The organism is Lutibacter aestuarii (genome assembly GCF_042676885.1).
In the GTDB taxonomy this organism is placed as follows: Bacteria; Bacteroidota; Bacteroidia; order Flavobacteriales; family Flavobacteriaceae; genus Lutibacter; species Lutibacter aestuarii.
In genome coordinates this window covers 1-461373 of record NZ_JBHTIC010000002.1, presented here as the reverse complement: position 1 = coordinate 461373, position 461373 = coordinate 1, and the positions used below count along the sequence as shown (strand labels likewise).

Genomic DNA, 461373 nt, shown 5'->3' with positions numbered 1-461373 from the left:
TACTTTCTCATAAGTTCTTTCATCACCCATAACACCAACTGAGTTTACTGGTAATAATATAGCTCCAGCTTGCCAAACATCATTATACAATCCCCATTCTTTCAATCCATTAATAAAAATAGCATCTACTTCTTGTAAAATTCTCACTTTTTCAGCAGTAATATCACCTAAAATACGAATTGCCAAACCTGGTCCAGGAAATGGATGTCTGCCTAATAATTCTGAATCAATTCCCAAAGAAGCACCTACTCTTCTCACCTCATCTTTAAATAACATTTTTAAAGGTTCTACTATTTTTAGCTTCATAAAATCTGGCAATCCTCCAACATTATGATGTGATTTGATAGTAGCTGAAGGGCCTCCTGTTGCTGAAACAGATTCAATAACATCAGGATAAATAGTTCCTTGTGCTAACCATTTTACATCTTCAATTAAATGAGCTTCATCATCAAATACTTCAATAAAAACACGACCAATTATTTTGCGTTTTCCTTCTGGATCTGCTTCTTCTGCAAGTTCTTTCAAAAAACGTGCCGAAGCATCAACACCTTTAACGTTTAATCCCATTCCTTTGTATTGGCTCAACACATTTTCAAACTCATTTTTACGAAGTAAGCCATTATTTACAAAAATACAGTATAAGTTATCTCCAATTGCTTTGCTTAATAATGTTGCTGCCACTGTAGAATCTACACCTCCAGACAAACCTAAAACAACTTTATCGTTTCCTAATTGTTCTTTTAATTTTTGAACCGTTGACTCTACAAATGAATCTGGTGTCCAATCTTGTTTAACTTTTGCAATATTTACTAAGAAGTTACTTAAAATTTTTAATCCATCCTTGGAATGATAAACTTCTGGGTGAAACTGGATTCCAAAAGTAGTTTCATTGGTAAGTTTAAAAGCCGCGTTTTTAACATCATGAGTAGAAGCAATCAATTCGGCATTTTCAGGTAAATCAACAATGGTATCACTGTGACTCATCCATACTTGACTTCCTTCATTTACGCCTTCAAAAAAAGATTCATTACTTTTTACAAAAGAAAGATTTGCTCTTCCGTACTCTCTGGTATTAGACGCTGCTACTTTACCTCCATAATTATGAGCCATATATTGAGCACCAAAACAAACACCTAATAAAGGTAATTTCCCTTTTATCTTAGACAAATCAGGTTTAGGGGCCTCTTCTGTTCTAACGGAAGAAGGGCTTCCAGAAAGGATGACTGCTTTGTAATTAGTTAATTCGAAATTTTTACTATTAAAAGGAAAAATTTCACAAAAAATGTTAAGTTCTCTAACTCTTCGGGCAATCAACTGCGTGTATTGCGAACCGAAATCTAATATAAGTACCTTTTGTTGCATCCGCAAAAATAATATTATTCTATATATGATGTATCATTTAATGTTATTTTTCTTTACAACATTTTTTAACATAAGAACTTAAATAACAATACTTAAATTGAATATTTTAGCACAATTTGAATTTATTAAACATAAAACTTAAATTATAACAAACTAAATTCGGCCTTTATAAGGCATTTTCTTTATTTTTAAATTTTGCAAACGTCAATTAAAAACTTCATTTTAATTTTAAAAGCGTTTAGAAGCGTTTTAAAGCATTTTTAGACTTTTAGTAAATTGTTAATAACTTAAAAAGAAGCAGGTCTTAAAAACAAGATAACAATCATCATTTTCTTATATTTGTGTGTTATTGAAATAATATATTGTAATATGAGTGACGAAATAAAAAAACATAATTATTCAGCTGATAGTATTCAAGCTTTAGAAGGAATGGAGCATGTACGTATGCGACCATCTATGTATATTGGCGACGTAGGAATAAGAGGATTACACCATTTAGTTTATGAAGTTGTTGACAACTCAATTGATGAAGCAATGGCTGGCCATTGCGATACCATTCACGTAATTATTAATAAAGACAATTCTATATCTGTAAAAGATAATGGACGCGGTATTCCAGTTGACATTCATAAAAAGGAAGGGGTTTCTGCTTTAGAAGTTGTAATGACTAAAATTGGTGCTGGTGGTAAATTTGATAAAGATTCTTATAAAGTTTCTGGAGGTTTACACGGCGTTGGTGTTTCTTGTGTAAATGCACTCTCTGACCATTTAAAAGCCACCGTTTATAAAGATGGTAAAATATGGGAGCAAGAATATGAAAGAGGAAAAGCTTTATATCCTGTAAAAACTATTGGTGAAACTGAAGAAAAAGGTACTATGGTTACTTTTACTCCAGATAAATCAATTTTTACACAAACTACAGAATATAATTACGACACTTTAGCTACAAGATTACGTGAATTAAGTTTTTTAAATAAAGGCTTAATGATTACCCTTACTGATAATAGAGTCACTGACGAAGAAGGAAACCATCCGTTAGAAAAATTTTACAGCGATGAAGGTTTGCCTGAGTTTGTGAAATATCTTGATGCTACTCGTGAACAGTTAATACAAGGTGTTATTTCAATGGAAGGCGAAAAAAATGATATTCCTGTTGAAGTAGCTATGGTGTATAATACTTCTTATAATGAAAACTTACATTCATATGTAAATAACATTAACACCCATGAAGGAGGAACACATTTATCAGGGTTTAGACGTGGATTAACCAATACACTTAAAAAATACGCAGAGTCTTCAGGAATGTTAGACAAGTTGAAGTTTGAAATAGCTGGAGATGATTTTCGTGAAGGATTAACTGCTATCATTTCTGTTAAAGTAGCAGAGCCACAATTTGAAGGGCAAACTAAAACCAAATTAGGAAATCGTGAAGTTACCGCTGCAGTAAGTCAAGCTGTATCTGAAATGTTACAAGACTATTTAGAAGAAAACCCTAACGATGCCAAAACCATTGTTCAAAAAGTTATATTAGCAGCACAAGCACGTCATGCAGCTCGAAAAGCTCGTGAATTGGTTCAGCGTAAAACAGTAATGTCTATTGGAGGTTTACCTGGTAAGCTAAGTGATTGTTCTGAAACTGACCCTGAAAAATGTGAAATTTTCTTAGTTGAGGGAGATTCAGCAGGTGGTACAGCAAAACAAGGACGTGATAGAAACTTTCAAGCTATTTTACCATTAAGAGGTAAAATTTTGAACGTTGAAAAAGCTATGCAACATAAAGTTTTTGAAAACGAAGAAATTAAAAATATGTTTACCGCTTTAGGAGTTTCTATTGGAACAGAAGAAGATCCAAGAGCGTTAAATTTATCAAAACTTCGTTATAATAAAATAGTAATTATGTGTGATGCCGATGTAGATGGTAGCCATATTGCAACCTTAATTCTTACATTTTTCTTTAGATATATGAAAGAACTAATTGAAAATGGACACGTTTATATTGCTACCCCTCCTTTATACTTAGTTAAAAAAGGGCAAAAAAGAGAATATGCTTGGAATGACAATCAACGTGATTTAATAGCTTTAAATATGGGAGGAAGTGTTAATATTCAACGTTACAAGGGTCTTGGAGAGATGAATGCTGAACAACTTTGGGACACCACTATGAATCCAGAGTTTAGAACATTACGCCAAGTAACTATTGATAATTTAACAGAAGCAGATAGAGTATTTTCGATGCTTATGGGAGATGAAGTACCTCCAAGAAGAGAGTTTATAGAAAAGAATGCCGTTTATGCAAAAATAGACGCATAATTACTTTAATTCACAACATTTTAAAACCGTCATTTAGACGGTTTTTTTTGAATAAATCAGAAATATTAAATGTTTCAATTAGCTCAATTATAGTTACAAACTTATCTAAAAACGATTTCGTAGTTAATTAAAATTGTTACACTTAATTAATATAAAAATTCTTATTTTTACAGTAATATTAAATATTTAAATACAACACAAAAATATGAAAGTAACAGTAGTAGGAGCTGGTGCTGTAGGTGCAAGTTGCGCTGAGTACATAGCTATAAAAAATTTCGCATCTGAGGTAATGTTGATTGATATAAAAGAGGGTTTTGCTGAAGGTAAAGCTATGGACTTAATGCAATGTGCCTCACTAAATGGTTTTGACACTAAAATAACAGGTGTAACAAACGATTATTCTAAAACAGCTGGTAGTGATGTAGCAGTAATTACAAGCGGTATTCCAAGAAAACCTGGAATGACTCGTGAGGAGTTAATTGGAATTAACGCTGGCATTGTTAAATCTGTTGCAACAAGTTTAATTGAACATTCACCAAATGTTATAATAATTGTAGTAAGTAATCCAATGGATACAATGGCTTATTTAGCTCATAAAGCTACAGGTTTGCCTAAAAACAGAATTATAGGTATGGGAGGCGCTTTAGATAGTGCACGTTTTAAATTCCGTTTAGCAGAAGCTTTAGGTTGTCCTGCATCTGATGTTGATGGTATGGTAATTGGAGGTCATAGTGATACAGGTATGGTGCCTTTAATTGGAAAAGCAGCTCGTAACAGTGTTAAAGTATCTGAATTTTTATCAGAAGAAAGAATGCAACAAGTTGTTGAAGACACTAAAGTAGGTGGAGCTACTTTAACAAAATTACTAGGAACAAGTGCTTGGTATGCTCCAGGAGCAGCAGTTTCGGCTATGGTACAAGCTATTGCTTTAGATTCTAAAAAAATGTTTCCATGCTCAGCTTTATTAGATGGTGAATATGGTTTAACAGATATTTCAATAGGTGTCCCTTGTATTATTGGTAAAAACGGAATTGAAAAAATTGTTGAAATAGAATTATCTGAAGCTGAAAAAGCTAAAATTGAAGAAAGTGCTGAAGGTGTTAAAAAAACAAACGCTTTATTAAACTAGTATTCTAAAAAAATTATACTAAAAAAGGCTGCTGTATAGCAGCCTTTTATTTTAATAAATAATAAAGGTCTTGTTAAAAATAAATAACAAGACCTTAAATTAAAGTTTGGTTAGATTCTATTTGTTTTAAGACAACCCTGAAATAACACCTTCATTATCAATTGTCATATTTTCAGATGCTGGTGTACCAGGTAATCCTGGCATACGCATCATTTGTCCTAAAATAGGAATAATAAATTTAGCCCCTGCGGCAATTTCTATTTCACGAACAGTAACTGTAAAATTTTCAGGTCTTCCTACTAAATTTTCGTTATCAGAAAAAGATTTTTGAGTTTTAGCCATACAAATAGCAAAATCATTAAAACCTAAACGGTCAATTCGTTTTAAATTTAATTTTGCTTTTTTGTCAAAGTCTACAGCGGTTGCGCCATAAATTTCTTTAGCAATTTTTTCTATTTTTTCTTTAACTGGAGAATTCCAGTCGTACAAAGGTTCAAAATTAGATTTATTAGAATCCACTACTTTTACTACGGCTTCTGCTAATTTTTTGGTGCCGTTTCCACCTTTTGCCCATCCGTCTGAAACAACAGCTTGTACACCTAAAGCCGCGCATTTTTCAATAATAAAATCAATCTCTTCATACGAATCATTTGAAAAAGTATTAATTGCTACAACTGGCTCAATTTTAAATTTTCTAATATTTTCTATATGCTTTTCTAAATTACAAAAACCATTTTGAACGAATTCTAAATTTGGAATATTGTATTCATCTTTTTGTGCACCTCCATGATGACGAAGCGCTCTAATAGTAGCTACTAACACCACAGCTTTTGGGCTCAGCTCTCCTGAAACACATTTAATGTTTAAAAACTTTTCAGCACCTAAGTCTGCTCCAAAACCAGCTTCAGTTACCACATAATTTGACAATGACAATCCCATTTTAGTAGCAATAATTGTATTTGTTCCTTGAGCAATATTTGCAAATGGTCCACCATGAATAATTGCTGGATTTTTTTCTAAGGTTTGAACTAAATTAGGCTTTAAGGCATACTTTAATAAAATTGCCATTGCATTTTCTGCCTTTAAATCACGAGCAAAAATTGGCTTTTTATCAAAAGTAAAACCAATAAAAATATCTCCTAACCTCTTTTTTAAATCTTCAAAATCAGTAGCCATACAAAGTATTGCCATAACCTCAGAGGCCGGTGTAATATTAAAACCATCTTCTCTTGGAATACCATTTGCAGTTCCTCCTAGCCCTATAATAATATTTCTTAAGGATCTGTCATTCATATCAATAACACGCTTCCATAAAATAGTTCTTGGATCTAAATTAAAACTACAACATTTACTTTGTAGGTTATTATCAATTAAAGCCGATAATAAATTATTAGCTTTTTCAACCGCATTAAAATCACCGGTAAAATGCAAGTTTATATCTTCCATAGGCACTACTTGAGAATAACCTCCTCCTGCAGCTCCTCCTTTGATACCAAAAACAGGTCCCAAAGATGGCTCTCTTAAAACAACTGTAGCTTGCTTACCTATTTTATTTAAACCTTCAGTTAAGCCAATTGATACTGTAGTTTTTCCTTCACCTGCAGGTGTTGGGGTAATTGCAGTAACTAAAATTAAGTTATTTTGCTTAATTTTTTCTTCGTCTATAAGTGATAAAGGAAGTTTTGCTTTGTATTTTCCAAACATCTCTATATCGTCTTCTTCTATACCAAGTTTGGCTGCTATTTCTCTAATATGTACAATATTGTTATTTTGAGCAATTTCTATATCTGATAAGTATTTCATATTTTTAAATTTGAGAAACAAATATATAAAATTCATTATTGAGAATAAGTATAAATTTAAATCTCAAGTTGATTAATTACAAAAAGCCAAAAAAGAATTGTCAGTTCCTATTTGAAATTATATATTTGCACGTTTATTACAAATGAATTATATATCAAATTAATTTAAAATGCAAAACAAAGGACTTATAAAGTTATTCGCTATTCTATTCGGATTAGTAAGTTTATACCAATTATCATTTACTTGGTTTACAAATGGTGTTGAAGATAAAGCAAAAATGTATGCAGAAGCCAGATCGAACGATGGAAGAGAAATGGCTGATTTAGAAAGAGTTTATTTAGACTCTGTTGCAAACCAACCAATTATTGATTTAGGTTTTGCAAAATTTAGCTACAATGACATTAAAGATAAAGAACTTAACTTAGGTTTAGATTTAAAAGGTGGTATTAATGCAATTTTACAGGTTTCTGTAAAAGATATTTTAATTGGACTATCGAATGAATCAAAAAATCCAACTTTTAATGAAGCTTTAGCAAAAGCTACTGAAGCTCAAAAAAAGAGTGATGACACTTTTTTAAATTTATTTTTTAATGAATTTGAAAAATTAAGTAATGGTGAAGTAAAATTAAGCGATCCAAGTATTTTTGGAAATAAGTCTTTACGTGAAAAAATTAACTTCAACCTAACTGATGAGGAAGTAATGCCTATCATTGAAAATGAAGTGACAGGTTCTGTAAATACCGCCTTTGAAGTTTTAAGAAGTCGTATTGATAAATTTGGAGTTACACAACCTAACATTCAAAGAATTGGAAAATCAGGTCGTATATTAATCGAATTACCTGGAGCCAAAGATATAGACCGTGTAAAAAAATTATTACAAAGTACTGCTGAATTACAATTTTGGGAAGTTTACTCTAACCAAGAAACTGCTAATTTCTTTTTTCAAGCAAATTCTGTAATTGAAAACTTATTAAAAAATGAAGCTGATAAAAAAGAAACAGCTGCTGATAAAGAAGATAATTTAGATGATTTATTAGGAGAAGTTTCTGATTCTTTAGCAACAAAACAAGTTAATAACTTATTTACAGTTTTAACGCCGAGTGTTCCTCAAAGTCAAAATCAAGTTTCTTCAGTAATTGCCACAGCAAAATTAGCTGATACTGCTAAAGTAAATTCTTATTTAGCAATGAGAGAGGTTAGAGCATTATTAAGTAATGACATGAAGTATGCAAAATTCTTATGGGACTCTAAATCATTTACTGCAAAAACTAATACCGGTGAAAATACTGAATTAATTTACTTGTACGGTATTAAATCTAACCGTGAAGATGTTGCTCCTATTGAAGGTGATGTTATTGAAGACGCTAGTCAGGAATACGGTCAAACTGGTAAACCAGAAGTAAGTATGACCATGAATGCTACAGGAACTAGACAATGGGCTAAAATGACTACCGAAAATGTAGGTAAATTTGTAGCTGTAGTTTTAGATGATTATGTACATACTGCACCATCTGTAAATGTTGCAATTACTACGGGTAGAACTTCAATCTCTGGTGGAAGTATGACTGTTAGTGAAGCACAAGATATTGCAAACGTATTAAAAGCTGGTAAACTTCCAGCAGCTGCTCATATTATTCAGTCTGAAGTTGTTGGTCCTTCACTAGGTCAAAAAGCAATTGATAGTAGTATGAGTTCTTTTGCATTAGCATTATTATTAGTTCTTTTATGGATGATTTTTTACTACGGTAAAGCAGGTGCTTTTGCAGATATTGCTTTATTAGTAAACTTATTATTCATTTTTGGTATTTTAACTGCGTTTGGAGCTGTACTTACCTTACCAGGTATTGCTGGTATCATACTAACAATTGGTATGTCAGTAGATGCTAACGTAATTATTTTTGAAAGAATTAAAGAAGAACTTAACAAAGGTAAAGGCTTAAAAGCTTCTATAAATCATGGATTTAGTTTTAAAGGAGCCTTATCTGCTATTATTGATGCTAACATTACTACCATGTTAACAGGTATTATTTTATATGTATTTGGTACTGGGCCTGTAAAAGGTTTTGCATATACTTTAATGGTGGGTATCGTTACTTCTTTATTCACAGCTATATTTATCACTAGATTATTAATTGATTGGTATGCTGCAAAAGGGAAGTTATTTACTTTCAACACTAGTATGACCAAAAACTTATTTGCAAATATTGATGTAGAATTTTTGAAAAAACGTAAAATTGCTTACATCATCTCTGGAGCTGTTATTATTTTAGGTGTTGCTTCGTTAGTAACAAATGGCTTAAATTATGGGGTTGATTTTGTTGGAGGTAGAACATACGTAGTTAAATTTGAGAATCCAACTAGTGCATCAGACGTAGCTAATACCTTGAAAGATGCTTTTGGAAGTGCTCCAGAAGTAAAAACTTATGGTGAAGCTAGTCAATTAAAAATAACAACCAAATATAAAATTGAAGAAGAAGGAAATCATATTGATGATGAAGTTCAAGATTTATTATTTAAAGGGTTAACAAGTTATTTACCAGAAGGTTTAACAATGGATGAATTTAAACCTGGATTTGATGGTGATAAAAAAGCAGGAATAATGAGTTCAATAAAAGTTGAACCAACCATAGCCGATGATATTAAAACTGCTGCAGGATGGGCAATATTAGGTTCTCTACTTGTAGTATTCTTATACATTTTATTCAGATTTAGAAAATGGCAATATAGTTTAGGTGCTGTATTGGCAGTATTCCATGATGTATTAATTGTATTATCATTATTCTCAATATTCTATAAAATATTACCTTTTGATATGGAAATTGGACAATCGTTTATTGCAGCTATATTAACTGTAGTAGGTTACTCATTGAATGATACAGTGGTAATTTTTGATAGAATTCGTGAATTTGCTGGAATACATACTTCTTGGAAATTCTCTACAGTGGTAGACAAAGCACTAAGTAGTACTTTAGGTAGAACGATTAATACTTCTTTAACTACATTAGTAGTATTATTAGCCATCTTCTTATTTGGTGGAGATTCTATTAAAGGATTTATGTTTGCACTTATAGTTGGTGTAGTAGTTGGTACTTACTCATCCCTATTTATTGCATCACCATTAATGTATGATGCTATCAATAAATTAGATAAAAAGAAAAAATAAGCTATTTTTAAAACACATATAGCAAAAACCGTTTTGAGAGGTCAAAACGGTTTTTGTATTTCAAATTAGCAAATATCTTTGAAATAAAAACCATTCTTATTTTTTGATTATTAAATTTGTAACAAAGTTGAATAATGAGCATTATTAAATTACACGATAAATATTTTAAAAAATATATATCTGAAGAACAGATTGAAGAAGCAATACAAAGTTTAGTAAAACAAGTAACTAACGACTGTCAAAATGAAACTCCAATTTTTATTGGAATTTTAAATGGATGTTTTATGTTTGTTGCAGATTTTGTAAGAAAATATAATGGTAATTGTGAAGTTTCTTTTGTAAAACTTGCTTCGTATGAAGGCACTAATTCAACTGGAAAAATTAAACAACTTGTTGGTTTAAATCAAAATCTTGAAGGCAGAACTGTCGTAATTTTAGAAGACATTATTGATACTGGAAATACACTCCAAGAAATATATGATATTTTTAGAAACAAAAAGTTAAAACAACTTAAAGTAGCTACGCTGTTCTTTAAACCAGATGTATTTAAAAAAGAATTACCTATAAATTATATTGGGTTGCCAATCCCAGACAAATTTATTGTAGGATATGGATTAGATTATGATAATTTAGGAAGAAATTTGGCTGATATTTACCAACTAACTAAAAAACCAACAATGAAAAATATTGTTTTATTTGGACCTCCTGGTGCAGGAAAAGGCACGCAAGCAACCATCTTAAAAGAAAAATATGAACTTGTTCATATATCAACAGGAGATGTTTTTAGATATAATATTAAAAATGAAACCGAACTTGGTATCCTAGCAAAATCGTATATGGATGATGGAGATTTAGTTCCCGACAATGTAACTATTGAAATGTTAAAATCTGAAGTGGAAAAACATCCTGAAGCAAAAGGATTTATCTTTGATGGATTCCCAAGAACCGAGTCTCAAGCAAAAGCATTAGACGAGTTTCTAAGTGATAAAGGAGAATCTATAAGCGGTATGGTAGCTTTAGAAGTTCCTGAAGATTTATTAGTTCAACGTATTTTAGGAAGAGGTAAAACAAGTGGTAGATCAGATGATACTGATGAAACCAAAATTCGTCACAGATTTCAAGAATATCATAACAAAACAGCTATTTTAAAAGATTATTATCAAGCTCAAAACAAATATTTTGGTATCAATGGTGTTGGTGAAATTAATGAAATCACAAACCGTTTAAGTAACGTTTTAGATACGCTTTAATTGAAACCTTAAAAAAACATCAACAATTAAAAAAAGAAAATAATGACTGAAGGGAATTTTGTTGACTACATAAAAATATATGCTTCATCTGGTAAAGGAGGTAGAGGCTCTGCGCACTTGCATAGAGAAAAGTATATTGCTAAAGGTGGTCCTGATGGTGGAGATGGTGGTCGTGGAGGTCATGTAATTCTTCGTGGAAATAAAAACATGTGGACACTGTTCCCCCTTAAATTTAAAAGGCATTTTAAAGCGGAACATGGTGGTGATGGAAGTAAACAAAGAAGTACTGGAAAAGATGGGCAAGATGTTTACATTGATGTTCCTTTAGGTACCATTGTTAGAGATGGTGAAACACAAGAAATTCTTTTTGAAATTACTACTGAAAATACGCAACAAATTCTATTAGAAGGTGGTATGGGAGGTTTAGGTAACTGGAATTTTAAATCTTCAACAAATCAAACTCCACGTTATGCACAACCTGGCATTGATGGTAAAGAAGGCTGGTTTCAATTAGAATTAAAAGTATTAGCTGATGTAGGTTTAGTTGGTTTTCCAAATGCAGGAAAATCTACCTTACTTTCTGTCTTAACAGCTGCGAAACCTAAAATAGCAGATTATGCATTTACTACACTAAAACCAAATTTAGGAATTGTTGAATATAGAGATTTTCAAACATTTGTTATTGCAGACATACCTGGTATTATTGAAGGTGCAGCAGAAGGAAAAGGCTTGGGACATCGATTTTTACGTCATATAGAAAGAAATTCAACTTTGTTATTTTTAATTCCAGCAGATACTAATGATATTAAAAAAGAATATGAAATTCTTTTAAATGAGTTAAAAAAACACAACCCCGAGCTATTAGACAAAAATAGATTATTAGCTATTTCAAAATCTGATTTACTTGATGATGAACTAAAAGAAGAAATAAAAAAAGAGCTGCCTAAAGGAATTAAAACACTTTTTATCTCTTCCGTTGCTCAACAAGGTCTTGTAGCGTTAAAAGATACTCTTTGGCAAATGCTTAACAACTAATTTTTATACCTAATTTTTTAAAATAATTGGTAGAATAAATTCGGTAGTAACTGGCATATTCCTTTTTATAGCTGGTTGTAATGTTGGTAAATTTTCAACACTTACTTTTAAAATACTATCAAACTCCGGTAATAGTTGGCTAGTTTCTTCTGAAATATTGATATGAGAAAGACTCGTTTTTCCCAGTGTATTTACTTTTAATTTAACTAAAACAGTATCATTAACCAGCTCTTTTGCATTTAGTTGATACTGTTTTAAAGAACTATAAATGTGTTGCGCCATTTCTAATTGAAAACAAATTTGCTGTTTTTCTCTAGAAGGAATGTCTTTACACTTAGGAAATAAAGGAAATGCATCAACAGAGTTAAAATCAACAATGGTATCTACCTGTTGAATTGATACTCTATTTTTAGCTTGTTGTTCAAAAAAAGTACAAGAAACTAAAAATATTCCTATAAACAATAGCCTAAAAAAATGTTTCAACATTGGTTTTAAATTCACAATGTGAAAATACAACATTTTAGTTTAGTCAACAATTTCACCTTCAATAAAGTATTGTTTTTTTATGGCATCAATTCTTTGTTCTACAAATTCAGTCATTTTTGGATCTTTACTTTCAAAACGCGCTAAGTAATTTTTATAATGCTCAAGAGCTGTCTTTTTATCTTTATAATAAACATCAGATGTATTAGCAAGTTCAAACAATGCCTTATAATTGCTATAATTATTTTGAAATGCTTTTTCAAAATTTATTAAAGCATTCTTTAAATCATTTTCTTCTTTAAATATAACCGCTAACAAAAAATGTTGTTTATCAATATCAGGTTTGGAATGAAAAAGTGACATTGACAAATAGATTTTAGCTTGTTTAGCATCCTTCTTTTCATAAGCTAAACTAGCCAATCTATATAGTATTTTAGGATTATTATATTCTATTTTCAAAGCTTTTTTAAAATTAGCTTCCGCCAAATCAAACTTTTCTAAATTATAATAGCACATTCCAAACATTTCATACGTATTTACAGACTTAAAATTTAAGCTATCTAATACCGTTAGGTAATTAATTGCTTCATCAAATTTTTTAGTAAAATATAATTCATTAGCTTTTAATTGAAGAAAGTTAAGATTAGTACTATCAATTTTTAATCCTTTATCAATAAATAACATGGTAGAATCTTTAATTTTAAGTTTTTTAAAAAACTTAGCTAATTCATATATACTTTTTATATGTAAAGTGTCTAAATTATAAGCATCTAAATAACTTTGACCCATTTTAAATAGCTTATTTTGTTTGGACAATGCTTCTGCTAATTGATATGGATAATTTGGATTTAGCGAATCTTTATTTTTCAAATAATTATAAACTAGTGCTGCTTTTTTGGGCTTATTGAAAGCTAAATACAACTTTCCTAAATTATTCAAAACTAATAAATTAGAAGAATCTTTTTTTATGATATCTTCGTAAACTTCAATTGCTTTAGAGCTTAAGCCAGCAGAATTATAAACCTGTCCCAATTTTATTTTTAAACTTTCACTATTATTAAAAGTAAGTGCTTTTTTATAGAGTTCTATAGCCTTTGTATCATTTCCAATAGTTTGGTTTATACTTGCTGCTTTTTCTAACAGTTCAAAAGTTTGGGGCTTGCTTTTAGTTAACAGCTCTATGGCTAATTGATAATTTCCTTTTATTAATAAGCTATCTACAACTGTAAAAACCGAAGATTGCGCTTCGGTTTTTAAAACTACCAATAAAAATAATAATGGTACTAAAATCTTTTTCATAGAGATTATGATTAATTAACCTTAAAAGCTATTGGTAAACTATATTTTACTCCAATACTTTTATTATTATAAGTACCTGGTTTCATTTGTGGCAATAAATTTACAACCCTTTTAGCTTCATCAACTAATGCTTGATGTGGAGCTCTGGCTTTAACTTCTGCTATATTGCCTTCTTTATCAATTTTGAACATTACAAAAATCTTCTTAATACCTTCTGATAAACCTAACCCCTTTGCCAAAGATAAATTGAAATTTTTATTTACATGCTTTGTTATTTTTTCTTGTAAACATTGTCTTAGTTCTTCTTCTGTTCCTTCACAACCTGGAAATACAGGCACATTTTGTACCACAGAAAATGGAACATCTTCTCCTTCTACATATTCCCAGTTAGTTTTACGTTGCACAGCATTTTCATTAGTTTTAAAAAAATGAATACGTTCTCCATTTTCATCAATTACTACTAAAAAATCAAAAATTGAATTTTCAATACTTTTAAACTTCGAGTGCATTTCTTGCTCCTTTTTAGTATACTCATCAAAAGGAATAATTTTACCTTTTAAATTTTTACCAACAAAAACTTTTCCTAACTCTAAATCCAAATATTTACCTTCAGTAACATCTTTATTATTATTTAAAACTTCTTCCATTTCTAATAACTCATCTTTTTCAGCATCTGAACAAGATGTATAAATTAGCATAACAAATAGTAACGGAATAATTAATAAATACTTTAATTGTTTCATTTTTTGTGATTTTTCTTTTGCGATCATAACGATTCTTTTTTTGATTAATGAATGTTTAAAAAATTGGTTGACAAATGAAATGCGCTCCACATTAAAAGTTTCTGACAATAACTTGTTGAAATATGTTTTTTTATCGGTTTCTTTTACTACCTCACTGTCAGAAATGTATTCATGTAAAAGCGCAATTCTATTTTGATACACATATATTATTGGATTAAACCAAAGCACAATTTTTAGCAATTCAAATAGTAATAAGTCAACGGTGTGCTTTTCTCTACAATGAACTATTTCGTGTTTAATAATATCTAGCTCTTTGTTTTCTAAAAGATGTTTATTTATAAAAATATAGTTGAAAAATGAAAAAGCGGACTGCTTTTCATTCAGTATCACTAAATTATAATTTTCTCTTTTTATTACTTGGTTAGAAGCTATTAGTCTACCAATTTTTAACAAACGAGTAAAAAATAAAATAGTAAAAACCGTAACCCCAATGTAAAAAGCTATGAGTATATAATTTACTGATGAATTATTTGTTACACTTTGTTCAATAACAATTTGTGGGTTTATAAATACCGTTGGCAACTGTACAATATAGTCTTGAGGAATGGATTTTTGAATGCTTTGAAATTTTAAAAAAGGAATTAAAAAAGAGATTATTGGTGTTACTAATAAATACACTCTATTCCACTTAAAAAAGGTTTCTTTTTGCAAAAAGAAATCATAAACTGTCAAAAATAACGCTTGAAAAAGTAGTACCTGAATTATATAATTTATCATTTCTCTGTCTTTTTGTCATTAATTTTATCTAAAATCGATTCTAATTCTACAATATCAATATCATTTTTTTTAACAAAAAACGATACCATACTTTTAAAAGAACCACCAAAATAACCATCCACAAGTTTATTTAAACTCTGATTACTGTAATCGGTTTTTTTAATTAAAGGATAGTATATATGCCCTCTTCCTTGGGCTTTATGAGCAACAAACTTTTTATTTTCCAATATTCTAATAATTGTTGAAACCGTGTTATATGCCGGCTTTGGTGCTGGTAATTGTGTTATAATTTCTTTTACAGATGCTTCTTCCAAGTCCCATAAAACTTGCATTAATTGTTCTTCTGCTTTTGTTAATTGTTTCTCCATTTTTCAACTAATTTTTTAGTTCAACACAACAAATATAACTAAAAAATTAGTTTAAACTAATTTTTTAGTTTAAAAATTTGCACAATTATTGATAATTCAATTTCTTTTATATATTTGAAAACATAAATTTTATATGGACATATTTCTTTTAATCATAGGTTTTTTATTTGCTCTGTTAGGTATTATTGGCTCCTTTTTACCAGTTTTGCCAGGCCCTTTTACCAGTTGGATTGGATTATTATTGCTTCATTTAACCAATATAGTTCCATTAAATTGGACATTTTTAGGGATTACTCTTGCTATTTCAATAATTATTTGGTTGATTGATTATTTTATTCCTGCTATGGGAACTAAAAAATTTGGTGGTACACGTTATGGAGTTATTGGAACTATGGTTGGATTAATCATCGGAATTTTGTTTCTAGGCCCTTTTGGAATTATCATTGGTCCTTTTGCTGGCGCTTTTATAGGTGAACTAATAAAAGATGCTAACAATACTAAAAAAGCTTTAAAAGCTGCCTTTGGTAGTTTTATTGGTTTTTTAACCTCAGCTTTTATAAAATTTGTAGCAGCAGTAGTATTTACCTCTTTCTATATTTCTATATTTTGGGAGTACAGAAGCTTATTTTTCTAGTTTAAAAAAACTTTAAAAATAAAAAAAGCGTCCCGGTTTTTCGGGAAGCTTTCCATCGGTTTTAAAAACCATGACGCTTTTAAACGTCAAACAACACAACTAAATCGCTTTCGAAGCGATAGGCAAATATATAAATTTTTATTTGATTACAAATTCTAAATACTTTTTCTTTCTAAATTACTGTTATTTCTGAATTGATTGTATCTTTGCAAACTGTTAATAAACGAATTATAAAAAGCAAGGTATGCAATTAACACCACTTGAAATAGTTAGAAGAGAATCATTACAAAAACTTCGTGAATTAGGTATCAATCCTTATCCTGCAGAAGAATTTAAAACAACAGCTACCATAAATGACATTCTTACAAAGTTTGATGAATTTGAAGGTAAAGAAGTGATTTTAGCTGGAAGAATGATGAGTAGACGAATTATGGGAAAAGCCTCTTTTGCTGAATTGAAAGACTCTAGTGGAAGAATGCAAATTTATATCAATAGAGATGAAATTTGCAATGAGGATGATGCAACTTTATACAATACTGTATTCAAAAAATTATTGGATATGGGAGATATTATTGGTATAAAAGGAGAAGTATTTAAAACTAAAGTAGGAGAAGAATCTGTAAATGTAAAAGAATTAACTATTCTTTCTAAAAGCTTAAAACCCTTACCTGTTGTTAAAACAGATGCCGATGGAAAAGTTCATGATGCTTTTTCAGATGCTGAACAAAGATATCGAAGACGTTATGTAGATTTAATTGTAAACGACCATGTAAAAGAAACGTTTATTAAACGTACAAAAATAACCAACTCAATGCGTGAGTTTTTTAACAACCGTGGTTATTTAGAAGTTGAAACTCCAATATTACAACCAATACCAGGTGGAGCTGCTGCAAGACCTTTTATAACTCACCATAACACGTTAGATATGCCTTTATACCTACGCATTGCTAATGAGCTATATTTAAAGCGTTTAATTGTTGGTGGTTTTGATGCTGTTTATGAGTTTGCTAAAGACTTTAGAAATGAAGGAATGGACAGAACTCATAATCCAGAGTTTACTGTAATGGAATTGTATGTTGCATATAAAGACTACAACTGGATGATGAAAATGACGGAAGACTTATTAGAAAAAGTTGCCATTGACACTAACGGTACAACCGAAGTTCAAATTGGTGAAAATAAAGTAAGCTTTAAAGCTCCATATCCAAGAGTGCCTATTTTAGAGGCAATAAAGATCCATACAGGATATGATGTTGCTGGAATGAATGAAGTAGAACTAAGAGAGGTATGTAAAAAAGTTGGTATTGAAGTTGATGAAACTATGGGTGTTGGAAAATTAATTGATGAGTTATTTGGAGAAAAATGTGAGCATCATTATATCCAACCAACTTTTATTACCGATTATCCTAAAGAAATGAGCCCTCTTACCAAAGAACATAGAACAAACCCTGCATTAACTGAGCGCTTTGAATTAATGGTGAATGGTAAAGAATTAGCAAATGCATACTCTGAATTAAATGATCCTATTGATCAAAAAGAACGTTTTGAAGATCAATTAAAATTATCTGAAAAAGGGGATGATGAAGCCATGTTTATTGATCAAGATTTTATACGTGCATTAGAATATGGTATGCCTCCTACCTCAGGAATTGGAATTGGAATAGACAGATTAACAATGTTTATGACCAACAATAGCTCTATTCAAGAAGTCCTATTTTTCCCACAAATGAAACCTGAAAAGAAAGCTCCTACAGTTGAATTAAACGACGATGAAAAAGCCGTTTTTGAAATTCTTAAAAAAACAGAAAAAATTGAGTTATCAGAATTAAAAACTCAAAGTGGTTTAAGCAACAAAAAGTGGGATAAAACAATGAAAGGTTTAACCAAACATAAATTAGCTAAGGTTAATAATACTGACGAAGGTTTATTTGTTGAAATAACATCTTAAAATCTTTAGAGTTTCAAAATAAAAATAAAAGGAATTACGTAACTGTAGTTCCTTTTTTTATACTTTTTTATAATCAATCTAAACTACTGTAAACACAATAATAATTATCCATAAATTCTTATCTTCGGCGACAGTTTATTAAAAATTAGAAAAAATGTTTAAAAAATTAAAAGGATTTACGCGTGCCTTTTGGACAGCAAATATTGTTGAACTTTTAGAAAGAGGTGCATATTATGGTGTTTTCATTGTAATCACTTTGTATTTATCAAGAATTTTAGGCTTTTCTGATGTAGAAGCCGCATTAATTTCTGGTATATTTTCTGGAGGTTTATATTTATTACCAACTTTTACAGGTGCATTGGCAGATAAAATTGGGTTTAAATCTTCTTTAATAATAGCATTCACATTATTAAGCATCGGATATTTTGGATTAGGGGTTTTACCAACTACTTTAGAAGCTATTGGATTAGTTGATTATTCTGACGGAATCAAATTTACAGGTTTATTAGAATCAGCCCAAAGATGGTCTATTGTACCAATAATGTTGGTAATTATGATTGGTGGATCCTTCATTAAATCTGTAATTACTGGAACAGTTGCAAAAGAAACTACAGAAAATAACAGAGCTTTAGGGTTTTCTATATTTTATATGATGGTAAATATTGGTGCTTTTTCTGGGAAGACCATTGTAAAACCATTACGAGTTTCTATGGGAGATATGGGATTAGTTTACCTAAATTATTTCTCTGCAGCTATGACATTTATTGCTTTAATTATGATTGTTTTTTTCTACAAATCTTCTAAAACCGAAGGAAAAGGAAAAACGCTTAAAGAAATTTGGACGGCATTAATTAAAGTAGTTACTAATGGTAGATTAATAACATTGATATTAATTATAACCGGCTTTTGGATGGTACAACATCAATTGTATGCAACTATGCCAAAATATGTGTTAAGAATGGCTGGAGAGGGTGCTTCTCCATCTTGGTACGCCAACGTTAACCCACTAGTTGTAGTACTTACCGTTACATTAGTAACAAGATTAATGGCTAGTAAAACTCCTTTATTTTCTATGACTGTTGGTATGTTTATTATGCCTCTTTCAGCACTTGTTATGGCTTCTGGAAATTTGATGAGTGGAGCTGATATTGATCTTGGAATAATTAGCATGCATCCAATTGCTCTTATGATGGTTTTAGGAATTGTTTTACAAGGTTTAGCAGAATCGTTTATTTCTCCTAGATTTTTACAATTTTTCTCTTTACAAGCTCCAAAAGGAGAAGAAGGATTGTACTTAGGTTTCAGCCATTTACATTCATTTATTTCTTCTGTTGTAGGTTTTGGTTTGTCTGGATATTTACTTTCAAAATATTGTCCAGAACCTAAATTATTTGAAACTCACGAAGCTTGGCAAGCAGCTTCTGTAAACGCACATTATATATGGTATTACTTTGCTGGAATTGCCTTATTTTCGGCAATTTCATTAATTGTTTATGGTAAAGTAATTGAAAAATTAGATGCTAAAAAAGTATAATTTATAATCTAAAAAGAGGAACTACAATTGTAATTCCTCTTTTAATATAAAGTTATTCCAAAATTTCATTTAAGATAATGATCTGGAGATTGTATAGCGCTATGACTGTCGATGAATTAAAATCGATTTTCGAATATCTAAACTCTACACCACCCATTGAAAATCTAGTACCTAATCCATTACCTCCAATAAATCCATAACCTAATTTATTTAAAAGGAATTACTTTTTAGCAGTTTCTTTTTTATTAAAAATTAACATTTCATTAACTAAAAATACGCACTAAAGTGGGGTTACTACTTAATTTTTAATGGCTAAATGGTTAATTTTGATGTTATTCAATCAATCTATTTAAACAAGTTATAATTATGATACAAAAAACAACAGCAACGCTGTTTAAAACAATTACCATTTTTAGTATGGTAACTGTTTTAATAAGCTGCAATCAAACCAAAGAAAAAGAAGAAAAAATGCAAACTCAAAATGTTTTATTGCAAGAATGGACAGGACCTTATGGTGGAGTTCCTGCTTTTGATAAAATGAACATTGATGACATTAAGCCTGCGCTTGAAAAAGGAATGGAAGAAAATTTACAAGAAATTGATGACATCACTAGTAATGTAGAAACCCCAACTTTTGAAAACACTATTGTTCCTTTAGAAAAGGCTGGGGAAACCTTAGATAGAGTGTTTAGTTATTATGGTATTTGGAGCTCAAATACGTCTTCTGCAGAGTTTAGAAAAATTCAAGGTGAAATGGCACCTATTTTATCAGAATTCAACTCAAAAATATCGCAAAATAAGGCGCTTTTTAAACGTATAAAAACAGTGTATGACAATTCATTAAAAACTCCTTTAGAAGATGATCAACAACGTGTAGTTCAGCTTACTTATGAAGGATTTGCCATGAATGGTGCTGAGCTTGATGATGAAAAAAAAGCTCGTTATGCTGAAATCAACAAAGAGCTTTCAACACTATATACCAATTTTTCTAATAACATTTTAGCAGATGAAGAAAACTATGTAGTGTACTTAACTAAAGATCAACTTGGAGGCTTATCTGAAGGCATGATAAAATCTATGGCTAAAATCGCTTCAGATAAAGGTCAAGAAGGTAAATATGCAGTTCCAAACACAAGATCTTATATGGATCCATTTTTAACCTATTCAACAGAAAGAGAATTACGCAAACAAGTTTGGACAAACTATTATTCTAGAGGCGACAATGGAGATGAATTTGATAATAATGAAAATATTGCTAAAATTTTAAAATTAAGAAAAGAACGTGTAGGCTTATTGGGTTACGATAATTTTGGAGATTGGCGCTTACAAAACAGAATGGCTAAAACTCCTGAAAATGCTATGAATTTAATGAATGCTGTTTGGCCAGCAGCTATTGCTAGAGTACATGAAGAAGTAAAAGATATGCAAAATGTTGCAAATGCTGCAGGAGATAATATTACTATTGAACCTTGGGATTATAGATTTTATGCTGAAAAAGTTAGAAAACAAAAATATGATTTAGACTCGGATGAAGTTAAACAATATTTACAATTAGATAAATTAACTCAAGCTTTATTTTTTGTAGCTGGAGAATTGTTTGATTATAATTTTACTCCTGTTGCTGAAGGAAGCGTTCCTGTTTTTCAGGAAGATGTTAAAGTTTGGGAAGTTACTGATAAATCAACTAACAAACATATTGGATTGTGGTATTTAGATCCATTTGCACGCCCTGGAAAAAGATCGGGAGCTTGGGCTACAACTTATAGAAGTCATACTACATTCGATGGAAAAAAGACAGTACTTGCTTCAAATAATTCAAACTTTGTAAAACCCGCTCCTGGTGAAGCTCTTTTAGTTTCTTGGGATGACGCGACTACTTTTTTACATGAATTTGGACATGCTTTACACTTCTTTTCATCTAATGTAAAATACCCAACTTTAAACAGTGGTGTTAGAGATTATACAGAATTCCAATCACAAGTATTAGAACGTTGGTTATCTACTGATAAAGTAATTAATCAGTTTTTAGTTCATTACAAAACTGGAGAAGTAATTCCTCAAAAATTGGTTGAAAAAATTAAGAAAGCTTCAACTTTTAATCAAGGATTTTCAACTACAGAATATTTAGCTTCTGCAATAATGGATATGAAATTTCACATGGCTGATCCATCAAATATAGATGTTGATGCTTTTGAAAAAGAAACCTTAAACGAACTAAATATGCCAAAAGAATTGGTTATGCGACATAGAACACCTCATTTTGGGCATGTATTTTCTGGAGAAGGATATGCTACCGCTTATTATGGTTATATGTGGGCAGATGTTTTAACAGCTGATGCCGCTGAAGCTTTTGCAGAAGCTCCTGGTGGTTTTTATGACAAAGAATTAGCTGCCAAAATGGTACAATATTTATTTGCTCCTAGAAACTCAATGGATCCAGCTGAAGCCTATAGAAAATTTAGAGGTCGTGATGCTAAAATTGATGCCTTAATGCGTGACAGAGGCTTTCCAGTTCCTTCAAAATAGCCCAAATATTAAAGAGATTGAGGAGTTACAGTTATGTAGCTCCTTTTTTCTTTTACATTCATTTAAAAATTAGTAACTTAGATACTTATAATACTAAATTTAAAAAGCCATGGTAACTAATACTATACCTTTTGTAAAAAAATTGGCTAAACCAATTCTTATATTTTTATTATTAATTGGTTGCCATCAATTCAGCTACGCATCTAAAACTTATATTGATACCGTAGGTGTTAACAGATATCGTGGTATTGTTTTGGATAGTAAACACAAAAAACCATTAATTTTTGCATCTATAACTGTTAATGGAACTAATATAAGTACAGTAACTAACTCACAAGGAAAGTTTTTATTAAAAATTCCTAAAAAAATTAATTCTCAGCACATAACCATTTCTTTTTTGGGCTATACTAGTAAAGTCATAAATCTAAAAAATCTTGAAAATAAAAATAATGTCATAAAATTAGACACCTATATTGAGGAGCTATCTGAAGTTAAAATTATCACTAAAGATGCCCTTTCCTTGGTTAAAGAAGCATTAAAACGTCGTGGTGAAAACTATTTTAATGATGATACTAATATGACAGCTTTCTATAGAGAAACCATCAAAAAAAGAAGAACTTATGTATCATTATCTGAAGCCGTTGTAGAAATACATAAACAACCATATAATACCTCTAGAAGTGATTTACTTAAACTATATAAATCTAGAAAAAGTACCGATTATAGAAAACTAGACACCATAGCTTTAAAATTAAGGGGAGGTCCCTTTAGTACTTTGCACTTGGATATTATGAAAAATCCACATTTAATTTTTACAGAAAATATGGATCAAATTTATACATTCACTTTTGATAAATCAACCAAAATAGATAACAGGCCTATTTATGTAATTAATTTTAAACAAAAATCATCTGTTTCAGAACCTTTTTTTTACGGAAAATTATATATTGATGCACAATCCTTAGCTCTAACAAGTGCTAAATTTAAAGTAAACTTAGACAATCCAGAAAAAGCTGGTAAGTTATTTATACTTAAAAAGCCTAGAAAGGCAAATGTAATACCTATTGAAGCTAGCTATCAGGTTAATTACAAAGTAACAAATAACAAATGGTATTATGGCTACAGTAGAATTCAACTTGGGTTTAAGGTTGATTATGATAAAAAATTATTTAACTCTGTTTATTACTCAACCATTGAAATGGCCATTACTAACTGGGAAAAAAATACAACTAATAAATCTATAAAATTAAAAGACCGATTAAAATCTTCGGTAATAATGAGCGATGAAGCATCTGGTTTTGAAGATGCTGAATTTTGGGGAGAATACAATGTAATAGAGCCCGAAAAACCTATTGAAGCTGCCATCAAAAAAATTCAAAAACAATTAAAAAGAAATAAAAATTAATCTACTATTTAAGTACTTAATAAACCCATTAATAGCAATATTAATGGGTTTTTCTTTAACATATATTTAAGAAGTTTTTTATTTGGGTTTGATATATTAGTCGAATTATTTTCAAAAACAAAAACTAATATTCAAAATGACCAAAAAACTTCTTACTAGCCTATTAACAGTGCTGTTAATAGTTGGAGTATCTTCTAATGCAGAAGCACAAAAAAAGAAAAAAAAGAAAAATCAAACTGTTGCTCCTACTCCACCACCAAAACCAAAAAAGGGCGCCATTCAACCTTACAATAAGGTTGTAACAAAAGATGCAAAAACCGATGAAGGTTTGTTTAAAGTTCACTCTATTGATGATAAATATTTATTTGAAATTCCAGACTCATTATTAGAAAGAGAAATGCTTATGGTAACTCGTATTGCAAAAAACACTTCAAATAATAGTGATTTTGGAGGTCAAAAAGCAAATACACAAGTTTTGCGTTGGCAAAAAAAAGGAAAACAAATTTTGTTAAGAGTTGTTTCTCATAATGTAGTTGCTGATGAAAAACTTCCAATTCATGAAGCCGTAGTAAACTCTAACTTTGAACCTGTACTCTTTGCTTTTCCAATAGCTGCATTTAATGATGATAAAACTTCAACTGTAATTGATGTAACAGAATTATTTTCAACAGATGTTAAAGCCTTAGGTTTACCAAGCTATAAAAGAAAAGGTTATAAAATTACACGATTAGATACCAAAAAATCATTTATTGAAAGTGTAAAAAGCTACCCATTAAATATTGAAACAAGACACGTAAAAACTTATGCTGCAGGATCGCCTCCATCCAATTCAAGCACTGGAACTATTTCTGTTGAAATGAGTAATTCAATGATTCTATTACCTAAAGTTCCAATGAAACGAAGAATTTTTGATGAAAGAGTTGGTTGGTTTACAACCTCACAAGTTGATTATGGCTCTGAAGCTCAAAAAAGTGAAAAAGTAACATACTTAGATCGTTGGAGATTGGAAGTAAAAGATGAAGATATTGAGAAATTTAAACGTGGTGAATTAGTTGAACCAAAAAAACCAATTATATATTACATTGATAGAGCAACTCCTGAAAAATGGAGACAATATATAAAAGATGGTATTGAAGATTGGCAAGTGGCTTTTGAAGCTGCAGGATTTAAAAATGCCATCATTGCTAAAGACCCTCCTACAAAAGAAGAAGATCCAGATTGGAGTCCTGAAGATGTCCGCTATTCTGTTGTAAGATATTTAGCCTCTCCTATTCCAAATGCAAATGGTCCACACGTGAGTGATCCTCGATCTGGTGAAATTTTAGAATCTGATATCAACTGGTATCATAATGTAATGAGTTTATTAAAAGGTTGGTACTTTGTTCAAACTGCAGCTATTAATCCTGAGGCTCAAACTACTGAATTTAAAGATGAAGTTATGGGGCGTTTAATTCGTTTTGTTTCTTCTCATGAAGTTGGTCATACTTTAGGTTTACCTCATAATATGGGGAGTAGTGCTTCCTACCCTGTAGATTCTTTACGTTCAGCAACATTTACCCAAAAATATAGCACTGCACCATCTATTATGGATTATGCACGTTTTAATTATGTTGCACAACCTGGAGACAAAGGAGTTGCAATGAATCCTAATATTGGGGTATATGACAAATATGCTATGAAATGGGGATATCGACCAATTTTAGATGCAGAAACACCAGAAGATGAAAAAGAAACTTTAGATAGCTGGATTTTAGAACATGCTGGAGATCCATTATATCGTTTTGGACATCAACAAGCTGGTGATGTTGTTGACCCAAGTTCTCAAACAGAAGATTTAGGAGACGATGCCATTAAAGCTAGCTCTTATGGAATTGCTAACCTAAAAAGAATTGTTCCAAATTTAATTAACTGGACTGCTGAAAAAGGTAAAAATTATGATGATTTAGAAACTATGTATGGACATGTAGTTTCTCAGTTTAATAGATATATGGGACATGTTTCTTCTAATTTAGGTGGTGTTTATGAAAATTATAAAACCTATGACCAAGAAGGAAATGTATATACGCATGTAGATAAAGCACATCAAAAAAACTGTTTAAAATTTATCAATACAGAATTATTTGATACTCCAACCTGGCTTATCGATAAAAATATAATTGGCAGAACTGAATATTCTGGAGTTACAGAAAGAATTAGAAGTATTCAAGTTAGAACTTTAAACAATATTCTTTCTTTAGGAAGAATGATGCGTATGATTGAAAATGAAACTTTGAATGGTTCTGAAGCCTATTCGCTAATTTCAATGATGTCTGATTTACGAAATGGAATTTGGTCTGAGTTACGTACTGGAAAAAATATTGATACTTATAGAAGAAATCTTCAAAGAGCACATGTTGAAAGATTAGCGTATTTGATGAATGCTAAAGACTCAAAAAGTTTTAAAGGCTCAAGTTATATAAAAAGTACAACAGTAACTGTAAAACAATCTGATATTATTCCTGTGGTTCGTGGAGAGCTTAACAGAATTAAAAGAGATGCACAAAGAGCTGCAAATGCTACAACAAATACTATAAAAAAATACCACTTGCAAGATATTGCTAAACGTATAGATGGAATTTTAGATCCTAAGTAGATTATAATTATATTATATTATTTCACAAAAAAAGAGCCTCAATTTTGAGGCTCTTTTTTTAATCTGAAGTATCTAATTTATTAACACATTACTTTAAAAATCAATTATTTATTAAATTTTTTTATATATTAGCCAAACTAACTAAAAAAACTATGGAATATTCTTCCCGAAGGAAGTTTTTGCAAAAAACTGTCTTAGCTTCTACAAGCATAGCGCTACTCTCAAACATTCAACTTGCAAATGCATTTTCTTTTTCTAATTGCCCTTTTGAAGGTTACAATTCATATGCTGAAGAAAAAAATGATTTAAGGAATCCTTTTTTATCTGGTAAACAAATTTCAATCAAAGGTCAAATTTTTGATAAAACTGGAACTAATTTGTTACCAAATGTTTGTATTGAAGTTTGGCATTTATCTCCAAACTCTAAAAGCTATAAGCATAGAGCTAAATTAAAAACAGATACTAAAGGCAATTATCATTTTATTACCGATTTTCCAAATAAAGAATATGGAAAATCTTCTAGAATATATTTTAAAATTTCTAATAGTGAAACTTATTATTTCACAGAACTAGTCATAAATAGTACAGGAGCTCATATCACAGATAAACATTGGTATGACAACCAACTACTAGATGAACACCTTTTTCCCATAACTGAAGAATTTGAAAACTCTTCAACTATAACATTTAACATAACTCTTTAATTAAATTTTAAAAACTGTCATAAAAATTGACATTCATATTAACTATTTAAATAAATGATTTATGTACACATTAAACATTAAAAACAACTATCCATGGGCAATCACTGTTAATGGAAACAAAATTATTAACGATCAAGGAGATTCTGCATGTTTAAAAAATCAAGGCAATTCTTATGTAACTATTCCTGGAATTGGTGAAATGGCGTTTATTGATCTTGGCGATAAAAAAATTGCTGGATACCCTTTTATTAAAGAAACTTGGGGTGTTTTGGTAAGAACCAGTACTGTTGAAGCTTATTACCGATATGAAGGAGGAGGAGAGTTAACAGCGGTAATTGACCAATATGGCACCTGTTCCCTTTCAACGTCTAATGGAACTCTTATATCTATTGCCATGCCAGAACTTATTATTAAATAAAAATTACATTATTAACTATTAAAAAATTAAAATTATGGAGCCATTTTTAGGACAAATTATGATGTTTGGAGGGAACTTTGCCCCAAGAGGTTGGGCTTTTTGTAACGGACAACTACTAGCTATCTCACAAAACAGCGCATTATTTTCAATTTTAGGGACTACCTATGGTGGAGATGGAAGAACTACTTTTGCCTTACCAGATTTACGTGGTAGAGTACCTATTAACTCTGGAGGTGGAAGTGCAGGTCCTGGCCTTTCACCTAGACCTCTGGGACAAAGAGGAGGCGTGCAAGACGTAACTTTAAACCAAACTCAAATGCCTAACCATAGTCATAATGGGCAAATTGCAGTTAGTACTAGCACAGGTGGTGAATCTAACCCTTCTGGTCAGTATATTGCTGCTCACTCTGGAGCATTTAGTGAAGAATCTTCTTCTGGAAGCAATTTAAATGGATTAACTATTGGTGCTACTGGGAGTAATCAACCTCATACAAATATGCAACCTTATTTAGCTATTAATTTTGTAATAGCTCTTGTCGGAATTTTCCCTTCTAGAGATTAAAAATTATATGAGTTTTAAAGTTGAAATATTACTACCTAAATCGGATATGCTTCCATCACTTGAGTTAAACTTTTTAAATGGTTTACAACAAGCTTTGAATCATCCTAATAATGGAAATAATATTCCTACTTTAATTATTGAAAGTATTGGTAATACTTCAAATCATTTTCATATAAAAATTACTAAATATTTGCAATCTAAAATAATTTCAACAACTAGAGATTCATTAATCTACAATAATTTTAATGAATCTCTAATAGTACAATTTAAACCCCTAAAATTTGAATATCATAAAACTACTTATCTAAATACAGTTATAAAAACTCTAGATACTTTATTAAATAAAAGTTTGTATCAAAAACTTGAAAAGTCACCTCTAACAGGTTGGCAAAATCCTTATATCTGTACCTAAAAAATTTATTATGAAAAAAAATACTTTTATTACATTAATGGTTGTTCTTTTTATAGGAATAACTCATGGATTTTCTCAAAAAGTTGCAGTTATTGGTATCAATCATAACTCATCATCTCCAAATACTGATGGTTTTAGTTTTGTTGCTTTGGAAGATTTGCCTTCAGGGGAAGTAATTTATTTTACTTCAAATGAATACGATGCAACTGCAAACGTTTTTACCTATAACGGCGCTCCAACGGGTGAAGGTGTAGTTGTTTTTACTACAACTTCAATTATTAGTAAAGGAACTGTCATTTTTGTTGATGAAACAGGCACATCAACCGATGTATTTACTGTTAGTTGTTCCGGAGGAGGAGCTTGTGGAACTGCAACATTTCCTACGGCATCCACTGAAAACTTTTCATTGGGTACTAATGGAGATAGCATTTATGCATATACTGATACTGATGACAATCCTATTAATGGAATTGGAGAAATTTATGCCGTACTATTTACAGGTTCAGGAGAATCTTCTAGTCAGAATGGAGGAACTATCCCAGCTAATGAAAATCCTACACAGGGAGGAGACCATCCTAATGCTATAGTAGTAGATGGATTTCCTGATGATGGAGATATTAATATTGGACCCGATAGAGTGGAATACAAATTCAATCCTGCTTCTTTAAGAGATGCAGTAAGTAAAACATCACTTGAAAACCCAACCAATTATTTATGGAACGTTTCTAGTCAAGATTTATCTATTGTACCTTTTACAAATTTAAATTTATCTGGAGCAAACCCAATAGCAACTATAACTGTTTCTCCAACTTCATTAAATGAAAATAGTGGCTCATCATTTACTTACACTTTTTCTTTAAATACGAATGCAACTACAAATACAACTATAAATTTTTCAGTTAGTGGATCTGCAATTTTAAATACTGATTATACTCAATCTGGAGCTACTACTTTTAATGCTTCAACTGGAACCGCTGTAATTGCTAGTGGAACCAACTCAAAAACAATAACAATTACACCAACAGGTGATTCTACTTTAGAACCTGATGAAGATATCATAATTACTTTAATAGCTGGCAGTGGTTATGATGCTGGAAGCCCAAGCATTGCAACTGCTACAATTGTAAATGATGACTCAATTACAATCACTCCTTCAATAGCTATTACTGGAGTCAATAACGATACTACTGAAGGATTCTCATTTGTAGCTTTAGAAGATATTAATGCAGGGACAATCTTTTATTTCACTGATAATGAGTTTAGTAATTCAACTCTTACTTTTAACTCTGGCGAATTTGTAGCTTCTTGGACAGCACCAGCCGGAGGTGTTTTAAGAGGAGAAGTTATTGTTGTAAAAGAAACCAGTACAAATTCATTCACAACCTATTGTAATAATGGAAATTGCGGCTCTGTAATATTACAGGCAGGCAGTTTTTCTTTAGCCACTAATGGAGAAACGTTAAGTGCTTATACGGATACTGATAATAATCCCACCAATGAAATAACAAACATACAAGCTGTTTTATATACAGGAAATACTAGTACTTCAGGAGGTACTATTCCTTCTATTGAAGACCCCACTAGTGTTTATGTTGGCTCAGTTTTAGTTGATGGATTTGCACCTGTAGCCCCAAATAGAACAGAATATGATCCGCCCAAAAGGAACATAACTGTTGATCATGCTAATTTTCAAAATACTTCAAACTGGTTGCATGCCCAAACCAATCAAGATCTTTCAACTGTACCTTTTAATAATATTATTATTTCAACAGGTTCTCCTAACCCAGTACTAACTTTAACTAATTCCCCTTCAACAGTAATTGAAGATTTAGGAACTGGAATGGTTTATACATTTTCTCTAAGTGCTAATGCAACAAGTGATATCGTTATCAATTTTGATGTTACAGGTACGGCTACCTTTACTTCAGATTATACAGCTGCAGGCGCTACAACATTTAACGCAACTAATGGAACAGCAACAATTGCAAACGGAACCAATTCAGTAGCTATAACAATTACACCTGTAACAGATACTGATGTTGAAATCCAAGAGACTGTAAAATTAACAATAACTTCAGGTACAGGTTACGACGGAGGCTCTCCAAATGAAGCTATAGGATATATTAATAACGACGACACTAGTAATTCAAATCCTCTTGTTGCCATAACTGGAATTAATCATACAGATCCTGATGGATTTTCTTTTGTTGCCGCTAAAGATATTCCAGCTAACACAACAATTTATTTTACTGAAAACTCATTTAACAAAAACACATTATTGTTTGATTCTGGAGATGCTGTTTTATCTTATACATCTCCTTCTACAGTAATTCCTAAAGGTGATGTAATTGTAATTAAAGAAACTTCTCCTGATACATTTTCAATTAATTGTAATGGAAATTCAGGAGCTGCTTGTGGAAGTATTTCTTTAATATCTGGAAATTTTTCACCCGCAACATCTGGAGAAACATTTTATGCATATGAAGATAATGACAATGACCCCACTAATGGTGTAATTGATATTTATGCAGTTATTTATACAGGAAATGGAAGCTCTGGGAGTTCAGGAGGAACAATACCAAGTTTAGAAGATCCTTCTGGAATTTATTTAAGTGCATTAGTAATTGATGGATTTCCTACTACACAACCAAACAGAACAGAGTTTGACCCTACAAAAAGAAATATACTTGTAGATCAAGCTAACTTTGAAGACATTACAAACTGGATTTATGCACAAACCAATCAGGATTTATCAACAGTACCATTTACTATTTTAAATATTGTAGATACCACTCCTCCTACTGCTGTTTGTAAAGCATTTACAGCTCAAATAGGAACTTCAGGAACAGTAACAATTACTGCTTCAGATGTAAACGACGGTTCATCTGATAATATTGGAATAGCATCAATGAGTGTTAGTCCTAATACTTTTACTTGTTCTGATGTTAGTGCAACTCCAATTAACGTTACATTAACTGTAACGGATGCTGCCGGAAATAGTGATACTTGTATCGCTCAAGTAACTATTGAAGATAATTTAGCTACAAGTGTTACCTATACAGCTCCAACAGATTTATGCTTAAATACAAATATACAAACTGGATTAGGCGGTGGAAACCCTGTAGGTGGCATCTATTCAGGTCCTGGAGTAACCGATGATGGAAATGGATTAACATACAGTTTCAATCCTAATGCTGCTGGTGTTGGAACACACTCAATAACTTATACTTATACCAATGCAAATAATTGTAGTTATGCAGCTTCAGATAATATCGAAGTTTTTGCCCTTCCAACCGTTACTTTTACAGCCCCAGGAGACCTGTGTGCCAATGTTGTAACACAAACAGGATTAGGTGGTGGAAGCCCAAGTGGCGGAGTATATTCAGGTGTTGGAGTAACCGATGATGGAAATGGATTAACTTATAGCTTTAATCCTGCTATTGCTGGTGTTGGAATACATTTATTAACCTATACATATACAAATGCTAACGGATGTTCTGTAAGCACTTCTGATGATATAGAAATCTTTGCTTTACCAACAGTGACTTTTACCGCTCCTTCCGATGTATGTATCAATGTTGGAACTCAAACTGGACTAGGTGGTGGAAGCCCAAGTGGTGGAATATATTCGGGAACTGGAGTGACAGATGATGGAAATGGATCAACTTATAGTTTTAACCCAAATATTGCTGGCGTAGGTACACATACTTTAACATACACCTATACAAACTCAAACGGTTGTACTGTAAGCTCCTCTGATGATATAGAAGTTTTCGCTTTACCAACAGTTACTTTTACGGCTCCTTCAAGTCCTTTCTGCCCTAGCTCTTCACAAACTGGTCTTGGTGGTGGACTCCCTACTGGAGGAGTTTATAGTGGGACTGGAGTAACAGATGATGGAAATGGGTTAACTTATAGTTTTGTTGCTCCTGCAACAAATGGTACAATACCAATAACAATTACATATACGTATACTAACACAAATGGATGCACTAATTCTGCTTCAGATAATGTTAGTATTGAAGATAATATAGATCCTGTAATTACTTGTATTCCTAATAGTACACGAAATATTGATCCTAATACTTGTAGTTACACTATTGTTGGAACTGAACTAGATGCTACATTTACAGACAATTGTACAAATGGAAGTATTACTAATGATTTAAACGGAACAGCAACCATAGCTGGAGAAGTATTACTAAAAGGAGATACAACAATCACTTGGACTGCTGACGACGGAAACGGACAAACAGCAACTTGTACCACAATTATTACTGTTAATGATAATGAGCCTCCAAAAATAAATTGTCCTACTAACATTGTTGTAACAAACGATACTGGAGAGTGTAGCTCAATAGTAAATTTTGAAATGCCTACCGCCACAGATAATTGTTACTTCTTAAATGAAAGTTTAGCTGAGTCCCCTCCTCAAACATCAAGTTTTTCTGGTAATGCTAGAGGTTATTGGTTTATTGCTCCAGTAGATTTTTATATAACAGCTTTAAATGTTCCAAATACTGCTTCAAATGACAATCAAAATATTCAGGTAATGAGGTTCTCACAACCACCTTCTACCTGGTCATCAACAAGTAGCTATAGTGAATTATTACATTGGTCTAATAACACTACTGGAAACGATTTTATAAATGTCAACATCGCTATCAATGCAGGTGATATTATTGGTGTCTTAGGTACACGTGGTAATTCTAATATTAACTCATATGCTTCAAATTACTCAGACATTAATATTGATGGGAATTCCGTTGAGATAAAAAGATTTGGTACTCAAAACCCAATCAGTAATAGTCCAGCTCCGCAAGGAACATTTTGGACTGAAAATGGAGGTTCAATAAGTAGAGTTAATTTTAAATATTCATTAATACCCCCTGAAGCTATTGCTGTTCAGCAAACAGCTGGATTACCAAGTGGAAGTAAGTTTCCTATCGGAACTACTATAAACACTTTTAAAGCAACTGATAGCTCTGGAAATACTGCCTTTTGCAGTTTTAATGTTACTGTTAATGATACTGAAGCTCCAATAGCACTTACTAAAGACATTACAGTACAATTAGACGAAAACGGAACAGTTTCCATTTCTGCTGAACAAATAGACAATGGTTCAAATGATGCATGTGGTATTAAACTATTAAGCTTGTTTCCTACTAATCAATCATTCGATTGTTCCAATATTGGAGAAAATGAAGTTAAACTTTTAGTTATCGATAATAGTGATAACGTAACTGCTGCATATGCTACCGTAACTGTAGTTGACACTACTGCTCCAACTGTAATTACTCAAAATATTACTGTAGAACTAGACGAAAATGGAACAGCTTCTATTGTTGCTGAACAGATAGATAATGGCTCTTTTGATAATTGTGCTATTGAAAGTTTAACCATAGATACTACTTCTTTTGATTGTACTTCTGTTGGTGAAAACACCGTAACCTTAACTGCTACAGATGTAAATGGAAACACTGCTTCTACTGAAGCTGTGATAACTGTGGTTGACATTACTGCTCCAACTGTAATTACTCAAAATATTACTGTAGAACTAGACGAAAATGGAACCGCTTCTATTGTTGCTGAACAGATAGATAATGGCTCTTCTGATAATTGTGCTATTGAAAGTTTAACCATAGATACTACTTCTTTTGATTGTACTTCTGTTGGTGAAAATACCGTAACCTTAACTGCTACAGATGTAAATGGAAACACTGCTTCTGCTGAAGCTGTGATAACTGTGGTTGACATTACTGCTCCAACTGTAATTACTCAAAATATTACTGTAGAACTAGACGAAAATGGAACCGCTTCTATTGTTGCTGAACAGATAGATAATGGCTCTTTTGATAATTGTGCTATTGAAAGTTTAACTTTAGATACTACTACTTTTAATTGTACTTCTGTTGGTGAAAATACCGTAACCTTAACTGCTACAGATGTAAATGGAAACACTGCTTCTGCTGAAGCTGTGATAACTGTGGTTGACATTACTGCTCCAACTGTAATTACTCAAAATATTACTGTAGAACTAGACGAAAATGGAACCGCTTCTATTGTTGCTGAACAGATAAATAATGGTTCTTCTGATAATTGTGCTATTGAAAGTTTAACCATAGATACTACTTCTTTTGATTGTACTTCTGTTGGTGAAAACTCCGTGACTTTAACCGTGGTTGATACTAATGGAAACAGTACCAATGGTTCGGCTACCGTAACTGTTGTAGATACTGTAGTTCCTATCGCTGTTTGTAAAACACCTTTTACTGTTGAATTGGATGAGACCGGAAATGCTTCTATTACTGTAGAGGACATTGATAATGGTTCTTCTGATAATTGTGCCATTGAAAGTTTAACCATAGATACTACTTCTTTTGATTGTACTAATATTGGTCAAAATAATGTAACTCTTACGGTAACTGATGCTGCTGGTAATAGTTCCTCTTGCACTACTGTGGTTACCGTTATTGATGTAACTGCCCCAATAGTAATCACTCAAAACATTTCTGTTGAACTAGATGATAATGGAAATGCAACCATTTCTGCTGAAGAAATAAACGATGGTAGTTTTGATGCTTGTGGGATTGCTTCTTTAAGTTTAGATCAAACTTCTTTCTCTTGTCCTACTTTAACTGACTATACTGTTACCTTAACGGTGGTTGATACTAATGGAAATACTGCTTCAGAAATAGCAATGGTTACTTTTACTGCTAATGATTTAGATAATGATGCTATTGCTGATAGTTGCGATGACGATATAGATGGAGATGGTGTGGAAAATACTGTTGATAATTGTCCTACGACTTCTAATGCAAATCAGGCCGATATAGATAGAAATGGCATTGGAGATGTTTGTGATACTAGCGAATTGGAAATTCCTCAAGGATTCTCTCCTAATGGTGATGGAGTCAACGATGAGTTTATCATTACGGGGCTTCATAAATATCCTAATAACAGTATCCAAATTTTTAACCGATGGGGGAATCTGGTCTATGAATCTAAAAACTATCAAAATTATTGGGACGGTATTGCTTCTGGCAAAAAGAAAAAATTACCAGCGGCTCCTTACTTTTATGTATTGAGCATTAATGGAGGTAGTAAAGTTGTAAAAGGTTGGATATACATCAATTATTAAGAAAAAAATCAAATGAAAAATATAATAAAAAAACTCGTAATGGTAAGTGCTTTTTTAGTACTTCTAAAAAGTAATGCTCAGCAAGATCCTTTATATACCCAGTACTACAATAACTTTAGCTTAATCAATCCTGCCTACTCTGGTAGTCACGGATTGTTTACTGCTACAGCTAACATCCGTAGTCAATGGGCAGGTGAAGCCGGAAGTCCTGAAACTCAATCCCTCTCTTTACACGGGCCTTCTGGTAAAAATGTAGGCCTTGGGCTCTCTATTGTAAATGATAAAGTGTATGTATTGAGTGAAACTCATCTGTATGCTGATTTCTCATATGCTATTTACCCTACCGAATCCTCAACTTTAGCTTTTGGGTTAAAAGCAGGCGGAAGTTTTTTAGATGTAGACTTGCTAAAGCTTGGGATGGAAAATGATCCTTTATTTACTGAAAATATCCACGAATTTAATCCTAATATTGGAGCCGGTGTTTTTTATTATACCGATAAATGGTATGCCAGTGTATCTACTGTGAATATTCTTCAATCTAAACATTATGATAAAAATAATGCTATCGTAACAAGTGCTTCAGAAGAAATGATTTTTTACCTCTCTTCTGGCTATGTCTTTAATCTAAACGATGCTTTTAAATTAAGACCTTCTTTTATGATGAGAGCCGTAAATGGCAGCCCTCTTTCTACTGATATATCTGCCTCTATTTTATGGGAAAACAAACTAGAGTTTGGAATCTCGCATAGAATTGATGAATCCATCTCTGGGCTCTTTCAAATTAGACTTACCGATAATCTAAAAATTGGATATACGTATGATGCCACTACTTCTAAGCTATCCAACTACAATACTGGGGCGCACGAATTCTCTATCATACTCAACTTCGGAAATGATAACAACCAAAGAAAACCACCTTTCTACTGGATGAAAAAAGCGAACTATATAAATCAAACTTTGGAAAATAATGAACGTCAGGAAAATAATCTAAATGAAAATTAATCATAAAAAAAGAGCTTCTTATAAGAAGCTCTTTTTTTTATTTTTCACCTAAATCATCTATCACTCTATTAATTCTATCATTTTCAAGATTGTATGTAGTATTCAATCCTTTTTTTTCTGGAAATTGTTCTATCATAACAGTAGTTGATGGAAAAGCAAAATCAACCCCTAATTCACTTGCTAATTTTAAAATTTTAATGTGTAAGCTATGTTTTGATTCTTGTTCTTTATTCCAATCTAATTCAACAAAATATACATTTAAAAGAATTAATAATGCTGAGTCTCCAAATCCTGTAAATTCAACATTAAACGCATCGTTTCTGGTTGCTGGATGAAGATCTATAATTTTACGCACACCTTTTACAAAAGCTTCAATTAATTCAGGTGGAGTATCATAACGCAATCCTAAATTTGTTGTATATCTTCTAAATGCTCTTAAACCTTTGTTATTTACTACCATTTCAGAAAGTCTACTATTTGGTATTTGATAAATTGAAGTATCTGCAGCTCTAACTCTAGTAGATCTGAAACCAACGGTTTCAACAGTACCAACTACTTCGCCTGCTTCAATCCAATCACCAATATGGAAAGGTTTATCAACAAAAATCATAACCGTTCCAATCAAGTTTTTTACAGTGTCTTGTGAAGCCAAAGCAACCGCTAAACCTCCAATAGAAGCTCCTGCAATAACCGTAAATGGTTCTACTCCAAATAAAGTTAATAACTTTAATATTCCAATAAAAACCACTATTCCAGACAAAAAATTATCTAAAATTGGTGCCAATTGATCATCTAATTTATAATGCGTTGATTCTGCATAATCTGCGTAAACACTCATTACTACTTGGACTAATTTTAAAAAAACATAAATCCAAAAAACAGTAACCATTATATTTAAAACCAAAAATATAACTGTGTTTATGTCTAAATCAAGTTGCAATGATGGCAATAGTGCTTTAATAAACCAGCTCAATATTAACAAAACTATTGGTCTGGTTAATTTCTTTAACGAAGCATTAATTTTTTCATTTGATTTATGAACTATCCAATATTGAATTTTCCTCAAAGTAAAATAAACTACTTTTTTCAATACATAAAACAACGCTGTACAAAGCAATGCTAAAATGATAATTCCTAAATATTGCCATAATTCAATTTTTAAAAATTTTTTATGACCAAATTCAGGAATAATTTGCTGTATTGTTTCAGTAAACCAAGGATAAACACTTTTATAAAGCAAATCAACTTTCTCAACTGTATTAGGTGAATAATACCAACTTCCCTCAATTTTTTCAAGAAAAATTTCTGGCATTTGATAAGGAAATAACACATATCTATTTCCTGGTTTAAAACCTGTAGTATCTGAAAAAGTATTGGATGTTGGAACTTTGGAGAAGTCAACTTTTAACCCTTTGCCATCCAATATTTTTTTTAATTTTATTGCAATTTTCTGTGCATCTTCACCTTCTTTATCATAAATAACAGCTGCTGCTTTTTCAGGATGATAAGAATCTGGTTGTAAAAAATACAAATGCGTATAAATTGTTGCATTTGGATTACTTAAATCAACTTTCACTTTTTTTTGTGCTATAAGTGTAGCTGAAAGTAATAAAAAAAATAATGTTATTTTTTTCATTTTCTAATACTCTTTAAGTTATCGTTATCTTTTTCTTTTTTTATTAAACTTCTTCTTTTTTCTACTTGTAAAAGGTACTGCATCATTAAAAGTATCTTTAACTTCCTTATTTTTTTTCCAAGATACTGTAGAAGGAATTAATTTATTTAATAAATCTGTTCTGCCAACTTTGGTTAAGGTGTTTCTTATCCATTGTTGATTTTCCTTTTTATACCAAAAGAAAAATCGATGTTGATCGTCTTTTTCTTTTTTAGATTTTGGTGTTCTCGTTGGTTTTAACGTGTATGGATGATACCCACTATAATAAATCACAGTTGCAACCGTCATTGGAGTTGGTGTAAACCCTTGAACTTGCTCTAATTGAAACCCCATATCTTTAGTTTCAGCGGCCAAATTAGCCATATCTTCAACTTCACAAGCTGGGTGGTTAGATATAAAGTAAGGTATTAATTGTAGATTAAGCTTTTTACGAATATTTATTTTGTCAAAGCGCTCTTTAAATTTATGAAAATAACTAAATGATGGTTTTCTCATTAACTTTAAAACAGGATCAGAAGTATGTTCTGGTGCAACTTTTAACCTACCTGAAACATGCTTGGTCATAACTTCTTCTGTATAAGCATCTAACTCTTTTGGATCGGCCTTTTTATTAAATTCAGGAACCAACATATCATGTCTTATTCCACTACCAATAAACGATTTTTTTATTTTAGGATGCTTGTCTACAGCCTGATACAATTCTGTTAAAGGTTTGTGTGAAGTATCTAAATTATGACAAATAACGGGCGATATGCAAGATGGTGAAACACATTTATCGCAAATTTCTTGTACTTTTCCTTTCATTTTATACATATTTGCCGAAGGTCCTCCAATATCAGACAAATACCCTTTAAAATCTGGCATATTTGCTACTTGATCAACTTCTTTTAAAATAGATTCCTGACTTCTACTTGCAATAAATTTTCCTTGATGAGCAGAAATAGTACAAAAACTACATCCTCCAAAACAACCTCTATGTATATTTATTGAAAATTTGATCATTTCAAAAGCAGGAATTGCTCCTCTTTTATTATATTTTGGATGTGGTAAACGGGTAAATGGCAAATCAAACGAAGCATCTATTTCTGCTTCTGTCATAGTTTCAAAAGGTGGATTTATAACTAATGTTTTATCTCCTACCCCTTGAAAAATTCTATCAGCAAATAATTTATTTGACTCTTGTTCAATAACCTTAAAATTAGACGCGAACAATTTTTTATCTTTTAAACAAACTTCGTGAGAATGAATTGTTACATCATTCCAATTTTTGTTTTTAGGAATATTTTCGCCTATATTTAATAGAAAAGCTGTTTGTTTAATTGTGGTTAAACTTGAAAATGGTACGCCTTTTTGAAGCAAAGTAACTATCTCTCGTAAAGGTTGTTCACCCATACCATACACTAATAAATCTGCCTTAGAGTCTTCTAAAATTGTAGGTTTTAAAGTATCACTCCAATAATCATAATGTGTAACTCTTCTTAATGAAGCCTCAATCCCTCCAATTAAAACAGGGACATCTGGAAACTTTTCCTTTAAAATTTTTGTATAAACTGTGGTAGCGTAATCTGGTCTAAACCCTTTATCTCCATTTGGTGTGTAAGCATCTTTATCTCTCCTTCTTTTACTTGCTGTATAATTACTTACCATAGGATCCATACAACCTCCTGTAACAGCAAAAAACATCTTAGGCTTACCTAACTTTGTAAAATCTTGCAAATTATCGTGTACACTTGGCTGAGGAATAATCGCTACTTTTAAACCATAACTTTCCAATATTCTACCAACTACCGCATGGCCAAATGCCGGATGATCTACATAGGCATCTCCGCTAAAAAGAATTACATCTAATTCTTCCCAACCTCTTAACTTCACCTCTTTGCTAGTAGTAGGTAACCAATCTGAAAGTTTGTTCATCTTCATATTTTGCAAAAGTACATTAAATAAAATGATTCTACTACAACTTTAAATTACCTAGTTTCTAAAGCTTTTGTTAACTAATGTTAATGATTGTTAACAAATTAAACCTTTTAAATTTAATGTAGTCAAAAAGACATAAATAACAAAAAAATAATTTATCATGAAAAAAATAATAGGATTTCTTACACTAACATTACTTTTCTCAGTTCATATTAACGCACAAGGTTATAACCAAAGAGCTCAGCAAAGAACTAATTATAGCGCTGAACAAAAAGCTGAATTACAAGTTAAAAGAATGGCTTTAAATTTAGATTTAAATGAAAGTCAACAAAAAGCTATTTTAGAATTAAAATTAAAACAGGCTAAAGAGTTAGAACAAAAAAGAGCCGAATTTAGAGCTCAAAAACAAAATGGAACAAAAATTTCATCAGATGAACGTTTCAGAAATAAACAAGACAGATTAGATAGACAGATAGCTACTAAAGCTGAAATGAAAAAAATTTTAAACAAAGAGCAATTTAGCAAATGGGAAAAATTTAGTAAAACTCAAAGATTTAGAACTGCCAAAAAATTCAATAATAAAGCTAATAGATCAAACAAAAAAACGACTTCCTTTAGAAAACATAAAAATAGATTTTAGTTCGTTTTAAATCTTAATTGTTAGAATGAAAAAACGAGTTGTTTTAACAACTCGTTTTTTTAAAATAATGTATTATTTTAATAGAAAAGCAATTATTTTGTTATTAATAAAGTTTGACCAACACTTATATTATTTGAATTTAAACCGTTTAATATTTTTAATTCTTGAATCGTTAAATTATATTTTTTAGATATTGAATATAAGGTATCTCCCTCCTTAACATTATGGGTAGTAGTTTTTTTGTTTACAATTGTTTTATTATCTACTACTTGCAATTTTTGCCCAACATATAAATTATTAGACCTCAGTTTATTAAGTTTTTTAAGCTCTTTAACGGTAAGTCCATATTTTTTTGAAATTGAAAATAATGTTTCTTTAGTTTTAACTCTATGAAACCCTTCTGCCAAATTTTCTATTTCTTTATTTGATTCTTTGAAAACAATTCGTTCTTTTACTTCTTCATCAATTTTAAAAGCAGTTCCCAAAACTTGAGTATCGTATTTATGTAGATCGTATTTTTCAATTAGTGCAATTAATTTTGCAGGGTACCTTCTATCTGTTGCATAACCAGCTTCACTTAACCCTTTTGCCCAGGCTACATAATCTCCTTGATTGTATTTAAATAATTTAGAATATCTAGATCTATGTTTTAAAAATAACGAATGATCTCTAAATGATTTACTAGGATCTTTATATACTCTAAAGCATTCTCCTTTAGCATCATCATCATGATAGGTTTTGTCGCCTTCCCAACCTCTATGGCATTTTATACCAAAATGATTGTTAGACTTTCTAGTTAATTCACTTTTCCCACTTGAAGATTCTAAAATACCTTGTGCTAGGGTAATACTTGCTGGTATTTTATAAATTTTCATTTCATCCATCGCGGTTTGTTTATATTTTTCAATATAAGCTAGTGTAGCATCCTTAATTGTCGGTTGAATTTGAGATCTTTTAGAAATTGGATTATTCGTCTTTTGCTCAATGATAACTTCTTTTTGCTTTACTTTAGAAGCTTTAGCCATTCTTTTTTTAGACTTACAACTTGCAAGTAAACAGATTGTTAACAAACAAAAAAATACATGTTTAAATCTCATAATTATTGTATTTGGGGCATTTTCTTTTTATTTAAAAAAATATTCATTCCATCAATTCCTTGCAAACCACCAGTATGTATTGCTAAAATTTTGGTTCCATTTGGAAAACAGTCCTTTTTTATTTCTTCCACTAGTCCAAAAATCATTTTTCCAGTATAAACTGGATCCAATGCTATGTCTGTTTCTGCTTTAAATTTATTGATAAAATTAATTAATTCTACTGAAACTTTAGCATAACCACCAAAATGATAGTTAGTATTTAAACTCCAATTATCATTTCTTAGTACATATTTTTTAATTTCATTTTGAAGAAAATCACCTTTCAAAGCTGGAAAACCGATTACTTTTTGATATTTTTTAGTAGAATTTATTAAACCTGAAATTGTTCCTCCAGTACCTACAGCAGAACAAATAACATCAAATTTGGTATCTTCTTCATTTAATATTTCTTCACAACCTCTGACTGCAAATTTATTGGTTCCTCCTTCAGGAACTAAATAAAAATTACCAAACATTTTTTTTAAAGAATCAATAAAAACTTTAGATGTTTTATTTCTATAGCTGCTTCTAGATACAAAATGTAATTGCATTTGATGCTCTGATGCAAACTTTAACGTTGGGTTATTTTGAAGAATTTCATTTAAATTACGAGCTAGTTCATCTCCTCTTATAATTCCAATAGTTTTAAATTTATATTCAAAACCTGCAGCAGCAGTGGCGGCTATATGATTAGAATATGCACCTCCAAAGGTTAATAAAGTAGTTTTATTTTGTTTTAGAGCTTCTTCAATATTGTATTTAAGTTTCCTGTATTTATTCCCTGAAATAAAAGGATGCAATTCATCTTCCCTTTTTATAAAAAGTGACACTTTTTTATCAGCTATTTCTGAAAAATGAACTTGTTGAATTCTACTATTTTTAGTTCCTAAGAGCATTCTTCAATCTTCATTTGTAGATCTTCCCACTCTTCCATTAATACATCTAATTGATCTTTTTTAGCTTGATAATTCTTAAAAAAATCAGGATTAGAAGTAACTTGTTCAGAATTTTCAAAAATTTCTGCATCTAAGTTTAAAATATCAGTTTCTAAAATTGCAATATTTTTTTCCACTTTTGCTAATCTATTTTTTAATTGTTTAGCCTCCTTTTCTCTTTGCTTATTCTCTAAATATGCATCCTTCCCTTTAGAAATAGTTTCTGACTTTTCAACGGTTCTTTTCTCAATTTCTCTAAAATCTTCTAAATTGTATTGCTCTAAATAATAATCAATATCTCCTAAATATTCTTTTATTACTTTGTCTTTAAATTCATATACTTTATTACTTAACCCTTGTAAAAAATCACGATCGTGTGAAACTAAAATTAAGGTGCCTTCAAAATTATTGAGCGCCTGCTTAAGAACATTTTTTGATGCAATATCTAAATGATTGGTTGGTTCATCCATAACCAATACATTAAATGGATTTAAAAGCATTTTACATAAAGCCAATCTATTTCTTTCACCTCCCGAAAGAACTTTAACTTTTTTATCTACATCTTCTCCACTAAACAAAAAGGAACCTAGCATATCTCTAACTTTAGTTCTGTTAGCATCTGATGATGCATCTTCCATGATTTCCAAAACTGTTTTTTCACCATTCAAATACTCTGCTTGATTTTGAGCAAAATAACCGATTTGAACATTGTGACCCAACTTCATATCTCCATCAAAATCTATTTCCCCAACAATCATTCTAGCCAACGTAGATTTTCCTTGTCCGTTTTGCCCAACAAATGCTATTTTACTATTACGTTCTATTAACAAATCTACATTTTCTAGCACCTGATTACTTCCATAATTTTTAGCTAAATCTTTTGCTTCAATAATAATTTTACCTGGTTGAATTGAAATTGGGAAACGAATATTTAATGTTGCATGGTCATCTCCATCAACTTCTATTCGATCAACTTTTTCCAACTTTTTTATTAAGGATTGTGCAAATGCAGCTTTAGACGCTTTGTACCTGAATTTTTCAATGAGTTGTTCTGTATGTTTTATTTCTTTTTCCTGATTTTTCTGTGCTTGTAGTTGTTTCTCTTTTATATCTTTTCTCAATTCTAAAAACTGAGTATAAGGTTTATTATAGTCGTAAATTTTACCTAATGAAATTTCAATAGTTCTATTGGTTACGTTATCTAAAAACATTTTATCATGCGAAACTAAAACCACCGCTCCTGCGTAAGATTTTAAAAAGTTTTCTAACCAAATTATCGATTCGATATCTAAATGGTTTGTTGGTTCGTCTAATAATAATATATCGTTTTTTTGAAGTAGTAACTTCGCCAACTCAATTCTCATTCTCCAACCTCCAGAAAAGGTTTCGGTAAGTTTTCCAAAATCTTCTCTTTTAAAACCTAATCCTTGTAAAATCTTTTCAGTTTCACCTTGGTAATTGTATCCTCCTAGCAATTCATACCTATGAGTTAAATCATCTAAATCGTGTAACAAATTATGGTAAGACTCAGATTCGTAGTCCGTTCTCTCTGCAAGTTGCACATTTATTTCTTCTAACTGTTTTTCAACACTTTTTATTTCAACAAAAGCTGTATATGCTTCCTCTAAAATGGTATTGCCAAACGTAAAATCTATATCCTGTTTTAAAAAGCCAATACTTGTGTTTTTTTCAAACGCCATAGTACCCGTATCACATTCTAATTCACGAGCAATTATTTTAAGCAACGTAGATTTTCCAGCACCATTTTTTCCAATAAGTCCAACTCTATTTCCTGAAACTAGCTTAAATGTAATTTCTGAAAATAATTCTGTGCCTCCAAATGAAATTGATACGTTGTGTGCGTTTAACATAATTTATTACTTATAAGAATTAAAATATTTTAACTTTGCAAATCTATTATAATTTTAATTAATGTTATGATTAAAAAAGGAAGTAAACTTTACAGTATTTTATTTAATAAATGTCCTCAATGTCACGAAGGAGATTTTATGAATGAAAAAAATATGTTCAAACTTCATAAAGCATTTAAAATGAATGAAAAATGTGCTCATTGTGGTTTAAAATATATGATGGAACCTTCATTTTTTTATGGCGCAATGTATGTAAATTATGCTTTAACGGTAGGACTTGCAATTATTACATTTGTTATTGCTACTTTGTTTTTTGATATGACAATGTTAGAAAGTTTCTTCCCTATAGTTGTTGTTTTAATTTTAACGATACCAATTACAATTAGATTATCTAGAATTATTTGGATAAATATATTTGTAAAATACAAACCAAATTCTACCAAACTAAACACTAGTAAAACCTAGAAATATCAATTTCTGTAGACAACTTAATATCATATTCTAAATAATTATAAAGTGCTTTGGCGGTAATTGGAGCAATCATAACTCCTCTTGTTCCTAACCCATTTAGAATAGCTAAATTTTTATATTTTGGATGTTTTCCTACCAAAGGTCTTCTGTCTTTTATCGTTGGCCTAATCCCTGCAATATGCTCAACAATTTGATAAGGAACGGTTATAAAAGAATCTAATTTAGTTATCAATTCTTGTTTGCCTTCCTCCGTTGGATTTTTTGTTTTATCCTTCCAATTAAATGTCGCTCCTACTTTATAGTAGTTATTTCCTAAAGGCATTACAAAAACTGCTGCTTTAATTAAAAAATCTATTGTTAACTCAGGCGCATGTATAATTATTAATTCTCCTTTAGCTTCTTGCATTGGCAAATAATTAAAAAAAGGATTTTTTTGGAGTCCAAAACCTTCACAAAAAACAATTTTTGAAGCTTTTATCTCTTTATATACTACTTCATTATTTGCTATCTCAAGATTAGAATAAATAAAGCTTTCACCTTTAAGTTTATTTTGATTGTTTAAATAAGTTCTATAGTCTTTTAATAATTCTTTTGTATCTATCCTACCTGTATTGGTCAATTTACCAAAACCAGCATTTGAAAGCACTCCTTTAAACTTTTTATGAATAATTTTAGAGCTCATATAATTAGATAAAGAAGGTTTATCGGCGGCTATAAACCAATTATTTTGCTCTTCAATAGATTTAAATATTCTGTAAATATCAACTTTATAATCATATTTTTTTTGAAATTTGATTTCGAGCTCATTATAAAAAGGTAACGCTATTTTTAGTTGATCTTCGGCTTCCCAAACGGGTGTAAATCTTTTTAAAATTACTGGATTGTACATGCCACCAGCTACTTTAGATGAATTTTGAGAATCATCTTCAAAAACTATAAAAGATTTATTTTCTTCTTCTAACTTTTTCGTAAAAGCTAAACCAGCTAAACCTAAACCAACAATTAAATAATCTACTTGCATATCACAAAATTAGTATAAAACAAAAAACTCTTGTAGTTGTTGTTACAAGAGTTTTTCGTTATTTATTGCTTTTAAAAGTTAATAGTTCCACATATCCAATTCTTTATTTCTAATTTCATCTTTAATTTTATTAGATTCTAGCACTTGGAAAAGTGCGTTTCCTTTTACATAATTAGAAACTTCTCTATCGCCATAAATATTTTCTTCTTTATAGATAATAGAACTAAACCTTCTTGCATTAAGTATATGATCAAAAGAAATAGGATAAGCTGAATTTTTTTGGTTAAACACTTTCATTTTATGAAGAACATTTCGTGCATCTGGGAACCAAACCCAAAATAATGCAAGCTGTTCAGAAATATCGATATCTTCTCTCCCCATAATTTGAACATCTGGAGCAACAGGAGCTATGGCTAATAAACGAAATTTTAATTCTCCTTGACGCTTATCAAAATACCACAAGCCTTTAATTTTAAACCCTTCAATATCTTGAGAAGTCAAATTAACCTTATCTATATATTCATCAATATTTGTGCTTCCTGCATTTAATTCGTCAAACCCAGCATCGGTGGTATCTATTCTAAAAAGTTTACTGTTTATTTCAGCTTTGGTCATTTTTGCTGTAAAATATGAATCATCGTAAACTTCTGTTATTTCATCATTTTTAATACCACGCAATAAAGTATCGAATAAGGAACGTCTATCTTTAGAAACGTTTGTAGTATCTACTGGGTAATACATTGGTAAATTAATACGCTCATTTAAATCAATATATTCCCAAACTACTTTAGACCAAAGAATATCTCTATCATCAACATAACCATATTCTAATGGTTTATCATTATCAGTAGCTAATTGTTCCGCAGTTTTTTTACCAATATCAGAAGGTTTTTTAGCATTCAATAAATTTGACTGAGCAAACATGTTGTTTACCAGCATAAATCCTAAAATTAAAATTCCAATATTTCTTTTATTCATCATAATTAATTTTCCATTTATTGAATCTCAATACTAACTGCAGAAGCATTTTTAATTTTATATGAACTGTTACCTACTAACGATGATTTGATATCAAATATTATAACAACTTCACCTCTTTTAGCTTTTGCAATAGCCTTTTTTGCTTGAGAATTCATTCTACTACCACTAACCACAACGGCTGATTGCCCTGGAACTTTAATAGTAAAACCTGTTGTATTTAAAGTTAAATCAAAATCAAAATCAGGCAAAGCTGCTCCTACTGTAGCATTTTCTAAACTTGTTTTTGGCATTTTTACATAACCTTCTTGTTTTCTAATCGTTCCAACTGGAGAAGGAATATCTTTAATTCTAAAATTTTGAGAAGAACTCACGGTTTGACCATTTGGCAATTTTCCAGATACTCTAATGGTTACTTCTCTCCCTGAACTAGGAGTCATAACATATTTTCCAGATCCACTAGCTCTGTTTAAACCTGTTCCTGTAGCAGTTACTAAATTGTCAGGAATTCCAGGAATGGAAATAGTCATAGGGTTTGGCACGCCCCTATAAACTACATTCATTTTATCCGCTGAAATAACTGCGCTATTTGGTTTAGGAATCACCGCGTAGGAACTATTAATTTCAATTTCTACAGGCTCACCATTTTCCATAAAAACGAATTTTCCTTTTACTTCTCTTTCTCCCACCGAGCCAGCAGGGAAATCTAAAATTGCTCCTCCATCTTCAATTTTTGTAATATTTTGTCCGTTAACAACTACTTCCGATGGTTTTAAAGAAGAATCATATCTACCTAAAACAACTTTGCCTTTAAAGTTTTCACCTTGAAAAAATGCAGATTTTTCTGGAATTAAAATTGTTTTGTAGTTAGACATAGAAACATCGCTTTCTAACTGACCTCCTAAAAGAGTTCCATAAATTTCAGATTGAGTTGTTTTAATATCCATTTGCATTGATGTTAAATTGGTAATAGTTGATATTAAAGGAAAGCCTTCATATCTATTATTTAACCAAGGCTGTGTACCAACTCCTTTTTTTTGATCTGAAGTATCAAATCGTTTATTAATTACTGCAATTAGTGGATGATCTTCTCCTAAAAGTTCTTTTATAAGGTTTACAATTTCAGTTTTATAGTTTGAAATTTTATCTACAAATTCCTGCCCTTCTTGGGTAAGTTTATCATTTGCAAAAAAGTGTTCGTCAACTAGATTTGATTGATCCATTGCTTCATAATCCTTTGGATCTTCTTGTTCTGTTAAAAAAAATTCTTTTTTTGCTTCTAAATATGCTGTAAAATCTTTGGATAGTTGATCTACGTTACTTGCAGTTGAATATAAATTTGCATATTTTTCTGGCTGTTCTTGTGCCTTTGTTGCTAAATTGCTTAGTGTTTGTTTATTTTTTTCTGTTGCTGTTGAATTATTTTCAACTAGCTTTTCATTCATAAAACCAAATGCAGATAATACTTCCTTTGACATGTTCATTGCTAACATAGCAATGAAAACTAAGTACATTAAGTTAATCATTTTCTGCCTTGGTGATAATTTACCTGAAGCCATTCTAATTAGTTTTTTTGGTTAATAATTTAGTTACAAATAACTAATTAGTTTTTAACTGACATTGCAGATAACATTCCTCCATAAACTCCATTTAATGAAGATAAATTGGTTGCAAGCGATTCCATTTGCTCCTTCAATTTCCCTGCATTTTCTGCCACTTGTTCATTAATTTCAGCTTGTTTGCTTGTACTTTCTAACTGTACTTTGTATAAACTGTTTAAAGATTCCATTTGAGCCGCAGCTAATGATAATTGTTCACTATATTTATTAGTTGCTGCAATTGAATCAACTGCTGGTGCAATATTCTCTGCTGCACCTTTAAAGTTTTGAATACTTTCTCCTAAGCTTTTCATAAGGTTTGCATCTAATTTTGCATCTCTTAACATATCATCTAGTTTTTGTGATAATAGGCTTTGAGTTTCTTTAGCCTCTGCAGCATCTCTATCTCTTCTATTCCCATTTGCTAACTCAGGATACACTAACGACCAATCTAAATCTTCTTCAACTGGTTCAAAAGCTGAAATTGCAAAAATTATTGCTTCTGTAATTAATCCAATAGCTAACATTACACCACCTGTTAAAGGACCAATGCTATAGTGGGTAAGTTTAAAAAGCGCTCCAATAATAACAATTGAAGCTCCAAGGCCATAGGCCATGTTAAAGATTTTTTTAGTTGATTTTGATTGTGCCATAATTAAAGTTTTAAAATTTTAGTATTTAAGGTTGATTTTTAGTTTCCTTTGATGTCGGTACCCAAAAAGTCTTGTACCGTTCTAAATCCTATATAACTTCGAGCAGAATCTGAATATTCATAGTCACGCGTGCTTACTTCTAAAAAATAAGCTACATCTTTCCAAGAACCTCCTCTAATTATTTTTCTATGATTTTTTGAGTCCAATACATTTGGATTCATTGTTGAACTCAAATAATAGGTTTCTTCATTGTAAGCAGTATTTGTCCATTCGGACACATTTCCTGCCATATTATACAATCCAAAATCATTAGGGAAATATGATTTTGCTTCCATTGTATATAATGCCCCATCTACAGCATAATTACCTCTCGTTGGTTTGAAGTTTGCTAAAAAGCAGCCTCTATCACTTGTAGTATAAGGACCTCCCCAAGGGTATGTTGCATTTTCGAGTCCGCCTCTAGCGGCATATTCCCATTCTGCTTCGGATGCTAATCTAAATTGAGGGACTGTTGTTGATTTTCTTTTGGTATTCAGAAAATCATTTTTCTTTTTTGTTCTCCATCTACAAAAAGCCTTTGCTTGAATCCAAGAAATACCCACAACTGGGTAATCGTTATAGGCTTCGTGATAAAAGTAGTCTTGATGCATTGGATCGTTATAAGAATAATTAAAGTCTCTCACCCAAACAGTAGTATCTGGGTATACTCTTACAGTTTCTTGTTTAATAAAATCTCTTCTCTGTCCTTCGTTCTTTGCAGCAGCCTCTTGATCTAAATAATAATATTTAAACTTCAATTTATCCACATTCACCATTCTTCTTCCTTCAAAGCTATCTTCAATAGGTATAAAAATTGAATCAACCATTACTTCAGCATATTGAATACTTGGAAATTGATTTTTATCCCAAATAATCTCTTCTTCCCAATTTAACATCTTCCCCTGTGTTGGTGAATTAGGATCTCCATCAATACTTCCATAGGCTTCCATCATATATTGTTGGTAAGGAGTCATATCAGTTTCTTCAACGTTTAAAAATTTATAATCTTCTAAACCTTCTTCTCCTAATAATTCGGCATATAAAGCTAATTCCGTTCTAACTATAGAATCTCTAACCCAAAAAACAAATTCTTTGTATTCACTATTAGTAATTTCTGTTTCGTCCATATAAAATGGTCTAACAGTTACAGTACGCGTTGGAGAATTTAATGAACCGGCAATATCTTCACTTTGTTTACCCATTGTAAAAGAACCTCCAGGTATTAAAGTCATACCTAATGGTTTTTCAGATTGCCATTTACTTTTAGACTTTACGCCTACTAACTCACCTTGATCATTTGATCTACAACTATAAACTATTAATGCTAGTAAAATATACAATGATATTTTCTTCATATTTATTTTCTTAATCAACAAAGACAAACCTATTACTAATTATCTTAAAAAGCAAAAAATGTATTTTTCATAATTTGACACATTTTATTGCACCATTTTTTTCAATGTTTTATACCACCTATCAGGTATTTCTTGATTGCTTGCACAAACATAATCTTGATAAGTACATGGTATTAACGAATGTCTTTTAAATTTATTATTATCATTTAAACTAATTTCCATCCACCAACGCCCACTTTTATTACTTTTATGAAAATTTAAAACTTCATTTTCAATAGGAACTATATATTTTTGATAATTATCTTTGAGTCCAAAAGGATAATCGTTGGCTCTATAGTTAACTCCTTCAATAAAATACCAAATCATTTGAGCAATTAATTGAGCTGTTTGATTTTTGACGTCTAATTTAGAATTAAATTCATAAATTCCAAAAGAAGAAACCTTATCACTAATACCTGCATAACGTGCTATTGCACAGATTTCAGCTCCTGTAAAGCCATTTGGTGAAGCGTTATTATTTCCAGACGCATCAGAATTTCTAACTGCTGATAAATCAATACTAACAATATCGGCATCTCTCATTGCTGGTTCAACAATTTGTATTGAGTTTACAACTTCTCCTAACCTATATGTTTCAAAAAATAAATTATCAAGTAAGTCTATTTCTTCTTGTGAATTAAAATAGGTTTGATAACCTATATTGCAGTAGTTGAATAAATTATTTGGCTGATTCATCACAATTTTACTTAAAAAAGTTTGTGAATTTAAATCTTCTTCTATTAAACCTAAATCAAATTTACTATCTACAGTTACAATATTTACCGTTTGTTCTAGCTTATCGTAAGCTCTATAATTTGCATATGTTAAATCCTGTCCACCTCCAATTATAATAGGTATTATTTTATTTTTTAATAAATACGTGATAATTTCATTAAGCGCAAAGTAAGTGTCTTCAATTGTATTTCCTTTTGATATATTCCCTAAATCTGCAATATTAACTGGCCAATTTCCAGGGTATAATTTGTACAACTCCTTTCTAATTTCTTCTAATTTAAGGCCTGTATCATAATTTCCTACAGCTGCACGCCCTTCCTCTACACCAACAAGTGCCATTTTCTTATTTGATAAATCAGGGAAATTACCTTTAGCAGTGTAAACTTCAATACACTGACCAAGAGAAGAGTTAGCCTGCAATTTAGCATGTACTAACAAACTATCATCTAAAGGTTTTAGAAAGTCAAAATTCATTATTGGGGGTTTGGTTGGCTTTTTAGAATTTTAAGCGCAATATAATAAATTTTTTATTTTTTAGTCACTTTACGTTTAGTTGTTTTCTTTTTAGGAGCATTTTTTTCAATAATCTCTTTTACCTCGTTTAAAGTTAATTTAGAAGCATCAACCGTTTTTGCTAGTTCAATTTTAGTTTTTCCTTTGATAATATTAGATCTTCCCCAGCGTGCTTTTTCAACTCTAATTCCTTCATCTTCCCAGTTATGAATAATTTTATCTATTTCTTTTTGCTTTTTATCTTCAATTAATTCAACAATATCTGCTTGTGATAAAGTATCAAAATCGTATTTTTTATTTACATTGATAAAAATATTATTCCATTTAATAAATGGACCAAAACGACCCACACCTTTTTGTACTGGTAAATTTTCATACTCAGCAATAGGGGCATCTGCTTTTTGTTTCTCTTTTATCAATTCAATGGCTCTGTTGATATCAACCGACATTGGATTTTCACCTCTTGGGATTGAGACATACATTTTATGAAATTTAATATAAGGTCCAAATCGACCATTAGCAACAATAACGTCTTCACCTTCAAATCCACCAATTTTTTTAGGAAGTTTAAATAGATCCATTGCTTCTTCATACGTTATAGATGTTAATGTTTGGTCACCTTGTAAACTTGCAAATCTAGGTTTTTCTTCATCGGTAACTTCTCCTATTTGTACCATTGCTCCAAACCTTCCTAAGCGAGCATATACATTTTTACCACTTTCGGGGTCAACTCCTAACAAACGTTCTCCTTTGGCTCTATCCGCATTTTCAGCAACATCTTCAACCGTAGGGTGGAATTTTTTATAAAACTCTTTAATCATAGCAATCCAATCTTCCTTCCCTTCAGCAATATCATCAAATTCAGATTCTACTTTTGCGGTAAAACCAAAGTCTAAAATATTTGAAAAATTTTCTACTAAAAAGTCATTTACAATATTACCAATATCTGTAGGAATCAATTTTCCTTTATCAGAACCTACTTTTTCGGTTAAAATTTTAGTAGCTATTTCATTCCCTTTTAATTTTAATTGAGTATAATTTCTATCTTCACCTTCTACAGTACCTTTTGCTATGTACTCTCTTTTTTGAATTGTAGAAATTGTTGGTGCGTATGTAGAAGGGCGCCCAATACCTAGTTCTTCTAATCTTTTCACTAATGAGGCTTCTGTAAAACGATATGGTGCTTTCGTGTAACGTTCTGTTGCTGTTATATTTTTATTTGATAAAAGCTCACCTTTTACCAACGTTGGAAGCATTCCTGCTTGCTCTTCATCTTCATTATCAGTACCTTCTAAATATACTTTTAAAAACCCTTCAAATTTGATCATTTCTCCATTAGCCGTCAATACTTTTTTATTGTGGTTATTGGCAATTTTAACATTAGTTCTTTCTAATTGCGCTTCACTCATTTGAGAGGCTATGGTTCTTTTCCAAATTAAATCGTACAATCTATCTTGATCATAGTCAACAGATATTGAACTCAAACTCATATCTGTAGGTCTAATTGCCTCATGGGCTTCTTGTGCTCCTTTAGATTTTGTACTAAAATTTCTTGGTTTACTATACGCCTCTCCATAAGAAGAAATAATTTCTTGCTGAGCATCATTCTTTGCGTCATTAGATAAGTTTACACTATCTGTTCTCATATAGGTAATTAACCCTGCTTCATACAAACGTTGTGCAATCATCATTGTTTTTGCAACCGGAAAATATAATTTTCTCGAAGCTTCTTGCTGTAAAGTAGAAGTTGTAAATGGAGGCGCTGGAGATTTTTTAGCAGGCTTCTTTTGCAAGTCATCCACTTTAAAATCTGCTCCAATACAAGATTCTAAAAATGCTGCTGCCTTTTCTTTAGTTTCGAAATTTTTTGGCAAATTGGCTTTAAACTTCTTACCTTCAGAAGTAATAAATTGTGCAACAACTTTATAAGATGCTTCAGGCTTAAAACTCATTATTTCACGCTCACGCTCAACAATTAAACGCACCGCTACCGATTGAACTCGTCCTGCTGATAGGCCACCTTTAACCTTTCGCCATAAAACTGGAGATAACTCGTAACCAACCAAGCGGTCTAAAACCCTACGAGCTTGCTGGGCATTTACTAAATTATAATCAATATTACGCGGTGTTTCAACAGCTTTTAATATTGCTTTTTTAGTAATTTCATGAAAAACAATACGCTTCGTATTTTCTTCCTTCAATTTTAGTTGTTCAAATAAATGCCACGCAATTGCCTCTCCTTCACGATCCTCATCCGATGCTAACCAAACCGTATCGGCTTTTTTTGCTAAACTTTTTAATTTTTTAACAACTGGTTTTTTATCTGAAGACACTGAGTACTTCGGCATAAAATCACCTTCAACATCAATTCCTAATTCTTTAGAGGGTAGATCAGCAATATGCCCAAAACTTGATTCAACTTGAAAATCCTTCCCTAAAAATTTCTCAATTGTTTTTGCTTTTGCTGGTGACTCTACTATTACTAAATTTTTCGCCATAAATCATTCCTTTTTTCATACAAAACACCTTATATATATTTCGGTGCTTTTGGTTTGCAAATGTATATAAGATTTTTAATACTTATCAAAAACTATTTGCTAAAAATAAAAAAAACAGGCTTTAAAGCCTGTTTTTACTGAAAAAACTATTTTTAATTTAAATGATATTCACTCAATAAATTAAGTCCATTATCTGAATAATTATATTGAAACAATGTATTATTACCTATTAACAGTAACTTATTTTGCATTGGAATTACATCAAAAGCAGTAATATTTTTAAAAGTGTTTAGTAATTCTAAATCTTCAATTTTTGTTTTATTATATACTTTTAAACCAGAAGTTCCATCACAAATAAAAAGCAAATTATTTTTAATTCCCAAACCATAAGGGTTATCCATTGGATACGATTTTACAAGTTCTAAATTGTACACATCGGAAATATCAACTATTTCTAAACTACTTTCAAAAGCACCACAAAAATTACCCGCTCTTAAAGTTATGTAAGCAAAATTATCATCTACTACAACTGGATCACAAGCTGTTCCGTGTTGAAATTCTGAAATAAATATTGGGTTCTCAGGAGTTTCAATATCGTAAATATACATACCACTCATACTACCTAAAAAAAGTAAATTATCTTTATTAAAAATGGTTTCAATATCAAACCCAGCATGCACTTCTTGCAACTCTCTAGGTGCTACTAAATTAGTAATATCAAAAATATTAATATTATGGCTGTCTACTGCGTATAAATAATCATTAACAATTTTAAAGCGTGCTAAAGAACCTCCTTGCCCAGTAGATTCTGCAGAAGCAAGAGTCATAAAATCATTAAAAACAACACCTCCAGTGTTATAATTTCTTTCATCGTCTATTCTTCGTTGCTCTTGAGTGATTTTCCAGCCAACGATTATGTCGCCAGCCTGATTTCCATTTTCTCCATAATCAACAACTAGGTTCTCTATAAATGGCATTGGAATATAACTAGGAAATACATCTTTTAAACGTGCAACTTCTTTAATATTATTAATGTCTGAAATATCAAAAACCAACAAATCCATTAAACTATCTGCGTATAAATAATTGCCTTTAATCTCCATATCTTTTGTTGCCTTTATTTTTATAAAAGCAATTTTAACTGGAGATACAGGATTCGAATTATCAATAATATGAATTCCTTTGTCAATATCATTCACCAACACTAAATTATTGTATGCGTAAATTTTACCAGATTCAATAATTGGAACTGGTGCAACAATCTCTACCGATGCTCTAAATACTTGGAGAGACATAAATTCGGCTTTTGCAACATTTACAGTTTCAAACTCATCATTATTATTACAGGAAATCATAAAAGTAAATATAACAGCAAATAAAAAAAGAATTTTAGTTTTCATATAAGTTTGTGTTTATGGTTTTTATTTTTATAGTATATATTACTAATACGTTAAAACTTATTAAAACGCTACAGTACTTTATATTATTTAATTCTTAAACAATTAATAAAATTTAAAATCACTATAATCAATTAGAGATAGAAACCTTTTTAACGACTTGTTAAATTTCTGCCAATTTGTCACATTTTTAAAATATTGGTTATATCTTTGCGCTTTAATATTTAAAGATAATGGGTAGCGAAAAAGTTATAGAAGAAAAAAAGCAAGGGCAAGCACTTTTAACAGAACAAATTGATGGCAATTCAAAAAAACTTTATATAGAAAGTTATGGTTGTCAAATGAATTTAAATGATAGTGAAATTGTTGCTTCAATACTTTCAAAAGAGGGTTTTAATACCACTCATGTTATGGAAGAAGCAGATTTAGTGTTAGTTAATACCTGTTCTATTAGAGAAAAAGCAGAACAAACCGTTAGAAAAAGGCTGGAAAAATACAATGCTGTAAAAAAAATTAACCCTACGATGAAAGTTGGAGTTTTGGGGTGTATGGCTGAACGCTTAAAAGCAAAATTTTTAGAAGAAGAAAAAATTGTAGATTTGGTAGTTGGTCCAGATGCTTATAGAGATTTACCTAATTTATTAGAAGAAGTTAATGCAGGTAGAGATGCTGTAAATGTTATTTTATCTAAAGAAGAAACCTATGCCGATGTATCTCCAGTAAGGCTTAACAGTAATGGTGTATCTGCTTTTGTATCTATTACTAGGGGTTGCGACAATATGTGTACATTTTGTGTTGTTCCTTTTACACGAGGACGTGAAAGAAGCCGTGATCCAAAAAGCATTTTGGAAGAAATAAATGAACTAGTTTCAAAAAACTATAAAGAAATTACACTTTTAGGTCAAAATGTAGATAGTTATTTATGGTACGGTGGTGGCTTAAAAAAAGATTTTAAAAATGCCTCTGATATTGCAAAAGCAACTGCCGTTGATTTTGCACAACTATTAGATTTAGCTGCAACAAAATTTCCAAAAATCCGTTTTCGTTTTTCTACCTCTAACCCTCAAGATATGAGTTTAGATGTAATTCACACTATGTCTAAACACCCTAATATTTGTAAGTACATTCACCTACCTGTCCAATCAGGAAGCACCACAGTTTTACAAAGAATGAATCGTCAACACACTCGTGAAGAATATATAGAATTAATAGACAATATCAGAAGAATTTTACCTGATTGTGCTTTATCACAAGATATGATTGCAGGATTTTGTGGCGAAACAGAAGAAGAACATAAAGACACCTTAAGTTTAATGGAGTATGTTAAATACGACTTTGGTTTTATGTTTGCTTACTCTGAAAGACCAGGAACACCAGCCGCAAAAAAAATGCCAGATGATGTACCAAACGATGTAAAGAAAAGAAGACTTAACGAAATTATTCAGCTGCAACAACAACATGGGTTGTACCGTATGGAACAATTTATAGGCAAAACTGTTGAAGTTTTAATTGAGGGTTCTTCTAAAAAATCTGACGCACACTGGAAAGGAAGAAACTCTCAAAATGCAGTAGTTGTATTCCCAAAAGGGACTGAAAAAGTTGGAGATTTTGTACAAGTTTATATTGAAAATTGCACCTCAGCTACACTTATAGGTAAAAAAGTTTAAAAATGGAATCGTTACAAATAGTAAAACAACGTTTTGGAATTATTGGAAATGACCTACATCTAAATCGTGCACTAGAAAAAGCGATTAGAGTAGCACCAACAGATATTTCTGTATTGGTAACTGGAGAAAGTGGCGTTGGTAAAGAAAGTATTCCTAAAATAATTCATAATTTATCACACAGAAAACACTCTAAATATATTGCTGTTAATTGTGGCGCTATACCTGAAGGAACTATAGACAGTGAACTTTTTGGACATGAAAAAGGTTCTTTTACAGGAGCTACACAAACTAGAAAAGGTTATTTTGAAGTTGCCGATGGCGGAACTATTTTTTTAGATGAAGTTGGAGAACTTCCTTTAACAACTCAGGTTAGATTGCTTAGAGTTTTAGAAAATGGTGAATTTATAAAAGTTGGGTCATCACAAGTGCAAAAAACCAATGTTCGTATAGTTGCTGCAACCAATATTAACATGCAAAGTGCTATTAGTAAAGGGAAATTTAGAGAAGACTTGTATTATAGATTAAGTACAATTGAAATAAATTTACCTCCTTTAAGAGAACGATTAGGAGATATTCATTTACTATTTAGAAAATTTGCTTCAGATTTTGCTCAAAAATATAAAATGCCTACAATTAGACTTTCAGACAAAGCTATCAAAGTACTTGAAAACTATGGCTTCCCTGGAAATATTCGTCAATTACGCAATATTGCTGAACAAATTTCTGTGGTAGAAGAAAACAGAGAAATTTCTGCCGAAAGATTACTGATGTACCTACCTAGTAAAGGCACCAATTTACCTTCGGTTATTGACCATAAAAAATCAAACAGTGATTTTGGTTCAGAAAGAGAAATTATGTATAAAATTTTGTTTGATATGCGTAACGATATCAATGATTTAAAAAAATTAACGCTCGATTTAATGCGAAGTGGTAACAGCGTTAAAGTACAGGAAGATAATAAAAATCTTATTGAAAAAATTTATAAAGAAGATAAAAATATTTTAGATTTAGAACAGGAAAACAACGTAGAAGTTGTAAGAATTAATGACTCATTTGACAAAGAAAACGATTATGAATTTGCTGAAACTATTGACGCTGATGAAAGCTTATCTATTCAAGAAAAAGAAATTGAATTGATAAAAAAATCATTAGAACGCAATAATGGCAAACGTAAATTAGCTGCCAAAGAGTTAGGTATTTCTGAAAGAACTCTATATAGAAAAATAAAACAATACGATTTATAGTTTAAATAAGTAACTTTGAATTTATTTTATAAAAAAAATAAAAATATTTTAATGAAAAAATTAAGTATTATCATTTCATTTCTTGTTTTATTAACCACGCAAAGCTGTGGGTTTTATTCATTTAACAGTATTAGCCTAAGTTCTGGAGAAAAAACTGTTCAAATAGATTATTTTCCAAATAATGCTATTTTAGTAGAGCCAAGTTTAAGTCAAACATTTACTCAAAAATTTAGAGACTTATTTGATACTCAAACTAATTTAACATCGGTAAATTCTGGTGGAGACCTTCAATTTGAAGGTGAAATTACTGGATACAAAATAAACCCAATGACTGCTACTGCACAACAAACAGCAGCACAAAACAGGCTAACCATTACTGTAAATGTTCGTTTTTATAACAATAAAAAAGAAGAAGATAATTTTGAACGTTCTTTTTCACATTATTATGATTATGATGCAAATGCACAATTAATTGGAGGACTTTTAGATGATGCTTTTAATGAAATTATTGAACGTATTACACAAGATATTTTTAACGCATCGGTAGCTAAGTGGTAAGATGAATAATTCAGATTTTACATATTTATTACAAAATCCTGAAAGTATTGATAATCAACAAACAACTATGTTAACTGAAATTTTAAATGAATTTCCCTATTTTCAAGCTGCAAGAACTATTCAATTAAAAGGATTTCATAAAAATAACGATTTCAAATATAATAAAGCCTTAAAAATAACAGCTGCATATATTGTTGATAGAAAAGTACTTTTTGATTTTATAACATCATTTTCATTTAATAATATTTCTTCAAAAAACTACCAAGTTTTAGAAGAAATTGAAGTTATTGAACCAAAAACTGTTGAAATACTTCATAAAAAATTAGTTGATAAATTCAGTTTTACTACTAAAAAAACAACCGAAACTAAAGCAACTAAAATTTTAGAAATAGGAAAACCTATTTCGTTTAAAAGTAGTGAACCTCATTCTTTTAATGAATGGATGCAATTAATTTCTAAAAACCCTATTTTAAGAGAGAAAAGCAAACCTGAAAATTCACCAAATGATCATCCTAAATTTAAACTCATTGATCAATTTATTGAAACAAACCCAAAGATAAAACCTATTGATAAGAATATTCCTAATAAGGACATTTCATTAGAAAGTTTATCAGAAGATAAAAGCATAATGACTGAAACTTTAGCTAAAGTTTATCTTGAACAAAAAAAATATGAAAATGCAATTAAAGCTTACCGCATTTTAATTTTGAAATATCCAGAAAAAAGTGGTTTCTTTGCAGACCGAATTAAAGCAATTAAAATTTTACAAAAAAATAAATCATGACAACGTATACAATATTTTTAGTTCTGATTATGATAGTAGCATTCTTGCTAATATTAATTATAATGGTACAAAACCCAAAAGGTGGTGGATTATCTTCTTCATTTGGAGGTGGTGGAACACAATCTTTAGGAGGTGTCCAAAACACAACCAGTTTTTTAGACAAAAGTACTTGGACTCTTTCAATAATTTTATTAGCACTAATATTAGTTTCTAACTTTGCAGCCCCTAAAGTAAACGCAGTTGATACTAGTTCAGAAATTGAAAATACCCTTGAAAATCGTGAAGTACAAGATGCTCCACAACCTGCAACAACTACGTTGCCAGATTCAGTTCAATAAATTTTGATAAAATAAAATATAAAAATGCCAATGTAAATGACACGTTGGCATTTTTTTTATAAGTAAATCCATTAAAAAGCACATTTGTCAGTTTTAATAAAATGGCACACTTTTGGAAACTTTAATTCACAGAATTAATAATTTTTAAACTAATTACAAAATGAGTAAAATTAATATTAAACCATTAGCAGATAGAGTTTTAGTTGAACCTCTTCCAGCTGAAACTACTACAGCATCAGGATTAATCATCCCAGATTCAGCCAAAGAAAAACAACAAAAAGGAACTGTTTTAGCAGTTGGAAAAGGTACTAAAGATGAGCCTATGACTGTTAATGTTGGTGACACTGTTTTATATGGTAAATACGCTGGAACAGAACTTGTTTTAGAAGGTAAAGAATATTTAATAATGAGAGAAAGCGACATTTTAGCAATTGTTTAATTCATAAAAATTAAAAAATATAAAAAATGGCAAAAGATATAATTTTTGATATAGAAGCACGTGACGGACTTAAACGTGGAGTAGATGCTTTAGCAAACGCTGTTAAAGTAACATTAGGTCCAAAAGGTAGAAATGTAGTAATTGGTAAAGCCTTTGGTGGACCAGCAATTACTAAAGATGGTGTAACCGTTGCTAAAGAAATTGAATTAGAAGATGCACTTGAAAATATGGGTGCACAAATGGTAAAAGAAGTAGCTTCCAAAACCAATGACTTAGCTGGTGATGGCACTACAACTGCTACAGTTTTAGCACAAGCTATTGTAAAAGAAGGCTTAAAAAATGTTGCTGCTGGAGCAAATCCGTTAGATTTAAAACGTGGAATTGATAAAGCTGTGGCTGCAATTGTAGAAAATTTAAGAGAGCAATCTCAAGAAGTAGGAAATAAATCTGAAAAAATAAAACAAGTCGCATCTATTTCAGCAAATAATGATGAAGCCATTGGAGATTTAATTGCACAAGCCTTTGAAAAAGTAGGAAAAGAAGGTGTTATTACTGTTGAAGAAGCTAAAGGTACCACAACCTATGTTGATATTGTTGAAGGTATGCAATTTGACAGAGGTTACCTATCTCCTTATTTTGTTACCAATGCAGATAAAATGTTAACCGATTTAGAAAATCCATACATTTTATTATTTGAAAAGAAAATAACAAACCTTAAAGATTTACTACCAATTTTAGAACCTGTAGCTCAAAGTGGTAAACCGTTATTAATTATTGCTGAAGATGTTGAAGGCGAAGCTTTAGCTACTTTAGTAATGAACAAATTAAGAGGTGCTCTAAAAATTGCTGCTGTAAAAGCTCCTGGTTTTGGTGATAGAAGAAAATCAATGTTAGAAGATATTGCTATTTTAACAGGTGGTACTGTTATTTCAGAAGAAAGAGGTTTAACTCTTGAAAACACTACTTTAGAAATGTTAGGAACTGCTGAAAGAGTAACTATTGATAAAGACAATACTACAATTGTTAATGGGGCTGGTGGTGCAGAAGATATTAAAGCTAGAGTGAATCAAATTAAAGCTCAAATTGAAACTACCACATCAGATTATGATAAAGAAAAACTACAAGAACGTTTAGCTAAATTAGCTGGAGGTGTAGCTGTATTATATGTTGGTGCTGCTAGTGAAATTGAAATGAAGGAGAAAAAAGATAGAGTTGACGATGCATTACACGCAACAAGAGCTGCTGTAGAAGAAGGCATTGTTGCTGGTGGAGGTGTTGCTTTAGTTAGAACCAAAGAAGTTTTAAAATCTATTACAACTGATAGCTTAGACGAAGTAACAGGTATCAAAATTCTTGATAGAGCAATTGAAGAACCATTACGTCAAATTGTTGAAAACGCTGGTGGAGAAGGCTCTGTGGTTGTAGCAAAAGTAATGGAAGGCAAAGGAGACTTTGGATATAATGCTAAAACTGATGAATACACTAAAATGTTAAAAGCTGGTATTATTGATCCTACTAAAGTAACTCGTATTGCATTAGAAAATGCTGCCTCTGTTGCAGGTATGATTTTAACAACGGCTTGTACTTTGGTTGATATTAAAGAAGATGCCCCAGCTGGCGGTGGAATGCCTCCAATGGGTGGTGGAATGCCTGGAATGATGTAAAAATCAATTTACAAAATTAACTAAAAAAGCTTCATAAATTTATGAAGCTTTTTTAGTTTACAGAAATAATTTGTTATGCTTTGCACTCACATTTTCCTTCTTCACACTTGGTACAATCCATCTCTTTAGAAGCAACTTCTGTTTTACATTCACATTTTCCTTCTTCACATTTACACTCTCCGCCTTCTTTACATTTACACCCTTCAGCGTGTTCCATATCGGTATCTCCTGATTTTATTTTTAAATCCATTTTACATACTGGACAAGATCCTTTTTCATCATAAGTTTTCCCTTTTTCACAATCCATTGGACATTGGAAAACATCATTAGAAGACATTTTATGTTCTTCACCATCTTTGTGTTCATGGTTTTCCATATGTGTTTCTTCTTTTACTTCACTTTTTTTAGTTTCTTTACAAGATGTAAATACTACCATAAAAGAAAAAATTGCCACTACAGCTAAAATTGATTTTTTCATGTTTCTTTGATTTTTAATGATTAATTATAATTATTAGTAAATAAAATTTAAGCTTAAAGTAAAGTTTAAATAAAATTACAAAGGTCTAAAATAACAAAATTAGACTTTTAAATAAGCTTAATTTAAAAATACTTTTAAATTTGAATTAGTTGAATAAAAAACTCCTCAATATTGAGGAGTTTTAATTAGTAAGAAATAAAATTTATTTTTCTTCTCTTTTTTCTTTTCTCTTTTCCTCTCTTGGAGGTCTTGGTAATAATGCTTTTCTTGAGACTTTAGGTTTTCTAGTTTTTGGATCCATACCAAAGTATTTCACATCTATTACATCTCCCAAGCTTACAACATCTGATACATTATTGGTTCTTTCCCAAGCTAGTTCGGAAATATGTAAAAGTACTTCATTTCCAGGAGCCTCTACATATTCAACTACCGCACCAAAATCTAGCATTTTTATAACTTTTACTTCATAAACACTACCTACTTGAGGTTTAAAAGTAATGGCTTTAATTTTAGCTAATACGGCATCAATACCTTCTTGGTTAGTTCCTAAAATTTCTACAAGTCCATCTTCAGTAACAGGATCTTCATTAATTACAATGGTAGTTTCTGTTTCTTTTTGTAGTTCTTGTATTACTTTTCCTCCTGGACCAATTAAGGCTCCAATATATTCACCTGGAATGGTTCTTGTTACCATTTTTGGAGCATGTGCTTTTACAGTTGTAGCAGGTTGGTTAATAGTTTCTGTTAACTTTCCAAGTATATGTAATCGTCCTTCTCTAGCTTGTTTTAATGCATTTACTAAAATTTCATAAGAAAGACCTTTAATTTTAATATCCATTTGGCAAGCAGTAATTCCGTCTGCTGTTCCAGTAACTTTAAAATCCATATCTCCTAAATGATCTTCATCACCTAAAATATCACTTAAAACGGCATATCTATCACCATCGGAAATTAACCCCATTGCAATTCCTGAAACTGGTTTTTTCATTTGAATACCTGCATCCATTAACGCCATAGTTCCTGCACATACTGTTGCCATAGATGAAGAACCATTAGATTCTAATATTTCAGAAACAACTCTAACTGTATAAGGACAATCCGTTGGAATCATTCCTTTTAAAGCTCTTTGCGCTAAATTTCCATGTCCAACTTCTCTACGAGAAGTTCCTCTTAAAGGACGAGCTTCTCCTGTTGAAAATGGTGGAAAATTATAATGTAAGTAAAATGTTTCCTCTCCTTGGTAAGTTGGCATATCAACTTGGTTAGCTTCTCTTGAAGTTCCTAAAGTTACTGTAGCTAATGCTTGTGTTTCTCCTCTAGTAAAAATTGAGGAACCATGAGTAGAAGGTAAATAATTTACTTCACACCAAATTGGTCTAATTTCAGTAGTTTTTCTACCATCTAAACGCAAACCTTCGTTTAGTGTTAAATCTCTTACAGCACTCTTTTCAGCTTTTGAATAATATTTAGAAATTAAATCTCCTTTTTCTTCTAGCTCTTCTTCCGTAAAAGTTAATTTTACTTCTTCTTTTATGGCTGCAAAAGCTTCACTACGTTCTTTTTTAGAACTTCCTACTTTAGCTACATCATAAACTTTTTGATACGTTAATTCATGAACTCTTTTTTCTAACGCTTCATCATTTACTTCTAATTCGTACTCACGAGTTTCTTTTTTTCCAAAAGCCTCTGCTAAAGCTAATTGAGCCTTACATTGGCTTTTAATAGCTTCATGTGCAAATTTAATTGCCTCTGCCATTTCTTCTTCACTACATTCATCCATTTCACCTTCAACCATCATCACAGAATCAGAAGAAGCACCAACCATCATATCAATATCGGCTTGCTCTAATACTTTTCTACTTGGGTTAATGATAAATTCTCCATTAACTCTTGCTACTCTAACTTCTGAAATTGGTGTCTCAAAAGGAATATCGCTTAATTGTATTGCAGCTGATGCTGCTAACCCAGCTAAAGCGTCTGGCATTACTTCATCATCTGAAGACATTAACTGAATCATTACTTGTGTTTCAGCATGGTAATCTTTTGGAAAAAGTGGACGTAATACTCTATCCACTAAACGCATTGTTAACACTTCTCCATCGCTTGGTCTTGCTTCTCTTTTAAAGAAACCTCCTGGATAACGACCAGCAGCAGCAAATTTTTCTCTATAATCTACTGTTAAGGGTAAAAAATCAACACCTGGACTTGCAGTGTAATTAGATACAACTGTACATAGTAACATGGCATCTCCCATTCTAACAACAACCGAACCATGCGCTTGTTTTGCTAATTTTCCAGTTTCAAGTGAGATAGTTCTTCCATCTCCTAATTCAATAATTTGTGTATGTACCTTAGGTATCATAAATAATTTTTTAAAATTTAATTAAACAATTGGTTGTTGTTGTGTTGTGTGTTTACCAATGAAAAGTTTAATCTATGCTTTTTTAAGTAGAATAAAATAAAAAAAAGAGGCAATAGTAGCCTCTTAATTTTGAAATTATTTTCTTATTCCTAATTCTTGAATTATCTTACGATATCTAACAATATCAGTTTTAATTAAATAATCCAATAAATTTCTTCTTTTACCTACTAGTTTAACCAAAGCACGCTCAGTATTGTAATCTTTACGATTTCTTTTTAAGTGTTCAGTTAAATGGTTAATTCTAAAAGTAAATAAGGCAATTTGACCTTCTGATGAACCAGTGTTGGTTGCTGATTCATTGTGTTTTGCAAAAATTTCTGCTTTTTTCTCTTTTGTTAAATACATGCTAACATTAATTTTATTAATAATTTTTATGCAGTGCTAAACTTTATGTTTAACAGGCCGCAAATATACTATTATTATTTTGATTAACAATCAAATATAAACGCAACTTATTTAATTAATTAATTACAATAGTTATTTAATTGAAATTAATTACACTAAAAAAAGCGAGTTAAAACTCGCTCATTTTTATTTTCTTATAGGTAAATTTTGAATTAAATCTATATATAAGTTGATTTGTTTTTTTAAATTTTTACGTTCAATTATTTTATCTAAAAACCCATGTTCCAGTACAAACTCTGAGCGTTGAAACCCAGGAGGTAATTCTTTTCCTGTTGTATCTTTCACAACCCTAGGACCGGCAAATGCAACTAAGGCATTTGGTTCAGCAAAATTTACATCTCCCAACATAGCGTATGATGCTGTAGTTCCTCCAGTAGTTGGATCTGTACATAATGAAATGTAAGGAACTCCTTCCTCTGCTAATTGTGCTAATTTAGCAGATGTTTTTACCAATTGCATTAAAGAATATGAAGCTTCCATCATTCTAGCCCCTCCAGACTTAGAAATCATTAAAAAAGGAATTTTATTTTTAATAGAATAATCTATAGCACGAGCAATTTTTTCACCAACCACACTTCCCATAGAACCACCAATAAAAGCAAAATCCATTGCCGCTACTACCAAATCTTTCCCATAAGATTTACCAACAGCAGTTCTTACGGCGTCTTTTAATTTAGTTTTTTCATAGGCATCCTTTAATCTTTCAGTGTACTTTTTACTATCTGTAAATTTTAAAGGATCTTTAGATACCATATCTTTATCTAATTCTTTAAATTTATTATCATCAAAAAGAATTTCAAAGTATTCAGCACTTCCAATTCGTACATGGTAACCGTCTTCTGGACTTACATAAAAATTTTCTTTTAATTCTTCTGTATCTACAATTTTACCGCTAGGCGTTTTATACCATAAGCCTTTTGGTACATCTTTTTTCTTTTCTGTGGGAGTTTGAATCCCTTTATCTTTTCTTTTAAACCAAGATGACATACATATGTTATTTTAAGTTGAAAATAGAGGTGCAAATTACTAAAAAAAATAAAGAGAACGTATAAAAATATGTTCTCTTTATTTTTTTGATTATTTACGGTAAAGTTTAAAGTGTATTTACACAGTTTAAATCTTTAAATGCTTCAATTAAACGAACTTTAAAAGTTTCTTCTCCTTTACGTAACCATCCTCGTGGATCATAATACTTTTTATTTGGTTGATCTGCTCCTTCAGGATTCCCTATTTGAGTTTTTAAGTAATCAATTTTATCATTCATATAATCTCTAATCCCTTCAGTAAACGCAAATTGCAAATCTGTATCAATATTCATTTTTACTACTCCATATCCAATTGCTTCTCTAATTTCTTCTAATGAAGATCCAGAACCTCCGTGGAATACAAAATCTACAGGATTGCTTTCTGTGCCATATTTTTCTTCAATATACTTTTGAGAATTATCTAAAATTTTTGGTGTTAATTTAACGTTTCCTGGTTTGTACACACCGTGAACATTACCAAATGATGCTGCAATTGTAAAATTATCACTTACTTTTTTTAGTTCTTCATACGCATAAGCTACCTCTTCTGGTTGTGTATATAATTTAGATGCATCAACATCAGAATTATCAACTCCATCTTCTTCTCCTCCTGTAATACCTAACTCAATTTCTAAAGTCATTCCCATTTTACTCATACGAGCTAAATATGTTTTACAGATTTCAATATTCTCCTCTAGTGATTCTTCAGATAAATCAATCATATGTGAACTGAATAAAGGAACTCCATTTTCTTTATAAAATTGTTCCCCTGCATCTAACAATCCATCAATCCAAGGTAATAGTTTTTTAGCACAATGATCTGTATGTAAAATTACTGGAACTCCATAAGCTTTCGCTAAAGTATGTATGTGTTTTGCTCCTGCAATACCTCCTGCTATGGCTGCTTTTTGACCTTCATTAGACAATCCTTTTCCTGCATTGAATTGAGCTCCACCATTTGAAAATTGAATGATTACAGGTGAATTTAGTTCTTTTGCTGTTTCTAATACGGTATTAATTGTATTTGAGCCTATAACATTTACAGCTGGTAACGCAAAATTTTTAGCTTTTGCTAATTTAAAAATCTCTTGTACTTTGCTTCCTGTTGCAACTCCTGGTTTAATTGTATGACTCATAATATTTTATGTGTGATTATTGATAACTTCTTTTAAGCAAAATTAATGAATTCTAAGCGTTTTATAAATTATGAATTAAAAAAAAAACGAAATCGAAATAGTTAAGTACATCAATTAAAATGGATAACTTATACCAAAATTGTATACTGTATGGTTAAAGTTATAATTATTAAACCATTTTTCTCCTTTAGGTAAATAGGGTTCGTAGGTTTTAAAACCTAAATCTAAACGAAGTAATATAAAACTTAAATCGTATCGAATACCAAATCCTGATCCTATAGCTATATCTTGTAATGATTTGAATCCATTAAATTTTTCTTCAGGTAATGATACTGATGAATTAGTAATATCCCAAATATTTCCAGCATCCACAAATAAAGCTCCTTTAATGCTGTTTAATATTTTAAACCGATATTCTAAACTACTTATAAATTTTAAATTTCCAACATTATATTCCAAGCCACTTTGAGAAGAACCTGGACCCAAATTATAAATTCTCCAAGCTCTTAAATCATTAGGTCCCCCTATAAAATAACTTCTACTAAAAGGAATTGTTTTGGAATTATTGTAAGGAATTGCAATTCCTAAAAAACTTCTAAATGCCAAAATATTTTCTAAAGATATGTTCCAAAATCTTTTATACTCCAAATCGGTTCTAATATATTGAGCTATTGGTGTTTTTAGCAAAGTTTTCACATTGTTTTCATCTTTTTCATTTGACAATAATGTTGTTAAATTTCCTGAAGAAACAATTCTGGCTCTAAAAAATGAAAAATCTTTATCCTTATAATTTTCACTATTATTTAATGTATAAGTATAAGCTATTGCTGGAACTAAAACATCTTCAGTAATTATATTGTGACGTTTTTTTATATTTTGAGCAATTCTAAATTCAGTAGGATTGGTTTGTTCAAAATTAGCATCTATATTATCATTAATAAATGGAATTACATTGGTAGTTGTAATTTCTTGGTTGAAATATGTTGAAGCTATATTTTGAATTTCATTAAACTCTGATTTATAAATATCAAAATAAGAATCCACATTTAAATTTTGAATAAATTGAGCGTTTAACAACTGAAAACTATGTTTTTCATATTTAGAAGTTTCCCAAGTATAGTCAACAATTCCCGTAAATCTTTGCTTATCTAAACCTATGTTTTTTTGCAAGCTTGTTCCTAAGGTAAAGGTTGTTTTTGGAGAATTACTTTTTTGTACAATTTTGTCTGATTTAAAAGGTAAAAAAAAGCGAGGCAATTCTAGCGATACATCTCCTCCTACTTCCCAAGCATTCAATAAAGTTTCATTATCAGCTGCATCTTTTGAGTCTAAAAATGATCCCTGAATGGAAAAATTCAGAATTTCAGCTCCCTTAAATACATTTCGATTACTAAAAGATAATTTTCCTGAAATACCCAACTGCCTAATATTGGAGTGTGTTAGTTCTGTACTAATTCCAACTGAGTATTTTTCAAGTGGGGTCAAATTTATATTTGCCTCTAACATATCGTCTTCAAGTTCTGTATATTTTATATCAACTGATCTAAAGTTGTTTAATCCTCTTAAATGCTTTCTAGTTAATTCTCGAGTAATATCTTTGTAAACCTCATTTGGCTCAATAAAAATAGTGTTTAATAAATATTTTGGATTGTATTTTAATTTTTTATGTGAAAGGAATGTATAACCTTCATATTGAACGGTATCATTTACAGGATTATCCTTTGTATTATAACTATAATCTGTAAAAACATTTATTCTTTTTATTTTCTGAATTTTAAATGGTACACCTCCTATACTATCGTTAATAATAAGAGCAACATCAGAAGTAAAATTTGAAGAGTCAGCTTCAAAAGTAATCGCATTTTTATTAAACCTATACACTCCAGAATTTCTAAATAAATCTGAAAGCCTATTTTGTTCATTTACAAATAACGACAATTTAAAAGGACTTTCTTTTTTTATAAATGAATGCTTTGAGTTTGCTATATAAATTGAATCTAAAACCTTAGATTCTATGTTTGTGGAGATACTATCTATGGTAAACAATTTATCGGTTTCTATCTTATAATTTATCTTGAGCTTTTTATTTTTAACAGCCACCTCTTCAAAACTCACTTTCGCTTTAAAATATCCTTCATTATAATAATGTTGCGTTAAATTACCAACGGTTTGTAATGCTTTTTTTGAATCAAAAATTACTGGTGCTTCTCCATTTTTAAGGTACCATTGGTGCATATTATACTTGAAGTTTCTAAGCCCACGTGTTTGTTTATCAGAAAATACGCTAGAAGTAAATTTGTACCAATTAGGGTTTTCTAACTTCCACTTATCATAATTTGTTTCATAGTTTTTATTTCCTAAATTATAAAAATGTAGCGGTATAGGAACTCCTAGCACTAATTGATTTGGACGTTGCACAATGTAATCGTTAATTTCATTATCAACGTTTTTTTTACCATTAACAATTATGGCATTATCTATCAACATTTTTTCGTTTTCGGAAACATACTTTAACGTATTACAGGCTGAAAAACTTAAAATTATAGTCAGAAGAATTAATAATATTATAAAATTGTTTTTCAATAAATAAGAGTTTAAATTTGTTTCAAAAGTAAAACATTTCAAGGTATTAGCAAATTACACAAAATTTATAATTTTATTAATGAGTTTAAGCAAAAATCAATTAAAATTAATAACGAGTTTACAACAAAAAAAGTACAGAGCTAAATATAATTTATTTATTGCTGAAGGAACAAAAGTTGTACAAGAGTTTTTAAACTCCAATTTTGAATTAGAACAATTATTTTGCCTAGATAATTCAGTTTATAAAAACTATGAAAAAGTAACTCTTATAAATGAATTAGAATTAAAAAAAATAAGCTCTTTAAAAACCCCCAACAATGTTGTTGCTTTATTTAAAATTCCAAATACAAAACCCCTATTAAATAAAGGACTTATTGTTGTTTTAGATACAATTAACGACCCTGGAAATTTAGGAACCATTATAAGGTTATGCGATTGGTTTGGTGTAGCTCAACTTGTTTGTAGTACTACTACTGTAGATTGTTATAATTCTAAAGTTGTTCAAGCATCTATGGGATCTTTAACTAGAGTATCTATTGTTTACACTACACTAGAAAACTTTTTAAAAAACACTTCTTTACCTAAATACGCTACACTTTTAAATGGTAAGAACGTTTATAAAAGTAAGCTTCCAAAAAATGCCGTACTTGTTATGGGAAATGAAGCTAACGGTATAAATGAAGAACTTTTAAAATTTGTAAATCATCATTTAACCATTCCACGTTTTGGAAATTTACAACAAACCGAAAGTTTAAATGTTGCTACGGCTACAGCCATTCTTTTAAGTGAATTTAAGAGAACCACTTAATGAAAAGCCAACTTTAAAAATATCCCTCGGGTTCCAAAATAATCTATAGGACCTGTCCACGGACTGTTAGGGTTATTGTCTTTTACCAACTCATTATTAATAGCAAAAACACCTCTAATAGATGGAGAAAAAATAAAGTATGGTAAATAAAAATCTACTCCAATACCTATTTCATAAGTGAAATTATTTTTTTTCATTCTAAATTCACCCTCATAGTTGTCATCTGGATTGTCTTGATTACTTGAAAAATTATAATCGTATGACACTCCTCCTATAAGATAGGGTCTAAAGTTATAATACCTGTTCGCATTTAATTTTATGAGTAATGGAATTCTTAAATAAGTAGCATTTACTTCTCTAATACTATCTTTTGCGCCTCCATATATATGTGTAAAAGCCAATTCTTTAGTATTGCTTGAAAGACCAGGCTCAAGCCTTAAGCTAATATTTTTATGCAACCTATAATCTCCAATAAGTCCTACATTAAAACCTGTAGAAGCCTTAACATCTACAAAAACATGGTCAACTAAATACGATATTTTATAGTCTTTTTTATTTACCCCTAAATAATATCCCCAAAAAACTTTTTGATTGTCCCACGTTTGCTTATAAATAACTTTATCTTTTTTTTGTGCATAAGTATTTACTGTGACAGAAAAAATTACTAGAAGGATTAATAAAAATTGCTTTTTCATAAATTACTTTTTAGCTATATATATTGATGCCACACCTAAAGTTTGTGGTTTGTTTTCAATATCTATAAACCCAATTTTTTGTAAAATATTGTTAAAAGCTTTTCCATAAGGAAATGTTGCTGCAGAATCGGATAAGTATTTATATGCAACTTTATCTTTGGAAAACCATTTACCAATGGTTGGTAAAATTTTTGTTGAATAAAAATAATATCCTTGTTTGAAAGGAGTTTTAGTTGGAACTGAAGTTTCTAAAACAACAAAAGTTCCTCCGGGCTTTAAAACTCTATAAATTTCTGACAACCCTTTTTCTAAGTTCTCAAAATTTCTTACTCCAAAAGCCACTGTAATAGCATCAAATGTATTTTCTTCAAAAGGAATAATTTCAGAATCGCCTAAAACCATTTCAATTTTATCGGTTAGTTTTAGTTTTTCAATTTTATACCTTCCTACTTCTAACATTCCTTCAGAAATATCTAATCCAATAATTTTAGAAGCACTTGTTTTGGTTAAATTAATAGCTAAATCACCTGTTCCAGTAGCAATATCCAATACTAAATTAGGGTTTGTATTTTTAACAATATTCACTACTTTTCTTCGCCATTTTACATCAATTCCAAAAGAAATTACACGATTTAAGCCATCGTAATCTTTTGAAATAGTATCAAACATTTTAGCGACTTGTTCTTTTTTACCTAATTCAGAGTCTTTATAAGGCTTTATTTTTTCTGACATTTATATTTTTATTGGTTTAAAGCTACAACTTGTTCAATTTGCCCTGGGATTAATTGTTTTAACATATTTTCAATTCCATTTTTTAAAGTAACTGTTGATGACGGACAACCACTACAAGCTCCTTGTAAAATAACATTTACTGTTTTTGTTTTGGTTTCATAAGATTGAAAAAGTATGTTTCCTCCATCAGCAGCAACCGCAGGTTTAATGTATTCATCTAAAATAGCTATAATTTGTTTTGAAACATCATCTAAATCTTCTAGTTGAATACTTTCAGTTGAAGTTGTTTCTTTGTTTTCTGCATTTTTTTCAACTATTGTTTTACCATCTGCTATAAACTCCTTTATAAAACCTCTAATTTCATTAGTAATTTCAGCCCATTCAACAACATCAAACTTGGTGATAGAAATGTAGTTTTCTGAAATAAAAACTTCTTTTACAAAAGGAAAATTAAACAAACCTGTTGCTAAAGGAGAATCTTTCGCTTCATCAATATTTTTATATTCTAAATCATTTTTAACCAGTAATTTATTGGCTACAAATTTTAAAACTGATGGATTTGGGGTTACTTCAGAATATACTTCAACAGGAACTTTTTTAGTTGTTTCTTTCTCTTCTAACACCAATACCCCTCCTGGACTATTTAAATAGGCTTCCATTTGTTCTTTCACTTCTTGTTCCACATCACTCCATTCAACTATAGAAAATTTTTCAATAGCAATAAAATTAGCAGAAATTAAAACACGCTTTACAAAAGGCAAATGAAATAATTGTTGTGCTAATGGTGAATTTTTAGCTTCATCTATATTGTTAAACTGATAACTTCCGCTAATTAAAACAGTATTTGCTGTAAACTTTAGAATAGCATCGTTCGTTGTTTTTTCTATTTTTAAGGTAACTTCTTCCATTTTTTAATATTTGTGCAAAAATACAAAACATATTTTGGTATTTGTGTTAAAAATAAAAAACGCCTCTAATTAGAGGCGTTTTTAAAACTCAAATATTGGTAATTAAATATTTAAAACTAATGTTATTGTAACTTTTGAAGTGTTAAAATCTAACTCTGAGGAATTGATATTATTATATTGTGGATAAAAATTATAAGCTGATGTATTTGTATCATTTTGATAAGATACATCTAACTTTCCTCCTCTAAATTTATAGCCAGCTCCTAAAGAATATCCTTCAATTGCATCTGAATCTAAAGCTGCTTTATAAGGGCTTTTTTCATAATGGTAACCTCCTCTTAAAGATAGTGCATCAAAACGCCACTCTGTTCCTATTTTAAATTCTCCAACACTTTTTAAGTCGGTTTCAAATTGATTATTTTCTGATACAAAATTACCACCGCTTAAATTGATATTACTATAATTTTTATGGATATAATCAACACTAATTAAACCTTGTTTATTAAAAATATACGCAAAACTTCCTGTTAATTTACTTGGGGTTCTCAGCTTATAATCAAATGCATTAATTCCAGAATAATCAGAGATTACCTCGTTTGTATTACTAACATAAACTTCTAAATCATAATCCAAATAATCTTCAGCTAAATTGTACCAAACTGGTGATTGGTATGCCAAACCTAAGCGAATATTATCATTTGGCTTAGATATTAAGCCTACATTGAAAGAAAAACCTTCTCCGTAAGTTAACAGTTCTTGTATTAGGGAAGCTTCTAAGTTATTTCCTGATCCATCATAATTATATTCCTCTAATAAAATTCGCTGATAACTTTCAATATCATAGGTACTAAACGAAGCACCAATATATAAGTTATTATTGTATTCTGAAGCTATTGTAAAAGTATACTTATCATTTTTTCCTTCAGTATAATTTTCAAAATATTGACCATCGCTGTTTAAATATTGAATGCTGTTATCATTAGGATCATCAATCCAAGTTGGATAATTATTATTCCCTTTTGCAATCCATTGGTTTTCAAAATCGTTAACAATGCTATAATTAAAACCCAGTGCTATTTTTCCCCAACCAGAATTTTTATATGAATTATTAAAAACAAATACGCCACCTGCTTGAGATAAATTAGTGACATCATTTTCAGAAAACTCCTTATTGCCATAATACGTAGCATTTGTTTCTATATTTTTCAAATTCAAAGAAAGTGCAAACTCACTATTCAAAAAAACAGCAGCACCGGCAGGATTTACATCTACAGCAGACAAATCTCCTCCTAAGGCTCCAAAGGCACCACTCATCCCATTATAACGGGCAGTTCCATTAATAGTTTCCTTTGAAAATAACACTCCAACATCATTATATCCCAATGTTTGAGCACTAGCTATATAAGCAGTACATAAAAGAACTGCCATTATGTATATTTTTTTCATAATACTACAGAATTATTTTTTGTGAATATTTAATTTCTTCTTGAAATTGATCTACTTCCACTTGAAGAACTTCTATTGGATGAATTTGAGTTAGAAACGCTACTTCTATTGGATGAACTTCGGTTAGAAGAACTTCTATTTACAGAAGAATTATTTGAATAATTACTTCTAGAGGTGTTTCTATTATTATTTCTTACAGAAGTGTTATTATTAGAAACCACTCTGTTTACAGTTCTTGTTGCATTTCTCCAATTAGCATTTCTTGAAGTAGTTGGTTCAATTCTATAAGCTGAATTTCTCCTATGAACAGTTGAAGATCTTCTATTAGAATTACTATTTGATCTTTGAATAGTACTGTTAGACCTAGTAGATTGTCTATTTATCGAATTATTTCTATTAAAATTATTATTATTTCTGTTTATAGATCTTCTAATGGTTCCATTTTCTGTTCTTCTAATATTAGAATTATAGGTTCTCCTGTTAGATTGGTTAATATTACTATTTCTTCTACTTATAACAGACGAATTATTACTGTACCTCCTATTGTTGTTAGCAGAGTACGATGTTCTTTTTCCATAACTATCATACCTATTATATCTATTGCTAGAATGGTAATAATTGTAAGGATAACTTCTATAATATGGATAATTATAATAGCCATAATAACTATAATCTCCATAATAATATGGATTATATCCATATGAATAATAGTAAGGATAATAGTTATATCTCCAAGGTCTGTAATAATAATTTGAATAATAAGGATAATAATTATGGTAAGGATGGAAAAAAGGATTATACCAATAAAAACTTGAACCTATATATCCTGAGTTTACATTTATGGTAACATCCGTTGTATATTCCCAAGGGGCGTTTTCTTCAGCATATTCTTCGAGATTATCTTCTGCATAATATTCATCAATATTCGTAAAAACATCATCATCTCTCAATTCTTGAAGCTCTTCTAATTGATAAGTAAAGTAATTTTTATCAAATTCAGATTTCTCAACAATAACAATTTCTTCATCATTTTGATTTGAAGAAACGTAAATTCCATCATTTTCATTATTGTACACGCTTTGGTAGGTGCCACAAGAATATAACCCTAGAAAAAGCATTGAGAAAATACTTAAGCGTAGAAATTTTCCGTTAACTATTTTTGAAACTTCCATAATCAATTGACTTTTTTATTGTTGAACTATTCAAAAAAAACTAATTTTGCCCAAATTAGCACTTTTATATAAAAAAGTTGCAATATTTATGCCAAACTTTTGATTATGAGCAAGAATTTAACAAAGAGAGAAACCGACTATTCTAAATGGTATAACGAACTTGTTGTAAAAGCTGATTTAGCTGAGAACTCAGGTGTAAGAGGTTGTATGGTAATTAAACCTTATGGTTTTGCTATTTGGGAAAAAATGCAAGCACAACTAGATAAAATGTTCAAAGAAACTGGACATGAAAACGCTTATTTCCCACTATTTATACCTAAATCATATTTAAGTAAAGAAGCTGACCATGTAAAAGGTTTTGCTAAAGAATGTGCTGTAGTTACACACTACAGATTAAAAAATGCAGAAGATGGTAGTGGTGTTGTTGTAGATCCTGAAGCCAAACTAGAAGAAGAATTAATTGTTAGACCAACATCTGAAACAATTATTTGGGATACTTATAGAAAATGGATTGAATCTTATAGAGACCTACCTTTATTAATAAATCAATGGGCTAATGTAGTTCGTTGGGAAATGCGTACCCGTTTATTTTTAAGAACCGCAGAATTTTTATGGCAAGAAGGTCATACTGCACATGCTACAGAAAAAGAAGCCATCCAAGAAGCTGAATTAATTTTAGATATTTATGGCGATTTTGCTGAAAAATTTATGGCTATGCCAGTAATTAAAGGATTAAAAACAGCTAGTGAACGTTTTGCTGGTGCTATTGAAACTTATTGTATTGAAGGTTTAATGCAAGATGGAAAAGCACTTCAAGCCGGAACCTCTCACTTTTTAGGTCAAAATTTTGCCAAAGCTTTTGATGTACAATTTACTTCTAAAGAAGGAAAGCGAGAACACGTTTGGGCAACATCTTGGGGAGTTTCTACCAGACTAATGGGAGCTTTAATTATGACACATTCTGATGATTTAGGTTTGGTTTTACCTCCTAATTTAGCTCCAATTCAAGTTGTTATTATACCAATACATAGAAATGACGAACAATTAGATGCTATTTCAGAAAAAATAAATCAAATTGTAAAAGAATTACGCAGTAAAAATATTTCTGTAAAATTTGACAATAGAACAACCCATAAACCAGGTTGGAAATTTGCTGAGTATGAATTAAAAGGAGTTCCTTTACGTATTGCAATGGGACCAAGAGATTTAGAAAACGGCACATTAGAAATTGCACGAAGAGACACTTTAGAAAAACAAAGCATTTCTCAAGAAAATGTGGTTGATTTTGTTGAAAAAACCTTAAAAGAAATTCAAGAAAATTTATTCACTAAAGCATATAACTATAGAGAATCTCATATTATTGAAGTAGAAACTTTTGAAGAGTTTAAACATATTTTAAATACCAAAGGAGGCTTTGTATCTGCCCATTGGGACGGCACTGCCGAGACAGAAGATAAAATTAAAGAATTAACGAAAGCTACTATTAGATGTATTCCCTTAAATAATAAAATTGAAGAAGGAAAGTGCGTTTTAACAGGTAAAAAATCAACTCAAAGAGTATTATTTGCAAAAGCATATTAATTTTTTTAAAAAAAATTTTGTGGAATAAAAAATAGTTGTATTTTTGCATCCGCAATGACGAAATAACGTCATCGTTAAAAACAAAATGGTCCGTTCGTCTAGGGGTTAGGACGCCAGGTTTTCATCCTGGTAACAGGGGTTCGATTCCCCTACGGACTACAAAAAATTAATAAGAATTAAACAATGGCAAATCACAAGTCAGCATTAAAAAGAATTAGAAGTAATCGCGCTAAGCAATTAAGAAACAAATATCAGCATAAAACTACTCGTAATGCTGTTAGAGACTTACGTGCTGCAACTGAAAAGAAAGAAGCTGAGGAATTATTTCCAAAAGTGGTTGCTATGATTGATAAATTAGCTAAAAAGAACATTATTCATAAGAATAAAGCTAGCAATTTAAAATCTAAATTAACGAAACACGTTGCAGCGTTATAATTTTTATTAAATAAAATTTTTAAAAGCATCCTTTTTTGGATGCTTTTTTTATGCTTAATAGTTTAATCTTATTGCTTCAATTAAACTTTTTCACCATTACCATTCATAACTTCTATTAGCGTCTAACCTAATAAAAATAAACAATAATACCGTAAAACCCCAAAGAGCAGAGCCTCCGTAACTAAAAAACGGTAAAGGAATTCCTATGGTTGGAAGTATCCCTAAAACCATCCCTATGTTAATTGTAAAATGAGTAAAAAAGATTGCCGCTATACTATACCCATAAACTCTGCTGAATTTTGTTTTTTGTCTTTCAGCTACATGAATTATTCTTAATAAAAAAAAGACGAATAAAATAACTACTAAAGAGCTTCCTAAAAACCCCCATTCTTCACCAACAGTTGTAAAAATATAATCTGTTTGTTGCTCTGGAACGAAGTCACCTTGAGTACGTTCACCTTCTAAAAATCCTTTTCCTGTTAATCCTCCAGACGCAATTGTTGTTACAGATTGATTGGTATTATAGCCTATACTTTTAATATCAGTAGTTTTGCCCAGTAAAATATTAAATCTATCTCTATGTCTTTGTTCAAAAACATGATTAAAAACAAAATCAACACTAAAAATAAAAAAAGCTGCCACTAAATAAATTCCAATAATTTTTAACCAACCTCTTTTAAAAGCTTTCTTTCTATAAAAATTAAAATATAATATGATTAGTAGAAATAAAACTAATGACCCTGCTAAAGTATTTATAAATCCAAAATATAAAGTTGTAATAAATAGAATTAAAGCTATAAAACCTATAGTAATAAAATAAAATGGCAATCCTTCCCTATGTAATACAAAAATAAAAGCAGTGTAAACCAATGCTGAACCTGGATCTGGCTGAAGGGTAATCAAAAAAGCAGGGAAAAATAAAATAAGTAACGCTTGAATTTGAGTATTAAATTTTTTTAAGTTAAATAACTTATCACTCACTAACTTTGAAAGTGCTAAAGCAACTGCTGCCTTCACAAATTCTGAGGGTTGAATACTACTAACCCCTCCTATATCATACCAAGAAGTTGCGCCATTTATATTTTTACCAAAAGCAAAAAGCCCTACTAAAGAAATAAGTGATATGATATAAATTATTGATGCATATTTTTCATAGAATTTAGCTTCAAAAAGTAAAATTATAAAGATTAATGGAAAACTTAACCCAATCCATACTAACTGTTTTCCATATTCAGTTGTAAAATTTATCAATTCTTGTTCAGTTTCGGTAACTGTTGCTGAATAAATATTTATCCATCCTAAAAAAATTAATACTAAATAGAATAGCACTAATATCCAATCTATACCATATAATATGTTAGCTTTTTTACTTCTCAACTTTTGTAGTTTCTATTAATTGCTTTTCATATTCTTCTTGCAAACTTCCATTAAACATTTGTTTTTCTTTCCAAGGTCTAATTGTTTCTCCTGTTAAATATTTTTCTATCATTAAACTTGCAATAGGACCTGCCCATCGTGAACCCCAGTATCCATTTTCTACAAAAACTGCAATAGCTATTTTAGGATTATCTTTAGGGGCAAATGCAATAAAAATTGAATGATCTTGTCCATGTGGGTTTTCCGCTGTTCCAGTTTTACCACAAATTTCTATTCCTTTTACCTTAGACCAACTGGCTGTGCCTCTAGGATTTTCAAATACATTGAATAAACCTTCTATCACAGGTTCAAAATGTTTTTTATTTATTGTTGTATATTTTGGTACTGTAAAATTTTTATTTAATTTTTCATTTTCAATTTTTTTTACAATATGTGGTGTATAATAAAATCCTCTATTAGCAACAGTAGCTGTCATATTTGCTAATTGAATTGGAGTAGTTAACACTTCTCCTTGCCCTATTGAATTTGAAATACTATAAGTTGCTGTCCAACGTGTATTAGGGTACCATTTATTATAAAAATCGCCATCAGGAACTAATCCTTTTTGACCAACTGAAAGGTCATTATTTAAATAATTTCCAAGCCCAAAACTTTTTACATGTTTACTCCAAACATTCATTCCTTCATAGGAAGTTGGGTATTTTTCTATAATTTTTCTATAAGCATTTGCAAAATAACTGTTGCAAGATCTATAAATAGCTTTATTAAGAGCTACGGGGCTTCCATAGGTATTGCAATGGCAAGCCATTGTTCTATTTCCGTAATGATATTGGTTATTGACACAACGAATTACGGTTGATGGTGTAACTACATTTTCTTGTAAGGCTGTAAGTGCTGTTATTACTTTAAACGGAGATCCAGGAGGGTATTCTCCCTTTAAACCTCTATCAAGCAATGGATTACTAATAGTGTCTAAATAGAATTTAGTGAAATTTTTAGAACGTTCTCGCCCTACCATCAAATTTGGATCATATGTTGGTGCAGAAACCAATGCCAAAATTTCTCCACTTGAAGGTTCAATTACTACAATGCCTCCTCTTTTATTAACCATTAAAGCTTCGCCATATTGTTGGAGTTTAGTATCTATAGTTAATGTAATATCTTTTCCATGAATTGGAAGTGTATCATAGATTCCATTTTTATAAGGACCAATTTCTTTATTAAACCTATCTCTTTGAATAAATTTAACCCCTTTTGTACCTCTTAACGTTTCTTCATAAGTTTTTTCTACTCCTGCAGTACCAATCAATTCACCTAATTGATAGTAGGGATTCTCTTTAATCATTCCTTCATTAACTTCACTAATATAACCTAAAACATTAGGTGCAGAACTTATAGGGTATTCTCTCAACAATCTTTTTTGAATATAAAACCCTTTAAATTTATACATCTTTTCTTGTAAATATGCATAATCTGTTTTAGATAGTTGTGCTAAAAAGGTTGAGGGAATTCTTGTTGAATAGCGTTTTGCTCTATTAAATTTATTGATAAAATCCTCTTTTGAAATTTTAAGCAAATTACAAAACTCTAAGGTATCCAATGGTTTTACCTCTCTGGGGATGATCATAATATCATAAGATAGCTGATTTGCAACTAATAACACACCATTTCTATCATAAATATAACCTCTTTCAGGATAATCATAAGTTACTTTTACAGCAGAATTGTTTAATGTAGGAATACTATATTCTGAACTTAATATTTGTAAATAAAATAATCTAAATATAAAAATTACCCCTATAAATAGAATTAAAAAAATCAACAACCCTTTGCGTTTCATTTATTTCTTTTTTGTGAATAGTATAATACCCAAAATACTTAAAATAATTGTAATGATACTTGTTAAAATTGTGTTATAAAAAACAGCTGAAAATTCATTAAAACTAAAATATTCTAATGTAAATACTATAAAGTGATGTATGAAAGTTAAAATAAAGATAAAGAAGAAAGCTTTACTAAATGTAATTCCTCTTATATTAAATAACAGAAAATCAAAATCCGATTTTCTTAATATAAGTTTTAATATTGGTAATCTAAAATATGCTATAAATAAAGTTGCTGCAGCGTTTATTCCTCCTGAGTTTGAAAAAAAATCAATTGAAATACCCAATAAAAAACTAAGTATTAAAAATGTTGCTTTATTTTTTCTAATAGGAAATAAAAATACCCAAACTATATACACCAAAGGGTTTAAATGCCCAAAAAAGTTAATTTGATTTAATACTAAAACCTGTAATAAAACTAAGCTTATAAACCGAACAATATTTATCAAAATCAATTTATTCATTTATGGTTGTTTGTTCAAGTTGATATTGCTCTTCTTTTTGAAGGTTTTTAACTATTTGAATATAACCTAATGAAGTCATATCATTAAATAAACTTACATTAATTTGTTGATATTGGTTATTATCAAAATGAAAGTCTTTAATTACACCTACTAGAATTCCTTCAGGAAATATTGCAGATTTACCTCCTGTTATAATCGTATCACCTTTTTTAAGTATCGCTTGTCTTGGTATATCAATTATTTGTAAAATTTGAGAATCTTTGCCACTCCATACCAATGTACCAAAATGATTGCTATTTTTTAACCGTACATTAATTTTTGAATTGCTATTTAAAATTGATAGTACAGTTGCATAATTAGTAGATACATTTTTTATAACTCCTATTACTCCTTTTGAATTAATAACACCTAAGTCGTTTTTTAAGCCATTTTTAATTCCTTTATCTAAAGTTAAATAATTGTCTCTTTTAGTAAAATTATTATTGATAACCTTTCCTAGGATGTAATTATATTTTTGGAAATATTTGGTTGAATCTTCAATTAAAAAAATTTTATCGTTTGGTGAATTGAGTTTTCTTTCTAATAAATTTTTTAAACGTGTATTTTCTTCAATTAAAAGTTGATTCTCATGTTTCAAGTGAAAAAACTCATTAATAGAGTTCACTTTATTATAAATACCACCTGTTATAAAATTAGCAGAATTTACAAATTTACTTTTATGGTAAGTGTGATGTTGAATTGTAAAATAAAAAGCAAAAATCTCTAATATTATAAACAGCAGAAAGTATCTAAATTTTCTAATAAAGTAAATTATTTGCTGCATTTATTATTTAAAGAGTTTTCTATTATTTCATTAATACATTTTTGTATTTTTCAAGGTCTTTTAAAGCAATGCCTGTACCTCTAACTACAGCTCTTAAAGGGTCTTCAGCAACATAAACAGGCAAATCTGTTTTCCTTGACAAACGTTTATCCAAGCCTCTAAGCATAGACCCTCCACCAGCTAAATAAATTCCAGTATTATATATGTCTGCTGCCAATTCAGGAGGTGTTTTAGAAAGCGTTTCCATTACAGCATCTTCAATTCTTAAAATTGATTTATCTAATGCTTTTGATATTTCTCTAAAAGACACTTGAACTTGTTTAGGCTTACCGCTCAATAAATCTCTACCTTGTACTAACATATCTTCAGGAGGGGTTTCTAAATCTTCTGTAGCTGCACCAATCTGTATTTTAATTTTTTCGGCAGTACGTTCCCCAACATATAAATTATGTTGTGTTCTCATATAATACGAAATATCTGACGTAAAAACATCTCCTGCAACTTTTACCGATTTATCACAAACAATACCACCCAATGCTATTACAGCAATTTCAGTAGTACCTCCACCTATATCAATAATCATGTTTCCTTTTGGTTGCATTATATCAATACCAATACCTATGGCAGCAGCCATAGGCTCATGTATTAAGTAAATTTCTTTTGCATTCATGTGTTCTGCAGAATCAATTACAGCACGTTTTTCAACTTCTGTAATTCCTGAAGGAATACAAATAACCATCCTTAATGAAGGTGTAAAAAATCTCTTTTTTATACTTGGAATATTCTTGATAAATTCTTTTATCATTTGTTCCGAAGCTTCAAAATCTGCAATTACACCATCTTTTAATGGACGAATGGTTTTTATGTTTTCGTGAGTTTTTCCTTGCATTAAACTGGCTTTTTTTCCAGTTGCAATAATTTTACCTGAATTTCTATCTCTAGCTACAATTGATGGTGCATCAACCACCACTTTGCCATCATGAATAATTAGTGTATTAGCAGTACCTAAATCAATGGCAATGTCTTCGGTCATAAAATCGAAAAAACCCATATTTTTTCTTGTATTTTTTAATTTTTAAATGGAAACCTTACAAAGTTACTAAAATTAGTGTTTAAAATGACGAGTTCCTGTAAATATCATAGACATTTTATGTTCATTGCAATAATCAACTGATAATTGATCTTTAATCGAGCCTCCTGGTTGAATTACAGCATTAATTCCTGCTTTATTTGCAATTTCTACACAATCAGGAAAAGGGAAAAAGGCATCACTCGCCATTACCGCTTCTTTTAAATCAAAATTAAAATGAGTTGCTTTAGCAATAGCTTGGTTTAATGCATCTACTCTACTAGTTTGTCCTGTACCACTCGCACAAAGTTGTTTGTTTTTTACCAATACTATTGTATTTGATTTGGTGTGTTTACAAATTTTTGAAGCAAAAAATAAATCATCTAGCTCTCTTGCTGAAGGTTCTTTTAAAGTTGCAGTTTTAATAACGCTGCCATCATCTGTTTTGTTGTCTTTATCTTGACATAAAACACCGTTTAGTGCAGTTCTATATTGAGTTTGAGGTAATTTAATGTTTTTTTGAATTAAAATAATTCTATTTTTTTTCCCTTTTAACAACTCTAAAGCTTCTGAAGTATAACTTGGAGCAATGACTACTTCACAAAATAATTTATGAATTTCTTCAGCCGTTTCTTGATCAATTTCTTTGTTAGAAATTAAAACTCCTCCAAAAGCTGATGTTGGATCTCCGGCTAAAGCATCTAAATATGCTTCTTTCAAAGATACTCGTTGCGCTAAACCACAGGCATTGTTATGTTTTAAAATTGCAAAAGTAGGAGCATCATTTTTAAATTCTTCCATCAAATTTACAGCAGCATCAACATCTAATAAATTATTATATGAAAGCTCTTTTCCGTGTAATTTTTCAAATAATTCATCTAGATTCCCAAAAAAGTAACCTTTTTGGTGTGGGTTTTCTCCATATCGCAATGTTGAAACTTCATCAAAACTTTCTCTAAAAACAACTTCATTTTTGTTAAGATAGTTAAAAATTGCTGTATCATAATGACTTGAAACAGCAAAAGATTTAGCAGCAAAACGTTTGCGTTGCTCTAAAGTTGTTTCTCCTTTGCTATCATCCATAATTTGTAAAAATTCATTGTATTGTTTCATTGAAGAAACACAAATTACATCCTTAAAATTTTTAGCTGCTGCACGTACTAATGAAATTCCCCCAATATCAATTTTTTCTATTATATCTTGTTCTGAAGCTCCACTTGCAACGGTTTTTTCAAATGGATATAAATCAACAATTACAATATCTAATTCAGGAATTTCATATTCTGTTAGTTGAGATAAATCATTTTCGTTTTCTCTTCTTGCCAAGATTCCTCCAAAAACTTTTGGGTGCAATGTTTTAACCCTACCTCCTAAAATGGAAGGATATGAGGTTAAATCTTCAACTGGTATTACATTAATTCCTAATTCTTTAATAAAACTTTCAGTTCCACCTGTTGAATAAATTTTAACCCCTAATTCATCTAATTTTTGAACAATTGGTGCTAATCCATCTTTATGAAAAACCGAAATAAGTGCTGATTTTGCTTTTTTAGTAGTGTTCATTTGCTGTGTTGTTATTTTCCGCAAAGCTAATAATTATCAGCTGTTTAAACAATACAAATAATGGGTTAATTTTAATTATTTTTAACATTAAGTTTTAATTCTTAAAGTTAATTTAAACATCTCTTTTTGATGCTTTAAACTTCAAAAAATAGTTTTGAGAAGTTTTTTATAAAATTTTAGCTACGTTTTTACATACAAATTCCAACAAGTTCTCATCATCACTAGTAAAAGGATTTACAGTGTGAGAATCTATATCAATTTGCCCAATATTTTCGCCATTCACAAAAATTGGGATTACAATCTCGCTTTTTACTTTCCAACCACAAGAAATATAATTATCTTGAGAAGTTACATCTTGAACTATAAAATTTTTATTGCTAACGGCTACTTGACCACAAATACCTTTTCCAAAAGGAATAATAACATGTTCCGTAGGCTCTCCAGAAAACTCTGCGAGTTTTAGTTCTTGTTTATCACCATTTTTAAAATAAAAGCCCACCCAATCATAATACTCAATTTCTTGTTTTAACAAATCACAAATACTTTGTAATTTATAAGAAATTGAAGTATTATTTTCAATAATGCCTGTTACCGATTTTTTTAATTGAGATAAATTCATTTTAATTTGTAATTTTATACAAATTAAAACTCTTTTTTTGTGCAAAACAATAAAACCGTTGTATTCTTTTTAATTAAATTTTTTGGCACCTATTTGATATTATTTTTAATATACTCTTGGTATTTAAATAGTACACAAAATAAAATAGAAATATTTGCTTGCGCACCAATTACTAAAACTGTTGCTATTCAAACAAGTAAACTACTTAATTTTTTAGGTTACAATGCCAAAGTTGAACAACATTCAGAAGAGGTTTCTATGAAACTATTTATCAATGATACTTATATTGCACGTATTATTGAAGGATGCAACTCCATAAGCATTATTATTTTATTTATTGCTTTCATAATTGCTTTTGCAAATACTTTTAAAGTAACAGCATTATATGTACTTTTTGGGAGTTTAATAATTTATGGAACTAATATAATTAGAGTGACAATTATTAGTATTGCTTTATACAAATACCCAGAATATGAAAAATTACTACATGATGTAGTTTTTCCTTCAATTATATATGGAGTTACATTTTTACTGTGGTTTGTTTGGGTTCGGTATTTTTCTAAATTAAAAAAATGAAAAAAGAAGTTCGTATTTTATTAATTGTTGTTTTAACTTTCATGTTGATAGGTGTAAGAGTAATTGTTGAACCCTACTTCTATGATCCGCTTATAACTTATTTTAAAAATGATTATTTGCATAAAAGTATTCCTTCATTACATATTTCAAAATATTTATTCAATATTTTTTTAAGGTATTTTTTAAATACATTATTGTCTTTAATAATTATTTACTTAGTTTTTAAAAATTTAAAAAACCTTATTTTTTCAATCAAATTTTATTTAGTAGCCTTTCTTATTTTAACCATTATCCTATTTTTAGTTTTAATATTTAATTTCACAGAGAATTATATCTTCCTTTTTTATGTTAGAAGATTTTTGATACACCCGCTTTTTTTATTTATTTTACTACCTGCTTTTTATTATGAACACATTAAAAATAAAAAGAAGCCCTTCAAATAAATAAATTTATTTGAATATAGGCTTCCTTTTTAAACAACAGAACTTACCAATCATTTTGTTCATTCTGTTACTATCAATTATTAGTAAATACTAACCCCAAAGATTTCTAATAATTGTTTTTATGAAATCCAATTATTTTTTTAATAGTTGGATTTCTTTTGTGATAAAAATGAACATAGCCCCCTTCATATCTATCACTTATTATTGTTAATCGTTCTTTAAAAGTAACTAATACAAAGCTTTTCTTTTTCTTTAAACAACTTTCCCTTTTTAAAAACCAAAAACAATAATTTTATGTTATTATTTGAACCTCACTATCAACAAATTTTTTAATTGGTACCACAACTATGCCTTCATTGGTATCAATTGTAATACAAAGATTGTCTATTTGTTTAATTACACCTTCTACTTTTTTCATTTTTACGCGCTGACCAATTTCAAAATTTTTACGTGAATAAAAACCAAAAAGCAATCTTAAAACAACATCTCTAGATCCCAAACCAAAGGCTATTGTAAATGAAATTAAAATAGCTCCTAAAATTAATGTTAGATTATTGGTAATAATATCTGTATTTACACCTGCCTGATTAAGTGATGTAATTGAAACAACAATAACAATTGCATAAAAGACAATATTACTTACCAAATTTGCTCCTGAAAATTCTAAGGATTTAAAAGTATTTATAATGGTGTTTTTTATTATTGAGCCTATATAAACACCAATCACAAAAATTAATAAAGCACTAATTAATATTGGTAAATAAGCTATAAACTTCCCAATTCCCTCTGACACGATTGTTAAACCCAACATTTCAGAAGCAATGACTACAAAAATTAAAATCATTACATATTTTACAAATTTTAAAATAATCTCAGAAGGGACAACTTTATAATCACTTTTTCCAAACAATTTTGCTTCATTTAACTTCGTTGTAATAGCATCTATTTTAGAAAGTTTTAGCAGCTTTTTTAAAATGAAGTTTATTATTTTAATAACTATCCAAGCTATAATTATAAAACCTATACCCAATAGTAATTTTGGAATAAACTCTAAAATTTGATTCCATATATCTTCTAAAAACGTTAACTTAAACTTGTTTAATTGGCTAATTAATTTCATTTTATTTTATTTTGGGTTAGTCTATTTCAGTCTGTATTTAACTTATTTTTTCTTATTGATATTTTTTTTAGTAGCTAAAAAACCTTCAACTGTATTTGGGTATTTTACCATAAATAAATCAGCCATATCAATTGAAAGTTTAATTAATGAAATATCATTAATTACTCTTTCTTTGAGAATTTTTGGAACTTCTTGACTGTTTAATATTTGCTTAAATGGATTTTCCATTAGTTAAGGTCTTTATAAACTTTTATTACTTTTTCTCTTGCTCTTTTTAAACGCATTTTTACTGCACTTTTACCAATTTCTAAAGCCTGTTCAATTTCTTTAATAGAAAAATCATCTTGATATTTCATTAGTAAAATCATTTTATCATTAGGTTCAATTAAATCAAGTGCTTTCGCTAATTTATCGGCTTTCATTTCAAACAAAACCTCTTCACTTGAATCTTCTTCATTTGTTGCAGATAATTCTATTTCTTCGTCTTTTAAATTTTTTTTATGAATATTTCGCGTCACATAATTCACACAAAAATTATACGTAAACGAGTATAACCAAGTTGAAAATTTTGAGTTGCCTTTAAAGGTTCTTAATTTTAAAAATAATTTAATAAAGATATCATGTGTTAAGTCTTGCGCTTCTTCTTTTGATTTTACAAACCCATAACATTTATTATAAATTTTAAATGCATAACGATCATATAAAACAGTAAAAAAGTGAGTGTCATTTAACTCTACAATCCTTTTAATCAATTCTTTATCGCTCAACAGCGCTATGTCATCCTCTGGCTTCAAAAACAATTCATTGGGTTATCTAAAATATAAGACACTAAAAATACTAATAAGTCACATTTATAATTTTTAAATATATTTTGTAACATAATCAAAAATACTACGTATATATAGTACAACCCTTAATAACTAAAAAAAATATTAGCTTTTAAATGAGACAGCTTAAAATTACAAAACAGGTTACTAACAGAGAAACCGCATCATTAGACAAATATTTACAGGAAATTGGAAAGGTAGATTTAATTACTGCCGAAATGGAAGTAGAATTAGCACAAAGAATTAAAGCCGGTGATCAAGTAGCTTTAGAACGTTTAACAAAAGCAAATTTACGTTTCGTTGTTTCTGTAGCAAAACAATATCAAAACCAAGGATTAACCTTACCTGATTTAATTAATGAAGGAAACTTAGGATTAATTAAAGCAGCTAAAAGGTTTGATGAAACTCGTGGTTTTAAATTTATATCTTACGCTGTTTGGTGGATTCGTCAATCTATACTACAAGCTTTAGCAGAACAATCTCGTATTGTACGTTTGCCTTTAAATAAAATTGGTTCTATTAACAAAATAAATAAAATGTATGCGTTTTTAGAACAAGAAAATGAAAGACCTCCATCAGCTGAAGAAATTGCAAAAAAATTAGACATGACTGTAAATGACGTTAAAGAATCTATGAAAAATTCTGGTCGTCACGTATCTATGGATGCTCCTTTGATTGAAGGTGAAGATTCCAACTTATACGATGTATTAAATACAGGTGAGTCTCCAAATCCAGACAAATCACTTTTACATGAATCTTTAAAAGTTGAAATTGAACGTGCTTTGGAAACTTTAACGCCAAGAGAAGCAGATGTAGTGCAATTATACTTTGGTTTAGGTGATGCTCACCCAATGACTTTAGAAGAAATTGGAGAAACTTTTGACTTAACTCGTGAACGCGTTCGTCAAATCAAAGAAAAAGCAATCAGACGATTAAAACATACTTCAAGAAGTAAAATCTTAAAAACTTATTTAGGATAACAACAAAAAAACGCTCGGAATTTCGAGCGTTTTTCTTTTATAAATAATACTTTTGCAAAAAAACAACACTATTATAATGAAAAAATTTATTGCTCCTTCTATGTTAGCTGCAGATTTTGCTAATTTACAACGCGATATTGAAATGATTAATAGCAGCAAAGCTGACTGGTTTCATATTGACGTAATGGATGGTATGTTTGTTCCAAATATTTCTTTTGGGATGCCAGTAATTAGTGCTATAAAAAAACATGCCAAAAAAACAATGGATGTACACTTGATGATTGTTGATCCTGATAGGTATATTGAAGACTTTAAAAAAGTGGGGGCAGATATTTTAACCGTTCATTATGAAGCTTGTAATCATTTACACAGAACAGTTCAGGCCATAAAAGCACAAGGCATGAAAGCAGGAGTTTCTTTAAATCCGCATACTCCAATAGCTGTTTTGGAAGATATTATTGCCGATTTAGATTTGGTATTAATTATGAGTGTTAATCCAGGTTTTGGAGGACAAAGTTTTATTGAAAATACCTATAAAAAAGTACAGCAACTTAGAGCTTTAATTGAATTTAGTGATTCTAAAGCACTAATTGAAGTTGACGGTGGAGTAACCGACCAAAATATAGAACAACTTTTAGAAGCTGGTACCGATGCTTTTGTGGCAGGTAGTTTTGTGTTTAAAAGCGAAAACCCATCCAAAACAATTGCAAATTTAAAAGGATTGGTTTCAGAAGTTTAAACTGACTCTAAGTCATATTGTTTCAATAAATAAAGTAATAAATCTGTTGTGGTAACTATTCCAACTAAAATGTCATTCTCTACTACTGGAAGTGCATGAAATTCATTTTTAGACAATATTTCGGCAACAGATTTTATGGTAATATTTGAATTTACTTTAATTGGATTTTTAACCATTAATTGTTCAATACTCAACATTTGATAAATCACATTATCAACATTTTCTTCATGTAATCTATCATAAGAGTCTAAAAAACTTATTCGTTCTAAATCTGTTAAACTTAGCATTCCAATAATATGTTCTCCATTAACAATTGGAATATGTCTAATATGGTGTTTTCTAAATAATTTTTCAGCTGTATATAAATCGTCATTGATTGTCAATGTTACCAGCTTTTTCGTCATTATTTTCGATACAGGTTCAAGACGTTTCATAATTTACATTCTTTAATTTATATTATAAAGTTCTAAAAATGTAATTGTTTTTTGTATGATTAAAATCAGTTGCCCCTATTTTTAACTAAAAAACAAGCCTAAAATTTAAGCTTGCTTTAACTCATCTTGTAAAAAAGTGACCCCGGCAGGATTCAAACCTGCAACCGCTGGAGCCGAAATCCAGTGCGCTATTCAGTTGCGCCACGAGGCCATTGTATTATGCCAATAATTGTTTTACTGCTGTTGAAATAGCTTTACCATCAGCTTTACCTGCCAATTCTTTTGAGGCTATTCCCATAACTTTTCCCATATCTTTCATAGAAGTTGCTCCTACTTTCTCTATAATACCTGCAATAATGCTTTTTAAATCTTCTTCATTCATTTGCTCAGGCAAAAACTGAGAAATTATTTCAATTTGTGCTAATTCTGGAGCAGCCAAATCCTCTCTTCCTTGCTCCTCATAAACTGCTGCACTATCTTTACGCTGTTTTACCAAACGTTGTAACAATTTAATTTCTTCTTCTTCATTTAAACTTTCGGAAGCACCGCTTTTGGTTTGTGCCAATAATATTTCTGATTTAATAGCTCTTAAAGATTCCAAAGCAACAGTATTTTTAGTTTTCATTGCTTCCTTTAATTTTACCATTATCATTTCTTGTAAACTCATAACTAACTATTTTGTTTTGCGAAGATAAAAAAAAAGAATCCGAAAATCTTTAAATATTTAAAGATTTCCGGACCCAAAACTTAGAAAATACAATCTAAGGGTTCCTGTCTTTGGGCAATATATTTAGTCTACATTATCATGTAAAAATGAATTGTTAGATCTTAATTGAATTCCGTCATTTTCATCAATCTCAAGTGTTGTTCTAGATTGATTAATTTCAGAAGAATGCGTTGTTTCATTTAACTCAACTCCCATTCTTTTATAAGCAGGTTCTTTTTCAATTTCATCAATATTTTTAGTCACTTTATTGATAAACTTATAATTAAAATTTTTCATTTTTTCTCTACGTTCTGCTGCTCTTTTTTGCAGTTCAGAAATGGTTAAATCTAATGGCGAAACTTCGGTATAATCTACAACCTCATGGTTGTTAATATCAATTTTTGTTTCAGATTTTAAAGATATATTTAACTCTTCATCTACATCATCAATTGCAATATTTGTTATTTTACTTTTTTTTGCTTTTGATAGGTTTTCTTCAAGTTCAGTATAATCTTCTAAAGAAAAATACACATCTTCTTCAACTTTTTTAATCGGCTCAACTACTTTGTGTTCTACTACATCAATATTGTTAATATCAATTTTCTTAGTCTCAGAAATCTCTTTTTGCTCTGGCTTAATTTTAGCTTTAGCTTCTGGAATTGGCAAATCGAATGTAAAGGTTATTTGTTGCTCTTCTACTTTATTAACAACAGGCTTTTCTGGTTCTTCACTTTTTACAGAAGTAATTACAAAATCATCTTCAACAGTATTTGAAGAAATTTCATCATAAGTAACGTCTAAGTTTTTAATAAAGTCTGATGTTGGTATTAACCGAATTTCCTTCTCTTCTTCCTCAATTTCTTCACCTAAATCGTAAACTATTTTTTCATCTTTTGGTGTATCCTCAACAATTGGTTTAGACGTATTTTTTATAGATGGATTTTGAATTCTTTTTTCAGAAAAATCAAAAGAAGCTTCTTGGTCATCATCTAATGTATGAATAATTTTTTTAGCTTCAGTATTTGAAATTTCATGTTGTTGATCTTTATTAAAACCCGTTGCTACTATAGTTACAGCGATGGCATCACCTAACGATTCATCTTCACCAACTCCCATAATAATGTTTACATTAGATTTAGCTTGAGACTGGATATAATCGTTAATTTCTCCTATTTCATCTATCGTAATCTCCTCAGCTCCCGAAACAATTAACAATAATACATTTTTGGCACCAGTAATTTTATTATCATTTAATAATGGCGAATCTAGCGCTTTAGATATTGCAATTTCTGAACGATTATTTCCAGAAGCAGTTGCAGAACCCATAATTGCTGTACCACTATTTGAGAGTACTGTCTTCGCATCTTTTAAATCAATATTTTGTGTATAGTGATGTGTTATTACTTCAGCTATACCACGTGCAGCTGTAGATAAAACTTCATCTGCTTTAGAAAAACCAGCTTTAAACCCTAGGTTTCCATAAACCTCTCTTAATTTATTATTATTTATAACAACCAATGAATCTACATACTCACGTAATTTTTCAATCCCTTTTTGAGCTTGATCATTACGCATTTTCCCTTCAAATGTAAAAGGAATAGTTACTATACCAATAGTTAATAAATCCAACTCACGAGCAACTTTAGCAATAATAGGCGCCGCTCCAGTTCCAGTACCACCACCCATACCAACAGTGATAAATACCATTTTAGAATTGGTTGAGAGCATATCTTTAAGCTCTTGGATGCTTTCCATAGCTGCTTGTTCACCAACATCAGGATTTGCACCTGCACCTAACCCTTCCGTAAGGGAAACTCCTAATTGAATTTTTGTTGGGATTGGACTGTTTTGTAATGCCTGAGCATCGGTATTACAAACTACAAAATCAACTCCGTTAATTCCTTGAGAGTACATGTGATTTACTGCATTGCTACCTCCTCCACCTACTCCAATGACTTTTATAACGTTAGACTGATTTTTAGGTAAATCGAATGAAATGTTGTTGAAATCTGAATTGCTCATAGTATGTATTTATTGGTATTATATTCTTTCTCTATTTCTATAAATTTATTCTGCATTATCTAAAAAATCTCGGAACTTATCTCCCCATTTTTCAAAAATTGATTTTTTAGGTTCTTTTGGTTCTTGTTGTATTATTTCTTCTTCTAAATCTTTACTTTCAACTTCTTTTGAAATATTTTGCTGTGCTACTTTTGCTTTTTCTTTATCTAACTTTTTTAAGCCGTTCATTAATAAACCAACTGCTGTAGCATATTGCGGACTCGAAATACTTTCATCTGAATCACCAGCTAAATTTTCATTAGGGTAACCAATTCTAGTATCCATTCCAGTAATGTATTCCACTAACTGTTTTAAATGCTTTAATTGAGCTCCACCTCCTGTTAATACTATCCCTGCAATTAATTTTTTCTTAGGCTCTTCATGTCCGTAATTTTTAATTTCTAAAAATACTTGTTCAATAATTTCAACCACACGAGCATGAATAATTTTAGAGAGGTTTTTTAAAGTAATCTCTTTTGGATCTCTTCCTCTTAATCCTGGAATAGAAACTATTTCATTGTCCTTATTTTCACCTGGCCATGCTGATCCAAACTTCGTTTTTAATAACTCCGCCTGCTTTTCAATAATTGAACAACCTTCTTTAATATCTTCGGTAATTACATTTCCACCAAAAGGAATAACAGCAGTATGACGGATAATTCCATTCTTAAAAATTGCCAAATCTGTAGTTCCTCCTCCTATATCAATTAATGCTACACCTGCTTCCTTTTCTTCATTACTTAATACCGCTTCTGCAGAAGCCAATGGTTCTAAAGTAATTCCAGCCAAATTAAGTCCGGCACTTTTAATACAACGTCCTACATTTCTTATTGATGAAACCTGACCAACAACTACATGAAAGTTAGCTTCCAATCTTCCTCCATACATCCCAACTGGTTGTGTAATTTCAGCTTGCCCATCTACTTTAAACTCTTGTGGTAATACATGTATAATTTCTTCACCAGGCAACATTACCAGTTTATGTACTTGTTTCTCTAATTTTTCTAAATCTTCATCATCAATAACCTCTTCAGAGTTTGGACGAGTAATATAATCGCTATGTTGCAGGCTTCTAATATGCTGACCAGCAATGCCAACCACAGCCTCTGTTATTTTAATTCCAGAAACTGCAATAGCTTCATCTACAGCCATTTGAATTGACTGGATTGTTTGTGTTATGTTATTTACAACACCTCGGTGCACACCTAAGCTTTTAGCTTTTCCTGTACCTAACAACTCTATTTTCCCATATTCATTTCTACGTCCAATCATAGCAACAATTTTAGTTGTTCCTATATCTAAACCTACTGAAATATCATTGTGTTCCATATTTTATTTTTTTGTACACACAACTTGGTTGTTGTATTTTAAATTAATTACACTATAACTATCAATTGTTTTATCGGTCATCGCTTTGCTATAAAATGAATTTAAATTTTTAAATTTTTGCTTCAAATTTTTAGCTTTTCCAATAAATATTTCTTGATCTCCAATCCTAGTTATCAAAACATATTCTTGATTCTTCATTTTTTGAATACCGATAATTTGTTTTTTCAAAAATTCGTCTTTCAAAATAGCTGTTACTAAATCATAAATTTCATGAACATCCTGTTCTACAATATCTCCAGAAACTAACAAAACTCTAGCAGAATGGTTTGTTGATAAAGGCATTTTTTTGGACTGTTTATCAATATAATAACTACCTGTTTCTGTTACAATTCTTGCTATTGGAGTTCGCTGTTTAATTTTTGTTTTAAGCACTCCATTTATGGTTAAAAAAACAGCAGCTTCTTCAACCATGGGATGCAATAGCACATTTGTCTCTAATTTGTGTAAATCTATAACAGATTTTGCTTGATTTTTAATTGTTGTACTATTTTGTATTAACAATTTATTAACCATTTGATGATTCATAAAAAGATTATCTCCTTCTTCAAACTCCACCACAATATCTTGAACCTTTTTAATGCTGTTTTTTTGGCTTGAAAAGCTGTACAAAAACACCACTAAAAAGAGCAGTAAAAATCCTTTTATGTAATCCCAGTTAATTTTCAATTTTTAATTTATTTTTTACTGTGTCTACTAATTCACCAATGTCTCCAGCACCTAACATAACTATAACTTCTGCTTTTGAATTTAATACGTTACTCACTAAATCTTCTTTTGATGAAATTTGTTTTTCCTTTAATGATATTTTATTCAATAACCATTCTGAAGTTACCCCTAAAATTGACAATTCTCTAGCTGGATAAATATCCAATAAGATAACTGCGTCAAACCGCGACAAACTTAAGGCAAAATCATCAATAAAATCTCTTGTTCTACTATATAAATGAGGTTGAAAAATTCCTAAAACTTTTTTAAGTGGATACATCTCTTTAACTGAATCAATTACCGCATTTATTTCAGTTGGATGATGTGCATAATCATCGATTAAAACTAAATTTTCTGTTTTTATTTTATAAGAAAAACGTCTTTTTATCCCTTTAAAACTAAGTAAAGCTTCAGCAATGACAGGTAAAGCTATTCCATAACTATTTGCCATTGCCAAAGCTGCCACCGCATTTAGCACATTATGTTTTCCTGGTAAATTTATTTGTAGGTTTTTTATCAACTCATTAGGAGTTTTAACATCAAAAATATAAGATCCATTTTCTATTCTTATATTTTGCGCATTGTAGTCTGCCTCTTCTTCTATTCCAAATGTTTTTCCAGCAATTGACAACCCTTTTTTAACCAATAAAGTATCGGTAACTTTTGCTGCGAATTCTTCAAATGATTTTTCTAACGCAATAGGCTCTCCATAAATATCTAAATGATCGGCATCCATTGATGTGATACAAGCAATATTTGGAGATAACTTTAAAAAAGACCTATCAAATTCATCTGCTTCGACTACTGAAACTTCATTTCCCCCTAATATTAAATTTGAATTGTAATTTTCAGAAATACCTCCTAAAAATGAAGTTGAATTAACCTTGGCTTCTTTTAAAACATGTCCTAATATGGTTGAAGTTGTTGTTTTACCGTGGGTACCAGCCACAGCTAAACAAAACGAATTTTTAGTGATTTCACCTAATATTTCTGAACGTTTTAAAACTGTATAATTGTTTTCAATAAAATATGTTAATTCTTTATGATTTTTAGGCACCGCTGGGGTATATACCACACAAGTATGTTGCAAACTCTTAAATTCGGTTGGAATTGCTGTTACAGCATCTTCAAAATGAATTTGAATACCCAAATCTTTTAAAGAATCGGTAATAGCTGTAGAAGTTTTATCGTATCCAGCAACCATTTTTCCGTTGCAAGAAAAATACCTTGCAATAGCACTCATACCGATACCTCCAATACCAATAAAATAAACGTTATGTATATTTTCTAAATTCAACTGAACTAACTATATTAATTTTTCTATTTCTTTAACAATATCTTTGGTTGCATTTGGCAATGCTAATTTTTTAATATTTTGACCTAATTTTTGCTGTAAATCAGTATCGTTTAATAATTCTTTAAACATTGTTTGAAAAAAATCAGCTTCAGATTCTTTCAGCAGTAAAGCTGCATTTTTATCAACCACAGCTAAGGCATTTTTAGTTTGATGATCTTCAGCTACGTTAGGCGAAGGGATAAAAATCACTGGTTTTCCAACAATACATAATTCTGATATTGAACCTGCTCCAGCTCTACTAATTAAAATATCAGCCGCTGCATAGGTTAAATCCATTTTATTTAAAAAAGCATGTACTTGAACTCCTTCTAAATCATCATACTTTTTAAATTCATCGTAATACAATTTCCCTGTTTGCCAAATAACCTGTACATTATTTGCCACCAACCAATTCACATGCTTTTCAATTAAATTATTAACCGCTCTAGCTCCTAAACTACCACCTAAAACAACTAATGTTTTTTTCTTAGTATTTAATTTAAAATAGTTAATAGCTTCCGTTCTTTTTTCATCAATATTTAATAAATCCTGACGTACAGGGTTTCCTGTTTTTATAATTTTATCTGTATTAAAAAACCTATTTAAACCATCGTAAGCAACACAAATTTTATCTACTTTTTTACTCAGCAACTTATTGGTAATTCCTGGATATGAGTTTTGCTCTTGTATTAATGTTTTAACCCCAATTAAATTAGCCACATACAATGTTGGTCCGCTCGCAAAACCACCTGTACCAATAACAATAGAAGGCTTAAATTTTTTAATAATTTTATACGCATTCCACAAACTACTAAGTAATTTAAATGGAAACATTAAATTTTTAAGTGATAAACTTCTTTGGATCCCAGAAATCCACAACCCTTTTATTTCATAGCCTGCTTGTGGAACTTTTTCCATTTCCATTCTATTTTTAGCGCCAACAAATAAAAAATTGGCTTCAGGATATGTATTCCTTAGCTCATTTGCTATGGAAACAGCTGGATAAATATGTCCACCTGTACCTCCTCCACTTAGTATGATATTAACCGATTGTTTCATGTAAAATATCTAAAGGGTTTTCTTCACTTTCTATACTCTTCTCTTTTTCTTTATCAGCTGTAACGCTTAAAATAATTCCTATTGCAAAACATGTCATCCAAATAGAAGTTCCTCCACTACTAATTAAAGGCAAGGTTTGTCCTGTAACTGGAAATAAATTAACTGCAACTGCCATATTGATAATTGCCTGAAAAATTATTGGTAAACCAACACCAATAATTAACAGCGTTGCAAATATGGTATTCGCTTTTTTAGCGGCCACTAAAAACCTAATTAATAGGGAAAAATACAGCAGAATCACCGTTAATGCTCCAGCCAAACCAAACTCCTCTACAATGATGGCAAAAATAAAATCTGACGATGATTGTGGTAAAAAGTTTTTTTGAACACTCTTTCCTGGACCTCTTCCTTTTATCCCACCACTTGCTATTGCTATTTTAGCTTTTTCAACTTGATAACCTTCTTCAACATTTTTATTGGAAAAATTTTCAATCCTGCTAATCCAAGTATCAACTCTATTTGGCATGGCATTTGGAAATGCTTTTGCAGTAAGCACAAATAGAGTTAACACCAATACACCTATCCCCACAACAGATGCTAAATATTTAATTGGGTAACCTCCTATAAAGGTTACTACTAATATCATTGAAAAAATAATTGCTGTAGTTGAAAAATTTGCAGGCAAAATGAACACTAATGTAATTGCTATAGGCAACCACAACTGTATAAAACTTTCTTTAAAAGTGATTGCCTTTTCTTTGTTTCTAGCTAAGTATCTTGCAACATAAACCATTAAAACTAACCCCGCTAATGTTGAAGTTTGGAAACCTACACCAATTATTGGAATTTGAATCCACCTACTTGCATTAGCTCCTCCAATTGTAGTTCCTTTTGTAAGTGTGAAAATAAGTAATGCCACAACCAATGGAAGCATTAAAACTGAACCCCCACTAAAATAACGATAAGGGATTTTATGCACACCATAAATTATTAAAAACCCACAAGAAAGTAAAAATGCATGCTTAAATAAATGAAAGGTAGTTGTTCCATTATTGGCCACATAAACCAAATTGGTACTTGCACTATACACTGGTAAAAATGACAATAATGCCAAAATTGCTACCAATGCCCAAATAGCGCGATCACCTTCAATATTTTTAAGAATGTTTTTCATTTACAATTCTCTAACTGCTTGTTTAAATTTATTCCCTCTATCTTCATAACTTTCAAACAAATCAAAACTAGCGCAGGCAGGAGATAATAAAACAGTATCTCCTTTTTCTGCAATTTTATAAGCTACTTTTACCGCTTCTTCAGCACCTGCTGTTTCAACTATTAAATCAACTACGTTATTAAATGTGTGTACAATTTTTTGATTGTCTATCCCTAAACAAATAATAGCTTTTACTTTTTCTCTTACCAATGGCATGAGTTCTAAATAATCATTTCCCTTATCAACTCCTCCTACTATCCAAACTGTAGGCGTTTTCATACTATCCAAAGCATAAAATGTTGCATTCACATTGGTAGCTTTCGAATCATTAACATACTGAACACCATTAATTTTAAGTACAGATTCTAATCTATGTTCAGCACCTTCAAAATCTTCTAAACTTTCTCTAATAGTGTTTTTTCTCACCTTTAATAATGAAGCTGTCATGGCCGCTGCCATTGCATTTTTTGTGTTGTGTTTTCCTTTTAATGCTAAGGTTGATATACTCATTATCTTTTCTTCTTTTATGTATTTTAATATTATATTATCATCTTTTAAATAAGCTCCTTGTTCTAATTCTTTTTTTAATGAAAAAGGTAGTAAAGTAGCTTTTACTTTATTATTCTTTATCCAGTTTAGTATTACTTCATCATCTGCATCAAAAATCAAAAAATCTTGTGCTGTTTGATTTTCAGTAATCCTAAATTTAGAGTTCACATAGTTTTCAAACTTATAATTATACCTGTCTAAATGATCAGGAGTTATGTTTGTAATGATTGCTATATGAGGTGTAAAATTCACAATGCCATCTAATTGAAAACTACTTAATTCCAACACATGAACATCATATTCATTTTCAGCAACTTGAGCAGCAAAACTTTCTCCAATATTTCCTCCCATCCCTGCATTTATTTTTGCTTTTTTCAAAATATGGTTTACCAACATGGTTGTGGTAGTTTTACCGTTTGAACCAGTGATACCCACAATAATTCCATTGGTATATTTTGAAGCAAATTCAATTTCTGAAATCACAGGAATTTTTCTTTCAATTAATTCTTGAATTATAGCAACCTTATCTGGAATTCCAGGGCTTTTCATTACTATATCAGCTTCAAAAATTTTATCTTCTGAATGGTTTCCTTCTTCAAAAGGAATTTCATTATTTAAAAGAACTTGTTTATACTTTTGAGTTATTATTCCTTTATCAGAAACAAAAACTTCAAAGCCTTTTTTTTTCCCAAGTATAGCTGCGCCTATTCCACTTTCTCCAGCACCAAGTACAACTAATTTCATTTATCGCAACTTTAATGTTACTATTGTTAATACCGCTAACATAATTCCAACAATCCAAAAACGAGTCACAATTTTACTTTCGTGATATCCTGATTTTTGATAGTGATGGTGTAATGGAGACATTTTAAAAATTCTTCTTCCTTCTCCATATTTCTTTTTAGTATATTTAAAGAAACTTACTTGAAGAATTACGGATAAATTTTCAACCAAAAATATGCCTGCTAAAATTGGAATTAATAACTCTTTTCTTACTGCTATTGCTAAAACAGCAATAATTCCTCCAATGGTTAAACTTCCTGTATCTCCCATAAAAACTTGGGCTGGATAAGTATTATACCATAAAAACCCTACCAAACCTCCCACAAATGCAGCTATAAAAATGGTCATTTCTCCAGAGTTTGGGATATACATAACATCTAAATAATCTGCAAATATGATGTTACCAGATACCCAAGCAAAAATACCCAAGGTTAACACAATTATTGCTGAGGATCCCGCCGCTAAACCATCAATCCCATCTGTTAAGTTTGCTCCATTTGAAACCGCTGTTATGATAAAAATTACAATAGGGATAAAAATTAACCATGCATAATCTCTTAATCCTTCACCAAACACATCTAATGCTGCTGCATAATCCAATTCATTGTCTTTTAAAAAAGGAATGGTAGTTTTGGTTGATTTTTTTGCATTTGCAAATAAAACTGGTGTTCCTTCTTCAGTGGTGTATTGAAATTTATTTGGAAGCTGCTCTTTCATAGTTACACTAGGATGAAAATAAAGCATTGCTCCTACAAATATTCCTAAGGTAACTTGCCCCAAAACCTTAAATCTCCCCTTTAAACCTGCTTTGTCTTTTTTAAATATTTTAATATAGTCATCAATAAAACCAATAGTACCCATCCATAAAGTTGTCACTAATAATATAACTATATAAACATTATCAATTTGCGCAAAAAGAACTACCGGAATTAAGGTGGCTAAAATTATAATTACACCTCCCATTGTTGGGGTTCCTGCTTTTTCAACTTGACCTTCTAACCCTAAATCACGAACAGACTCTCCAACTTGTTTACGTTGTAAGTAATTAATAATTTGTTTTCCATAAATTGTTGAAAACAGTAATGAAGCTATAAATGCCATTGCTGAACGAAAGGAAATGTACTGAAACAAACCTGCCCCAGCTAGATCGTAATGTTTTTCTAAATAATCGAATAAATAATATAACATCTCTTTAACTTTCTATGGCATTTAATATTTGTGATATTTTCTCAAAATCGTCAAAATGAGATCGAACTCCATTAATTTCCTGATACGTTTCGTGCCCTTTACCAGCAATTAAAATGATGTCTCCACTTTTTGCTAATTTTGTTGCCGTTTTAATTGCCTGCTCTCTATCTAAAATTGAAATGGTTTTTTTATAGTTTTGAGGTTCTACACCTGTTTCAATTTCATTTATAATAATTTGCGGATTTTCTGTCCTCGGATTGTCTGATGTAAAAATTACCTGCGTACTTAATTGAGATGCTAGACGCCCCATAATAGGGCGTTTAGCTTTATCTCGGTCTCCACCGCATCCCACAACGGTAATCACTTGTTCGTTCCCTGTTCTTATATCATTTATTGTTTCTAGAACATTTTTTAAAGCATCTGGTGTATGCGCATAATCAACTACTGCAGTTATGCCCTCTTTGGAAATAAAATATTGAAAACGCCCAGTTACACTTTCTAATTCGCTTAAATAAGTAAGCACTTCTGTTTTATGGAGTTTTAACAGTTTTGCCACTCCATAAACTGCCAATAAATTGTAGGCATTAAAACTTCCAATTAGCCTTGTCCACACTTCATCTCCATCTATATTTAGCAATAGACCTGTAAATTGATTTTCTAATATTTTAGCTTTAAAATCTGCCATAGTTTTTAAGGCATACGTATATTTTTCAGCATTGGTATTTTGAAGCATCAACAGTCCATTTTTATCATCGCTATTCACAAGTGCGAAAGCTGATTTTGGTAAAGAATCAAAAAATGATTTTTTTACATCTCTATATTCTTTAAACGTTTTATGATAATCTAAATGATCGTGCGTTAAGTTGGTAAATACCCCCCCTTCAAAATGCAAACCTTTGGTTCTTTTTTGATGAATACCATGAGAACTAACTTCCATAAAGCAATACTCTACACCTGCATTAACCATTTCATTTAAATAGTTGTTAATAAGTAACGAATTAGGAGTTGTATGAGTTGCTTGATGTTCTTTTTGATCAATTAAAATTTTAACTGTAGATAATAAACCTGCCTTAAAACCAGCTTTTTGAAATAACTTGTACAGTAAAGTTGCTATTGTAGTTTTCCCATTAGTTCCAGTGATTCCAATGAGTTTTAATTTTGCCGAAGGGTTTTCATAAAAATTTGAAGCTATCACAGCCAAAGCACTATCTGAATCTTCAACTTCCACATAAGTAACTCCTTCAACTAACGTAGTTGGTAATTGTTGGCATACAATTGCTATTGCTCCAGATTCTATTGCCTGACCAATAAATTTATGACCGTCAAAAACCAACCCTTTTTGAGCAACAAATAAACTCCCTTGCTGTACTTTTCTAGAATCAAAATCTATACTTACCACGTTTTTATTTGTAGCTCCATGTATAGCAGTGATAGTAACTTTATATAATATGTCTTTAATTAGCTTCAATTAAGTTAATTTTATTTTAATGGTTGCACCTTTAATTATTTTTTCTCCTTCATTTATAGATTGTTCAACAACTTTACCTGTTCCATAAAAGTTAACTTTCAATCCTAAATTTTCAAGCAAAGAAATGGCGTCCATACCCGCCATTCCTTTGACATTTGGGATCGAATTATATTCCTTGTTTGAAATAGTATAATAGGTGTTAAAGCTATTTTGAACACTTTTAAAATTTGGCATTCTCTTATCAACTTCATTAATAATATAGTTTGATGTATAAATTTTTTGTGCGATATCTTTAAATACAGGTCCTGACACATCTGCTCCATAATACCCAGTTTGAACTTTTGGTTTATGAATTACCACAATGCAAGAATATTTGGGATCTTCAGCAGGAAAATATCCTGCAAAAGAAGACACGTATTTTTTATCTTTTACCCACTCTTGATAATTTCCATATTCCGTTCTTGCAGTTCCTGTTTTACCTGCCATAGAAAAATTTTCAGCATATAGTTTTCTACCTGTTCCTTTTTCCACAACATTTTTCAGTACTTCTTGAATTTTTTTAACAGTTTCTTTTGAGCATACTGCTGGATTAATGATTTCTTTCCCGAAAGACTCCACATGTTGATCCCAAGAACGAATTTCTTTCACAAATTTTGGCTTCACCATCTCACCATTATTTGCAATTGCATTGTAAAAAGTTAATGTTTGTAATGGTGTTAATTTTAAATTATAACCGTACGCAATTGACGGCAAAGCATTTTTACTCCATAACTTATGTCCAGGACTAGGAATTAATGGAACTCCTTCTCCTTTTAAAGGCAATCCTAGACGCTTATCAACATTCATCTCTTTTAAAGCATCGATGAATTCATCCGGTTTCTTCCCAAAATTTTCCTCTATCAGTCTTGCAAAGGCAATGTTTGAAGAAACTTCTAAAGCTCTAGCGGCAGATATTTTTCCATACCCCCCTCTTTTAGAATCATTGATATACCTTCCATACATTTTATATCTTCCATTCCCTGTATCAACCACTGTACTTGTATCAATCTTACCAGATTCTAAGGCAACAACCATTGCCATTAATTTAAAAGCTGAACCAGGCTCATGAGATTCTCCAACCGCATAATTTAATCTTTCATAGTATTTCCCTTCTGAATTTCTTCCTAAATTTGAAATTGCTTTTATTTCTCCAGTTTTAGTTTCCATAACTACCACGCAACCGTGATCTGCACTGTAATACTCCAATTGTTTCAATAAAGAGTGATGAGCGATATCTTGTATGTTTACATCTATGGTAGTTACTATATCTTTACCATCTACTGGTTCTTTTTCATTATTATCATTAATAGGTTTCCATTGTCCTTTAGCAATTTTTTGCTTCATTCTCCATCCATGTCTTCCTTTTAAATAGCGTCTAAATGCACCTTCAATTCCTGGACCCCCTCTATAATCATCGTATCCTATGGTTCTTTCTGCTACTTTTCCTAATGGATGCGCTCTTACTGTTGATTGCTCAGCAATAAAACCTCCTTTATACATTCCTAAATTAAAAATTGGAAAACTTTTAATCTTCATATAATCCGTATAACCTAATTTACGAGCTATAAACAAGTATCTATTTTTGTTCTTTCTAGCCTTTCTAATTTGGGTCTCCCATTTTGATGCTGTTCCTCCCAACATTTTAGATAACTCCATAGATAAAGCCCTTATATTTTTTTCAAAATCCTCACTTTTAACTGTAAAAGCATCCATTCTAATTTCATATTGCGGCATTGATGTAGCTAACAAACTTCCATCTGCAGAAAAAACATTTCCTCTATTGGCAAAAATTGTATCGTTTCTTAATGTTAATTGTTCAGATAAACTTATATATTTATCACCATCTGCAAATTGTATGTTTGTTAAACGCACCACAACAGCTACCAGTAAAATAGTAACAAATACAAACACAATGTATAATTTGTTTAATATGCCTTTTTTGGTAACTGCCAATGTTAACTTTATTTTTTTGAAACAACTTTAATAACTTGCGGTGGATTTTCACTTGGCTTTAAACCCTGATCCAATACTTTATTTTTAATTGCCGATTCTAACTTCAGCTTCATTGAAATTGAACGAGTATCAACAAATTCTGCTCTTAATTCTTTTATTTTTTTATTGAGTTCAGCAATTTCCATTACCTTTTTATCAGAACTATGTGCACTTGCAATCATTAGCATCATTAAACCAACTAAAAACAAAATAAATCGCCAATTTTTTAAGGAATCTTTACTTATTAAGAAGTTTCCTTTTAATAAACCGTATATTTTATTTTTTACTATCGACATTAAAAAAGTGTTGCAATTCTTAATTTAGCACTACGAGCTCTATTATTTTCTTTAATTTCAGCCTTAGTTGGAACCATCATTTTACCAACTTTTTTTAATGGCACTTTTACATTTCCAAAAAAATCTTTTTCTGGCTCACCTTCAAATATTCCATTTCTAATAAATCGCTTTACCAATCTATCTTCCAATGAATGATATGAGATTACACTTAAACGCCCATTTTCATTCAACAATTCAGGCACTTGCATTAAAAATTCTTTTAAAACTTCTATTTCCTGATTTACTTCGATTCTAATTCCTTGAAATATTTGAGCAAAAATCTTGTGTTCAACTTTTTTGGGAACAAACTCACTCAAAACTTCTTTCAACTCAAAACTTGTTTTAATCTTTTTTTCAGAACGTGCCTCAATAATTTTTTTAGCAATGGCTTTTGCATTTCGTAACTCTCCGTATTGAAAAAGCACATTACTTAATTTTTCTTCCTCATAATTATTTACAACTTCAAATGCCGAAATACCATCTCCTTGATTCATTCGCATATCCAAATCTGCATCAAAACGCGTAGAAAAACCTCTTTGAGCTTCATCAAATTGATATGAAGACACTCCTAAATCAGCTAAAATTCCATCTACTTTCTTTATTCCATAAAACCTCAAATACCTTTTTATAAACCTAAAATTTTGAGGAATTAGTGTAAATCTATCATCCTTAATACTATTTTGCTGCGCATCTTCATCTTGATCAAAAGCAAATAATTTACCCCGCTCATTTAACCTACTCAAAATCTCTTTTGAATGACCTCCTCCACCAAATGTAACATCTACATATATCCCATTAGGCTTAATATTTAAACCATCTACGCTTTCTTTTAATAAAACTGGATTATGATATTTCATCTTCGCTATCTATTACATTTCCCATAACTTCTTCTGCTAAATCTGCAAAATCAACTGTTGCATCATCAATAGCTTTTTCATAGTGCTCTTTATCCCAAATTTCAATTATATTAACAGATGAAGCCAACACCACATTTTTTTCAATTCCAGCAAAAGCTTGTAAATCTTTTGGTATTAAAAGTCTTCCTGAGCTATCCAACTCAACAACTTTTACACCTGCAGTAAACCTTCTAATAAAATCATTATTCTTTTTTACAAACCTATTTAACTTATTAACTTTCGCCATCATCAAGTTCCACTCAGACATAGGGTACATTTCCAAACAAGGCTGAAAAACTGAACGTTTCAAAACAAAACCCTCTTGTAAAATTGGAGCCAACTGCTTCTTTAATGCAACAGAAAGCAATAACCTTCCCTTAGCATCCGCCTTAGCTTCATATGTTCCAATTAGATTCACCATTTTGTTTGAGATATAATTCAAAAATATAAATTTTTTCCCACATTTTTCCACTTTTACCCACTTTGTTGATAACTTTTAACATATCTAACAGATATTTACTTAGTTTTTTGAAATACAGTCAATTAATATTTTATTCACTCCTTTATTTAAAAAAAGTGTATTTTCGAAAAAAAAGCTACCTTTGTCATAGCTTAAAACTTAAAATTTAATGAGCAAAAATCTTATCAAAGAAGGTAAATATAGTTATGTAGAAGCTGGGGAAGGACAACCCCTTATTATTCTTCATGGCCTTATGGGAGGTTTGAGTAATTTTAGTGGAGTGCTAAATTATTTTTCAAAAAAAGGATATCGAGTAATCATCCCTGAATTACCAATTTATACATTACCACTTTTAAAAACCAATGTTAAAAACTTATCTAAATTTTTAAAAGATTTTATGAAATTTAAAAATTTGGATGAAGCAATTTTAATTGGAAATTCTCTTGGCGGTCATATTGCATTATACTTTACCAAATTAAATATTGACAATGTAAAGGCTCTCGTTTTAACAGGAAGCTCAGGATTATATGAGAAATCTATGGGAGATACTTACCCTAAGAGAGGCAATTACGAATATATTAAAGTAAAAACCGAAGAAGTGTTTTACGACCCTAAAGTTGCAACCAAAGAAGTTGTAGATGAAATTTTTGAATCTGTAAACGATAGAAGTAAGGTTATAAGAACTTTAGCTATTGCTAAAAGTGCTATTAGACATAATATGGCTAAAGACCTTCCAAAAATGAATATTCCTACTTGTATAATTTGGGGTAAAAATGACAGTGTTACTCCCCCTGAAGTTGCAAAGGATTTTGAAAAATTATTACCCGACGCCAATCTATTTTGGATAGATAAATGTGGTCATGCACCAATGATGGAACATCCTGAAGAATTTAATAGAATTCTTGAAAATTGGTTAAATGATAGAAACCTTTAGCAATGAAAATTAAATCCGCTAATTTTGTAATTAGCAATAGTGATGTTGCAAAATGCCCTAAAGAAAGACTGCCAGAATACGCTTTTATTGGAAGATCTAACGTAGGAAAATCATCGCTTATAAATATGCTAACAGGTCAAAATAAACTAGCAAAAACATCTGGAAGACCCGGGAAAACTCAATTAATCAATCACTTTAAAATTAACAACAATTGGTTTTTAGTTGATTTGCCTGGCTATGGTTATGCCAAAGTTTCTAAAAGCATTAAAAAAAACTTTCAAAGTTTTATAAAAAATTACTTTTTACAAAGAGAACAACTTATCTGCACATTTGTTTTAGTAGATTGCAGACATGAGCCTCAAAAAATTGATTTGGAATTTATGGAGTTTTTAGGCGAAAATGAAATTCCTTTTTGTATCATTTTCACAAAATCTGACAAACTTAAACTTTCTGAATTGAATAGAAATATTCAAGTTTATACAAAAAAAATGACCACGACCATTTGGGAAGAAATGCCTCAATATTTTGTTACTTCGGCAACTTCATCAAACGGAAAAGATGAACTACTTAACTTTATTGATAATATTAATCAAGGATTAGAAGAAGGTTTATAAAATGGGTTCAACCATAAAAAATTTACAGATTCTTTTTGAGGACAACCACTTAATTATTGTAAACAAACAATCTGGTGATATTGTACAAGGAGATAAAACTGGAGACCAACCTTTAAGCGATATTATTAAAGAGTACATTAAAAAAAATTACAACAAACCAGGAAATGTCTTTTTAGGAGTTGTACACAGGTTAGACAGACCCACAACTGGCGTTGTAGTTTTTGCCAGAACTTCAAAAGCTTTAGAACGTTTTAATAAAATGCTACGTAATAAAGAGGTGCATAAAACCTATTGGGCAGTTGTAAAAAACAAACCAAAAAATTCTAAAGACTCTTTAACAAGCTACTTAAAAAAGAATCCCAAAAACAACAAATCAACCTCTTATTCATCTGAAATAGAGGGAAGTAAAAAAGCAATTCTTCATTACAAGGTATTAAAATCACTTACTAATTATCACTTACTAGAAGTTGATTTAGAAACAGGCAGACATCATCAAATTCGCTGTCAATTAGCCTCTATAGGAAGTCCTATTAAAGGTGATTTAAAATATGGTTTTAACAGAAGCAATAAAGATGCAAGTATTCATTTACATGCTCGTAAAATTGAATTTATTCATCCTGTATCAAAAGAAAATATTTCTATTGTTGCCCCCACTCCAAAAGATGTAATTTGGGACGCTTGTAATTAAACTTTATTTTTCTTAGCCACAATTTCATCTAAACATAAATTACCAATACTACCTTTATGAGTATGATTTACTGTTTTATCTGGATAAAAATTACCTTCATTAATATTCTTTCCTACAATTTTATAAGCATCTCTAAATGGGGCTCCATTTTGAACCAATTTGTTCACCTCTTCAACACTAAACAAATACAAGTATTTCTCATCATCAACAATTGTGGTATTTACCACAATATTTTGCAAAGAATAGGTTAACATTTCCAAACAAGATTTTAAGGTTGAAAATGAAGGTATCAACCCTTCTTTCAACAATTGTAAGTCTCTATGATAACCGCTTGGCAAATTATTAGTAATTAACGTAAACTCATAAGGCAATGCTTGAAGCTTATTACATTTTCCTCTAATCAATTCAAAAACATCTGGATTTTTTTTATGAGGCATAATACTAGAGCCTGTTGTTAATTCATCAGGAAAAGAAATAAAATTGAAATTTTGACTCATATATAAGCAAATATCCATACTCATTTTTGCCAAAGTACTCGCTACAGAACTTAATGCAAAGGAAACTGATTTTTCTAATTTACCTCTTCCCATTTGAGCAGCAACTGAATTAAATTTTAAAGTATTAAAATTCAATAATTTGGTAGTTTCATCTCTATCAATTGGGAAAGAACTTCCATAACCAGCTGCTGAGCCTAACGGATTTTGATCAGCAACTTTATACGCTGCTTTTAGAAAATAAATATCATCTATCAATGTTTCTGCATACGCTGAAAACCACATTCCAAATGAAGACGGCATAGCTACTTGCAAATGTGTATAACCTGGCAATAATACATTTTCATACTGTTTTGCTAAAGCTATTAGCAAATTAAATAATTCATCAACTTCTGTATTTATTTCTGTTAAAGCATCTTTTAAATACAAATGCACATCTACTAAAACTTGATCGTTTCTTGAACGTGCGGTATGAATTTTTTTCCCAGTATCACCTAATTTTTCAGTTAATAAAAACTCAATTTTAGAATGTACATCTTCAAAAGATTCTTCTATAATAAAATTACCTTCTTCAATTGTTTTTAAAATTGAATTTAGAGCTATTTCTAAACCATTAATTTCGGTAGTAGATAGCAACCCTATTTTATGTAACATTTTAGCATGTGCCAAATTTCCTATTACATCATATTTTGCTAAAATTAAATCTAATTCTCTATCGTTACCCACAGTAAACAAATCTATTTTTTTATCTGTAGAAAATCCTTTGTCCCAAAGTTTCATCCTTAATATTTTTTAAATTATTTCTTCTAATATTTTAATATACAATTGTATCCCTTCTACAATTTCATTGATGTATATAAATTCATCTGCTGTATGAGATCGTAAACTTTGCCCTGGCCCTAATTTTAAAGAAGGGCAACTCAACACAGCTTGATCTGACAATGTTGGTGAACCATAAGTTTGTCTTCCAAGCTTAATCCCCGCTTTTACAATAGGGTGATTTTTAGGAATGGATGATGAATTTAAGCGTAGTGATCTAGGACAAACTTCTGAAGCTACATTTGATTGAATGATATCAAATACTTCCTGATTTGAATATGCATCTGTTACACGTACATCCACCACATATTTACAACTTGCAGGGATTACATTATGCTGATGACCAGCTTCAATTTGAGTAACTGTCATTTTAACCTTACCTAAAGTTTCAGATTCTTTTGGAAATTCATAGTTTTGAAACCAATGAATATCATTTATAGCATTGTAAATAGCATTATCACCAATACCATGAGCCGCATGGCCTGCCGTTCCTTTTGCTTCGCAATTTAAAACCATCAATCCTTTTTCTGCAATTGCCAAATTCATTAAAGTTGGCTCTCCAACAATTGCAAAGTCAATTTCTGGTATAATGCTAAGCATGCTATTTAAACCATTTGGTCCAGAATTTTCTTCTTCAGCAGATGCAACTATCACTAAATTATATTTCAAATCTGTTTTATTATAAAAATAAGTAAACGTAGCTAACAATGAAACTAAACAACCACCAGCATCATTACTTCCTAAACCATATAATTTTCCATCTATTATTTCGGCTTTTAAAGGATTACGAGTATAACCTTTATTAGGCTTTACCGTATCATGATGTGAGTTTAATAAAATGGTTTTTTTAGAAAAATCAAAGTATTTATTTTTTGCCCAAACATTATGTTTATCACTTTCAAATTTAATATTATGATTCGAAAAATATTGCATAATTAATAATGCAGTTTCATTTTCTTCACCTGAAAAAGATTGGGTAGAAATTAATTTTTGAAGCAACTCTATTGCTCCATCTGTTAGTTGTTGTATCATTATTTTAAACTTAAAGTGGTATATTTAGTTGTAGTAGAATTTATTAATGAAGCGTCTCCTATTTTTACTTTTCCTACTCCATTTTCTAACGCATTAAAACAATTTTGCAGCTTTGGCAACATTCCATTTGCTATAATACCTTCATCTACTAACTGTTTATATTTTTTTAAATTTATTTTTTCAATTATTGAATTTTCATCTTCTATGTTTTTTAAAACACCTTGCAACTCAAAAACATAATTTATTTCTGTTTCAAATAACTTACTCATACCAATTGCTATTTCAGCGGCTATGGTATCTGCATTTGTATTTAATAATTGACCTTTTTTATTATGGGTAATTGCACAAAAAACTGGTGTAATCTTATTTTCTAACAATAGCGATATCATTTCTGGATTTATTTTATCAATATCTCCAACAAAACCATAATCAACATCATTTATATCTCGTTTATGAGCAATAATGACATTAGCGTCAGCCCCAGTTAAACCCATAGCATTACAATTAAATTGTTGTAGTTTTGCAGTAATATTTTTATTTAATAACCCTGCATAAACCATTGTTACAACTTCTAAAGTTTCTGCGTTAGTAACCCTTCTACCATTCACCATTTTTGAAACTAGCCCCATTGCAGATGAAATTTCAGAAGCTCTTTTACCACCTCCATGGACTAATATTTTAGGCTCTTTCAATGTTGAAAAGTTTTTTAAAAAAGAGTTTAAAACATGTTCATCATTAATAACATTTCCTCCAATTTTTACAATTTGTAATTTTTGTTTTTCCATTTTATTCTAAAATTTTCTTCAACACAATTTGCGCTGCATAAGTTCTATTGTTAGCTTGCTGAATTACAATTGAGTTTTTAGAATCAATTACCTCATCTGCAACAATCACATTTCTTCTAACTGGTAAACAATGCATAAATTTTGCGTTGTTAGTTAACTTCATTTTTTCAGAAGTAATCATCCAACTAGCATCTATATTATCAACTTTACCATAATTTTTAAATGAACTCCAGTTTTTTACATAAACAAAATCTGCTTTCTCAAATGCTTTTTCTTGGTTGTATTCTATTTTAGAGTTTTTTGTAATTTCTGAATCTAACTCATACCCTACGGGGTGTGTAATTACAAATTCAGCTTCTTTTAACTGCATCATCTCTATAAATGAATTTGCAACTGCATGTGGTAAAGCCTTTGGATGTGGAGCCCAAGAAAGCACCACTTTAGGTTTATGTTTAGTTTTAAATTCTTCCATTGTAATGGCATCTGCCAATGCTTGTAAAGGGTGACCTATAGCACTTTCCATATTTACTACTGGAATTCCTGCGTATTTTTTAAAACTATTTATTACCTGCTCTGCCTTATCTTCTTCTTTATTAGTTAAGCCAGCAAAAGATCTAATAGCTATTATGTTGCAATATTGAGCTATTACTTTGGCAGCTTCTTTAACATGTTCAGATTTATCTTGATTCATCACTACTCCATCTTCAAACTCTAATTGCCATCCTTCACTTCCAAAATTCATAACAATTACATTTAACCCTAAATTTTGAGCAGCTTTTTGAGTACTTAAGCGTGTTCTTAAACTATTGTTAAAAAACAACAAACAAATTGTTTTTCCTTTTCCAAGAGACTTAAATTTCAACTCATCCTGTTTCAAATCAATAGCTTCTTTGACGGCGACTTGAAGGTCTTCAATATCGCTTATATGTGTGAAATTATTCATTTAACAACTCTTTTAAGGCGTTAATAAATTGATTAATTTGAGTTTTAGTAATAGATAATGGCGGTAAAATTCTCAATAGTTTTTTATTATTTGAACCTCCGGTAAAAATGTGTTTATTAAAAATTAATTGCTTTCTTAGTTCGCCTACTTCAAAATCAAATTCTAGACCTAACATTAAGCCCCTCCCTTTCACTTTTTTAACTTGAGGAATTTTAGTGATTTGTTCTAAAAAATAATTATAAATCTCATTTACATTTTCCATTAAATATTCATTTTTTATAGTATCTACTACTGAAATTCCAGCTGCACAAGCCAAGTGATTTCCTCCAAAAGTGGTTCCTAACATTCCGTAAGTTGCTTTATATTTATCAGCAATTAACACCCCTCCTATTGGAAAGCCATTTCCCATGCCTTTGGCTATAGTAATTATGTCTGGCTTAATTTTATGATGTTGAAAGGCGAAAAATTTTCCACTTCTACCATAACCAGACTGTACTTCATCTAGAATTAATACTACATCATTTTTATTACATATTTTTTCAACTTCCTGAAAAAAATCTGTAGTTCCTTCATCCAAACCTCCAACCCCTTGAATTCCTTCAATAATTACAGCAGCCACATCATTCTTACCTATTTCATGAATAACTAATTCAACATCATTTAATGGTAAAAACGTAACTTTTTGTTGTAAATTTATTGGTGCGTTTATAGCTGAATTATCTGTAACAGCTACCGCAGCCGACGTTCTTCCATGAAATGAATTTTTAAAGGAAATAATTCTGCTTTTTTTGGTTATAAAAGAAGCCATTTTTAAAGCATTTTCATTAGCTTCAGCTCCTGAGTTACACAAAAACAAATTATAATTTTCACAGCCAGAAATTACACCTAACTTTTTAGCTAATTCTACCTGTAATGGATTTTGAATTGAATTGGAATAAAATCCAATATTATTCAGTTGCGTTGTTATTTTTTCAACATAATTTGGATGAGAATGACCAATTGATATCACTCCATGTCCGCCATATAAATCTAAATATTGTGTATTATTTTCATCCCAAACAACTGCTCCTTTCGCTTTTATTGGAGTAACATTGTATAATGGATATACTTCAAATAAATTCATTTTAAATTGTTTAAATTTGATTAATTTTTTCAAAAGAAGTTACTAAACCTTTTATTAAAGACGAGCTTAAACCTTGATGCTCCATTTCATTTAAGCCTTCAATGGTACAGCCACTTGGTGTAGTAACTTTATCTATTTCCTGTTCTGGATGATTTCCAGATTTTACCAATAAACTTGAAGCTCCTAAGCAAGTTTGCATGGCTAGTTCTTGAGCTTCTTTTGCATCAAAACCCAGCTGTATTGCTCCTTGAGTGGTAGCTCTAATTAAACGCATCCAAAAAGCAATACCACTTGCACATATAACAGTGGCCGCTTGCATTAATTTTTCATCAATTTGTAAGGTAGTACCAAGTGAATTAAAAATAGTAGTTGCACTGGTTAATTTTTCTTCACCTTTTTGGTTAGCGCACAAACATGTCATAGATTCTGAAACCGAAATTGCCGTATTAGGCATACTTCTAATAATAGCTATTTCTTTGCCTAAAACGCTTTCAATTTCTTCAATTTTTCTACCTGTAACAACCGAAATAATAGTGTGTTTTGATTGTAAATCACATTTTATTTCGCTCAAAACTTGTTTCAATTGTTTTGGTTGAACCGCTACAATTATAATTTCAGAATTTTGAATGGCCTTGTTGTTATTAGCAGTAATTTTAACCTTAGTTCCAAAATTACAATTTGTTAAATCTGAAATAGTTCTTTTTGTCAAATACAAAGAATCCAGTTTTAAATCACTATTTAGCATTCCTTTTGCAATTGACATTCCTAAATTACCTGCTCCTATAATAGCTATTTTCATAAATATTAATTTAAAATGAAGTTGCCTTTAATTGTAGCCCTTCCTCTTCTAGAAAGCCAAACATTAAATTCATATTTTGAATTGCCTGTCCCGAAGCTCCTTTTAATAAATTATCAATAACAGAAGTTATTAATAGTTGATTTCCATGTTTTTCTAAATGCAAAAAACAATTATTGGTATTGACCACTTGCTTTAAATGAATTGGAAGCTTTGAAACATGTGTAAAAACTTCATTTTTATAATAGGTTTCAAATAATTCATAAGCCTGTTCAATACTTTCTTCAAAAGTTAAATAAACAGATGCAAAAATTCCTCTGCTAAAATTTCCTCTATTTGGAATAAAAAATAGGTCTTCTGAAAAATTATTTTGTAACAAATTTAATGTTTCATTAATTTCTCCTAAATGTTGATGTGTAAATGCTTTATAAACAGAGAAATTATTATCTCTCCAGCTAAAATGTGTTGTTTTACTTGGAGAAACACCAGCACCAGTTGAACCAGTTGTTGCATTGATATGAACTGAGCTATTTATTTTTGAAGCTTTCGCTAAAGGTAGCAAAGCCAATTGAATTGCGGTTGCAAAACAACCTGGATTTGCAATATAGTTGGATTTTTGAATTACTTTTTTTTGAAGTTCAGGTAATCCGTACACAAATTTATATCCTTTAAAAGCGGAATCCTCTTTCAATCTAAAATCGTTGCTTAAGTCTATTATTTTAGTCTTTTTAGAAAATGAATTTTTTTCTAAAAAAGTGGTTGAATTTCCATGTCCCAAACACAAAAACAGCACATCAACATCTGGATTAATTTTATGGGTAAATTTTAATTCTAAAGCCCCTAACAAATCTTGATGAACTTCATAAATATAATTCCCTGCATTTGAAGTACTAAATACAAAATCTAATTCAACTTGTGAGTGATTTACCAACAACCTAATTAATTCTCCTGCAGTATAACCTGCTCCTCCAACAATTCCTACTTTAATCATAATTCTGAATTTACGCTGTGATATATTTTATTTGAAGTCCCTAATATTTTAATAAAACCTTTGGCTTCTTCAGCGGTCCAAGCTTTGTTTGTTTCACCATATTCTCCAAATTTAGATTTCATTAAATCATGTTTAGATTCAATACCATTTAGACTAAAATGATAGGGTTTTAACGTGATAAACACTTCTCCTGTTACTGTTTTTTGAGCATCTTCTAAAAAGGCTTCAATATTTCTCATCACCGGCTCAAAATACAGTCCATCATGCAACAACATTCCATACCAACTTCCTAATTGTTCCTTTAAATTTTGCTGCCATTTAGATAATACATGCTTTTCTAATAAATGATGTGCTTTAATTGTTACAACTGCTGCTGCAGCTTCAAAGCCAACTCTTCCTTTAATCCCTACAATGGTATCTCCCACATGAATATCTCTTCCTATAGCATATTTTGAAGCAATTTCTTCTAATTTTAAAATGGTGTTCACTGGTGAATCTAGTTCGTCATTTAACCCTACTAATTCTCCTTTTTTAAAATGTAGTTTAATATTAGTTGGACTCGATTTTTCTAATTGACTTGGATACGCTTCTTCTGGTAAACCTTGATGAGACGTTAAGGTTTCAACACCACCAATACTTGTTCCCCAAATTCCTTTATTTATAGAATATTTTGCTTTAGACCAAGGGTAATCCACTCCATGCTTTTTTAAGTACGCTATTTCTTCTTGTCTTGAAAGTTTTAAATCTCTAATTGGAGTGATGATCTCAATTTCTGGAGCCAATGTTTGAAAAATCATATCAAAACGCACCTGATCATTTCCAGCACCAGTACTTCCATGCGCTATGTATTTTGCCCCCACTTTTTTAGCATACTCTACAACTTCAATAGCTTGAAAAACTCTTTCAGCACTTACTGATAAAGGATAGGTATTGTTTTTCAATACATTACCAAAAATCATATACTTGATAGCTTTTTGATAGTAAGTTTCTAAAATATTGGTATTAGTATGAGAGGCTACTCCCATATCATATGCTTTCTGTTCAACCAACTTAAGTTCGTTTTCTGAAAAACCTCCTGTATTCACTAAAACGCTATGAACTTCTAAATTTAGTTCATGTTGTAAATATTTTACGCAATAAGAAGTGTCTAAACCTCCACTGTATGCTACAACTACTTTTTCCATATTATTTCTTGTTTTTTTTCAGCAATAATGATTGCTTAATTTTTTTTAATCTGTTTAATACTTTAGAATTGTACTCGTGATGTTTGATATTTTTTTCATGATTTGGATCGTACAACATTCCTGTACACAAGCACATTTTTTTATTAGTTCGCATTAAAACATCATAATTATTACAAGTTTTACAACCATTCCAAAAAGCTTCATCAGAAGTGAGTTCTGAAAAAGTTACAGGTTGATAACCTAACTCATAATTAATTTTCATTACAGCTAAACCTGTGGTTATTCCAAATATTTTTGCTTTAGGAAATTTTTCTTTAGAATATTCTAAAATTTTAGTTTTTATTTTTTTGGCTAAACCTTGATTTCTAAAATTTGGATGTACAATTAAACCTGAGTTTACTACAAACTCGTTATCACCCCATACTTCTATATAACAAAACCCTGCAAATTCATTATTATGAATTGCAATAACTGCATTGCCATTATTTATCTTTTTGATAATATATTCGGGTGTTCTTTCTGCAATACCAGTACCTCTAACCTTGGCAGATTCTTTGATGGTTTCACAAATAATTTCAGCATATTTACTATGCGAATGATCAGCTATAACAACTTTCATTGTTTACTATTTTAAATTAAAATTAACTATTGATGCTTTAAAAAAGGAAAACGAGCGCATCGTTTTCAAAAGAAATTATGCCCACAAGGGGCGGCGACTTAAACTAAAGCGTACAACAATAATATCTAAAATAATTATTGTCAGATTTAAGTTTGTTTGTATGTATATTGTGGTTTGCAAAATGATAGTGATAAATGAAAAATAATAAACTGATAATCTAATTGAAGTGAATTAGCGCGCACAGCGATACATTCCCGGTAAGCGTCGGGGAATTGTAACAGTTATATTTATATTGTTCATTTTCATTGGGGCAATATTACATAAAAATATCTTACAAAATTGCTTTTTGTTATATTTTTAACAAAAAGCGTTAAAACACTATCGATTTTTAACAAAATAAAATTCAATAGTGTTTTTATTTATTAAATTAAAAATTGAAAAAGTTCTGGCTTTTCATTTAAGTACTCTCCTAAAAAACCTTTTTGTCTCATTCTTGCTACCAAAGGCTCAAAGTCTTCTTTTTTATCCAATTCAATTCCAACAACTGCAGGTCCTTTATCTCTATTATGTTTTTTGGTATATTCAAAATAGGCAATATCATCATTTGGACCTAAAACTTCCACAACAAACTCTTTTAAAGCTCCTGCTCTTTGAGGAAACTTTATAATAAAGTAATGCTTTAATCCTTCATAAAATAAAGCTCGTTCTTTCATTTCTTCCATTCTGGTAATATCGTTATTACCTCCACTAACAACACAAACTACAGTTTTCCCTTTAATTTGTTCTTTATAGTTTTCCAGAGCAGCTATGGAAAGTGCTCCAGCAGGTTCAACCACCAAAGCATTTTCATTGTACACTTTTAATATGGTAGAACAAATAAGTCCTTCACAAATTGTATAGGTATCTGTAAGCAGTTCTTTACAAAATCCAAAGGTGAAGTCTCCCATTCTTTTTACGGCAGCCCCATCAACAAACTTATCAATTTCATCTAATGTTGTATTTACTCCATTTTTGATTGATGTTGTTAATGAAGGTGCTCCTTTTGGTTCTACTCCAATTAATTGAGTAGATGGGCTTAATGCTTTAAAAACATTAGATACTCCTGAGGCTAAACCACCACCTCCAACAGGCATAAACACATAATCTATCGGATTTTTACTATCATTTAAAATTTCTAATCCAACTGTCCCTTGTCCTGCAATCACATCTAAATCATCAAAAGGATGCACAAAAGTACTCGAATTTTGTTTACAAAATTCCGAAGCTGCTTTTTGACTATCATCAAAACTATCACCATACAAACGAACATCTACAAAAGATTCTCCAAACATTTTTACTTGATCAATTTTTTGATGAGGAGTTGTAACTGGCATAAATATAGTTCCGTGAACTTGTAATTTTTGACAAGCATATGCTACTCCTTGTGCATGGTTTCCCGCACTTGCGCATACAATACCATTTTTTAATTCTTTTTCAGATAAACCTTGAATTTTATTATATGCACCTCTAATTTTATAAGAACGTACAACTTGCAAGTCTTCTCTTTTAAAATAAATATTGGCTTGGTAACGCTCAGAAAAATTTTTCATAAATACCAAAGGAGTATGTTGAACCACTCCTTTGATATTTTGTTGTGCTTTGTATATTTTTTCTAATGAAATGCTATTTTTTATAGAGGTATTCATTAATAGGCTTTATCTTTAAAGAATTAAACAATTTTGGTCATTGCAGTCATAGAAGCTCTTAGATACTCTCCTATTTCTTCTACAGGGTGATTTCTAATAGCATCATTCACTTCAATTAACTCTTTATTATCTACACCATTTGAACCTTCGTTAAAAGGTTTTCCAATTAAATTACTTGATACGTTTTTAACATAATCTGCAATTAAAGGCTTACAAGCGTGGTCAAATAAATAACATCCGTATTCCGCTGTATCTGAAATAACTCTATTCATTTCAAACAACTTTTTACGAGCAATTGTATTTGCAATTAATGGTGTTTCATGCAACGATTCATAATAAGCAGATTCTTCAATAATTCCTGATTCAGTCATTGATTCAAAAGCTAATTCTACCCCTGCTTTAACCATAGCAACCATAAGAACTCCATTATCAAAATATTCTTGCTCTGAAATTTCAACTTCAGAAGCCACCGTTTTTTCAAAAGCAGTTTCTCCTGTTTCAGCTCTCCATTTCAGTAAATTTACATCATCATTTGCCCAGTCTTCCATCATTGTTTTTGAAAAGTAACCGCTCATAATATCATCCATATGTTTTTGAAATAATGGACGCATGATCTCTTTTAACTCTTCTGAAACTTTAAACGCAGCAATTTTAGCTGGATTAGACAATCTATCCATCATATTCGTAATTCCACCATGTTTTAAGGCCTCAGTAATTGTTTCCCAACCATACTGAATTAATTTTGAAGCATACCCCGCATCAACACCTTCATCCAACATTTTATCAAAACAAAGAATTGAACCTGTTTGTAATAATCCACATAAAATGGTTTGCTCTCCCATTAAATCTGATTTTACCTCAGCCACAAATGAAGATTCCAATACACCTGCTCTATCTCCTCCAGTTGCTACCGCATAAGCTTTTGCATAATCCCAACCTTTCCCTTCAGGGTCATTTTCAGGGTGAACAGCAATCAGCGTTGGTACTCCAAAGCCTCTTTTATACTCTTCTCTAACTTCTGAGCCAGGGCATTTTGGAGCAACCATAATTACAGTAATATCATTGCGAATTTGCATTCCTTCTTCAACAATATTAAATCCGTGCGAGTAAGATAAAGTAGCTCCTTTTTTCATTAAAGGCATTACTGTATTTACAACGTTTGTATGTTGTTTATCAGGTGTTAAATTCAATACTAAATCTGCTGTTGGAATTAGCTCTTCATACGTTCCTACCTTAAAGTTATTTTGTATTGCATTTTGGTAGGAAGGACGTTTTTCAGAAATTGCTTGCGATCGTAGTGCATATGAAATATCTAAACCTGAATCTCTCATGTTTAGACCTTGGTTTAAACCTTGTGCTCCGCATCCCACAATTACTATTTTTTTTCCTTTTAAAGCGGTAACACCTTCACTAAACTCAGATGATTCCATAAATCTACATCTTCCTAATTGATCTAATTTATCTCTTAATGAAAGTGTATTAAAATAATTTACCATTTTTTATTTTTGTTTATTCTTTTAATTAATTTCTTGTAATAATTCTGAAATTGCCATTTTAGGTCGTGTAATTGCTATTCGACCCGAGCGTACAAATTGCAACAAGCCAAAAGGTCGTAGCTTTTCGTACATATTGTCAATATCTTCTTTTAACCCTGAGGCTTCAATTACAAAATAACGCTCTGTAATTGCTATGATATGCGCTCTTCTAAATTTTAACTTATCTTGAATTTTTTCGTTATATAAATGTTCTGATGAAATTTTAAATAAGGCGGTTTCATGATAAATAATTTCATCTTCTGTATGATAAAAAGCCCTAATTACTTCTATTTGTTTTTCAAGCTGACCAACCACTTTACTTATTTGTGCTTTTGTAACAATAACAACAAACGTAAATCTGTGTACATGGTCAATTTCTGACCTTGAAACTGTCATACTTTCAATATTGATATGACGTTTTAAAAAGATGGCCGAAAGCCTATTTAATATTCCTATATTGTTTTCAGTATATACCGAAACTGTAAATTTTTGATTTTCTTCCATAATTAACTTAATCTTATATCTGAAACACTTGCTCCTGTTGGTATCATTGGAAAAACATTATCTTCCTTTTCAATTACTACTTCTAAAAAATAAGAGCTTTTTGAGGCAATCATGGTTTCAATTGCTCCCGCCAACTCTTTTCGATCAGAAACTCTATTGGCTTCAATACCGTAACCTTCAGCAATTTTCACGAAGTCTGGATTTTTCATTACTGTTGATGCATAACGTTTGTCAAAAAACAACTCTTGCCATTGACGAACCATTCCTAAAAAACTATTATTTAAAACTACTATTTTAACTGCTGCTTCTGTTTGAAGAATTGTACCTAATTCTTGAATGGTCATTTGGTAACCTCCATCTCCAATTATTGCTATTACTTCTCTATTTGGCACACCCATTTTTGCGCCAATTGCAGCTGGTAATGCAAACCCCATGGTTCCCAATCCTCCAGAAGTTACATTACTTCTTGTTTTAATAAAATCGGCATAACGACAAGCAAACATTTGATGTTGTCCAACATCAGAAACAATGACAGCATCACCATTGGTTTCTTTATTAATTTGTCCTAAAACTTCTCCCATAGTTAACCCTACTTTAGTTGGAGTTAACTGATCATTTATGACTACTTCGCATTCCTTTTGATACAATTTATGAAATTCTCCAAGCCACTCCGTATGGCTAGAGCTATTTACATATTCCATAATTTTAGACAGAGTCTCTTTCACATTCCCTAAAACAGCCACATCTGTTTTCACATTTTTATCTACTTCGGCTGGATCAATTTCAAAGTGTATCACTTTTGCTTGTTTTGCATAAGTATTTAAATTACCTGTAACACGATCATCAAAACGCATTCCAATAGCAATTAATACATCACATTCGTTAGTTAACACATTTGGTGCATAATTTCCATGCATTCCAACCATTCCAACATTTAATGGATGTTTTGTTTCTAAAGCTGAAAGACCTAACACTGTAGAAGCTGAAGGGATTCCTGTTTTTTCTATAAAATTTTTAAATTCTTGTTCCGCTTCACCAATAATAACTCCTTGCCCCCAAACTATAAATGGTTTTTTTGCAGCATTAATTAATTCTGCAGCTTCTTTTACTTTAGGTAGTTCCATAGATGGAACGGCCTTGTAACTTCTTATTTTTTCACATTTTTTATATGAAAATTCCAATTCTCCAAATTGTGCATCTTTCGTAATATCAACTAAAACTGGACCTGGTCTACCTGATTTTGCTATGTAAAATGCTTTTGCTATAATTTCAGGAATTTCACTAGCTTTAGTAATTTGGTAATTCCATTTAGTAACTGGAGTGGATATTCCTACAATATCTGTTTCTTGAAAAGCATCGGAACCTAATAGATGTGAAGCTACCTGTCCTGTAATACAAACCATAGGTGTAGAGTCTATTTGAGCATCTGCTATTCCAGTTACTAAATTAGTTGCACCAGGTCCAGAGGTTGCAAACACAATTCCTGGTTTACCTGTAACACGAGCAAATCCTTGTGCCGCATGCGTTGCACCTTGTTCATGACGAGTTAATACATGATGAAGTTTATCTTGATATTTATACAATTCATCATAAACAGGCATAATTGCCCCTCCTGGATAACCGTAAACTAAATCTACTCCTTCTTCCAACAAACATTTAATAACAGCTTCAGCTCCTGTAACTTTTTTTGATTTTGAAGTTTTTTGTTCTTGAACTTCTTTTTTTAATGTTTCCATAGGTTTAAAATTTATCCGTTACACAACCTTCTGAAGCTGAAGAAACGGTTTTAGCATATTTATATAGTATTCCTTTTTTATGTTTTAATTCTGGAGCATTCCAATTAGCTTTTCTTTCTATTAATTCTGCTTCAGTTAATTTTACGTTTATTGTTTTACTTGTTGCATCAATTACAATAACATCTCCATCTTTAATCAATGCAATATTCCCACCAGATTGTGCTTCAGGAGTAATATGCCCTACTACAAACCCATGAGTCCCTCCTGAAAATCGTCCATCTGTAATTAAGGCAACAGACTTACCTAATCCTGCTCCCATAATCATAGAAGTAGGTTTTAACATCTCAGGCATTCCAGGTCCACCTTTTGGTCCTACATACCTAATTACAACAACATCTCCTTTTGAAACTTTTCCAGCCCCTATTCCAGTATTAGCCTCATCCTCACTATCAAAAACAACTGCTTTTCCTTCAAATAAATTACCTTCTTTACCGCTAATTTTTGCAACGGCACCTTCAATTGCTAGATTTCCAAATAAAATTTGCAAATTTCCTGAAGGTTTAAGAGCATTTTCTGTTGAATGAATTACTTGTTGATCTTCTTCAAAAGATAGTGGTTCAACATCTGCTAAGTTTTCGGCCAAAGTTTTTCCTGTAACAGTTAGACAGTCTCCATGCAAATAACCTTGATCCAATAAATATTTCATAACTGCTGGAGTTCCGCCAACCCCATGCACATCTTCCATTAAATATTCTCCACTAGGTTTTAGGTCAGCAATTAAAGGAGTTCTATCACTCACTCTTTGAAAATCTTCTAAAGTAAACTCAATTCCAGCAGCATGAGCTATCGCTAAATAATGTAGTACTGCATTGGTTGATCCACCTAAAGCATTTACTAGCGCTACAGCATTTTCTAAAGATTTTTTAGTGATAATATCTAGTGGTTTGATATCTTTTTCTAATAAATTTTTAATGGCAGTAGCTATACGAGCACTTTCATTTTCTTTATAGGGATTTTCAGCAGGAATTGATGAGTTGTAAGGTAATGCAAACCCTAAGGCCTCAATAGATGAAGCCATGGTATTTGCTGTATACATTCCACCACAGGCTCCTGCCCCTGGTATGGCATTTTTAATTATTTCTTTATATTCTTCTTCTGAAATATTTCCCGCTATTTTTTGACCCAAAGCTTCAAATGCCGAAACTATATTTAACTTTTTTCCTTTATAATTTCCAGAAGCTATGGTGCCACCATAAACCATTAATGATGGCCTGTTTAAACGAAGCATTGCCATAATAGCTCCTGGCATATTTTTATCACAGCCTACTACAGTTACCAAACCATCATAGCTTTGTGCATTCATGACTACTTCTATAGAGTCGGCTATAATATCTCTTGATGGTAATGAATAATTCATTCCAGAGGTACCCATAGAAATTCCATCACTTACTCCTATCGTATTAAAAACTAGACCAACTTCATTATTTTTATTAACCTCTTCCTTAATTTTACTAGCCAAACCATTCAAATGCATATTGCAAGGATTTCCATCATATCCAGTACTTGCAATTCCAATTTGAGGCTTTTTCATATCTGCATCAGTCAAACCAACACCATACAGCATAGCTTGTGCTGCTGGCTGTGTAGGATCTTGTGTAACTCTTTTACTGTACTTATTTAATTGCATTAATTTTATTCTTTTTTATATTTTATTAAATTATTCTAAAAACAACCTAATTTTTACTATCTATTCTGTAATAAGCAGCAAATTTAATTTAGGTAATTTTTATATTCATTTTTCTTTTAAAAAATTTACAATAGTCATTTACTCATAATTACACATACCCTATTGTTTTACTGATAGTTAACGTAATTTATTTTACAATGATTATAGAATAAAAAAAACCTGCATCGTTTAATGATACAGGTTTTAATTTTATTTATTAACAACATGCATCAACTTATTAAACAAATAATAATGACTTGAATTAAAATAATAATGCTTGTTCCTTTTTTATTCATAAACTAAACTTAAAAAAAACCTTCCTAAAAAGTTAGGAAGGTTTTATAATTTTATTAACTACAATAACAATCCTAACGTTTCTGTGGAATAATCACAGAAATTGACATAGAAATGATATTGATAATGACTTGTTTCATTTTATTGATGCAAATATGTAATTTTTATTTTATAAAAAAAATATTTTCTCTTATAAATTCTTACTTCAATAGCTTTTGGGCTTTTTCTTGAATAATTTCTTCAACGGTTTTATGCTGAATTTTACTCTCTAACCAAGACAATATGTCTAAATATAAAAAAGCTCTTTTTTCATAAGGATGCTCTTCAAACATCTTTAATTCACTATGCAAATTTATAAATGCCTTTTTTAAATCTTGAGGATATGTATTGCTTAAATTTTTTAAAAACGATATCATTTTGCGTTGTACTTCGTGTAAATCATTCATTTTTATTAAAAACTTATAGGTTGATACAATTAGCTTTTCAATATTGTAATCCATTCCAGCATCGTAATGTGCTACTAAATTTAATACTCTAGAAAAACATAATAAATCTTCTCGCATTTTCAAATCTCTGTTATTTATAATTTTTTCTAAATAATAAATGCACTCTTCATTTTTACCTGCTCCAAAATACATACACGCTATTTTATAATAAAATACCATAATATGATGCGCATCAATTTTAGTTTCAAAATCTGAAATGCTATCCAATAAGCTCGAAACAAAACTTAAACCTTCTGAAAATTTTCCTTCTAAAAAATATAAGTTAAGTTTATTTTGATTGAAGTACAAAAAAGCCAATGTTTGTGTGTTTTCATTTAATGAAATAAGCTGATTTTCAATATCGTAATTTAAATTTTGAAGTACTTCATTAAATTTTGTTCTGTGTTTTATTAAATACAGTGATTCTAATAAATAATTAACTCCCTTTAAATAAAAAACTGGATTTTGAATTTTCATTTCGGGTTTCTCCATAAATAAATCAACCCATTTTTGAGAGTATTTATAGCTTAACAAAAAGTCTTGCAATATAAAACTGTGCCATAAATAAGCTTTATATAAAAACAATTTTTCTTTAAAGCCTAAATCTGAAAGTTTAAATTTTGGCAATCTTTTTTCAAAATAAGCATGTACTGCTGTAGAATCTTCATCACTTTTAACATACCCTTCTTTTAGCAATAAACTGTATAATTGAAGTGATAAATTTGAAAGTTTACTTAACCTAACATTCTTTAAACTAAGACTTTTTGCTTGTTCAGAAAGTTCATCGGCTCTGTTATTCATACTTCTAGTGATGTATTGAGACTCAATTACCTTTTCAAACTCCACAATTTCATATGCTAAATTATTTTCATCATTACTTAAAGCCAATTCCTTAGCTTTATCTAAAATTTTCAAACTCTGCTTATACAATCCTTTATTATATAATATCGCAGCAAAATCAAATTGTTCTCTAATTTGAGATCTTACATTTTGATGTACAGGGTTAAAACGTAAGCTAACTAAAATTTGTTTATACAAATGAGCTTTAGTATTGGAAATTTGCTGTTTTTTAATATTTGTTTTTTTTAAAATTAATTCATCATCATAAGTTAAAACCTTATCTAACAAATTAAATAAAGACATAAAATTGGCTTCAGAATTCCCTCCTAATCTTCCCACATAAAGTTTAAACTGTCTTTTTTCAGATTTTGAAAGCGACTTAACCAACGAAAAAAGTGCATCTTTTTGCTCAATAGCCATTGTAACTAATTTATTTTTATCTTATTGAATTTTAAGTATTTATAAAATTCATTTTTTGTTTGAATATAGTAAACTCATAATTTAATAAAAATTTACTAACAGCATATACTCCTATTTTTGACGTACCAAATGTGATAAAAAAAAATCAGAAATGAGTAAAAACAAGGTTCAAATTTTTGATACAACCTTAAGAGATGGCGAACAAGTGCCTGGTTGTAAGTTAAATACTGAACAAAAATTAGTGATTGCGGAAAGACTTGATCTTTTAGGTGTTGATGTAATTGAAGCTGGGTTTCCAATTTCAAGTCCTGGTGATTTTAATTCAGTAGAAGAAATTTCAAAATTAATAAAAAATGCAACTGTTTGCGGCCTCACACGTGCTAACAAAAAAGATATTGAAGTAGCTGCTGATGCGCTCAAACTAGCCAGAAGACCTAGAATTCATACAGGTATTGGAACTTCTGATTCTCATATAATTCATAAATTCAATTCAACACAAGAAAAAATAATAGAACGTGCTTATGAAGCTGTTGCCTATGCAAAAAAATTTGTAGAAGATGTTGAATTTTATGCTGAAGATGCTGGGAGAACCGATAATGAGTATTTAGCTCGTGTTTTAGAACAAGTAATTAAAGCTGGTGCCACTGTTTTAAATATTCCTGATACAACAGGCTATTGTTTACCTGATGAATATGGTGCTAAAATTAAATACTTGAAAGAAAATGTTAAAGGAATTGACAAAGTAATTCTTTCATGCCATTGTCATAACGATTTAGGTTTGGCAACAGCTAACGCCATTGCTGGTGTACAAAATGGAGCTAGGCAAATTGAATGTACTATTAATGGAATTGGAGAACGTGCTGGAAATACTTCTTTAGAAGAAGTTGTAATGATTTTAAAACAACATCCATACTTAAATTTAGATACTAGTATAAATACCAAATTGCTGTACAATACCAGTAAACTTGTTCAAGATAGCATGGGAATGATTGTTCAACCAAATAAAGCTATTGTTGGAGAAAATGCTTTTGCACACAGCTCTGGAATACATCAAGATGGTGTAATTAAAAATCGTGAAACGTATGAAATAATTGACCCAGCTGATGTTGGAGTTACTGAATCTTCTATAGTTTTAACAGCCAGAAGTGGAAGAGCGGCATTAGCATACCGCGCTAAAAATGTAGGTTATAACTTAACTAAAATTGAACTAGATGACGTGTATCCACAATTTTTAAAATTTGCAGATCACCATAAAGAAGTTAATGATGAAGATATTCATCATTTAATGGAGTTAAACCACATTTCACAAACAAGTATCCACATTTAAATTGAACTAATAAAGTATGGGTAAAACACTTTTTGACAAAGTTTGGGATCAACACATTGTAACCACTATTGAAAACGGACCTCAGGTATTATATATAGATAAACACTTAATACATGAGGTAACAAGTCCTCAAGCATTTAAAGAATTAGAGAATAGAAATATTTCACTTTTTAGACCAAAACAAATTGTTGCTACAGCAGATCATAATACACCAACCAAAGATCAACATTTACCAGTAAAAGATTTGCTATCTAAAAATCAATTAGAACAATTGTCTGAAAATTGTAAAAAAAATAATATCGAACTTTATGGTTTGGGTCATAAATATAATGGCATCGTACATGTAATTGCTCCTGAATTAGGAATTACTCAACCTGGAATGACAATGGTTTGTGGCGATAGTCATACCTCAACCCATGGAGCTTTTGGCACCATTGCTTTTGGGATAGGAACAAGTCAAGTAGCACAGGTTTTTGCAAGCCAATGTGTAATTACAGAAAAACCTAAAACCATGCGTATTTCTGTTAATGGAAGCTTAGCTAATGGAGTATTACCAAAAGATGTTATTTTATATATTATTGCAAAATTAGGAACCAACTCAGGCACAGGTTATTTTATAGAATACGCAGGCGATGTATTTGAAAATATGACTATGGAAGGTAGAATGACTGTCTGTAATATGAGTATTGAAATGGGGGCTCGTGGAGGTATGATTGCTCCTGACGAAACTACTTACAAGTATATTATAGGACGTAAATTTTCTCCAAAAGATGAAGAACTTAAAAACAAAATTCAATACTGGGAAAGTTTAAAAACTGATAAAAATGCTGTTTTTGATGCCGAATACTCTTTTGATGCTGAAGATATAGCTCCAATGATTACCTATGGGACTAATCCTGGAATGGGAATTAAAATAACCGAAACTATTCCTTCAACTAAAAATGATTCCTTTGAAAAATCGTTATTATATATGGGCTTTGAAAAAGGAGATTCTCTAATTAACAAACCTATTAATTATGTATTTATTGGTAGTTGTACCAATTCTAGAATTGAAGATTTTAGAGTTGCCGCGAACTATATAAAAGGAAAACAAAAAGCAAAAAACGTTCAAGCCTTAATTGTTCCAGGCTCACAACTTGTTGCAAAACAAATTAAAGAAGAAGGATTACAAGATATTTTTGAAAACGCTGGCTTTGAATTACGACAGCCGGGTTGTTCAGCTTGTTTGGCTATGAATGATGATAAAATTCCTGAAGGAGAATATTGTGTTTCAACTTCAAATAGAAACTTTGAAGGACGCCAAGGACAAGGATCAAGAACTTTATTAGCAAGCCCATTAGTTGCCGCTTCAGTTGCGGTGGAAGGTAGAATTGTTGATATTTCAAAAACTAATTAGCATGTCAAAATTTAATAAAATTATATCAACAGCAGTACCATTGTCTGTTGAAAATATAGATACAGATCAAATAATTCCAGCTCGTTTTTTAAAAGCAACTAATAGAGATGGATTTGGAAAAAATCTTTTTAGAGACTGGCGTTTTCATAAAGACGGCTCAGTTAATGATGATTTTATTTTAAACAATGATGCCTATTTTGGAAAAATTTTAATTGCAGGTAGTAATTTTGGTTGTGGATCAAGTAGAGAACATGCAGCTTGGGCTATACATGACTACGGTTTTAAAATTGTAGTTTCTAGTTTTTTTGCTGATATTTTTAAAGGAAATGCTCTTAATAATGGAATATTACCAGTACAAGTATCTGAAAAGTTTTTACAAAAATTGCTTAAAACTGTGAAAAATGATCCAAAAACATTAATTTTAGTTGATTTAGAAAATCAACTTATTTCTGTCGAAGAAACAGAATATTTTGAAAAATTTGACATCAATCCTTATAAAAAATTATGCTTGCAAAACGGATATGATGATATTGATTATTTAGTAAGCATAAAAGACAAAATTGAAGCCTACGAGGCAAAAAGAACAACTATATGAAATTAAAAATAGCGGTACTTTCAGGTGATGGAATTGGTCCTGAAGTTACACAACAAGCAATAAAAGTATTAAATGCAATTGCTGATAAATACAACCATACTTTTGAGTATGAAAAAGCTGTCGTTGGAGCAATAGCAATCGACGAAACTGGAAACCCGTTACCTGATGAAACTTTAAAAATTTGTGCAGATTCTAATGCAATTTTGTTTGGTGCTATTGGAGATCCAAAATATGATAACAATCCAAGCGCTAAAGTACGCCCAGAACAAGGCTTGTTAAAACTAAGAAAAAGTTTAGGTCTTTTTGCAAATATAAGACCTTTAAACACCTATGATTCTTTAATTCATAAATCTAACCTAAAAGAAGAGGTTATAAAAGGTACAGACTTTGTTATTTATCGTGAACTTACAAGCGGTATTTATTTTGGAGAAAAAAAATTAAGTGAAGATGGTACTATTGCTTCAGATTTATGTACCTACACTGCTGAAGAAATTGATAGAATTTCCCATTTAGCGTTTAAAGCAGCTCAAGTTAGAAGAAAAAAACTAACATTGGTAGACAAAGCAAATGTATTAGAATCTTCAAGGTTATGGAGGAAAAGAGTCACTGAAATCTCCAAAGAATATTCAGATGTAAAATTAGAGTTCTTATTTGTAGACAATGCTGCCATGCAAATCATCTTAAATCCAACTCAATTTGATGTTATTTTAACTGAAAATATGTTTGGTGATATTTTATCTGATGAAGCAAGTGTTATTTCTGGATCCATAGGTTTATTAGCATCGGCTTCTATTGGCAAGCATGCTGCCATGTTTGAACCTATTCATGGTTCTTATCCACAAGCTAAAGGAAAAAACATTGCCAATCCATTAGCTGCCGTATTATCAGCAGCTATGTTATTAGATCATTTTGAATTGTATGATGAAGCTGAAAATGTAAGATCTGCAGTAGAAAAATCTATAGAATTAAATATTTCTACACCAGATTTAAATTCAACCAATCACTTTTCAACTACCAATGTTGGAAACTTTTTAAGAGATTTTATATTAGATGATGAAAATACTTTTTACAATAAAAACAATATAGATTTAGGGCAATCAACCATTATTTAAACCAACTATAACCATTAAAATACCTCCTAATTTTCTTAAAATTCAGGAGGTATTTTTTTGTAATTTTACATCTTAGATTTTAATCTAAACTTTTAAAAATAACCCGTTTTCATTTTTAAATTGAAGAATATATTTAATACACGTTGGTAATTAATTAAATTAAACAATGACCAACTACAAAAGCTTCTAAGTTATGACCGCTAAAGAAAGTATAATTCATAAAATTACCTCTAGTAAAAATAAACCACATTTAGATTTTACTCTAAAATATAAAACTGAAATTTTTACTACTAATTTATTTTACACCTTATTTGATGCCAATGCTTGTGTAGCAAAAAACATAGAACAACTAAAAGTTGATTTTGATGAAATTTATAAGCTTGCCTGTAAAACTAAAGAATGCTCTGGAAATTTAATTTGGGATAAATTCTTATCCAAATTACCCGATATTTTAGAAGACCTCAATTTAGATGCTCAAGAGTTGGTAAATAACGATCCTGCTTCTAACAATATAGAAGAGGTTTACTTAGCTTACCCTGGTTTTTTTGCAATTGCAATTTATCGTTTCAGTCATGAACTTTATTTATTGAAAATCCCTTTAATTCCAAGATTAATGAGTGAATATGCGCATAGCAAAACAGGAACAGATATTCACCCAGGAGCTACCATTGGGAAGCATTTTTTCATCGACCACGCAACTGGTACCGTTATTGGAGAAACTTGTATTATAAAAAACTATGTAAAAATATATCAAGGAGTTACTTTAGGAGCCCTACAAGTTTCTAAAGATTTAGAAGGAAAAAAAAGACATCCAACAGTAGAAAATAATGTTACCATATATGCAAATGCTACTATATTAGGTGGAGAAACCATTATTGGTGAAAATTCAATAATTGGAGGAAATGTATGGATTACAACTTCAATACCTAAAAACTCATTAGTATATCATAATCCAGAAACAAAATTAAAAACCAAAAAATAATGTTAAATAATACTTTAATTGATTTTATTGGAAATACTCCCCTCATAAAAGCTAACCGAATTTTAACCAAACCAGGTGTATCTTTATATTTAAAATTAGAAGGAAATAATCCTGGGGGAAGTGTAAAAGACAGACCTGCTTTTAACATGATAAATGAGGCCTTTAAAAGAAAAGAGATAAAAGAAGGTGATTATTTAATTGAAGCTACTAGTGGAAATACTGGAATCGCATTAGCAATGATAGCCAAACAATTTAATATTCAAATAGAACTTGTTATGCCAGAAAATTCAACCAAAGAACGCGTGCAAACTATGAGAGCTTATGGTGCAAAAGTAACGTTAACACCTTCAGATATTGGAATTGAAGGCTCAAGAGCTTATGCTGATAAAATGGTTCAAGAAAAAGGATATATTATGCTTAATCAATTTGCTAATGATGACAATTGGATGGCACATTATAAAACTACTGGACCAGAAATTTGGAATGATACTAATGGAAAAATTACGCACTTTGTATCTGCCATGGGAACCACAGGAACCATCATGGGAACTTCTTCTTTTTTAAAAGAGAAAAATAAAAATATTCAAATTATCGGGGCACAACCAACAGATAACTCTAAAATTCCAGGTATTAGAAAATGGTCGCCCGAGTTTTTACCTAAAATCTTCAATCCAAAAAAGGTTGATGCAATTTATGATGTTAGTGAAAAAGAAGCTCGTAAAATAACAAAACTTTTAGCCAAAGAAGAAGGTGTTTTTGCAGGAATGAGTAGTGGCGGTTCAGTAGCAACAGCTTTAAAAGTTGCTGAAACAATAGAAAAAGGGCTTATTGTTTCTGTAATTTGCGACCGTGGAGACCGCTATTTATCTTCTGATTTATTTGAATAAAACGTTGTAGCATATATCTTTATTTATCATTGGATTGGAAATGCTTTTATTGTACTTTTGTTTCAATACTTAATTACTTACCATGGAAAAAATTCAAATGGTTGACCTTAAAGGGCAATACAATAAAATTCAAAATCAAATTGATTCAAAAATACTAGAAGTTGTAAAATCAACAGCTTATATTAATGGACCTGAAGTCCATAACTTTCAAAAAGAATTAGAAGACTATTTAGGTGTTAAACACGTAATTCCTTGTGCCAATGGTACAGATGCTTTACAAGTAGCAATGATGGGTTTAGGCTTACAACCCGGAGATGAAGTTATAACGGCCGATTTTACTTTTGCTGCTACTGTTGAAGTCATTGCTTTACTACATCTAACACCCGTATTAGTAGATGTTGATCCTATAAATTTTAACATCTCAATTGAGGCCATAAAAAAAGCTATTACACCAAAAACTAAGGCAATTGTTCCAGTTCATCTTTTTGGTAAAGCAGCCAACATGGAAGCTATTTTAGAAATTGCAAAAGAGCATAATTTGTATGTTATTGAAGACACCGCTCAAGCAATAGGAGCAAATTACACCTATAAAGATGGTAGCAAACAAAAAGTTGGAACTATTGGAAATGTCGGAACCACTTCTTTTTTCCCTTCAAAAAATTTAGGGTGTTATGGAGATGGTGGAGCTATTTTTACCAACGATGATGAATTAGCCCATACATTAAGAGGTATGGTAAACCATGGTATGTATGAACGATATTACCATGATGTTGTGGGAGTAAATTCAAGATTAGATAGTATTCAAGCAGCCATACTTCGTATCAAACTTCAACATTTAGATGAATACAACGCAGTACGCTTAAATGCAGCTATAAAATATAATGCTGCATTTTCTAATGAAGAAAATATCATTACGCCTTCCATTTGTGAAAACTGTGATTGCCATGTATTTCACCAATATACGTTACAAGTTAAAAATGTGGACAGAAATGATTTACACAAACACTTATTAGAAAAAGGGATTCCAAATGCTATTTATTATCCAGTACCTTTACATAGCCAAAAAGCGTATACTGATAAAAGATATCAAGAAAATGATTTTAAAGTAACCAACCAACTTGTTGAAACAGTTTTATCATTACCAATGCATACAGAACTTTCAAACAATCAAATTGAGTTTATTACACAAACAATCATAAATTTTATCAATAAATAATGAATATCGCAGTAATAGGAACCGGATATGTAGGTTTAGTAACAGGAACATGCTTAGCTGAAGTTGGGAATAATGTAATTTGTGTTGACATAGATGAAGCTAAAGTTGCACAAATGAAAAATGGAAAAGTTCCTATTTTTGAACCTAATTTAGAAGAGCTTTTTCTTAAAAATATCAAAGCTAATAGATTGCATTTTACTACGCATTTAAAAACTGCTTTAGACAAGTCACAAATCATTTTTTTAGCATTGCCTACTCCACAAGATGAAGACGGTTCAGCAGATTTAAAATATGTTGAATCAGTAGCGCATGAATTAGGTGATTTAATTACAGATTATAAAATAATTATAAATAAAAGCACCGTTCCTGTTGGAACTTCTGAAATTGTAAAAAACATAATTAAACGTAAAACTTCCGTAGCATTTGATGTTATTTCAAATCCTGAATTTTTGCGTGAAGGTTTTGCGGTTCAAGATTTTATGACTCCAGAACGGATTATTATAGGAACTAAAAGTAAGAAAGCAATCGATATCCTTAATAAATTATACAGTCCTTTTATTACCCTTAAGCGTCCTGTTATTGTGATGGATGAAAAATCTGCTGAACTAACAAAATACGCTGCCAATACTTTTTTAGCAACCAAAATCACTTTTATGAATGAAGTTGCTAATTTGTGTGAAATTATTGGAGCAAATGTTGATGATGTTAGAAAAGGTATTGGATCAGATTCTCGTATTGGAAATAAATTTTTATTTCCAGGTATAGGTTTTGGAGGATCTTGTTTTCCTAAAGATGTAAATGCTTTAGTACATTCAAGTGATACTGCTGGGTATAATTTTCAAATTCTGAAATCCGTTTTAAATGTCAATCAATCTCAAAAAAAATCTTTGATTCCTAAATTTAAAAAATACTTTAACAATCATATTTCATCTAAAAAAGTTGGAATCTGGGGCTTGGCTTTTAAACCAAATACAGATGACATTAGAGAAGCACCTGCTATTGATGTGATTAATGAATTATTATTAGAAGGAATTGAAATTACAGCATACGATCCAGAAGCAATGCCAAATATGAAACGTATTTATGGCGATAAAATAACATTTTGCAACAATGCTTACGATGTTTTAAAAGATGTAGATTGCTTGTTAATTAACACTGAATGGAGAGAATTTTATTCTCCTGATTTTGATAAAATGAAAAAATTAATGAAACAACCGGTCATTTTTGATGGAAGGAATATTTTTGATATGGAAGTAATGAAAATAAATGGCTTTCACTACGAATCTGTTGGCCGAAAAATTGTAACCAAATGAAAAATATACTTGTAACTGGAGGTCTTGGATATATTGGATCTCATACCGTAGTTGAACTACAAAATGAAGGTTTCGAGGTTTTAATCATAGATAACTTATCTAATTCAAATATTGAAGTATTAGATAAAATCACCTCAATTACTAAAATTAAACCTAAATACTTTAATATAGATTTAAAAAATAAACCAGCTGTAAAAAACTTCTTTGCAACTAATAAAGTTGATGGTGTTATACATTTTGCTGCTTCAAAAGCTGTTGGAGAAAGTGTTGAAAAACCGTTGGAATATTACGAGAATAATATAGGCTCTTTAGTGTATTTACTACAAGAAATGAAAGCTAACAATGTAGATAATTTTATTTTCAGTTCTTCGTGTACCGTTTACGGCCAAGCTGATGAACTACCTATTACTGAAAATGCGCCTATAAAACCTGCTGAATCTCCTTATGGAAATACAAAGCAAATAGGTGAAGAAATTATAAAAGACACTACTAAAATCTCGGAGATTAAAGCCATAGCACTCCGTTATTTTAATCCTATTGGTGCCCATGAATCTGCAAAAATAGGAGAACTCCCTATTGGTGTTCCTCAAAACTTAATTCCTTTTGTGGTTCAAACCGCAGCTGGCATACGCAAAGAATTGTCTATTTTTGGTAGTGATTACCCAACTTCAGACGGAACAGCTGTCAGAGATTATATTCATGTAGTTGACTTAGCAAAAGCACATATAATTGCTTTAAAAAGGCTTCTAAATAACCATCATAAAAAACAATTCGAAGTTTTTAATTTAGGAACTGGCAAAGGAAATTCTGTTTTAGAAGTCATTCAGGCTTTTGAAAAAGTTACAGGTCAAAAAGTGAATTATAAATTGGTTGAACGAAGAGAAGGTGATATCACCGCTGCATATGCCAACACAACTTTTGCTAATGATGAATTAGGTTGGAAAGCTCAATTAAATATCGAAGACGCATTACTTTCTGCTTGGAAATGGCAAGAAACTTTATAAGAATAAAAAATATAAGTCAATAAAAAAAAGCATGTTCGTTTATACATAAACAAACGTGCTTTTTTATTGTATAATTGAAATTAAACTACGACTCCACTTGCAGCAACATTTCTATCAATTTTTCTCATCAACCCCTGTAAAACTTTACCAGGCCCCACTTCAATAAATTCGGTACCTCCATCAGCAATCATTTGTTGAATTGTTTGTGTCCATCTAACTGGAGCAGTTAATTGAGCTATTAAATTTTCTTTAATTTCATCAGCATTATCAACAGCTTTAGCTACCACATTTTGGTACACTGGACATATTGGTTCATTAAAAGTTGTATTGTTAATTGCTGCTGCCAACTCCTCACGTGCTGGCTCCATTAAAGGTGAATGAAAAGCTCCTCCAACTGGCAGTTTTAATGCTCTTTTTGCACCTTTTCCTTTTAATACCTCACAAGCTTTATCTATTGCTGAAGTTTCACCAGAAATCACTAATTGACCTGGGCAGTTATAATTAGCAGCCACCACAACCCCATCAATGTTTTCACAAATTTCTTCTACTACAACATCTTCTAACCCTAAAACTGCAGCCATTGTTGATTCTTGAGCTTCACAAGCTTTTTGCATAGCCATGGCTCTTTTTGAAACTAACTTTAATCCATCTTCAAAAGATAGTACACCATTAGCTACCAATGCTGAAAATTCTCCTAAGGAATGTCCTGCTACCATTTCTGGTTTAAAATTAGCTCCTAATGTTTTGGCTAATATTACTGAATGTAAAAAAATAGCTGGTTGAGTTACCTTTGTTTCTTTTAATTGTTCGGCAGTTCCTTCAAACATAATATCTGTAATAGGAAAACCTAAAATTTGATTAGCTTGTTCGAAAAGACCTTGAGCTAAAGGGGAATTTTCATATAAATCTAACCCCATTCCTGTAAATTGCGCTCCTTGACCTGGAAAAATATATGCTTTCATTTTGTGTTCTTTATGTATTTGAAAGCACAAAAATAACAATATTTTACTATATTCGTCACAACTCACTACAAATGAATCAAAAACTAAAATCTGAAGCTTTTACAATTTATTTAATTTTAGGCTCCATGTTTATTGCGGCATTGGTTGCTTCTAATTTAATTTTTCAAAAATTCTTTTATTGGAATCCTTTTGGATGGTTTAGGTTTGAACTTTCTGTGGGTATTTTACCTTATCCAATCACTTTTTTAATTACTGATATTATTTCTGAAATATATGGTAAAAAAAAGGCCAATCAAATTGTAATTGCTGGTATTTTTGCTTCTTTGTTTTCTATGAGTATAATACTTATTGCCAATTATACACCTGCTATTGAAAACTCACCAATAAACAATGAAACTTTCACCAAAGTTTTTGGTTTATCACCCATTGCTGTACTAGCATCAATGTTAGCCTACTTATTTGCTCAATTTATTGATATTAGGATTTTTCATTTTTGGAAAAGGAAAACAAAAGGTAAACATTTATGGTTACGCAATAACTTTTCGACTTTTTCTTCTCAATTTATAGATACATTTACGGTAGTTTCTTTATTATGTATTTTTAAAGTTTTACCTTGGAGTTTATTCCCTACTCTTTTAATTAGTGGATTTCTTTTTAAAATTATTATTGCTTTATTAGATACTCCAATTTTATATTTGATTGTTTATTTATTTAAAAAGAGGTTTAAATTAGCTAGTGGCGAAGAAATTAAACTAATAGATTAAACAAAAAATTGGCATACTTTTTGAATTTTATTTCACAAAGGGTAACAATTTTAAATAAAATTGATCTAAAAGTGTAAATGAAACATAAAGTAAATGGTAACAACCATCCCTAAAAAGAAACATTTACTCCTAAATTTAAAAAATGGATGAAAAATAAGTTTATACAAACCGCCATAATTTGTGTAGTATTATTTTTAAGTAATTGCAGATCATCAGATATTGAAATGGATTTACCTTATTGTATTAAGACTAAAATTGTTTCAATACTAGCTAATGAAGTTAACAACCTTGCCACGCAAATATGGAAGTGGAAAGTTGATGATAAAACGTATTATTACATCACAAGTAATTGCTGTGATCAATATAACTATTTGTACAATAGCAATTGCGAAATTGTATGTGCTCCAGATGGTGGTATTTCAGGAAATGGAGATGGAAATTGCCCTTCATTTACTACTGAAATACAAAAAACTTTAGTTTGGGAAGATCCAAGAGATTAGCTATTTAATAGTGATAAAAACTTTATAGCCCTCACTATTTCTAACATTAAAAACCGTACCATCTTCAAAAATTAAATACTGACCTTTGATTCCTTTTAGCTTTCCTGAATACACATGTGATTTTTCTAGATTAAACGATTTGATTTTTTTGGGGAAAGTTAAAACCGGATAGGTTATTTCTGTTATTTTTCCATTATTTTCTAAAAAATAGTTTTTAGCTTCTTCTGGAATAAACGTCTTTAATTTTTCACGTTCCTCTATCAAATCTGCATCAACAATTTCATTTTTTAGCATTTTTTGCCAACTGGTTTTATCAGAAACATAGTCTTTTAAAGCAACTTCGGTTATCCCAGCTAGATACCTGTTTGGAACTTCAACAATTTCTATAGCTTTTGAAGCTCCTTGATCTATCCAACGTGTTGGAACTTGCGTTTTTCGTGTGACACCAACTTTTACATTACTAGACAATGCTAGATACACTACATGTGGCTGTAATTGAACTTTTTTTTCGTATGCTAAATCTCTATCTTCAATTCCTTTATGTGCTGTACTTAATTCGGGCTTCATAATCCAATCACCTACCTGAGCACTTTCATAAAAACATTCATAACAAAAACCTTGTCTAAAAATTTTTTTTTCTTTTCCGCAACATAAACATTGATAGCCTTCAAAACTAATTTCCAGCTCTTTATCTAATAATTGATTTAAATTTAAAAAATTATTTTCTGTATCTAAATAATACTGAACCTCCTCATCTAATTCTGTTATCATTTTTTTTAATACTACTTGATATTGCATAAAAGTTTTTATTAAATTTAACACGCTAAATATACTTAATAAAAGATGCCTTTTCCAATAGTTAATTCAATAATTTCATGGTTTTTAAAAAAACGAAAACATCAAATGGAATTATTTTTAAAATATCCCATCTATGTTCAAGATGAATTATTATTTAAATTACTCCAAAAAGCAAAAGACACTGAGGTTGGATTAAAATACGAGTTTTCAACTATTAATAATTATAATGAATTTGCTCAAAAAGTACCAATTCAACAATATGAAACTATTGAACCTCTAATTGAAAGAGCTAGAAAAGGAGAACAAAATATTTTTTGGCCTACACCTATAAAATGGTTTGCAAAATCTAGTGGTACTACCAACGCAAAAAGCAAATTTATACCTGTTAGCGAGGAAGCTTTAGAAGATTGTCATTTTAAAGCTGGAAAAGACATGCTTTGTTTATTTTTCAACAACAACCCTGAAGCTGAACTTTTTACTGGTAAAGGATTAAGATTGGGTGGTAGCAGCGCTGTATATGAAGATAATAATTCCTACTTTGGAGATTTGTCAGCAATTATTATTGAAAATATGCCTTTTTGGGCAGATTTCAGTAGTGCTCCAAAGCAGGAAACTGCATTAATGGCTGAATGGGAAACTAAAATGAAAGCCATCGTTGATGAAACTATAAATGAAGATATCACCAGCTTAGTCGGTGTCCCTTCTTGGATGTTAGTACTATTAAATAATGTATTAGAGCGTACAGGAAAAACTAATATTTTAGAAGTGTGGCCAAATTTAGAAGTATATTTTCATGGAGGTGTAAACTTTAACCCGTACCGTGAACAATTTAAAAAATTAATTCCTAAAAAGGATTTTAAATATTATGAAACCTACAACGCTTCAGAAGGTTTTTTTGCAATTCAAGATGTAAATAACTCATACGATTTACTTTTAATGTTAGACTATGGCATTTTTTATGAGTTTATTCCTATGGATAAGTTTGATGGAGAAAATTCAATTGCTATTCCACTTTCTAAAGTAAAACTTCATAAAAATTACGCTATGGTAATTACAACCAACGGTGGTTTATGGCGTTATTTAATTGGTGACACCGTTAAATTTACTTCACTAAACCCGTATAGAATTCGAATTACTGGGAGAACTAAACACTTTATCAATGTTTTTGGCGAAGAATTAATTATTGAAAATGTTGAAAGCGCATTAAAACAAGCATGTTTAAAAACAGGTGCCGAAGTGTCAGAATATACGGTTGCTCCAGTTTTTATGAAGGAAAAAGATAGTGGTGGACATGAGTGGTTAATTGAATTTAGAAAACATCCTGAATGTATTAATTATTTTAAAGAACTATTGGACAATGCTTTAAAATCGATCAACTCAGATTATGAGGCTAAACGTTATAATAATATGACACTAGCCATGCCAAAAATAAATATTGCAAGAGAGGGCTTGTTTTATGACTGGTTAAAACAAAAAGGAAAACTTGGTGGGCAACATAAAATTCCACGACTTTCTAATTCTAGAAAACATTTAGAAGAACTTTTAAGCCTAACCTAAATCCGCTAAATCTTACGTTCAATTACATAACTAACCATCGTTAATAAAGAATCTTTGTAAGGAGAATCAGGATAAGAATTCAAAATAGTCAAGGCTCTATTTTGATAATCTTTCATTTTGGAAGTAGTATATTCAATACCTCCTTTTTCTTTCACAAATGTTATAACTTCTTTAACTCTCTTTTTATTTTTATTGTATTTTTTTACAGAGTTTATTAACCATTTACGCTCTGTTTCTGTACAATTATTTAAAGCATAAATAAGTGGTAATGTCATTTTCTGTTCTTTAATATCTATCCCTGTTGGTTTTCCAATTTTAGCATCTGTATAATCAAACAAGTCATCTTTAATTTGAAAAGCAATTCCTATTAACTCTCCGAACAAACGCATTTTTTCAATTTCTTCACTAGAACTTCCAACAGAAGCTGCTCCAATACCACAACAAGCCGCTATTAATGTTGCTGTTTTCTGACGAATAATTTCAAAATATACCTCCTCTGTAATATCTAATCTTCGTGCTTTTTCAATTTGAAGCAGCTCTCCTTCACTCATTTCACGAACTGCAACAGAAATCAGCTTTAATATATCAAAATCTTCATTATCTATAGAAAGTAACAACCCTTTGGACAATAAAAAATCACCAACCAATACCGCTATTTTATTTTTCCACAACGCATTTATAGAGAAAAAACCTCTTCTTCTATTACTATCATCAACAATATCATCGTGAACTAAAGTTGCCGTGTGTATTAGCTCTATAATAGAGGCTCCTCTATAGGTTCTTTCTTCAAATTTACCTCCTGAAACCATTTTTGCAACTAAAAAAACAAACATCGGCCTCATTTGTTTTCCCTTTCTGCGAACTATGTACTGTGTGATTCTATTTAATAACGGAACTTTTGTAGCCATGGACTCTTTGAACTTGCTTTCAAAAAGTTCCATTTCTTTAAGTATCGGCTGTTTGATTATTTCTACTGGTTTCATAAGCTTCACAAAAATAACAGAATATTTTGTATGTATCTAAATTATTTTTTTCGTATTCAGATTTATAGTTAATACATTTGAAGTTTTAAAAAATAATTTAATACATATGAAAAAAATTTTACTTGCAATATTTTTGCTATTGGTATCTTTTATTGATTTAAAAGCTCAAAATTTAGAGTATAAAATAATTACTAGTGTGGAGTCTATCGTTCCAATGGGTTTAGGTAGATCTAGAATTATTTCTTCTGAAGAAGAGCAGAACTACCAAGATTTAACATCTGAAAGAACAACTGAAAACAATAAGCAAAACAAAGCTAAACGTTCAAAAGCTAAAATTGACAATTTTGAAGAAACTAAATTATTAAACTTTTTTAGTGTTTCTGGTATCAACTTTAAAAATATTGCTTCCAACGATGCTATAATTAGTTCTAAAATTAACACTATGGTTAACAATGGTTGGGAATTGGCTTTTGTTGTAAGTGGCGTTGAAAGTGATGGTGGAAAAGGTGATGGACAAGGTATTTATATTACGCGCTATATTTTTAAAAGAATTAAAGAGTAATAAAAAAGGGAAGCTAATGCTTCCCTTTTTTTATGATACATTTATTTTACATTGTGCTGAATATTTATAGACTCCACATGGATTGCTTTAAAAATTTCTTCAATAAATTCTTTACTTAAACCTTTAGACTGACCATCTTCAACCATTTTATTTAAAATATCAGCCCATCGTCCACTTTGTAAAATGGCTACATTTTCATCATGTTTTAGCTTTCCAATAGCCTTTGCAATCCCCATTCTATCACTTAAAATATCAATAATATTGCTATCAATTAAGTCTAATTCTTTACGATGCATGTTCAATTTTCTTTGGAATTCTTCTGCAGTACTATTCTTTTGTCGAATTCTTAAATCTTGAGTAATTTGATTTAATTGTGCAGGTGTAATTTGTTGTTTTGCATCACTCCAAGCATTATCAGGATCAATATGAGTTTCAATCATAAATCCATCATAATTTAAATCTAATGCCGTTTGAGAAACATCTAAAATAGTATCTCTTCTACCACAAATATGAGAAGGGTCTAAAATTAATGGCAAGTCTGGAAATTCTTTTTTCAATTCAATAGCTATATGCCATTTTGGTTTATTTCTGTAATGCATTGTGTTGTATGCTGAAAAACCTCTATGAATAACTCCTAATTGAGAAATTCCAGCAGACTGTAAACGTTCAACACCTCCAAGCCATAGTGGAAGGTCTGGGTTCACAGGGTTTTTAACTAGAACTGGTTTATCAACTCCTTTTAATGAATCAGCTATTTCTTGAACTGCAAAAGGGTTTACCGTGGTTCTAGCTCCAATCCATAAAATATCTATATCATGTTTTAGCGCCTTTTCAACATGGTCAGTATTTCCTACTTCAGTAGTTACCAACATTCCTGTTTCTTCTTTTACCTTTTGAAGCCAAGGCAATCCCTTTTCTCCTACACCTTCAAAACCACCTGGACGAGTTCTAGGTTTCCATATTCCTGCTCTAAATACATTTGTATCAGTATCTTTTAATAAATGAGCTGTTTTTAGTACTTGTTCTTCAGTTTCAGCACTACAAGGCCCAGCTATTACAATTGGATGCGCTAGGTTCATAGCGTCTAACCACCTTCTATTTTCTTTTTTTATTTCCATGATGTTTAATTTCTTAATTAGTTAGGTTGTTTTATTCCGTTTAAAATTGATTTTATATAATTGGTTTCTTTCATTGTTTTATTTAAAGCATCACTATCATTATTGACAATCATTTCTTTAAATTCAATTAAATTTTTTATGTATTCATCTAATGAGCGAATAACATTTTCTTTATTTTCTAAAAATATTGGAGTCCAGGTAGTCGCCGAACTTTTAGCCAAACGCACTGTCGATGCAAAACCTGTACTTGCCATATCAAAAATTGCTTGCTCGTTTTTTTCAATTTCAAGCACTGTTTTACCAAGCATAAATGAACTTACATGTGAAAGATGAGATACATAAGCTATGTGCCTATCATGTTCAATTGGGTTCATCATTTTTATGCGCATATTTAATTTTTTAAATAAACTAATGGCTTTATCTAAAATTTTCCAATCTGTTTTATCTGCTTCACAAATAATATTTACTTTTTCATCAAATAGATTTAAAATTGCTGCTTCAGGGCCAGAGAACTCGGTACCAGCTAAAGGGTGAGCTGCAACAAAATTCATTCGTTTTGGATGATTTTCTATAGACTTGCAAATTTCATTCTTTACAGAACCTACATCAAAAACCAGCGTGTTAGTTGCAATTGTATCTAACACCTTTTTTAGTACATGTGGTATTACATTTACAGGTACCGCAATTATTACTACCGATGCTTGAGAAAGCTCTGAAGGGTTCATTTCAGCGTCAATAATACCCAATTCTAAGGCTTTTTGAATATGATCAGGATTTTGATCTATCCCATAAACTTTAAACCCCATTCGCTGCTTTAAGTCTAATGCTAAAGAACCTCCTATTAAGCCCAAACCTATTATTACTAATTTTTCCATTACAATTTACTTTTAACCGTTGTAACTCTTTCTAAAACTTCTTTAAAAACCTCTTCTGACACACACAAAGATGCTCTTATATACCCTTCTCCATTTGAGCCAAAAACAGTTCCTGGAGTAATAAATACATCTTTTTCATATAATAAGGTATCTGTAAATTGTTCAGCAGATTCTCCCTTAGGTAATTTTGCCCACACAAATAAACCTCCAATGTTTTTATTATAAGAACAATCTAAGGCATCAAATATTTTCCAAACCAAAGCTTGTCTTTTTTTATAAATTTTATTTTGTTTTTCAAACCAATCTTTTGTTAAGTTTAAAGCTTCTACTGCACCTTTTTGGATTCCCAAAAACATTCCTGAATCCATATTGCTTTTCACCTGTAGAATTGTTTTTAAAATTTTTGAATTTCCAACAACCATACCTACACGCCAACCAGCCATATTAAATGATTTACTTAATGAATTTAATTCAACAGCAACCTCTTTCGCTCCTTCAACGGCTAAAAGACTTGTAGGAGAATCATTTAAAATAAAGCTATAGGGGTTATCATTTACAATTAAAATATTATATTTTTTTGCAAAATCTATTAATTTTTTAAAATGCTCTTTTGTAGCTTCTGCTCCCGTTGGCATATGTGGATAATTTATCCACATCATTTTTACTTTAGAAAGATCTTGATTTTCTATTTCTTCTAAATTAGGCAACCAATTTGTAGCCTCCTTTAAGTTGTACAATATAGGTTCTGCTTGAACTAATTTAGTCACAGAAGCATATGTTGGATATCCTGGATTAGGAATTAACACTTGATCTCCTTTGTTTAAAAAAGCCATTGAAATATGCATAATCCCTTCTTTAGAACCCATTAAAGGCAATATTTCATTATTAGGGTTTAAATCAACTTGATAATAATCTTTATAAAATTTACCAATACCCTCTCGTAATTCAGGAATACCTTGATAACTTTGATATTGGTGTACATTGGGTATTTGCATTGCATTATTTACTGCTTCAATTACATTTAAAGGAGGGGCTAAATCTGGACTTCCAATAGCAATATTTATTATTGGTCTCCCCTCATTTTTTAATGCGGCTACTTCTCTAAGCTTTTTAGAAAAATAATACTCTTTTACCTCATTTAATCTATCCGCTTTTTGAATCATTATCTTTTACTTTTAGTGTATTCACCTAATACTTTTAACATTTCAACTTTATCTTTAATTTCATTCATGGCATTGTAATAATCCGCATAACTATTAAAAATAAAATCGGCAAAAAATGCGTACTTCCAAGGTGTTTCAATAACTGGCATAGACTGTATTTTAGATAAATTTAAATGGTGTTTTGCCAAAATAGTTAATATTTGTGCCAAACTACCTGTGTCATCACTTGTAATAAATTTAATAGATGCTTTATTAGCTGAAACCAAATTTTTAGCTTCAGAGTTTGTTAAAATAAAAAACCTGGTCGCATTCTCTTTAATCGTTTGAATTGCTGAGGCTAAAATTGTTAAATCATACGTTTCTGCTGCTAATTCGCTTGCTATGGCTCCTATCCCTTTTAAATTATTATCTCTAATTCGTTTGGCCACTGAAGCCGTATCTTTATCTTCAATTAATTTAATATGAGGGTAGTCTTTAAAAAATTTATGACATTGCAATAAAGCCATTGGGTGTGAATAAACTTCTTTAATATCTTCAATTTTTTGACCGTTTAACACCATTAAATTGTGTTGTATTGGCAAATGAAATTCTCCACAAATATTTAATTGATGTTCATCAATTAAAGCGTAATTGGGTAAAATGGCTCCAGCTATGGTATTTTCTATTGCCATAATTACAACTTCTGCTTTATTAGTATAAAGTAAATTTGGTAATTCACTAAATGATAAACATTCAATTAAATCGATATTTTTACCAAAATAGGCTTCAGCAACTATGTGATGAAACGATCCTTTAATTCCTTGTATTGCTACTTTCATTGTTATTTTTTATCAAAAAAAAAGTCCCGATTTATATCGAGACTTTTTAATTTATTTTTTTAAATAATACATACGAAGTCTCAACCTTTATTGATAAAATAAAAGTAAAAATAGAAACGGTTCCAAGTATTATTTGTTTTCATTGTCATAATTTATTTGGCAAATCTATACATTAATTTTAAAAGAGCAATTTATTTTTAAAAAAAAATACAATTCTTATTATTTTAACAAAAAAATAAAATTTCATTAAACATTTCACAATATAACTTTTAAAAACTAAGAGAAATCTAATTTGATACTTCTTTTAAAGATTAATTATTTGTATATTTTTATAATTAATCATTACTTTAAGTAGCTTTTACTATATTAAATAGATAAATTTTTTCTAAAAAATACTATTTATATTAAAATTTAGTTACTCAAATAAAGTTTTAAATATTTATATTTAAATAGCCAGTAAAAACAAAAGTTCATTTAATTTTACGCTATCATCTATTACCGTTTTATATGCTATCATTATTTAAAAAGAAAACACCTATTATTCATTTATTCCCCAAAGAGTTTGTGGATATCCATTGTCATTTATTATCCAATATTGATGATGGAACAAAGAGTTTAAATGAAGCTATTTCACTTATTAAAAGAATGCACAATTACGGTATTAAGAATTTTATATGTACACCTCATATTATGGGTGGTGTTTGGGAAAATTCAAAGGAGAGTATTTTAACCAAATTAGCAGAATTACAAAATGAATTAAATTTACAAGGGCTTAAAGATATTTCAATTAAAGCCGCTGCTGAATATATGTTAGATGAGAACTTTGACAAACTCTTAAAAACTAAAGATTTATTGACACTTAAAGATCATTTTATTTTAATTGAGTTATCGTATTTTAATCCGCCTCTAAATTTATACGAACAACTATTTAACATTCGAATTGCAGGATATAAGCCTATATTAGCCCACCCTGAAAGATACTCCTATTTCCATCATAATTTTGAAGAATATTCCAAACTTAAAGAAGCTGGGTGTTTATTCCAATTAAATTTATTATCACTATCAAAATACTACGGAGAGTCTATTCAAAAAACAGCTTTTAAACTTTTAAAACAAGGTTTTATAGATTTTGTTGGCACCGATACTCACAATAATAGGCATTTAAATTATTTAGAAAAAATAAATAATGTGAAAGCTGTTAAAATGGTTCGTCCAATTTTAAAAAACAATGTTTTGTTTCAATAATTTTAAAAGAATTAATTGTAGGTTGTTGATTTAAAAATCCAGTTTTTCATACGCAGAGTTGTTGGATTTAAATTCTGGAACAATTTCTTTCATTTTAATCACCGTATTTTTATCATCCAATTGTTCATTTAATTTACATAGTTCATTTATATTGCAAATTATTTCATTTGCATTAAACTTTTTAACTTTGGCTATGAGTATTTTTTTATGGTGTGTAACTGTTGTGGTTTCATCAGTTCTTAAAACTTCTTCATAAATTTTTTCACCAGCCCTTAAACCTGTAATTTTTATATCAATATCATCAGGAAATTTTAAGCCTGATAAATGTATCATATTTAGTGCTAAATCGTAAATTTTAATAGAATTCCCCATATCAAACACAAATATTTCGCCTCCATTTCCCATAACTCCAGCTTCAATAACTAACTGACAAGCCTCAGAAACTGTCATAAAAAACCTTGTGACATCTTTATGGGTTACAGTTATGGGGCCTCCATTTTTTATTTGAGATTTAAACAAATGAATAACGGATCCGTTAGAACCTAATACATTTCCAAAACGAGTGGTTATAAATTTTGTATTCCCTTCTTGTTGCAAACTATTTATGTACATTTCTGCAACTCTTTTGGTTGCCCCCATAATACTAGTTGGATTTACCGCTTTATCGGTTGATACCAAAACAACCTTATTTACTTTATATTTTAATGAAATATCTGCAATAATTTTAGTTCCTAAAACATTGGTGCTAACAGCTTCATAAGGATTTTCTTCCATAAAAGGAACATGTTTGTAGGCTGCTGCATGAAAAACAATTTGAGGTTTAATTTTTTTAAACACTTCCTCCATTCGTTTGCTATTTCTAATATCCGCTACTATAGCTGTAATATTTTTATTTTTTTTATGTATAAAATATTGTTGAAGATTATAAAGACTAGATTCTGCACTATCAATTAACACAAGGTTTTTAAAATTATAATTTGCAATTTGTTTAGCAATTTCACATCCTATAGATCCTGCAGCACCTGTTATAACAATAACTTTTCCATTAAATTCTGTTTTTAAATTTGGGTTGTTCAGTTGAATTGAGGTTCTTCCTAACAAATCTTCAATCTTTAAAGGTGTAATTTGTTGAGTTTTTAATGTATTTGCAATCCAGTTTTTGGTAGTAGGAACAATCTTTATTTTTACTGGTAACTTTGATAATGTATTTACAATTTGAAGTAATTGATTAGGTTTTATTAGTTGACAAGCAATTATAATTTCATCAATTTTTTTTGTAAAAACAAACTCATTATCAACCTCTTTAAAATTAAAAATTCTTAAACCATACAATTCATTATTAACTTTCTTGATATTATTTTCAATAAAACCAATTACATTTAATTTGTAAATAGTTTCTTCTGTTAACACCTTATATGTTATTTTACCCAACTCTCCAGTACCATAAATAAGAACTCTTTTCTCGTATTTTACATCTGAAATTATCAAATAATACAATTCTTTATACAAAAATCTACTTATTATAAAGAACAATTGGCTCAAAATAAAATGAATAAAAACAATTGAAAAAGAAAGATCCGAAAAACTAACAATTGATAATTTTGGACTTACAAACATCAGTCCAATAACAACCAACATGATTAATAAATTGGATTTAGTGATGCGTATCAAATTTTTAAAATCTGATTGTCTAACTATCCCTTTATAAGACCCTACAAATAAAAAACTAATACAAGCAATAATTAAGTACCATATAACATAAAATACCAGCGTAGTAGCTGGCATGTTAAATTTAAAATTGGATGCAATTAAAACAGTTAAAATAAAAGTGATAACAACAATGCTGATATCAAACAACAATACTAAATAACGGAGGGTATTATTATTAATTATTTTTTTTAGCATTCTTAGAACTTTTTAAGCACCTCAATTATTCTACCCAAATCTTTCTCTGTTAAATTTGAACTACTAGGTAAACATAATCCTTTTTCAAATAAATTTTCTGAAACTCCACTAATATAAGCTTTGCAGTTTTTAAAAACAGGTTGTAAATGCATAGGTTTCCACAAAGGTCTAGATTCAATATTTTTAATTTCTAAAGCTTTTCTAATTTTTTCTCTTGTTTGAAAAGATGGTGTTTGAATAGTGGTTAACCATCTATTAGATTTAAACCCTTTTGGCTCTTCCAAAAACTTAAAATCTAAATTTTTCAACTCTTCAAAATACCTATCAAAAATTCTTCTTCTCGTCTTAACCCTATCTTCTAAAACCTCTAGCTGTCCTTTTCCTATTCCAGCTAATACATTGCTCATCCTATAATTATATCCTATTTGAGAATGTTGAAAATGAGGTGCTTGATCTTTAGCTTGTGTTGCTAAATAAATTGCTTTCTCTTTTTCTTTTTCAGAATTCACAATTAATGTCCCCCCGCCAGAAGTTGTTATAATTTTATTACCATTAAAAGAAAAAATACCATACAAGCCAAAAGTTCCACAGTATTTCTCATCTACTTTACTTCCCAAAGCTTCTGCACTGTCTTCAATAATTGGTATGTTATATTTTTTACCAATTATTGAAATTTGTTGTGCTTTGTATGGCATCCCGTATAAATGTACTGCAATAATAGCCTTTGGTTTAACCCCATTTAAAATCCTTTCTTTTATTGCCTCTTCCAATAGCATTGGACACATATTCCAAGTATCTTTTTCACTATCCACAAAAACTGGTTTAGCACCTAAATAAACAATTGGGTTTGCTGAAGCAGAAAATGTAAAACTTTGGCACAAAACCTCATCTCCAACACCAACACCAGCCATAATTAAAGCTAAATGTATTGCTGCTGTTCCAGAATTTAGAGCTACAACATATTTATTTTCTTTAATATAATTTTGAAGCCCTTGTTCAAAATCAGTTATATTTGAGCCTAAAGGGGCTACCCAATTACCATCAAGAGCTTCTTGTACATACGTTTGTTCATTCTGCCCTAAATGAGGAGATGAAAGCCATATTTTTTTTTCTTTATTTGCCAAGTTAGATTCCACAATTAAAACTACAGTTTTTTTATGGTTTATTGTTTTCTAATAAATTAAAAAAATTATAAATGAGGATTTAAGAGTACTTTTATACTCTTGCATATTAATTTTATATCTCCCCAAAAAGATTGGTTGTAGTAATAATTTAAATTTAAATGTACTTTTTCTGGGAATAAAACCTCATCATTATATTTTAAAGGATTTGTTTGTTTAGCTAACAAATCTTCTTCATTTGCATATTTTAAGGCTGCTTCACTTATTAAACCAGGCTTCAACTGTAATATTTTAATATTCTCTCCTTTCAAAGCATCATAATAACCTGGTAAATCTGGTCTTGGCCCTACAAAACTCATATTTCCTATCAAAATATTAATTAATTGTGGTGTTTCATCCAATTTATATTTTCTGAAAAATGCCCCAACTTTTGATATTTTGTTAGTATTTAAATGCAAAGTTCTAAATTTGAAAATTTTAAATTGTTTACCAAATTGTCCCACACGATTTTGAATAAAAATTCCATTTGAATTTGTATCAACACCTGCCATAAGCCATATGATAATTATAAATGGCCACCCTATAGTTAGACTAACAATTGCTAAAACAACATCAAAAATTCGCTTTAAAAACACTTTAAATATGTATATTATTTTAAAACTTTCAGCACTTACATAACACCTCTATCAAAAGGATGTTTTACCAAAGGTTTTAACACAAATGGGTGGTACTCTCCTTTTGCTCCAATTGGAGTGGCATGGCGTACATTATGAACAATCTCAATGGCTTGCCTTGGCGCTTCTATACCATATCCATTTCCTTTTAAAATTTCTTCATAAGAAATGGTGTGCAAATCTGTAAAACCTCCACTAAATTCTAGTTCTTCATCTTCTACAGTAATTGATCTAAATGTTCTTTGTCCTTTGGCTTTAATTTCATCAGGAAGCACATCATAGTTTATAGATAAAAACCAACGAACTCTAGCTTTTTCAAACTCTAAATATCCTGCAGATCGGTCATGAGTATTTACATGTACAACATTTTGTTTTACATCACCAAAAATCCAAGAAAGCATATCAAAAAAATGCACTCCAATGTTCGTAGCTATTCCTCCAGATTTTGAAACATCACCTTTCCAAGAGGTATAATACCAATGCCCACGCGATGTAAGATAGGTTAAATCAATATTATACACTTTATCTTTTGGACCATTATCAATTTTATTTTTTAACGCTATAATACTAGGATGAACTCGTAGCTGTAATATATTGTATATTTTTTTATTGGTTTCTTTTTCAATTTTAGCTAAAGCATCAATGTTCCATGGGTTTAAAACCAATGGTTTTTCACAAATAGCGTCTGCTCCCTGTCTTAAAGCAAAACGAATATGTGCGTCATGTAAATAGTTTGGTGTACAAATACTTACATAATCCAACGTTGTTTGTTGCTCATATATTAATTTGGAAATATGACGATCAAAACGTTCAAATTCAGTAAAAAAGTCTGCATTTGGAAAATAACTATCCATAATTCCAACACTGTCAAATTTATCTAATGCAGCAATTAAGTTATTATCCGTTTGTTTGATAGCTTTCATATGCCTTGGAGCTATATATCCACTAGCGCCTATTAATGCAAAATTTTTCATTTTTTTCATTTAAATTAAAGTTTTCCATTTACTTTACAAGGTAACACTCCTTTTACATCATAAATTACTCCATTTTTGCTAAGGTAGGAATCGAAATTTATTTGTAAAAACTCTTGATGTGCCACTGCCAAAACAATACCGTCGTAAGTTTTTTTAGGTATTTTTTGAACAGTTTTTATTTGATATTCTTGTTGTACTTCATTTGGATTAGCCCAAGGGTCAAACACCGTTACGTTGGTTCCAAAATCTTCCAACTGTTTAACAACATCAACAACTTTTGTATTTCTAACATCAGGACAGTTTTCTTTAAAAGTAATTCCTAAAACTAATATTTGCGCATTTTTAATTTCAATATCATTTTTAACAAACAGTTTAATTACTTCTGAAGCTACATACTGTCCCATACTATCATTCATTCTTCTTCCAGCCAATATAATTTCAGGATGATAACCTACTTCTTGTGCTTTTTGAGCTAGATAATAAGGATCAACACCAATACAATGTCCACCAACTAAACCTGGTTGAAACTTTAAAAAGTTCCACTTTGTTGATGCAGCTTCTAAAACTGCTTGAGTATCTATATTTAATAGGTTAAATATTTTTGCTAATTCATTTACAAAAGCAATATTAATATCTCTTTGAGAGTTTTCAATAACTTTTGCCGCTTCTGCCACCTTAATAGAAGGGGCTAAATGAGTTCCAGCTGAAATTACTGAAGCGTAAAGGTTATTTACCTTTTCACCAATTTTTTTGGTTGAACCTGAAGTTACTTTTAAAATTTTATCGACTGTGTGTTCTTTGTCTCCTGGATTGATACGTTCAGGAGAATATCCAACAAAAAAGTCTTTATTAAAAGTTAACTCTGAAGCCCTCTCTAAAATTGGCACACATACCTCTTCTGTTGCGCCTGGATAAACTGTAGACTCATAAATTACAACATCGCCTTTTTTTAAGACACTACCAACCGTTTCACTAGATTTTATTAATGGAATTAAATTTGGTTTATTATTTTTATCCACAGGTGTTGGAACGGTAACAATATAATAATTACAATTGGTTAAATCACTGATGTTGTTTGTACAATAAAGTCCTTTATTAGTGGAAGAAACATCAACCAAAACTTCACTTAAAGTTTTAGAATTAACCTCTAATGTAACATCTAACCCTTTTTTTAATTCAGTTACTCTTTTTTGATTAATATCATAACCTATTACCGAATATTTTGTAGCAAATAAACGAGCTAATGGTAACCCAACATACCCTAAACCTATAACAGCAATTTTAATAGTTTCTTTCATTTATTACTATTGATTTTTATATTTTTCAATATACCATTTTACTGTTTTTAAAATACCTGTTTCAAAATTTTCATCAGCTTTCCAACCTAATTCATTTTCAATTTTAGAAGCATCAATGGCGTATCTGAAATCGTGGCCAGCTCTATCTTCAACATAGGTAATTTGATCTTTATAGCTTTTATTTGGTAAAGGCACTAATTCATCTAATAATTCGCAAATTTTATGAGCTATATAATTATTGGTTCGCTCATTTTCACCTCCAATGTTGTATACCTCTCCACTTTTTCCTTTATAAAATGCCAATTCAATTCCCTTACAATGATCTAATACATATAACCAATCTCTAATATTTTTTCCATCGCCATAAATTGGGATATCGTTACCTTGTAGCGCTTTTTTTACAACTGTTGGAATTAATTTCTCATTATTTTGTTTAGGCCCGTAATTATTTGAACAATTTGTTATTACAGTATTCATTCCATAAGTATGATGGTAACTTCTAACTATTAAATCGCTACTTGCTTTGGATGCGCTATATGGTGAATTTGGTGCGTATGCTGTTTGTTCAGTAAACAATCCGGTTTCTCCTAAACTACCATAAACCTCGTCGGTAGAAACATGTAAAAAACGACTATTTTCGTATCCTTTTTTAATTACAAACGGTTTTTCCATCCAATATTTATAAGCAACGTCAATTAGGGTAAATGTACCTAATACATTAGTTTTTACAAATATATCAGGATGAGCAATAGAATTATCAACATGTGATTCTGCGGCTAAATGAATTACATTGGTTATTATATGATGCTGAAAAATACGCTCTATTAAACCTCTGTCACAAATATCTCCTTTAATAAATGTAAAATTTTTAGCATTTTTTACCGTATTTAAATTAGCTTCATCACCAGCATAGGTTAACAAATCAAGTACAACAATTCTAAAATCAGGATATTTTTCAACAAAATATTCCACTAAATTTGAACCTATAAATCCTGCTCCTCCTGTAATTAATATTGACTTCATTTTTTAATTGATTAAGTTAATACACTTTTTTAAAGATGTTTCCCAATAAGGGATTTTTATATCAAACGTTTGCTGTATTTTTTCAGTATTCAACAAGCTAAATTTTGGTCTTTTAGCTTTGGTTTTAAATTGTTGAGATGTTGTAGGTTCAATTTTACAAGTACGATTAGAAATTTTAATTATTTCTTTTGCAAATTGATACCAACTACACTTTCCACTGTTTGCATAGTGAAATATTTGTACCCCTTCCGTTTGTAAAAATGGTATTATTTTTAAAATGGCAGAAGCTAAATCTACTGCATATGTTGGAGATCCTATTTGGTCATTCACTACCGAAATACCATCCTTCTCTTCGCATAACTTTAAAATTGTTTTTACAAAGTTTTTTCCATGTGGAGCGTATAACCAAGACGTTCTTATAATTAAGGTATTTGGCGGGTTTATTTTTAAAAGCTCTTTTTCTCCTTCTAATTTACTATGTCCATATTTATTTTGAGGATTGGTTATGGCTATCTCTTTGTACGGAAATTCGGAAGTTCCATCAAAAACATAATCGGTAGAAATATGAATTAATTTTAATTGATGTTTTTTGGTTAGTTGACCAATATTTTGAACTGCTAAGCAATTAATTTTGTAAGCAAGCTCTTCTTCATCTTCCGCTTTATCAACATTTGTATAAGCTGCACAATTAATTATTAAAGTAACCTTATTTTTAACAATATATTTTTCAAGCTCTTCAAAATCTAAAATATTTAGTGTATGCTTATTGGTAAATAAAAACTTGAATTGAGGATACTCCTCTTTCTCTAAATTTACCAAAGACAACCCTAATTGACCTCCCGAACCTGTTACCAGAATAGTTTCCATCAAATTAATAAATTGTTTCAAATACTTTTGCCTCTTTAAATACTGGTTGATTTTTATCTTTATCTGAAATACATAAATTATCGTCAATAACTTGCCAATTGATATTTAAATCAGAATCGTTATATAAAATTCCTGCTTCAGATTTTTTGTGGTAATAATTGTCAACTTTATAACTAAAAATAGCTTCGTTACTTAATACTTTATAGCCATGAGCAAATCCTTTAGGAATAAATAATTGATGCTTATTTTCATCACTCAATTCAACGGCCACATAGTGACCAAATGTTGAAGAGTTTTTTCTAATATCCACTGCTACATCCAATACTTTTCCATAAATAACCCTCACCAATTTAGATTGTGCAAATGGTGGTAACTGATAATGCAACCCTCTTAAAACTCCTTTTACTGATTTAGATTCATTATCTTGACAAAATTTCACCTGATACCCTAAAAAATTTTCAAAAGCTTCTTTTTTAAAACTTTCAAAAAAATAACCTCTTTTATCATAAAAAACAGTAGGTTTACATAAAACTACATCTGGTATGGCTGTTCTACTAAATTCCAATAGTGTATTATTTTGCTACGCGAAGTAAATACTCCCCATATTCGTTATTTTTATATTCTTTAGCTAAAGCTATTAATTGTTCTTTGGTGATAAAGCCATTTTCAAATGCTATTTCTTCAATACAGGCAATTTTTAAGCCTTGCCTTTTTTCTATTGTTTGAATAAAGTTTGAAGCTTCTAATAAAGAATCTTGTGTTCCTGTATCTAGCCAAGCATATCCTCTACCCATTAATTTCATTTTTAAATTGCCTTTTTCCAAATATGTTTGATTTACAGTAGTAATTTCTAATTCACCTCTTTCGCTTGGTTTTATTTCTTTTGCAATTTTAACTACCGAATTAGGATAAAAGTACAACCCTACTACAGCATAATTACTTTTTGGGTTTTTGGGTTTTTCTTCAATACTAACCACATTTTTATTTATGTCAAACTCCGCAACTCCATATCGTTGAGGTTCGTGAACATAATATCCAAAAATAGTAGCATTTTGTTCTTCTGAAACATTTTTTACAGCCTTACTAAGTAGCTTTTCTATACCAGCACCATAAAAAATATTATCTCCTAAAATTAAACAAACATCATCATTCCCAATAAACTCCTCACCTAAAATAAAAGCTTGAGCCAAACCATCAGGTGAAGGCTGTTCTATATAAGAAAATTTTAATCCCAGTGAAGTGCCATTACCCAACAGTTTTTTAAAGTTGGGTAAATCTTGAGGTGTTGAGATGATTAAAATTTCTTTTATTCCAGCCAGCATTAAAACAGATAACGGATAATAAATCATAGGTTTATCATATACTGCCAACAATTGCTTTGATGTTCCTTTGGTAATAGGATACAGCCTTGTTCCTGAGCCACCTGCTAGTATAATTCCTTTCATTTTAAATAGGTTTAAGCTATTATGCGAAAATAACTATTTATATCCTATTTTAATGATTATTCAATCTTAAATTATTTGAATTAAGGTTGACTCTTCAAAATTTAAATGATGATTAGAAAACAACTCTCCAACTTCACTCTAAATAAATAGTTAGTTTTCATTAACAAATAGCGTATTTTTATAAACAAATGGATGATTTTAATCAATAAACGGTATATTTTTTGGATTTTTCAATTTTATTTTGTTATTTTAACATTCGTTAAAAACGAAGCTATTTTTGAATAGAATAAACCAACACCAAACTCTTTTTTATGAAATCTATATATTTAAATGAAAGTTGCTCTTCAAAATCTATTAGCGAGTTTGCCAAAAAAACATACAAAACCTATTTTGAACACTACAAATCAAGGAACCTCACTCCAATGCCATTAGAAGAGTTTATAAAAAATTACCGCAGCTAAATTTCTTAATCAACAAAATTATTTAGCCCTTTTTGAGAGTGAAAATTGTATGAATGAACGCTTTTTTATAAAGCAATAAAAAAAGCATCTCAATTGAGATGCTTTTTTGCGGTCTGGACGGGACTCGAACCCGCGACCCCCTGCGTGACAGGCAGGTATTCTAACCAGCTGAACTACCAGACCGTTGCTCTTAGCGGATGCAAATATAAACAATATATTTTATGAACTAAATTTTAGAATAGAAAATTTTATAAAAAAGTTCAAGTTTATATTTACTTTAGTTTCTGAATTAATAATCTAGCACATGCTTTTCCAACACAAAACATACAAATTCTCCTTCAAAAACAAGGGTTGATCTGCTATAAACTACTGATTTTACAAGTATTTTTTTTTCATTAACTCTGTTAATAATAGCAGCTTCGGCTTTTAACTTATCACCTAATTTTACGGGCTTTAAGAATTTAATTTCTGCTTTTCCTAATACTACTGTTGGTTCATTTATTGAAAGCATTGCGGCATAGTCAGCTAAACCAAATATAAAACTCCCATGGGCAAGTCCAAAATTATCAACAATCATTTCTTTAATAATTGTCAGCTCAACTGTAGCCTTTTCATTTTCAAGAGCTACTACAGCTCCAACAAATTTTTCAGAAGTCTCTAAATGAGTATTTTGCTTAATTTCATTCATTTTTTTTAATTTAAATTAATTATCAATTAAGACTTTTTAGAAGTAGTTAACTTTTATAAATAAAAAAATCCTTGAGTTTTCAAGGATTTTTTTGCGGTCTGGACGGGACTCGAACCCGCGACCCCCTGCGTGACAGGCAGGTATTCTAACCAGCTGAACTACCAGACCGTTGCTCTTAGCGGATGCAAATATAAATGTGTTTTTGATAATAGCAAAGCTTTTTTTTAAAAATATTACAAAAATCTTTTTCTACTAATTAAATACGATATTAATACTTGATGAAATCCTTTATGAATATCTACAGGAACATAATCTATCTTATATTGCATACATTTCAGCTTTAATTCATTAAAATATTTATCCATCTCTTTTTGGTAATTTTCTTTAACTGTTGAAGCATATAAATTAATTTCATCTCCTGTTTCAATATCAATAAATTTTTTAGGTGAATTTTCAAAATCGAAATCATATTCTAACTTCCCATCAAATGTATGAAACAATACAACTTCATGTTTATTATATTTTAAATGACGTAAGGCTTCAAAAAGCTCATTCTCATTTTTAGTAGCTTGAAACATATCAGTAAATAAAAAAATGAGTGAACGTTTATGTATTTTTTCAGAAATTTCGTGAAGCAACGTGTAAGTATCTGTTGCAGCATTCGATTCTTGCACTAATAAATTTTCTAATTTATGTAACAGCATTCTTCGGTGCCTATCACTCCCTTTTGCAGGAGCGTAATAATCGCTTTTATCACTATAAATACTTAACCCAACAGCATCTCTTTGTCGCTTTAATATTTCTAATAATGCTGCTGAAGCTATTGCAGAAAAACCTATTTTAGATAAATTATTTATAGAAATATTATTAATAATTGGATAATGCATAGAAGCTGAATTATCAATAATTATATGGCACCTTAAATTGGTTTCCTCTTCATACCGTTTGACAAATAATTTTTTTGTTTTAGCATATAACTTCCAATCAATATGCTTTGTGCTTTCTCCTTTGTTATAAAGTCTATGTTCGGCAAATTCAACTGAAAATCCGTGAAAAGGACTTTTATGCATCCCTGTTATAAACCCTTCAACTATTTGGTTTGCTAATAGTTCAAGATTGTTAAGTTCTGATATTTGTTGTACTGAATTGGTAGCCATATGTATTAATATTTGTAAATATAGTATATAAAAAGAAAAAGGCTTAACATAATTGTTAAGCCTTAAAAAATATTAGAATCATTATATTTTACAAATGAGCATCAATTTTTTGAGCATATGTTGCTTTTGGAGCTACACCAACTTGTTTTTCAACAACTTCACCCCCTTTAAAAACTAATACGGTTGGGATGTTTCTAACCCCATATTTGGCTGCAAATTCTTGATTTGCATCCACATCAACTTTTGCAATTGTTGCTTTTCCTTCATATTCTGTTGTTAATTGATCCATAATTGGAGCAACCATTCTACAAGGACCGCACCAAGCTGCCCAAAAATCAACCATTACTGGTTTGTCTGATTGTAATACTACTTCGTTAAAAGTTGCATCTGTTACTTCTAATGCCATGTTATATCTTTTTAATTAATATTTCTTTAAATATAGATACAAAAGTAATCAAAAAAATAACCAAAGCAATTCTACTTATATTACTTTTATTTATGACACTATTTACGATTGTAATATTAAAGAATTCCGTTACATTTATTAAAACACTTCTTGAGCAATTGCCTTAATATTATCTGATTTCCCCATAGAATAAAAATGAACTACTGGAACACCTGCTTTAATTAATTCTTTTGATTGATTGATTGCCCATTCAACGCCTAATTGTCTTACTTGCTTATTATCTTTACATTTTTCAATTTCTGAAATTAAAATATCTGGAACATCCAATCTAAAAACTTGAGGTAGAATTTGTAAATGTCTTTTAACTGCTATAGGTTTAATCCCAGGTATTATAGGCACAGATATCCCTATTTCTCTAGCTTTTTTTACAAATTCAAAATATTTATCATTATCAAAAAACATTTGCGTTACTATATAGTCTGCTCCAGCATCTACTTTATCTTTCAATCTTTTTAAATCTGAATCCATACTTGGTGCTTCTAAATGTTTTTCAGGGTATCCAGCAACACCAATACAAAAATCTGCATTATACGGAGTTTCAATAATTTCATGTAAATACTTTCCCTTATTTAAATCACTTATTTGAGAAACTAATTCGGACGCATACTGATGACCGTCTTTAGATGCTTGAAAATATTTTTCGTGTTTCATAGCATCACCACGTAAAGCCATTACATTATCTAAACCTAAATAATGACAATCTACCAATACGTATTCTGTTTCTTCTTTAGTAAAACCTCCACACAATACATGTGGAATAGCATCTACATTGTATTTATATTTTAATGAAGCGCAAATTCCAACTGTACCCGGTCTCATACGAGTAATTTTTTGCTCTAATAATCCACTTTCTTTTGGTATATATACATGCTCTTCTCTAGATGTAGTTACATCAATAAAAGGAGGTTTAAATTCCATTAAAGGATCAATATTATTGTATAAATCTTGAATGTTTTGACCTTTTTGTGGCGGTACAATTTCAAACGAAAATAATGTTTTTCCTTGAGCTTGTTTTATATGTTCTGTTACTTTCATTCCTTTTGTTAAAATTTAAAAGTTAAGGTGTTTCAACTCAAAACTTTTATTTAAAAATATCTTTCACCCTAATTTATTCGGCTAAATTTGGGCTCAACCATCTTTTTGCGACTTCAAAATCCATTTTCTTACGAATGGCAAAATCTTTTACTTGTTCTTGTGTAATTTTACCTAATCCAAAATATTTTGCTTGATTGTTAGCAAAGTAATATCCTGAAACCGATGCCGCTGGCCACATAGCCAAACTATCTGTTAATTCAACACCAATGGCTTCTTTCACATTTAGCAGTTGCCAAATAGTTGTTTTTTCATTATGATCTGGACAAGCTGGATATCCTGGGGCTGGACGAATTCCTTCATAATTTTCTTTGATTAATTCTTCATTTGACAGTTGTTCATTTTGAGCATATCCCCAATATTTGATTCTTACTTTTTCATGCAAATATTCTGCAAACGCTTCAGCCAATCTATCGGCTAAAGCTTTAATCATAATAGAATTATAATCGTCATGATTCTTTTCAAATTCTGCAGCCAATTCTGCAGTTCCAAACCCAGTTGAAACACAAAAACTACCAATATAATCTTTGATATTGGTTTCTTTAGGCGCTATAAAATCGGACAACGCTATTGAAGGAATGCCTTCTTTCTTTTTTAATTGCTGACGTAATGTGAATATAGTTGTTTTCACCTTATTTCTATCTTCATCTTTATATACTTCAATATCATCAATACACGAGTTAGCAGGAAAAATTCCAAATACCGCTTTCGCTTTAAGCAATTTTTGATCTATTACTTTTTGAAGTAATTCTTTAGCATCTTTAAATAAGTTAGTAGCTTCTTTACCTACAACTTTATCAGTTAAAATAGCTGGGTATTTTCCATGCAATTCCCAGCTTCTAAAAAAGGGACTCCAATCAATATATGCTAACAATTTATTTAATTCGAAATCTTCTATTGTTTTAGTTCCTATAAAACTTGGAGCAGCAATATTCGAGGTATTCCAATCTATTTTAAATTTATTTTTTCGAGCTTCATCTAAAGATAAGTATTCTTTTTTACTAGCTCTGCTCAAAAAACCTTCACGAACTTTAACATAATCGGCTTTTATATCTCCAATATATTTTTGATTGATTCTATTATTTAATAAATCTCCTACCACAGTTACAGCACGAGAAGCATCATTTACATGAACTACGGCATTGGAATATTGCGTATCTATTTTTACAGCAGTATGTGCTTTTGAGGTAGTCGCTCCTCCAATTAATAATGGAACTTTGAATTTTAGCCGTTCCATTTCTTTTGCTAAAAAAGCCATTTCATCTAAACTTGGGGTAATTAAACCGCTTAAACCTATTACATCTACATTTTCAGATTTTGCAGTTTCAATAATTTTGTCGGGAGCCACCATAACTCCTAAATCAACTATATCATAATTATTACAACCCAAAACAACACCCACTATATTTTTTCCTATATCATGGACATCTCCTTTTACTGTTGCTAATAAAATTTTTCCATTGGCTTTACTTACTTCTCCTTTTTCAGCTTCAATATAAGGAAGTAAGTAGGCAACCGCTTTTTTCATTACCCTAGCTGACTTTACAACTTGAGGCAAAAACATTTTTCCAGAGCCAAATAAATCACCAACTACATTCATACCAATCATTAAATTTCCTTCAATAACTTCAATTGGTTTTGCAACTTGTTGTCTAGCTTCTTCAATATCTTCAATTATAAATTCATCCAGCCCTTTTACTAAGGCATGGGTAATTCTGTCTTGTAATGTTTTTTCACGCCAAGACAAATCTACTTTCTGTTCTTTAGCAGTTCCTTTTACAGTTTCTGCAAAATTTAATAAACGTTCTGTGGCATCTTCTCTTCTATTTAAAATAACATCTTCAACATATTCCAACAAGTCTTTAGGAATTTCATCATAAACTTCCAACATTGTTGGGTTTACTATTCCCATATTCATTCCAGCTTTGATTGCATAATACAAAAATACCGAATGCATTGCCTCGCGAACAACATTATTTCCTCTAAAAGAAAATGAAACATTACTAACTCCTCCACTTACACTTACATTTGGTAAATTTTTACGTACCCAACGAGTAGCTTCAATAAAATCGATGGCATTTAATTTATGCTCATCCATTCCTGTTGCAACTGGAAAAATATTTAAATCGAAAATAATATCTTCAGAAGGAAAGTTAACTTTGTTTACTAAGATATCGTATGATCGTTTTGCTATTTCTATTCTTCTATCATAAGTATCTGCTTGACCAATTTCATCAAAAGCCATAATAATTACAGCCGCACCATAACGTTTTATAAGCTTTGCTTGATGTATAAATTGTGCATCACCTTCTTTTAAACTAATTGAATTTACTACACATTTACCTTGAGCCACTTGCAAACCCGCTTCAATAATTTCCCATTTAGAACTATCAATCATGATAGGTACACGTGCAATATCTGGTTCTGCTGCAATTAGGTTCATAAAGCGCACCATAGAATCTTTTCCATCAATCAACCCATCATCCATATTGATATCTATGATTTGCGCCCCTCCTTCAACTTGATGACGTGCAATTACTAAAGCCTCGTCAAATTTTTCTTCTTTGATTAATCGTAAAAATTTACGAGAGCCTGCTACATTGGTACGTTCTCCTACATTAATAAAGTTACTATCTGGAGTAATAATCAAGGGCTCTAAACCAGATAATTTTAAGTATTTTTTAGTTTCATTCATCATACAACATACCTTGGTTTATAATTTTCTACTAAATTGGAAATTGCTTTTATATGTGCTGGTGTTGTTCCACAACAACCTCCAATAATATTTACCAAACTTTTATCTAAATATTCTTTAATTTGAGCAGCCATTTCCTCTGGTGTTTCATCATATTCTCCAAAAGCATTTGGCAAACCAGCATTTGGATGCGCTGAAATTCCTATGTTAGATTTTTGAGCTAGAACTTCTAAATGAGGTGTTAATTGCTTTGCCCCTAACGCACAATTAAAACCTATAGAAACTAATGGAATATGTTCAACTGAAATTAAAAATGCTTCAGCTGTTTGTCCAGATAAAGTTCTTCCACTTGCATCCGTAATAGTTCCGCTCAACATAATAGGTATTTCAATTTCTCTTTCTTCTTTTACCTCCTCAATAGCAAATAAAGCAGCCTTGGCATTAAGTGTATCAAAAACTGTTTCAACTAATAATACATCGGCACCCCCATCTATTAAAGCTTCTACTTGTTGCTTATAAGCTTTTCTTAAATCTTCAAAAGTAACCGCTCTAAACCCAGGATCGTTTACATCAGGTGACATGCTTGCGGTTCTATTTGTTGGACCAATTGAACCCGCTACAAAACGTGGCTTTAATGGATTTTTTAAAGTAAACTCTTCAGCGACTTCTTTGGCAATTTTAGCTGATTGATAATTGAGTTCGTACACATATTCTTCCATTTCATAATCTGCCATGGCAATAGTTGTACTTGAAAATGTATTGGTTTCAATAATATCAGCTCCTGCTTCTAAATATTTTTTATGAATTTCTTTAATAGCTTGTGGCTGCGTTATAGAAAGCATATCATTATTTCCTTTTACTGAAATATGATACTCTTTAAATTGTTCGCCTCTATAGTCTTCTTCAGAAAATTTATATTGCTGAATCATGGTTCCCATGGCACCATCAAGTACTAAAATTCTATGCTGTAGTATGTTTTTAAATTCTTCCATCGTAAATAATTACCATAAATTGTAGATTATTATTAAAAAAGAAGAAGTTACTTTGTGAAGTATTCTTAGTTATCTTCCCACAAATGTATGCGGTAGAATGTAGCACCTTCTTTAACAATAAAGGGTTGCTAAGGCTTCATCAGGTCTATTCCCTCTGCCTTTCTTAATAACAATTTCAGTTTATTTATGAACTTTTGTGCAAATAAACGGCTTATTCCTTTTATTTACAAATGATTTTAAAATTTTATCTATTTTGACAACAAATTCTTAGTTAATTCATTTAATTGCAAAACCTTAGTAGAAAAATCAGCTTTCAAAGTATTTCTATATACATTTAAATTTTCTGCTAAATTATCAATCTCATTAGGAATCACACTCTCTAAAAACTGACGCAATCTTTTGGCCAATGTTGGCGATTGCCCATTGGTTGAAATTGCAATTTTAACAACTCCTTTGGTTACAATTCCTCCCATATAAAAATCACAATACGGTGGATTATCTGCAACATTGACTAATAATTTTTTAGCTTTACAATGCTGATATGCTTTAGTGTTTACCTTCAAAGAATTTGTACAAATAATCACCAAGTGTTTATCTTTTAAAAAAGACTTTTTATAAGAACTTTTTATAAGTTCCACATGATGTTTTTTAGATAACTCAATTAATTCAGGCGCAAAAGTTAAAGATACCATAGTTACCTTAGCATTCGGGCTCGATTTTAACAAAAAAGTTAATTTTTCTAACCCAACATTACCCCCTCCAATAATTAACACTTGAAGTTCAGACACTTTTAAAAAAACTGGATATAATTCGTTATGTTTTGCACTCATTATTATTCCTTTTATGCAGGTAAATAAGTAAACTCTTCATAAAATGAGCGTAGCTTTACACTTTCTTTTACCACTTCACCAACAATAATAATAGCTGGTGATGATAGTTTTTTTTGTTCAACCACCTCTTGAATTGAATTTATGGTACCTATTCCTATTTTTTCATTACTAGTTGTTCCATTTTGAATAATTGCAGTTGGAATATCTCCTTTACCATACTTTTTAAATATAGGAACAATTTTAGCAAGTTTACTCATTCCCATTAAAATAACTACCGTAGCTGTAGATTGAGCTGCCAAATAGATATCTTTAGATAATTTATTATCTGAAGTGGTTCCAGTAATTACCCAAAAGCTCTCAGAAACACCTCTTTTGGTTAATGCTATTCCTGCGCTTGCAGGAACTGCCATAGATGAGGAAATACCTGAAATTATTTCTGTTTCTATCCCAAAAGAAGTTAAATAATCTATTTCTTCACCACCTCTTCCAAAAATAAATGGATCTCCTCCTTTTAATCTTACAACATTGCCGTATTCAAAAGCATTTTCCAACATTAATTTATGAATTTCTTCTTGTGAAAAACTATGTATTCCTTTACGCTTTCCTACAAAAATTTTTTTAGCTGTTACTGAAACATAGCTCAATAAATCACGATTAACTAAAGCATCATAAAGCACTACTTTTGCGTTTTTTAATGCATTTACTCCTTTAACAGTAATTAAATCTGGATCACCAGGTCCTGCACCAATTAAAGTTACTTTTGGTTTTTTATTGTTTTTCATTGGTAAAAGTTTTAGCTCTAAATTCACTTACTTTTTCATAAAATAAAATAGCATCATTTAAATAGTTTTTTGCAAAATGTGTAGTAGGTGCATTGTTTTTAATTTGGTAAACTAATTGAGAAAATGTTTGCCCCAAATCAATACTTTTACCAAAAACCTCTTCGAATTGAGTTATAATTCCTGCTTGTGTATTTGTTTTTTTTCTTTCAGTTATTAACAAAGCTTTAGCTGTATTTACCAAACTTGTGTAAGAATAATATATACTATCGGAAAATTGAAGGAGTTTTAAAGATTTCTTTGCATTTTCTAATTTTTCTTTGCTTTCGAATAATAAAGTAGCTACTAAATCTATCACTACACCTGCACATTCTCCCACACCTACTGCTTTTATATAAGGGTTATCACTCCCCCAATCTACAAAATCACTTTCTTTTAAATTTGAACTATCTGCCAAAGGTTTTAATAAATTATAAAAATAAATTTCACCATTTCTATCGTAATACTCTAAAAATGACTCTTTTTCAATTTTATTTGATTTATAATCATTTAAAATAAACCTTAAAGCATTAGGTCCTCTTTTACTCGGAATTTTAATTACTTTATTGGCAACTCTACCTTTCCCATTTCCTAAAACTCCTCCACCTAATAAAACTTGCAATGCAGGTGCCACTAAATTTCCAAACTTTATTGTCATTCCTTGAAATCCTATATGCGCCATAGAATGCTGACCACAAGAGTTCATACAACCACTAATTTTTATAGCAATTTCTTTGTTTTTAAGATATTGAGGAAACTCATTTTTCAACACCTTTTCCAATTCTGTTGTAATTCCAGTACTACTTGCAATTCCTAGATTACACGTATCGGTTCCAGGACAAGATGTAATGTCAACTGTAGAATTGTAACCCAACTCTGTAAAACCTAATTTGGACAATTCTACATAAAAATAAGGAAGAAGTTCATTTTTAACATGACGAATTAAAATATTTTGGCGTAAGGTTAATCGCAACTCATTGGCTGCATATTTTTTAATTAAATCTGCTAATAAACGAGCTTTATTAGTATAAAAATCACCTAAAGGAATCTTGATTCCAATTGCTGAAAACCCCTGTTGTTTTTGAGAAATTACATTAATTGATTTCCATAGTTCAAAGGCTTCTTTATCTTCAATAACTACTTTTGGAGCTTTTAACTTTGAAATTGTTGGTACGCTCCCATATTTGGAGGCATCAATTTTATAAACCGAATAAGAAAGTGCTTTTTTTTCTTCAATTACCAATTTTAAAAAGGCTTTTAAACCAATTTCTTTAACTAAAAATTTAAGTCGTGCTCTTGCTCTTTTTACTCGTTCTCCATGCCTATCGAAAACTCTTAAAATTGCTTCTGTTAAAGGGATTATTTTTTCTTCTGAAATAAATTCAAATAAGGTATCAGCCAAACGTGCTTGTGAGCCTAACCCTCCAGCTAACATTACTTTAAATCCTTTTTTTCCATCTTTAATTTTAGCAATAAAACCCAAATCGTGCATAAAACTTAACGCAGTATCTTCATCTGTTCCTGAAAATGAAATTTTAAACTTTCTCCCCATTTCTTGACAAATTGGATTTCTTAAAAAGAATTCAAAAACAGCATGTGCATACGGAGAAACATCAAAAGGCTCATTAATATCAATTCCTGCAGTTTCAGAAGCAGTTACATTTCTAACGGTATTTCCGCAGGCCTCTCGTAGTGTAATATCATCTTTTTCTAGCTGCGACCAAAGTTCAGGCGTTCTGTCTAAACTCACATGATGAATTTGAATATCCTGACGTGTAGTGATATGCAATCTACCACGAGAATATTCATCGGAAACCTCACAAATTCTGTGTAATTGTTCGCTCGTTAATTTTCCATAAGGTAATTTGATACGAATCATTTGTACTCCAAACTGACGTTGCCCATAAACACCTCTTGCCAAACGTAAACTTCTAAAACGTTCTTCGTCAATTTTTCCTTCGTAATAAAGTTTAATTTTTTTTTCGAGGTCAATAATATCCCTCTCGACGATCGGATTTTCGATCTCGCTTCTAAAACTTTGCATAATGTTAGATTTTTTTAGTTAGTGGTAGTATGCTCCTAGTTCATAAAAAATTATGAATTTAATTAATTATATATATTATTGATTTTTAGCTACTTATATTATTCGATAAATCCAACCCCAACGGTATTGTTTGATTGAGGATCTATTAAAATAAAAGCTCCATTTGTTCTATGTTCTTTAAATGAATCGAAAAATATAGGTTTGTTTAATTGAAATGACACTGATGCAATATCATTCATTTCTAAATTTGAAACATTGGTTTCTACACCAGAAAAATCTGTTTCAATTTTATTAAGTATTGCTGTTACTTTGGCTAATACTTTATTTACTCCATGCTGTAAAACATATTTTGATCCTGACACCAGTTGTTTGGCATCCATCCAAGAGATTGTTGCTGTAAATCGTTTGTCAATTTTAGGGAGTTCTGTTGCTTTTACAATCATATCTCCTCTGCTTACATTTACATCATTTTCTAAAGTTACAGAAATCGAAGATCTTCTTGAGGCACTCTCGTATTTTTGATCGTTAAAATAAATTTCTTTTACCTTGGTTTTTGTTTCCGAAGGCAAAACTACCACTTCATCTCCCACTTGAATATCTCCTCCATATACTTTACCTGCGTAACCTCTAAAATCATGAAATTCTTCTGTTTTAGGTCGTATCACATATTGTACAGGGAAACGCATTTTTCCATTATTGTAAATATCATCAGTATCTAAATTTTCTAAATGAGAAATTAAAGTTTCTCCTTGATACCAAGACATTACATCCGATTTTTCTACAACATTATCTCCTTTTAAAGCACTTACAGGGATGAATGTTATGTTTTGATCTTCATAATCACTTTTTTCAACTAATTTTTGAAAATCATCTTTTATTTCATTGTAACGATCTTCAGAAAAATTAACTAAATCCATTTTATTAATGGCCACAATTACATCTTTTATTCTTAATAAATTGTTAATGAAAAAATGACGATAGGTTTGTTCTATAACACCGTGTCTAGCATCAATTAAAATAATGGCTGCCTGTGAAGTTGAAGCTCCAGTAACCATATTTCTAGTATATTCTACATGACCAGGAGTATCTGCTATAATATAACTTCTGGTATTTGTTGAAAAATAAATATGAGCTACGTCAATTGTAATTCCTTGTTCTCGTTCTGCAACCAAACCATCTGTAGCTAAAGAAAAATCTAAATAATCATATCCCTTTTGTTTACTACTACGTTCAATTGCTTCTAATTTATCGTCTGTAAGTGATTTGGTATCGTATAATAACCTTCCAATTAAGGTACTTTTACCATCATCTACACTTCCTGCTGTTGCTATTTTTAATACTTCCATTTTTTACCTTTATTGTTTGTTAAAAATACCCTTGTTGTTTACGTTTTTCCATTGCTGCTTCTGATCTTTTATCATCAATTCTAGCACCTCGTTCTGAGATACTTGAATCTCGTATTTCTGCCACCACTTCACTAATTGTTGTGGCGTAAGAATCTACAGCAGCAGTACAACTCATATCGCCAACGGTTCTAAAACGTACCATTCGTTCTTCAACCTCTTCTTCTTCATCTTTATATACATGTTCTGAAGCTGACCAAATTAGCCCATCCCTAACAAAAATATCTCTTTTATGAGCAAAATAGATTGAAGGAATTTCTAAGTCTTCATTTTCAATATAAGTCCAAACATCTAACTCTGTCCAGTTTGAAATTGGAAAAACACGTACATTTTGCCCTAAATCTATATTACCATTTAACATATCAAATAGTTCTGGTCGTTGATTTTTTTCATCCCATTGGCCAAAATCATCACGTACTGAAAAAATACGTTCTTTTGCCCTTGCTTTTTCTTCGTCTCTTCTTGCACCACCTATACAAGCATCAAATTTAAGTTCTTCTATGGCATCTAAAAGCGTAGTTGTTTGCAACATATTTCTACTTGAATACCTTCCGGTTTCTTCTTTTACCTTGCCTTGATCTATAGAGTCTTGAACATGTCTAACGATTAACTCAACACCTAATTCTTCTACTAATTTATCACGAAACTCTATAGTTTCTGGAAAATTATGACCTGTATCAATATGCATTAAAGGAAAAGGTATTTTAGCTGGGTAAAATGCCTTTTGGGCTAACCTTACTAAAGTAATGGAGTCTTTTCCTCCTGAAAATAGTAATACTGGTCTTTCAAATTGTGCTGCAACTTCTCTAAAAATATAAATTGCTTCGTTTTCAAGTGCATTAATGTGTAATTTCTCTGTCATTTTATAATTTTTATGAATGCAAACCACATTCTCGGTTTTCTAAAACTTTTGTTGGATCGAAATATTTGAATTCATTTGGTAAATTTCGTTCCTTCAAATAGGTATCTAATTCTTCATCTGTCCAATGATAAAAAGGACTTACTTTTAATAACCCATCTTTACTTTTTGATACAATATCAATACTATCCCTAAAAGCTGTCTGTCCTTTTCTTAAATTGGTAAACCAAACATCTGGTCGATGTTCTTTCATAGCTCTATTAAAAGGCTCTAACTTAACTTGTTCTGTAAACAATATATGTAATGGATCATTAACTTGAGGAATTCCAATAGTAGCGTCTCTATGAGCTGCTGTTTGCTTTGGAACGTATAATTTGATGTTTAAACTTAAAGAGTCTATCAATTCATTTGCATGTTTGTAAGTTTGTGGTGTATTGTAACCAGTATCGCACCAAATTACTTTTAAGTCTTTTTTCACCTGGGTGCACGCATGTAAAATTACCACCTCATACGGTCTAAAGTTTGTGGTTACTAAAGGGTTTTGGGCTATACTTAAAGCCCAAGAAATTATTTCTTCAGGTGATTTATGTTGTAATTCTTTATTAATTTTTTTTAAGTCTAAATCTTTCATTTTTTTCCCCATTTTATTAAATTCCATATTCGTTCATGAAAAAAGTATAATATCATTTTTGTAACTACTTCAATCAAACCTATTGATAATGCCAAAGTAATTTTACCTGTTATTAGCCAAGAAATTAAAATGGTATCTATAGTTCCAACAATTCTCCAACTAATAGCTTTAACCAAACTTCGAGAAGCTTTTTCAGAATTTTTTATTTTATCAAATTCCTTACTATTTTTGGTTTTACTTGATGTATAAATTTGATCAATTATCATTTTTTTGTTTATGCTGTTTTCTTTTGCCAAAAGTACATATTTTTTTATTATCCTACCAAATCGATAGACTTTTAGATTAAAAAATATATTCTATTGAAATATCTTTAACATATTTTATGTTTTTTAACTATTTAACGCTTGATTTATATCTTTAATAATATCATTTACATGTTCTAATCCAACAGAAATCCTTACCAAACCAGGAGTTATTCCTGCCGCTAATTGTTCCTCTTCAGAAAGTTTACTATGAGTTGTTGAAGCTGGGTGGGTTACAATGGTTCTTGTATCACCCAAATTGGCTGATAAAGAACACATTTTAATGCTATTTAAAAATTGCTTACCTTTTTCTAAACCTCCTTTAACCTCAACGGCTACAATATTTCCTCCCAATTTCATTTGTTTTTGTGCAATTTTAAATTGGGGATGTGATTTTAAAAACGGATATTTTACAGTTGAAATTTTTGAATGATTTTCAAGAAATTCTGCTAATTTCAAAGCATTTTCACAATGTTTTTCTACTCGAACCGCTAAAGTTTCTAAACTTTTAGACAAAATCCAAGCATTGAAAGGCGAAAGTGCTGGACCTGTATTGCGTGAAAACAAGTATATTTCTTTAATTAAATCAGATTTACCAACTACTATTCCACCTAACACACGTCCTTGTCCATCCATTAATTTAGTAGCAGAATGAATCACCAAATCTGCACCAAATTTAATAGGTTGCTGTATATATGGTGTCGCAAAACAATTATCAATCACTAATAAAAGATTGTACTTTTTTGCTATTGCTCCTAATAACTCAAGGTCTATTATATCAACTCCAGGATTTGTAGGAGACTCTGCATACAAAATTTTAGTTGAAGGTTTTATCAAATTTTCTATTTCAGCTAGATTATGAATATCAAAATAAGAAGTTTCAATATTCCATTTAGGAAAATACTTTGTAAATAACGTATGTGTTGATCCAAAAATTGATCGAGCTGATACAATATGATCTCCACTATTTAACAATGCAGCAAAAGTTGAAAAAACAGCGGCCATTCCTGTAGCAAATGCATACCCATCTTCAGCTCCCTCCATCTGCACTACTTTGTCAACAAACTCTGATGTATTTGGATTGCTAAAACGAGAATAAATATTTCGTTGTTTTTCTTCACTAAAAGAAGCACGCATATCTTCAGCATCTTCAAAAATAAAACTTGAAGTTACATACAAAGGGGTAGTATGCTCTTGATATTGAGAACGTTCTAATTGTTTTCTAATAGCACCTGTTTCAAAATTTTTCTCACTCATTTTTTGTCCTTTTCTAATTTAATTCTTTTCTGCTAGTCTTAATATATCTCCAAAAACACCTCGTGCGGTTACTGCAGAACCTGCTCCAGCTCCTTGAATAACAATTGGTTTTTCTCCATACGATTCAGTAAATATTTCAAAAATTGCATCTGCTCCTTTAATTTGACCTAAAGAACTGTTGGCTGGTACAGAAACTAATTTTACTTCTAAATTTCCTTTATCTTCTTGTAAATTACCAGACAAATCTCCAATATATCTTAACACATGGTTCTTATCTTGCTCTAATTTTACTTTTTCATAATAAGGGTTTAACTCCTTTAATCTTGTTAAAAATTCAGCTGAGGAACCTTCTCTCAAATTCTCTGGAATTAAATTTTGGATTTTAATATCTTCAAACTCATTTTTCAAATCTAATTCTCGAGCTAAAATCAATAATTTTCTAGCCACATCATTTCCGCATAAATCCTCTCTTGGGTCGGGCTCAGTAAAACCACTATCAATTGCCTTTTGTAAAACATCGCTAAACTGCTTGTTTTCTTCTGAATAGGTATTGAATAAAAAACTTAAAGAGCCTGAAAACACTCCTCTTATTCTTGTAATATTTTCACCAGAGTCATGTAATAATTTAATAGTATCAATTAATGGTAGACCCGCTCCTACATTTGTTTCATATAAATATGATTTTTTATTTTCTTGCAGTTTTTTTCTCAACTCTTTATAAAATGTATAGCTTAATGTATTGGCAATTTTGTTTGATGAAATTAAATCAAAACCATTTTCAACCAACTTTATATAATGTTCAACAAAAGAACTACTTGCAGTATTATCTATGGCAATTAAGTTTTCTAAATGATTTTTTTCTGCAAAATCTATGATATTTTGAACCGAACTGTTAACCTCACTTTGCTCTAAATCTAAAGCCCAATTTTGGGTAACCCCATTTTTGTTTAAAATAGCTTTTGATGAGTTTACAACAGCAAAAATATTTAGATTGATGTTTTTTCTTTTTAAAATATTTTCTCTGCTTTTTATAACTTGATTGATTAAAGTTCCTCCCACTAATCCTTTTCCAAAAATGGCGATGTTGATATTTTTGGAAACTCCAAAAATTTCACCGTGAATTACATTTACTGCTTTATGTAAATCGGATTGATTAACAACCAAACATACATTTTCACCAGTAACTGTATTGTTAATTAATATTGGAGTGATATGATTTTTTATCAACGCGCTATAAGGTTGATTAAAAGAATGTAAACTTTGTCCGATTATTGAAATAACAGACACTTTTTCAGTTACATAAATTTGACTAATATCTTTAGTTAAAAATTCGTTTTTAAATTCTTTCTCTAAAACAGTTTTAGCTTTATAACCATTTTTGACATCTACTATAAACCCAATACCTCTTTCAGAAGAGCCTTGTGAAATAATACTAACACTAATATTTTCGTTTGCTAAAGCGGTAAATATTCTACCATCAACACCTACTTTTCCTAACAAACCTCTACCTATCAAGTTTACCAAAGCCACATCTTGCTCTACAGATAATGATTTAATACCTCCTTTTTCAGTTTCAGAACCAATTAATGTTCCTTCGCTATCCTCATTAAACGTATTTAAAATACGTAATGGAATATTCTTTTCAATTAAAGGAATAATAGTTTTGGCATGTAAAATATTGGCTCCAAAATTCGCCATCTCGTTCGCCTCCTGATATGTTAATTTTTCTATTTTTTTAGAATTCTCAACCAAATCTGGATTTGCTGTAAAAATACCATCTACATGTGTGTAATTTTGAAATTCTTCAGCATTTAAAAAATTAGCAATTAATGACGCTGTATAATTACTTCCATTTCTACCTAAAGTAGTGGTTTCACCATCTAAATTTGAACCAATAAAACCAGTAACAATTTGTGTAACTTCTTTTGATTGATTTTTAAAATACTCAATTACATTTTCTTCAGAAATGCTTTCAAAAGGTTGCGCCTTTCCAAATTGATTGTTTGTTTTAATAAGTGTTCTGGTATCAACTAAATTTGCTTGTATCCCCTTTTTAGTTAACAAGTGAGCGATTAGTTTTCCTGATAAAATTTCTCCTTGAGAAAGTACCTGATCTTTAACTTTAGGACTGTAATCTCCTAATAAATTTACCCCTCTAAAAATTTCATCTAACAATTGAAACTCTTTCGAAAAATCAGCACTTTCATCAATCTCAGTCTGATATTTTTTTAACTCTTCAAATTCTGAAGTATAAGGCAATCCGTTTTTAGCTTTTTCTAAAATAGACTCTAAATGATCTGTGGTTTTACCTCTAGCAGAAACTACCACTACAATGTTTTCATTGTTTTTTATTTTATTTGAAATGATGGCTAATGTGCTTTCTAAGCCTTTTCCATTTGCTAAAGATTTACCTCCAAATTTTATTACTTTCATTGCTTTTCTTTTAGAACTTTTGTTAAATATTGGTTCTATTATTTTACCTAGTTGTTTGTATTCTATTAAAAATGCATCATGTCCATGTACCGAGTTAATTTCATTATAAGTAACATTAGGATGCGTAAGTGCTAATTGTTTATGGGTTTCTTTGTTCTCTTCAGCTGTAAAAAACAAATCAGAATCAACACCAATAATATGAATCGTAGCTTTAATACTATCTAAAACTTGTTCACTTCTGTCTTTAGTTACATCAATTGTTTTTAATAATTGATTCATTAACTTATAGGCTGATAATTGAAATCGTTCCTGTAATTTTTTACCATGATGCAACAACCAACTTTCAACATTAAAAATTTTCAACTCTTCATTTTTAGAACGTTGAAACCGTTCTTTAAAAGACTCTGGTGTTCTGTAACATAACATTGCATGCATACGAGCGTCGTGAACTGGATTGCTTGAGTTGGTTAAAAATTGCTCTTGAATTTGACAATTTGCAATTAACCAATCGGTTGATTTCCAATCGGTGGCTATTACAATTAAATGTTCTGTAATAGCTGGGTTTAAAACTGCCATTTCCCAAGCTATTCCACCTCCTAAAGAACCTCCTATTAAAGCAAAAAGACGTTTAACATTTAATTGTTTCAAACCCAATAAAAATATATTAGCTATATCTCTAGCCTCAAAGTCTTTATAATTTTCAATTACAAAACCATCATAACCATTTCCAGGTATATTGAATGCTAAAATTGTGTATAAATTAGTATCGATTACCTTGTTGTCTCCCACCAAATTACTCCACCATCCACTTTTACCTGCAACATTACTGTTACCAGTAAGCGCATGGTTTACCAAAACTACTGGAGCGGTATGTAGCTTTTTCCCAAATATTTGGTAAGACAGTTTTAATTCAGAATAGCAATCTCTTTTTTCAGAATTAAAATTTTGTATGGTTATGTGTTTTAAATTACTCATCAATAATTATTTATTTTAGCAAACTTTTGCTAATTATTTGATTAATTATTGTTAAGAAAAAATGCAGAAAATTACTAGAAATGTAATTTAGTTGAGTTATCTATCCTTAATGGGTAGAATTTAGCACCTTCTTTAAAGTTAAAGGGTTGCTAAGGCTTCACTGGGTCTATTCCCTCTGCCTTTCTTGATAACAATAGTCAATAAATTTATGAACTAAAGCGCAAATTAACGCATTAAATTTTTCTCAGCCAACATTTTTTTTATTTATTTATCAATGTTGGAATTTTTACAAAAGCATCTTTTAAATCTTGCTTTAAATCATCAACATCTTCAATCCCTACAGAAAGTCTAATTAAATCTTTTGTTACTCCAGAAGCTAATTGTTGTTCATCTGTAAGTTGTTGATGGGTAGTACTTGCTGGGTGAATAATTAATGATTTTGTATCTCCAATATTTGCCAATAATGAAAAAACTTTTACAGAATCTACCACTGTTTTAGCCGACTCAAAACCTCCTTTTACTCCAAATGACAATACTCCACTTTGACCTTTTGGCAAGTATTTTTTGGCATTTTTGTACGATTCATGAGATTCTAAACCTGGGTAACTTACCCAAGATACTTCTTCTTGCGCTTCTAACCACTTTGCCAATTCTAAAGTATTTTCACTATGCTTTTCTAAACGAATTGGCAAGGTTTCTAATCCTTGAATAATTTGAAAAGCATTAAATGGACTTAGTGCACCACCAAAATCTCGTAAACCTTCCAATCTAATTTTTGCAATATAAGCTGCTTCTCCAAGAGCTTCGCTGTATATCAATCCATGATACCCTTTTGAAGGCTCCGTAAATTCAGGAAATTTACCATTGGTCCAATCAAAATTACCTGCATCTACAATTGCTCCTCCTAGTGAATTACCTTGACCTCCAATAAATTTTGTTAACGAATAAACTACAATGTTTGCTCCATGCTTAATTGGGTTTAATAAATAGGGTGTTGCAACTGTATTATCAACGATAAAAGGAATGCTATTTTGTTTAGAAATTTTCCCAATCGCTTCAAAATCTGACACATCTAATTTAGGGTTTCCAATGGATTCTATAAAAATGGCTCTTGTATTTTCTTTAATTGCTTTTTTAAAATTTTCTGGATTTGAAGCATCTACAAAAGAAGTGGTTATTCCTAATCTAGGTAAAGTTACATTTAATAATGTATAGGTTCCTCCGTACAAGGTACTTGACGCTACAATGTGATCTCCTGACTTTAATAATGTTAATAAAGCTGTTGAAATTGCTGAAGTTCCTGAAGCAAAAACTGCAGCTCCAATTCCACCATCTAAAGCTGCTAAACGTTGTTCTAAAATATCATTGGTAGGATTGTTTAAACGCGTATAAATAAAACCAGGCTCTGCTAAAGAAAATAAATTAGCCGCGTGTTCTGTATTATTAAAAACATAAGAAGTTGATTGATAAATTGGCACTGCCCTAGTTCCAGCTGTATTTTGTGTATCGTGTCCTGCGTGTAAAGCTTGTGTTGAAAATTTTTGAGTACTCATAATAATATATTTTTTAATGTTTTAGTTTTAAATAAAAAAAGTCCCTTTGGTTTTAGGTATTACCAAAGGGACTTTTATCTAAGAGATTTTTATTCCATTTAATTTAGGCAATACCATTTCATTATGCTACGCATTATTTGCATTTGCATTGTCATACAACATCGGTTGCATATATTTTTTTGGAATGTAAATTTCATTTTTTGTTTATTGATAAAAAAAGCCTCTGAAAATTCAGAGGCTTTAAATTGTTTGATATTATTTTTAATTTTTAAACAATAGTGTCCTCTGCGTAATTTTTACACATCATAATTGCACACATATTCATCTTGTTTAAAATCATTTTTTAATTTTTGATGGTACAAAAGTAATGACAATTTTTAATTTTCCAAATAATCTTTAATTTTTTTAAAATTTCTATTTAATTAGCTTTTCCTAATTCTACAGCTTTTTCAAATGCTCCAGAAATAGCATCTATAATAGATTTTTTTACATTATCTTTTTCTAAAACATCTAATGCAGCCCTAGTAGTTCCACCTTTTGAAGCAACTTTTTCAATCCACTGATTTGGAGTTTCTTTATGTTTTTTATACAATTTTACAGCTCCATCAAAAGTTTTAATAGTCATTTTTTTTGCTTCTTCTTCTGAAAAACCTAAACCCATAGCTTTTTCAACAATGGCTTGCATAAAATAAAATACATAAGCTGGTCCACTCCCTGAAATACTTGTGGAAGCATCAATCATTTCTTCATTTTTAACAAACACAGCGCTACCTGTTGTTTTTAATAGTCTTTCAACTAAAAATACTTCAGAATTTGATACTGCATCAGAGACTGTAAAACTTGTTAATCCAACTCCAATTTTAGCTGGTAAGTTAGGCATACTCCTAATTACTTTTTTAACATTTAAACCTTCTTGAATTGTTTTAATTTGCACACCAGCCATAACCGATACAAAAATCTGATCTTTATTGGTATAAGGATACATGCTTTCAAAAAGGGCATTTATATTATATGGCTTTACTGCTAAAAAAATAATATCTGCATTGGATAAGCAATCTTTTAATGAAGTATTTACTTTAAAAATATTCATAGCTTCTACTTCTTTAGCTCTATCGTTTGAAATATCGTACACATTTATACGACTCCCTTTCAGAAGATTTGAAGTGCTCATTCCTTCTGCGAATGTAATTCCCATGTTTCCAGCACCTATAACTAATATATTTATTGATTTCATAATTTTTAATCTTAATATCAGTTCAAAATTACGAATTTAACAATATATAAGCTAATTATTTTAATTAAATAAATTTTTTAATTTTGGTTAAATTTTATTATTTACACAAAAAATCATTCATTATTTACAATCTTTTTGTATATTTGCAGTCTAAAATTTAAGAGGAAGGATTTGAACTGATTGCAACCTCGTAAAAAAATGCTAAAGCAGTAATTATTTACTTCCTTTAGCGACCAAAGCAATCCACAAATTCTTGTTATAATTAAAATAAATTAAAATTATGTCATATTTATTTACATCAGAATCTGTTTCAGAAGGACATCCTGATAAAGTTGCAGATCAAATATCAGATGCTTTAATTGATAATTTTTTAGCATTTGATGAAAATTCTAAAGTAGCTTGTGAAACATTAGTAACTACAGGGCAAGTAGTTTTAGCTGGAGAGGTAAAATCTAAAACCTATTTAGATGTTCAAAAAATTGCAAGAGATGTGATTAATAAAATTGGATATACCAAAAGCGAATATATGTTTGATGGCAATTCTTGTGGTGTTTTTTCTGCCATTCATGAACAATCACAAGACATCAATCAAGGAGTTGACAGAGCCTCTAAAGAAGAACAAGGTGCTGGTGATCAAGGAATGATGTTTGGTTATGCCACTAAAGAAACTGAAAATTACATGCCTTTAGCCTTAGATTTAAGTCATAAAATTTTACAGGAATTAGCCTTATTAAGAAGAGAAAACAAAGACATTACTTACTTACGCCCTGATTCTAAAAGTCAAGTAACTATTGAATACACAGATGACAATGTACCTTTTAGAATTAAAGATATAGTTGTTTCTACACAACATGATGATTTTGGTCCTACTGATGAAGCCATGTTAGCAAAAATAAAGGAAGATGTTATTCACATTTTAATTCCTCGAGTAATTGAAAAATTACCAAACGATATTAAAGCACTATTTAATAATAATATTGTATATCATGTCAATCCTACAGGAAAATTTGTTATTGGAGGTCCACATGGAGATACAGGCTTAACTGGGCGAAAAATTATTGTTGACACCTACGGAGGAAAAGGAGCTCATGGTGGAGGTGCTTTTTCTGGAAAAGATCCAAGTAAAGTAGATAGAAGTGCTGCATATGCAACTCGCCATATCGCAAAAAATATTGTAGCAGCTGGTGTAGCTGATGAAATTTTAATTCAAGTTTCTTATGCCATTGGTGTTGTTGAACCTATGGGTATTTATGTAAATACTTATGGCTCTGCAAATATTGATAAATCAGATGGAGAAATTGCTGAAATAATAACACAGCTATTTGATATGAGACCTGCTGCTATTGAAGATCGATTAAAATTACGCCAACCTATGTATTTAGAAACAGCTGCTTATGGTCATATGGGAAGAGAAAACACTACCATTTCTAAAACTTTTGAAAATGTTGATGGATCTAAAAAAACAATTGATGTAGAGTTATTCACTTGGGAAAAACTAGATTATATAGATCGTATAAAGAAAGCTTTCGGGTTATAATTTTTTAATAACCATGATAAAAAAGACTGTATAAACGTTTATACAGTTTTTTTATTTTATTTAATTACTATTTTAAGCTTCATTAATTTAATAATCAACTAATTTGTAAATTTATTTTTAAGAAATTAATAAATCTTTAACTTTCCACAAATTAGAAGCTCTTAAAGTAAAATTGTTTGCTATTTTTGCCTCCTAATAAACATAAAAAATTATGGCTATAAAAAAACAATACTTAAAAAGTAAACCTATTTGTAAAGTTACATTTACAGTTCCTGCTGAAGATGCTAAAGAAGTTGCTGTTGTTGGAGATTTTAACAATTGGAATGCTAAAAATTCTAATTTAAAAAAATTAAAAAATGGCACTTTTAAGGGTGTTTTAGATTTAGAAAAAGATAACACTTATGAATTTAGATACCTTGTTGATGGAAACTACATTAACGACGAACAGGCCGATAGTTATAAGTGGAATGATTTTGCAAATACAGAAAACGGTGTATTAAACTTATAATTTTACACATTTTTTTATAAAAAAAGCACTTTTACATCTAGGTAAAAGTGCTTTTTGAGTTTTATAAAATTAGTTGTTTACTTCCAAAACACATCGTTAAGGTTGTCTATAAATTTTTCATTTGTATGAAATTTTTTAATGGTTGCTAATTGTTCTTTTGTAGCTACATTTTGAATTTCATTAAATAAAACTCGCTCTTCAAATCTGATATGTTCTTTTAGCTTTACATGTAATTGTTGAAGTACTTTATCAATTTCAAAATTCTTTTCAAAGAGAGTTAACAACGTTTTATGTTCCTCCATAGCTCTAATTACTAGTGGATGCTCACTTCCTAAAACTGGAAACATGTATTTTTCTTCTAACAGAAAATGAGTTACAATATGATTTTTATAAAACCAATCAACATATGCTTTTATTCTTTCCAAAGCTATTTCTTTTGACAGTCCCACTTTAATTTTCCAACAAAGTAATAATGCCTGATGATGATCTTTTGAAAATTCTTGCAAAGAACTATGCCTCTTAATTGCCATCTGAAAGTTCCTTTATTTTTGTTTTAGCATGGTTAACACCATTTTAAACTTTTCAACAGCTTTTAATGCATGTGGAACATTTGCTGGCATAATAATAGCTTCATTTGCTTCTAATACATTTGAAATGCCATTAATAACAATATCCGCTTTGCCATCTACAATATAAACTAAAGCATCAAACGGAGTGGTATGCTCACTTAACCCTTCTCCTTTATCAAATGCAAAAAGTGAAATATTCCCTGTCTCTTTTTTTAGAATATGTTTACTCACAACTGCTTTTTCGTTATAATGAATACTTTTATTAAAAGAAAATTTAACCCCTTTTTCAAACTCGTTACTTGCCATATTTTAATTTTTATTTTGGTTAAATTTAAGTATTAATATTAAAACTTTTATTGGCTTTCAATAAAAAAATCCTAACTAACCTACCTAATTAGAATTTTTATTTGAAAATTAACTTTATAATTAGTTAAAAACTAAACTATAAATTATACTTCACAGAAAACATCCAAAGTCTTGGCTGAATAAAATACAATGATATTGAATTACTATCTGAAATCTCATGATAACTATCAGTATTCATTGAGGTGTTATTAGTTAAATTATTTGCTGAAATTTTAAATTCCCACTTACTATCTTTTTGCTGATAGTATAAATTAGCATTTAAAAATGAGTAGTTATTTTTAGTTTCGCTACTTAAATTTTCAAAAGTATTTTTATATTTATAATAACTGTAATCTGCTGTTAAAATAAAGTTCTTCAAAAATCCAACTTCCATATTAGCAAAAGGTCTATCTGTTACACTGTTCGATTTTGAATAATTTGAAAATGATTTTTGATATCCTAATTCAAAATTTGGAGCGGTTTTAAATTTAGTAGCTATACTACCTTGATAGCTATGTGATAAAGATTTTGATTTTATTAAATCGTTATTTACTATATTATTGTATGTTGAATTTGAAATGTTAGCCGAAAAATTAGTTTTTAATTTGCTATATGTTTTTCCATATCTAAAAAAAGCTGACAATGTTTCATCTGCCAAATTTGAATTTACCGGATAAGAAACCCTATCAATACCCACCAACTCAGTATTATTTTTTATGCCATTCTCTTTTTTGGTATAATTAACAGAAGCATTTATGTTAGTAAATGAAAACATACTAAAACTAAAATAACTTAATGAGTATTTATGATACAAGGCACTTTCAAGCTCTTTATTACCTCTTGTTAAAGAGTTGTAATTACTAAGAAAATAACCTTCAGAAATATTATCTATATCAGAAAATTGAGTTGACATAGAATAGTTAAACCTTAAGCTTTCAGATGACTTAAATTGCAAATTTGCATAAACATCAGGTAAAAGTTTTGTTGTATTGCTTTTATTTACAACCCCTAATTGAGTATCTTTTGTAGTATACTGATGTAAACTTACACCTGGATTGAAAGTAAAAATCCCTGAAACCATTTTATAATGTAACCCTAAAAAAATATCTGAAAAATTATAATCAACGTCATTGTTTAAAAGTGGGTCTTCAAAATCTAACTTGCTTCCATTTTCTAAATTTTGAGATATCTTAGAATTCAAATTTTGCTTGCTAAACGTAGTTCCAAAAGAAATATTTACATTACTTTTTGGCGTTAGTAAATAATAATAGTCAAACTTAGCGTCAAATTTATTTGTGGTTAATTTTTTATTTTGAACAAGATCAAAAATATAATTTCCATCTTGTTCACCTTCAGTTGGAATTATCAAAAAAGGTTGTGTAGTTGCCATTGAATTATACAAAGGTTTATCCTTTTGAAATAAATGCTGCATTTCAGCTGCAAAAATATTTTTATCATCAATTGTGTAGTATATATTAAAATTTTGATTTATTGAAAATGGTTTTTCTTCTTTGTAAGTATCTGCATTTCTGCTTGTGGAAGTAACATCTTGTAACTCTGTTTGTTCAGAAATTTTTCCAAATACATCATAATCTATATGAACATTGGTGTTAGGTTTATAAGTAGTGCTAAATTTCAACATCCCTAATTTGCTTTCTTGCATTGCTTGGTTTGAAGATTCTTCAGTTAAGTTTAACTTATTATAAACTGTATTAGACTGAGTTAACATAGCTGTTTCTGAATTATTAACAATAGCAAAACCGTTAAAATCTAGTGTTTTTTTAGGTGATAAACCAAAATTTAAAGCACCAAATTTTGAAGTTATTTCCTGTGCTCTATTATTTTGTGTGGTCATAAAACCCAAACCACCAGATGAAATATTAAAACTTGTCCCACTGCCTCTCATAGCGCCACGCAAGCCTCCTGTAAACCTAAAATAATCTCTCATTGTAAATGGTGCCTCACCAATATTATTAAAGTCAGCTAGTAGGTTAACACTTTTATTTGGACTATAATAAAATAATTTAGGCTTGGCAATATATTTTTCTTCATTTCCAATACCCGCATTTACTTCACCAAACCAAAACTTATCCTTTCCTTTTTTTAATTTTATGTTTAAAGCAATATTATCTTCATTATTTGTTACACCACGCATACCAGCAACTTCATTATAGTTTTTTAAAACTTGTACTTTATCAATAGCATTGGCTGGAATATTTTGAGTTGCCAACTTAGAATCTCCATCAAAAAAAGGCTTTCCTTCTACTAAAACTTTTTGAACTTTTTTCCCTTCAACCTCTACTTCTCCATTTTCATCAACCTCTACACCTGGTAGTTTTTTAAGCACATCTTCCAATTTTTTTTCTTTCCCTGTTGTAAATGAATCTGAATTATAAACTATGGTATCTCCAATAATTTTAACTGGCATTTCATAGGTGATATCTACTTGATTTAAAGACTCATTTGTTTCAGATAAAATTATATTTTTAATTAAATTTTTATTGGAATTATTGGTAATCACCTCTACACTTTTGGTTTCAAACCCCAAATAACTTATCCTTAAGGTATAAGCTTCATTTTCCTCTAAACTCAGTTTATAGTTCCCTTTTGTATCGGTTATTGAGTAGGATTGTAAAAATTGAGTACCTTTTTTAAACGCGATAACGTTGGCCATTTCTAAAGGATTTCCTAAACTATCTTTTACAGCTCCTTCAAGTTTAATATTTTGAGAAAAAATTAAAAAAGGAATTAATGTGAAAAGAACTAAAAATAGTATTTTCTTCATGGTAAATATTATTTTAAGCCTCAATTATTAACCTCTAATTCTAAAATGAGTATTCCCACTTTTTTGCCGTTCATTTCTAAATCTTTCTTGCATTTCCTTCATTTTTCGAGCAATGATTTCATCATATTCTTTTTGAGAGACTTCTTTTCCTTTTGTTGGTTCTGAAATTTCAATTTTTTCTTTTGGATTGATTACTATTTTTGTGCATAAAATATTAGTATTACCATAATTTATTTCTAATATCAACCCTGGCAAACCCCAAAAATCTCCAGGGCCATGGCTTACAGGTATATCCATTGAATACCAAGCAGTTACAATAGCTTGCTCCATTTTAGGAGCTTCTTCATTTTCTTCTTTATCTTGATCAGAAGCATTTCTTCTTCCAAATCTAATTTCTCTTCTCGCAGGAATTTCAATAACCGTTGTTGCTTTAAAACATAGGTTTTGCCCAATCATTTTGGTTTCTTGCTCCAACTTCCAATCGTAAGTCTTTAATTGATCTTTAATTAAAAAGTTTTTACCACTAAATTCATTTTCTTTAGCAGAAGTTTTTGTTTGTGAATTTTTATAATAATCTCCTGATGCGCCACCACCTAACATCATAAAACGCATACCTCCTCTAGCTCCAGAAGCTTGATCTAGTTTTTGTTCTTCTTTGTAAATAGATGCTGATTTATCGAATGTTAACACAAATGTTTTTTCTAATTGATTTTTCATTCGCTCTTTAATCATTTTTATCCTATCAGCTGGAATTCCCGAACTTTCCAAATCAATATTAATAGACGATTTTGTTTGATAAGTTGCCTTGCCTTGAAACTCTTGAGCTTTTAAATTTACTGCAACTAATAATAATATAAACGAACTGTATTTAAAAAAGGCGTTTTTCATTTTTAATGATGTTTTAATGTTTAATACAAACACAAATATATTTTGTAACAATTTAAATTACAGTTAACTAATGTTAACTACTGTTAATCAATTCGGATAATACAATTTATGTATTTACCTTTGAAGTATGGACAAAAAAAATTACAAATGGGTTGTGTATTTTATTGGTATTACTATACTTACCACCATTGCAGTTCAAGTTTATTGGAATTATCGCGAATATCAAATAAACAAACAAAACCTAATAAGCAAAGTGCAGCTGAGTTTAGATAATTCGGTTGAAACTTATTTTGCCAATTTAACTAAGTCAGGTATTATTACTTTTACTTCTTCAGACTCTATCAATTCTAAAGAAAAAATTGATACTATTATTGTGAGTACACACTCTAGATATGGATTTAGAAGAAAAATTGACAGCACGCTACAAAACATAGCAAAACAAGAAAGTAAAAAGCCTCTTTTATTAAAGAGCCCAAGAAATAATCCTTATCCTTTTTTTACGGCAAATGATGCTTTCCCTAAAAATATAGATAGTTTAATATCAAAAGTATTTATTTCAATATCGCGCGACACACTTGATTTGGAAAAATTAGATACATATATAGTTGAAGAGTTTAACAGAAATAACATCAATGTTAGTTATGCTCTAAAATATAACTATGCACAAAGAATAAGTAGAGATAGTTCAAAAAATAAAATTATCACCTATAAATTAGATAATTTCCCAAAAAAATATTTAAAAACAATCTCTAAATCTACCTACTTACCACATAGAAGCTCCCTTGAATTATTTTTCACTAATGAAACAGCCATTCTTTTAAAAAGTTCATTTATAAGTATTTTTCTTTCACTTTTACTCTCTATTTGCATCATTTCAAGTTTAATTTATTTACTAAAAACCATTTACAAACAAAAACAGCTAGCAGAAATTAAAAATGACCTAATCAGCAATATTACGCATGAGTTTAAAACTCCTATAGCAACAATTGCCACCGCTTTAGAAGCTATGAAAAGTTTTAACGCTTTAGATGACAAAATTAAGTCTGAAAAATACATTGCTATGGCCACTAACCAAGTAAATAAGTTAGATTTAATGGTTGAAAAAATATTAGAAAACGCCACTTTAAATCAAGAAGAACTAAGTTTAAAAAAAGAAGCTATACATATTAATCAACTCATTGAAACTACTATTGAAAAATACCAATTAATTACCCCTGAAAAAACCTTTAATTTTAAACCTTCTAACAAAAATCCTATCGTAAAATTAGATAAATTTCATTTTGAAAATGCTTTAGGAAATATTATAGATAATGCTATAAAATATGGTGGAAATAGAATAACAATAGAAGTTTTTTCTGAATTAAATAATACCCAAATATTAATAAAAGATAACGGCAATGGCATTCATAAAAATCAAAAAGATAAAGTTTTTGAACAATTTTATAGAATTCCTACAGGTGATACACACAATGTAAAAGGTTTTGGAATTGGCTTATATTACACCAAAAAAATAATTGAAAAACACAAAGGAAGTATTAACATTATTTATGATAAAAACAATACAACTTTGTTTAAAATTGAACTCCCAAATAATGGATAAAATTAAAATATTATTAGCTGAAGATGAGCCTTCTTTGGGTCAAATTATCAAAGAAAGTTTAGAAACTAGAAATTTTGAAGTGCTGCTTTGTGTAAATGGAGAAGAAGCTCTAGAAATTTATAAAAACAAACACCCACTACTATTAGTTTTAGATGTAATGATGCCTAAAAAAGATGGTTTTTCACTTGCCAAAGAAATTAGAAAAGAAAACCCAGATATCCCAATTATATTTTTAACAGCTAAATCTCAAACAGAAGATGTTGTTAAAGGGTTTAATTTGGGAGGAAATGATTATTTAAAAAAACCATTTAGTATGGAAGAGCTAATTGTTAGAATGAATTCACTTTTAAATAGAACTAAAAAAAACGATAATAGCACTCCTATTTCAATTGGAAAATTTACATTCAATTTGAAAAAGCAAACTCTAGAAATTGAAGGTACAACCGAAAACCTAACTCACAGAGAAGCCAACTTATTATACTATTTAATTAAAAACAAAAACCAGGTATTAGAACGTTCCTTTATTCTAAAAAAATTATGGGGTGATGATGATTTTTTTAATGCTAGAAGTATGGATGTTTTTATTACTAAACTTAGAAAAAAACTCAAACTTGATCCAAGTATACAAATTATAAATGTAAGAGGTTTTGGGTATAAGCTGATTTATTAATGCGTTAAAATTGTATTACAAATTCATAAAAAATTTAGTTAACTTTAACGCTTAAAATTTCACTTAAAAATTAATTATGCACGTAGCAATTGCAGGAAATATTGGCGCAGGTAAAACTACGCTAACCAAACTTTTAGCCAAACATTATAAGTGGGAGCCCCATTTTGAATCAGTTGAAGAAAACCCTTATTTAGACGATTTTTATGGTGAAATGGAACGTTGGTCGTTCAACTTACAAGTTTACTTTTTAAATAGTAGGTTTAGACAAATCCTTGAAATTCGTGAAAGTGGTAAAAATATTATTCAAGACAGAACTATTTATGAAGATGCACGAATTTTTGCACCAAATTTACATGCAATGGGGTTAATGCCAAATAGAGATTATACCAATTATGAATCTCTTTTTGAACTTATGGAACGCTTGGTTTCTCCTCCTGATTTACTTATTTATTTAAGAGCTTCTATTCCAACACTAGTTGGACAAATTCATAAAAGAGGACGCGACTACGAAAACTCTATAAGCATTGATTATTTAAGTAGGTTAAATGAACGTTATGAAGCTTGGATTTCAAAATATAATAAAGGGAACTTATTAATTATAGAAGTTGATAAATTAGATTTTGTAGACAACCCTGAAGATTTAGGTTCGATAATTGACAAAATAGACGCACAAATAAATGGACTGTTTTAAGTAAAAAGTTTCATAAAAAAAGCTCACAAATTGTGAGCTTTTTTTATGAATATTAACTTTAATGTGTTAAGATTTCTTTTCTATTATTTCTTCAACTTTAACTACTTTCGTAGATTTTTTAATATCTTTAATTTTGTCAAGTTGAGCTTTTACCTCTGCTTCTGTTCCTGTAAAAACTTCTTCATTCATAGTTGTTTCTCCATTTTCAGTAATTGTTGTTACAACAGTTGCTGTAACTAAACCTTCTTTATTTGTGGACATTTTAACCTCTACTTCTTTAGAAATTTCTTTAGAAACAATTTCTGTAGCAGCTTTTTCCTGAGTGTATTCAGCCATTTCTACTTTATCTAAAGCAATACTTGGTGCAATTACCAAGGCAACAACTGACATTAATTTTAATAATATATTTAAAGATGGACCAGATGTATCTTTAAAAGGGTCTCCAACAGTATCACCAACAACTGCTGCTTTATGAGCTTCCGTTCCTTTTCTACCTTGTTCTTCAATCATTTTCTTTGCATTATCCCAAGCTCCACCAGCATTAGATTGAAAAATTGCCATTAAAACACCACAAGTAGTAACCCCAGCAAGCAAACCTCCTAGCATTTCAGCTCCTCCAATAAACCCAATAGCTACAGGAACTATTAATGCTAACAATCCTGGTAAGACCATTTCTTTAATAGAAGCTGTTGTAGAAATTTCAACACATTTATCATATTCTGCATAACCATCGGCTGCATCAAACACTTTTCTATCTTCTTCAGAAGCTTTAGACATATCTGAATTATATTTACGCATAACTTCTAATGCTCCTTTTAATTGAGGAATATCTCTAAACTGACGACGAACTTCTTCAATCATAGCCATTGCAGCTCTACCAACAGCATTCATAGACAAAGCCGAAAATACAAATGGCAACATTCCACCAATCAATAAACCAGCCATAATATCTGGCTGTGAAACATCAATAGTACTCACATTTGCAGTTTTCATAAATGCAGCAAATAATGCCAAAGCTGTTAATGCCGCAGAAGCAATTGCAAATCCTTTTCCAATTGCTGCAGTTGTATTTCCAACTGCATCTAATTTATCTGTACGTTCACGTACTTCACTCGGTAGTTCAGCCATTTCAGCAATTCCTCCAGCATTATCAGAAATTGGTCCATAAGCATCTACGGCTAATTGAATTCCTGTATTTGCAAGCATACCTACAGCAGCAATTGCAATACCATATAAACCTGCAAAATAGTGTGAAACTATAATTGCTGCTGCTATTAATAAGATTGGAATAGCTGTAGACATCATTCCAACTCCTAAACCTGCAATAATATTTGTAGCTGAACCTGTTTCAGACTGTTTTACAATTGATGTAACTGGTTTAGTTCCTGTTCCTGTATAATATTCGGTAATTTTTCCAACACAAAAACCAGCTACTAAACCAGCTAATGTTGCATAAAAAACGCCCATTGCTCCAAAAGGTAGTCCCTCTACTGTTTCAGGCAGCATTGCATTAATGATAAAATAAGAAGCAACAATCATTAAAAATCCTGATCCAAATTCTCCTAAATTTAAAGCTTTATGAGGACTTCCTCCATCTTTTACTCTTACAAATAAAGTTCCTACTATTGACATTATAATACCTACAGCTGCAAGAGTTAAAGGTAAATACACTGCTCCAAGACCATTAAAATTTGGCGTAATAATTAATGCTCCTAAAACCATTGTTCCAATAATTGAGCCTACATAAGATTCAAATAAATCGGCTCCCATACCAGCAACATCACCAACATTATCACCAACATTATCTGCTATGGTTGCAGGGTTTAATGGGTGATCTTCAGGAATACCTGCTTCTACTTTACCAACTAAATCAGCTCCTACATCTGCAGCTTTTGTGTAAATCCCTCCACCCACACGTGCAAATAAAGCAATTGAAGAAGCTCCTAGTGAAAACCCTGATAATACATTTAATACCATTGGAATATTATCCGTTCCAGGCCACATACCTTGATAGATAATAAACAATCCACTTAAACCAAGAACTCCAAGTCCAACAACGCCTAATCCCATAACTGCACCTCCAGCAAATGCTACTTCTAAAGCTTTACCTAAAGAGGTTCTGGCAGCATTTGTAGTTCTAACATTTGCTTTGGTTGCTACTTTCATTCCAATAAAACCTGCTAAAGCTGAGCAAATTGCTCCTACAATAAATGATACTGCTACCATTCCGTTTGAGCCAGCTTCATTAGTTCCTTTAAAATATAACAAGATTGCTACAGCTAAAACAAAAATTGCTAAAATTTTATATTCAGCTTTTAAGAATGACATTGCCCCATCAGAGATATTTTTAGCAATTCTTGCCATTTTTTCATTACCTACATCTTGTTTAGAAATCCAAGCATTTTTAGCAAAAACAAACGCTAGAGCTAGAACACCAAACACAGGTAAATACGTTACGATTAATTCCATTTTTTTATTGTTAGTTATAATTAATTTTTTTGATGGTGCTAAAAATAGTAAAATAAGACTGATAAAAAAAACCACCTTTAAGATTTAAAGATGGTTTAGTATTATTTAAGTTTTTTAACACTATTTATATTGTAAATGTACGCTTCTTTTTATGTTCACTTAAATCGTAACGTTCTGTACAATTATTTACAATTTCATAAGCTTCATTTACATCACCCCAGCCTCCAACGTCTACTTTTTTTTCTTCTAAATCTTTATATACTTGAAAAAAGTGTTCAATTTCTTTTACTTGGTGCGGATTCATATCCGAGATATCGTGTAATTGATTCCAAATAGGGTCTGAAATTGGTACACAAATAATTTTTTCATCTGGTCCTTTTTCATCTGTCATATGGAAAACACCTATTGGTTTTACTTCCATAACACACATTGGGAATGTAGGTTCACTTCCTAAAACTAGCACATCTAAAGGATCTTTATCTAAGGCTAATGTTTCTGGAATAAACCCATAATCGCCAGGATACATCATTGAAGAAAATAGCATTCTATCGAATCTAATTTTATTCAATACAAAATCGTATTCATATTTATTTCTACTTCCTTTTGGTATTTCAATTAATACATCAAATGTTTTTCTTTTTTTAGAACTCATTTTCTTTTAGTTAATAATTTGTACAAAAGTACAAATTTCAGTTTGTTACTTATCGTTTATTGCTTTGAATTTTAGAAGTGGAATCCAAAAGCTCCTTTTATTGCAAATTTATTAGCGTTTGGTGTATCCAAATAGTTTCCTCTCCAACTAAAATCTATTCTAAATACTTTAAAAATATTTCCAATTCCAACACTATATTCATAATACCCTTTTGTAGGAGCCACATAATTAATATTTGAAGCATTTAGCGCTTTGTTTTTATCAGAAACTTCGCCCCAAACTCCTTTTACTCCAACTATTTCACGTAAATTTAATTTTCTTAATAATGGAATTCTAGATAAAAAACGTCCATTAAAACTATGTTCAATATGAAGTGAAGCATAAGTATCCGTTACAAATTCGTAATAATCTAATAACGCATACGTGTTTTCAATAGTAAAATACGATTGGTTTCCTGGTACTACGTTTAATAAACCTAGTGGAACTTCTCCAAAAGTTTTTCCAACTTCAAAAGTTGTAAACATTCTTCCAAAACCACCTATTAAAATAGGCTGTCTATAATAAAATTGCAATTTATGATAATCAAAATCACTGTTTAAAACCCCTTTAATTCCTCTCGAATAATTTAAAAACAGTGTTGAATAGGTGTCTGTAACCTCATTTCTTTCAACCCCATAACCTATAGTTTTTCTATTAGGCGTATATTTAATTGAAAAGTCAATTTCGGATTGAACAATGTTTGATTCTTTTATATTATTTTCTTGATCTATCCAATAGTCTAAATTGAAGGTTGTTGGAGATGCGGATTCTAATGTTCTGTAAGATGCTCCGAGCCTAAAATTTAAATTATTTTTAGGTTCCATCGAAAAAAACACATTTGATAAATTTATATTGGTAAGTTTGCTATTATCACCACTTGCAAAAAACGAAGAAGAGGCAAAACTTCTGCCTAAAACATCGTTAGTTGTTGTTAAACTAACTCCTATTTGTTCCACATCGCGCCTGTTTCCTAAACCTATAACAAATCTACTTTTTGGGTTAACCATCCATTTTCCAGATAAGCCATATTTAAACTTATGATCATCAAAACCATAAGCGGTATATCCTTGAATACGCCAAGGTTCATTTCCTCCTAAAAAGGTTCTCCCTCCAACTCTTAATCTAATTCCTTCCACATCATTTTTACCAAATGTTGAATAAATTGAGCCGTAATCAAATTTGTTAAATTCTATATAGCCCGAACCTAAAATAGAAACTAAATTATACAAGCGTTTAAATTTAGGAACTGTAGCCAATGTATCAAGCATTTTATAAATTCCTAATTCATTTTCATTTAATTTTTCATGGCGACCTTCACTCCAAAACTCATCAGTTTTGTTATAAATTTTTTCATCGTAAATATTTATTTCTTCATTGTAAAATTTATCTTCTTTTTCTTCATTAAAAACATAATCTTTATACATGGTAGTTCTTCTACCATAAACTCCTTTAGATTTCTCTTTTTTATTTAAACTAAAATCGGACATCATATAATCCCGTTTCAATAGGAAAACAGAATCATTTACCACATCAAATTCTTGTTCAATATAAATGTCTTTTACCCAGTTAATATTAGCACTACGCGTTGCTTGCATATTAATTTCTTTTACTGCAAACGTAGAATCGTTTACCCAAAAGTCTCCTTTAAAAGTTAGTTCGCTTTTTCTTCGTGGGTAATAGATAATGTTGTAACACCATTTATTATCTATAAAAGCACTATCTGTTAACACATAATTATAGGTAGAAACTCCTGCTAATTTTGAAATAGGACTTACAAAGCTTTTATCAAATATTTTAATGAAATTATTATATATATTGTAATCTACATATAAGTCTTTAATAAACGCAATTACATTTTGATTAGAATTAAATCCTGAATTTTTATTAGCAATTAAGTCTTCTCTTAATTTTTTTCCTCCTTTGTTTTTTCCATAAGATTTATAAACAGACTCGTTTATAAACATAGGCAAATAGGCTTTTCCTGTAATATTAGAAGTGTCAACACTTTCAAAAACAAACTCCATCCCTTTGAAAAGTTTGCTTTTCATTAAAGTGCTATCCACATTATTCATATCAAACTCCAACTTCTCATACTTTTCATATTGATATTGGTCGAATAAGTAAATACCATTTTCACGCTTTTTTTCCCATATTTTTTTTAATATAGCAATTGCAGGATTGTCCTTTTTCTTAACCTTTCCACTATAAATAAATACTTCATTTAATTGAGCAGCTTCTTCTTTTAAAACAATGGTAAGGTTGAAATCCCTACTTTTAATAGCCATTTTTTTTGTTTCATACCCTAAAAAAGAAACTTCAATTTCTGTATAAGTTTTGTCCGATTCTAAATAAAACTTTCCATTTTCATCTGACACTGTTCCTGTATTTGAACCTACAAAAATTATATTAGCAAAAGGGATGGGTTCGTTAGTTTCATCTTTAACAACACCTCCAATTTTAACTTGTGCAAAAGTGAAGGATACTAGTAATAAAAAAAGGAAACTCAGTACTTTATTTTTTTCTTTCATAATAAAAAAATCCTTTCCAGTTGAACTGAAAAGGAAATTATAACGCAAATTTTATACCATTATTTTACGTACATTACATCTTTTACCGCTTTAACAACATCGTTAAAGTTTGGTAACCATTCTTCCAATAATACTGGGGAATATGGTGCAGGTGTATCTGCTGTTGTTATTCTTCTAATTGGAGCATCTAAATGATCAAATACATTTTCCTGAACTTGGAATGTGATTTCAGATGAAACACTAGCAAAAGGCCAAGCTTCTTCTAAAATTACCAATCTGTTTGTTTTTTTAACTGAGTTAAAAATAGCTTCAAAATCCATTGGTCTTATCGTACGTAAATCAATTATTTCACAAGAAATTCCATCTTTTTCTAAAAGATCTGCCGCCTTATAAGCTTCTTTAATAATTTTACCAAATGAAACAATTGTTACATCAGTTCCTTCTCTTTTCACATCTGCTACTCCAATTGGCAAAACATATTCTCCTTCTGGAACCTCTCCTTTATCACCATACATTTGTTCAGATTCCATAAAAATAACTGGATCGTCATCTCTAATAGCTGCTTTTAATAAACCTTTTGCATCGTATGGGTTTGAAGGAACTATTACTTTCAATCCTGGAGTATTTGCAAACCAATTTTCAAAAGACTGTGAATGTGTTGCACCTAATTGTCCTGCTGAACCAGTTGGACCTCTAAATACTATTGGGCAATTTAATTGACCTCCTGACATTTGTCTGATTTTAGCTGCATTATTTATAATTTGATCTATCCCTACTAATGAAAAGTTAAATGTCATAAATTCAACAATTGGACGGTTTCCATTCATTGCTGAACCAACTGATATTCCAGCAAAGCCTAACTCTGCAATAGGCGAATCTATTACTCGTTTTGCTCCAAACTCATCTAACATTCCTTTTGAAGCTTTGTAAGCACCATTATATTCTGCCACTTCTTCACCTATTAAAAAAATAGATTCATCTCTACGCATTTCTTCACTCATTGCTTCACATATAGCTTCTCTAAATTGTATTGTTTTCATGGTATTCTTTTTTTGGATTTGCAAAAGTAAGCAATTCTATTTTTACTTTCAAAAAAATAGTTATGAATAAAATAATACTATGCACGCATAATATTTTAAAAAAAATTACTACATTCGTAGATAATTATTAAAAAGGCGTGTATTTTTATGCACTATATTCAAAATCTATAATAAAAATGAAAATATTAGTTTGTATTAGTCACGTACCAGATACTACTTCAAAAATCAATTTTACTGAAAATGATACTAAATTTGATAGTAATGGCGTGCAATATGTTATAAACCCATATGATGAATTTGCGTTAACAAGAGCTATGTGGTTTAAAGAAAAACAAGGAGCTACTATTACAGTTGTTAATGTTGGTACTGTAAATACTGAAGCTACGCTACGTAAAGCATTAGCAATTGGAGCTGATGATGCAATTAGAGTTAATACTGAAGCTACTGATGGATTTGCTGTTGCTAAAGAATTAGCTGAAGTAGTAAAAAAAGGTGGTTTTGATTTAATTTTAGCTGGAAAAGAATCTATCGATTATAATGGTGGAATGGTTCCAGGTATGTTAGCAGCTCTTTTAGATTATAATTTTGTAAATGCTTGTATTGGACTTGAAATTGAAGGCGATTCAGCTACCATTTCTCGTGAAATTGATGGAGGTAAAGAAACTTTAAGCTCTAAATTACCACTTGTTATTGCAGGTCAAAAAGGTTTGGTAGAAGAAAAAGATCTCCGTATTCCTAATATGAGAGGAATTATGATGGCTCGTAAAAAACCATTAACCATTGTAGAGGCTACCTCAAATGAAATTTCAACTAAATCTACTTCATTTGAAAAACCAGTAGCCAAGTCAGCTTGTAAAATAGTTGATGCGGATAATGTTGATGAATTGATCAATTTATTGCATAACGAAGCTAAAGTAATTTAAAAGTATAATAATCACTGTAGATTTGTTGTATCAATCATCTAAAGATTAAACAATTCTACGATTAAACAAAAAATAAAATATGTCAGTTTTAGTTTTTGCCGAAACATCGGAAGGAAAATATAAAAAATCTTCGTTTGAAGTTACTTCATACGGAAAAAAAGTAGCTGAACAATTAGGAACTCATTTGGTTGTAGTAACTATCAACTCAAAAGAGCCTAATCAGCTAGGCACTTATGGTGCTGAAAAAGTTTTAAACATCACAAATCAAAGCTTAGAAACATTTCAGTCCAAAACATATGCAAATATTATAAAACAAGCTGCCGAAAAAGAAAATGCTCAAGTAGTTATTCTAGAATCCAGTTCAAATGGGTTGTATATGGCTCCTATGGTTGCTGTAAATTTAAATGCAGGATATGTAAGTAATGTTGTTTCATTGCCAAGTTCAACTTCACCTTTTATTGTAAAAAGAAAAGCATTCTCTAGTAAAGCATTTAATAATAGCGAAATAACAACAGCAGCTAAAGTATTAGCTTTAGCAAAAAATTCTTTCGGCGTTTTTGAAAATCAAGTAACTGCTACAATTGAAGAATTTTCACCTTCTATTTCAGAAAGTGGCTTACATTCTGAAACTATTGAAAAAACTTCTGGAAAAGTAACAATTGCTGATGCCGATATAGTGGTATCAGGTGGAAGAGGGTTAAAAGGCCCTGAAAATTGGGGAATGATTGAAGATTTAGCAAGTGTATTAGGCGCTGCAACTGCCTGTTCTAAACCAGTATCAGATTTAGGATGGAGACCCCATAGCGAGCATGTGGGTCAAACAGGTAAACCTGTAGCTTCAAATTTGTACATCGCTATAGGAATTTCAGGTGCAATTCAACATTTAGCAGGAATCAATTCATCTAAAGTTAAAGTAGTGATTAACACGGATTCTGAAGCACCATTTTTTAAAGCTGCCGATTATGGTATTGTTGGTGATGCTTTTGAAGTGGTTCCTAAATTAATTGAAAAGTTAAAAGAATTTAAGGCAAATAACGCATAATTTTACTAAATTGTGCCTCTTTAAAAGGCGCTCTAATTTTTGGTGTAAAAAGTCCTTTGATTAGAGAGCCCTTTTTGCTAATTTTAACTTATGAGTTTAGTTCGACTTAATATTAAAGGTATATCGTATAGTCAAACTCAAAGCGGTGCGTACGCTTTGGTTCTTAGCGAGGTAGATGGAAGTAGAACCTTACCAATTGTTATTGGAGCTTTTGAAGCACAATCAATAGCAATTGCATTAGAAAAGGAAATTAAACCTCCTCGTCCACTTACTCATGACCTTTTTAAAACTTTTGCAGATAGGTTTCATGTTATTATCAAACAAGTTATTATTCACAAATTAGTTGATGGTGTTTTTTATTCTAGTTTAATTTGTGAACGCGATAAAATTGAAGAAATTATAGATACCCGAACTTCAGATGCCATAGCATTAGCCATACGTTTTAACGCGCCAATATTCACTTATGAAAACATCTTAGACAAAGCTGGAATTTATCTAAAAATTAAAGATGAATTAACCGCTCAAACAGATGATGCATCCATTGAAAGTTTAATAGAAGAGCCCGAGTCAAAAAAAGAAGAGAAATCTTCATTTTCTAAAGATACTTTAAAACAGTTAAATGATAAATTAGCTAAAGCCGTCCAAAATGAAGATTATGAATTGGCTGCAAAAATTCGAGATGAAATTCAAAAACGCTCTACCAAATAACTTTACAACTTTATGTATAAAAAAATAAGTTTATCTGCCCTATTATTTTTTAGTTTCATTTCAATAAATGCACAGGAGTCAATTAACAACTCAATTATAGATAACCAAGGCTTTACTTTTACAACACTTTGGAGAGGAGTTTTAGGAATGATTTCACTTTTAGCAATTGCATATTTATTTAGTAGTAATCGAAAAGCAATCAATTGGAAAACTGTTGGAGCTGGCTTATCTGCCCAGCTTTTAATTGGTTTTGGGGTCTTAAAAGTTACGTTTGTTCAAAAAGCATTCGAGTTTGTAGGTGGCATTTTTACAAGTATTTTAGATTATACCGCTGCAGGAAGTCAATTTTTATTTGGAGGTTTAATGAATGTAGAGTCTTATGGTTTTATTTTTGTATTTCAAATACTGCCAACTATCATATTTTTTTCAGCATTAACTTCTTTACTATTCTACTTGGGAGTTATTCAAATAATTGTAAAAGGTATGGCTTTACTTTTAACCAAGTTATTAAAAATATCTGGAGCTGAAAGTTTATCGGTTGCTGGAAACATATTTTTAGGTCAAACAGAAGCTCCGTTAATGATTAAAGCCTATTTAGAACGCATGAATCGTTCTGAAATATTATTGGTTATGGTTGGTGGAATGGCAACTGTTGCTGGTGGTGTTTTAGCTGCATACATAGGTTTTCTAGGTGGTAATGACCCTGTTTTAAGGTTGCAATTTGCGAAACATTTATTAGCCGCCTCAGTTATGGCAGCGCCAGGCGCTATTGTAATTTCAAAAATGTTATACCCACAAACAGAAAAAATTAATACCGATGTAACTGTCTCCCAAGAAAAAATAGGATCTAATATTTTAGATGCTATTGCAAATGGAACCACAGAAGGCTTAAAATTAGCCGCCAATGTTGCCGCAATGCTTTTAGTTTTTGTTGCAATTATTGCAATGTTAAACGGCATTTTAGGGAAAATTGGAGATTTAACGAATTTGAATGATTGGATAGCTGCCAATACTCCTTATCAACAATTTACATTAGAGTCTATATTAGGTACTATTTTTGCCCCTTTAATGTGGTTAATTGGGGTTGCTAAAGAAGATATTATGTTAATGGGACAATTATTAGGTGTTAAATTAGCTGCTAGTGAATTTGTAGGCTACATTCAATTGGCTGAATTAAAAAATGTTGCAAATGCTACTCATTTTACTTACAACAAATCGGTAATAATGGCTACTTATATGTTATGTGGTTTTGCTAACTTTGCCTCCATAGGCATTCAAATTGGAGGGATAGGTTCATTAGCCCCTGGACAAAGAAAAACACTTTCAGAATTTGGCATGAAAGCCCTTATAGGTGGTTCTTTAGCTTCGCTTCTTTCCGCAACAATTGCAGGAATGATTATCGGATAATAAGCCTTATATTTTTTTACAATTTAATTGTTTTACTAATTAAAATTCAAGTAATTTACCATCGTTAAATAACATATTATGAAACAATATTTAGATTTAATAAAACACGTTAGAACTAACGGAACTTTAAAAGAAGATAGAACAGGAACAGGAACCAAAAGTATTTTTGGATACCAAATGCGATTTGATTTAAGTGAAGGGTTTCCTATGTTAACGACCAAAAAATTACATTTAAAATCAATTATTTATGAATTGCTATGGTTTTTAAAAGGTGAAACTAATATTGAATACTTAAAAGAAAATGGTGTAAAAATTTGGGATGCGTGGGCAAATGAACAAGGAGATTTAGGTCCTGTTTATGGGCATCAATGGAGGAATTGGAATAGTGAAGGAATTGATCAAATAAAAGAAGTAATTGAAACAATTAAAACAAACCCTGATAGTAGAAGACTATTAGTATCTGCTTGGAATCCGAGTGTTTTACCAGATACTTCAATATCATTTTCTGAAAATGTAGCCAAGGGTAAAGCAGCTTTACCCCCTTGTCATGCTTTTTTTCAATTTTATGTTGCAGATGGAAAGCTTTCCTGTCAGCTATACCAAAGAAGTGCAGATATTTTTTTAGGAGTACCTTTTAATATTGCTTCCTATGCCCTTTTAACTATGATGATGGCTCAAGTTTGTAATCTAAAATCTGGAGAATTTATTCATACTTTTGGAGATGCACATATATACAATAACCACAGTACACAAATAGATTTACAACTTTCTAGAGAACCAAGAGAGCTTCCAATTATGAAAATCAATCCAGCTATCAAGAATATATTCGATTTTAAATTTGAAGATTTCACATTAATTAATTACAACCCTCATCCACATATTAAAGGAAGTGTTTCAGTATAAAATCATTCTATAAGATTTGTAAAAATTAATATTTATTTAATACCTTTTTCTCAAAACATTTAATACTTTTATGGGGTAAAAGAAAAATAAAATGAACACACTACAACTAAAAAATAAAATTATACAACGCATTTCAGAAATTGAAGATGAAGATTTATTAAAATCTATCGAAATTCTTTTTAGTGCTTCTGATGAAAACATTGCTAAATTTTTAGCTTTTGCTAATGAACAAATTCACAATGGGGAAAATGAAGAAACTGAAGATTTTACTGGTTATATTAAAGAATGGGTAAAAAGTATGTAACCTAATCATCATTCACTATGAACAATGAACAACACGAGCTTTATGAAAATGCAAGAAATCGTATCAAACAAAAAAAACGATTGTATTTTCATTTTGTAGTGTTTTTAATTGGATCTGTATTTTTAATTATTACTAATAAAGTTTTAAATATTGGTGAACAATACGATTGGTTTGTTTGGGCAATACTCTTATGGTTTTTCTTATGGATTTTACATTTTGTAAACGTTTTTTTTACACATCCTTTTATGGGAAAAGAATGGGAAAGAAAGCAAACAGAAAAACTAGTTCATAAACAAGAATTAAGAATTGCTAAACTTGAAAAAGAATTAATAAAAGAAGCCGACTTAAAGTTAGAAAGTGAACAATACGCCTCTACATTAAAAAAAAAGGAAAACTCTCAAAAAAACTCAAACCAAGAATGATTACCATAATTGCTGCTATTGCTGAAGATAATGCCTTAGGAAAAGACAACCAACTTATTTGGCATTTACCTGCTGATTTAAAAAGATTTAAACAAGTAACCTCTAAGCATCATGTTATTATGGGTAGAAAAACTTTTGAGTCATTAGGCAAACCTCTTCCTAACAGAACAAATATAATTATCACTAGAAACCCTAATTATACTATTAAAGGTTGCGTGGTGGTAAATTCATTAAAACAAGCTATTGAAGCTGCAAAAGAAGATGAAAATCCATTTATTTTAGGAGGTGCAGAAATTTACAAACAAGCCATTGAATTTGCTGATAAATTAGACCTAACTTTTATACATCATAAATTTGATGCAGATGCATTTTTTCCAGAAATAGATACCACTATTTGGAAAGAGACCTCAAGAGAATTTCATAAAGCTGATGAAAAAAACAAATACGATTACAGCTTTGTGAGTTATAAAAGAATTTAATTATTGAATATCAAAGACAAAAGGCATTCTAGCTTGAATTCCTTTCATTTCAGAAAAATGTTTTAATGTTTGATAAAGTTTATAATTCTCTAAACCAATTTCTTTAATTAATAATTTTTCTTTGGATTGCATAAAAGGAAACCCATTTAATTTATCTTCTAAATCAAACTTATAATTAGGAAAATTTCGTACTTTATAATCCGTTACTTCAGCCAGTTCAGCAGCATAAGCTACAGCATCATCTAAGGTTCCAAGTTCATCAATCAAGCCATTTTCTAATGCTTCTACACCAGACCAAACACGCCCTTGAGCAATGCTATCAACCACTTTAATACTCATATTTCTTCCAGTAGCAACTCGTTGTAAAAATGTAGTATAAACTTGTTCTACACCTTCTTTAGTAACTGCTCTAAATTCATCTGTCATTGGTTCAAATAAACTATAATCAGCTCCTGTATTCGTTTTTACTTGCTCTGCATTAATACCAATTTTATCAGATAATTTACTAATGTTTGGTAACATTCCAAAAACACCTATAGAACCCGTTATGGTGGTAGGTTGTGCAAATATTTTATCTGCATTACAGGCAATATAATATCCTCCTGATGCTGCTACATCACCCATAGAAACTACTAAAGGTATTTCTTGTTTAGTTAGCTCTATCTCTCTCCAAATTAGGTCTGATGCTAAAGCGCTTCCTCCCGGGGAATTTACTCTTAAAACTATTGCTTTAACTCCTTTTGTTTTTCGTGCTTTTCTTAAAGAATTAATCATTAATTCCTGACCAATAATGTCTTCATTCCCTTCTCCATACATAATTGTTCCTTGCGCATAAATAACTGCTATTTTATTTGGAGCTGTAGATATCAAACGTCCTTTGCCTGTTGAAATATAATCAGCAATTGAAATGGTATTTAATTTATCATCAACTGAAAGACCTGAAGCTAGCTTTAATTTACTAGTATATTCATCATAATATAGTACTTCATCAACTAGGTTATTTTCAATAGCTAATTCTGGAGTTCTTCCTAATAAGTTATCAGCTATTGTATTTAATTTTTCAATAGTTATATTTCTACTATTTGAAATATCAATAAGCATCTCATTCCAAATAGATTTTAAAAATGAAGTTATTTGATTTCTATTATCATCACTCATTTTATTGTATAAATACGGTTCTACAGCACTTTTGTATTTTCCATGACGAACAACCTCCATTTTAACGCCAGTTTTATCTTCAAAATCTTTAAAAAATAAAACTTCAGTAGAAAGTCCTTTAAAATCTAGAGCTCCTATTGGATTTATAAAAATTGAATCGGCAACCGAACTTAAATAATAGGTTTTTTGATCGTAAATATCAGCATACGCATTTACAAATTTTCCACTTTCTTTAAAGTCTACTAATTTTTTTCTAATAGCTTGTACTTGAGACATCCCTGCATTTACACCCAAACTACGAATACTTATTCCTTTAATTTTAGCATCATCCTTTGCATTTTCAATAGCATTTAAAATTTTTTCTAAACTTAATTTTTCATCGCTTAGCCCAAGTATTTCCTCAAAAGGATCATCACTTTTTGGAGCATAATCTTTAACTAAAGTTTCTAAACCAATTTCTAAAACAGAATTTTGTTTAACGGTAACTTTCTCTGATTCACCTACCGCTGAAATTATTAATATAAATAGAATAAACAATATTCCAAGTGCAATAAAAGTTCCAAAAATTGAAGCCAGTAAGTTTCTCAAAAATTTCATAGGACTACTAATTTAAATATGCTAAAAAAATTTATAAATGTTCATAAATTGAACCACAAAGGTATGTTTTTATATCATACTTTTCTTTTCTTTGTAGCTACTTTATGCAAATTTTAAGAAACACATATTTATCTCTTGGGAGCAATCAAGGCAATAAACTTGATACCCTACAAAAAGCCATAAATTTGATTGCAGAAAAGATTGGTAATATTGTAAAAATTTCCGCAATCTACAAAACGGCATCTTGGGGTTTTAAAAGTGATGATTTTTTTAATTGTTGTATTCAAGTTACTACAGGTTTAAATCCTGAAAATTTGTTGTATAAATTACAACAAATAGAATTACTTTTAGGTCGAAATAGAACTTCTAACAACGGTTACCAAGCACGAACTATAGATATTGATATATTACTTTTTGAAAATGAAATTATTTTTTCAAAAAACTTAATGGTGCCGCATAAAGAAATGCTTAACCGAAATTTTGTAATGGTTCCATTAGCTGAAATTGCACCCAATTTTATACATCCGATAGAAAAACAACGATTATCAGTTTGTTTAAAAAACTGCACAGATAGTGCTAAAATTGAAAAAACCGATTTAAAAATTAATAGACCCATTGCCATCTCTGAAAAATATAACTACATTGCTATTGAAGGAAATATTGGAGCTGGTAAAACCACTTTAGCTAAAATGATTTCTGAAGATTTTAATGCAAAAATTGTTTTGGAACGATTTGCAGACAATCCATTTTTACCAAAATTTTATGAAGATAATGAAAGATTTGCTTTCCCTTTAGAAATGAGTTTTTTAGCAGATCGATATCAGCAACTTTCAGATGATTTAGCTCAATTTGATTTATTTAAAAACTTTATAGTTTCAGATTATTACATATTTAAGTCGCTAATTTTTGCTCAAGTCACTTTACCAAAAGACGAGTACTTTTTATACAGAAAGATGTTTGACATTATGTACAAAGAAATTTCTAAACCCGATTTATACATTTATTTACACCAAAGTACACCTCAATTAATTGAAAATATTAAAAAAAGAGGTAGAGCTTATGAGCAAAATATAGCTCCAGAATATTTAGATAAAATTCATAAAGGATATGTGAATTTTATTAAAACTGAAGGAAGTTTAAACACTTTAATTATAGACGTATCTACTATGGATTTTTTAGAAAATCCTGAAGATTATTTTTCTATTATTCAACAAATTAAAAATGCTAGTTAATTATTTTTTTAACTCTAATTTTTCTGCAAAATAATCACAAAAATCACGCATAGTTGCACTCATTTTCTCATCATTGGTGGCTCTTTCAAACGTGTCTGCCATAGAAACCAATGTTTGATGAAAAAATTGTTTCATATCATCAATAGGCATATCTTTAGTCCACAAATCCATTCGAAGTGTATCTTTATGAATTGAATCCCAAACTGAAATCATTAAAGCTTTTGCTTCTTCATTTTCAATTCCCCCATCATTTGCTGTCCAATGCAGTTGTTCAGGAACTTTATTTTCATCTAGACCAACTGTAAATTCTATTTTTGATTTATGAGCTATTGCCATTATTTTTTTGGTTTATATTTTGAATGTTTAAAAATTATTTCTGCAGGTGTTTCCAAAAGCTGCTGCAAAGTTACATGATTATTTTTCATATACGCCCTAACAATTTGCCACCCTAACCAAACCCCCACTCTTCCTGGAGATTCTTTATCAATATCAATATAAAATTTTGAAAAAGGGGCATTTAAAATAAAACGAGTTGTTAAATCAGTATCTGTACTATATAATAATTTCTTTTCAACAAAATACTTCCAAATTTCAGTTTCATTATTGGTTACCCAAATTAAATTTTTTTTACTATAACCTATTTTTTCAGCATCACTTACAAAGGGTAAATAAGTATCTAACATATACATTTTTTTCCCTTCATCAATTATTAAATCAATAAATTGCCTGCTATTTCCTTTGATAAAAAATTTGGGACTTATAGCTTCCGCAATATCGACCATTAAATGAGACCTATCATAATTTTGCGACAAATACACTGGAAAATCATGATAAACTTCGCTATTTCTTCCTAAATACATATCTAATGAAATAAACAATAAACTATCAACATACATTACCTTACTTTGGTAATCTAAATTTGTGATAAGTGTTAAAATTTTAGGCTCTTTAAAATTAGGATGATAATATTTAATATACTTAAACAAGTCTTCAAGCTGCCTTTTTTCTTCTTCAAGATCATTAAAAAGTTCTTGAGATTTTTGGTACAATTCCCTTTCTTCGATATCATTTATTTTTTGAATCCAAACACTATCTACATTCTGCTCTGGAAATAAATAAGGATATTTTTCTTTTAACTCAGGTAATGTTTCTAAGTTAGAATTATAAAATTTTTGCTCAAAACGATCTATTTTTACAGTAACATCAATTTTGGAAACATCAATTTTTTCTTTAGACTCTTTGGAACATGAGATGGCTACCAATAAAACTCCCAACAGTATTAAAGTTTTGTACATTAATTTCTATATTTACAATTCTATTTTTAAAACGATAAAAGTACTAAATTAGTTTAATTATGAATGCAGAAAAAGTTGTTGAACATATCGTTTCCTGGCTAAAAGAATATGCAACAAAAGCAAAAGTTAATGGTTTTGTAATAGGAATTTCAGGAGGAATAGATTCAGCAGTAACTTCAACCTTATGTGCTAAAACTGGTTTTCCAACTCTTTGTGTAGAAATGCCAATTCATCAAGGAGAAAACCAAGTATTAAGAGGTAAAGAACATATTAAACAATTAAAAAATAGGTTTAAAAATGTAACTTCAATTGAAGTAAATTTAACCTCTACATTTGAAGATTTTAAAAATGTAGTTCCTTCAATTAAAGAAACAGCTACAGTTAATTTATCTTTAGCAAACACTAGAGCTCGTTTAAGAATGACAACTTTGTATTATTTTGCAGGCTTAAATGGCTATTTGGTAGCTGGAACAGGTAATAAAGTAGAAGATTTTGGCGTTGGTTTTTTTACAAAATATGGTGATGGGGGTGTAGATTTAAGTCCAATAGCAGATTTAATGAAGTCTGAAGTATATCAAATAGCTTCAATACTAAAAGTTCCTAAATCTATTCAAAAAGCAAAGCCAACTGATGGGTTATTTGGAGATAGCAGAACCGATGAAGATCAAATTGGAGCCACTTACGATGAATTAGAATGGGCTATGCAACAAGCAGAAAAAGGTAAAAAAATTAGTGATTTTAATGGCAGACAAAAAGAAGTTTTTATTATTTTCTCTAAAAGAAATATTGCAAATAAACATAAAATAAATCCAATTCCTATTTGTGAAATTCCAAAAGCCTATAAGTAACTAAGGTTTTATTTATTGACTGATAATAAAGTATCAGTTAAAGCTAATAAGTATATCATATAAAATTAATGATTACATTATATTTACTTTTCAAAAGAAACATAAAGAAACTTTTTATATTCTTACTTTAATCCTTTTCAATTAAGCACTAAAATATAAGTGTTATTGAATATATTGCATGAAATTGAATTATAGAAATTCATCATCCAATAACTAATCATTAGAATGAAACTTACTTTCAAAAAATTTAGTTGAGGTGAAAATTATATATGTTTTTAATGAAAATTAGATATGAATTATAAAGCCATAGAAATAACTACTGTAGAGGCCGAAAAATTACTACTTTCTCAATACAATATTGTTGGAAAAGCCAATAAACTCCCTGGTGAAATAGATGTTAATTTTAAGATTAAAACTGAAAATGAAAATTATGTTCTAAAAATTTCTCCTCCAAATAAAAACAGTACTTATTTAGATTTTCAACAAAAACTATTACAATATCTTGAAAAACAAAACTCAAATTTAACTGTTCCTAAAGTACTACTCGATAAAAATAATTCTTCAATTTCAGAAATCACAGATAAAGCTGGTAATAAAAGAAAAGTTAGATTGTTAACATGGGTTTCTGGTAGAGTTTGGAGCAATGTAAATCCTCAATTAAATGATTTACGTTATAGCTTAGGAGAACAATGTGGACTAATTACATTAGCTTTAAATAATTTTACACATCCTGAAATTCATAGAAAATTTGATTGGGATATTGCACAATCGCTTTGGACAAAACAACATATTAATTTATTTAATGAAGAAGAAAAAGAACTAATTATTTATTTTCAACAGCAATTTGAAGCTGGTTTTAATTCTTATAAAAAACTAAGAAAATCAGTAGTTCATAATGATGCAAATGATAACAACATCATTGTTTCTTCTGAGTTAATTCATCCTAAAGTAATTGCTATTATTGACTATGGTGATAGTATTTATACTCAAATTATAAATGATGTAGCTGTTGCATGTAGTTATGCAATGATGAATCATAACGATCCTCTAGAAGCTGCTTTACCAATCGTAAAAGGTTATCATTCCAAATTTAATTTAAATCAAAATGAATTAAACCATTTATATTGCGCTATTGCTATGCGTTTGGTGATTTCCGTAACCAAATCTGCAATTAATAAAATTAAGCAACCAAACAATAAGTATCTACAAATTAGCGAAAAACCTGCTTGGATTTTATTAAAAAAATGGCGTAAAATAAGTTTAGAATTTGCACATTTTAGTTTTAGAAAAGCTTGTGGATTTAATGCTCATCCTAATGAACATAAATTCAAAAAATGGACAACCAAAACTAATTTCAACTTAACACAATTATTCCCTACTATTCATAAAAATGAAGTTAAATTATTAGACCTTAGCGTTTCAAGCAAATGGATTGGACATCATGAAGAATTTAACGATTTAGATTTATTTGAATTTAAAATTAACAAATTACAGTCTAAAAATCCTTCAAAAATTATAGCTGGGGGTTATTTAGAACCAAGGCCCTTATATACTTCAACTGCTTTTGACAAAATTGGAAATTATGGAAAAGAAAGCAGGACTATTCACTTAGGAATTGATTTTTGGTTGCCAAAAAACACTCCTGTACATGCTTTATTTGACAGTGAAGTTGTTGTTTCTTTCAATAATACTGGAAATAAATTATATGGAGGACTCCTAATTTTAAAACACACTTTTGATGAACTTGAATTTTTTACATTATATGGGCATTTAAGTGTTGAAAGTATTACCAACAACAACGTTGGAAAACATATTAAAAAAGGGGATTGTATTGGTTATTTAGGCAATCCAATAGAAAATGGTAATTGGGTTCCTCACCTTCACTTTCAGGTTATGTTATCTTTATTAGATTATAAAAATGACTTTCCGGGGGTAGCATTTTACAATGAAATTGAGGTTTGGAAAAGCATCTGCCCAAACCCAAATCAGCTTTTTAAAATTTCTGAACTTCAACCAAAAAAAGATATTTCAAATAAAGAGCTAATTTCTTATAGAAAAAAGCATTTAGGCAAAAGCCTAAGTCTTCAATACAAGCAACCTGTTAAAATGGTTAGAGGTTTTGGACCATATTTAATGGATCCATTTGGAAAAAAATATTTAGACACTGTTAATAATGTTGCCCATGTAGGACATGAAAATTATAAGGTTGTAAAAGCTGGCACAGATCAAATGGCTTTACTTAATACCAATTCAAGATATCTTCATGAAAATATTAATGAATTAGCCAAAGAATTAATTGAAACACTTCCTAAAGAATTAAATGTTTTACATTTTGTTAATTCAGGAAGTGAAGCCAATGAACTAGCAATTAGAATGGTAAAAGCAGCTACAGGAGAACGCGATATTATTGCTTCAGAAGTTGGCTATCATGGAAACTCAAACATGTGTATTGATATTAGCTCTTACAAGTTTGATGGTAGCGGTGGAAATGGTGCTCCAGAAAACACTCATATTTTCCCACTTCCTAATGCTTTTAGAGGAAAATATAGAGGTGAAAATGCAGGTGCCAACTATGCTGAAGAAGTTAAAATATTAGTTAATCAAGTCCAACAAAAAGGAAGAAACATAGGTGGATTTATAGTAGAGCCAATTATAAGTTGTGGAGGACAAATTGAATTACCGAGTGGTTTTTTAAAAAAATCTTACGAAATTATTAGAAACGCAGGAGGCATTTGCATTTCAGATGAAGTTCAAACAGGATGTGGTAGAATGGGAAAAACTTTTTGGGGATTTCAATTACATAATGTTGTTCCAGATATTGTTACTATAGGAAAACCTTTGGGCAATGGACATCCTATTGCAGCAGTGGCTTGTACTCAAAAGGTTGCAGATAAATTTGCTAATGGTATGGAATACTTCAACACCTTTGGAGGCAACCCAGTTTCTTGTGCAATTGGCACTGAAGTATTAAAAATAGTAAAAAAAGAAAAACTTCAAGAAAACGCACTTATAATTGGTGAATTTTTAAAAAGTGAATTAAAAAAATTAGCTCATAAATTTCCAATCATTGGAGAAGTCCGTGGACAAGGGTTATTCTTAGGAATTGAATTAGTTGATAGCAAATTAACTCCTTTAAAAGAACAAACCAATTATTTAGCTAATAGAATGAAAGATCATCATATTTTAATGAGTGTAGATGGACCTGACCATAATGTTTTAAAAATTAAGCCTCCGTTAATTTTTTCTAAAACTAATGCTAAAGAATTGATTTATTTTTTAAAAAAAATACTTTCAGAAGACTTTATGAATTCTTATAAAAAAGATAAAAGCTAAGTTAAATCTTACAGCATAAAAAAGGAGCTTAATTAAGTTCCTTTTTATGTTTTTTAAAATAGTTTTTTTACAACTTAAAAGTAACCACTGGCAACTTTGCATGATTGGCTAAATCTTCACCTATACTTCCATTAAATAAATGAGCTAAACCTCTCCTACCATGGGTATTTAATAAAATAACATCAGCATCTATTACTTTTGAAAAGTTCAAAATACCTGCTTCAATAGAAATATCATTATAAATATTAAGCGTATAATCTCCTAAATCAAATTCATTAATAAATGCTCTTATAGCATCACTAGATTCTTTAGTTGTTTCAAAATTATGAATCGTATTAATCTTTAATAAATGTAAACGCGCATTAAATAAGCTTGCAAAATTTAATATTTTTTGAAAAGCAACTCTATTTGCATATTTAAAATTGGATGCAAATACAATATTCTCAATTTTAAAATTTGAAATTTCTTTTTTTACCACAAGTACAGGAACTTCAGAATTTCTAACCACTTTTTCAGTGTTAGAGCCAACAAGCATTTCTTCCAATCCTGATGTTCCTTGAGATCCCATCACAATTAAATCGGCCTCTTTCTTTTTACTTTCATCAATAATCCCATCAAAAGCTTTATGAAATTGAACAGAATCTTCCACTTCTAAACCTTCAAAAAAAGGAAGCTTCATAAAGTCTTGAAATTTTTCATGCGCTCTTTTCAAAAATAATAATGCGGTTGGTGTATTGTTAGATGAACCATAACTTGCCGGATCAATAACTCCTGTAGGCAGTTCTAACATATGTAGTAAATAAATCTTTGAGTTTGTTAATTTAGCAATATCTGCAGCCACTTTAGCTGCATACTCTGCTTGCACAGAAAAATCAATAGGGACAAGTATATTTCTCATAAATTTTTGTTGAATCGAATGTTATGGTTAGTGTAAAGTTAATAATTTTAAATTAAAAAGAAGAATGATTTTTTATCATTTCAAAAATTGTTACTATATTTGCAGCGAATTATTACAGAATAGAGGAAGGAGGGGACGTAAAGTCCCCTCTTTTTATACAAAGATGGATAGAGAAAAAATTACAAATCTGGTAAATGAAGCAATTAAAGAAAATCCAGAACTTTTTTTAATAGAATTAAAATTCTTACCAGATAATAAAATTTATGTTGAAGTAGACGGTGACCATGGAATACCGCTACAAGAATGTATAAGAATTAGTAGAGGAGTTGAGCATAATTTAGACAGAGAAGAAGAAGATTTTTCTTTAGAAGTTACGTCACCAGATGTTTCACATCCACTAAAAGTCAACAGGCAGTACATTAAAAATATAAATCGTATTTTACAGGTAAAACTAAAAAATACAACCACTATTGAAGGCACTTTAACAGAAGTTCTAAATGATGATATAACTTTAGAATGGAAAGCTAGAGAACCTAAACCAATAGGAAAAGGCAAAATTACTGTTGCCAAAAAAGCAACAATACCATTTGCAGACATTATAGAGGCAAAAGTGAAAATAATATTTTAATTAATAAGGATGCATGGAAAATTTAGCATTAATTGAGTCGTTTTCAGAATTTAAAGGTGATAAAAATATAGATAGAGTTACTTTAATGTCAATTCTTGAAGAAGTATTTAGAGCTGCTTTAAAAAGAAAGTTTGGATCAGATGATAACTTCGATATTATTATTAATCCAGACAAAGGCGATTTAGAAATTTGGCGTAACAGAGTTGTTGTTGCCGATGGAATGTCCGAAGATGATAATGAAGAAATTGAACTTTCAGAAGCAAGAAAAATTGAACCAGATTTTGAAATTGGTGAAGATGTTTCTGAAGAAGTTAAATTAATTGATTTAGGTAGAAGAGCAATTTTAGCATTGCGTCAAAACTTAATATCGAAAATTCATGAACATGACAGCACCAATACTTTTAAACAATTTAAAGATTTAGAAGGAGATATTTATAGTGCCGAGGTACATCACATTCGTCATAATGCAATTATTTTATTAGATGATGAAGGAAATGAAATTGTATTACCTAAAAGCGAACAAATTCGTTCAGATTATTTTAGAAAAGGAGAATCTGTACGAGGTATTATAAAATCTGTTGAATTGCGTGGAAACAAACCTGTAATTATCTTATCAAGAACTTCCCCTCAATTTTTAGAAAAGTTATTTGAACAAGAAATTCCAGAGGTATTTGACGGCTTAATTACTATAGAAGGAGTTGCAAGAATCCCTGGTGAAAAAGCTAAAGTAGCTGTAGATTCATACGATGATAGAATAGATCCTGTTGGAGCTTGTGTAGGTATGAAAGGCTCTCGTATCCACGGAATTGTACGTGAACTAGGTAATGAAAATATAGATGTTATCAATTTCACCAAAAACACACAACTTTACATTGCACGTGCTTTAAGTCCTGCCAAAGTCGTTTCTATGAAAATTCATGAAGAAGAAGGTAGAGAAGATGGCAAAAAAGGAAGAGTTGATGTATTTTTACAACCTGAAGAAGTTTCAAAAGCCATTGGTAAAAATGGTGTTAACATCCGTTTGGCTTCACAATTAACTGGCTATGAACTTGATGTGCAAAGAGAAGGAGTTGAAACTGAAGATGATGTAGAATTAACTGAATTCTCTGATGAAATAGAAACTTGGGTAATCCAAGAATTCAAAAAAATTGGTTTAGATACTGCTAGAAGCGTACTTGAAAAAGATGTATCTGAGCTTTTAAGTAGAACTGATTTAGAAGAAGAAACAATTTTAGAAGTTCAAAAAATATTAAGATCAGAATTTGAAGACTAATCAAATTTCTAAAAACAAATAGGCTAAAAATAAATTATATGGCTGACAACAAAACATTGAGACTAAACAAAGTATTACGAGAATTAAACATTTCGTTAGATAGAGCTGTTGAGCACTTAGCAAATCACGGGTTTGAGATTGAAGCTAGACCAACAACAAAAATATCTGGTGAAGAATATGAAATACTATTGGATGGTTTTCAAACTGATAGAAGTAAAAAAGCGGCATCTAAAGAAGTAAGCGAAGAAAAGCGCAAAGAAAAAGAAGCGCTCAGAATTGCTCTTGAAGAAAAGTTAGAAAAACAGCGTCTTGAAGAAGAAGCTAAAAAAGTTGTTGTCAAAGCTAAAGCTGAAAAACTAGAAGTTAAAACTGTTGGTAAAATTGAAATTGAACCAAAAAAAGAAGAAGTTGAAACTCCTAAAGCTGCTGAAGAAAAAATAGAACCAACTCCTGAGGTTGAGGTTAAAGAGGTTAAAAAAGAAGAGCCTAAAGAAATAAAAAAGGTAGAAGAAAAACCAATTGAAGAGAAAAAACAACCAGAAAAGGTAAAAGAAGTTGAAGCAGCTATAGAAAAACCAAAAAAGAATGAACCTGTTATTTCTCAAAAAAAGGAAAAACCAGTAGTTAAAAAAGAAGAAAAACATAAAAAAACAGAGGAGCAAGAACCTGAAACAACAACTCCTCAAACTATAGAAACACAATACAAAAAATTATCAGGTCCTAAAATTACAGGTAAAACAATTGATTTAAAACAATTTGAAAGACCTAAAAAGAAAAAAGCTGAGCCTACAGCGGCAAAAAAAGAATCAACTGCTGATGCTAATAAAAAGAAACGTAGAAGAATAAAAAAATCTCCTACATCTCCTAACGATAGAAAATCTGGAACTTCTAACAATAGAGGAACTCAACAACAAAGAGGAGCTCAACAAAGAGGAACTAGAAAACCTATTATTAAAGAAGAACCTTCAGAAGCTGAAGTACAAAAACAAGTACGTGAAACCTTAGAAAAATTACAGGGTAAATCTAAAAAAGGTAAAGGAGCAAAATATAGAAGAGATAAAAGAGATCTACATCGTCAACAAACTGAAATTGATCAGGAAATACAAGCAGCAGAAAGCAAAATACTTAAAGTTACAGAATTTGTAACTGTAAGTGAAATTGCAACTATGATGGATATTCCTGTAACCAACATTATTTCAACCTGTATGACGTTAGGAATGATGGTTACTATGAATCAGCGTTTAGATGCTGAAACATTAACAATTGTTGCTGAAGAGTTTGGTTATACCGTAGATTTTGTTGGAGCTGAAGTTGAAGAAGCAATTGAGGAACATATAGATACAGAAGATGAATTAGAACCAAGAGCTCCAATTATTACAGTAATGGGACACGTGGATCACGGTAAAACATCTTTATTGGATTATATTCGTGAAGAAAATGTAATTGCAGGTGAATCTGGTGGAATTACCCAGCATATTGGTGCTTATGGAGTTCAATTAAAAAACGGTCAAAAAATTGCGTTTTTAGATACACCTGGTCACGAAGCCTTTACAGCTATGCGTGCTCGTGGAGCGCAAGTAACCGATTTAGTGATTATTGTTATTGCCGCTGATGATGATGTTATGCCGCAAACTAAAGAAGCAATCAGTCATGCCCAAGCAGCTGGTGTTCCTATCGTTTTTGCAATTAACAAAATTGATAAGCCAAACTCTAACCCTGATAAAATTAAAGAACAACTTTCAGCAATGAATTTACTTGTTGAAGATTGGGGTGGAAAAATACAATCACAAAATATTTCAGCTAAAACAGGTGAAGGTGTTGATGATTTACTTGAGAAAGTGTTGTTAGAAGCTGAAATGTTAGATTTAAAAGCTAACCCAAATAAAAATGCAGTTGGAACCGTAGTTGAAGCCTTATTAGATAAAGGTCGTGGATATGTTTCTACCATTTTAGTTCAAGAAGGAACATTAAAAATTGGAGATTATATCTTGGCTGGGAAACATAGTGGTAAAGTAAAAGCTATGTTTGATGAACGTGCAAACAACATGAAAGAAGCAGGTCCTTCAACTCCAGTATCTATATTAGGATTGGATGGCGCGCCGCAAGCAGGAGATAAGTTTAATGTATTTGAAGATGAAAAAGAAGCAAAACAAATTGCTGCTAAACGTTCTCAATTACAACGTGAACAATCGGTAAGAACTCAACGTCATATTACTTTAGATGAAATAGGACGAAGAATTGCACTTGGTGACTTTAAAGAATTAAATATTATTTTAAAAGGTGATGTGGATGGTTCTGTAGAAGCATTAACAGATTCTTTCCAAAAACTATCTACCAACGAAATTCAAGTCAACATTATCCATAAAGGTGTTGGTGCCATTACAGAATCTGATGTATTATTAGCTTCTGCCTCTGATGCAATTATTGTTGGATTTAATGTTAGACCATCAGGAAACGCAAGAGTTTTAGCTGAAAATGAAGAAATTGATGTTAGAACTTATTCAATTATCTATGATGCTATTAACGATTTACGTGATGCAATGGAAGGTATGTTATCAGCAGAAATTAAAGAAGAAGTTACTGGAAATGTTGAAATTAGAGAAGTTTATAAAATTTCGAAAGTAGGTAATATTGCTGGTTGTATGGTTACTAGTGGAAAAATTTATAGAAATTCTAAAATTAGAGTTATCAGAGATAGTGTAGTTATCCATTCTGGTGAATTAACCTCTTTAAAACGATTTAAAGATGATGTAAAAGAAGTTGCTAAAGGATACGATTGTGGACTTCAAATTAAAAACTTTAACAATATAGAAATTGGTGATGTTATTGAAGCTTACCAAGAAGTTGAAGTTAAAAAGAAACTTAAAAGAAATTAATTATTTCTTTATAACATAAATAAAAAAGCTAGATAAAATTATCTAGCTTTTTTTATTTGCTAATTGTCCACAAGCGGCATCAATATCTTTTCCTCTACTTCGCCTAACATTTACAATAATATCATTCATTTCTAAAATGCTAATATAATCGGTTATTGCTTGAGGGTTTGCCTGTTGAAAATCTCCATCATCTATAGGATTGTATTCTATTAAATTTACTTTACAAGGCACATATTTACAAAACTTTACTAAAGCGTTAATTGCTTCTTTAGTATCGTTAATTCCATTCCAAACCACATATTCATAAGTTACTCTACTTCCAGTTTTAGCATACCAATATGCTAACGATTCTTTTAAATCATTTAAAGGAAAAGCTTTACTAAAAGGCATAATTTTAGAACGTACCTCATCAATTGCTGAATGCAATGAAACAGCCAAATTAAATTTCACTTCATCATCTGCTAATTTTTTTATCATTTTAGGAATTCCTGAAGTTGAAACTGTAATGCGTTTTGGTGACATACCCAATCCTTCTTCTGAAGTAATCTTTTCAATAGCCTTTAGTACATTATTATAGTTCATTAAAGGTTCTCCCATTCCCATAAAAACAATGTTAGAGAGTTTATGGTTGTGGTACAATAAACTTTCTTGATTTATTGCAGAAACTTGATCAAAAATTTCATCTGCGTTTAAGTTTCTCATTTTCTTTAAACGAGCGGTTGCGCAAAAATTGCAATCTAAACTGCATCCAACCTGACTAGAAACACAAGCTGTGGTTCTATTTTCTGTAGGAATTAATACAGATTCTACTATTAAACCATCATGTAAACGCACCGCATTTTTAACAGTTCCATCAGAACTTCGCTGCATTTGATCTACTTTTATATGGTTGATTACAAAATTATTTTCTAACATTTGACGTGTTTCTTTTGAAATATTTGTCATATCTTCAAAAGAATGTGCACTTTTACTCCACAACCATTCATAAACCTGATTCCCTCTAAAAGCTTTATCACCATGTTCAACAAAAAAATCTCTTAATTGTTCTTTGGTTAAAGCTCGTATGTCTTTTTTTTCAATCATTATTACTTCAAGTTTATAAAAAAGAAACCCGCTCTCGCGGGAATCATATTTTAAATATTAGATGATTAACATCGCATCTCCGTATGAGTAAAATTTGTATTTTTCTTTAACAGCTTCTTTATAAGCTTCCATTAAAAAATCGTACCCTGCAAAAGCTGCAACCATCATCATAAGTGTTGATTTAGGGGTGTGAAAATTAGTAATCATACAGTTTGCAATACTAAAATCATAAGGAGGAAAAATAAATTTATTAGTCCAACCATTAAACGCATTTAAATGTTTATCTGAAGAAACTGAACTTTCTAATGCTCTCATTACAGTAGTTCCAACAGCACAAACTCTTTTTTTATTATCAATTGCATTATTTACAATTTCTGCAGTATTTTCTGGAACCAATGATTGCTCTGAATCCATTTTATGTTTAGATAAATCCTCTACCTCAACAGGACTAAAAGTTCCTAAACCTACATGTAACGTTACTTCTGCAAAATCAACTCCTTTAATTTCTAAACGTTTCATTAAGTGTTTTGAAAAATGCAATCCAGCTGTTGGAGCAGCAACCGCTCCTTCATGTTTTGCATAAATGGTTTGGTAACGCTCTTCATCACTAGGTTCTACAGCTCTTTTAATGTATTTTGGAAGCGGAGTTTCACCTAGTTCATCTAATTTTTTTCTAAATTCTTCATAAGAACCATCATATAAAAAACGTAATGTTCTTCCTCTTGATGTTGTATTATCAATAACTTCTGCTACTAAACTTTCGTCATCACCAAAAAATAATTTGTTTCCAATTCTAATTTTTCGAGCTGGATCAACAAGTACATCCCAAAGTCTGCTTTCTGCATTTAACTCTCTTAATAAAAAAACTTCGATACGTGCACCAGTTTTTTCTTTTTCACCATACATACGAGCTGGAAAAACTTTAGTATTGTTTAACACCATTAAATCACCTTCATCAAAATATTCTATCAGGTCTTTAAACATTTTATGTTCAATAGTTTGTGTTTTTCTATTTAAAACCATTAAACGAGCTTCATCTCTATGTTCTGCTGGGTATTCTGCTAATAAATCTTCAGGTAAATCGAATTTAAAATGTGATAATTTCATGTGTCTTTATTGTTGTTTATATTTAATACAAAGAAATGTTGTTTAAAATTGTACTTTTTAGCAACTTTTCTTAGGTATTTTTTCTTGAATGAGCGCAAATATACAACATCGACATAGGCGTTGTCAAGTGAATTGCAATAAAACTTTGTTTTTGAGAATTTTAAAGTGTTATTTTTTTAAAATCATCCCAAAAAGTTGGATACGATTTTGAAACAACATTTGGATCTTCAATTGAAATTGGAACCCTTAAAGCTAACGGAGCAAAAGCCATCGCCATTCTATGGTCATCGTAAGTTTTTATCGAGATATCTCTCTTTATTTTTAGTGACTTTTTTAAATGAAGTGTTTGGTTGGTTATTTCAACATGTCCTCCTAACTTTTCAAGTTCATTTTTTAACGCCACCAACCTATCAGTTTCTTTTATTTTAAGGGTATGTAAACCTGTTAAAAAACATTCAATACCTATACCAAAACAAGTAACTGAAATAGTTTGAGCTATATCTGGAGCATTTTTTAAATCAAGATTTTTAAAATAATCTTTATTAATTTCTCCATTATTTTTTAGAATTAATGAAGTGTTTTTAAAAGTGGTTTCCACGCCTAAATTTTTATAAATATCAGTTAATATTGCATCGCCTTGAAGACTTTCTTTTTTAAATGATGATATTTCAATTTCTGAATTTGGACTTAAAGCACACAAACTATAATAATACGAAGCTGAGCTCCAATCAGATTCAACCGTAATTGTTTGACCATCAATTTCTGTTTTTGGTTCTACAACTATTTGATCATCTATCCAAGTATATTTAACTCCTATTTCAGACAACAACTGCAAGGTCATTTTTATATAAGGAACCGAAGTAATGTTTCCTTTAAACTTTAATCGCAATCCATTTTTTAAAGTTGGGGCAATTAATAATAACGATGAAATATACTGACTACTTACATTTCCGTCAATTTCAATAAAATTATTTGTTAGTTTATTTCCTAAAATTTTTAATGGAGGAAACCCTTCTTTTTCTATAAATTTAATGTTAGCTCCTAAAGTAGTTAACGCATCAACTAAAATTTCAATAGGTCTATTTTTCATTCTATGCGAACCCGTTAAAACAATTTCAGAGTTTTCTTTAACTGAAAAATACGAAGTTAAAAAACGCATAGCTGTTCCCGCATGTCCAATGTTAATTTCTTTTGAGTTACTCGTTAGTGCTTGTAACATTAGTTTTGAATCATCAGAATTTGATAGGTTTTCAATTCTTAAATTAGGATAAAATTGCTGTAAAACTAATAATCTATTAGATTCACTTTTTGAACCTGTAATTTTAATACTACCTTTTACAACTCTATTTATTTTATCAATTTTTAACAATTCCATCTATTTTCTATTAATCGCTTTTAATAAAATATTTTTTATAGATTTATATTTCGTTAATTATCAAACAATTTAACCAAACATTATGAAAAAATATTTACTACTTATAAGCTGTTTCTTTTTAATTTCAGCCCACAAAGTTACTGCTCAAAAACTAGTACGCAAATTTAATGAAGAATTTTACAAATCTATTGAATGGCGTAATATTGGTCCTTTTAGAGGCGGTAGAAGTGCAGCGGTTACTGGAGTAGCTAATAAAGCTAATCTCTATTATTTTGGAGCTACTGGAGGTGGCGTTTGGAAAACAACTGATGCAGGAAATACTTGGAGTAATATTTCTGATGGCTTTTTTGGAGGATCTGTTGGTTCAATTGCTGTGAGTGAATCTGATAATAACGTAATTTATGTAGGTAATGGAGAAGTTACTGTACGCGGCAATGTTTCTTCTGGTGATGGTATGTGGAAATCTGTAAATGCGGGAAAAACTTGGGAACATATTGGATTAAAAAATTCTAGACACATCCCTCGAGTTAAAATTCATCCTAAAAATCCAGATATTGTTTTTGCAGCAGTTTTAGGTGATTTATATAAGCCTACCCAAGAAAGAGGTGTTTACAAATCGATTGATGGAGGTAAAAACTGGAAAAAAGTATTATTTTCAAATGAAAATGCTGGAGCTGTAGATTTAATTTTTGACCCTAACAATCCTCGAATTTTATATGCTTCAACTTGGAATGTTAGGAGAACTCCTTATAGTTTATCAAGCGGTGGAGAAGGCTCAGCAATTTGGAAAAGTACCGATGAAGGTGAAAGTTGGAGTAATATTTCTGAAAATGAAGGACTACCCAAAGGAATTTGGGGGATAAGTGGTTTGGCCGTATCTCCTATAAACTCAGATATTATTTGGGCTTTAATTGAAAATAAAGATGGTGGAATTTACAAATCTTTTGATGCTGGAAAAACTTGGAAACTTATCAATAGTGAGCGTAAATTACGCCAGCGAGCTTGGTACTACACACGTATTTATGCAGACACACAGGACCAGAATACAGTATATGTATTAAATGTTCAATACCATCAATCTAAAGATGGTGGAAAAACTTTTAAAACTTTTAATGCTCCACACGTAGATCATCACGATTTATGGATTTCTCCAGAGAATAATCAACGTATGATTATTGCTGATGATGGAGGCGCACAAGTAAGTTTTGATGCTGGTGAAAACTGGAGCACCTACCACAATCAACCTACATCTCAATTTTACCGTGTAGTTACAGACAATCATTTTCCGTATAGAATTTATGGTGCGCAACAAGATAATTCAACCGTAAGAATTTTACATAGAACTGACGGTGGAACCATTGGAGAAAGTGATTGGGAAAGTACTGCTGGAGGCGAAAGTGCTCATATTGCAGTTGATCCTTTAAATAATGACATTGTTTATGGAGGAAGTTATGGGGGACTTTTAACTAGAGTTAATCACAAAACAAATGAAACTAGAGTTATTAATGTTTGGCCTGATGATCCAATGGGACATGGGGCTGAAGACATGAAATATCGTTTCCAATGGAACTATCCTATTTTCTTTTCTCCACACAATTCAAAAAAGATGTATACAACTTCAAACCATGTACATATAACGTATAATGAAGGACAAAGTTTTGAAGTTATTAGCCCTGATTTAACTAGAAATGACCCTAAAACACTAGGAGTTTCTGGAGGACCAATTACAAAAGACAATACAGGCGTTGAATATTACGGAACTATTTTTGCAGCAGTAGAATCTCCTTTTGAAAAAGACTTAATTTGGACAGGTTCTGATGATGGTTTAGTTCATATCACTAAAAACAGTGGTAAAAATTGGATTAATGTTACACCTAAAAAAATGCCTGAATGGATGATGATTAATTGTATTGAAGTAGATCCTTTTACAGCAGGAGGTGCTTATATTGTAGGTACACGCTATAAATTAGGCGACTACAAACCTTATATCTATAAAACAGAAGACTATGGAAAAACTTGGAAATTAATTACCAACGGTATTTCATCAGAGCATTTTACAAGAGCTTTAAGAAGCGACCCAAACCGAAAAGGGTTGTTATATGCAGGGACTGAAAACGGAATGTATATAAGCTTTGATGATGGAGAAAATTGGAGCCCGTTTCAATTAAACTTACCAATTGTACCTATAACCGATTTAAACATAAAAAACAACAATTTAATTGCCGCAACTCAAGGAAGATCATTTTGGATCATAGATGATTTAACTCCTCTTCACCAATTAAATGAAAACCTCATTTCTCAAGAATTATTTTTATACAAACCAATGGATAGTTATAGGATGAGTGGAAGTTCTAGAAAATCTAAAACAGCTGGGCAAAATCATCCTGGAGGGGTACTTGTTAATTATTATGTAAAAAACCTTCAAAAAGAAGATACTTTAAGTTTGTCATTCTATGAAGAATCTGGAAAGCATATTAAAACATATTCAACAAAACCAGATAAAAACCAAAATGAAGAAGAATTAAAAGCTAAAAGTGGTGCAAATAGTTTTAATTGGAATCTAAAATACCCTGATGCTGAAAAAGTAAAAGGAATGATTTTATGGTGGGCATCATTAAGTGGTCCTAAAGCTTTACCTGGTACTTATGTAGTAAAATTAAGCAATAATGGAAATACGGTTTCTGAACAAACCTTTAATTTATTGAAAGATCCTAGAAGTTCAGCTTCAGATGAAGATCTAATTGCACAATTTAACTTTATTATTGAAATTCAAGAAAAATTAACTGAAATTCATAAAACATTAAAAAATATTTCAAAAGTTAAAACACAAATAAAACAGTTAAAAAGCTCAATTTCTGACAAAGAAAACCATAAAGAAATAGTTGAATTGGCTAATAAAATTGTAGAAGATTTAACCAAACATGAAAATGAATTATATCAAACCAAAAGCAAAAGCAGTCAAGATCCGTTAAACTTTCCTATAAAGTTAAACAACAAGTTAGCTCATTTAAATTCGTTGAGTTCTATTGGTAATTTTAGACCTACAGACCAGTCTATTGAATTTAAAAATGAAGTGACTAAATTAATTGATAGCGAACTTTCTAAAATTTATGAAATATTTAATAATGATATTAAAAAATTAAACAAAAAAGTGAAAGAAAGCACTATAAATCTTATCAATTTGGATGAATAATAATTGTTTTTTACCAAAAATAAGCAGTTAAATAATAATTTAGTTGCTTATTTTTTTATAAACTTATAATAACCAGCCATAAAAAGTCCATAAATTGTTGACATTACAGCAATTCGTTTAAAATAATATAGCCCCGTTTCTATTGAAAAATACTGTTGAGCCATCGCAGTAAAACTGCCATTTTTTATCATGGTAAATACCATTTCAATAATAGCAACAAAAATGAAAAAGATAATTGTAAAACGTATCGCCAATTTAACAAATGACTTATTTTTATATTGATTCATTTTATTTTAGTTTTTGATTATTGTGATGACGGTCGTGATCTCTTTCAGTTTTAATATTCATTTTTTTATCAAAAGCAGCTTGTAAATCAATCCCTGTTTGATTTGCCAAACACAACACCACAAAAACAACATCGGCTAATTCTTCTCCTAAATCTTTATTTTTATCACTTTCTTTTTCACTTTGTTCACCATACCTACGCGCAATAATACGAGCCACTTCACCTACTTCTTCAGTTAATTGAGCCATATTTGTTAATTCATTAAAATAACGAACACCGTGTTTTTTAATCCAATTATCTACTATAAGTTGTGCGTTTTTTATTTCCATTTTTAATATTATGTATATCAAGTTCAAAGGTAATGAACTTCCTGTATATATTACACTTTTATAAATAAGTTAAAAATTGATCTCTTTCTATTTCTTCAGCTCCCAAGCTTGCCAAATGAGAGTTATAAACCTGACAATCAATTAATTTATAGTTTTTGCTTTTTAATTTTTGAGTTAAGTAAATAAAAGCCAATTTTGAGGTATTACTTACTTTACTAAACATACTTTCTCCACAAAAAATAGTTCCCAAATCAATGCCATATAAACCTCCTACTAACTCTTTTTTAGAGACATCTTCTTCATTTTGTTGCCAAACTTCTACAGATTTTGCTATCCCTTTTTGATGTAGTTTTATATACGCTTCTTGCATTTCATTGGTAATCCAAGTACCCGGTTGATTCTTTCTGGCAATAATTTTACAATTGGTAATTACTTCTTTAAAATTTTGATTGAACGTAATTTGAAATTTATTTTTTCTAATCAGTTGTTTCATACTTTTTGAAACTTTTAGCTTTTCTGGATACAAAACCATTCTTGGATTTGGACTGTACCAAACAATTGGCTCTCCATCACTAAACCAAGGGAAAATTCCACTTTTATACGCTAATAGTAATCTTTCAGAAGATAAATCGCCTCCAATTGCTAACATGCCATCTTCATTTGCTAAATGTACTGGTGGAAACACTAAATCTTTAGATAGTAAAAACATGTCATTAATTTTCACAAATATAATGAAACAAAAAAGAGAAAAACATCAGCTTTTCTCTTTAAAATATCATTGAAATTTCCCTTTTAGAACGGTAAATCATCTGGTTCACTATCATCAATATTTGAAGTAGTTTCAAAGTTATCAACAGGCGCCATTGGTGGAATTTCAGAAGTACCTTCAGCCTGTGCTACCTCAATTCTCCATCCTTGTATAGAGTTAAAGTAAACCGCTTCACCTTGAGGATTTATCCACTCTCTACCTCTTAAGTTTATTGAAACTTTCACATCTTGTCCAACAGCATAATTATTCAATAAATCACATTTATCTTGTACAAATTCAATCAATAACATTTGAGGATATTGCTCATTTGTTGTTACCACCATTTCTCTTTTTCTAAAACCACTAGCCCCATAAGTTTTAGTTTCATCAATTTTTTTAATTTTTCCAGTTATTTCCATATTCACTAATTATTTGATTAAAAGCACCTTCCAAGCACTTTGCACATCGTTTTTTTCTAAATATTCTTTGGCAAATGTATGTTTTTTTGAAGTATTTATCCCAACAAATTGACGATGTTCTTTTGCAAACTTATTAACATCTTCCGCTGAAGGTAATGCAGAAATATTCCCTAACTTCCCTAAATCATTTCCTGAAAGTATGGTACTTGTTCTTATTTCTTTTGGAATAGTATCAACCCCAATACCTAATGATGAAAGTGGTTTAGGAATTTCAAAAAATCCATTTTTTGCTCGAGAATAAAAACTACCTCCTGCCCTAGCCACTAAATCTAACTTATGTTGATTAATATTCCCTTGAGCATCTATTAAATCTTCTTGTATATGTAATTTTACCACTTCACATATTACTAAATTTCCTGCGCCTCCTTCTTTCCCTAACTCTATAACTTCAGTTACTTTACATTCCATTTGAATGGGTGACTCAGCAACCCTAAAAGGTTTCACTTTTTCAGATGCTAACATGGTAAAACCTGCCTTTTCAAATTCATTTACACCTTTTGGATATTCTGTACTTGCCAACGACATTTGTTGAACCATTTTATAGTTAACTACGTTAATAACAACTTCTTTAGTGACTTTAACATTTTCAAAGGTATGTTTTGTGGTATTATCTCTAACCCTTCTAGCAGGCGAAAAAATTAAAATTGGCGGATTAGCACTAAACACGTTAAAAAAACTAAATGGTGACAAATTTGGAAATCCATTAATATCAACGGTACTTGCAAAAGCAATGGGTCTAGGTGCAACCGCACTTAATAAATATCCGTGTAATTTAGGTATTGTAATTTCTTGTGGATTTATACTTAACATTGAATGAATCTTTTTTAACAAATGTAAATATTTCAATTTTAAAATAATATCGATTTTATTTTTAAGTTATAGCTACATATATTTTATATTTGAATAATGGCTTCCTATAAAAATACACAAATAGTTCGTTGGGCTGTAATAGTTGCTTCTTTTATTATTGTAGCACTTATTTTATGGAATACTTACGACTTTTTTCAAAAATTTAAAAATGAAGAAAGAGCTAAAATGCAAATTTTAGCTGGTGCATACGAACGCTTTAATACTTTTGATTTAAATGCTGATTTTTCTTTAGAAACTAATATTATTGGCTTTAATAGTAATATTCCTATGATAATTACTGATGAAAAAGACAGCATTACTGATTGGTCCAATTTAGATACTTTAAAAATCAAAAAAAAGAACTATTTAAAAAAACAACTTTCCATAATGAAAGGTCAAAACGAACCTATTATGGTCAGCCATAAAAGAGGAAACGCCCAGCAATTTATTTATTATAGAGATTCCGATTTATTAACCAAACTTAAGTATTACCCAGTAGCTTTAATTCTTATTTTGTTTTTATTTGCGAGTGTTATTTACTTATTTTTTAAATCTAATAAAGTTGCCGATCAAAATAAACTTTGGACTGGAATGGCTAAGGAAACTGCTCACCAAATTGGAACACCTTTATCTTCTTTACTTGGCTGGATTGAACTATTAAGATTGGAAAATACTGATGAAAACACTGTGCAAGAAATTGAAAAAGACGTGCAACGATTAAATATTATAGCGGAAAGATTTTCTAAAATTGGTTCAGTTCCTGTACTTCAACAAAACAACATTGTAAAGGCAACACAAGACGCATTCAATTATTTAGAAGCTAGAAGTTCTAGACAGGTTGAATTTCAATTTAAAAGCGTTCATTATGAAATTTTTTGTTTCTTAAATCTGCAATTATTTAGTTGGGTTATTGAAAATCTTGTAAAAAATGCCATAGATGCAATGGAAGGAAAAGGAAAAATAATGCTTTCAATTTCTGAAAATGACAAACAAGTATTTATTAAAATAGCTGATAATGGCAAAGGGATTCCTAAAAACTTACAGAAAAAGATTTTTTCTCCTGGTTTTACTACTAAAAAACGCGGTTGGGGTTTAGGCTTATCTTTAGCTAAAAGAATTATTGAAGATTATCACAAAGGCAAAATTGTAGTTTTAAAATCTGAAGTTAAAAAAGGAACTACTTTTTTAATTAGCTTAAACAAATAGTTATAAATTATTTGAAATTGCTTTAGCTATGGCTTCAAATTCATTAGAACTTAGTTTTACTTTTTTTGAAAACTGAATATCAGCCATTTCTTTTAATGGAATTAAATGTACATGTACATGAGGTACTTCTAATCCAATAACTGCCATACCAATACGTTCACAATCAATCGTTTTTTCAAGAGCTTTTGCTATTTTTCTTGAATAACTCATTAAGCCATTGTATAATTCTTCATTTAAATCAAATAACTTATTTACCTCTTGTTTTGGTACCACTAACGTGTGCCCTTTAGCATTAGGATTAATATCTAAAAACGCATAAAAATCATCATTTTCAGCTATTTTATAAGATGGTATTTCTCCATTTATAATTTTAGTAAATATTGAACTCATAATTGTATTTTTATTCAAAAATATAAAACCCCTTTCAATAAAAAAATTGAAAAGGGGTTTCAATAAAAGATGATTAGAATTTTACCCTCTAGTAATTTCTAAAATTTCAAATTTCATAATGCCACTTGGCACTTGTATTTCGGCTAAATCACCTACTTTTTTACCAAGAAGTCCTTTCCCTATAGGTGAATTTACAGACAATTTCCCTTCTTTTATATTTGTTTCAGAATCTGCTACCAAGGTATATTTAAATTCCATGTTATTTACTGTATTTTTTATTTTTACAGTAGAACGTATCAAAACTTTTGAAGTATCTAATTTAGATTCATCTATCACTCTAGCGCTGGCAACAACTTCTTTTAATTTTGCTATTTTAAGTTCTAATAAAGACTGTTCTTCTTTAGCAGCATGGTATTCAGCATTTTCACTTAAATCACCTTTATCTCTAGCTTCTGCTATATCATTACTTACTCTCGGACGCTCAACACGTTCTAAATGTTCAAGTTCGTCCTTCAATTTTTTCATTCCTTCCTCGGTGTAATACGAAATTTTACTCATAACTAATTAATTTATATAAATACAAAAATCTCAAAACTGGCAACCAGCATGAGACTTTATACAAATGTACAAAATATTTGTAACTTGCAATCGTTTACCAATAAACTTCATACCATAACTATGAAAAATTTACTATTATTGTTTGTATGCTTTCTTTTTTTTTCTTGTGAAAAAAATGACACTCAAGATATTTTACCTAACATTGATGTAAATGTGACTATAAATTTAGATTTACCGCAATATATTAATTTACAAACTCCAAGTGGTTGGGCATATGCTAATGGTGGTTTAAAAGGAATTATTATACAAAATACAGGACTTACACCTAAATACAAAGCATTTGAAAGAGCTTGTCCAAATAATGATTGTGCCTTACCAATGACATTTGATGGAAGCTTAAAATTGAAATGTTCTTGCGACAATAGTGAATATAGTATTATTGATGGTACGCCTCAAACTTCAGGAAATACTCAATTTGCTAGAGAATATAAAGTAAATACCATTAACAGTAAAACCCTAATTATTACTAATTTTTAATATTAAAGCAATCTAATTAAAATCAGATTGTTATTTTTGTGCGAAAGTTTTAAAAGTGAAAAATTATTTCTCATCCAATTTTAAGTTAGGCGTTTTAGGTGGTGGCCAATTAGGAAAAATGTTACTAACCGAAACTCAAAAATTTGATATTTACACCTGTATTTTAGATGCAACATATGAAGCTCCTTGTGCACAAATTTGTAACGAATTTCATCTAGGAGATTTAATGGACTTTGATACTGTTTATAATTTTGGTAAAAAAGTAAATTTACTTACTATTGAAATTGAACATGTGAATATTGAAGCATTACAAAAATTAGAAGAAGAAGGTTTGGAAATTTATCCACAGCCAAGTGTTTTAAAAACTATTCAACATAAAGGAAAACAAAAAGATTTTTTTGTTAAAAATAACATTCCAACTTCACCACACAAACGTTTTACATCATTAGATCAATTAAAAAAAGAAACCTTAGCTTTCCCTTTTGTATGGAAATCTGCTCAATTTGGTTATGATGGAACAGGCGTTAAAATTGTTAAAAATCAAAACGATTTAAATTCATTAACCAATACCGATTGTATTGTTGAAGATTTAATTCCATTTAAAAATGAATTAGCAGTTATTGTGGCTAGAAACAAAAATGGTGAAACTAAAACATATCCTGTAGTTGAAATGGAATTTCATCCAGAAGCTAATCAAGTTGAATATGTAATTTGCCCTGCTAGAATTTCAGAAAATGTGGCTCAAAAAGCTAGAAATATTGCCTTAAAGGTAGCCAACTCATTTGAGCATATTGGTTTGTTGGCCGTTGAAATGTTTCAAACAAAAGATGATGAAATAATTGTAAATGAAGTCGCTCCTCGAACTCATAACAGTGGTCATTACAGTATTGAAGCTTCTTACACCAGTCAATTTGAACAACACTTAAGAAGCATTTTAAATCTTCCTTTAGGTAATACTGATAGTAAAGTTGCAGGAATTATGGTAAATTTGGTAGGAGAAGAAGGTTTTTCGGGAAATGTAGTGTATCAAAATATTGAAGAAATATTAAAGATGGATGGTGTTACTCCTCATATTTATGGGAAAAAACAAACACGTCCTTTCAGAAAAATGGGACATGTAACCATTGTAAATAATGATTTATCTGAAGCGAGAAAAATAGCAGAAAACGTTAAAAACACCATTCGAGTAATTAGTAAATAAAACAATTATGAGTAAAGTAGGAATAATTATGGGAAGCAATTCGGACCTTCCAATTATGCAACAAGCAATTGATATTTTAAAAAGTTTTGATATAAAAACTGAAGTTGATATTGTGTCTGCTCATCGAACACCAGAAAAATTATTTGAGTATGCAAAAAACGCTCATTTACGTGGAATATCTGTAATTATAGCTGGCGCTGGTGGCGCAGCTCATTTACCTGGAATGGTTGCTTCTATGAGCCCTTTACCTGTTATTGGAGTGCCCGTGAAATCTAGAAACTCTATAGATGGTTGGGACTCAGTATTGTCAATTCTTCAAATGCCTGGTGGAGTTCCTGTAGCTACTGTTGCTCTTGATGGCGCTCAAAATGCTGGAATTTTAGCCGCTCAAATTATTGGAAGCTCCAACACCAAGGTTTTAGATAAAATTATTGAATATAAAGAGGCGTTAAAAGTTAAGGTTATAAAAGCTTCTGACGAGCTTAAAAAATAACTTCTACCCAACAAAAGAGACTTTATTTGATGTTCAATCATCTGTAAACTCATTTTAAAAAATTAAATTTTATTACTATAATAATATGAGTAATCCTTTATTACAAAATTTTAATACACCATACGGTGCAGCTCCTTTTTCCAAAATTAAAAGCAAGCATTTTAAACCTGCTTTTATTGAAGCCATTAAACTTGCAAAAGCTGATATTGATAAAATTGTAAACAACAAAGAGATTCCAACATTTGAGAATACTATAGAAGCTCTAGATTTTAGTGGTGAAGTATTAGATCGTGTTTCAAGCATTTTTTTCAACTTAAATTCTGCTGAAACTACTGATGAAATTCAAAAAATTGCACAAGAAGTTTCTCCTTTACTTTCTGAATTTTCAAATGATGTAAGGTTAAATAAACAACTTTTTAAAAAAGTTCAATTAATATTTGACATTAAAAATGAACTAAATTTAACTAAAGAACAAGAAACTTTACTAACAAATAATTACAAAAGTTTTGTTCGAAATGGAGCCAATCTAAATGAAAAACAAAAAGTTGAACTACGCAAAATTGATACAGAACTCTCTAAACTAAAATTAAAATTTGGTGAAAATGTACTTGCAGAAACCAATGCATTTGAGCTTCATATTACTAACAAAGAAGAATTAAAAGGTTTACCTGAAAGTGCTTTAGAGGCTGCAGAATTTACAGCTAAACAAAAAAAGAAAAAAGGCTGGATTTTTACATTAGATTACCCAAGCTATATTCCTTTTTTAACCTATGCAAAAAATAGAGAATTAAGAAAAAAAATGGCTGTTGCTTTTGGTTCTAAAGCTTTCCAAAATAATAAATATAACAATGAAGATATTGTTTTAAATATTGCAAAACTTCGCCATAAAAGGGCAAATTTATTAGGCTATAAAACTCATGCACACTTTGTTTTAGAAGAGCGAATGGCCGAAAACCCACAAACAGTAATTAATTTTTTAGATGATTTACTTGTTAAAGCTAAACCAGCTGCTGAAAAAGAGTTTCAACAATTAAAAAATTTAGCACAAAAAGATGGAATTGAACAAATCCAAAAATGGGATAGCGCTTATTATTCTGAAAAATTAAAACAAGAATTGTTCGATCTTGATCAAGAAAAATTAAAACCTTATTTTAAATTAGAGCATGTAATTAATGGTGTTTTTGAAATTTCAAATAAATTATATGATTTAATTTTTGAAGAAATTAATTCTGTTGACATTTATCATAAGGATGTTAAAACATATAAAGTTACCGATACTACTGGCAAGTATATTGCTATTTTATATGCCGATTTTTTTCCGAGAGAAGGGAAACGTAATGGTGCCTGGATGACGTCTTTTAAAGGACAATGGATTAAAAATAACGAAAATTCTAGACCACACATTTCAATTGTATGTAACTTTACAAAACCAACAGAAAAAAAACCTTCTTTATTAAGTTTTAACGAAGTTACAACCTTATTTCACGAGTTTGGTCATGCCCTACATGGAATGTTAGCAAACACCACCTACAAAAGTTTATCTGGAACTAATGTATATTGGGATTTTGTTGAACTTCCTAGTCAATTATTTGAAAACTGGTGTTATGAAAAAGAAGCCTTAAATCTATTTGCCAAACATTTTGAAACTGGTGAAATTATTCCAATGGATTTTATTGAAAAAATAAAAAAATCTTCTAATTTTTTAGAAGGAATCCAAACATTACGTCAATTGAGTTTTGGAATTTTAGATATGGCATGGCATGCAAAAGATCCTTCAAAAATTACTGATATCAAAAATTATGAATCTTTAGCTTTTAAAAACACTCAACTATATCCGGAAGTTGAAGAAAATTGTATGAGCACTTCTTTTTCACATATTTTTCAAGGAGGCTATTCTTCTGGGTACTATTCTTATAAATGGGCTGAGGTTTTAGACGCTGATGCCTTTGCTTTATTTAGAAAAAAAGGCATATTTGATAAAAAAACCTCTTTAAAATTTAAAACCTATATTCTAGAAAAAGGAGGCACTGAAAAACCAATGGAATTGTACCTTAAATTTAGAGGTAAAAAACCCACAAATGAAGCTTTATTAAAAAGAGCTGGATTAGTAAAATAATATCAAAATTTTTGAGTATAAATAAAAAAAGAAGCAATGAGATTCATTGCTTCTTTTTTTATTGAAATTTGTAAAAGTAAACAGCCGTAAATAATAACTTGAGAAAATTGTCGTCCCCACAACGGTAGTATATTCAAAATCATTAGTTTACGACTGCTATTTACTTTATTTCATTTTTATAATAATAAATTCAGTTCTTCTATTAAGTTGGTGTTCTTGTTCAGAACAAGGTACATTATTAGAACATTTATTTACTAATTGAGTTTCTCCAAATCCTTCATATTTAGTTATTCTGTCAGCATTAATTCCTTTAGACACTATATAATCATAAGTAGATTTAGCTCTTCTATTAGACAATCTCATATTATAATCATCATTAGCTCTACTATCAGTATGAGATTCTAAACGAATTACCATTCCTGGATATTTGTTCATTAATGCTACTACCTTATCTAATTCAACGGCTGCATCAGGTCTAATATTGTGCTTATCTAAATCAAAATAAATAGTTTCTAAATCAGCTAAAACAACAACATCTTCAATTGGTGCCATTGGAATATTTAAATTAACTATTAGTTCAGTTTTCTTTTCTAGTCCAAATGAGCTAAACTCTTTTATAGCATCTTGATATTTTTCTTTAGATCCTTTTAAAATAAATTTTTCATCCCTTGGAATTAAGTGTTCATAAGCTCCATCTTCTTCTGTAATAAAATACGTTAATTCTTCGCCATTTTCTCTTGATAAAACAACTTTTGCTCCAGCAACTGGCTCGCTATTTATGGCATCAAAAATTTGACCTTTTAAGGTTAGAGGTGGAATTCTTGTAAATGCATAAACATCATCTCCTCCCATTCCTCCTTTTCTGTTTGAAGAAATATATCCTTTAAATCCATCTTTCGATAAAAAATAAGCAAAATCGTCTTTTTTACTGTTTATTGGCTCTCCTAAGTTAATTACATTAACAATTTCATTATTTTCATTTTTAATAGAAACAAAAACATCTAAAAGTCCAAAACCTACATGGCCATCTGAAGAAAAATATAATGTTTCATCCTCTCCATAAATAAACGGAAACGATTCGTTACCTTCTGTATTTACAATATTCCCTAAATTTATTGGTGCACTTAAAGATCCATCTTCATTTATAGAACTCTTATAAATATCCGTTCCTCCTTCTCCTCCAGGCATATCAGAAGCAAAATATAATGTTTTACCATCATTACTTAAAGATGGATGGTACACTATATAGTTTGGGTTATTTAAATTTGTTGGCTTAATGTTTGTCCATTTACCCTCCACTAAATCTGCTGAATAAATACCCACATGCATCACCCCTTTACTATCACTAATTTTTGAACTTTCGTGGTAATTATTTCTAGAAAAGTAAGCTTTGGTTCCATCTGCATTGAAAGTTACTGGACCATCATGCTGAATGGTATTTATTTCATCAGAAAACTTTGTAATAGATTCTTCAGTACCTCCTTCAGTTGGTGCTTGATAAACATCTAATAATGGTTGTTTATCCCAGGCATAGAGTCTTTTAATTGCAACTCCTTCATCTCTAGACGATGTAAAAACAACTTTATCATTTAAAGCAACAGCACCAAAGTCATTAAACTTAGAATTAAAATCTACTGTATGTAAGGTATTTTTTTCTTTTGAATTAAAAATAGCACTAGCTAAATCTTCATTCTTAAAAAAGCTTTTAACTCTTGAATCATTTTCATTTCCGGCTTCTTTATACATCTTCATCCATTTTTTAGATTCCTCATAATTTCCGGTAGCTCTTAAAGTTTGAGCATAATATAAAAAATATTCAGATGGTACATTTTCTTGTTTAACAACCTCTTTATAAATAGGCAAGGCATTTTCAGGCTGTCTCAACATTATGTATGCGTCAGCTAATTTTTGCATAGCATATCGTTCATTAAAACTCGTGTCAATTAATTTTTCATAAGTTGAAATAGCTTTCACAAAAGAAAAATTATCGAATTGTCTGTCAGCTCTTTTTTGTTTTGCAGTTTGACCAAACATTGATGTAATGCCAATCAAAGCAAAAGCAATAAATAAAAGTCTTATATTTCTCATAGTATTCATCTTTATTTGGTTAAAAGTATCTTGGAGATTTTTGTTTGTTTTTCAAGAATTTAAATTCATACATTAACAAAATCTCATGAGACCCTGAAGTATAAGGTCTAATTTCTCCTGTTGGAATTTCATAAGTATAACCAACTCTAAACTGATCAGAAACTTGAAAATCTACTAAAGCACCAAAAGCTCTTTGTTCTCCATTAAACCTGTAAGAACCACCCAGCCAAAATGTTTCATTAAATAAAAAGTTGGCTGTTAAATCTAAAGATAAAGGAGCTCCTTTAGTATATTTGGTCATAAAAGAAGGTTTTAGTTTTAAATTTTCATTTAAATCAAATACATACCCTCCAATGGCATAATAATGAACGGTTTCTAAAGCTGCATATTCAGTATCATTATGTAAATCATGATTTACCAGTTTAGGTATTGATAAACCTGCATACCACTTATCTGAATGAAATAATATACCAACACCAAAATTGGAATTCCATCTATTAAGTCTTTCATCAAAATAAGGATCTTGATTAACTTCAGTATCATTATACAATTCTTCTGCTAACTTATAATATGTTAACCCTCCTTTTAATCCAAAACTAACATCTACTTCATCGCTAGCTTGAAGTGTATAAGAAAAGTCTGCATAAACATATGTAAAATTTTCAAATCCTGATTTATCATTAATTAATGATAGTCCTAAACCAACTTTTTCATTTCTTAAAGGAGAATGAATAGATAATGTTTGTGTTTGAGGTCCTCCATCAAAACCAGCCCATTGATTTCTATTTAGTGCTACAATACTTAAAGCATCTCTACTACCTGCGTAAGCAGGATTCACAGAAATTGTATTATACATATATTGCGTGAACTGTGGTAATTGTTGAGCATTCGAATATTCAAATCCCAATGTTAACATTACTACTATTATAATTAATCGCTTCATAGTTTTTGTTTTTTTAATGAGTTCCTAAATAAATATACCCTGTTATTGGCTCTAAAGATTGCCCTCCAGAATCTATTACTTTAACAATGTAGTAATAGGTTCCTGCTGGTAATTTTGCACTTGATCCTATTGTCAATCCTGAATTATTATGATATCCTCCCCAAGTGTTTTTATAATCTTTAGATTCATATACCATTTTACCCCAGCGGTTAAATATTTCAACAATATATTTACAGCTACTAGCACCAACTAAACCAACATTAAATGTATCGTTTATACCATCATTATTAGGGGTTACTACTTTGGATATTTCATCTGGTGTAACACACGCTAATACCGCACAATCAATAACTACAGTTAATTGTGATACACATCCTGTTGATGACGTAAAATTAAATCTATATTCGCCATTTTCTAATTCAACAACATCCAATAAACTTCCATTTAATCTATTAGGAATATCTATTGCCTCCCAAGTTCCACTTGTATCAGAAGCTAAACTTAAATAATCATTTAAATCAACTGTTTGAACAGGGTTACCGAAACCATCAAATAGGTCATCACAAATATTTACAACCTCGTTAACAGTTGTGTTATCTTCACTAACCGTTACCGTTTCTGTTGATGAACATCCATTTGTTGAATCTGTTACTGTTACAGTATATTCTCCTGCTGCTGTTACTTCTATACTTGAAGTCGTTGCTCCTGTACTCCATAAGTAACTTGCATCTCCTTGAACTGTTGATCCACTTGCATCTAAAACAACGCTTGTTGTGGTACAAGTTAAAGTCTCGTTTCCTGTAATACTAATTATTGGATTATTTATACTTTGAGTGATTGTTATTTTTTCAGCATCATAACATCCGTTATCACTATCAGTAACTACCACTAAATATTCTCCTGGTTCTGTTACTTCAATACTTGGTGTTGTAATACCAGACATCAATTGATTATCTTTACTCCACAAGTAACTTGCTTCACCTTGAACAACTGAAGTAATAGCATTCAAAGTAATAGTTGTTAAATCGCAGGTTAATTCTGTATCTGAAGCGATAATCACAGCTGTAGGCTTCGTAAAATCTTCAGTAATAGTTACACTATCACTTGCAGAACATTCTGTTCCATCAACAAATACTGTTAAAGTATATGTTCCAGAAGCACTAATTGTTGGGTGTAAAGTTGTTTCTCCATTATCAATTACACCATTTAAAGTAGTCCATAAATAACTATAACTAGCTTCTTGATTATTTGAACTTGCAGTACCATTCAACACTAAAGTTTCTGTATTACAGTTTAATTCGGCATTAAATCCTGCACTTACTAATGGAGAATAATTTACGGTTACCTCAAAACTACTCTCATCACTACAGTTTGGAGTTGTGCCTGTGGCTGCATAAATATAAATCGTTTGGGTACTGGTAATACTAGCTCCTGCATTTAATGCTGTGCCGGTTCCACCTGATCCTGTATAGTAACTTCCTACTGTTAAATTTGGTAAGGTATAACTGTCACATACTGTTACATCATTCAACTCATCTACATCTGGAGAAAGGTTAATAGTAACCAAGAAGCTTTCCTCATCACTACAAGAGCCATCTGCATCATAAATCCATACGGTTTGAGTACTTGTGATTGGACCATTTATTACCTGACCTCCATTGGCTTGACTCTTATCATAATATGCCTGGTTACCTGTTAAATTTGAACCTGCTATTACTGGTAAGCTATAACTATCACAAGCTGTTTGTGGACCTGGATTCGTAATTACAGGATCAACACAACAACTCTCAATTGTTATTACTGTATTTTTTACAGCAACATCGTTATCTGAATCAGTTACTGTTAAACTAATATTTTTTGAACCTCCTGATGCAAATACTACAGTATGAGGTCCTTCATTTGTAAGAGGTAGATTAGAAACTCCTCCATCAAAATCCCATAAATAGGTTAAAGTACCATCACCTCCTGTTGATGTATTTGTAAACACAACTTTTTCATAATCACCTCCATCACAATTTTCGTTAACAGTGAAATCTACCGAAAGTGGCGTGTTAACTACTATAGTTTCAAGGTTAGCTCCTGAACATTTACTAGATTGTGTAGCACAACCAGGATCTCCAGATGCATTTCCTGGAGTTTGCCATGACAAATAAATATCTCTTAATTCTAATACCTCACCACATAAATAGGAAGGTAATTCAAACATTCTATAATTTGCTAGTTGAATAGCTCCATTATCACCTACACTTATTTTATTTGGTGACAATGTAGGATTACCATCTAAACCAATCTTAACATTATCTTTATACAAATTAAATTGCATAAATAAATCGTGTTTTGAACTGGTTTTAGTTACTTCTACCCAAATATAATATCCAGCAATTGGGTCACCTGCTGTACAGGTAGCTAATTGATTTCCAGAAGAATCGGCTAAAAACACTTTCCCAAATTCAACATCATTTGCATTACAACCATCAATACTACAATCTAATGTGGATTCGGTAGCTGGAAAATCTGCAATGATTTGAGAAAACCCTATGGTTGTTGTAAAAAATAATAACAAAATAATTGTTAAACGCTTAAAAGTAATTTTTTTCATAATTTTTTTATTTTAAATTCAAATACTGCATAAATTAATATACAATTACAACTTAAAAAGCTTTTTTGTCATAAAGACAATTTAACTAATTATAGGGGTCTAACTATCCAAACAATGCTTTTTTACACTGTTGTTTTAAATCTGTGGGGCCAAAAAATAAATGAGTTTTGTGGGGGACATCTCTCAATTCAATAACAAATATACTCCAGAAGTTTTGTATAAATAAATTTACAAAGCTCTATTTTTAAGGTTTTTAACAAATGGATCGTTTTTGGTAATAAATGGTGATAAATATCATACAATTTAACAATTCTTTTTTTATTTTAAATAGAAAATAGATTTAACACATTGTTTTTCAGTATCTTATGTTTTTAAAATTTAAAAAAAATAACTTTATAAATCCTTTTCAATGTTTCTTTTAATCAGGTATTTATTATTCAATTCATAAAATATCCTATTTTTGCAACTCAACATTACAATACAATTATGAATAAATATGATGTAGCTGTTATAGGCTCAGGGCCTGGAGGATATGTTGCCGCAATTAGATGCGCTCAATTAGGTCTTAAAACTGCAATTATTGAAAAATACAATACATTAGGTGGAACCTGTTTAAATGTAGGCTGCATACCTTCAAAAGCTTTATTAGATTCCTCGCATCATTATTATGATGCAACCAAACATTTTAAAACTCACGGAATTGAAGTTAAAGGTTTAGATGTAGATTTTGAACAAATGATTGCTCGTAAAAATGAAGTGGTTTCACAAACTTCAGGAGGTATTAACTTTTTGATGGATAAAAATAATATTGATATGTATCAAGGTGTTGGTAGTTTTGCTGATGCTACACATATTAATATTGCAAAAAATGATGCTACAACAGAAAAAATTGAAGCAACTAAAACCATTATTGCAACAGGGTCAAAACCTGCTAGCTTGCCTTTTATTGAAATTGATAAAAAAAGAATTATTACTTCAACCGAAGCTCTAAGTTTAACTGAAATACCAAAACACTTAATAGTTATTGGTGGTGGTGTTATTGGTTTAGAGCTAGGGTCAGTTTATAGCAGATTAGGATCTCAAGTTTCTGTGATTGAATATATGCCAACTATCACACCTGGAATGGATGCAATGCTTTCTAAAGAGTTACAAAAATCTTTAAAAAAGCAAGGTATCAAATTTTTTACTAGTCATAAAGTTACCTCAGTTAAAAATCATGGAAATGAAGTGGTTGTTACAGCTGACAATAAAAAAGGTGTTTCAACAGAGTTTAAAGGAGATTATACGCTAATTTCTGTGGGCAGAAAACCTTATACCGAAGGATTAGGATTAGAAAATGTAGGTATAAAAGTTACAGACAAAGGACAAATTGAAACCAATGAACATTTACAAACCAATGTATCAAATATTTATGCCATTGGTGATGTTGTAAAAGGGGCTATGTTAGCTCATAAAGCTGAAGAAGAAGGAACCATGGTTGCAGAACTAATTGCTGGACAAAAACCTCATATCAATTATAATTTAATTCCTGGTGTTGTTTACACTTGGCCAGAAGTTGCTGCTGTAGGTAAAACCGAAGAACAATTAAAAGAAGCTGGTGTAAACTATAACTCTGGAACTTTTGCCATGCGAGCTTTAGGTAGAGCAAGAGCAAGTATGGATTTGGATGGACAAATAAAGGTATTAGCAGATGCCGAAACCGATGAAATTCTTGGTGTTCACATGATTGGTGCCAGAGCTGCAGATATGATTGCCGAAGCAGTTATTGCCATGGAGTTTAGAGCATCTTCTGAAGATATTGCTCGTTCATCACATGCGCATCCAACATTTACTGAAGCTTTTAAAGAAGCTTGTTTAGCGGTAAGTAATAGAGCAATTCATAGTTGATACATTTCAATTCTGAATGAATCAGAAAACATATTTATAAAAAAGTCCTTTCAATTTGAAGGGACTTTTCTATTTTTGCGACAATGCAAAGAACTAGTTATCAAATTCAGATTGAAAATAGTACTGAGTTTAAAACACAACTCCTACTCTGGTCACAGCAATTTAAAACTGCTGTTTGGTTAGATAGTAATAACTACCAACAAAAACATTCAAATTTTGATGCTGCTTTAGCTGTAGGCGCATTTTCTAAAATTGAAACCAATTATAAAAATGCTTTTAAAAAGCTTAAAGAATACCAAACTAAAATTAACGATTATATTTTTGGTTATTTAAGCTACGATTTAAAAAATGATGTTGAAAATTTAACTTCTTCTAATTTTGATGGACTTAACTTTCCAGAGTTGTTTTTTTTTCAACCTTCAAAAATTATATTCATTAAAGGAACTACCATTACTTTAAAATACCTCAATCAATTTAAACATGAAATTGAACAAGATTTAAATGAAATTAAAAAAATAAAAAAAACTGTACCAAAGGCTGCTACTGAAAATATTAAAATAAAACTTCGAATTCATAAAGATGAATATTTTAAAAAATTGAATACAGTTTTAACACATATTCAAAAAGGGAACATTTACGAAGCTAATTTCTGTCAAGAATTTTATAGTGAAGACTCCGTAATTAATCCGGTAATAGTTTACCAAAATTTAAATGAAATTTCTAAACCTCCTTTTGCTACTTTTTTAAAATTAAACGATAAATTTCTATTATCCGCTTCACCCGAACGTTATTTAAAAAAAGAAGGTGATTTAGTTGTTTCTCAACCCATTAAAGGAACCGCTAAAAGAGCAGCTAATAAAATTGATGACTTAAAACTTATTAAGCAACTAGAACAAAACCAAAAAGAACGTGCAGAAAATATTATGATTGTTGATTTGGTTAGAAATGATTTATCTCGGTTTTCAAAAAAAGGAACCGTAAAAGTAGATGAACTTTGTAAAGTTTATACTTTTATGCAAGTACATCAACTTATTTCTACTGTTTCTTGCACCTTAAAAAAAGAGGTTCATCCTGTAGATATTATTAAAAATACTTTCCCAATGGGAAGTATGACAGGTGCTCCAAAAATTTCCGCAATGAAAATTATTGAAAATTTAGAAGAAACTAAAAGAGGGTTATATTCTGGTGCAGTAGGCTATTTTACACCTCACGGAGATTTTGATTTTAATGTTATTATTAGAAGTATTTTATACAATGCTTCTAAAAAATATGTTTCATACTCTGTTGGAGGTGCAATTACAGCGCAATCTAATCCTGAAAAAGAATATGAAGAATGTTTGTTAAAAGCTAAAGCTATGAAACAAGTTTTAGTAAACTAAATAGTTATATTTACCATAACTTATGAAAGCGGAATTAAAAGAACATATCGATAAAAATTTACCTTTTTTAAACCATAAAAAGTTATTAATAGCAATCTCTGGAGGAATTGATAGTGTAGTACTTACTCGCTTGATGAAAAAACTAAATTTTGATATTTCATTGGCCCATTGCAATTTTACTTTACGTGGAAAAGAAAGCAATAAAGACGAGCAGTTTGTAATTGGTTTAGGTGAAAAAATGCAAGTTCCAACCTATACCATAAAATTTGAAACTGAAAAATATGCTAACGAAAAAGGGTTGTCAACTCAAATGGCCGCTCGTGAATTACGTTATAATTGGTTTGATAATATTTGTAAAGAACAACAAATTGATTATCTAATAACTGCCCATCATAAAGATGATGTATTGGAAACCTTCTTAATCAATCTTACTAGAGGTACTGGTTTAGACGGCTTAACTAGCATTCCTGAAATTAATGGAAACATTGTTAGACCATTACTTCCTTTTACCCAAAATGAAATTTTAGTTTATGCAGCAAAAAATAAACTCCAATGGCGAGAAGACAAAAGCAATTCATCTATTAAATATGTTCGTAATAAAATTAGACATAAAGTAATTCCTATTTTAAAAGAATTAAACCCTAGTTTATTAGAAACATTTTACCAAACATTAAACAACCTAAAAGCCAGCCAACAAATTGTAAAAGATCGAATTCAAAATGTAAATGATAAAGTTTCAACTGTACATAAAACTGAAACTCATTTTGATATTTTAAAACTTAAAAAACTAAGCGACCCTAAAATTTATTTATACGAACTCCTTAAAAATTATGGTTTTACAGAATGGGATGATGTCACAAATTTATTAGATGCCCAAAGTGGTAAACAAGTTTTTAGTAAAACACATCGTTTGGTTAAAGATAGAGAATGCTTAATACTTTCCAAAATCTCCGTAAAACCAAAAATACCTTTTACTGAAATACACAAAGGCACTACCCAAATCTCCGTTCCAATAAACTTAACTTTTGAAACCATCGATATTCCCTTTGACAATAAAAATCATCAAAAAAAAATAATGGAGGAATTAGTGCTTAACAGCCCTCAAGCAATAACCATTGATGCCGATAAAATTACGTTTCCCCTTACGTTAAGAAAATGGCAAAAAGGAGATTTTTTCTACCCTATTGGATTACAAGGAAAAAAGAAAGTGAGTAAATTTTTTAAAGATGAAAAAATGTCAATATTAGAAAAGGAAAACGTTTGGCTTTTATGTTCTAATAATGATATTATTTGGGTAATAGGACAACGTTTAGATGAGAGATTTAAAGTAACTGAATCTACTTGTTCTATTTTAAAAGTTACTCTGTAAACTAAAAACCGTTTTGCATTAAATTTTGTTTATCCTGTTTAAAACACTAAATTTATAGTGTAATTTTTTTGTTATGCTTAAAAATACTATTCTTTTCGTCTTTCTATATTTAGTTGTTTTAAAAAGTTTTTCTCAAGAAATTACTGTTGCTAAACAAACCAACACTATCCCAAAAAGTATTTATTCTCAAACAACCACTTCAAGCAGCTTTAATGCTATTGTTAATTTAAATGAACGACTAAAGCTTAACTCTTATAAATTTGTTTATATTAACGAAAAAAATATAGAAAATGGTTACTTTACCATTCCTTTAAACACTACTTTTAAAGCTTCCAGTAAATTTAGTTTAGATACTTACAAAAAAATTAAGGACCGACTTGAATTAGAAAAAAGCTTTTTCAAAGTTTCTAAACTATATGAACCATTTCAATATCAAAACGATTTACAAAAAAAACGATTTCGTTAATTTAAGCTTTTAAAAATCGTATTTTAACTTCGCTTTTGTATTTTTCGCATTTAAAAACAAAAACATATGCACAAACAACCAAAACTTACTAGGTTTAATGAAAATGTATTGGCTAAATACCAAATTTATAATAGTATTTTTATGACATTACCATTTGATACTATTAGTAAAACAGGTGTTTTGTTACCTCTTTTCCATGAAGTTTGTAAAAATGGTTTTTCTTCAAAAAAGAATCCTAATGAAATTGTTGAATCTTTTTTTCAAACTTATCAAGAAAACCCTACTGAAGATGAAAAAGTAAATCTTTTGTTTAGATTTATTCAATATATTGAAAGACAAGTTGTTCTATTTGATGCTATTGAAGATGCTGCTTTCCCTGTTGTAAATAATATGGATGGTGTTGGCACTCTTCGTAATAGCAAAGAAATGGCTACTCAAGAAAATAAAAAAGAAGCTTTAAAAAAACATTTAGAAGATTTTAAAGTTAGAGTTGTTTTAACCGCTCATCCAACACAATTTTACCCTGGAACAGTTTTAGGAATAATTACAGATTTAACTGAAGCTATTCAAAAAAATGATTTATTAAAAATAAATCAACTGTTAGCACAATTAGGTAAAACACCTTTTTTCAAACATGAAAAACCAACACCTTATGATGAAGCTGTTAACTTAATTTGGTATTTAGAAAATGTATTTTACCATTCTATAGCAAACGTTTACGACTATGTTCAAAGTAATATTTTTGATGGACATCCCATTAAAAATGAAATAATTAATTTAGGGTTTTGGCCAGGTGGTGATAGAGATGGAAATCCTTTTGTTACTACTGAAATTACATTGAATGTAGCAAAACGCTTGAAACAAACCATTTTAAAAAATTATTATAGAGATATTCGTTCACTAAAAAGAAGACTTACGTTTAATGGCGTAGAGCAAATTATTTCAGAATTAGAAAGCTTATTGTTTGAAAACAGTGTAAACCCTGAAATAAACACCATGATTGCTTTGAATGAATTTATTGAAAAATTACAGCAAATTAGAGAAACCCTTATATCAAAACACCAATCACTTTACCTAACTGAAATAGATGGTTTTATTAATAAGGTACATTTATTTGGATACCACTTTGCTACCCTAGATATTAGACAAGATAGCAGAGTTCATCACAATGTTTTTTCAGAAATTGTAACAACTTTACAAAAAACCGGAAGTACGCTTTTCCCTAAAAACTACTTTGAGCTTTCTGAAGACGAACAACTTCAAATTCTTTCTGAAGTATCAGGAGCAGTAGATGTTTCAACTATTAAAGATGAAATGGCAGCCAAAACCTTAGGCTCTATTTATGCATTAAAAGCCATTCAACAAAACAATGGCGAAAGAGGTGCCAACCGTTATATTATAAGCAATAACCAAACAGCTGTAAATGTTATGGAAACTTTTGCCATGTTTAATTTATGTGGCTTCAATCATCATATTACAGCAGATATTATTCCTCTATTTGAAACTGTTGACGATTTAACAAATGCTAAAAGTGTGATGGAAAAATTATACACAAATCCTGCATATAAAAATCACTTAGCTAAAAGAGAAAATAAACAAACAGTAATGTTAGGCTTTTCTGATGGAACTAAAGATGGAGGTTATTTAATGGCAAACTGGTCCATTTTTAAAGCTAAAGAAAATTTAACTGAAATATCTAGACAATATGGTGTTAAAGTTATCTTTTTTGATGGCCGTGGTGGACCACCTGCTCGTGGAGGAGGAAAAACACATCAATTTTACGCTTCTTTAGGGCCAACTATTGAAGATGAAGAAATTCAATTAACCGTACAAGGACAAACTATCAGTTCTAATTTTGGAACTTTAGATTCATCACAATACAATATAGAACAATTATTAAGTGCTGGAATTTCTAATGAATTGTTTAGCAATGCTAACAATATAATGACTAAAAATGATACTGAAATTATGAATGATTTAGCAACTACTAGCTATAAAGCATATTCAGAATTTAAAAATCATCCAAAATTTTTATCATATTTAGAAAAAATGAGTACGTTAAAATATTATGCAAAAACTAATATTGGTAGCCGACCGTCTAAACGATCTAAATCCGCAAAACTTAACTTTTCAGATCTAAGAGCCATCCCTTTTGTAGGTTCATGGAGTCAGTTAAAACAAAATGTTCCTGGATTTTATGGAGTTGGTACTGCATTAAAAAAGTACGAAGATGCTGGTGAATTTGATAAATTAATCAAGTTTTACAACAACTCCGATTTCTTTAAAGCTCTTATTGGAAATAGTATGATGTCGCTTTCAAAATCATTTTTTGAACTTACTTCATATATGTCTAAAGATAAAGAATTTGGAGAATTTTGGAATATTATTTATAACGAATACTTAACTACAAAACGTTTAATTTTAAAACTTTCTAACTATACCGAATTAATGCAAAGCAACAAAGTTGGAAAAGAGTCAATTAACATTCGAGAAAATATTGTTTTGCCTTTGTTAACTATTCAACAATATGCATTAATTAAAATTCAAGAATTGCAACAAGATGAACATACAAATCATGAAAAGATTAAAATATATGAAAAAATGGTAACCAGATCTTTATTTGGAAATATTAATGCAAGTAGAAATTCAGCTTAATTATGAATTCAATTTATGTTACAGAAAATGAGTACGCACCATTTTATAAAAATTACATTAAAGCTTTAGGCAATGTTAATTTATTTGAAGTATTAAACAGGTCATTAAACGATATAGTTAACACTGTTAAAGAGCTGCCTGAAGAAAAATTAACTTATCAATATGCTAAAGGTAAATGGACTATTAAAGAGTTAGTTCAACACATTATTGATACTGAACGAGTTTTAAGTTATAGAGCTATGCGATTTTCTAGAAATGACGCCACCAACTTACAAGGTTTTGATGAAAATTGGTATGTTGATAATTCTTATGGAAATAATAGATCTATAACAGATTTATTAGATGAATTAAGCTACTTAAGAAAAGCCAACATCTCATTATTTAAAAGCTTTACTAATGAAATGTTTAAAATGAGTGGTACTGCTAATGGTAGCGAAATGACAGTTAGAGCTATAGGCTTTATTATTGCTGGGCATCAAATGCATCATTTAAATATTATAAAAGAAAAATATTTAAATAACCGTTAATTAAAATCCTAAAAAGCCTTCTTTATAAGAGGGCTTTTTTAATAACTTTTAATCATTCTCGTCTAAAAAGAAAATTTCATTTACTGATTTTTTAAAAATAGATGATATTTTTAATGCAAGTACTGTAGAAGGAACATATTTATTAAGTTCCATAGCATTAATTGTTTGTCTGCTTACCCCAATCATTTCAGCTAAATTTGCTTGAGTTAAATTATGAATAGCTCTTTGTACTTTAATATCATTCTTCATCAGTAAGTTTTTTAGATTTATATAAAACATAATGGAAACGTAACATAAAAAACAGCAACATGGTAAACATATTATAAATTAATACATTTAAAAAACTTAAATCAAAAACAAAAATAATTGCCAAAACCAACACCATATAATTTACATAAGTTGCCCAAATTAAACTTTCCATTCTAATTTTTGAAATGTACTCATCCTCATCTTTTGTTTTGGAAAAGGATACTAAAATTCCTCCCAAAATAATTAATATTGAAGCTATTTCATCTGCAATATTATTACTTGTCCATTCAAAAATAGTACTTGAAAAAATATCATTTGACCCAATTAAAGGAAAAACATTCGTTTCCCAATTTGGATACTCTATATCATTCCATAATAATATAACACCCAATACAAAGCCTGTACTAAATAAAATCCAACCTAAATGCTTGAATTTGTGAGAAAATAAAAATCGTGATTTCATAAGTTCAAATTTAAAATATATTCAAATGTAAAATATACTTTACATATAGACAAATATTTTTTACTATTTAGTTTCGTAAGGTTTAAAATATTATATTTGAAGTAACTATAAAATCAATAAATTTCCATGCGAATTCTAAAAAAAACTCTTCTCATTTTTACCACTATTATAGCTCTGGCTATACTTGGAGGCTGGATGTATTATAATAGTTTAAAACCTACGTATTCTGGAAATTTATCATTGTCAGCAATTGATAAAAAAGCTGAAGTATATTTTGATGATTATGGAATTCCACACATTTATGCTGAAACCGAAAAAGACGCATTAACCGTTTTAGGCTATGTTCACGCCCAAGATAGATTATGGCAAATGGAATTAATGCGAAGAATTGCTCCCGGAAGATTGTCTGAAATTTTTGGTAAAGATATGCTTAAAAATGACAAATTTTTTGTGAGCTTAGGGATTGAAGAAGCATCTAAGAAATCTATAGAAAAACTTAGTCAAAATAGTGAAGTTTATAAATTAGCAACTGCATATTTAAATGGTGTAAACCAATTTATAGATGAAGGCCCAACACCTATTGAATTCACTTTAATAGGAATTGAAAAAGAACATTACCAGTTAACTGATATTTATAATATATTAGGTTATATGTCTTTTAGTTTTGCTATGGCACACAAAACAGATCCTTTACTTACAGCTATTAAGGAAAAATTAGGGCAAAACTACTTGAAAGATTTAAATATTGACATTAACCCAAACACAGTACTTATAAAAAACTCCAAACAATCTATTGAAGATTTCACCAATTTAGTTTCAGAAGTAAATAATATTATCAATCAATCACCTATCCCTCCCTTTATAGGAAGCAATAGCTGGGTGGTTTCTGGAAAAAAAACTACTACTGGAAAAGTACTTTTTGCAAATGATCCACACATTATGTATTCGCAACCTGGCACATGGTATGAAGCTCATATCAAAACTGCAAACTATGAAATGTATGGATACCATATTGCTGGTGTACCATTTCCTCTTTTAGGTCATAATAGAAACTATGCTTATGGATTAACGATGTTTGAAAATGATGATATAGATTTTTATCAAGAAGAAAATCATCCTTCTAACGTTAATAAATACAAAACACCAAACGGATTTAAAACCTACAATACTTTTACTAAAACTATTAAAGTTAAAGATGAAAATGATGTTACAATTAAAGTTAGAAGTTCGAGACATGGACCTATAGTAAATGATGTTATAGAAACAATCTCTACTACTAACCCCATTGCAATGTCTTGGGTTTACACTCAACAAGAAGGAAAAGTTTTAGACGCACTTTATACCATTTCCAGAGCTACTAAAATGGAAGACGTAAAAAAAGGCGCTTCAATGATACATGCTCCAGGTTTAAATATTATGTATGGAGATGCTAAAGGAAATGTTGCTTGGTGGGCTGCTGGAAAACTATACAAACATAAATCGCAAGTAAATAGTAAGTTTATTTTAGATGGAACCTCAAGTGAAGAATATCCAATAGAATTTTTAGATTTCAGCAATAATCCAATGGCTGAAAATCCAAAATGGAACTATGTTTACTCTGCTAATAACCAACCAGATACTATAGCCAATATGCTATACCCTGGCTATTATTTACCTGAAGATAGAGCTAAAAGAATTATACAATTACTAGAACCCAAAAATAATTGGAATAAACAAGCAATGGCTATTATGATTAATGATGTTACTTCATCTGTTGCTCCTGAAATTATTAAAGAGTTTACCAAAATAATGGATTTTAATTCTTTTAGTAAAAACGAACAAAGAGCTATTGATGTATTACAGCTTTGGAATGGAGAAAATACAATAGACCATGTTGCACCAACTATTTATAATAAATGGGTATATTTATACTTAAAAAATACATTTAAGGATGAGCTAGGTGATACAATGTTTAACCAACTAATGAATACTCATTTAATGAAAAGAATGATTGCTGAAGTTGTCAAAAACAAAAATTCAATTTGGTGGGATGATATTTCTACAAAAGATAACATAGAAAATAGAAAAGACATATTATCAAAATCTTTAATTGAAGCTGTGGCTGCTTTGGAAAAACAACTTGGAAATGATATAAAAGATTGGAACTGGGGAAAAGTTCATACCTTAGAACATGGACACCCTTTAGGTACCATTGCTTCATTAAAAAAATATTTTAATGTAGGCCCTTTTCCTATGAAAGGTGCCAGAGAAGTTATTGACAACAGAGGTTATGAATATAACAACACCGGATTATACAAAGTTACAGCCGGTCCTTCTACTAGAAGAGTGATCGATTTTTCTGATGTTGAAAATAGCATCAGTATATTGCCAACAGGACAATCTGGAAATCCTTTTAGTAAACATTATAAAGATCAGACAGAAATGTACAATAAAGGTGAATTTAGAAAAATGAAAATGAACAAAGAAGAAATCATAAGTGTTTCAACAAAATTAATAGTGCAACCAAAATAATGAGCAAACGAATAACCATAAAACAAATAGCAAAAGCATTGCATGTTTCTATATCAACAGTTTCAAAAGCTTTAAACGACAGCTATGAAATTAGTGATGAAACCAAACAAAAAATTCAACAATATGCCAAAGAGCACAAGTATAAACCCAATACTTTAGCACTTAGTTTACAAAATAAAAAAACCAAAACAATTGGAATTATCATCCCCAACATTTTAACCTATTATTTTGCACGTGTATTAAGAGGCATTGAAAAGGTAGCAGCTGAAAAAGGGTATAATATTGTTACTTGTATTACCAATGAATCTCATAAAAAAGAAGTAGACACTATGGAAATGCTTTCCAATGGAACCATTGATGGTTTTATTGCGTGTTTATCTGAAGAAACATTAAAAGTGAAAAACTTCGACCATTTTCATTCCTTAATAGAAGAAGGTACTCCTATAGTTTTATACGATAGAGTTCATAAAGAAATCAATTGTGATAAAGTTGTTACCGATTCTGTTAAAAGTGCTTACAAAGCAACCCGTTTTTTAATGAGATCTGAATGTAAAAATATAGCATTGATTTCAGTTTCAGAAGGGTTGAATGTAAGTAAATTTAGTGTTAAAGGCTATTTAAAAGCACATACAAAATATGATTTAGTCCCTAATGAAGATTTAATTATTAGACAGTATAGCGAAGAAGGCTTAAAAGAAAACATCAATAAAATACTTGACAACAATAAAGTTGATGGTATTTTTACTGTTGATGAAATTTCGGGAGCAATTACCACTCAAGTTTTAAACAAAAGAAACTTGCGAATTCCTGAAGACGTTTCAATTATAGGGTTTACCAACGGAATGTTATCTCGTTATAGCACACCTCCATTAACAAGTGTTAATCGTTTTGCTCATACAACTGGAGAAACAGCGGCTTTACGATTAATCCAAAAAATTGAAGAAAAAATTGAGTTTAATAATATTGAAACTATTATTATGAAAACAAAATTAGTTGAACGAGATTCAACTAAAAAAATGTTCATCAAGTTTTAAACATTAAAAGAAAAAAATATGCTAGTGAAAATTTATGGCAGCGCCGTTTTTGGCGTTGAAGCCACCACTATTACCGTTGAAGTAAATATAGACAAAGGTATTGGCTACCATTTAGTTGGTTTGCCTGACAACGCCATTAAAGAAAGTAGCTATCGTATTTCAGCTGCTTTAAACAATAATACCTATAAATTACCCGGTAAAAAAATAACTATAAATATGGCTCCGGCAGATTTACGAAAAGAAGGATCTGCCTACGATCTTACATTAGCCATAGGAATTCTAGCAGCATCAAACCAAATAAAATCTGAAAAAATCAATGAATATGTGATAATGGGAGAACTTTCTTTAGACGGAAGTTTGCAACCCATAAAAGGAGCTTTACCAATAGCTATAAAAGCAAAAGAAGAAGGTTTTAAAGGTTTCATTTTACCCAAACAAAATGCAAAAGAAGCTGCTATTGTAAATGATTTAAAAGTTTATGGAATTGACAATATCATGGAGGTAATCAATTTTTTTAATGAAGGAATCCCTTTAGAACAAACAATTATAGATACTAGAGCTGAATTTTATAAAAATATAGACAACCCTGAGTTCGACTTTGCTGATGTTAAAGGACAAGAATCTGTAAAACGTTCTATGGAAATTGCAGCAGCTGGCGGACATAATATTATACTTATTGGGCCTCCAGGAAGTGGAAAAACAATGCTTAGCAAAAGACTCCCATCTATTTTACCCCCAATGACGCTTCAAGAAGCACTTGAAACTACCAAAATACATTCTGTGGTTGGAAAAATTAAAGATTCAGGTCTAATGAGCTCAAGACCATTTAGATCACCGCACCACACAATTTCTGACGTTGCACTTGTAGGTGGGGGTCAATATCCTCAACCTGGAGAAATTTCCTTATCGCATAATGGTGTATTATTTTTAGATGAACTCCCTGAGTTTAAAAGAACGGTATTAGAAGTAATGCGTCAACCTTTAGAAGATAGAGAAGTTACTATTTCTAGAGCTCGTTTTACAGTAACATATCCAAGTAGCTTTATGCTCGTTGCAAGTATGAATCCGAGTCCGAGTGGATATTTTAATGATCCTGATGCACCTATCAGTTCTTCTCCAGCTGAAATGCAACGTTATTTAGGTAAAATTTCAGGCCCTCTTTTAGATAGAATTGATATCCATATCGAAGTAAATCCTGTTCCTTTTGAAAAACTTTCTGAAGAAACTCAAAGTGAAACAAGCAAGTCAATTAGAGAAAGAGTTACTAAAGCTCGAGAAGTACAATCTGAAAGGTTTAAAAAAATTGAGACTGTACATTACAATGCTCAAATGAATGTAAAACAAATTAGAAAATTTTGCGAATTAAATAATGAAAGTAAAACACTTTTAAAAAACGCAATGGAGCGTTTAAATTTATCAGCTAGAGCTTATGACAGAATTTTAAAAGTTTCTAGAACCATTGCAGATTTAGAACATTCTAAAGAAATTTCTTCAAACCATATTGCTGAAGCCATACAATATAGAAGTTTAGATAGAGAGGGCTGGCTAGGTTAAAACTTCAATCTCTCTTTGCTTTAATATCTTTTTTTAGAACTTCACTTATTAGCTAAGGATAAACATATATATATAATTAATTAAGTATTTAATATTAAATTTTGAAGAAAATCCAATTTTTTAAGAAAAAATATTTATTATATTTACGTTATTAAAAATTATCTATGATTTATTTTAATACCCTCTTTAGAAAAAATAAAATTGTTCTTTATTTTATTACCATCATTATTACTACATCTGTAAAAAGTCAAACTAGTTTTAATACAAATAATAATTATTATAATTGGTTTGATAACATTATTGGAGTTGAAAATACTGAGATCAACAATGGAATAGTTTACAAAGAAAAATATAAAACTATAGATGGAAATCACAAATTTTACTCAACATCTAAATTTATAAATGGAAATATTACTTATCATAAACAACCCTTTTTTAATATTAAAATGAAGTATGATATTTATGAAGATGAAATAATTATTAAACTTCCTAACCAATCGTCTTTCTCTATCATTCAATTAATAAAAGACAAAGTGGATACGTTCTCAATAAACAATCATAAATTCATCAATATTTCAAAAAGCGAAGAAATATTTTATAACGAAGAAATTTCTGGGTTTTATGAAATTTCTTTTCAAAGTAAAAAAATAACATTGCTTAAAAAACATAAAAAAGAAAGAAAACAACGTATTGGAAATTTTGTTTACAGTCAATTTAAAGATAATAGTTCTTATTATATTTTCTATGATCTTAAATATTATAAAATAAATTCTAAAAATAAACTGTTAAAACTATTTCCTAGTCTTAAAAAAAATATTGTAAGTTTTTACAGCTCCAAAAAACAGCAATTAAAATCAGATCCTGATTTGTTTATGGTTAACTTAACAAAACATTTAAATATTCTATTAAAAAATCCAGAAACTAAACACTAATGAAAAAGATACTTTTAATTTTAATATTTTTTTGTTTTCAGTTTATCAATTCACAAAATGTAGCTACAAAAAGTATCTCAATAAGTTTTGAAAATGAAACTAAAATAAATGTTATAAAAAAAATTGAAAACCTAACTAATTATCGCTTCTATTTTGTAGAAAGTTGGCTTGATGATGAGCTGATATCTGGTCAATTCAATAATAGTAGTTTACAAAATTTACTCGACTCTGTTTTTAAGAATACAATTATTAATTATTTCATCACATCCGACAATAAAGTTATTTTATCTCGTAGTATATTAATCAACGGAACTTTACCTGAGTGGTTTTCTAACGAATCAGATGAAACAATTTCTCAAACAGAAGCCATCGAGCCAGTTTTTTTTAATGAAGAAGTACCTATCCCAGATACAGCTATTGAAACTGTAAGAATTGGTAAAGAAAATAAGTTTTCTAGAAAAAAGCACTATACACTTACTGGCTTTGCTAAAAATAATACAACTAACGAACCTATTCCTAACTTAGCTATAATAGTTAAAAATAAAAATATCAACACAGTTACAGATATAAATGGGTATTATTTTATCAACCTTCCACCCGGAATTAATATTATTGAAACAAAATCTATAGGGATTCAAGATTCATCAAAAAAAGTAATTATTTATGATAATGGAACTCTAAATCTTTCTTTACAAGAAAGTGCTGAAATTTTAAAAGAAGTAACAATTGAAGCAAATAGAGATAGAAATATAAAAGAAGCTATCACAGGAAATACTCAAATTAAAATTGAAACAATTAAAAGTGTTCCTCTAGTACTAGGTGAAAGAGATATCTTAAAAGTAGCCATAACATTACCTGGCATTTCAAATGCTGGAGAAGGAGCTTCCGGATACAATGTTAGAGGGGGAAAAGAAGACCAAAACTTAATTCTTTTGGACAATGGAGTGGTTTATAATCCATCTCATTTTTTTGGTATTTTTTCTGCTCTAAATCCATTTACAATTAAAGATGTCAATATTTATAAAGGAACCATTCCTGCTGAATATGGTGGTAGGCTTTCTTCTGTTTTTGACATAAATACAAAAAACAGTAATACAGAAAAGTTTTCAGGCGAAGTATCATTTGGTCCAGTAACTAGTAATGTTGCTCTTGAAATACCTATAATTAAAGGAACTTCAGGGTTATTAGTTGGTGCAAGAGGAGCTTATTCGGATTGGATTTTAAAATCTTTAGATGAAAAATCGTTAAAAAACTCAACCGCTTCATTTTATGATGCTGTGCTAAAATATCAACATAAAATAAATGAAAATAATAATTTAGAAGCTACTGGATATTATAGTGATGATTCCTTTAGTATTAGTTCGGATTCATTATATGGTTATAATAATCAATTAATGTCATTAAAATGGAATCATAAATTTAACACTAATAATCATGGCGATTTAAGCTTAGTTAACAGTAAGTACAAATTTAATATCACTTATGATGGTAATTCTGATAATAATTTTGAATTAGGTTATAATGTTAATGAAACTGAGTTAAAACTTAAAATGAAATATTTATTAAACGAACAGCATAGTTTTGATTATGGTATTTCGAGCAAATTATATGTTGTTAATCCTGGAAATAAAGACCCCAAAGGCTCTGAATCAATTGTTGAGCCATTCAAAATACCTAAAGAAAAAGCTTTAGAATCTGCCATATTTATTTCAGATAATTACAATGTTAATAAAAATTTATTATTCAATTTAGGGTTTCGATATTCTATATACTCATCTATTGGAGAAGCTACACAAAAGCTCTATAAATCTGGATTTCCAAAAAGTGAAGGTACCGTAACCGATACTTTAACCTTCGGGAAAAACGAAGTCATTAAAACTTACGGAGGTCCTGAAATAAGAGCTTCATTAAGATACTTCTTGTTTAACGATTTTTCAATTAAAGCAAGTTATAACTCTACTTATCAATATATACATACGCTATCCAATAACACAACGACCTCATCAACTGATATTTGGAAACTTTCTGACCTTAATATAAAGCCTCAGCAAGCCAATCAGTATACTTTAGGGCTATATAAAAACATTGACGGAAACACCTACGAACTTAGTTTAGAAGGTTACTATAAAAAATCTAAAAATATAATTGATTATAAAGTTGGAGCAGATTTACTATTAAATAAATCAATTGAAACTGAAGTTTTACAAGGAGATGGGAAAGCTTATGGAATTGAGTTTTTAATAAAAAAAACCAAAGGAAAATTTAACGGATGGTTTGGGTATAATTATTCACGTTCATTTAACAAATTCAATAGTATTTTTAGTGAAGAGCGTATAAATAATGGCGATTTTTTTCCTTCTAACTTTGACAAGCCACATGATATAAGTATAGTAGCCAACTATAAATTAACAAAGCGTTTTAGCTTCTCAGCTAATTTTGCATACCAAACAGGAAGACCAATAACCTACCCTGTTGGAAATTACAATTTCAATGGAATTGATTATGTATTGTATAGTGATAGAAATAAGCTAAGAATTCCTGACTATTATAGGCTTGACTTAGGCTTTAATATTGAAGGGAATCATAAAATTAAAAAATTTGCTCATAGTTTTTGGAACATCTCTATTTACAATGCTCTTGGAAGAAACAATCCTTATTCTGTATTTTTTGTTACTGAAAAGGGTAAAGTAAAAGCATATCAAAGTTCAATATTTTCAATTCCAATACCTACCATAACTTATAATTTTAAATTTTAATATATCAAGAAAAGGTAAATAAATTAAGTTTATGAAAAAAAATAAAATATTCTACTCAATCATCTTTACAATTCTTGTATTTTTAAACAATAGTTGTGTTGAACCATACGATATTAAACCTACAACATCAGAAAATGCTTTAATAATAAAAGCTACAATAACTAATGAATATAAAAATCAGGAAATTTATTTAAGTAAAGTATTTCCCCTTGATAGTAATGGCCCTTCACCTGAAAGTAATGCAGTCGTTAAAATTATTGATGACAATCAAAACACTTATAACTTTATAGAAACTATTCCTGGTAAGTATATCTCATCCAACGAATTTGAAGCTCAACCAAATATTAATTATCAACTTTTTATAACTACTCAAGAAGGCAAATCTTACACTACTGAACCAACACAATTAACAAGCATCACACAAATTGATAATTTATATCCTTCTTTAGAGGTTAATGATTTAGGATTTGAAAACATCACATTATTTGTTGACAGCTATAATCCAAATGGTGATTCTAGATATTATCGCTATGAGTTTGAAGAAACGTATAAAATTGTGGCTCCCAAATGGAATCAATATGATTTAGTTGTAGTCCAAAATTCAAACTCATATACAATTGAAAAACAATTAAAAACAAGAGAAGAAAAAACATGTTACAATACCGTAAATTCAAATTCAATTATTCAAAAAGAAACTACTGGTTTTATTGAAGATAGAGTTACTAAATTCCCTGTTAGAATATTAAGTAAAGATAACACCATTATATCTCATAGATATAGTATTTTAGTAAAACAGTATGTACAATCTCTTGAGGCATTTACTTTTTATAAAACCCTTAATAAATTGTCTGGATCAGAAAGCATTTTCTCTCAAAATCAGCCAGGCTTTTTTGGTGGAAATGTTTTCTCAGTGGACTCCCCAAATGATAAGGTAGTTGGTTTATTTGAAGTTTCATCAGTTTCAACAAAAAGAATATTTATTAATTATCAAGATTTTTTCCCTAATCAACCTCTACCTCCTTATTTTACAGAATGCGAACCTTTTGCTCCAACTAACAAACCAGAAGGAGGTGATCTTTCTGATTTAGCAGTAACTTTAAATAGTGGTACAGTAAAATATTTTAGAGATAATCTAGAGCCAAACTATACCAACCCTGGACCTTACTTGGTTGTACCTGTAGAATGCGGCGACTGCACTAAATATGGTACTAATGTTAAACCAACTTTTTGGGTAGACTAACTAGAAATTAAAAAAAATGAAAAAAATAATAATTTTTACAACCATCTTTATTTTATTTAAAAGTAGCTCATTGCTTAGTCAAATATCCATAAACAATGAAAATTCATTTATTTTAAATAATATTTACCAAGAAAATATATTTGTTCACCAAAACACTTCTTTTTTACTTTCAGGAGAATTTCTTTATTATAAAATCTATTGCTTAAACACTCATACAAATACATCAAGCAATTTAAGTAAAATAGCTTATGTTGAATTGATTGGAATTGATAAAAAACCTATTTTTAAACATAAAATAAGATTAGAAAACGGAAAAGGACAAGGAGACTTTCTAATTCCTGCTAAAATTCAATCTGGAAATTACAAGTTAATTGCTTATACTCAATGGATGAAAAATTCAACTCAAACTAATTACTTTCAAAGTGATTTAAGTATTTTTAATCCATTTCAAGAAAATCAACCTTCTATTTTAGAAAAAACTGAACCTTTAGATTTTCAAACGAATATTAATAAACAAGAAAAGCTGCAAAACAAAAAAAATTCATCAAATTTATCTTTCTTAAATGAATATATAGATTTAAGTGTTAATAAACATAATTTTAAAAATAGAGAGCAGGTAGTTTTAAAAATTAAAAGTTTAAAAAAGAATTTATCTAAAGGTAATTATTCTATTTCTGTTAGAAAAATTGATAGCTTTAATACCCCAAATAAATATACAGCCATTGAGTATTTATCAACAAAATCAACTACATCAACAATAAAAAAAATCATTACTTTACCTGAACTCAGAGGTGAATTAATTTCTGGTAAAGTAATTAACAATAATGATGTAAACTTGGATGTTTCAAATATTAAAATTGCACTTTCTATACAAGGAAAACAGTCAATATTTAAAATTTCCACTACCAATAATTTAGGTAACTTTTATTTTAGTATTCCTGAAAAATATGAAAGTACCAATGCTATAATTCAAGTAATTGGTAAAAAAAGAAATAACTTTAATATTGTCATGGATGAACATTCATCTGTAAATTATGAAACTCTTAATTTTTATAATTTTAAAATAACTCCTAAATGGAAAGATTATATTTTAAAAAGAAGTATTTACAATCAAATTGAAGACGTATTTTCAAGTTCAAAACCTACAACATATAAAACCATAGATTCAATTAACACAATTTACAATACTAAAGCTATTGTTTATAACCTTGATGATTACACTAGATTTCCTAGCATTAAAGAAACAATTATTGAAATTATTAATGAAGTAGCTATTAGACAAAAGAAAAAAAGTAGCACTTTCCATATAAAATTACAAGATCAGTTTTTTGAATTTGATTTACCTGCCTTGGTTTTAGTTGACGGAATTTTGGTTCAAAACCACAACAACTTGTTAGACTATAACGCAAACAATATTAAAAAAATTAGTGTTCTTATGGATACTTATTCATTGAACTCAACAATTTTTGATGGTGTAATTTTTATAGAAACCTTTAATGGAAATTTTGAACCTGATTTTTCTGATACGCATATTCAAAAAATTAAATTATTCAGGCCACTAATTACTAAAAATTATTTTAAACAAATATATAGTGATGACAAAAACACAAATCGTATTCCAGATTATAGAAATCAATTATTATGGATTCCTAATTATAATTTAACCATGGAAGAAGACTCTATAAGTTTTTTTACTTCTGACAATTTGGGGGAATATGAAATCTGTATAGAAGGTTTTACTAATGAAGGGATTCCCATTTCTCTAAAAAATAAATTTAAAGTAAAATAATGTTTCACTATAAGTTTTAATCTGAATTAAACCTTAAACTTTTGTTAAAACTATTCTTAACCTACAATCTTCACTAAATCAAATTAGTACCTTTGAAAGTATATCAATTAATTTTACTTATGAAGAATATACTTTTCACTCTTACTTGTATACTTACAATTCAAACTACTTTAAATTCACAAAACAATCCGTTAATTAATTCACCAACATTAAGCCCAAATGGAGAAACTATAGCCTTTAATTATCAAGGTGATATTTGGACTACTTCAAAAAATGGCGATAATTTAAAACGTTTAACTATACATGAAGCTTATGACACCAATCCTATTTGGAGTCCAGATGGAAAAACAATAGCGTTTCAAAGTAACAGGTTTGGTAATAATGATGTTTTTACAATTCCTTCTACTGGTGGAATACCAAAAAGAATTACCTACCACTCTTCCAATGATCAGGTTACAGATTTCACTACTGATAACAATATTATATTTAGTACCGCTAGAAATTTTGTGCAAATTGAACGTGAACCAGAAGTTCATTCTGTAAATTCAAATGGTGGTACACCTTTTAGATTACTTAACACAGTAGGCTTCGATGCTACCCTTTCACCAAATAAAAAATTTATTGCCTTTACAAAAGGATCCTGTAGAATTGAACGTGAAGCATATCAAGGTCCAGCAAATAGAGATATTTGGTTGTATGATATTAAAAATGATAGCTATCATCAACTTACATCATTTGTAGGTCAAGATTTAGCCCCTCAATGGGCTAATAATAATACCCTCTATTTTCAATCTGCAAGAAGTGGAAAATACAATATCCATAAATTAACTATTGACCAAAATGGAAATAAACTTGGTGAAATAACTCAGATTACAAACTTAAAAGATATGGGAATTTTCTCATTCGATTTAAGTAGTAATGGAACTGATATTGTTATGACTTCTGGTGATAAAATTTGGTTGTTAGATATCACTTCTAATAAAACAACTCCTATTTCAATTACTATTAATAGTGATTATCGATTTGACCCTATAGTTAGAAAATCATACACCAATAATGCTTCTGAAGTTGAAGTTTCACCAAATGGAAAATTAAGCGCTATAGTTATTAGAGGTGAAATTTTTATAACCGAAAACAATTCTGAGAAGAATAGAACAATCAGTGTTTCAAATTCAGCTTATAAAGATGAAGATGTGGTATGGTTAAATGATGAGGTTCTATTATTTGTTTCTGATAGAAATGGAACTGATAATATTTACGCCATCACATCTAATGATGCTGAAAATAAAAATTTATTTAGCTCATTAAAACATCAAATTACACAACTTACCAACCATAAAGAAGGTGTTTCAAATATAAAGTTGGCTCCTAACAAAAAATCAATAACTTTTAATAAGGGATATGGAAAACTTATAGTCGCTTCTATTGACAACGATGGTAAAATAAGTAATGAAAAAACATTGGTTGATGGTTGGGATACTCCTTCTGGAATTTCTTGGTCACCAGATTCAAAATGGTTAGCATATAGTTTAAGCGATTTATACTTTAACGACGAAATTTACATTCATAAAGCAGACAATAGTAAAAAACCTGTGAATATTTCAATGCACCCTAAATCTGACTTTGGACCAATTTGGAGTGAAGACGGATCAAAAATCGGGTTTTCTTCAAACAGAAATAATGGAGACCATGATATATGGTTTGTATGGTTACAAAAAAAGGATTGGGAAAAAACCCAACAAGATTGGGAAGAAATCACCAATGATACAAAAGAAAAGAAAGACAAAAACAAGGAAGAAAATTCTATACCTGATATCATTATTGATTTTGACAATATACACGAACGCCAACAGCAAGTTACAGCTTATAATGGAGGTGAGTTTTTAAATGCCATTTCTAAAGATGGAAAAACTTTTTATTATACCACAGGAAATAGTGGAAGAGGAAATCCTGATGTAACTTCAAATTTATATAAAATTAACTGGGACGGAAAAGAAAACAAAGAATTAACTAAAGGTAATACAAGACCAAGAAATATTTCCCTAACCGACAAAGAAGATTATATTTATTACATAAGTAGCGGTAGAATTTCAAGAATAAAATTAGCAAATGCTAAAAAAGAAAGCATTCCTTTTAATGCTAAAATGATTATTGATTATACCGAGGAAGCCAATCAAATTTTTGAACAAGCTTGGAAAACAATTGAAGACCGATTTTACGATCCTAATCATCATGGTCAAAACTGGAATGAGCTTAAAAAAACATACAAACCATTAGCTTTAAAAGCCTCTACTAGAGATGATTTTAAAATTATTTTTAATAAAATGTTAGGGCAAATTAATGCCAGTCATATGGGAATGTACCGAGGAGAAGATAGAAAAGAGGTTCAAAATGAGAGAACAGGTATATTGGGTGTAGAGTTAATGCCAATGGCTAATAATAAATTAAAGATTTCTTATGTGGTGCCAAATTCTGCTGCTGACAGAGAAATTAGCAAACTCTTGGTTGGAGATATTATCAACACAGTAAATGGAGAAAAAGTTTCAACTTCAGAAAATATTTACAAACATTTAGTTGCCACAACCAATGAAAAAATTATTTTAGGAATAACCTCTAAAGGAGTTGATAAAGAAATTATTATTAGACCTAAGTCAAGTGGAAGAACAGATAATTATAATGCTTGGGTAAAAGAACGCAAACGCTTAACCGAAAAATATTCAAATGGAAAATTAGGTTATATACACATTCAAGGGATGAATTGGACAAGTTTTGAACATTTTGAACGTGAATTAACCGCTGCAGGGTTTGGAAAAGAAGGAATTGTGATTGATGTAAGATACAATGGTGGTGGATGGACTACTGATTATTTAATGGCAGTATTAAATGTTAAACAACATGCATATACTATTCCTAGAGGAGCATCAAATGATTTAAGTAAAGATCATAAAGCCTTTAAAAACTATTATCCGTTTAGTGAAAGATTGCCTTTAGCTGCTTGGACCAAACCTTCAATTGCATTATGCAACCAAAATAGTTATTCCAATGCTGAAATATTTTCACATGCTTACAAAGAATTGGGTTTAGGAAAATTAGTAGGCATCCCAACTTTTGGAGCTGTAATTTCAACTGGAGGTCAAACTTTAATAGATGGTTCGTATGTGAGAGTTCCTTATAGAGGTTGGTATGTAAAATCTTCTGAAAAAAACATGGATTTTACTCCAGCAATGCCAGATATAGTCATAAACAATAGCCCTGATGATAGGTCAAAAGGAACTGATACGCAGCTTAAAAAAGCTGTAGAAGAATTATTAAAAGACATTTAAAAATAAAATAAAGGGGGAATTTCCCCTTTATTTTTCAGTTAATCACCCCTTAATTTATTTAAGCGTTAGCCCTACTTTTGAAATAGGAAAAAGAAATATATGTTATTGTTATTTTATGGGAAATTGCAATGAAAAACCACTCAATTGAGTGGTTTTTTTCAATAGGTTATAACTGAAAGCTTTAAAACCTAATTATAGGTTAAGTTTTCAGCAAACTGTAAATTATCTTTAACAAAATTTTCTTCAACTATTTTTTTTACTTTTTTAGTGAGTGAAGAAATTCCATTATAACTAGTATGTTCTAAAATAATAATCGCTAAATTATCATTTAAATATTGTGTAACTCCTGTTCTAAAACCATTCCATTTACCATGGTGGTAAATCATGTTTTTATCATCTTTATCAATTCTAAAACCAAAACCATACGGAACTTTTCTCCCATACATAGTTTTTCCATAAGAATACATAAGTTTTAACGACTCTTTTGATAGTAGCTCACCGCTATTAAGTGCAAGTATCCACTTATACAAGTCTCTACTTGTTGAATACACATTTTTATCACCTACAATAGCATCATTTATTGTGTTGTTAATTTTTAAATGCCTCCAACCTCTATACAATCTATAACCGTCCAGTTGATTTCCTTTCGCGATATCAACTCCATAACTAAAAATATAGGAATCTTTCATCCCCAGTGGTTCAAAAATATTCTTTTTTACAAAAGTACTAAAACTCATTTCACTAACTTTTTCAACTATTGAAGCTAATACAAAATAACCTGTATTTGAATAATCAAAATTTCTTCCTGGTTTAAAAAACCTTTGCACATTACTAGTTTGTAATAAGTTCATCATCTCGTTATTTGTAGGAGCCTTTTCTTGTTTCCATTTATGTTCGGCAACCCAAAAATACTTTGGTAATCCTGCTGTGTGATTTAGTAAGTTAGTAATGGTAACATTTTTATAAGGGAAGTCTGGAAAAAAACGATTTACAGTATCTGTTAGTTTAATTTTGTTTCTTTCGTATAACAGCATAATTGCTGCGGCTGTAAACTGTTTACTTACTGAAGCCAATTGAAATATTGAAGAAGCATTCAAAGAATCTTTCTTTCTAAAATCAGCATAACCTATTTGTTTTTCGTATAAAATTTTTCCATCTTTTGCTATTAATAAAGAACCATGAAAATCATGTCTTTTATTTATTCTTTGCAATAATGAATCTAATTGTTGACTTACTTTTTTTGTTTGCTTTGCTGGGTATTTTTTTATTTGATGTGCAATTTGTTTCTTTACTGTAGAAGTGATTACATTTTCCGTCTTATCTTCCTTTAAATTTTCTTTTTTTGAAGTGCTGAGTATGAATATACTTAAAAAAATAATTAGGGGTAAAACGGTATATTTAATAAATTTTTTCAAACGAGGTTTAGGGTTTAGCTGGCAAGTTAACAATCTATCTTAATTTTTTCAAAAAACAATTTAAATTTTAACATTTCTTTTAAAACTAAACAAGGCTTTCAGTGTCCTAAAAGCCTTGGTACTAGTAAGTGGAGAAGATGGGAGTCGAACCCACGACCTCTTGACTGCCAGTCAAGCGCTCTAGCCAGCTGAGCTACATCCCCATATAAAGCGCAAAATAATAAAAAAGCTTCATTAAATTTTATAATGAAGCTTTTTTTATCAGAAATTTATAGCTATTAATATCTGTAATATTCTGGCTTATAAGGCCCTTCAACTTTTACTCCAATATATTTTGCTTGGTCTTCACGAAGGGTTTCTAATTCAACTCCAATTTTTGCCAAATGTAACCGAGCAACTTTTTCATCTAAATGTTTTGGCAACATATAAACTTTATTTTCATAAGCTTCTCTGTTATTCCATAATTCTAATTGAGCCAATGTTTGGTTGGTAAATGAATTACTCATCACAAAACTTGGATGCCCTGTAGCACAACCTAAGTTAACTAAACGTCCTTCAGCTAATACAATAATTTCATTTTCACCTAAAGTATATTTATCAACTTGAGGTTTAATTTCAACTTTCGTAGATCCATAATTTTTGTTCAACCAAGCCATATCAATTTCATTATCAAAATGTCCAATATTACAAACAATGGTTTTATCTTTCATTGCTTCAAAATGTTGTTCTTGAACTATATCTTTGTTTCCTGTAGTTGTAATAATAATGTCGGCATTTCCAACAATGGTATCTAATTTTTTTACTTCAAAACCATCCATAGCAGCCTGTAATGCACAAATTGGATCAATTTCAGTAATAGTAACAATAGAACCAGCTCCTCTAAACGAAGCTGCTGTTCCTTTACCAACATCTCCATATCCACAAACCACCACACGTTTACCCGCTAACATTACATCAGTAGCTCTTCTAATAGCATCAACAGAACTTTCTCTACATCCATATTTATTATCAAACTTAGATTTTGTTACAGAGTCATTTACATTTATGGCTGGCATAGGTAATGTTCCTGCTTTCATTCTATCATATAAACGATGAACTCCTGTTGTAGTTTCCTCAGATAACCCTTTAATCCCTTTCGCTAATTCAGGGTATTTATCTAACACCATATTGGTTAAATCTCCTCCATCATCTAAAATTAAGTTTAAAGGTTTTTTATCTTCGCCAAAGAACAATGTTTGTTCAATACACCAATCAAATTCTTCTTCCGTCATTCCTTTCCACGCGTACACAGATATCCCAGCGGCTGCAATTGCTGCTGCTGCTTGATCTTGAGTTGAAAATATATTACAAGAACTCCAAGTAACTTCGGCTCCTAAATCCACCAACGTTTCAATTAAAACAGCTGTTTGTATCGTCATGTGTAAACATCCTGCAATTCTTGCCCCTTTTAAAGGCTTTTGCCCTTTATACTCTTCTCTTAAACTCATTAAACCAGGCATTTCAGCCTCTGCCAATTGAATTTCTTTACGTCCCCATTCAGCAAGATTGATATCTTTTACTTTATATTTTACGTAAGTTGATGTTTCTGTACTCATATTTATTAAATTTGTTTTTTTATTTATAAACAAAAAAATGTTTGTTTACGATTTTGCAAAAGTACGAAATACCTTTTAAAAAACTAAATGCCTTTATTTAAAACCATTAGACCTAATAAGTATACTTCAATTTATGTTTGGAAAATTGAAGAATCTTTTGATGAATTAGCATTGTCAGTATCATTAACTAATAGAAGTAAAGATAGATTACTTTCAATGAAGTCTGAACTGCACCAACGCGGCTTTTTAAGTGTTCGACATTTATTAAAAGAAGCTGGTTATACTGATTTTGATTTATTGTATAACGGAAATGGGAAGCCTCATTTAAAAGATAACAAGCATATTTCAATCACCCATTCTTTTACATTTTCAGCACTTATAATTAGTGATGTTGAAGTTGGAATTGATATTGAAAAAAACAGAGAAAAAATAAAAATCATCCAACATAAATTTGTCAATTTTGAAAGAGGTTTTATACATAAAGATGATGACTATTTAGAACAATTAACTGTTATTTGGGGAGCAAAAGAAAGTTTGTATAAAATTTATCCTTATGGAGGGCTTACTTTTAAAAATGATATAGATATTGATTCATTCAAAATTTCTGACAAAAAAACAACTGGTTATATAAAAGCAACGGATTGGGATAAAAAATACCGTATTTATTTTGAACAATTGGGAGGTTTTACCTTAGTTTATGCAATAGATAATTACCATGAGTAAATCCATTATTGCATCCATAAAAAAAGCTTCCAAAGAAGGAAAAAAGTTATTAGCTATTCTTATAGATCCTGAAAAAGTTATTGTAGATGAAATTCCATCAATAACTCAAAAAATTGAAGGCTTAAATGCCAATTATATTTTTATTGGTGGTAGTACTGTAAAAAAAGAAGTAACGGAGATTGTAACTAAAAAAATTAAAGAAAACACGAAAATCCCTTTAATTTTATTCCCTGGAGATTACACCCAAATTAGCAATAGCGCAGACGCTTTATTGTTTTTATCGCTGCTTTCAGGTAGAAATCCAGAATATTTAATTGAACAACAAATTAAAGCGGTTCCATTTTTAAAAAACTCTACTTTAGAAATCATTCCTACAGGCTATATTTTAATAGATGGCGGAACAATTTCTTCAGTACTAAAAGTAAGTAAAACAACTGCAATACCTCAAGAAAATATTGAATTAGCTGTTTCAACAGCGATTGCTGGAATGTATAAAGGAAAACAACTTATTTATTTAGAAGCTGGTAGTGGTGCAAAAAAACCAGTAAACTCTAAATTAATATCCACAGTAAAACAACATATTTCAATTCCTTTAATTGTTGGAGGAGGTATAAAATCAAAAAAACAATTACAAAATGCTTATAAAAGCGGAGCCGATTTAGTGGTAATTGGTACTGCTTTTGAAAACAATTTAGATTTAGCTATTTAAAATATGAATGAAATTTTCAATTATCTTTTTGGTCAATATCATGAATACGAAACTTTAGACATTGTATTAGAAATTATTGCTGTTATTTTCGGCTTTTTATCTGTCTGGTATTCAAAAAACAATAAAATATGGGTATATCCAACAGGAATGATTAGTACCAGTATTTTTGTTTATCTATTATTAAAATGGGGGCTACTTGGTGATATGATGATTAATGCCTATTACTTTATTATGAGTATTTATGGTTGGTATATTTGGACTCGAAAAGTTGATGCTACTCATAACACACCTATTACAAAAACAACTAAAAAAGAAAACTCATTTTCCATTCTTATTTTTATTGCAACTTTAATTTTTGTTTTTGTAATCTATAAAAGCTTTGATAAATGGACAAGTTGGGTTGCCTATGTTGATACTATAACCACTGCTATATTTTTTGTTGGAATGTGGTTAATGGCTAGAAAAAAAATTGAAAATTGGATTTATTGGATTATCGGTGACATTATTTCTGTTCCTTTATATTTTTATAAAGGATTTACTTTTACAAGTTTTCAATACCTTATATTTACTATTATTGCAATTTATGGATACCTAAAATGGAAAAAACTCTTAAACAAACCGATAGAAATATTGTAAAAGTAGTATTATTTGGACCTGAAAGTACGGGTAAAACTACTTTATCTAAACAATTGGCTCGCCATTACAATACGGTTTGGGTTCCTGAATATGCACGTGAATATTTGCAGAACAAATGGAACAATGAACGTAAAACTTGTGAAAATTCAGATTTGCTTCCTATTGCTTACGGACAAATGGAATTAGAAAACAAATTAGCTGCAAAAGCGGATAGAATTTTAATTTGTGATACAGATTTATTAGAAACCAAAGTATATTCTGAAGAGTTTTATGGGGGTTTTGTTGATACTAAACTAGAAAAAGCTGCAAAACAAAACACTTACGATTTATATCTACTAACCTATATAGATACTCCTTGGGAAGAAGATGATATCAGAGACCGACCTAATGAACGCCTAGAAATGTTTAATGCCTTTGAAAATGCGTTAAAAAAAAATAATCGTCCATATATTTTACTTACTGGAAGTAAAAAAAACAGATTTAATTTTGCTGTAGAAGAAATCAATAAAATTTTAAACTCCAAGCACAACCTACAAAGATTTCCTACTCCAAAAAAATGAATACTCAAGCACTAATAAAAGAACTCAAATTTAAAGCCGTTAAAAGTAGCGGTGCTGGCGGGCAACATGTAAATAAAGTTTCCACCAAAGTTGAACTAGTTTTTGACCTTCAAAATTCTTCTGAATTTACCAAAGAAGAAAAAGAATTACTACTTCAAAAATTAAAAAATAAACTCACCAAAGAAAACAGTTTACTTTTAAGTTGTGATGAGAGCAGAAGTCAACATAAAAATAAAGAACTAGTAATACAACGTTTTTTAAAATTAATTGAAAATTCATTAAAAGTTCCAAAAAAAAGAAAAGCCACAAAACCAAGCAAATCAAGTATTGAAAAAAGAATTGATAAAAAGAAAAAACAAGCCTATAAAAAGGCTTTCCGAAGAAAGCCTGAATTGTAATTTATTAAGATATTTCTATATCTTTTAGTAGCCTCTCTACCGAGTGAGAAACTCCTTCATACTTCTTAAAAACCCATTTTTAAAAGGAATATATCAAAACCAAACTGCCGATTCTAAAAAAATATCTGTTCCATTTATTAATTTTAAAGCTACTGGCAAACAAACAATAACCAAAATAAAACTTAAATAATAACTCCATTTTTAAACTTGAATAAATTGCATTTTGTTTTTTTGCAAATTGCTCTAAAGTGCTCTATAATTTCCTGTTGAAGTATTTATTTTTTTCATCCTAATAAATTGTTTTTAAAAATAAAATGGGTAAAACTAGATAAAATAAAATTGAAAAATGTATTGCTTATTAATTTATATAGGGTAAATTTGCAGTGTCTCAAAAGGGGTGCCTAAAACGGCTGAGATCAAACCCATTGAACCTGAACAGATAATGCTGTTAAGGGATGTTCAAACAAAAATTATGTTTGGAAACAATAAATAATTATTCAAAACATCGATTAATTACCTCTTTTTAAATCGTTTTATTTTATACATAAATGAAACCATTTTTAAAATTGAAATTTAAAAAAGTGAAGAGCTTAGTAGCTTTTTTAATTATTGTATTTTCTTTAAATGCAAATGCACAAGAATTCTTTACACTCTCCGGGAAAGTAACTGATGGAAACAATCCGTTACCAGGTGCTAGTGTGTTAATTAAAGGAACTAGTAAAGGAGTAACCTCCGATTTTGATGGGAACTTTAAGTTAAACTTAAAAAAAGGTGTTTATACTTTGGTTGTTAGTATTATTAGTCAACCTAAAGAAGTAACTGTTAACCTTACTAAAGATACATTCATTTCAATTAATATGTCCGACAGCTTTGTAAGCTTGGATGAAGTATTAGTTTCCGCTGTACGCGTTAAGCCATCGTCTCCTGTCACGCATAACAATATTTCAAAAGAAGAATTAGAAAAGCGTAATTTAGGTCAGGACATTCCTATGTTACTTAATTATTTACCTTCAGTCACTAGCTCTTCAGATGCAGGTGCTGGAATTGGATACACTTATATTAGAGTTAGAGGATCTGATGCATCACGAATCAATGTAACTTTAAACGGAATCCCTTATAACGATACTGAAAGTCAAGGTACATTTTGGGTAAATTTAGGTGACTTTACTTCATCAACTCAAAGTATGCAATTACAAAGAGGTGTTGGAACTTCAACCAATGGTTCTGGTGCTTTTGGGGCTAGTTTAAATTTATTAACTGATGCTATTTCTGAAAATGCTTATGGAGAAATTAGTAGTGCTTTTGGCTCTTATAATACTCAAAAACATACTGTAAAATTTAGTACTGGTAAAATTAATGACCATATTGAAATTGCTGGTAGATTTTCCAAAATTGATTCTGATGGTTATATTGATAGAGCTTTTTCTGATTTAAAATCCTATTTCTTACAAGGCTCCTATGTAGATGATAATACCTTGATAAAGGCTATTACTTTTGGAAATAAGGAAAAAACTTATCAGGCTTGGTATGGACTAACTGCTGAAGAACTTAAAGAAGACAGAAAACAAAACCCTTATACTTATGAAAATGAAACTGATAATTATTGGCAAGATCATTATCAACTACATTGGAATGAAAAATTAAACCATAATTGGTCTACAAACCTTGGGTTAAATTACACCAAAGGAAAAGGGTATTTTGAACAATACAAAGAAGGTAGTGCTGTGTCAAAATACAACAATATAGTTGAAGCTACTGGAACAGATTGGTACGGAAGTCCTGCAACTGATCTTATTGTTAGAAGATGGCTAGACAACGATTTTTATGTGTTAAATTTCAATGCCAATTACAAAAATGAAGCATATGAAGTTATTTCTGGAATTTCAGCCAGTAATTATACTGGAGACCATTTTGGAGAAGTAATTTGGGCCAAACAATTTGCTGAAAATGCCAATATTAGAGATCGTTATTATTTTAGCGATGCTACAAAAAATGAATTTAGTATTTACTCAAAAGCTTCCTTTAAATTAAACGAAAATTTAAGTGGTTTAGTTGATTTACAAGGACGATTTGTGAATTACAAAACTGATGGTTTAACCTCTGATAGAAATACTTTAGATATTGATAAATCTTATAGTTTTTTCAATCCAAAATTTGGATTAACTTATAAAATTAACAATACAAATAGTATTTACACCTCATATGCCAGAGCAAACAGAGAACCAAATAGAGACGATTTTAAAAACGGTTCTGATGTTCAAAATGAAGTATTAAACGATTTTGAATTGGGTTGGCGTTTAAAAAACGAAAAAGTAGTTTTAAATACCAATGTATATTATATGTTGTATAAAAATCAATTAATTCAAACAGGTGGTTTAAATGATGTTGGAGAATATTTACGTGAAAATGTTGAAGATAGTTATCGTTTCGGATTAGAAGTTGATGCTAATATAGTTCTTTCTAATAAGCTTTCTATGAGACCAAACATCACTATAAGTTCAAATAAAATTAAAAACTTTATTTTAGAAAGAGATGATACTAGTAAAAATATAGGAACTACAAATATTGCTTTTTCTCCAAATATTATTGCAGGAAACTATTTAAATTATCAACCTGTTGAAAGTTTAACTATTAACTTTTTATCAAAATTTGTTGGAGAACAATACTTAAGCAATACAGATACAGAAGCCTCAAAATTAGATAGCTATTTTACTAGCGATTTAAATTTAACTTATGAAATAAAACCAAAATCTACTTTTAAATCTATTGTATTATCAGCACTCGTAAACAATATTTTTAACAAAGAATATGTGGATAGAGGTTACACCTATTTAGATTATTGGTCTACACCTGGAACTTCTTTTGAAGTTCAAGGGTACTACCCACAAGCTACTAGAAACTTTTTAGTTGGAGCTACCTTCAAGTTTTAATTGAGGAAAATTATTGGAAAAGAGAAAGCCTAAAGTTGTACTTTAGGCTTTTTTATAATTTAATTTTACACTTCAATTCCTTTCATCATTTTGTTCCAATATAAATATGGAAGTCCATATTTTTTGAGCATCCATAAACGCCAATGTTCTTTTGAAGAATCAGAAATCATTAATGGGAATTGTTTTAGTTTTGGGTCTGGCTCAAAATTTTGACTGTAATCAAATTCGGCTAAAACCATTTTTCCATAACCTGTAACTAAAGGACATGAGGTATATCCTTCATATTGTTTGGTATCTAATGTGTTTACTTCAATTAATTTTAAAATATTGGCCACAACAACTGGTGCTTGTTTTCTAATTGCAGCTCCAGTTTTAGATGTTGGTAAGTTTGAAACATCACCTAAACTAAAAATATTAGGGTATTTAACGTGCTGCATAGTACCTTTATCTACATCCACCCAGCCAGTTTCAGAGGCTAGTGGAGATTTAATTATAAAATCGGGTGCACTTTGAGGAGGAGCTAAATGCATCATGTCAAAATAAATACCATACCTATCTCCACTTCTTGTCACTTTAACATCTTTATAATTATATTGAATGTCTTTATCCAATGATTTTTCATCTCCATCTGCAATAGTTACGCAACCTCCAGCAGTTATATCCTTTTCAATTTCATACCAAGCAATTTTTTTATCGGGATCAACTTTAACTAGTTTATGAAAAAATCGAACATTGATATCTTTTTTATCAATAACCTCCATTAAGGTATCTGCAATAACTTTTACTCCAAATATAGAACCGCTCGGCAATGCAAAAACAATATCAGTATGTTCTCTTAATTCTCTTTTTCTGAAATATTCATCTGCTAAATACATTATTTTTTGTGGTGCCCCTCCACATTTAATTGGAGTAGCTGGTTGCGTAAATAAAGCGGTACCTCCTTTAAATTTTTTAAGAGTTTCCCAAGTTTGTTTAGGATTTGTATAATTACTACAAACAATACCTCTATCCATAGCTTCTTTTAAGCCTGAAATCATTTCAGGAGCAATTTTTAAACCAGGTGCTACTACTAAATAATCGTAAGTATATTCCGCTCCATTTTTAGTAATTACTCTATTATTTTCTGGCTCAAATTTATCTGCAAATTCTCTAATCCATTCAACTCCTTTAGGAATTAATGAACCCATAGGCTTTGCTGTTTTTTCAAAACTATAAGTATTCGCGCCAACTAAGGTCCAAGCTGGTTGATAATAATGTGTATCCGAAGGTTCAATAATAGCGATATTTACCGATTTACTTTTTCTTTTAAGCATCGAAGCCACCATAATTCCTGCTGTACCTCCACCAATGATAAGTATTTGAAAATGTTTGAGCATATGATTAATTTTATGTTACACAACTTTTTAAGTTTGGAAATTAACCAAAAAAAAATCGTTTATTGTGATTAAAGTCACAATAAACGATTTTAAAATTTCATCATAAATTATTCTTATTCAGTGTCTGATGACATTCTACCAGTTGCGCAACTTACAAAAGATTTTGCTTTATGTATAATTGTATTTGAGTCTCCAACTTCAGGATACCCCATGGTTCCTAATTTATTTTTAACCTCATTAATTATTGAACTATCTATAATGTCAACAGTTACTTTTGAAGTTTCCAAATCAACTGAAACGTTGCTTACTCCATCAATTAAAAGCAATCCTTTTTTTATTGAATTTGCACAACCTCCACATTTTAAATTTAATATTTCTAATGTTGTTATCATATTTATCTATTCTTTATTAATTTTTAAAAGTAATGCTCCAAATTCCTCTTAAATCTCCTTCATTATAACCAATTGCCTCATCATTTGGGTATAAAGATTTAATAATTGAATCCGTCTTTATTGTTACCGTTTCTTTAACTTTTCCATGACAAACTAAACAGTTAGCTTTTATTATTATTGGGGCGTAAAAGTGTTTTTGGCTATTGTTATTTAACTCTACAATTGGAGAAAGTCTTTCATTTTCAGTCATCAATTTCTCAAATATTTGAATCACTTCGAGTTCTCTATCAGTTGCTCTATTTCTAGAATTTCTTAATTTATTAGAAGTTCTTTTAATTTCAACATTGTATTTTTCTGACATTTCTTTTGTTAATGGTAAAGCTTCTATATTACAAAAAGGAATTGCTTTCTCAATTCCTCCCAATTGCATCTGTTCCATTAATTTACCACTTAGTTCCTTAAATGAGGCTTGTGCAATTTCTTTTCCTTTGTTAGAATATTCCAGTTTTTCTTTTTTTGATAATGAGGAGTTTTTACAAGAAACAACCCCTAAAACCAGAAGAATTATAATACTATTTCTTAACATTTTATTTAACAATTTCATGATTAGTTTTAGCCCAGTTTAAAATCCCTCCTTGTAAATCATAAACTTGTTCAAACCCCAATTTTGATATTTTTTTTGAAGCTGAAGAAGTTCTATTACCCGACCTACAATACATAAAAATTGGCTTAGTTTTATCTAATTTAGAAATTTCATCTAAAAAATTCTTGTCAAAATAATTAATATTAACTGCTCCATCAATATGTCCTTCTAAAAATTCATTTGGTGTTCTAATATCAATAATTGTTTTATTTATAGATTTCTCTTTAAATTCTTTGGGTGTAACCACATTAATTTCACCAAATTCAGTGATGGTTTTTGAAGCTTTTTTATTGTTACAATTTACATTCAATAACGCTAAAAATAACAATAATGATAATTTAATAGTAGTTTTCATGAGTTTTTGATTTTTTACAAAAGTAAAGTTACACTAAAATTCATATAGTAACCATTGTTACTTTATTTAAATAAAAAAAGGGAGTTCTAAAACTCCCTAATTATTAAATTAAAAAAGAACATTTACAGTAATGTTGTTGGGCAAACATACTCTGTTAGTTTAGCTCCAGTATCTTTTATATCTTTAAAACCACCTCTTACATCTGTCACATTATTGACTCCATTAGCTTTGAAAATAGATGCTGCAATTAATGAACGATAACCACTAGCACAGTGTAACACATAATTTTTATCCGATTTAATTTCTGCAAAATTTGAATGAATAAAGTCTAAAGGAAAATTATCAACCCCTACTACATGTTCAGATTGATATTCTGATTCTTTTCTAACATCAAGAGCAACTTCAATACTTCCTTCTTTTAGCTTATTTGCAAACTGAACAGCTGAAATAGAACCAATTTTATCCACTTTATAACCAGCTGCTAACCACGCATGTATACCTCCTCTTAAATACCCTAAAGTATTGTCATATCCAACACGAGAAAAACGTGTTACTACTTCGTGTTCTCTTCCTCCTTCTGCAATAAAAATAATTTTTTGATTGATATCCGTAATCAATGCTCCAACCCAAGGAGCAAAACCTCCATCTACACCTATGTACCAAGCTCCAGGAACTGTACCTTCTTCAGTATATTCATCTTTTGAACGAGTATCAATGACTAATATATCTTCTTGTTCACTCATTTCTTTAAAAGTAGCAGCATCAATTGGAGTTGTTCCTCTATGCAAAATTTCATCAATACTAGTATTTACCCCTTTATTCATTCTAACATTATTGCCAAAGTATTGGGGAGCAGGTTTTAAGCCCGTTGTTACTTCTTTAATAAATTCTTCTTTTGTCATATCTGCTCTTAAGGCATAATTGGTTTTCTTTTGATTTCCTAAAGTATCAAAAGTTTCAGAGCTCATATTTTTTCCACAAGCAGAACCAGCACCATGGTTAGGATAAACAACAATATCATCAGGTAATGTCATTATTTTATTTCTTAATGAATCAAACAAATGACCTGCTAAATCTTCTTGAGTTAAGTCTGATTTTACTGCTAAATCAGGTCTACCAACATCTCCAATAAATAAACAATCTCCTGTAAATACGTAAGGTGTATTTCCATCTTTATCAATTAATAAATAGGATGAAGATTCCATAGTATGACCTGGAGTATGTAATAGTTTTAAAGTAACATTACCAATTTTAAATTGCTCTCCATCTTTTCCTTGATGAATTTCGTAATGAGGATTTGCATTTGGACCAAATACAATAGTTGCTCCAGTTTTTTTAGCTAAATCAACTTGACCAGACACAAAATCAGCATGAAAGTGTGTTAAAAAAACATATTTAATTCTAGCTCCATCAGCCTTAGCCATCTCAATATAGGGTTCAGTCTCTCTTAAAGGATCAATTATGGCAGCTTCTCCATTTGACTCAATATAGTAAGCCATTTCTGCCAAACAGCCGGTAAATAATTGTTCTACTTTCATAATTATCTGATTTTTATTTTATTAAACTTAGTACGTAGTTTTCCAAAACTACAAGAAACAACGTATTTTTATGTAATTAAGGTTACATAATAAAAATTATTTTGATTTTTTTAACGATTTGTTTGTTTTATATATTCAAAATATTTCACTTCAATTTCTTTATTCTTTTTTCTTTCTTCAAATGCATCAACTGCTTCTTGAATGCTCATAAAGCAACTTTCTAATCCTATTTTTCTTATAACACCCGCTTTACTTAATACATCTCTAACTGGTCCCTTTAAGCCTGAAAAAGACAATTCAATTCCTAACTTTTCATATTTGGTTATTACATCTTTTAACGTGTATATTGCTGAGCTATCAACACTATTAATACTTTCACCATCAACAATAATTAACTTTAATTTATTTCCTTTTTGAGCAGCGTATTCATCTAACTTATCTTTAAAGTATTGTACATTAGCAAAGTATAATTGAGCATCAAACCTTAAAATAAGAATTTCATCTTTGGTTTCCAATAAACCTTCAAATCTTGATAAATTTCTATAAAAATGAGTATTAGGTACTTTTCCTAAAATTGCAATATGAGGTTTGGTACTTCTATATATTAACATAGAAATTGATAAAACTATCCCAGTTAATATTCCTTCCTTTATTCCAATTGTTGCAGTAATTATCAAGGTTATATTCAATATTATTAATTCTCTTTTTGAATAACTAAGTAACTGTTTTGGCACTGTAAAATCTAACAACCCAAAAACAGCTACTATAATTATTGCTGCTAAAATTGCTTTGGGCAAATAATAAAATAATGGAGTAAAGTACATCAATGTAAGACCAACCACAAATGCTGCTATTAAACTAGCTAAAGGAGTTTTGGCTCCAACTTGATTGTTTACAGCCGTTCTAGATAAACCACCAGTGGCTGGGTATGTTTGAAAAAAAGAACCCACTAAATTTCCAAATCCAATAGCTATTAATTCTTTATTGGGTTCTACTTTATAATTAGTATGTTTTAATTCAATTGCTTTTGCTACAGATATCGCTTCCAAAAACGCAATAAATGCTAACGTTAGTGCTATTGGGTATAATTCCATAATTACTTTAAAATTAAAATTTAACATTTTAAAACTTGGTAAACCCTTAGGAATTTCGCCCACAATTTTAACTCCAGACTGTTCTAAATTAAATATTTTAACTAAAAGTATGCCTAATACTACTACAATTAATGCCGCTGGAATTTTTTTAGAATACTTTTTAAAATACACTAAAATAATTATTGAAATAGCCCCAATTAAAAAAGTTTTCCATTCAATATCACTAATATTAGTGTAAGCATCTACAATTAAATTTTGAATTTTATTATTTCTTTGAATATTAACACCTAGTAAGTGTTTTAACTGATTTAGTCCTATAATTAATGCCGCAGCAGATGTAAACCCACTTATAACAGGTCTTGATAAAAAATTTACCAAAAATCCCAATTTAAATACACCAAAAATAATTTGCATTAAGCCCATTAAGAAAGCTAATAAAATAGCAAACTCAATAAAATTTTCTGTTCCAATTTGTGCTAATGTTGCCACCCCAGAGGCTACAATTAAAGAATCCATTGCTACTGGCCCTACAGCTAATTGTCTAGAAGTTCCTAAAAAAGCATAAACAATTTGTGGTATCATTGCTGTGTATAAACCGTAAATAGGAGGCAAACCTGCAATCATTGCATAAGCAATTCCTTGAGGTATTAACATAATTCCAATGGTTAATCCTGCATTAATGTCACCTTTTAACCATTCTTTCTTATAGTTTGGCAACCATTGTAAACTTGGAATAAAATGTTTAATCATTACTTGTTGTTCATACTTTACATTCATTAAATAATTTAACCTTACAACTTAAGCATTGTTCTTTGTTTAACTTTTTAAAAATTGTTGAAATAGCTGTGTTTTTATCTTTAAAGAAATTTTGAGATCCAATAGTTTGAATAAACCCTCCTTTTTTAAGAACATCTTGACTTATAATTTTTAAACCAACAAAATAAATTCCTCCTCCTCTCTTTTGCCACTTTAAAACCTCATGGGTAATCCATTCAGCCCCTGCTACGTCTATAAAATTAATACCATTTGCGATAATAAGTAAATGTTTATAGTCGTTCTTGTCATACAACTCAGCAAAATAATTTGAGATACCATCTACAGCTCCAAAATATAAAGAACCGTCAATTCTAATCATTTTTAATTGTGGACATTCTTCAGCTGAGTCATCTCTAATTAAATTAATAAATTTATCTGCACTATTTTTTCCAAATACAGCTATGTTTGGTTTTGAAGTTCTTTCTAGATAAAAAAACAGTGAAATTATTATTCCTAAAAATAGGGCAATCTCTAATTCCAAAAATAAAGTTCCCAAAAGAGTAACCATCAAAACAATAAATTCTCGTTTACTGCTTTTTGTAATTTTCTTAATATGTTCAAAATCTATTAAATTATAGCCTACCAATAAAATAATACCACCCATAGCTGGTTTAGGTAAGTGCGATGCAAATTTGGCAAAAAATAAAACCACTAACATTAAACCTATTGCAGATATAATGGCTGAAAATGGTGTTTTAGCTCCTGCTTGGTAATTTACACCTGATCTTGTAAATGAGCCTGAACTTGCATAAGAAGAGAAAAAACTAGAAATAATATTTGACAATCCTTGGCCTATAAACTCTTGATTATTATCTAATTTTTGATGAGAATGTAAGGCTACTGCTCTCGCAATTGAAACGGCTTCAACCAAACCTAGTAAAGCTAAAGTAATTGCACCTGTAGTTAACAAACGCATATCTTCAAAATTAAAATCTGGTACTTTAAATGGTGGTAAATTAGAAGGTACATTTCCTACGGTTTCAATCCCATGTAAAGAACCTCCTAAAAGAATTGCCAAAACGCTTCCCAACACCATCGCTATTAACATGTATAATCTTGAAATGTATTTGATTTTTTTTATTACAAATGCAATTAAAAGAGTACCTAATGCAACCCCTAAAACATATAAATTAGTTTCTTGTATGTGTAAAATGATATAATCTATAATTTCGTAGAACGAACTTCCTAATGGAACTTCTATACCAAAAACATATTTTAATTGTTTAAAAGCGATTAAAATTCCTGCTCCAGCAGCAAAGCCTATTACAACAGAATGTGAAACAAAATTTACTAGTTTACCCATTTTAGCAAAGCCCATTACTAGTTTTATAACTCCTGCCATAAATGATAACAGTATTGCTAATGAAATAAAAGCTTCCATCTCAGATTCAGGGTTTGCAAATTTACTTATTACTGCAAATACAACTATAGAACTTGTGGTTGTTGGTCCAGAAATTAAATGAAATGATGAGCCAAATAATGCAGCTATTAAAGGGGTTATCATTGCGGTATAAAAACCATATATTGGAGGTAAACCAGCAATCATAGCAAATGCTACTGCTTGAGGTATCACAATAATGGTTCCTGTAATACCTGCAATTATATCATCTTTCCAAGTGTCTTTTATTAAAGGCAACCATATTAAAAAAGGGAATAGTTTTTTTAAACTCATAGCTAAGTTTATGCTAATTATCACTACAAAAGTACAGCGATAAAAATTTAGTTTTGTGATTTTAATCACATATTGTTTAGAATAATTCTCCCTGACTTTCTCCTTTAACTTTACCTAAGTGTTTGTAAGCTAAATGAGTAACTTCTCTTCCTCTTGGTGTACGCATTATAAAACCTTCTTGAATTAAAAAAGGTTCATAAACTTCTTCAATGGTTTCAGAATTTTCTCCAACTGCTGTTGATAATGTACTTATCCCTACAGGGCCTCCTTTAAACTTATCGATAATTGTAGTCAAAATCTTATTGTCCATTTCATCTAGACCATGAGCATCTACGTTTAAGGCATTTAAGGCATATTTTGCAATTTCAATGGTAATTGTTCCATCTCCTTTAATTTGAGCAAAATCTCTAACTCTACGCAATAAAGCATTTGCTATACGAGGTGTTCCTCTACTTCTACCTGCGATCTCAATTGCTGCTTCCATTGAAGTAGGCACTTTTAAAATGGTGGCGCTTCGTTGAACAATAGTAGTAAGTAGTTCTGTATTATAGTATTGCAATCTACTACTAATTCCAAATCGAGCTCTCATTGGTGCTGTTAATAAACCTGAACGTGTAGTGGCTCCAATTAAAGTAAATGGTTCTAAATCTATTTGAACAGTACGAGCGTTTGGTCCAGATTCAATCATAATATCGATACGATAATCTTCCATTGCAGAATATAAATATTCTTCTACAATTGGACTTAATCGATGAATTTCATCAATAAACAATACATCTCGTTCACTTAAATTGGTCAATAGCCCAGCTAAATCACCTGGTTTATCCAAAACAGGACCTGAAGTTATTTTAATACCTACATTTAATTCGTTGGATAATATATGTGCCAATGTAGTTTTTCCTAAACCTGGGGGACCATGAAATAATGTATGATCTAAAGCTTCGTCTCGTAAATTTGCCGCTTCAACAAAAATTTTAAGATTCTCTAAAACTTGTTCTTGTCCTGTAAAGTCGCTAAAAGTTAATGGACGTAATTTTTTTTCAACGTCCAATTCTTCAGATGAAAAATTAGTTTTATCAGGATTCAAATTTTCGTTCATAAAAACAAAGATAGAAGAAATAAAAAAACCTTTCTAAAAAAATAGAAAGGTTTTAAATTAAAATATATTTTTAATAATTATGATTCTTCCTCCCCTTCTTTTAAAGGTGTGATTTGAGAAACAAAATCGTCTTCATGTCCTGGTTTACTATAGTCATAAGCCCAACGGTGAACAGCTGGAATTTCTCCAGGCCAATTTCCATGTACATGCTCAACTGGTGTTGTCCACTCAAGTGTATTTGATTTCCAAGGGTTTTGAGTTGCTTTTTTCCCTTTATATATACTAATAAAAAAGTTAGCTAAGAAAATTAATTGAGCAGCTCCACCTAAAATAGCGAACAATGTAATTACAATATTAACATCAGCTACGTCATCAAATAAAGGAAACGCTGTATTTGAATAATATCTACGTGGTAAACCAGCTAAACCAACAAAATGCATTGGGAAGAAAACTCCGTAAGCTGCTACAACAGTTATCCAAAAATGCCAATACCCTAATGTTTTATTCATCATTCTACCATACATTTTAGAGAACCAATGATATACACCTGCAAACATACCATAAATTGCAGAAACACCCATTACCAAGTGGAAGTGCGCAACTACAAAATACGTATCATGCACATTAATATCTAAGGCACTATCTCCTAAAACTAACCCTGTTAAACCACCAGATATAAATGTTGAAACAAATCCGATTGAAAACAACATTGCTGTATTCATTTGAATGTTTCCTTTCCACATTGTTGTAATCCAGTTGAATGCTTTTACTGCCGAAGGAATTGCAATTAATAATGTTGTAAATGTAAAAACAGAACCTAAAAATGGGTTCATTCCAGAAACAAACATATGGTGCCCCCATACAATTGTAGATAAAAAGGCAATTGCAATAATAGAACCTATCATTGCTCTATAACCAAATATTGGCTTTCTAGAATTACACGCGATAATTTCAGATACTATACCCATTGCTGGTAATATAACAATATAAACTTCTGGATGGCCTAAAAACCAAAATAAGTGTTCAAATAAAACTGGAGAACCTCCTTGATAATGTAGCACTTCTCCTTGAATAAAAATATCGGATAAATAAAATGACGTTCCAAAACTTCTATCAAAAATTAATAAAAGTGCTGCTGATAATAATACTGGGAATGATACCACTCCAATGATAGCAGTAATAAAAAATGCCCAAATAGTTAATGGTAAACGAGTCATTTTCATTCCTACAGTTCTTAAATTAAGTACCGTTACTATATAGTTTAACGAACCTAATAATGAAGAAGCTATAAAAATAGCCATTGATATTAACCAAAGTGTCATTCCTAAACCAGAACCTGGAATAGCTTGTGGCAAAGCACTTAATGGAGGATAAATGGTCCAACCTGCTGATGCAGGCCCTGCTTCAATAAATAATGAACAAACCATAATTACACTTGACAAAAAGAATAACCAATAAGAAACCATGTTTAAAAAACCTGATGCCATATCTCTTGCTCCAATTTGTAAAGGAATTAATAAATTACTAAAAGTACCACTTAAACCAGCGGTTAACACAAAAAATACCATGATAGTACCGTGTATAGTAACCAATGCTAAGTAGATATCTGGAGACATAACTCCACCATCTTGATGATGACCTAAAAATGCTTCAATAATACTAAATGATTTATCTGGCCAAGCAATTTGTAATCGAAATAACATTGACATAAATACCCCTATAACTCCCATAAAAATACCAGTAACTAAATACTGTTTTGAAATCATTTTATGGTCAGTACTAAAAACGTATTTTGTAATAAATGTTTCTTTATGATGATGATCTGACATAATCTATTTTTTTATTAGTAGTGTAGTAGTTAATTTTTATTGTACAACTTGTGCCATTGTTTTTTGATCTTTCAACCATGAGTTGAAGTCTTCTTCTTCCTCAACTATTATTTTCATTTGCATGTTATAATGTGAAGCGCCACAAATTTTATTACAAAGTAGTAAATAGTCAAATTCATAAGCGTCCTCTCCTTTTTCAGCTCTAATTTTATTAATGCCTTCAACTTTAGTAATAGTTTTTTCATTTGCTCTCATTTCTTCAGTTGTTAATGAAGGTGTAAAAGCGAATTCAGTTACCATACCAGGAACACAATTCATTTGAGCTCTAAAGTGAGGCATATAAGCTGAATGTAAAACATCTTGCGAACGGAATTTAAATATTACTTTTCTTCCTTTAGGCAAACGTAATTCACGCACAGGAATATCATCCAAAGCATTTTTATCAGTCATATCTACCCCCATTGTATTGATTCCTTTAATGTTTCTAACATTTGCTAAACCAAGTTCATTATCGGCACCAGCATATCGGGCTTCCCATTGAAATTGTTTAGCATACACTTCAATGATTAATGGGTTTTCAGCATCTGAAGAGTCCATTACATCATTCCATACTGTTAAACCATATAAAACTAATCCTGCAAGTACAACAGCTGGTACTACTGTCCATATAGTTTCTAATTTATGACTATCTGCATAAAAAAGTGCTTTTCTACCTTTAATACCTCTGTATTTAAAAGCAAAAAAGAATAGTAAAAATTGAGTGATTGCTTGTACAACTAGTATTAATAACATGGTTATAAAATACAAAGTATCATACTTTTCTCCCTCAAGTGAAGCAGAGTCAGGTAAAAGGATTGATGAATATTTTACAAAAGAAAATATCATTAACCCATAAAAGAAAATACCAAATGCTGCAAATAGAATTCCTTGAGTGTTATTGTCCTTCTCAGTGGCTATTGCACTTTTTAAATTTAGAATACTTGCTATTTGCCATATTGCTACGGCAACAACAATGGCAAGTAATACATAAAGTAATGCTGTCATATTTTTTAGTTAGTGTTATAGTGGTCGCAAATATAAAAAAAATCCTGAATAACTACGAATTCAGGATTCTTTTCAATATAATTATTTAATTTTTAATAATGAAAGTCTTTGCTTTCTTTAATAAAAGGATTTCCTTTTGCTAATAAAGGAACTTTTGATAATGCTGTAAATACAACATAAATAAATATTCCTAATATTAATAATATTGAGCTTAATTCTGAAACTCCAAAACTCCATTGATCTCCAACTGTTGCAGGCATAATCATCACATAAATATCAACATAATGACCTATTAAAATAACAATCCCTGTACAAACTATAAACCAATTAACTCGTTTATAATCACTGTTCATTAAAACTAATAAAGGGAACACAAAGTTTAAAACTAACATTCCTAAGAAAGGTATTTTATATTCATTAAATCTCGATACAAAATAAGTAACTTCTTCTGGAATGTTGGCATACCAAATTAGCATAAATTGTGAAAACCATAAATAGGTCCAAAAAATACTAAATCCGAACATAAACTTTGCTAAATCATGTAAGTGACTATCATTCACAAACTCTAAATAGCCTTTTCCTTTTAAATATATAGAAATCAAAGCAATCGTTGTAATTGCTGAAACTATCATACTTGCAAAAACGTACCATCCAAATAAGGTACTAAACCAATGTGGGTCTAATGACATAATCCAGTCCCAAGACATCATAGATTCTGTTACTAAAAAGAATACTAAAAATGCTGCTGAACTTTTAAATAATTTCGTATAATTACTTAAATCTGAAGCGTTGTCTTGAGCCAATGTTAATTTTCTTGAATACTGACGATACCATATCCAACCAGCCATATAAATTGCTGCTCGTATTAAGAAAAATGGCACATTTAAATACCCTGATTTATTTTGAATAAGTTCATCATGTGCTACAACTTCAGGATCCATCCAAGTAAACAAATGGTTCATATGTAATGATGAAAGCACAAAAAATACAAAAAGTAAAATAGCTCCTATTGGCAAATAAGCTGTAATTGCTTCCATAACTCTAAACAAAACAACAGGCCATCCTGCTTGAGAAGCATGTTGAATAGCGTAAAATGCCAACGTTGCTAATGAAATCATAAAAAAGAAAAACAGTGCTACATATAATGCTGACCAAGGCTTATTTTTTAATAAATGAAATACATGTTCCGCATGTGCATCATCAGAATGTGTTGTTTCGTGGACAGCATTTTCGCTTGCATGAGCATTATTTTCATGAGTTACCGCTACTTCACCATGTGCATCATGGGTTTCTTGTAACATTACTTTAACATCTTCTACTGAGCTTGGTGTAGAGAAAAAACCGTAAGCAACACCTAAAAGACCTACAATCATTAATGCAAATGAAAATGTTTTTAATTTACTTGAAAAGGTATACATATCTTTAATTTCTATCTTAGTAAAAGTGTTATTTTAATAATTCAGTTCTCAATTGTTGAACATACATGGTTACTTGCCAACGCTCTTTCGCTGTTAACTGTGATGCATGAGACCCCATTAGGTTTCTACCATGCATAATTACATGATAAATACTTCCTTCTGTAATTTCTCTATCTTTATAATTAGGAATTCCTAAAAACTTATCACGCTGTACTAATACACCATCACCTGCTCCAGTTTTTCCATGACAAGAAATACAATATATATCATACATTTTTTTTCCATTAGCTAGGTTAACTTCATTAACTTCTAATGGATTTTTAAGCTCTAATTTTGCTGCTTCATAACCTTCATTGGTATTTTCATACTCATAAGGTACATTTCCTCTTGAAATAGTTCCTTCTACAGGTAGTTGAGTTGTCATACCATTTGAAAAATTTGGATTTGTTGTATAAGTTTCATAACCAACTGACTTATACATATCTGGCATATATTGGTAATTTGGTTTTGTTTTATCGCCCCAACAAGATGATAAAGTAAAAATAAAAACCAATGCTATTGCTATTTTTAAAATGTTTTTCATTTTAATTATTACTTTTCAGTTACTTTAATTTCAACAGTTCCTGTTTTTTCTAAAAACGAAACTAATTCAGCTTCGTCACCTTCAACTGCCACTTCCATTACAAACATATCATCTGTTGTTCTAGGATCTGGATTTTCTGCTTGTTTAAATGGCCATAATTTACTTCTCATATAAAAAGTAATTACCATTAAATGTGCTGCAAAAAACACACTCATTTCAAACATAATTGGAACAAATGCTGGCATATTTTGGAAAAATGTAAAACTTGGTTTTCCACCAATATCTTGAGGCCACTGTTCAATCATCATATAATTCATCATCCAAACTGCAAATGAAAATCCTACGCACCCATACATAAAAGCGGTAATTGCAATTCGTGTTCCCTTTAATCCCATAGCTTTATCTAGACCATGAACTGGAAATGGTGTATAAACTTCTTCAATATGATGATTTGCTGCACGTACTTCTTTTACAGCATCCATAAGGATGTCATCATCATTATACATTGCTTGTACTACTTTATTACTCATGATTTCCGTCTCTTAATTTTTTAAATTTTTCTCCTGATGACTTTAAAATAGATTTAACTTCTGCTTGAGCTATAACTGGGAATGTTCTTGCATATAATAAGAATAATACAAAGAAAAATCCTATAGTTCCAACGTAAATTCCTATATCAACAAATGTTGGTGAGAACATAGTCCATGAAGATGGTAAATAGTCTCTATGTAATGAAGTTACAATAATCACAAATCTTTCAAACCACATTCCAATATTTACAACTATTGAAATTATAAATGAGAATGTGATACTTGTTCTTAATTTTTTTGACCACATAAATTGTGGTGAAAACACATTACAACTCATCATCAATAAATAAGCCCACCAATAAGGACCAGTTGCTCTGTTTAAGAAAGCATATTGTTCATATTCTACACCAGAATACCAAGCAATAAATAATTCTGTAATATACGCACATCCAACAATTGAACCAGTAATCATAATTACTATGTTCATTAATTCTATATGCTGTTTGGTAATATATGCTTCTAAATTTGAAACTTTTCTCATTATAATAAGCAACGTATTCACCATTGCAAATCCAGAAAATACAGCTCCAGCAACAAAATAAGGAGGGAAAATTGTGGTATGCCATCCAGGAATAACCGATGTAGCAAAGTCAAATGATACGATGGTATGTACTGATAATACTAAAGGTGTTGCTAAACCAGCTAGTACTAGAGAAACTTCTTCAAAACGCTGCCAGTCTTTTGCTCTACCAGTCCAACCAAAACTTAATAAACTATAAATTTTCTTTTGAAAAGGTTTAATTGCTCTATCTCTTAACATTGCAAAATCAGGTAACAAACCAGTCCACCAGAAAACTAATGACACCGATAAATATGTTGAAATAGCAAATACGTCCCATAATAATGGAGAGTTGAAGTTGGTCCAAAGTGTCCCAAATTGATTTGGAATTGGTAACACAAAATGAGCGTTCCATACACGTCCCATATGAATTACTGGGAATAAACCTGCTTGTACTACTGAGAAAATTGTCATAGCTTCAGCTGAACGGTTAATACCCATTCTCCATTTCTGACGGAAAAGTAAAAGTACCGCCGAAATTAAGGTTCCTGCGTGACCAATACCTACCCACCATACAAAGTTGGTAATATCCCAAGCCCAACCTACGGTTTTATTTAATCCCCAAACTCCAATTCCTGTTCCAATGGTGTAAATAATTGAACCCAATCCCCAAAGAAAGGCTAAAAGTGCAATTGTAAAAACTGTCCACCATAATTTATTTGCTTTTCCTTCAACTGGAGCTGCTACTTCAACAGTAATATCATGGTAGCTTTTATCTCCTACAATTAAAGGTTTTCTAATAGGTGCTTCGTAATGAGACGACATAATCTATTTAATTATTATCTATTATTATTATTTTTATGCTTCTTGCGTATTTCTAACTTTCACGTGGTAAACAACATTCGGTTTTGTACCTATATGCTCCAGTAAATGATACGCTCTTTTATCTTTTGTTAAACTTGTAACAGAATCTTCTTCATTGTTCACATCACCAAATACCATAGCTCCAGTACTACAAGCATTTGAACAAGCTGTTTCAAACTCATTGGTGTTTACTGGTCTACCTTCTTTTTTTGCTTTTAAAATGGTAGCTTGAGTCATTTGAATACACATTGAACATTTTTCCATTACACCACGAGAACGAACAGTAACATCTGGATTTAACACCATTTTACCTAAATCATCGTTCATATTGTAATCAAATTCACTATTATTTGGATAGTTGAACCAGTTGAATCTACGTACTTTATAAGGACAGTTATTTGCACAATAACGAGTACCAACACAACGGTTATAAGCCATTTGATTTTGCCCCTGACGACCATGAGAAGTCGCTGCTACAGGACAAACTGTTTCACAAGGTGCGTGGTTACAATGTTGACACATTACTGGTTGAAAAGCTACTGAAGGATTTTCAGAAGGATCTTCTAATTCTGCCATAGTATCTTTATATCCAATAACCCCTTTCCCTGCTTCTTTCTTTTCATTATCACCAGCAAAATCTTCTTCATGAGAATAATATCTATCAATACGCAACCAGTGCATATCTCTAGATTTTCTAATCTCATCTTTTCCAACAACTGGTACATTGTTTTCTGCGTGACAAGCTATTACACAAGCTCCACATCCAGTACAAGCGTTTAAATCAATTGATAAATTAAAATGATGTCCAATTGATCTATCGAATGAATCCCATAAATCTACTGTTGTTGCTTCTACTTCATTATGATCTAACGAAACTACCGGTACTTTATTCCATTCTTTAGCATCAATATGATTATAATCTTCTAAAGTAGCTTCTTTAATTATATCTCCTCTACCCATTAAAGTATTGTGCAATTGAACACAAGCAAATTCGTGTTCGCCTTCAGCTAACTTTAGAGTAACATCAGATTGATATGTATTAAATCCCTTATAAAACTGGTAAGCATTTTTACCCGTTTGCATTTCTTCTTTAAGTCCTTCTTTACGTCCATAACCAAGCGCTAGACCTATAGAACCTTTTGCTTGACCAGGTTGAATTAAAACTGGTAACACTTCAGAAACTCCATTGACAGTAATTTCAACTAAACTTCCATTTAATGCTCCATTGGCTACATTATGATTTATTACTCCTAATGATTCAGCATCTGCTTTAGACATTGTTAAGTAATTATCCCAAGAAGTTCTTGTAATTGGATCTGGTAATTCTTGTAACCAAGGGTTATTAGCCATTTGACCATCTCCTAAACCAGTTTTTGTATACAATGAAAGCTCAAAATCGGTTCCTTTAACTTTTCCTAATTCAGTTCCTGCTGCATTAATATCAACTTCATTTATTGTTACTTCTTCTACAGTTTCAGTAACAAAAACACCATCGTGCAATGCTTGATTCCAAGATTTACCTTCTAATATATCTGTTTTCCAAGATTCTTTTAAGAATTCATAATATGAAGAAGTACTACCTGTCCAAACTAATAACGAATCTTGAAATTGTCGCGTATTAAATAATGGTTTAATAGTTGGTTGCATTAAGCTATAATGTCCTTTTTTAATAGTAACATCACCCCAAGACTCTAAGTAATGTGGCGTAGCTAATGCATATTGAACAGTTTTTGCTGTTTCGTTATCTTGCATTGAAAATGCCACAGATAATTTAACTTTTTTCAAGCCTTCAATAAATTCAGAAGAATTTGGTAACGTATAAACAGGATTTGCATTGTTAATAATTAATGCTCCTATTTTGCCAGCATTCATATCTGAAATTAGTTGAGTAACTTCAGCATCATTACCTTTTCTAACGTTTTTTGTAGCAACTACATCAATTACTTCACTATTAATTGCATTATTAATAGCCAAAGTTAATAATTGAGCATTTTTATCTTGAATACCTGTTACCACAACTGCTTTAGAACCTGCTGCCTTAATTTGAGCTGCAGCTTTCAAAATTGCATCATTTAAAGGAGAAGCTTCTCTTGTTGAAATACCTCTTACTACCGCATTGTATAATTTGATAAGTGCTAAATTTTGCTGAGATGGTTTAATCATTAAACGTTTATCAGCATTTGCACCTGTTAAGGTCATATTTGATTCAAACTGAATATGGCGAGACATTTTTCCATTTTTAGGCACTCTGCTTTTAGCATAACTTGCATCAAAACCTCCACCTTGCCAATCACCTAAAAAGTCCGCTCCAATTGAAACTATAACTTCTGCTTTTTCAAAATTATAATCAGGTAATGCTCTTGAACCGTACATTGCTTCAAAGGCATCTAATGCAGCAGATTCTGAAACTGCATCATAAACCACGTGATTTACATTACCAAAAGTTTCGTTTAATTTATTGACAAGTTTTTTTGTTGAAGGACTTGCACAAGTTCCTGTTAAAACAGCAATTGGTAAACCAGCTTCTTTTACTTCATTTAATTTTGAAACAATTTGTTGATCTGCATCAGCCCAAGAAATTTCAGTTCCATTTGCTTTTGGACCTTTCAATCTAAGGCTATCATATAATGATAAAACGGAAGCTTGCACACGTGCATTGGTAGTTCCATTTGCTTCTTTATTAGGTTCAATTTTTATTGGACGTCCTTCTCTAACTTTTACTAATACATTTGCAAAATCAAAACCATCTGCCATTGTTGTTGCATAATATTCAGCAACTCCTGGAATAATATCATCAGGTTTAATTACATAAGGAATTGATTTTACTACTGGACCTTCACAAGCAGCTAAAGAAGCTGCTGCAGTTGTAAATCCAACATATTTTAAAAAGTCTCTACGTGTTGTTGATGAGGCTTCCAAATTCTTTTTATCACCTAAAAATTCATCAGTAGGAATTTCTTCAACAAACTCGTTTTGTTTTAACGTATCAACAATAGAGCTTTTTGTATTTAGCTCCTCAACACTTTTCCAGTATTTTTTGTTTGATGCCATTTTATATTTGGTTATTTACTTCGTAATTAATATTAATAGTGACATTTTCCACATTCTAAACCTCCCATTTGAGCGGCTGTCACTTTTTCTACACCGTATTTCTTAGCTAATTGATCGTGGATGTTTTTGTAATATCCATTTTCGGTTAAATCAACCTCAGTTTGTCTATGACAATCTATACACCACCCCATTGTTAATGGAGAAAACTGTTTCATCTCATGCATTTCTTCAACTGGTCCGTGACACTTTTGACAATCAACTCCTGCTACATTTACGTGTTGAGAGTGGTTGTAATAAGCAAAATCTGCTAAATTATGAATACGAATCCATTCTATTGGTTTTTGTTCATAACCCTCAATATATTTCATATTGTCTTTATCCCAACCTACTGCATCATAAATTTTTTGGATTTCATTGTCTAAATCTTCTTTTGAATGGCCTCCAAACAACTCACCATTATATTCTGAAATTGACTTATGACAATTCATACAAACATTGGCTGTTGGAATTCCAGAAGTTTTACTATGTTTCGCTGATGAGTGACAATATTGACAATCAATTTTATTATCACCTGCATGAACCGCATGTGAAAATGCAATTGGTTGAATTGGTTGATACCCTTCGTTAACATCTATTTGCATTAGCCATCCAAACAACATCCAAGCTCCACCTAATAAAACAAATATTAACGTTAAGAAACGTAAGAAAGGGTTAAAAATCATAGTTTTTAACATGCTTTCTGTAGCTTCTTCATCTTCAGCCACTTTTTTATTTGTAGTTGCTGCAACAATAATAGATAATAATAGAAAGGCTAAAATTGTTAACCCTAATGTTGGTAAAACACCTAAACCAGGTTTATTAAACAACTCTTCACTCCCAGCATCAGCTGTTACTGTAGTTACTGCTTTAACATCACCTACAGCTAAATATTTTAATAAATCATCAATATCTTGATCAGATAAATGTGGATTTGCTGTCATAGCCGCAGGGTTACTATCTTGTACTTCCTTTGCTAATTTATCACCTGATGCAACTAAGGCATTATTATCTTTAATCCAAGCTTTTAACCAATCTGCTTCACGCTTATCAGTAATTTTTAATAATTCAGGACCAATTAATTTTCCTTCTAACTTATGACAAGCTGCACAATTTGCTTTAAAAATTTGCTTACCACGCTCAACTCCTGGGTCAACTTCTTGAGCTACAGGTGCTGCTTTAGGAGCTGCCTCCTCTCCTTTAGTGTAAGCTAAAATATCAACAATATCTTGATCAGATAAATGTGGATTTGCTGTCATTGGCAATTTATTGTTCTCTTCGAAAACTTGAATTGCAAGTTTATCTCCTGATTTAATCATCCCTGGACTATCTTTAATCCAAGAAATTAACCAATCTTGTTCTCTTTTATCAGTTATCCCTTTTAAAGCAGGGCCAACTAATTTTTTATCTAGCTTATGACACGCAGCACAATTTGCTTTGAAGAGTTTTTCTCCATTTGCAACATCGCCTTCTTGCGCTGATAAACTAAGTGAAAAAAATAAAAGGAAAGCAAGACTATTAGTGACTAATCTTGATAATGGACTGTGTTGTTTCACACTTTTCATACTTAAAAAAAATCTTTTCTTTCTTGTTTGGTACAATATTTTCTTTAAAAAATATATGACTTAAGTCATTTTTTAAAGGATTTGACAAAAGTACTATTTATAAATAAAACTAAAAATGTAAAAATTGTGTTAAATGTAATTTATATTGATTCTAAATAATAAAACTTTTATTATTTTGTTTATAGAAAACTATAAATTTGACAAAAAATTAAAATTTTATGAATATTTTATCTAAAAGACTATTATTTACTTGCGTTTTAGCTCTTTTTTTGAGTGTTATTAACATGTATTCTCAAAGTGAAAATGAAAAGATTACCCAGTTAATTGAGCAAAAAAAAGCATTTAATAAAGAAAATAAGAGTTCTATTGTATATAAAATTCAATTATATAATGGTATAGAAGCTGAAGCGTATAAAATTAAAAGAAATTTTGAGGCTATTTATCCTGAGTATTCTACCAATATTTTATACAAAGCTCCTGAATGGAAAACACAAGTTGGAAGTTTTAACACACGTTTAGAAGCTGATAGAATATTAAATATTATTAAAGAAAATTTTTCTGGGGCTATTGTTTTAGAAGATAAGGTTTAAACCACTCTGTTTAATCGTTCAAATAAACGTTGTTTTAGATTGGTATAATTTACCACAGATTCAAGAACTTGTTCTCTTTCTTCTTCATCCTTTAGATTAGAAATAAGAGCACTAATTTTTTGTTCAATTAGTACACGTCTTAAATTATAAATAGCATCCAAAACCATTTTAGATAAATCACTTTCTTTACTTTTTATAAATATATCTTTTCGTTCCCAATTACTTAAAATATGTTTTTCATCATCCATTAAAATATTGGTAACTAAGTTTGAAATTTCAGTATTCGAATGATTTACTAAAGAATCAACAGAAATAGCTTCATTTTGATTTAATTGATCAATAACTTCAAAATACACTTGTTTAAAAACTTCATCTGTAAACTCAACTTCATCATCGTGTAAATTCAAGTAAATTTCTTTAGAAACTACATTTTGAAAATGTTCTTTTTTTAATTGATATTCCTCATGTTCACTTGTAGGTTCTACAGCAACAAAATCAACAAAATCTACTTTATTGTTACCATATAATAACAATATTCTAATAATCTCACGTTCATATTTTGTAAGTTCATTAACTTTTTCAAATTCAGGAGTTTTTTGTAAAATAGGTTTTGAAGTTTCTCTATAAATTGGCTTTCCTGAGGCTTCACGTCTTTCTTTTTTATCGAGTTGTGCTAGTTCACTAAACAATACCGTTTCTGAAATATCCATAATTCTGGAACATTCTTGTATGTAAACCTCTCGTTGAATTCTATCTGGAATTTTAGAGATACTAATTACAATGTCACGTATTAATCCTGCCTTTTTAACTGGATCTTGTTGTGCGTCTTCCATCAATAAAGAAACCTTAAAGTTGATGAAATCTTTAGCGTTTGTTGTTAAATAGTTTTTTAACTCTTCTTTGGAAACTTTTTTGGCAAAACTATCAGGGTCTTCCCCATCGGGAAATGTTAATACTTTAACATTCATCCCTTGTTCCAAAATTAAATCAATCCCTCTAATTGAAGCTCTGATACCTGCTGCATCTCCATCAAATAATATAGTAATATTTTTAGTAAGCCTGTTAATTAATCTAATTTGATTTTCTGTAAGTGCTGTTCCAGAAGAAGAAACTACGTTTTCAATTCCAGATTGATGAAATGAAATTACATCGGTATATCCTTCTACCAAATAACAATTATCTTCTTTTGCAATGGTTTGTTTGGCAAAATTAATACCATATAAAATATTACTTTTATGGTATATTTCACTTTCAGGAGAATTAAGGTACTTGGCGGCTTTTTTATCATTGGTGAGTATTCGCCCCCCAAAGCCCAAAACTCTTCCACTCATACTATGAATAGGAAAAAGCACACGTCCTTTAAAACGATCAAATTGTTTAGTTCCTGTAGAAGAAAGTAAATCTTGCTTAACAATGGTTAACCCTGTAGCTTCTAAATATTTTAAATTATATCCTTTGTTTAATGCTTCAGTGGTAAATGCTTCCCATTCATTTAAAGCATAACCTAATTGGAATTTCTTGATAGTTTCTTTTGTAAAACCTCTTTCTTTAAAATAGCTTAAACCTATTGCTTTCCCCTGCTCGTTATTTAACAAAATATCTTGAAAATAATCACGTGCAAATTCTGAAACCAAAAACATACTTTCTCTTTCATCCGCTTGTTGTTTTTGTTCTTCAGTTTGCTCGGTTTCTTCAATTTCAATATTGTATTTTTTAGCTAAATACCGAATAGCTTCAGGGTACGAATAATGTTCGTGTTCCATTAAAAAGGTAACTACATTACCTCCTTTACCAGTACTAAAATCTTTCCAAATTTGTTTTACTGGAGATACCATAAAAGAAGGAGTTCGTTCTTCAGAAAAAGGACTCAACCCTTTAAAGTTGCTTCCTGCCTTTTTTAACTGAACAAATTCTCCAATAACCTCCTCTACTCGAGCAGTTTCAAAAACTCTGTCTATACTACTTCTTGAAATCAATGGTCTTTTATACTTTTATAAGTGTTCTAATTTACAAAATTAGGTAAAAAATAACCCTATAAAAATATAGGGTTAGTTAATTTTTTTAATGAAACTAAAATTTAAGATACCGCTTTTAATTTTTTTAAAGTGGATTTATTAATTTTATCTTCTGCGTACTTTTTAGTTATTTTCAATAGTTTCTCATCTGTTCCTGGCAATTCAAACATCGCATCTGTAAGCACAGCTTCACAAAGTGAACGCAAACCACGTGCTCCTAATTTATATTCAACTGCTTTATCAACAATATAACTTAATGCACTTTCATTGATTGAAAAATCAATACCATCCATTTTAAATAGCTTTTGGTATTGTTTAATAATTGAATTTTTAGGTTCGGTTAAAATTGCTCTTAATGTATAAGCATCTAACGGATTCATATGTGTTAAAACTGGTAAACGGCCTATGATTTCAGGAATTAACCCAAAAGATTTTAAATCACTCGGAATAATGTATTGAAGTAAGTTATTTTCATCAACTTTATCTTCTTTAATAGAAGCACTGTAACCAACTGCTTGTCTGTTCAATCTCTTTCCTATTATTTTATCTATTCCTGAGAAAGCTCCTCCGGCAACAAATAAGATATTTTTGGTATTTACTTCAATAAATTTTTGATCGGGATGTTTTCTACCTCCTTTTGGCGGTACATTTACTACTGAGCCTTCTAATAATTTTAACAGGGCTTGTTGTACTCCTTCACCTGAAACATCTCGAGTAATTGATGGGTTATCTCCTTTACGTGCAATTTTATCAATTTCATCAATAAAAACAATTCCTCTTTCCGCTTTATTTACATCGTAATCGGCTGCTTGTAGTAAACGTGTTAAAATAGTTTCAACATCTTCTCCTACATAGCCAGCTTCTGTTAAAACTGTTGCATCTACAATACAAAATGGAACGTTTAACATTTTAGCAATGGTCCTTGCTATTAAAGTTTTTCCTGTTCCGGTTTCACCTACAATAATAATATTGCTTTTTTCAATCTCAATTTCTTCTTCATCTTTCGATACTGGTTGCAACAATCTTTTATAATGATTGTAAACCGCTACAGACATTACACGTTTAGCTTGATCTTGACCAATCATATATTGATCTAAAAAAGCTTTAATTTCTTTAGGTTTTTTAACTATCAATTCTGAGGAAAGAGTGGATGAGCTGTTTTCAGCAATTTCTTCCAATACAATACCATGTGCCTGCTCAATACACTTATCACAAATATGTGCATCTAAACCAGCAATGAGCAAATCTGTTTCTGGTTTTTTTCTACCACAAAACGAACATTCTAAAACTTCTTCTTTTGCCATGCTTTTAGTTAATTTAAACTACTCTTAAAATTATTTTCTTATTAATACTTCATCAATCATACCATATGCTTTCGCTTCTTCAGCTTTCATCCAGTAATCACGATCAGAGTCGTTATGAACTTTTTCAATTTTTTGACCAGAGTGTTTTGCAATTATTTCATACAATTCATCTTTCAATTTTAAAATTTCACGAGCCGTAATTTCAATATCACTTGCTTGTCCTTGTGCTCCGCCTAAAGGTTGATGAATCATAATACGAGAATGAGGCAAAGCAGAACGTTTTCCTTTTTCACCTGCACACATTAAAACAGCTCCCATAGAAGCAGCCATTCCTGTACAAATAGTAGCCACATCGGGTTTGATAAATTGCATGGTATCATACATTCCTAAACCAGCATATACACTTCCTCCTGGAGAGTTGATATAAATTGAAATATCTTTTGAATTATCTACACTCTCTAAAAACAATAATTGTGCTTGTATAATGTTTGCTACATAATCATCTATTGCGGTTCCTAAAAATATAATTCTATCCATCATTAAACGAGAAAACACATCCATTTGTGCTACATTTAATTGGCGTTCTTCAATAATATAAGGAGTAACGCTACTTACAATTTTATCGTAATAAGTACTACTAATTCCTTGATCTTTAATTGCAAATTTTTTAAATTCTTTTCCGTAATCCATTTTTCAAGATTTAAAGTATTAAGTGGTCAAAGATAAGAAGTATTTATTTATTTTAAACTCAATTTATTCTTTGATTCATTTTTCGCAAAATTAAAGTAACATTTATAACAATAATATTTTACTCATTTATTATGCGTGCATAATATTATTTTGTATATTTGATATGAAATTTCAAACAAACAACACACAAATGAAATCTAGATTAATTATAGTCTTGCTGTTTATTTTTTCAGTAAATATGTACGGACAAGAATTTGAAAACGGAACCATCGTTACACAACGTTATGACACCATTACTAATGTGAAAATTAAAAAAGTTAGTGATGCCAAAAGTTTACTTCATATTACCTACATTGATAGTGAAGGAAATGAACAAAAACCAGCGATTGAAACCATTAAATGCTACTCAAGAGGAGAAGAGGCTTTTTGCAGAATATACAATTCTGGAGAAATGATTTTAGCAAAACAACTAATTGTTGGAGAAAAATTAAATTTATATGCTAGAAATTATAATGGAAGTACAAATTATTATGTTGAGAAAGTTTTTGATGAAATAATTAAAGTTCCATCTTCAAGTGGAAAATTTAAGAAAGTTATTGGTGATTTTTTAAGTGACAATACTTTATTAGCTGATAAAATTAAAACAAAAGAATTACAAGATATTACAGAAATTGTGACCCTTTATAACAAAGGTTAATATTTTAGTTTTAGTTGTAAAAGCCTAAAGGAGTTTCTTCTTTAGGCTTTTTTGTTTATAAACAATTGTTTTAAGTATCTTTGAATTTCAATTTTTTTTACAATGAGATTATTTTTAAAAATTACAATTTTATTCGTTTTTATTACTAAAGCTGGTTTCTCACAAAGCTACAAACAACGCTTACAAACCTTAGATATTAAGCATTATAATTTGGCTATTGAAGTTAATGACACTACCAATAAAATTGATGCTTCAATGGATATTTCTATCAAATTTAAAAAATCTTTAAGCTCATTTGATTTGGATTTGGTTGCACAAGACTCTACTGGTTTAGGAATGAAAGTAGATTCAATTTATCAAAACAATGTTGCTGTTAATTTTACACAAGAACACAATAAATTAACCATACAGCCTAAACATATTTTCCCAAATTTAGTGTACACCTACAAAATTAAATATAGTGGTATTCCAAAAGATGGGTTAATTATTTCTGAAAATTTATATGGAAACAGAACTTTTTTTGGAGATAATTGGCCTAACAGAGCTCACCATTGGTTTCCTTGTGTTGACCATCCTTCAGATAAAGCAACAATAGAATACACCATTACAACTCCAAACCATTATCAAGTTATTGCCAATGGTACAAAAATTGATGAAGTAACCATTGACGAGCATCTAAAATCATATCACTATAAAACTGCGGTACCACTACCAACAAAAGTTATGGTTATTGGAATTGCTGAATTTGCAATTCAAAATACAGGAGAAACATACAATATTCCAGTTTCAACATGGGTATATCCACAAACTAAAGAAGAAGGCTTCTCCGACTTTTTTATAGCCAAAGACATTTTAACTTTCTTTATTGAAATAATAGACGAATATCCTTTTGAAAAATTAGCAAATGTTCAATCAAAAACACGTTATGGTGGTATGGAAAATGCTGGAAATATTTTTTACTATGAAAAATCTGTTACAGGTCAACAAAAAAACGATGAACTTATAGCTCATGAAATTGCACACCAATGGTTTGGAAATTCTGCAACCGAAATTGATTGGGCTCACGTATGGCTTAGTGAAGGTTTTGCCACCTATTTTACCAATTTATATATTTTAAAAACGAAAGGAAAAAATGCTTTTGAAGAAAAATTAAAAAAACAGCGATTCAACATTTTTGCATATAACAAAAAAAATCCTTCACCTGTAATAAATACAAACACCACTAATTATATGAGCTTGCTTAACATCAACTCTTATCAAAAAGGAGCTTGGGTACTACATATGCTTAAAAAAGAAGTTGGTGAAGAAAATTTTTGGAAAGGAATTAAAACGTATTACGATTTTTACAAATACCGAAATGCAACTACCAATGATTTTAGAGATGTGATGAAACATATTTCAGGGAAAAATTTAGAGGTGTTTTTTGCACAATGGCTCGAAAAAACTGGTCATCCAATTTTAACAACCAACTGGATACATAGTAAAAATAAATTAAGAATTATTATTGAACAACAACAAGAAACTCCTTTTGAATTTCCCCTAGATTTAGAATTAATTTATAGTGATGGCACTTCAGAAGTTAAAACCATTCAAGTAACCAATAAAATTGAACCCTTTATTGTTAAAACTAAACCAACTGAGCTAAAAGAAATTAAATTAGACCCAAATACCAACTTATTATTTGAATTAGGCATCCAATAATTAAATGGAATGTACACTTTGCAATAACAACTCTATACTTTATAGTAAATCAGCCAATAAAGAATACTATAAATGTAGTGTTTGCGGTTCAATTTGTATGCATCCCCTATTTTACATTTCATCAGAAAATGAAAAAATTAGATATCAAGAACATAATAATGATGTGAATGATATAGGGTATCAAAAATTTGTTCAACCAATTATTGAAGGGGTCACTTCTAATTTTAATAACAAAGCTAATGGATTAGATTTTGGTTGTGGAACTGGACCTGTAATTACTAAATTGTTACAAGAAAAAAAATTTAATATTACAACTTACGACCCTTTTTTTGACAACAATTTAAATGCACTAAAAAACACCTATAATTTTATTGTTTGCTGTGAAGTTATTGAACATTTTCATCATCCTTTAAAAGAATTCAAGCTTTTAAAAGCTCTTTTAAAACCTAAAGGAAAATTGTATTGTATGACCGATATTTTTTCCGAATCAATAAACTTTAAAAACTGGTATTATAAAAACGACAATACCCACGTGATTTTTTATCAAGAAAATACGTTTAAATGGATTCAAAAACATATTGGTTTTTCTAAAGTAACCATAAACAACCGATTGATTATTTTTGAAAACTAATTAAAAACCAAATTCTGTTTTATTAAACTTATATTTGCAAAAAATAAAACAATGAGCTTTACTGACTTAAATTTAAATCAATTTTTATTAAATGCCTTAAACGAAATGGGGTTTACAACACCTACTCCAATTCAAAAAAAAGCATTTTCGGTAATAATGAGTAGTAAAGATGTTGTTGGTATTGCTCAAACAGGTACTGGAAAAACCTTTGCATACTTACTTCCTATTTTAAGACAACTTAAATATTCTGAACAAAAACATCCTAGAGTTTTAATTGTAGTACCCACTCGAGAATTGGTTGTTCAAGTAGTAAAAGATATTGAAAGTTTAACACCTTATATAAATGTGAGGTTTGCAGGCGTTTATGGAGGTACAAACTTAAATAAACAAAAACAATTAGTATATCAAGGTCAAGATATTATTGTTGCTACACCTGGTCGTTTATTAGATTTAGCTTTGGATGGTATTTTAAAATTGAAGCAAATTCAAAAATTAGTGATTGATGAAGTTGATGAAATGATGAATTTAGGTTTTAGAGCCCAATTAATTACATTGTTAGATTTATTACCTAAAAAACGTCAAAATATTTTATTCTCTGCAACTTTAACTAAAGAAGTAAATGAATTGCTTCATGACTTTTTTAAATCGCCTACTAAAATTGAAATCGCAGCAAGTGGAAGCCCATTAGATACTATTTATCAATTAGCCTATCCCGTTCCAAACTTTTATACTAAAGTAAATTTTTTAATTCATTTACTTCAAGATAAAGATACTTTTAAAAAAGTATTGGTATTTGTAAAAAATAAAAAACAAGCCAATATCTTATTTGAAGAGTTAGAAAATGCTACACCTAGAATTGCAGATGTCATTCATTCTAATAAAACACAAAATTACCGACTTAGATCTGTTAAAAATTTTGAAATGGGCTTTTTCAATGTGCTAATAGCCACAGATATAATTGCTCGTGGCTTAGATTTAACAAATGTAAGCCATGTAATTAATTTTGACATTCCTCAAGAGCCCGAAAATTATATTCACAGAATTGGTAGAACTGGTCGTGCGGAACAAGAAGGAAATGCTATTTCTTTTTTTACTGAAGAAGAAGCTGAATATTTAGCTGAAATCGAAATATTAATGAATAAAGAAATTAATGTTTCTGACTTGCCTAATAACATTGAAATTTCTTCTAAATTAATTGATGAAGAAATGCCTAAAATAACACCCGAAATTATTGGGAAAAACACCACTATTACTGAGCCTAGCGGTCCAGCTTTTCATGAAAAGAAAGAAAAAAACAAAAAAGTTAATTTAGGAGGGTCTTACCGTAGAGAAATTGCAAAAAAATATAAAAAACCTAAAACAAGAGGTCAAAAAAGAAAGTAATAATTAACACATTTTTACTATATCAACTAGCAATAATTATGCTTAATAATTGTAAATTTAAGCCTAATTTTTAGCTATGCTTTTTGAAACCGAAAAACTTAAAGAAATACAACTCCAAATTGACTTGATTTTAGAGAAAATTTTGGAATATGAAAACACCTACAAAACTCAAATTGCAAGTGTACATCCAAATTATACTGAAAGTGCAAAAAACTTAATTCATTATTTAGCACTTAGAAGTTTTGATAATGATGTTTTTCAAGACAAATTAAACAAATTAGGTTTACCTAATACTTCTAGCTCAGAAAGTAGTGTTCTGCACAATATACTTATATACAAAACAATTATCAACCATTTATTAAAAACACCAGATACTAATTTTCAACATTCTTATATTTCTAAAAGCGAAAGTAAGCAGCTATTAAAAAAACATGCCAATGCCCTTTTTGGTGAAATTAACAGAAACCGAAGAACGCGCATTATGGTTACACAACCCACTATTGCAGCTGAAGATAAAAATTTTGCAAAAAGCCTTACCGAACTTGGAATGGATTGCGCACGATTAAATTGCGTTCATGATAACGAAATCATTTGGAATCAAATTATAAAAAACACCAAAGAAGCCAATCCAAATTGTAAAATTATGATGGATTTAGGAGGCCCAAAATTAAGAACTAGTAAAATGAAACCTGGTCATAAGGTCATTCACATAAAACCCAAACGAAATTCTTTGGGGCAAGTAATTGTTCCAGCAAAAGTGTGGTTGGCTCCATTTGGCATGTTACCTCCAGAAAATATGGAAGTAGATGCAATTATTCCAGTAAATAAAAAGTGGTTAAAAAAAACAAGGAAAGGCTCTTATATAACATTTAAAGATTCAAGAGATAAAAAATGTAAAATTACTATTGAGAGTAAACATGGTTTAGGAAGGCTTGCATCATGCACAGATTCTGCTTTTGTTACTACAGGAACACAACTCACGGTTTTTTTAGAAAAAAAATCAACTTCAGAAATACATACCGTTCATGAGATTTTACCTTTAGAAGAAGTAATTTTCTTATTTGAAGGAGATTACTTGAAGTTAAATAAAAAACCCATTTTAGGTGAACCCACAAAGTATGACGAAAAAGGTAATTTAATAGAATATGCTCATATTTCTTGTACACTACCTCAAATATTTTCCAATGTTAAAAAAGGAGAATTAATTTATTTTGATGATGGAAAAATTGAAGGTATTATAAAAGAAGTAACTGCTAATTTTTTATTGATTGAAATTACCAATGCAAAAAAAACAGGTGGTAAGCTAAAAGCAGATAAAGGAATAAACTTACCTAACAGTAATTTAAAAATTAGTGGGCTTACAGAAAAAGACAAAGAAGATTTAAAGTTTATAGCAAAAAATGCAGACGCCGTTAATTTTTCTTTTGTAAATTCTAAAAGTGATATTGAAGATTTACTTCATGAATTTAAAAAATTAGAAGCTTCATTAGGTATTATTGTAAAAATTGAAACCAAAAAGGCTTTTAAAAACTTACCAAGCATCTTATTAAAAGCCATGGAGAATTATCCAATAGGTGTTATGATTGCTCGTGGAGATTTAGCCATTGAAACTGGATGGAAAAATTTTGCGGTTATTCAAGAAGAAATTTTACGCATTTGTGAAGCCGCGCATTTACCTGATATCTGGGCAACCCAAGTTTTAGAAAACTTGGCTAAAAAAGGAATTCCTACAAGAGCCGAAATCACTGATGCAGCCATGTCTCAACGTGTAGAATGTGTAATGCTAAATAAAGGATTGTATATAGAAAAAGCTGTAAAAATGCTAGATAAAATTTTATGTAAAATGCAACTAATCCAAAAGAAAAAAATGGCGGTTTTACCCAAACTAGAATTCTCAAAAAACGATTTATAAACCATCTGTTAACATTCCAATTTAATCTTTATTTTCATTTTTTTATTAAAAATAAAATGCTATTCACAAATTGCTATTGATAGGATGCATTTTCTTTAATTCATTATATAAATACGACTAGTTTTAATAATATTTCTCAATGTTTTTATAATGTTAAAAGCTAAAATAAAAAGCTAAAATTAATAGAAATGATACCTTATAATAACTTTCTAAGTTATTAGTTTTTTATTACATCTTATAAATTTGCTGCATAACTAAAAACAAAAAATCATGAAAAAATTAGCTTTATTTATTGTAATTGTTGCATTAGGAAGTTCAACTCTTTTTGCATCATCAACTGACAGAATTGAAACAAAACAACTAAGAGAACAAATAGTAAAATTATTAGAAAACGCACCTTTCAACGTTGAAGAAGAAATTAATGCAAAAATTGAATTTGTATTAACCAAAAACAGTGAAATTATTATCACAAATGTACAATCTAATAATGAACTTGTTTCTATGTATGTAATGAATAAATTAAATTATCAAAAAGTATCGGCGATAAATACATTAAAAATGAGATTTTACTCGATGCCTTTAAAAATAGTTAGAAACTTTTAAAAACATCTATTAACAAAAAAAGCCTTAACTTTTTCAGTTAAGGCTTTTTTAATTTCTTATGTTCTCTATTTACTATTTGTAAACTTCTTTTACAAATTCTTCATAGGTAACTTCTTTTACTTTAAAAGTAATGTTTTCTTTGTAAAAATCTAATAGCTTTTTACTCACTAATTGTTCTTGTAAACGTTTAGCTTCATCTTGGTTACTTAAAACTCTTTGAACAATATCATCTAAATCTTTTTCTTCAGGATTTAATTGTCCGTATTGCGCCATTTGAGCTTTCACAAAACCTTTTGTAAAGTCTTTTAACTCTTCAAAATTAATTTGCAATTCGTTATCTTTTAAAACTTTACCTTCAATTAATTGGTAACGCAACCCTTTCTCAGATTTTTCAAATTCTTCTGCGGCTTGCTCAGGAGTCATTGGTTTTTCACCAGCAACAGCCAACCATTTTTTCAAAAATTCAGCAGGTAAATCAAAGTTTGTGTTTTCTACTAAATATTCTGTAACTGCATTCAACAATTGTTGATCTGCTTGTGTTTGAAATTGTTTTTCAGCGTCTTCTTTAATTTTTTCTCTTAGCTCTTCTTCAGATTTTACTACGTCTGGTCCAAAAACTTTATCAAACAATTCTTGATTAACTTCTGCAAGTTCTGTTACATTTATTTCTTCAACTGTAAATGTTAAAGGAATTTCTAACTCATGAATTTCATCGTGAGTAAGTCCTAAAGCTCCCATTAATTTATGATCGTCATCAAATAAGCCTTTAGTTTTCAACTCAATTACATCTCCTACTTTAGCACCTATAAATTTCTTTTGATTTACTTTTCCTTTTATAGAAGCTAATTCAATGGTAGATTTCTTGTTAATCTCTTTTTCTTCATTAACAAAGGTTCCAGTAATATTATCACCTTCTTCTACTGCTTCTTTTGAAACTAGTTTACCAAAACGTTTTTGAATATTTTCAACTTCTTTATCTAATAAATCTTTATCAGCTACAATATTGTATTGAGTAATTTTCTTTTTTGCATCTAAATTTACCTCAAATTCTGGAGCTAAACCTAACTCAAATTCAAAAGAATAATCATCAGCATCCCAAGAAAAATCATCTTGAATTTTTGGCAATGGATTTCCTAAAATGTCCAATTTTTCTTCAGTTAAAAATTTATTTAATGATTCTTGTATTAGTTTATTAACCTCATCAATCATTATAGATTTCCCATACTGTTTTTTTATCATTCCCATTGGTACATGACCTTTTCTAAAACCTGGGATATCAGCTTTTTTACGGTAATCTTGCAAAATTTGTGCTACTTTATCTTGGTAATCTGCTGCTGAAACTTCAACCTTTACCACTGCATTTAACGCATCAATACTCTCTTTTGTAATATTCATTTTATGCTATTTTACTTAAAATCATTAAAAATTGGGTGCAAAAGTACTACTATTTATGCACTTTTCAAATATTTAATTAGTTCAAATTCAACTATTTTCTTTGTTTTCTTTTATTAAAGAATACAAAATAGATTGAAATATCGACAGTAACAAACTAAATAACAGTGCCACCCAAAAACCTGAAACAGCAAAACCATCCACAATTTTATCGGCTAATAATATAATTACTGCATTTATCACCAATAAAAACAATCCTAAAGTAACTATGGTGGCTGGTAATGTGAAAAATATTAATAAGGGTTTTACCGTGACTCTTAAAATTCCTAAAACTACAGCAACAATAATTGCATTGGTAAAATTGGTTATTTGAACCCCTGGTAAAATTTTTGCAAGTACAACTACTGCAAGTGCTGTTAACAATATTTTTAATATTAATTTCATAGTTTATAATTTATAATGAGATATAAATTTAACTATAATTATGCCAACTTACCAATTAACTTAAAAAACTGACAACCTCATTATAAAATTGTGTTGGATTTTCAGCATGAAGCCAATGCCCTGCTTTTTTGACAGTTACAATTTTAGCATTTTCAAAATGAGCCGTTATTAAAGAAATATCGTTTTTGGTAATATATTTAGAGTTTTCTCCTTTTAAAAATAAAGTTTTACCTTCAAAATGTGTAAAAGAAGGTAGTGCCTCACCTACCTCACTATTGTTTTCTGTTAAACTTTGCAAATTAAATCTGTAGGCTAACTGTCCTTTAGATTTCCAATAAACATTTTTTAATAAAAATTGTAGCACCCCTTGTTCATGAACATAAATTTTTAAAACGTCTTCAACTTGTTTTCTTGAAGTATGTATTGAAAAATTAACAGCATTTAACGCAGCTAAAATATGCTGATGATGGGGCTCGTAATACTTTGGTGTAATGTCTGCAACAATTAATTTATGTACATATTCAGGGTATGTTACAGCAAAAAGCATTGCTACTTTACCTCCCATAGAATGCCCTAACAAATGAACCTTTTCTAATTTGTTATACGCTATATAATGGTATAAATCTTCAACTAATAATTCATAATCAAAATCACTAGAATGAAAACTTCTACCATGATTTCGTTGATCAATTAAATGAACTTCAAAATTGTTAGAAAATTTTGTACCTAAAGTTTTCCAGTTATCGCTCATACCAAAATACCCATGTAATATAAGCAATGGTTCTCCTTTTCCTAAAACTGTAGCGTGTAAAATTTTCATGTTAAAATTATCCTTTTAACTTATGTTTGTACATATTAATTACATTTTCCAAACCAAGATATAACGATTCAGCTATTAATGCGTGTCCAATTGAAACTTCTAATAAATTTGGAATGTTTTGAGCAAAAAATTGAATATTATCCAAACTTAAATCGTGTCCTGCATTTACACCTAATCCCAATTTATGAGCTAAAATAGCACTTTCGGTGTATGGTTTAATTATTTGAGTGTTTCCTTTAGCGTATTCTGTAGCAAAATCTTCAGTATACAACTCAATTCTATCAGCTCCAGTTGTTGCAGCAGCTTCAATTAATTTTGCATTGGTATCTATAAAAATAGAAGTTCTAATGCCTTTTGATTTAAACTCTGAAATAACTTCTTTTAAAAATGATTGATGTTTGATAGTGTCCCAACCAGCATTTGAAGTAACCGCATCTATTGCATCTGGCACCAACGTTACTTGGGTTGGTTTTATAGTCAATACCATGTCCATAAACTTTGGAATTGGATTTCCTTCAATATTAAATTCAGTTGTTACAATTTTTTTTAAATCGTAGGCATCTTGATATCGAATATGACGTTCATCTGGTCTAGGATGAATAGTAATTCCTTCGGCTCCAAAACTCTCAATATCAGAAGAAACCTTAACTACATTAGGATAATCTCCTCCTCTTGAATTTCGTAATGTTGCTATTTTATTAACGTTAACGCTTAACTTTGTCATACTAAAAACCTTTAAATTTTAATTGAGTTTGCAAATTTACGAACTAAGAATATGATTTTGGTTTTATTTTTGATTAATTTGTATTATAAAAGTTAAAGTAATGGAAACAACCCCTTACATTTTAAAAGAATTTAAAGCTTTTACACCTCAAACAAAAGTTAAAGATGTAAAATCGCTATTTTATGAAACTACTATTTGCCATTTTCCAATTGTAGATAACAAACAACTTATTGGTTTGATCTCTGAAACAGATATGCAAGGAATTATAAATGACGAAAAAGAAATAGGGGATTTTCAATATCTATTTAAACTGTTTTTTGCCGAAATAAATCATAATTTACTCGAACTTATAAAAATATTTGCTGCCAATGAAACTAATTTGATTCCAGTAATAAATGAAAAAAAAGAATATGTTGGCTATTATGATTTAATAGATGTTTTACACCTATACAACAGTACTCCTTTTTTAAAAAATGAAGGCACTATTTTATTATTAGAAAAGGAACAACGCAATTATTCCTTTAGTGAAGTGTGTCAAATTGTTGAATCAAATAACGGCAAAGTTTTAGGTCTTTTTATTTCTGAAGCCAATGCTGCTATTGTTAAAATTACTTTGAAATTTAACTCACAAGATGTGAATGAAATTATTCAATCTTTTAGAAGATACAACTACAAGGTTCTTTCCAAACATAAAGAAGATTTTTACATTGAAGATTTAAAAGAACGATCGGAATATCTTCAAAAATACTTAAATATTTAAGAATGAAAGTTGCTATTTACGGACAATATTTTAAATCTGAAGACATAATTTACATTGAACATTTACTTCAAGCGTTACAACAACATTCTATAGAGTTTGTTATTGAACAAAATTATTATAACGGACTTAAAAAACATGTTACTATTAAAAATGTAACCACTTTTAAATCTCACAAAGACTTAAATAGTTCATTTGATTTTATGTTTACCATGGGTGGAGATGGTACTATTTTAAGAGCCGTAACTTTTATTAGAGACTCCAACATACCCATTGTAGGAATTAATACTGGTAGGCTAGGTTTTTTGGCAACAGTACAAAAAGAAGAAATTTCAAATGCAGTAGAATTACTGGTTTCAAAAAAATATATTGTTAAAGAACGTTCATTATTATCTGTAAAAACTTCTCCAAAAATAGACAGTTTAGCTTCTCTAAATTTTGCTTTAAATGAAGTTTCTGTAAGCAGAAAAAATACCGCTTCAATGATTACTATTGAAACCTATTTAGACAATGAATACTTAACATCGTATTGGGCAGATGGATTAATTATAGCAACTCCAACAGGTTCTACTGGATATTCATTAAGTTGTGGAGGACCAATAATTACACCCCAAGCAAAAAACTTTGTATTAACCCCTATAGCTCCACATAATTTAAACGCCAGACCTTTAGTTATTCCTGATGAAACAGCTGTTAAGTTTATAGTAAGCGGTAGAGAAAATAAATTTTTCTTATCACTAGATTCTCGAATTACTACCATCAATAGCAATACAGAAGTTTTTGTTGAAAAATCAAATTTTAAACTTAAAATGATTCAAATTAATCAACAAACTTTTATCAAAACTCTTAGAGAAAAATTACTTTGGGGACAAGATACTCGCAATTAGTGTTAGTTGTTTCAACAACAATATTTTGAGTATTTAAGAGTTTATCAAAAAAGACATTGTTAAACTTCTAAAAGCAACTATAATTAATTATATTTGCACGCTATTTTATTTATGAAAAAACTAATTGTATTTTTTGCATTCATCTCAATAACAACAAGTTCAATAGCTCAAATTCATGAAATTGGTGTTTTTGTAGGTGGTAGCAATTACATTGGAGATATCGGATCTGAATATTATATAAATCCGAATGATTTTATGGGAGGACTTATTTACAAAAAAAATATAAATCCAAGAATGGCTTTAAGAGGTACATTTACTTACGCTCATATTTCTGCCGATGATGCCAATTCTACCAACCAACAAAGATACTACAGAGGTATAGGGTTTAACAATAGTATTAAAGAATTAGCTGTTGGTTTAGAATTTAACTTTTTTGAATATAATATCGATGATTTCAGAAAAAGTAAAACACCATATTTATTAGTTGAACTTGCTGCTTTTAATTACAATATTGTTTCAAAAGAACCCGCTCCAAAAAATTACGAATATACTTCTAACACTTCTTTTGCTATTCCTTTTGGTATAGGCTATAAAACTAAATTATTTCATGATTTTGCAGTGGCGTTTGAACTAAGAGCAAGATATACATTTGTTGATGACCTAGATTATAATAATCCTAAAATAAATACACTAACCTTTGGAAACCCAAAAAGTAACGATTGGTATATGCTAAGTGGCATATCTATTGTATATACTTTTGGAAGACCTCCTTGTTATGCAACCCCTTATTAATGAAAGATATAAAATCATATATTGCTGAAAACAAAGTTCCAAATCACATTGCCATTATTATGGATGGAAATGGTCGTTGGGCAAAATTGAAAGGGAAACCAAGGGTGTTTGGACATAAAAATGGAGTTACCGCTGTTAGAGAAGTGATTGAAGGCTGTGGCGAAATTGGAGTAAATTATTTAACCTTATACGCATTTTCAACAGAAAATTGGAATAGACCCGCTTTAGAAGTAAAAACATTAATGTCTTTACTAGTCTCATCTTTAAAAAAGGAATTAAAAACACTTCAAAAAAACAATATCAAATTAAACGCTATCGGTAATATTAATCTTTTACCTGAAAAGGTTAATATTGAGCTTACTGAGGTAATTGAAAAAACCAAAAACAACACCGCTTTAACTTTAACGCTTGCTTTAAGCTATGGTTCAAGAGACGAAATTGTTAATGTTATCAGAAATATATCAAAAAAAGTTGTTAATAATCAAATTAAGATTGAAGAAATTAATGAAAATATTATAAATAATCATTTATATACGTTTTCTTTGCCTGATGTTGATTTTATGATTCGCACAAGCGGAGAAAAAAGAATCAGTAATTTTTTATTATGGCAATTAGCCTATGCCGAAATGTATTTTTCAGATACCCTTTGGCCAGATTTTAGAAAAGAAAATTTATTTGAAGCAATAATAGATTATCAAAACCGAGAACGAAGATTCGGAAAAATAAGTGAACAAATTGAAAAAATCAATGAATAAATCAAACATAGCCCTTTTACTTTTATCAGTTTTTTTTACAGTTAATTTAGTTAACGCACAAGAAATAAAAGAAAATGAATTAAAAGAAATTCAAGCAAAAGTTGACACCATAGTTAAGGATAGCATTCAACCAACAACTCCTAAAACATCGGCTTTTATAAAAGAAAATAGCTACGAACTTGGTGGAATTTCTGTTAAAGGACTCCAAAAATTTGAAGAACAAACCGTAAAAGTGTTTACAGGTTTAAAAGTTGGTCAAGAAATAAAATTACCTGGTGACAAACTAACCAGCGCCATAAAAAAACTATACGAAACCAAACAATTTAGTAATGTTGAAGTTTACATTTCAAAAATTGATGGAAATGTTGCCTACCTTGAATTTGAAATAGAAGAATTACCACAATTAAATAATGTAACTATTACAGGTGTTAAAAAAAATAAAGCCAAAGATTTACAATCTGATGCCGAACTTAAAAAAGGAGCAATGGTTACAGATAATTTAATAGTAACTACAAAAAATTACTTTAAAAAGAAATATCAAGAAAAAGGATTCCTTAAAACCAAAGTTACTTTAAACACTAGACCCGATAGTTCGCAAGTTAACACCGTTAATATGTTAGTTAATATTGACAAAGGCGAAAAAATAAAAATTAAGAATATCACCTTTGAAGGTAACGATGCCTTTAATCAAAAAAAGCTTAGAAAGGCTTTAAAAAATACTAAGAAAAAAATGATTGGCAGATTCTGGAAAGGATCTAAATATATTGATGCAAACTTTAAAGAAGACCTTGAAAATATTGTTACAACATATAGTGAAAAAGGATTTAGAGACGCTAGAGTTTTAGATCATTCTATGACTTGGAACGATGACAATACTTTAAACTTAAACATTAAAGTTGAAGAAGGAAAAAAGTACCTTTTTGGAAATATTCAATTTTTAGGAAACAGTAAATATACTGATGATCATTTACAAAAAATACTACGAATTGAGAAAGGTGACACCTATAATGGAAAAGTATTAAAAGAAAGAGTTACTGGAGATGGCACCCCTAATTCAGAAGACATTTCAACACTGTATCAAAATAACGGTTATTTATTCTCTCGTGTTTTACCTGTTGAAACTAGAGTTAATAATGATTCTATTGATGTTGAAATTAGAATTTATGAAGATGAGCCTACAAAAATTAAAAAAGTAACTGTGAATGGAAATGATAGAACCAATGACCATGTAGTTTATAGAGAAATAAGAACCAAACCTGGTTACCTTTACAGTAAAAGCGATATTATTAGAACCATAAGAGAAATTGGTCAATTAGGCTTTTTTGATGCAGAATCTATAACACCAGATATCAATCCAAACTATCAAGATAAAACAGTAGATATAGATTATACCGTTGCTGAAAAAGGAGGAAGTCAAATAGAATTACAAGGAGGTTATGGTGGAGGATCTTTTATTGGAACTCTAGGATTATCCTTTAACAACTTTTCAGTAAGAAATTTATTTAACAAAAAAGCGTACAAACCGCTTCCTACTGGAGATGGACAATCTTTATCACTACGCTTACAAAAAAGTAGGTATTACACCACTTCAAGTTTCTCATTTACAGAACCTTGGTTAGGTGGTAAAAAACCTAAATCATTATCATTTTCTATATACAATTCAAAACAATTTAGATACAATTACCTAACTAATAAAGTTGATAAAGATCAACGCTTAAATATTATAGGTGCTTCAATTGGTTTAGGTCAACGTTTAAAATGGCCTGATAACTATTTCACTTTATCACAAAGTATAAGCTATCAATTATACGATTTAAAAGAATATGGAATGGCTATCGGAAATTTAACTTTAAGTAATGGTAATTTAAATAATTTAGCATATAACTTAACTTTTGCAAGAAGTTCTGCAGGTGCAAACCCTGTTTTTCCAACTTACGGATCAGACTTTAGTATTGGTGCAAAATTAACTTTTCCATATTCATTGGTTAATGATAAAGATTATAGCTCTTTGGAGTTAAGTGAAAAGTATAAATGGTTAGAGTATTACAAAGTTAGTTTTAAAGGGAAATGGTATACTGCACTAACTAAAGACTTGGTGGTAATGACTAATACTGAATTTGGAATTTTAGGAAACTACAATAAAGAGTTAGGAGATTCTCCTTTTGAAAGATACTTTGTAGGTGGTGATGGAATGGCTTCTTATCAATTAGATGGTAGAGAAACTATTGCATTAAGAGGTTACGAAAATGGAAGACTTTCATCTATTGATGGTGGTACTGTTTATAATAAATTTCAATTAGAACTTCGCTACCCAATAACCCTAAAACCTTCTGCATCAATTTACGCCTTAGGATTTTTAGAAGCTGGTAACTCCTACGATGGTTTTAAAAATTTCAATCCTTTTCAGTTAAAAAGATCTGCCGGATTAGGTTTAAGAATCTTTATGCCGGCATTTGGATTATTAGGAATTGATTTTGCTCATGGATTTGATCCTCTACCTGGAGGTACAGAAAAATCTGGTTGGCAAACACACTTTATAATAGGACAACAATTTTAAACTAAATCAGTTATATTTGTAATGATTTTTAAATTGGCACGGTTTTTTCTAAATACATATTAGTTATGACAAAAAAAGTTCTTTTATTTGCGTTTTTAATTTCAACCATTACAATTACTGCTCAAAAGGCTCAAAAAATAGGTTATATTGATATGGAATATATTTTAGAAAATATTCCTGAATATAATGATGCTCAAGCAAAAATAAATGCAAAAGCAGCTAAATGGCAAACTGAAATTGAAAAACAACAAAAAGAAATTGACAATTTAAAAGCTGAATTAATTAATGAAAAAGCGTTATTAACAGAAGAATTAATAATTGATAAAGAAGAAGACATTGAAATTAAAGAATTAGAATTAAAACAATTACAAATTGCACACTTTGGATCGGATGGTGATTTATATTTTTTAAGAAAGCAATTAGTAAAACCAATACAAGATTTAGTTTACAACTCTATTCAAGATATTGCAAAAAAACGTAAATACGATTTTGTTTTAGATAAGTCTAGCGATTTAATAATGCTGTACACCAATTCTTCATTTGACATTAGTGATTTAGTAATTAGTAGTATTACACGAACTAAAAAAGTTGAAGAAGCAAATGAAAGAAAAAATAAAAATAACGAAGTTGAGAGCATTAACGATATAAATGATAAAAAAACTGATGCAGCCGAACAAAAAGTAGATGAAAGAGCTGCAAAAAAAGCCGCCCTGCAAAAGAAAATTGAAGCTAAAAAAGCCGCTCAACTTAAAAAAAGAGAAGACCTTAAAAAAGCTATAGAAGAAAAAAGAAAAAAACGAATAAAGGAAATTGAAGAGGCAAAAAAAGCCAAAGAAGAAAAAAACAAGAATAATTAATTTAAACAACAAGAAAAAAATGAAACAATTTAGAACCTTATTATTAGTTGCAATAATAACTTTGGGATTTAATTCTTTACAAGCACAAACAAAAGTAGGTCATATTAGTACAGATTTGTTAATTAGCTTAATGCCTGAAACTAAAGTATTAAATACGGAATTAGAAAAGTTAAGCAAAACTTACGAAACAGAACTGAAAGCTGAAGAAGCCAAATTGGAAGCTAAATTAAAAAAATACGAAGCTGAAGCTAAATCTCAAACAGATGAGGTTAACCAACAAAGAGGAATTGAAGTACAACAAGACCAACAAAACTTGTATCAAGCATCTCAAGTTGCAAGAGAAGATATCACTAAAAAAAGAAACGAAAAGCTAAAACCTATTTTAGAAAAAGCTAAAAAAGCTATTGAAGATGTTGCATCTGAACAAGGTTTTACATACGTTTTAGAAGCTTCAACTTTAATTGTAGCTAATGGAACAGATTTACTTCCTGCTGTAAAAGCTAAATTAGGAATTAACTAAAAAAACCTAATTTCTTATAAAATTTAATCCCGCAATAGCGGGATTTTTTTTACTTTTAATCTAAGAGATGATAACTATAATGACAAAAAATAATCAACCTATTGGCTTATTTGATTCTGGAATTGGCGGAACTTCAATTTGGAAAGAAGTTATTAAGTTATTACCTAATGAAAAAACAATTTACTTAGCAGATAGTAAAAATGCACCTTATGGTGAAAAATCTTCTCAGGAAATTTTAACCTTAGCTATTAAAAACACCGAATTTTTAATTTCAGAAGGATGTAAATTAATTATTGTTGCCTGCAATACAGCTACCACAAATGCAATTGATTATTTAAGAGAAAACTACCCTATTCCATTTATAGGTATTGAACCTGCTATAAAACCTGCCGCATTATTTAGTAAAACTGGAGCCATCGGTATTTTAGCTACTAAAGGAACTCTTAGTAGTAAACTATTTGCAAAAACCGCCAAAGAATATACTAAAAATATAACTATTATTGAACAAGATGGTGAAGGTTTAGTAACACTAATAGAAAATGGCAAAACAAACTCGGCTGAATTAAACACTTTACTTACCAAGTATTTAAAGCCTATGCTTCAATTTAATATAGACCATTTAGTATTAGGCTGTACACATTACCCATATTTAATTTCACAAATAACCAAAATTATAGGAGAAAATGTAATTATAATTGATTCTGGTGAAGCGGTTGCAAAACAAACCAAAAGTGTTTTAGAAAAAAATAAGTTGCTAGCAAATTCAACAACTAATTTAGTTCATCAACTATATACAAATTCAGAACCAAAAATTTTAGAACAAATTATTAAAGATGTTTCTATTAATTTTAGAGTTGAAAAATTAGACTTTTAGTTAATTTACTTATACCAACTAGCATACTTCACATAGTTATTTGCAATTCTATCGATTTCACCTGAAACTAATTCTTCACTAATATCTTTAACCTTTTTTGCAGGAACTCCTGCATATACACTCCCAGATTTTATATGAGTTCCTTTGGTAACCACCGCACCAGCTGCAATAATAGAATTACTTTCAACAACACAATCATCCATAACAATTGCTCCCATACCAATTAATACATTGTCATGTATGGTGCATCCATGTACTAAGGCATTATGACCTATTGATACACTATTTCCAATATTAGTTGGATACTTTTGATACGTAGCATGAATTACAGCTCCGTCTTGAACATTTACTTTATTTCCCATTTTAATGTAGTGAACATCTCCTCTAATAACTGCATTATACCATATACTACATTGATTTCCCATAGAAACTTCTCCAATTACAACCGCATTTTCTGCAAAAAAACAATCATCCCCAAACTGAGGTTTGTTTCCATTCAATTCTTTTATAATCATTTAAACTATTTTTTATTTAACATTTAAAAAAAGCCATTTATATTTGGACAACCATTTTTTGCGTTGTTTACAACATAAATTGACCTCTACTATAAGTTGATAACAATCTCCAATCTAATAAAATATCTCCTTGCTATTTGATATAAGTCAATCTAATCTTTTCGCAATTACTTAATACTGCTAATGGATGAACTAAAAAAACATTCTCTAATAAATAATCAGAGTAAATAGGCAATATTTTTTGTGTATTTAATATCATGGAATTATGCCTCGCAATAATACACTGTTAATTTAAACAACTTCAAATATAGTATTTATTCATAAAAACTGACTTAACATTGTTTATTCATTTACAAAAAAATAGAAGTCTTTTTAGTGTATTTAACAAAGTTTTAAACAAATAATTCTAAAATATCGTATCTTTGTAAAAGTTTATGAAACAAGTTTTTAAAAAAATAACCGCTGTTTTAATGGCATTTGTAGTACTTTTTTCTACAATGTCATTTACTATTAGTGAACACTTTTGTGGTGATTTACTAGTGGACAGCGCTCTTTTTTCTAAAGCTGAGTCTTGCGGTATGGAAATGCAAACATCTCCAATTGAAGATTGTACTATTAAAAAAGACAATTGTTGTAGTGATGTTATTATCCAATTTGAAGGACAAAGCGAATTAAAAATAGATGTCATTAAATTAAATTATGAACAACATTTTTTTGTTGCATCTTTCATTTATACCTATGTTAATTTATTTGAAGGATTAGATAAAAACATTGTTCCATTTAAAGATTACTCTCCTCCTCTACTCGTCAGGGACATACATGTATTAGACGAAGTTTATTTAATTTGATTTTAAATTTTTAGAAATATTATCTCAATTAATTTTTATTAATCTGAGATTGTAATGTGGTGCATTTTATGCAAAAAACAATAAAATTCTAAACAATTTAAAATACTTACTTATGCTAAATAAAAGCATTAAATTTTTAATAGAAAATAAACTTGTAGCCGTACTCATATTAGTTGTATTTATTGGATGGGGTATTTCTACGGCTCCATTTGATTGGGAAACAGGAAACTTTCCTAGAAACCCAGTTGCTGTTGATGCTATTCCAGATATTGGAGAAAATCAACAAATTGTTTTTACTAAATGGGATGGGAGATCTCCTCAAGACATTGAAGACCAAATTACCTATCCATTAACAACCTCCTTATTAGGAATTCCAGGGGTAAAAACTATCAGAAGTTCTTCAATGTTTGGACTTTCAAGTATTTATATCATTTTTGAAGAAGATGTTGAATTTTACTGGAGTCGTAGTCGAATTTTAGAAAAATTAAACTCGCTTCCAAATGGATTATTACCCAACGATGTTCAACCAGCATTAGGTCCTGATGCCACAGGGCTTGGTCAAATATATTGGTATACTTTAGAAGGTAGAGATGAACACGGAAATGTAACAGGAGGCTGGGATTTACATGAATTAAGAAGCATTCAAGATTACTACGTTAAATACGCATTATCTTCGGCTTCTGGAGTTTCTGAGGTTGCTTCAATTGGTGGTTACGTACAAGAATACCAGATAGATGTTAATCCTGATATTTTAAAAGAATATAATATCTCATTACAACAAGTTGTAAATGCTGCAAGAAATACCAATAAAGACATTGGTGCCAAAACCATTGAAATTAATCAAGCAGAATATTTAGTTCGTGGATTGGGATATATTAAATCGGTTGAAGATATTGAAAATGCTGTAGTAACTTCTTCAAATTTTACCTCAATTCTAATTAAGGATGTTGCCAAAGTTTCATTAGGCCCAGCAGAAAGAAGAGGAATATTAGACAAAGAAGGTGCTGAAGTAGTTGGTGGCGTTGTAGTAGCTCGTTATGGTGCAAACCCAATGGAGGTTATTACCAATGTCAAAAAACAAATTACTGATATTGGCGCCGGACTACCTTCAAAAGTATTAAAAGATGGAAGAACATCGCAACTTACTATAGTTCCGTTTTATGATAGAACTGAATTGATTCAAGAAACATTAAACACCTTAGATGAAGCTTTAACTCTAGAAATTTTAATTACAATTTTAGTAATAATTGTTATGGTATTCAACTTAAGAGCCTCCATTTTAATTTCAAGTCTTTTACCAATTGCCGTTTTAATGGTTTTTATTTCAATGAAATTATTTAATGTAGATGCTAATATTGTTGCACTATCAGGAATAGCCATTGCTATTGGAACTATGGTAGATGTAGGTGTTATTTTATCTGAAAACATTATTAGGCATATGGATGAAGATGGTCATAAAACTCCTATTAATAGATTAGTTTATAATGCAACTACTGAAGTTTCTGGAGCAATTATTACTGCAGTAATGACTACCATTATTAGTTTTATTCCTGTTTTTACTATGATAGGAGCTGAAGGTAAATTATTTAGACCTTTAGCATTTACAAAAACCATGGCGTTAACCGCTTCCTTAATTGTTGCTTTATTTTTAATTCCCCCATTTGCTGCTTGGTTATTTGGATGGAAATCATCCATAAAAAAAGGAAGATATATAGGGAATATTGGATTAATCATTACAGGTATTGTTGGTATATTTAGTGGTTATTATATTGCTTTATTACTAATAGCATTTGGTATTTCAGGCCTTTTAAAAATCAAAGAAATTCTTTCTGAAAAAAAATCAAATTTGGTTAATATCATTATTTCAGCACTTGCAATTATAACCTTATTAAGCGTTTATTGGAGACCTTTAGGAGTGGATTATTCAGTTAGTGTAAATTTAATTTTTGTAGCTATTATTTGTTTTGGATTACTCGGAGGTTTTATTCTTTTTAGAAGGTTTTATGTAACTATTTTAAAATGGGCATTAAATAACAAAATACTATTTTTAAGTATTCCAACACTAATAATTATTTTAGGTGTAAGTGTATGGAAAAATACAGGTAAAGAATTTATGCCTGCTTTAAATGAAGGCTCTTTTTTGTTAATGCCAACTTCTATGCCACATTCTGGTATTGCCGAAAACAAGCGTGTTTTACAACAATTAGATATGGCTGTAGCAACTATTCCTGAAATTAAAACCGTTGTTGGGAAAGCAGGTAGAGTTGAAAGCGCTTTAGATCCGGCTCCACTTTCTATGTATGAAAATGTTATTATTTACAAACCAGAATACAAATTAGATAAAGAGGGTAAACGATTAAAATTTAAAGTAAATAACAATGGATTATTTGAAACAATTTCAGGGCAGTTTATTGCTTCAGGAACCAAAATAGAAACCAGAAATTTAATTAAAGATTCTAAAGGAGAGTATTACAGAAACTGGCGTAAAAAAATTAAAAATGCTGATGATATTTGGGATGAAATTGTCAAAGTAACAAAGCTTCCAGGTGTAACCTCAGCTCCAAAATTACAACCTATTGAAACTCGTTTGGTTATGTTACAAACAGGTATGCGTGCTCCAATGGGAATTAAAATTAAAGGTCAAAATTTAAAACAAATAGAAGAATTTGGTTTAAAATTAGAAACTGTATTAAAACAAATACCTGGTGTAAAAAAAGAAGCGGTTTTTGCCGATAGAATTGTTGGAAAACCTTATTTACTTATAGAAATAGACAGAGATAAATTGGCTAGATATGGATTAAATATCGAAAATATTCAGAGTATCTTAGAAATTTCCGTCGGAGGAAAATTATTAACACAAACTGTTGAAGGAAGAGAGAGATACGGAGTTCGTGTTCGCTATCCAAGAGAGCAAAGAACAAGTCCTAAAGATTTAGAGAAAATATATGTTCCTACACCTAATGGTAGTCCAATACCATTATCAGAAGTGGTCTCAATTACATATGAACAAGGCCCTCAAGTGATAAAAAGTGAAGACACCTTTTTGGTTGGCTACGTGCTATTTGACAAACTAAAAGATGAAGCCGAAGTAACAGTGGTAGAAAGAGCTCAAAAAGCAATACAAGGTCAAATTGATCGTGGAGAATTGGTGATCCCTAAAGGCATTAATTACCAATTTACTGGAACATATGAAAACCAATTAAGAGCTGAAAAAACATTATCGATAGTAGTTCCTTTAGCCTTAATCATCATTTTTTTAATTCTATATTTTCAATTTCGTTCAGTAACAACTTCATTCATGGTTTTTACAGGAATAGCTGTTGCTTTTGCTGGAGGTTTTATGATGATATGGCTGTATGGAGAGTCATGGTTTTTAAACTTTGATGTTTTTGGAGTAAATCTTCGTGAATTATTTCAAATGGATCCTATTAATTTAAGTGTTGCTGTTTGGGTTGGTTTTATTGCGTTATTTGGAATTGCTACCGATGATGGTGTAGTAATGGCGACCTATTTAACACAAACTTTTAAAAAAAATAAACCAACAACAACACAAGAAATAAGAACTTCTGTAATTGAAGCAGGAGAAAAAAGAATTCGCCCTTGTTTAATGACAACAGCCACCACAATGCTTGCTTTACTACCAGTTTTAACTTCAACAGGTAGAGGTTCTGATATTATGATTCCAATGGCAATTCCAAGTTTTGGAGGCATGTTAATTGCTTTAATCACCTTATTTGTTGTACCAGTATTATACAGCCTTAAACAAGAAGTTTCATTAAAAAAAGTGAAAAATGAAAACTAAATTAATACATATAATTTTGCTGTTAATTAGCTTCACAGCTCATTCGCAAACTTTAGATAATTATTTAACTATTGCTGCAGAAAACAGCCCTGAATTAAAAGCCATTCAATATCAATATCAAAGTGCTTTAGAAAAAATAAATGAAGTGGGTAGCATTCCAAATACTAATATATCGGTAGGGTATTTTGCTCAAGAAGTAGAAACAAGAGTTGGGGCTCAAAAAGCTAAAATCTCAGCTTCACAAATGTTGCCTTGGTTTGGTACTTTAAATGCAAAAAAAGAAAGTGCTCAATTTAAGGCTAAAGCCCAGTTGAACACTTATGATTTTGCAAAAAGAAAGCTCTTTTTGGCAATTAAAACTGCATATTTTGAGTTGTTTGAATTAAAAGCTAAAGAAGATATTTTACTACAAAATATTGAAATTCTGAACACTTTTGAAAATTTAGCACTTAATGCATTAGAAAATAATCGATCTACAATGGTAGAAGTTCTTAAAATTAGAATCGAAAAAAATGAGCTTACAAACCAATTAAATACCATTCAAGAAAATTTGAAAGCTAAAAAAATTACTTTCAACCTTTTATTAAATAGAAATCAAAACGAAGTTATATCAATTGCTGATCATATAACAATTATTGATTTACAAACTTTTAACAAAGAAGACATTTCTAGCAATCCAAAAATGTTAGCATTGGATAATTTAAAAAGTGCTACTAAAAAAACTGAATTAGCAACTCAAAAAGAAAGTTTACCAACTATAGGAATTGGCTTAGACTATGGTTTTATTGAAAATAGAGCTGTTGAAAACCTTGCTGATAACGGAAAAGATATTGTTATGCCAATGGTTACCGTTTCATTTCCTTTGTTTTCTAAAAAATACAGCTCTAAACAAAAGCAATTACAATTAGAGCAAAAAGCAATTGAAATAACTAAAGTTAATACATACAATCAATTACAAACCATTTTTGAAAATGCAAAAAGTAAACTTTCTAATTCAAAGGTTTCAATTGCAACACAAATCAAAAATATTGATGAGGCAGAAAGTGCAAAAAAAGTATTGTTAGCTGCTTATGAAACTTCAAAAATTGATTTTGAACAATTACTTGAAATTCAGCAATTACAATTAAAATTTCAACTAAAAAAAGTGATTTCAGAAAAAGAGTATGAAATTCAAAAATCAACTCTAGAATTTTTAACAAAAGATAACTAAGATGAAAAAATATATAATTTACATAGGAATATTAACAACTGGTCTAATTTCAGGATGGTTGTTATTTGGAAATTCTTCAAATGTAGAAGAAAACCACAATCACGAAACTTCTCAAACAGAAAATCAACAATGGACCTGTTCAATGCATCCTCAAATTATGCAACCTGAACCTGGAGATTGCCCAATTTGTGGTATGGATTTAATTCCTGCTGAAACTTCAGCTGATGGACTAACAGCTAATGAGTTTAAAATGAGTACAAATGCTTTGGCTTTGGCTAATATAGAAACCACCGTTATAGGCTTTAATACTACTCCTAAAGAAGGGCTTTTTCTTGTTGGAAAAATTAAAGAAAATGAAAAAACAAATGCCATACAAACAGCTCATTTTGGAGGAAGAATTGAAAAACTATTTGTAAATTCAACAGGAGAAATGGTAACAAAAGGACAACCATTGGCTCTTATCTATTCTCCAGAATTAGTAACAGCTCAAAAAGAATTATTGACAGCTTCAGAAATTAAAAATTCTGATGTAAGCTTATACAATGCTGTAAAAAACAAACTAAAATTATGGAAACTTTCAGAAAATCAGATTCATAAAATTGAGAAATCGAAAACCATTATTACTAATTTTCCTGTTTACGCAAATGTTACTGGCGTGGTTAGTACAAAAATGGTTGAAGAAGGTACTTATATTAAAGAAGGTCAAGGGCTTTTTACTATTGCTAACTTAACTACTGTTTGGGCAAATTTTGATGCGTATGAAAAACAACTTTCCAGTATCCAATTGGGAGATGAAATTCGTATAACCACCAATGCAAACCCAAACAAAGAGTTTAAAGCTAAAATTTCATTTATTGACCCAATATTAAACACATTAACTAGAACGGTAACTGTTAGGGCTGAATTAAACAATCCTAAAGGAACTCTTAAACCTGGAATGTTTATTAAAGGTTTTATTACACCTTCAAATACAAAAAACAACCAACAAAAAACACTAATCATCCCTAAATCAGCTGTTTTGTGGACTGGTGAAAGATCTGTAGTTTATGTAAAAAAAGAAGGTCTAGAACCTGTTTTTGAAATGAGAGAAGTAACTTTAGGAAATGAGATTGGCAATAGTTATGAAATTTTAGATGGATTGTATGAACAAGAAGAAATTGTTACTAATGGAACCTTTACCATAGATGCTGCAGCACAATTACAAGGTAAAAAAAGCATGATGAATACAAAAAGTGGTAACGTAATTACTGGACACGAAAATCATATTGGAATGCAAGAAACTTCAAATCTAGAAGAAACAACAAATAGTATTGAACAAATAAACGTTCCTTTAAAATTTCAACAACAGCTTCATGAAGTGCTCTTAGCTTATTTACAAGTTAAAGATGCATTGGTGAATGATAATTCTAATGTCGCTCAAAAAGAAGCTTCAATTTTGTTGAAAAATTTACAACTTGTAGATATGAAGTTATTAACTGAAAATAAATCTCATAAGTTATGGATGACTCTTTTAAATAAGTTGACTACTTCTGCAAAAGAAATAGAAATCACAAATGATATTAAAGCCCAAAGAAATTCGTTTATTTCACTATCTAATAACATTACTAAATCTGTTGAAAGTTTTGGTGCAAATCAAAAAGTATATAAACAATTTTGTCCAATGGCAAACAGCGATAAAGGTGCTATTTGGTTAAGTTTGAATGAAAATATAGAAAACCCTTATTATGGAGAAATGATGCTAAAATGTGGTGTAGTACAAGCAACTATTGAATAACCAGCAAGTAGTTCTATCACAAAATTCAAAAACATGAGACTCGAGAATTTCACAATTGCAATAAAAAATATGGTTTGTGATCGCTGTATTAAAGTTATCACTGAAGAACTTAGAAAAAACAACCTGAAATTTATATGTGTAAAATTAGGTGAAATTCATTTCAAAAATACACTTACAGAACATGAATTAACAATTTTAAAAACCCTTCTAAAAAAGGAGGGTTTTGAAATTGTTGAAACGTTTGAAGCTAAAATAATAAATCAAATAAAAACGGTAATTATTGAAAATATTCATCACAAAAAACATCAATTATTAAATCAAAATTACTCCGCTTTTTTAGCATCAAAAATCGGTTTAAATTATTCTCAATTAAGTAAAATTTTCTCTGATTTAGAGAAAAATACTATTGAAAAATATATCATTCTGCAAAAAATTGAAAGAGTTAAAGAATTGCTAGTTTATAACGAATTAACCTTAAGTCAAATTTCTTATGATCTAAATTATAGCAGTCCTCAACACCTTTCTCGGCAGTTTAAAAAGGTTACAGGGCTTACACCAACTGAATACAAAAAACAAAGTTCTCGAAAAAAATTAGATACAATTTAACCTAAATTGTGCACAATTAACTTTTGAAATATTTAGACTTTTACACTTTAATAAGTATCGTAAATTAAACACTAAAAACATGAAAACAAAAATTTTAAGCATTGTTCTATTGATAGGACTTTTTTCAACAGTAACAGCTTTCTCTCAACAAAAAAAGCAAACAAAAGTAAAACATGATTCAACAAAAATGGATATGAATCATTCTAAAGTAAAAAACAAAAATACCTACGTCTGTCCAATGCATTCAGCAATTCAAAGTGATAAACCTGGTAAATGTTCAGAATGTGGTATGAATCTTAAAAAAATAAAACCCATTTATACGTGCCCAATGCATCTAGATATTAAAAATAGCCAACCTAGTAAATGTCCAAAATGTGGAATGAATTTGACTTTAAAAGAACTTGAAAAAAACAAAAAAGGTGAACATAAACACCTAAAAAATTAAAATAAAATTTTAGCAATTAAAAAGTGGAGTTCTAAAAACTCTCTTTTTTTACCATATTATTATACAAATATCATAGCCCAAAACACTCAAAAAAAAGTGTATCAAATTTAAAATTAAGGTTTATGAAACATACCTATTACATTTCAGGAATGACCTGTTCAGGTTGTAAAAATAATGTTGAAACTGCATTAACTACCCTAAAAGAAGTTAAAAAAGTTACTGTAAATTTGAAAACTAAAGAAGTTATTATTGACATGACTTCGCATATTACAATAGAAAACTTACAACAAGTTTTAACAAATGCAGGTTTACATTATACCATTGAATTACCAAACGTCGGGAAAAAGGACAAAAAAAAACACTCTAATACCTCTGAAAAAAAAGGAAATGGTGTTTTTTATTGTCCAATGCAGTGTGAAGGAACTAAAACCTATACTAAAAACGTAGGATGTCCAGTTTGCGGAATGGATTTAATTGAACAACCTAAACTTAGTCAAGAAACAACTTATACCTGTCCAATGCACCCTGAGATAATTCAGAATACTCCAGGGTTATGCCCTAAATGTGGAATGGATTTAGTTTTAATGGAGCCTAGCAAAAGCGAAGAAGATAAAACCTATAAAGAGTTAGTTAAAAAGATGAAAATTTCAGCTTTATTAGCAATTCCTGTTTTCTTCATATCTATGTCATCACATTTACCTAAAAATCCACTTTTAGAAATTACTTCACAATATTTTTGGGATTGGCTGCAGTTTATTTTAACCATTCCAATTGTGTTTTATACTTGCTGGATGTTTTTTGTAAGATGCTGGAAATCCATAGTATCTTGGAATTTAAACATGTTTACCTTAGTTGGTATTGGAACAGGAGCGGCTTTTATATTTAGTATAATTGGTTTATTTTTTCCAGAAGTATTTCCTTCAGAATTTAAAGGGATGTCTGGTCATGTAGACATCTATTTTGAAGCAACTGCAGTAATTCTTACTTTAGTTTTATTAGGGCAATTGTTAGAAGCTAAAGCACATAGCAAAACCAGTGGAGCAATTAAAGAGCTATTAAAATTAGCTCCTTCAGAAGCTACATTAGTTATCAATGGGGTTGATAAAACAGTGGCAATTAACACTATTAAAGTTAATGACTTGCTACGTGTAAAACCAGGTGAAAAAATTCCCGTTGATGGAATTATTGTAGAAGGTTCGAGTAGTATTGATGAATCTATGATTACAGGAGAACCTATTCCTGTAGATAAATCGGTTAATGATAATGTAAATTCTGGAACCATCAATACTACAAAATCTTTTGTAATGAAAGCCCAAAAGGTAGGTTCTGAAACCCTTTTATCTCAAATTGTAAAAATGGTAAGTGATGCGAGTAGATCTAGAGCTCCTATCCAAAAATTAGCAGATACCATTTCTAAATACTTTGTTCCTATTGTGGTTGTTATATCTATTATAACATTTATTGTTTGGGCCAATTTTGGGCCAGATCCGGCATTGGTTTATGCTTTTGTAAATTCGGTAGCCGTTTTAATTATAGCTTGTCCTTGTGCTCTAGGTTTGGCAACACCAATGTCTGTGATGGTTGGTATAGGAAAAGGAGCTCAAAATGGAATTTTAATAAAAAATGCAGAAGCTCTAGAAATTATGAATAAAGTAAATGTCTTAATTACAGATAAAACAGGTACAATTACAGAGGGAAGACCTTCAGTTGAAAAAATTTACATTTTAGATGAAAAGCCCGAAATAGTTTTAGGATATATAGCCTCTTTAAATCAATATAGTGAACATCCTTTGGCTAAGGCCATTGTACAATATGCCCATAAAAAAAATGCAGCATTAACTAAAGTACCCGACTTTGAAGCTATTTCAGGAATGGGAGTTGTAGGAACCATTCAACAAACTAAAATTGCTTTAGGAAATTTAAAATTGATGGAAACCATAAACGCCAAAATTCCTTCAACTTTAAAAAAAGAAATTCTTTCTGAACAAAAACTTGGTAAAACAGTTTCTTATATAGCTATTAATAATATTGCGTTAGGTTATGTAAGCATCTCAGATGCTATTAAAGATAGCAGTAAAAGGGCTATCCACAATCTAATAAAAGAAGGAATTGAGGTTATTATGTTAACAGGAGATAATGAAAATACTGCTAAAGCCGTTGCTGATGAATTAAAGTTGAGTAATTATAAAGCGAATTGTTTACCAAAAGATAAATTAGATTATATTAAAAAACTACAGGAAAAAGGTAACATTGTAGCTATGGCAGGTGATGGTATTAATGATGCTCCAGCATTAGCACAGTCTAATATAGGCATTGCTATGGGTACTGGTACAGATGTGGCCATAGAAAGTGCTGAAATAACTTTGGTTAAAGGAGATTTAGAAGGTATTGTTAAAGCTAATACACTAAGCAAAAAGACCCTTAAAAATATAAAACAAAATTTATTCTTTTCATTTGCTTACAACATTTTAGGAGTACCAATTGCCGCAGGATTATTATTCCCAATTTTTGGTGTTTTACTCTCTCCAATTATTGCTGCAGTTGCTATGAGTTTTAGCTCTGTATCTGTAATTACCAATGCACTTAGATTAAGAAACGTGAAAATTTAAATAAATAATCGCGTATGAGCGTGTGTAAGTTTTTACACACGCTTTAAATACGCTTAGCAAATTAAACATCAACACCAATTATTATGGTGAATCATGGCTTTTTCATAACAATTTTTACTCAAACACATTAAAAAATTATGCTAAAATTTCAGCTTTTAAAACTCTATATTCTCTGATATGAAATAAATACTGTTCTCTAAAAATCTCTTGCTGGTTAAGATAATACATATCACAAGCTATATCCATACATTCAATAGAATTTTCAACTTTACTTCTGTAATTATAGAAAATACTCAATAAAACTTCATTTTCTTCTTTTTTATCAAGCAACTCTTTTTCTAAAATTTTATTTATTACTAACTCTTTTTTTAACTTAAGTAAATGATTTATTTCAGTGGTTACAAACTCTAAATGCTCAATCCAATTAGCCAACTCTTTAGTTTGCAGCTTTACACTTATTTCTTCATCAGATTCGTGATTATAAAATAATGGCATTTTTTTAACAAGTTTAATTTTTAATTAAATTCAAATTCTGTTTTTTTAATCTCTATATCATGTTTTTTATTAATTTTATTTACTTCAAATTCACTACATGACCAAATAAATCGCTTACTCTCAGTTAATGTACAAGACTTTAAATGAATGCAAGTCGAACATAAACTACTATCTATTTTATACATAATGATATTATTTAATTTTAAATACAAATATCAATAGTTATTCCAAATCTATAAAAGGCAACTAAATAATTACTCAACAACTTGATTACAAGCGCATTGAGGAATTTTTTAAATAAAATGAATTGAGGAAATATTCCCCATGTGAAACAAAAACTCTCAGTTAAATGTAAATTTTCTATTGAATTTTTTGACGTAGTGTTTTTCTATCAATTTGAAGAATCTCCGCAGCTTTAGTTTTGTTATTGTTAGTAGCTGCTAAAACTTTAAGAATGTAGTTTTTTTCAAATTCTTTAAGGGGTAATAATGTAGAATTTTCAAAATTAATTTTAAATTTAAGATAGTTAGGTAAATCTTTAATCTCAATATTATTATCGCATAAAATTACAGCTTGTTGTATTACGTTTTCAAGTTCCCTAATATTTCCTTGCCAGTGATTACGCATTAAAATTTCCATTGCTTCCGATGAAATTTTTATAAATTTATCTTTATACTCTACTCCATACTTAAATAAAAATTTATCAACTAAAAGAGGAATATCAGATTTTCTATCTCTAAGTGGTGGAATCTTAATTTGAACTACCGTTAAACGGTAATATAAATCTTCTCTAAATAATTTTTTTTGAATGAGTTCCTCTAAATTATTATTGGTAGCCGTAATAACTCTCAAATCTAATTTTTCAACTTTTTGCGAACCAATTTTAGTAATTTCTTTTTCTTGTAGCACTCTTAATAATCTTGCCTGAACAGCCAATGGCGCGCTTCCAATTTCATCTAAAAAAATAGTTCCAGTATTAGCAGCTTGAAAAAAACCATTTCTATTAGAATCCGCACCCGTAAAAGCTCCTTTTACATACCCAAATAATTCGGACTCCAATAAAGATTCTGGAATGGCTGCACAATTAACTGTTATAAATGGGGCACGAGCAAATTTCCCCATATAATGAATTGCCCTTGCTACTAATTCTTTTCCTGTACCACTCTCTCCATGAATAAAAACAGTTGCTTTATTATTTTTTACTCTTTCAATAATTTCAGTCACTTTTTTTAATTCTTTCGAATTTCCAATTAATTCACCATAGTTTTGATTAGTTGATTTTTCAACTTTAGATGATGTAAAATTTGTTTTTGGTTTTTGTAAAAATGACTTTAAAACCGCTTCTTTTAATTCTTCTTTAGTAAAAGGTTTTACTAAATAATCAATAGCTCCAGATTTCATAACATCAACTGCCTCATGTAATGATGGGTAACCCGTAACAACTAATTTTGGCAATGATGGATAATGTTCCGACACATACTTAATCAACTGAAAACCATCAACTTCAGGCATTTTAAGATCTGTTATTAGTAAGTCGATAGAAGTGTCTTTTAAAATTTGAATGGCTTCTTTTACAGATATTGCCTTATAACTATGATAATTTAAATCTTGTAAATGTCTTTGGATAAGTTCTAATATATTAATATCATCATCAACAATTAATATGTTTTCTTGCTTTAAAGTCATTACATCTATAATTTAGGAAAATTAATAACAAAGGTAGTTCCTTTAGGGTAATTAGGTTCGTGTTTAATAGCTCCTTGATGGCTTTTAATAATACCGTGAACCACACTTAAACCTAGGCCTGAACCATCTCCAACAGGCTTTGTAGTAAAAAAAGGTTCAAATATTTTGTCTGAAATACTATTTTTTATTCCTGGTCCTTCATCAGAAATCTTTAATTCAACATCTTTTAAATTGTCTGTTACATTGATAATAATTTCCCCTTTTTCGGGTGAAAAATAAATGGCATTTAAAATTAGATTAAAAATAACTTGAGTGAGTTGAATGATATCTACTTTTAATTGAATTGAAGGATGACTATAGTTTAAATAATAGGTTATCTTGTTCTTTTTGAATGTTGGATCTAGTAAATTTATGGCGTCTGTTATTACTTCATTTATGGTTACTAGCTCTTTTTTTTGAGGCATCTCACAGGCAAAAAACATAAGTTTCTTGACCACTTCTCTTGAATAAATTGCACTATTGATAATTTTATCAATATCTTTTTCAGCTTGGCTATTTTTTTTTGACCTACTTTTTAACAGTTCAGCAAAACCTAAAATATTTGCTAATGGTGTATTTAACTCATGAGCAATTCCAGCTGTTATTTCACCTAATATACTAATTCTATCAGCTCGTTCAACTTTTCTTTTTAAAAGAGCTTCATTTTCTTGAATTTTTTTACGCTCTAATAAATTACCTATTTCAATAGCAACTTTAGCTAAAAGTAATTTTTCTTCATATAAAAATACTTTTTCTGTAAAATTAGTATTTAAATACCCTGCTTTTAAAACTCCTTCTTCTTTATTAAACATATGAATTGGTGAACTTATAAGAACCATTTTTTTTGGAAACTCTTCTGTGGAAACAAAAAAATCATCGGTTTTAATTTCTACACAGGCTTGTTCACTATAACGTAAAGCATCTTTTAGGCAAATAACTATAGCTTGTAAACTTTTTTGTAGTTGGTCATAATCACAATTTACTATAATCGAAGTAACCTCATATAAACAAGTAAGTTCTTTTATTCGTTCTTTTAGTTTTTCTTCTATAGTGATCAAAGGTACCATGTTACAGTTTTTTTGGTATTTCAATTTTTATAAATAGTTGGATAAATTTACTACATTTTTCTTCTTTGAAGTTATTTATTAAAGGGTTTTCATCTTAAATAAAAAAATCTCTTTAGAAAACTAAAGAGATTTTTATGACTATCAATAAAATTTTAATTAATCTTCATAATACCTACGTCTATCAGGAATATTATAAAGCACTCCTCCTTTTGTCTCAAACTCTTTTTGAAGCGTTGGTAATTTTTCCATCACTAACTTTTTTAAATCAGTTTCTTGAGCCGTAAACTGAGTTTTAGCAATTTCAAATTGTTCTTTTTGCGCTCCAGTAACATCTACTTGGGCAGATCTTGTAGCATACATTGAAAAACCAAGTCTGCTAGCTACTGAATTTTTTGCCCCAAAACCTCCTATAATAACTTTTGAAATAGCATCAGTTTCTTTCTGTAAATCATTAATCTTATCTACTAAAACACTTGCTTCAACAGGCATATTACTTAAAATAGTCTTCATATTTTTCAACGTAGTATTCACTTTCTCAATTTGTGTTCTACTTGCCATTACTTTTACATTTAAATCTGTAACTTGTTTTAGGAATTCAAAATTACTCTCATAATTTGGTGTTCCTAACCCATTTGGTAATGAAACTACTTTAAATGATTTTGGTTCAACTAAACGAGTAAATTCTCCTTTAACATTTTTATCAACTGCAACTTTATACTCTCCTGGAACCACTTTTGCGCCACGATTTGATAAATAACTTAAATCCCAAAAAATACTATTATATCCACTTTTTAATGGCGATGTTAATTTCCTCATAATATTATTTTTACTATCATATATGGTAAAAATTAATGTTGGTTTATCCTCTTGCTTTTCGGCCATTAATTCTTCTTCTGACGGATACACAAAAGTTCCAGATTTTTCAGCGGCTTTTTGAGCTTTAATTCTTTTTTGTTTTAAGGTTTCATACCCTGTTTTTACATAATATTCAAACTTGGCAGAAGGATTTGGGTTAGGCGTTCTAAAATGAACATCTCCTTGATAATTTAAATTACTTGATGGAAAATATAAAAGTGCGTCTTTAATCTCAAATAAATGTGCTTCCTTACTCTCAATCTCTTCATTTAAATGTCTTAATGAAGAATAATTGTCTAACACATAATAACCACGTCCAAAAGTTGCAACAACCAAATCATTTTCACGTTGTTGAATTGTTAAGTCTTTTACTTGAATTGTTGGGATACCATTTTTAATTTGCACCCATTTTTTACCTCCATCAATCGTTGTCCAAACCCCCCATTCTGTTCCAATAAATAAAATATTAGGGTTTAAAAAATCTTCTTGAATGCAATAAACAGTACCCGAAGGTAAATTTGCAGCAATTGATGTCCATGTTTTACCTTTATCGGTACTTTTTAACAAATACGGTTTAAAATCGCTGCTATTTTTTCTTCCGTCGAAACAAGCATATGCTACATTTTCATTATGTTGAGATGGCAGTACATAATTTACAAAAGTCATTTCTGGAACTCCTGGGAATTTATCAAACTTTGTCCAATTTTCACCATCATTTTCAGTAATCCAAATCAAGCCATCATCGGTTCCAGCATAAATCATTCCTTGCTTTAATGGTGATTCTGCTAATGCAAAAATATTTCCAAATTTAGAAGTTGATAAATTTTTAGCAATTGCTTCAGGTGGCCAAATTTTCCCCATCATTGGCAGACTATTTTGATCTATTTGACGGGTTAAATCTCCACTAATTTTTTTCCATGTACCTCCCATGTCTGTACTTTTAAATACATAATTTCCTGCTACATATAGTGTTTTTGAGTTAAATGGACTAAGAAAATATGGCGTATTCCAGTTCCATCTATATTCTTCATCAGTTGTTGGTTGTGGTTGAATTGAAATACTATTTCCAGTTGTTCTATCGTATCTTCTTAATCCACAATACTGAGACTCACAGTAATGGATATCAGGATTATTAGGATCAGGAATGGAAAGATAGCCATCTCCTCCAATGGTATACGTCCAATCTGAATTTACTAAGTTTCTTCGATGTGTTTGTGAAGGTCCAAACCAAGAACCATTATCTTGTGCTCCTCCATACACATTATAAAAAGGAAATTCGTTATCTACTCTTACATGATAGTATTGAGTTATTGGTAAATTATTCTTGAATTGCCAAGTTTTTGCTCTGTCAAACGTTTCATATAAACCACCATCGCATCCTACTAAATAATGGTTGGTATCCTTAGGATCAATCCAAATTGCATGATTATCCACATGTTTATTTCTTCCTTCAATATTTTTCCAAGTAACGCCTCCATCTTCAGAAAGTGCATTTCTTGTATCCATTAAAATAACTAGATTAGGATTTAATGGATCTGCATAAACTTCATTATAATACTGAGGACTTGTTGTTCCTTTATCGCTTCTTTTCTCCCAGCTTTCTCCCATATCGGTAGATCTATAAAATCCACTTTTGCTTCCAGGAAGCTCAATTACTGCATAAATTATATCTGGATTTGCTGGTGATAATGCCAACCCTATTCTACCAACATCACCCTTTGGCAGCCCTTTTTTAAGTTTTGTCCAAGAAGCTCCAGCATCAACAGATTTATAAATTGCTGATTCAGGTCCTCCATTAATTTTTGAATAAACTCTACGTTCGCGTTGATGAGCTGAGGCATATAAAATATCTGGATTTCTAGGATCCATTTCCATATCAGATACTCCAGTATATTCTCCAATTTCTAAAACTCTATTCCAAGTCTTCCCACCATCGGTAGTTTTATACAAACCTCTTTCTCCTCCTGGCCCCCATGCTTGCCCTTGTGCAGCAACATATACTACATTACTGTTTCTTGGGTCAATCATAATTTTACCTATTTGAGAGCTTGTTTTGAGCCCCATATTAGTAAATGTTTTTCCTCCATCAGTAGTTTTATAAACTCCGTCTCCATAGGCTAGGTTACGCTGAGAATTGTTTTCCCCTGTTCCTACCCAAACTACATTTGAATTATTTGGATCCATTGCTAAACAGCCAATTGAAAAAACAGATTGATCATCAAATATAGGCTCAAAAGTTGTTCCATGGTTTATGGTTTTCCACAAACCTCCTGATGCTACACCAACATAGTATTCTGAAGGATTATCAGGGTTTACTGCTAAATCAGAAATACGTCCAGAATAAGCCGCTGGACCTATACTTCTAAATTTAAGCATATTTAACATGTTTTCTTTTAATTCAAATTGTTTACTTTCTGAAGATTTTTTTTTCTTTCGTTGAGCAAAAAATTGAGTCGAAGGTACTAACATTAGTACACTTAGGAAGAATGTAAAAATCCATCCCTTTTTATACATTTTAAGCATTTGGTAATTGTTTAGATTAGTTTAATTTGATTATAAGTCATAAATTTAAGCATTTACTAAACCTTATTAATTTATTTTTTATTAAAATTTTGTGAAAAGAAGTTTTATGGTTTAACATAAAAAAACCTTTTAGCTAGCTAAAAGGTTTTAAAAATTTGTTTTGAAGTTTATTTTTTTGGAATCTTTAAATACTGTTTACTTAAATTAATAAAATCTTTGGTTGTTTTATTTTTATAAGGAAGTAAATAAAAAGAGTAAGAATGTTTAACATTTCCTTTTAACTGATATTTTTCTTGAGGCATCGAGTACCAACTATCATCTCCCCCTACACCTCTTTGACCTAGGTCAATATTTAATTGAATTAAATCTTTTTCAACAATATCAATAGTGTGTTTTGAAGCATTAATTTTAGGAATTCCATCAATTCTGTATTTTTCATCTACATCTTTTATATCACCATAAACTATACCCTCTGTGGTATCAAAATCTTCATTTGACATATGTAACGCACTCAACCCAAGCGCATTTAAATTTTCACCTGAAATCACTAATAATCCGTTATTTTTTTTATTTGAAAAAGAAGCCCATCGTACATCTGTTTTATAACCATTTTCTTGTGGTCGAATGTATGGTACGTATTGATCTTTTACTTTAGATTTATAAACATCAATAAAAGCTGATGCCTTTCTATCTTGATAATTTTCCCAAGGACCACGACCATAATACTCCATATTATCATACTCTTTTGGTAATTGCATACGCATTCCAATACGTGGAATATCTGCTAAATAGTTAGTTTGGTTTAATGTATTATTAATTTGTATGAAACCTTCACCAGTAATTGTATATTTGGTATTAAATGTAGTTTCAACTCCCGGTAAATTATAAGTCACATTTAACACCACATCGCCATTCTTATTTATAACGGAAGTTATTTTATTTACTTCTGAAAAAAGAGAAGCTTTTTTCCACTCAACATTTTTAAGATGCATTTTATTTCCAAAATCGTTATCCGTTACTGCTCGCCAAAAATTAGGTTGAGGCCCTTTTCCATCTTTTAAAAGTTCATCTCCTAAATATTTATAGGAACTAATACGACCTTGTTTTTTATTAAAAACTATAGTTACGTTTTTATTTTGTATTAAAATATTTTCTGAATTATTATTCAATGTTAACTCGTTCTTTTTAACAATGTTATTATTTTTAGCATATAAATATTTTGTTTTTAGTGCTATTTGTTCACGAGCCACTTCAAAGTTTTTTGGTAAAATTCCCCAGCTATTTTTAGTAGTTGCTGAAAACTCGACAAAATACTCAGTATTTTCTTTAAAATTGATATTGTCTAAGTTTATTCTAATTAGTTTCCCAGTGTGAGTTTCTACAGAAATATTACCTACAGTTATCGTTTTTAAAACAACCCCATCAGCCTTGATATTTGCTGTAATAGCAAACTGATCTAAGTTGGTAAAATCATATAAATTTTCGACTAAAACTCTTAATTCATTAGATCTATTAATTCCTTTGTCTTTAAAATTTATAAACTCATGTGCTTTTTTCACTTCATATAAAGCAGGTTGCGGTGAACGATCTGGAAATACAATTCCATTATTTAAAAAAGTATTATCTGTTGGCATATGTTCTCCATAATCTCCTCCATAAGCATAATAGCGCTCTCCATTATCATTGGTTTTCCAAATAGATTGATCTACCCAATCCCAAATAAAACCTCCTTGAAGATTGTCATACTTTTCTATGATATCCCAATAGTCTTGAAAGTTACCTGTACTATTTCCCATCGCATGTGCATATTCGCTTGGTATAAAAGGTCTATCGGTTTTAGATTTTCCTATCTCTTCAAAAAGTTGAGGTGATGGATATTGTGGTACAATAATATCGGTATTGATATCCATATCAAATAAATTTCCATCATTATCTTTGTATGTTCTTTCGTATTGTACTGGTCGCTTTGTTTTGTCTGCTAATTTAATTGCATTATACCCTTTAAAAAAGTTAACTCCATTACCTGCTTCATTACCCATAGACCAAATAATTACAGATGGATGATTTTTATCTCTTTCTACCATTCTAAGCATTCTATCTACATGAGCTTTTTCCCAATCTGGTTTTTTGGCTAATGAATATTTTCCGTAATACATTCCATGAGATTCAATATTGGCTTCATCTACTACATATATTCCATATTCATCGCACAATTCATAAAATCTTCTTCCCCTTGGATAATGACTTAACCTCACTGCATTTATGTTATTTTCTTTCCATAAACGAATGTCTTTTAAAATCATTTCTTCAGACATTACATGACCTGTTTCAGGATCTGTTTCTTGTGCATTGACTCCTTTTAGTGTAATTCGTTGTCCATTTACTAAAAGAAGTCCATTTTTAATCTCAACTGATCTAAATCCTATTTTAGAAGGAATTGCCTCTAGCAGCTTTCCTTTAGAATTTTTCAACTCAATAAGCAGGGTATATAAGTTTGGATGCTCTGCGCTCCATTGTTTTACTTGCTTTAATTGATCATTAAAATTTATAGTCTCATTTTTTATAGAATTAATGGTAACTTTTGATTTTCCTGATGAAATAATTTGTTGATTTTCATCAAAAAGTTTATAGCTCAATTCAACTTTTTTTGATTTTGATGTATGATTATTTAATGAAACGGTAATGTCAAAAATTCCATTCTTATAACCATTATCAAGTGTAGAAACAACTTCAAAATCTTCAACTCTAACTTTAGGCTGCGCGTACATATAAACACTTCGCTCAATTCCACTAATACGCCAAAAATCTTGACATTCTAAATAACTACCATCAGTCCATCTAAAAATTTGAATTGCAATGGTATTTTTTCCTTCTTTTAATGCTGAAGTGATGTTGAATTCAGAAGGTAATTTACTTCCTTGAGAATATCCAATATATTGTCCATTTAACCAAACAAAACCTCCAGACTTCATAGCTCCAATATGCAAAAACACTTCCATTTCAGTCCAATTACTATCCACTGTAAAATCTCTTCGATAAGAACCAACAGGATTGTAATTATCTGGAACATCTCCTGGGTTTTTAGGATACATTTTATTTTCTAACTCCATATCATCAGCAATCATTGCTTTGTAATCTGCAAATTCATATTGATGATTTACATAAATAGGAATTCCGAAACCTTCAACCTCCCAGTTAGAAGGCACCTTAATAGTTTCCCAATTTGAAATATCGGAATTAGGGTTCATAAATTCCGTAGGTCTATCTTTTGGCGATTTTACCCAATTAAATTTCCAAAAACCATCTAATAATTTATAATAAGATTTTGATATATCATTTGTTAACGCATTTTCAGAAGAAGAAAATGAACTAAATGATGCTCTAGGTTTTAATTTATTATCACCAATCATTTGTTTATTTTCAATATAAAATTTGTAATTAGTTATTGGATTTTTTTCTTGTGAAAATATTTGTGTAGTAAATCCAAATAAAATAAAAACTCTTAGAATTAAATGTTTTTGCATGATGTTTAAATTATTTCTTACAAAATAAATGTATTTTTTACTATTATATATGTTTTTTTAAAATAATCTATAAACTATGTTTCTAAATGGTAGTTCAAAAAAACATTATTTAGCTAAAAATAAGAAATACTTAGCTACTTTAATCAACTATAAACCAACTGAAAAGAATATTATGCATTAAATTTTTTAATGAAGCACTTAAAAAACAAAAATCCCTCTAAACTCAATGTTTAAAGGGATATTTTATTTGCTTGTTGACCCACAAGGACTCGAACCTTGACTGACGATACCAAAAACCGGAGTGCTACCATTACACCATGGGTCATTTTGCGAGTGCAAATTTAAACCAAAGTTTTAATTCAACAAATAATTTTTAGTTTTTTTTAAAGAAAAAATTTTTAACGATACTTTAATAGTTATTTCTGAGTTCATAGCGTTCTTACTTTCAATATTTAAGTTTAATTTTACTAAATTCGCCTCGATAAATTTTTTTTTATGAATTCATTCAATTTTACTAAATGGAACACCATTCTTGGATGGGTTGCCTTTTCTATTGCACTACTTACTTACACTTTAACTTTAGAGCCAACCGTTAGTTATTGGGATTGTGGAGAGTATATTTCAACTGCTGTAAAACTGGAAGTTGGGCATCCTCCAGGAGCTCCTTTATTTCAAATGTTAGGAGCATTTTTTGCCATGTTTACAAGTGAGGTTACAGAAATAGCTAAAATGGTTAATTTCATGTCTGCTTTAGCCAGTGCATTTACCATCCTGTTTTTATTTTGGACTATTACAATTTTAGCTCAAAAATTAGTAAAAAAAGCTTCCAATTCAACTGAAATATCTAAAAGTTCTTTTATTGCAATATTAGGTAGTGGTTTAGTAGGGGCATTAGCCTATACATTTTCTGACAGTTTTTGGTTTAGTGCGGTAGAGGGTGAAGTTTATGCAATGTCTTCATTTTTAATGGCTTTATTATTTTGGTTAGGATTAAGATGGGAAGCGGTCTTAGACCAACCTCAAGGTAACAAATGGTTGCTATTAATAAGCTTTGTTGTTGGGTTATCTTTTGGAGTTCATATACTTTCATTATTAGTAATACCTTCCATAGTATTTTTATATATTTTCAAAAAATATAAAACTTTAAACACCAAGCAGTTTATAATTGCAAATATTGTTTCAATTATGGTATTGGTATTTGTTTTTAAAATGTTATTCCCTTATACTTTGAAATATTTTAGTGCTTTAGAATTATTTTTTGTGAATTCAATTGGGCTGCCATTTAATTCAGGAAGTATTATCGCTGGAATTGTATTAATTGCAGCATTTTACTATGGAATTAACTACACTCATAAAAAACAATTGGTAAACGCTAATACAATTATACTTTCTGTATTATTTATTATGATTGGTTTCTCATCCTGGCTTATGTTACCTATTAGAGCCAATGCTAACACTACCATTAATGAAAACAATCCATCTAGTGCACGTGAGTTATTAGCTTATTATGACCGTGAACAATACGGCGATGCCAATGTATTTTACGACACTTATTATTCTTTGGTCTATAATAGAGAATCAGATAAAAGCAATCCAACCAAAGATGATAAGCCAAAATATGAAAAAGATGAAAAAACTGGAAAGTATGTGATTGTTAATCATTATAAAGATGCACTCCCTAATTGGAGCAGTAAACACAAAGGATTTATTCCAAGAATGGTAAGTACTGATGCCTCTGTAATTAGAAATTACAAGGCTATTGCTGGAATTCCACAAGCAAGCAAAAGAAGACCAACTTTTATTGAAAACATCAAATTTATGGTTGATTTTCAATTTGGATACATGTATGGAAGATATTTTATGTGGAATTTTGTAGGAAGACAAAATGATGAACAAGGACAATTAGACCTACAAAATGGGAATTGGTTAAGTGGCGTTAAATTTATTGATGAATGGCATTTAGGCCCTCAAACCAATTTACCTTCAGATGTAAAAAACAACAAAGGTAGAAACACCTACTATTTTTTACCTCTAATTTTAGGTTTAATAGGATTCTTTTTTCATTTAAAAAAGGATAAAAACGACTTTTACACCTTATTCCTATTTTTTGCTTTCACTGGTTTAGCAATTATTTTTTACACCAATCCAAAACCATTTGAACCTCGAGAAAGAGATTATGCCGTAGTTGGTTCATTTTATATTTTTGCTATTTGGATTGGATTTGGAGTATATGCTCTTTACGACAAACTAAAAAATTACGCCAATAAAAATTCAGTTGCCATTGCAGTTTCATTAATTTCTTTACTTGCTGTACCTACCCTAATGGCTTCAGAAAATTGGGATGACCATGATAGATCTAACAGATACACATCACATTTAAATGCAAAAGCTTATTTAGATTCTTGTGATGAAAATGCCATTTTATTTACTATTGGTGATAATGATACCTTCCCATTATGGTATATGCAAGAAGTGGAAAATTATAGAACCGATCTTAAATTGATTAACACCAGTCTTTTTCAAACCGACTGGTATATTGATCAAATGAAGCGTAAAACATATAAAGCGCCTCCTATTCCATCACAATTAACCCATGACAAATACAAATGGGGAACTCTAGATGTAGCTTATTATTTTGAAGAATTATTCCCTCAGTTTAAAGATTCTGTTGTAGATATTGATTATTTTATGAAATGGATTGAGAGCGATAATGACGTAACTAAATACGATTTAGATGATGATGGAATTTTTGAAAAAGTACTTCCAACAAATAAAATTAGAATTCCAGTTGATAAAAATGCGGTGCTAAAAAATGGTATTGTTGCCCAAAAAGATGCCGATTTAATTGTTCCTTATATTGATATTGAATTTAATGGTGCGCTTACTAAAAACAGAATTTTAATGTTAGATATTTTAGCTAACAACAATTGGAAACAAGCAATCTATTTTACAGGTGGTGCTCAAGCTGATGAAGAATATATTTGGCTAAAAGATTATTTACAGTTGGATGGTATGACTTATAAGTTTGTGCCAATTTTAACACCCGATGAAGGAAATTTCTTTGAAATGGGAAGAATTAACACAGACATAATGTATGAAAATGTTAAAAATTGGGATTGGAGAAATATCACCGACGACAATATTTACTTAGATCCTGAAACACGTAAAAACTCCGTTACCTATAGAAATAACATGGAGCGCTTGGCTCGAAAATTAATTGAAGAAAATCAGTTAGATAAAGCAGCAGAAATAATTGATATTTCGTTAGAAAAAATGCCTGTTCACAAATTTGGCCATTACAGCATGTTAATTTCATATGTAGATTTATATTATATGCTAGAAAAAACTGAGAAAGCACGTAAATTAACTGCTGAATTAAATACTGTTTTACAAGAACAACTAACCTATTACAGTCAGTTTGACCCTAATAATATTGAAGGCGTTTTTGATGAAATTGAACGTAGCTTAAGAATGTACGATCAAATTGTAAGAACTACCATTCGTTATGATGAAGAAGAATTTTCTACAGCAATGAAAGAAGAATATGTTAGCTATTTAAAATTATTTGATTTTTTAATTGAAGACGAATAATTCAAAAATATGAAACCATATTTTATTAAAACTCCAAGTTTTCTTAAATTATTTTTCAATAATTGGGCTTGGAGTTTTTCTAGAAAAAATAAAGTTATTTACCTAACATTTGATGATGGTCCTACCCCAGAAATAACTACTTGGGTTTTAAAAGAATTGGCTAAATACAATGCAGAGGGTACTTTTTTTTGCATAGGCAAAAACATTCAAGAAAACACAGAAATTTATCAAAAAATTATTGAGGCAAAGCATTCTATTGGTAATCACACATTCAATCATTTAAATGGTTGGAAAACTACTACTTATGCATATATTGATGATTGTTTAAAAACAACTAATTTTATTAATAATACCTCTAAACTTTTCAGACCTCCTTATGGGAAATTAAGTTTATCGCAATCAAAAAAACTAAGAAAACAAGGTTACAAAATAATTATGTGGGATGTGTTAAGTGCCGATTTTGATTTAAAAATTAGCCCTGAAAAATGTTTAGAAAATGTGGTTAGAAATACTGAAAATGGAAGTATTATAGTTTTTCACGACAGCTTAAAAGCTAAAGAAAAACTATATTATGTATTGCCTAAAATTTTGGAATACTACTCGCACAAAGGTTATAGTTTTAAGAAAATAACTTAAAACTATACGTATTGTTGCACCAAATTTATAAGTGTATTAGCGTCTTGAGTACCTGATTGACGCCATTTCATTTCACCATCTTTATAAATTATAAATGTAGGATTCCCTTTTATTCTTAAAGCATTAGCCAATACTTCGTTTTTTTCAATATCTATTTTAATCACCTTTGCTTTATCACCTAAAGCAGCTGCAACATCACGAAGCACACTGTGAAAATCATCGGAATTTTCTTCTTCCCATTCTACATAAAAATCTATTAAAACAGGGATATCTGAGCTAATTAATTCTCCAAATTTTGCCATATTCTTTTATATTTTTTTGAACAAAACCTCAAAAAATAACAATTTGTAACTATACAAATGTAACATTTTAAATTAAAAAAAGGATATCTATTTCTTTTTCAGTGTAATTACTGTAATTTCTGGCCAAATTCCAACTCTTCCAGGAAAAGCTAAAAATCCAAAACCGCGATTAACATTTAGATACTTTCCATACTCTTTATAAATGCCTGCCCATTGTTTATACACATATTGTACCGGACTCCACTTAATTCCTGGTATTTCAATTCCAAACTGCATTCCATGGGTATGGCCACTTAATGTCAAGTGGTACTTTGTATCATGGTTTTTCACTTCTGTATTCCAGTGAGATGGGTCGTGGCTTAATAAAATTTTAAAGTCTTCTTTTTTTACTTTTAATGAAGCTAAATTTAAATCTCCAGCTTTTTTAAATCGAGTTCCCCAGTTTTCAACTCCAATTAAGGCAATTTTATCAGTTTCTTTTTCTAAATAAACACTATCATTTAACAATAAGTTAAATCCAATTTTTGGATGAATATCTTTTATAGCTTTAAAATTTTCTTCTTTTTCTTGCGGGGTTTTAAAACGCACATATTCTCCATAATCATGATTCCCTAAAACTGAATACTTACCGTCTTTTGCTTTTAATTTGCTAAAATTTGAAATCCAAGGATCCATTTCATCTGCAGTGTTATTAACCAAATCACCCGTAAATAAAATTACATCAGAGTTTTGTTCATTTATTAAATTAATTCCATAGTCAATTTTTGATTCATTATCAAAGCTACCACTATGTATATCTGAAATATGTGTGAGTTTATAACCATCAAAAGCAACTGGTAAATCATCAAAATATAACGTGTGCTTTATAACTTGATAATTATATTTTCCTTTAACCATCCCATACAAAACTGAACTAAATGGAATGGCTGCAATTCCTAAAGCAATTTTACTAACAGCTTCTCTTCTTTCTGGAAAAAAATTCCCAGTGTGTTTAGATGAAAAATAATTGAACCCTGATTTTACAATTCTAAAAATATCTTCACTAAATAACACAACAATTGCCAGTATTTTTGGAGTAATTGATAAAATTACCAAGCCAAAAGCTAACATCACAGCTTGCGTTAATCCTTTCGAATTATTAAAAGTTGTTAGTTGATAAATAACATTTCCTAAAACCGCAAACGAAATTATCCAATAAAACAGCAATATATACTTGTTTTTGGTAATGGTTTTTACGCTTTGAAATGCATAAAAATCAATAAACAATACAAAAACAATAAAAATAATCCATCTAATCATAAAATAATCTTCTTTTTTGGTAAATATACATTATAAGCCTAAAAACTGTTAATTAAGCAAATTAATGATTTGTTAAAATTCATTTTAGTACTTTTACTCCAATATAAAGAACTCAATAATTTTTACAAATGTCTACACAAAAACGTCTTTTTCTTTTAGATGCCTATGCATTAATATTTCGTGGTTATTATGCTTTAATAAAGAATCCAAGAATAAATTCGAAAGGTATGGATACTTCTGCCATTTTAGGGTTTACAAATTCTTTGTTAGATGTCATTAAAAGAGAAAAACCTGACCATTTAGCCGTAGCCTTTGACAAAGGAGGTTCTGACGCTAGAAATGAAGCTTTTCCTGAATACAAATCTAATCGACAAGAAACACCAGAGGCTATAAAAATTGCTGTTCCCTATATCAAAAAGTTATTAAAAGCAATGCATATTCCTATTATTGAAAAAGAAGGTTTTGAAGCTGATGATTTAATAGGAACCTTATCTAAACAAGCTGAAAAATCTGGCTATCAAACCTTTATGGTAACACCTGATAAAGATTTTGCCCAATTGGTTTCAGAAAATATATTTATGTACAAACCTTCTCGTATGGGAAATGGCATTGAAATATGGGGAATTCCTGAAGTTCAGAAAAAATTTGAAGTAGAGCGCCCAGAACAAGTAATCGATTTTTTAGGAATGATGGGAGATTCTATTGATAACATCCCTGGATTACCCGGTGTTGGTGAAAAAACTGCCAAAAAGTTTCTTAAACAATACGGTAGTATGGAAAACCTTTTAGCCAACACTCACGAGCTTAAAGGTAAAATGAAGGAAAAAGTAGAGGCTAATAAAGATTTAGGATTGCTATCAAAACAACTTGCAACTATTATGTTAGATTGTCCCGTTGAATTTCATGAAGAAAATTTTGAGTTAAATCATCCAGATTTTGCCAAAGTTAATGAAGTTTTACAAGAGTTAGAATTTAGAAGAATTGCTGATAGTTTTAACAAAATTTTTAATGTTGAAAACTCCTATGCATCTGTTAATTCCGCAAGTGATAATAAATCTCAAAAAGAAGCTAAATCTACCACAACAAAAGCACCAATTGCAACTTCACAACAATTTGACTTATTTTCAAACGCTTCTGAAGATTCAGAAAAGGAAACTTTTACATCTACTTACAAAAGCACCGAAAACACCAATCATTTTTATCAATATGTAAATTCAAAATTAGCAAGAAAACTACTCCTTGAAAAAATACTTTTACAAAAGTCCGTAAGCTTTCATATAGAAACTATAGGAGAAAATTGCTTTGAAGCAGCATTAGTTGGAGTATCATTTTCGTATGAAAAAGGGAAAGGCTATTATGTAGTTTTACCTCAAAATATTACAGAAGCTAAATCTATATTAGAAGAATTTCGTCCATTTTTTGAAACTACTAAAATTGAAAAAATTGGTCAGGATATAAAATTCAATATAAAAGTTCTAAACAATTTTAATATCCACTTAAAAGGCAAACTATTTGACACCATGTTAGCACATTATTTGCTGAATCCAGATATGCGTCATGATTTTTTAGTTCTTTCAGAAACTTATTTAAATTACAAACCGCTTGCCTTAGAAACCTTTATTGGTAAAAAAGGTAAAAACCAACTTTCAATTAGAGAAATTGATTTAAAAGAACAAGCTGAATATATTGGTGAAATAGCTGATATAATTTTTCAACTAAAGAACTTTTTTGAAACAGAGTTGGAAAAATACAATCTCACTAAATTATTTAATGAAATTGAAATTCCTTTAGTTCGTGTATTGGCAGGTATGGAATTAGAAGGCATTAAAATGGATGACGTTTTTTTAAATTCTTTATCTGAAAAATTAACAGAAGATATTCTAACATTAGAAAAAACTATTTATAAAGAAGCTAACATTGAATTTAATTTAGCCTCCCCTAAACAATTAGGAGATGTATTATTTGATCACTTAAAATTAGTAGCTAAACCAAAAAAAACCAAAACAGGACAATATGCTACAGGTGAAGAAATACTTTCTAAATTAGCTCCAAAACATAAAATAGTAAAAGAAATTTTAGAATGGCGTGGATTGGTAAAGCTTAAAAATACTTATGTTGACGCCTTACCTAATGAAGTAAATCCTAAAACAGGTAGAATCCATACAACGTATAGCCAGGCCGTAGCTGCTACTGGTAGATTGAGTTCTAACAACCCTAACCTTCAAAACATTCCTATTAGAACAGAAAGAGGTCGACAAGTTAGAAAAGCATTTGTTCCAAGAGATAAAAATTACCTATTAGTTGCCGCTGATTATTCGCAAATTGAACTTAGAATTATAGCAGCTTTAAGCGGAGATGAAAGTATGATTGAATCCTTTAAACGCGGAGAAGATATTCATGCTGCAACAGCTGCAAAAGTTTTTGGTGTTCCTTTAAGTGAAGTTACTAGAACGCAACGTGGAGATGCTAAAGCAGTTAATTTTGGAATTATTTATGGTCAAGGTGCATTTACATTGGCTCAACAACTCAATAAATCTAGAACTGAAGCCAAAGAGCTTATAGATAACTACTATAAAACATTTCCAAAACTTAAACAATTTATTGCCAATCAGGTAGCTATTGCACGTAAAAATGGCTATGTTGAAACTATTTTAAATAGAAGACGTTATCTTAAAAATATCAATTCTCAAAATGCTATTGTACGTTCTGCTGACGAACGAAATGCAGTGAATGCACCAATTCAAGGAAGTGCTGCTGATATTATTAAATTAGCAATGATTGGTATTTATCAATTTTTAAATGAAGGTAATTATAAAACTAAAATGTTATTACAAGTTCATGATGAATTGGTTTTTGATATGCATATAGATGAACTAGAAACCTTAAAACCAATAATTAAACAAAAAATGGAAAATGCATTTAAATTTGAAGTTCCATTAACAGTTGACTTAGGAGAAGGGAAAAACTGGCTAGAAGCACATTAATAAAATAACTTAAAATTCACCTTTCTAATAAATAAAATTTCACGATATTAAACGTATACTTATTACAACTTTATTAACTGTAAAAAATAAGCCTAACTTACTGTTTGTTATATAAATAATAGTTTGTACATTTGCACTCCCTTTTTAGGGAACAAAAATAAATGTTTAATTATAACAAAGAATTTAATTGTGAATACATTAAGTTACAAAACAGTGTCAGCTAACAAGGAGACCGCAAATAAAGAGTGGTTAGTAGTTGATGCAGACGGTCAAACGTTGGGTCGTCTAGCTTCTAAAGTAGCTATGCTAATTAGAGGTAAATACAAAACTAACTACACTCCTCATGTAGATTGTGGAGACAATGTAGTAGTTATCAACGCGGAAAAAATTAATTTATCTGGTAAAAAATGGAGTGACAAATCATACATTCGTCATACAGGTTATCCAGGTGGACAAAGATCGTTATCTGCTTCAGAAATGTTTCAAAAAGATCCAACTCGTTTGGTTGAAAAAGCAGTTAAAGGAATGTTGCCTAAAAATAAATTAGGTAGTGCCCTGTACAAAAATTTATACGTTTACGCTGGTACTGAGCACAAACATGATGCTCAAACACCAAAAGCTATTAACCTTAACGATCTTAGATAATGGATACAATACACAAAATAGGTAGAAGAAAAACAGCAGTTGCTCGTGTTTATGTTTCTGAAGGAAAAGGAAACATTACGGTTAACAAAAAAGACTATAAAAGCTATTTTACGACTCCAACATTGCAGTATAAAATTATGCAAGCATTAAACTTAACTGACAATGCAACCGCATTTGACATTAAAGTAAATGTTTATGGAGGTGGGGTAACAGGACAAGCTGAAGCTATTCGTTTAGCAGTTTCAAGAGCACTTGTTGAATTAAACCCAGAAAATAGAGCCATCTTAAAACCAGAAGGATTACTTACTAGAGACCCTAGAATGGTTGAACGTAAAAAATTCGGTCAAAAGAAAGCAAGAAAAAAATTCCAATTCTCAAAACGTTAATCGTTTTTTGGAGTTGTGTCACCAATTATTTTGGTGGTTCATTGAAATTAAAATTAAAACAAAGTTGTCGTTGATCAGTCAATGACTGTAAAAAGTTTAGCATCCAAATAGGGAAGATCGATTCTTCGCTACTTCCCTATTGCTAACTCAACGGAACGTAAACTACATACAAATGACAAATATTGAAATTAAAGAATTATTAGATGCAGGTGTACACTTTGGACACCTAACTAGAAAATGGGATCCAAACATGGCTCCATATATTTATGGAGAACGCAACGGTGTTCACATAATTGACCTTTATAAAACTGCTGCAAAAATCGAAGAAGCTTCTGAAGCTTTAAAGAAAATAGCAGCCTCAGGTAGAAAAGTACTTTTTGTAGCTACCAAAAAGCAAGCTAAAGAAATTATTGCAGACAAAGCTAAAAGCATTAACATGCCATACATTACTGAAAGATGGCCTGGTGGAATGTTAACAAACTTTGTAACTATTAGAAAAGCTGTTAAAAAAATGTCATCTATTGACAGAATGAAGCAAGATGGATCTTTCGATGCCCTTTCTAAAAGAGAAAAACTTCAAATTAACCGTCAACGTGAAAAATTAGAAAAAAACTTAGGTTCTATTACTGATATGACACGTTTACCAGGTGCAATTTTTGTAGTTGATGTTAAAAAAGAACACATTGCAGTTGCTGAAGCTAAAAACTTGAACATTCCAATTTTCGCAATGGTTGATACAAACTCTGACCCTAGAGGAATTGATTATGTAGTACCAGCAAATGATGATGCTTCAAAATCAATTAATAAGGTTTTAGGTTATGTTGTTGACTCTATGGCTGAAGGTTTAGCTGATAGAAAAGCAAACAAAGAAAAAGTAGCTGAAGACAAAGCAGAAGTAAAAAAATAATTAATGTAAAATAGTTGAACACCAAGTTCAACAAAAAATATTAAAAAAATGGCAAAAATTACAGCCGCAGAAGTAAATAAACTAAGACAATCTACCGGTGCAGGTATGATGGATTGTAAAAATGCACTTGTTGAAGCAGAAGGAGATTTTGACAAAGCAGTAGATATTTTACGTAAAAAAGGACAAAAAGTTGCTGCAAAAAGAGCAGACAGAGATTCTTCAGAAGGTGCTGCTATAGCATATGTAAATGATGATAATACTCAAGGTGTTATTATTTCTTTAAACTGTGAAACTGACTTTGTTGCTAAAAATGATAATTTCGTAGCATTAGCTACCGATTTTGCAAAAACTGCTGTAAATTACAATTCAAAAGAAGAATTTTTGAATGCTGATTTTGGAGGAATAACCGTTGCTGAAAAATTAATTGAGCAAACTGGTGTAATTGGTGAAAAATTAGAAATCGGTGCTTTCGAAAAAGTATCAGGTCCTTATGTTGGATTTTACATTCACGCAGGTAACAAAATAGCTGCTATTACAGCTTTATCTGCTAATGTTGATGGAGCTGATGTTGTTGCTAAAGACATTTCTATGCAAGCTGCAGCAATGGGAGCAAGTATATTATCTTATAAAGATTTTGACCCTGCTTACGTTGCTTCTGAAACTGAAGCTAGAATTGCAGTAATTGAAAAAGATAATATTGAACTTGCTAGATTAGGTAAAACACTTAAAAATGTACCAACCTATATTTCAAGAGCTCAATTAACTGATGAAATTATAGCTGAAACTGAAGAACGATTAAAAGAAGAATTAAAAGCAGAAGGAAAACCTGAAGCTATTTGGGATAGAATTTTACCAGGTAAATTAGAAAGATTTATCTCTGACAATACTACTTTAGACCAAGAACAATGTCTTTTAGATCAAAACTTTATTAAAGATGAAAAGAAAACAGTTGCCGAATATGTTAAAACTATTGGTAATGATGTTTCTGTAATTGACTTTAAAAGGGTTTCTTTAGTATAAAAAATACACATTTATTGTGATAAAAAAAACCTCGCGAATTGCGAGGTTTTTTTTATGTTAAATTTTAATGAAAATCTTCTTTTTATAAAGTATATACGTTAAAAACCAAAAGAATATTATATGTGTTACAGCAAATAGTAATGAACCATTCATATTGCCAGCTAGCGGTACAAAAACACTTTGGTATAAGTAAGAATAGCCTGTAAGTTTTTCTCCATCTACTGTTGTTATTTTCACTAAATAAATAATAATTTTAATATAAATACCTGAAAATACAAATATAAATAATGGGTTGGTTCCAAAGTGAATGAAAGGTTTAGACCATTTATTTATTTTTTGCACATCAATAATCCATAATAACAATGCTAAAAATAGCATTGCCAAACCTCCTGCATATAAAACATAAGTACTTGTCCATAACGATTTATTGATTGGAAAAACAATTCCCCAAGCTAACCCTATTACGGTTAATATAAAACCATAAAAAAGTAAGTTTTTAATTGCTCTTATAGTATTAGAAGATGTATCGATAATCCTTCCTGTGAAATAACCTAACAAAACTGTTCCAATAGATGGAATAGCCGATAATAACCCTTCAGGATCAAAAGTAAACCCTAACCCCTTATACATATGATTTTCACCTAAAACTAGCAAATCTATTTTCTGAACAATATTTCCAGTTTCTGCAAATGGGTCTATTGAGTTTCCTCCTAATAAAAGTAATAACCAATACCCAACTAAAATAATTACAAATAAAAATTTTAGTTTTTTAATATCAAATTGTAAACCCAACAATGCAGTTATACCATAAGCTATAGCAATTCGTTGTAGAACACCTAAAATTCGAACATGTTCAAAGTCAAATTTTGGGAAAAGGTTTAAAAATAACCCTAGTAAAAAAATAATTAAAGTTCTTTTTAAAACTTTATAAAGGCTAGCCTTTGTAATTCCTTTTTCGAACTTTTTAAATGAATACCACATTGATACCCCAACAATAAACAAGAAAAAAGGAAAAACTAAATCGGTTGGTGTACACCCATGCCATTTTGCATGGCGTAACGGAGGGTAAACATAACTCCAACTTCCAGGATTATTAACCATAATCATTAAAGCTATAGTTAACCCTCTTAAAACATCGAGTGCAATTAATCTTTTAGCTACCATAAATAAGAAAAATTATAAGTTCATTGTTCTTACTTTTTTAAACCTAATTTATGTCCTGCTAAAGCATAATACAAAATAATGGCATAGCAAGGTAATAAAATCCAATAACCCGAGGTTGCTGACTCTGCTGTAGCTGCAGCATCACTTAAACCTTGCGCAACCAATTCAGCTTTATTACTATCTACAAGTTTTCCATATAAAGGTGGTATAATTGCTCCTCCTGAAATAGCCATAATTAACAATGCAGAAGCTGTTTTAGTAAACTTGCCTAAACCTTTTAGAGTTAATGGCCATACAGCAGGCCAAACTAACGCATTTGCTATACCTAAGGCTGCGACGAATATTATGGATACAAACCCAGTGGTAAATACAATACAAAATGTTAATACAATTCCTAAAACAGCACTTGCTTTTAAAGCAAAAGCTTGATTGATATATTTAGGTATTAAAAACACTCCCAATCCATAAGTTGCTACCATGGCTAAAAGTGTAAAAGTGGTAAAAAATTTAGCATCGGCAGCAGGAAACCCTAAAGATATTCCATAAGCAATAATAGTATCTCCAGCAATAACTTCAGCACCTACATACACAAAAAGCGTTAAAACACCAAGCCACAAATGTGGAAATTGGAATATGCTAGTTTTAGAAGTTTCACCATTTCTCGTTTCTTCAATTGGTTCTGCTTCCACATGAGGTAGTGGTGCCTTTCTAATTAAAATTCCTAAAACCATTAAAACAACCGCCATTACTACATAAGGCACTACTACACTATCGGCCATAGTATCTAATAAATGCCCTTTTTCAACTAGAGAAACTGTGCTTAATCTATCTTTTACACTATCAATTCCAGATAATAAAATAGCTCCAAAAATAAGAGACCCTAATGCGCCTGCCACCTTGTTTGCAATCCCCATAATTGCTATACGTTTTGCGGCACTTTCAATTGGTCCCAAAATTGTAATATAAGGATTTGAAGCTGTTTGTAACAATGTCATACCCATACCTTGAATAAAAATACCTGATAAAAATACCCAATAAGTTCTTGCTTCTGCAGCAGGTATAAAAACAAGTGCTCCAACAGCCATTATAAATAAACCTAAAGACATTCCTTTTCTATAACCTATTTTATTTAGAATATAGGATGCAGGTAAAGCCATTACCACAAAAGAAATATAGGATGCTGAAGCCACCAAATAAGATTGAGCGGAGGTGAGCTCATTAATTGTTTTCATAAATGGAATTAAGGCTCCATTAATCCAAGTTACAAACCCGAAAATAAAAAATAATCCAGCAATAATAAGAATTGGAATAAAGGTGTTTTTCCCTGTATTATTAGATAAGCTGTTAGAATTTGACATAGTTAATTTATAGATTGGTTATTATACTTATTAAAATTTTCAATAATTCTTCTAAAATAGCGTTTTTAAAATATTTTATAACTTATTTTCTCCAAATAACACATAATTATAGCTGAATTAACAAATTTTACATATTAACATAATATTTTTGGATATAATTTTGTTAACTCATTTAAATTTGAGTTGTTGAATATTTTTGTTTGGTAATTTGGAGATACTTTTTGTTAAAATAAATTTATTTCAGTATAACTCATTAATAAATAAGAAGAAAGTTCGTAAAATTTCATGTTGTTTTTAACAGCTATTCCATTGCTCTTGGTCGAAAAAATTAATAAGCAATCATTATTAATTGATAATTTTACTTAATTATCAATTATAAAAGTATGAAAAATCAAACTTTAACTAAAACCAGCATTAAACATCAACCTTCAGGTCAATTTGAAGAAACTAGATTTGAAAAAATCCATAATATAGTTTTTGCTAATTCTGTGAATGGTTCTATTTGTGTAGCCCAAGAAATTGCAGATTTAATTAAAAGTAAACAGGTTAAAAATGAGCTTTGTATACTTGGACTGGCAACGGGTTCTTCGCCAATAAAAGTTTATGAAGAATTAGTTAGAATGCATAACGAAGAAGGTTTAAGTTTTAAAAATGTAGTAACATTTAACTTAGACGAATATTATCCGATGGATAAAAGTAGTGTACATAGTTACTACTATTTTATGCACCAACATTTATTTAATCATATTGACATTGATCCTGAAAATATAAATATTCCAAGTGGAACGATTTCAACCGAAGAGCTACATCAATATTGTATTGATTACGATTTAAAAATTAAAGAATATGGAGGTTTAGATTTTCAACTTTTAGGTATCGGTAGAACTGGTCATATTGGTTTTAATGAACCTGGATCACATTACAATTCGGGCACAAGAAGTATTACTTTAGACCATTTAACAAGAGTAGATGCTGCTACCTCTTTTTTAGGAATAGACAAAGTGCCTAAAAAAGCGATAACTATGGGTATTGGTACTGTAAAAAAAGCTAAAAGAATTATTTTATTAGCTTGGGGACACAATAAAGCTTCTATAGTTAAAAAAACGATTGAAGGCGATATAACACCTGATGTGCCAGCATCTTATTTACAAGAACATAACAATGTTACGTTTATATTAAACGATGAAGCCTCTCAAGAATTGACAAGAATAAAAACACCTTGGTTAGTTGGCCCTTGTATTTGGAGTGATCAATTAATTAGTAAAGCCATTGTTTGGTTGTGTGATTTAACAAAAAAATCTATCTTAAAACTTACAGATAAAGATTATAATGATAATGGAATGTCAAGTCTTCTTGTTCAAGAAGGATCAGCTTATGACATAAACATCAAAATGTTTAACAAATTACAGCATACAATTACAGGTTGGCCTGGAGGAAAACCTGATGCAGATGATTCTTCTAGACCAGAAAGAGCAAATCCACATAAAAAAAGAGTGCTAATTTTCAGCCCACATCCTGATGATGATGTAATTTCAATGGGAGGTACTTTTGATAGATTAGTTGAACAAGGACATGAAGTACATATTGCTTACCAAACTTCTGGAAATATTGCAGTTTCTGACCATGAAGCCTTAAAATATGCTGAAGTAATTAAAGATATGACTCCTAACGATGTCGAAATTGATTTAGTTATTAAGGGACTAAATTCTAAAAAAGGTGATATAGAAGATGTTATTGAAGTTAGAAAACTAAAAGGACTTATCAGAAAAAGAGAATCTTTTGCTGCAACAAGATTTTTAGGTGTTCCAGATAAAAATGTACACTTTTTAAATTTACCATTTTATGAAACAGGAACTATTAAAAAGAACCCTATTTCAAAAGTTGATATTGATATAGTTGCAGATTTGATAAGTGAAACAAAACCACACCAAATTTATGCAGCAGGTGATTTAGCAGATCCTCATGGCACACATAAAGTTTGTTTAGATGCCATTTTTGCTGCTTTGGAAAAATTAAAACCTAATGGTTATATGGATGATTGTTGGGTATGGTTATACAGAGGTGCTTGGCATGAATGGGATATTGATCAAATAGATATGGCTGTTCCTATGAGTCCCGATCAAGTTTTAAGAAAAAGAAGAGCTATATTTTATCATCAATCACAAAAAGATGGGGTAATGTTTCAAGGAAATGATACTAGAGAATTTTGGGTAAGAGCAGAAGAAAGAAATAATGAAACTGCCGTAAAATATCATCAACTTGGTTTAGCTGATTACGCTGCTTTAGAAGCATTTAAAAGGTATTATTATTAAAATAGCACAAGAAAAAACTCATTCTTCTATTAATTGAAATGTATTCAAGTTAAGGACTATTTATTTACCAATTATAAAAAATCTAAAGAATAAATTATTACGATGCTGTAAAATTGGATTAAAAATCAAAAATTCAACATTAACAATCATTATAAACTTCTAAAGTATTTCTTATATTTGCATAACTTTTAAAAAACTTATGGCTTATAAAAGAATACTTTTAAAATTAAGTGGAGAAGCACTGATGGGAGACCGTCAATACGGTATTGACCCAACACGTTTAGCTGAGTATGCTAGTGAAATTCAAAAAATAGTAGAAAAAGGGATTGAAGTTGCTATTGTTATTGGTGGAGGAAATATTTTTAGAGGTGTTTCTGGAGCTAGTAATGGGATGGATAGAGTTCAAGGAGATTATATGGGAATGCTTGCTACCGTAATTAATGGTTTAGCTTTACAAAGTGCTCTTGAAGATGCTGGATTACAAACTCGATTACTTACTGCCATAAAAATGGAACAAATTGCTGAACCTTTTATTAAAAGAAGAGCTGTTCGTCACTTAGAAAAAGGACGTGTAGTTATTTTTGGTGGTGGAACTGGTAACCCTTATTTTACAACAGATACTGCGGCTGTACTTCGTGCTATAGAAATTGATGCTGATGTTATTTTAAAAGGAACTCGTGTAGATGGAATTTATACTTCAGATCCTGAAAAAAACAAAGATGCTAGCAAATTTGACTCTATTACTTATAAAGACGTAATGAACAAGGGTCTTAAAGTAATGGATATGACAGCATTTGCATTAAGCCAAGAAAACAACCTACCTATTGTAGTTTTTGATATGAATACCAAAGGAAATCTTGAAAAAGTAATTTCTGGTGAAAATATTGGAACAATAGTTGATAAATAAATCGTATAATTTAAATTTTTCAATTATGAATGAAGAATTAAACTTTATTATAGATAGTACCAAAGAACTAATGGCCAAGGCCATTACTCACTTAGAAAAAGAATTTAAAAACATTAGAGCAGGAAAAGCTAGCCCTGCAATGTTAGGCAGTGTAACTGTGGACTATTATGGGGCTCAAACACCTCTTTCTCAAGTTGCCAATGTAGGAACTATGGATGCACATACCATTACTGTTCAACCTTGGGAAAAAAATATGCTTCATGAAATTGAAAAAGCAATTATGATTGCTAATTTAGGATTCAACCCTATGAACAATGGTGAAATGGTTATTATAAATGTTCCTGTTTTAACCGAAGAAAGACGTAAACAACTTTCTAAACAAGCAAAAGCTGAAGCTGAAACTGCTAAAGTGAGTATTAGAAATGATCGAAGAGAAGCAATGAATGAGATTAAAAAAACTGATGCTTCTGAAGATATGAAAACAAATGCTGAAGTTGATATTCAAAATCTTACCGATAAATATATTGAGATTGTAGACGAGCACTATAAAATTAAAGATCAAGAAATTATGAAAGTATAATTATATTTTATAGTTAAACTTATCAAAAAAAAGGAAGCACTCAATTGAGTGCTTTTTTATTCTCTTATATTTGCGACTCTAATAAGTACGTTTTTAGATGAAAAAAATACATTTTTTATTGTTATTAATTCCATTATTCTCTTTTTCTCAAACTCAAATTCAAGGAATAATTATTGATAACAATTCTAAAAATCCGCTTCCATTTGCTACAATAACTACCAATACTAATTTTGGAACATTAACAAATGTTGATGGGAGGTTTCAAATTCGCACAAAACAACCATTTCATCAAATAACTATTTCTTATATCGGCTACTCTTCGGTAACCCTACCAATTGCTAAAAACAATAAGTTTATAACTGTTAAATTAGTCCCTAGTGTTGAAAATTTAAAAGAAGTGCTAATTACAGCCAAAGAAAATCCGGCACTTAAAATTATTAGAAATACCATCAATAATAAGCCTAAAAATAATATTGAAACCGCATTAAACTCCTTCAAATTTAATGCCTATAATAAAACTTTAGTAACAGCAGATCCAGATTCAATTAGTGACAAAATTGATTCTGTTTTTATCTTACAAAAAGGCAAAAAAAAGTTTCTTAAACTTGATTCTACTAATTATGAGTTTAAAAAAGAAATAAAAACGAAACATTTATATATTTCTGAAAAAATTTCTGAGTTTCAATTTCAAAAAGGCAAAAAGAAAAAAGAAATAGTAGTTGCTTCAAGAATGGCAGGTTTACAACAACCAATTTATGAGTTTTTAGCAGTAACATTTCAAGATTTTTCATTTTACAATGAATACTATACCGTTGCTGGAACAAAATATAAAAACCCCATTGCTAAGCAAGCTTTAAAATACTATAATTACAAAATTTTAGATACTGTAAAAAATGAAATTGGGCATTCAATTTTAATTTATTTTAAACCTAAAAAAAAGCAACCAAAAGCTGGTTTAGAAGGTGTTTTATTTATAGACAACAAAAATTTTGCAATTACAAAAGCTATTGCCGAATTAAAAGGAGTTGTGAATATCAAAGCAACTCAAAATTATCAATTTCAAAAAAAATATAATATTTGGTTTCCTAACGAAATGGAAATCGTTTTAAGAAAAGGTGATACTAATGAAAACATAAATTTGTTTGGAGGAACCGTAAAATTTGAAACCGATAAAAAAAACGATTCAATACAAACATCAAAAACTAATAATCCTTCAGATATTACCTATTTTATTTCAAAGTCGCTGAACTCTAATATTAAAATTAATGTTCCAGTAATTGTAAAAGGATCTTCTGCCACTATTCAGTTTAATGACAATGCTCATAAGCAATCTAAAGAGTTTTGGAACAACTATAGAACGGATAGTTTAACGGATAGAGGGAAATCTACCTATATTTTTTTAGATAGTGTAGCAAAAAGTGAAGGTATTGAGAAAAAAATAAGTATTGTTCGAAATATTTTAAATGGATACTACCCCACTAAATATATCAATTTAAATCTTGGGAAAATAATTAATTTAAACAATTACGAAGGTTTACGAATTGGATTTGGTGGAGAAACCAATCCAAATTTTTCTAATACTTTTAAAATTGAATCTTATATAGCCTATGGTACAAAAGATAAAGATTTTAAGTACAGTTTGGGCATATCAAGTAGATTGAATAAAAACACAAACACTTGGATAGGAGGCAATTTTACCAACGATTTAAAAGAAGCAGCTTCATTAGATTTTATAGCCAAAAACACCTCATTTTCCCCAGTAAATCCAAGAAATTTAAACATTTCAGAGTTTTATAATTATAAAACCATAAATACATTTTTAACGCACGACATTCAACCTAATTTAGAGACAAAAATACAACTAAGTACTGGAGATTATCTTCCAGTTTTTAATTACCAATTCAACTCGCCTTCCAAAAATTTAGTCAATTATTCGTTAACAACAGCATCAATAGGCTTTCAATACAATCCAAAAAGTGAATATATGAATTCCCCTTTAGGGAAATTAACCATTAAAAAAGAATATCCACAATTCACATTTCAAGTCACTAAAAGTTTTGAAAATATTTTTGAAAGCGATTTTAATTTCACACAAATAAATGCTAGAATTTTTCATAAAATTAAGCGTTTACGTAAAGCAACAACTAACATTTTAATTGAAGGTGGAATTGTAATTGGCGATGCGCCAATTACCCATTTATTTAATGCAACACCTAATTATACCTATAAAAATCCGTGGATAAAAAGAATCACCTTTGCTGGTAAAAATAGTTTTGAAACTATGGGATATAACGAGTTTATTTCTGATAGATTTGCTGCAATACATATTTCTCACAATCTGAAACTCTTTAAAATTAGTCCAAAATTTAAACCTCAAATTTCATTTGCAACAAGAGCTGCTATAGGCGATATTGATAATTTAGAATATCATAACGGACTGGCGTTTAAAAAAATGAATAAAGGCTATTTTGAAAGTGGACTTGAAATAAACAGCCTATTTAAAGGGCTTGGATTAAGTGCTTTTTACAGATATGGCCCTTATAAAAATCCTGTATGGAGTGATAATTTAGCATTAAAACTTACTTTTAAACTTAACCTTGGATTTTAATAATCAATTCATTAAAACCAAAACTATTTTGTTACCTTTGCGAAAATTTTTTTGAATGAATTTTTGGACAAGGGTTTCTAGACTAATTTTAAAAGGAAGATATGTTGTATTAGTTCTAATTGCGGCCTTCACCTACTTTTTAGCTTCTCAAATGCAGTACATGCGTTTTTCTTATACAGAAGCAAATTTACTTCCTAAAGATCATAAAATAAATATTGAATACGATAAATTCTTAGAATTATTTGGAGAAGAAGGAAATTTAATCATTCTAGCTACTTCAGATTCTACAGTATTTACCCCACAAAAATTTAATGCTTGGAATAATTTATCAAAAAAATTTGACAGTTTTCCAGAAATCGATTTTACGATAGCTATTGGAGACATTAAAAAATTAAAGAAAAACCAAGAAGCTCAAAAATTTGATGTAGAACCCCTATACAATAAAACTCCAGAAACTATTGAAGAAGTATTAAAAATTAAAACAGAGCTTTTTGAAAACTTACCTTTTTTTGATAATTTTTTATTCAACAAAAAAAGTGGCACCATTAGAACAGTTGTTTATCTAAAAAAAGAAATCGTTAATACTCCAGCTCGAAAAGATTTTATTTTTAATGTTTTAAACCCTGAAATTGAAAAATTTGAACTTGACAATAATATTGATATTAGAGTATCAGGAATGCCCTACATACGCACCATGAACTCCCAAAATATTATTGATGAAATTGGTATTTTTGTAGTATTAGCGCTAGGAATAACCGCTCTTATTTTCTTTTTCTTTTTTAGGTCAATTAGGGCAACTTTTATTACTTTATTGGTTGTTAGTATTGGCGTTATATGGGCATTTGGTTTTATTGGTTTATTTAGGTATGAAATTTCAGTTTTAATGGCTTTAATTCCACCATTAATAATTGTGATTGGAGTTCCAAATGCTATCTTTTTAATTAATAAATATCAACAAGAAGTTAAAAAACATGGCAATCAGGCAAAATCATTACAACGTGTAATTACTAAAATTGGTAATGCTACATTAATGACAAATGTAACTACAGCTTCAGGTTTTGCAACATTCATTTTTACCAAAAGTCAATTATTAAAAGAATTTGGAATCATAGCTTCTATTAATATTTTAGGAATATTTATTCTGGCATTACTGATAATTCCTATCATGTATAGTTTTATGCCTCTACCAAAAGAAAAACACCTAAAACATTTAGAAAGAAAATGGATTGATGCCATTGTAAGTTGGATGGAGTCCATTGTAAAAAATCATCGATTTGCAGTTTATGCAAGTACTATCGTATTGATTATAGCAAGTATGATTGGTGTTTATATGATTCGCGTTTCTGGTAGTATTATTGAAGACATGCCAAAAGGAAAACAGTTTTTTAAAGACATTGTTTTCTTTGAAAATGAATTTGGAGGCATTATGCCTTTAGAAATAATTATTGATACTAAGAAAGAAAATGGTGTAATGAATTTATCCACCTTAAAAAGAATGGATAAACTTGATGAAACCATAGATGAAATTCCACAATTATCTAAATCCATTTCAGTTCTAAACCTTGTAAAATACTCAAAACAAGCATTTTATAGCGGTAAGCCAAAATACTATCAACTTCCTAACAATCAAGAAAAAAATTGGATTTTATCATATACTAAAAATTCTACTGACAACTCTGAACTACTAGATAATTTTGTAGATTCTACGGGTCGTTACGCAAGAATTACCACCTTTATGAAAGACATTGGAACTGATAAAATGGAGGTTATTGAAGAACGTATTCAACAAAAAATTGAGAAAGAATTTCCAAAAGAAAAATACGATGTTGCTATGACTGGAAAAGCGCTCGTATTTTTAAAAGGTACTAATTTTTTAATTAATAATCTTGTTGTATCATTATCTCTAGCAATTTTATTAATTGCCATTTTTATGGCTTTTTTATTTAGATCATTCCGAATGATCTTAATTTCATTAGTACCAAATATATTTCCTCTGTTAATTACGGCTGGCTTAATGGGGTATTTAGGTATCCCAATAAAACCTTCAACTATTTTGGTATTTAGTATTGCCTTTGGAATTTCAGTTGATGATACTATTCATTTTTTAGCAAAATATAGACAAGAATTAAAAGCTAATAATTGGAGAATTAAACAATCCGTATATGCAGCCCTAAGAGAAACGGGCGTAAGTATGTTTTATACCTCAATAGTGCTGTTTTTTGGCTTTTTAGTATTTACAGTTTCGAGTTTTGGAGGCACCATTGCACTAGGTGGATTAGTTTCCGTTACTTTATTATTTGCTATGGTTTCTAATTTATTATTATTACCTTCTTTATTGCTTTCATTGGAAAAAACAATTGCCAATAAAAAAACATTTAAAGAACCTACATTAGACATCCTTACACCAGAAGAAAACGGAGATAACTAATTATAACAAAACAAGTAAACTTTCAAAGGTTAGACTTTCCAACTTTCATTAGTTCATGTATCTTTGCAGTTCTTAAAAATTTGATTATAATGAGAACCAATGTTGCTGAACTTTTAAGTTCAAAAAATTTTTTACAAGAAATACAAATTAAAGGTTGGGTTAAAACTTTTAGAGCAAACCGCTTTATAGCTTTAAATGATGGTTCAACTATTAATAATATACAATGTGTTGTTGACTTTGAAAATACCGATGAAAGTATTTTAAAGCGCATCACTACAGGTGCTGCTATAGCAATAAAAGGAACCTTAAATGAAAGCTTAGGAAAGGGGCAAAGTGTAGAAATTCAAGTATCTGATATAGAGATTTTAGGAGATTCTAATCCTGAAGAATATCCAATACAACCCAAAAAGCACAGTTTCGAGTTTTTACGCGAAAATGCCCATCTACGTATTAGAACTAATACATTTAGTGCAGTTATGCGTTTACGTTCTGCCCTTTCATTTGCAGTACACAAATATTTTACAGAAAATGGTTTTTACAACTTTCATGCACCAATCATTACAGGTTCTGATGCTGAAGGAGCAGGAGAAATGTTCAATGTAACAACCCTAGATAAAAATAATTTGCCAAAAAACGAAGATGGAAAGGTTGACTACTCCAAAGATTTTTTCGGAAAAGAAACAAATTTAACCGTTTCTGGTCAACTTGAAGCTGAAACCTACGCCATGGCTTTAGGAAAAGTATATACTTTTGGACCTACTTTTAGAGCTGAAAATTCAAATACAACTAGACATTTAGCTGAATTTTGGATGATTGAACCTGAAGTAGCTTTTAACAATTTAGATGATAATATGGATTTAGCCGAAGATTTTATTAAATCGGTTATTTCTTATGTTCTAGAAAATTGTAAAGATGATTTGGCTTTCTTAAACAACAGACTTTTAGACGAAGAAAAAGGAAAACCCGCTGCACAAAGAAGTGAAATGTCCTTATTAGAAAAGTTACAGTTTGTAGTAGAAAACAATTTTAAACGAGTAAGTTATACCGAAGCTATTGATATTTTAAGAAATTGTAAACCAAACAAAAAGAAAAAATTTCAATATATAATAAATGAATGGGGAGCAGATTTACAAAGTGAGCATGAAAGATTCCTTGTAGAAAAACACTTTAAATGTCCTGTTATTTTATTTGATTATCCAGCAAATATTAAAGCTTTTTATATGCGTTTAAACGATGATGGTAAAACGGTAAGAGCTATGGATGTTTTATTCCCTGGAATAGGTGAAATTGTTGGAGGTAGCCAACGTGAAGAGCGTTTAGATGTCTTAAAACAAAAAATTGCAGCTCTAAATATTGATGAAAAAGAACTATGGTGGTATTTAGACACTCGAAAATTTGGAACTGCAGTTCACAGTGGTTTTGGATTAGGTTTTGAACGCTTGGTTCAATTTGCAACAGGAATGGGAAATATACGAGATGTAATCCCTTATCCTCGTACACCACAAAACGCAGAATTTTAAATAAAACGTTAAAAAACTTATTATTTTTCATAATAAGTTTTTTTGTATTTTTATCAAAAGCTATTTCAATTTAATACATGCTTAAACAAAGTTTACAATATAAATTATTACAAAAATTATCTCCTCAGCAAATTCAATTAATGAAATTGATTCAATTGCCTACACAAGCATTTGAACAAAAATTAAAGCAAGAATTAGAAGAAAACCCTGCGTTAGAAAGTGGCAAAGAAACTAGTGTTGATGAATTTGAAAACGCTCAATTAAATGATGAATTTGACGACTCTGGAAATGAAAACATAAATACAGAAGATATTAATATTGATGAATATTTAAGTGATGATGAAATTCCTAGCTACAAAACACAATCTAATAATTACTCTTCTGATGATGAGGATAAAAATATCCCTTATGCTTCAGGAACTTCATTTACGCAGCATTTAAAAACTCAAATGAACACTTACCGTTTAACCGAGGGAGAAGAAGCCATTGTAGAGTTTTTAATTGGTAGCATAGATGAAAGCGGCTATATAAGAAGAAGTTTACTTGATATTTTAGATGATTTAGCATTTACTCAAAATATTTTTACAACCGAAGAAGAATTAGAACGATTATTACAAAAAGTTCAACAATTAGATCCTGCTGGTGTTGGTGCAAGAGATTTAAAAGAATGCTTACTAATTCAACTAAAAAGAAAAGACGAGAAACCAAGCATAAATTTAGCAATTAACATTTTAGAAAATTCATTCGATTCATTTGTTAAAAAACACTATTCCAAATTATTACAAAAACATCATATTAAAGAAAGTGAATTAAAAGAAGCTATTCATCAAATTGAAAAATTAAACCCAAAACCTGGAGGTTCGTACGTTGGTAATAATAAAATTGCCGAACAAATTGTTCCTGATTTTACTATTAGAATTATTGAAAGTGAATTAGAACTTACCTTAAACTCAAGAAATGCTCCCGAATTACATGTTTCTCAAGAATATAACAATTTGATGAGAGGTTATAAAGATTCCAAAGATAAATCTAAATCACAAAAAGACGCTGTTACATTTATTAAGCAAAAACTTGATGCTGCAAAATGGTTTATAGATGCAATAAAACAACGCCAGCAAACATTGCTTTTAACTATGGATGCTATTATGCAACATCAAAAGGATTATTTTTTATCTGGTGATGAACGTAAGTTAAAACCAATGATTTTAAAAGATGTTGCAGATGTAATTAATATGGATGTTTCAACTGTTTCAAGAGTAGCTAACAGCAAATACGTATCAACACCTTATGGTACTAAATTAATCAAAGAATTCTTCTCTGAATCTATGAAAAACGAACAAGGAGAAGACGTTTCTACTAAAGAAATAAAAACTATACTAGAAAATGTCATTAAGGAAGAAGATAAAAAGAAGCCCTTAACTGATGATAAGCTTGCTGCTATTTTAAAAGAAAAAGGTTACCCTATAGCTAGAAGAACTATTGCTAAATATAGAGAACAATTAGATATTCCTGTTGCAAGATTAAGAAAAAAAATGATATAAAGGAATTATAAAAGTTATGAAAATATCTAAATTTATCTCTTATTTTTTTCACCCTATTAATTTTCCAATTATTGGAGCTTTATTGTACTTCCTATTTGTTCCAAGGCATATATTTAAGCTACAAGAATACACCATTTTATCAGTAATTTTTATTGGAACCTATTTATTTCCTATTATCTTTTTGTACACCATAAAAAGGTTTGGAATGATAAAGAGTTACCATATGACTAGCATTGAAGAGCGTAAATTTCCAACACTTCTTTTTATTGCATTATCCTATATTATTGGAAACTGGTTATATAAATTGACTATTGTTAATTTACTTACCTTACTATTTTTTGGTTATGGCCTAAGCTTAATCATATCTTATATTTTATTATTTCTAAAAATCAAAATAAGCCTACATTCTTCTGCTATTGCTGGGCTGATAGGTTTTTTAATATACTTTAGCTATCATTACAAGTTGAACTTATTAATTATAATTTCTATCTTTTTTATTTTAGCAGGACTAATATCTACTGCCCGACTTAGGTTAAAAGCGCATAAATTTAGTGAAGTTTTTTGGGGGTTTACTTTAGGTTTAATAAGTCAGTTTTTAGCTTATACAATTTACATTATATAAAATTTCAATCCTAGATTAAATTCATTCAACATCAACTTTTGATTATCAAACGTAACATTATTTTCAAATAGAGGCTTTAATCCATAATACAAGTATAAATTCCAATTACTATAACCTCCTGAAAAAACTAATCCATATTGAAATTTGTTATAGTCTGAGATATTTTTAGTTCTAATTGTACTATTTTCGTCACTATATTTAGATTTAGTAGTTAAAGCATACGAAAATTTAACACCCGTATAAATTCTCCAAAATTTATATTTTGAAGCAGTAGAAGTTCTCCAACGCAATTCAAATGGCATTTCAATAGAACTAATCCCAAATCTATTAATCGAATAATTTTCAGCTAATTCAAATAAAGTTTTATTAATATCACCAACTATTTTTAAGTTTTGAATATAGGCATTATAGTTATAACCAACTCCTAAACCAATTCCTAAATTACGCTGCTTATTGAAAGGTAGATCTTTTATAAAACCGATAGAAAAACCTCCTGAAAAACCTTTTTGCTCAATACCATTTGGCTTATTAAATAATATATTATAAGTCAATGCTACATAAATTTGATCTTCTAAATAACTAGAATCAATAGTATCATTTTTTACTTGTGACTGTAACTTTAAAAAGCTACTAAAAAATAAAAATAGTAATAGATATTTACGCATAATAACAAATATACTTTATATAACTAAAAAAGGCAATCAAAAGTATTTTGATTGCCTTTTTTAGTTATATAAAGTTAACTTTGCTTTTAATAGTTACTTTTAATATTGTTACCTTTAGTGGTAGAAAAACTAACTTTTAAAGCATTGATATCTCTTAATTGTTCTTTAATATCAAGAATGGTACCCACATTGGCTTCTTTATCAGCTTTAATTGAAGTAGTCATAAATTTAACTTCTTCTTCTTTTCTTAAAGCTCTTTCTGCAAATATAAAATTTGGGATGTCATTTACATCTATAATTTTATCATTTACTTGAATTTTATCTCCAGATATTCTTGTATCTTTTGATTTACCAACATAAATAGTACTTACCAAACTTTTATGCTCTAATTTTTTTACTTCACTAGCTGTAGGAAGAACTGGCTTTTTAATTAATAAATCAGTCTCTCTCATTGTAGTTGAAACCATAAAAAAGAATAGCAACATAAATACAATATCAGGTAAAGATGCCGTAGAAATTGCAGGTAACCCTTTTTTCTTCTTTTTAAACTTACTCATATCTGATATTATTTAATTGGTTCAGGTTCTGTAATTATTTGAGGATAACTATCCTTCAAAAAATCAATTTTTACTTTTAAATTCTCAGTAGGATTGTCTTTATAGTCCTTCAATAAATCATCATAACGTCTTTTATACTTTTGTAATGATAATTTATTTCTCAACTCATTATATGCCGCTTCAATTTCATTTTGAATAGACACGTACATTCCATAAGTTGTACCTCTATCGCTTTGTAAAGATATTATTGCTTTAGTTGGGTGATCTGAAGATTCTGGATCTTTAGCTCCATTACAATAATCACAAGGTTTACCTGGTTGATCATCTTTTGGTGCTGACAAACCTCCACCATTATCAATAAACTCCATAGCCAAACGTCTGATGTCTGCAACCTGAACATATTCGTTTTCAACTAAAAGTTGATTGTTACGGTTAACAACAATATCTAAAACGTTTTTCTCTTTTATAGTTACTTCAGGTGTATCTTCACTTTTTTCTGGCAGCTTACGTGCAATTCCAGAGTCCACATCCATCGTAGTTGTCACTAAGAAAAATATTAAAAGCAAGAACGCAATGTCTGCCATTGAACCAGCATTTATTTCTGAATTTTCTCTTCTTGCCATAATTCGTTTATTTTACAAGTGATCTTACAAAGTCAATAAAAAAGGCTCCAAAACCAATAATACCTAAAATTGCACTAAAGTTAATTCCAGTACTTACCCATTTTGAAACACTTCCTGCTTCACCATCTTCTAATACTTTTCCAACTGTATCTGTAACAGCTGCATCAGAAGATATTGAATATGCTATTACTAAAAATACTATTAGCACACCTACGGCAATTAACGATCTTTTTAAAACTTGTGGGTTTTTTAGCAAATTCACTACTGAAAATATAACAGCAATTATTGCTGTTGCTATTAACACTACTTCTGCAAAAAGGACAAAAGGAGATACAATACTTGCTTGAACAGCAGCATCGTTCTCAATAGCATCATCTCCAGCCATAATAACTCTTATGAAGAAAACAAACCCTATAGCCCCAATTAGTCCTGCAATTAGTGTTAATATTTTTGATAAATTCTTATTCATAATTGTTATTATTTTTTATGTTTAACCAAAAGGTCAACAAGTGATATTGATGCATCCTCCATATTGTTAACAATACTATCTACTTTAGAAATAATATAGTTATAAAATATTTGAAGAATAATTGCAACAACTAAACCAAATACTGTAGTTAATAACGCTACTTTAATACCTCCTGCTACTACTGTTGGAGAAATATCACCAGCTGCTTGAATAGAGTCAAAGGCTTTAATCATACCAATTACAGTTCCCATGAAACCAAGCATTGGTGCTAATGCAATAAATAAAGATAACCAAGAAATATTCTTTTCTAATAATCCCATTTGAACTCCACCGTATCCAACAACTGCTTTTTCAGCTGCATCTACACCTTCGTCCATTCTATCTAAACCTTGATAAAAAATAGATGCTACAGGCCCTTTTGTATTTCTACAAACCTCTTTAGCTGCTTCTACACCACCAGATGCTAATGCATCATCCACTTTATTTACTAATTTTTTTGTGTTAGTAGTTGCCATATTCAAGTAAATAATTCTTTCAATTGCAATAGCTAATCCTAAAATTAAGGCTACTAATACAATTCCCATAAAGAATGGTCCACCTTCAATAAAACGTTGCTTTAATTCTTGGTGAAATGTTTTTGCTTCAGCTGCATCATCTGCAACTTGTTCAGTGTTAGCTGCATCTTGTGCAATTGCTTTAGGTGCTGCTCCAAATAATAGTAATCCTGTAATTGCAAGGATAGTAAATACTCTTTTCATCGTGTAATAGTTAATTTATTAATTTTTTACGGGTTAAATATAAAATATTTTTAAAACAAATTTGTCTATTGGAGAGAAAACTCTAAAGTTGTAAACTTTCTTATAACTCCAATCCTCGACATCTTTTGCGAATGGCAAGTAACAAAAAAATGTTGAATTCTGAAAATTTTATAAGCACTTTAAATTATTTTTTTAGAAATTGATTTTTTTTAAAATATCAATAAAAATACTTCTACTATCAGATGTTTTATTAAATATTAATTACGTTATTTCTTAAATAATTAAAAAAAAATCACTCTGCAGTTGTCATTTCACCCCTTAACTCTGTTTCAAAAATAGATTTAAACTTCTTTTTTGGAATATTTTCCCCCAATAAGTACATAAGCTTTGCTATGGCTGATTCTGTTGTAATATCATTCCCACTTATAATTCCTATTTTTTCCAGCTCAACACTGGTTTCATATTGTCCCATAATTACACTTCCTCCAGCGCATTGAGTTACATTCACAATGTGGATACCATTTTTAATTGCTGCTTTTAACAAGTTTACAAACCACTTTTCAGTTGGGGCGTTTCCAGAACCATAAGTTTCTAAAATAACTCCTTTTAAATTTTTTATTGATAATATACTTTCAACAACTAATTTTGTAATTCCGGGAAAAATCTTTAAAACAACAATATTATTGTCTAATTTTTTTCTAACTTTTAAAGGTTTACTACTTTTAGATTTATATATCAATTGTTTGTTAAATTTCAAATGAACTCCACTTTCACCAATAGCTGGATAGTTAGGCGAAGTAAATGCCTCAAAATGTTCTGCATTTATTTTTATTGTTCTATTAGCTCTGTATAATTTATATTCGAAGTACAAGCATACTTCCGAAATAACTGGTTTATTTTTATCTTGAGAAGCAGCTATTTCAATTGAAGTAATTAAATTTTCTTTAGCATCTGTTCTTAAATCACCTATAGGTAATTGTGAACCTGTAAAAATAATGGGCTTTGAAAGATTTTCTAACATAAAACTTATTACCGAAGCTGTATAAGACATCGTATCAGAGCCATGTAAAACCACAAAACCATCATAAGCTTCATAATTTTCTTCAATAATTTCAGCAATTAACACCCAATTATCAGGATTCATATTGGAAGAATCTATTGGCTCACTCAAAGAAACACTGCTAATGGTACATTTTAAATGATTTATTTCGGGAATATGTTTTAACAATTTATCAAAATTGAACGTTCTTAGTGCTCCAGTTTTGTAATCTTTAACCATACCAATAGTTCCACCAGTATAAATTAAAAGAATGTTTGGCGTTTTTGTCATTTTGTCTGTTCCTTTTTTTTGGAATAATTTATGATGTAAATTTACCAAAATTAAAAACATAAACTAAAGAAGAAATTTATGATTGGATATTATATTATAATTGGAGGAATTTCATTAATTAGTTGGCTAGTTAGTCAGCAATTAAAAAACAAATTTAAACACTATTCAAAAGTACAGTTACAAAATGGATTAACTGGAAGAGAAATTGCCGAAAAAATGCTACATGACAATGGTATTTTTGACGTGAAGATTATTTCTACACCTGGTCAATTAACAGACCATTACAACCCTGTTAACAAGACTGTAAATTTAAGTGAGGCTGTTTACAACCAAAGAAATGCTTCTGCTGCTGCAGTAGCTTCTCATGAAGTTGGTCATGCAGTACAACACGCTCAAGCATACCAATGGTTAACTATGCGCTCTAAAATTGTTCCTGTTGTAAGTGTTACTTCAAAATTTTCATTATGGTTAGTAATTGGAGGTATTTTATTAGGGGCTGCTTCTGGAACAACTGGAATTGGATTTTTAATTGCTGTTGCTGGACTTGTTATGATGGCTATTGCAACACTGTTTAGTTTTATAACGCTACCTGTTGAATACGATGCAAGTAATAGAGCGCTAGCTTGGCTAAAAACTAATAATATGCTTACCAATAGTGAACAAGATGGGGCTAAAGATGCTCTTAAGTGGGCTGCCAGAACCTATTTAGTGGCAGCATTAGGATCATTAGCAATGTTATTATATTGGGGGTTTAGAATTTTAGGCTCTAGAGATTAATTTATAAAAAAAACCAGTTTAAACTGGTTTTTTTTATAAATTAATCTGTCTGTCTATTTGTTGGTCTAAGGATATAAAAGTTTCTGTTCTTGCAACTCCTTTGATAGATTGAATGTCTTGATTTAACAGATGCATTAAATGTTCGTTATCACGGCATAAAATTTTAATAAAAATTGCATAGTTACCTGTTGTATAATGACTTTCTATTACTTCTGGAATCTCTTTCAATCTTTTAATTGCAGCTGAATATTTACTTGCTGCATCCAAGAATATTCCAACAAAGGCTAAAGTTTTATACCCTAAAACTTTAGGGTTTATTATAAATTTTGAACCTGCTATAAGTCCAACAGATTCTAACTTTCTTAATCGCTGATGAATAGCTGCTCCAGAGATTCCTATTTCACGAGCAATTCCTAAGATAGGTGTACGAGCATCTTTCATTAAATGCTTTAAAATTACCTTATCTATACCATCAATATGCAACTCTTTTTGCTTCATAAGATTTCTAATTGAAAGTAAATTTAAAAAAATAAAGGATATGAGTTCTCATATCCTTTATTTTAATTTTAATTTGAAACACTACTACTCTATTCCTCTAGCTGTATTTTAAAGTCTTCCATAAATTTAGTAGTATAATTCCCTGCTATATAATCTGGATGATCCATTAATTGCCTATGAAATGGAATAGTTGTTTTAACTCCTTCAATTATAAATTCATCTAATGCTCTTTTCATTTTATTAATAGCTTCTTCTCTTGTTTGAGCAGTCGTTATTAATTTTGCAATCATAGAATCATAATTAGGCGGGATTGAATAACCAGCGTAAACGTGAGTATCAACTCTTACTCCATGACCTCCTGGTGTATGTAAAGTCGTTATTTTACCAGGAGAAGGTCTAAAATCATTATATGGGTCTTCTGCATTTATTCTACACTCAATAGAATGTAATTTTGGCATATAGTTCTTTCCTGAAATAGGGATGCCTGCTGCCACTTTTATTTGCTCATAAATTAAATCATAATCTATAACCTGCTCTGTAATTGGGTGCTCTACTTGTATACGAGTATTCATCTCCATAAAGTAGAAATTTCTGTGTTTATCTACTAAAAACTCTACTGTACCTGCGCCTTCATATGAAATATATTCTGCAGCTTTTACAGCAGCTTCTCCCATCTTTTTTCTTAACTGAGGGGTCATAAATGGTGATGGCGCCTCTTCAGTTAACTTTTGATGACGACGTTGAATTGAACAATCTCTTTCAGATAAATGACAGGCTTTTCCAAATGAATCACCAATAACTTGAATTTCAATATGTCTTGGTTCTTCAATTAATTTTTCCATGTACATACCATCATTTCCAAATGCTGCAGCAGCTTCATGACGAGCAGAATCCCAAGCGTCTTTTAATTTCTCCTTTTTCCATACTGCTCTCATTCCTTTACCTCCACCACCTGCAGTTGCTTTGAGCATTACAGGGTATTTCATTTCATCCGCTAATTTTTCAGCTTCTTCAAAAGTTTCTAAAATACCATCTGAGCCAGGTATTGTAGGAACTTCTGCAGCTTTCATTGTTGCACGAGCTGATGCTTTATCTCCCATTTTGCTAATCATATCTGCAGAAGCACCAATAAATTTTATGCCGTGTTCTTCGCAAAGTTTAGAAAATTTAGCATTTTCAGCTAAAAAGCCATATCCTGGATGTATTGCATCGGCATTGGTAATTTCAGCCGCAGCTAAAATTGCTGACATTTTTAAGTAAGACTCACTACTTGGAGGTGGTCCAATACATACTGCTTCATCCGCAAAGCGCACATGTAAACTTTCAGCATCAGCAGTTGAATAAACTGCAACTGTTTTTACTCCTATTTCTCTACAAGTTCTAATAACACGTAATGCTATCTCACCTCTATTGGCAATTAATATCTTTTTAAACATAATGCGTAATTTTATTCAATTCAATAATCTCAACTTGATTTTATTGAATATGAAAATTGAAATTGTTTTATGAAGGATCTACTAAAAATAATGGTTGTCCAAATTCAATTGGAGTACCATCTTCTACCAGTATTTTAACTATTTTTCCTGAAACTTCAGATTCAATTTCATTAAAAAGCTTCATTGCTTCAACAATACAAACAACTGTATCAGGACTAACAGTATCACCTACTTCAACAAAAACTGGTTTGTCCGGAGATGGTTTTCTATAAAACGTTCCAATAATTGGTGATTTTATTTCAATATAATTTGAAGCTTCATCTTTCTTTTCTGTTCCGGCTACATGAGTTTCAACTGACGATGTTGCTGCTGCTTGACTAGGTATTTGCATCTGAGGCATCCCCATAGGAGCCTGTTGTACAATTGTTGTTTCCGTTTTTTCTGATCCAGTTTTAATGGTGATTTTTATATCTTCCATTTCTAACTTTACTTCACTTGCGCCAGATTTAGCAACAAATTTTATCAAATTTTGAATATCTTTTAATTCCATATTCATTTAGTTTTAGTTGTTAATTTATTATGAATTATAAGCCCATTTGAAGTATATTGATCCCCAAGTGAACCCCCCTCCAAATGCTGCAAAAATTATAGTGTCTCCTTTTTTTAGTTGTTCTTCATAGTCTGCTAATAGTAATGGTAATGTTGCAGAAGTAGTGTTTCCATACTTTTCAATATTCATCATTACTTTTGAGCTTTCTAATTTTATTCTATTGGCTGTTGCTTCAATAATCCGCTTATTAGCTTGGTGAGCTGCCAACCATGAAACATCTTCTTTAGTTAAATTATTTCTTTCTAATATTTTTACTGCCACATCTGCCATGTTAAAAACAGCATTTTTAAATACTGTTTTACCGTCTTGAAAAACAAAGTTCTCTCTATTTTCTAGAGTTTCTTTTGTAACTGGGTACATTGACCCACTAGATTTTACTTGAAGAAATTCTCTTCCAGACCCATCGCTCCTTAAATATTCATCTTGCAATCCTAATCCTTCTGTATTTGGTTCAAATAAAACAGCTCCAGCTCCATCTCCAAATATTATACAGGTTGCTCTGTCTGTATAATCTATCATCGAAGAGCACTTATCTGCACCTATCAATAATACTTTTTTGTATTTTCCAGATTCAATATACTTAGAAGCTACAGACATTCCATATAAAAAACTTGAACAAGCAGCTTCTAAATCAAAACCAAATGCATTTACTGCTCCAATTTGAGTTGCCACATAAGCTGCTGTAGCTGCTGCTTGCATATCTGGGGTAGCAGTTGCAACAATTACTAACTCAATTTCTTTGGGATTCAGTTTTTTCTTTTCTATAAGTTCTTGGGCTGCTTTTATAGCCATAAAAGAAGTTCCTTTACCTTCTCCTTTTAATATTCTTCGCTCTTTAATTCCTGTTCTAGTAAAAATCCATTCGTCATTTGTATCAACCATTTTTTCTAACATTTCATTAGATAAAATATCTTCAGGAAGATACTTGCCAACGGCGGTTATTGCTGCGGTAATTTTTGTCATAATTGGTTTTCTTTTAATCAAAAAAGAGGTTCAAAGTAATGAAAATTATTTTTAATTATAAGCGATTTTTATCACTTTTTAGCTAAAATCACTGTAAAAAATAAAAAAAACCCTCAAAAATGAGAGTTTTTTTATTTTTAAATCTTTTGAATTTAAGCTTGAAGTTCTTCAGAATCAATAACTATTTGACCTCTGTAATAAAGTTTTCCTTCATGCCAGTGGGCTCTGTGGTATAAATGAGCTTCTCCTGTTGTTGGATCAATAGCCACTTGAGGAGCTACTGCTTTATAATGAGTTCTTCTTTTATCTCTTCTAGTTTTTGATATTTTTCTTTTAGGATGTGCCATTACTCTTATTTTTGTCTATTAGTATATCTTTTAATTTATTCCACCTTGGATCAATAGTTTCATTGATGTTTTCATCAGGTGTTTGTTTTTCAACTTCTTCTTTTATTTCAAATTCTTTTAACTTCTCTAGTACTTCCGATTTTAGAGTCCCATCTGCAACTCCTGGGTGAATCTTTTTTAATGGTACTGACAAAACAATTGTTTCATAAATAAATTGTGCTACATTCAGTTTATAATCTGTATGGGGTATGATTAATAATTCTTCATTTTCATCATTATATTCATCACCAAACTTCACAATTAAATCCATTTTAGAATTTATTGGTAGTTGAAATAATTCATTTGTTAAATCACAAGCAACTTCAACCCATCCTAAAATAGAAAACTCTAATTCAAACATCGTAGCTTTTTTTAAAAAAGACAAATCTATTTTTACATTTGAATTGTAAAATTCTTCGTACTCAAAAAAATCAAAGAACTCTTTCTCAATTATATATTCAAAATGATGTACTCCTTCTTTTAAACCAACAAAAGAAATTTCAAATTCTTTTAAATCTTTCATTTCGAACTTCAATTTGAGCGTGCAAAGATATAAAAATATACCTATTATTTTAAAATAAATTCTTAATTTTTATTCTTTTTATTTTTGATGGGTTGTTTTTAAAGTGTTTTCTGTCAAACTTTTATATTCTTCTCTTGTTCTAAAAATTTGAATAGCGCTAAAAACCGCTTCTTTAAAAGAATTAATACTGGCTTGCCCTTTTCCTGCCAGCTCATAAGCTGTTCCGTGATCTGGTGAGGTTCTTATTTTTGCTAACCCTGCTGTATAATTTACGCCCTCACCAAATGAGAGTGTTTTAAACGGTGCCAATCCTTGATCATGATACATTGCTAAAATTGCATCAAAATTTTTATAATTTTCTGAACCAAAAAAACTATCTGCGGCATATGGACCATAAACTAATTTACCTTCTTCTTGAATTTCTAAAATTGTAGGCTTAATTATTTCATCATCTTCCAAACCAATAACTCCGTGGTCTCCACAATGTGGATTTAATCCTAAAATAGCTATTTTGGGTTTTTGAATTGCAAAGTCTTGTTTTAAAGCAGTATATAAAATAGCTACTTTTTGTTTGATTAAATCTGGTGTGATATTTTCTGAAATTTTAGAAACTGGAATATGACCTGTAATTAATCCAATTCTAATTTTATTGGTCATTAAAATCATTAAACTATCTCCTTCAATTTTCGATTCTAAATACTCGGTATGCCCTGGGAATTTAAAATTTTCAGACTGTATATTATCTTTATTAATTGGAGCTGTTACCAATACATCTATACTTCCATTATTTAAAGCCTCAGTAGCAGCCTCTAAAGAAAGAAATGCATATTTACCAGACTGTTTTGTTGGTTTCCCTAATTCAACATCAATATCTTCTTTCCAAAGGTTAACAATATTAATTTTACCTTGAATAGCTTTATCTACTTGTTTAATACCATTAAATAGTACATTAATGTTAGTATTTTTTTTATAACTAGTTATTAATTTAGTTGACCCAAAAATTATTGGAGTACAAAAATCTAACATTCGTTTATCTAAAAATGTTTTTAAGATAATTTCTATCCCTATACCATTAAAATCTCCAATAGAAATTCCTAATTTAATTTTTTCAGATTTATCCATAAAAAAAGTTTATTATGCTTAATTTTGAGACTTCAAAAGTAATCAATTAAATTGAAAAAAGTATGTTTACAGGTATAATAGAAAAATTAGGAACGGTAAAAAATATTGTGGAGGAAGGTGAAAATTTTCACATTACAATTGAAAGCGATTTTACATCTGAATTAAAAATTGACCAGAGTGTTGCACATAATGGTGTTTGCTTAACCATTGTTAAAATTTTAAATAACACATACACTGTAACTGCCATAAAAGAAACTCTTGAAAAATCTAACTTAAAACACTTAAAAATTGGAGATGTTATTAATTTAGAGCGCGCAATGATTTTAGGTGCTAGATTGGATGGCCATATTGTTCAAGGTCATGTGGATCAAACTGCCACTTGTACAAATATTATTGAAGAAGATGGAAGCTGGGTTTTTAGCTTTGAATATGATACAAATTTAAATAATATTACCATTGAAAAAGGTTCCATTACTTTAAATGGAGTTAGTTTAACTGTTGTGGATTCTAAAAAAAATGGGTTTTCAGTAGCTATAATTCCTTATACATTTGAAAATACCAACTTTTATACTTTTAAAATTGGAACAGAAGTGAACTTAGAATTTGATGTTATAGGAAAATATGTTGCTCGATTGTTAGAAAAATAGTTAGTCCCTTTTTTTTCTTAACTCATGAATACCATAAAACACACCTGAAATTATTAAATAAGGAAGTAGCCCCCCTATTGGAAGCCCAGGATGACCAGGCCCCATTGGAACTGGGGGATCTGATATTGCAAATGCTTTAAAACTATTTAGCATAAAACAAAACCCTAACATTAATATGTTAAACTTACTTTTCATTCAGAGGGGTTTATAACGTAATTCTATAACTTTGGTTTCTCAACCTATTTACAAAGATACTATTTTTTAACAACGAAACAATTTTCATCTTATTATTGACAAAATAGATTTAATATTCTAAACTTCAATATATCTGCATTTTTACCTTAATTAAAACAAAAAGTTTCCTTCTAATGCAAGTTTACCGCTTTCATGCTAGTATTTCCACACGCCTTTTACTTTTTCAAAACTTGGTTCATTTAGTGTATGCTTGCTTTTACCCCAAGCACCAACAATTTTTATATTCCATTTTAAAAAAATATTTTTCGTCACTTGAAAATCCATTTTTATCAAATAAGACAATAGATTCTATTGTGTACAGTTTTTAATGATTTTGTAATGTTTCAAATACTATTTTCCAAGAATTATCTGGTTGTTTTTTCCAATTTATAATATAGGTTCCAACATTTTTTATTGTGTCTGAGGTTTTTTTGTTAATGAAAATTTCATTGTATGTATTATAGGAAATAGCCATGTCTTCAGATGGTATAATAGTTGGCTTACCACGATGGAGAAGTTTTACATCAAATTTGTTATAAATTCTTTTCCATTGAGCCTTTAATGAATCTTTAGTCATCTGTTTTATTGGTGAATTTGGATAAATTGCTGTATAGTCATCAGCAAAAAATTCAATCCAATCGTAATCAAATCTTTCATATACTGAATAGAGGCTATCAACTTGTTTTGTTATTAAAGCAGTTAACTCTAAATCAGAAGTTTTTACTTGAGGTTCTAATTTAGTATCATTTTTGCACCCAACAAGAGCAGTATACAATAGGACAATTAGAGGTAAAGATAATTTTATTTTTTTCATATTGGTTAGTTTTAATTGCTCACAGCAGTTTTAGTTATGATTTCGTTAGTTTTTGAGCAACTAATTTAACAAATAAAAACGTACAAAAAATTCCTAAAAGATTTTTGTAAATGTACTTGAAATTAGTTATAAAACATATGTATTGTTGCCTATTGGTTTTATTCATAACGTAAATTAATTGGATTATCTAAGTTTTTATAATAGAAAATGTCAAATATTATTCTAGAACTTATTTCTAAAACTTTGTTTACTTTTAAATTATTAAAGTTGTTAATCTCTAAAATATAATTGCCATCCAAATTTATAAAACCTAGATTTTTCATTTCAATTTGATATTCTTTTCCATGAGTTAGAATCTTAAAATGATTTTCATTAATTGAAATTAATAAATTATTCTTATTTTTAGTAAATTCAATTGAAATTGAATTTCTTTCTTGTAATAATAAATCAATTTTTGAAATTATCCCTTTATTTAATTCAAGTAATTTCCAAGTAAGATTAAAGCTTTGATCTCTGAATTCATTATTTTTATTTTTAAGCTTTGATAATTCTAATTCGGATTGATTAATTTTAGAATTAAAGAATGTAATCATATTTTCTTCTTTTTCTTTTTCAATTCTTGATTTGTAATTTTCTATTTGTCTTTCAACCCAAGCTATTTTATCATAATTTGGATTTATTAAATTCTGAAAAGTTTGAATTTTTCTATTAACTTTTTTTAAAGCAATCGAATTATAATGTGCACCTAAATAATCAAAATTATAAATACAATCTTCAATTTCTTGTTGAAGTAATTCTTGGTTTTTCAATAATTCTAAAATTATATTTTCAAGCTTCTCTTTCAATTTATTTTTTATATTCAATTTTAAGTATCATTGGTTCTAATGTCTCAATATTTTTCCACTGAGTTTCTATGGTTTCTGGTAAATCATGAGCATTATAAGTATAAATCCATTTTGTACCACTCTCAACGTATTCAATCATATTGTTCTTTGAAATTCCTTTTTCAAGTGTAGCTCCTGTGCCAAAACCTGGCAAAGGCTCCAAAAAAAAGAGGTAGTCAATTCCAAAGTTTGGCTTGAATCTATTATCATATAAAAAGTTCTTGTATTTTTCGATAGTGTCACCTCCAAACCAAGTATCAACATACAACCATTTAACTTGTATTACATTTTCTGTTTTGTTGTAAGTAAAAAAGTAATTATCGTTTCCGTTTTCATCTGTTAGACATTTTAGTTTACCATCTTTATAATATTTATAATATTGCGTGTCAATTAAATTGCCATTTTTAAAAGTTTCTTTTTTTACAATTTGGTTTGAACTATTATATGTTAATTCAATGGTATGATTTGCTTGAGGAAACTGATACTCAATATAGTTTATTGTTTTTACTTTGTCTTCTTGATACTTAAATTCATAATCTATCCTTCTTCCATTATCAGTATCATAGAAATACATATTTATTTCTATCAGTCTATTATTGTTATCATAAATATAATCTCCTACGAGTTGGTTATTGTAATTGTAAATTTTGTCAACTAAATATTGACTGTCTTTTACAATTTCATTTTCTTCTTTGTCACAACTGATAAGAATGCAAACTGCTATTATTGAAATACCTAAAAGTATTGATTTCATAGTTTTTTCTTAATAGATGTATTACGCTTCAGAAGAGCATTATTATTGTAGCTAACTTCTTTAAACATTTTATTTAACAATACTTATCCTTTAAATATAAGGAATAGACAGCAATTTTTTAAAACATTAAATTTATGAAAAAAAATAAAAAAAGAGTATCTATCCATAGATAAATTACTCCTTTCTTCTATTAATAATAAAGTTAAAAACTCTACTCTTCTAAATTTCTATAACGTCAGCTTTAGTGGGCATTCTACTTTACTGAAGCTATTCCATTTACAGACTCATACAATTCATTTGTTCCAATTACCCAACCATTAGCAGCTTTCAGCCTAAATCTAAATTCTCTTCCTTTTACCTTTTTAACATTGAAGTTACTCTAATTAACCCCTTCAAATTCAATGAATTCTATTCTGCGGTTATTATAATTCCCATATTCAATTCTTAACCCAAATTTTGGATATTGTAATTCTTTAAACTCAATAATTTCAGGTGAAATTAAGCCTTCAATTTTAAACAGTTTGCTGCTTGTATAATAATCTCCATCGGGTATAATTGAAACAAAAATACTTTCCAAAAATTCTTCAGTTCCTTCAGAAAAATTTTCTGGGGTGATTTTTGAATCTGATATTATAAATGTTTTTACAAAAAAACTTCCTGAATACATTTTCTTAATATTTATACTATTACATTCTATTCTAGCAAAAATATAGTTCAAGTCTGAATTCTTTGATAAATCTTTTATCTTAACTTCTTGTTGTGCATTACAACTTAGCATTAAAAAAATAATTGTAAATAATAGAATATTTCTTCTCATAATTTTATTATTCAATAAATATAAAAAATCCTCTATTATATAAAGTAAGGAGAAACTGTAAATCTTTTAAATACTCTTTATTACATTTTCATATTTATCATAAGTAGCTTGTTTAATATCAATTCCAATAAGTCTTTTAAGCTTATTTAGAAAAACATTAAAATAAGCTATGACGCTATATTCTTTTGTTTGCTTTTCTAAAATATGATACACATTAAATGTAGTTCCTGAAGCTTGAAGCAATAAAAAAGCCTGACGGATTTTATTATCTATCAGGCTCAGCTTTTTATTTATTTTAGACTTATCTATATAAAACCTAATTGAAATTTTAGGAATTATTAGAATGGGGCACCACTTAAAAAAAGGAACACCTTTTCTAACACCTTTTCTATGCCATTTTTAGTTAAAAACTTAATAAAGCTGTGATTAGAAAAAGAAGTTAATTGAATAATTACACCAATATAATATATTGATATACAAATTTTTACATCATAAAAAAAGACCTTACAAAATTGTAAAGTCTTTCTTTTTTGTGGACCCAGAAGGGCTCGAACCTTCGACCCCCTGATTATGAGTCAGGTGCTCTAACCAGCTGAGCTATGGGTCCCTTAAACTGGTGGCAAAAATAATACATATTTACTTTATGCACAATAATTATTTGATAAAAAAATTGAAAGAAATTCTTATCTTAGTAAAAAAATTGATAACATGCACAAAACTATCTGCTTACTATCATTATTAATTGGTATTAATTTTTCAATTTTAGGTCAAAATACAACTCCCAACCAACATACTTTCTCCAAAAATTTAAGATTTGGTGGAGGGTTTTCAATGGGGTTTAGCAATAATTACTCAACATTTTCAATTTCTCCTAGTGTAATTTATGATTTTTCAGATCAGTTTAGCTCAGGAGTAAGTTTTAGCTATTTGTATGTAAAAAATAAATCAACTACACAAAAATCCACTTCAAACCTTTATGGAGGCAGTATTCTCTCTTTTTATAAACCTATTAGTAATATTCAAGTTTCTTCAGAATATGAACGCTTAAAACTAGATCAAAAATATGTGTTTGCAAACGATATTTCTTCCTGGCAAGATGCCTTATATTTTGGTCTTGAATATGTTTCTGGAAATATAGCGATCGGACTTCGCTACGATGTACTTTACGATAAAACAAAAAACTTTTTATATGCTTCGGCCTTAAACCCTGTATTTAGAATTTACTTTTGAACCACACTTTTTGAAATTCTCTTTTTAGTATTAAAAATGTAGCATGCTCAATTATTTCGTTGATATCCACCTCAGTTATATTTTTAATTTCTGCTTCAGAAACATCAATCCTATATAATAAGTTTAAATAGCCTGAAAAGTTTGAAGTAATTAATTGATGTAATTGCAACCTTAAATCTTCAATTAATTTATGTGGTGAGTTACTTTGGAATTGATATATAATTCCTGAAAAATTAAAATCTTTATTTAATTGTTTTTTAATAGCCTCAAAAAAGTGCAGCTTATCTATTTCTTGTAGTATTTGATTGGTATTTTTTACAACTGGAATCATACTTTACGTTTCATTAACCAATTTCCAAAAGCAATTAATTCTTGTTTTTTTTCAATAGGTAATTGAATTTCTGTTAAAATGTCAAATGCTTTTTGAGTATAATTTTCAATTTCATTTTTAATATTTCTATCTACTCTATAATTTATAAATAAATCTTTAACCTCCGTTACTTTCTCTTGTAATTCAGTAGAAGTGTTATATAAATTATGTAGTTGCTTTTTATCTTTGGAGTTTGCTAATTCAATAGTTTTAAGATATAAAAAGGTTTTTTTATTTTCCATAATATCACCTCCTATTTGTTTTCCAAAATCTTCCACATTACCAAAAGTATCTAAATAATCATCTTGAAGTTGAAAAGCAAGTCCTAAAAACAATCCGAATTTATATATTTTTTCTGCATCTTCATCACTTGAGTTTGCAATTAAAGCTCCCATTTTCATTGCGCAAGCAACCAAAACAGATGTTTTATTTGTAATCATTTTTAAATATTCAGGAATGGTTACATCAGTTCTATTTTCAAAATCTACATCTAATTGTTGTCCTTCGCATACTTCTAATGAAGTTTGGTTGAAAAGCTTTAGTAATTTTTTGAAAAGTTCAGGCTCATAGCTTTCAAAGCTTTGGTAAGCCATAATCATCATTGCATCTCCAGATAATATTCCTGTATTAACGTTCCACTTAGTATGTACTGTTTGCTTTCCTCTTCTAATTGGTGCACTATCCATTATATCATCATGAAGTAACGTAAAATTATGAAACACCTCTACTGCTACAGCGGCATCTAATGCTTTAGTATAATTTCCTCCAAAAATATCACAAGTTAATAACGTAAGTATTGGTCTTAATCTTTTACCTCCAATATTTAAAATATAATTAATAGGCTCGTATAAATTTACAGGCTCTTTAACTGTGTTTATTTTATGTAAATATGTTAAAAACTCTTCTCTATATGTTTCAATGGTGCTCATTCTAATTGTAATTTATGGTAAAAATACATCATTCAATTTTAACTATTTCAAACACCTTAATAAATTAAATGTTATTAAAGTGTTAAAACTTCGGAAACTTTTATTGTGTTTAAAGTTTCCTTTTCTATATTTGCAATTCAAAATAAGTGATTAAATTATCCATGAGAGAGAAAATTTTAAATAAAGCAGGAGAAATATTTTTAAAATTTGGTTTTAAAAGTGTGACTATGGATGATATTGCAAATAGTTTGGCAGTATCCAAAAAAACTATCTATAAATATTTTAAAAACAAGGAAGAACTTGTTGATGAAACGACTGCCTATGTACATCAAAACATTCACAATAGTATTTTATGCATCTGTGAAAAGGGGTACAACGCCATTGAAGAAAATTATGAAATAAAAAAAATATTCAAAGATATGTTTAAAAACTCTGATGATTCTCCAATGTATCAATTAGAGAAGTATTACCCCAAAACGTATCATAAAATTATGACCAAAGAATTTTCAATTTTCAAAGAATGTATTTCAAAAAACATTCAAAAAGGAATGAACGAGGGTTTATATAGAAAGGACATAAACATTGAATTAGCCTCAAAATTTTACTTTTCGTTAATGATGAGTGTTTATGACACTACCATGTACACCTATAATAAAAATACCATCAAAAAATTAGAATACTGCGTTTTAGAATATCATACTAGAGCCATAAGTACTTTAAAAGGATTAATAGTTTTAGAAGAACAAATAAATAACACAGAATATTAAGAATGAAAAAGACATTATTAATTATTGCAATACTAAGTAGCTACGTTATAAATGCTCAAGAAAGCATTTCACTTTCACTCGAACAAGCTATTGATTATGCATTAAAAAACAGCTACGCATCAATAAATGCCGAAAGAGATATTGATGCTGCAAAAAAGAAAAAATGGGAAACAACAACCATAGGCTTACCACAAATAAGTGCTAAAATTGATTATCAAAACTGGATAAAACAGCAAGTTTCTTTAATACCTGCTGATTTTTTTGGCGGCAATGCAGGAGAATTTGTTGAAGTTGAATTTGGCACCAAACATAATATGAATGCCACCGCAACACTAAATCAATTAATTTTTGATGGTTCTTATTTAGTAGGATTGCAATCGGCAAAAACGTATTTGCAAATTAGTGAACAAGCTAAAGAAAAAACAGAATTAGGTATAAGAGAAGCCGTTATTAATGCTTATGGAAATGTATTACTTAGCGAAGAAAGCATTATCATACTTGAAAAAAACATTAAAACTTTAGAAAAAAACTTAGAAGAAACCATCCAAATTTTTAAAAATGGTTTTGTTGAAGAAGAAAATGTAGAGCAACTTAAAATTACATTATCTTCTGTTAAAAGCAATCTTTCTAGAGCTAAAAAATTAAAGAATATTGCTTACAAAATGTTAAACATTACCTTAGGAATAGAAATCAATTCTATCGTAACTTTAACAGATTCTCTAATTAATTTAGCAGCAAAAAATACAGATTTACAATTATTAACATCTAACTTATTAATTGAAAATCATATTGATTATAAAATTGCAAAAAATACAGAACGAGCTAATGAACTATTAGTGAAACTTGAACAAAGTAAAGCCTTACCTTCTTTAAGTAGTTTTGTCAACTTTGGGTACGCTGGTTTTGGACAAAATTTTGACTTCTTAAAAAAAGAACAACAATGGTTTGATTCTTCATTATTGGGAATAAGCTTAGACATCCCAATTTTTAGCAGTTTAGCAAGAAGCTCAAGAACACAACAAGCCAAAATTGAACTCGAAAAATCGAAAACAACGTTAACTGAAACAGCACAAAAAATAGCTCTTCAACTTGAAAACGCAAAAACCGAATACCAATACAGTATTGAAGAACTGGAAACCTCTAAAGAAAACTTAAAATTAGCTGAACGAATTGAAAACAAACAGCAAATTAAATTTTTTGAAGGAATTTCAACAAGTTTTGAATTGTCTGAAGCACAACGCCAATTATACACTATGCAACAAAATTATTTACAAGCAATGTTAAATGTGATTGCTAATAAAGCAGCATTAGACAGTGCCTTAAATAACCCTATTAACAACTAGAAAACTAACAAAATGAAAAAAATAAATATACTTATAATTTCTGCCATACTAACTTTTTCTTGTGGACAAAAAGAAGAGACTACAACTTCATTAGAAAAATTAAAAAACAAAGAACTTAAATTAGTTGCTAAAATTGATAGCCTCACAAATGAATTAAAAATTGTTGAAAGTGAGATTTCAAAATTAGATACTACAAAAAGATTACCTATTATAACAACACTTCCCGTACAATACGATATGTTTAAACATTATGTTGAAATACAAGGTGTTGTACAAGCTGATAAAAATATTGAAATCCGTCCTGAATTAGGCGGTACAGTTACGCAAATTTTAGTAAAAGAAGGACAAAAAGTAAAAGCTGGTCAACTTTTAGTACAATTAGATGATACTGAAATTAAAAATAAAATTGATGAACTTAATACACAATTAGCTTTAGCAATTACCACTTTTGAACGTCAAGAACGATTATGGAATCAAAAAATAGGTTCTGAAATGCAATATCTTCAGGCAAAAGCTCAAAAAGAAAGTTTAGAGAACAGCTTGGCTTCTTTAAAAACTCAAAATAATAAAATGAAAATTAGCGCACCTTTTAGTGGCATTGTAGATGAAATTTTTCCTAAAAACGGAGAACTTACTAATCCACAAACACCAATTATTAGATTAGTTAATTTAGATAAAGTTTATGTAGAAGCAGACGTAACAGAATCTTATTTACCTGTTGTAAAAATAGGAACAGAAGCTATTGTTAATTTTACTTCAATTCATAAAGAAGTTACTTCAAAAATAGCACAAATTGGGCATTATATAAACCCTGATAATAGAAGTTTTAAAACTCGCATAAATATTAATAATACAGACCAGTCTATTAAACCAAACTTATTAGCAGATTTAAAAATTTTAGATTTTAAAGAAGAAGGAATCATCATTCCATCAACATTAATTCAACAAGATCAAAACGGAAACAACTACGTTTTTACAGTAACTATGGAAACTAATGAAAATAAAGTTGTAAAAAGTTTAGTTACTGTTAAAAAAGAGTATAACCACACTGCATTTATTAGTGAAGGATTGCAAAAAAATGATGTATTGGTAAATGCTGGAGCTAGATTGGTAAAATCTGGAGACATGGTTAAAATTAACCGCAATTAGTTAACAACTAACTTACAACAACATTAAGCATGAATAAAATATTAAAAGAATTTAAATTATCTACATGGGCCATTCATAATAAAATGACCGTATTTGTATTAATTGGAATGATTTTTTTGGCTGGTATATTTTCTTACCAAAGTATGCCTAGAGAAGCATTTCCCGAAATTGTTGTGCCACAAATTTATGTTGCCACACCTTATCCTGGAAATTCGGCACTAGATATTGAAAAACTAATTACGCGCCCCTTAGAAAAAGAAATTAATGGAATTTCTGGGGTAAATGAAATTATTTCAACTTCAATTGAAGGGTTTTCATCTATACAAGTAGAATTTGATTTTAGTGTAACTCCTACAGAAGCTTTACGTAAAGTTAAAGACAAAGTAGATGCCGCTACTTCAGATAAAGATTTTCCAAAAGATTTACCTGCAGACCCAAATGTTCAAGAAATGAACTTTGCTGAATTAATTCCTATAATGAATATCAATTTATCTGGTGATTTTTCAATGGATCAATTAAAAGAATATGGAGAATATTTAGAAGATGAAATTGAAAAAGTTCCTGAAATTTCAAAAGTTGATATTAGAGGAATCCAAGATAAAGAAATGGAAATTAGCGTTGATTTGTACAAAATGGAAATTTCGCAAATTAGCTTTAATGACATTGCTATGGCTATTCAAAATGAGAATATGACCATTTCAGGAGGTGATTTATTGGAAAATGGTATCCGAAGAAATGTACGTGTAATTGGAGAATTTAAAAACGCCAAAGAAATTGAGGATATTATTGTAAAGCAAGAGAATAACAATATTGTTTATTTAAGAGATATTGCAACGGTAACTTTTAAAGAGCAAGAAAAAGAAAGCTACGCTCGTGAATTTTTACAACCCGTAGTGATGCTTGATGTAACTAAAAGAGGTGGTGAAAATTTAATTAATGCTTCCACACAAATAGACAAAATTATTACTAAAGCAAAAGAAAATTATTTTCCTTCAAATTTATATGTATCTAAAACAAACGATCAAACAAATGATACCAAAACTATGGTTGCTGACCTAGAAAACAGTATTATTTTAGGAGTAATTTTAGTTGTTTTAGTATTATTATTTTTCCTTGGAATTAGAAATGCACTTTTTGTAGGTATAGCCATTCCTTTATCAATGTTTATTTCGTTTATTATTTTAAGCGCTATAGGAGTTACTTTAAATACTATGGTGTTATTTTCATTAGTAATTGCTTTAGGAATGTTGGTTGATAATGGAATTGTTGTTGTTGAAAATGTATATCGATTATTAGATGAAGGATATTCTAAAATTGATGCTGCAAAATATGGAGTAGGTGAAGTAGCTATGCCTATTATTGCTTCAACTGCCACTACTTTAGCAGCCTTTTTACCTATTGCATTTTGGCCAGGTATGATGGGAGAATTTATGCGTTATCTTCCAATTACTTTAATTATTGTACTTACTTCTTCTCTATTTGTTGCATTGGTAATTAACCCAATGTTAACTTCAGTATATATGAAAATTAAAGAAGATGAAGTTAATTTTAAAAGAATTTTAATTTTTAGTTCAGCCCTATTTACTATTGGTGTATTCTTTATTATAGGTGGGTTATCTACTGGTATAAAAGGATTAAATGCGTTAGGTTTAATATTAGCATTAGCCGGAGTTTTACGTATTGTTAATACAAAACTACTTACACCAGGCACTATATGGTTTCAAAACATATTTCTCCCAAAATTAGAAATCATCTATGAGAATACTTTAAAATTTGTATTAAAAGGAAAAAGACCAAGAACGCTATTTTTAGGAACTTTTGGTTTACTATTTTTTGCTATAATGCTTTTTGGAGCATTTCCTCCTAAAATACTTTTCTTTCCAGAAACTCCTCCAAAACAAGTGTATGTATATTTAGAATACCCTATTGGTACAGATATTGAGGAAACAAACAAACTTTCGCATCAAGTAGAAGCTAAAATTCAGGAATATTTAAAAAAATACGAGGTGAATGGAAATAATTTCTTAATTACCTCAATCATTGGTCAAGTAGGTGAAGGAACTAGTGACCCTAACCAAGGTCAACAAGGAGGAACAACTCCAAATAAAGCTCGTATTACTGTTGATTTTGTAAAGTTTATTGAACGTGATGGTATTGAAACTGAAGATGTTTTAGTTGACATAAGAAAATTATTACATGATTTTCCTGGAGTAAATATTACTGTTGATAGGCCTGCAGACGGCCCCCCAACTGGTGCTCCTATAAATATTGAAGTTTCAGGCGATGATTACGAGCAACTATTAGCAACGGCAGAAGATATTAAACAATTTATCAATGCAACTAACATTGCTGGTATTGAAGATTTAAAATTGGATGTTGAACAAGGCAAGCCTGAATTACCAATTGTTATTGATAGACAAAAAGCTAGAAGATTAAATATTTCTACAGGCCAAATTGGTGATGCTTTAAGAACTTCATTGTTTGGTAAAGAAGTTTCAACATTTAAAGATGGCGAAGATGATTACCCAATAAATATTCGTTTAATGGATAAGTATCGTTATAATAAAGATGCTTTAGTAAATCAGAAAATAACCTTTAGAAATCAATCAAATGGTGAAATTGTACAGGTTCCTATTTCTGCTGTTGCACATTCCGAAACTTCTTCAACCTTTAGCGCCGTTAAGCGTAAAGATTTAAATAGGGTAATTACAGTTTTTTCTAATGTGATCGAAAATTACAATCCTACAGATGTTAACGATCAAATTAAAAAAGCTTTAGAGCAATATCATTTACCTAAAGACATCTCCATTTCATTTACAGGAGAGCAAGAAAAGCAAGCTGAAGAAATGGCCTTTTTAAGTAAAGCATTGATGATTGCTGTATTTTTAATTTTCTTAATTCTTGTGGGGCAATTTAATTCAACCTCAACTCCAATCATCATTTCATTATCTGTATTATTGAGTTTAATTGGGGTGTTATTTGGGCTTATCATTTTTAGAATGGAATTTATAATTATGATGACGATGATTGGTATTATTTCACTGGCTGGTATTGTGGTTAATAATGCCATTGTACTTATTGATTATACCAATTTAATAATGAAAAGAAAACGATTAGAAAATGGTTTAGAAGAAGGAACTCTTACTAAAGAATTAATTTATGAAAGTATAGTTGAAGGTGGAAAAACTAGGCTTCGTCCTGTTTTATTAACTGCCATTACAACCATATTAGGTTTACTACCGTTAGCCATTGGAATTAACATCAATTTTATGACGCTATTTACTGAATTTGACCCTCAATTTTATATTGGAGGTGAAAATGTGGTATTTTGGGGGCCAATGTCTTGGACAATTATCTTTGGATTAACATTTGCTACTTTTTTAACACTAATTGTTGTTCCAATTATGTATTCGTTATTAAATAATTTAAAATTAAGATTAAATAGAAAGCAATAATTAAATTGTTCTATAAAAAGAAATCCCATCAAAATTGATGGGATTTTTTTATAGTAAATTGTTTTTAAAACTAATCATTCAGCTTTAAAACTGCCATAAAAGCTTCTTGAGGTATTTCAACATTACCAACTTGTCTCATACGTTTTTTCCCTTTCTTCTGCTTTTCTAATAATTTTCTTTTACGTGAAATATCACCTCCATAACATTTTGCAGTTACATCTTTTCTTAACGCTTTTACGGTTTCACGTGAAATAATTTTAGCTCCAATAGCAGCTTGAATTGGAATATCAAATTGCTGACGTGGAATTAACTGACGTAGTTTTTCACACATTTTTTTACCAATTGAATATGCGCTATCAGCATGAATCAACGCAGAAAGAGCATCCACAGATTGTCCATTCAATAAAATATCAACACGAACTAATTTTGAAGTCTTCATTCCAATTGGATGATAATCAAACGAAGCATAACCTTTAGAAACCGTTTTTAAACGATCGTAAAAATCGAAAACAATTTCAGCCAACGGCATATCAAACGTTAATTCAACTCGTTCAGGAGTCAAATAAGTTTGATTGGTAATTTGTCCTCTTTTTTCAATACACAAACTCATTACTGGTCCAATAAAATCGGATTTTGTAATAATAGTTGCTTTTATATAAGGCTCTTCAACTCTATTTAATTTTGAAGGCTCAGGTAAATCAGATGGGTTATTTACTAAAATAGGTACATCTGGATGTTTATTTGTAAATGCATTATATGAAACGTTAGGTACCGTAGTAATTACCGTCATATCAAATTCACGCTCTAAACGTTCTTGGATAATTTCCAAATGCAGCATTCCTAAAAATCCACATCTAAATCCAAACCCTAATGCTGCAGAGCTCTCCGGAATAAATACTAAGGAAGCGTCATTAAGCTGTAATTTTTCCATAGAAGCTCTCAACTCCTCATAATCTTCCGTATCAACGGGGTAAATACCAGCAAAGACCATCGGTTTTACATCTTCAAACCCTTCAATTCTTTTTTCTGTTGGGTTTACGGCATCAGTAATAGTATCTCCTACTTTTATTTCACTTGCGGTTTTAACACCTGTAATTAAATAACCTACATCGCCCGCTTTTATACTTTGTTTTGGTACTTGTGTTAATTTTAAAGTTCCTACCTCATCTGCATTGTACGTTTTACCAGTAGCCATAAATTGAATACGTTGACCCTTTTTAATTTCGCCATTCATAACTCTAAAGTACGTTTCAACACCTCTGTAAGAATTATAAACTGAATCAAAAATTAAAGCTTGTAATGGTGCAGTTACATCTCCACTTGGATGTGGAATTCTTTCAATAATAGCTTCTAAAATATTATCTACACCAAAACCCGTTTTTCCACTTGCATGTATTACATCTTCAGGATCACATCCTAATAAATCAACAATATCATCGGTAACTTCTTCTGGATTAGCTCCAGGCAAATCTACTTTATTTAGTACTGGAATAATTTCTAAGTCGTGTTCTAAGGCTAAATATAAGTTGGATATGGTTTGTGCTTGAATGCTTTGTGCCGCATCCACAATTAACAATGCTCCTTCACAAGCAGCAATAGATCTAGATACTTCATAAGAAAAATCTACGTGGCCTGGAGTATCTATCAAGTTAAGTACATAGTCTTCACCTTTATAAACAAAATCCATTTGAATGGCGTGACTTTTAATAGTAATACCTCGTTCACGCTCTAAGTCCATGTTATCTAATAACTGTTCTTTTTTTTCTCGAGCTGTAACGGTACCTGTATAATCTAATAATCTATCGGCTAATGTGCTTTTTCCGTGATCAATATGTGCAATAATGCAAAAGTTCCTGATTTTTTTCATACTTCGTTTTCCTGTCTACTTAATTGCCGCAAATATAACGAAATAAGCGTTTAAAAATACAATTGCTTAAATGTTTGTTATTCTACCCAATCTGCAATAAATAAATTAGTGTCATGAGTTCCATTATTATTTCTATTGGAAGAAAAGACGATTTTTTTACCATCAGGTGAAAACATTGGAAAAGCATCAAAAACTTTATCAAAAGTTATTTGCTCCAAGCCCGTTCCATCAACATTAATCATGAATAAATTAAAACTTCTTTTTGATTTATGGTTGGATGAAAATATTACTTTCTTTCCTGAAGGATGAAAAAAAGGAGCCCAATTGGCATTTCCTAAATTTGTTATTTTTCTCAAATTACTTCCATCTACATCACATATATAAAGTTCCATATGAGTTGGTTGAACAAGTCCTTGTTTTAGCAAACTTTTATATTCTTTTATTTCTTCAGGAGTTTTTGGACGAGACGATCTAAAAATTAATTGCTTTCCATTAGGAGAAAAGAACGCACCACCATCATAACCTAATTCATGTGTAATTTGTTGCACATTTGAGCCATCAATATTCATAGTAAATAATTCTAAATCTCCTGTACGTGTAGATGTAAATACAATTTTATCTCCTTTTGGTGATACCGTTGGTTCTGCATCATACCCATTTTCAAAAGTCAATTGTTTCAATTGATTTCCTTTAGTATCGGCTATAAATATATCATACCCTTCATAAACAGGCCAAATATATTTATTCCCATAATCTTCCTTTTTTGGAGTTGGCGGACAGTTTTTATCTGCTAAATGTGTTGAAGAATAAACAATAGTTGAGTCTCCTGGCAAAAAATAACTACAAGTTGTTCTACCTGTTCCTGTACTTACCAATTGTGGAATTTTTCCTTTGCTTAAATCTTCATTTATATTCATTGTAAAAATTTGATCGCATTGTAAATTCCAATCTTTGTTCGTGGCTTGAAATACTAATTTTGAATTATCAAAACTCCAATAAGCTTCTGCATTGTCTCCTCCAAAAGTTAATTGTTGAATATTTTTTAAGTGTTTTTCTTGCGGATAATGTATGGTATTTACAATTTTGGTTGCACCAGATTGTGCGTCGTAATTGGCTTTCTGATGTGAAGATTTACATCCAAAAAAACAGCTAATTACACCTAAAGCGATTAGTTTAAATTTCATAAGTTCATTGATTTAGTTTCTCAAAAATACAATTTATTTTGAAGTCAAATTAAAATTAAAAAAAAGACATTTATTACGTTAGGGATTGAGGTGAAATCCTTTTACAATCATATAATAGTATTAAATGATTGTAAAAGATATAATAAAGAGCCCGCCCTGAAAGGGAACGCCCTAATAAGTCTACTATTGAAAATAATTAGTAAATTTGCCGAAAATTTTAGATTTGGTAAAAATAGGAGACATAAAATTGAATGACTTTCCATTGTTGTTAGCTCCAATGGAAGATGTAAGTGACCCACCATTTAGAGCCTTGTGTAAAGAACAAGGTGCAGATGTTGTTTATACCGAATTTATTTCTTCAGAAGGCTTAATTAGAGATGCTGCAAAAAGCGTGAAAAAATTGGATATTTATGAAAAAGAACGTCCAGTTGGTATTCAAATTTTTGGAGCAAATTTAGAGTCTATGCTTCGTACGGTTGAGATTGTGGAAAAATCCAATCCAGATATTATTGATATTAACTTTGGATGTCCAGTTAAAAAAGTAGTAAGCAAGGGAGCTGGCGCTGGTATTTTAAAAGATATTGACCTTATGGTAAGTTTGACAGATGCAATGGTTAAACATACTAATTTACCAATTACAGTTAAAACAAGATTAGGTTGGGATCACGATTCTATTAAAATTGTAGAAGTTGCTGAACGACTACAAGATGTTGGCTGTAAAGCCATTTCCATCCACGGAAGAACACGGGCTCAAATGTATAAAGGTGAAGCTGATTGGGCTCCAATTGCTGAAGTAAAAAACAATTCCAGAATGCATATTCCTGTGTTTGGTAATGGTGATGTTAACACTCCTGAAAGAGCGGTTGAAATGCGAGACAAATATGGTTTAGATGGCGCTATGATTGGAAGAGCAAGCATTGGAAATCCTTGGTTTTTTAAACAAGTAAAGCACTTTTTTGAAACTGGTAAACATTTACCTGAAGTTACTATAGCAGAACGTGTAGAAATGGCGAAACGCCACCTTCAACTTGAAATTGATTGGAAAGAAAGCGAAATTGTTGGAGTCATGGAAACCAGAAGACATTATACCAATTATTTTAAAGGAATTCCACATTTTAAAGATTACCGTTTAAAAATGGTTACTTCCGACTCTGCACAAGATGTTTTTAATGTTTTTGATGAAGTTTTACAAAAGTTTGCTTGATATAAATGTCTTAAATGTTTATAAAAAAAGCAGTTTAAAATTTAAACTGCTTTTTTATTGTTTGTATCTTCCTTTAGTTTAAATCAAATCTATCAGCATTCATTACTTTCACCCAAGCATTTACAAAATCATTAATAAATCTCTCTTTATTATCATCTTGTGCGTAAAATTCAGAATAAGAACGTAAAATAGAGTTTGAACCAAATACTAAATCAATTCGTGTAGCTGTAAATTTCACTTTTCCTGTTTTTTTGCAACGGATGTTGTAAAGTCCATTTTCTAAAGGCTCCCAAGCGTAACTCATGTCTGTTAAGTTTACAAAAAAGTCGTTAGATAAAGCTCCAACATGATCTGTAAATACTCCGTGTTTAGTTTCTCCATAATTTGTTCCTATAACACGCATCCCTCCTAATAAAACAGTCATTTCAGGAGCTGTTAATCCCATTAATTGTGTGCGATCGAGCATTAATTCTTCTGGGCTAACCATATACTCTTTTTTCATCCAGTTTCTATAACCATCTGCTAATGGTTCTAATGGTTCGAATGATTCTTCATCGGTCATTTCTTTAGATGCGTCACCTCGTCCAGGTTCAAAAGGGACTGTGATAGTCATTCCTGAGTTTTTAGCAGCCTTTTCAACACCAACATTTCCAGCTAAAACAATAGTATCTGCGATACTTATTTCAAATTCTGCCGCAATTGGTTCTAAAACTGATAATACTTTAGACAATTTTTTTGGTTCATTTCCCTCCCAATCTTTTTGAGGACTCAACCTAATTCTAGCTCCATTAGCACCTCCACGTTTGTCTGAACCTCTAAATGTTCTAGCACTATCCCAAGCTGTAGAAACCATTTCAGAAATACTTAATCCTGAGTTTGTTATTTTTTCTTTAACTACCTCAATATCATAGTTTTTTTTCCCTTCTGGAATTGGATCTTGCCAAATTAAATCTTCTTTAGGAAAATCCGATCCAAAGTAACAAGATTTTGGTCCCATATCTCGGTGTGTTAATTTAAACCAAGCACGTGCAAAAGTATTAGAAAAAGCTTCAAAATCATTTTTAAATTTCAATGAAATTTCTTTATAAATTGGATCAACTTTCATAGCCATATCAGCATCGGTCATTATTGGATGATGTCTAATAGAAAAATTTTCTACATCAACTGGTTTATCCTCTTCTTTTATAGTTATAGGTTCCCATTGCCAAGCTCCTGCTGGACTTTTTCTCAATTCCCACTCATGGTTAAATAACATTTCAAAAAATCCATTATCCCATTTTGTTGGATGAGTAGTCCAAGCACCTTCTAAACCACTTGTTACAGTATAACGACCTTTTCCTGATTTGTTTGGATTAGACCAACCTAGGCCTTGTTTTTCAACACCTGCAGACTCTGGATCTGGTCCTAAAACACTTGCGTCTCCATTTCCATGAGCTTTTCCAACAGTATGTCCACCAGCAGTTAATGCTACTGTCTCTTCATCATTCATGGCCATTCTTTTAAAAGTTTCACGGACTTGTTCTGCAGTTTTTAATGGATCGGGCTTCCCATTTACTCCTTCAGGATTTACATATATTAACCCCATCTGTACTGCTGCTAAAGGGTTTTCCATGGAAGATGGTTTTTCTAAATTTTCGTAACGACTATCACTTGGTGCTAACCATTCTTTTTCAGCTCCCCAATAAATATCTTGTTCAGGGTGCCAAATATCTTCTCTACCAAAGGCAAAACCAAAGGTTTTTAATCCCATATTTTCATATGCAATGGTTCCAGCCAAAATAATTAAATCTGCCCAACTTATTTTATTACCATACTTTTTCTTAATTGGCCAAAGTAAACGTCTTGCTTTATCTAAATTAACATTGTCTGGCCAAGAATTAAGCGGCGCAAAACGTTGATTTCCTGTTCCACCACCTCCACGTCCATCAGCAATTCTATAGGTTCCAGCTGAATGCCAAGCCATACGAATCATTAATCCGCCATAATGTCCCCAATCTGCAGGCCACCATTCTTGACTATCAGTCATTAAATTATTTATATCTTGTTTTAATGCTAGAACATCCAATTTTTTTAATTCCTCACGATAGTTAAAATTGGTTTTTAAAGGATTTGTTTTTGTATCGTGTTGGTGTAAAATATTTAAATTTAATGCCTTAGGCCACCAATCCATTACAGATTTATCTGATGAAGTATTTCCACCATGCATTACAGGACATTTACCTTCTTTTGAATTGCTCATGATTTTTTAATTTTTAATTTGTTTCAAAATAAACATAAATATTTTTTATTAAAAAATAACAATTATAGGTATTAATTATAATTGAATAGATTTTATACTTAAAATTTTATGAAGTATAAATTTAATGTATTACGGATTGATAATCAATTAAATTAGACAGAATGTTTTGATTATTTCAATTAACAAAAACAATATTATTCAACTAATTTTTTAGAAATTCTACTACTTGCTATTTTAGATGCTAAAAAGCCTAAGACTAAAATGGTTACAACAACAGTGAGTACATTAAAAAGTGTGAACTCAACAGGATATGCCAAATGTTGAGTAATCATAAATAAATGATACTTTTTTTGCAACAACACTAAAAGTATCCCTAAAGAAAGTCCAATTACCAATCCAACAACAGATAATAAAAAGCCTTGTAAAATAAATACTCTTTTTATTTCTTTAATAGTAGCACCTAAATTATACAAGGTCTTAAGGTTATCTTTTTTATCTAAAATCATCATAATTATAGCTCCTATCACATTAAATAAGGCAATAATTAAAATCAAAGTAAAAACTAAATAAGATGCTAAATTTTCTGTATTTAACATTTTATACAAAACAGCATTTAATTGCTCTCTATTTTCCACCACAAAATCATCACCTAAAGCACTTTTAATTTTTGTAATAATAACTTCTCTATCTTCAATACTTTTTACCCTAATTTCAATTGCTGAAACCTGATTTGGAGTATAATTTAGTAATTGTTGAGCAACAGCTAATGAAATAAAAGTAAATTTTCTATCCATTTCATCAGTTAATGAAAATACACCTATTGCCTGTGTATTTATTTTTGAAAAAGCATTGGTTGGATTGGTAATATAACCTTCACCTGGTTTAGGAACATAAATTTTTAAAGGTTCTAAAAAATCAAAAACACCTACGGATAATAAATTGGAGATTCCATTACCAACAACAGCTCCTAAGGGGATTTCCTTATCTAACCAAGTACCCACATATACTGTTGTGTCCATTCTATTTACTTTTATATAATTAGAATCTACACCTTTAATATATGCAATGTGCGTTTTATTTTTAAAATCAAAAAAAGCACGTTCTTCAATTACTTTTGAATAAAATGCTATCCCTTTTTCATTATCTAAAATCGAATTTATTTCTTTCGAAACTAAAAACGATTTTCCTTTTTTGGAGGTAATTTTAATATCGGGGTCTGAAGTGTTTAAAAAACCAATACTAAATTCACGCAAGCCAGAAAACCCAGAAAGCACTATAAATAATGCCAATGTACCTACTATAACGCCAATAGCTGCAATAAAAGTAATAATGTTAATCGTATTGTTACTGCTTTTGGAAAATAAATATCGTTTTGCTATGTATAAAGGAAAATTCAATTTATCTTTTTTGACGTTTGTCTAAAATATCAGGATTTTTGATTGGATTTTCCTTTTTACCTTGTAAGGCGTTATCAATATCCTCAATATAATCTAAACTATCGTCAATATAGAAAGTTAGCTCTGGCATACGCCTAAGTTGTTCACGTGTACGTTTTGCCATTTCATACCTAATAGAAGCTGTATTTTCTTGAACCCCTTTTAAAATAATATCACGTTTTAATTGTGGAAATACACTCAAGTACACTTTTGCCTGAGATAAATCGGTTGTAACATTAACTTTGGTAACAGATATTATAACTCCCTTCATTCCGTCACGTGCTGCGCTTTGTAAAACTTCTGCCAAGTCTTTTTGTAAAACACCTGCTATTTTTTTTTGTCTGTTTGTTTCCATATTGCAAAAATAAGATTTAAATGTACACAATTTTTGTTTTCTGTATTAAATAAAATCTGAACTTTATCGTTAGTTATAAATAGCTTAAATTTAAATTCATTTAATTAAATCTATAATTACAAAAAAATGAATTATTAAACAATTCAACCATTCAACAACAATTTGTATATTGCACCTTTATTAAACACTAGTCCCTTTGAATAATTCGTTTGACAAATATCAAAAAAGAAGATTAAGATCATCATACTTTTCTGTAATTATAAGTATTGCTTTAGTATTGTTTTTAGTAGGTTTATTAGGATTAATTGTATTGAAAACAAATAGCATAACGAAGCATTTTAAAGAAAAAGTAGCAATCACCATTTTTTTGAATGACAATGCTAAATCTTCTGATGTAGAAATTTTACAAGCTGAATTAAAAAAAGCAGAATACACCAAAGCTGTTCATTATATTTCAAAAAAAGAAGCTGCCAAAAAATACAGTGAAGATATTGGAGAAGATTTTGTTGAATTTTTAGGTGACAATCCTTTAAAAAATGCCATCGATATTTCCTTAAAATCTGAATTTGTGACTCCAGAAAAAATGGAAGAAATTGAAAAAAGTTTATTGATAAGAAGTATCATTGCAGAAGTTTCCTATGATAAACCTTTAATTGAGCTACTTACTAAAAATATCAATCGTATTAGTTTTTGGATGCTACTTTTTAGTGGAGTTTTCACTTTAATTGCTGTTGTATTAATTAATAGTTCTATCAGACTTTCTGTTTACTCTAAACGCTTTACCATAAAAACTATGCAAATGGTTGGAGCTACAAAAGGCTTTATAAGAATACCGTTTATTTGGAAAAGTGTTCAATTAGGAATTGTAGGTGCATTAGTAGCAATCGCTGGTTTAATAGCATTTATACTGTATCTAAATAAAATGATTCCTGAAATTGAGTTATTAAATAACTATAAAATATTAGCTACCCTATTTGGAACTGTTATAGGTTTGGGAATTTTAATTACTTGGATAAGTACATTTTTTGCCACTCAGCGTTTTTTAAATTTAAGAACAGACGAACTTTATTATTAAAATGAATAAGAAAAAAGAACAAAACAAACGCCAATTCTTATTTGGTAAAAGAAATTATAGCATTATGCTAGTTGGAATTGTATTTATTGCACTAGGCTTTATTTTAATGGCTGGTGGTGGTAGTGACAATCCCGAAGTTTTTAATGAAGAAATTTATAATTTTAGAAGAATTCGTTTGGCTCCAACCCTAGTTATTATTGGTTTAGCTATTGAAATTTACGCTATTTTAGCGAAACCAAAAAAATAACCATGAGTTATTTTGAAGCAATTATTTTAGGTATTATTCAAGGATTAACCGAATTTTTACCTGTTTCTTCTAGCGGTCATTTGGAATTAATGAAAGTACTTTTAGGAGACACTTCATTACCCGAAGAAAGTTTAACCTTTACCGTAGTATTACATTTTGCTACTGCATTAAGTACTATTGTTATTTTTAAAAATGAAGTATTTCAAATTTTAAAAGGCTTGTTTCAATTTAAATGGAATAACGAACTAAAATTTTCTTTAAAAATTTGCATTTCAATGATTCCAGCAGTTTTTGCTGGCCTTTATTTTGAAGACCAATTTGAAGCCTTTTTTAGCGGTCAAATTTTACTGGTTGGTTTTATGTTAATTATTACATCATTGCTATTATTATTTGCTGATAAAGCTGCTAACACTACAAAAAATGTTTCATTTTTTAATGCTTTTGTAATTGGCATTTCACAAGCTTTGGCAATATTACCTGGAATTTCTAGGTCTGGAGCAACCATATCTTCATCAGTTTTATTGGGAATTGACAGAACCAAAGCAGCTCGATTTTCTTTTTTAATGGTAGTGCCTTTAATTTTTGGTAAAATTAGTAAAGATGTTTTATTAGGATCTATCAACTTTCATAGTTCGCAAATTGGGGTTTTATCCGTTGGCTTTTTGGCCTCATTTATTGCGGGTTTATTTGCTTGTAAATGGATGATAGCAATTGTTAAAAAAAGTAAACTCTCATATTTTGCTTTGTATTGTTTTATTATTGGTATTATTGCCATTGCAATTACATTAACTCAACAATAATGACTTTAGAAGATTACAAAAACGGACAAGTTATTTTAATTGATAAACCTTTAGAATGGACCTCATTCCAAGTAGTAAACAAGTTGCGTTGGCATATTAGGAAACATTTTAATATAAAGAAAATAAAAGTTGGTCATGCTGGAACATTAGATCCTTTAGCAACAGGCTTATTAATAATTTGTACAGGAAAGTTCACAAAAAAAATTGAAGAGTATCAGGGTCAAATTAAAGAATACACTGGCGAAATTACTTTAGGTGCAACTACCCCAAGTTACGATATGGAAACTGAAGTAAATGAAACCTACTCTATAAATCACATTACTGAAGATTTAATTCATTCTACCGCTAAAAATTTTATGGGCGAAATTGAACAAAAACCACCAATTTTTTCAGCCTTAAAAAAGGATGGAAAACGTTTGTATGAATTAGCTAGAGAAGGTAAAACCACTGAAATAAAAACCCGAAAAATAACCATTGAAGCTTTTGAAATTACCACTATAAACCTTCCAAAAATAACTTTTAGAGTCGTTTGCAGCAAAGGAACCTATATCCGTTCTTTGGCCTATGATTTTGGGATAGCTTTAAATTCTGGAGCTTATTTATCTGAGCTTCGTAGAACTAAAATTGGAAATTTCAATGTAAAAAACAGTATAAAAATTGAAGAGTTTGTTACTAACTTATAATTACAACCTCCTCAATTTAAACTTATATTTTATACTTTACTTTTGTAAAAATCTTCCTAACCAACTATCCATAATATTAATTTCCCAGTTAGTTTCTAGCTCTTCTTTAGTGGTAATCATATTATTAAAAACAATGGTTTTTTGAGAAACTCCTTTATTTTTAATCATTTTTTTAAATTCTTTTAGTTCTTTATATTGCACAAATTCACCTTGCTTGTAACAAACATTAATTTTATCTAATAAAATAATTTCATATTTAGTTTCAAGTTCTTGTATAAAAGAAACTAGTTGATCGTGTGACTTTAAACTTAAACTAAGCTCAGAATCATCAACCGTAATAATAATAAATCGATTGTATTTAATTTGATAGGAACAATTTAAAAATTGCCCATGGTTATTCCAGTTATTTAAAAAATTTTCAATGGCTTCTTTTAAGGTAGAAATTTCTTGAGCATAAAATTTTCTACTCGATGGAAAAACCCATAATTTACACCAATTTGGAATTTTATTATAAGCTACAATCATTTTTAAAATTTAGACGGTAAATATATCTAAATTAGTTCATTAATTTAAGATGCTTTCAATAACTTAATAATATCGTTTTGAGTACTATTCCCTTTATCTTTATTATACCATAATTGCAGGTTCTTTTTAAATTCATCATCAATAACTCCATTTTTCTCTTTATAATCTAACACCATTTTAGTAGCTATGGAAGGTCTAGGCCCCCAAGAGGTTATTACCTGATTATTAGCATCTAATAAGATTGTTTTAGGAATTGATTTACTTCCATCTGTTAAAAACTGATTCATTAATTCTTCATTTTCATCTCTAAAAACAATTTTTAAATTAATCTTTGTTGATGCACTTGCAATTTTATTTAGTACTGGTACTATTTGTGCTGCATCTCCACACCAACCCTCAGAAATCACTAAAAAAGTAAAAGGTTTATTTAATTGGCTTAAAGAGTTTAAGGTTTCATCGGTTACTTTTAAAGTTTTATCCAACCTATCCATTCTTTTATCATTTAATAAACTGTATTCTAATAATATTTCAGATTGTTCCAAGCCTGTTGACTTTCTCTCATCCAATAGATTTTTTATTTTTAAACGATATTGCTCATAAGTAAATGACTTACTTATACTATTGGTTATTATTGTGTTATTCATTATTTTTTTACTATTTTTAATACTTAATTTATGACGTTTTTTATTGTAATTACTTACAACAAAATGTTATATACTATTTTAATTACAAAGATAAGTCTTGTAATCAAGGTATAAATGTAATTATTGTTACAATAATAAAAGACTAAAATATCTTTTAATCTTTAAAAGATGATTTTTATCATCTTTTAAGTGACTGTACAACATTACTTTTGTGATATATTTATTAACGTTAATAGAAGAAAAATGAAAAAAATCAAACTAACCTTTACACTTTTAGCAGTACTTGTGTTTTTTATGGTTTCCTGTGGGGGAAATGAAAAAAAACAAGAAAAAGAAGAAACAACTTCAGAGGTTCAACCTGAAGGAAAAGGACAATCAGCTGTCAATGACGATGTTTCGTCTGCAAATGCATTACAAGTAGCAAAATCATTAGACGATTTTAAAACATTAGTAGTAGCTATTGAAACAGCAGGAGTTGAAGATGCAGTAGTAAATGTAGGCCCATTAACCATATTTGCACCCATGAACACTGCCTTTGAAAAATTACCTGAAGGAACTGTTGAGAATTTATTAAAACCTGAAAACAAAGAGCAATTAGCCTTTATATTAAAAAATCATGTAGCTCCAGCAAATTTTCCAGACACGCAATTAAAAAAAGAAGCAAAAAAAGGTCGCAAATTATATATGGCTTCTGGAAAATATTTAGTCGTTGAAAATAAAGAAGATGGTATTTATGTTGGAGGAACAAAAATATTAAAAACCGTACAAGTCAGTAACGGTTGGATTCATGTAATTGACAACGTACTTGTTCCAACCGAATAATCAATAATTTATAAATTTAATAATAACTAAAAAATGAAGTTAAAAGTATTAGTAGTAGCATTGGTTGTAGCAATGGTATCAAGTTGTGGAAGTGATGGAAAAAAATCGGATAAAAAAGCAGCTCCTAAAGAAGAAAAAAAGGAAGTTGTTGAAGTAGATCCAATGAAAGACAAAGGTATTGGTCCAATAACTAGCGTTACGCTTACTGAAATTGACCAAGCTATGGCAGATAAAGGGAAAGCTGTGTTTTCAGCTAAATGTTCTGCTTGTCATAAAATGAGTAAAAGATTTGTTGGACCAGCTTTAGCAGGAATAACGGAAAGAAGAACTCCTGAATGGATTATGAATATGATTTTAAATCCTGAAGAAATGGTTGAAAAAAATCCAATAGCTAAAAAATTATTAGCAGAATATCTATCTCCAATGGCAAATCAGAGTTTAACCGAAGAAGAAGCTAGATTAATTTTAGAGTACTTTAGGACTGTAAAAGAAAAATAATTTTCTTAATTTAGAAAACAATCAAACAAACAAATATAGTATGAAAACAATTTTAAAATCTTTATTAGCAATTACCGTACTTTCAGTAGTATTTACTAGTTGTGGAAATGGAGGCTCAAAAAAAGGAGCACAAGGCGCCTTATCTGGAAGTGCTGCAGAAAAAGTTTATGTAGCTCCAGGAGAACACGATGAGTTCTATGCTTTTGTTTCGGGTGGATTTAGTGGGCAGTTAGCTGTTTATGGTTTACCTTCTGGACGTTTATTCAAAGTAATTCCTGTTTTTTCTGTTGATGCTGAAAAAGCTTATGGTTTTAACGAAGAAACAAAACCTATGTTAAATACTTCTCACGGATTTATTCCTTGGGATGATTCACACCACCCAGATATTTCTCAAACAGCTGGTGAATTGGATGGTCGTTGGGTATTTATAAATGGTAACAATACACCTCGTATTGCAAAAATTGACTTAACAACTTTTGAAACTACAGAGATTATTGAAATACCAAATTCTGCAGGGAATCACAGTTCTTCATTTGTAACTGAAAATACAGAATATGTGGTTGCCGGAACTCGTTTTTCTGTTCCTTATCCTCAAAGAGATATGCCTATTGAAGAATACAAAGGAAACTTTAAAGGTGCTTTAAGCTTCATTTCTGTAGATCCAGAAGATGGCGCAATGGATTTAAAATTCCAAATTATGATGCCTGGTTTTAACTATGATTTATCACACCCTGGTCGTGGAAAATCTCATGGATGGTTTTTCTTTACTACCTATAATACAGAAGAAGCTAATTCATTATTAGAGGTAAATGCATCGCAAAACGATAAAGATTTTATTGCAGCTATTAACTGGAAAAAAATTGAAGAATATGTAAATAATGGTGGTGGAACAAAAGCTCCTACAAGATATGCACATAATGTTTATAATGAAACTACTCATACAGCAACTTCAACAATAAAAGAAGAAGTAGTGGTAGTAGACCCTTCTGAAGTTCCAGGTGCAATATATTTCTTACCAACACCTAAATCTCCACATGGTTGTGATGTAGACCCTTCAGGTGAGTATATTATTGGTAGTGGTAAATTAGCTGCCGAATTAACAGCACATTCATTTACTAAAATGTTAGCTGCAATTGAAGGTGAAAAATTTGATGGTGAAGCTTATGGAATTCCTATTTTAAAATATGACGAAATTTTAGCTGGAGCAGTTAAACAACCTGGATTAGGACCATTACATACAGAATTTGATGGACAAGGAAATGCTTATACTACTTTCTTTATTTCATCTGAAGTTGTAAAATGGAAATTAGGAACTTGGGAAGTGGTAGATAGAAAACCTACTTATTATTCTGTAGGTCATTTAATGATTCCTGGAGGAAATTCCCGTAAGCCATTTGGTAAATATGTTTTAGCAATGAACAAAATTACAAAAGATCGTTACCTACCAACTGGTCCTGAAGTAACACAATCTGCTCAATTATATGACATTACTGGAGAAAAAATGGAATTATTATTAGATTTCCCTACTATTGGTGAACCTCATTATGCCGCAGGTTGTCCAGCTGATTTATTAAAACCTAACTCTAAAAAAATATTTAAGTTAGAAGAAAATGAACATGAATATGCTGTTAAAAGTGAGGCTGAAGCTAAAGTAGTAAGAGATGGAAACGAAGTTCATATATATATGACAATGATACGTTCTCACTTTGCTCCTGATAATATTGAAGGTATACAAGTTGGAGATAAAGTATATTTCCACGTAACAAACTTAGAGCAAGATTACGATGTTCCTCATGGAATTTCAATGATTGGTGCTAATACCTCAGAATTGTTAATTATGCCAGGACAAACAGAAACATTTGTTTGGGAACCTAAACAAGTTGGTGTATGGCCATTCTATTGTACAGATTTCTGTTCAGCATTACACCAAGAAATGCAAGGATATGTAAGAGTTTCTCCTAAAGGTTCAAGTGTTCCTATTACTTATACACTTGATGGAGATGCTGTTGATGCGGAATAAATTTATGATTCCTTAAAAAAATCTAATTAAGCGGACAAGTAATTATTTCTTGTCCGTTTAAATTAAAATGCCATAAAAAATCAAAAAACCAAGTATTAATTTTCAACATAAGTTTCTAAAATTAACTTTCAGCAGAAATTAAATTAATCTTAAAACTTAGTACATAAAATGAAAAAATCTAAATTATTAATGCTAATAGGAACCCTCCTATTACTTGGATTATTTGTATTTCCTCTTTGGAATATAACACTTGAGGCTCCTCAATACCCTGAACCAATTGGAATGGATATTTATATCACAAAAATTGCTGATATGAACCCTCACGACATTAAAAACATTAATTTAATGAACCACTATGTTGGAATGAAAGACATTCCTGAACACATGATTGAATTCGATATCTTTCCAATTGTAATTGGATTTATGATTGTACTTGGTTTATTAATTGCATTTAAAGCAAATTATAAATGGTATTTATTCTGGTTCATTTTAATGACCGTTTTAGGTATTGCTGGCATGTATGATTTTTACTTATGGGAATATGATTATGGACACAATTTAAGCGATAAGGCAGCAATTAAATTCACCAATGCTGATGGATCACCTTTGGCTTATCAACCTCCTTTATTTGGAACTAAAACCATTTTAAACTTTGTAGCGCATTCTTATCCTAGAACAGGTGCCTACTTTTTATTTGTTGGAATGGTATTAACTTTAGTTGCATTTTTTATAGGAAAAAAAGAACATCAAGCTTAATTTTTATTATAAAATAACAAAAACGGATATAGCGTATATGTCCGTTTTAATGTATATTTACATAACTATTAAAATCAAAAAAATGAAATCTTCTATATACAAGTCAATTATTGGCTTAACAATACTATTGCTTACCATTTCTTGTAAGGTGGAACCTCAACCAATTGAATATGGCAAAGATCAATGTAATTTTTGCGTTATGAACATTGTAGACAAAACTCATGCAGCACAATACGTTACTAAAAAAGGTAAACAGTTTAAATTTGATGCCATTGAATGTTTAGTAAATGATTTAAGCGAAAAAAATGAAGATGATTTGGCAATTATATTAGTAGCAGATTACGCTGATCCAGGAAAAATGATTGATGCAAAAACAGCAACCTATCTAATTAGTCCCAAAATAAAAAGCCCTATGGGAGCTAATTTATCAGCTGTATCTAGCAAAGAAAAAGCAACAGAATTACTTCAAAAATTTTCAGGAGAGCTTTACACTTGGGAAACTCTCAAAAAAAGACTTTCTGATAAATAATCATGAAAAAAATCTGCATTCTTCTTTTATTATTTTCCTATTCAGTAATACAAGCCAAACAAATTGAAGTTTGTAATAGTTGTGAAAATTCATCCATTCAAAAAGCTATTGATGCTGCTGAAAATGGTGATGAAATTTTTATCAGAAAAGGCGTTTATAAAGAAAATGATATTGAAGTAAATAAAGAAATTACCCTTTTTGGAGAGGAAGGTACCATTATCGATGGAAATAATAATGGAAGCGTACTCCACATTACAGCCAATAATTTTATCATTAAAAATTTAAAAATTATTAATGTAGGTGTTAGTTATACAAAAGATCACGCTGCTATAAAAGTAGTAAGATGTAAAAATTTTGTAATTGAAAATGTAATTTTAGATCAAATCTTTTTTGGAATTTTAATTGAGAAATCTCATCACGGTAAAATTTTAAAAAACAAACTATCTAGTACGGCTAAAGATGAAGCCAATTCTGGTAACGGTATTCATATTTGGCACTGCTCTAATATGGAAGTAGAAGGTAATGAGGTTTTTGGAATGCGAGATGGTATTTACTTCGAGTTTGTTACCGAAAGTAAAGTTCATAATAATTTAAGTCATAATAACATTCGTTACGGATTACATTTTATGTTTTCAAATAACGACACTTATTACAATAATGTTTTTAAAAATAACGGAGCTGGTGTTGCTGTAATGTTTTCTAAATTCATTATTATGTATCAAAATAAATTTCTTCATAATTGGGGTTCAGCTTCTTATGGACTTCTATTAAAAGAAATTTACGACACACAAATTTATAATAATCTTTTTCAAGAAAATACCATTGGAATTAAAGGGGAAGGATGCACTCGCATAAACTACAAAAACAACACCTTTTTAAGAAATGGTTGGGCTATTAAAATTGCTGGAGCTTGTTACACAAATATTTTTGAAAAGAATGATTTTATGCATAATTCATTAGATTTGGCATACAACACCAAGGTAAATGACAATAAATTTGAAAATAATTATTGGAGTGAATATACCGGTTATGATTTAGATAATGATGGTATTGGTGATGTTCCTTATAGACCAGTCAAATTATTTTCGTACGTGGTTAATAAAACTCCTGAGGCCTTGGTAATGTTGAGAAGTTTGTTTGTAGATATTATTAATTTCTCTGAAAAAGTATCTCCTGTTTTTACACCCGATGATTTAATGGATAAAAAACCTTTAATGAAAAAAAATAATGATTCAATTTAAGAACTTACATAAACGTTTTGGTAAATTAACCGTATTAGATGGTTTAGATTTGGATATTAAAGAAGGAGGTATTTTTGCTATTTTAGGTCCTAATGGATCTGGAAAAACAACGTTAATAAAATGCTTATTAGGCATGGTAATCCCTAACAAAGGAGACATTCTTTTTGAAGGGAAAAGTGTTTTAAAAAAATGGGAATATCGCAATAATTTAAACTATTTACCACAAATTGCCAACTTTCCTCCAAACTTATCTGTCATAGAACTAGTAAATATGGTAAAAAATTTACGCCCAAAAAGTTCAAATGAACAAGAATTAATTCAACTTTTTGGCTTAAAAAGCTTTTTAAATAAAAAACTTGGCAACCTTTCAGGCGGAACAAAACAAAAAGTAAATTTAGTGTTAACTTTTATGTTTGATAGTGATTTAATTATTTTAGATGAACCAACTACAGGTTTAGATCCAATTTCATTAATTCACCTTAAAGAACTTATACAAAAAGAAAAAGAGAAAGGTAAAACCATTTTAATTACTACTCATATTATGAGTTTTGTAAATGAGGTTGCTAATGAAATTGTGTTTTTATTAGATGGTAAAATTTATTTCAAAGGAAGTATAGACGCCCTTAAAAAACAAACCAACAACAATAATTTAGAACATGCTATTGCCAATTTAATATCTAAACAATATGCTTAAAATATTAAAATATAGTTTTTACGATTTAATGCGAAGCCGTTGGAGTTATGTTTACTTCATATTTTATTTACTATTAGGATTTGTATTACTTTTTTTAAACAACGACGTAAATAAAGCTGTAATTACATTAATGAATATTATAATTGTATTAACTCCTTTAATTGGAACTATTTTTGGAGTGATGTATTATTACAATTCTAAAGAATTTACCGAACTCTTACTGGCTCAGCCTATTAACAGAAAAAAAATATTTATGGGACAATACGTAGGTATTTCATTTTCTTTAACTCTTAGTTTAGTTCTTGGCTTAGGAATTCCTTTTGTATTATACGGTTTATTAAAATCTACAGCTATTTTTAACTTTACATTACTATTAGTTGTTGGATCTTTCTTAAATTTTATTTTTGTTGCATTATCATACAATATTGCACTCTCTACCGAAAACAAAATAAAAGGATTTGGTTACGCCATTTTAATGTGGTTATTTTTAGCAGTTATTTATGATGGTATTTTCTTAATTTCATTAGTAATGTTTGATGAATATCCTTTAGATAAATTTTCGTTAATAGCCACTATGTTTAACCCTATAGATTTATCTCGAATTTTAATTTTACTCAAGTTAGATATCTCTGCCTTATTAGGTTACACAGGAGCCGTTTTTAGAAAGTTTTTTGGAACAAATTTTGGAATGCTCATTTCAATGTCGATACTTATACTTTGGGTATTATTCCCAATTTTTAGAATGAATCATAAACTAAAAAGAAAAGATTTTTAACATTTAATTTCATCCTTTTTTCAACAAATAATGTTTAAAAAATAACCAAGCTCAACAGTAAATTTTTACCAATATCCGTATCTTTGTTATAGCAGTTTTTAACCTGCTAATGTTATATTTTAAACACCTATAGATAAATTAAAACCTATCTTATATTTATTGAAGACTTAATGAAAAACTACAAACCAAAAAATAGATTAACAGCATCTGAATATATTGAAGGTATTTTAAAAGGAGATAGAGTTTTACTTTCAAGAGCAATTACTATAATTGAAAGTAACCTAAAAAGTGATAAAATACTAGCTAAAGAAATTATTCAAGAAATTTTACCAAAATCCGGAAATTCTATTAGAATTGGAATAACAGGAGTTCCTGGAGTAGGTAAAAGCACCTTTATTGAAGCTTTTGGAAAGTATTTAATTACACAAGGGTATAAAGTGGCCATACTATCAATTGATCCAAGTAGTCAACGTTCTAAAGGAAGCATCTTGGGTGATAAAACTAGGATGGAAGAATTGGCCAATTCTGAAGAAGCTTATATCCGTCCTTCAGCTTCTGGAGAAACTTTAGGAGGTGTTGCCAACAAAACTGGAGAAACTATGCTACTCTGTGAAGCTGCAGGGTATGATGTTATTTTAATAGAAACTGTAGGTGTTGGACAATCTGAAACAGCTGTACATGGCATGACAGATTTCTTTTTATTATTAATGCTCGCTGGTGCTGGTGATGAATTACAAGGTATTAAAAAAGGAATTATGGAAATGGCTGACATGGTAGTCATTAACAAAGCCGATGGAGATAATATCAGAATGAGTGAAAAAGCTCGAATTCAATATCAAAATGCTTTACACATATTTCCACAATCTGAGTCTGACTGGACTCCAGTGGTTAGTACCGCTTCTGCCATAAAAAATATTGGAATTGATAAAGTTTGGACAGAAATTACAAAATTTAAAAAGCTAGTAACCGATAATGGTTATTTTGAAAAAAACAGAAATCATCAACAAATACAGTGGATGTACAATAATATTAATGAAGAATTGAAACATTTATTTTACGGTTCTAAAAATATTGCAGCACAATTAAACACTTTAGAAGAAGCTATTATCTCTGCAAAAATATCTCCTGTTAAAGCCGCTCAATTTATTATTGAAGAATTTAAAAAATCATTTTTAAAACTTTAAAGCAACTTACTTAAAACTAAAAAAGCCCAGCATTAAAATGCTGGGCTTTTTTATTCATTATTTAGAAATTATTCTTGTTCTAAATATTTTTCCATAATAGTAATTGCTGATTCAGAAATTACCGTACCAGGTCCAAAAATGGCTGCTACTTTTCTTTCTAATAAGTAATTGTAGTCCTGAGCAGGAATTACTCCTCCTGCAAATACCATAATATCTGGTCTTCCTAATTTTTCTAATTCTTCAATTAGTTGAGGAATTAATGTTTTATGACCAGCTGCCAAACTTGAAGCTCCCACAAAATGCACATCATTTTCTATAGCTTGTTTCGCAACTTCTTCAGGAGTTTGGAATAATGATCCCATATCAACATCAAAACCTAAATCTGCAAAACTTGAAGCCACAACTTTGGCTCCTCTATCATGCCCATCTTGACCCATTTTGGCAATCATTACTCTTGGTCTACGTCCTTCAATTTCAGCAAATTTATCTGCCAACTTTTGAGCTTTTACAAATGTACTATCGTTATTTACTTCTTTACTATACACACCACTTATTAAATTAGTATTTGCTTTATGTCTTCCAAAATGAACTTCTAAAGCATCTGAAATTTCACCTAAAGTTGCAAAATTTTCTGCAGCTTCAACAGCCAATGCTAATAAATTTCCTTTTCCAGTTTCTGCACATTTTGATAACGCTGCTAAATTAGCGTCAACGATTGCTTGATCTCTGTTTGCTTTTAATTTTTTCAAACGTTCTATTTGAGAATTTCTAACAACTGTGTTATCAACTTCTAAAATTTCAATATTAGACTCTTCTTTTGTTTGATATTTGTTTACACCCACCAAAATATCTTGACCAGAATCTAAACGAGCTTGTTTTCGTGCTGAAGCTTCTTCAATTCTCATTTTAGGAACACCTGATTCAATAGCTTTCGCCATTCCTCCAAGCTCTTCAACCTCTTCAATTAATTTCCAAGCTTTTTTTGCAATTTCTTGAGTTAAATATTCTACATAATAAGAACCTGCCCACGGATCAACCGCTTTGGTCATTTGTGTTTCATCTTGGATAAAAATTTGCGTATTACGCGCAATTCTAGCAGAGAAATCAGTTGGTAACGCAATTGCTTCATCTAATGCATTGGTATGAAGTGATTGAGTTCCTCCAAAACCGGCCGCCATTGCTTCAATACACGTACGTGCTACATTGTTAAATGGATCTTGTTCACTTAAACTCCAACCTGAAGTTTGACTATGTGTACGCAATGCCATTGATTTTGGATTTTTTGGATTGAATTGCTTTATAATTTTTGCCCACAACATACGTCCTGCACGCATTTTAGCAATTTCCATAAAGTGATTCATTCCTACCGCCCAAAAGAAAGATAAACGCGGAGCAAATTCATCAATTTTTAAACCAGATTTTAATCCAGTTCTAATATACTCCAAACCATCTGCTAAAGTATATGCTAACTCAATATCAGCGGTCGCACCAGCTTCTTGCATATGGTAACCACTAATTGAAATGGAATTAAACTTCGGCATATTTTGAGTAGTATATTCAAAAATATCTCCAATTATTTTCATAGAAGGTAATGGTGGGTAAATATATGTATTACGCACCATAAACTCTTTTAAAATATCATTTTGAATGGTTCCAGAAAGTTTATCCAAAGAAACCCCTTGTTTTTTTGCAGCAGCAATATAAAAAGCCATAATTGGCAAAACAGCTCCATTCATAGTCATAGAAACCGACATTTTATCTAAAGGAATTTGATCGAACAAAATTTCCATATCTAAAATAGAATCTATAGCAACACCTGCTTTACCAACATCACCCGTTACACGTGGATGATCCGAATCATAACCACGGTGGGTAGCTAAATCAAAAGCAACTGAAAGTCCTTTTTGACCAGCCGCTAAGTTTCTTCTGTAAAAAGCATTGGATTCTTCTGCTGTTGAGAAACCTGCATATTGACGTACTGTCCAAGGACGCATAGCATACATAGCACTATAAGGACCTCTTAAAAATGGAGGAATACCTGCTGCAAAACCTAAATGTTCAGCTTCTGATATGTCGTCTTTAGAAAAATGTTTTTTTACAGGAATTCCTTCAGGAGTATTCCAAACTTCTTGATTCTCTGAAGTTGCAGTAGTTTGTTTTACTGCTGAGTTTAATGTTATATCTGAAAAATCTGGTTTCATACCTCTTAAGCTTTAATTGTTTGCTGAATTTTTTTCTGAATACTAGCTATGGTTGTAATCACATCTGATCTCATATTTACAACACCATCTAAACCAGCTTCAGTTAATTCATCTATATTACTTGGCGCTCCTGCTAATAACAATACTTTGGTATTATTTAAGGCTCTAAAGGCTTTTACAAAAGCAATGGCACTCTCGTTATAATCCTCATCTGAACTACAAATTACCACAACATCTGCTTCAGAATTTGCACTAGTTTCAGCAGCTTCTAATGCAGAAGCGTAACTTTCTTCTTGCTGTACATTAAATCCGCTTACTCCAATAAAATCATATGAAAAAGCCGCTCTAGCTTTACGCATTGTTAAATTTCCAAAACTTGCCAATTCAACTATTGGGCGTTTGTTGGTTGCAGCAACCAATTCTTCTGTTGCTTTTCTAATAGCTTCAATTTCCAAAGAAGCTCTTCTAGGTTTTAAAATCTTAGTAGATGTTATTTTGTAACTATCAGAAAGAATTTCTGAAGATACTTTTTCCATTAAGTTAGGATATTTATTTACTCCAACTAAAGGCAATCTTCTTTGACTTATTAATTTTACTTTTTCTTGACGAATTTGAGCAATATGCTCTTGAATTAATTCTCCTTCAAATGAAGTATAAAAACCTCCGTTTGCTTCAATTGCTTTGAAAAGTTCTAAAGCTTTTTCTGCAATTTTAAATGTAACTTCTTCTATATAATAAGAACCATCAACAGGGTTACTAACTTTTCCAAAGTAAGATTCTTCTTTTAAAATAGTTGAAATATTTCCTGCTATTCTACTTGAAAAATCTGAAGGATTATTAAATTCTTTATCATACGGATCAATTAAAACACCGTCAACATTTCCTAAAATAGCAGACATAGCTTCTGTAGTAGCACGTAACATATTGGTATGGGCATCTGTAACAGATTTGCTCCAAATTGATGTTTTAGCTGTTACTGTTTTAGAAAATTCTACAATCCCATATTTAGTAGCAATTTCTTGTAATAAATTGTTAAATGCTCTAAATTTTCCAATTTCAATAAAATACTCTAATCCAATTGCAAAATTGATGTTTAAATTATCAAAAATAGTTTGAACTTTTATCTCTTTTTGGGTAAGTTCATCAATTAAATAAACTAATGAATTTAGCGTATATGCAATTTCTTGAACTTGGTTAGCACCAGCGTCTAAATACTCACTTCCTGATAAAGTTATTGCTTTAAAGTTAGGAAACTCCGCTGTTAAGTTAATCAAAGCTGCAATTACATCAAAATTGGTATTGTCTAATTTTCCAGTTGTAACATAATTTGAAATTAGTTGAGTATCAAAATACCCTTTCAAATTATGAGAAGCTACATTATTTAGTTTTACAAATGAAATAAATTCAGTTGCAAATGAAAGTTCATTTGAAAATAGGATGAATGAAACTGAAATTTCATTCAAATTAATATCTTTTAAAAGTTCAGAAACAGCAATATGCTCAACCACTTCAAATATTATTCCGTTCATTCCTTCTTCAATAGCTTTTAACGCTAATTTATTTGCGTTTTCAGCATTTTGAACCCTAATAGCACGGTAGTTTGTTAAAGCCTGAGAGTTTTCTCCAGTATTTGTTAAACAATTTATGGTATCTTCATTTGTATAAAAAGGCTGAATTGCAATTTTGCTTAAGTTTTTCCAAACTAATTTTTTGTCAAAATCTGCACCTTTTAAATCAATGTTCACTTTGTCCATCCATTCTTGTTTTGAAACAGGATTGAATTCAGAGAAAAGCGTTTTGTTTTTATCGTTCATAATAGTTTATATTAATTGTGATATGCGTAATTTAAATAAAATTATTTAACCATTAAACTACTTCCAAATCTTTCAAAAATAGCTTTGTCTAAATCCTCTCTATGGTCTGGGTGTGCAACATCTCTTAAAGATTGAGCTCGTTGTTTTAAGTTTCTTCCAAACAGCTCTGCAACGCCATATTCTGTAGCAACAAATCTAGCATGAGCTCTGGTTGTTACCACACCTGCTCCCTGTTTAAGCATAGGAACAATTTTAGAAACTCCTTTATGCGTAGTTGAAGTAACTGCTATAATTGGTTTTCCTCCCATTGATAAAGCAGCTCCACGCATAAAGTCCATTTGGCCACCAACTCCAGAGAACATTCTAGAACCTATTGAATCAGCACAAACTTGACCCGTAATATCAATTTCAATCGCAGAGTTAATGGCTGTAACTTTTGGATTTTGACGTATAACAGCCGTATCGTTTACATAAGCAATATCATTCATTTCAATTTCTGGGTTGTCATCCATAAAGTCATATAATCGACGAGTTCCCATTGCAAATCCTGAAATAATTTTATAAGGATTTAGTTTTTTCTTAGAGCCATTTACAACACCTTTTTCAACTAAATCTACAATGCCTTCAGAAAACATTTCTGTGTGTATTCCTAAATCTTTATGATTGTGTAAGAATGTTAAAACTGCATTTGGAATTCCTCCAATTCCCATTTGAAGTGTAGCCCCATCATCTATAATTTCGGCAATATTTTTACCTATTGCTTTTTCTTCTTCAGTAGGTTCCACAAATTTCATCTCATAAATTTCTTCTTCAACTAGTACACAAGCATCAAAATTATTAACGTGTACTAAAGCATCTCCAAAAGTACGTGGCATACGTGGATTAATTTGTGCAATCACTTTTTTTCCTTGCTCAATTCCTGAAATAACAATATCAACTGAAACACCTAAAGAACAAAAACCATGTTTGTCTGGTGGTGAAACGTTTACCAAAACTACATCTAAATCCATATATCCTTGACGAAACAAACTTGGAATATCACTCAAAAAAATTGGAATATAATCAACCGTTTCTCCTACCATTTTTCTTACGTTTCCTCCAATAAAGAAAGCGTTTGTTCTAAAGCTTTCACTTAGTTCTGGTGCTGTATAACCACATTCTCCTTCTGTATGAAGGTGTACTATTTCAACTCCTTTTAACTCAGGAGCTCTTTCAACCATTGCTTTGACTAAAGTTTGTGGTGTTGCTGACCCTCCTTGAATTAAAACCCTATTTCCTGATTGTATTAATTTAACAGCTTCTTTGGCTGTCATTACATTTGGTATTTTCATTTTATTAAAACTTTAAATGTGCTGTTTATTTTTTCAACTTATCAAAAATTATATTTATCCTAAAAAGCTCAATATGATACCCGCAGCAATTGCAGAACCAATTACACCAGATACATTTGGTGCCATTGCATGCATCAATAAATAATTTGTTGGATCCGATTTTAACCCTTCATGATGAACGACTCTTGCACTATCAGGAACTGCAGAAACTCCAGCAGCTCCTATTAATGGATTAATTTTATCATCACCTTTTAAGAACAAGTTCATAAACTTGGCAAAGAATAGTCCTCCCATAGTTGCAATTACGAATGAAATTGCCCCAAGACCAAATATCATTAATGAATCTTTAGTGATAAAAATGTCTGCTTGCGTTGATGCACCTACCGTAACTCCTAAAAGGATGGTTACAATATCAATTAATTTAGTACGTGCTGTATCTGCTAATCGTTCCGTTCTTCCAGATTCTTTTAATAAATTACCAAAGAATAGCATTCCTAATAATGGTAATGCACTTGGAGAAATAAATGTTGTTAATAATAAAGCAACAATTGGAAAAATCATTTTTTCTTTTTGAGATACAGCTCTAGGTGGTTTCATTTTTATTTTTCTATCCTCTTTAGAAATCAACAATCTCATTAAAGGAGGTTGAATTACTGGTACTAATGCCATATAAGAATAAGCGGCAATTGCAATTGGACCAATCAAGTTTTTTACAACTGTTCCATCAGCTAAAAGATTTATCCCATTGGCTAATTTTGAAGAAAGGAAAATTGCTGTTGGACCATCTGCTCCGCCAATAATTCCTATAGCCCCAGCTTCAGGTAAATTAAAACCTAAATAAAGTGCTCCTAAAAATGTTGCAAATACACCAATTTGTGCCGCTGCACCTAACAACATTAATTTTGGATTTGCAATTAACGACGAAAAATCTGTCATTGCACCAATTCCTAAAAAGATTAATGGTGGATATATACCTTTTACTACTCCAAAATACAAGTAATTTAAAACAGAACCTGCTTCATAAATTCCTGTTTGATTTCCTGCAACAAATGGCACATTACCAATAATTACACCAGCCCCTATAGGGATTAAAAGTAAGGGTTCGTAATCAAACTTAATGCCTAAATATATAAATATAATACCAATAAGTATCATAATTAAATTGCCTGCAGAAGCATTTGCAAAACCAGTGTAATTATAAAATTGTTTGATTCCTTTAAAGGCTCCATCATAGACCCCTTCTTCTACCTGATTTACTTGATCAGCTTGAACTGATGTGATGGTATTATTTGGATTTATATCTTTGTTTAACCCTAAAGCAGGTCTAATAAAAACTAGCAAGGATATCACTCCAAATATTAATAATACTTTTTTCATTTTTTTATTTTTTACGAATTATACGTCTTAAAAAAAACCTATAATTGTGTAATTTTTACTCTAGTTCAATCATTACTTCATTTTGCAATACTTGTTGTCCAACAGAAATATTAACAGCAGTAATAGTACCTGCTTTTTCAGAAACAATATTGTTTTCCATTTTCATAGCTTCTAACACTAACATTCTATCACCAACTTTAATAGTATCACCAACTTTTACATCTAATGATAAAACTACTCCTGGTATTGGAGCTACAATTTTAGTAGTTGATGAACTCGGATTAACCTTTAAAGGTTCAGATGGTCTTTTAGAGGCTGAACGAACTAAAGTAGGAGTTTTCGTTTTTTTGATTTCCTCCTTCATTTTAACAGAATAAGAAGTACCGTTTACTTCTAAATCTATGATATTATCTTCATGCGATACAATTCTAACATTGTAATTGTTATCGTGTATTCTAAATTTAAAATTTTTCATTTTCTTTATGTTTGTTTGTTGATAGTTTTAACTTAAAACCATTAACAAATAATCTATAATTCAGTTAAAGCCTATTGTGAGTTCCGTATATTTTAGAACTCCAAGGAGAGTACAATTTTCTTGCTTGTTTTATAGTTAATATAGCATTTTCATTATCGTGTTGTTCATGAAGATATAAATGAATTGCTGCTGAAATAGCTGCTGCAACTTCACCTGTAAAACTTTCATCGGCTTCAATAGATATGTCTTTAATTTTCTTATCTTTTCTTTTGGTTATTACCTTGTATATGTACAATAAAACTGGTAATCCAAACTTAAAAAACACTGCAAGAGTTAATAATGCACTAAAAACAATTAACAATCCTGTTATTAGGATAATATAACCTTCACTTATTTGATCTATATATAAAAGCATATGTGACATTATAATGGAATATTTGAATGTTTTTTTGGTGGATTTATTTCCTTTTTATTGGCTAATAACTCCAACGCTCTAATAACTCTGAAACGAGTATTTCTAGGTTCAATTACATCATCTATAAAACCATATTTGGCAGCTTCATAAGGGTTTGCAAATTTATCGTTATACTCATCTTCTTTCTTTTCGATGTATTCTAATTTTTCTTCTGCATCTTCAATTTTTCTTATGTTAGAACCTTCTAATACTTCAACTGCACCTTTAGCTCCCATTACAGCTATCTCTGCTGTTGGCCAAGCATAGTTTAAATCTCCTCGTAATTGTTTACAACTCATTACATCATGTGCTCCACCATATGATTTGCGTAAAGTAATGGTTACTTTTGGTACTGTCGCTTCACCATAAGCAAATAATAATTTTGCTCCATGTAAAATAATCCCTCCATATTCTTGCCCTGTTCCCGGTAAGAAACCAGGCACATCAACTAATGTTACAATTGGAATGTTAAACGCGTCACAAAAACGAACAAATCTTGCTGCTTTTCTAGATGCTTCTGTATCTAAAACACCCGCATAATATTTTGGTTGATTTGCAACAATACCAACAGAACGTCCATTAAAACGGGCAAATCCAACACAAATATTTCTTGCATAATTTCTATGAACTTCTGTAAACTCACCATTATCAACTATGGTAGCAATCACATCAACTATATCATATGGTTGATTTGGGTTTTCTGGAATTATTTCATTTAAAATATCGTCCAATCTATCAATTGGATCATCACATTTAATTGCTGGAGGATCTTCTAAATTATTTGATGGAAGGTAGCTCATTAACTTTCTAATAAGCATTAAGTTTTCTTCATCAGTTTCGGCTAAAAAGTGAGAAACTCCAGATTTAGTAGAGTGAATATTTGCCCCACCTAATTGCTCAGTTGTAACGACTTCACCAGTTACAGCTTGTACCACCTTTGGTCCGGTAACAAACATATAACTAGTTTGATCGGTCATCACTGTAAAATCTGTTAACGCAGGAGAATATACAGCTCCACCAGCACAAGGGCCTAATATTGAGGAAATTTGTGGAATTACACCTGATGCCATGATATTTCTTTGGAAAATTTCTGCATATCCCGCTAAAGATCTAACTCCTTCTTGAATACGAGCTCCACCACTATCATTTAACCCAATTACAGGTACACCAATTTTCATGGCCATATCCATAATTTTACAAATTTTTAACGCATAAGTTTCCGATAATGAACCTCCAAAAACGGTAAAGTCTTGAGAGAATACATAAACTATTCTTCCATCAATTGTTCCATGCCCTGTAACAACACCATCTGATAGGTAAACTTGTTTATCTAACCCAAATGATTTAGTTCTGTGAGTTACAAACATGTCAAATTCTTCAAAACTATCTTCATCTAAAAGAATTTCAATTCTCTCACGCGCAGTTAATTTTCCTTTAGCGTGTTGAGATTCAATTCTTTTTTCACCTCCACCTAGTTTTGCTTTAACTCTCTTTTCAATGAGTTCGTTAATTTTATCTTGATTTGCCATTGTAATATTTTTTCTTTTTACTCTTCTTTAGAACATAGTTCTGTTAACACTCCTTGTGTTGATTTTGGATGAAGAAAACCTATGTTTAATCCTTCAGCACCTTTTCTTGAAACCTTATCCACTAATTTTACTCCTCTTTCTTCAGCTAACTTTAAAGCTTCAGTAGCATTATCAACTGCAAACGCAATGTGATGAATGCCTTGCCCTTTCTTTTCTATAAATTTTCCTATTGGTCCTTCTGGAGAAGTGCTTTCTAATAATTCAATTTTTGTGTTACCTACCAAAAAAAAGGCTGTTTTCACCTTTTGATCAACAACCTCTTCTATCGCATAGCATTTCATTCCTAAGACCTCTTCATAATATTTAATGGATTCGTCTAAATTTTCTACGGCTATCCCGATGTGTTCTATATGTGAAATATTCATAAATAATATATTTTTGTAAGTTATTTTTATACCATACCTAAAAAAAAGGCTAGAATTTTATCTATTATCTAATTGAATAACAAAATTAGGGTATCCTAAATTTTAAAAAGATGACAGATATCATAATTTAAATTAAATTACTAAAACGTTTTATTAAATTTTTTAAACACTTAAATAGCTGATAGACTACTACATATAATTTTAATTAAATTATTGTTTTCAATGTTAATAAAGTTGTTTATAAAACAACGTTGCATGTAATAACTTTTAACAAAAAAGGCTCAAAATTCTTCGAGCCTTTCTAATTAAATATTAATAATTTAACTACATTTCATCATATCTAATGTGAAGACTCTCAATCATGTTTTTTGACATTTTTTCAAGATTAAAGTTATGTTTCCATCCCCAATCTTCTCTTGCTCTAGAATCGTCAATACTTTTTGGCCAACTATCTGCTATATTTTGTCTAAAATCAGAATGGTAGGTAATTTCAAATTTTGGAACAATTTTTTTAATTTCAATGGCTATTTCTTCAGGAGTAAAACTCATTGCTGCTAAATTATAAGATGATCTTACCTTAATTGTTGATGCATCAGCATCCATAATTTTAATAGTTGCATCAATAGCATCATCCATATACATCATTGGTAGCTTTGTATCTTTACTCAAAAAAGAATCGTATTTACCGTGTAACAATGCATTGTGGTAAATTTCTACAGCATAATCCGTAGTCCCTCCTCCTGGATCCGCTTTCCAACTGATGATTCCAGGATATCTTATACTTCTTACATCAACTCCAAATTTATTAAAATAGTACTCACACCAACGCTCACCTGCTTGTTTGCTAATACCATATACTGTTGAAGGTTCCATAATGGTTTCTTGTGGAGTATTTTCTTTTGGGGTTGTTGGTCCAAAAACCGCTATTGAACTTGGCCAAAATAGTTTTTCAATTTTTCCTTCTTTAGCCAAATTTAAAACATTAAATAACGAGGTCATATTTAATTCCCAAGCTTTTGCTGGGTATTTTTCACCTGTGGCTGAAAGCATAGCGGCCATTAAATAAACTTCATTGATTTGGTATTTTTCAATAATTTTTAAAATTGAATTATAGTCCATTGCGTTTATAAATTCAAATGGACCAGAGCTCATCAACTCTTCATTACCTTCTCTAATATCTGAAGCTACTACAGCATTTTCTCCATTAATTTCACGCAATTTCAAAGTTAATTCTGTACCTATTTGTCCACATGCACCAATAATTAATATACGCTTATTCATTTGATAAAAAAACAGTTTAATTTAGCTTCAAAGATACTGAAAATTAAAATTTATAGTTATTTTATTAGCAATTTTATTAAAAATGAATTTTTAAAAATTAAAAGTAGATTTATTAGTACTTTTGACAATTCTAAGCTATAATTATGAAATATCTAATTGGTTTTTTAATCATTATTTTAAGTTTAAATACTTCGTGCAATAAAAACAAAACGACAAAAAATGTTAATGAAGTAATTGATTCAATAAAAATTGATTCGAGTAGAATAGTTAATACTATAGGGGAAACCTTAATACCAAAAGCAAAAAAAGAGCTAGCTAATTGGAAAGAATATCAAAACTTAGATGAGTTTATGTTGAAATATTACAATATTTCAACAATGGAAGCTTTGGTATATTCTAAAGAACTATCAGATTTAGTAAAATTAATGAAAGATACCATTAGAGTTGATAAACTAAATACCTTAAATGTTATTGCACGTTTTAATGTGCTCCATAATGAAGCATTACGATTGGCCGATATGGCAAAAATACCATCTATTACAGAAGAAGAAGTAAATGAAGAAGTTGGAAAAATTTTGAATTTATATGCGTCCGTTAATTCAAAAATTAATACCATTTACAAAGCTGAAGACTTACAAAACTCTTTAGAAATTGATATCGAAACACCTATTGAATTAGAGCCTGAACATAGAAAACCAACTATTAGAAAAATTCCTACTAGGGTCTCTTCAAAAAAAGACAATTAAATTAATAACTGTTTTTGATTCGCTTATCTTTATCAACCTCAATAATATTAATTATTTTATTGTCTTTATATTTCACCTTAGTTATTTTATTTTCACTCCAATAGGTCCAAACACCAACTTTAATACCATTATTATAGGTGGCATAACATTTCAAACTTCCATCTAGATTATAACTTTCCCATGAAGCATGTAATTTTCCTTCTTTTGTATAAAACCCATGTTGCATGACCATTCCATTTTCATAAAACAGAGTAACTTCGGTTAAATTTCCTTTAATATTGATTTCTTTTAATGATGTATTTTGAGCATAGCTAATAGATGCTAAAGCTAGTAAAACAAGTGTAACTATTTTTTTCATAACTAATAATTTTGATCAACCATAAATAATTACTCAAATTTATTAAATAACTAGATTATAAATTGTGATTAAAATCAGCACCCTAAGTACAACTATTCAATAAAAAAGAAAGTTTTTAAATTTTCATTATAAATGTTATACTTGAATTTGAAATCAAGTTTTAATTTCATAAAAATTAATAATTACTCATTTGAATTAGCATATTAAGATACGTTTAAAAAAATATTATTTTACATTTGGTGAAATTATTTTTTATGAAAAATTTCCTACTATTGCTCGGGTTGTTTATTTCTTTTATTAGTGTTCAAGCTCAGTACAATGAAACAGCGCCATGGATGCAATCCAAATATAAAACCCAATTTAAAAAAGGAGGTACAGATCAACTTTCATTAACTGAAATATCATCAATGTTTAATGAATATTGGAAAGGTAAAGATTATACTAAAAAAGGGAGTGGTTACAAACCTTTTAAAAGATGGGAAGAATTTTGGAAGCATTTTACCGATAAAAATGGTTATTTACCAAACTCTTCTAAATTATGGAATTCATGGAAAACTAATATTCAAACTTTTGAAACAAATGCTAATTCTAACGATAGTAATTGGATGCCTTTTGGGCCTAACACATTAATTAATCATAAAACTTCAACTGCAAATTTAGGAAGGGTAAACGTAATACTTCCTGATCCTAATAATGAAAATATCATATATGTAGGCACTCCGGCTGGAGGTATCTGGAAATCAATTGATAAAGGTTTAACCTGGGTTCCTCTTTCAGACAACTTACCACAAATAGGTGTTTCAGGAATAGCAATTCATCCTAGTGATTCCAATACCATTTACATTGCTACAGGAGATGATGATGCCTCTGATACTTATAGTGCAGGAGTCTTTAAATCAATTGATGGTGGAAAAACTTGGAACGAAACAGGTTTAAATCCTAACAACACACCTGATTCAATGAATGATATTTATATCCACCCTGACAATCCTGAAGTATTATGGGTAGCTACAAATAATGGATTATATAAAACAACTAATGGAGGAGATACTTGGCTCCAAAAAATTGCAGGTAATATTAAAGATATTAAGTTAAAACCTTTAGATCCAAATACTATTTATATTGCAACTAAATCTAAAATTTTTAAATCGATTGATGGAGGTAATAATTTTGAACAAAAAACTATTGGATTACCAGTTACATCTGGTAGATTAGTTATAGACGTTACACCTGCAAACCCTAGTTATTTATATGTATTAAGTGCTGATTTAGAATATAATTATCAAGGCATTTACAAATCAATAGATAGTGGTGAAAATTTTTCAAAAACATCTAATACTGTAAATATATTAGAAAGTGATCAGGCTTGGTATGACCTAGCTTTAGCTGTTTCAGATACAAACCCTGAAGAAATATATGTAGGTTGTTTAAATATTTGGAGATCTATGTCTGGTGGTGTAGGCTTTAACAAACTAAATAATTGGTCGCACCATACAGCCTCATTTACACATGCAGATATCCATTTTTTACGTTTTTATAATAATGAACTATTTGCAGGAACTGATGGTGGGTTTTATAAAAGTACTGATCATGGTACTACTTTTCAAGATTATACTCAAGGCATGCAAATTGGACAATTTTATAAAATTTCTGTTTCAGCAAGAAATTCAAATAAAATTGCGGGTGGATTACAAGACAATGGAGGCTTTGGCTTAACAAATAATGGAGATTGGAGTAATTATCACGGAGGTGATGGAATGGACAATGCAGTAGATCCAAATAATGAAAATAAATATTATGGGTTTACCCAGTATGGAGGTTCATTAAACATTTCAACCAATGCTGGTGAAAATAGAATCTCTAGTTTTGGAGGCCCAGAAGAAGGTAATTGGGTAACTCCTTTAGAAATTAATAAGGATGGAGAACTTTACGCCGGTTATACAAGCTTATATCATTTTACTGGCTCTGAATTTATTAAAGTATCATCTACTTTTGAAGGCAAAATTGATGAATTAGAAATTGATGCTAATGATACTAATAGTATTTATGTAGGTGTAGATAAAAACTTTTATCAAAGTATTGATAAAGGTTTAAATTTTAATTTAAAACACTCTTTTGAAGCTAATATTTCATCAATCGCTGTTCATAGTAGTAATAGCAATATCATTTATGTATGTACATCAGGATATGGACAAAGAGGTATTTATAAATCTGTAGACAATGGAGAAACATTTACTAATATTACTTACAATCTACCAACAAATCAAGCTTTTTTTGACATAGTACATCAGGGAAGACATAAAGATAACCCTATTTATATTGGAACAAGTTTAGGTGTTTTTAGGTTAGATGACACCGCTAATGAGTGGGCTTCTTTTTCTAACAATCTACCTACAGTACCAATACGAGATTTAGAAATTTCGCTAGATGATGCTAAAATAACTGCAGGAACCTATGGTAGAGGTATTTGGCAATCGGATATTTCTGTGGAACTTCCTGAATCTGAAATAAGATTATTAGAAATTGTATCTCCTACAATATCTAATATTTTAGAAGACAATTTTACTATTAAGTTAAAAGCTGAAAACAAAGGTATAAAGCCTATAGATAAAGTTTTTGTTAAGTATAAATTAGATACTAACGAAGAAAAAAGTTACCAATGGAATGGCTTAATTGGTAAAAACTCTACGGGTATTATTACCATCCCTAATATACCCATAGAATATGGAAAGCATAGCTTAAATATTGAAGTAACTGTAGATGGAGATGCTTTCCCAGAAAACAACACTTTATCAACTTCTTTTGTTTCAAACAGAAAAACAGTACCTAATATTTTAAATTCTTTTGAAGATGAAAACGAAGAATTACTATCCTACAATGAAGACGATATTTTTTCAACAGAATGGAGCATTGGTAACCCAAACGGAACATTACTTAATACAACAGGTTCAGGGACTAATGCTTACGCAACAAATTTAACAGGAAATTACAACGACTTAAAAAAGAGCTACATAGTTTCTAAATACTATGATTTATCCTCATTAATTTCTCCTACCTTTAAATTTAAAATGATTTACGATTTAGAAGAAAATTGGGATATTATTTATATTGAATATTCATTAAATAATGGGAAAAACTGGGAAATTTTAGGAACTAGTAACGATTCTAGTTGGTACAATAGTAATAGAACAAATGCTTCTTCTGGCTTTTCAAATGATTGTCAAAATTGTCCTGGTGCCCAATGGACAGGTACCGATACTGAAATGAAAGAATATTCATACAATTTATCTTCATTAAACTCTAAAGGAAATGTGTTATTCAGATTTGTTTTTCATTCTGATACCGCAGAAAACCAAGAAGGTATTGTAATTGATGATTTTATTATTATTGAAGAAGGAATAAATGATACCGATGACGATAATGATGGAATTTTAGATGTAAATGATAATTGTCCTACAATAGCCAATCCAAACCAAGAAGACTCCGATAATGATGGAATTGGTGATGTTTGTGATGAAGATGCTGACAATGATGGAATAGTTGACGATATTGACAATTGCCCAAACACTCCAAATGAAAATCAGCTAGATACTGATGCCGATGGAATAGGTGATGTTTGTGATGAGGATGACGACAATGATGGAATTTTAGATGTGGATGACAATTGTCCACTAACCCCAAACACTAATCAAATTGATCTTAATAACAATGGTATTGGAGATATTTGTGAAGATAGTGATGAAGACGGAATAGTTAACCTTATTGACAACTGTCCTGAAAATGCTAATATAGATCAACTAGACAATGATAATGATGGGATAGGTGATGTTTGTGATGAGGATGACGACAACGATGGAATATTCGATGTAAATGACAATTGTCCATTTAATTACAATCCTGATCAAAATGACTTTAACAATAACGGGGTTGGTGATGTTTGTGAAGATTCTGATAATGATACTATTTTTGACAACAATGACAATTGCCCATTAACTGTTAACCCTAACCAAGAAGATACAGATAATGATGGAATTGGAAACATATGTGATGACGATGATGACGATGATGGAATATTAGATGCAAATGACAATTGTCCATTAACTGCAAACCCTAACCAAGAAGATACAGATAATGATGGGATAGGTGATGTTTGTGATGAGGATATTGATGGAGATGGTATTACAAATGATACCGATAATTGTCCTTATAAAGCAAATCCAAATCAAGAAGATTTTGATAATGATGGAATTGGCGACATTTGTGATGATGATATAGATAATGATGGTGTACTGAATTATTATGATAGCTGTAACGATACACCTATTAATGATTCAGTGGATGTAAATGGCTGTACTTTATTTAGCTTACCAACAACCAACTTTTTATTAGAAATTTATGGAGAAACTTGTAGAGCAAATAATAATGGATATATTGTATTAAAAGCTACAGAAAATTTAAATTACACAGCAATAATTACAGGAAGTGGAAGTTCAACTTCTAAAGAATTTACAAATAACATTACATTTAATAACCTAGAAGCTGGTAATTATACGATATGTATAACTGTTGAAGATCAACCTGACTATGAAATTTGCTTTAATGCAGTAATAACAGAACCTGAAGATTTAGCTGTTTCATCCAAAGTTAATGCACATTCAAAATCAGTTATCGTTACCTTAAACGGTAGCACCAATTACTTTGTAACTTTAAACGGAGTAACTACCAAAACATTTGAATCTTCGTTAAAATTAGCATTAAAACCAGGCATCAACAAACTTAAAGTAACTACAGAAACTGCTTGCCAAGGTGAGCATTTGGAATCATTTATAGTTCCTTTTGAAGGAATTAAATTATATCCAAACCCTGTAAAACAACATAGAAGCTTATTTTTAACTACTGGAGATATCAAATCAAATAACATTAAAATTTCAATTCTAAATACTTTAGGTAGTATATTATCAACCAATATTTATTTAAACAATCCACAAAAAAGAATTGAAATCAGCACCAAACATTTACCTAAAGGAATGTATATATTAAATTTAGAATCTAAAGAAGTAACTAGAAGCTTCAATATAATAATTGAATAATATGAAAAAATTAAACATCCTTTTTAATTTAGGGATTATCAGTATCTTTTTAAGTTGTGGCGGTAAAGACAATCCGGATCCAGTAATTGTAGATCCTCCAACTGCTGCTATACTAACTTTTCCAATTAATAATGAAGAATGTAATACTGGTGAAAGCATTAATAGTACACAAAGCAAAGTAAATTTTGAATGGAATGTTTCAACCAACACCACTTCATATACCTTAGTAATTAGAAATTTATTGACCAATACAAATTTCAATACCAATACCACAAGTAACTTTAGCACAGCTATATTAAATAAAAATACTCCTTATAAATGGTGGGTTATTTCAAAAAATTCCGAAGCCACCAACACTGCTAAAAGCTCTGAATGGAAATTCTACAATGCTGGAGATGCTGTAAAATCTTATGCCCCATTCCCTGCAGAAGTAATTAACCCTAGTTTAGGCTCATCCATAAGCGGTGAAAATGTTACTTTAGAATGGAATGGAAGTGATGTTGATGGCGATATAAAAGAATATGATGTATATTTTGGAACTGTAAATCCACCAACTGAATTACTAAGCACTACATCCACTCAAAAAATAGAGAACGTTGTTGTTAGCCAAGGAAACACTTATTATTGGAACGTGATTACTAAAGACAATAGTAATAACTCATCAACTTCTGAAATTTTTCAATTTAAAATTATAAACTAGTTTATAATAAAAAGAGGTAAATTAATTTACCTCTTTTTATTCCTCTGAAAATAATTGATTAACTATTTCATAAACCAATGATGTTTCATATCCCTTAGAAATTAAAAAAGCTGAAAGCTTCGCTCTTTTTTTAAAATAGTTAGTTTCTTTTATCAATTTTATTTTTTTTTCTGCTAACGCTTGTAATGTATTTTTATATTCTTGATCATCAATTTCTTTTAATGCTGTTATAATATTATAAGAAGAAATATCTCTAAACTTTAGTTCATTAATAATTTTAAGTTTACCCCATTTTTTTATTGAAAATTTCCCTCTTGCAAATGCTTTAGAAAAACGTTCTTCATTTAAAAAGTTATATTGTATTAGATGAAGGATAATTTTTTCTTTTGCAGCTGGTATCATCTTTAAATCATATAACTTTTTTTCAACCTCTTTATGGCTTCTTTCCTGATAACTACAAAAATATTCTAATACCTTAGTAGCTTCATCTACTGTATATGATTTTTTATTTTTCATTGATTACAAAAATAATTGAAAATAAAGAAGCAGTCTAAAAAAGAAATTAATTTCTTTTTTAGACTGCTTCTTTATAATTAAATGGTGATAAATTATTCTCCGTGTAACCAAGCTTTTTTGCCTAATAACTGTTCTTCTGTTTCTTCATGATCTTCATCAGGAACACAACAATCAACTGGACAAACAGAAGCACATTGTGGTTCATCATGGAAACCTTTACATTCAGTACACTTATCAGTTACAATAAAGTAAAATTCATCAGATAATGGTTCATTCATTTCATCAGCATCCGCTTCACCTCCACTAGGTAAAGTCACAGTTCCGCTTAAAGCTGTTTCATCTGAATACGCCCATTCACTATCTGGTTCGTAAATTGCATTGTTAGGACACTCAGAAATACAAGCATCACAGTTTATACATTCATCTGTTATTTTAATAGCCATGTTTACTAATTTTTAATATTTATTTATTCTACAAAATTATACATTTTTATGCAAGTCAATGTGACAAAAGTCATTTACTGTTATAAAAAGTAACTATATATTTGACTCTTAAATTTAAACATAAAATTTAATTCAATAAATTTAAATAAAATTTTTTAATTAGCATAAATTATGGTTACAGCTAAAACAAAGCATCAACCCGAAATATTGGAGGCAGTAGTTATCCGATTTGTTGGTGATTCAGGTGATGGAATGCAGTTGACAGGAACTCAGTTTTCTGACACCTCTGCAATGTTTGGAAATGACATAGCAACCTTCCCAAACTATCCTTCAGAAATTAGAGCTCCACAAGGAAGTTTATATGGAGTTTCTGGGTTTCAAGTTCACATAGGTAGTGTAGAAATAAGCACCCCGGGAGATAATGTTGATTTATTGGTAGCAATGAACCCTGCTGGTTTAAAAACCAATTTACATGCCGTAAAACCAGGGCACACAATTATTATTGATACTGATGCTTTTACCAAAAAAAATTTAGAAAAAGCTCAATACCAAACTAATCCTTTAGAAGATGGCTCTCTTGAAAACTATAGAGTTATTGAGGTAGCAATGTCTAGCTTAACCAAAGAAGCTTTAAAAGACGTTGAAGGTTTAGATAATAAAAGTATTACCCGAAGTAAAAACATGTTTGCTTTAGGTATGGTATATTGGATGTATGATAGATCTACTCAGCATACCATAGATTTTTTCAACAAAAAATTTAAATCTAAACCAAACATCATTGAAGCTAATACTAAAGTTTTAAATGCAGGCTTTTATTTTGCTGAAACTTTAGAATTAATTCCAAATGCTTACACCATTACTCCAGCCAAAATGGCTTCTGGAACCTATAGAATTATTATGGGTAATACAGCAACTGCTTGGGGGTTTTTAGCTGCAGCTGAGAAATCTGGGTTAGAATTATTTTTAGGTTCTTATCCAATTACACCAGCTACAGATATTTTACACGAATTAGTAAAGCATAAACATTTTGGTGTTAAGGCTTTTCAAGCCGAAGATGAAATAGCTGGCATCGCTTCTGCAATTGGTGCTTCATTTGCTGGAGATTTAGCAATTACAACAACTTCTGGTCCTGGATTAGCTTTAAAAGGTGAAGCTTTAGGCTTGGCAATGATGGTAGAATTACCTTTAGTGGTTGTAAATGTTCAACGTGGTGGTCCTTCTACTGGTTTACCTACAAAAACAGAACAATCTGATTTATTGCAAGCATTATACGGTAGAAATGGTGAAAGTCCTGTAATTGTAATTGCTGCAAGTACTCCTGCTAACTGTTTTAATTACGCTTACCAAGCTGCAAAATTAGCCTTAGAACATATGACTCCTGTAATTTTACTTACAGATGGTTATATAGCAAACGGTTCCGCTCCTTGGAAAGTGAAATCTGTTAGTGAAATGCCAGAAATAAAAAATAATATTGTAAAAGACGTTACAGAAAACTGGCACCCGTACGATAGAAACGAAGAGTCTTTAGCTAGAAATTGGGCCATTCCTGGAACATCAGGTTTAGAACATAGAATTGGTGGTTTAGAAAAAGACAAGGTTACAGGCAATGTCTCTTATGTTCCTGAAAACCACGAATATATGACTAAGATTAGAGCAGAAAAAGTTAAACGTGTTCAAAATTACATTCCAAACTTAGAAACTGAATTTGCAGAAACTGGTGATTTATTGGTAATTGGCTGGGGAGGAACTTACGGTTCTCTTCATTCAGCTGTAAAACAACTAAACGAAGAAGAAGGTTATAAAAATATTGGTTTTGCTCATTTTAATTACATAAATCCTCTTCCTAAAAATACGGAAGAAATTTTAACTAAATTCAAAAAAATTGTTGTTTGTGAATTAAACAATGGACAATTCTCTAAAGTATTAAAAATGAATTTTAATGGGTTTGAATTTTTACAATATAACAAAGTTCAAGGCTTACCATTTGGAAACACTGAATTAATTGAAAAATTTAAACAATTAGTAAAATAATTATGGAAACAACAGCTGTAAAAAAATATACATTTAAAGATTTTGCTAGCGATCAAGAAGTAAGATGGTGTCCTGGTTGCGATGACTATGTTATTTTACGTTCTATGCAAAAAGCACTTCCAGAAATGGGGGTTAAAAAAGAAGAAGTTGTATTTATTTCAGGTATTGGATGCTCATCTCGTTTTCCATACTATATGAATACTTATGGAATGCACAGTATTCACGGTAGAGCGCCCGGAATAGCTTCAGGAGTTAAATTAGCAAACCCTAACTTAAGTGTTTGGGTTATGACAGGCGATGGTGATGCTATGGCTATTGGTGGAAACCACTTTATTCATGTGTTACGTAGAAATATTGATTTAAATATTGTACTATTTAACAATGAAATTTACGGTTTAACAAAGGGTCAGTTTTCACCTACTTCATTAGTTGGGCAAAAAACAAAATCATCTCCTTATGGAAATACACAACCACCTTTTTCTCCAGGTGAATTAGCATTAGGAGCTCAAGCTCGTTTTTTTGCAAGAATTGGTGGAAATAACCCTAAAGAAATGTCTAATATTTTTGTTGAAGCACATAAATTTAAAGGAACTTCATTAATTGAAGTTTTACAAAATTGTGTAATCTTTAATGATGGTTGTTTTACCAATATAACGGATAAAGCAGTTAAAGAAGACAAACAAATATTTCTTGAAGATGGCAAACCAATGATTTTTGGTAAAGATCGTAATAAAGGTTTGGTATTAAACGGACTTAAATTAGAAGTAGTTACCATTGGCGAAAATGGAATTACCGAAGACGATATTTTAGTACATAATGCCAAAGAAAAAGATCCAACATTACACCAAATGTTAGTTCGATTAGAGTATCCTATTGCAACTGGAATTATAAGAAGTTATAATGATGTAACACTTGAAGAAAGAGAAGATGCCCTAACTGCACAAGTAAAAGCAAATTCAAATTTCAAAAAAACTGATGATTTGTTCTTCTCTGGCGAAACCTATGAAGTTAAATAATCATTGTAAAAAAGATAGCTGATTTTTATCAGCTATCTTTTTTAATTGATTTACCTCTGTACTTATGTTTCTTATAATTTAAAAAAATCTAACTATTTAATCCTCTATTTTAGATTACAAATTATATTTAATATACTTAATTTAAGTGGGCTTACTTTTTCTATATCTTCATAGAAAAAGACCAATATTAAACCAATTAACTTTTCACAATAGCTTATTATAATTGGAATAATACTAATTAATATACAATATTAGTTAAAAGATCAAAGGCATTAAATAGGCAAGTAAAATAACTCTAAACTTTAAAAAACTGATGTTTTATTCTTATCAATTAGAACCTATAAACTTTAAGTGATAAATGTAACATGAATAACTGATTTTTATCAGCTATCGTTTTCTTATATTAATATACATTTGTATTCGTATTTCTTAAAACTTTAAAAAATTCTTAATAAATCTATATATTCTACTACTTTTGTAGATTAATAAAAAGCGTTTAAAAAATGGGATCAGAAGCCATTATTGTATTTTTAATTGCTGGGATTGTTTTGGTTGCGGGAGCAAATTTTTTATCAAATCTAATTTCGCACAAATCAGATAACCCTCAAAAAAGAGAACCTTATGAAAGTGGTATGACTACAATTGGGCCAACCTGGGTTCAGTTTAAAGTAGGTTATTACCTTTTTGCCATCTTATTTTTAATATTTGATGTAGAGGTAGCATTTTTAATTCCATGGGCAGTGGTTTTTAAAGATGTAGGAGCTGTTGCTTTTATTGAAATAACCATCTTCTTAGTAATTTTAGGATTAGGACTATTATACGCTTGGAAAAAAGGAGCATTAAAATGGGAATAGAAAAAACACAAGAAATTCCAGAAGATTTCCCAGGAAAAGTAATTCCTGCAGGAAATGGAGCTAACGTAATTGTTACTTCATTAGATAAAATAATTAATTGGGGGCGATCAAATTCACTTTGGTCGCTTTACTTTGGCACAAGTTGTTGCGCCATTGAAATGATGCAAACTGGAGCAGCACGCCATGATTATTCTCGATTTGGATTTGAAGTTGCCAGACCTTCCCCGCGACAAGCAGATTTAATTATAATTGCAGGAACCATTGTAAATAAAATGGCACCTGTTTTACGCCGTTTATACGATCAAATGGCAGAGCCAAAATATGTGATAGCCATGGGAGCTTGTGCAATTTCTGGAGGTCCATTCTTTTACAACTCTTATTCGGTAGTAAAAGGAGCCGATCACGTAATACCTGTTGATGTTTACGTTCCTGGTTGTCCTCCTCGTCCTGAAGCTTTATTGGAAGGTATGTTAATGCTTCAAGATAAAATCCGAACTGAAAATATGAAACATAAAGAAAATCCTATTGAAGGATTTGATGAAGGATTATAAAACTGAAGTTATGAACAACGAAGCATTACAAAATATAATAAGCAGCTGGATTCCAGAATTGGAATTTACAGAAGAAGGCTCAGAATTCTTAACCATTTCAGTAAAACCTGAAAATTTACACCAATTAATGAACCAATTAAAAAGCAATAAAGAAACAAATTTCGATTACTTGTTTTGCTTAACTGGTATGGATTGGGGAAAAGAATTAGGCGTAGTTTATCATTTAGAATCTACAACTCACAGACATATTATTGTTGTAAAAGTAAAAACAACTGATAGAGATAATCCTGAGTTTCATACAGTGTGTGATATTTGGAAAACTGCAGAATTTCATGAACGTGAAGTTTTTGATTTTTTTGGAATTAAGTTTAACAACCATCCTAATTTAAAAAGACTTTTTTTAACTGAAGATTGGGACGGATATCCACTTAGAAAAGATTATGTAGATGAAATTAATATGGTTATCAAATAGTAATTATGGATACAACTATTAAAAATAGCAACTTAAAATCTGAAGAATATTTTATTAATATGGGACCTCAACACCCTGCTACCCATGGTGTTTTGCGTTTATTATTAACCATTGATGGTGAAATTATTAAAAAAGTAGAACCAGATTTAGGTTATATTCATCGATCTATAGAAAAAATGTGTGAACGTGATAGCTATCAGCAAATTGTGCATTTAACAGATCGAATGGATTATTTATCTTCTCATATAAATAATGAAGCCGTCTGTTTAACTGTTGAAAAAGCTTTAGAGCTAGAAGTTCCTGAACGTGTAAAAGTAATTAGAACCATTATTGGTGAATTAACACGTATTGCATCACACACACTTTGGTGGGGAGTTATGGGAATGGATGTTGGTGCGCTTACCACTTATTTTTATGGCTTTAGAGATCGTGAAATGATTAACGATATTTTTGAGGAAACTTGTGGAGCACGATTAACCATGAACTACAACATTCCTGGAGGTTTAATGTTTGATATTCATCCAAATTTTGTAAAAAGAGTTAAAGATTTTATTGCTCACTTTAAGACAAAATTACCTGAATATGACACTTTACTTTCTGGAAATGTTATTTTTCAAAAAAGAACAAAAGGAGTGGGTATTTTAACCAAAGAAGATGCTATTTCATTTGGAGCTTCGGGTCCAGTTGGACGTGGATCTGGTTATTCTTGTGATGTTAGAAAGCACCATCCTTATAGTGCCTTAGACAAAGTAAATTTCAAAGAAATTTTAAAAACTGATGGCGATACATTTGCTCGTTATCAAGTAAGAGTTGAAGAAATGTGGGAATCTCTTTCAATAATTGAGCAATTAATTGATAATATTCCAGAAGGTGATTATAAAGTTGCTACCAATGCGGTTATAAAATTACCTAAAGGTGAATTTTATCAAAAAGTAGAAACTGCCAGAGGAGAACTAGGGGTATATATAGTTAGCACTGGAACCAAAAATCCTTATCGTGTAAAATTTAGATCTCCTGGGTTTTCAAATATTTCACTGTTAAATCATATAACAGTAGGTGGTAAAATTGGAGATTTAGTTGCTACTATGGCGACATTAGATATTGTAGTACCAGATATTGACAGATAAATTTAATACTATGAATATAACATTAAGTATTACAACAACTATTTACAAATTTCTTTCAGAATATATGTCTGAAGGAGCAGCTAACATAGGTACAATGGTTACAATTGCATTCATTTATTTAGCCATTTTTGCCGTTGCTGGTTTGTACTTAGTTTTATTAGAAAGAAAAGTTGCCGCTTGGTTTCAATTAAGAATTGGACCTAACAGAGTTGGTTGGTGGGGTTTGCTACAAACAATGGCAGATGCATTAAAACTGGTTTCAAAAGAGTTAACAGGAACTGTAAAAGCAGATAAATTTTTATACAATTTAGCACCCTATTTTGTAATAGTTTCATCATTAATGGCATTGGCTGTTTTTCCTTTCACTAAAGAATTTCAAGCATTTGATATCAATATTGGAATCTTCTTTTTAATTGCCATTTCATCAATTGGTGTTATCGGAATTTTATTAGGAGGTTGGGCAAGTAATAACAAATTTGCTTTAATTGGTGCAATGAGAAGTGGCGTTCAAACAATAAGTTACGAACTTTCTGTAGGACTTTCACTTTTAACCATGGTTTTAATTACTGGCACTTTACAACTTTCCGAAATTATTGAAGTTCAAAAAAATGGTTGGTTAATTGTACAAGGTCATATCCCTGCTGTTATTGCATTTATGATATATATGATTGCAGGAACTGCTGAAACTAATAGAGCTCCATTTGATATGGTTGAAGCTGAAAGTGAATTGGGAGCTGGTTTCCATACAGAATATTCAGGAATGAAATTCGCTTACTTCTTTTTAGCCGAGTTTATAAACATGTTCATTATTGCAGCCATTGCAACTACCATATTTTTTGGCGGTTGGTTATCTCCTTTTGGAATTACCGATGCTATTCCTTGGTTAGGTGCTTTTTGGTTTTTAGGAAAAACCTTGTTATTGGTCTTTTTAATGATGTGGTTTAGATGGACTTTTCCAAGATTAAGAGTTGATCAATTACTAACCCTTGAATGGAAATATTTATTACCGTTAAACTTACTAAACATCATTTTAATGGCATTAATTGTTTGGCTAAACCTAACAATTCAATTTTAAAGATTATGAGTTATTTTGGAGACATCTATAAAGGAATAAAAACACTACTTACTGGTATGAGTGTTACCGGAAAGTATTTTATAACCTCACGCAAAGGAGCCATTACGCAACAATATCCAGACAACAGAGATACTTTAAAAATGTTTGATCGTTTTCGTGGCGAAGTAGTCATGCCACATAATGAAAATAACGAACATCGTTGTACTGGTTGTCAAAAATGTGAATTGGCTTGTCCAAACGGAACTATTGAAATTATTTGGGATAGACAAATTGATCCTGAAACAGGTAAAAAGAAAAAAATGATAGACAAACACATTTACCATTTAGGAATGTGTACTATGTGTGGTTTATGCATTGAAGCTTGCCCAACTGACGCCATAAAATGGGCTCAAAATTTCGAAAATTCTGTTTATGACAGAACAAAATTGACAAGAGTTTTAAACAAACCAGGTTCTAAATTAATGCCTGGTGTAGAAGATTAAACTTATGGAAAGATATATATTTTACATCTTAGCTTTAATAATGATTGTTTTTGCAATTGCATCTGTAACTAGCAAAAAAATGCTTCGATCAGTGATTTACTTATTATTTGTTTTATGTGGTATTGCAGGAATCTATTTTTTAATAGATTATAATTTCCTTGCTGCTATTCAATTAACCGTATATGCTGGTGGAATTATTGTACTAATTATATTTTCAGTGGTGCTAGTTCATCATATTGAAATGGAATTAGAACTTGCTAAAAAATCTAAGCAAATTTTAGTAGGATTAGCCTGTTTAATAGGTTTAGGAGTATTTTTAACCACTATTTATTCTCACCCATTTAACGTGGTTGAAAATAATATTACTACCACTACTGAAGATATTGGTTTAGGCTTATTAAGTTATGAAACAGGTGGCTTTATTTTACCATTTGAAGTAATTAGTGTGCTTTTGTTAGCATCAATGATTGGAGCAATTGTAATAGCAAAAGGAAAGAAATTAACCGATAAAAATGATTCAACATTATGATCGCCGGAATTAGCATTTATGAAATTTTAACTGTTACCTCTATTTTATTTTTTATTGGTGTATACGGTTTTATTACTAGAAAAAACTTGATTTCAATTTTAATGTCTATTGAATTAATATTGAATGCATCCGTTATAAACTTTGTTGTTATCAATAAATACTTATATCCAGATTTATTACAAGGGGTCTTCTTTTCAATATTTATTATTGCAGTTGCCGCAGCTGAAACTGCATTAGCCGTAGCAATTATAATTAATTTATATCGACAAATTGCTTCAGTAGAAGTGAAAGACACTGAAACTATGAAATATTAATATGTTGAAATTATGAATTTTACTTACATAATATTAATACCTTTAATTCCACTAGTATCATTTTTACTATTAGGAATATTTAATAAAAAAATTAAACCAGGCATATCTGGATATATAGGTGTAGCTGGCTTGTCAACTTCAGCAGCATTATCTTTTTATACTGCTTATACCTATTTTTTTACAATAGGAAAAGTAGATGGTGTTTATCAAACATTTGTTGAGAAAATAACCTGGATGAATTTCACCGACACTTTAGCTATTGATATGGGAATTTTAATCGATCCTATTTCAGTAATGATGTTGGTGGTTGTATCTACAATATCACTAATGGTTCATATTTATAGCCGAGGTTATATGAAAGGAGATGATGGTTATACACGTTTCTTTGCATTTTTAGGCTTGTTCTCATTCTCTATGTTTGGCTTAGTATTGGCAACCAATTTATTCCAAATTTATATTTTTTGGGAATTAGTAGGGGTTTCTTCCTTTTTATTAATTGGATATTATTATACTAAAAGTTCAGCAGTAGCTGCCGCTAAAAAAGCTTTTATAGTAACTCGTTTTGCTGATTTAGGTTTTTTAATAGGAATTTTAATCATCGGATATTATACAGGAACCTACGATTTTGAAACTCTAAACAACCCTGAAGGAAGTGCTATTTTAAATTGGGCTTCATCTTCTTTTATGGGATTGTCTATTATAACTTGGGCATTGATCTTAATTTTTATGGGAGGTGCTGGGAAATCTGCAATGTTTCCATTACATATTTGGTTGCCCGATGCTATGGAAGGGCCAACCCCTGTATCTGCATTAATTCACGCAGCAACTATGGTTGTTGCTGGGGTATACTTAGTAGCAAGATTATTCCCAATGTATTATTTTGTTGAAGATGGCTTTGCTTTAAATATTGTAGCTTATGTAGGAGCTTTTTCATCATTATTTGCAGCAATAATAGCAATCACACAAACAGATATCAAACGTGTACTCGCATTTTCAACCATGTCGCAATTAGGATATATGATGTTGGCTTTAGGTGTTTCTGGGTACGATGGTCATGAGGGTGTAGGTTATATGGCATCTATGTTCCATTTATTTACTCATGCCATGTTCAAAGCGTTATTATTTTTAGGTGCAGGTTCTGTTATACACGCCGTACATAGTAATTATTTAAAAGATATGGGTAGCTTACGCAAGTATATGCCAATTACTAATATCACATTTTTAGTGGCTGCTTTGGCCATTTCAGGAGTTTTTCCTTTATCAGGGTTTTGGAGTAAAGATGAAATTTTAGTTGCGGCTTTTGAACACAATAAACTTATCTACTTTGTTGGAATTTTTGTTGCTGGCTTAACAGCTTTTTACATGTTCAGATTGTACTTTGGAATTTTTTGGGGTAAAAATACAACGTATAAACACACCCCTCACGAGTCTCCAATTTCAATGACTTTTCCTTTGATGATTCTTGCTTTTATTAGCATTTTTAGTGGATTCATCCCTTTCAGTGAATTGATAACTCCTGATAAAGCTGGCTTTGAAGCTCATTTAAATATTCCTTTAGCAATTGTTGCTACCATTATAGGTTTAATAGGAATAGGTTTAGCTTATATTTTCTATAAAAAAGAAAATGATTTAGCTGATAGATTTTCAAATGCTTTTGGAATATTTTACAAATGGACGTTTAACAAATTTTATTTTGATGAAATTTACTTATTTGTCACCAAAAAAATAATCTTTAATAGAATAGCTGGACCTATAGCTAGGTTCGATAAAAAAGTAGTTGATGGAACTATGGAAGGCATAGGAAATAAAACCGTAGTGATTTCCAAAAAAATTAAGGGTATCCAATCTGGTAAAGTACAAGACTACGCATTATCCTTCATAGCTGGGGCAGTAGTTTTAGCATTGGTTTTTATTTATTTATGGACAAACTAACAAATTAATATGGATATTTTATCACTTTTTGTAATTGTACCTGTTTTAACAATTATCGCTTTGTTATTTACCAAAGGTTTAAAACAGGCTCGTTTAGTCTCAATGGTTGGGAGTATATTTCAACTAGGAATGGCAATAAATTTAGTTATAGCTTATTTTAAAGAACGAGCTATTAATGATAGTATTATGGTTTTTACCAAAGATTTTGTTTGGTTTGAGCAGTTTAACATCCATTACTCAATTGGTGTAGATGGTATTTCTGTAGCCTTAATAGTATTAACTACAATTGTTGTACTTGCTGGTGTATTTATTTCTTGGAAAATGGCAGACCTACCTAAAGAATTTTTTATCTCATTATTAGTTTTATCAACTGGTGTGTATGGATTCTTTATTTCAATAGATTTATTTACCATGTTCCTTTTTTATGAAATAGCTGTAATACCAATGTATTTGTTAATTGGGATTTGGGGAAGCGGACCAAAAGAATACTCCGCAATGAAATTAACCTTAATGTTAATGGGAGCATCTGCAGTGCTAATGGTTGGTATTTTTGGAATTTATTTCAATTCAAATGCTGATGGAGGTGCTTTAACTTTTAACATCTTAGAAATTGCTCAAGTAAACATTCCTTTTGAAGCTCAAAAGTTGTTTTTCCCTTTAACTTTTATTGGATTTGCAGTTTTAGGAGCTTTATTTCCATTTCATACTTGGTCACCTGATGGTCATGCCTCAGCACCAACAGCAGTATCAATGCTCCATGCAGGTGTACTGATGAAATTAGGTGGATATGGTGTTTTTAGAGTTGCCATGTTTTTACTACCTGAAGGAACTATCCATTGGTCATGGTTCTTTATTATATTAGCAGCAATAGGTGTAGTTTATGGTGCTTTTGGAGCTATTAAACAAACCGATTTAAAATACATTAATGCATACGCCTCGGTAAGTCACCTAGGTCTAGTGCTGTTTGCTTTGTTAACTTTAAATAAAATAGCTTGGAACGGAGCAATTCTTCAATCACTATCACATGGGTTATTAACCGCCATGTTCTTTGCCTTGATTGGAATGGTTTACGGAAGAACTCACACGCGTGACATTCATAAATTAGGAGGTTTAATGAAAATAGTACCTTTTATTGGAGCTATTTATGTTATAACAGGTATGGCTTACTTAGGACTTCCTGGATTTAGTGGTTTTGTTGCTGAGATGAACATTTTTGTTGGCGCATTTCAAAATCCTGATATGTTTCAAAGAGTTTTAACAGTTTTAGCTGTTTCATCAATAGTTGTTACGGCTGTTTATATTCTTAGATTGGTAGGGAAAATTATGATGGGTCCCTTAGTTAATGAAGATTTTAAAAATTTACCGAAAGTTACTTGGTATGAAAAAACAGGTATTTTATTATTATTAATTCCAATTGTAGGAATGGGTGTTGCACCACTTTGGTTAAGCGACATGATAATGGCAAGTTTAGATCCTTTTATTAAAGGAGTATTATAAAAATTAAAACAGATAACTAAAATGAATTTTAGTAACTTTTTATTAATGAGACACGAGATTTTACTATTAACAATTACACTATTGTTATTGATTGGTGAAATTTTTATAAACAAAAACAAAAAAAGTAGTTTAGTCCATTTAGCAATTTTCTTATTTGGAATTCATACAGCTATTGGCTTTTTTGCCATTGATGAATGTAGCATTTTTGGAGGCTCGTTTCAAACAAATAATTTAATTCATCTTTTTAAAAACGTATTAAATATTGGAGTATTTACATTGTTGCTACAATCTGCAGATTGGATCCAAGAAAAGATCGTTAATCAAAATAGAGGAACTGAATTTTTTATATTATTATTCACCTCATTATTGGGAATGTATTTTATGATTTCCGCAGGTGACTTTTTAATGTTTTACATTGGTCTTGAATTATCAACTTTACCTGTTGCAGCGTTGGCATCTTATGAAACCCTAAAAAGAAAATCAAGTGAAGCTGGTATCAAATTAATACTTTCAGCAGCGTTAGCTTCAGGTGTTTCGCTTTTTGGTATTTCATTATTATATGCCACATCTGGTTCCATATTTTTTCATAATATTATTGAGGTTATCACTTCAACCAACTTAACAATTTTAGGATTTATCTTATTTTTTGCTGGTTTATCATTTAAAATATCTTTAGTGCCATTCCATTTTTGGACCGCAGATGTATATGAAGGTGCACCTATTAGTGTTGCCTCTTACTTATCAGTAATTTCAAAAGGAGCTGCAGCATTTATTTTAATGGTTTTAATGTTTACTATTTTTAAACCTTTGATACATACTTGGGAAAACATTGTTTATATAGTTGCATTAGCTACAATGTTTATTGGCAACTTATTTGCGTTACGCCAACAAAATATGAAACGCTTTTTAGCCTTTTCATCTATAGCTCAAGCGGGTTTTATATTGTTAGGGTTAATTACAGGAACTCAATTAGGAACTGCTACAGTAGTTTATTTTATATTGATTTATATTTTCTCAAATTTAGCTGCTTTTGGGGTAGTACAAGCTATTTCATTAAAAACAGGTAAAGAAAATATGGATGATTACAATGGGTTGTATCGCACCAATCCAAACTTAAGTTTGGTAATGATGTTAGCCCTATTTTCATTAGCAGGAATACCTCCTGTTGCTGGGTTTTTTGGTAAGTTTTTCTTATTTACTGCAGCTGCAAGTAAAGGTTATTACCTATTAGTTTTCTTAGCGGTGGTAAATGTTACCATTTCATTATATTATTATCTATTAGTTGTTAGAGCTATGTTTATTAGAAAAAATGACCATCCAATTCCTTTCTTTAAAAATAAACTTTATATGCGTTTAGGCTTATTAATTACAGTAATTGGTATTTTAGTTTTAGGCTTATACAGTCCGCTATACGACTACATTTATGAATTAAGTAGTATTTATAATTAAAAAAATTATGGGTTTAGAAGGTAAACATTCTTTTGGAAATATTGGAGATACAAGAGTAACTTTTGTTGAAAAAAAAATTGACGAAACTCGCATGGATTTTCTAAAAAAACTATTAGAACATAATGGTTTTGAAGTAGTGGTTGATGAAGAAAAAAGAAAATCAGAAGAAGATCCCCAATTATACACTATAGCAGTTACAGACATGGTGTTCAATCCAACAATATGGGTATATGAACGAAAACTAAAAACATTTGATGGTCATAAAGTAACTCCAGATTATTGGAATCAAAAAACTGAAGAGACAAATCCTCAATATTGGAAAAATTCAAAATAACTAGGTCAACTGCAATGCTTCAGTAATAATAAATTCATGTAAAATATGATCAACTAGTTGTTGGGTTTCATTAGGAAAATCTAGATTAATAGTAGTTCCTCTTTCTATCCATTGTTCTATTGTTGGAAGGTGTTTCTTTTTTAATGATTTTATAACTGGCACCCCTAATTCTTGTAAAGCTGTAGCATTAAAATGCTGCTCGTATTGATTTTTCATTGGAATTACCATCAATTTCTTTTTCAAGTAAATAGCTTCAGCAGGTGTTTCAAAACCAGCACCACATAAAATACCTTTACAAGTAGCCAAGCTTTTTTCAAACTTTTTACTGTTCACAGGCTTTATATATACATTTTTTTTCTGATAATATTTTTTAGCATTTTTTGAAAACACTTTCCATTTTATTCCTTTAATTTTTGATAATACCTGAATGATCTTTTCATCGGAATAAGAAGGTAAATAAACTGTATAATGATCTTTTTCAACTTTTTTCAATAATCTTATATCAGATCTAATTATAGGCGTATAAACCTTATTATTGTATTTTTTAAAATGAAATCCGAAATTTTGATTGCATTTTGCATAATTTTTTATGATAAAACTCCCTATAAAATCTTTATGTGAAGGCTTAGGTACACCTTTAGTAAATAAAGCTCCTTGATGGCTTAAAGAAATGCATTTTACTCCTTTAAATTTACAAGCCCAAGCAGTAATAGGTTCAAAATCATTGATGACTAAATCGTATTGTTTTACTGGGCAATTTTTAATTTCAGAAAATACATTTAAAATGCTATTTTTATTTAAAGTTTGTGCAATATCAACCCCTCCATTTTTTCCAAAATAAAAACTAAGACCTTTTAATTTGTATTTTATTTTATATGGTAACGTAACTTCAGCCTGTGTTCCACTAACTAAAATATCGACTTGAGCTCTTTTTAATAATGCAGGAATAATTTCTTTTGCTCGGCTCAAATGTCCATTTCCGGTTCCTTGTATTGCGTATAATATTTTCATAAATAGATGCTAATATTACTTATGAATATAAAAATCTGCAACAAGCTCCCCAAAAAGTTCTTTAGTAGATTTATCTATAACATCTACTTCATCAGAAATTGAAGTATATTCAACATTATTAAAATGAGAATCGTCATATTTATAAATACTCCACTTATTTTCCACAAATTCTAAAGCTGTTAAATTTTCAACCCAATCTCCAGAATTTAAATATTGAACACTTCCTTTATTATTTTTGAAATTTTTAATAACTGGTTGATGAATGTGACCACAAATTACATAATTGTAATAATTATCAATAGCAATATTTGTTGCTGTTTCTTCAAAATTATTGACAAATTTAACAGCAGATTTCACACTGTTTTTTATTCTTTTTGAAAGTGATATTTTACCTTTTCCCAATAAATTACTACAATAATTTGCACCTTTATTTAATAAAATGAGTGTATCGTACCCAATTGCCCCTAATTTTGCTAACCATTTAGAATGTTGCATAGTAACATCAAATACATCTCCATGAAAAAACCAAGCTTTTTTTCCATTAATATTAAGGACTAATTTATTTTTTATTGTGAAAGTACCTAATTCAAAATCTACAAATTTTCTAAGCATTTCATCATGATTACCTGTTATATAATAGGTTTCTTTTCCTTCAGAAATCCATTCAAAAATATATTTTATAACTTTCATATGAGAATTTGGCCAATACCGTTTACTAAACTGCCAAATATCAATAATATCACCATTAAGAATTACAATTGTAGGATCGATACTTTTTAAATATTGTAATAATTCTTTTGCATGGCAACCATAAGTTCCTAAATGCACATCAGAAATAACTACAATATCTATTTTTCTTTTGTTTTTTTTATTATTCACAAATAATTTTATTTGTACCCTTATAATTTTATACCGCAATTAACAACTTGTATGTTATTAAAAAGTTTAAAGACTATTACTTATTGGTTAACAAAACCTCTGTTATTTTAAATAATGTTTCGAAAAGTTAAATTGATTCTTGGAGTAGTTACTTTTTTTGTTTTAGGTAAACAATGTAACCATTTTGTTTGAGTTTCACCTTTCATTAACAACAAGTCTCCAGATTCTAAAATAATATCTACTTTATAGTTTTTGAATTTATGTTTTAAAGAAAATTTTCTTGCTGCACCTAGACTTAATGAAGCTATTATAGGATTTTCTCCTAGTTCTTTTTCATTATCTGAATGCCAAGACATTCCTTCACTTCCATTATGATACAAGTTTAATAAACATGAATTAAAACTCTCTTCGGTTTTTAGTTCAATAAGTTTTTTTAGGGATTGTAATTCTGGAGTCCAAAGCTTTGCCGTTTTTGTAATTTTAGAATACGAATATTTGTAATTAAAGTCACCAAACCAAGCAACTTTTCTAGAAGTAGTTATTCGTTTACCGAAAATTATTAGTTCATCCTGTTTCCAAAAATTAGCATTCAATAAAGTGTGGTAAAAAAAATCAATTTCGGCAATGTTTAATACATTCTGGCTCAAAAAAACTTCTCCATCAAAAGGGAGTAGGTTTTGATTAGGATTGTTATTAAATAAATCCATAAAAATATTAATGAAAAACTTCTTATATAATTGTTTTTCCTAAATACATTAAAATATCTCCTTTTTCTATAACAAAAGACATATCTAAAGAAGAAATAATATGAATTTCACCTTTCTTATCCTTAATAAACATAGGTATAGAGTGTGTTTCTTCGTTAATTTCTTTTAATAAACTTTTATAATGTTCAGGAGAATTTATAGTTACTTCATTTACTAATGGAAAGTCACGCACCACTTCACTTAAGTTAATATAATCGTCATTATGGGTGAATAATTGATTGCTTTTAACATCTTCTCCTTGTTTCATTTCATCTGTAGAGATTAATCTAAAAGCACCATTCTCACCAAAAATTGGTGAGAATTTTTCTATTACATAATTATTAACTGCAGGGCTTCCAGTTAGGGCTAGTAAAAATCCAATATCGTTTAGTTCAATATCTTCTAATAACTCATCAGAGTAAACATTTCCTTCAATAGCCTCTAATCCTAAAGATTTAGCTTTGTTTATATTTTCAATATTACTATCAATTAGTACAACTCTTCTATTATTTTTCTTTAAATAAGTAGCTATTAATCTTGCAAAATTTGAAGAGCCAACAATAATAATACCTTCAGAAGATTTTAAAAACACTCCTGCTAATTTAGCAAATAAACGAGCTGTTGTAGCATTTAACAAAACGGTTCCTAAAACAATCATAAACACCAATGGCGTAATATATTCTGCATCTGATTCACCTTGCATAGCTAGTTTTAAACCAAACAATGAAGCTATTCCAGCGGCTACAATACCCCTAGGTCCTACCCAACTAATAAATAATTTTTCATTCAATTTTAATCCAGAACCTGAAGTACTTAAAAATACTGATAATGGTCTTAGCACAAAAATTACAATTGCAAAAAGTACTAAAGTTTCCCATTTGTACAATAGTAACATATCATCTAAGTTGATATTTGCTGCCAATAAAATAAATAGAATAGATATTAATAAAATGCTTAGGGACTCTTTAAAATATAAAATTTCTTTTAATTCTTTTACTTTCATATTTCCAAGTACCATTCCCATTACAACTACTGCTAAAAGACCTGATTCGTGTGCAAATAAATCTGATAAAACAAATACTGTTAATACTCCTGCCAGTGTAATTACATTTAATAAATACCTAGGAATTATATTAAATTTAATTGCATAAAACAAAGCATAAGCAGATGTAAAACCTATGGAAAGCCCTATGATTACAATTTTTCCAAATTCAATTAAAGCTTCTTTGGTGTATTCATAACCGGCTTCAACACTTATAAATTCAAATACTAATACCGCTACCAAAGCACCTATTGGATCAATCAAAATACCTTCCCATTTTAAAACAGCTGAAATATCTTTTTTAAGAGGTATATTTCTTAAAATTGGAGCAATTACAGTTGGTCCTGTAACAATAATTAAAGCCGAAAACAAAAAAGAAATTGACCAACTTAAATCAAAAACATAATGAGCGGCAATTCCAGCACCTAAAAATGTAATTAATGCGCCTATAGAAATTAACTTAACAATTGCGGGGCCAACATTTAAAATCTCTTCTTTTTTTAAGGTTAAACCTCCTTCAAAAAGGATAATACTTATGGCTAGTGAAACAAAACTAAATAATTTTTCATCGGGGAATAGTCCTTCCGTTCCATTCCATACAGGCTCTAACCATTTAGTACCATCATAAGAAACTAATGTTGAAAGCGGTCCTACTATTAAACCTATTAAAATAAGTGGTAAAATAGCAGGGATTTTAAATTTCCAAGCAAACCATTGTGCAATAATTCCTAAAATTATAATTCCTGCAAGTTCAATCATAGTCTATTTTTATGGTGCTTTTTTATAAGATTTGCAATATAAATATTATTTACCACTTAGTAAACGGTTTTTTTGTCAACATTGAATTGTAGTACGATGCTTTTCCTGTAACTTCTTTGCCTAACCAATAAGGTTTATTAAAGTCGGCATCTTCAGATGGTAATTCAATTTCGGCAATTATAAGTCCATTATTTAAGCCCAAAAATTCATCAACTTCAAAAAAAAGTTGATTATTAGTTGGTATTATATACCTTATTTTTTCAATGATTGAAGGTTCACAGATTGCTAATAAGCTATTGGCTTCATTGATATCAATTTCTTTTTCCCATTCAAAACGAGTGGTTCCAGTTTTATTACCAATACCTTTTATAGTGATAAAACCTTGATTATCTTGTATTCTAATTCTAACCGTTCTTTCAGGTACCGTTGATAAAAAACCTTGGGCAATTTTATAACTTTTAATTGCTTCTTTTTTAAAACTTGTATTGACAATCAAGAATTTCCGTTCAATTTCTTTGCTCATTTATTTGTGCTATTTAAATTTTAACTCCCAAGAAAGTGCTAATGAATATATCCAAAAATAGCTGCCTGGATTAAAACTAATTTCTTGATGAGCAACTCCAAATTTGGTTCCCCATGCATGTTGTTTATTTTTAGAAGTAAAATAATACCCTAAATTAATTTTTTGAGATTGTAACTTAATAATTTCTTCTTCTTCTCCATCAAATTTAAAACGATTAAATTCTGGTGAAAATCCGATTCCTGCTGCTATGCTAAAATAGTTATCAGCATCACTTCTATATTTACGATAATTTAAAGTACCTGAAACGCTTGACCCAGAGTCGCCTGGAGTTATGTATGGCCTGAAAGACCAATAACTATTTCCTGTATACCAACCTATAGAACCTGTATATATATTTGTTGTTGAAGAATATTTTAACGTTCTAATTCCTAATGACATTTCAAAACTATGCGGTAATGATTTGTGCAACTCTGCTCCAAATCGAACATCAGGATAAAGATATGAGTTTGAAAATCCAATATTTAAATAGGCATACAATCCTTTGGCTATTCTTGGGTATAAATCTACTTCAAATTGCGCTCCATTATCATTAAATCTTCTATTAAAATTAATTTTAGCAATAATACTTCCATACTTTGTAAGTCTTTTATATTTGAATGTATGATATTGCATTGGGTCAAAAACTTCAGAGTATAAATCTACCGATGAACTTATTCCTATTGCATTAAATCGTAGTACTTGATTTAAATTAGCTTTATAAGCTTTCCCTTTTTCGCTTTCTGGATTATTTTTTAAAATAGATTCTACTGTTTTTAAGGCATTTTCTGGGTTTTCTGAATTTTGTTCTGCTTTGGCTTTCAATAATAAAATTTCTTCATCCTTTGTGAAGTGTTTTAAAGCTTCATTTGCCATTTTTAAAGCGTTGTAAGGTGCATCTGACCATAACTCATTATTAATTGCAGCAACCCAAGTAGTTTTAATTTTAAGATCTCTATCTAAAATATATTTAAATTCTTGTTTTGCTTGTTTGTAATTTCCATCCCAAGAATAGGTGCTTGCTAAAAATGAACGGATGTCATGATAGTTAGGGTACTTGGTTAAAATTAATAATAACGAATCTTGAGCTTGTTTACGCTTTCCATTAAATGCTAGTTCTCTTGCAACCTCAAATGCCGTATCTGGGTTTCCTTTAAACTCTTTTTGTTGAGAAAATATTGATAAATTAATACTTAATAACAACACAAAAACTAATAATATCTTGAACTTTTTCATTTTAATTTAATGATTGTTTATAAGATTGATACGTAATATTTTCTGGATATAAATTAACTAAACTATCCATTATTTTAATTGCCTTATCAGTATTATTTAGCCTTTGATAAGCTTTTGCCAATTTAAAACTAATTTCACTATTATCTAACTCATTATTGTATGCTATTTTTGCGATTTCTATTGATTTTTCATCTTTCTCAGACCACCAATAAAGATCTAACAAGGCTAGGTAACAATCGTAATAATAAGGAGCTCTTTTTATTACATTTAATAATTCTTTTTCGGCCTCTTCATAGTTTCCTTCCCAGGCAAGTGTTCTACCTTTTAATGTTCTAGCATCTGCATGGTTTGGTAATTCATTTAAAATATAATCACACAATAAACGCGCTTTTATATATTTTTTATCAAATGCTAAATTTCTAGCTAAATTAAAAATTTCATCAAAATTTAAATCTTTTGTCAGTTTTTCAATTTCAGCAGTTTGTTCGCTTGTAAATTCTAATTTTGGCACTATATAAATATTTAGTGAATCTGGGAAAATTTTGTTTTGAGAAGTTACATAGGCATTTAATTTTTTAAATTCTGATAATGAATCTGATACTGTTTTTAACAGTTGGTCATCAATAATATTATTTAACCCCATATTTTCATTGATTTCATATAGTTTTTCATCTGATAATATATATTCTTTATATACAAAATCATTAATATTTCCTTTATACCTCATTAAAGGTATTTGGTGAATATTTCTAAATTGTTTGGCTGTATCTAAATTTTTACCCATCCAAGATATTTCATCCATTCTGGTAAATTTATAGTTATTCATTAAATAAGCGAGCAAACTAGGCGCTACATTAAAATGTGATGATATTGATTTAAATCTTTCAGCTTTTTTAAGCATTGGGCTGTAAATTAATAACGGAACATGAAATCTACATAATTTATCTTTTTGGGTTATTGGTATTAATCTATGATCTCCCGTAATTATAAAAATGGTATTATTAAACTCAGGTCTTTCTTTATAAGTTGTTATAAAATTCTTTATAGCGTCATCTGTATATAATAATGCTGCAAAAATTTCTTTATATGTATTTACCTCTTCATCCTCAATTTTTACATGATTACTTGAGTTTAAAATACTATCAATCTTAGTGAAATATTTTTCTTTAGAAGGAAATTCGAAAGGTTCATGGTTTGTTAATGTCATAAGTATATCTAACCTTGGTAGTTTTAAATTATCGAAAGTTTTCAAGGTTTTTTTAAACATTTCTTTATCTGGGAACCCCCAAGAAAATCCTCCTTCATTTTCTTTGGTACTTATATATTCATTTCCAAATTTACTTTTATCAATTACATTATCTATTCCATTGTATTCTAAAAAATTAATTTTTCTATCAAAACTAGAATTATCTCCTGAGTAAAATGAAGTAGTATAACCATTGGCTTTTAAAACACTAATTAGCGAAATATGAGAAGGTGTGTTTTTAAGTTCTAAAAAACCATTTTCACCAAAGGGAAGCGATCCCATAAGTGATGGCAAAACTCCAAAAGTTCTTCCAGTGGTACTTAAAAAATTCTCCCAGTAAAGAGATTTTGTTATTAGAGAGTCAATAAATGGTGTAAACCCACTATATTTATTATCATCCATAAATTCACTTCCTAAACCTTCAACTATTAAAAAAGCAATATTTGGTTTATCAACACCTGAGTTAAAAAAGGGAGATAAAACATCTGTTGTTTGGTTGTTAGGCTTAAGAAAAGGATAGTCATTCCTACTACTTAAATTATACGAATTTATTCTACTTTTTTCTCTTTGTACTCTAATAATATCCGTTGCCAAAAAGCTAATTTTATTTTTATAAGCATCTTCTGATAGTTTAGGAATTACTAGTTTAAAACTTCCTAAAAAAATTGCAAATACTAATAATAAAATTACAGATTGACTTTTATTTATACTTTTCTTTAATAAATAATAACTAACAATAAATAATACTGGAAATATAAAAATTTGGATACTTGATAATATTGATACTTCTTTTGAAGTAGCAACAGTAAGTTTAATATCATTGAATGAATAACCTAGTAAATCTCCTCCTAAATTTAATAAAGTGGTTAAACTATATTTAACAAGAGCATACTGAGAAATTACAACAATTATAAATATTATTTTAAAAAATAGTATTCCTGTACGTTTAAATAAAAAACTAATTAATAGCTGAAAAGGTAATAGTATCAATCCAATTATCAATCCTGTCCAAAAATCATTTATAAATTTAAAGGCTATATGCGTTCCAATATTTGAAATTTCGATTCCATTTGAAATTGTCATATAAACCTCATATAAACTTAACATCCAAAAGGTTACAATTAATGAAAGAATTAAATAAATATTTTTATTTACACCTTTTGTTAAAATTTCAAATCTCATTTGTAATTGTATAATTTAATTTGATAATCCTTTTCTTTTCATTTCTCCCCATTTTAATTTTTTATTGAAATAGTAATCTATATTGCCTTTAATGGCAGCGTATAAAATTGCAGGATGTAAAATGAATGGCTCTAAAAATGTAGCCACTATTAATTTAAAACCCGTTTTTTTCTTTTTATATTGATGATAGGTTAATTCTTCTGAAAGGATAGCAACGATAGTAAAAAAAACTGAAAATAAATATGCTAAAATAAAAAATGCAAAAGCATAATCCCAACGTACATTTTTAAGCGTTATTAATATGATAAAATAAATAATTCCTACCACCTCAATAATTGGTGCTAAACGCTCATAAAAAAACCAGTAAGGATAACTAAGCATCCCCAAGAGGTTGTATTTTGGATTAAAACCAATTTTTCTGTGTTTTTTTAGTACTTCAATAGTTCCTCTTGTCCATCTATTTCTTTGAGAAATTAAAATTTTATAATTATCTGGAGCTTCTGTCCAACATAAAGGGTCAGGGATATAAGCAACTTTATAGTTCACTTTTTGTTCTTCCATATGTCTTCTCATTCGAACAATAATTTCCATATCTTCCCCTACAGTACTAGTATCATATCCTCCAACAGCAATGGCAGATTTTTTTTCAAACATACCAAATGCACCTGAAATTACTAATAACCCATTTAATCTACTCCAGGCCATTCTACCTAACAAAAACGATCTTAAGTATTCTAAAATTTGTGAAATTTCAATAAATTTTTTAGGCAAATTAACGTCTAACAATTTTCCTTCTTTTATGGTACAAGAATTTGCAATTCTAATAACTCCACCTGAAGCTATTACTTTAGAATCTGTAACTTCTAAAAATGGTTTAATCATTTTTTGAAGCGAATCTTCTAACAGTAAACAATCTACATCTATGCAAACAACATACTGATTGTTCGAAATATTTAACCCAAAATTTAAAGCGTCTGCTTTTCCTCCATTTTCTTTATCAATAACTATTAATTTTTCAAATGCTGGATTGGTAGATTTAAAAATTCCATTTCTAAGCGGTTGAGTTTTAATTTGAGGATTGATTAAATAGTCAATTTTTACCAAATCGTAGGCTTCAATAAGTTTTTCTAAACTATCATCTTTACTTCCATCATTAACCACAATTACATCGTAATTTACATAGTGATTTGAGAGCAATGATCGAACATTTTCAACAATATTTAAGCTTTCATTATAGGCAGGAGCTATAATTGAAATAGAAGGTGAAATATTTGAAGATAAAATTTCATTATAATTAACAAAGCTATTTTTTTTCATATAATGAAATGATTCAATAGCTGAAATTATTGCCAATAAAATATAAGATACTACAACAGAGAAGGCATAAATAAAAAATAAATAATGTATTATTAAGAGAATGATTCTTACCGTATTACTATCCATAATTAATTGTTTTCCAAATAGTTAAATATTAACTTATCCTCATCATTGGTTGCTTTATTTTTTAAATCTAGTAATTTTTTATTATTTAAACGTTTTAAAATTTTTAACGCTAAAACTCTCACTTGAAAATTAACGTGCTTTGTGTTATGCACTATAAATTCTTCATCTGTTATCTCAACTGTATTTTCTAGCATTTGAAAAAAGGCTATTTGCTCATCTTCACTGCTATTTTTGAAATTATTTTTTAGTATTTTCTTAGCTTCATTTACTTGAAAATAATTAAGAACCTCAATAGTTTTTAACCTTATTATTTTACTTTGATGATTTAATAATTCTAAAAGGGTATCAATTATTTGAAATTGATTGTAAATTTTGGCTAATTTTAAGCTAAACAAAACCACGGACTCATTACTTGATTTTAACCAAGGAGTGATGTCAGAAATTTCTTGATCATCAAATTTTTGAAGTATTTCTAATAGTTGTATTTGATTCCATTCAGAAATGGGAGATTTTAACGTATTTAAAAAATCTAACCCTTTGAAGTGAAATAAACTAACAAAATATAGTTGAACCTCATTTCTAACTTCTTGTTTTGGATGATTTTCATGTTTTTTTACCTGTTCAAATACATTGGTTATTTCAAAAAGGTTTAATTCTTTAATTCCAGCAGTAATTACATACCATTTATTGCTTTTAAGTTTTGTAATGGAATGATTGATAAGATTTGTTTTAATGTATAAATTATTAATTGAATCAGCCATTTCCCCAGAAATGTCATTTTTTAATTTAGACATTACCGAAATAAATATTTTTCTTTTAAACTTGTTTGTAATACAAGTTTTCATTTTATCAACTATTATTTGTTGTTCCTCATTAATTTCTTCTTCCGTTTGAGAATATAAAAAATTAATGAGATTGGCTTCATATTCAGTGAAGAGCTTTTTTGATATGGTTTCTTTTTTTCTTAAATACCCTCTTAAATATTTAAGGTAAAAAATTAGAAGAATAATGAAAATAATTAAAAACCCTATCAAAATCCAAACGACTTTTACCAACAATGGCAGTTGTTCTAAATACGTTAAAAGATGTTGAAAATCGATCATTATAATCTTAAAATTAAAATAAATTATGCTAAAAGTCGCTTAACTCTTATCACCAATTCATTTGGGCTAAAAGGCTTTCCCATAAAATCATTAGCCCCCAAATTAAATGCTTTTAAAACCATTTCTTCTTGACCTGCAGCTGAAAAAACAATAATTGGTGTTTGAACTTTCAGCTTATTTCTTACATGACTAATTACTTCAAGGCCACTTATAAACGGCATCATAATATCTGTTAATATAAGCTGTGGTTCATGCGTTTCAATAAGCTCTATAGCTTCTTTACCATTTTCAGCTATTAAAAGTTCATAGCCTTCTTTTTCTAACCTAAATTTTAATAATAAAGAAAGGGTAGAATTATCTTCAGCTAAAACAACTTTTTTAAGATTATTCATGGTTTAATGATTTTAGTTCGTTTAAAAGCTCAACTTTAACAATTTTAAAAATTTCTTTGCACTTTTCAAAGAGTATTTCTACATCTTCTAAATTTGTTTCATTTTTAAACTTTGTGTCTAAAGAAAAAATTATTGGATCTAATTTTGCTATTCCAAACATACTAATATTAGGTTTAATTTTGTGTGTGGCAGCATGTAATTTTTCCCAATTTTTATTTTTAAACTCTATTTCAAATGTTTTTAAATATTCTTCAAAATCTTTTATAAAAATTTCAATTAATAAAATTAAGATAGAATCTTCATTTAATGACTCTTCTTTCAAAAATTTTAAATCTGTATATTTTTTATAGTTATTGTTTTTTGGAGTTACTTGAACTTCTTCTTTTTCCTTTTCTTTATCATGATTAGCTTTTACTACATTCCCATATTTTTTAAGGATATCAAATAGTTCGGTTGGCTTAAATGGTTTAAAAATATAATCTTCCATCCCATAATTCATAGCTCTATTAATTTCAGCATTGGAGGTGTAAGCTGTCATCGCTATAATTGGTATTTTGGAAGCTTTTTCTGAAATATCATTCTTAATTATTTTTGTAGCTTCAAAACCATCCATTACAGGCATTTGAATATCCATTAAAATAATGTCAAAATCCTCTTTTTGTGTTAGCTTAACTCCTTCTATCCCATTGTTAGCAATGGCAACTTTACATCCCCATTTTTCTAATCTAATTTTAGCTAACAACTGATTGGTTTTATTATCTTCAACTAATAATACCTTTAAATCTAACTGTTGTTCTTGCGAATGATTTAAATTTAATTTATCATCACTTACTTGTTTTGAAATTTGCTTTAATGGCAAGGTTAATTTAAATACACTTCCTTTTCCAAAAACACTTTCAACTTTAATAGTTCCTTTTAAAAGGCTTACTAATTTTTTTACAATGGCTAACCCAAGCCCAGTCCCTCCATATATTCTTGAAGTATCACTCTTTGCTTGTGTAAAAGCTCCAAAAACAGTGTTTATTTTATTGGAAACGATACCTATTCCTGTATCCTTAATTTCAAAATAAACATTTCTAATCTTACCTTCTTCTTGTAATGGTTTAACCGTTAGAATTACGGATCCTTCGTTGGTAAATTTTACAGCATTACCAATTAAGTTAAGTAAAATTTGCCCAATTTTAGTAGGGTCTGATTTAACTTGAGTAGGTGTTCCGTTTTCAATTATTAAATTTAAATTTATTCCTTTTTCATCGGCTTTTATTTTCATTAATTTCACAACTTCTTTTACTTTGTTGTGCAAATTGAAAGGAATTTCTTCAATTGTTAATTTATTTGATTCTAATTTAGAAAGGTCTAAAACATTATTGATTAATGAAAGTAAAATATTACCCGAATTTTGCATTGTTTTTAAATACTCAATTTGTTCAGCACTTAAATTTGTTTCTAATAACAAGTCGGTAAAACCAATAACTGCGTTTAAAGGAGTTCTTATTTCATGACTCATATTGGCTAAAAATTCATTTTTAGCTTTTAAAGACTCTTCGGCAAATTCTTTGGCTTTTTTCAGTTCAATTTCAGTCAAATTTCTACTTGTAACATCTGTTCCTATTGATATATAGGTATTATTTACCCCTTTTGAAATTTGCCATTCTATCCATTTATAAGTTCCTTCTCTTGTTTTAATTTTTTGTCTAGAAAAGTTAGCATCTTTTTTCAGATCAAGAAATACTTCTTTATAAATAGAGTTTTTAATATAGTTTGCATTGTGTTCATTGTCATAGGTTACCTTCCACCATTTATCACCCATTATTTCATCAACAGCATAGCCAATCATTTTTGTTACTGAAGGAGATGCGAAAATCACATTTCCATCAATATCGGAAACTAAAACGATGCTATCAATACTATTAATTATAGTATCTGATTGCACCTTAATTTCTTCATTTTTTTTCCATTCAGTAATATCAACTCCTACAGAAACAAACCTATTATCTACTGTAAAAGAGTCTCTAAATTCAATCCATTTTAAACTTCCATCTTTGCATTTTAATTTTCTATCATATGGTTTGGGATTTGAAGTCTCCTTTTTTGCAATAGTTTTACATAATTTTTGCTTAAAAATTTGTCCTTCTTCTTTTGAAAAATAGGTTAAATCCCACCATTTATCACCCAATAAACTTTCAGGCTTAAATCCAATGATGCTTTCGGTAGCAGGAGAAACGTAGGTAATATTACCATTCTCATCACAAGAAACAGCAATTAAATTAATTTCATTTAATGATAAATCTACTGATTTCAGTTGCTCTATTTTTTTATTACTATTCAAAGTTTAATTTGGGGTTAAATAATTTTAAAGAAAACTAAAGCATTGTAACTCCTAAAATAATAGAGCCAACTCCCACTAAAATTCCAAAAAAACCAAAAAAGTTTGAAGACTTTTTATTTACTCTTTGTACATCTTGCACTTGTTCATTCAAAAGCGCTGTTTCAACTTTCTTTCCATCTACTGTGCTAATTCCATAGTATTGATTATTTTGAATAATAATACTTTCGTAAATATATTCATCTCCATTTAACATGGTTACTTTAACATAACCTTCCTCTTCACTTAAAGCCGCCTGATTTAATGTTGTAGGGCTTTTATACACCTTACAACTCTGTATAAAAAAAGTTAAAAACAACAGTGTTATTAAAATTTTAAAGTTAGTTTTAATTAAAGTTTTTAAGTGTGGCATTTTAAAAATTTGCATTAGTTATTAAGTTTACAAGTTACATTTAATTTTGTAAAAATCAACAACTCTTTTTTTAAGAAAAATTAAATGTAAACCCCTAAAATATTACAATTAGAAATAAATTTCCATAAATTATTTTAAAATACTTATTTTTAAACTCTTAAAAATAAAAAAATGAATAAATATTTGCTATTATTTTCTTTAATATTATTAAATGTTTCTTGTAAAAATGAAAAAAAAGAAATTGTGAAACCTACTGAAGAAACTCCTAACTTGCTTACTATAGCAACTAAAATTCATGAAAAAGTTTTAACTATTGATACTCATAACGATATCAATATCAAAAATTTTACAGATAGTCTTAATTATACTCAAGAACTAGACAATCAGGTAAACTTACCAAAAATGAAAAAAGGAGGGCTTGATGTTTCATGGTTTATTGTTTATACGGGTCAAGGTGAATTAAATAAAGAAGGTTATGACAATGCATACAAAAATGCCATTTCTAAATTTAATGCCATCCATAAATTAACAAATGAACTGGCGCCAAATGAAATTGAATTGGCTACAACTTCAAAAGATGTGAAAGAAATTCATAAAAAAGGCAAAAAAGTTGCTATGATTGGTATAGAAAATGGTTACCCCATTGGAACAGATATTAGCAGAGTTAAAGAATTTTATGATTTAGGTGCTCGCTATATGTCGTTAAGTCATAATGGACATAGTCAGTTATGTGATTCAAATACTGGAGAAGAAGATAATGTTTGGTTACATAATGGTGTTAGTAAATTAGGTGAAAAAGTAATTACTGAAATGAATAAATGGGGAATGATGATTGATGTTTCTCACCCTTCAAAAGAAGCAATGCGAGATATGATAAGATTATCCAAAGCTCCTATTATTGCTTCTCATTCATCAGCAAGAGCCTTGTGTAATCACAGTAGAAATTTAGATGATGAACAATTAAAATGGCTAAAACAAAATGGGGGCGTTGTTCAAACGGTAGCATTTGGCACCTATGTTAATTCAGAAAAAAACAAAAAATTTAACGATGCTACTAAATCTATTTTAAATGAAATTGCGAGCGATCATAACTTTAAAATTATACCTTGGAGTGATGTTAGAAAAATGGAAAAAGAAGCCCGTGAAATATATTTCAATAAGTATACTGAAATTAGAAAACTTGCAAAACCAAGAATGAAAGAAGTTTATAACATTGCTAAACCTGTGGATGTTTCAGATTTTGTAAATCACATAGATTATTTAGTGAATAAAATTGGAATAAATCATGTTGGTATTAGTTCCGATTTTGATGGTGGAGGTGGTGTTGAAGGATGGAATGATGCTTCTGAGACTCTAAATGTAACAATTGAATTGGTAAAAAGAGGTTATACTGAAGAAGAAATAGCTAAACTTTGGGGAGAAAATTTATTACGCGTTCTTGACGAAGTTCAAAAAATAGCTAAAGAAATTCAGCAGCTATAACCTACTATATATCAATAACTAACACTTGTTAAATTTCTTTAAAATATTGTAAAAATATTTTTAAAACCTATTTGTTTTTAAATTATCTTTGTGTTGTTCAATTGCTATTTTAGCATGTTGATTTAAAACGTGAAAACAATTTTCAGATTTGGTTTTTTGAAAATTCAGAAGTTATTTTCAAAAATTATTTTCGGTGTAAAATGCCAAATCATACAGTTAACTTCTATCCAAAAATACACTTCAACTCATTTGAGCTTTGCTAATGTATTAACTTTTTCTAAGTTTAACTTTATAACTTTTCTAGCTAAATAAATTTTTTATCTCTCATCCTAGAACTAGAGTTGAAAGCATATCCTAATGATGTGTAAAGTAAGCTCAAGAATTATTAAATCTTATAATTCAAAATTAATTTACAACTTATTTTATTACCCTAATTTAAAATTAAAAACAATGAAAACACTCTTAACAATAGTTGCATTTATTTCATTAATTACAGTAAAAAATACACAAGACAATTTAACTGTAAAAGCTGCTTTTGACGGATTTGAAGAGGGCTATTATTACTTTTCAGATACAGATGACAATACTTATAGTTTTGAAGAAATTAACGAAGAAACTAGTAAAAAATACAATCTAACAGAAGAAAAATATATTGGTAAAAATTTTAAAATAACCTATAAAATTGTAACAAAGACCGATGAATATGATGAAGAATATGAGGCCTATGTTATTGTTAATTTAGAAATGGAAGAATAATTTAATGGGAGTTAAACCTCCCATTTTTTATATTCTTAAAAAATAATCAAATGAAGTTAAAAAATAAGTAGGTGAAAAAAACTACACATCAATTAAAAATAGGAAACTCTAAAAGAAATTTTTTATTTATATCTCGTTGGGGTGAATCTTTAGATATTGCTTATACTACACAGCAAGAAGGTAATTCTGTAAAATTATTTATTGAAGACAAACCCTCAAAAGAAATTGGGCATGGTTTTGTTCAAAAAGTTCAAGATTGGAAAAAACATCTTCAATGGGCTGATATTGTAGTATTTGATTATACTGGATATGGTGAAATTTGTGAAGAATTGAGAGCTGCAAAAAAAATTGTTTTTGGAGGTTCTCAATATACAGACTCTTTAGAACTCGATAGAAACTTTGGACAAAATGAACTTAAAAAACATAAGGTAAAAGTACTTCCTTCAAAAGAGTTTCAAAATTTTGAAGATGCCATTAAGTACATCAAACAAAACCCAGATATGTATGTTATTAAACCTTGCGGAGAAATTCAAGAATTAAAACAATTATTATTTGTTGGCAACGATGAATCTGGGCTAGATGTAATTAGGGTTTTACAAGCATATGAAAAATCTTGGGGAAATAACTTTGGGAAATTTCAACTCCAACGTAAAGTAAAAGGAGTGGAGGTTTCTGTTTCAGCATTTTTTAATGGAAAAGAATTTTTGTTACCATTAAACATTACTTTTGAACATAAAAAATTGTTTCCTAAAGAATTGGGAGTCTCTACTGGAGAAATGGGTACTAGCATGTTTTGGGTAAAAAGCTCTCCAATTTTTGAAGCAACCTTAAAGAAATTTGAAAAAACTTTAGAGAAAAATCATTTTATTGGGCATATTGACCTTAATTGTATTGTTAATGGCAATGGCATTTACCCTTTAGAGTTTACTTCTAGGTTTGGGTTTCCTCAAATATTTATTCAACGAGCTGGTATAAATGAGCCTATTGGTAATTTGCTTTATAAAATTGCGAATGGAGAAAAATTTACTATCAACGTAAAAAAAGGATTTCAAATTGGTGCTTTTATTGTAGTTCCTCCTTTTCCTTTTGAAGACAAAAAAACATTCAATTTATTTTCAAAAGATTCTGTAGTTATTTTTAAAAAAGAATTAAAAGAAGGTGTGCATCCAATGCATTTAAAAAATATTAATGATGAATGGTTAATTACAGGTAATACTGGCATTGCTTTATTAATTTCTGGTACTGGAACAACTATGAAAGACGCTCAAAAAATGATGTATAACAGGATCAATAATATTATTGTAAACAACAGTTATTACAGAACTGACATTGGAGATAGATGGTTTGAAGATTCTGATAAACTTTGGTCTTGGGGCTTGCTTTAATTTTAGTTTAAATTAATTAAAATGATTCCAAAATTTTATAAAATAAATAATCCAATACCATTTTTTAACATTTTACCCAAAGAGTGGCAAAATTTAATTGTTCCTTATTGGTCAATTTTTAAAAATTCTGCTACAATTTATGTTTTAAAAGAAAACAATACTATTGTAGCTGGGGGCATTGTTTTTTCAAAAAACCATCCTCATAAAAACGAATTTGAAATTTCAAACGATTATTTATACAAACTCAGTTATTTTTATATTGGTTATGTATGGGTAATTCCTTCTAAACGAAATCAACAATTGGCATCAAAATGGTTGTTAAATTTAAAAACCAAGCATCCAAAACAAAAGTATTGGCTTACAATTGAAGAATTTTCATTAGCTTCTTTTTATAAAAAAAATGGATTTGAACTTCTAAAAGAAAGTTCAAATCCATTTTTAAAAGAGTGGTTATTAACCTATATTCCTTAATTTTTTATAATATCCTTTATTCTACAACAATTTTTTTAGTTATTGCTCCATTAGTAGTGGCTATTTTAACAATATAAACACCTGCAGCTTCATTTAATGGCAACGAAAACCTTCTATTGGAAAATTCAGAATTCCAATTTTTTATATGTTGTCCTAAATAGTTGAATAGGGTAATTCCTTTGATATCTGTGTCTACTATTTTATTAAATTCTAATTCTGAAATGGCATTATTCATGTACACATATATCCCTTTTTCTAAAGAAATTTCATCCAATCTTTTTAACCTTGGTTGGAACACTAACTTAAATCTATCTGAATAAATACCTGCTTCTAATTCAATTTCAAATGGTTGATTTGTTATTTCAAAGGTCTCACCTGTTGAAGCATCTTTTATGTATAATGATGTTTCTTCTACATTCTTCAACTCATCAACCTCAATTGAAATTTTACCGCCTTCGATTAACTGAATTCCAATTGGAAACTCTTTATCGATAGATATATTATTTGTTCCTTGAATCACAAATTCTTTATCATCTATTAACCAATACATATCATCTGAATTTATTCTATAAATTTGAGCATCATACCCAAAATCAATTTCATCAGAAGCATTCTCATCAATTGTCAATAACAATTGTCTATGGGTTTGTTTAGTTCCATTAAACCCTATTCTAAATTTTTTCCTTGTATCCTCTATGTTTCCTATTTGACTAAGTTGTTTTGAGTTAGTATTAGATGATTTCATAAAAATTGAACTTCCACTTCCTTCGGTTTGAAATATTCTTTGATTATTATTGAATAAAACTTGTTGATTAACCCCATCATTACCTTGAATAAAAAATCCTTGACCAACTGCTATATACCGCTCAGGAACTTTTGTTCCGTCTGGTGCTGTAGGGTCATTGATTGGATGAACTGTTGCTGGTGCTCCTCCAGACAAATTATACGTTGCAAAACCTGCTTGGTAATCTAATAAATAATGTGAATCACCTCCATAATGATCCCAAAAATATAACGCTCCAGTAATTGAACCAACATTATCTGTTATAAACTGATTAGCATCAATAGCTGAAGGATATGGATTCCCAATTAAATAATCATTATCACCACTAACTGTTAATTCAATATCTCCATTATTTGGCCTACCAACAAACACATAGTTTTGATCTATTGACCCCACACCTCCTGTTCCTTTCATTAAGAAGCCTTCTCCAACTTTTAAAATTGAATTGCTTCCTGCTCGTAACCAACTGTAATAATCGTCATGTGTAAAATTGGTATAAACATATAACCAATAATTTGAAATTTGTATTGGATCGGTATTTTGTCCATCCAAACCTCCAATAAATGTAATTTTCTTTGGGTTTAAAGGTGTTGTTCCATCTCGTAAAACCCCCCAAATATTATAAGTGTTGTTTCCTGGAATTGAATAAGTACTTCCATTAAATATTTGCTGTACTGGAGATGACCAATCATTATATCTGAATTTATTTCCATCTCCCTGTTGATCTCTTTCTATATAACCTGAACTAGCTGCGTCTAAAATACTTTCACTAAATTGAGTAGGTGTATATCTTTTTTGTATTAATTGAGATTCTCCTTCCAAATCAATAATTCCATCTAACTTTAAATAATGGGAAATATACAATCCATACCCCGTTCCTGAACTTGTTGAACTAGAACCCAAGGTAGTTGTTCCATCCATTTGTAATTCTTCGCTTTCAACTAATAAGCCTAATAACTTTAGATCTCTAGAAGCATTTATTGTATGGTTGGTTTTCACTATATTCCAATCTATTG

General features: G+C 30.1%; 392 protein-coding genes, 7 tRNA genes, 1 pseudogene and 2 riboswitches (1 of these 402 only partly in view). Of the genes and pseudogenes, 176 read left to right on the top strand and 224 right to left on the bottom strand.

The genetic code is table 11. The annotated features are described in order from the left end of the window. Positions 1–1362 carry the 5' portion of a glutamine-hydrolyzing GMP synthase gene (gene guaA, locus ACFQZW_RS02005; protein ID WP_298263500.1) on the bottom strand. Its footprint begins 171 nt before the window's first position, so the window shows 1362 of its 1533 coding nt (coding positions 1–1362); it begins with the start codon at positions 1360–1362; its stop codon lies beyond the left edge, outside the window. Positions 1363–1731: 369 nt separating this feature from the next. Here guaA and gyrB point away from each other — a divergent pair, with 369 nt between their 5' ends. Next, positions 1732–3672 (top strand): DNA topoisomerase (ATP-hydrolyzing) subunit B, encoded by a 1941-nt coding sequence (gyrB, locus tag ACFQZW_RS02000; RefSeq protein WP_298263501.1) that lies wholly within the window; start codon positions 1732–1734, stop codon positions 3670–3672. 205 nt (positions 3673–3877) lie between these two features. Beyond that, complete coding sequence (mdh, locus tag ACFQZW_RS01995) at positions 3878–4801, top strand: malate dehydrogenase (protein WP_298263502.1); 924 nt, start codon at positions 3878–3880, stop codon at positions 4799–4801. A 126-nt stretch (positions 4802–4927) separates the two neighbouring features. Here mdh and ACFQZW_RS01990 read toward each other — a convergent pair whose 3' ends face one another. Next, a complete protein-coding gene (locus tag ACFQZW_RS01990; RefSeq protein ID WP_298288243.1) occupies positions 4928–6604 on the bottom strand; it encodes a formate--tetrahydrofolate ligase in 1677 nt (558 codons plus the stop codon). Between the two features lie 169 nt (positions 6605–6773). Here ACFQZW_RS01990 and secDF point away from each other — a divergent pair, with 169 nt between their 5' ends. From secDF to obgE, 3 genes are all read left to right on the top strand, one after another. Then, a complete protein-coding gene (secDF, locus tag ACFQZW_RS01985; protein ID WP_372800225.1) occupies positions 6774–9767 on the top strand; it encodes a protein translocase subunit SecDF in 2994 nt (997 codons plus the stop codon). A 134-nt stretch (positions 9768–9901) separates the two neighbouring features. Beyond that, entirely contained in the window at positions 9902–11017 is a 1116-nt protein-coding gene (locus ACFQZW_RS01980) for an adenylate kinase (protein WP_298263506.1), read from the top strand. Positions 11018–11059: 42 nt separating this feature from the next. After that, the gene (gene obgE, locus ACFQZW_RS01975) at positions 11060–12052 is read left to right on the top strand and encodes a GTPase ObgE (protein WP_298263508.1); all 993 of its coding nucleotides are present in this window, start codon (positions 11060–11062) and stop codon (positions 12050–12052) included. 9 nt (positions 12053–12061) lie between these two features. On the opposite strand, the gene ACFQZW_RS01970 is transcribed toward obgE, so the two are convergent. The 4 genes from ACFQZW_RS01970 to ACFQZW_RS01955 are packed head-to-tail and all read right to left on the bottom strand — an operon-like array spanning position 12062 to position 15722. Next, the gene (locus tag ACFQZW_RS01970) at positions 12062–12538 is read right to left on the bottom strand and encodes a hypothetical protein (protein ID WP_386781382.1); all 477 of its coding nucleotides are present in this window, start codon (positions 12536–12538) and stop codon (positions 12062–12064) included. A gap of 39 nt (positions 12539–12577) precedes the next feature. Further along, positions 12578–13834: a tetratricopeptide repeat protein gene (locus tag ACFQZW_RS01965; RefSeq protein ID WP_386781381.1), complete on the bottom strand. Its 1257-nt coding sequence runs from the start codon at positions 13832–13834 to the stop codon at positions 12578–12580. An 11-nt stretch (positions 13835–13845) separates the two neighbouring features. Beyond that, positions 13846–15354, bottom strand: a complete 1509-nt coding sequence (locus tag ACFQZW_RS01960; protein ID WP_386781380.1) for a M56 family metallopeptidase — start codon at positions 15352–15354, stop codon at positions 13846–13848. Further along, positions 15351–15722, bottom strand: coding sequence for a BlaI/MecI/CopY family transcriptional regulator (locus ACFQZW_RS01955; RefSeq protein WP_386781379.1), 372 nt, complete (start codon positions 15720–15722; stop codon positions 15351–15353). The genes ACFQZW_RS01960 and ACFQZW_RS01955 overlap by 4 nt, the downstream gene beginning before the upstream one ends. A gap of 133 nt (positions 15723–15855) precedes the next feature. Between ACFQZW_RS01955 and ACFQZW_RS01950 the strand changes: the two genes are divergently transcribed. From ACFQZW_RS01950 to ACFQZW_RS01895, 12 genes are all read left to right on the top strand, one after another. Next, on the top strand, positions 15856–16356 hold the full coding sequence (locus ACFQZW_RS01950; protein WP_372801520.1) for a DUF456 domain-containing protein: 501 nt from the start codon (positions 15856–15858) through the stop codon (positions 16354–16356). Positions 16357–16600: 244 nt separating this feature from the next. Then, positions 16601–18304 carry a lysine--tRNA ligase gene (gene lysS / locus ACFQZW_RS01945; protein ID WP_298263515.1) on the top strand — a complete coding sequence of 568 codons (1704 nt, stop codon included), beginning with the start codon at positions 16601–16603 and terminating at the stop codon, positions 18302–18304. Positions 18305–18458: 154 nt separating this feature from the next. After that, positions 18459–19838, top strand: coding sequence for an MFS transporter (locus ACFQZW_RS01940; RefSeq protein ID WP_298263516.1), 1380 nt, complete (start codon positions 18459–18461; stop codon positions 19836–19838). A gap of 417 nt (positions 19839–20255) precedes the next feature. Further along, complete coding sequence (locus ACFQZW_RS01935; protein ID WP_386781410.1) at positions 20256–22364, top strand: M3 family metallopeptidase; 2109 nt, start codon at positions 20256–20258, stop codon at positions 22362–22364. 109 nt (positions 22365–22473) lie between these two features. After that, positions 22474–23769: a carboxypeptidase-like regulatory domain-containing protein gene (locus tag ACFQZW_RS01930; RefSeq protein ID WP_386781378.1), complete on the top strand. Its 1296-nt coding sequence runs from the start codon at positions 22474–22476 to the stop codon at positions 23767–23769. 136 nt (positions 23770–23905) lie between these two features. Continuing rightward, positions 23906–26401, top strand: a complete 2496-nt coding sequence (locus tag ACFQZW_RS01925) for a zinc-dependent metalloprotease (RefSeq protein WP_386781377.1) — start codon at positions 23906–23908, stop codon at positions 26399–26401. A gap of 152 nt (positions 26402–26553) precedes the next feature. Then, complete coding sequence (locus ACFQZW_RS01920; protein WP_298263521.1) at positions 26554–27105, top strand: hypothetical protein; 552 nt, start codon at positions 26554–26556, stop codon at positions 27103–27105. Between the two features lie 61 nt (positions 27106–27166). Continuing rightward, positions 27167–27523: a hypothetical protein gene (locus ACFQZW_RS01915; RefSeq protein ID WP_298263522.1), complete on the top strand. Its 357-nt coding sequence runs from the start codon at positions 27167–27169 to the stop codon at positions 27521–27523. A 34-nt stretch (positions 27524–27557) separates the two neighbouring features. Further along, the gene (locus tag ACFQZW_RS01910) at positions 27558–28085 is read left to right on the top strand and encodes a phage tail protein (protein ID WP_386781376.1); all 528 of its coding nucleotides are present in this window, start codon (positions 27558–27560) and stop codon (positions 28083–28085) included. A 7-nt stretch (positions 28086–28092) separates the two neighbouring features. After that, the gene (locus tag ACFQZW_RS01905; protein ID WP_386781375.1) at positions 28093–28497 is read left to right on the top strand and encodes a hypothetical protein; all 405 of its coding nucleotides are present in this window, start codon (positions 28093–28095) and stop codon (positions 28495–28497) included. Positions 28498–28507: 10 nt separating this feature from the next. Then, positions 28508–35638, top strand: a complete 7131-nt coding sequence (locus ACFQZW_RS01900) for a T9SS type B sorting domain-containing protein (RefSeq protein WP_386781374.1) — start codon at positions 28508–28510, stop codon at positions 35636–35638. A gap of 12 nt (positions 35639–35650) precedes the next feature. Further along, positions 35651–36640, top strand: a complete 990-nt coding sequence (locus ACFQZW_RS01895; protein WP_386781373.1) for a PorP/SprF family type IX secretion system membrane protein — start codon at positions 35651–35653, stop codon at positions 36638–36640. A gap of 37 nt (positions 36641–36677) precedes the next feature. Here the strand turns inward: ACFQZW_RS01895 and ACFQZW_RS01890 are convergent, their stop codons facing one another. Further along, the gene (locus ACFQZW_RS01890) at positions 36678–38276 is read right to left on the bottom strand and encodes a mechanosensitive ion channel family protein (protein WP_298263531.1); all 1599 of its coding nucleotides are present in this window, start codon (positions 38274–38276) and stop codon (positions 36678–36680) included. Between the two features lie 24 nt (positions 38277–38300). Beyond that, positions 38301–40235 carry a YgiQ family radical SAM protein gene (locus ACFQZW_RS01885; protein WP_372802456.1) on the bottom strand — a complete coding sequence of 645 codons (1935 nt, stop codon included), beginning with the start codon at positions 40233–40235 and terminating at the stop codon, positions 38301–38303. A gap of 157 nt (positions 40236–40392) precedes the next feature. On the opposite strand from ACFQZW_RS01885, the gene ACFQZW_RS01880 reads away from it, so the two are divergent. Beyond that, on the top strand, positions 40393–40872 hold the full coding sequence (locus ACFQZW_RS01880; RefSeq protein ID WP_298263534.1) for a hypothetical protein: 480 nt from the start codon (positions 40393–40395) through the stop codon (positions 40870–40872). A 92-nt stretch (positions 40873–40964) separates the two neighbouring features. Here ACFQZW_RS01880 and ACFQZW_RS01875 read toward each other — a convergent pair whose 3' ends face one another. The 3 genes from ACFQZW_RS01875 to ACFQZW_RS01865 form a co-directional block, all read right to left on the bottom strand. Further along, a complete protein-coding gene (locus ACFQZW_RS01875; protein WP_386781372.1) occupies positions 40965–41897 on the bottom strand; it encodes a glucosaminidase domain-containing protein in 933 nt (310 codons plus the stop codon). Positions 41898–41971: 74 nt separating this feature from the next. Continuing rightward, entirely contained in the window at positions 41972–42904 is a 933-nt protein-coding gene (locus tag ACFQZW_RS01870; RefSeq protein WP_386781371.1) for a 1-aminocyclopropane-1-carboxylate deaminase/D-cysteine desulfhydrase, read from the bottom strand. Next, positions 42895–44814 carry an ABC-F family ATP-binding cassette domain-containing protein gene (locus tag ACFQZW_RS01865; RefSeq protein WP_386781370.1) on the bottom strand — a complete coding sequence of 640 codons (1920 nt, stop codon included), beginning with the start codon at positions 44812–44814 and terminating at the stop codon, positions 42895–42897. The genes ACFQZW_RS01870 and ACFQZW_RS01865 overlap by 10 nt, the downstream gene beginning before the upstream one ends. 66 nt (positions 44815–44880) lie before the next feature. Between ACFQZW_RS01865 and ACFQZW_RS01860 the strand changes: the two genes are divergently transcribed. Next, the gene (locus ACFQZW_RS01860) at positions 44881–45279 is read left to right on the top strand and encodes a DUF983 domain-containing protein (protein ID WP_386781369.1); all 399 of its coding nucleotides are present in this window, start codon (positions 44881–44883) and stop codon (positions 45277–45279) included. Here the strand turns inward: ACFQZW_RS01860 and ACFQZW_RS01855 are convergent. From ACFQZW_RS01855 to ACFQZW_RS01820, 8 genes are all read right to left on the bottom strand, one after another. After that, positions 45266–46306 carry an NAD(P)/FAD-dependent oxidoreductase gene (locus tag ACFQZW_RS01855; RefSeq protein ID WP_386781368.1) on the bottom strand — a complete coding sequence of 347 codons (1041 nt, stop codon included), beginning with the start codon at positions 46304–46306 and terminating at the stop codon, positions 45266–45268. The genes ACFQZW_RS01860 and ACFQZW_RS01855 overlap by 14 nt on opposite strands. Positions 46307–46384: 78 nt before the next feature. Beyond that, positions 46385–47287 (bottom strand): type IX secretion system ring subunit PorN/GldN, encoded by a 903-nt coding sequence (gene porN, locus ACFQZW_RS01850; protein WP_386781367.1) that lies wholly within the window; start codon positions 47285–47287, stop codon positions 46385–46387. A gap of 14 nt (positions 47288–47301) precedes the next feature. Next, entirely contained in the window at positions 47302–48843 is a 1542-nt protein-coding gene (gene porM, locus ACFQZW_RS01845; RefSeq protein ID WP_298263543.1) for a type IX secretion system motor protein PorM/GldM, read from the bottom strand. 44 nt (positions 48844–48887) lie between these two features. Beyond that, a complete protein-coding gene (gene porL, locus ACFQZW_RS01840; protein ID WP_298263544.1) occupies positions 48888–49535 on the bottom strand; it encodes a type IX secretion system motor protein PorL/GldL in 648 nt (215 codons plus the stop codon). 38 nt (positions 49536–49573) lie between these two features. Next, positions 49574–50929, bottom strand: a complete 1356-nt coding sequence (gene porK / locus ACFQZW_RS01835; RefSeq protein ID WP_298287291.1) for a T9SS ring complex lipoprotein PorK/GldK — start codon at positions 50927–50929, stop codon at positions 49574–49576. 84 nt (positions 50930–51013) lie between these two features. Continuing rightward, the gene (locus ACFQZW_RS01830; protein WP_372800774.1) at positions 51014–52177 is read right to left on the bottom strand and encodes a formimidoylglutamase; all 1164 of its coding nucleotides are present in this window, start codon (positions 52175–52177) and stop codon (positions 51014–51016) included. 53 nt (positions 52178–52230) lie between these two features. Continuing rightward, entirely contained in the window at positions 52231–54714 is a 2484-nt protein-coding gene (gene topA / locus ACFQZW_RS01825) for a type I DNA topoisomerase (protein WP_386781366.1), read from the bottom strand. 152 nt (positions 54715–54866) lie between these two features. After that, positions 54867–56114, bottom strand: coding sequence for an LVIVD repeat-containing protein (locus tag ACFQZW_RS01820; RefSeq protein ID WP_386781365.1), 1248 nt, complete (start codon positions 56112–56114; stop codon positions 54867–54869). Positions 56115–56344: 230 nt separating this feature from the next. On the opposite strand from ACFQZW_RS01820, the gene miaB reads away from it, so the two are divergent. From miaB to groL, 7 genes are all read left to right on the top strand, one after another. After that, a complete protein-coding gene (miaB, locus tag ACFQZW_RS01815; RefSeq protein WP_298263550.1) occupies positions 56345–57778 on the top strand; it encodes a tRNA (N6-isopentenyl adenosine(37)-C2)-methylthiotransferase MiaB in 1434 nt (477 codons plus the stop codon). Between the two features lie 2 nt (positions 57779–57780). After that, positions 57781–59022: a sigma-54 interaction domain-containing protein gene (locus ACFQZW_RS01810; RefSeq protein WP_298263552.1), complete on the top strand. Its 1242-nt coding sequence runs from the start codon at positions 57781–57783 to the stop codon at positions 59020–59022. A gap of 51 nt (positions 59023–59073) precedes the next feature. Beyond that, complete coding sequence (locus ACFQZW_RS01805; protein WP_298263553.1) at positions 59074–59580, top strand: LptE family protein; 507 nt, start codon at positions 59074–59076, stop codon at positions 59578–59580. Position 59581: 1 nt separating this feature from the next. Beyond that, positions 59582–60364, top strand: coding sequence for a tetratricopeptide repeat protein (locus ACFQZW_RS01800; protein WP_386781364.1), 783 nt, complete (start codon positions 59582–59584; stop codon positions 60362–60364). Next, the gene (gene secG, locus ACFQZW_RS01795) at positions 60361–60702 is read left to right on the top strand and encodes a preprotein translocase subunit SecG (protein WP_298263555.1); all 342 of its coding nucleotides are present in this window, start codon (positions 60361–60363) and stop codon (positions 60700–60702) included. The genes ACFQZW_RS01800 and secG overlap by 4 nt, the downstream gene beginning before the upstream one ends. Positions 60703–60862: 160 nt before the next feature. Beyond that, on the top strand, positions 60863–61141 hold the full coding sequence (locus tag ACFQZW_RS01790; protein ID WP_298263557.1) for a co-chaperone GroES: 279 nt from the start codon (positions 60863–60865) through the stop codon (positions 61139–61141). Between the two features lie 26 nt (positions 61142–61167). Further along, the gene (gene groL, locus ACFQZW_RS01785) at positions 61168–62805 is read left to right on the top strand and encodes a chaperonin GroEL (protein WP_372800781.1); all 1638 of its coding nucleotides are present in this window, start codon (positions 61168–61170) and stop codon (positions 62803–62805) included. Positions 62806–62878: 73 nt separating this feature from the next. On the opposite strand, the gene ACFQZW_RS01780 is transcribed toward groL, so the two are convergent. The 6 genes from ACFQZW_RS01780 to tamL form a co-directional block, all read right to left on the bottom strand. Continuing rightward, positions 62879–63283: a heavy metal-binding domain-containing protein gene (locus tag ACFQZW_RS01780; RefSeq protein WP_298263559.1), complete on the bottom strand. Its 405-nt coding sequence runs from the start codon at positions 63281–63283 to the stop codon at positions 62879–62881. A 202-nt stretch (positions 63284–63485) separates the two neighbouring features. Further along, positions 63486–65645, bottom strand: coding sequence for a polyribonucleotide nucleotidyltransferase (locus ACFQZW_RS01775; RefSeq protein WP_298263561.1), 2160 nt, complete (start codon positions 65643–65645; stop codon positions 63486–63488). A gap of 135 nt (positions 65646–65780) precedes the next feature. Next, positions 65781–66050, bottom strand: a complete 270-nt coding sequence (gene rpsO, locus ACFQZW_RS01770; RefSeq protein WP_298263562.1) for a 30S ribosomal protein S15 — start codon at positions 66048–66050, stop codon at positions 65781–65783. A gap of 186 nt (positions 66051–66236) precedes the next feature. Further along, positions 66237–67097, bottom strand: coding sequence for an acetyl-CoA carboxylase, carboxyltransferase subunit beta (gene accD, locus ACFQZW_RS01765; RefSeq protein WP_298263563.1), 861 nt, complete (start codon positions 67095–67097; stop codon positions 66237–66239). A 106-nt stretch (positions 67098–67203) separates the two neighbouring features. Continuing rightward, positions 67204–68271, bottom strand: coding sequence for a class II fructose-bisphosphate aldolase (fbaA, locus tag ACFQZW_RS01760; protein WP_386781363.1), 1068 nt, complete (start codon positions 68269–68271; stop codon positions 67204–67206). A gap of 114 nt (positions 68272–68385) precedes the next feature. Beyond that, on the bottom strand, positions 68386–70854 hold the full coding sequence (gene tamL / locus ACFQZW_RS01755; protein WP_449284321.1) for a translocation and assembly module lipoprotein TamL: 2469 nt from the start codon (positions 70852–70854) through the stop codon (positions 68386–68388). A gap of 79 nt (positions 70855–70933) precedes the next feature. Here tamL and ACFQZW_RS01750 point away from each other — a divergent pair, with 79 nt between their 5' ends. After that, a complete protein-coding gene (locus ACFQZW_RS01750) occupies positions 70934–71662 on the top strand; it encodes a TrmH family RNA methyltransferase (protein ID WP_386781362.1) in 729 nt (242 codons plus the stop codon). Here the strand turns inward: ACFQZW_RS01750 and porT are convergent. The 5 genes from porT to ACFQZW_RS01725 all read right to left on the bottom strand — a co-directional run bounded on the left by porT (position 71659) and on the right by ACFQZW_RS01725 (position 76615). After that, on the bottom strand, positions 71659–72357 hold the full coding sequence (gene porT / locus ACFQZW_RS01745; RefSeq protein ID WP_386781361.1) for a type IX secretion/gliding motility protein PorT/SprT: 699 nt from the start codon (positions 72355–72357) through the stop codon (positions 71659–71661). The genes ACFQZW_RS01750 and porT overlap by 4 nt on opposite strands. Before the next feature lie 3 nt (positions 72358–72360). Continuing rightward, positions 72361–73089: a bifunctional demethylmenaquinone methyltransferase/2-methoxy-6-polyprenyl-1,4-benzoquinol methylase UbiE gene (ubiE, locus tag ACFQZW_RS01740; RefSeq protein ID WP_298263571.1), complete on the bottom strand. Its 729-nt coding sequence runs from the start codon at positions 73087–73089 to the stop codon at positions 72361–72363. A gap of 8 nt (positions 73090–73097) precedes the next feature. Next, positions 73098–73997 carry a NifU family protein gene (locus ACFQZW_RS01735; protein WP_372801559.1) on the bottom strand — a complete coding sequence of 300 codons (900 nt, stop codon included), beginning with the start codon at positions 73995–73997 and terminating at the stop codon, positions 73098–73100. A 102-nt stretch (positions 73998–74099) separates the two neighbouring features. Next, on the bottom strand, positions 74100–75443 hold the full coding sequence (locus ACFQZW_RS01730) for an OmpP1/FadL family transporter (RefSeq protein ID WP_386781360.1): 1344 nt from the start codon (positions 75441–75443) through the stop codon (positions 74100–74102). A 29-nt stretch (positions 75444–75472) separates the two neighbouring features. After that, entirely contained in the window at positions 75473–76615 is a 1143-nt protein-coding gene (locus ACFQZW_RS01725) for a hypothetical protein (RefSeq protein ID WP_386781359.1), read from the bottom strand. Between the two features lie 105 nt (positions 76616–76720). Between ACFQZW_RS01725 and proS the strand changes: the two genes are divergently transcribed. The 3 genes from proS (at position 76721) to rpsT (ending at position 78631) form a co-directional block, all read left to right on the top strand. Next, complete coding sequence (proS, locus tag ACFQZW_RS01720) at positions 76721–78196, top strand: proline--tRNA ligase (RefSeq protein WP_386781358.1); 1476 nt, start codon at positions 76721–76723, stop codon at positions 78194–78196. Positions 78197–78283: 87 nt separating this feature from the next. After that, positions 78284–78355 (top strand) — tRNA-Glu (locus ACFQZW_RS01715). 24 nt (positions 78356–78379) lie between these two features. After that, positions 78380–78631 carry a 30S ribosomal protein S20 gene (gene rpsT, locus ACFQZW_RS01710; protein ID WP_298263578.1) on the top strand — a complete coding sequence of 84 codons (252 nt, stop codon included), beginning with the start codon at positions 78380–78382 and terminating at the stop codon, positions 78629–78631. Between the two features lie 96 nt (positions 78632–78727). Here the strand turns inward: rpsT and rodA are convergent, their stop codons facing one another. The 7 genes from rodA to ACFQZW_RS01675 all read right to left on the bottom strand — a co-directional run bounded on the left by rodA (position 78728) and on the right by ACFQZW_RS01675 (position 86429). After that, the gene (rodA, locus tag ACFQZW_RS01705) at positions 78728–80008 is read right to left on the bottom strand and encodes a rod shape-determining protein RodA (RefSeq protein ID WP_298287270.1); all 1281 of its coding nucleotides are present in this window, start codon (positions 80006–80008) and stop codon (positions 78728–78730) included. Further along, on the bottom strand, positions 79998–81848 hold the full coding sequence (gene mrdA, locus ACFQZW_RS01700; RefSeq protein ID WP_298263580.1) for a penicillin-binding protein 2: 1851 nt from the start codon (positions 81846–81848) through the stop codon (positions 79998–80000). The genes rodA and mrdA overlap by 11 nt, the downstream gene beginning before the upstream one ends. Continuing rightward, complete coding sequence (mreD, locus tag ACFQZW_RS01695) at positions 81849–82355, bottom strand: rod shape-determining protein MreD (RefSeq protein WP_298263582.1); 507 nt, start codon at positions 82353–82355, stop codon at positions 81849–81851. Next, positions 82348–83178 (bottom strand): rod shape-determining protein MreC, encoded by an 831-nt coding sequence (gene mreC, locus ACFQZW_RS01690; protein ID WP_386781357.1) that lies wholly within the window; start codon positions 83176–83178, stop codon positions 82348–82350. Before mreC ends, mreD begins: the two co-directional genes overlap by 8 nt. Positions 83179–83200: 22 nt before the next feature. After that, positions 83201–84229 carry a rod shape-determining protein gene (locus ACFQZW_RS01685; protein WP_298263585.1) on the bottom strand — a complete coding sequence of 343 codons (1029 nt, stop codon included), beginning with the start codon at positions 84227–84229 and terminating at the stop codon, positions 83201–83203. Positions 84230–84283: 54 nt separating this feature from the next. Then, entirely contained in the window at positions 84284–85810 is a 1527-nt protein-coding gene (gene purH / locus ACFQZW_RS01680) for a bifunctional phosphoribosylaminoimidazolecarboxamide formyltransferase/IMP cyclohydrolase (protein WP_386781356.1), read from the bottom strand. A 166-nt stretch (positions 85811–85976) separates the two neighbouring features. Then, positions 85977–86429, bottom strand: coding sequence for a GAF domain-containing protein (locus ACFQZW_RS01675; protein ID WP_298287268.1), 453 nt, complete (start codon positions 86427–86429; stop codon positions 85977–85979). 39 nt (positions 86430–86468) lie between these two features. On the opposite strand from ACFQZW_RS01675, the gene xrtF reads away from it, so the two are divergent. Further along, a complete protein-coding gene (gene xrtF, locus ACFQZW_RS01670; protein WP_298263589.1) occupies positions 86469–87005 on the top strand; it encodes an exosortase family protein XrtF in 537 nt (178 codons plus the stop codon). Next, on the top strand, positions 87002–87448 hold the full coding sequence (locus ACFQZW_RS01665; protein ID WP_386781355.1) for an exosortase F system-associated membrane protein: 447 nt from the start codon (positions 87002–87004) through the stop codon (positions 87446–87448). The genes xrtF and ACFQZW_RS01665 overlap by 4 nt, the downstream gene beginning before the upstream one ends. Before the next feature lie 292 nt (positions 87449–87740). On the opposite strand, the gene ACFQZW_RS01660 is transcribed toward ACFQZW_RS01665, so the two are convergent. Genes ACFQZW_RS01660 through ACFQZW_RS01650 form a run of 3 tightly spaced genes read right to left on the bottom strand, consistent with a single transcriptional unit; the run spans position 87741 to position 89362 of the window. Then, a complete protein-coding gene (locus ACFQZW_RS01660; RefSeq protein ID WP_386781354.1) occupies positions 87741–88568 on the bottom strand; it encodes a mechanosensitive ion channel family protein in 828 nt (275 codons plus the stop codon). A 42-nt stretch (positions 88569–88610) separates the two neighbouring features. Then, positions 88611–88796 (bottom strand): hypothetical protein, encoded by a 186-nt coding sequence (locus tag ACFQZW_RS01655; protein ID WP_386781353.1) that lies wholly within the window; start codon positions 88794–88796, stop codon positions 88611–88613. Further along, complete coding sequence (locus ACFQZW_RS01650; RefSeq protein WP_386781352.1) at positions 88796–89362, bottom strand: RNA polymerase sigma factor; 567 nt, start codon at positions 89360–89362, stop codon at positions 88796–88798. The genes ACFQZW_RS01655 and ACFQZW_RS01650 overlap by 1 nt, the downstream gene beginning before the upstream one ends. A gap of 149 nt (positions 89363–89511) precedes the next feature. Between ACFQZW_RS01650 and ACFQZW_RS01645 the strand changes: the two genes are divergently transcribed. After that, entirely contained in the window at positions 89512–90375 is an 864-nt protein-coding gene (locus ACFQZW_RS01645; RefSeq protein WP_115877674.1) for a sigma-70 family RNA polymerase sigma factor, read from the top strand. 76 nt (positions 90376–90451) lie between these two features. Further along, positions 90452–91114, top strand: a complete 663-nt coding sequence (rpe, locus tag ACFQZW_RS01640) for a ribulose-phosphate 3-epimerase (protein ID WP_298287262.1) — start codon at positions 90452–90454, stop codon at positions 91112–91114. Here rpe and ACFQZW_RS01635 read toward each other — a convergent pair. The 16 genes from ACFQZW_RS01635 to ACFQZW_RS01560 form a co-directional block, all read right to left on the bottom strand. Continuing rightward, the gene (locus ACFQZW_RS01635; protein WP_372801887.1) at positions 91111–91548 is read right to left on the bottom strand and encodes a CBS domain-containing protein; all 438 of its coding nucleotides are present in this window, start codon (positions 91546–91548) and stop codon (positions 91111–91113) included. The genes rpe and ACFQZW_RS01635 overlap by 4 nt on opposite strands. 137 nt (positions 91549–91685) lie before the next feature. Beyond that, positions 91686–91759 (bottom strand) — tRNA-Arg (locus ACFQZW_RS01630). Between the two features lie 6 nt (positions 91760–91765). Continuing rightward, a complete protein-coding gene (locus ACFQZW_RS01625; protein WP_386781351.1) occupies positions 91766–92215 on the bottom strand; it encodes a GatB/YqeY domain-containing protein in 450 nt (149 codons plus the stop codon). Positions 92216–92338: 123 nt separating this feature from the next. After that, on the bottom strand, positions 92339–94276 hold the full coding sequence (ftsZ, locus tag ACFQZW_RS01620) for a cell division protein FtsZ (RefSeq protein ID WP_298263601.1): 1938 nt from the start codon (positions 94274–94276) through the stop codon (positions 92339–92341). Between the two features lie 45 nt (positions 94277–94321). Further along, positions 94322–95644: a cell division protein FtsA gene (gene ftsA / locus ACFQZW_RS01615; protein WP_298263602.1), complete on the bottom strand. Its 1323-nt coding sequence runs from the start codon at positions 95642–95644 to the stop codon at positions 94322–94324. A gap of 3 nt (positions 95645–95647) precedes the next feature. Next, positions 95648–96370: a cell division protein FtsQ/DivIB gene (locus tag ACFQZW_RS01610; protein ID WP_386781350.1), complete on the bottom strand. Its 723-nt coding sequence runs from the start codon at positions 96368–96370 to the stop codon at positions 95648–95650. Further along, a complete protein-coding gene (gene murC, locus ACFQZW_RS01605) occupies positions 96360–97706 on the bottom strand; it encodes a UDP-N-acetylmuramate--L-alanine ligase (protein ID WP_298263605.1) in 1347 nt (448 codons plus the stop codon). The genes ACFQZW_RS01610 and murC overlap by 11 nt, the downstream gene beginning before the upstream one ends. 9 nt (positions 97707–97715) lie before the next feature. After that, positions 97716–98804 (bottom strand): undecaprenyldiphospho-muramoylpentapeptide beta-N-acetylglucosaminyltransferase, encoded by a 1089-nt coding sequence (gene murG, locus ACFQZW_RS01600; protein ID WP_298263606.1) that lies wholly within the window; start codon positions 98802–98804, stop codon positions 97716–97718. Beyond that, positions 98788–99978 (bottom strand): FtsW/RodA/SpoVE family cell cycle protein, encoded by a 1191-nt coding sequence (locus ACFQZW_RS01595; protein ID WP_372801253.1) that lies wholly within the window; start codon positions 99976–99978, stop codon positions 98788–98790. Before ACFQZW_RS01595 ends, murG begins: the two co-directional genes overlap by 17 nt. Then, positions 99979–101310 carry a UDP-N-acetylmuramoyl-L-alanine--D-glutamate ligase gene (gene murD / locus ACFQZW_RS01590; RefSeq protein ID WP_386781349.1) on the bottom strand — a complete coding sequence of 444 codons (1332 nt, stop codon included), beginning with the start codon at positions 101308–101310 and terminating at the stop codon, positions 99979–99981. It abuts the gene before it with no gap. Further along, a complete protein-coding gene (gene mraY, locus ACFQZW_RS01585) occupies positions 101311–102537 on the bottom strand; it encodes a phospho-N-acetylmuramoyl-pentapeptide-transferase (protein WP_298263609.1) in 1227 nt (408 codons plus the stop codon). 4 nt (positions 102538–102541) lie between these two features. After that, the gene (locus ACFQZW_RS01580; protein WP_386781348.1) at positions 102542–104005 is read right to left on the bottom strand and encodes a UDP-N-acetylmuramoyl-L-alanyl-D-glutamate--2,6-diaminopimelate ligase; all 1464 of its coding nucleotides are present in this window, start codon (positions 104003–104005) and stop codon (positions 102542–102544) included. After that, positions 104006–105997: a penicillin-binding protein gene (locus ACFQZW_RS01575; protein WP_386781347.1), complete on the bottom strand. Its 1992-nt coding sequence runs from the start codon at positions 105995–105997 to the stop codon at positions 104006–104008. Between the two features lie 8 nt (positions 105998–106005). Further along, on the bottom strand, positions 106006–106332 hold the full coding sequence (locus tag ACFQZW_RS01570; protein WP_298287250.1) for an FtsL-like putative cell division protein: 327 nt from the start codon (positions 106330–106332) through the stop codon (positions 106006–106008). Continuing rightward, positions 106332–107228 carry a 16S rRNA (cytosine(1402)-N(4))-methyltransferase RsmH gene (rsmH, locus tag ACFQZW_RS01565; protein WP_386781346.1) on the bottom strand — a complete coding sequence of 299 codons (897 nt, stop codon included), beginning with the start codon at positions 107226–107228 and terminating at the stop codon, positions 106332–106334. The genes ACFQZW_RS01570 and rsmH overlap by 1 nt, the downstream gene beginning before the upstream one ends. Next, on the bottom strand, positions 107215–107688 hold the full coding sequence (locus ACFQZW_RS01560; protein WP_372801261.1) for a division/cell wall cluster transcriptional repressor MraZ: 474 nt from the start codon (positions 107686–107688) through the stop codon (positions 107215–107217). The genes rsmH and ACFQZW_RS01560 overlap by 14 nt, the downstream gene beginning before the upstream one ends. A gap of 208 nt (positions 107689–107896) precedes the next feature. On the opposite strand from ACFQZW_RS01560, the gene ACFQZW_RS01555 reads away from it, so the two are divergent. Genes ACFQZW_RS01555 through ACFQZW_RS01545 form a run of 3 tightly spaced genes read left to right on the top strand, consistent with a single transcriptional unit; the run spans position 107897 to position 109963 of the window. After that, the gene (locus ACFQZW_RS01555) at positions 107897–108661 is read left to right on the top strand and encodes an alpha/beta fold hydrolase (protein WP_298263617.1); all 765 of its coding nucleotides are present in this window, start codon (positions 107897–107899) and stop codon (positions 108659–108661) included. A gap of 2 nt (positions 108662–108663) precedes the next feature. Further along, a complete protein-coding gene (gene yihA, locus ACFQZW_RS01550; RefSeq protein ID WP_298263618.1) occupies positions 108664–109275 on the top strand; it encodes a ribosome biogenesis GTP-binding protein YihA/YsxC in 612 nt (203 codons plus the stop codon). A gap of 1 nt (position 109276) precedes the next feature. After that, positions 109277–109963, top strand: a complete 687-nt coding sequence (locus tag ACFQZW_RS01545) for an RluA family pseudouridine synthase (protein WP_298263619.1) — start codon at positions 109277–109279, stop codon at positions 109961–109963. Here the strand turns inward: ACFQZW_RS01545 and argH are convergent. From argH to ACFQZW_RS01470, 15 genes are all read right to left on the bottom strand, one after another. Continuing rightward, complete coding sequence (argH, locus tag ACFQZW_RS01540; protein ID WP_298263620.1) at positions 109960–111237, bottom strand: argininosuccinate lyase; 1278 nt, start codon at positions 111235–111237, stop codon at positions 109960–109962. The two genes, ACFQZW_RS01545 and argH, sit on opposite strands and share 4 nt — an antisense overlap. 12 nt (positions 111238–111249) lie before the next feature. Continuing rightward, a complete protein-coding gene (locus ACFQZW_RS01535; RefSeq protein WP_386781345.1) occupies positions 111250–112308 on the bottom strand; it encodes a M20 family metallo-hydrolase in 1059 nt (352 codons plus the stop codon). Further along, positions 112308–113093 carry an acetylglutamate kinase gene (gene argB, locus ACFQZW_RS01530; RefSeq protein ID WP_372801266.1) on the bottom strand — a complete coding sequence of 262 codons (786 nt, stop codon included), beginning with the start codon at positions 113091–113093 and terminating at the stop codon, positions 112308–112310. The genes ACFQZW_RS01535 and argB overlap by 1 nt, the downstream gene beginning before the upstream one ends. 1 nt (position 113094) lies before the next feature. Further along, positions 113095–114036: an N-acetylornithine carbamoyltransferase gene (locus tag ACFQZW_RS01525; RefSeq protein WP_386781344.1), complete on the bottom strand. Its 942-nt coding sequence runs from the start codon at positions 114034–114036 to the stop codon at positions 113095–113097. Next, complete coding sequence (locus tag ACFQZW_RS01520) at positions 114029–115159, bottom strand: aspartate aminotransferase family protein (protein ID WP_386781343.1); 1131 nt, start codon at positions 115157–115159, stop codon at positions 114029–114031. Before ACFQZW_RS01520 ends, ACFQZW_RS01525 begins: the two co-directional genes overlap by 8 nt. A gap of 10 nt (positions 115160–115169) precedes the next feature. Next, the gene (proC, locus tag ACFQZW_RS01515; protein WP_298263626.1) at positions 115170–115958 is read right to left on the bottom strand and encodes a pyrroline-5-carboxylate reductase; all 789 of its coding nucleotides are present in this window, start codon (positions 115956–115958) and stop codon (positions 115170–115172) included. A gap of 10 nt (positions 115959–115968) precedes the next feature. Further along, the gene (argC, locus tag ACFQZW_RS01510) at positions 115969–116946 is read right to left on the bottom strand and encodes an N-acetyl-gamma-glutamyl-phosphate reductase (RefSeq protein WP_298263627.1); all 978 of its coding nucleotides are present in this window, start codon (positions 116944–116946) and stop codon (positions 115969–115971) included. Beyond that, the gene (argG, locus tag ACFQZW_RS01505; protein ID WP_386781342.1) at positions 116943–118130 is read right to left on the bottom strand and encodes an argininosuccinate synthase; all 1188 of its coding nucleotides are present in this window, start codon (positions 118128–118130) and stop codon (positions 116943–116945) included. The genes argC and argG overlap by 4 nt, the downstream gene beginning before the upstream one ends. A gap of 1 nt (position 118131) precedes the next feature. Further along, positions 118132–118749, bottom strand: a complete 618-nt coding sequence (locus tag ACFQZW_RS01500; protein ID WP_298263630.1) for a GNAT family N-acetyltransferase — start codon at positions 118747–118749, stop codon at positions 118132–118134. Positions 118750–119171: 422 nt separating this feature from the next. Next, a complete protein-coding gene (ilvA, locus tag ACFQZW_RS01495; RefSeq protein ID WP_298263632.1) occupies positions 119172–120434 on the bottom strand; it encodes a threonine ammonia-lyase IlvA in 1263 nt (420 codons plus the stop codon). 23 nt (positions 120435–120457) lie between these two features. After that, on the bottom strand, positions 120458–121930 hold the full coding sequence (gene ilvC, locus ACFQZW_RS01490; protein WP_386781341.1) for a ketol-acid reductoisomerase: 1473 nt from the start codon (positions 121928–121930) through the stop codon (positions 120458–120460). A gap of 21 nt (positions 121931–121951) precedes the next feature. Beyond that, complete coding sequence (ilvN, locus tag ACFQZW_RS01485; RefSeq protein WP_298287231.1) at positions 121952–122473, bottom strand: acetolactate synthase small subunit; 522 nt, start codon at positions 122471–122473, stop codon at positions 121952–121954. Positions 122474–122475: 2 nt separating this feature from the next. Continuing rightward, positions 122476–124209: a biosynthetic-type acetolactate synthase large subunit gene (gene ilvB, locus ACFQZW_RS01480; RefSeq protein WP_386781340.1), complete on the bottom strand. Its 1734-nt coding sequence runs from the start codon at positions 124207–124209 to the stop codon at positions 122476–122478. Positions 124210–124213: 4 nt separating this feature from the next. Further along, positions 124214–125896, bottom strand: a complete 1683-nt coding sequence (gene ilvD / locus ACFQZW_RS01475; protein ID WP_298263637.1) for a dihydroxy-acid dehydratase — start codon at positions 125894–125896, stop codon at positions 124214–124216. 533 nt (positions 125897–126429) lie between these two features. Continuing rightward, positions 126430–127974, bottom strand: a complete 1545-nt coding sequence (locus tag ACFQZW_RS01470; protein WP_372801034.1) for a hypothetical protein — start codon at positions 127972–127974, stop codon at positions 126430–126432. A 151-nt stretch (positions 127975–128125) separates the two neighbouring features. Here ACFQZW_RS01470 and ACFQZW_RS01465 point away from each other — a divergent pair, with 151 nt between their 5' ends. The 9 genes from ACFQZW_RS01465 to galE all read left to right on the top strand — a co-directional run bounded on the left by ACFQZW_RS01465 (position 128126) and on the right by galE (position 137806). Then, positions 128126–129301, top strand: a complete 1176-nt coding sequence (locus ACFQZW_RS01465; RefSeq protein ID WP_298263639.1) for a 2-isopropylmalate synthase — start codon at positions 128126–128128, stop codon at positions 129299–129301. Between the two features lie 16 nt (positions 129302–129317). Next, positions 129318–130697, top strand: coding sequence for a 3-isopropylmalate dehydratase large subunit (gene leuC / locus ACFQZW_RS01460; protein ID WP_298263640.1), 1380 nt, complete (start codon positions 129318–129320; stop codon positions 130695–130697). Between the two features lies 1 nt (position 130698). Beyond that, positions 130699–131292 (top strand): 3-isopropylmalate dehydratase small subunit, encoded by a 594-nt coding sequence (leuD, locus tag ACFQZW_RS01455; protein WP_298263641.1) that lies wholly within the window; start codon positions 130699–130701, stop codon positions 131290–131292. Continuing rightward, the gene (leuB, locus tag ACFQZW_RS01450; RefSeq protein WP_298263642.1) at positions 131289–132404 is read left to right on the top strand and encodes a 3-isopropylmalate dehydrogenase; all 1116 of its coding nucleotides are present in this window, start codon (positions 131289–131291) and stop codon (positions 132402–132404) included. Before leuD ends, leuB begins: the two co-directional genes overlap by 4 nt. A 193-nt stretch (positions 132405–132597) precedes the next feature. Further along, positions 132598–133386 (top strand): serine O-acetyltransferase EpsC, encoded by a 789-nt coding sequence (epsC, locus tag ACFQZW_RS01445; RefSeq protein ID WP_298263644.1) that lies wholly within the window; start codon positions 132598–132600, stop codon positions 133384–133386. Further along, on the top strand, positions 133386–134273 hold the full coding sequence (cysM, locus tag ACFQZW_RS01440; RefSeq protein ID WP_298263646.1) for a cysteine synthase CysM: 888 nt from the start codon (positions 133386–133388) through the stop codon (positions 134271–134273). Before epsC ends, cysM begins: the two co-directional genes overlap by 1 nt. 82 nt (positions 134274–134355) lie before the next feature. After that, positions 134356–135489, top strand: a complete 1134-nt coding sequence (locus ACFQZW_RS01435) for a DegT/DnrJ/EryC1/StrS family aminotransferase (protein ID WP_298263647.1) — start codon at positions 134356–134358, stop codon at positions 135487–135489. Continuing rightward, complete coding sequence (locus tag ACFQZW_RS01430; protein WP_386781339.1) at positions 135489–136802, top strand: UDP-glucose dehydrogenase family protein; 1314 nt, start codon at positions 135489–135491, stop codon at positions 136800–136802. The genes ACFQZW_RS01435 and ACFQZW_RS01430 overlap by 1 nt, the downstream gene beginning before the upstream one ends. Then, entirely contained in the window at positions 136799–137806 is a 1008-nt protein-coding gene (gene galE, locus ACFQZW_RS01425; RefSeq protein WP_298263649.1) for a UDP-glucose 4-epimerase GalE, read from the top strand. The genes ACFQZW_RS01430 and galE overlap by 4 nt, the downstream gene beginning before the upstream one ends. 80 nt (positions 137807–137886) lie before the next feature. Here galE and fabD read toward each other — a convergent pair whose 3' ends face one another. After that, entirely contained in the window at positions 137887–138768 is an 882-nt protein-coding gene (gene fabD / locus ACFQZW_RS01420) for an ACP S-malonyltransferase (RefSeq protein ID WP_298287218.1), read from the bottom strand. A 71-nt stretch (positions 138769–138839) separates the two neighbouring features. Here fabD and ACFQZW_RS01415 point away from each other — a divergent pair, with 71 nt between their 5' ends. Further along, positions 138840–139532 (top strand): queuosine precursor transporter, encoded by a 693-nt coding sequence (locus tag ACFQZW_RS01415; RefSeq protein ID WP_298263652.1) that lies wholly within the window; start codon positions 138840–138842, stop codon positions 139530–139532. A 146-nt stretch (positions 139533–139678) separates the two neighbouring features. Next, on the top strand, positions 139679–140032 hold the full coding sequence (locus tag ACFQZW_RS01410; protein ID WP_386781338.1) for a DUF6970 domain-containing protein: 354 nt from the start codon (positions 139679–139681) through the stop codon (positions 140030–140032). Here the strand turns inward: ACFQZW_RS01410 and ACFQZW_RS01405 are convergent, their stop codons facing one another. Next, complete coding sequence (locus ACFQZW_RS01405) at positions 140033–140830, bottom strand: DUF2797 domain-containing protein (RefSeq protein WP_298263654.1); 798 nt, start codon at positions 140828–140830, stop codon at positions 140033–140035. A gap of 45 nt (positions 140831–140875) precedes the next feature. Between ACFQZW_RS01405 and ACFQZW_RS01400 the strand changes: the two genes are divergently transcribed. Then, complete coding sequence (locus ACFQZW_RS01400; protein WP_386781337.1) at positions 140876–142387, top strand: GH3 auxin-responsive promoter family protein; 1512 nt, start codon at positions 140876–140878, stop codon at positions 142385–142387. Between the two features lie 5 nt (positions 142388–142392). Here ACFQZW_RS01400 and ACFQZW_RS01395 read toward each other — a convergent pair whose 3' ends face one another. Beyond that, positions 142393–143370: a polyprenyl synthetase family protein gene (locus ACFQZW_RS01395; protein WP_298263658.1), complete on the bottom strand. Its 978-nt coding sequence runs from the start codon at positions 143368–143370 to the stop codon at positions 142393–142395. Between the two features lie 106 nt (positions 143371–143476). Between ACFQZW_RS01395 and ACFQZW_RS01390 the strand changes: the two genes are divergently transcribed. After that, entirely contained in the window at positions 143477–143932 is a 456-nt protein-coding gene (locus tag ACFQZW_RS01390; protein ID WP_386781336.1) for a hypothetical protein, read from the top strand. 41 nt (positions 143933–143973) lie between these two features. On the opposite strand, the gene ACFQZW_RS01385 is transcribed toward ACFQZW_RS01390, so the two are convergent. The 4 genes from ACFQZW_RS01385 to ACFQZW_RS01370 are packed head-to-tail and all read right to left on the bottom strand — an operon-like array spanning position 143974 to position 147906. Beyond that, complete coding sequence (locus ACFQZW_RS01385; RefSeq protein ID WP_298263662.1) at positions 143974–145050, bottom strand: bifunctional 3-deoxy-7-phosphoheptulonate synthase/chorismate mutase type II; 1077 nt, start codon at positions 145048–145050, stop codon at positions 143974–143976. A 17-nt stretch (positions 145051–145067) separates the two neighbouring features. Beyond that, positions 145068–145925, bottom strand: a complete 858-nt coding sequence (locus ACFQZW_RS01380; protein WP_298287210.1) for a prephenate dehydrogenase — start codon at positions 145923–145925, stop codon at positions 145068–145070. After that, the gene (locus tag ACFQZW_RS01375) at positions 145925–147088 is read right to left on the bottom strand and encodes a pyridoxal phosphate-dependent aminotransferase (RefSeq protein ID WP_386781335.1); all 1164 of its coding nucleotides are present in this window, start codon (positions 147086–147088) and stop codon (positions 145925–145927) included. Before ACFQZW_RS01375 ends, ACFQZW_RS01380 begins: the two co-directional genes overlap by 1 nt. Next, complete coding sequence (locus ACFQZW_RS01370) at positions 147088–147906, bottom strand: prephenate dehydratase (RefSeq protein ID WP_367181324.1); 819 nt, start codon at positions 147904–147906, stop codon at positions 147088–147090. The genes ACFQZW_RS01375 and ACFQZW_RS01370 overlap by 1 nt, the downstream gene beginning before the upstream one ends. Positions 147907–148413: 507 nt before the next feature. Here ACFQZW_RS01370 and ACFQZW_RS01365 point away from each other — a divergent pair. Continuing rightward, a complete protein-coding gene (locus ACFQZW_RS01365; RefSeq protein WP_298263666.1) occupies positions 148414–149151 on the top strand; it encodes a tyrosine-protein phosphatase in 738 nt (245 codons plus the stop codon). Positions 149152–149181: 30 nt separating this feature from the next. On the opposite strand, the gene ACFQZW_RS01360 is transcribed toward ACFQZW_RS01365, so the two are convergent. Genes ACFQZW_RS01360 through rfbA form a run of 9 tightly spaced genes read right to left on the bottom strand, consistent with a single transcriptional unit; the run spans position 149182 to position 158458 of the window. Beyond that, complete coding sequence (locus ACFQZW_RS01360; protein ID WP_372800956.1) at positions 149182–151056, bottom strand: nucleoside-diphosphate sugar epimerase/dehydratase; 1875 nt, start codon at positions 151054–151056, stop codon at positions 149182–149184. Positions 151057–151058: 2 nt separating this feature from the next. Continuing rightward, the gene (locus ACFQZW_RS01355; RefSeq protein WP_386781334.1) at positions 151059–152192 is read right to left on the bottom strand and encodes an aminotransferase class I/II-fold pyridoxal phosphate-dependent enzyme; all 1134 of its coding nucleotides are present in this window, start codon (positions 152190–152192) and stop codon (positions 151059–151061) included. Positions 152193–152245: 53 nt separating this feature from the next. After that, the gene (locus ACFQZW_RS01350) at positions 152246–152812 is read right to left on the bottom strand and encodes a sugar transferase (protein ID WP_298263672.1); all 567 of its coding nucleotides are present in this window, start codon (positions 152810–152812) and stop codon (positions 152246–152248) included. 35 nt (positions 152813–152847) lie between these two features. Next, positions 152848–153825, bottom strand: a complete 978-nt coding sequence (locus tag ACFQZW_RS01345; protein ID WP_298263674.1) for a Gfo/Idh/MocA family protein — start codon at positions 153823–153825, stop codon at positions 152848–152850. A 14-nt stretch (positions 153826–153839) separates the two neighbouring features. Next, complete coding sequence (locus tag ACFQZW_RS01340) at positions 153840–155123, bottom strand: nucleotide sugar dehydrogenase (RefSeq protein WP_298263676.1); 1284 nt, start codon at positions 155121–155123, stop codon at positions 153840–153842. 6 nt (positions 155124–155129) lie between these two features. Beyond that, positions 155130–156146 carry a dTDP-glucose 4,6-dehydratase gene (rfbB, locus tag ACFQZW_RS01335; protein ID WP_298287198.1) on the bottom strand — a complete coding sequence of 339 codons (1017 nt, stop codon included), beginning with the start codon at positions 156144–156146 and terminating at the stop codon, positions 155130–155132. A 3-nt stretch (positions 156147–156149) separates the two neighbouring features. Further along, positions 156150–157013: a dTDP-4-dehydrorhamnose reductase gene (gene rfbD / locus ACFQZW_RS01330; RefSeq protein ID WP_298263680.1), complete on the bottom strand. Its 864-nt coding sequence runs from the start codon at positions 157011–157013 to the stop codon at positions 156150–156152. A gap of 4 nt (positions 157014–157017) precedes the next feature. Beyond that, on the bottom strand, positions 157018–157578 hold the full coding sequence (gene rfbC, locus ACFQZW_RS01325) for a dTDP-4-dehydrorhamnose 3,5-epimerase (RefSeq protein WP_298263682.1): 561 nt from the start codon (positions 157576–157578) through the stop codon (positions 157018–157020). 7 nt (positions 157579–157585) lie between these two features. Then, positions 157586–158458: a glucose-1-phosphate thymidylyltransferase RfbA gene (gene rfbA, locus ACFQZW_RS01320; RefSeq protein ID WP_386781333.1), complete on the bottom strand. Its 873-nt coding sequence runs from the start codon at positions 158456–158458 to the stop codon at positions 157586–157588. 311 nt (positions 158459–158769) lie between these two features. Here rfbA and ACFQZW_RS01315 point away from each other — a divergent pair, with 311 nt between their 5' ends. Beyond that, a complete protein-coding gene (locus ACFQZW_RS01315; protein ID WP_386781332.1) occupies positions 158770–158919 on the top strand; it encodes a hypothetical protein in 150 nt (49 codons plus the stop codon). 109 nt (positions 158920–159028) lie between these two features. On the opposite strand, the gene ACFQZW_RS01310 is transcribed toward ACFQZW_RS01315, so the two are convergent. From ACFQZW_RS01310 to proC (ACFQZW_RS01220), 19 genes are all read right to left on the bottom strand, one after another. Then, positions 159029–159102: transfer RNA gene (locus ACFQZW_RS01310), tRNA-Asp, on the bottom strand. 106 nt (positions 159103–159208) lie between these two features. After that, positions 159209–159607, bottom strand: a complete 399-nt coding sequence (locus tag ACFQZW_RS01305) for a hotdog domain-containing protein (protein WP_298263685.1) — start codon at positions 159605–159607, stop codon at positions 159209–159211. 94 nt (positions 159608–159701) lie between these two features. After that, positions 159702–159775: transfer RNA gene (locus tag ACFQZW_RS01300), tRNA-Asp, on the bottom strand. A 65-nt stretch (positions 159776–159840) separates the two neighbouring features. After that, complete coding sequence (locus ACFQZW_RS01295) at positions 159841–160764, bottom strand: DUF58 domain-containing protein (RefSeq protein ID WP_386781331.1); 924 nt, start codon at positions 160762–160764, stop codon at positions 159841–159843. 88 nt (positions 160765–160852) lie between these two features. Then, positions 160853–161170, bottom strand: a complete 318-nt coding sequence (gene trxA / locus ACFQZW_RS01290) for a thioredoxin (protein WP_298263688.1) — start codon at positions 161168–161170, stop codon at positions 160853–160855. A 138-nt stretch (positions 161171–161308) separates the two neighbouring features. After that, entirely contained in the window at positions 161309–162265 is a 957-nt protein-coding gene (gene metF, locus ACFQZW_RS01285) for a methylenetetrahydrofolate reductase [NAD(P)H] (protein WP_298263689.1), read from the bottom strand. Between the two features lie 73 nt (positions 162266–162338). Further along, entirely contained in the window at positions 162339–165020 is a 2682-nt protein-coding gene (gene metH / locus ACFQZW_RS01280; RefSeq protein WP_386781330.1) for a methionine synthase, read from the bottom strand. After that, the gene (locus ACFQZW_RS01275) at positions 165017–166009 is read right to left on the bottom strand and encodes a homocysteine S-methyltransferase family protein (protein WP_386781329.1); all 993 of its coding nucleotides are present in this window, start codon (positions 166007–166009) and stop codon (positions 165017–165019) included. Before ACFQZW_RS01275 ends, metH begins: the two co-directional genes overlap by 4 nt. A 66-nt stretch (positions 166010–166075) precedes the next feature. Beyond that, positions 166076–166182, bottom strand: a riboswitch (SAM riboswitch). A gap of 75 nt (positions 166183–166257) precedes the next feature. Then, positions 166258–166839 (bottom strand): precorrin-2 dehydrogenase/sirohydrochlorin ferrochelatase family protein, encoded by a 582-nt coding sequence (locus ACFQZW_RS01270; protein WP_386781328.1) that lies wholly within the window; start codon positions 166837–166839, stop codon positions 166258–166260. A gap of 11 nt (positions 166840–166850) precedes the next feature. Then, entirely contained in the window at positions 166851–167621 is a 771-nt protein-coding gene (gene cobA / locus ACFQZW_RS01265; protein WP_386781327.1) for a uroporphyrinogen-III C-methyltransferase, read from the bottom strand. Beyond that, a complete protein-coding gene (locus ACFQZW_RS01260) occupies positions 167608–169701 on the bottom strand; it encodes a nitrite reductase (protein ID WP_372800538.1) in 2094 nt (697 codons plus the stop codon). Before ACFQZW_RS01260 ends, cobA begins: the two co-directional genes overlap by 14 nt. A 98-nt stretch (positions 169702–169799) precedes the next feature. Continuing rightward, positions 169800–171047 (bottom strand): sulfate adenylyltransferase subunit 1, encoded by a 1248-nt coding sequence (locus ACFQZW_RS01255; RefSeq protein WP_298263698.1) that lies wholly within the window; start codon positions 171045–171047, stop codon positions 169800–169802. 19 nt (positions 171048–171066) lie between these two features. Next, positions 171067–171966: a sulfate adenylyltransferase subunit CysD gene (gene cysD, locus ACFQZW_RS01250; RefSeq protein WP_298263700.1), complete on the bottom strand. Its 900-nt coding sequence runs from the start codon at positions 171964–171966 to the stop codon at positions 171067–171069. A gap of 10 nt (positions 171967–171976) precedes the next feature. Then, a complete protein-coding gene (locus ACFQZW_RS01245) occupies positions 171977–172594 on the bottom strand; it encodes a phosphoadenosine phosphosulfate reductase domain-containing protein (RefSeq protein ID WP_298263701.1) in 618 nt (205 codons plus the stop codon). Continuing rightward, the gene (locus ACFQZW_RS01240) at positions 172591–172860 is read right to left on the bottom strand and encodes a DUF2061 domain-containing protein (RefSeq protein ID WP_298263703.1); all 270 of its coding nucleotides are present in this window, start codon (positions 172858–172860) and stop codon (positions 172591–172593) included. Before ACFQZW_RS01240 ends, ACFQZW_RS01245 begins: the two co-directional genes overlap by 4 nt. 123 nt (positions 172861–172983) lie before the next feature. Then, positions 172984–174153, bottom strand: coding sequence for a trans-sulfuration enzyme family protein (locus tag ACFQZW_RS01235; RefSeq protein WP_298287180.1), 1170 nt, complete (start codon positions 174151–174153; stop codon positions 172984–172986). Positions 174154–174171: 18 nt separating this feature from the next. Further along, the gene (gene thrA / locus ACFQZW_RS01230) at positions 174172–177564 is read right to left on the bottom strand and encodes a bifunctional aspartate kinase/homoserine dehydrogenase I (RefSeq protein WP_386781326.1); all 3393 of its coding nucleotides are present in this window, start codon (positions 177562–177564) and stop codon (positions 174172–174174) included. 90 nt (positions 177565–177654) lie between these two features. After that, positions 177655–177755, bottom strand: a riboswitch (SAM riboswitch). A gap of 66 nt (positions 177756–177821) precedes the next feature. Next, entirely contained in the window at positions 177822–179114 is a 1293-nt protein-coding gene (locus ACFQZW_RS01225) for an O-acetylhomoserine aminocarboxypropyltransferase/cysteine synthase family protein (RefSeq protein ID WP_386781325.1), read from the bottom strand. A gap of 418 nt (positions 179115–179532) precedes the next feature. Then, positions 179533–180348: a pyrroline-5-carboxylate reductase gene (gene proC / locus ACFQZW_RS01220; RefSeq protein ID WP_363317289.1), complete on the bottom strand. Its 816-nt coding sequence runs from the start codon at positions 180346–180348 to the stop codon at positions 179533–179535. A gap of 280 nt (positions 180349–180628) precedes the next feature. Between proC (ACFQZW_RS01220) and metK the strand changes: the two genes are divergently transcribed. Then, the gene (metK, locus tag ACFQZW_RS01215; protein ID WP_298263709.1) at positions 180629–181885 is read left to right on the top strand and encodes a methionine adenosyltransferase; all 1257 of its coding nucleotides are present in this window, start codon (positions 180629–180631) and stop codon (positions 181883–181885) included. Positions 181886–182096: 211 nt separating this feature from the next. Continuing rightward, on the top strand, positions 182097–182393 hold the full coding sequence (locus ACFQZW_RS01210; RefSeq protein ID WP_298263711.1) for an isoamylase early set domain-containing protein: 297 nt from the start codon (positions 182097–182099) through the stop codon (positions 182391–182393). A gap of 77 nt (positions 182394–182470) precedes the next feature. On the opposite strand, the gene ACFQZW_RS01205 is transcribed toward ACFQZW_RS01210, so the two are convergent. The 4 genes from ACFQZW_RS01205 to ACFQZW_RS01190 form a co-directional block, all read right to left on the bottom strand. After that, a complete protein-coding gene (locus tag ACFQZW_RS01205; protein ID WP_298263713.1) occupies positions 182471–182923 on the bottom strand; it encodes a hemerythrin domain-containing protein in 453 nt (150 codons plus the stop codon). 12 nt (positions 182924–182935) lie between these two features. Further along, positions 182936–183268 carry a cupin domain-containing protein gene (locus tag ACFQZW_RS01200; RefSeq protein WP_298263715.1) on the bottom strand — a complete coding sequence of 111 codons (333 nt, stop codon included), beginning with the start codon at positions 183266–183268 and terminating at the stop codon, positions 182936–182938. Positions 183269–183404: 136 nt separating this feature from the next. After that, on the bottom strand, positions 183405–186092 hold the full coding sequence (locus ACFQZW_RS01195; RefSeq protein ID WP_386781324.1) for a carboxypeptidase regulatory-like domain-containing protein: 2688 nt from the start codon (positions 186090–186092) through the stop codon (positions 183405–183407). A 27-nt stretch (positions 186093–186119) separates the two neighbouring features. Beyond that, positions 186120–186980 (bottom strand): GLPGLI family protein, encoded by an 861-nt coding sequence (locus ACFQZW_RS01190; protein ID WP_386781323.1) that lies wholly within the window; start codon positions 186978–186980, stop codon positions 186120–186122. 127 nt (positions 186981–187107) lie between these two features. Here ACFQZW_RS01190 and ACFQZW_RS01185 point away from each other — a divergent pair, with 127 nt between their 5' ends. The 3 genes from ACFQZW_RS01185 (at position 187108) to ACFQZW_RS01175 (ending at position 189941) form a co-directional block, all read left to right on the top strand. Beyond that, positions 187108–188580: a sensor histidine kinase gene (locus ACFQZW_RS01185; RefSeq protein ID WP_298287169.1), complete on the top strand. Its 1473-nt coding sequence runs from the start codon at positions 187108–187110 to the stop codon at positions 188578–188580. Then, positions 188573–189250 carry a response regulator transcription factor gene (locus ACFQZW_RS01180; protein ID WP_298263720.1) on the top strand — a complete coding sequence of 226 codons (678 nt, stop codon included), beginning with the start codon at positions 188573–188575 and terminating at the stop codon, positions 189248–189250. Before ACFQZW_RS01185 ends, ACFQZW_RS01180 begins: the two co-directional genes overlap by 8 nt. A 76-nt stretch (positions 189251–189326) precedes the next feature. Then, positions 189327–189941: a deoxynucleoside kinase gene (locus ACFQZW_RS01175; RefSeq protein WP_298263721.1), complete on the top strand. Its 615-nt coding sequence runs from the start codon at positions 189327–189329 to the stop codon at positions 189939–189941. Between the two features lie 66 nt (positions 189942–190007). Here ACFQZW_RS01175 and ACFQZW_RS01170 read toward each other — a convergent pair whose 3' ends face one another. The 4 genes from ACFQZW_RS01170 to ACFQZW_RS01155 all read right to left on the bottom strand — a co-directional run bounded on the left by ACFQZW_RS01170 (position 190008) and on the right by ACFQZW_RS01155 (position 196687). Further along, positions 190008–192410, bottom strand: coding sequence for a sodium-translocating pyrophosphatase (locus tag ACFQZW_RS01170; RefSeq protein WP_386781322.1), 2403 nt, complete (start codon positions 192408–192410; stop codon positions 190008–190010). Positions 192411–192534: 124 nt separating this feature from the next. Next, positions 192535–193062, bottom strand: a complete 528-nt coding sequence (locus tag ACFQZW_RS01165; protein WP_298263724.1) for an inorganic diphosphatase — start codon at positions 193060–193062, stop codon at positions 192535–192537. Positions 193063–193133: 71 nt separating this feature from the next. Then, entirely contained in the window at positions 193134–195629 is a 2496-nt protein-coding gene (locus ACFQZW_RS01160) for a DUF5686 and carboxypeptidase-like regulatory domain-containing protein (protein ID WP_298263726.1), read from the bottom strand. A 59-nt stretch (positions 195630–195688) separates the two neighbouring features. After that, positions 195689–196687 (bottom strand): pyruvate dehydrogenase complex E1 component subunit beta, encoded by a 999-nt coding sequence (locus tag ACFQZW_RS01155; protein ID WP_298263790.1) that lies wholly within the window; start codon positions 196685–196687, stop codon positions 195689–195691. Between the two features lie 158 nt (positions 196688–196845). On the opposite strand from ACFQZW_RS01155, the gene ACFQZW_RS01150 reads away from it, so the two are divergent. The 8 genes from ACFQZW_RS01150 to ACFQZW_RS01115 all read left to right on the top strand — a co-directional run bounded on the left by ACFQZW_RS01150 (position 196846) and on the right by ACFQZW_RS01115 (position 202857). Next, positions 196846–197592: an electron transfer flavoprotein subunit beta/FixA family protein gene (locus ACFQZW_RS01150; RefSeq protein WP_298287161.1), complete on the top strand. Its 747-nt coding sequence runs from the start codon at positions 196846–196848 to the stop codon at positions 197590–197592. A gap of 79 nt (positions 197593–197671) precedes the next feature. Then, entirely contained in the window at positions 197672–198634 is a 963-nt protein-coding gene (locus ACFQZW_RS01145) for an electron transfer flavoprotein subunit alpha/FixB family protein (protein WP_386781321.1), read from the top strand. A gap of 90 nt (positions 198635–198724) precedes the next feature. Continuing rightward, the gene (locus ACFQZW_RS01140; protein WP_298263729.1) at positions 198725–199342 is read left to right on the top strand and encodes a bifunctional nuclease family protein; all 618 of its coding nucleotides are present in this window, start codon (positions 198725–198727) and stop codon (positions 199340–199342) included. Between the two features lie 12 nt (positions 199343–199354). Then, positions 199355–200749, top strand: a complete 1395-nt coding sequence (locus ACFQZW_RS01135; protein ID WP_298263731.1) for a NupC/NupG family nucleoside CNT transporter — start codon at positions 199355–199357, stop codon at positions 200747–200749. A 78-nt stretch (positions 200750–200827) separates the two neighbouring features. Next, complete coding sequence (locus ACFQZW_RS01130; protein ID WP_298263733.1) at positions 200828–201652, top strand: thymidylate synthase; 825 nt, start codon at positions 200828–200830, stop codon at positions 201650–201652. A 91-nt stretch (positions 201653–201743) separates the two neighbouring features. Continuing rightward, a complete protein-coding gene (locus ACFQZW_RS01125) occupies positions 201744–201956 on the top strand; it encodes a hypothetical protein (RefSeq protein WP_298263734.1) in 213 nt (70 codons plus the stop codon). Positions 201957–201973: 17 nt separating this feature from the next. After that, complete coding sequence (locus ACFQZW_RS01120) at positions 201974–202378, top strand: 2TM domain-containing protein (protein ID WP_298263736.1); 405 nt, start codon at positions 201974–201976, stop codon at positions 202376–202378. After that, a complete protein-coding gene (locus ACFQZW_RS01115; RefSeq protein ID WP_298287155.1) occupies positions 202375–202857 on the top strand; it encodes a dihydrofolate reductase in 483 nt (160 codons plus the stop codon). Before ACFQZW_RS01120 ends, ACFQZW_RS01115 begins: the two co-directional genes overlap by 4 nt. Here ACFQZW_RS01115 and sppA read toward each other — a convergent pair whose 3' ends face one another. Further along, positions 202858–204612 carry a signal peptide peptidase SppA gene (sppA, locus tag ACFQZW_RS01110; RefSeq protein ID WP_298263739.1) on the bottom strand — a complete coding sequence of 585 codons (1755 nt, stop codon included), beginning with the start codon at positions 204610–204612 and terminating at the stop codon, positions 202858–202860. It lies immediately after the preceding gene. Between the two features lie 104 nt (positions 204613–204716). On the opposite strand from sppA, the gene folK reads away from it, so the two are divergent. Further along, the gene (gene folK / locus ACFQZW_RS01105; RefSeq protein ID WP_386781320.1) at positions 204717–205844 is read left to right on the top strand and encodes a 2-amino-4-hydroxy-6-hydroxymethyldihydropteridine diphosphokinase; all 1128 of its coding nucleotides are present in this window, start codon (positions 204717–204719) and stop codon (positions 205842–205844) included. Here the strand turns inward: folK and gldC are convergent, their stop codons facing one another. Together gldC and gldB are read right to left on the bottom strand one after the other, a co-directional pair. Beyond that, on the bottom strand, positions 205845–206180 hold the full coding sequence (gene gldC, locus ACFQZW_RS01100; RefSeq protein WP_298263743.1) for a gliding motility protein GldC: 336 nt from the start codon (positions 206178–206180) through the stop codon (positions 205845–205847). Further along, the gene (gene gldB, locus ACFQZW_RS01095) at positions 206180–207139 is read right to left on the bottom strand and encodes a gliding motility lipoprotein GldB (protein ID WP_386781319.1); all 960 of its coding nucleotides are present in this window, start codon (positions 207137–207139) and stop codon (positions 206180–206182) included. Before gldB ends, gldC begins: the two co-directional genes overlap by 1 nt. 59 nt (positions 207140–207198) lie before the next feature. On the opposite strand from gldB, the gene nadE reads away from it, so the two are divergent. Together nadE and ACFQZW_RS01085 are read left to right on the top strand one after the other, a co-directional pair. Further along, positions 207199–207987, top strand: a complete 789-nt coding sequence (gene nadE / locus ACFQZW_RS01090; protein ID WP_372800709.1) for an NAD(+) synthase — start codon at positions 207199–207201, stop codon at positions 207985–207987. Between the two features lie 291 nt (positions 207988–208278). Beyond that, on the top strand, positions 208279–211320 hold the full coding sequence (locus ACFQZW_RS01085; protein WP_386781318.1) for an aminotransferase class III-fold pyridoxal phosphate-dependent enzyme: 3042 nt from the start codon (positions 208279–208281) through the stop codon (positions 211318–211320). A 67-nt stretch (positions 211321–211387) separates the two neighbouring features. Here ACFQZW_RS01085 and ACFQZW_RS01080 read toward each other — a convergent pair whose 3' ends face one another. Next, the gene (locus tag ACFQZW_RS01080; protein WP_298263750.1) at positions 211388–212218 is read right to left on the bottom strand and encodes a universal stress protein; all 831 of its coding nucleotides are present in this window, start codon (positions 212216–212218) and stop codon (positions 211388–211390) included. Positions 212219–212381: 163 nt separating this feature from the next. On the opposite strand from ACFQZW_RS01080, the gene rimP reads away from it, so the two are divergent. From rimP to infB, 3 genes are read left to right on the top strand one after another with little or no spacing between them, the layout of a single operon-like run. Further along, the gene (gene rimP / locus ACFQZW_RS01075) at positions 212382–212846 is read left to right on the top strand and encodes a ribosome assembly cofactor RimP (protein ID WP_298263751.1); all 465 of its coding nucleotides are present in this window, start codon (positions 212382–212384) and stop codon (positions 212844–212846) included. 13 nt (positions 212847–212859) lie between these two features. Then, positions 212860–214119, top strand: a complete 1260-nt coding sequence (nusA, locus tag ACFQZW_RS01070; RefSeq protein WP_298263752.1) for a transcription termination factor NusA — start codon at positions 212860–212862, stop codon at positions 214117–214119. Between the two features lie 38 nt (positions 214120–214157). Next, positions 214158–216995: a translation initiation factor IF-2 gene (gene infB, locus ACFQZW_RS01065; protein WP_298287147.1), complete on the top strand. Its 2838-nt coding sequence runs from the start codon at positions 214158–214160 to the stop codon at positions 216993–216995. 42 nt (positions 216996–217037) lie between these two features. Here infB and rlmN read toward each other — a convergent pair whose 3' ends face one another. The 3 genes from rlmN to ACFQZW_RS01050 form a co-directional block, all read right to left on the bottom strand. After that, complete coding sequence (gene rlmN, locus ACFQZW_RS01060) at positions 217038–218081, bottom strand: 23S rRNA (adenine(2503)-C(2))-methyltransferase RlmN (protein ID WP_298287310.1); 1044 nt, start codon at positions 218079–218081, stop codon at positions 217038–217040. A gap of 54 nt (positions 218082–218135) precedes the next feature. After that, entirely contained in the window at positions 218136–219185 is a 1050-nt protein-coding gene (gene queA, locus ACFQZW_RS01055) for a tRNA preQ1(34) S-adenosylmethionine ribosyltransferase-isomerase QueA (RefSeq protein ID WP_298263755.1), read from the bottom strand. 160 nt (positions 219186–219345) lie between these two features. Beyond that, positions 219346–220560 (bottom strand): 3-phosphoshikimate 1-carboxyvinyltransferase, encoded by a 1215-nt coding sequence (locus ACFQZW_RS01050; protein WP_386781317.1) that lies wholly within the window; start codon positions 220558–220560, stop codon positions 219346–219348. Between the two features lie 82 nt (positions 220561–220642). On the opposite strand from ACFQZW_RS01050, the gene ACFQZW_RS01045 reads away from it, so the two are divergent. Further along, the gene (locus ACFQZW_RS01045; RefSeq protein ID WP_386781316.1) at positions 220643–223753 is read left to right on the top strand and encodes a VPS10 domain-containing protein; all 3111 of its coding nucleotides are present in this window, start codon (positions 220643–220645) and stop codon (positions 223751–223753) included. A gap of 47 nt (positions 223754–223800) precedes the next feature. Here ACFQZW_RS01045 and ACFQZW_RS01040 read toward each other — a convergent pair whose 3' ends face one another. The 5 genes from ACFQZW_RS01040 to ACFQZW_RS01020 all read right to left on the bottom strand — a co-directional run bounded on the left by ACFQZW_RS01040 (position 223801) and on the right by ACFQZW_RS01020 (position 226405). Next, entirely contained in the window at positions 223801–224040 is a 240-nt protein-coding gene (locus ACFQZW_RS01040) for a hypothetical protein (RefSeq protein WP_298263759.1), read from the bottom strand. 1 nt (position 224041) lies between these two features. Next, on the bottom strand, positions 224042–224368 hold the full coding sequence (locus ACFQZW_RS01035) for a nucleotide pyrophosphohydrolase (RefSeq protein ID WP_298263760.1): 327 nt from the start codon (positions 224366–224368) through the stop codon (positions 224042–224044). 58 nt (positions 224369–224426) lie between these two features. Beyond that, positions 224427–225077 (bottom strand): leucyl/phenylalanyl-tRNA--protein transferase, encoded by a 651-nt coding sequence (gene aat, locus ACFQZW_RS01030; protein ID WP_386781315.1) that lies wholly within the window; start codon positions 225075–225077, stop codon positions 224427–224429. A gap of 83 nt (positions 225078–225160) precedes the next feature. After that, positions 225161–225535 (bottom strand): DUF3127 domain-containing protein, encoded by a 375-nt coding sequence (locus tag ACFQZW_RS01025; RefSeq protein WP_298263764.1) that lies wholly within the window; start codon positions 225533–225535, stop codon positions 225161–225163. Positions 225536–225544: 9 nt separating this feature from the next. Beyond that, positions 225545–226405, bottom strand: a complete 861-nt coding sequence (locus ACFQZW_RS01020) for a flavin reductase family protein (protein WP_298263765.1) — start codon at positions 226403–226405, stop codon at positions 225545–225547. Positions 226406–226501: 96 nt separating this feature from the next. Between ACFQZW_RS01020 and ACFQZW_RS01015 the strand changes: the two genes are divergently transcribed. Continuing rightward, a complete protein-coding gene (locus ACFQZW_RS01015; protein ID WP_298263766.1) occupies positions 226502–227650 on the top strand; it encodes a sensor histidine kinase in 1149 nt (382 codons plus the stop codon). Here the strand turns inward: ACFQZW_RS01015 and ACFQZW_RS01010 are convergent, their stop codons facing one another. Together ACFQZW_RS01010 and greA are read right to left on the bottom strand one after the other, a co-directional pair. Then, positions 227651–228040: an HIT family protein gene (locus tag ACFQZW_RS01010; RefSeq protein ID WP_298263767.1), complete on the bottom strand. Its 390-nt coding sequence runs from the start codon at positions 228038–228040 to the stop codon at positions 227651–227653. An 81-nt stretch (positions 228041–228121) separates the two neighbouring features. Then, positions 228122–228598 (bottom strand): transcription elongation factor GreA, encoded by a 477-nt coding sequence (gene greA, locus ACFQZW_RS01005; RefSeq protein WP_298263768.1) that lies wholly within the window; start codon positions 228596–228598, stop codon positions 228122–228124. 120 nt (positions 228599–228718) lie between these two features. Between greA and ACFQZW_RS01000 the strand changes: the two genes are divergently transcribed. The 4 genes from ACFQZW_RS01000 (at position 228719) to ACFQZW_RS00985 (ending at position 232945) form a co-directional block, all read left to right on the top strand. After that, positions 228719–229135, top strand: coding sequence for a hypothetical protein (locus tag ACFQZW_RS01000; RefSeq protein ID WP_386781314.1), 417 nt, complete (start codon positions 228719–228721; stop codon positions 229133–229135). A gap of 55 nt (positions 229136–229190) precedes the next feature. Further along, entirely contained in the window at positions 229191–230336 is a 1146-nt protein-coding gene (locus tag ACFQZW_RS00995; RefSeq protein ID WP_386781313.1) for a 5-(carboxyamino)imidazole ribonucleotide synthase, read from the top strand. Positions 230337–230343: 7 nt separating this feature from the next. Beyond that, positions 230344–230829: a 5-(carboxyamino)imidazole ribonucleotide mutase gene (gene purE, locus ACFQZW_RS00990; RefSeq protein WP_298287131.1), complete on the top strand. Its 486-nt coding sequence runs from the start codon at positions 230344–230346 to the stop codon at positions 230827–230829. A gap of 85 nt (positions 230830–230914) precedes the next feature. Next, positions 230915–232945, top strand: a complete 2031-nt coding sequence (locus ACFQZW_RS00985) for a M3 family metallopeptidase (RefSeq protein ID WP_386781312.1) — start codon at positions 230915–230917, stop codon at positions 232943–232945. 165 nt (positions 232946–233110) lie between these two features. Here the strand turns inward: ACFQZW_RS00985 and ACFQZW_RS00980 are convergent, their stop codons facing one another. From ACFQZW_RS00980 to ACFQZW_RS00970, 3 genes are read right to left on the bottom strand one after another with little or no spacing between them, the layout of a single operon-like run. Beyond that, the gene (locus tag ACFQZW_RS00980; RefSeq protein ID WP_386781311.1) at positions 233111–235033 is read right to left on the bottom strand and encodes an OmpA family protein; all 1923 of its coding nucleotides are present in this window, start codon (positions 235031–235033) and stop codon (positions 233111–233113) included. A gap of 19 nt (positions 235034–235052) precedes the next feature. Then, positions 235053–235976: a PorP/SprF family type IX secretion system membrane protein gene (locus ACFQZW_RS00975; RefSeq protein ID WP_298263776.1), complete on the bottom strand. Its 924-nt coding sequence runs from the start codon at positions 235974–235976 to the stop codon at positions 235053–235055. Positions 235977–235989: 13 nt separating this feature from the next. Continuing rightward, a complete protein-coding gene (locus ACFQZW_RS00970) occupies positions 235990–238575 on the bottom strand; it encodes a T9SS type B sorting domain-containing protein (RefSeq protein WP_386781310.1) in 2586 nt (861 codons plus the stop codon). A gap of 486 nt (positions 238576–239061) precedes the next feature. On the opposite strand from ACFQZW_RS00970, the gene lpdA reads away from it, so the two are divergent. From lpdA to ACFQZW_RS00940, 6 genes are all read left to right on the top strand, one after another. Beyond that, positions 239062–240462: a dihydrolipoyl dehydrogenase gene (gene lpdA / locus ACFQZW_RS00965; protein WP_386781309.1), complete on the top strand. Its 1401-nt coding sequence runs from the start codon at positions 239062–239064 to the stop codon at positions 240460–240462. An 83-nt stretch (positions 240463–240545) separates the two neighbouring features. After that, positions 240546–241841 carry an aminodeoxychorismate synthase component I gene (gene pabB / locus ACFQZW_RS00960; RefSeq protein ID WP_386781308.1) on the top strand — a complete coding sequence of 432 codons (1296 nt, stop codon included), beginning with the start codon at positions 240546–240548 and terminating at the stop codon, positions 241839–241841. 22 nt (positions 241842–241863) lie between these two features. Next, positions 241864–243210, top strand: a complete 1347-nt coding sequence (gene tilS / locus ACFQZW_RS00955) for a tRNA lysidine(34) synthetase TilS (RefSeq protein WP_386781307.1) — start codon at positions 241864–241866, stop codon at positions 243208–243210. Positions 243211–243283: 73 nt separating this feature from the next. Beyond that, the gene (locus tag ACFQZW_RS00950; RefSeq protein ID WP_298264861.1) at positions 243284–243676 is read left to right on the top strand and encodes a hypothetical protein; all 393 of its coding nucleotides are present in this window, start codon (positions 243284–243286) and stop codon (positions 243674–243676) included. Between the two features lie 66 nt (positions 243677–243742). After that, the gene (locus tag ACFQZW_RS00945; RefSeq protein WP_386781306.1) at positions 243743–246331 is read left to right on the top strand and encodes a phosphoenolpyruvate carboxylase; all 2589 of its coding nucleotides are present in this window, start codon (positions 243743–243745) and stop codon (positions 246329–246331) included. A gap of 2 nt (positions 246332–246333) precedes the next feature. Beyond that, positions 246334–246858 carry a DinB family protein gene (locus ACFQZW_RS00940; RefSeq protein ID WP_298264858.1) on the top strand — a complete coding sequence of 175 codons (525 nt, stop codon included), beginning with the start codon at positions 246334–246336 and terminating at the stop codon, positions 246856–246858. 48 nt (positions 246859–246906) lie between these two features. Here ACFQZW_RS00940 and ACFQZW_RS00935 read toward each other — a convergent pair whose 3' ends face one another. Continuing rightward, positions 246907–247107, bottom strand: coding sequence for a helix-turn-helix transcriptional regulator (locus ACFQZW_RS00935; protein WP_386781305.1), 201 nt, complete (start codon positions 247105–247107; stop codon positions 246907–246909). Then, entirely contained in the window at positions 247097–247570 is a 474-nt protein-coding gene (locus ACFQZW_RS00930; protein ID WP_372802382.1) for a hypothetical protein, read from the bottom strand. Before ACFQZW_RS00930 ends, ACFQZW_RS00935 begins: the two co-directional genes overlap by 11 nt. A gap of 126 nt (positions 247571–247696) precedes the next feature. Between ACFQZW_RS00930 and ACFQZW_RS00925 the strand changes: the two genes are divergently transcribed. From ACFQZW_RS00925 to ACFQZW_RS00890, 8 genes are all read left to right on the top strand, one after another. Beyond that, complete coding sequence (locus ACFQZW_RS00925; protein ID WP_372802380.1) at positions 247697–250081, top strand: penicillin acylase family protein; 2385 nt, start codon at positions 247697–247699, stop codon at positions 250079–250081. Beyond that, positions 250081–251115: a LacI family DNA-binding transcriptional regulator gene (locus ACFQZW_RS00920; RefSeq protein ID WP_386781304.1), complete on the top strand. Its 1035-nt coding sequence runs from the start codon at positions 250081–250083 to the stop codon at positions 251113–251115. Before ACFQZW_RS00925 ends, ACFQZW_RS00920 begins: the two co-directional genes overlap by 1 nt. Before the next feature lie 18 nt (positions 251116–251133). After that, positions 251134–252669 carry a YifB family Mg chelatase-like AAA ATPase gene (locus ACFQZW_RS00915; RefSeq protein WP_298264851.1) on the top strand — a complete coding sequence of 512 codons (1536 nt, stop codon included), beginning with the start codon at positions 251134–251136 and terminating at the stop codon, positions 252667–252669. A 164-nt stretch (positions 252670–252833) separates the two neighbouring features. Next, positions 252834–253601: a hypothetical protein gene (locus ACFQZW_RS00910; RefSeq protein ID WP_386781303.1), complete on the top strand. Its 768-nt coding sequence runs from the start codon at positions 252834–252836 to the stop codon at positions 253599–253601. After that, on the top strand, positions 253601–256357 hold the full coding sequence (locus tag ACFQZW_RS00905) for a TonB-dependent receptor (protein WP_386781302.1): 2757 nt from the start codon (positions 253601–253603) through the stop codon (positions 256355–256357). Before ACFQZW_RS00910 ends, ACFQZW_RS00905 begins: the two co-directional genes overlap by 1 nt. A 31-nt stretch (positions 256358–256388) precedes the next feature. Beyond that, the gene (locus ACFQZW_RS00900; RefSeq protein WP_298264845.1) at positions 256389–257597 is read left to right on the top strand and encodes a DUF4249 domain-containing protein; all 1209 of its coding nucleotides are present in this window, start codon (positions 256389–256391) and stop codon (positions 257595–257597) included. A 16-nt stretch (positions 257598–257613) separates the two neighbouring features. Beyond that, positions 257614–259386 (top strand): hypothetical protein, encoded by a 1773-nt coding sequence (locus ACFQZW_RS00895; RefSeq protein ID WP_298264843.1) that lies wholly within the window; start codon positions 257614–257616, stop codon positions 259384–259386. A 119-nt stretch (positions 259387–259505) separates the two neighbouring features. Next, complete coding sequence (locus tag ACFQZW_RS00890; RefSeq protein ID WP_386781301.1) at positions 259506–262709, top strand: S41 family peptidase; 3204 nt, start codon at positions 259506–259508, stop codon at positions 262707–262709. A 188-nt stretch (positions 262710–262897) separates the two neighbouring features. Here ACFQZW_RS00890 and ACFQZW_RS00885 read toward each other — a convergent pair whose 3' ends face one another. The 3 genes from ACFQZW_RS00885 to ahcY all read right to left on the bottom strand — a co-directional run bounded on the left by ACFQZW_RS00885 (position 262898) and on the right by ahcY (position 265719). Further along, complete coding sequence (locus ACFQZW_RS00885; protein WP_386781300.1) at positions 262898–264124, bottom strand: serine hydrolase domain-containing protein; 1227 nt, start codon at positions 264122–264124, stop codon at positions 262898–262900. 129 nt (positions 264125–264253) lie between these two features. After that, a tRNA-Ala gene (locus ACFQZW_RS00880) sits at positions 264254–264327 on the bottom strand. Positions 264328–264402: 75 nt separating this feature from the next. Beyond that, on the bottom strand, positions 264403–265719 hold the full coding sequence (ahcY, locus tag ACFQZW_RS00875; protein WP_298264838.1) for an adenosylhomocysteinase: 1317 nt from the start codon (positions 265717–265719) through the stop codon (positions 264403–264405). Positions 265720–265806: 87 nt separating this feature from the next. Between ahcY and ACFQZW_RS00870 the strand changes: the two genes are divergently transcribed. The 6 genes from ACFQZW_RS00870 (at position 265807) to ACFQZW_RS00845 (ending at position 271675) form a co-directional block, all read left to right on the top strand. After that, positions 265807–266442, top strand: coding sequence for a 4'-phosphopantetheinyl transferase family protein (locus ACFQZW_RS00870; protein WP_298264837.1), 636 nt, complete (start codon positions 265807–265809; stop codon positions 266440–266442). Beyond that, a complete protein-coding gene (locus ACFQZW_RS00865) occupies positions 266435–267151 on the top strand; it encodes a geranylgeranylglyceryl/heptaprenylglyceryl phosphate synthase (protein ID WP_386781299.1) in 717 nt (238 codons plus the stop codon). The genes ACFQZW_RS00870 and ACFQZW_RS00865 overlap by 8 nt, the downstream gene beginning before the upstream one ends. A gap of 3 nt (positions 267152–267154) precedes the next feature. Next, positions 267155–267787, top strand: coding sequence for a nicotinamide riboside transporter PnuC (pnuC, locus tag ACFQZW_RS00860; protein WP_298286799.1), 633 nt, complete (start codon positions 267155–267157; stop codon positions 267785–267787). Then, a complete protein-coding gene (locus ACFQZW_RS00855; protein ID WP_298264834.1) occupies positions 267748–268347 on the top strand; it encodes an ATP-binding protein in 600 nt (199 codons plus the stop codon). Before pnuC ends, ACFQZW_RS00855 begins: the two co-directional genes overlap by 40 nt. Continuing rightward, positions 268344–268745 carry an alternative ribosome rescue aminoacyl-tRNA hydrolase ArfB gene (gene arfB / locus ACFQZW_RS00850; protein ID WP_298286797.1) on the top strand — a complete coding sequence of 134 codons (402 nt, stop codon included), beginning with the start codon at positions 268344–268346 and terminating at the stop codon, positions 268743–268745. Before ACFQZW_RS00855 ends, arfB begins: the two co-directional genes overlap by 4 nt. 581 nt (positions 268746–269326) lie before the next feature. Then, a complete protein-coding gene (locus tag ACFQZW_RS00845; RefSeq protein WP_386781298.1) occupies positions 269327–271675 on the top strand; it encodes a TonB-dependent receptor in 2349 nt (782 codons plus the stop codon). A 65-nt stretch (positions 271676–271740) separates the two neighbouring features. Here ACFQZW_RS00845 and ACFQZW_RS00840 read toward each other — a convergent pair whose 3' ends face one another. The 16 genes from ACFQZW_RS00840 to ACFQZW_RS00765 all read right to left on the bottom strand — a co-directional run bounded on the left by ACFQZW_RS00840 (position 271741) and on the right by ACFQZW_RS00765 (position 292139). Continuing rightward, entirely contained in the window at positions 271741–273051 is a 1311-nt protein-coding gene (locus ACFQZW_RS00840; protein WP_386781297.1) for an NAD(P)/FAD-dependent oxidoreductase, read from the bottom strand. A 113-nt stretch (positions 273052–273164) separates the two neighbouring features. Further along, positions 273165–273443 carry a heavy-metal-associated domain-containing protein gene (locus ACFQZW_RS00835; RefSeq protein WP_298264828.1) on the bottom strand — a complete coding sequence of 93 codons (279 nt, stop codon included), beginning with the start codon at positions 273441–273443 and terminating at the stop codon, positions 273165–273167. 16 nt (positions 273444–273459) lie between these two features. Then, positions 273460–274047 carry a Tll0287-like domain-containing protein gene (locus ACFQZW_RS00830; protein ID WP_298264827.1) on the bottom strand — a complete coding sequence of 196 codons (588 nt, stop codon included), beginning with the start codon at positions 274045–274047 and terminating at the stop codon, positions 273460–273462. Then, positions 274031–274441, bottom strand: coding sequence for a rhodanese-like domain-containing protein (locus ACFQZW_RS00825; RefSeq protein WP_372802363.1), 411 nt, complete (start codon positions 274439–274441; stop codon positions 274031–274033). The genes ACFQZW_RS00830 and ACFQZW_RS00825 overlap by 17 nt, the downstream gene beginning before the upstream one ends. Before the next feature lie 122 nt (positions 274442–274563). Continuing rightward, complete coding sequence (locus ACFQZW_RS00820) at positions 274564–275979, bottom strand: MBL fold metallo-hydrolase (protein ID WP_298264824.1); 1416 nt, start codon at positions 275977–275979, stop codon at positions 274564–274566. A gap of 110 nt (positions 275980–276089) precedes the next feature. Next, positions 276090–277850 carry a SulP family inorganic anion transporter gene (locus ACFQZW_RS00815; RefSeq protein ID WP_298286790.1) on the bottom strand — a complete coding sequence of 587 codons (1761 nt, stop codon included), beginning with the start codon at positions 277848–277850 and terminating at the stop codon, positions 276090–276092. Next, positions 277834–279561, bottom strand: a complete 1728-nt coding sequence (locus ACFQZW_RS00810; RefSeq protein WP_386781296.1) for a SulP family inorganic anion transporter — start codon at positions 279559–279561, stop codon at positions 277834–277836. The genes ACFQZW_RS00815 and ACFQZW_RS00810 overlap by 17 nt, the downstream gene beginning before the upstream one ends. Positions 279562–279637: 76 nt before the next feature. Next, positions 279638–280660: a Holliday junction branch migration DNA helicase RuvB gene (gene ruvB, locus ACFQZW_RS00805; RefSeq protein ID WP_386781295.1), complete on the bottom strand. Its 1023-nt coding sequence runs from the start codon at positions 280658–280660 to the stop codon at positions 279638–279640. A gap of 77 nt (positions 280661–280737) precedes the next feature. Next, the gene (locus ACFQZW_RS00800) at positions 280738–282489 is read right to left on the bottom strand and encodes a cytochrome c oxidase subunit I (protein ID WP_386781294.1); all 1752 of its coding nucleotides are present in this window, start codon (positions 282487–282489) and stop codon (positions 280738–280740) included. Between the two features lie 36 nt (positions 282490–282525). After that, on the bottom strand, positions 282526–283533 hold the full coding sequence (locus ACFQZW_RS00795) for a cytochrome c oxidase subunit II (protein WP_298264816.1): 1008 nt from the start codon (positions 283531–283533) through the stop codon (positions 282526–282528). 92 nt (positions 283534–283625) lie between these two features. Continuing rightward, the gene (locus tag ACFQZW_RS00790) at positions 283626–284951 is read right to left on the bottom strand and encodes a quinol:cytochrome C oxidoreductase (RefSeq protein ID WP_386781293.1); all 1326 of its coding nucleotides are present in this window, start codon (positions 284949–284951) and stop codon (positions 283626–283628) included. Positions 284952–284979: 28 nt separating this feature from the next. Continuing rightward, positions 284980–285534: a c-type cytochrome gene (locus ACFQZW_RS00785; protein ID WP_298286780.1), complete on the bottom strand. Its 555-nt coding sequence runs from the start codon at positions 285532–285534 to the stop codon at positions 284980–284982. Between the two features lie 8 nt (positions 285535–285542). Beyond that, entirely contained in the window at positions 285543–286064 is a 522-nt protein-coding gene (locus ACFQZW_RS00780; protein ID WP_298286778.1) for a DUF3341 domain-containing protein, read from the bottom strand. Next, positions 286057–287448, bottom strand: coding sequence for an NrfD/PsrC family molybdoenzyme membrane anchor subunit (nrfD, locus tag ACFQZW_RS00775; RefSeq protein ID WP_298264812.1), 1392 nt, complete (start codon positions 287446–287448; stop codon positions 286057–286059). Before nrfD ends, ACFQZW_RS00780 begins: the two co-directional genes overlap by 8 nt. 33 nt (positions 287449–287481) lie before the next feature. Next, entirely contained in the window at positions 287482–290538 is a 3057-nt protein-coding gene (locus tag ACFQZW_RS00770; protein WP_372800577.1) for a TAT-variant-translocated molybdopterin oxidoreductase, read from the bottom strand. A gap of 32 nt (positions 290539–290570) precedes the next feature. Continuing rightward, positions 290571–292139: a c-type cytochrome gene (locus ACFQZW_RS00765; protein ID WP_386781292.1), complete on the bottom strand. Its 1569-nt coding sequence runs from the start codon at positions 292137–292139 to the stop codon at positions 290571–290573. 218 nt (positions 292140–292357) lie between these two features. Between ACFQZW_RS00765 and ACFQZW_RS00760 the strand changes: the two genes are divergently transcribed. Further along, entirely contained in the window at positions 292358–292729 is a 372-nt protein-coding gene (locus ACFQZW_RS00760) for an SPOR domain-containing protein (protein ID WP_298264809.1), read from the top strand. Here the strand turns inward: ACFQZW_RS00760 and dnaG are convergent. The 3 genes from dnaG to clpP all read right to left on the bottom strand — a co-directional run bounded on the left by dnaG (position 292726) and on the right by clpP (position 296738). After that, positions 292726–294705 carry a DNA primase gene (dnaG, locus tag ACFQZW_RS00755; RefSeq protein ID WP_298286772.1) on the bottom strand — a complete coding sequence of 660 codons (1980 nt, stop codon included), beginning with the start codon at positions 294703–294705 and terminating at the stop codon, positions 292726–292728. The genes ACFQZW_RS00760 and dnaG overlap by 4 nt on opposite strands. A 101-nt stretch (positions 294706–294806) precedes the next feature. After that, positions 294807–296048, bottom strand: a complete 1242-nt coding sequence (gene clpX, locus ACFQZW_RS00750) for an ATP-dependent Clp protease ATP-binding subunit ClpX (protein ID WP_298264806.1) — start codon at positions 296046–296048, stop codon at positions 294807–294809. 30 nt (positions 296049–296078) lie between these two features. Then, positions 296079–296738, bottom strand: a complete 660-nt coding sequence (gene clpP, locus ACFQZW_RS00745) for an ATP-dependent Clp endopeptidase proteolytic subunit ClpP (protein ID WP_298264805.1) — start codon at positions 296736–296738, stop codon at positions 296079–296081. Positions 296739–296928: 190 nt separating this feature from the next. On the opposite strand from clpP, the gene ACFQZW_RS00740 reads away from it, so the two are divergent. From ACFQZW_RS00740 to ACFQZW_RS00715, 6 genes are all read left to right on the top strand, one after another. Further along, positions 296929–297435 (top strand): hypothetical protein, encoded by a 507-nt coding sequence (locus ACFQZW_RS00740; protein WP_298264804.1) that lies wholly within the window; start codon positions 296929–296931, stop codon positions 297433–297435. A gap of 102 nt (positions 297436–297537) precedes the next feature. Then, positions 297538–299136 carry a M1 family metallopeptidase gene (locus ACFQZW_RS00735; protein WP_386781291.1) on the top strand — a complete coding sequence of 533 codons (1599 nt, stop codon included), beginning with the start codon at positions 297538–297540 and terminating at the stop codon, positions 299134–299136. Between the two features lie 4 nt (positions 299137–299140). Further along, positions 299141–299767 carry a methyltransferase domain-containing protein gene (locus ACFQZW_RS00730; RefSeq protein WP_386781290.1) on the top strand — a complete coding sequence of 209 codons (627 nt, stop codon included), beginning with the start codon at positions 299141–299143 and terminating at the stop codon, positions 299765–299767. A gap of 51 nt (positions 299768–299818) precedes the next feature. Further along, complete coding sequence (locus ACFQZW_RS00725; RefSeq protein WP_298264799.1) at positions 299819–301150, top strand: DEAD/DEAH box helicase; 1332 nt, start codon at positions 299819–299821, stop codon at positions 301148–301150. Between the two features lie 76 nt (positions 301151–301226). Continuing rightward, the gene (locus ACFQZW_RS00720; protein WP_298264797.1) at positions 301227–303062 is read left to right on the top strand and encodes a pyruvate kinase; all 1836 of its coding nucleotides are present in this window, start codon (positions 301227–301229) and stop codon (positions 303060–303062) included. Between the two features lie 270 nt (positions 303063–303332). Next, the gene (locus ACFQZW_RS00715) at positions 303333–303665 is read left to right on the top strand and encodes a hypothetical protein (protein ID WP_298264795.1); all 333 of its coding nucleotides are present in this window, start codon (positions 303333–303335) and stop codon (positions 303663–303665) included. Between the two features lie 72 nt (positions 303666–303737). Here ACFQZW_RS00715 and tig read toward each other — a convergent pair whose 3' ends face one another. From tig to ACFQZW_RS00695, 4 genes are all read right to left on the bottom strand, one after another. Next, on the bottom strand, positions 303738–305060 hold the full coding sequence (tig, locus tag ACFQZW_RS00710; protein ID WP_298286762.1) for a trigger factor: 1323 nt from the start codon (positions 305058–305060) through the stop codon (positions 303738–303740). A gap of 87 nt (positions 305061–305147) precedes the next feature. Continuing rightward, positions 305148–305501 (bottom strand): phage holin family protein, encoded by a 354-nt coding sequence (locus ACFQZW_RS00705; protein ID WP_298264792.1) that lies wholly within the window; start codon positions 305499–305501, stop codon positions 305148–305150. 55 nt (positions 305502–305556) lie between these two features. After that, complete coding sequence (locus tag ACFQZW_RS00700) at positions 305557–306321, bottom strand: alpha/beta fold hydrolase (protein ID WP_386781289.1); 765 nt, start codon at positions 306319–306321, stop codon at positions 305557–305559. Between the two features lie 7 nt (positions 306322–306328). Then, positions 306329–307045 (bottom strand): pyridoxine 5'-phosphate synthase, encoded by a 717-nt coding sequence (locus ACFQZW_RS00695; protein WP_386781288.1) that lies wholly within the window; start codon positions 307043–307045, stop codon positions 306329–306331. Between the two features lie 100 nt (positions 307046–307145). Between ACFQZW_RS00695 and ACFQZW_RS00690 the strand changes: the two genes are divergently transcribed. The 8 genes from ACFQZW_RS00690 (at position 307146) to murI (ending at position 315044) form a co-directional block, all read left to right on the top strand. Further along, the gene (locus ACFQZW_RS00690) at positions 307146–307805 is read left to right on the top strand and encodes a CBS domain-containing protein (RefSeq protein ID WP_298264788.1); all 660 of its coding nucleotides are present in this window, start codon (positions 307146–307148) and stop codon (positions 307803–307805) included. Between the two features lie 2 nt (positions 307806–307807). Next, positions 307808–308689 (top strand): NAD kinase, encoded by an 882-nt coding sequence (locus ACFQZW_RS00685; RefSeq protein ID WP_298264786.1) that lies wholly within the window; start codon positions 307808–307810, stop codon positions 308687–308689. 111 nt (positions 308690–308800) lie between these two features. Continuing rightward, positions 308801–309481, top strand: a complete 681-nt coding sequence (gene porG, locus ACFQZW_RS00680) for a type IX secretion system protein PorG (RefSeq protein ID WP_386781287.1) — start codon at positions 308801–308803, stop codon at positions 309479–309481. Beyond that, complete coding sequence (locus ACFQZW_RS00675) at positions 309481–310236, top strand: isoprenyl transferase (RefSeq protein ID WP_386781286.1); 756 nt, start codon at positions 309481–309483, stop codon at positions 310234–310236. The genes porG and ACFQZW_RS00675 overlap by 1 nt, the downstream gene beginning before the upstream one ends. After that, positions 310229–312793 carry an outer membrane protein assembly factor BamA gene (bamA, locus tag ACFQZW_RS00670; protein WP_386781285.1) on the top strand — a complete coding sequence of 855 codons (2565 nt, stop codon included), beginning with the start codon at positions 310229–310231 and terminating at the stop codon, positions 312791–312793. The genes ACFQZW_RS00675 and bamA overlap by 8 nt, the downstream gene beginning before the upstream one ends. A gap of 65 nt (positions 312794–312858) precedes the next feature. Then, positions 312859–313650: an OmpH family outer membrane protein gene (locus ACFQZW_RS00665; protein ID WP_298264779.1), complete on the top strand. Its 792-nt coding sequence runs from the start codon at positions 312859–312861 to the stop codon at positions 313648–313650. A gap of 19 nt (positions 313651–313669) precedes the next feature. Continuing rightward, positions 313670–314170 (top strand): OmpH family outer membrane protein, encoded by a 501-nt coding sequence (locus ACFQZW_RS00660; RefSeq protein ID WP_298264778.1) that lies wholly within the window; start codon positions 313670–313672, stop codon positions 314168–314170. A gap of 79 nt (positions 314171–314249) precedes the next feature. Further along, positions 314250–315044, top strand: coding sequence for a glutamate racemase (gene murI, locus ACFQZW_RS00655; RefSeq protein WP_386781284.1), 795 nt, complete (start codon positions 314250–314252; stop codon positions 315042–315044). Between the two features lie 5 nt (positions 315045–315049). Here murI and ACFQZW_RS00650 read toward each other — a convergent pair whose 3' ends face one another. Further along, a complete protein-coding gene (locus ACFQZW_RS00650; RefSeq protein WP_298264774.1) occupies positions 315050–315559 on the bottom strand; it encodes a gamma carbonic anhydrase family protein in 510 nt (169 codons plus the stop codon). Positions 315560–315993: 434 nt separating this feature from the next. Here ACFQZW_RS00650 and ACFQZW_RS00645 point away from each other — a divergent pair, with 434 nt between their 5' ends. The 7 genes from ACFQZW_RS00645 to ACFQZW_RS00615 all read left to right on the top strand — a co-directional run bounded on the left by ACFQZW_RS00645 (position 315994) and on the right by ACFQZW_RS00615 (position 326853). After that, positions 315994–316407, top strand: coding sequence for an HYC_CC_PP family protein (locus ACFQZW_RS00645; RefSeq protein WP_298286754.1), 414 nt, complete (start codon positions 315994–315996; stop codon positions 316405–316407). Between the two features lie 112 nt (positions 316408–316519). Further along, the gene (locus ACFQZW_RS00640) at positions 316520–320209 is read left to right on the top strand and encodes an efflux RND transporter permease subunit (RefSeq protein ID WP_386781283.1); all 3690 of its coding nucleotides are present in this window, start codon (positions 316520–316522) and stop codon (positions 320207–320209) included. Then, positions 320199–321419, top strand: coding sequence for a TolC family protein (locus ACFQZW_RS00635; protein WP_298286750.1), 1221 nt, complete (start codon positions 320199–320201; stop codon positions 321417–321419). The genes ACFQZW_RS00640 and ACFQZW_RS00635 overlap by 11 nt, the downstream gene beginning before the upstream one ends. 1 nt (position 321420) lies before the next feature. Then, positions 321421–323193, top strand: coding sequence for an efflux RND transporter periplasmic adaptor subunit (locus ACFQZW_RS00630; protein ID WP_386781282.1), 1773 nt, complete (start codon positions 321421–321423; stop codon positions 323191–323193). Between the two features lie 33 nt (positions 323194–323226). After that, entirely contained in the window at positions 323227–323799 is a 573-nt protein-coding gene (locus ACFQZW_RS00625) for a helix-turn-helix domain-containing protein (protein ID WP_372802773.1), read from the top strand. A gap of 79 nt (positions 323800–323878) precedes the next feature. Continuing rightward, the gene (locus tag ACFQZW_RS00620; RefSeq protein ID WP_386781281.1) at positions 323879–324244 is read left to right on the top strand and encodes a heavy metal-binding domain-containing protein; all 366 of its coding nucleotides are present in this window, start codon (positions 323879–323881) and stop codon (positions 324242–324244) included. A gap of 122 nt (positions 324245–324366) precedes the next feature. Next, entirely contained in the window at positions 324367–326853 is a 2487-nt protein-coding gene (locus ACFQZW_RS00615) for a heavy metal translocating P-type ATPase (protein ID WP_386781280.1), read from the top strand. Between the two features lie 135 nt (positions 326854–326988). On the opposite strand, the gene ACFQZW_RS00610 is transcribed toward ACFQZW_RS00615, so the two are convergent. The 6 genes from ACFQZW_RS00610 to ACFQZW_RS00585 all read right to left on the bottom strand — a co-directional run bounded on the left by ACFQZW_RS00610 (position 326989) and on the right by ACFQZW_RS00585 (position 337367). Continuing rightward, positions 326989–327348, bottom strand: coding sequence for a hypothetical protein (locus ACFQZW_RS00610; protein WP_386781279.1), 360 nt, complete (start codon positions 327346–327348; stop codon positions 326989–326991). 360 nt (positions 327349–327708) lie between these two features. Continuing rightward, a complete protein-coding gene (locus ACFQZW_RS00605; RefSeq protein ID WP_298286740.1) occupies positions 327709–329034 on the bottom strand; it encodes a sigma-54-dependent transcriptional regulator in 1326 nt (441 codons plus the stop codon). Between the two features lie 5 nt (positions 329035–329039). Then, entirely contained in the window at positions 329040–330140 is a 1101-nt protein-coding gene (locus tag ACFQZW_RS00600; RefSeq protein WP_298264759.1) for a sensor histidine kinase, read from the bottom strand. Between the two features lie 156 nt (positions 330141–330296). Continuing rightward, positions 330297–333464 carry a WD40/YVTN/BNR-like repeat-containing protein gene (locus tag ACFQZW_RS00595; RefSeq protein ID WP_386781278.1) on the bottom strand — a complete coding sequence of 1056 codons (3168 nt, stop codon included), beginning with the start codon at positions 333462–333464 and terminating at the stop codon, positions 330297–330299. Between the two features lie 221 nt (positions 333465–333685). Further along, positions 333686–337042: a glycoside hydrolase family 2 TIM barrel-domain containing protein gene (locus ACFQZW_RS00590; protein ID WP_386781277.1), complete on the bottom strand. Its 3357-nt coding sequence runs from the start codon at positions 337040–337042 to the stop codon at positions 333686–333688. Positions 337043–337296: 254 nt separating this feature from the next. Continuing rightward, positions 337297–337367, bottom strand: a tRNA-Gln gene (locus tag ACFQZW_RS00585). Between the two features lie 170 nt (positions 337368–337537). On the opposite strand from ACFQZW_RS00585, the gene ACFQZW_RS00580 reads away from it, so the two are divergent. Further along, on the top strand, positions 337538–340633 hold the full coding sequence (locus ACFQZW_RS00580) for a glycosyltransferase family 117 protein (RefSeq protein WP_386781276.1): 3096 nt from the start codon (positions 337538–337540) through the stop codon (positions 340631–340633). Between the two features lie 9 nt (positions 340634–340642). Further along, on the top strand, positions 340643–341269 hold the full coding sequence (locus tag ACFQZW_RS00575) for a polysaccharide deacetylase family protein (protein ID WP_386781275.1): 627 nt from the start codon (positions 340643–340645) through the stop codon (positions 341267–341269). A 2-nt stretch (positions 341270–341271) separates the two neighbouring features. Here the strand turns inward: ACFQZW_RS00575 and ACFQZW_RS00570 are convergent, their stop codons facing one another. Both ACFQZW_RS00570 and ACFQZW_RS00565 read right to left on the bottom strand, forming a co-directional pair. Next, positions 341272–341571, bottom strand: a complete 300-nt coding sequence (locus tag ACFQZW_RS00570) for a thioredoxin family protein (RefSeq protein ID WP_298264750.1) — start codon at positions 341569–341571, stop codon at positions 341272–341274. Between the two features lie 87 nt (positions 341572–341658). Further along, positions 341659–342870, bottom strand: coding sequence for a metallophosphoesterase (locus ACFQZW_RS00565; RefSeq protein WP_372802711.1), 1212 nt, complete (start codon positions 342868–342870; stop codon positions 341659–341661). Between the two features lie 128 nt (positions 342871–342998). Here ACFQZW_RS00565 and polA point away from each other — a divergent pair, with 128 nt between their 5' ends. The 5 genes from polA (at position 342999) to tsf (ending at position 348812) form a co-directional block, all read left to right on the top strand. Then, the gene (gene polA, locus ACFQZW_RS00560; protein ID WP_386781274.1) at positions 342999–345854 is read left to right on the top strand and encodes a DNA polymerase I; all 2856 of its coding nucleotides are present in this window, start codon (positions 342999–343001) and stop codon (positions 345852–345854) included. Between the two features lie 189 nt (positions 345855–346043). Then, the gene (rplM, locus tag ACFQZW_RS00555; RefSeq protein WP_298264745.1) at positions 346044–346499 is read left to right on the top strand and encodes a 50S ribosomal protein L13; all 456 of its coding nucleotides are present in this window, start codon (positions 346044–346046) and stop codon (positions 346497–346499) included. Next, entirely contained in the window at positions 346499–346885 is a 387-nt protein-coding gene (gene rpsI / locus ACFQZW_RS00550) for a 30S ribosomal protein S9 (protein WP_298264744.1), read from the top strand. The genes rplM and rpsI overlap by 1 nt, the downstream gene beginning before the upstream one ends. 172 nt (positions 346886–347057) lie before the next feature. Next, on the top strand, positions 347058–347792 hold the full coding sequence (rpsB, locus tag ACFQZW_RS00545) for a 30S ribosomal protein S2 (RefSeq protein ID WP_298264743.1): 735 nt from the start codon (positions 347058–347060) through the stop codon (positions 347790–347792). Between the two features lie 48 nt (positions 347793–347840). Next, positions 347841–348812, top strand: a complete 972-nt coding sequence (gene tsf / locus ACFQZW_RS00540) for a translation elongation factor Ts (protein ID WP_298264742.1) — start codon at positions 347841–347843, stop codon at positions 348810–348812. Between the two features lie 57 nt (positions 348813–348869). On the opposite strand, the gene ACFQZW_RS00535 is transcribed toward tsf, so the two are convergent. Together ACFQZW_RS00535 and ACFQZW_RS00530 are read right to left on the bottom strand one after the other, a co-directional pair. Continuing rightward, on the bottom strand, positions 348870–349976 hold the full coding sequence (locus ACFQZW_RS00535; RefSeq protein ID WP_298286726.1) for an acyltransferase family protein: 1107 nt from the start codon (positions 349974–349976) through the stop codon (positions 348870–348872). A gap of 29 nt (positions 349977–350005) precedes the next feature. Next, positions 350006–351334: a sugar MFS transporter gene (locus ACFQZW_RS00530; protein WP_298264740.1), complete on the bottom strand. Its 1329-nt coding sequence runs from the start codon at positions 351332–351334 to the stop codon at positions 350006–350008. A gap of 383 nt (positions 351335–351717) precedes the next feature. On the opposite strand from ACFQZW_RS00530, the gene nagB reads away from it, so the two are divergent. The 8 genes from nagB (at position 351718) to ACFQZW_RS00490 (ending at position 363852) form a co-directional block, all read left to right on the top strand. Next, positions 351718–353646 (top strand): glucosamine-6-phosphate deaminase, encoded by a 1929-nt coding sequence (gene nagB, locus ACFQZW_RS00525; protein ID WP_386781273.1) that lies wholly within the window; start codon positions 351718–351720, stop codon positions 353644–353646. Between the two features lie 199 nt (positions 353647–353845). Continuing rightward, positions 353846–354553, top strand: coding sequence for a UMP kinase (gene pyrH / locus ACFQZW_RS00520; RefSeq protein ID WP_298264737.1), 708 nt, complete (start codon positions 353846–353848; stop codon positions 354551–354553). 25 nt (positions 354554–354578) lie between these two features. Continuing rightward, complete coding sequence (gene frr, locus ACFQZW_RS00515) at positions 354579–355133, top strand: ribosome recycling factor (protein ID WP_298286722.1); 555 nt, start codon at positions 354579–354581, stop codon at positions 355131–355133. A 97-nt stretch (positions 355134–355230) separates the two neighbouring features. Further along, positions 355231–357741, top strand: a complete 2511-nt coding sequence (locus tag ACFQZW_RS00510) for a DUF5686 and carboxypeptidase-like regulatory domain-containing protein (protein ID WP_386781272.1) — start codon at positions 355231–355233, stop codon at positions 357739–357741. 55 nt (positions 357742–357796) lie between these two features. Continuing rightward, on the top strand, positions 357797–360169 hold the full coding sequence (locus tag ACFQZW_RS00505) for an efflux RND transporter permease subunit (RefSeq protein ID WP_298264733.1): 2373 nt from the start codon (positions 357797–357799) through the stop codon (positions 360167–360169). A gap of 89 nt (positions 360170–360258) precedes the next feature. Further along, the gene (gene asnS / locus ACFQZW_RS00500; RefSeq protein ID WP_386781271.1) at positions 360259–361689 is read left to right on the top strand and encodes an asparagine--tRNA ligase; all 1431 of its coding nucleotides are present in this window, start codon (positions 360259–360261) and stop codon (positions 361687–361689) included. Positions 361690–361766: 77 nt separating this feature from the next. Continuing rightward, positions 361767–363230 carry an RNA polymerase factor sigma-54 gene (rpoN, locus tag ACFQZW_RS00495; RefSeq protein ID WP_386781270.1) on the top strand — a complete coding sequence of 488 codons (1464 nt, stop codon included), beginning with the start codon at positions 361767–361769 and terminating at the stop codon, positions 363228–363230. Between the two features lie 16 nt (positions 363231–363246). Then, the gene (locus tag ACFQZW_RS00490) at positions 363247–363852 is read left to right on the top strand and encodes a hypothetical protein (protein ID WP_298264729.1); all 606 of its coding nucleotides are present in this window, start codon (positions 363247–363249) and stop codon (positions 363850–363852) included. Here ACFQZW_RS00490 and ACFQZW_RS00485 read toward each other — a convergent pair. The 6 genes from ACFQZW_RS00485 to ACFQZW_RS00460 form a co-directional block, all read right to left on the bottom strand. Next, positions 363840–364517, bottom strand: a complete 678-nt coding sequence (locus ACFQZW_RS00485; protein WP_386781269.1) for a porin family protein — start codon at positions 364515–364517, stop codon at positions 363840–363842. The genes ACFQZW_RS00490 and ACFQZW_RS00485 overlap by 13 nt on opposite strands. 86 nt (positions 364518–364603) lie before the next feature. Continuing rightward, a complete protein-coding gene (locus tag ACFQZW_RS00480) occupies positions 364604–365074 on the bottom strand; it encodes an ExbD/TolR family protein (RefSeq protein WP_298264726.1) in 471 nt (156 codons plus the stop codon). Positions 365075–365082: 8 nt separating this feature from the next. After that, positions 365083–365697, bottom strand: coding sequence for an ExbD/TolR family protein (locus ACFQZW_RS00475; RefSeq protein WP_298264719.1), 615 nt, complete (start codon positions 365695–365697; stop codon positions 365083–365085). A gap of 7 nt (positions 365698–365704) precedes the next feature. Beyond that, positions 365705–366166 carry a hypothetical protein gene (locus ACFQZW_RS00470; RefSeq protein ID WP_298264717.1) on the bottom strand — a complete coding sequence of 154 codons (462 nt, stop codon included), beginning with the start codon at positions 366164–366166 and terminating at the stop codon, positions 365705–365707. Between the two features lie 8 nt (positions 366167–366174). Next, positions 366175–366924, bottom strand: a complete 750-nt coding sequence (locus ACFQZW_RS00465) for a MotA/TolQ/ExbB proton channel family protein (protein WP_298264716.1) — start codon at positions 366922–366924, stop codon at positions 366175–366177. A gap of 292 nt (positions 366925–367216) precedes the next feature. Continuing rightward, positions 367217–368254: an asparaginase gene (locus ACFQZW_RS00460; protein ID WP_298264715.1), complete on the bottom strand. Its 1038-nt coding sequence runs from the start codon at positions 368252–368254 to the stop codon at positions 367217–367219. A gap of 78 nt (positions 368255–368332) precedes the next feature. Between ACFQZW_RS00460 and ACFQZW_RS00455 the strand changes: the two genes are divergently transcribed. Beyond that, positions 368333–369031 (top strand): zinc metallopeptidase, encoded by a 699-nt coding sequence (locus ACFQZW_RS00455; RefSeq protein ID WP_372802491.1) that lies wholly within the window; start codon positions 368333–368335, stop codon positions 369029–369031. Positions 369032–369064: 33 nt separating this feature from the next. Here the strand turns inward: ACFQZW_RS00455 and ACFQZW_RS00450 are convergent, their stop codons facing one another. From ACFQZW_RS00450 to pdxA, 7 genes are all read right to left on the bottom strand, one after another. Then, on the bottom strand, positions 369065–369529 hold the full coding sequence (locus ACFQZW_RS00450) for an Lrp/AsnC ligand binding domain-containing protein (protein ID WP_298264712.1): 465 nt from the start codon (positions 369527–369529) through the stop codon (positions 369065–369067). 89 nt (positions 369530–369618) lie between these two features. Continuing rightward, positions 369619–370965, bottom strand: a complete 1347-nt coding sequence (gene accC, locus ACFQZW_RS00445; protein ID WP_298264711.1) for an acetyl-CoA carboxylase biotin carboxylase subunit — start codon at positions 370963–370965, stop codon at positions 369619–369621. A 67-nt stretch (positions 370966–371032) separates the two neighbouring features. Continuing rightward, a complete protein-coding gene (gene accB, locus ACFQZW_RS00440) occupies positions 371033–371515 on the bottom strand; it encodes an acetyl-CoA carboxylase biotin carboxyl carrier protein (protein WP_298264709.1) in 483 nt (160 codons plus the stop codon). A 27-nt stretch (positions 371516–371542) separates the two neighbouring features. After that, the gene (locus ACFQZW_RS00435) at positions 371543–372538 is read right to left on the bottom strand and encodes a beta-ketoacyl-ACP synthase III (protein WP_298264707.1); all 996 of its coding nucleotides are present in this window, start codon (positions 372536–372538) and stop codon (positions 371543–371545) included. A 152-nt stretch (positions 372539–372690) separates the two neighbouring features. Further along, positions 372691–372885 (bottom strand): 50S ribosomal protein L32, encoded by a 195-nt coding sequence (rpmF, locus tag ACFQZW_RS00430; protein WP_298264706.1) that lies wholly within the window; start codon positions 372883–372885, stop codon positions 372691–372693. Then, positions 372872–373447 (bottom strand): YceD family protein, encoded by a 576-nt coding sequence (locus tag ACFQZW_RS00425; RefSeq protein WP_386781268.1) that lies wholly within the window; start codon positions 373445–373447, stop codon positions 372872–372874. Before ACFQZW_RS00425 ends, rpmF begins: the two co-directional genes overlap by 14 nt. 78 nt (positions 373448–373525) lie before the next feature. Beyond that, complete coding sequence (gene pdxA, locus ACFQZW_RS00420; RefSeq protein WP_372802515.1) at positions 373526–374569, bottom strand: 4-hydroxythreonine-4-phosphate dehydrogenase PdxA; 1044 nt, start codon at positions 374567–374569, stop codon at positions 373526–373528. 62 nt (positions 374570–374631) lie between these two features. Here pdxA and ACFQZW_RS00415 point away from each other — a divergent pair, with 62 nt between their 5' ends. After that, positions 374632–375216 carry a riboflavin synthase gene (locus ACFQZW_RS00415; RefSeq protein ID WP_298264702.1) on the top strand — a complete coding sequence of 195 codons (585 nt, stop codon included), beginning with the start codon at positions 374632–374634 and terminating at the stop codon, positions 375214–375216. On the opposite strand, the gene ACFQZW_RS00410 is transcribed toward ACFQZW_RS00415, so the two are convergent. From ACFQZW_RS00410 to ACFQZW_RS00380, 7 genes and pseudogenes are all read right to left on the bottom strand, one after another. After that, the gene (locus ACFQZW_RS00410; RefSeq protein WP_386781267.1) at positions 375217–375411 is read right to left on the bottom strand and encodes a hypothetical protein; all 195 of its coding nucleotides are present in this window, start codon (positions 375409–375411) and stop codon (positions 375217–375219) included. A 364-nt stretch (positions 375412–375775) separates the two neighbouring features. Further along, positions 375776–376264, bottom strand: coding sequence for a YybH family protein (locus ACFQZW_RS00405; RefSeq protein WP_298264698.1), 489 nt, complete (start codon positions 376262–376264; stop codon positions 375776–375778). Between the two features lie 158 nt (positions 376265–376422). Next, positions 376423–377109 (bottom strand): hypothetical protein, encoded by a 687-nt coding sequence (locus ACFQZW_RS00400; protein ID WP_386781266.1) that lies wholly within the window; start codon positions 377107–377109, stop codon positions 376423–376425. A gap of 1 nt (position 377110) precedes the next feature. Then, positions 377111–377902: a hypothetical protein gene (locus ACFQZW_RS00395; protein WP_386781265.1), complete on the bottom strand. Its 792-nt coding sequence runs from the start codon at positions 377900–377902 to the stop codon at positions 377111–377113. A 253-nt stretch (positions 377903–378155) separates the two neighbouring features. After that, positions 378156–378242: pseudogene (locus ACFQZW_RS00390) on the bottom strand (YegP family protein); the annotation flags it as partial. 39 nt (positions 378243–378281) lie between these two features. Next, positions 378282–378719 (bottom strand): hypothetical protein, encoded by a 438-nt coding sequence (locus ACFQZW_RS00385; RefSeq protein ID WP_386781264.1) that lies wholly within the window; start codon positions 378717–378719, stop codon positions 378282–378284. Between the two features lie 533 nt (positions 378720–379252). Further along, positions 379253–379326, bottom strand: a tRNA-Ile gene (locus ACFQZW_RS00380). 101 nt (positions 379327–379427) lie between these two features. Between ACFQZW_RS00380 and ACFQZW_RS00375 the strand changes: the two genes are divergently transcribed. Further along, on the top strand, positions 379428–379949 hold the full coding sequence (locus ACFQZW_RS00375; protein WP_298264694.1) for an alpha-ketoglutarate decarboxylase: 522 nt from the start codon (positions 379428–379430) through the stop codon (positions 379947–379949). Here the strand turns inward: ACFQZW_RS00375 and ACFQZW_RS00370 are convergent. Both ACFQZW_RS00370 and ACFQZW_RS00365 read right to left on the bottom strand, forming a co-directional pair. Beyond that, on the bottom strand, positions 379933–380280 hold the full coding sequence (locus ACFQZW_RS00370) for a hypothetical protein (RefSeq protein WP_298264692.1): 348 nt from the start codon (positions 380278–380280) through the stop codon (positions 379933–379935). The two genes, ACFQZW_RS00375 and ACFQZW_RS00370, sit on opposite strands and share 17 nt — an antisense overlap. Next, positions 380277–381248: a polyprenyl synthetase family protein gene (locus tag ACFQZW_RS00365; RefSeq protein ID WP_298264691.1), complete on the bottom strand. Its 972-nt coding sequence runs from the start codon at positions 381246–381248 to the stop codon at positions 380277–380279. The genes ACFQZW_RS00370 and ACFQZW_RS00365 overlap by 4 nt, the downstream gene beginning before the upstream one ends. Before the next feature lie 161 nt (positions 381249–381409). Between ACFQZW_RS00365 and ACFQZW_RS00360 the strand changes: the two genes are divergently transcribed. From ACFQZW_RS00360 to ACFQZW_RS00345, 4 genes are read left to right on the top strand one after another with little or no spacing between them, the layout of a single operon-like run. Continuing rightward, positions 381410–382015 (top strand): TetR/AcrR family transcriptional regulator, encoded by a 606-nt coding sequence (locus ACFQZW_RS00360; protein WP_298264689.1) that lies wholly within the window; start codon positions 381410–381412, stop codon positions 382013–382015. A gap of 2 nt (positions 382016–382017) precedes the next feature. Next, the gene (locus ACFQZW_RS00355) at positions 382018–383358 is read left to right on the top strand and encodes a TolC family protein (RefSeq protein ID WP_298264687.1); all 1341 of its coding nucleotides are present in this window, start codon (positions 382018–382020) and stop codon (positions 383356–383358) included. Between the two features lie 12 nt (positions 383359–383370). Next, positions 383371–384507: an efflux RND transporter periplasmic adaptor subunit gene (locus ACFQZW_RS00350; protein ID WP_298264685.1), complete on the top strand. Its 1137-nt coding sequence runs from the start codon at positions 383371–383373 to the stop codon at positions 384505–384507. Between the two features lie 29 nt (positions 384508–384536). After that, a complete protein-coding gene (locus tag ACFQZW_RS00345) occupies positions 384537–387962 on the top strand; it encodes an efflux RND transporter permease subunit (protein ID WP_386781263.1) in 3426 nt (1141 codons plus the stop codon). Positions 387963–388032: 70 nt separating this feature from the next. Here ACFQZW_RS00345 and lepA read toward each other — a convergent pair whose 3' ends face one another. Both lepA and ACFQZW_RS00335 read right to left on the bottom strand, forming a co-directional pair. Beyond that, the gene (lepA, locus tag ACFQZW_RS00340; protein WP_298264681.1) at positions 388033–389829 is read right to left on the bottom strand and encodes a translation elongation factor 4; all 1797 of its coding nucleotides are present in this window, start codon (positions 389827–389829) and stop codon (positions 388033–388035) included. Positions 389830–389906: 77 nt separating this feature from the next. Further along, complete coding sequence (locus tag ACFQZW_RS00335) at positions 389907–391013, bottom strand: TolB family protein (protein ID WP_298286687.1); 1107 nt, start codon at positions 391011–391013, stop codon at positions 389907–389909. A gap of 223 nt (positions 391014–391236) precedes the next feature. Between ACFQZW_RS00335 and dusB the strand changes: the two genes are divergently transcribed. Then, on the top strand, positions 391237–392217 hold the full coding sequence (gene dusB, locus ACFQZW_RS00330) for a tRNA dihydrouridine synthase DusB (protein ID WP_298286909.1): 981 nt from the start codon (positions 391237–391239) through the stop codon (positions 392215–392217). A 73-nt stretch (positions 392218–392290) separates the two neighbouring features. On the opposite strand, the gene katG is transcribed toward dusB, so the two are convergent. From katG to rbfA, 3 genes are all read right to left on the bottom strand, one after another. After that, on the bottom strand, positions 392291–394456 hold the full coding sequence (gene katG / locus ACFQZW_RS00325; RefSeq protein WP_386781262.1) for a catalase/peroxidase HPI: 2166 nt from the start codon (positions 394454–394456) through the stop codon (positions 392291–392293). A 194-nt stretch (positions 394457–394650) separates the two neighbouring features. Continuing rightward, on the bottom strand, positions 394651–395853 hold the full coding sequence (locus tag ACFQZW_RS00320; RefSeq protein WP_386781261.1) for an ABC transporter permease: 1203 nt from the start codon (positions 395851–395853) through the stop codon (positions 394651–394653). 1 nt (position 395854) lies between these two features. Beyond that, on the bottom strand, positions 395855–396247 hold the full coding sequence (gene rbfA, locus ACFQZW_RS00315) for a 30S ribosome-binding factor RbfA (RefSeq protein WP_298264674.1): 393 nt from the start codon (positions 396245–396247) through the stop codon (positions 395855–395857). A 196-nt stretch (positions 396248–396443) separates the two neighbouring features. On the opposite strand from rbfA, the gene ACFQZW_RS00310 reads away from it, so the two are divergent. Genes ACFQZW_RS00310 through truB form a run of 4 tightly spaced genes read left to right on the top strand, consistent with a single transcriptional unit; the run spans position 396444 to position 399052 of the window. Next, on the top strand, positions 396444–397322 hold the full coding sequence (locus tag ACFQZW_RS00310; RefSeq protein ID WP_386781260.1) for a cell division protein FtsX: 879 nt from the start codon (positions 396444–396446) through the stop codon (positions 397320–397322). Between the two features lies 1 nt (position 397323). Continuing rightward, positions 397324–397569, top strand: coding sequence for a DUF3098 domain-containing protein (locus ACFQZW_RS00305; RefSeq protein ID WP_298264669.1), 246 nt, complete (start codon positions 397324–397326; stop codon positions 397567–397569). Positions 397570–397571: 2 nt separating this feature from the next. Then, positions 397572–398369: an undecaprenyl-diphosphate phosphatase gene (locus tag ACFQZW_RS00300; protein WP_372800611.1), complete on the top strand. Its 798-nt coding sequence runs from the start codon at positions 397572–397574 to the stop codon at positions 398367–398369. Next, the gene (gene truB, locus ACFQZW_RS00295; protein ID WP_298286676.1) at positions 398369–399052 is read left to right on the top strand and encodes a tRNA pseudouridine(55) synthase TruB; all 684 of its coding nucleotides are present in this window, start codon (positions 398369–398371) and stop codon (positions 399050–399052) included. Before ACFQZW_RS00300 ends, truB begins: the two co-directional genes overlap by 1 nt. Positions 399053–399088: 36 nt before the next feature. Here truB and ACFQZW_RS00290 read toward each other — a convergent pair whose 3' ends face one another. After that, a complete protein-coding gene (locus ACFQZW_RS00290; protein ID WP_386781259.1) occupies positions 399089–399577 on the bottom strand; it encodes an ABC transporter ATPase in 489 nt (162 codons plus the stop codon). A 44-nt stretch (positions 399578–399621) separates the two neighbouring features. Then, positions 399622–400221, bottom strand: a complete 600-nt coding sequence (locus ACFQZW_RS00285; protein WP_386781258.1) for a thioredoxin family protein — start codon at positions 400219–400221, stop codon at positions 399622–399624. A 243-nt stretch (positions 400222–400464) separates the two neighbouring features. Between ACFQZW_RS00285 and ACFQZW_RS00280 the strand changes: the two genes are divergently transcribed. The 9 genes from ACFQZW_RS00280 to meaB all read left to right on the top strand — a co-directional run bounded on the left by ACFQZW_RS00280 (position 400465) and on the right by meaB (position 408740). Beyond that, positions 400465–401043: a fasciclin domain-containing protein gene (locus tag ACFQZW_RS00280; protein ID WP_298264658.1), complete on the top strand. Its 579-nt coding sequence runs from the start codon at positions 400465–400467 to the stop codon at positions 401041–401043. A 33-nt stretch (positions 401044–401076) separates the two neighbouring features. Further along, positions 401077–401541, top strand: coding sequence for a c-type cytochrome (locus ACFQZW_RS00275; RefSeq protein WP_298264656.1), 465 nt, complete (start codon positions 401077–401079; stop codon positions 401539–401541). A gap of 40 nt (positions 401542–401581) precedes the next feature. Continuing rightward, positions 401582–403561: a Sec-dependent nitrous-oxide reductase gene (nosZ, locus tag ACFQZW_RS00270; RefSeq protein ID WP_298264654.1), complete on the top strand. Its 1980-nt coding sequence runs from the start codon at positions 401582–401584 to the stop codon at positions 403559–403561. Positions 403562–403729: 168 nt separating this feature from the next. Then, a complete protein-coding gene (locus ACFQZW_RS00265) occupies positions 403730–404317 on the top strand; it encodes a hypothetical protein (protein WP_298264652.1) in 588 nt (195 codons plus the stop codon). A gap of 82 nt (positions 404318–404399) precedes the next feature. Continuing rightward, positions 404400–404846 carry a nitrous oxide reductase accessory protein NosL gene (locus ACFQZW_RS00260; protein ID WP_386781257.1) on the top strand — a complete coding sequence of 149 codons (447 nt, stop codon included), beginning with the start codon at positions 404400–404402 and terminating at the stop codon, positions 404844–404846. 2 nt (positions 404847–404848) lie between these two features. Further along, positions 404849–406087: a nitrous oxide reductase family maturation protein NosD gene (locus ACFQZW_RS00255; RefSeq protein WP_298264649.1), complete on the top strand. Its 1239-nt coding sequence runs from the start codon at positions 404849–404851 to the stop codon at positions 406085–406087. Beyond that, the gene (locus tag ACFQZW_RS00250) at positions 406074–406781 is read left to right on the top strand and encodes an ABC transporter ATP-binding protein (protein WP_298264648.1); all 708 of its coding nucleotides are present in this window, start codon (positions 406074–406076) and stop codon (positions 406779–406781) included. The genes ACFQZW_RS00255 and ACFQZW_RS00250 overlap by 14 nt, the downstream gene beginning before the upstream one ends. Next, a complete protein-coding gene (locus ACFQZW_RS00245; RefSeq protein ID WP_298264647.1) occupies positions 406774–407556 on the top strand; it encodes an ABC transporter permease in 783 nt (260 codons plus the stop codon). Before ACFQZW_RS00250 ends, ACFQZW_RS00245 begins: the two co-directional genes overlap by 8 nt. Before the next feature lie 170 nt (positions 407557–407726). After that, the gene (meaB, locus tag ACFQZW_RS00240) at positions 407727–408740 is read left to right on the top strand and encodes a methylmalonyl Co-A mutase-associated GTPase MeaB (protein WP_298286668.1); all 1014 of its coding nucleotides are present in this window, start codon (positions 407727–407729) and stop codon (positions 408738–408740) included. A gap of 68 nt (positions 408741–408808) precedes the next feature. Here meaB and scpA read toward each other — a convergent pair whose 3' ends face one another. The 9 genes from scpA to ACFQZW_RS00195 form a co-directional block, all read right to left on the bottom strand. After that, a complete protein-coding gene (scpA, locus tag ACFQZW_RS00235; RefSeq protein ID WP_298264644.1) occupies positions 408809–410941 on the bottom strand; it encodes a methylmalonyl-CoA mutase in 2133 nt (710 codons plus the stop codon). A 5-nt stretch (positions 410942–410946) separates the two neighbouring features. After that, on the bottom strand, positions 410947–412755 hold the full coding sequence (locus ACFQZW_RS00230) for a methylmalonyl-CoA mutase family protein (RefSeq protein WP_386781256.1): 1809 nt from the start codon (positions 412753–412755) through the stop codon (positions 410947–410949). A 41-nt stretch (positions 412756–412796) separates the two neighbouring features. Then, positions 412797–414086 (bottom strand): acetyl-CoA hydrolase/transferase family protein, encoded by a 1290-nt coding sequence (locus ACFQZW_RS00225; RefSeq protein ID WP_298264641.1) that lies wholly within the window; start codon positions 414084–414086, stop codon positions 412797–412799. 54 nt (positions 414087–414140) lie between these two features. Further along, positions 414141–415463 carry a sodium ion-translocating decarboxylase subunit beta gene (locus ACFQZW_RS00220; protein ID WP_298264640.1) on the bottom strand — a complete coding sequence of 441 codons (1323 nt, stop codon included), beginning with the start codon at positions 415461–415463 and terminating at the stop codon, positions 414141–414143. A gap of 55 nt (positions 415464–415518) precedes the next feature. Continuing rightward, positions 415519–415938 (bottom strand): acetyl-CoA carboxylase biotin carboxyl carrier protein, encoded by a 420-nt coding sequence (locus ACFQZW_RS00215; protein WP_298264639.1) that lies wholly within the window; start codon positions 415936–415938, stop codon positions 415519–415521. Between the two features lie 64 nt (positions 415939–416002). After that, positions 416003–416353 carry an OadG family protein gene (locus tag ACFQZW_RS00210; protein WP_298264638.1) on the bottom strand — a complete coding sequence of 117 codons (351 nt, stop codon included), beginning with the start codon at positions 416351–416353 and terminating at the stop codon, positions 416003–416005. A gap of 8 nt (positions 416354–416361) precedes the next feature. After that, on the bottom strand, positions 416362–417921 hold the full coding sequence (locus ACFQZW_RS00205) for an acyl-CoA carboxylase subunit beta (protein ID WP_298264636.1): 1560 nt from the start codon (positions 417919–417921) through the stop codon (positions 416362–416364). Between the two features lie 17 nt (positions 417922–417938). Continuing rightward, positions 417939–418346, bottom strand: coding sequence for a methylmalonyl-CoA epimerase (mce, locus tag ACFQZW_RS00200; RefSeq protein WP_298264635.1), 408 nt, complete (start codon positions 418344–418346; stop codon positions 417939–417941). A 324-nt stretch (positions 418347–418670) separates the two neighbouring features. Next, positions 418671–419627 carry an NAD-dependent epimerase/dehydratase family protein gene (locus tag ACFQZW_RS00195; protein ID WP_298264633.1) on the bottom strand — a complete coding sequence of 319 codons (957 nt, stop codon included), beginning with the start codon at positions 419625–419627 and terminating at the stop codon, positions 418671–418673. A 143-nt stretch (positions 419628–419770) separates the two neighbouring features. Here ACFQZW_RS00195 and ACFQZW_RS00190 point away from each other — a divergent pair, with 143 nt between their 5' ends. Then, positions 419771–420373 (top strand): hypothetical protein, encoded by a 603-nt coding sequence (locus ACFQZW_RS00190; RefSeq protein ID WP_298264632.1) that lies wholly within the window; start codon positions 419771–419773, stop codon positions 420371–420373. 1 nt (position 420374) lies between these two features. Here the strand turns inward: ACFQZW_RS00190 and ACFQZW_RS00185 are convergent, their stop codons facing one another. Then, complete coding sequence (locus tag ACFQZW_RS00185) at positions 420375–420731, bottom strand: toxin-antitoxin system YwqK family antitoxin (protein ID WP_298288927.1); 357 nt, start codon at positions 420729–420731, stop codon at positions 420375–420377. 254 nt (positions 420732–420985) lie between these two features. Here ACFQZW_RS00185 and ACFQZW_RS00180 point away from each other — a divergent pair, with 254 nt between their 5' ends. Next, a complete protein-coding gene (locus ACFQZW_RS00180; RefSeq protein ID WP_386781255.1) occupies positions 420986–425821 on the top strand; it encodes a thrombospondin type 3 repeat-containing protein in 4836 nt (1611 codons plus the stop codon). A gap of 1 nt (position 425822) precedes the next feature. Next, positions 425823–426521, top strand: coding sequence for a hypothetical protein (locus ACFQZW_RS00175; RefSeq protein WP_298288921.1), 699 nt, complete (start codon positions 425823–425825; stop codon positions 426519–426521). A 36-nt stretch (positions 426522–426557) separates the two neighbouring features. Here the strand turns inward: ACFQZW_RS00175 and ACFQZW_RS00170 are convergent, their stop codons facing one another. Together ACFQZW_RS00170 and ACFQZW_RS00165 are read right to left on the bottom strand one after the other, a co-directional pair. Next, the gene (locus tag ACFQZW_RS00170; RefSeq protein ID WP_372801693.1) at positions 426558–427037 is read right to left on the bottom strand and encodes a regulatory protein RecX; all 480 of its coding nucleotides are present in this window, start codon (positions 427035–427037) and stop codon (positions 426558–426560) included. A 92-nt stretch (positions 427038–427129) separates the two neighbouring features. Continuing rightward, the gene (locus tag ACFQZW_RS00165) at positions 427130–427480 is read right to left on the bottom strand and encodes a 4Fe-4S binding protein (protein WP_298264623.1); all 351 of its coding nucleotides are present in this window, start codon (positions 427478–427480) and stop codon (positions 427130–427132) included. 171 nt (positions 427481–427651) lie between these two features. Between ACFQZW_RS00165 and ACFQZW_RS00160 the strand changes: the two genes are divergently transcribed. The 14 genes from ACFQZW_RS00160 (at position 427652) to ACFQZW_RS00095 (ending at position 441143) form a co-directional block, all read left to right on the top strand. Next, positions 427652–429511 (top strand): 2-oxoacid:acceptor oxidoreductase subunit alpha, encoded by a 1860-nt coding sequence (locus ACFQZW_RS00160; RefSeq protein ID WP_386781254.1) that lies wholly within the window; start codon positions 427652–427654, stop codon positions 429509–429511. 2 nt (positions 429512–429513) lie between these two features. Further along, the gene (locus tag ACFQZW_RS00155; protein WP_298264620.1) at positions 429514–430527 is read left to right on the top strand and encodes a 2-oxoacid:ferredoxin oxidoreductase subunit beta; all 1014 of its coding nucleotides are present in this window, start codon (positions 429514–429516) and stop codon (positions 430525–430527) included. A 503-nt stretch (positions 430528–431030) separates the two neighbouring features. Further along, a complete protein-coding gene (locus ACFQZW_RS00150) occupies positions 431031–431381 on the top strand; it encodes an NADH-quinone oxidoreductase subunit A (RefSeq protein WP_298264618.1) in 351 nt (116 codons plus the stop codon). After that, the gene (locus ACFQZW_RS00145; protein WP_298264617.1) at positions 431372–431932 is read left to right on the top strand and encodes an NADH-quinone oxidoreductase subunit B; all 561 of its coding nucleotides are present in this window, start codon (positions 431372–431374) and stop codon (positions 431930–431932) included. Before ACFQZW_RS00150 ends, ACFQZW_RS00145 begins: the two co-directional genes overlap by 10 nt. A gap of 10 nt (positions 431933–431942) precedes the next feature. After that, positions 431943–432404: an NADH-quinone oxidoreductase subunit C gene (locus tag ACFQZW_RS00140; RefSeq protein ID WP_386781253.1), complete on the top strand. Its 462-nt coding sequence runs from the start codon at positions 431943–431945 to the stop codon at positions 432402–432404. Between the two features lie 5 nt (positions 432405–432409). After that, positions 432410–433531, top strand: coding sequence for an NADH-quinone oxidoreductase subunit D (locus ACFQZW_RS00135; RefSeq protein WP_386781252.1), 1122 nt, complete (start codon positions 432410–432412; stop codon positions 433529–433531). 10 nt (positions 433532–433541) lie between these two features. Then, positions 433542–434606, top strand: a complete 1065-nt coding sequence (gene nuoH, locus ACFQZW_RS00130) for an NADH-quinone oxidoreductase subunit NuoH (RefSeq protein ID WP_298264612.1) — start codon at positions 433542–433544, stop codon at positions 434604–434606. Beyond that, on the top strand, positions 434522–435088 hold the full coding sequence (locus ACFQZW_RS00125; RefSeq protein WP_386781251.1) for a 4Fe-4S binding protein: 567 nt from the start codon (positions 434522–434524) through the stop codon (positions 435086–435088). Before nuoH ends, ACFQZW_RS00125 begins: the two co-directional genes overlap by 85 nt. A gap of 4 nt (positions 435089–435092) precedes the next feature. Further along, positions 435093–435617, top strand: a complete 525-nt coding sequence (locus ACFQZW_RS00120; RefSeq protein WP_298264610.1) for an NADH-quinone oxidoreductase subunit J family protein — start codon at positions 435093–435095, stop codon at positions 435615–435617. Further along, positions 435614–435931, top strand: coding sequence for an NADH-quinone oxidoreductase subunit NuoK (gene nuoK, locus ACFQZW_RS00115; protein WP_298264608.1), 318 nt, complete (start codon positions 435614–435616; stop codon positions 435929–435931). The genes ACFQZW_RS00120 and nuoK overlap by 4 nt, the downstream gene beginning before the upstream one ends. A 12-nt stretch (positions 435932–435943) precedes the next feature. Beyond that, entirely contained in the window at positions 435944–437863 is a 1920-nt protein-coding gene (gene nuoL / locus ACFQZW_RS00110; protein WP_372801980.1) for an NADH-quinone oxidoreductase subunit L, read from the top strand. A gap of 9 nt (positions 437864–437872) precedes the next feature. Then, positions 437873–439360, top strand: a complete 1488-nt coding sequence (locus ACFQZW_RS00105) for a complex I subunit 4 family protein (protein WP_298264606.1) — start codon at positions 437873–437875, stop codon at positions 439358–439360. 45 nt (positions 439361–439405) lie between these two features. Then, complete coding sequence (locus tag ACFQZW_RS00100) at positions 439406–440809, top strand: NADH-quinone oxidoreductase subunit N (protein ID WP_298264605.1); 1404 nt, start codon at positions 439406–439408, stop codon at positions 440807–440809. 7 nt (positions 440810–440816) lie between these two features. After that, positions 440817–441143, top strand: a complete 327-nt coding sequence (locus tag ACFQZW_RS00095) for a hypothetical protein (RefSeq protein WP_298264603.1) — start codon at positions 440817–440819, stop codon at positions 441141–441143. On the opposite strand, the gene ACFQZW_RS00090 is transcribed toward ACFQZW_RS00095, so the two are convergent. The 12 genes from ACFQZW_RS00090 to ACFQZW_RS00035 form a co-directional block, all read right to left on the bottom strand. After that, the gene (locus tag ACFQZW_RS00090) at positions 441144–442154 is read right to left on the bottom strand and encodes a glycosyltransferase family protein (RefSeq protein WP_386781250.1); all 1011 of its coding nucleotides are present in this window, start codon (positions 442152–442154) and stop codon (positions 441144–441146) included. It abuts the gene before it with no gap. Between the two features lie 15 nt (positions 442155–442169). Then, positions 442170–443033, bottom strand: a complete 864-nt coding sequence (locus tag ACFQZW_RS00085) for a UDP-2,3-diacylglucosamine diphosphatase (protein WP_298264601.1) — start codon at positions 443031–443033, stop codon at positions 442170–442172. 107 nt (positions 443034–443140) lie between these two features. After that, a complete protein-coding gene (locus ACFQZW_RS00080; protein WP_386781249.1) occupies positions 443141–443740 on the bottom strand; it encodes an alpha-ketoglutarate-dependent dioxygenase AlkB family protein in 600 nt (199 codons plus the stop codon). A 22-nt stretch (positions 443741–443762) separates the two neighbouring features. Then, the gene (locus tag ACFQZW_RS00075) at positions 443763–445580 is read right to left on the bottom strand and encodes a cation:proton antiporter (protein ID WP_298264597.1); all 1818 of its coding nucleotides are present in this window, start codon (positions 445578–445580) and stop codon (positions 443763–443765) included. 49 nt (positions 445581–445629) lie between these two features. Next, a complete protein-coding gene (locus ACFQZW_RS00070) occupies positions 445630–446103 on the bottom strand; it encodes a CYTH domain-containing protein (RefSeq protein ID WP_298264595.1) in 474 nt (157 codons plus the stop codon). 9 nt (positions 446104–446112) lie between these two features. Continuing rightward, on the bottom strand, positions 446113–447375 hold the full coding sequence (locus ACFQZW_RS00065) for a YaiO family outer membrane beta-barrel protein (protein WP_386781248.1): 1263 nt from the start codon (positions 447373–447375) through the stop codon (positions 446113–446115). A 1-nt stretch (position 447376) separates the two neighbouring features. After that, positions 447377–449803: a sulfatase-like hydrolase/transferase gene (locus ACFQZW_RS00060; RefSeq protein ID WP_386781247.1), complete on the bottom strand. Its 2427-nt coding sequence runs from the start codon at positions 449801–449803 to the stop codon at positions 447377–447379. A gap of 15 nt (positions 449804–449818) precedes the next feature. Then, entirely contained in the window at positions 449819–451246 is a 1428-nt protein-coding gene (locus tag ACFQZW_RS00055; RefSeq protein WP_298264592.1) for a glycosyltransferase family 2 protein, read from the bottom strand. Between the two features lie 2 nt (positions 451247–451248). Beyond that, a complete protein-coding gene (locus tag ACFQZW_RS00050) occupies positions 451249–452349 on the bottom strand; it encodes a HEAT repeat domain-containing protein (RefSeq protein ID WP_298264591.1) in 1101 nt (366 codons plus the stop codon). Between the two features lie 23 nt (positions 452350–452372). Beyond that, a complete protein-coding gene (locus tag ACFQZW_RS00045; RefSeq protein WP_386781246.1) occupies positions 452373–452741 on the bottom strand; it encodes a response regulator transcription factor in 369 nt (122 codons plus the stop codon). After that, on the bottom strand, positions 452734–455070 hold the full coding sequence (locus tag ACFQZW_RS00040; RefSeq protein WP_386781245.1) for a response regulator: 2337 nt from the start codon (positions 455068–455070) through the stop codon (positions 452734–452736). Before ACFQZW_RS00040 ends, ACFQZW_RS00045 begins: the two co-directional genes overlap by 8 nt. A 34-nt stretch (positions 455071–455104) precedes the next feature. Further along, a complete protein-coding gene (locus ACFQZW_RS00035; RefSeq protein ID WP_298288883.1) occupies positions 455105–455494 on the bottom strand; it encodes a hypothetical protein in 390 nt (129 codons plus the stop codon). Between the two features lie 156 nt (positions 455495–455650). Between ACFQZW_RS00035 and ACFQZW_RS00030 the strand changes: the two genes are divergently transcribed. The 4 genes from ACFQZW_RS00030 to ACFQZW_RS00015 all read left to right on the top strand — a co-directional run bounded on the left by ACFQZW_RS00030 (position 455651) and on the right by ACFQZW_RS00015 (position 459573). Further along, a complete protein-coding gene (locus ACFQZW_RS00030; protein WP_386781244.1) occupies positions 455651–456961 on the top strand; it encodes a dipeptidase in 1311 nt (436 codons plus the stop codon). Positions 456962–457411: 450 nt separating this feature from the next. Continuing rightward, entirely contained in the window at positions 457412–457717 is a 306-nt protein-coding gene (locus ACFQZW_RS00025; protein ID WP_298264586.1) for a hypothetical protein, read from the top strand. Between the two features lie 71 nt (positions 457718–457788). Next, positions 457789–459102, top strand: a complete 1314-nt coding sequence (locus tag ACFQZW_RS00020; RefSeq protein ID WP_298264585.1) for a phosphoribosylamine--glycine ligase — start codon at positions 457789–457791, stop codon at positions 459100–459102. Positions 459103–459123: 21 nt separating this feature from the next. Next, entirely contained in the window at positions 459124–459573 is a 450-nt protein-coding gene (locus ACFQZW_RS00015; RefSeq protein WP_386781243.1) for a GNAT family N-acetyltransferase, read from the top strand. 16 nt (positions 459574–459589) lie between these two features. On the opposite strand, the gene ACFQZW_RS00010 is transcribed toward ACFQZW_RS00015, so the two are convergent. Beyond that, positions 459590–461373, bottom strand: a 1784-nt coding sequence (locus ACFQZW_RS00010; protein WP_386781242.1) for a T9SS type A sorting domain-containing protein, incomplete at its 5' end; no start/stop codon positions are given.

Coding starts and splice junctions, on each gene's coding strand:
- ACFQZW_RS00150 (WP_298264618.1), top strand. CDS start 431,031: ATGGGATCAGAAGCCATTATTGTATTTTTAATTGCTGGGATTGTTTTG.
- ACFQZW_RS01635 (WP_372801887.1), bottom strand. CDS start 91,548: ATGAAACGTCTTGAACCTGTATCGAAAATAATGACGAAAAAGCTGGTA.
- ACFQZW_RS01950 (WP_372801520.1), top strand. CDS start 15,856: ATGGACATATTTCTTTTAATCATAGGTTTTTTATTTGCTCTGTTAGGT.
- ACFQZW_RS01880 (WP_298263534.1), top strand. CDS start 40,393: ATGAAAAAAATAATAGGATTTCTTACACTAACATTACTTTTCTCAGTT.
- ACFQZW_RS01940 (WP_298263516.1), top strand. CDS start 18,459: ATGTTTAAAAAATTAAAAGGATTTACGCGTGCCTTTTGGACAGCAAAT.
- ACFQZW_RS01415 (WP_298263652.1), top strand. CDS start 138,840: ATGAATCAAAAACTAAAATCTGAAGCTTTTACAATTTATTTAATTTTA.
- ACFQZW_RS00740 (WP_298264804.1), top strand. CDS start 296,929: ATGAAATCTAGATTAATTATAGTCTTGCTGTTTATTTTTTCAGTAAAT.
- rpsI (WP_298264744.1), top strand. CDS start 346,499: ATGGATACAATACACAAAATAGGTAGAAGAAAAACAGCAGTTGCTCGT.
- arfB (WP_298286797.1), top strand. CDS start 268,344: ATGAATACTCAAGCACTAATAAAAGAACTCAAATTTAAAGCCGTTAAA.
- ACFQZW_RS01470 (WP_372801034.1), bottom strand. CDS start 127,974: ATGGCTATTGAGCAAAAAGATGCACTTTTTTCGTTGGTTAAGTCGCTT.
- ACFQZW_RS01655 (WP_386781353.1), bottom strand. CDS start 88,796: ATGGAAAATCCATTTAAGCAAATATTAAACAGTCAAGAAGTTCCAAAA.
- clpP (WP_298264805.1), bottom strand. CDS start 296,738: ATGGATTACGGAAAAGAATTTAAAAAATTTGCAATTAAAGATCAAGGA.
- ACFQZW_RS00765 (WP_386781292.1), bottom strand. CDS start 292,139: ATGAAAAGTGTGAAACAACACAGTCCATTATCAAGATTAGTCACTAAT.
- meaB (WP_298286668.1), top strand. CDS start 407,727: ATGAAAAACTACAAACCAAAAAATAGATTAACAGCATCTGAATATATT.
- ACFQZW_RS00870 (WP_298264837.1), top strand. CDS start 265,807: ATGCCTTTATTTAAAACCATTAGACCTAATAAGTATACTTCAATTTAT.
- ACFQZW_RS00490 (WP_298264729.1), top strand. CDS start 363,247: ATGAAAATATCTAAATTTATCTCTTATTTTTTTCACCCTATTAATTTT.
- ACFQZW_RS01410 (WP_386781338.1), top strand. CDS start 139,679: ATGAAAAATAAGTTTATACAAACCGCCATAATTTGTGTAGTATTATTT.
- ACFQZW_RS00395 (WP_386781265.1), bottom strand. CDS start 377,902: ATGAAATCAATACTTTTAGGTATTTCAATAATAGCAGTTTGCATTCTT.
- ilvN (WP_298287231.1), bottom strand. CDS start 122,473: ATGGAAGAAAATCAAAAATTTACAGTTTCGGTATATACTGAAAACAAT.
- ACFQZW_RS01935 (WP_386781410.1), top strand. CDS start 20,256: ATGGTAACTGTTTTAATAAGCTGCAATCAAACCAAAGAAAAAGAAGAA.
- pdxA (WP_372802515.1), bottom strand. CDS start 374,569: ATGGATAAATCTGAAAAAATTAAATTAGGAATTTCTATTGGAGATTTT.
- accD (WP_298263563.1), bottom strand. CDS start 67,097: ATGTCATCTTGGTTTAAAAGAAAAGATAAAGGGATTCAAACTCCCACA.
- ACFQZW_RS00975 (WP_298263776.1), bottom strand. CDS start 235,976: ATGAAGCGATTAATTATAATAGTAGTAATGTTAACATTGGGATTTGAA.
- ACFQZW_RS01235 (WP_298287180.1), bottom strand. CDS start 174,153: ATGAGTGAGAAAAATTTTGAAACAGGTGCTATTAGAAAACAATTAGAA.
- ACFQZW_RS01130 (WP_298263733.1), top strand. CDS start 200,828: ATGAAACAATATTTAGATTTAATAAAACACGTTAGAACTAACGGAACT.
- ACFQZW_RS00700 (WP_386781289.1), bottom strand. CDS start 306,321: ATGAAAATTTTACACGCTACAGTTTTAGGAAAAGGAGAACCATTGCTT.
- ACFQZW_RS01625 (WP_386781351.1), bottom strand. CDS start 92,215: ATGAGTTTACAAGAAATGATAATGGTAAAATTAAAGGAAGCAATGAAA.
- ACFQZW_RS00900 (WP_298264845.1), top strand. CDS start 256,389: ATGAAAAAAAATAAAATATTCTACTCAATCATCTTTACAATTCTTGTA.
- purH (WP_386781356.1), bottom strand. CDS start 85,810: ATGAACACTACTAAAAAAGCAAAATCAGCACTTATTTCGGTTTTTCAT.
- ACFQZW_RS00065 (WP_386781248.1), bottom strand. CDS start 447,375: ATGAAAAAGTTCAAGATATTATTAGTTTTTGTGTTGTTATTAAGTATT.
- ACFQZW_RS00895 (WP_298264843.1), top strand. CDS start 257,614: ATGAAAAAAATAATAATTTTTACAACCATCTTTATTTTATTTAAAAGT.
- ACFQZW_RS01390 (WP_386781336.1), top strand. CDS start 143,477: ATGAAAAAAATTTTACTTGCAATATTTTTGCTATTGGTATCTTTTATT.
- ACFQZW_RS01135 (WP_298263731.1), top strand. CDS start 199,355: ATGTATAAAAAAATAAGTTTATCTGCCCTATTATTTTTTAGTTTCATT.
- ACFQZW_RS01535 (WP_386781345.1), bottom strand. CDS start 112,308: ATGATACAACAACTAACAGATGGAGCAATAGAGTTGCTTCAAAAATTA.
- ACFQZW_RS00535 (WP_298286726.1), bottom strand. CDS start 349,976: ATGGTAGCTAAAAGATTAATTGCACTCGATGTTTTAAGAGGGTTAACT.
- pnuC (WP_298286799.1), top strand. CDS start 267,155: ATGAATGAAATTTTCAATTATCTTTTTGGTCAATATCATGAATACGAA.
- ACFQZW_RS00760 (WP_298264809.1), top strand. CDS start 292,358: ATGAATATTTTATCTAAAAGACTATTATTTACTTGCGTTTTAGCTCTT.
- ACFQZW_RS00565 (WP_372802711.1), bottom strand. CDS start 342,870: ATGATTAGATGGATTATTTTTATTGTTTTTGTATTGTTTATTGATTTT.
- cysD (WP_298263700.1), bottom strand. CDS start 171,966: ATGACAGAGAAATTACACATTAATGCACTTGAAAACGAAGCAATTTAT.
- ACFQZW_RS00505 (WP_298264733.1), top strand. CDS start 357,797: ATGAATTTTTGGACAAGGGTTTCTAGACTAATTTTAAAAGGAAGATAT.
- ACFQZW_RS00675 (WP_386781286.1), top strand. CDS start 309,481: ATGAAAGATATAAAATCATATATTGCTGAAAACAAAGTTCCAAATCAC.
- ilvA (WP_298263632.1), bottom strand. CDS start 120,434: ATGAATACCTCTATAAAAAATAGCATTTCATTAGAAAAAATATACAAA.
- ACFQZW_RS00215 (WP_298264639.1), bottom strand. CDS start 415,938: ATGAAAAATTTTAAATTTAGAATACACGATAACAATTACAATGTTAGA.
- ACFQZW_RS00735 (WP_386781291.1), top strand. CDS start 297,538: ATGAGATTATTTTTAAAAATTACAATTTTATTCGTTTTTATTACTAAA.
- epsC (WP_298263644.1), top strand. CDS start 132,598: ATGACCGCTAAAGAAAGTATAATTCATAAAATTACCTCTAGTAAAAAT.
- ACFQZW_RS01010 (WP_298263767.1), bottom strand. CDS start 228,040: ATGAGTTCAATATTTACTAAAATTATAAATGGAGAAATACCATCTTAT.
- ACFQZW_RS01960 (WP_386781380.1), bottom strand. CDS start 15,354: ATGATAAATTATATAATTCAGGTACTACTTTTTCAAGCGTTATTTTTG.
- ACFQZW_RS00780 (WP_298286778.1), bottom strand. CDS start 286,064: ATGAGTAATAAAGTAGTACAAGCAATGTATAATGATGATGACATCCTT.
- ftsZ (WP_298263601.1), bottom strand. CDS start 94,276: ATGAGCAATTCAGATTTCAACAACATTTCATTCGATTTACCTAAAAAT.
- ACFQZW_RS00435 (WP_298264707.1), bottom strand. CDS start 372,538: ATGACAAAAATTACCGCAGCAATAACCGCCGTTGGCAAGTATCTTCCT.
- ACFQZW_RS00950 (WP_298264861.1), top strand. CDS start 243,284: ATGCTTAAAAATACTATTCTTTTCGTCTTTCTATATTTAGTTGTTTTA.
- ACFQZW_RS01395 (WP_298263658.1), bottom strand. CDS start 143,370: ATGAAACCAGTAGAAATAATCAAACAGCCGATACTTAAAGAAATGGAA.
- lpdA (WP_386781309.1), top strand. CDS start 239,062: ATGAATAAATATGATGTAGCTGTTATAGGCTCAGGGCCTGGAGGATAT.
- ACFQZW_RS00360 (WP_298264689.1), top strand. CDS start 381,410: ATGAGAGAGAAAATTTTAAATAAAGCAGGAGAAATATTTTTAAAATTT.
- ACFQZW_RS01405 (WP_298263654.1), bottom strand. CDS start 140,830: ATGCAATATCAAGTAGTATTAAAAAAAATGATAACAGAATTAGATGAG.
- ACFQZW_RS00690 (WP_298264788.1), top strand. CDS start 307,146: ATGGAAACAACCCCTTACATTTTAAAAGAATTTAAAGCTTTTACACCT.
- ACFQZW_RS00890 (WP_386781301.1), top strand. CDS start 259,506: ATGAAGAATATACTTTTCACTCTTACTTGTATACTTACAATTCAAACT.
- proC (WP_363317289.1), bottom strand. CDS start 180,348: ATGAAATCAATAAATATATTAGTTATAGGTGCTGGAAACATGGGAATT.
- ACFQZW_RS01805 (WP_298263553.1), top strand. CDS start 59,074: ATGAAAAAATTAAGTATTATCATTTCATTTCTTGTTTTATTAACCACG.
- rsmH (WP_386781346.1), bottom strand. CDS start 107,228: ATGAAATATCATAATCCAGTTTTATTAAAAGAAAGCGTAGATGGTTTA.
- ftsA (WP_298263602.1), bottom strand. CDS start 95,644: ATGGAACACAATGATATTTCAGTAGGTTTAGATATAGGAACAACTAAA.
- ACFQZW_RS00660 (WP_298264778.1), top strand. CDS start 313,670: ATGAAACAATTTAGAACCTTATTATTAGTTGCAATAATAACTTTGGGA.
- argH (WP_298263620.1), bottom strand. CDS start 111,237: ATGAAACTTTGGGACAAAGGATTTTCTACAGATAAAAAAATAGATTTG.
- ACFQZW_RS01020 (WP_298263765.1), bottom strand. CDS start 226,405: ATGTTAAGTATAAATCCACAAGAAATTACAATACCTAAATTACACGGA.
- ACFQZW_RS01520 (WP_386781343.1), bottom strand. CDS start 115,159: ATGAATTTATTTGAAGTATATCCATTATACAATGTTACTCCAATAAAA.
- ACFQZW_RS00035 (WP_298288883.1), bottom strand. CDS start 455,494: ATGCAAATTTTTAAAATGCCACACTTAAAAACTTTAATTAAAACTAAC.
- ACFQZW_RS01980 (WP_298263506.1), top strand. CDS start 9,902: ATGAGCATTATTAAATTACACGATAAATATTTTAAAAAATATATATCT.
- ACFQZW_RS00180 (WP_386781255.1), top strand. CDS start 420,986: ATGAAAAATTTCCTACTATTGCTCGGGTTGTTTATTTCTTTTATTAGT.
- mdh (WP_298263502.1), top strand. CDS start 3,878: ATGAAAGTAACAGTAGTAGGAGCTGGTGCTGTAGGTGCAAGTTGCGCT.
- rbfA (WP_298264674.1), bottom strand. CDS start 396,247: ATGGAAACAAACAGACAAAAAAAAATAGCAGGTGTTTTACAAAAAGAC.
- ACFQZW_RS00510 (WP_386781272.1), top strand. CDS start 355,231: ATGAAAAAAATACATTTTTTATTGTTATTAATTCCATTATTCTCTTTT.
- ACFQZW_RS01185 (WP_298287169.1), top strand. CDS start 187,108: ATGGACAAAAAAAATTACAAATGGGTTGTGTATTTTATTGGTATTACT.
- ACFQZW_RS00025 (WP_298264586.1), top strand. CDS start 457,412: ATGAAAACACTCTTAACAATAGTTGCATTTATTTCATTAATTACAGTA.
- greA (WP_298263768.1), bottom strand. CDS start 228,598: ATGAGTAAAATTTCGTATTACACCGAGGAAGGAATGAAAAAATTGAAG.
- ACFQZW_RS00815 (WP_298286790.1), bottom strand. CDS start 277,850: ATGAATGTAAAGTATGAACAACAAGTAATGATTAAACATTTTATTCCA.
- gyrB (WP_298263501.1), top strand. CDS start 1,732: ATGAGTGACGAAATAAAAAAACATAATTATTCAGCTGATAGTATTCAA.
- ACFQZW_RS00045 (WP_386781246.1), bottom strand. CDS start 452,741: ATGAATAATCTTAAAAAAGTTGTTTTAGCTGAAGATAATTCTACCCTT.
- ACFQZW_RS00265 (WP_298264652.1), top strand. CDS start 403,730: ATGAAAAAATCTAAATTATTAATGCTAATAGGAACCCTCCTATTACTT.
- ACFQZW_RS01910 (WP_386781376.1), top strand. CDS start 27,558: ATGGAGCCATTTTTAGGACAAATTATGATGTTTGGAGGGAACTTTGCC.
- ACFQZW_RS01685 (WP_298263585.1), bottom strand. CDS start 84,229: ATGGGTTTTTTCGATTTTATGACCGAAGACATTGCCATTGATTTAGGT.
- ACFQZW_RS01205 (WP_298263713.1), bottom strand. CDS start 182,923: ATGGCAATTAAGAGGCATAGTTCTTTGCAAGAATTTTCAAAAGATCAT.
- tilS (WP_386781307.1), top strand. CDS start 241,864: ATGAAAGCGGAATTAAAAGAACATATCGATAAAAATTTACCTTTTTTA.
- queA (WP_298263755.1), bottom strand. CDS start 219,185: ATGAAATTATCACATTTTAAATTCGATTTACCTGAAGATTTATTAGCA.
- ACFQZW_RS00835 (WP_298264828.1), bottom strand. CDS start 273,443: ATGATAACAACATTAGAAATATTAAATTTAAAATGTGGAGGTTGTGCA.
- ACFQZW_RS01930 (WP_386781378.1), top strand. CDS start 22,474: ATGGTAACTAATACTATACCTTTTGTAAAAAAATTGGCTAAACCAATT.
- ACFQZW_RS00305 (WP_298264669.1), top strand. CDS start 397,324: ATGAATAAGAAAAAAGAACAAAACAAACGCCAATTCTTATTTGGTAAA.
- ACFQZW_RS01970 (WP_386781382.1), bottom strand. CDS start 12,538: ATGTTGAAACATTTTTTTAGGCTATTGTTTATAGGAATATTTTTAGTT.
- tig (WP_298286762.1), bottom strand. CDS start 305,060: ATGAATATTACAAAAGAGAGTATTGATGCGTTAAATGCAGTGGTAAAG.
- ACFQZW_RS01275 (WP_386781329.1), bottom strand. CDS start 166,009: ATGGAAGAATTTAAAAACATACTACAGCATAGAATTTTAGTACTTGAT.
- ACFQZW_RS00090 (WP_386781250.1), bottom strand. CDS start 442,154: ATGAAAATATTATACGCAATACAAGGAACCGGAAATGGACATTTGAGC.
- ACFQZW_RS01920 (WP_298263521.1), top strand. CDS start 26,554: ATGGAATATTCTTCCCGAAGGAAGTTTTTGCAAAAAACTGTCTTAGCT.
- ACFQZW_RS01895 (WP_386781373.1), top strand. CDS start 35,651: ATGAAAAATATAATAAAAAAACTCGTAATGGTAAGTGCTTTTTTAGTA.
- ACFQZW_RS01370 (WP_367181324.1), bottom strand. CDS start 147,906: ATGAAAGTAGCAATACAAGGAATTAAAGGATCGTTTCATCACATAGTT.
- ACFQZW_RS00250 (WP_298264648.1), top strand. CDS start 406,074: ATGATTCAATTTAAGAACTTACATAAACGTTTTGGTAAATTAACCGTA.
- ACFQZW_RS01915 (WP_298263522.1), top strand. CDS start 27,167: ATGTACACATTAAACATTAAAAACAACTATCCATGGGCAATCACTGTT.
- ACFQZW_RS00245 (WP_298264647.1), top strand. CDS start 406,774: ATGCTTAAAATATTAAAATATAGTTTTTACGATTTAATGCGAAGCCGT.
- ACFQZW_RS01890 (WP_298263531.1), bottom strand. CDS start 38,276: ATGAAAAAAATAACATTATTTTTTTTATTACTTTCAGCTACACTTATA.
- ruvB (WP_386781295.1), bottom strand. CDS start 280,660: ATGAACGAAAATTTGAATCCTGATAAAACTAATTTTTCATCTGAAGAA.
- ACFQZW_RS00575 (WP_386781275.1), top strand. CDS start 340,643: ATGAAACCATATTTTATTAAAACTCCAAGTTTTCTTAAATTATTTTTC.
- nrfD (WP_298264812.1), bottom strand. CDS start 287,448: ATGTCGTCTCATTACGAAGCACCTATTAGAAAACCTTTAATTGTAGGA.
- ACFQZW_RS00220 (WP_298264640.1), bottom strand. CDS start 415,463: ATGAAAAAAGTATTATTAATATTTGGAGTGATATCCTTGCTAGTTTTT.
- ACFQZW_RS00455 (WP_372802491.1), top strand. CDS start 368,333: ATGATTGGATATTATATTATAATTGGAGGAATTTCATTAATTAGTTGG.
- ACFQZW_RS01855 (WP_386781368.1), bottom strand. CDS start 46,306: ATGCAAGTAGATTATTTAATTGTTGGTTTAGGTTTAGCTGGTTTAGCT.
- ACFQZW_RS01955 (WP_386781379.1), bottom strand. CDS start 15,722: ATGGAGAAACAATTAACAAAAGCAGAAGAACAATTAATGCAAGTTTTA.
- ACFQZW_RS00255 (WP_298264649.1), top strand. CDS start 404,849: ATGAAAAAAATCTGCATTCTTCTTTTATTATTTTCCTATTCAGTAATA.
- ACFQZW_RS01675 (WP_298287268.1), bottom strand. CDS start 86,429: ATGAATTTATCTCAATTAAAAAAATCGGTAACAGGCATTATTGAAAAT.
- groL (WP_372800781.1), top strand. CDS start 61,168: ATGGCAAAAGATATAATTTTTGATATAGAAGCACGTGACGGACTTAAA.
- ACFQZW_RS00650 (WP_298264774.1), bottom strand. CDS start 315,559: ATGATTATAAAAGAATTGAATGGAAACAAACCTCAGTTTGGGGATGAT.
- ACFQZW_RS00605 (WP_298286740.1), bottom strand. CDS start 329,034: ATGACTTTAAAGCAAGAAAACATATTAATTGTTGATGATGATATTAAT.
- truB (WP_298286676.1), top strand. CDS start 398,369: ATGACTTTAGAAGATTACAAAAACGGACAAGTTATTTTAATTGATAAA.
- ACFQZW_RS01025 (WP_298263764.1), bottom strand. CDS start 225,535: ATGGAAATAACTGGAAAAATTAAAAAAATTGATGAAACTAAAACTTAT.
- ACFQZW_RS00840 (WP_386781297.1), bottom strand. CDS start 273,051: ATGCTCAAACATTTTCAAATACTTATCATTGGTGGAGGTACAGCAGGA.
- ACFQZW_RS00405 (WP_298264698.1), bottom strand. CDS start 376,264: ATGAAAAAAATAAAATTATCTTTACCTCTAATTGTCCTATTGTATACT.
- nuoK (WP_298264608.1), top strand. CDS start 435,614: ATGATCGCCGGAATTAGCATTTATGAAATTTTAACTGTTACCTCTATT.
- ACFQZW_RS00120 (WP_298264610.1), top strand. CDS start 435,093: ATGGAAAGATATATATTTTACATCTTAGCTTTAATAATGATTGTTTTT.
- ACFQZW_RS00030 (WP_386781244.1), top strand. CDS start 455,651: ATGAATAAATATTTGCTATTATTTTCTTTAATATTATTAAATGTTTCT.
- trxA (WP_298263688.1), bottom strand. CDS start 161,170: ATGGCATTAGAAGTAACAGATGCAACTTTTAACGAAGTAGTATTACAA.
- ACFQZW_RS00770 (WP_372800577.1), bottom strand. CDS start 290,538: ATGGCATCAAACAAAAAATACTGGAAAAGTGTTGAGGAGCTAAATACA.
- ACFQZW_RS01150 (WP_298287161.1), top strand. CDS start 196,846: ATGAAAATATTAGTTTGTATTAGTCACGTACCAGATACTACTTCAAAA.
- ACFQZW_RS00820 (WP_298264824.1), bottom strand. CDS start 275,979: ATGAAAGTAGAACAATTATTTACCGGCTGTTTGGCAGAAATGGCTTAC.
- ACFQZW_RS00930 (WP_372802382.1), bottom strand. CDS start 247,570: ATGAAATCACGATTTTTATTTTCTCACAAATTCAAGCATTTAGGTTGG.
- ACFQZW_RS01965 (WP_386781381.1), bottom strand. CDS start 13,834: ATGAAAAAGATTTTAGTACCATTATTATTTTTATTGGTAGTTTTAAAA.
- ACFQZW_RS00195 (WP_298264633.1), bottom strand. CDS start 419,627: ATGAATAAGCGTATATTAATTATTGGTGCATGTGGACAAATAGGTACA.
- ACFQZW_RS00915 (WP_298264851.1), top strand. CDS start 251,134: ATGCTAGTGAAAATTTATGGCAGCGCCGTTTTTGGCGTTGAAGCCACC.
- ACFQZW_RS00210 (WP_298264638.1), bottom strand. CDS start 416,353: ATGCTTTTATATATAGATCAAATAAGTGAAGGTTATATTATCCTAATA.
- ACFQZW_RS01175 (WP_298263721.1), top strand. CDS start 189,327: ATGCACGTAGCAATTGCAGGAAATATTGGCGCAGGTAAAACTACGCTA.
- ACFQZW_RS01200 (WP_298263715.1), bottom strand. CDS start 183,268: ATGGCAAGTAACGAGTTTGAAAAAGGGGTTAAATTTTCTTTTAATAAA.
- ACFQZW_RS00570 (WP_298264750.1), bottom strand. CDS start 341,571: ATGGCAAAATTTGGAGAATTAATTAGCTCAGATATCCCTGTTTTAATA.
- ACFQZW_RS01735 (WP_372801559.1), bottom strand. CDS start 73,997: ATGGAAGAAGTTACCTTAAAAATAGAAAAAACAACGAACGATGCTATT.
- ACFQZW_RS00160 (WP_386781254.1), top strand. CDS start 427,652: ATGGTTACAGCTAAAACAAAGCATCAACCCGAAATATTGGAGGCAGTA.
- ACFQZW_RS01270 (WP_386781328.1), bottom strand. CDS start 166,839: ATGAGTGCAAAACATAACGAATTATATCCAGTTTTTTTAAAAGTGTCT.
- ACFQZW_RS00985 (WP_386781312.1), top strand. CDS start 230,915: ATGAGTAATCCTTTATTACAAAATTTTAATACACCATACGGTGCAGCT.
- murI (WP_386781284.1), top strand. CDS start 314,250: ATGACAAAAAATAATCAACCTATTGGCTTATTTGATTCTGGAATTGGC.
- ACFQZW_RS00050 (WP_298264591.1), bottom strand. CDS start 452,349: ATGATCGATTTTCAACATCTTTTAACGTATTTAGAACAACTGCCATTG.
- ACFQZW_RS00190 (WP_298264632.1), top strand. CDS start 419,771: ATGAAATATCTAATTGGTTTTTTAATCATTATTTTAAGTTTAAATACT.
- ACFQZW_RS00705 (WP_298264792.1), bottom strand. CDS start 305,501: ATGAAATTAATATTAAAAATATTGTTAACAGCACTTGCAGTAGTTGTA.
- ACFQZW_RS01925 (WP_386781377.1), top strand. CDS start 23,906: ATGACCAAAAAACTTCTTACTAGCCTATTAACAGTGCTGTTAATAGTT.
- ACFQZW_RS00715 (WP_298264795.1), top strand. CDS start 303,333: ATGAAAAAATTAGCTTTATTTATTGTAATTGTTGCATTAGGAAGTTCA.
- ACFQZW_RS00385 (WP_386781264.1), bottom strand. CDS start 378,719: ATGAGAAGAAATATTCTATTATTTACAATTATTTTTTTAATGCTAAGT.
- ACFQZW_RS01875 (WP_386781372.1), bottom strand. CDS start 41,897: ATGGCTAAAGCTTCTAAAGTAAAGCAAAAAGAAGTTATCATTGAGCAA.
- ACFQZW_RS00460 (WP_298264715.1), bottom strand. CDS start 368,254: ATGACAAAAACGCCAAACATTCTTTTAATTTATACTGGTGGAACTATT.
- ACFQZW_RS00465 (WP_298264716.1), bottom strand. CDS start 366,924: ATGAAAAGAGTATTTACTATCCTTGCAATTACAGGATTACTATTATTT.
- ACFQZW_RS01560 (WP_372801261.1), bottom strand. CDS start 107,688: ATGGTGAATCTAATTGGAACATATGAAGCTAAGGCGGATGCTAAGGGA.
- ACFQZW_RS00810 (WP_386781296.1), bottom strand. CDS start 279,561: ATGAGTTTAAAAAAACTATTCCCTTTTTTAATATGGTTGCCTTTAATA.
- asnS (WP_386781271.1), top strand. CDS start 360,259: ATGAGAACCAATGTTGCTGAACTTTTAAGTTCAAAAAATTTTTTACAA.
- ACFQZW_RS00355 (WP_298264687.1), top strand. CDS start 382,018: ATGAAAAAGACATTATTAATTATTGCAATACTAAGTAGCTACGTTATA.
- ACFQZW_RS00260 (WP_386781257.1), top strand. CDS start 404,400: ATGAAATCTTCTATATACAAGTCAATTATTGGCTTAACAATACTATTG.
- ACFQZW_RS00925 (WP_372802380.1), top strand. CDS start 247,697: ATGCGAATTCTAAAAAAAACTCTTCTCATTTTTACCACTATTATAGCT.
- argG (WP_386781342.1), bottom strand. CDS start 118,130: ATGGAAAAAGTAGTTGTAGCATACAGTGGAGGTTTAGACACTTCTTAT.
- ACFQZW_RS00100 (WP_298264605.1), top strand. CDS start 439,406: ATGAGACACGAGATTTTACTATTAACAATTACACTATTGTTATTGATT.
- ACFQZW_RS00365 (WP_298264691.1), bottom strand. CDS start 381,248: ATGAGCACCATTGAAACATATAGAGAAGAGTTTTTAACATATTTACAT.
- metH (WP_386781330.1), bottom strand. CDS start 165,020: ATGATGAATGAAACTAAAAAATACTTAAAATTATCTGGTTTAGAGCCC.
- ACFQZW_RS01900 (WP_386781374.1), top strand. CDS start 28,508: ATGAAAAAAAATACTTTTATTACATTAATGGTTGTTCTTTTTATAGGA.
- ACFQZW_RS01820 (WP_386781365.1), bottom strand. CDS start 56,114: ATGAAAACTAAAATTCTTTTTTTATTTGCTGTTATATTTACTTTTATG.
- ACFQZW_RS00105 (WP_298264606.1), top strand. CDS start 437,873: ATGGATATTTTATCACTTTTTGTAATTGTACCTGTTTTAACAATTATC.
- pabB (WP_386781308.1), top strand. CDS start 240,546: ATGCAAAGAACTAGTTATCAAATTCAGATTGAAAATAGTACTGAGTTT.
- ACFQZW_RS01665 (WP_386781355.1), top strand. CDS start 87,002: ATGAAAAAAGAAGTTCGTATTTTATTAATTGTTGTTTTAACTTTCATG.
- yihA (WP_298263618.1), top strand. CDS start 108,664: ATGAAAATTAAATCCGCTAATTTTGTAATTAGCAATAGTGATGTTGCA.
- rfbD (WP_298263680.1), bottom strand. CDS start 157,013: ATGGAAACTATTCTGGTAACAGGTTCGGGAGGTCAATTAGGGTTGTCT.
- aat (WP_386781315.1), bottom strand. CDS start 225,077: ATGTTTTTACTATCTAAAGATTTAGTGTTTCCACCAGTACATTTAGCA.
- tsf (WP_298264742.1), top strand. CDS start 347,841: ATGGCAAAAATTACAGCCGCAGAAGTAAATAAACTAAGACAATCTACC.
- ACFQZW_RS00800 (WP_386781294.1), bottom strand. CDS start 282,489: ATGTCAGATCATCATCATAAAGAAACATTTATTACAAAATACGTTTTT.
- ACFQZW_RS01160 (WP_298263726.1), bottom strand. CDS start 195,629: ATGAAAGAAAAAAATAAAGTACTGAGTTTCCTTTTTTTATTACTAGTA.
- ACFQZW_RS00625 (WP_372802773.1), top strand. CDS start 323,227: ATGAGACTCGAGAATTTCACAATTGCAATAAAAAATATGGTTTGTGAT.
- ACFQZW_RS01525 (WP_386781344.1), bottom strand. CDS start 114,036: ATGAATAATTTCACACATATAAGCGATATTGAAGACCTTCAAGTCGCC.
- ACFQZW_RS00685 (WP_298264786.1), top strand. CDS start 307,808: ATGAAAGTTGCTATTTACGGACAATATTTTAAATCTGAAGACATAATT.
- topA (WP_386781366.1), bottom strand. CDS start 54,714: ATGGCGAAAAATTTAGTAATAGTAGAGTCACCAGCAAAAGCAAAAACA.
- ACFQZW_RS01165 (WP_298263724.1), bottom strand. CDS start 193,062: ATGAGTTCTAAAAAAAGAAAAACATTTGATGTATTAATTGAAATACCA.
- ACFQZW_RS01780 (WP_298263559.1), bottom strand. CDS start 63,283: ATGAAAAAATCAATTTTAGCTGTAGTGGCAATTTTTTCTTTTATGGTA.
- mreC (WP_386781357.1), bottom strand. CDS start 83,178: ATGCAGCAAATAATTTACTTTATTAGAAAATTTAGATACTTTCTGCTG.
- ACFQZW_RS01180 (WP_298263720.1), top strand. CDS start 188,573: ATGGATAAAATTAAAATATTATTAGCTGAAGATGAGCCTTCTTTGGGT.
- ACFQZW_RS01045 (WP_386781316.1), top strand. CDS start 220,643: ATGAAAAAATATTTACTACTTATAAGCTGTTTCTTTTTAATTTCAGCC.
- ACFQZW_RS00410 (WP_386781267.1), bottom strand. CDS start 375,411: ATGAAAAGTAAGTTTAACATATTAATGTTAGGGTTTTGTTTTATGCTA.
- ACFQZW_RS00980 (WP_386781311.1), bottom strand. CDS start 235,033: ATGAGAAATATAAGACTTTTATTTATTGCTTTTGCTTTGATTGGCATT.
- ACFQZW_RS01345 (WP_298263674.1), bottom strand. CDS start 153,825: ATGAAAAATTTTGCATTAATAGGCGCTAGTGGATATATAGCTCCAAGG.
- rpsT (WP_298263578.1), top strand. CDS start 78,380: ATGGCAAATCACAAGTCAGCATTAAAAAGAATTAGAAGTAATCGCGCT.
- ACFQZW_RS00415 (WP_298264702.1), top strand. CDS start 374,632: ATGTTTACAGGTATAATAGAAAAATTAGGAACGGTAAAAAATATTGTG.
- ACFQZW_RS01190 (WP_386781323.1), bottom strand. CDS start 186,980: ATGAAAAACGCCTTTTTTAAATACAGTTCGTTTATATTATTATTAGTT.
- porL (WP_298263544.1), bottom strand. CDS start 49,535: ATGGCACAATCAAAATCAACTAAAAAAATCTTTAACATGGCCTATGGC.
- ACFQZW_RS01830 (WP_372800774.1), bottom strand. CDS start 52,177: ATGAATTTTGACTTTCTAAAACCTTTAGATGATAGTTTGTTAGTACAT.
- accC (WP_298264711.1), bottom strand. CDS start 370,965: ATGTTTAAAAAGATATTAATTGCCAATAGAGGTGAGATAGCATTACGT.
- secG (WP_298263555.1), top strand. CDS start 60,361: ATGACAACGTATACAATATTTTTAGTTCTGATTATGATAGTAGCATTC.
- ilvC (WP_386781341.1), bottom strand. CDS start 121,930: ATGGTAAATTATTTTAATACACTTTCATTAAGAGATAAATTAGATCAA.
- ACFQZW_RS00170 (WP_372801693.1), bottom strand. CDS start 427,037: ATGAAAAATAAAAAATCATATACAGTAGATGAAGCTACTAAGGTATTA.
- ACFQZW_RS00205 (WP_298264636.1), bottom strand. CDS start 417,921: ATGGCAAATCAAGATAAAATTAACGAACTCATTGAAAAGAGAGTTAAA.
- ACFQZW_RS01385 (WP_298263662.1), bottom strand. CDS start 145,050: ATGGAAATAAAAAAAGAAAATAGAAGGTGGTTAGACGCTATGAACCTA.
- ubiE (WP_298263571.1), bottom strand. CDS start 73,089: ATGTCAGAAAAAATAAAGCCTTATAAAGACTCTGAATTAGGTAAAAAA.
- porK (WP_298287291.1), bottom strand. CDS start 50,929: ATGAAGAAAATATCATTGTATATTTTACTAGCATTAATAGTTTATAGT.
- ACFQZW_RS01750 (WP_386781362.1), top strand. CDS start 70,934: ATGAGTTTAAGCAAAAATCAATTAAAATTAATAACGAGTTTACAACAA.
- ACFQZW_RS01790 (WP_298263557.1), top strand. CDS start 60,863: ATGAGTAAAATTAATATTAAACCATTAGCAGATAGAGTTTTAGTTGAA.
- ACFQZW_RS01570 (WP_298287250.1), bottom strand. CDS start 106,332: ATGTCGATAGTAAAAAATAAAATATACGGTTTATTAAAAGGAAACTTC.
- ACFQZW_RS00175 (WP_298288921.1), top strand. CDS start 425,823: ATGAAAAAATTAAACATCCTTTTTAATTTAGGGATTATCAGTATCTTT.
- ACFQZW_RS00865 (WP_386781299.1), top strand. CDS start 266,435: ATGAGTAAATCCATTATTGCATCCATAAAAAAAGCTTCCAAAGAAGGA.
- ACFQZW_RS01865 (WP_386781370.1), bottom strand. CDS start 44,814: ATGTTAAACGCACACAACGTATCAATTTCATTTGGAGGCACAGAATTA.
- ACFQZW_RS00140 (WP_386781253.1), top strand. CDS start 431,943: ATGAACAACGAAGCATTACAAAATATAATAAGCAGCTGGATTCCAGAA.
- secDF (WP_372800225.1), top strand. CDS start 6,774: ATGCAAAACAAAGGACTTATAAAGTTATTCGCTATTCTATTCGGATTA.
- ACFQZW_RS01240 (WP_298263703.1), bottom strand. CDS start 172,860: ATGATAATTGATCAAATTTATACATCAAGTAAAACCAAAAATAGTAAG.
- ACFQZW_RS01120 (WP_298263736.1), top strand. CDS start 201,974: ATGAACAATGAACAACACGAGCTTTATGAAAATGCAAGAAATCGTATC.
- ACFQZW_RS00610 (WP_386781279.1), bottom strand. CDS start 327,348: ATGCCATTATTTTATAATCACGAATCTGATGAAGAAATAAGTGTAAAG.
- ACFQZW_RS00630 (WP_386781282.1), top strand. CDS start 321,421: ATGAAAAAATATATAATTTACATAGGAATATTAACAACTGGTCTAATT.
- ACFQZW_RS01545 (WP_298263619.1), top strand. CDS start 109,277: ATGGGTTCAACCATAAAAAATTTACAGATTCTTTTTGAGGACAACCAC.
- ACFQZW_RS00055 (WP_298264592.1), bottom strand. CDS start 451,246: ATGGATAGTAATACGGTAAGAATCATTCTCTTAATAATACATTATTTA.
- ACFQZW_RS01810 (WP_298263552.1), top strand. CDS start 57,781: ATGGAATCGTTACAAATAGTAAAACAACGTTTTGGAATTATTGGAAAT.
- ACFQZW_RS01860 (WP_386781369.1), top strand. CDS start 44,881: ATGATTAAAAAAGGAAGTAAACTTTACAGTATTTTATTTAATAAATGT.
- porT (WP_386781361.1), bottom strand. CDS start 72,357: ATGAAAAAGCAATTTTTATTAATCCTTCTAGTAATTTTTTCTGTCACA.
- ACFQZW_RS01725 (WP_386781359.1), bottom strand. CDS start 76,615: ATGGAAGTTTCAAAAATAGTTAACGGAAAATTTCTACGCTTAAGTATT.
- ACFQZW_RS00645 (WP_298286754.1), top strand. CDS start 315,994: ATGAAACAAGTTTTTAAAAAAATAACCGCTGTTTTAATGGCATTTGTA.
- ACFQZW_RS00335 (WP_298286687.1), bottom strand. CDS start 391,013: ATGAAATTTAAACTAATCGCTTTAGGTGTAATTAGCTGTTTTTTTGGA.
- ACFQZW_RS00620 (WP_386781281.1), top strand. CDS start 323,879: ATGAAAACAAAAATTTTAAGCATTGTTCTATTGATAGGACTTTTTTCA.
- ACFQZW_RS01375 (WP_386781335.1), bottom strand. CDS start 147,088: ATGATTCAAAAAGCGGATAGATTAAATGAGGTAAAAGAGTATTATTTT.
- ACFQZW_RS00830 (WP_298264827.1), bottom strand. CDS start 274,047: ATGAAATTGTTAAATAAAATGTTAAGAAATAGTATTATAATTCTTCTG.
- frr (WP_298286722.1), top strand. CDS start 354,579: ATGAATGAAGAATTAAACTTTATTATAGATAGTACCAAAGAACTAATG.
- ACFQZW_RS00730 (WP_386781290.1), top strand. CDS start 299,141: ATGGAATGTACACTTTGCAATAACAACTCTATACTTTATAGTAAATCA.
- polA (WP_386781274.1), top strand. CDS start 342,999: ATGTCTACACAAAAACGTCTTTTTCTTTTAGATGCCTATGCATTAATA.
- ACFQZW_RS00135 (WP_386781252.1), top strand. CDS start 432,410: ATGGATACAACTATTAAAAATAGCAACTTAAAATCTGAAGAATATTTT.
- ACFQZW_RS00480 (WP_298264726.1), bottom strand. CDS start 365,074: ATGAGTAAGTTTAAAAAGAAGAAAAAAGGGTTACCTGCAATTTCTACG.
- nuoH (WP_298264612.1), top strand. CDS start 433,542: ATGAATATAACATTAAGTATTACAACAACTATTTACAAATTTCTTTCA.
- lysS (WP_298263515.1), top strand. CDS start 16,601: ATGCAATTAACACCACTTGAAATAGTTAGAAGAGAATCATTACAAAAA.
- ACFQZW_RS00590 (WP_386781277.1), bottom strand. CDS start 337,042: ATGCAAAAACATTTAATTCTAAGAGTTTTTATTTTATTTGGATTTACT.
- ACFQZW_RS01015 (WP_298263766.1), top strand. CDS start 226,502: ATGGCTTCCTATAAAAATACACAAATAGTTCGTTGGGCTGTAATAGTT.
- ACFQZW_RS00145 (WP_298264617.1), top strand. CDS start 431,372: ATGGGAATAGAAAAAACACAAGAAATTCCAGAAGATTTCCCAGGAAAA.
- porN (WP_386781367.1), bottom strand. CDS start 47,287: ATGATGAATAAAAGAAATATTGGAATTTTAATTTTAGGATTTATGCTG.
- accB (WP_298264709.1), bottom strand. CDS start 371,515: ATGGAATTAAAAGATATTCAAAATTTGATAAAATTTGTTGCTAAATCT.
- ACFQZW_RS00470 (WP_298264717.1), bottom strand. CDS start 366,166: ATGAATAAGAATTTATCAAAAATATTAACACTAATTGCAGGACTAATT.
- ACFQZW_RS00600 (WP_298264759.1), bottom strand. CDS start 330,140: ATGGTACCTTTGATCACTATAGAAGAAAAACTAAAAGAACGAATAAAA.
- murD (WP_386781349.1), bottom strand. CDS start 101,310: ATGAAATTAGTTGTACTTGGTGCTGGAGAAAGTGGAATAGGCGCAGCT.
- ACFQZW_RS00530 (WP_298264740.1), bottom strand. CDS start 351,334: ATGTCAAATTCTAACAGCTTATCTAATAATACAGGGAAAAACACCTTT.
- ACFQZW_RS00615 (WP_386781280.1), top strand. CDS start 324,367: ATGAAACATACCTATTACATTTCAGGAATGACCTGTTCAGGTTGTAAA.
- ACFQZW_RS00280 (WP_298264658.1), top strand. CDS start 400,465: ATGAAAAAAATCAAACTAACCTTTACACTTTTAGCAGTACTTGTGTTT.
- ACFQZW_RS01430 (WP_386781339.1), top strand. CDS start 135,489: ATGAATATCGCAGTAATAGGAACCGGATATGTAGGTTTAGTAACAGGA.
- ACFQZW_RS01170 (WP_386781322.1), bottom strand. CDS start 192,410: ATGGAATTAATCGTAACGTATTTACCTGTGTTTGGTGTTCTAGCTCTA.
- ACFQZW_RS00450 (WP_298264712.1), bottom strand. CDS start 369,529: ATGAAGCAAAAAGAGTTGCATATTGATGGTATAGATAAGGTAATTTTA.
- ACFQZW_RS00580 (WP_386781276.1), top strand. CDS start 337,538: ATGAATTCATTCAATTTTACTAAATGGAACACCATTCTTGGATGGGTT.
- ACFQZW_RS01255 (WP_298263698.1), bottom strand. CDS start 171,047: ATGGAAGTATTAAAAATAGCAACAGCAGGAAGTGTAGATGATGGTAAA.
- ACFQZW_RS00375 (WP_298264694.1), top strand. CDS start 379,428: ATGCACAAAACTATCTGCTTACTATCATTATTAATTGGTATTAATTTT.
- ACFQZW_RS01125 (WP_298263734.1), top strand. CDS start 201,744: ATGAACACACTACAACTAAAAAATAAAATTATACAACGCATTTCAGAA.
- rimP (WP_298263751.1), top strand. CDS start 212,382: ATGGATAGAGAAAAAATTACAAATCTGGTAAATGAAGCAATTAAAGAA.
- mce (WP_298264635.1), bottom strand. CDS start 418,346: ATGAATATTTCACATATAGAACACATCGGGATAGCCGTAGAAAATTTA.
- rfbB (WP_298287198.1), bottom strand. CDS start 156,146: ATGAAGTCAATATTAATTACAGGAGGAGCAGGATTTATAGGTTCAAAT.
- proS (WP_386781358.1), top strand. CDS start 76,721: ATGAGCAAGAATTTAACAAAGAGAGAAACCGACTATTCTAAATGGTAT.
- nosZ (WP_298264654.1), top strand. CDS start 401,582: ATGAAAACAATTTTAAAATCTTTATTAGCAATTACCGTACTTTCAGTA.
- ACFQZW_RS00015 (WP_386781243.1), top strand. CDS start 459,124: ATGATTCCAAAATTTTATAAAATAAATAATCCAATACCATTTTTTAAC.
- ACFQZW_RS01400 (WP_386781337.1), top strand. CDS start 140,876: ATGCCTTTTCCAATAGTTAATTCAATAATTTCATGGTTTTTAAAAAAA.
- ACFQZW_RS00075 (WP_298264597.1), bottom strand. CDS start 445,580: ATGATTGAACTTGCAGGAATTATAATTTTAGGAATTATTGCACAATGG.
- ACFQZW_RS00345 (WP_386781263.1), top strand. CDS start 384,537: ATGAATAAAATATTAAAAGAATTTAAATTATCTACATGGGCCATTCAT.
- ACFQZW_RS00225 (WP_298264641.1), bottom strand. CDS start 414,086: ATGAAAATACCAAATGTAATGACAGCCAAAGAAGCTGTTAAATTAATA.
- ACFQZW_RS01885 (WP_372802456.1), bottom strand. CDS start 40,235: ATGAAGATGAACAAACTTTCAGATTGGTTACCTACTACTAGCAAAGAG.
- ACFQZW_RS01905 (WP_386781375.1), top strand. CDS start 28,093: ATGAGTTTTAAAGTTGAAATATTACTACCTAAATCGGATATGCTTCCA.
- nusA (WP_298263752.1), top strand. CDS start 212,860: ATGGAAAATTTAGCATTAATTGAGTCGTTTTCAGAATTTAAAGGTGAT.
- ACFQZW_RS00060 (WP_386781247.1), bottom strand. CDS start 449,803: ATGAGATTTGAAATTTTAACAAAAGGTGTAAATAAAAATATTTATTTA.
- gldB (WP_386781319.1), bottom strand. CDS start 207,139: ATGTACAAAACTTTAATACTGTTGGGAGTTTTATTGGTAGCCATCTCA.
- porM (WP_298263543.1), bottom strand. CDS start 48,843: ATGGCTTCAGGTAAATTATCACCAAGGCAGAAAATGATTAACTTAATG.
- ACFQZW_RS01035 (WP_298263760.1), bottom strand. CDS start 224,368: ATGGAAATAAAAAACGCACAACTTATAGTAGATAATTGGATTAAAAAA.
- ACFQZW_RS01360 (WP_372800956.1), bottom strand. CDS start 151,056: ATGCTAAAAAAAATAATTAATAATAATACCCTCCGTTATTTAGTATTG.
- ilvD (WP_298263637.1), bottom strand. CDS start 125,896: ATGCAATTAAATAAGTACAGTAAAAGAGTTACACAAGATCCTACACAG.
- ACFQZW_RS01195 (WP_386781324.1), bottom strand. CDS start 186,092: ATGAAGAAAATACTATTTTTAGTTCTTTTCACATTAATTCCTTTTTTA.
- ACFQZW_RS00945 (WP_386781306.1), top strand. CDS start 243,743: ATGCACAAACAACCAAAACTTACTAGGTTTAATGAAAATGTATTGGCT.
- ACFQZW_RS01085 (WP_386781318.1), top strand. CDS start 208,279: ATGAATTATAAAGCCATAGAAATAACTACTGTAGAGGCCGAAAAATTA.
- leuD (WP_298263641.1), top strand. CDS start 130,699: ATGTCAAAATTTAATAAAATTATATCAACAGCAGTACCATTGTCTGTT.
- infB (WP_298287147.1), top strand. CDS start 214,158: ATGGCTGACAACAAAACATTGAGACTAAACAAAGTATTACGAGAATTA.
- ACFQZW_RS00665 (WP_298264779.1), top strand. CDS start 312,859: ATGACAAAAAAAGTTCTTTTATTTGCGTTTTTAATTTCAACCATTACA.
- ACFQZW_RS00185 (WP_298288927.1), bottom strand. CDS start 420,731: ATGAAAAAAATAGTTACACTTGTTTTACTAGCTTTAGCATCTATTAGC.
- ACFQZW_RS00825 (WP_372802363.1), bottom strand. CDS start 274,441: ATGAAAACTACTATTAAATTATCATTATTGTTATTTTTAGCGTTATTG.
- ACFQZW_RS00425 (WP_386781268.1), bottom strand. CDS start 373,447: ATGAAAGATTTAAAAGAATTTGAAATTTCTTTTGTTGGTTTAAAAGAA.
- ACFQZW_RS00080 (WP_386781249.1), bottom strand. CDS start 443,740: ATGGATTTATTTAATAACAATCCTAATCAAAACCTACTCCCTTTTGAT.
- leuC (WP_298263640.1), top strand. CDS start 129,318: ATGGGTAAAACACTTTTTGACAAAGTTTGGGATCAACACATTGTAACC.
- nuoL (WP_372801980.1), top strand. CDS start 435,944: ATGAATTTTACTTACATAATATTAATACCTTTAATTCCACTAGTATCA.
- miaB (WP_298263550.1), top strand. CDS start 56,345: ATGGGTAGCGAAAAAGTTATAGAAGAAAAAAAGCAAGGGCAAGCACTT.
- rpmF (WP_298264706.1), bottom strand. CDS start 372,885: ATGGCACATCCTAAAAGAAAAATATCAAAAACTAGAAGAGATAAAAGA.
- ACFQZW_RS01990 (WP_298288243.1), bottom strand. CDS start 6,604: ATGAAATACTTATCAGATATAGAAATTGCTCAAAATAACAATATTGTA.
- ACFQZW_RS00935 (WP_386781305.1), bottom strand. CDS start 247,107: ATGAAGAATGATATTAAAGTACAAAGAGCTATTCATAATTTAACTCAA.
- ACFQZW_RS01000 (WP_386781314.1), top strand. CDS start 228,719: ATGAAAAATTTACTATTATTGTTTGTATGCTTTCTTTTTTTTTCTTGT.
- ACFQZW_RS01315 (WP_386781332.1), top strand. CDS start 158,770: ATGAAATCTATATATTTAAATGAAAGTTGCTCTTCAAAATCTATTAGC.
- ahcY (WP_298264838.1), bottom strand. CDS start 265,719: ATGAGTACAGAAACATCAACTTACGTAAAATATAAAGTAAAAGATATC.
- ACFQZW_RS00910 (WP_386781303.1), top strand. CDS start 252,834: ATGATTTATTTTAATACCCTCTTTAGAAAAAATAAAATTGTTCTTTAT.
- bamA (WP_386781285.1), top strand. CDS start 310,229: ATGAATAAATCAAACATAGCCCTTTTACTTTTATCAGTTTTTTTTACA.
- ACFQZW_RS01145 (WP_386781321.1), top strand. CDS start 197,672: ATGTCAGTTTTAGTTTTTGCCGAAACATCGGAAGGAAAATATAAAAAA.
- ACFQZW_RS00725 (WP_298264799.1), top strand. CDS start 299,819: ATGAGCTTTACTGACTTAAATTTAAATCAATTTTTATTAAATGCCTTA.
- ACFQZW_RS01050 (WP_386781317.1), bottom strand. CDS start 220,560: ATGGAATTGTTAAAAATTGATAAAATAAATAGAGTTGTAAAAGGTAGT.
- ACFQZW_RS00165 (WP_298264623.1), bottom strand. CDS start 427,480: ATGGCTATTAAAATAACAGATGAATGTATAAACTGTGATGCTTGTATT.
- gldC (WP_298263743.1), bottom strand. CDS start 206,180: ATGGCAATAGCTCATAAATCAAAAATAGAATTTACAGTTGGTCTAGAT.
- purE (WP_298287131.1), top strand. CDS start 230,344: ATGAGTAAAGTAGGAATAATTATGGGAAGCAATTCGGACCTTCCAATT.
- ACFQZW_RS00300 (WP_372800611.1), top strand. CDS start 397,572: ATGAGTTATTTTGAAGCAATTATTTTAGGTATTATTCAAGGATTAACC.
- ACFQZW_RS00155 (WP_298264620.1), top strand. CDS start 429,514: ATGGAAACAACAGCTGTAAAAAAATATACATTTAAAGATTTTGCTAGC.
- obgE (WP_298263508.1), top strand. CDS start 11,060: ATGACTGAAGGGAATTTTGTTGACTACATAAAAATATATGCTTCATCT.
- ACFQZW_RS00635 (WP_298286750.1), top strand. CDS start 320,199: ATGAAAACTAAATTAATACATATAATTTTGCTGTTAATTAGCTTCACA.
- ACFQZW_RS01595 (WP_372801253.1), bottom strand. CDS start 99,978: ATGAAAAACATTCTTAAAAATATTGAAGGTGATCGCGCTATTTGGGCA.
- ACFQZW_RS01645 (WP_115877674.1), top strand. CDS start 89,512: ATGAGACAGCTTAAAATTACAAAACAGGTTACTAACAGAGAAACCGCA.
- ACFQZW_RS01140 (WP_298263729.1), top strand. CDS start 198,725: ATGAGTTTAGTTCGACTTAATATTAAAGGTATATCGTATAGTCAAACT.
- ACFQZW_RS00720 (WP_298264797.1), top strand. CDS start 301,227: ATGCTTTTTGAAACCGAAAAACTTAAAGAAATACAACTCCAAATTGAC.
- ACFQZW_RS00370 (WP_298264692.1), bottom strand. CDS start 380,280: ATGATTCCAGTTGTAAAAAATACCAATCAAATACTACAAGAAATAGAT.
- ACFQZW_RS01295 (WP_386781331.1), bottom strand. CDS start 160,764: ATGGCTACCAATTCAGTACAACAAATATCAGAACTTAACAATCTTGAA.
- ACFQZW_RS00855 (WP_298264834.1), top strand. CDS start 267,748: ATGGAAAAAACTCTTAAACAAACCGATAGAAATATTGTAAAAGTAGTA.
- mraY (WP_298263609.1), bottom strand. CDS start 102,537: ATGTTATATTATTTATTCGATTATTTAGAAAAACATTACGATCTAGCT.
- ACFQZW_RS00350 (WP_298264685.1), top strand. CDS start 383,371: ATGAAAAAAATAAATATACTTATAATTTCTGCCATACTAACTTTTTCT.
- ACFQZW_RS00095 (WP_298264603.1), top strand. CDS start 440,817: ATGGGTTTAGAAGGTAAACATTCTTTTGGAAATATTGGAGATACAAGA.
- clpX (WP_298264806.1), bottom strand. CDS start 296,048: ATGGCAAAAGAAGAAGTTTTAGAATGTTCGTTTTGTGGTAGAAAAAAA.
- folK (WP_386781320.1), top strand. CDS start 204,717: ATGCAAATTTTAAGAAACACATATTTATCTCTTGGGAGCAATCAAGGC.
- ACFQZW_RS00695 (WP_386781288.1), bottom strand. CDS start 307,045: ATGACAAAGTTAAGCGTTAACGTTAATAAAATAGCAACATTACGAAAT.
- proC (WP_298263626.1), bottom strand. CDS start 115,958: ATGAAAATAGCTATTATAGGAGCAGGTAATTTAGGAATGTCAATTGCA.
- rpsO (WP_298263562.1), bottom strand. CDS start 66,050: ATGTATTTAACAAAAGAGAAAAAAGCAGAAATTTTTGCAAAACACAAT.
- rpe (WP_298287262.1), top strand. CDS start 90,452: ATGAAAAAATTTATTGCTCCTTCTATGTTAGCTGCAGATTTTGCTAAT.
- ACFQZW_RS00125 (WP_386781251.1), top strand. CDS start 434,522: ATGGAAATATTTATTACCGTTAAACTTACTAAACATCATTTTAATGGC.
- rpoN (WP_386781270.1), top strand. CDS start 361,767: ATGCTTAAACAAAGTTTACAATATAAATTATTACAAAAATTATCTCCT.
- cobA (WP_386781327.1), bottom strand. CDS start 167,621: ATGAAAAACAATAAAAAACCAAAAGTAACTTTAATTGGTGCAGGACCT.
- fbaA (WP_386781363.1), bottom strand. CDS start 68,271: ATGAGTCATACAATTAAACCAGGAGTTGCAACAGGAAGCAAAGTACAA.
- scpA (WP_298264644.1), bottom strand. CDS start 410,941: ATGAAACCAGATTTTTCAGATATAACATTAAACTCAGCAGTAAAACAA.
- ACFQZW_RS01555 (WP_298263617.1), top strand. CDS start 107,897: ATGAGCAAAAATCTTATCAAAGAAGGTAAATATAGTTATGTAGAAGCT.
- ACFQZW_RS00905 (WP_386781302.1), top strand. CDS start 253,601: ATGAAAAAGATACTTTTAATTTTAATATTTTTTTGTTTTCAGTTTATC.
- ACFQZW_RS01225 (WP_386781325.1), bottom strand. CDS start 179,114: ATGAGTACTCAAAAATTTTCAACACAAGCTTTACACGCAGGACACGAT.
- ACFQZW_RS00640 (WP_386781283.1), top strand. CDS start 316,520: ATGCTAAATAAAAGCATTAAATTTTTAATAGAAAATAAACTTGTAGCC.
- ACFQZW_RS01435 (WP_298263647.1), top strand. CDS start 134,356: ATGGAAAAAATTCAAATGGTTGACCTTAAAGGGCAATACAATAAAATT.
- ACFQZW_RS00275 (WP_298264656.1), top strand. CDS start 401,077: ATGAAGTTAAAAGTATTAGTAGTAGCATTGGTTGTAGCAATGGTATCA.
- ACFQZW_RS01340 (WP_298263676.1), bottom strand. CDS start 155,123: ATGAAAGAAACTATTAAAATTGCTGTTATAGGTTTAGGGTATGTTGGG.
- nagB (WP_386781273.1), top strand. CDS start 351,718: ATGAAAAATCAAACTTTAACTAAAACCAGCATTAAACATCAACCTTCA.
- ACFQZW_RS01775 (WP_298263561.1), bottom strand. CDS start 65,645: ATGATACCTAAGGTACATACACAAATTATTGAATTAGGAGATGGAAGA.
- rpsB (WP_298264743.1), top strand. CDS start 347,058: ATGACAAATATTGAAATTAAAGAATTATTAGATGCAGGTGTACACTTT.
- ilvB (WP_386781340.1), bottom strand. CDS start 124,209: ATGGAAACATTAAAAAAAGAAGTTCAAGAACAAAAAACTTCAAAATCA.
- murG (WP_298263606.1), bottom strand. CDS start 98,804: ATGAAACAATCGGTTAATATCATACTAAGTGGAGGAGGTACAGGTGGA.
- argB (WP_372801266.1), bottom strand. CDS start 113,093: ATGGAAAAACAAAAATTACAAATTGTAAAAATTGGAGGAAATGTTATT.
- ACFQZW_RS00595 (WP_386781278.1), bottom strand. CDS start 333,464: ATGTTAGTACCTTCGACTCAATTTTTTGCTCAACGAAAGAAAAAAAAA.
- fabD (WP_298287218.1), bottom strand. CDS start 138,768: ATGAAAGCATATATTTTTCCAGGTCAAGGAGCGCAATTTACAGGAATG.
- ACFQZW_RS01730 (WP_386781360.1), bottom strand. CDS start 75,443: ATGAAAAAAATATACATAATGGCAGTTCTTTTATGTACTGCTTATATA.
- ACFQZW_RS01870 (WP_386781371.1), bottom strand. CDS start 42,904: ATGCTCTTAGGAACTAAAAATAGTAGAATTCAACAAGTTCATTTTTCA.
- ACFQZW_RS01660 (WP_386781354.1), bottom strand. CDS start 88,568: ATGAAATTAATTAGCCAATTAAACAAGTTTAAGTTAACGTTTTTAGAA.
- ACFQZW_RS01465 (WP_298263639.1), top strand. CDS start 128,126: ATGAGTAAAAACAAGGTTCAAATTTTTGATACAACCTTAAGAGATGGC.
- ACFQZW_RS01210 (WP_298263711.1), top strand. CDS start 182,097: ATGGCTATAAAAAAACAATACTTAAAAAGTAAACCTATTTGTAAAGTT.
- ACFQZW_RS00285 (WP_386781258.1), bottom strand. CDS start 400,221: ATGAATAACACAATAATAACCAATAGTATAAGTAAGTCATTTACTTAT.
- galE (WP_298263649.1), top strand. CDS start 136,799: ATGAAAAATATACTTGTAACTGGAGGTCTTGGATATATTGGATCTCAT.
- ACFQZW_RS00940 (WP_298264858.1), top strand. CDS start 246,334: ATGAATTCAATTTATGTTACAGAAAATGAGTACGCACCATTTTATAAA.
- ACFQZW_RS00790 (WP_386781293.1), bottom strand. CDS start 284,951: ATGTATACCTTTTCAAGTAAATTAAAAACATTTTCATTTGCATTAATG.
- ACFQZW_RS00970 (WP_386781310.1), bottom strand. CDS start 238,575: ATGAAAAAAATTACTTTTAAGCGTTTAACAATTATTTTGTTATTATTT.
- mrdA (WP_298263580.1), bottom strand. CDS start 81,848: ATGAAACGCAAAGGGTTGTTGATTTTTTTAATTCTATTTATAGGGGTA.
- nadE (WP_372800709.1), top strand. CDS start 207,199: ATGAATGCAGAAAAAGTTGTTGAACATATCGTTTCCTGGCTAAAAGAA.
- ACFQZW_RS00475 (WP_298264719.1), bottom strand. CDS start 365,697: ATGGCAAGAAGAGAAAATTCAGAAATAAATGCTGGTTCAATGGCAGAC.
- cysM (WP_298263646.1), top strand. CDS start 133,386: ATGTTAAATAATACTTTAATTGATTTTATTGGAAATACTCCCCTCATA.
- argC (WP_298263627.1), bottom strand. CDS start 116,946: ATGATTAAAGTAGGAATTGTTGGAGGAGCAGGTTATACTGCAGGAGAA.
- ACFQZW_RS01305 (WP_298263685.1), bottom strand. CDS start 159,607: ATGAATGAAATTAAGCAAAATACTCATTTAGAGACTTCTGAAAAATTT.
- leuB (WP_298263642.1), top strand. CDS start 131,289: ATGAAATTAAAAATAGCGGTACTTTCAGGTGATGGAATTGGTCCTGAA.
- sppA (WP_298263739.1), bottom strand. CDS start 204,612: ATGAAATTTTTGAGAAACTTACTGGCTTCAATTTTTGGAACTTTTATT.
- ACFQZW_RS01245 (WP_298263701.1), bottom strand. CDS start 172,594: ATGAAAGATTTAGACTTAAAAAAAATTAATAAAGAATTACAACATAAA.
- ACFQZW_RS00230 (WP_386781256.1), bottom strand. CDS start 412,755: ATGAACGATAAAAACAAAACGCTTTTCTCTGAATTCAATCCTGTTTCA.
- ACFQZW_RS01040 (WP_298263759.1), bottom strand. CDS start 224,040: ATGAATCAATATAAAAATAAGTCATTTGTTAAATTGGCGATACGTTTT.
- ACFQZW_RS01380 (WP_298287210.1), bottom strand. CDS start 145,925: ATGGAAAAATTAGTAATAATAGGTTTGGGCTTAATAGGAGGTTCTTTA.
- ACFQZW_RS01500 (WP_298263630.1), bottom strand. CDS start 118,749: ATGAAAGTTGTTATAGCTGATCATTCGCATAGTAAATATGCTGAAATT.
- ACFQZW_RS01260 (WP_372800538.1), bottom strand. CDS start 169,701: ATGCAAAGTTTTAGAAGCGAGATCGAAAATCCGATCGTCGAGAGGGAT.
- pyrH (WP_298264737.1), top strand. CDS start 353,846: ATGGCTTATAAAAGAATACTTTTAAAATTAAGTGGAGAAGCACTGATG.
- rfbA (WP_386781333.1), bottom strand. CDS start 158,458: ATGAAAGGAATTATACTAGCAGGTGGCTCAGGAACAAGGCTGTATCCT.
- ACFQZW_RS01080 (WP_298263750.1), bottom strand. CDS start 212,218: ATGAGAAATATACTTGTCCCTATTGATTTTTCTGTGCAAGCAGAGTAT.
- ACFQZW_RS00920 (WP_386781304.1), top strand. CDS start 250,081: ATGAGCAAACGAATAACCATAAAACAAATAGCAAAAGCATTGCATGTT.
- ACFQZW_RS00070 (WP_298264595.1), bottom strand. CDS start 446,103: ATGAGCAAAGAAATTGAACGGAAATTCTTGATTGTCAATACAAGTTTT.
- porG (WP_386781287.1), top strand. CDS start 308,801: ATGAAAAAACTAATTGTATTTTTTGCATTCATCTCAATAACAACAAGT.
- lepA (WP_298264681.1), bottom strand. CDS start 389,829: ATGAAAAAAATCAGGAACTTTTGCATTATTGCACATATTGATCACGGA.
- ACFQZW_RS01115 (WP_298287155.1), top strand. CDS start 202,375: ATGATTACCATAATTGCTGCTATTGCTGAAGATAATGCCTTAGGAAAA.
- ACFQZW_RS01800 (WP_386781364.1), top strand. CDS start 59,582: ATGAATAATTCAGATTTTACATATTTATTACAAAATCCTGAAAGTATT.
- ACFQZW_RS00485 (WP_386781269.1), bottom strand. CDS start 364,517: ATGCGTAAATATCTATTACTATTTTTATTTTTTAGTAGCTTTTTAAAG.
- mreD (WP_298263582.1), bottom strand. CDS start 82,355: ATGAATAAATTGATTTTGATAAATATTGTTCGGTTTATAAGCTTAGTT.
- ACFQZW_RS00795 (WP_298264816.1), bottom strand. CDS start 283,533: ATGACAGCATTACTTTATGTATTACTTGCCATTGTTGTTGCCGTAGCA.
- ACFQZW_RS00290 (WP_386781259.1), bottom strand. CDS start 399,577: ATGATTGTAGCTTATAATAAAATTCCAAATTGGTGTAAATTATGGGTT.
- katG (WP_386781262.1), bottom strand. CDS start 394,456: ATGAGCAATTCAAAAGAAGGTAAATGTCCTGTAATGCATGGTGGAAAT.
- metK (WP_298263709.1), top strand. CDS start 180,629: ATGTCATATTTATTTACATCAGAATCTGTTTCAGAAGGACATCCTGAT.
- ACFQZW_RS01365 (WP_298263666.1), top strand. CDS start 148,414: ATGCTATCATTATTTAAAAAGAAAACACCTATTATTCATTTATTCCCC.
- ACFQZW_RS00785 (WP_298286780.1), bottom strand. CDS start 285,534: ATGAAAAACATTTTAAAAATAGCAATAGCATTGGTTTTTATTTTTACT.
- metF (WP_298263689.1), bottom strand. CDS start 162,265: ATGAAAGTAACAGAACATATAAAACAAGCTCAAGGAAAAACATTATTT.